The sequence below is a fragment of the Paenibacillus sp. GCM10028914 genome (genome assembly GCF_042666275.1).
Taxonomy (GTDB): domain Bacteria; phylum Bacillota; class Bacilli; order Paenibacillales; family Paenibacillaceae; genus Paenibacillus_AQ.
The window spans coordinates 57,672-486,406 of the sequence record NZ_JBHTFO010000008.1; the positions used below are offsets into that span (position 1 = coordinate 57,672).

The window sequence follows — 428,735 nt, forward strand, 5'->3', positions numbered from 1 at the left end:
AATCATCACAATCAGAAAAGCGATGCAAAGTCTTGTGACAAATCCAAAGCTGAACCGTTTACGTTCTTGACTTATAGCCAAGTCCGCCAACTGCCTCACTTTAACGGAGAGAAAGCGAACATTAATCAAGCCCCCTGCCAGACCCATGATAAGCCCTACAAAAACAGGGCGATGATCGGCATATAAAGCCCATCCTAAAAAGAAGGCGGACAATAAGAGCAGTGTCACTCTCGTTACAGCGTTCACAATGGATGTCGTCAAATCATTCACTTTGCGCCCCCAGAAATTTTTTAATGAGAAGAGCAATATTCAAAATCCCTACAAAGAGCCCTGTAACGGTTCCAATCGCGATCCAGTATCTGGGCCCGTCCATTAAATCGGCAAGCCACTTTCCACCGAAAAAACCGATCAGAATGTAAGCCGCCAGTAATCCTCCGGCACCACTAATATAAAGTGCAATCAACCAAGGGTGATCTTGACTATTTGGATTTTTCATATTAAACCTCTAATCCCAACTCATTTTACTGAATATAACAATGCTTTGTCAATGAATCGATAGCATGGTTTGAGTGTATACAACAAAGCATTTCGCGCAGTTTGAGCTGCGCAAAATGCCGCTAGAACCGTACAGTACAACTGTATGCTGTGATGTTCGTCACCATAAACGATATTTTTATGCTTTTGTGAACATTGTGTGAAATTCTTCAGGACGTTCATTTTTGATACCGAAATGGTGCAAAATCGCATTGACAATGCGTTCGGAAGCGTGCCCGTCACCGTAAGGATTCGCTGCCTGACTCATGGAATCATACAGCTCTTTATCGGTTAGCAGAGCTTTAGTACGTGTGTAAACATCCTCTTCATGGGTACCTACCAATTCGAGTGTTCCTGCATCGATTCCTTCCGGACGCTCCGTTGTATCCCGAAGTACCAATACCGGTACACCGAATGATGGAGCTTCTTCCTGCATACCGCCGGAATCCGTTAAGATCAAATGCGTATGAGCATAGATGTTATGTGTTTCTACGACATCCAACGGATCAATCAGCTTGATACGCGGATGGTTGCCCAGAATCTCATGTGCCGGCTCTTTAACCGCAGGGCTTAGATGAACCGGATACACTATGGCGATATCCTCGAACTCGTCAGCAATCCGTTTAATGGCACGGAATATATTCCGGTGCGGTTCACCCTGAGATTCACGGCGATGCGCCGTCATCAGGATCAATCGCTTTCCAGCCGCCCAGTCTAGAACAGGGTGTGTGTAATCAGGCTGTACTGTGTATTTAAACACATCTGTAACCGTGTTGCCTGTGACGTAAATGGTTGACTCATTCTTATTCTCTTTACGAAGGTTGTCCGCAGACCAATTCGTTGGAGAGAAGTGAACATCTGCGAGTACCCCAGTCAGTTGGCGATTCATCTCCTCAGGATAAGGGGAGAGTTTATTCCATGTGCGAAGACCCGCTTCCACATGACCAACCTGAATTTTCTGCAAGAAAGCCGCATAGCTCGCAAGGAATGTTGTGAGCGTGTCACCATGAACAAGTACGATATCCGGTTTCGCTTCCCGCAAGACGGGTTCCAGACCTTCCAGAACTCGCACCGTAATCTCATTCAGGGTCTGCTGGTCTTTCATGACATCAAGGTCATAATCTGGAACAATCTTAAACACATCCAGTACCTGATCAAGCATTTGGCGGTGCTGTGCGGTAACGCAGACTACAGACTCGATATGCTCAGGATGACGCTGTAATTCCAAGATGAGCGGCGCCATTTTGATAGCTTCTGGTCGAACGCCAAAAATGGTCATCACTTTAACTTTAGACAAACTCGGTACCCCCTATTCACTAGCACTCTATATATTTGTTACAAGTTATTACTTCGTTCCGTAGAGACGGTCTCCTGCATCACCAAGTCCAGGAATGATATAACCGTGGTCATCCAGTCCTTCATCCAGAGCAGCTACATAAATATCAACATCCGGATGCGCTTCTTGAACAGCCTTAACTCCTTCAGGTGCTGCAACCAAGTTCATCATCTTAATCTGGGTGCAACCGCGTTTCTTCAACACGTCAATCGCTGCGATAGCAGATCCACCTGTTGCAAGCATAGGGTCGATAACGATCAACTCACGCTCGGTTACATCTGTAGGCAGTTTGGTGTAATATTCTACCGGTTGCAGTGTCTCTGGATCACGGAATAGTCCCACATGACCTACCTTTGCCGCAGGAAGCAGCTTAACTACACCATCCAGCATCCCAAGACCGGCACGCAAAATCGGGATAAGACCCAGCATACGTCCCGAGATCACTTTACCTTCTGTCTCAGCGACTGGAGTCTGTACTGCAATGGATTCCAGCGGTATATCACGAGTAATTTCATAAGCCATCAGTGTTGCAACTTCGTCAACAAGTTCGCGAAAGTCTTTCGTGTTAGTCCGCATGTCGCGGATAAATGTCAGTTTGTGTTGAATCAATGGGTGATCACAAATCACCAATTTTCCCATGTCAGGTCCCTCCGGTAAGTACGAATATGTTCTTCAATATGGATATGAATTCTAGTGATCTCCATAAATCCTAACTATTATATCACTCTCCGCTTTGATTTTACACCTGCAAGCGTCATGATTCCTTTTGTCTAATAATGGGCACGAAATCATGAATACACCCTAGCATACTATGTTTTCCATTTTGTCAAAAAAAGATGCCCATTCTTTCAATTTCGCAAAAAAAAGTCCCCGCCTTCAACGAAGACGAGGACTCGGACAAGGCTAAAGCCTTAAGTCTGCCAAATTATCTATTTAATTAATATTTCATTTCTGGGTACAAAGGATACTTCTCTGTCAGTTCAGCCACCATGCGGCTTGCTTTAGCAAGTGTTTCCTCGTCATTTGGCTGACGCAGGGTAAGAGCAATGATCTTACCGATCTGAACCATCGCTTCTTCATCCATACCGCGGGAAGTTACAGCCGGCGTACCAATGCGGATACCGCTTGTTACGAAAGGACTTGTAGGATCGAACGGAATCGCATTCTTGTTCACTGTGATTCCGATGGAATCAAGAACCTTCTCCGCATCTTTACCGGTAATGTCGAGGTTACGCGTATCAACCAGCATCAGGTGATTGTCGGTTCCGCCGGACACGATGTTAAGTCCTTCGGAAATTAACGTTTCCGCCAATACTTTAGCGTTCTTCACAACTTGCTGCGCATGCTCCTTGAAGGATGGTTCGAGCGCTTCACCCAGAGCAACTGCTTTGGATGCGATCACGTGCATAAGTGGTCCACCTTGGGAACCTGGGAATACAGCTTTATCGATCGCTGCTGCCCATGGCTGCTTACAAAGAATCATACCGCCACGTGGTCCGCGCAGTGTTTTGTGTGTTGTTGTCGTTACAAAATGTGCATGCGGTACTGGGTTAGGATGCAGACCTGCAGCAACAAGACCCGCAATATGAGCCATATCAACCATGAACAACGCACCTACGTCGTTCGCGATAGAAGCCAGTGCTTCGAAATCGATTGTACGCGGATATGCACTTGCGCCTGCAACGATCAGACGTGGACGGTGCTTGAAAGCCGCTTTGCGTACTTCGTTGTAGTCGATAAGGAACGTATCTTCCTGAACACCATAAGCAACAAAGTTATACAAAAGACCAGATGCATTAACAGGACTTCCGTGGGTCAAGTGCCCGCCGTGTGCCAAATTCATACCAAGTACAGTGTCACCAGGCTTCAATGCAGCCAAATATACAGCCATGTTCGCCTGTGCTCCAGAGTGAGGCTGAACGTTGACATGTTCTGCACCGAACAATTCTTTTGCACGGTCACGAGCCAGATCTTCCACAATATCAACACGTTCACAACCGCCGTAGTAACGTTTGCCTGGGTATCCTTCAGCATATTTATTAGTCAGTACGGAACCCATCGCTTCCATAACTGCTTCACTCACGATATTCTCGGAAGCGATAAGCTCAATATTGCTGCGTTGACGTTTCAGTTCCAAATTCATAGCTTCCAGGACAGCCGGGTCTTGCTTACGCAAATTCTCCATCATTAAAGGTTCCTCCCCAAAATTAAATAATTATATGGTACATCATCAATCACAGCCCAAACTTAATCACATGCTGATGAATCGTTCTCCTGCTCCAACCGATACTTGGCCCTCTCCCCGCCGATTAGCTTCGGTCTCGTGAAAGCCGCAGTCACACGCGCCTCTCCGATATACCGGATACTTGGGCGAAAAGGTACCGCAACACGGCGCAGATGCATTCCAATCATCGTCTCACCGATATCTACGCCAGCATGAGCTAAGATACTCTCTGCAAGACACGGGTCTTTAAAACGGCGATAAGCCGCAGAAGCCATGGAACCGCCCGCATGCGGAACCGGTACAGCAGCAACTTCTGTTAGTCCCAAGTGTTCAAGCAATTCGCGCTCCACCACAAGTGCACGGTTCAAATGCTCGCAACACTGAAAAGCGGTGTAAAAACCATACGCTGTTTGTACTTCCATAATGGCATCCAGCACTTGATTAGCTGTTTCGAGCGCTCCACCGGTACCAATCCGGCGACCCACAATTTCACTAGTGCTCGTTCCAACAACCAGCACCTTGCCTGGTCCAAGACTTGCAGCCTCGGCTAACTCTTTCACAACTGTCACGGTTTGCTCTTTCAACGCATGATCAATCGGGTAATCTGTCATGTCACAGCCCTCCATGGAGTTCGTCTGAATGCAACTGCTTTATGCAAAGTTACCGTCATTCCTGGAATGAACTTACTTCTTCAAGTAACGTTCCTCGATCGCTTTAATCTTGTTCACTCTGCCCACATGCCGCTCACCTTGACTAAACTCCGTTTCAAGCCAAGCGGTTACGATTTCTGCTGCGAGTCCAGGTCCTACCACTCGTTCACCGAGAGCAAGCACGTTGCTGTCATTATGCTCACGGGTAGCTTTTGCCGAAAACACATCATGCGTCAGCGCACAGCGGATGCCCGGCACCTTGTTCGCTGCAATACTCATACCGATTCCCGTTCCGCAGATTAGAATTCCACGATCAGCCTCTCCGGAAACAACCTTCTCGCATACCGGAAGCGCGTAATCAGGATAATCTACCGAATCAGAACAACCACAGCCCAAATCTTCAACCTCATGTCCAAGGCTACGAATGACCTGTGAAATTTCTTCTCTCAAACGAATACCGGCATGATCTGTGCCCAATGCGATTTTCATATGAAAAACCCCCTAATAAGTTTCATCTTTTGTCTTTCGCATTTTTGCAGAATATCGCAAAACGCGCGTACAACAACTTGTATCATTATAACCCAAATTGTCATCAAAAGACGAAAAAAAGAGCAGTCCGCGCACGTGAAATGTGCACCAAATGCTCTTTGCCCAGGCGACCGGCCGTATGTTTCCGGTGCTCCATCGTGGTTTCATCCACTTCGTCGCCAGTTACACCGGAATCCGTGTTTTTCCCCTTCATCTTAAATCAAACGCTGAGGAAAAGCAACGGATAATTTGCGTATATGTGATCCAATTCCTATTTATTCTCAAGATCCAGTTTGTCCAGTAAGCGAAACAACGCTGAACGGATTTCCGCTGCCGTTGCCTCATAATCCTCGAGAGAGCCGCCGAATGGATCGGAAATATCAAAGCTCGGAATCCGCTGTCTGAGTTCAATAAGTCTTACTTTATCCTGCTCCAGCAACTCGCCGCCAAGAGATCTCGTCATCTCCATCGACGCGAGAAGACTGTCCTGTTCTTGCAAATCACGAAGCACCCGCTCATCATTCTCAACGTATTCCTTTAACGTGTGAACTTTGTCCGCAGCATAGGGGAACTGACGAATCGCGTACTGCTTATGGGATAATGTCAATGTCAGAATAAGATCTGCCCATTCCACCAAATCTATGCTTAAAGGTTTAGATGTCAATCCATCCTCGATTTGCTGATCCCGAAGCACCGACTCCGCATGTGATGAAATCGGCATTCCTTCAATAGCTGCAACACCAGCAGAACGTACCTCAAGGGCGATTCCTCTCCCCTTGGCAAGTTTACGCAGCATACCTTCAGCCATCGGACTGCGACAGGTGTTGCCGGTACAAACGAACAATATGTTTTTCACGGTCTCCACCTCCCCTAAATTGTATACTTTACTGCCGTTATTGTATCAAAATATAAACATCAAACCAAATGCAAGCAGAATGACGCCGCCTAACATTTCTCCGTATTCACCAAGTTTGCTAGCTGCCTGCCGACCAATTGTCAGCCCTAAGATGGACATAAGCCCGCCAATAACACCAAATGAAATGACAATCGGCAGCATATCTTTCACAAACATCCCCAGCGAGACACCTACTGAGAAGGAGTCGATACTGACGCTGAGTGAAAACAGTAGCATGCCGAGCAGCGTTGTGGGATTTACAAACCCTCCCTCTTCTTTTCGAAAAGAGTTCCAGATCATATGTCCACCAAGAAGCACAAGGAGACCTCCTGCGGCAAACCCCGTAACTTGTCCGAGCAAAGCTCCAACATATCGGCCGGCAACCAGCCCGATCAACGGCATGATCATATGAAAAAAGGCGATCAGTAAACTGATCATCAGGATATGTCTCAGCCGGATACCTCTCATGCCAACGCCAATTCCTAATGAAAATGCATCAAGCCCGAGCGCCACAGCCATAATTAAGATGGTCGCGAGCTGCCCTGATTGGATTGAAGTTTCCAACATCTGAATTTCCCCCAAGTCCCTATGGTCTTGTACACCATATGCGGACAAGGGGCGATTCATACCTGATTTTGCATCGAGGGGGTCAGAGAGAAACCCGTCCTAATCATGCGGCCTCACCTAATTTATCGTGGCAGCAACCTCATTAATCCATTTCATCTGCTAGTAAAATATGATGGCCTGCCGCCTTAAGCAGCCGGTTCATCACTGCGGCGCCAAGGCCTTTCTCCGGGCAGGATTCAGCCAGGAGAAAGGTCGCGCCCTCTTCATCGAATTGGCGCAGCCCGGCGTAAAGCCGCTTAGCCGCTTCCTCAGGTGCGGCCAAGCTGCCGAGCGAGACGACGACGTCTGCGCGGTAGTGACCGATGTGCTCGTCGAACGACAGCACACCGGTCTTTTCTCCGCGCGCCTTCGCGGCGTCAAGCTCGGCCTGGATCTTGGCGGACACAGCGTCTGCCGTCCGCCCTTGTACGATGCACAGCGCACCTTTGGGTGCGTAGTGCGTGTACTTCATGCCCGGCGAGCGAGGCGCCGGGCTGTCAGTGCCACCGGCGCGCGTAAGCGCCGGGTCGCGCTGCACGCTTGCCGCAATGGCGGCAAGCTGCTCTTCCGTGACGCCGCCGGGGCGAAGCACCGTCACGGCACCGTCCTGGCCTACCTGCACGACCGTCGACTCGACACCGACCCCGGCGGGGCCGCCGTCGAGAATGCCGTCGATGCTGCCGGCCAGGTCCTCAAACACATGGCTGGCCAGCGTTGGGCTCGGCCGGCCAGAACGGTTCGCGCTCGGTGCCGCGAGCGGACAGCCTGCGGCGCTGATCAGTGCCAGCGCCACCTTATGATCCGGCATGCGGATCGCAACCGTATCCAGCCCAGCTGTCACGCGCGGGGATACCGCGCTTGGCTTCACAGGTAAGACCAGTGTCAGCGGTCCCGGCCAGTAAGCTTCCATCAAACGCCGCTCTGTATCATTCACACCAAGAACAAGATCCTCGAGCTGTGACAGATCGGAAATATGCACGATAAGAGGGTTGTCCGACGGACGCCCTTTGGCCGCAAATATTTGTTCCACCGCAGCAGTATTTCCAGCATCCGCGCCAAGGCCATACACCGTTTCGGTCGGAAAAGCTACCGTTCCGCCTGCAGCAAGCACTTCGCCCGCTTCCTTCAATACACGAGCATCCTCATCTGCGTTGCCCACCTTGAAAGAGTCCATATTGCTGGTTGGCATACTGTCGTTATCATTCAGGCATATCCGCCACATGGTTGTGACTGTCTTCCGTTCCTGAAGTTCTTGTCCGTGAATTCCGTTCTCTTCCCGTTCTCGTTCTCGTTCCATCGTCATCCCAAACTTTCTATATAGTAGATCATCCTGCAAGCAATCTGTTCAGCGTGCCAACAGAATGGATTGTGAATGTCTTCTGTCAGTTATCCCAAAAGAAAAAGCGCTTGTATCCTCCAGCCACGGGTAACCTGCAACAGGTCCTGCGCTAAAGAGAAAGCACTCTTCTACTTAAAATTGTATCATATTCCACCACGAATGACGACAATCATCTCTTCTTGGTCTATCACCCGCACTTAGCCATGGCTCTTGTTAGGTGAAGGATGCACTCATACATGTCTATTCTACTTAAGCAAACAGCCCTGTCATCCAATCCCAAATACCTGCGAACAGATCCCACAGGAAGAACCGCACTTCTGGTTCACTGGAAGCCGCGCTTTCTCTTTCTTCTGTCGCTTTATTGCCATCAGCTTTCGCCGAAACGGTACGCACTTCGCTTTCTGCCGGTTGAGCTGCTGCATCACCACTCCCTGCATCAATGAAGCATAGCGGAGGGAACAGCACACACCACCAGTTCTGCCCTTTCCCTTCACCTAGTGTAATCCGTACAGCTTCATATTCACCCGCCGGATATACGGTGCCACCATAAAGCTTGGTTGGAAACGGAACCATGCCCAGATCGACATCATAGTCATATGTAATCCCGCGCTTGGACAGCTCTTGCCCGACCAGCTGGCGAATTTCCGGCAGATGATTACGAGTTAATGCCCTGGCTTCTTCCAAGCTTTGCGGATCATTCAATTCCAACACCCACTCTTGCATTTGAGCAACAACAGCATCCCTTATTTCACGCTTTACAAGCTGATCGGATGGATTGTCCGAGTTAGCCAATATACGAAGGCGGATCGATTGCTCCGGAATCGGCCCTCCTGTTACTGCTGCGTCAATTCGTTGTCCTTCCCAAACCATTACGATCATAAATAATATGGATAAGAGCATGATCATTTGTTTCACAATAATACGGAGTGTCTCGCTATGCTTTCTCATTAGGCCAGCCGCCTCTCCTGATAATCTATGATGTCTATCAGTATGTCCGGCTGATGAGAGAGTTAAACGTGTGATTCTAGTATTTTGTAAAAAAGATAGACTAGTAAAAAAAAGCCCCGAAGGGCTTCTCTCACCTAACTTATATACTTATGGATCACCCAGGAATCTCCCCAGAATGACTCGGCTTCGCGACCGTTCTATATGTGTTTAGCTCGGGTAGATCTTCGTCGATCTCTTGTCCATACAGCTTCACACTCATCACCACGCCCATACAAGCCATATTGATAATGAGCGAGGTTCCACCAAAGCTAATGAACGGTAATGTAATGCCCGTCAGTGGCATCAGCCCGATGAACATACCAATGTTCTCAAAGATCTGGTACAAGAACATCGATACGATGCCAACGATCAGAAATGGACCCGCACGCTCCCGGCACTCCAAAGCGATCAGTACCATCCGGTGGATGAGAATAAAATAGAGCAGCAGTAGCACGGAAGAACCAATAAAACCGAACTCCTCAGCAATTTGTACAAAAATAGAGTCAGAATAGGTGTAAGGTACACGGCCAGTTTGCACGGAGGTCCCCTGCATATAGCCTTCTCCACTCATACCGCCTGAGGCAATCGCCAGCTTGGCATTTGCCGTGTGATAGCTGTCGTCTTTTGACGCCTTTTCCGGTACAAGCCACGGATCAATCCGAGCCATCCAGTGTGTGCGGATGTCCTTCTCCTCCATAAACGCCTTAATGTCATCATGATAATGTATATAGGCCTGAATACCACCAAAGACGGATCCTGCCACAAGCACTACACCAATCAGCATATGTGTTATTTTAACGTGACCAATCCAAAGTAAGCCGAGTAAAATGATGACATAACTGAGCGCATTTCCGAGGTCATTGATTGCCATGACGAGCACGAACGGGATAAATGCTAAGAGTCCAATGGGTATAACATCCCGAATAAAGGACAACTGCGGTTTATTTTTACGAAATAAAATGAAGGTTAGAAAAATGATCAGAACAAGCTTAAATACCTCGGCCGGCTGCAAACTGAATGAACTTAGTCGAATCCATCCCTTTGAACCATTTAGGGTCGCACCGAAGAACATGACATACGCAAGCAGCGCTAAACCGCCCAAATAAATATATACGGCATATTTTATTAACAAGCGGTAATCCAGCAGACTCATGCCAAAAAAAGCGATAAAACCGAGGATGTAGAACTTCAGCATTTTCGTATGAGAACCTTGAAGTTCAGGATCCCCGATAGTGACGCTGTATATCGATGAAATGCTTATAATCATCATGACAGCTAGTACAGCAACCACAACGTAATCCATTTTTTTAATGTTTTGAAGCATAGTTACTCCTCCTGCACCGAAAGAAGCTTCGATGCCATTCGCTATATAAAGGAAAAATTTAACACCTGTTTCCTATTGTACGGAAATATAGAACGAATAACAACGTATCCTATGCTGCTTCATCAGATTATGCATCACTACGAATGCGGATCATTCTTCCGATCACTGTTGCCCCCGAATTTCTTCTGATTGTATAATTTATGTAGAATTTCGGAGGCAAAGGCGACCGCTTCGCTTCTCCAGAATGATTCCGCCTTCTCCGTTGTAGATTTAGTCCTCTTGAACCTACAAGCTGATTCCTGTATTCAACAGGAGTCAGCTTGTCATTTTTCTCCAGGTTCTCCTATTACCTCTAACTTAAGAATCCCTGGATAATGCTTAAACTCCTTCTAGCCTTTTTTCTTTAACATAAAAAAGCACCCCCTAGAATCACACTGGATTCACCCAAGGGTTCTCCAATGTCTATTCTAAGGGGTGCAATTCATTTAGCTTACAATGCTTTTAGCTTTTCTGTGTTGCTGTCCGGTACGTATTTGGTTCCGGCAGATCTTCATCGATCTCCCGTCCATGCAGCCTTACGCTCATGGCTACACCCAAACTTGCCATACTGATAACGAGCGACGTTCCGCCGAAACTGATAAACGGCAGCGTAATTCCCGTCAGCGGCATCAGACCAATGAACATCCCAATGTTCTCAAAAATCTGGTACAAGAACATCGATACGATACCAACGATTAAGAATGGACCCGCACGTTCTCTGCACTCCAGTGCAATCAGAATCATCCGGTGAATCAGAATAAAATACAACAACAGCAGTACCGAAGAACCAATAAACCCGTATTCCTCGGCGATCTGTACGAAAATGGAATCTGAATAGGTGTACGGTACCCGGCCTGATTGTACCGAAGTCCCCTGCATATACCCTTCTCCACTCATGCCGCCGGATGCTATTGCGAGCTTGGCATTATTCGTATGCCAACTTGCTTTTGCTGTAGCTTTATCCGGTACGAGCCAAGGATCAAGACGTTCCATCCAGTGTGCGCGTGAACCACTGCCGAGGGTTTCTTTCAACTCATCATGGTAATGAATATAGGCCATAGCACCACCAACGGCTAGGCTCCCCACAAGCACCAGGCCAATCAAAGCGTGTGAAAATTTCACATTTCCGATCCAGAGAAGTCCAAGCAAAATAATGACATAACTGAGTGCATTCCCAAGGTCGTTTATCCCCATGACAAGCACAAACGGTATGAACGCAAGCAGACCGACCGGGATCACATCCCGGGTAAAAGACAACTGTCGCTTGTTTTTCTTCACCAATACGTACGTCAGAAAAATAATCAAAATAAGCTTGAACATTTCAGCTGGCTGCAAACTGGCAAAGCCGAGACTGATCCAGCCCTGCGATCCGTTTATCGTGGCCCCGAAAAACATAACAAACACCAGCAATGCTAAACCAACCAAATAGATGTACAATGCATTTTTTATGAGAAGACGATAATCGAGCAGGCTTATTCCAAAAAAGGCAATAAAACCTACTATATAATATGCAATCATTCTTAAATGGGAGCCATCAAACTTCGGATCTCCCTTAGTAGCACTGTATATCGACGTAATGCTAATAATCATCAACATGACCAGCACGGTCACAATAATGAAATCAATCTTTTTAAACTTTTGAAGCATATTCGGTCCCCCTGTGCCTGAGATGAGCTTCTATGCTCCTTATGTCTAGATGGCAGTATAACATCTGTACTTACTATTGTAAGAAAAAATGGGCCGAATGACAATTACAGCGAAATTCCCAATACATGTCTATCAATACCGGCAAGGTCCGGTATGGTAATGATCTGTTCCCAATGACCTGCTGATCGCAGCAGCTCTGCCACATCTCCGGCCTGCCCCATGCCAAGTTCAAACGCAATGACACGCGGAGGCTTTGCGAGCAGCGGCAACTGCTCCATCATGATCCGGTAGGGATTCAACCCGTCCGCCCCGCCATCAAGTGCAGTGCGCGGCTCATGATCCCGAACCTCTGGCTGCAGGTCTTCAATATCCTCCGCCGGAATGTAAGGCGGGTTAGATACGATAATGTCAGGTGCCAGGCCCGCAAACGGCTCCAATAGATTGCCCAAACGGAATTCCACATTTGCGCCTAAGCGTTTCGCGTTACGCTGGGCCACTTTGAGCGCTTCTGGAGAAATATCGCTGGCTAACACGTGCCAGCTCGGAGACTTCAGCGCCAAAGTCACGCCGATAGCACCGCTCCCCGTGCCAATGTCCAAAGTCGTGAGTCCAGCTAACGAGCCCGCTTGTTTCAGCACTTCCTCTACCAATAGTTCTGTTTCAGGACGAGGAATGAGCACATCCGGGGTCACTTCAAAGGAAAGACCATAAAACTCTTGTTCACCAATAATATATTGAGCCGGCACACCGCTTCCCTTAAGGTTTACCGCCTCTTCCCATGCCGTACGGCGATCCGCCGGGAAAGGATCTGGCAACGCCATATAGTAAGCTGTGCCGCTTAAATCAAGTACATACTCAAGCAGCAGCTTTGCATTGTGCTGTGCTTCCATCACTCCGCAGTTCTCTAAAAAAGAAGAAGCCTCTATGTAGGCTTCTCTTATACTGCGCTCCGGCGTCGATACAAATGATTTCCGCTCCAAAGCGTTATTCTCCTTTATCCATCATTTCGGCTTGCTCTGCAAGAGTCAATGCTGAAACGATTTCCTCAATTTCTCCGTTCATGACCTGATCCAACTTGTGTAGTGTCAGACCAATACGGTGATCCGTTACCCGGCTTTGTGGGAAATTGTAAGTCCGAATACGCTCACTGCGGTCACCGGTACCTACTTTGCTCTTACGTTCGCCGGAATACTTCGCTTCTTCTTCCTGACGCATCATGTCATAGATACGGGTACGAAGCACTTGCAGCGCCTTCTCCTTGTTGGAGTTCTGCGATTTCCCGTCCTGACATGTTGCCACGATACCTGTTGGTACGTGGGTAACCCGTACGGCTGACTTCGTCGTGTTAACGGACTGTCCGCCCGCGCCGCTGGAGCAGAATGTGTCGACACGAATATCCTTATCATGGATCTCGATATCCACTTCTTCCGCTTCCGGCATCACAGCTACCGTTGAGGTAGATGTGTGAATCCGGCCACCTGATTCTGTAGCTGGAATACGCTGCACACGGTGTGCTCCACTTTCGAATTTCATTTTGCTGTACGCACCGCGGCCGTTGATCAGGAAGATAACCTCTTTGAATCCACCAAGATCATTCGAATTGACGTCCATAAGCTCGACCTTCCAGCCTTGGCTGTCTGCATAACGAGTGTACATCCGGTATAGATCTGCTGCAAATAGTGCCGCTTCATCTCCACCAGCTGCACCGCGAATTTCCACGATAACGTTCTTGTCATCATTCGGATCCTTAGGCAATAACAGAACTCGGATTGTCTCCTCCAGCGACTGCTGGCGTGAGCTCAATTCATCGATTTCCATCTTCACCATCTCGCGCATTTCATCATCCAGCTTCTCATTCTGCATGGTCTTGGCAGCTTCGAGCTCTTCAATCACGTTCTTATATTCAACAAAGGCCTCGTAAGCAGGCTGCAAATCGGATTGTTCTTTGGAATAATCCCTCAACTTCTTCGAGTCGCTTGCAACGTCGGGATCGCAGAGTAACTCGCTTAATTTTTCATAACGGTCCGCAAGGGATTGCAATCGGTCCAACAAGGGTATTCACCTCTCTACATATATATTTCCTGAGTATGTTAAAACAAAAGATTATCATTTATTCACTTTAAACGACTTTTTATTTTACCATGAATCCGCTGATTTGACTAGGAGAGCAATCCCCAGTTTAGCATATTGATGGAAATAAACTTTTTCCCTAATAACAGGTTACAACAAACTGTCGACACCAAAAACGGCAGGACTCCATAAAAAGAGCTCCTGCCGCTAACAAAGACATAACTATATCAGCTTACACATTGAAACGGAAATGCATAACATCGCCGTCTTTAACCGTGTAATCCTTACCTTCCAGACGCAATTGACCACGCTCTTTCGCACCGTTCATCGAACCAGCTGCCAAAAGATCATCATAGGAAACAACTTCCGCACGGATAAAGCCGCGCTCGAAGTCACTGTGAATCACACCTGCCGCTTGTGGAGCTTTCATTCCTTTACGGATTGTCCATGCACGAACTTCCTGAACACCAGCTGTAAAGTAAGTGTACAATCCAAGCAAGCTGTATGCAGCCTTAATCAGACGGTTCAGTCCGGATTCCTCTAGACCAAGTTCCTCCAGGAACATCGCTTTATCTTCACCTTCAAGCTCAGCGATTTCAGCTTCTACTTTAGCGCTGATCGGTACAACAATCGCATTCTCAGCTGCAGCAAATTCTCTAACCTGCTGAACGTATGGGTTGCTGTCTGCACCAGCTACGCCATCCTCGCTCAGATTCGCCGCATACAATACCGGCTTCAGGGTCAACAAATGCAGATCACGGATGAGCAGCTTCTCATCATCACTGAGTTCCACACTACGAGCAGGTTGATCGTTATAAAGAGCTTCCTTCACGCGCTCCAGCAACTCAACTTCCTGAGCGTAGGTTTTGTTGCCACCCTTCATGTTCTTCTTAGTACGTTCAATCCGTTTCTCAACGCTATCGAGGTCAGCCAAAATCAGCTCCAGGTTAATCGTCTGGATGTCGCTGACCGGATTCACCTTACCATCGACATGCGTGATGTTCTCATCTTCAAAGCATCTTACCACATGCACGATCGCATCCACTTCACGGATATGGGCAAGGAACTTATTCCCAAGACCCTCTCCTTTACTTGCGCCGCGAACCAAACCTGCAATATCAACGAATTCAAATGCGGTCGGTACCGTTTTGTTCGGCTGAACCAGTTCAGTCAACTTGTCCAATCGCTCGTCCGGCACTTCCACAACTCCGACGTTAGGGTCAATCGTACAAAACGGATAGTTAGCTGATTCAGCCCCCGCTTGTGTAATTGCATTAAACAATGTGGATTTGCCGACGTTCGGCAGACCGACGATCCCTGCTTTTAAAGCCATTTATGTGACAACTCCTTATGGGTTTCTCTAAACAATCCTACTAATTATATCAGAACATCCTTATTGTTCAAACCAAGAATATCGCTTATGCAAACGGGTACCAAAAATCGTCCAGTCCGCTGCTTCTCAGCCAAATTCCAATACCCAGAGCGACCAGTGCCAATCCAATAACCACCCAATCTGCAGCTGTCATATCTCCTCCGCTGTACCAGGTTCTTTTCTTCCCTGCTCCGAATCCCCGAAGTTCCATCGCATTCGTAACGGAATCGATCCGGTGAAGCGCCGACTGCAGGACAGGTACAACAACAGCTGAAAGGTTAGAAAGACGTTTCATGATGCTCCCGTCTTCTTTAGTAATCCCCATCCCCCTGGCTTCCATCGAATGAAGCGTGCTTCTAAACTCTGCAATCAGATCAGGAATATAACGCAGTGCTATACTAACGGCATAAGCGATTTTGTATGGAACACCAACCCGGTTTAGACTAGCCGCAAAGGCACTCGGCATCGTTGTAAACAAGCACAGCAGTGTCATCGGAAGCAGCGTTAAATATTTGGCCGATAAAGTCAGTACATAGAATAATGTCTCCTTATTAATCACGGCATACCCAATTGAAATTACCGGCGTATCCGTTCCAGTCAGTCTCGTCCCAAAGGTTGGAGTAATGAGAAGAATAAACAATCCATTCATTATAGAAAAAAGGAGGATCAATCCGAAAAGAAAGGCCATTTTACGAAAAGGCACACCCGAATAAATCAGCATCGCAGCGCCAACGGCTAACATTACAACAAATACACGAAGGTCCATAAACATGAATGCGAGCACGGTCCAGACAACAAAAAGGACTAATTTAACGGCTCCATCCATTCGGTGGAAAAGAGAATGCCCGGGCACATACAAACTTCCTGCTCTACTCACGAGACATCCCTCTTTTCTCACGCGACACAAAGGCCTCTACGAAATGTTCGGGGTGTAATAACCCATTGTTCCGAGCAAATACGGACAATGAGGTTTCCCTCAGGTGAGCGGCTTCTGTTACCTTATCATCACTCAATATGGCAGCTGGTGTGGCACAAGCCATCATCCGTCCACCGCATAACACGGCTGCTCGATCCGCATATTCCAGCGCAAGGTACATGTCGTGCGTTATAAACAGAAATGCGGTGCCCTGCTCGGCAAGCTGTGCGATAAAATCCATGAATTCTTTATAATGACGGTAATCCTGGCCTGCCGTCGGCTCATCCAATATTATAAGTTTTGGACGTAATACCAGAATGGATGCGATCGTCAGACGTTTCTTCTGTCCGTAGCTGAGAGCTGAAACCGGCCAGTTGCGATACGGATAAAGACCGCACACCTGAAGCACCCGTTCCACTCGCTCCTCTATTTCAGCAGGAGCTACCTTTCGGGCTTTCAGCCCTAGTCCTACCTCTTCCATAATAAGATGCTGGCTAATCATTCGATTCGGATTCTGCATAACATACCCAATCTCTTCACCACGGCGACGAATCGACCATTTGGCGATATTATCGCCCCGAAGCCATATTTCTCCCGAACGCGGTTTCAGCAGACCTGTAATAATATTAGATAAGGTTGACTTGCCAGCGCCATTCGCTCCCAGCAGAGCGACCGTCTCCCCAGCACCAATCTCAAGACTTACATCCTCCAGAACAGGCCTTCCGGCTTCATATCCGAATCCTACGTGACGAACGCTAAGCAAAACCTCCCGATTCGTTTTCTCATAACGAGCCTCGGCGCCCTTAGCGAAGTTCTCCAGCTTCTCTTGAGTATCCGCGCGCTCTAACTTACGCGGAACTGCCAGCTCTGTCATACCTTCAAGAGAGATTCCTGCGTACTCCATCGCGTCCACATACAGTGGCGGGCGGAGTCCATACTGCCGGAACGTGCCAGCCTTAAGCAGTTCATCCGGCGTACCTGTGGCGACAATGCCACCTTCGTGCAATATGACAATGCGGTCCACAGGCTCAAGCAGTACATCCTCCACACGGTGCTCAATAATAATCACCGTCTTACCGCTATCCTTACGAATGTCTTCGATCAGCTTCATTGCGCGTTTCCCTGCAGCCGGATCGAGATTCGCCAGCGGCTCATCAAAGAGCAGCACATCAGCATCTGTAGACAGTACTCCGGCGAGTGATACGCTCTGCTTCTGTCCTCCAGACAGATCATGCGGGCTGTCTTCAATACGGTCCAGCATGTCCACCATTTGCAGCGATGAGATGACCGCGCTTTTCATCTGTGGACGAGACATTTCCCGATTTTCCATCACAAATGCGGTATCCTCACCAACAGTAAGCCCCACGAACTGTGCATCGGAATCCTGCAAAATCGTTCCTACCGTACGGCTGCGTCCAAAAACGCCGCCTTCCTTATAATCGGTTCCGCCCACCGAAAGACTTCCGGTCACCTCGCCGTCGTACATAAAAGGAATTAGCCCATTTAGACAATGGGCTAAAGTTGATTTTCCCGAACCGCTGGGCCCGGCGATCCATATTTTTTCTCCCGGGTAAATGTCGAGAGTAATATTTCGAAGAGTCGGCTCACTTTGATTTTTATAGCGAAAGCTGAATTCTTGAAATGAGATGATGGGTTGCATGATGTTCTGCACTCCTCAGTTTATTCGTTAATCGTTAAATTTCCGGATTTTGCACTCCGTTTGGAATAGCCTAGCACAGCCGGAAGGCCAAGAACTACAAATACAGCAATGTTCGCAATGGAAGCCACACTAACTTGAAGAATCAATTTGTCGGTCGGCTCTCCCATAAAGACAGCATCGAACCATCCCGAGAATAGCAGCGACAGTACAATACCCAGAACACCATAAACTGTAAGCATTCCAATCTGTTTTCCTGTTACTGATCCGCTGTGAGGATCGAATTTCTTATGTAGGTAGATCAAGCCCATGAATGCACCCGTAATACCCGAACCAAGTGCCCAGCCCCACCATACCATACCACTGCTCATCAAATCGGTCAGAACATGTCCGATAAATCCTGCAGCGAAAGCAACCATCGGACCAAATAATGCTCCAAAAATAGCTAACAACGCAATAGCCGGCTTCAAAAACGTATCCGGTCCTGCAGGAATACCGATCATAAAGGTTGCTCCGTATAGAGCCGAACAAATTCCGATCGTCACTACGGTTTTTGTACTCAACTGAAATGCAGGTCTTTTCAAATTACTTCACCCTCTCCAATATCCTTCACTTCATCACAAAAAACGAACAATCATTGTTATATGTACTCTTAATATAAGGTTATTAGTATGAATTGGCAAAAGTTTTTTGAAGAATTAAACAAATTATGATTAAAACCAGATTCAGATGAGACAATTCTGGGTATACACCCACCAAAAAAAGCAATTTCTTTGCACAATAAATAGAAAAGCCCTTAATCCTTTCTCGGAATAAGGGCTCTTTATGTGATTTAAAACCGCTTCACCAAACGATCCGTCTGCTTCAGCGCAGCTATACTTTCAGCACCTATGCCGAACATCGCCGTTCGAAGTTCCAGCTCAACTTGAGCCAGCTTGTGGTCGAGTGCTTCCTCAGAAGTTACGGCTGAGCCAAGTAGACCACGTCCGAATCCAGCCAAATCTGCACCGAGTGCAATCGCCTTGGCTGCATCCACACCATTCGTTAACCCACCGCTACCGATCAACGCAGCTGAAGGAACTGCCTCTCGAACCTCAACAATACAATCTGCCGTAGGGTTTCCCCAATCTGCGAAGGCATCTGCCGCCGACCGGCGAACCGGATCCATATTTCGAAATTTCTCGACTTGGCTCCAGGAAGTCCCCCCTGCACCTGCCACATCAATAAATGCAGCTCCAACATTCAGCAAGCTTCGGGCGGTGGATCCGTCAATTCCCCAGCCTACTTCCTTAATTCCAACTGGAACACCGAGCACCTTGCACAGCTCTTCGATCTTGGAGAGCAGTCCTCCAAAGCGGGTATTGCCTTCTGGTTGAAACACTTCCTGGAGTCCATTCAGGTGTAGCACAAGCATGTCCGCACCAGCAATATCCACTGCACGGCGGCAATCATCTATGCCAAAACCATAGTTCAGTTGCACGGCTCCTAGATTCGCAATAACCGGAATACTCGGCGCTTTTTCACGTACCCGGAATGTTGGGGCAAGCTCTTCGCGCTCCACTGCTGCACGAACTGAGCCCACACCCAGCGCCCAGCCTCGCTCCTCAGCCGCAGCTGCAAGACGCATGTTAATCTCGCCCGTTGACTTGCTGCCGCCGGTCATCGAGCTGATCAAAAGCGGGGTTCGAAGTGTGAATCCGAGAAAAGAAGTCAGCAGACTCACATCATCAAAATCCACCTCTGGCAGCGCCGCATGGCGGAACCGATAATTCTCAAAGCCTGTCGTTACACCCTGACCGTTCACTTCCTCGTCAAGGCATAAACGAACATGCTCCATTTTCCGCTCGCCTGTCGGCTTCTCCGGCATAAGCATCCCGCTATTCTCCGATTTGTCTCCGTTCGTTGAAGAACTATACTGTCCGCTGGCAAACCTGTCTTCCCATCTCCGATTATCCATACTTCCTCCCGCTAAACATTTTTTATATGTTCTTGTTCGATAAAACGCTCCAACCATTCTTGCCATTTCTCCGGTTGTTCCCATAAAACAAAATCAGGATAAGCGGTTTTGTTCTCTCCACCATATCCCTGGCCTCCAAGCAAAAATTTCACTTTCGGATAATGAGAAGAGATTAAACGAACGACCTCGTCCGCTTTCGGGACAGACCTCTGATCCGTAATAGACAGACATACGATACCGATTCCCTGTTCATTTATGATTTCTAATATTCCATCGACCGGTGTATTTGCACCCAGAAAAATCACGTTAATACCATTCCGGCGAAGTAGCAGAGAGAAGAGCATCAGACCTACTTGATGATACTCTCCCTCCGGGCAAAACGAAATTGCTTTCGGTAAATAAGAATGGACCGGAAAGATGTGAAAAAATTGCAGGAAACGCCGAGTTATAAGCTCAGTCATAAAATGTTCCTGTGCAACGGAGGCCTGTCCACTTTCCCATGCGTCCCCTACCCGTACTAAAACCGGAACCAATATGTTGTAGAACATCGCATCATAGCCATAAATAGAAAACCCGAAATCTATTAATTTATTCGCTTCTTCTGTCTGGAACTTAAACAATGCCTCAAATATTTTTCCGCTCATTTGTTCAAAAGCATCTTCGGAGCCTTGGGATGCCAAATGAGGAAAAGAATCGATCTTGGCAAAAACACTTTTGTCCATCTTTAGCTCCCGGACAGCTTGTGAAATGCTCGTACCCTTTAGCTCGACTTGCTCCTTCAGCCAGCGTAAATCCTCCACGTCCTCTGGTGTGTACATACGGTAGCCCGATTCCGTACGCAGCGGACTCACGGCACCGTAACGATTCTCCCAAGCTCGAATCGTTACTGCTGGCATACCTAACATAGCGGACACCTGCTTGATGGAATACACGTATTCCCCTGCCTTTCGGTATGTCTAAGGGGTACTTCCCCTTGTGTTATCGAAACAATCTATTCGGTTCTATCAAATTAAATTGATTATACATTTCCCCCAAACTTATGTCGACCAAGCTAAGCTCCCCACCATCACTGACGGCAAGGTGTGTGAAGGTGCTTCAAAAGCTCCCACTTGTTGTTAAATAGGTCATATCTCCTCTAGAAAGAAGGTTACTTATGCCATTCAGTGACTTATTCCGTAATCAGCAAAGTGCTACAGATCCTGAACATAATAAAAAAGTTCTGCCTAACGCCAGAAGCACCTCACTTATAGCAGTTTCGCGAAAAAAATCCAGGTTACATAAAGCTGTTATCGCAGCACTATTACTTACACTTTGGCTCATTGCCGTGATGTTATACCATATGCTGAAACCTCTGCCTCCCGGAATTTCTTATGAAAGTCCCCTCTATCATACCGATGAGGTGAAGTTCTGGACCGATCTAACATATACAGGGGAGGATGGACAGCCCGTTCACGAGCAGCAGATCTATAAGCGAATTGGACAGATCATCGATGAATCCAGACAATTTCTCGTCATCGATATGTTTCTGTTCAACGATTACACACATAAGGATCAGAAATTCCCAACGGTTAGTCGTGATATAACCAAGCAGCTGATTCAGCATAAAAAATCCAATCCGCATATGGAGATCGTGTTCATTACCGATGAGGTAAATACCAATTATGGTTCAGCTCCGAATCCGCTTCTCGAAAGCATGAAAGCCGCAGGCATTACAGTGGTCATGACGGATGTAGATAAGCTGCGGGATTCGACCCCGCTTTATTCAGCTGTATGGCGCACCTTCTTCCAGTGGTTCGGTCAATCTGGAACAGGTACCCTACCAAATCTGATGGCTAACAATGGCCCATCTATTACCGTGCGATCTTATTTGAAGCTGCTTAATGTAAAAGCAAACCACCGAAAAGTTGTGGTCAGTGAAAAGACAGCCCTCATAACCTCCGCCAATATACATGACGCCAGCGCCTATCATTCCAACATTGCAATCGAAGCAGGTGGAGATATCATCAAGGATGTCCTTGCTGCCGAGCAGGCAGCTGTGGACTTATCCGAAGGTTTTAAACTCCCTGAATACAGGCCTCAGACGACAGCATATGCAGGCGCGTCACAGAAATCGATTGGTATCCGGTATCTCACAGAAGGCAAGGTCTATAAGTATGTGCTGGAGAGTATTCAGCAAGCCGAACCGGGTGATGTGCTCTGGATGGGTATGTTCTATCTGGCAGAGGGAAAAGTAATGGACGAATTGACCCTCGCCGCTGCTCGGGGCGTCGATGTCCGCCTTATCCTTGATCCGAATCAAAATGCATTCGGACGCGATAAAATCGGCATTCCAAACCGCCCTGCTGCCGCAGATCTGCTCCAATCGTCGAACCATTCCATTGCGATCCGCTGGTATAATACGGGTGAAGAACAGTATCATACGAAGCTATTATATATCGCGAAACCGAACGGTAAGTCGATCATCATTGGAGGTTCAACCAATTTTACTCCTCGAAATCTGAAAGATTATAACCTGGAGAACAACATGTGGGTGGAAGTGCCGCAGGATCATCTGCTAAAGAGACAGCTCGATGATTATTTCGACAGACTGTGGACTAATCGTGATGCAGAATTCACACTTGATTTCAGCGCATATGACGAGAAATCAACATGGATCAAGGACATCGTCTTTAGGTTGCAGAAGATTCTTGGCTTCACAACCTTTTAATCAGAGATCCGGGACTTTGCGGCCCGTTTCTAATGAATAACATAAAGAACCACCGGGGCAGCAAAGGCACTATTCGCATCCTTAGCTGCCACATACCGGTGGTTCTTGTTTATATTACAGAAGCGGCGACATGAGCCGCGCTCCAGATTCCAGAACACGGACGATGATCCGTTTATTCATAAATGTATCCTGGTCAATCAATCGTGTATATTGCAAATCACGTTCAAAATCGTTCACCATCTGCTGCACACTCTCCGTCTGAACAAGCAGTGCGTTCACTTCAAAGTTCAGATGGAAGCTTCGCATGTCCATATTCGCTGTTCCGATTGTCGCAATTACACCATCCACAATCAACAACTTGGAGTGCAGAAACCCTTTTTCATACTCGTAAATACGAACTCCTGCATCAAGCAGTGTTGAAAAATAGGAATGGGACGCCAAGAACGGGAGCCACTTGTCCGGTTTAGCCGGAAATAAAATACGCACATCCAGCCCAGACAGGGCAGCCACGCGTAGAGCCGTTAAAATATCATCATCCGGAATGAAATAAGGCGTAGCAAGCCATACCGATTTACGGGCCGATACAATCATGGAGAAAAATATATTTTTAAGTGCTCTGCGTTCATTATCGGGACCACTGGCAATGATCTGTACCGCCCCGTTCCGGTTCTCCAGCAAATCTGGGGAATAATACTCCTGCTCAGCCAGTTCTTCACCCATGACATACTTCCAGTCCTGCATAAAAATAACCTGCAGTGTTCGCACCGCTTCACCGCGCACAAGCATATGCGTATCGCGCCAGAAGCCATAGGTTTTGTTACGGCTTAAATATTCATCTCCGATATTCAATCCACCCATAAAGCCCACGTTGCCATCAACAACGACGATCTTTCGGTGATTGCGATAGTTCACCCGGCTGGTGAAGAATATCGTCCTAGGGCTTCCGAACACAGCGACCTGCACACCAGCTTCCTTCATCTCATTTAAAAATGAAGAAGACAGCTGCAGGCTGCCGACAGCGTCGACCATAAATCGTACGGATACGCCCTCTCTAGCCTTTTTCATCAAAATCTGCTGTATTTGCGTCCCGATCTCATCTGCCCGGTATATGTAATATTCCATATGAATATGATGCCTGGCCTTCTGTAATTCCGGTAGGAGTGCGGAGAAGGTTTCCTCGCCGTTCGTGAGCACTCTGGTTTCTGTAGAAAAAGAAATTGGTGTTCGCGCGAGTCGCTGCGACAGCTGCAGCAGCTGCTGATGCTCCAGACGGAAAGAGGTCAAGTCCGGCGTACTACGCTGAAGCACTTCACTTTCGTAAGCTAAAATATCCCGCTGTGCTTTTTTATCATATTTTCTTCGTTTGAAATAGTTCTGTCCAAACAATAAATAGAATAGAAGCCCTACAATCGGAATCAACGCCAATAATAAAATCCAAGCCATCGTTGCCGAAGGCTGACGGTTCTCCATAAATATCATCACACTGATGGAAATAACGGTCAACGTAGAGAACACACTGACAACTGTACCAGCCGTTTTACCAAAATAACCGAAACCGAAATAATAAAACGCGATTAAAATCGCCGTTATTAAGACAGCCTGTATTCCCTTTCTCATTTCTAGTAACCCCGCTCTCTTTATATCAGAAATTCAGATCATAGCTGCCCTGAACCTCTGTCCAACATATTCTACATGAACTCTTACGTACTTCCTACGTTCTAGAATCAAAATCATCGATTAAGACAAAGTTGTAACTTTTGTTTGACCTGTAAACGCTCTCTATTTGGAAGCACCATCTTTCCGAATTTCACTTGACAATCAGCTTCAAATTTGAAAAAATACAACATGAACTAACGAACGTTAGGTAGGTGAAAGTAATATGAGTTCTTCGACGATCATGCAGGCAGCTCTTGTCCATTTTGCCAGAGACGGGTATGAAGGAGCCTCGTTGAAAAATATCGCTGATGATTGCGGTATTAAAAAGCCCTCTATATATGCTCACTTTGCTAGCAAAGAGGATTTATTCTTGCAGTTGCTAAAGACGGTCTTTCAAAGACAAGAGGAGAAGATTCAGCAGTATTTCACAGACAATAAAGCACGCCCCCTTGAAGAGCTGCTGAAAGGATTCTTAATGCATAGACAGAGGGAATATCACGAAGATCAAGAGACGAAGTTCTTCTTGCGAATGTCATTCTTCCCGCCAAACTCGCTATATGACGAGGTAATGGGTATGGTGTATCCTTTCCTCGATCAACAGGAAGAAAATCTAGCTGTTCTACTAGCTAAAGGCTGTCCCGTACAAGGAGACATTATTCAGAATCCACAGCAAGCAGCACTCGCCTTCATCACGCTGATGGACGGTATTGATGTTGAAATCCTTTATGGTGGTGAAGAGCGTTCAACTCGGCGGTTGGAGCAGGTATGGCCTGTGTATTGGTCAGGTGTGACCAAGGAAAGATAACATCACGAATCTATATATAGGGAGCAGGTAGTATCTATTATGAATCGAAATTGGCTTTACGTTTTACTCGCTGGATTGGTTGAAATCATCTGGGTTATAGGTTTGAGCCATTCCAATACTATATGGGAGTGGCTCGGTACCGCAATTGCTATTATTTTAAGTTTCTATCTCATTATAGAATCAGCTAAGCGACTTCCAGTCGGAACCGTTTACGCTGTCTTCACAGGTATCGGTACTGCAGGGACAGTGACTACAGAAATGCTTCTGTTTGGAGAACCATTTAAACTTACTAAAATCATTCTGATCGCCATTCTATTGTCAGGCGTTATAGGACTTAAGCTCGTAACGGATGACTCTGATGGTCAAGATCAGGAGGTGACAAACTAATGGCTTGGATCGCATTGATATTAGCCGGAAGTTTCGAGATTACAGGTGTCATAGGGATTAAAGGCGTTTCTCAGCACAAAGGTTTGGCCTACTTTATCCTAATGCTTGTGTCCTTTGCTGGCAGCTTTTCTCTCTTGTCCTACGCAATGACAGCAATCCCGATGGGTACCGCTTATGCAATCTGGACAGGTATCGGGACAGTCGGCAGTGCCTTAACCGGCATGTTTCTATTCGGGGAACCGAAAGAATGGCGTAGAGTACTGTTTATTTCCATGATTTTATGTGCTGCTGTAGGTTTGAAAATTATAGCTTAGCAGTTCCAATAAAACAACTGTTACGGAAATTTGTAACAGTCGTTTTTTTTATATATAATTAATTCTGACCAACTGGTCAGTAGGAGAACTACATAGTTCTGAAGCGAGGTGAAGAACAGATTGTCGGATAAGACAGCAGAGAAGCGCACGCAGATCATGGTGACCGCCATGCAGCTTTTTTCAAAAAAAGGATCCGCAGCAACCTCCATGCAAGAAATTGCAGAAGTGTGCGGAATATCGAAGGGTAGCCTCTACCTTCATTTTAAATCAAAAGAGGATCTGGAAAAAAGTATCTACGAATATATCGTGCTTCGAATCCGGGATGAAGTGGTTCAGGTCGATCAAGAGTCTAATCTTACCCCTAAAGAGCAGCTTTGCAAACAGGTTGAAGTCCTGCTTGTGCATTTCCTGGAAGTTCGGGAGTTTCTGTTGAGGCAAATCCATGAGAACCCGGGGGCAGGGAAACCTCCTTTCGATCATGAATGTGCAAATGAGGAAATGAACAAAGCGCTGCTATGGTTTAAGAATAAGCTTCGCTCGGTATACGGGGCAGATATTGAACCCTATACGATGGAAATTGCCATGTTGGTTGGTGGTATGCTGGGCTCCTATATTCGCTTCTTATTCCTCCCGGGCTTGCCGCTGAATGTAGGTATTCTAACGAACCACCTGACCACGATGCTGGATGACATCACAGATAGTCTGCTTCGCAGAAGACCCGCCCCTCTCATCCCTATCGAAACTTGGGAGCGGCTTTCAGGTATTCGTCCGGAGGAGACACGCTTTTCACGTCACCCCTTGATTGTGATCAAGTCACTGAAGCTGCAGCTAAAGGAGCTTTCTCTTGATCCAGAGGTGCTGCGTGATGCATTGGATTCACTGAGTCTGATGGAGAAGGAACTGCTTGGAATGCATCCAAGACGCGTAATCTTAAGTGGCATGCTTCGAAATCTTGAAGGGATCGCGGGTATCGATGAGCTGTATGGGGAATTAAGAACAACGATCCACAGCATTATGGACCTCTTCTATCTTTCTTCGGATGGAAGGACCCAGGAAAAGCTGTAGATTTATAGACAAAAAGGTAATTGGGAGAGGAGAAACAACCGTCTTATGAAATGGATTATCGACTTCTCGCTTCGCAACAAGTTTGCGATATGGCTGTTGACCATCATTGTTGTTTTTGGTGGATTATACAGCGGTGTGACCATGAAACAAGAAACCATTCCGGACATTAACGTCCCGTTTCTAAGTGTCACAACGATCTATCCGGGGGCTGCACCTGAGGGTGTCGTACAGGATGTCACGAAACCACTGGAAACTAGACTACGGAACGTGGATGGCGTCAAAACCGTAACTTCCACGTCCATGGAGAACGCATCGAATCTGTTCATTGAATTCAATTATGGTGCAGATCTCGATAACGCCACTGCTGCAGTACGGGAGGCTCTTAATGAGGTAAAGCTTCCTGAAGATGTACAGAAGCCTCAAATTTCCAAGTTCAGCCTTAACTCGATGCCTGTCGTATCACTTAGTATTGCGAACAAGGAAGGCACCGAGCTTGATGAGCTGACACGCATAACCGAGAACGATATCGTGCCAGCGCTCGAGGATCTGGAAGGTGTCGCTTCCCTACAGGTTTCCGGCCAATTCGTTAATGAAGTGAGCATAAAGTTCAACCAGAAGAAAATGGAGGAACTCGGCCTCACTGAGGATACCGTTAAGGGAATCGTTCAGGGCTCAGCCTTGTATGCTCCACTCGGATTGTTCGAGATGGAAGAATCACAAAAAGCCGTTGCCGTCGATGGCGGCATTATCGGTATCGATGATCTGAAGAATATCGCGATTCCAGTTATCCCAAGCGGAAGCGGTTCAGGTGCTAACGCAGGTGCTGGTGGAGCAGCTGGTGGAGCAGCTGGTGCTGATGCAAGTGCAGGCGCTGCCGGTGCCGCTGGACAAAATGGTGCAGCTGCGAGCGCTCCTAACGGAGCAGCTTCCTTCGGTATTCCAACTGTGAAGCTGAGTGACATTGCTGATATCCAAGTCATTGGTAAAGCAGAATCCATCTCCCGTACCAACGGTAAAGAATCCATAGGTGTACAGGTTGTCAAAGCGAATGATGCCAATACCGTGGATGTCGTAAACCTGGTGAAAGACAAGACGGAAGAACTGAAAGAACTGTATCCAGGTATGGACTTAACGATCATGCTTGATCAGGGTAAACCAATCGAAGACTCTGTTCATACCATGTTGTTCAAAGCCTTGTACGGAGCATTATTCGCCGTCATTATTATTATGCTCTTCCTGCGTAACATCCGTTCTACAATTATTTCAATCATTTCCATCCCATTGTCGCTGCTCATTGCTGTGCTGTGTCTGCAGCAGATGGACATTACACTGAACATGATGTCACTGGGTGCGATGACGGTTGCCATTGGGCGGGTAGTCGATGACTCCATCGTCGTTATTGAGAATATATATCGAAGAATGACTTTATCCAGCGAGAAATTGCGTGGTCGTGAGCTGATTAGTGCAGCTACACGTGAAATGTTCACACCAATCATGTCCTCAACGATTGTAACGATCGCGGTATTCCTGCCGCTCGTCCTCGTAAGCGGTATGGTCGGTGAGCTGTTCATTCCATTTGCAATGACAATGGTATTCGCTCTTCTCGCATCACTTGTCGTAGCCATTACATTGGTTCCTGCACTTGCGCATACTCTATTCCGTAAAGGGCTTAAGAATAAGCAGAACCATGACGAAAGACCAGGCACACTCGCTCGCGGCTATCAATCCGCGCTAAGATGGACGCTGAATCACAAGCTAATCACTTTCGGTGTTGCCATATTGCTTCTTGTCGGCAGCCTGTTTCTCACGAAATTCGTGGGCGTCAGCTTTATGCCAGATCAAGAAGACAAGTACGCTATGGTTACCTACTCCCCTCAACCGGGCGACCGTCTGGAAGATGTTGAGGAGCGTGCATTGAAAGCGGAGAAATACATTCTTGCACAAGATGGAGTCCAAAGCATGCAGTTCTCCATCGGTGGCAGCAACCCACTTGGTATGGGTTCAGCCAATTCAGGACTGTTCTATGTCATGTATGATCCGGATACAAAGAACTTCGAAGATGTGAAGAAAGAGTTGGTCGAAGGACTTGAGAAAGAAGTTCCGGAAGGCGTATGGTCTAGCATGGACATGGGCGGTATGGGCGGCAACCAGCTAACCGTTAATGTCTTTGGTGATTCACTAGATCAGATTAAACCGGTAGCTGATGAGATTTTGGAACTGGCGAAGAAGGATACCGCCAGCTTCGAAAATGCAGAAACCAGCTTGTCCGAAGCGTATGAGCAATACACACTCGTAGCAGATCAAGAGAAGCTTAGCTCTCTGGGCTTAACAGCAGGTCAACTTGCTATGGAGCTTAGCCCAATGCGTGAACGCCCAGTATTAACTGAGATTGCAATCGAGAATAAATCCTATAAGGTGTATATCGAAGCTGACAGTCAGACGTATAAGAGTATTGAGGATATCCAAAATAAGACAGTAACTTCACCACTTGGTATGGAAGTGCCAATCAAGGATGTCGCTAAAGTAGAGAAAGGCACCTCGCCTGACTCGATCACACGCATCGATGGCAAAATGGTCGTTACTGTCAATGCAGACATCATTACAACAGACGTAGGTAGTGCTTCCTCGAATCTGCAAGCTGAAATCGATAAGATGGAGCTTCCTGAAGGGATTTCCGTATCCTTTGGCGGTGTTACCGAGCAGATTAACGAAACCTTTGGCCAGCTTGGTCTTGCCATGTTGGCTGCAATTGCTATCGTTTATTTTGTTCTTGTTGTTACCTTCGGTGGTGCACTTGCACCGTTTGCAATCCTGTTCTCACTTCCGTTCATCGTTATCGGAGCGATTGTGGCACTCCTGATCACGGGTGAAACACTAAACGTATCCGCTCTGATGGGTGTACTGATGCTGATCGGTATCGTTGTGACTAACGCGATTGTATTGATTGACCGCGTTATTCATAAGGAACGTGAGGGAATGTCAACACGAGATGCGCTTCTTGAGGCCGGTGCGACACGTCTTCGTCCTATCCTGATGACAGCTCTGGCAACGATCGGTGCATTGCTTCCACTGGTCTTCGGATGGGAGAACAGTGCAGGGATCATCTCACGCGGACTCGGTATCACAGTTATCGGCGGCTTGATCAGTTCAACCTTACTGACCCTCGTCGTTGTTCCTGTAGTGTATGAATTCCTAATGAAATTCCGCAAAAAACAAATCGAAGATTAATTCATAAAAAAGGCACACCTCCCGATCTGGGAAGTGTGCCTCTTTATCATTTGTTCTTATGTGAAGGAGCTTATACCAGTACTACCTCACGAACCGGCTCAACAATAGACTGACATGATTTTCTCCAAGTGCGCAACATTGCTAAATCATACTCTAGGAATTCTGCCAACAGACATGAAACTGCTGAGTAAAGCGGACTTATTGTTGAAGCATTCAATTCTCTACATAATGCCGGAATCCAGGTGAGCAGATGCTCATCGAGGAACCTCTCTTGTATTTCCATCAACTCCAGCATACTATCCTCGGAGTAAACACTATTCAGCATGCGATCATGCAGGATGGTCATGAATTCAAGTTCTATCGCAAGATGATCGTCAGGCTCCCCGTTAACTTTCTTAAAAGCGACTCCAACCGAAGCATAAAAATCAGATAAATCCTGTGAACTGGGCGAATAAGGAGAGTAGCGTGACTCTGCAAGCGGTCGTTGCTTCGAAAAAAGCAATAACCTGCGATATTCCGCACTTTCCTGTTCGCAAATTCTCACGAGTTCCTCTGGTGAACGACCGCTCAAGTATTGCATCAATTCACGGCCTCCGCGGGTTAATTCCGCGGCTTTTGCGATTTCGCTACTACGACTCCAATGTGCAACTAAAGACAGTGTAGGCCAGTTGCCAAGAAATTCAGTGAGCAGCTGATATATCGCTCCGCGATTCTCCAGCCACCTGTGACAGACGTCAGGTACCTCCAATGTTTGAACAGACGATATCGCCATATCGAACCTCCTAATGGTGACCTCTTGTTGGATGTGATATCCTTCACAGTATATCTCATATGCTTCGATCATGGGGAGAATAATGAAAAATGGTTAACGGTAGTTAAGGGGCATTTTGGGAATTACTGTGAAAAATAGTTGCCATCCTTGCAGGGATGGAGCATTCTTTTCCTAAGCGCATATTTCCTAAAGGGGGAATTATATTCCTCTAACCACAGTATAGTGAAATTTGAAAACGTTTCCTGTGATACAATTCACACCATTTCATTTTATCCACGAATTTTACTGTTTAAATTTTATTTATTTATGATCGTATTCAATATCCTCTAATTGTTCTGCCCACCGACAAGCAATCTCATAGTCCTCAGGTCGATTCATGTTAAATAAATCCCTATCAGCCGATCTTCCCGTCAGACGAGATAGTTCCTCTACCGAAATATAGAGGATATTTAAGTCACCTAACCATTCCTTCATACGCAGTTCATTTCGTTTCAAGCGGTTCTCCAGACTTGCTAGAACATCTCGGTGATAAAGAGCGAGCAAAGGTTGTATTTGTCCATCCATTACAGGGATCACTGCGTTCAGAGGAGTTTCATCAGATTTAGCTTCACCTGTTGAACCTGATTTGGAAACCTTACCCCCAGATGAGGATACTTCGCGCAACAGTCCATGAATAATTGCTGTACTAACAAAAGGCATATCACAGGCTGCTACCACATTCCACTCGGTTCTAGACGCCCTAAGGCAAGCGTGCAGCCCGGCCATCGGTCCTTTCCCCGTATACATATCCTCAACGGTCCTTAATCCAGTAAAGTCATATGGATTCGAAGTATTTACAGATATAAGTACCTCATCACATACTTCCTCAAGACATCGTTGCGCCCGCTTTATTGATGACACGCCGCCCACTGGCAGCATCGCTTTGTCACATCCCATCCGTCGTGAAGATCCTCCAGCTAGAATAATACCCGTTAGTATCGGAAATTCCATAAACCGTGACTGGACTCTCTGTGAATCTCCCATTCTTCGTCTCCTTTCATTAACATTCTCATTGTCACTACCTGTCATAAATATATCGTCAGAACCATTATCCTCCGCTTTTATTACACTTGTATTACTTTTCAAAAAAATGGATAAACACATAGAAGATGGTTTGTATCCCTTTTCAATGCGTGATACATTGAAAGTAGATATTCGGCTACTCAGGCCATTTTCTGTATTGCACTCGGTTTGAAAGGAATGACCTATTTGCAGGATATGAACGCTCAATCATCTTTAAAGTCTCTGAAACTTTATAACTTTTTCATTTATGGAACCATGGTTATATTCACCGGGTTCTTTCAACTATATCTTCAGGATATCGGCATGAACAAGGTGGAGATCGGCAGCCTCATGGCCATTGCCCCATTCGTCTCTGTGTTTGCCAATCCATTCTGGGGATATTGGAGTGACCGAGCAGAGAACATCAAACGCGTTATTCTTATTATGATGACGGGGACGCTGCTGCTTGTCCAATTTGTTTTTCAGGCGAACACATACGCAATGATTTATGCAACAATGATTGTATTCTATTTCTTTCAGACACCTATGTTCTCACAGACGAATACACTTATTCTTGGATACATTGAAGGCACACAGCATAAATTCGGTTCTTTCCGGCTGTGGGGCTCGCTTGGATGGGCACTGACAGCTATTGCAGCTGGACCTGTAATTGAAATGCTAGGATCTGGTCGCATCTCTATCGTCTTTTCTATTATGCTGGTTATTGCCGCTATGTTTATGCTGTCTCTTCCGAATATCCAGAAGACGACAGGCTCTGCCACAGTCAGCATACGGGGCTTCAGCAAGTTATTTCTCAATCCATACTTTATATGGTTCATCTTCCTAGGAATTATTGTATCCATACCAAATACGATGAATAATACGTTTATGTCTCTGTATATTCTGGATCTTGGAGGCACCAAACAAATGGTTGGACTGGCTATCTTCTTCTCTTCCATCTTTGAAGTGGCCATCTTCCTGCTCTGTGATCGTTATCTCAAACGAAAAATCAATGTCATGATTGGTTGTTTAACCGTTGTAAGTCTACTCTTCTCACTGCGCTGGCTGCTCATGGCCGAAGCTTCCACACCACTGGAAGTTGCCTTTATTCAGATCCTGCACTGCGTCACCTTTGGTGGGTATTTCTATGTTGGAACTCAGCTAACGATGCTATTTGTTCCAAGCCAATACCGCGCGTCAGGTCAAGCCATTTACACATTATCCTGGAGCGGTATATCCGGTGTCATCGGCGGTATCGCCGGCGGCTGGATGTTCCAGAATTTCGGCGCACAAACGATGTATCAAATCGGTATGATGCTTGCCTTAGTGGGTGCCATTGGCTTTGGATCGATGTGGTATATGCTGCGTAAGCAGGAATACAATCTGACGCCTATCGATGAAACCGACGAAGACTATGAAGAAGAACCCTACTCCAGCAATTAGATAACATGCATATATGACAAGGCCCGGAAGCATCCCCCTCTAAGGGATCTTCCGGGCCTTGTTTCATCAATTCTATATACCGATTACCGATTTTAAGAGTTCTTCGGTAACTGGAACGAGCTTTTCAGGGATACGACACGGTTAAATACCGGACGACCTGGCTCTGAATATTTAGAGTCTACGTTAAAGTATCCATGACGGAAGAACTGGAACTTGTCCTGTGGCTTAGCATCCATCATATTCCGTTCTACAAATCCATGCACAATCTGCAGGGAGTTCGGATTCACAAAATCCAGGAACGTCTTTTCTGCGGTTTCGACCTCTTCTTCGGATGAAGCAACATCTCCCGCTACTTCTTGTTTGATCTCTTCTTCTGACTCCTCATCCTTGATGAGCGGCTCGAACAAACGGAATTCAGCAGGAACTGCCTGTGTTGCCTCTACCCAGTGAATCGTCCCCTTCACCTTACGGCCTGTAAATCCAGTTCCACTCTTCGTCTCAGGATCATACGTACAGTGAATCTCAATTACCTTGCCATTCTCATCCTTAATAAAGTCATTGCACTTAATGAAATAAGCATGCTTCAGGCGAACCTCATTACCTGGGAACAAGCGGAAATACTTGTTCGGAGGATTCTCCATAAAGTCTTCCTGTTCAATATAAATTTCACGTGAGAATGGAATTTGACGAATGCCCATCTCCGGATTCTCTGTATTGTTCTCTGCATCAAGCCATTCCACTTGTCCTTCTGGATAGTTGGTAATGACCACTTTGAGTGGATCAAGCACAGCCATTGTCCGCGGTGCTTTAAGCTTGAGATCTTCGCGAATAAAGTGCTCTAGCACTTGACGGTCCACTTGGCCATATGCTTTTGAAATACCTGTCTCGAAGACAAAGTTACGAATGGCATCCGGTGTATATCCCAGACGACGAAGACCGGAGATGGTTGGCATACGTGGGTCATCCCATCCATCCACATATTTCTCATCCACAAGCTGCTTAAGCTTACGCTTGCTCGTAACCGTCTGAGCTACATTCAAGCGACCAAATTCATACTGATGCGGTGTAGACGGCATTTCACATTCAGCGATAACCCAGTCATAGAACGGACGCTGATCCTCGAACTCAAGCGAACAGAGTGAGTGTGTAACACCTTCAATAGCATCCTCAATCGGATGAGCAAAAGCATACATCGGATAGATGCACCATTTGTCCCCTGTATTATGGTGATGCGCATGGGAAATTCGATAGATGACTGGATCACGCAGGTTGATGTTCGGAGAGGACATGTCGATCTTCGCACGAAGAACACGTTCCCCGTTAGCGAATTCGCCTGCACGCATTCTTTCAAATAGATCCAGGTTCTCTTCCACACTGCGATCACGATATGGGCTGTTCTGTCCAGGCTCAGTCAGTGTCCCGCGGTTCGCACGAATTTCATCTGCTGATTGATCATCAACATACGCTTTACCTTTCTTGATCAGAAGCACCGCACGGTTATACATTTCTTCAAAATAATCAGAAGCAAAGCGAAGTTGATCCCAGTCGTAACCGAGCCACTTTACGTCTTCCTTGATCGAATTAACATATTCCACATCTTCTTTAACCGGGTTCGTATCATCAAAACGTAAATTCGTTTTGCCGCCGAACTCAGCTGCTAATGTGAAGTTAATCCAGATTGCCTTCGCATGACCGATATGAAGATATCCATTCGGTTCCGGAGGAAATCGAGTTACGATTTCTTTGACTTTACCGGACTTCAGGTCTTCGGTAATGATGTTTTTTATGAAATTGGAGGGTGTTTCAGGATGGTTCTCCACGTTAATCAACCTTTCGTCCTGTTTTTTCTCTCTTTTCCTGTATAAACGAGTTTCCTTTAAATATACCTGTAACGCCCGGATTGTTCAAGGAATCTGCGAGGATTGAAGCGCTATGAAGCATGCAATACGTTATCCATTTCTGGAAACTAGTCAAAAAGGAAAAATCATGTACTTCCATTCGACAAAACAGCTTTGACGAAGGCTTTTTTATAGGTTAGCATGGAAGAAAATAACGAAAAAGGAGGTCCGTTCAACCGATGAAACCAATGAAATTTCCGAAAGAGCAACGTGAGCTTCTGATCGAGCAGATTCAGGAATATTTTGAAGTAGAGCGCGGAGAAACGCTTGGACATTTGGCAGCGGACAGCATACTCGAGTTCTTCATAGAGAAAATTCGTCCGCATGTGTACAATCAAGCTCTGGATGACTGCCGACAATTGGTCACCCAACGGATGGTATCCTTAGAGGAGGACATCTACGCTCTCGAGCAAAAAGTGAAACCCACACGTTAATCATATCAAACATAATAAGGAGTTGAATCATGTTTACATATGTATTAGATGATCATGTGGAACTGCGTCCGCTTGCACCCGAGCACGCACGCGCTCTTTTTGAACTTACCGACCGGTCTCGTGACCGTCTCCGACAGTGGCTTCCTTGGGTGGATTCCGTTACGGAGGTAGAACATAGTGCTAACTATATCAAAGGAGCCATGAAACAAGCGTCCGAAAATGGAGGATTCTCAGCGGGAATCTGGGTACGTGAAGAGCTGGCCGGAACCATTTCGTTTCATGAAATCGACTGGAATAACCGGTCAGTAGGCATTGGATATTGGCTTGACAAGCAGTTTCAGGGGCAGGGCCTGATGACAAGTGCTTGCCGGGCTTTCACGGACCATGCGCTCATGCGGATGGGCCTGAATCGTGTGGAAATTCGCTGCGCTACCACCAATCGCCGGAGCCGTGCCATCCCGGAACGTCTTGGATTCGTATTGGAGGGTATTATCCGCGAAGCCGAGAAACTCCCGCAGGGGTTCGTCAATCATGCTGTTTATGGCATGATTCAAAGCGAATGGAAACGGATGAGATAACCATAGCCGAACAGATGAACCGTTCACAGTCCCTAAAAAGATAACGTTAGAGCACTCATCAGGAGTGTATTTAGGACACTCTAATCAATATTCATAACCACCCTTCTTCCGTGTATGGTAGAAGGGTGGTTATTATTACTTCATACCTTATCCTCTAATCGATAGAATATGTATGCTATCCGAGTAAATCTCAGCGCTACTGCAGCTTTTCGATCCAACTTTGAAACTTATGACGCACGGATTCTGCCAGCGCCTCAATCTCTACCATCCTCCGCAGTCCTGCCTCATCCTGTCTTCCATTCGTAAGCAGATTAAGAACATCAAGGACTGTTACCTTTGCTGGATGAGACTCAAGCTGTACGAGTTGCGAATCCGGAGATACATGGCCCTGCTCCAACACTCGCAAATAAAATCCGCTGTACCCTGTTGCTAAAACCCGCGCTGGCATATCCTTTACACCATGCTTTTGGGATAACTTAAAGCAGGGATAACGAGGCTGACTCACCTGAACGACTGCTTCACCCACTTGATATACATCACCGATGTACACAGCATGCTCAAGCAATCCTCTTACGGTCATATTTTCACCGAACGCTGCATATTCCAGCTTCTTCTCCAACACCTGCTCCCAGTAAGCATAGTGTTCAAAAGGATACACACAAACCGCCTTATCCGGGCCTCCATGATTCACCAAGTCGGCCTGTCCATCTCCTACAAACTGTTCAGAGCCCAAATAAAGAGGACCCTCAACCGGTTGCTTATAAATTCCTGTCGACAAGGATTTGCCGAGGTAATCAACCGTGATGGGCTTACCCACATTCAGGGATACAATGCTTGCAGCCATATATACCATACCTCCGTCTTTATGCTTGCTTAAAGCATAGTTCAGACACAGAGACATTGTCCAGAGATACGGAGCGGAATGGACATCGTCACGAAAAGGCCCGGCATCTGCCGGGCCCCCTCATTCAAGTAAAAGTCTTATAAGAAATAACTCATTTGTATATCATCCACATAACGTCCATCCACAAAAAACTCCCGCACGAGCCGACCTTCCTCATGAAATCCACATGCCTTATAAAATGCGATTGCACCTGGATTACTGGAAAGCACCCTCAACCTGAGCTTAGTCTTATCCTCAAGACTCGCCATTTCCTTTACCGCCTGTAAAAGACGGTAGCCAAGCCCATTCCGCTGATGAGAAGGGTGAATCGCGATACTTAACTCGTACACATGGCTGTTACTTTCAAGCCCTGTCGGTTCACGAAATCCGACATATCCGCATACTTCCTCTCCGCTGACAGCTACAAGCTGGGAGCCTGGAGGACAATGCAGCAGGTAGTTATCCCTTGAAGTCCAATGCAGCGGCTCGGGTGCCGTGTACTTGTCCCACACCAGTTCATCCAGTTCCATGAGCTGAGCGGCGTCCTTCATTTCGGAAAATCGGATCGTCAAGATTTGTTGACTTGTACTCATCGCTGCATCCCTCTTTTTCGATAACATTCATATTTATAAGTATACCATCAGCTTATTCTTAACGTTCAGATTTTGTAAAAAAGCAGGAGGCCGAATATTCAGCCTCCTGCTTATCGATATGCCTGTCCCTTTAAGCACTGATATTCTCGTGCAGTGGAATGCTCTTGCTAAGCCTTGCATGGATAATGAATGATATGAACGACATGACAGCCGTGCCAACAGCAAGCCAAGCTACTGGCGTCAAACCGCCACCATCATATAACGTTCCCATGGCGTATGGACCGATAACCCGGCCAGCTGCGCCCATACCTCCTGCCACTCCAATGTAGAACGGAGCGGAATTCCCAGCACGGTCCGCAATAAATGCGGGGATGGCTGGTGAAATTAACATTTCACCAAGTGTCGCAAGCACCATAGCCAAGACAAAGCCTGGATAGTTGTTCATTAGAACAATGACCATGTAAGCAGCCATATAGAAAATCGCACTGGTCGTCAACTGAGCGGTATCCGTACGAGCAAACCACCGTTTGATCAGCGTAGTCAACGGCTGAGCTACAAAAATCAGAATTCCGTTAATCGTCCACAAATAACTGAAGGCTGTCTTGGACATTCCCTCTGAAATAATAAAAGGTGATACCCCCGTATTCCACACCGAAACACCGAACCACATAAAGAGTGATCCAAAGCCCATGAATAAATAGATCCGGATATTACCGAGAAGTGCCCATGCGCCAGGTCCAGCAGGTGAAGGACCCTTCACTTTCGGATGATGATCTTCCTGTTCTTGGCTTTCTGATTCGTTGATTCGTGTCAGATAGATCAGAAAGAAAAACGCAAATCCTAATGATGTTATACCGTTCGCCACAAAGCTGAGGTGATATGAGATTTCGGCCAAGAAGCCACTCATCGCTGTCCCGAGCGCAATTCCGATATTGTTAGCAACATAAATGACATTAAACAATTCTCCGCGCCGATCTGCAAAGCGGAAGCCAATAAAAGCCTGAATTGCCGGTAAAGATACCGCATTACAAAATCCGATAAATAACATCATTGGGAGCAAAATGGGCCAAAAGCCATTGATAAACGGTAGTGAGAACAGTCCCAGTGCATTCAGCACCAGTGAACCGACAATCAATCTTTTCACTCCGATACGGTGATACATCGCTCCACCGAGCAGCTGTCCGGCTATGCCCCCCATTGACTGGAGCAGTATAACCAGTCCTGCATCCTGCATATTCCGGCCAAGCTCTTCGAACACATACATCGTTGTCAGCGGCCACATAAGTGCTCCGCCGGCGGAATTCACAAGGCTCGCTACGAGAAAACCCCTTACTTCCTTAGGATACTGTTGTAAAAATTTCATCTGTCTCTCCCGTATTCTCGTAAAAATTAAGAAAAAACGGTCTCCACCCCTAACCGGGATGTTAATCCGTTTCTACTAAAAACCTTATATCCATCATTTTAGAAAAATACGCACAAGAAAGTAGAAACGGCATCTTCATCCACCTCAACATGGCGAAAGAGCGTTTCTACTTGTTCGCATATGAAAAATGTGGCCATAGTCTCGACATACAGTATTACTCAATTCAGCTTCTCAAGCAAGCACATTCAGTGACGCTTCACCTTAATAATGGAAAAATCACAAGCAATCCTACACTCTGACTCTTATACTCTACTATTTCGTGTGGTTAACTTTCTCTCTCTTGCAGGTATACGAATTTGAACAGAGGTACCAATCCCGACTCGACTAAAAATAGATACACCGTACTCGTTTCCGTAATGCAGCTTGACCCGTTGATCAATATTTCGAATACCGCAGCCCATATGCGTATTGTCTTGAGGATCGAATATCTCTTGAATTCGTTCCTGCTTCATACCCAAACCATCATCAATGATCCGATATATAATATCGTCGCCTATCTTTTTAACTACAACTCGAATATGAATGCGATCCCCACTCCAAGCATGTTTAAGCACATTCTCAATAAAAGGCTGCAAAATAAGCTTTACTGTTTCATAAGGCCAGATATCCACGTCAATGTCATAGGTTACTTCCATCCGCTGGCCATACTTCACCTTTTGGATTTCCAAATACGCATCCGCTTGCTCGATCTCTGCCGCAATTGGAATCATCGTTCTGCCTGAATTCAAGGTAAGACGATAAAACTGTGCCAGCTGTACAACCATATCCTGCAGCTTCTCGGTCTCACCAAATTTAGCGAGCTGGTTAATCGATGATAATGTATTGTATAAAAAATGAGGATTGATCTGAGACTGCAGCATTTCAAGCTCTGCTTCCTTTTTTTGAAGCTGGGTCAAGTATACCTCTTTAATTAAAGCTTCGATATCCTCCCCCATCGCATTTAATGCATTGGCGATTTGAGGGAATTCCCCTTTTCCACGATAAGCAATTCGTTTATGCAAATCTCCTTCTCGAAAAGCATTAAGCACTCCAACAATCTTCAAGATTCGCTTGGATAAAGATTGAGAGATCAGATATCCCGCATAAGCAAACATGATTACGCAAATTATACAGATAATAATAAAAGCAGTTCGAACTCGCTGTGCTTCTTGGTCAATAATATTCATTGGAACTTGTGCGACAATCTTCCAATTCTTCTGCGGTAAATCTTCCTCGATGGTTAAATAATTCAGTTTGTCGTATTCTGATGAGCCATATTTATTCACCTTGGCTTGTTTCTCAATATTGTCTTCAGTCATTTGCCCCGAAGTAAACACGACATTCCCAAAGGGATCCAGAACCGATAACACACTTCCATTGCCAAGCTTCGTGTAATCAACACTATCAAATAATTCAGATAAACGAACACTGAACCGCATAATTCCTAGTTCTTTGATTTCAACCGGGTTTTCCATGTCGACAATTCGTCGAATCATTGAGATCCGCCCATCCCGCTCGTCCTCTTCTACCTGCCTCCAAACCATGGTCTCATTATACTTTTCTTCCGGTAACGTAAAATACCAAAACTTATTAGAAATATGTTTCATATAATAAATGTCAGAGGTTTGTTCATTGAACTCCTGGCTGTTTTCTCCGCGCCAATTCTTATATCTCTCATGCAATGTTTGATTATGAAAATAGACAGATAACCTCAAATTAAGTCCTACAGCTTTTACCGCACTGTCCAATTTCGGAAAAATAACTTTATTCATACGATCTTGATTATCGAAGGCTGACAAATTCCTGCGGACACTCTGAACTAATGTAGCATCATCATACAATGTCGCAGACGTCTGAACGATATCATCCACTTTATAAGCTACATTATCTCTGATCTGTTTCAAGGTTCCCTGGATATTTACCTGAGTCTGTTTCCGCATCGTGTCATCGTACATGGAGTGCGATATATAGAAGTTAACAGAAACCAAGAGTATTATAAATACCATAAAGGTTAGCATCAGCTTGTACCCGATTGGTATATACCCCAGTTTCTTGTGATTTCCTCTCATCGATGGAATCCAGCGTGTGTTCATTCTAACTCTCTCTTTCGAAATTCCATAGGTGTCATACCGAATTTCTCTTTGAATTGCCTACTGAAATATGGAAGATAACGATATCCTACCTGATCGGCTACTTCATAAATTTTTATACCTGGCTGCTTTAATAGCTCACAGGCTTTTTCCATGCGAAGTTGTACAAGCAGCTCGTTAAATGTACTCCCCGACTTCTCTTTGATCAAAAAACCTATATGGCTAGGTGAGAAGGAAAAATGTTGAGCAATATCTTTTATCGTTATATTCTCACTCATTCTCTCTTTCATCGTTTGGATGACATTTCGAATAAACTTTCCATCCTTTGAATTGGACTTCTCATATAATCTTTCAGAAATTTCGAATATTCGGTAAATAAACCAAGAGCGAATATCACTTACCGTTTCAAATTGCATCAAAATATCCAGATGATGAATTTCCATCCCTAGCAATTCAAACAAATCTTCGTTTCTACTGTTTAAATATTGATCCAGCTTCCAAATGATATAGTTGGACATATTATGAACGGTAAACCGAGAACGCAAACTTCGAATCGAACCGAATAAGTTCTCCAATTCATCACAGATTTGGACGAGTTGGTATTCCTCTATCGCTTTTATAAGTATATTCATCCGTTCATCCAGCATTCTCGCATCAAGCATCCCGGGCTCAGTACTCACATCCTCGAACCGGATAATACTTCCCTTGCCAAGAAACATCTTACCCTCAACAGCTTCTACTGCCTGTCTATAAGATAATTGAAGCTCACCTAACGAATGTACAGGCTCACCAATTCCTGTCGTAAACGAGGATGATGTCATTCGTTTCTGGACTGCGCTCGTTAATAGATTCACAGTCTGGTTGGTAACGCTGTCCTCTAGAAGCATCGCAATACGATGCGGAGACAGCTTGCAATAAGGAACCGGCCCGTGTGAGGAGATTGCTTCATGGATATACTGCAAAAACATTCCTGTCATTTCCCGTTGCGAAGAAAGTCCCCCCGCTTGTCTCCATGACAAATTATCGAGCTCCATAACAACGACGCGAATCGGCCAATTCATCTGCTCGAATTCATAAGAAATACTCATTATGGACAGGGTTTCTTCTGTCTCCTCTTGTTCAAGCAAGCGTATAAGAAAATCACTTTTGACGATGGGAATCATCTCATGATAGGCGGTCTCCACCTCACGCTGCTTTCTTTCTTCATCTAAATCACGTTTCACCTTAAGTAAGGACGATATCAGTTCTTTATCATTCATCGGTTTCAGTACGTAGCTGTACGCCTTCAAGGACAACGCTTCCTGCACGTAACTAAACTCTTGGTATCCACTGACGAATATGATCCGGATGTTAGGTTTACGTTCTAATGCAATACGCGCTAGCTCAAGTCCTGACATATAGGGCATGTTAACATCACTGACTAAAATATCAATAGATTCAGCCTCTAGAACCTCACAAGCTGTCACTGCATTGTTAACACTCCCTTTAACTTCCATGCCGAGCTCAGACCACGGAATGAACCGTTTCATTCCTTCCAGATCAAGCTCTTCATCATCAACCAGTAGCACCTTGTACATGGAATTCCCCCTAGGCGTTTGTAAAAATTACCCTTATCAAGACATTATTATCATACTATACAAATGGCTCTATCAGATACAATGTCAGAAAGATTTATGATGAAACAGAACCATCCCAAAGATCCAGAGGACTCTTTGGGATGGTTCATTCCTATTATTCGATTGGATAAATTATTTCATTTTCGCGAGATTTGCCTGCCATTTCTCAGTACGATAGTCAAGAAGATCTTGATACCCGAGGCTCATCAAATCCTTGTTACCTTGATCAAGAATTTTGTCAACCTCTTCATCACTCTTCGCCATTACGGACTTCGCATAGATTTCAAGGAAAAGTTCGTTTACAGATGTTTTAACAACTCCCAGATCTGATTCTGGATCTGGATCGATGTTATTGAACTCTGTAACATTCAATTGGCTCGGCCAAGTGATCGTCTGCTGATAACGTACTGTCCAGTCTTGCTCTTCAAACGGAAGTTGTGCCATGTATTTGTATTTCGAAGGGTCAATGTAGCTGGTATTACCTACAATCTGAACTGCGGTATTATCAGCTGCAATTTTCGCTACTTCTTCAGGATTATAATTCTCTGTGAAGTTCGGCTGACCGTTCTCATCAAATCCTTGCCAGTTACCACCCTCAGGACCGAAGAATTGTACGTTCATACCTTCTGGACCTGTCATCCAGTCAAGGAATGCGAAGACTGCTTCAGGGTCTTCGGCAGCTGTTGTGATATATGCAGCATTCCATCCAAAGCTTGTGTAAGTACCTGGATAAACCTTACTTTGATCCAGACCAGGCTTATGAATAGGCTTAATTACGAAGTAACCAGAGTTCGGATCTTCTTTGATCATTTCGCGATGTGCTGGATCTGCCATTTCCAATGGACTAGATGATGCATGGACAGCCACTCTACCAGCCATTACTTTTTCAAGAACCATGTCCTTCGTTTGGCTGAATGTATCTTGAGAGATAAGCTTCTCTCTGTAAAGTTTAGCAATATATTTCTGAGCTTCACGGAATACTGGATCCATAAGCAGTGATGTCAACTTTCCATCCTTTGGAACTGAAAGCAAGTTGGCATTAAGGTTCGTGTAGCTTGCTCCCTCTCCAAATGCAGTGTATAACACACCAAGACCTTGTCTTTCTTCTCCACGAGCTGGCTCAAATGGAATGATTGAATCGCCATACTTTTCTTTAACTTTTACAAGATATGCGTACAAATCATCTGTTGTTTCAAGCTTAGGAGAACCTAGCTCTTCATAGATTTTCTTATTCACAACATAACCTGCATTACCGAAAGGATTGGATGAATACCAGTTAGGGAACATGTAGATCTTTCCGTCATCATGGCGAAGGAGGTCCAAATCTGTCATCCATGTCTTCAGGTTAGGATACTTATCTAAGTAAGGATCGAAAGCTACCAATTTTCCTTCTTTATAAAGTCTTTCAACATCCGGGTCATTACGCCCACCCCAAATTACGTCTGGCAGACTGTCTGAAGCCATCATGGAACTAAGTTTCTGTTGAGCCGCTCCATTAGCCGCAATCACTTCAAGCGTTACTTGCTTCTCAGCCAAATATTTACCGAGTGGAGTGCTTTCCCACTTAGGGAAGTCGATATCGTTGTAGTGAGAATAAATGGAGAAGTTGAGTGGCTTTTCACCAAGTACCCATTTACCGTCGTTCTCCTCTGCTGGAGGAGGATCTGTCTTCTCAGCACCCTCACTCGCTGGTGGTGTTGGTGTTGGAGCTGGAGTCTCAGCACTTTTGCTGCCTCCACATCCTGCTAGAACTGTAGCCAGTATCATAATTAAAGATACGAGTAACAGCAAAGACTTTCTTGTCTTTCTCATTCCCTTAACCCCTCTCATTCTAAAAATATATATGTTCAAAGCTATTCGCCCTAAACCGTTGTTAAACTACTCTTTCAGCGAGCCTACTAGCACGCCTTTCACGAAATACTTCTGCACGAAAGGATATACGAGAACGATCGGTAATGTTACCACGATCATCATCGCCATGGTAAGCGACTTGGATGTAATCTGTTTTTTACTCTCCATGAGTGAAACAGAAGCACTATCAAGTACTGCAGCTTGACTTGTTACAATATTCGCATTCAAGGTTTGTCTCAGGATCGTCTGGATTGGCATCAAACTACTATCATTAATATAGATACTTGCTAAAAACCACTCGTTCCAGTGACCAACGGCTGTAAACAAAGATAGTGTTGCAATAACCGGACCGGACAAAGGAAGTATGATCCGGAAGAATATGCCCCAGTTGCTACAGCCATCAATGCTTGCTGATTCCTCTAAGCCAGCTGGCAATCCTTTAAAAAATGTTCGGAAGATAATCATATTCCATACACTGATCAAAGCTGGAATAATAAATACTAGAAAGCTATCCATCAGTCCGAGTGAACGGTTCAAGAGATACGTCGGAATCAATCCTCCGCTAAAGTACATGGTGAAGACGAAAAATACCATATAAAAATTGCGTCCGATCAAGTAAGTTCTAGTCATTCCGAATGCCAAAATCGCAGTCATGAAGATCGAAGTTATCGTTCCGACTACCACACGGCTAATCGAGATGAAGAATCCTGTAAGCAACCGATCGTCCTGCAAAATGATACTGTAGTTTTCAAGCGTAAATTCTCTCGGCCAGAAGGTGATACCCCCTTTAGCAGTATCAACTCCTACGTTGAGAGATACTGCCACCGCATTCCAGAACGGATAGAGCGCAGAAAAGGAAAGTAAAGCAAGGAATACATATATACAAATAAGCATGACTTTGTCAGTAGCACTAATTCTCTTTAACATGCTGAACCTCCTGAATACTACAGATTCTTACCATAAGCTATTACCAGATCTTCTTGCCAGATAGTTCGCAATGGTCAGAAGCATTACACTAATAACCGCTTTAAACAATCCGATTGCAACCCCATAAGAGTATCGATGTGAGCCTAAACCTACTCGGTAGACGTAAACATCAACAACATCGGATACCGGCCTTAAAACAGGATTTGATGCTAACAGCAAGATGTCCTCGAATCCAGCATTAAGCAAGTTACCGATCGCAAGAATCATGAAGATAATAACAACAGGCATAATCGAAGGCAGCGTAATTAAATAGATTTGTTTCGTCTTACTGGCTCCATCAATATCTGCGGCCTCATAAAGAGCCGGGTCTATGCTGGCAATTGCAGCCAAGTATACGATAGAGTTAAACCCAATTTCCTTCCATACGTTAGCCGAAATCAAGATTGTCCAGAAGTATTCCTTCATAGAAAGGAAGTTGATCGGTTCATCAATGGCTCCAACACTCTGCAGCAGCATATTAATACTACCGTTTTCAGTAGAGAGCATCGCGGTTGTGAACCCAGCAACGATTACCCAAGACAAGAAGTGAGGCAAATAGGTAAGCGTCTGAACAGCTCTCTTAAAGAACATATGGCGAACTTCATTTAATAAAAGTGCCAGAATGATTGGCGCTGGAAATCCGATGCAAAATTTCAACAAACTAATTACAATGGTATTGCGTAAAATCCTTTCGAACTCTGGAGCGTTAAAAAAGGCTTCGAAGTGTTTAAAACCAACCCAAGGATTGTCAAAGATTCTTGAACCTGTAAAAAGGTTGTAATCCATAAATCCGGTTATTACACCGTACATCGGCAAATACGCAAAGATGAAAATTAAGATAACTCCTGGAATTACCATGAGTTGAACATCCCATTGCTTCATTAAACGCCTAAAGAAACTTTCGCTATGTACCTTTGGCTGCCGGGAAATCGGTGGTTGTTGCTGTTCCGCTGTAGCTCGTGGCATCTTCTTCCTCCCGTGAAAAATGATATTATACGCATCGGTTCTCTGAATACGCTTCCTCACACGTTTCGTAACCGCTTGCAATTGACTTATTATCATTCTACCTTTGGGAAATTATTGAAACTATATAATAAAACGCCGATTTTTTATACTTCGGCGGGAAAAAGTTATAATTATTGAATTTTTTAAATATCAAAAGGCTGCCCTTAGGTCTTTTCGACCTTTTTAGGACAGCCTTTTGATCTATTACAACAATACTCAACAAGTTTCTACTTCAACCACCGTCGAAAAGAAGGTTGCGCCCTCTCCGAGATCAGACAATCGGTCGGAGGTTAGCGCATTTGCACGTTGCTTTCGCCCCTCACCTTCCCACCATAAACCTTGGCTTACCACGGTACCTGGCAGCATTTTATCGGTTACCTTAGCACGCACCTCGTATGTACCGCGATCATTATATACAGTTACCCACATTCCGTCTTCAATACTTCGCTCTGCTGCATCCTCCGGATGAATTTGTAGTAAAGGCTCTTTCTCCAGCTTCTGATGCTTCGCCACGTTAGCGAAGGTAGAGTTAAGGAAGTTATGATTCGGCGGTGAAATAAACATCAGCGGGTATTTATTTCCTCGACCGCGCCGGATGCCGTCATATCCTTCGATTAATGGCACATACGTAGGCAGAGGGGGAAGCCCTGCTCTTTCTAACGCAGCTGAATACAATTCAATTCGTCCCGATGGCGTTGGCAAGTTATCTAAAAAAGTAAGATACGGCGACATATCCAGCTTCACATGGCGCTGCTCCTTCAAAGCGCTTAGTGTCACTCCATTTAAATATGGATTATCAGGATAGTCCAGCGCCCGGGCGATCATATCCTCTTCACTTTCTCCGAATGCCGCCTCATTAAAACCCATAGCTTGTCCGAGAAGAGAGAACAACTCCACATTGCTCTTACTCTCGCCAATGGCGGGAATAACCGGCTCTTGCAATTGAATATATTGATGCCAATACGATGCGAATACATCGGTATTCTCAAAAGAAGATGTTGCAGGCAGCACGATATCTGCATATTTAGCCGTATCTGTCATAAACAAATCATGAACGACGGTAAAGAGGTCTTCCCGTTCAAATCCGGCACGCACACGCTCCGTATCCGGCGCCACCACGAGCGGGTTACTGCAGTACACAAACAACCCTTTAATTGGTTTATCTACCATAGCCAGTGCTTCGCCAATCCGGTTCATATTAATTGTGCGGGCATCAGGATTTGGACGCAAATCAGGACGCTCTAACGCTTCGCCATTCATGCTGTTATATCCGCCATTCGATTTGGATGCGCCGCCGCCTGATTTTAGCCAATGACCCGTAAGTGCCGGAAGACAGGCAATGCTTCGCACAGACATGCCCCCATTATCATGATGCTGTAGTCCGTTTCCGATATGAATATACGCAGCTTCCGCATGCCCATACATATGGGCTAGTGTTTCAATCTCCTCTACCGGAATACCCGTAACAGTCGATACATATTCAGGAGTATACTCTTTTACATGCTCCCTTAATTCTTCATACCCCACCGTATATTGCTTCATAAAAGACTCGTTCACTAAACCATCACGGAACAAAATATGCATCAAACCAACTGCAAGCGCTGCATCCGTTCCTGGATGAAGCGGTATGAACCAATCCGCCCATTGTCCGGTCTGGTTACGGTGTACATCAATAACAACTACCTTAGCGCCATTTTTCCGGGCTTTCTCCGCCAGGACCACTTGGTGCATATTCGTACTGACGATGTTGGCACCCCATACGATGATCAAATCGGCTTGGATCGTCTCTTCCGGGATAGTCCCTCCATTAAAGCCCATCACCGATGTCCAGCCTTTCGTGCCCGCTGAGTTGCAGATGCTCTGCTTCAGCTTGCTTGAGCCGAGTGCGTTGAAGAAACGCCGATCCATTCCGTCTACACTAAGCACACCCATGTTTCCATAGAAGCTATATGGCAAAATACTTTCAGACCCGTATTCATGGGTCAAAGCCTTAAACCGTTCTGTAATCTCACGAATCGCTTCGTCCCAGCTAATCCGTTCAAAAGCAACTTCACCCTTCGGACCAATCCGTCGCAGAGGATACAACAGACGTTCTGGATGGTATACCCTCTCAGCCATATTCCGTACCTTGTTACAAATTGCTCCTTTCGTAACAGGATGCTCTGGATTTCCGGCCACCTTTACAATTTTCCCGTTCTCTTTATGCAGCAGAAGGCCGCAAGTATCTGGGCAATCCAGCGGACATACCGCCGGGAATACGCCATTCTCCTCATGTATCATTCCGTTTTCCCTCCTTGAACTTGGCTGCAACGATTTCTTAATCTTAAAGCGGGAACGGTTTTCAGTAAAGTTAATTTATAGATGATTATTTTCACCTAAACAAATTCATCGCTAATATGTTTCAACCTACAGGAAGCCGGGTAAGTTCGTAATAAGAGCAACGAGGAGGAACCCAGACCCTTTCTCTTCTTGCCGTATCATGGACCACTCCCATAAAATTAGCCATGCCGCGTTTCTTCCCCCGAAACCTGGCATGGCTAATTTGTTGATTTAATATTCTATTGTAAATATCGTGGGTTAAGCGTGCTTCTTCGTCATTTCGGAGGCATAAGTTCCCCCTGTATTAGGCGTATAAGCAGGTGCTTCAGCCAGCTGAGTTTTCGCCTCAGATTTCCCATCCTTCAAATAAACAGCCCAGTAAGCCAGCGCTACGAATACCGCTCCACCGGTCATATTACCAAGCCAGACGGGAATAAAGTTCATGAAATATTCTCCCCAACTGAAATATCCTTCAAAAATAGCTGCAGGAATTAAGAACATGTTCGCCACAACGTGCTGAAATCCAATCGCAACAAAAGCCATTGTTGGGAACCAAATTCCAAGGATTTTGCCGCTCATGGAGTCAGATCCATATGAAAGCCACACAGCTAATGCAACAAGCCAGTTGCACCCAATCCCCGAGACAAACGCTTGCAGAAAGCTGTCATCAATCTTATGTGCTGCCATATCCACCACTTTGTCGAGATACACACCACTACTCGTCAAACCTACCACATGACCAAAAAAATAGGCAACAAATATCGCACCGACAAAGTTGCTCAAGGTAATAAGTGTCAGATTCTTAAAGGCTTCTCCCCATGTAATACGTTTAGCCACTTTAGCGAGTGATACGGCCATCATATTGCCTGTTAACAGCTCACCACCGGCCAGCAGCACTAGAATAAGTCCAACCGGAAACACAGCAGCTCCAATAAAACCGGCAATCCCCCCCCACTCTTGGGGTGCACCCGCTATAACACGTATATCAAGCAAAAACCCGAGCGCAATAAATGCTCCTGCTAAAAATCCAAGGATCAGTACAGTCATCAGTGGATTGTGTGCCTTTTTGACGCCATTCTCCACCGTAATTTCTGCAATCTGCTGAGGCTTATAAAATGCCATGCCCTTCTCCCCTTTAATCCATTCATTGTAGTTACTAGCGCAAAAATATGTTTAACATTCGCTTCTTATCAATTGTAACGCAGACACTAACTTTGGAACGTAAACTATGTCACTTTTATGTTGTTTAGTGCATCCCCTCTTTACCATATCAAAACATAAAAGGACCATTCCACATGCACAAATTCGTGCTGGAATGGTCCATTGATAAACAATTTATATCTATCTTATATAGAGCATCTTTATTCAATCGTCCAAACTGCTTCTCCTTCCATCAGCGGAATCGAGAAGGTCAGTTTCAGATCTTTAGCATTCTTACTCACTTCATAAGGGATTTCTCCCTGAAGCACCTGGTTCGGTGCAACCATACCATCAAGGCTCTGCTTAATATCTGAAGTCACTACAGGCATATGTGCCTCACCACTGTCATCAGACAGACTAAACGAGAGAGCTGATGATACGACCAGCTCCTTATCACCCGTGTTCACCACCGTAATATCAAGCACCTTCAGGACATTCCCTTCCTGCGGTTTTAAATAATCATCACCCTCTGAATCCCGGACAGAATTGACCTTAACAATCATCCCGTGATAGTTCAGCCATTCACCAATCGCTGCCGGTTGATCCGAAGGGGCTTGTACTGTTGTTGAGGTAACTTCACTTATGATAGCATCTGTCTCGTCGGACTTATTCTCATCATTCTGATCATCCTGTCCTAGTGTCGTAGACTCTACCACAACCTCAGGCTGTTCCACAGTCGCAGGCGCAGCCTCCTTAGCAGGTTCTTGTTCTTTATCGTTCGAACATGCCGCTGTTAATACTAATCCGCATATTGCGGCAGTTATAATGATCATTTTACGTATAGTCATCGCCACACATCCCTCCATCTCAGTTTTTATCTATAGTCTAGATAAATTCGCCATATCCTTCCATATTCCTGCCAAAAAACAAAAAAAGCCCCCCTTCAGGGAGGCTTGAATGGAACATGATGACATCTTATGATGAATAACAACTTTATATGTCAATACTTAAGTGTGACTGGGTTGTTGTATCGCGATTTCAGGCAATGCTGCAAGTCCAGCCGAGTTGAGGAAGTTCCAAGGCTTGTTGTAATGCGGCTGGAAGAAGAAATCAACAAATGCCAGCTGATCGATGGTCATGCGATTTTGAATACAAACCGAAATGGTATTCATCGATTGAGTTAAGTCTGCTTCTGAGATGATTTGAGCCCCCACCATGCGGCGGCTAGCTTTTTCAAATACAACCTTCAAGGTTACGGATTCAGAAGTCGGCATGAATTCAGGACGGTAATGATCGGTAATCGTGACCGTATCCACGTCTAAATTCTCATCCACACATGCCCCTTCCGTTAGTCCTGTTGAAGCAATGTTCAAATTGTATATTTTCAGACCTGAGGTCCCTTGGGTTCCCAAATACTCTGTAGTCGGCCGCACAAGGTTCCGAGCCACGAGAGTTCCCATGCGAACTGCATTGGTGGCAAGCGGAATATACGTATTCTTCCCTGTTGGGTTATAGTGCACTGAACAGCTGTCTCCAGCGGCGTACACATCTTTCTTGCTAGTCTGCATATATTTGTCTACGATAATAGCTCCGTTCGGAAGCATATCGACCTGATCTTTCAGCAGCTCTGTATTCGGGCGGAAACCGATACACAGAATCACCAGATCGGTTTCGATCTCTCCTTTATCTGTGATCACACGGCTGACTTTTCCATCTTGACCTTGGAATGATTTCACCGTCTGACCCAGTGCAAGCTCAATACCTTTTTCCCGGAATGCTTCTTCAATCTTATCGCTGAACTCTCCATCCAGATACTTATTAAGAATTCGATCCTCACTATCGATCAGGGTCACCTGCTTGCCGTTCTCCTGAAAAGCTTCCACTAATTCAACACCGATATAACCAGCACCTACGACGGTAATATGCTTAGCGTGCTGTGCTTTTTCAATGATTGTATTGGAATGGTTGTAGTTCTTGGAGAGCAAGATATTGTCTAGATCAATTCCATCCAGCTTAGGTACAATCGGCCAAGAACCGGTCGTCACAATTAATTTATCAAATGTATCCTCGAAAATTTCACCCGTCTCGATATTCCGGACCTGTAACGTCTTCTGTTCCGTATCTACCGATACAACTTCATGAAGCATCTTGGTGTTTACTCCAAGCTCAGCTAGCTTCTCCGGCGACGAATAGAACAATCCGTCTGAATCCTTCACAACGCCACCTACATAAAGAGCAATACCGCAGGATAAAAAGGAAATATTATCATTACGTTCATACACGGTTATCTCTGCGTCAGGATAAAGATTCGCTGTGTTTACAATGGCTGCCGTTCCTGCATGGGTACATCCGATGACTGCTACTTTCATGATGGTTCCTCCTCGGGGTGGGACTGTATTTGTTTAATATGATCGTTTTGCTACAGAATCATGCTTGTTGAACGCATGAATGTGAAAACATTCACTTATTTGTTTCATGTTCTTATTATATTGTGATAAATATCACATTGCAAGGGGAAGTAGCCAATGTTGATACTTTGTTCACATTTTCACAATTATATTGTGATTAATGTTCTTGAGATGGTGGAGAAAAGCTTTTTGAACATACATGTACAGGGTAATGAAATTGAGGAGGTGTTTCATATGAAGACCGTATTTGTTGCTGGAGCTAATGGACGGACAGGGCATAAGATCGTTAAGCTTCTAGTCCAGAATGGCTATGAAGTGATAGGTCTCGTCCGGCAAGACGAGCATAAGAAAATATTAGAGGATGTAGGAGCCAGTGGCGTGCTTGGAGATTTGACGGAATCTTTCTCTGAGGGACTCCGCAGAGTTGATGCGGTCATCTGTGCAGCAGGCGCCGGTATAGACCATGATCCTGAAGAAGTGGACCATGTGGGAACTGTCCGCCTCATCGAGCAATGTGTGCTGGAAGGTATTGATCGCTTCATCATGATTAGTTCCATGGGGACGAATAACCCTGACAGCATGCCGCATATCAAGCCTTATCTAATAGCTAAACGTCAAGCGGAAATGGTCTTAGAGGAAAGCACGCTGACTCATACGATCATTAGACCTGGAGGACTAACAGATGATGAACCGACCGGCTTCGTTGAAGCTGCACCTCGACTGGAGCAATCCGGTCATATCTCCCGCGGTGATGTGGCGCAAGCGGCTGTACTTGCGCTATCAATCCCTCACACGGAGAACCAATCCTTCGATCTTGTACGGGGGAACACCCCGATTGAACAGGCATTGGCTAGCTTAATTGTGAAGCATAATGATGCCCCGTAGAGACAATGCTAAACATCTGCATGTACAAAAATAACCACCGAAAAAGGCATGAAGCCTACATTCGGTGGTTATTCTATGGGAGATGAGTTGTCCAATGAAAATGCGTTTACCCAAGTAACGATTCAATCGACTGCTTCATTGTCTCCGGCGCTTCTTTTGGTTCAAATCGCTTAACTACCTTACCATCACGATCAACAAGAAACTTCGTAAAATTCCATACAATGTCTCCATCTGGTGTATCACCTGGTTGCTCTTTCTTCAGGTATTTAAACAGCGAGTGAGCATTGTCACCATTAACATCTATTTTAGCGAATACCGGAAAGGTCACTCCGTAATTAATCTGGCAAAATGAAGCGGCCTCCTCACTTGTCCCTGGCTCTTGTGCACCAAACTGATTACAAGGAAATCCAAGGATTTCAAGTCCCTGATCTTTATATTGGTCATAAAGCTTCTGTAGTTCTCCGTATTGAGGAGTTAAACCGCATTTGCTCGCCGTGTTAGCAATAAGTAAAACCTTACCTTTGTACTTCTCTAAAGAAACATTATTGTCTGCCGAATCTGCTGCTTTCATTTCATAAATGGTCATAATGATATCCTCCTTTTAATGTAGTAGTTATGTAAGATACAAGGAAGTAATTCCTAAAAAAACCTCCTCCGAAACCGAGTCGGAGAAGGCTTGGTAAACGCATCTCTTACTGTGCAGTTCCACTTTGAGCCAACTTGACAAGCATATGAGCAAGCTTATGCTGCTCCTCCTGTGTGCCGACTTTCCACAGCTCCTGCAATAACTTCTCTTCACTGTTGCGAGGTTCTTCATTCGCTGCCAGATAACCTGCCACCTTCTCGGCAGTTTGTGCCAGCTGTTCCTCATTCAATCCAATGCTTTGAGCAAGTTGAATACGTTGATGTAAATATGATTTGAAAGAATCGAAATTACTTAAGATTCGATCCCTTTCCCCTTCGTCAATTCGGCTTATTGCGTCATCCACTTTGCTCATATCCAAATCGCCATTTTTCTTCACTACATGATTATGTTCAGACATGATAACGCCTCCTAATTATTGACTATGGTAACGTATTGTACTTAACCTGCCCCAATAAGCTTGAATCAATGAAATTTTCTGTATCCCGCTATGGATTAACGGTTCCGCCCACGTCTTCCGCCGCTTTGCCGTTTATCAGAACCACCCTGTCTTGGCCCACTCGTTCCACGTCCGCCAGAAGCTCTACCTTTGCCTGACCCATCTTGTGCCTTACGACCTGATCCTGTTCCGCCTTGGCTCCAGCTGTTCTGGCCGCCTTGACCGCGAGTTCCGCCAGTACCTTGATTCATGCCACCAGATCTAGCATTCTGGCGGGTGTCCTGTCTACGGCTATCTTTGCTCTTTCGTGCGCTTCCAGTACCAGCCGATCCTTCACTCCGGCCGCTCCATCCTTCTTGTGAACGGCCCGCATTTCCACCGCGCCCTCCAGATTCCGGACGTCTCCGTCCTTCTCTCCGGTCCTGATCGCGCTGTGCGGAAATATCTCGATTACGCCCATTACGGCTGCCGCTCCGTTCTGATGTTGAACGGTCTCGATCACGTGACGATCCAGATGCTGTTCTACGCGATCTTCCCTCACCTAAATTGCTAGGGCCCGATGATTCGCGCAATTCACCAGCTGGACCATCCCATTTCGTACGTTTCAGACGCAAGGATATGCCATGTTCGATCCGCTCCAGTTCACCGCGATCTCTTGGTGAAGCAAACGTCACAGCAACCCCGTTGCCTCCAGCACGGCCCGTCCGTCCGATTCGGTGAATATAACTTTCCACATCATGTGGGATATCATAGTTAAATACATGAGTGACTCCTTCAACATCCAATCCCCGTGCAGCGACGTCGGTTGCAACGAGAAGCTGAAGCTTCGCTTCGCGGAATCGTTTCATGACTGCTTCCCGTTTCGCCTGAGACAAATCGCCGTGGAGCTCGTCCGATTGATAACCGTGGGCCAGCAATGCTTCATTTAAAGTTGAGGCTCGGCGTTTCGTACGGCAGAATATAATCGCCAAATATGGACGATGCTGTTCAATCATACTACGCAGTGCATCCTGCTTCGATCGATCGGTGCACTCAACAACAATTTGTTTAATCTGTTCCAGTGGTATCGGGGAAGAGCCTTTAATAACGATGTCTTCCGGCTGATTCATATAGTTACCTGCGAGCTGTTTAACACCCGTAGGCATCGTCGCTGAGAAGAGCATCGTCTGGCGGCGATATGGAAGTGCTGCAATTACAGCCTCCACTTCATCCAGAAATCCCATATGAAGCATTTGGTCAGCCTCATCCAGGACCAATTGTTTTACGCCACCCAGCTCAAGTGTACCACGGCGCAGGTGATCCAGAAGTCTTCCTGGCGTACCAATGATCAGATGGCGTCCACCCTCCAGCTTCCGGAGTTGTTTCTCTACATCCTGACCACCATATACAGCCAATATTTTCACTTCTGTATTGGAAGTAAGCTTTCTTGCTTCCTCCGTTATTTGTATAGCAAGTTCACGCGTCGGAGCCACAATCAATGCTTGTGGATATGCGCGTTTCGGGTCAATGCGCTGCAAAATCGGCAGCAAAAAAGCAAGTGTTTTGCCTGTCCCGGTGCGTGCACGGGCAATGACGTCCTTTCCATCCAGCAACAGCGGTATGCTCTCCTGCTGTACCGGTGTCGGCACGGTAATTCCTTGTTCTTTTAACGTCCGTACCCATTGTTCGTCAATGCCCAGTTCTTGAAAGTTCGGCAAACGTTCCACCTCATTTAAATTATTTCCCGGAATAATCCGGATTCCTTAGTACGACATTCCAAAAGTAACTGACAAATAATGCTCCCTCTGGTAATGTCAGAGTATAATTCTTAGTAGCATTAAGTTTAGGAGGTACTTGTATGAATGCAATTCAGCTTATACTAGCCTTCTTCGTGTTGATATTTTTGTTCGGGATCTTAAACCTGATCCTCAATTATATATCCCATCGAGACGGTGAGAAACCCGTGCCCATGCGAATGAAACTTTGGCTCATCCCAGCCCTGTCCACACTTATTATTGTGCCCATTGCTCTATTCTCTGTTCTGTATGCCCTCTTCTTAGACCAGAACCTGCTTAGCTTCTCTCTCGCTGTGCTGATTGGCTTTCTCTTGTTCGAGAGCCTGGTGCATCCCTTAAGCATTGCTCTACTGCGGTTATGGCTGCGGCGGGACGCGTCTGTGTACACCAAGCAATTCATCACTGTAATAGCCGATACATGCATCCTATACTTTATCTCTTTGGTCATTCCTGGCATGCCTATTCATGGACTACTTGTAGCCCTGTCTATCGCTGTATTATATCATCTCATTGAATGGTTTCTCATGGGGGTCCAAACCTGGATTCAGCACCGCAAGCGGACACGTTCTTCCATGTGAACTCCTGCTGCGCTAGAACCTTCCCGATTTAAAAATAGAATATAATAGCCACACGACCATCAGCAAGGCAACAATAAAACCGATCTCAATCGCCGGAAAATCCCATAACATGGTCGGCTGGCGGCTTAAGGATGAGCCAATAATCAAGCCAACCATGATGATGCTAAACGCCAAGAGTACAATGCTGAATGACAGACGATTGCTGATCTGGTCCATCTTTCGCATCAGTGACTGCAGTTCAGGAACGCTCATCTCCACCTTCACCTTGCCTTTGCTAACGATTGCCGACAACTGTCTGGCCTGGCTTGGCAGATCAAGCAAACCTTCTACAAGACTCGTCACACTATCAAACACCTTTCGTCCAATACGACGGGAATTGTATCTTTCCTTAAGCAATTTCCGTCCGAAAGGTTCCGCTACATCCACGATGCTGATCTTTGGATCCAGTTGCTCCATAACACCTTCAAGTGTCAACAGTGCCTTCCCAAGAAGAGTTAGATCAGAAGGCAGAGCAATCTGGTGACGCTGAGCTACCCCAAACAGATCACTAAGCGCTTTACCTACCTTCACTTGTTCAAAAGGCATATCCAAATATTCATTCCGGAGACGCTCGATATCGGATCTCAGAAGTTCGAGATCACACTCTTCCGGTACAAGCCCCATACGCATTATGTAGCGAATCATGCCCTCCGTACTTCTCCGCATAAGTGAGATAATAAGTCCAGACAGATGATCCCTCATATCCTCACTCAGTTGACCGACAAGACCAAAATCCAAGAAAACCAGCTTTCCATCTTTCTTCACCAGCAAATTGCCGGGATGAGGGTCCGCATGAAAAAAGCCTTCTATAAATATTTGATGCAGCATGCCCTCAATTAAATGTTCGGCAACTGCTTTCAAGTCATAATTCTTGTCTTTCAGTTCCTTACCTCGGCTAAGCGTGATACCCTCCACGTATTCCATCATTAATACACGAGAGCTTGTATAGTCCCAGTATATAGAAGGGATCTCAATATCATTGCTGTCGATAAATTGAGCTGCGATCTTCTCTGCATTCCGAGCCTCATGACTGTAATCCATCTCGGTTAAAACCGCACGGGCAAATTCATCCACGATCCGATCTACCCTGTATTGCTTCACCCAATCCCAATGCCGCTCAGCTAAAGAAACCATATCTTTCAGAATTTCAAGGTCCCTGCCAATCATTCTCTCAACGCCAGGACGCTGAACCTTAATCGCAACGGTCTCTCCACTCTTTAAAACCCCGGCATGCACCTGACCGATTGAAGCTGCAGCCAGTGGCTGATCCTCAAATGAACGAAGCACCTGCTCAATGGGTACACCCCATTCCTGTTCAATTAACGCTCGCGCGCTCTCGGAAGAGAACGGCGGTACACGCTCCTGTAACTTCACCAATTCCTGGATAATGTGATCAGGAAGCAAATCCGAACGGGTACTGGCCAATTGACCGAATTTAACGAAGGCTGGGCCCAAATCTTCGAGCACTCTTCTTATTCTCTCCCCGAGCGAAATGCTCTCTGGCTCCTCTTCAGATATCCATCGAACCGGGAGCGAGAGAATATGAAACAGACCCATCTCCTCCACCATATAGCCAAAGCCATGACGCATAAGCGCCATGGCGATTTCCCGGTACCTTCCGGCATGCCTGATGCGAACAGCCATTTATTCGGACCGCTGCCCTTCCAGCTCTTGAACCCGCAACTCCAGAGCTGCAATGCGTTGTTCCAGGGCAGCGACATCGTTCTCTGAAGGGACATTCAGTTCCGATAGAACACGTTTTACTTGATCATAAATAAGCGTTTTGATCTGAGTCTGCTCTTCTTCGCCGCGCTCAATAAGACGACCCACAAGCGCCTTGGATTCACTCGGAGCGAGTTCTCCCCGCTTCACCAAATCATCCACGACTTTTTCTACTTTTTCCTTGCTGACTACGGTAAGGCCCAATCCTAACGAGATTGCTTTTTTAAAAAGATCACTCATGGCTTTTCCCTCCCGATTCTTGTCTATGTACATTATAACCTGAATACATGCAAGAAAAAAACGACATAGCTTACATTAACCAGAAAAGTCCATTTGTGTGGTCTTACCCTGGAAAACGAGACGCCCATTTTGCAGCCTGTACGATCATCGATCTCACTTGAGGCTGCAGGAATGTAGGCTCATGGTGGCCCGGCATCAAGAAGACAACTCTTCCGATTCCATACTTATGGCACCAAGCTGCCGGCCAGAATTGACCTTCATGTTCATATTGAAGAAGTACGGTTTTATCCGTAAACGGATCAAATACGAAGCGATAGGCTTCTTCTTCAATTTCAAATGGTTCAATGCCTTGCATAATAGCATGTGCTGGTGCGGCAGGTGTAAAAGACAGCTTTTGTATAGGTGGGTGACCGTCAAATCGGCCTCCGATTAACTGAGCCAGCTCATACCGATTCGCAAGTGTGATACCGTTATGCAGAACTAACAATCCGCCTCCTCCGCTTACGTAAGAGAGTAGACCTGCTGTTTGCTGTGGTGATACCTTCTCATCCCACAAATCACTGTAGGCAATACAAAGATCGTACGGATACAGATTGCTTTCTTTCAGCATTTTATGATTTTCGGTACATTGCACCGTAAACATCTCGTTCAGTAAATGAGAGACTTGTGTATCAATCCCTTGCAATGGGTGAAATTTAGGGTGCGTGTAGCTCCCCAGTAAAAGTGCTTTTTTTCTATCCATATATTGAATCCTCCTTGCTTTATTAAGCCACTGTACCACGATATTTATGGCACAATTTGATTATACATGCTTAAAGTCATAATGATTTTGGCAGTATTATCAATTTCCCCGTTATTCACCTAACATAATCATAACGATCAGGAAGAAATCGCTGTGTGTGCAAAATATCTTCCCAGTTCAACCATCATTGCGCCCATCCGTTCTTCTTCCGGCACGACTTTGGCTTCGACTCCCTCTTCACGAAGACCTTGAGCTGTCACTTTACCAACAGCTGCAGCAATCACATTGCCCTTGAAAGCTTGGATCAGTTCATCGAGCTTGCCTTGGCTACGAGCAAATTCAGATAGAAACCGGAACTGTGGCGCACTGGTGAATGCTACCGCATCAACTTCCCCCTGAATAATCTCTTGCAACAGTAACTCCAAATCCTGCTCTGCTGGCGCAATATGCTTATACGGAAGGATGGTGATGACCTCCGCTCCTCTTTCATGGAGCCAATTTACAAGCTTCGGCGCTGATTCGCCATGAAGCTGAAGCATGACACGTTTGCCTCTTAAATCATGGGGTTCAAAGGAACGAATTAAACCATCCGTACTACCATCGTCGTCTCTCACAACAGGTATAAGCCCGCGCTTTTTCAAAGAGTTTGCTGTCTTATAACCTCTTGCCGCGATCGATGTATGCTCCAAAATTTCAAGCAGCTTGTCCAGCATTCCCATCTGTTCAGCTGTCTCGAGTATCGCTTCCAAGCCAATCCCCGTGGTAAACACATTCCAGGCTGGGGGCTCGTTCACCCATGCTCTGATGGACTCTTTAAGCGTCTCATCATCCAAAAACACGGTGCCTTGCGCTGGCCGCAGCAACGGTGTTCCGCCCATTTTTTCGACCAGTTTAGCCATGTCCGTTGCCTTGCGGGGGCCAGCTAATGCAATAACCTTCCCCTTCATATGTTGAGCCATTCTATCGCCTCCGTTCGTATCTTCCCAGATACTGCTCTGTTTTGTTATTTAATACAGTATACTTGCCCTGCCGTTATATATAAAGCCACTTTGGTCTTATTTACAGTTGAATCTATTCGACTTTATTCTCCTTGCATCTCAATTCGCTTTCTCTGAGACGCTACGGATACGAATCATTCCTCCAATCGCTGTTGCCCCCAAATTTCCTGAACAGGTTTAGTCAATAGTAGAAATCGGAATTTATATGCTTCCGAAGTGAGCTTTCCTTGGAAAGCTTTTAGGCGACCGCTGCCGCTTTTCCAGAAACGCTTCGTCTCCTCCGCTACTTTGTGCATCCCCATCTCAAAAAACAAAAAAGGTGCAAGACAAGACCACGTAGGCCTGCCCTCCACCTTTTTTTTATGAAAATAAATGAAGAAGCCGTCCCTTAGTAGAAAATCCACTGGGACAGCTCCGCTTCTATATATTATGAACTAGTTACCTGCCAGCATTGGTTCAGCCCAACTCTACTGGCTAAGCAACCAGGAGCTTTACGAGTTACATCTGTGCTCCACCTGGCATAAACGCACTTACATCCACACCAAGACCAGCCGCAAGACGACCGCCAAGCTCAGTATCTGCTCGGAAGAAGTTACACAATGCACGCATCTGGATATCCTGTTTCACCTGACTCAGGTCAGATACTAAATTACTTAACAAACGATCTTTCTGCTCTGCTGTAAAGGAACGATACAGCTCACCCGCTTGCGAGAAGTCATCTGTCTTCTCAATTTTCTGGCGTGTTACATAGCCAGTCAAAGGAGCTTCACTTTCACGGAACGAAGGATCTTCAACCGGCCCGTTTGTATAACTGTTCGGCTCATAGTTCACCGGAGATGGGTCCTGATTCACGTTCATAAGCCCGTCACGCTGATGATTCCGGACTGGTGCATAAGGACAGTTAATCGGAATTTGTAAGTAGTTCGCCCCGAGACGATGACGCTGAGTATCTGGGTAAGAGAACAATCTTCCTTGCAGCAATTTATCCTCTGATGGCTCAATACCTGGAACTAGAGCACTTGGTGAAAAAGCAGCCTGCTCAACTTCGGCAAAGAAGTTCTGTGGGTTGCGGTTCAGTGTCATTGTGCCAACAGTTACGAATGGAAAACGATCTTCCGGCCAAGTCTTTGTTGGATCCAGTGGATCAAAGGACAAGTCATCCATCTCGTCTGGAGACATCATCTGAACGACCAAGCGCCATTTCGGGAAGTTTCCTTCCGCAATATTGTCACGCAAATCACGTGTAGCATGGTTAAAGTCGTTACCCTGAACTTCTCGAACCTCATCTGTAGTCAGCGTTTTTACACCCTGCAGAGATTCCCACTTATATTTAATGTAAGTGACTTTCCCCTCTGCATTTACCCACTTAAAGGAGTGTACGCTGAAGCCGTCCATTTGACGGTAGTTCGCTGGCGTACCATGGTCCGAGAACAACCATGTCATCATATGTGTGGATTCAGGAGATAAGGTCATGAAATCCCAGTAACGTCCTGGCTCCTGAATATTTGTCTCCGGCGATGGCTTCAAGGAGTGAACCATATCAGGGAATTTGATTGCATCGCGGATAAAGAATACAGGAAGGTGGTTACCTACGATATCGTAGTTGCCTTCTTCTGTGTAAAACTTAACCGCAAATCCTCTAGGATCACGAGCCGTTTCTGGTGAACCCGTCCCGTGAATTACAGTCGAAAAACGAACAAACACTGGTGTTTCTTGACCAGCTTCTTGTAAGAATGCTGCCCGTGTATAAGCCTTCATGCTGTTCTCAACAACGAAAACGCCATGTGCACCCGCACCGCGAGCGTGAACGACGCGCTCCGGAATACGTTCCCGGTCAAAGTGTGCGATCTTCTCAATTAAATGGTAATCCTCCAGAAGTGCCGGGCCGCGGCGCCCTGCTGTCTTGGAATTCTGATTGTCGGCTACTGGAGCCCCTTGGTTTGTAGTCATGCGCTGATTCATATGTGTACCTCCAAAAAAGTATTTTATAATAATGTATTAATCTATAATTGATTTTAGACTGAATCTAAATTTATAAATTTATTGTATCATCGATTTAGCAGTTAATCATGATTAGAAGATGATCCTTAAATGAAGATCAGATGAACAGCGTTTCATCAAAACAGAAAAAAAGAGGAGTCAATCCGCCAAGCGGTATCCGACTCCTCTAACTGTTGCAATATAACGCGGTGAGCTCGCATTGTCCTTGAGCTTTTTCCGCAAACTTTTAATATGAACATCGACCACATTGCTGCCTCCAAGAAAATCTGTATCCCAGATTTCACTCATCAGCTCTTCACGTGTACGAACGGCTCCCTCACTATCCAGAAGAAGAATGAGCAAGCTGTACTCCGTCTTCGTTAGATGAATTGGAATAGAACCCCGTTGCACGGTCATCTTGTCCCGATCAATACACAAATCTTTATATACATACTTTGCACCCTTCGGCATGTCTTCAGAAGGCAACGCCTTTAAAGAATGTAGGCGAATAACACGATGAATCTGATACATCATGGTTTCCTTAGATCGAGGCGGCCACACCATGAGTTCCTCCTGCAGAAGCTTTTCGCTTTCGCTTACCCGGCTCATTAACTCTTCATTTACCAAATACATAACGGGAACGCTCATACGATCTGAGGATGGCATCAAAAGATTCCGTTCCGTATCAAACTGTTCGACATCTGTGCAAGCTGTCATATCCGCTAAGACCAATCCAGTATCCAACGCGGTATGCAGCCGAGATTCCCACTGCCGCATTACCATCACATCAAAGCAATTCTCGGACAAAGTCAGAACCAGCTCGTGAACCCTGCCCGGATTTCTACTGATCATCGCTGCCCTGAAGACAGACACAGGACATTTATCTTCTGCCGGCTCTTCAGGCACAGGACGTCCATACGAACTGCCCACATGCCGCCCCTTCATTGGATATACACTGTTTAATCTTTCAATTATTTGTTCCGTTTGATTTGGCATTCTGGGCACACACCCCCAAACACAACATGTGCATGATTAATAGCATATCCCGTCTCAGATGCGACGGTATCTGTCCAGTCACTAGGAACCTCCGTCATAACCTCGTCCACCTTACCGCAAACTTCACACATAATATGTTGATGCTCGTCGGTACGGGCATCATAGCGGCTCGCACTTTCACCAAGCTTCAGTTCACGGATTAGTTGCTTGTCTGTTAGATAGCGAAGCGAGTTGTAAACCGTACCGTACGCCAGATTATATCCTTTCTCCACCAGTCGGTTCATAATGTCTGACGCCGTGGGATGGTCCTCTGAGTGCCGGACTACATCGTAAACCGCCTGTCTTTGAGTTGTTAAATTTAATGATTTCAAGGTATTCACCCTTTTAATTTATTTTTAGATCAAGTATAAATCTTATTCTACTCAAGGTCAATCGATCTGCTCAATATAATCCTGACTAATCTTTAACATTTCTTAAGAATCGATTAATAATTACTTTAATTCGAATGGCTAGACTGATGATATTACAATATCGGAGGAGATCATTCGTGCTGGAAACCATATCAAAACAAGTAACGCTAGCTCATCCTATTAAGACGAAGAAATCACCTGAGCCTCGGAAGAAGTTCCTGACAAGAGGTCGGAGGAAAAAGCCCCCGCTCTCCATCGTGATGCTCACGCTCGGTGTTATTATCATTTCAATATACATAATGAAAATGTTCATTCCGCCGCAAATGAAGGTGCAAGCCGCTGTACTTATTAATGCAGACACGGGTAATGTGCTCTATTCCTATAATGCTGATCAAGCGCTTCCTCCTGCAAGCATGTCCAAGATGATGACTGAGCTCCTTGTTCTGGAGGCTGTCGCTTCGAAACAGCACACGTGGGATGAGAACGTAACGATCAGTCGTTATGCTGCAGAGGTCCCGGGATCACAGATTGGTATGAATGAAGGCGAACACTACAGTCTGAAACAATTGTTCGATTCTCTTATCATCCACTCTGCAAATGATGCTGCAGTTGCGATTGCCGAACATATAAGCGGATCTGAGACCGAATTTGTTCAGCTAATGAATGCGAAAGCCAAGAATATTGGATTGTCTGCTAAAACGGTATACGCCAATGCATCGGGTCTTACATCAGGAGATCTGCTTGAATTTCCCGAAGCCGCTTCTTTCTCGGACACAATGATGACCGCCCGAGATGCTGCAAAACTTACAAGATGGCTTCTGCAAAATTATCCTGATGTACTCAAAGTGTCCAGTCAAAAGAATATTTCCATCCCCCAAAGGCAAATTTCCTATCATACAACCAACCTTATGCTCCCCGGAGAAACTCACGCCTACAGAGGTAACGATGGGTTCAAAACCGGTTATACCTATGAGGCGGGTTATTGTTTTACCGGAACAGCTGAACGAGGTGGAAGCCGCCTGATCTCTGTTGTCATGGGGGCGAGTGATTCTGACGAAAGATTTACTGAAACACGAAAATTGATGGATTATGGGTTCCGTAGACATAGTGAGTTGTGGGATACCTTAACATCCTTTTTAGGGTAAAATGAACGTATTGAAATCATATTGGATTTGTTCTAGATATTGGGGGATATTTCATGCGAAGTATATTAGTTGTAGATGATGATAAAGAAATAGCTGGACTGATCTCGATCTACTTAGAGAACGAGGGGTATCAAGTTATTCAAGCACATGATGGTGAAGAAGCACTTCTACAGTTGAAGTTAAGAGAAGGAGCTATCAATCTAGTCATCTTGGACGTAATGATGCCTAAATTAAACGGAATGGATGCTTGCCGAAAAATCAGGGAAACCTCGTCCATTCCGATATTAATGCTGAGTGCCAAGAGCGAGGACATGGACAAGATACTCGGACTTATGACTGGTGCCGATGATTATATGATCAAACCGTTCAATCCACTGGAGTTAACGACTCGTGTAAAATCGCTTTTAAGACGATCACTACAGTATAATACCGAGCCCCAACAATCCGCTCCCGTTAGCCTGCATTTGGACGGGCTCGAAATTAACCGCTCAACCCATGAAGTGATGGCAAACGGACATGAAGTGGCTCTCACGGCCAGAGAATTCGATATTCTATATCTGCTTGCCCGGCAGCCAGGCCGGATCTTCAGCGCGGAGGATATTTTTCAACAGGTGTGGAAAGAGAAATATTATGTCTCCAACAATACGGTAATGGTTCATATCAGCAATTTAAGGGACAAACTTGAAAAGGAACTCGGTTATAAGCTTATTCAGACCGTGTGGGGCGTCGGGTATAAGATCAATGCGTAAATTCCAATGGAAAATCATCTCGCTGTTCTTTCTTAGCGGAGCACTGACCTTTCTTATATTGTTCGTCACGCTGCTCTTGGTGAGATATCTAGGACGAGTTTATTGGTCGGAGCCATGGGTTGATATGTTATTTTATATCAATCGCGTGCTGGCTGATACGTTTGGATTCCCCATTCTCGCCACACTCGTTGGCATCTTGCTGTTCGTGGTCATTGTGCTGTTGCTCAGCCGGAGAACGATCGTCACGATGAATCAGCTGATGGAAGGAACGAACCGTCTTGCCCAAGGGGAGCTGGATCAAGAAATTAAAGTGAAATCTGATGATGAGTTCGGATTGATGGCGGATCACATTAACCGAATGGCGAAACAGCTCAAGCTGTCTATGGAAGAGGAACGGATGGCTGTCCAAGCTAAGAATGAGCTGATTAGCAACGTATCTCACGATCTGCGCACACCTCTGACTTCCATCATCGGTTATTTACGACTCGTTAACGAAGACCGTTATAAAGACGAGGTTGAGCTTCGGTACTACACCGATATCGCTTTTGAGAAGTCGCTGCGCCTTGGCAGATTGGTGAACGACCTCTTTGACTACACTCGTATGGGTTACTCGCCGCTGAACCGTGTAAATATTAATCTCGTGGAGCTGCTTGGCCAGCTTGCGGCTGACTTTTCCCTAGCAGGACATACCAGGCAAGAAGATGTGCGAGTTGTATTTGCACCTGCACAAGAGAAGATCATGATACAAGCAGACGGGGACAAACTGATGCGAACTTTCGAGAACCTTCTCTCTAATGCCATCCGACACGGAAAAGAAGCAGGAAGAGTCGATCTGACGATTAGTCATGATGCAAAGCATGCCATTGTTCAAATCATAAACTATGGGCCACCCATCCCGTCTCAGGCTGTAGACCATATTTTTGAGCGGTTTTACCGCGCAGACGCTTCCCGTACAGACGAAACCGGCGGCGCAGGCCTCGGGCTTGCGATCGTCAAGAGTATTGTCGACGCGCATGGTGGAACGATCAGCGTAAGCAGCACACCCGAGCGAACCATATTTGAGGTTCGTCTGCCGTTTGCGATACCTTCTAATTAATTTTTCGTTAAGATGCTGTAAAACTTCGACATACAATTCCATTTTCCGATAAAATAGGAAGTAACGTATTCTTTTTACGTACCTATCGAATCGATACCGAAGGGTATCGGTGTGTGAGAGGAATGGAATGTTCCCTATATGTTAAATATCCTGTTTGCTAACTTCTGTATGTTCGTAACTTTCTTATATATCTCGGGATTGCTGTCTCAAAGATATGTTCATGGCGTCCAGTCCCCTTCCATGATCTTAAAAGTAAATGCTGGACTGCTCTTTGGAATTTACGGCATCATTCTTATGTATTACTCCTTCCCTGTGGACACATTGGTGTTTGCTGATTTAAGGCATTTGGCGATTGTTGTTATCGCAAGTTATATGGGCTGGCTGCCTTCACTTATTGCAGGTGTTCTGATCGGAGCTGGACGTATGCTGCTGTTTGGTCTGACTTCTTCTTCTGTCAGTGCGGCCGCAGGAACTTGCCTCATTGGAATGCTGTGCGGACTCATTTCCTTATATCAAAGCCGGCGACTAACCAAGATGTTGATCATGAACTTTACAGCTATGATTGTCATTCTGCTAACCATGCTCATTAACTTGAAGCAAAGAGGCGATCTGCTTGAACTATTCACGATCCAGTTGGTCATTTCCGTACTCGGCACACTGATCATTTACACCCTGACGGAGCATATCAACACAAGTAACAAGCTGTTTCTACAAATGAAAAAGAACTCGGAGACCGATCATCTAACAAGTCTGAACAACTTACGTCAGTTCGAACAACTGCTAGCAGAACGCTTCGTGGAAGCTTATCATTTCGATGAAAGACTCGGTGTGCTTGCCGTCGATATCGATCATTTCAAAAAAATAAACGACACCTTCGGCCATGAAGCAGGAGACGTAGTGTTGCAGCAGCTCGGCAGGGTGCTGAAAGGCCATTCCCGTTCCCTGGATGAAGTATCACGTAACGGCGGAGAAGAATTCTCGGTTATCGTTCCAGATGCCTCCCCGGCTGAAGTATTAGCACTGGCCGAAAAAATTCGAACCGCAGTTGAACGTCATTCTTTTGAACTGAGAGACGGAACCACAATAAAAATCACCGTATCTGTAGGTGCTGCAATCCATCCGGATACAATCCAAGCTGCCGATGCTCGTGACTTACTTCAACAAGCTGACCAGGAATTGTATAGAGCAAAGCATAGTGGACGAAACCAAGTCTGCTTGGCTCCGCCTCTAAAACGATTCTCTGAAGGTTATATCAAATAAAAAGACGGATCCGCCATAGTGTGCGGATCCGTCTGTGTATTATTGTAGTATTTCTTCAATCGCTGTAAGTATTTCAGGAGACAACTTGATCCCAGAGGCTTTAACATTCTCTTCTACCTGCTCCGGTCTGCTCGCACCGACAAGAGCACTGGATACATTGTTCTGACGTAATATCCAAGCAAGTGCCAACTGGCCAACACTGATGCCGAGATCATCAGCGATACCGCCAAGCGCTTGTACTTGTTTCAGTCGCTCATCACTGATCTTCAGCCGATCTGAGCCTAGCTTGGAAGCGCGGCTATTCTTAGGCACATTCTCCTTGGAGGCATATTTACCCGTTAGAACTCCCTGTGCAAGCGGAGAGTAGACAACTTGACCAATCCCCTTCTTCTCACCCAGCGGGATAATCTCATCTTCAATGCTGCGTTCAAACATGTTATATAGTGGTTGGTTGACTACGATCCGATCCAGCAAGTAACGATCAGCTACCGCCAAAGCTTCTTCCATCTGAGCCGCCGTCCACATACTGACACCAACATACAGCACTTTACCTTGACGAACGAGGTCATCAAGAGCACGAAGTGTTTCTTCAATCGGGGTCTCTGCATGGAAACGGTGGCAGTAATAAACATCTACATAATCGGTACCAAGACGCTTCAAGCTGGCATGACATTGTTCCATGATATGTTTGCGGGAAAGTCCCTGATCGTTAGGGCCATCGCCCATTTTCCCGAATACTTTTGTCGCAAGTACATATGATTCCCGAGGAAATGCCTTCAGTGTTTCTCCTACAACAACTTCCGCTGCCCCTTGTTCATATACATTCGCTGTATCAAAGAAATTAACGCCCAGGCCGTAAGCCGTCTGAATGGATTTCACTGCATTCTCCCGCTCTACGTAACCCCCATAAGTTAACCAGCTGCCAAGACTGATCTCACTTACCTTTAATCCACTCTTGCCTAATCTTCTAAATTCCATATGCTAACCTCCTTGTGCAAGATAGACGCTTATTCAATATTTTAACATCTTCCTGAACAATTAATAGTTCCATTCCCCTTACAGTCCAGCTGTACTTGCCTCATTATCACCAATCGGTTTCTTTTTTCTGGCAGGTGGTAATACTAAGAGACAGCTATAGGAACTTAAAGGACGAAATTCCTTATTTGTGAGGAGGTAATGTAATAAATGACTCAACCTAAACAAACACAGCAAAATCTTCCGCAATACCCAGAGTCACTTTGGAGAGCAACAACAAACCTGCCTTCCTTTCCACGCCTCGCTGAGGATATAGAAACAGATGTCGCTGTAGTAGGTGCTGGCATTACTGGCATTACTACGGCCTACTTGCTGGCCAAGAAAGGTAAGAAGGTTGTCCTACTGGATGCTGGAAAGATCTTGGATGGAACGACCGGATTTACGACGGCCAAGGTAACCGCTCAGCATGGCATGATCTATTACGAGCTGATGCAGCATTTTGGCGAGGAGAAGGCGCGGAGCTATTATTATGCCAATGATAAAGCGAAGAACTTTATTAAGCAGCAAATCAAGGAATGGGACATAGATTGCGGGTTAGAGCAGGAAGATGCGTACATATACACGCAGGATGACGAGATGCGGTCGAAGCTGGAGGATGAATTCAAAGCCTATGAGAAGCTCGGCATTCCGGGTGAATGGCTGGAGTCGATTCCCCTACCGATACCGGTCCGAGGTGCGATTAAAATGCCGGGACAATACCGATTCCATCCTCTCGCTTACTTGAAACGGATGGTTGAAGAGTTCCTTCAATTAGGTGGCCTCATCTACGAGAATACAACAATCGCGGAAGAAGCGGAAACCGAAGGACCCATCACGATTAAAACACAACGGGGTAGTCATAGTATTTCTTGTCAGTTCGCGGTGTCTGCCTCACATTTCCCGTTCTATGACGGGAAAGGGTTTTATTTTACGAGACTGCATGTGGAGCGCTCCTATGCTATTGCGGTGAAACCAGAAACAGGATACCCGGGCGGTATGTACATCAATGTTGATGACCCTTCCCGATCGCTGCGCTCCGTCTCTTATAACGGCGAAGAGTTGGTCATTGTTGGCGGTGAAAACCATCCTACCGGTAAAAGTGAATGCACACATCGCCATTACGAGAACCTCGAAAAATACGCCGGTGAGCTGCTCGGTGCTCGCACCATTCCATTCCGCTGGTCTGCTCAGGATCTGATTACATTGGATAAGCTGCCCTACATCGGCCCCCTTGCGTCTAAACAGGACCGAATTCTGGTGGCAACTGGCTACCGGAAATGGGGCATGACCAATGGAACCGCGGCAGCACATATTATTACGGATCAAATTATGGGCAAGGACAATCCATACTCTGATCTGTTTGAACCATCCCGTCGGTTTCAGGCTGACCCTGCACTGAAGACCTTTGTCGTACAAAATGCCGGAGTCGCTAAGGAGTTTATTTCCGGTAAATTCGATATGGCACATGGAAATATCGAAGAACTAAAGGCAGGTGAAGGCATCGTCGTCCGCCATAACGGCCAGCGCGCCGGGGCGTACAAAGATGATAAAGGCAATCTTTATCTCGTAGACACGACTTGTACCCACCTCGGCTGTGAGACCGAATGGAATGAAGGCGAGCGGTCATGGGACTGCCCTTGCCATGGATCGAGATTCAATTATGACGGTGAGGTGCTTGAGGGGCCTGCCATCGAACCGCTGAAAAAACTGGATTTTAACACCTAACAACGATCAATAAACAGGCTCAAGTTCGGACTATCCATCTGCTATTGGGCCTGCTTTTTTAACGAAATTCACCCAACAAAAAAAGAGAGCTTTCGCTCTCTTCAAGTAATTGAACGTCTTACCCCTTAAGCAGTTACCGGCGCTAGTTCTTCACGGTACGCTTCCAGAGACTGGTCTACAATAATGCTGATCATTGCAGGATCAATATCCATGATCCACGACATGGCGTTATTCCAAGCGTTTTCCTCGATTTGCAGCGCGATCTCTTTCCGTTTCGCGTCATCTGCACAGGAATCTAGTTCATCACACAGCTTTGGCAGATTTGTATCCGCCGCATGCCCAAGCTCGTGAGCGAACACCACCGCAAAATACTCATTCACAAGATCAAGAGACCCAAATAACTGCAAACATTGTTGCTTAATGACTTCGGTATACATGGTCACGCTGTGTGTATTCATCACATATTTCCCGCCGATTAAACGGCCCCCTGGAAAATAGGACTGGAACTTCACCGTGACTTCACTACCCGACCGACGAAGCAATTCTGAAACCGTTCGGTTCAGTACGGATTTGTTCAATTCATCATGGCTCCCTTAGTGAAGATTCTTCATCATTATAAGAGGTTGTTGTGAAAATATGCAACGAAAATGAATGATTTGTTACAGAAAATGTGATCATTTCGCGTAGCTTGCCGACTTTCTAAGCGACCATCATGTCTTCCAATCACAGAATAAGTAAAATAAGTGTAACTAGGATAAATTTACTCTGCCACGATCTTGAACAGCACTTGCATCATCCACTTCAGCTGGAGCTTTACCCGGCCAAAAAGCAGCTTTACCAAGCAGCGTCGTAATCGCTGGCACGAGGAATGGTCGTACAACAAAGGTATCCAGCAAGACACCGATGGCCGTAATGACACCAAACTGTACAAGAACTTGAATAGGCAGCGTAGCCAGCACCGCAAAAGTACCTGCCAGAATTAGTCCTGCGGACGTAATGACTGGCCCCGTCTCATGCACACCTTCACGGATAGCCTGTTTAAGCGGCATGATCCGGCTCTTCTTCCAAATGCTTGAGATCATAAAGATGTTGTAATCCTCACCGAGCGCAACCAGGAATACGAACGAATACAGCGGAATGGCTCCTTGGATCGCTTCAGCCCCCATGCCATAATGGAGAACGATCCAGCCAAGACCAAGTGCTGAGAAGTAAGACAAGATAACCGTAAGCACCAAGTAGATGGTAGCAACAACTGAGCGTAAATACAGCAGTAGCAGCAAGGTGATCATCCCGATTACAATCGGAATTATGATAATGGTGTCACGTTCTCCAATCTGCTCTGTGTCATATTGAGTGGCCGTTTGACCGGAAATCCACACCTTAGACTCTGGTGATGAAATGCCTGCATTCACAAGCGCCTTCTCCGTGGTGGCACGCAGATCAGGGATATGATCCATCGCCTCCAGTTCGTAAGGATTCATCGTGAACTCTAGTTCATAGGCCGTAATATTCGGATTTTCTGAACCCTGTACCGGATCTCCAATTTTATTGATATAAGGTAGAGCACTTAAGTCATCCTTCAACTGCTCTACATTCTTACCTTCCGTATCCACTATCACTTTCACAGGTGCCAATTGGCCCGGTGAGAACTGCTTGCCGATGATGTCAAAGCCTTGACGGGAAGCCATATCTTTCGGGAAGGACGACATAATGTCATACGTAAATTTAACCTGCGTTGCAAAGGCAGCTAGCCCTCCCAGCACAACGAGTCCGATCAGAACGACCATCCACGGCTTGCCTGTAACCATCCGTCCAATCCAGCCGTCCTTTTTCTCTTTGTGGATCTTCGCTTTCTTTCCTTTGATTCGGGCGCGTTCCTCTTCCATCTCAGGTGTACGTGGCACAAATGGATAGAAGGAAACCCGGCCAAAAATAGCAAGCAATGCTGGTACGAGCGTAAGGCTTGCAATGAACATAATTAGAATCGAAAAACTGAAAGGTACCGCAAAACGGTGGTATGCACCATACTGTGCGAACAGTAATGCAAGCATCGCAATGACCACGGTAATTCCGCTCATGGCGATAGCACCAGATGACTGCGTAATAGCTTTAAATAAAGCTTTCGTCTTACTCTTCTCTTCACGAAGATCGTGACGGAAACGGGAGATGATAAACAGGCAATAGTCTGTTCCCGCTCCGAACAACAGCACTGTCATGATGGAGATGGCCTGACCATCCACCGTAATCCATTCTTTGTCGGCCATAAAGCCGAGCACAGGACTGATTACTCCATAAGCGAAACCAACCGCAACCAGCGGGATGAGTGCAAGAACTGGAGAACGGTAAATAAGTAATAAAATAACGAGCACAAGAAGAACCGTAGCGATTAACAGAGAAACGTCTGCATTTTTGAACAATCCCGTTGCATCGACGGATATACCAGCCGGACCGGTTACACGCGCAACAAGCTCGGTGTTATTCAAGTCAGCCGAGAACGGATCAACACCAAAGATCTCTTTGACCTGAGCTTGCATTGCCGTAATTCCTTCTTCCAGTTGTTCCGCTCCGGCTGTTTTATCAAAAAACACAGGAGTAACAATAGAGCTTCCATCCTCGGATAATTGGGCTTTCAGCGCAGGAAGAGGCATCTTATCAAACGGGACGAGCCCCACTTGATGAGCTACCGGCTGCTCATCAAGCTTCGCGAATAGTTCCTGAATATGGCCTAAATCCTCATCAGTCATCCCCTCGGTTCTCTGCCAGACTACTAGAGCTGGAATTCCTTCGCCGCTTGGAAATTCACGAGCAACTACAGCATCGGCCTGTACGGACATACTGCTGTCCGGCAAGTTTGGTGCATTATTCTTTTCTTTTTCGTTCACCATAGGCCAGATGAGATTGAGAACGATGACGAGCGCAATCCATACAATCACCGTTACCCATTTGGTCTTCGGGCCGGCCACCCATCGGCCGTATCCAGTTTGTTCCTTCATCGTAATAATCCTCCTTCTCTTTGCTTAACTTGGACTTGAAAAAATGATGGTTGGCTGTCAGAATCAAAAGCATAAGCCTTTTAAAAAACTTAAACACTATGTGTCTGTAACATTGATCACATACCATATAGTAATTATATATACCGTTCGGTTAATTAATCAATTGTTATTTTTATAATTTAAGAAAAGAGGGTCTCTCAATGAAACCAACTACACCTCGAACACCGGGCCGGCCCAAGCGGAAAGAGCAGGAGATACCTGTTTATGAAACTGTGTTGTTCACCGCCTCCAGACTATTCATGGAGTTGGGCTATGAAGCCGTGTCCCTGCAACAGATCGCTAAAGCCTGTGGCATAACCAAAGCCTCGATCTATTATTACTTTGATGGAAAGCCACAATTGTTTACCGCCTCCGTCTCAGCAGTTCTAGAACGCGCAAGAGCCGCCACTGAACAATTATTAGATCAGCAGTTACCGCTTCGGGAACGTCTAATACAAGTGTCCGAAGTTAAGCTCGCTCGGTCTCACGGTGACTTTGAGACGATTATGCGGGAAGCTCGCTCTTCCCTCAGTCAAGAACAGCTAGACGAAATAACAAGCAAAGAAGAAAGCATTCATTATTGTCTCGCTGAACATTTAACGAACTCGATGGAATCGGGAGAAATACGCAAGATCGATCCACTGCTGACCGCACATGCTTTTTCAGCTGTACTGATGCTCGGAATCCGCGAAATCGCCAAAGGAACCCCAGCTGACAAGCTCGCCAGAGATATTGTCGATTTGTTCTGGGATGGACTGTCCATCTAGAGTAGCCCTTCCCTGCTACATGCATATGCGACATGAATATTGTATGGAGCTGAAAAAAAAGAAGACCACCTAAAGGTGGTCTTCTTTGTATATTGTTTAACCCGCTTCCTGCGTTCCGCTAAACTGGCTGTTGTACAGATCTGCGTAGAAACCATTCTGTTCAAGCAGTTCATCGTGCGTACCCTGCTCAATGATACTGCCTTGATTCATAACAAGAATCAAATCCGCATCCCGGATCGTGGACAAGCGGTGAGCGATAACAAAGCTCGTTCTGCCCTCCATCAATCGATTCATCGCCTTCTGGATATATAGCTCTGTACGTGTATCTACACTGCTTGTTGCCTCATCCAGAATAAGAATCGCTGGGTCAGCAAGAATAGCCCGGGCAATCGTCAGAAGCTGCTTCTGACCCTGTGAAATATTCGATGCTTCTTCATTCAATATCGTGTCATAGCCTTCCGGCAAAGTACGGATGAAGTGATCCGCATGCGCCGCCTCGGCAGCCTGCACAATCTCCTTCTCTGTAGCTCCTGCTCTACCATAACCGATGTTATCGCGAATGGTGCCGTTAAATAACCATGTATCCTGAAGCACCATACCAAACATGCTGCGCAGGTCGCTTCTCTTCATCTGCTTAATGTCAACATTATCAATCGTAATTCGGCCGCCGCTAAGCTCGTAGAAACGCATCAGCAGGTTCACAAGCGTTGTTTTACCAGCGCCTGTAGGACCAACAATGGCTACGGTCTGACCTTGCTTCACATCAATGTTCATATCTTCGATCAAGTTCTTCTCCGGTGTATAACCGAAGCTTACATGTTCAAAGCTTACTTCCCCGCGTGCATTCGAAAGTTGTTTCGGTGCGGAAGCTTCCGGCACTTCTTCTTCCTCATCCAGCACCTCAAACACCCGCTCTGCGGAAGCGATTGTTGATTGGATGACGTTTGCGATATTCGCAAGCTGCGTAATCGGCTGAGTGAACTGACGGGAATACTGGATAAACGCTTGAATATCCCCGATCTCGATTGATTTCTTGGTTACCAAGATACCGCCCAAGACAGCAACGATAACATAACCAATATTACCGATAAAACTCATAAGCGGCATAATCGAACCAGAAATAAATTGGGCGCGCCAGCCCGCATTATAAAGCTTATCATTCACCTTATCGAACTCTTGAATCGATTGATTCTCACGTCCAAATGCCTTTACGACTTTATGACCTGTATACATTTCTTCCACATGACCGTTCAAATGTCCAAGATGCTCTTGTTGAGCGGCAAAATGCTTCTGCGAACGTTTGGCTACCATCATGGTGACAATCACGCTAAGAGGTAATGTTAGAATGACAACCAATGTTAACCACGGACTGATCGACAGCATCATGATAATAACCCCAACCAAAGTGACCAATGACGTAATCATCTGCGCCAAGCTTTGCTGAAGTGTGCTGCTGATGTTGTCCATATCGTTCGTTACTCGGCTAAGTGTTTCTCCGTGCGTTCTAGCGTCAAAATATTTAAGAGGAAGCCGATTCAGCTTCTCATTCACTTCTTTGCGCAGATCATATACGGTTCGCTGTGCGACACCCGCCATGACATATTGCTGAAGATAAGCGAACAGGGAACTGAGCAGATACAATCCTACAAGCCATAGCATAATATTCCGAATGGCAATAAAATCAATTCCACTGCCAGACATGATGCCTTTAAACAAGAGGGTTGTCGCTTCACCTAATATTTTCGGGCTGACAATACTAAAAATCGTACTTAAAATAGCCGCGATAAGCACCGTAATCAGCTTACCGGAGTGAGGTTTAAGATATCTTGTTAACCGGCGAAATGTGCCTTTAAAATCTTTCGCTTTCTGAACAGGCATCCCCGGTCCATGAGGACCGCCGAAAGGGCCACCGCCGCGTGGATGTCCGCCGCTTTTTTTCTGTCGACTCATGCGATCTCCTCCTCTGACAGCTGGGATGATACAATCTCACGGTACACTTCACTATTCTCCATCAGTTCTTCATGTGTGCCCATGCCTGCAATACGGCCTTGGTCGAGTACGATGATCCGATCTGCGTCCATCACCGTGGTAACCCGCTGGGCTACGATCAAGACTGTTGACTCTGTTGTCTCTTCTTTCAGAGCTGCACGCAGCTTCGCATCGGTCTTGAAATCGAGAGCAGAGAAGCTATCGTCAAATACATATATTTCAGGACGCCGAACGAGTGCGCGAGCAATCGAAAGACGCTGCTTCTGTCCACCCGACACATTGCCGCCTCCCTGGGATATTTCAGCGTTATATCCGCCTTCCATCGCCGAGATGAAATCCGCCGCTTGAGCAACCTCTGCCGCATGTTTAACTTCTTCATCGGTCGCATCCTCTTTACCATAGCGGATATTGTCTGCAATCGATCCGGTGAAAAGCAGTGCTTTTTGCGGAACAAATCCAATTTTGGCACGAAGGTCTTCCTGTTTCATATCCCGAATATCGGTACCATTGACCAAAATTCGGCCCGAGGTAACTTCATAAAATCTAGGGATCAGACTAATCAAGGTCGATTTACCTGATCCGGTACCGCCAATCACGGCTGTAATCTCACCAGGACTTGCCTGGAAGGAAATATTCGAAATCGCAGGCTCCTCAGCCCCTGGATAGTAGAATGTAACATCCTCAAATTCAATGTAACCTTTTCTAGAAGAAGCAGGTTTGGCTTCTTTAGGGTCATGAATTTCTGGCTTCATATCCAGCACTTCGTTAATACGTACCGCAGAAGCTTGCGCACGCGGAATCATAACAAACATGACAGATACCATGATAAGAGAGAACATGATCATCATCGCATATTGCAGGAAAGCCATCAGGTCACCTACCATCATGTGCCCTTCGTCAATGCGATGTCCCCCAAACCATACGATAGCCAAAGTGGCGAAGTTCATGACCAGCATCATAACGGGCATCATTGCGCCCATAATTTTATTCACTTTAATTGCCGTTTGGGTTAAATCTTCATTGGCATCATTAAATCTTACTTTCTCATGCTCCGTACGGTTGAAGGAACGGATAACCCGGATCCCAGTCAATCCTTCGCGCATAACACGGCTGAGGTTGTCGATTTTCAGCTGAATGGCTTTAAAGAGTGGAATCCCTTTTTTGGCAATGATAAAAATAGACAGCGCAAGCACCGGAAGTGCTGCAATCAGTACCGTTGTGAGACCCGGATCCCGGGAAACCGCCATAATGATACCCCCGATACACATCATCGGTGCAAGTGCCATCATACGAAGGATCATAATTGTCACTTGCTGCACTTGGGTAATATCATTCGTCGTACGCGTAATAAGTGATGCTGTACCGACCTTATCAAATTCCTGGAGCGTGAAATTCTCAACATGGGAGAATATACGACCACGAAGCAGCCTACCAAAGCCGGACGCTGATTTAGATGCTAAGTAGCTTGCTGCAATCGAACAGATCATACCTCCCGCCGCGATCGCTAGCATAAAGCCGCCCATACGCCATATATAAGTTGTATCCCCTTTAACGATACCGACGTTAACGATATCTGCCATTAATGTTGGCAAATAAAGCTCGGATAACGCTTGAAAAAAGGTGAATAACAGTACAAGCAAGACCGCCGACCGATACGGTCTCATATACCGGAATAACTTCAGCATGGTTTCATCTCCCTACTTTGTCTCTGATGAGTTTAGATTAATCTCAGTCTTATTCGTATACTCATAAACCTTGGTTAACAATCTAGCTAATTGGTCGCTATCTTCTTCACCCAAATAAGCTACCAGCCCTCTGAAATTCGCCTTAAAGGCCTCATGCGCTTGGTGAACGACTCCCTCTCCTTCGGCCGTCAGACGAACACGAACAGCGCGCCGATCATTCTGATCCATAATTCGTTCGACAAGCCCCTTACTCTCCAAACCGTTAATGAATTGGGAAATCGTTGGTGAAGTCACTCGCATCTTAGAACTAATCTCTGATACTTTCAGCCCCTGATCATCTTTCGAGCGAGCCTCAAAACCTTGCGCCCCCTCAGATCTTTCTTTATATTTCAGCGTCATCAAGATTTTAATCTCGCCCGCTGTGTAACCCGAAATAGTAATCTGATCCCAATCTTTCTTACGGAACAGACTAAAGCTGCGTAAGAGCCGTCCTGCCGCATCGCCGCCGAATGCTTCCTCTTTACGAAGCTCTTCGGAAGAATCCCTATCGCCAGCGTAGCTACAGCCTGGCCAGTTGTCTCGATTTGACATGTTACTCCCCTCCTTCAGCAAAATAGATAGGTATCCAATTAATTAGGTAACCTAACTATATACCCTGAGAAAATATAATGTCAAATCTCTGGAAAGTAACTTTTTCTTCCAAAAACTCATTCCATTAGTCAAGTAAATTAATCATAGTCGTATCCATTTTTTGAAGAGGAATTAGCTGTATTTCTGTCTCGCCGGGACTTGTAAGAATGAGCCCGAGCGTTCTCCTTTTGTCGTCTGGCAGTGGACCTTTCCTTCCGGGCAATATATGCAAGCTCTCTCTCCGTTTTCTTATAATTAGCAAAACGCCCTTGATCGAGCGCCCCCTCCCGAAGCGCTTGCTGCACAGCACAACCTGTTTCGGATTCATGACGGCAATCATGGAACCGGCAATCGCATGCAAGCTCTTCAACATCGGAGAATGTCTCCTCCCATCCCCCTGCTGAATCCCATAGCTGCAGCTCTCGCATCCCGGGTGTATCTATCATGATCGCGCCTTCCGGCAATAGAAACATCTCTCGGTGTGTCGTCGTATGACGCCCTCTCGCATCCTCTTCCCGGATTCCCTGCACTCGCTGTACCTCATTTCCCGCGAGCCAGTTCAGAAGCGTCGATTTGCCTGCACCGGAGGAACCGGTAACCGCTACTGCTCGGCCTGGAACAAGGTAAGGGGTAATCGCCTCTTTCCCCTGATCCTGGACGGAACTCACCACATGCACCGGCACTCCCGGTGCGGAAGAACTGACCTTGGAGACATAGTCTTCCGGCTCATCACACAAATCCGCCTTGGTAAGCAGGACAACAGGCTGTGCACCGCTTTCCCATATGGATATCAAGTATCGCTCGATTTTTCTCACGTTAAAATCTTGATTCAATGCACTAACAATAAAGATCGTGTCTGTGTTTGCAGCAATGACCTGCTCATCCGGTATACTTCCTGCTTCCCTTCGTGTCATGGCTGAAAGCCGGGGAAGCAGACGGTGAATGACGGCCCTTGGTTCACCCTGCAGCAACTCCACCAGCACCCAGTCTCCGACAGCAGGAAAGTCTGCTCGGCTTGTCGCTTCGAATTCATACTTCCCCGTGACCGCAGCCGTTCGCTCTCCCGTTTCCGTTATGATCCGGTATTGCTTCGAGAACTGCGCCGTCACACGGGCAGGCACAAGCGGTTTATGCTGATCCTGTATTTTGTCCATATGACCCTGCCAATGCTCATTCCAACCATATTTCGTTAAACTCATTTGTTTAGGTTTCATTCCAGTTACCCCTTTATTATGTTGTATTGTGAACACAAAAAAACCGCAGAACATCTTCTGCGGTTTACTAATCACCTAACAAGCATCCCTCCTTCATCAGTTCCGATGAGAAAGGGATGCCTACAAAATGAAAAAACCGCAGGAAACCAAAAGTACGGTCTCCTGCGGTTTATCAGTCCAATCCAAGCGCTCATTAAAAAGAGCCCTGAATTAGAACGATCTTACCTCATCCGTAGAGACCAACGCCAACGTGAACTTGCTCATCATAAAGTTTGTCATTTGACATCAGCCTCCTTTTTGTAAAAGTATATCCGTATTATAGTGCCGGTCTTTCCATGTGTCAACATTTACCAGCTGCATGGACGTTATCTAGCATTATATCCGCCTATAATGCCGCCATTCCTCTGGCAGCAGTGCATTATACTGACGGGTCTGAAACCGGTCATCCACGAGTACGAGTGTCCCCCGGTCCTCTTCAGACCGGATCAGACGGCCCCCGGCTTGAAGTACCTTGTTCATACCAGGGTACACATAGGCGTAATCATACCCATTTTTCTCATTGCGATCGAAATATTCTTTAATGATATCGTTCTCGAACGAAAGCTGAGGAAGCCCAACCCCAACAACGACCACGCTTTCGAGCCGCTCCCCTTTCAGGTCAATTCCTTCAGAGAAAATACCGCCCATCACGGCAAAGCCAATCAACGGCTCTTTGCGATCCACCTGATAAGAGCTTAGAAACTGCTCCCGCTCCTCCTCACGCATCGCATGACCCTGAACTTGGGTTTCGAGATCCGGGTTAAGCAACTTAAAAGCATTGTACACATCCTGCATATATGGATAGGAAGGTAAGAATATCAGAGTGTTAACCGGCTTTTCCTTAACTAGCTTGTCCAGCATATTTACAATCGCATCCTTGCTGCGATCCCTATCCTTGTAGCGAGTAGAGACCGGCATCAGCCGGACATCCAGCTGTTCATGGGAGAATGGAGAAGGAATCGAGAGACTGTAATCCTCCTCCTCAGCCCCCAGCATGTCTCGGTAATACATCAGCGGAGTTAACGTTGCGGAGAACAATATGGTGCTCCGGTAATTCTTCCCGGCCTGCTGCAGCAAATAGGACGGATCGAGACAAAACAACTTCAGGAACACCTCGCTGCCGTCTATTTCCGCATAAGTAACGAATCGATCATCGTACAGCTTGGATATCCTCAGGTAAGCTTGTGCCGCAAAATAGCACTCCAGCAGCTGATCAAGCTCTTCCGCGGATTTTCCGGTTACCAGCTCCGCCTCAGCATGCATGACGAACTCTTCCAGCAGCTCATCAAGCAGCTCCGGCTGGTGGCTTCCCACCATCCGCTCTTCCTCTCCACTAACTTTACGGAATACGATGAAACGGGTATTCACCTTCTTCACTGCCTGATACAGCCCAGGATTGATCTCTTTATAGGCTCGTTGAATCTCTAAAAACATCGATTTTCTAAGTTCTGCCGAGAACATAGAGCGTGCCCGATCAACTAGATTGTGAGCCTCATCCACCAGAATAACGCTTCGTTTCTTCACTTCTTCAGGCATTCGTTTAAACGAAACACGTGGGTCAAACACATAATTATAGTCACAGATCACGGCATCTGCAGCATAAGCAGCATCCAGCGAGAATTCAAAGGGACAAACCTTATGCTTGCGGGCATAAGCTTCAATAACAGGGCGAGAGATCGTCGTCTCATTCTGTAAGAGATCGAGAATCGCTCCATTGATCCGGTCATAATAACCCTCGGAAAAAACACATGAGTCCTTCCCGCAGCCTTCTTCCTCACCAAAACAGATTTTGTCCTTCGCCGTTAGTGTCACGGTATGCATATGGAGACCACCAGCCTCCATAAGTGCCACTGCTTCCTCCGCTGCTGTTCGCGTGATCGTTTTGGCGGTCAGATAAAAGATTCGCTGTACCGTCCCTTCGCCCATCGCTTTAATGGATGGGAACAGCGTAGAGATGGTCTTACCTATGCCCGTAGGTGCTTTGGCAAACAATCGGCGGCCTTCTCCAATCGTCTTATATACGGCGCCCATCAGTTTACGCTGACCCGCTCTATACCCTGGAAATGGAAAAGAAAGTCCTCGGATACTTTCATCCCTACGTATCGCATGATCACGAAGCAAGTAAGCATATGGCGCATAAGCTGCTACCACTTCAAGCACAAATTGCTCTAGCTCTTCCGTACGGAATGTTCGCCGGAATCTTTTCATATCTCCTGCTGGTATTTGAAAATACGTCAACTGAACAGCCATTTCATCTGTACTGTGCAATTTTGCGTACATATATGCATACATCTTAGCCTGCGCCCAGTGGACAGGATAAGTGTCTTCAGTAATATCGTCCAGATTACCGGAGGTGGACTTGATCTCATCAATCATAACCGGACCATTCCCGTCTCCGATGATCAAGCCATCACATCGTCCCTCGACAGCAAATACAAGATCCTCATAAGGAATTTCAGCTTCCAGATGAACCTCTTTCTGATCCTGTTCACCGTATTCACGCTGAACCTGCTGGTGCGCTCTTGTCCCTTCGGTCAGCGTTGTCGCCGTCCGAAAGCCGGAGGTAATGCTCCCGCTGCGAAAGACATACTCCACTAGCGGCCTTACGGATATTTGAATGGTATGAGGCATAAGCGGTCTCCTTTTTTAACACAATCATCTGGTCCGTATTATACCAAACATCCATAGGGAGGGTTTAAATAGTAGATGGCTTTCACTTGTCCTTAATCTACATAAATCAAAAAGGCCGAAGTCAAGAACTCTGTTAGAGTCTGCCATCGACCTATTTACTATGAGAAAAGATGAAGGAGCTGTCCTTTAGTAGAAAAATCTGCTCGAGACAGCTCCGTTCTTAATTTTCACTCACACACTATGGCGCCTTAGTCCCCATCTCGTCCAAACTCTTGAACTCATAGCCCTGCTTCCGAGCTTCATCAATAATTCGGCCAAGCGCTTCCGCATTATCACTCGAGATCGAGTGAAGCAGCATGACGGCCCCAGGGTGAAGCTGAGCTGTCACTTTCTCGAAAGCATACTGCGACCCGCGCTGAGCGTTCACATCCCAATCTTTATAAGCCAGCGACCAGAACACATTCGTATACCCAAGCTCCTTGCTGACAGCCAAAGAACGCTCGTTGAATATACCGCGTGGTGTCCGGAGATACTTCATCTCCTTCTGGCCAGTTACGTTAGCAACCTCAGTCTTCACCCGTTCCAGTTCTTCCTTTAACTTTTCCCCAGAAATAGAGGATACATCCGGGTGGCTCCAAGAATGGTTGCCAATGATATGTCCTTCTGCTGTCATTCGTTTAAGCAGCTCTGCCTGTGTCTTCACATAATGACCGGTCACAAAAAAAGTCGCAGGTACCTGCTTCGCTTTCAGCGTATCCAGAATCCCTGCGGTAAATCCATTCTCATATCCGTTATCAAACGTCATATACAGCTCTTTCTTCGTGGAATCACCCATGAAGACGGCACCATGCTTCTTAAGCAGCTCCTTAAAACCTTCCTCATCAATAGATGGGAGATTACCGTTCACACTTCTCTTAAAGCCAAAATGGAAGGGACCGCTGCCCGAAGCCCATGCTGAGATGGAACATGACAGTACCACTGCCAGACATAACGAAATCATAGACGTCACTCGAAGGACGCTGCGTTTATTCATGCTTGTATTCTCCTTCTCCGTGGATTATTCGCTCGCCAAGCAAGCTTATAACAGGGCTGTTATACCTTACTTCGCTTACTATCCCACGAAGAGAAGAAACTTATGTGTAGTTGTGTATTAATCGGTCACCGTGATTGTACTGCCTGTTCGATGGCTCTCCATTGCATACTCGATCATACGAATGGTATCACGCGCATCCTCTGGTTTCACCGGAACCGATGCTCCTTCCAGTATCGCTTCAGCTAGTCCTTGGTAGAAGGCCTGATATCTACCTGGCAAAGTTTCGATCTCTCCCTGAACAGCCAATCCGCTAAGTTCCGTAGCCAGTTCGCCATATTGCTCCGGCTGGTCCTCTCCCCAACCGATATCACCAGGACGTAACCCTTGCTTCAGCTGAGCTTCCTGCGGGTCGAGGCCATACTTCAGAAAGCTGCCTTTATCCCCGTGAAGCTCAAACCGAGGTCCCGCCTGGCGCACAAGAGAACCGGCATGCAGAATGACTCGGTGCTTCTCATATCCGAATATCAGATGAAAGTAGTCGATAACCTCTGAACCCTCTCGCTCCGCACGCAGATCGGCCCATACCGTCTTCGGTTTTCCAAACAGGAACAAAGCCTGATCAATCAGGTGTGAACCCAAATTGTATAATTCGCCTGCCCCCGGACCCTGCTGCTCTTTCCAACGCTTTTGAACGATAGGACGATAACGATTAAAATGCACTTGATACACCGAGAGTTTACCGAGAGCACCTGTTTCCAATAAATTGCGCACAGTCAAAAAATCATTATCCCAGCGGCGATTGTGATAAACGGTCAACAAGACCCCTTTGTCCTGTGCAAGCTGGATCAGTATATCCGCTTCCTCAGAGGTTACCGTAAAAGGCTTCTCTACAACGACGTGTTTACCGGCCTCAATGGCCTTTTTGGCATATTCAAAATGAGTTGCATTCGGACTTGTCACTACCACTACCGCAATCTCGTCATCCTGCAGCATCTCGTCCACATCACTCACAACCTGTGCGCGTGGAAAATCCTTCTTCACTTTGTCCGGATTGGAGGATACAACCGTGTGTACCTGATAGTCCGGAATACTTGAAAGAAGAGGTGCATGGAAAATAGAGCCCGATAACCCGTAACCGATCATGCCCACCTGAATCGTCATCTTAGATCACCACTTTCTTATATATAACATGAACAAAATCCAATAAGGCTCTAATAAAAGTTACCATCCGTAGGTTCCTTACAATATATTAGCATTTTGAATCCACTCTCAGCAAAAAATATGCTGACCGTTTTATTCTAGTATATGTAAAATTTCAGAAAATAACTGTAAACATTCACACTTTCTATTGCCTACCCTTGCCATCCACTGTTAATATAGCCAAAGCGCTAAATTACTAGGTTAGCCATGCAATTCATCCAGATAGACTATAAGGAGAGAAATCATGCCCGCAATAAATAATCCTAAAGGACCGCTGCTCTTATTGATGGTCAATATGTTCATCGCTATGCTAGGTATTGGCCTTATTATTCCGATTTTACCAGACTTTTTAAAAGAGTTCGGTGCCGGTGGTCAAACAGCAGGTTACTTAATCGCAGCAACCGGTCTTACCCAATTTATCTTCTCGCCAATCGTCGGAGAGCTCTCTGACAAATATGGCCGGAAAATTCTGATCGTTACAGGTCTCGCACTATTTACTCTATCACAGCTTCTATTCGCTATCGCAGGTGATGTATGGCTGCTCTATGTATCCCGTCTTCTCGGCGGCATAGGTGCTGCAGCGATGATCCCGCCTATGATGGCATTTGTCGCTGATATCACAACAGAAGACAATCGTGGTAAAGGTATGGGGATGATTGGTGCCGCCATGTCATTAGGTTTTGTTGTTGGACCAGGTGTCGGAGGCTTTCTTGCTGAAGTCAGTCTGCGGATGCCGATGTACGTTTCGGCGGGCGTTGCAGGCGCAGCACTGATTCTGTCCCTGATTGTCCTTCCAGAAACATTGTCCAAAGAGAAGCAACTGGCTGCTCGCAGCCAAGTTGTCAAAAGAGATAGCATTATCAAGCAGCTCATTCACTCAACCAAAGCTCCTTATTTTGTACCCTTGATCCTCGTATTCGCTTTAACACTTGGATTAATCAGTTTCGAGACGGTCTTCCCACTCTACGCTAAATATAGTTATCAATTTACAACGAAAGAAATTTCCGTCGTTATTACAGTAGGCGCACTGGCGGGTACAATCATTCAGGCTCTTCTCATTGACAAGGTACTTCGCAAATTCGGTGAAACGAAACTAATTTCCTTAAGCTTTTTTGCCGCCGCCCTCTGTATGGTGTTCATGTTGATCTCCGGAAACTTCTGGTATGTGCTCGGTGTATCGCTCTTGTTCTTCGTCTTTACAGCGATTATGCGACCAGCAATCAACACGTTATTGTCCAAGATGGCCGGTGAAGAGCAAGGCTTTGTAGCCGGGATGAATAACGCTTATATGAGCGTCGGCAATATTGTCGGTCCTGCTATTGCAGGCAATCTGTTTGACATCCATGTAAACATTCCTTATTTGTTTGGCGCTATGATTCTGGTTGTGGGTGTATTCATCTGTTCGACATGGGCATCTCGTCGTCATTTAACTGACCAAAAAGTCGCTATTCAAGATTAGTACTCGACCGATGGCCCCATATACAAAAGCCTTCCAGCCGATTCTAGGCGGAAGGCTTTTTGTGTTATAGCGCCCCTATCTATGCTCCCCAAGCAAGGAACGTGTAAATGCTATCCATTCTCTAGCAGCAAAGGATAAATAGCGATCCTTACGCCAAATCATCCCGAGCTGCCACGGAATGGACGGATTATCAAGCGGAAGGATCGTTACTCGCGAGGCATCGATCTCTCTGCATATGGTCTCCGGTAGAAGAGCGATACCCAGATTGGCCGCAACCATTCCGCTGATCAAATCCCACTGCGAGCTCTCGTATACGACATGAGGTTCAAACCCGGCGCTAATGCATTCCCGAATAATACGATCGTGCAGCGTAAAGTCTTCACGAAACAACACAAAGGATTCCTCAGACAATTCCATGAGTGAAACCGATTCTCGTCCGGCAAGCCGATGGGAGGGATGAAGCAGCAGTCTTAAATTCTCTTCCACGAATGAATAATAATGAAATACTTCGTCGTTTACAGGCAATACAGCCACACCAATGTCAGTCTGTCCGCTCTCTACATCTGCCTCTACTTTCTTCGCTCCATCCTCGAACAACTGGATCGTAATCTGTGGATATTTACGATGGAACTGTCCGATTACTTCCGGAAAAAAACTCGATCCGATCATGGGAGGAAGTCCGATTCTTAGATGCCCCCGCTTCAAGTTCATCAAATCCTCCAACTCATCCGACACCCGCTGAAAAGACTCAACCATTTGCTGGGCCTGTTGATACATAATTCTGCCCGCATCTGTCAGTTCTGTTCGCTTACCCTGGCGATGGAAGAGCGATACGCCCCACTCATCCTCCATATTCTTGATTGTCTTGCTAATTGTCGGCTGGGTAATGTACAACGAATCGGCAGCCTTCGTAAAGCTTCGAAGTCTTGCTACCTCCAAAAAATACTGCAAATGCCGAATGTCCACGTATCGTGGCCTCCTTGAAAATCCAACTATAGCTTTTTGGAATGATGTTGATTCTATATATGCATTTTACCTATGAAAGTAATTGTTGTAAAATTTTCATTGTTAATGAAAGGAGAGACCGGTCATGAAACAATTGATAAAGGGAAGTCTCCAGGTGGCCGGTTTCATGCTGATATCTAAACTGATGGATCTTTTAGCCGAACTGCTTCACTTGAGCATACCCGGAAGCATCTTAGGCATTGTACTCGTATTTATCTTGCTTGAAACCAAAATACTGCGTCTGGAATGGGTAGAGCTCGGAGCGAATTGGCTTCTAGCTGAACTTTTGCTATTCTTCATTCCCGCTGCTGTCGGCGTTATGAAATACTTTCCGATATTCGAAAGCGACGGAATTCAAATACTTGTTGTTGTATTATTTAGTACCATCACCGTGATGGTCAGCTCAGGACTGATGGCCACGCTTATATCCAAACGAAAGGAGCGGAAGACCTCATGACATTATCCTGGCTTGCATTGTTTGGCCTCCCTCTCACAGCTTTGATCTATTGGGCTGCCAAAAAACTGTATCAACGAAAATCTAAAGTCTATCTGTCACCGCTCCTGATTACTCCCGCCGTCATTATTATCATTCTGACACAGACCGGAGTATCGTATGAGGCCTATAACGAGGGAGCCAGCTGGTTAAGTGATCTGTTGCAACCCGCAACCGTCGCTTTTGCTATACCTCTGTACAAAAATTTTCAAACACTAAAAAAACACGCTGCTGAAATCATGGTCAGCGTCGTATCCGGATCGATTATGGCAATTATCTCGTCCGCCTTTCTTGCGAAATGGCTTCACTTAAGCAGTTCACTTACAACGAGTCTTGTTCCAAGATCGATCACGACCCCGATCGCTATGAACGTATCTCAAGTCATTGGCGGCGTGCCCAACATAACGGCGGTATTCGTCATTATGACAGGAATACTCGGCTCGATGATCGGTCCTCTCGTCATGAAAGTGTTTAGGATCAAGGGTGATATCGCCCGCGGTATTCTGTTTGGAACGAGCGCCCATGGTACCGGAACCTCTAAAGCGTTCGAATTCAGTTCTCTTTCAGGTACCATTTCAAGTATCTCGATGATCGTCGCAGCACTTTTCACACTATGTGCAGCGCCGATTCTAATGTCCTTTATTTTCTAATAACAGGGTTTCCTCCACCGGCTATTCATTTAGTCGGTTCTTTTTTTGTTATAATCTCCTTGTTAGATGAATTATTCGGTCGATATCCCGTCTCTTTGACAACTATAGCCCGTTGGATGCATAATTACTTTGTTCATCCTTTTTGTAAAAAATAAATTAAATACAGAACGCAGGGCTGTGCTCCATTATCCACCCTAGCGACTTGAAAGGAAGGCGGTACCGGTGTTTGCAGCAAACCGGTTTCGATTAACCATTACGAAACCCTTTATTTTTTTCTCCGTCATTTTGTTGCTCAAAAGCTACCTTGCTTGGATGGTTATCTTCGATGATGTGATGCCTTGGCGTCCGCTTATTACCGAAATACCCTTCATTTGGCTCGTATTCAGCTTGATTGAATGGTTCGCCTCCAAACGAAAAATGGCGCTTTATATGACCGTTAACTTACTGCTTACCGCAATTTTTTTCGCAGCTATTATGTACTATAAATATTACGGTGTTATGGTTAACTATCATGCACTGGAACAAGTTAATCAGGTCACCGCCGTCAGCAACAGCGTCTTTTCACTTATGGACCCTTACTATCTGTTAATCTTTATGGATATTATTATCCTATTCGTGCTGCTATGGAGAAGCGACCGGATCAAGACCTGGAAGCAGAAACATTCCAAAAAAGAAAAACGTGCTCTCGTATCCAGTATTTTCGTCATTTCATTCATGCTCTGTCTAATTCAGATTCTGCCTAACCGGACGATTATGAACGAAATTGTGAGGGCGCAGGAAATGGGCATTCTTAATTACGAAGCCTATACCATCTTCCAAAAGGAAGATACGGAGCTTACAGATGCAAAATCCATTAATCAGGAAGAAATCAATAAATTAAAAGGTATTACCCCTGTAGCTTCTCCTGCATATCAGGGTGTTGCCAAAGGAAAGAATGTCATCCTCATTCAGATGGAATCATTCCAGCAATTCTTGATCGATTTGAAGCTGGATGGACAAGAAGTTACACCGGTGTTAAATAAACTGGTCCATGAAAGCCTGTATTTCCCGAACTTCTTTCAAAATGTCGGACAGGGAAATACATCAGATGCTGAATTTGTTGTAAATACCTCCTTCTACGTCCCGCCACGCGGAGCAGCTACACAGCACTATGCAGATAAACAGCTGCCAAGCTTGTCTAAGCTCTTGAAGAAGGATGGTTATGAATCCGCCACGTTCCACACCAATGTCGTAGAGTTTTGGAACCGCGGAGAACTCTATAAAGGGCTTGGTTTCGATCACTATTACGATAAGTCCTTTTTCGGGGAAACAGATAAAGTGTTTTTTGGCGCTTCCGATGAGGTGCTGTACAAGAAAACAGCTGAACAACTGAAGAAGATGAACGAATCGGGCAACCCGTTTTATGCCCATGTGCTCTCCATGACTGCTCATCATCCATATACAATTCCGGAGTCCAAGTACAAGATGACATTACCGGAACGGTATGAAGGAACCTTTGTAGGCGACTATATAAGATCCCAGAACTATGCCGACTATGCACTTGGCCAATTCATCGATCAGTTGAAGAAAGATGGAATCTGGGAGAACAGTCTCGTTCTCATATATGGAGACCATCAAGGTCTGCCGATTTACTCGCTAGACAATGATGATAAAGAGCTCATGCAAGAAATATACGGACGTGAATATACGTCTGCTGACATGATCAATGTCCCTCTTATCATTCATGGTGAAAATTACATCGAGCCGGATGTTATGGAGCAAATCGGAGGACAGGTGGATATTTTACCTACCATCGCTAACCTGACTGGCGTATCCATGAGCGATCAGCTGCATTTTGGACAGGATTTGTTGAATCAAAAAGACAAGAACTTGCTTCCTGAACGATACTATCTTCCTTCGGGTTCATTCATCAACAATACAACCTTGTTCGTCCCGGGGAACGATTTTGAGGACGGTACAAGTCAACCATTGCCGGGCAAAACAGAGGCACAAACAGAAGCCTCCAGAGATGAATTCGACCGGGCACTGGAACTGCTTCATTTATCCGACAGCTACTTACAACAGTTACCTAAACATTCGGAATAAAATTAAAAGGAACTGTCCCAAAAGATCATTAGATCTTGCAGGGCAGTTCTTCTTTACGTAGTAAGACGCTACGGGTACGAATCATTCCTCCCATCGCTGTTGTGCTCTAATTTCCTGACTTAGTATTAGTTAATTGTAGAAATTAGATCACAAAGGTTACTCTTCCGATGTGAGCTTTTCTTTGAAAAGCTTTTAGGCGATCGCTGCCGCTTGTCCGGAAACGCTTCGTCCCCTTCGCTGCTTTGTGCTTATCCATCAAAATAACAGACACCAGAAAGAAACCGCCCTTCAAAAAGGGCGAGAACAGGAACTCATGTAAATTCTTCCTTTAGACTTTATGATAAAAATATATGTAAGAGCTGCCCCTCGGTAGAAAAAATCTACTTATAGGGACAGCTCCTTTTCTTATCTAGCTCGTGTGAAATCCACACTGCTATTATTCCTTTACGACACCAATCGATTTCCGCTTGTGAAACACTCCTGAAACATGATGAAAATGATCAGCATAGGTATGGCCGCAACGCATACAAAAAGGCACCTCAAGGGACTAATCATCCTTTATAATTGCGGATAAATCTCGGCCCAGACTGCATCCATAATATCCTGCATTCGACCTTCGTTACTATTCACCGCAATCACCGCATCCCGTTCTGGGATTACGATGCAGAGCTGCCCCATTGCACCATCCGCACGGTAAGCATTATGGGTGCACATCCAGAACTGACATCCATAACCCTGTTCCCAATCCGCGCTGCCGCTTGAATCAATTTGTTTGCTAGTCACAAATTCAATCCATGATGAAGGGACAAGCTGCTGTCCATCCCACTGTCCTTTCTGCAGCAGAAATTGACCAAAACGACTTAGTTCCTCATTGCTGATGGATAAGCCAGCGCAGCCAAGCGTCACTCCCAGAGGAGACGTTTCCCAGGTAACGTCCTTTATGCCGAGTGGATCAAACAGTCGCGGTGTCAGATAATCCTTTACGGTTTGTCCCGTAGCGGCCTGAAGCATCGCCGAGATCATAAATGTATCCCCGCTGCTGTATGTAAATACCTCGCCCGGCTTACGGTCAAGCGGAAGTGACATATAGTACTTCGCCCAATCTTTTTCCTCTAGAGAGGCTCTTTCATCTGCCCATAATGGCGGGGAATCATGTCCGGTTGACATGCGAAGCAAATTATATAACGTAATATTTCTGGGATGAAACTCCCCCTCTTGGCTCCTCTGACTTGATGCTTCACCAGGGAAGAATTGTCCGAGCCTGCTATCGAGCGTCAACTTCCCTTCCTCGATTGCCAATCCAACAGCCATGCATGTAAAAGATTTACTAACGGAATGCTGCAGACGCCGCTGATCTCCAGCTGCATCCCACGCCCCCCATAACCTCCCGTTCTGACGCACACGAACCGAGACAACACCTAATCCGAAATGAGTAATTCGTTTAACAAAACCATCTAATGACGGAGTCATGGATTGTTCCTTCTTTCCGTTAATAATTAAAAATAGAATAACATGTTTCAAACCTAATAGAAACGTTTCAATACATTATATAAGAAATTCGTACCAAACCACTCCTAATGTCGACACCCCTCATATTAAACTGAAAACGGTTACTGCTGGAAACATTAACATTAAAGTGGAAAAATAAAGGATTAAATGCTGTAAAAACGACATATTCGGACATTCCCCTCCATTATTTTGAAAAAGATTATTGACATCTGATGTGAGGTGGATTTATGATGTTATCGAAACGATTCGATAAATCGCTTTCATGAATTTAACGCTACTGATTTGACAAGCTTCATCATAGCAAACTGCTTCAAAGTATTCTCAAACCATCACGCATTGAAAGGGGTTACACGTTGGCACATATCACGATAGAAACGGGATCGCCTACCCTATGCATGACAACCAATATCCATGTCGTCTCTCCGGTTGACACCGGACGGCAACCGGGAAGCACACTCTACTTGCTTCACGGGGCTGGTGATAATGCGAGCACCTGGCAACGGCTGACCACCATTGAACAGTATGCACAACAATATAATTGCACGGTCATTATGCCAGAGGCGAATCGAAGCTACTACACAGACATGACTTATGGATTGAACTACTTCTACTACATTACCCAGGAATTGCCCGAACTTTGCAGTCGGCTGTTCAAATTAAATACGGATCCTAACCAGACATACGTCGCAGGGCTATCTATGGGTGGTTATGGTGCACTGAAATGTGCGCTAACCTATCCGGATCGCTACGCCAAGGTTGTTTCTTTATCCGGAGTAACAGATATCAGACAACGGCTTCATGCTATGGACATGCCTCAGGGGATGGTGAAAGAAATGCAAGCTGTATTCGGCCCCGAACTGCAAGTTCAACCGGATCAGGACATTTATGCTTTAGCAGCACAGCGGCTGGAACATTCCAGTAAGCTGCCGCCTGTACTCTGCTGTTGCGGTACCGAAGACCCCTTCATCAAGATGAACCGGGAATTTGCGGCATATATGCAAGAAACCAAATTCGACTTCCGCTATGTAGAGGGACCAGGAACACATGACTGGCGCTTCTGGGAGGAGCATTTGAGCACAACATTTGATTTTCTTTTTAATGACAAGAACCAAGAAGAGTGAGGAGATGCCACTTGAAATCTGTTGCCTTAGGGCCTGACAAAAAAGTAATGAAGCGCTCAAAGTTCAAAACGCTGCTATCTGAAATCAAGAAACACCGAATGATTTACACCCTGTTAATCCCTGGAGTCGTATGGCTGTTCTTGTTCGCTTACATGCCGATGGGAGGACTCTCCCTTGCATTTAAGCATTACAAGGCCAACCTGGGAATTTGGGGAAGCCCATGGGTCGGCTTCGAGAACTTTAAATATGTGTTCCGTGATCCAACTTTCATCGAATCTGTATGGCGAACGCTGTACATCAATATCATCAAACTTGCCATCACTTTCCCAGCTCCAATCCTACTGGCGCTCATGCTGAATGAACTACGGATGAGCAAGATGAAAAAAGCATTTCAGACCGTGCTTACATTCCCGCATTTCCTATCCTGGATTATTGTAGCCGGTATTGTTATTAATGTTCTGTCTTACGACGGTCTGGTGAACAGCACCCTTGCCCTGCTTGGACTGCCAACGATTAACTTCCTGGGCTCGGAGAAATCCTTCATCCCGATGCTCCTCATGACAGATATATGGAAATCCACGGGATGGGGCGCTATTGTCTACCTGGCTGCAATATCCGGTATCGATCAGGATCAGTACGAATCGTCCCAGATTGATGGCGCCACAAGATTACAACAAATGTTCCGTATTACACTGCCAAACATTCTTCCGACCGTAACCATCATGTTCATTCTGTCGGTTGGCGGACTGATGTCCTCCGGTTTTGACCAGATATTCAACTTGGCCAATGCTGCAACCAAGAATGTGTCGGAAGTGCTAGACGTTTATATCTACCGAATTACTTTCCAATCGTCAACTGACTTCTCATTCTCCACCGCAGTCAGCTTGTTCCGATCACTTGTCAATATGGCGCTGCTGCTATCCGCTGACAGAATCGCCAAGAAAATTGGCGGAGACGGATTATTCCGCTAAGAAAGGAGGGAAAAAAGATGAGTTCAATCGCTTCAACATCCAAGAAACGCAAAACACATAAACTCAAGAAAAGTATGACTCTGCTCGACTATTTCCTGTTTGCTGTGTTGCTCGTACTGGCCTTACTCATATTAATACCGTTCTGGAACGTCATTATGATCTCATTCGCAACACCTAAAGAGTATGCAGACAATCCGCTCTTGATGTTCCCTAAAAATCCTACGCTGGATAACTATAGAGCACTGTTTTCAGACGGAAGCATCCTAACAGGTTACTGGAATACTTTCAAGCTTCTCATTATTGGATTGCCGCTCAGCTTGTTTCTGACGATTACGATGGCTTATGCGCTGAGCAGAAACAAATTCCCTGGCAAGAAATTAATCTTCATGCTGGTACTGTTCACGATGATCTTTAACGGTGGTATCGTTCCGCTGTATCTCGTCATGAAATCCCTGCATCTGACCGGATCGCTCTGGTCCGTCATTCTGGCGGGAAGCTTCAGTGCTTTCAATATGATTCTGATGATGAACTACTTCCAGGGGCTGCCTGAGTCTCTAATGGAGTCAGCGCGTCTGGATGGTGCCGGAGAGTGGAAGATTCTGTTCTCTGTCGTGCTTCCGCTGGCTGCCCCAATTATTGCTACGATCACCCTGTTCTACGGGGTTGGCATCTGGAACAGCTGGTATGATGCGATGATTTTCCTGAGGAAGGCGGATCAGCTGCCGCTGCAGAACGTACTTCGAACCATTATTGTCGAGTCGCAGACCAACGCGTCTAACGCATCCAGTGTAGATTCCATAGGCAAGGCCAATTTCTCGACAGGCATGAAGATGGCGGCCGTATTCGTCACCATGGTGCCAATCATGTGTTTCTTCCCGATGCTGCAGAAGCATTTCGCCAAAGGGGTATTGACAGGTGCAATCAAGACCTGATTAATGCATAGATTTTATTTAAAAAATCTTATTATTCATGGGGGTAAAACATGAAAACGAACAAAAGGTTTTCCGCAAAGTCAATCCTGATGATGCTGCTGTGCCTGAGCATGGTTATGGTCACAGCCTGCTCAAGCAAAGAGTCTTCCGGCGGCAACGAGAAAGACGAGAGTGGCAATTACAAAGAAAAGCTGAAAATTTCAGTGGCCAGTACGGTTACCGTTAATGACGGCGACATGGATAATGAATTCCATAAGTTCTGGATGGACAAGTACAACATCGAATGGGACTACAACTTCGTTGAATGGGGTTCCTGGGGCGAGAAGCTTCGCCTGTGGATCAACTCCGGCGATTTGCCTGATGTAGCTGTATGGGACTATGTTCATGGCGACGCGATGAACTATATTGACCAAGGTCTCCTGTACAAGTTCCCAGATGATTGGAAGGAACGTTGGCCGAATGTGGCTGCAGCTTACAAGCTGACTGGACTTGGAGAGCAGCTGGAAGAACTGACAGGCGGCACTTACGTTTTACCAAGACCCGTCTATTACGAGAACAAGCCTGCTGATCCGCTCACCAACCAAATTGGTGTTATCGCAATCCGCAAAGACTGGGCTGAAGCTGTAAATTTTGAAATTAAAGATGTTTATACAACAAGCGAACTTATGGAATACGCTCGTCTGGTTAAAGAGAAAGATCCAGGCAAAGTTGGTTCCAAGCTCGTACCAATCTCTTATGACGCCGGCTCTGTTCTGACTAATATCATGATGCCAAACAGCGAACACTCCCGTGTGGAATCCGCCTTCTACAAAGGTGAAGATGGTCAGTACCACTGGGGACCTGCTGATCAAGAGACACTGACTGGACTTAAATTGATGCAGCAAGCATACAAAGAAGGTCTTCTGAACCCTGAGTTTTACACTTGGAAGAACAGCGAAGGCAGCAACAACTTCCGTATCAACGGAACTGCAGCTGTAATGAGCCTTGGCGGTCTGGCTTCCTACCGTCAGGACGTCGATAAGGACATGAAGAATAACCTGAACCTCGACAGTAAAGAAGTCGTTCACACAGCAATCGTTCTTGGTGACGACGGTAAATACCGCAACCTGGAGCAAGTGAACTTCTGGTCTTCTCTCATCTTCTCCCCTAACATCAGCGATGAGAAGTTTGAGCGCATCATGGATATGCTCGATTACACGACAACTAAAGAAGGACAAATGCTGCTGAACATGGGCTTTGAAGGAACAGACTGGAAATACGGTGACAATGGCGAATTGATCAATCTGCTTCCTGAAGGAACTACAGTTGGCACGAAATATCCAGGACGTTTCGAAGGCCTTTACCTGCTTGGCGATGACTTCAGCATGATTAACCCGGCTATCGATCAAGAATTCCGCGACACTGCAGTTAAGCATTATCAAAACAAAGCTAAACTGGGCAAAGAAGGCGGAAAATTAGCAACTTATGACTGGGATGAAAAGTTGTACGACTCCAAAGCCAAGAGCCAAGCTACTTTCGCCTACGAAAGTGAATATGTCAACCTGATTCTTCAAGACGGAGATCTTGAAGCGAACTGGAAGAAATGGGTTGAAAGCAAGCAATCTCTTGTACAACCTGTATTGGACGAGCTTAACAGCTTAAAGAAATAAGATGATTTACAGCTCCAAATGATCCTTGAATAAATCATCAAACAGCTTCCTAATAGAGTTGGCCTGAGGCATTCGCCAGCGGTACAAGTCATTGAACCCGGTGTGCAGGATTCTAGATGCATCCGGGTTCTTCACTTCTATTCGCACTCATTCTTCTGAATGAGGAGTTTGTACAAACGTCGCTTTTCCATCTTTGTACAAGCTCCTGAGAAAGGAGAAGGATATATACGCTTGTTCCATCTTCAACCAACTATTCTCTGGTACAGAAAAAAGTGGAGGTAATTATACATGGACCAGAAACAAATGACTGACCTTATACAACAGATGACACTGGAGGAAAAAATAGCGCAGTTGCTTCAGCTTACTGCAAATCTTCATGAAGGCACTGACGATCAGAGTCAAATCACAGGACCGATGGAGGAAATGGGGATTACAGAAGAGATGGTCCGTGCCAGCGGATCCGTTCTAGGTCTATCCGGGGCCTCCTCCGTTATAGCATTGCAGCAAGAATATATGAAAAAAAGCCGTCTTGGCATCCCCCTTCTATTCATGGCGGATGTCGTTCACGGATTTAAAACGATCTTTCCGATTCCGCTCGCAATTGGCTGCTCCTGGGATCTTAGACTGGCTGAGAAAAGCGCAGAAATCGCTGCTCGTGAATCCTCCGTATCGGGTATACACGTCACCTTCGCACCCATGGTGGATCTAGTACGTGACCCTCGCTGGGGGCGCGTTATGGAAACGACAGGTGAAGACCCTTACCTAAATAGCTTGTTTGCTCGGGCATTTGTCCGCGGTTACCAAGGAAGCAATCTTCAAGAGGATAAAGAACGCCTTGCTGCTTGTGTAAAGCACTTTGCTGCTTATGGTGCTGCAGAAGGCGGACGCGATTACAATACCGTCGATATGTCAGAGCGACAACTTCGCGAATATTACCTGCCAGCCTATAAAGCCGCATTGGATGAAGGCTGCGAAATGATTATGGCCTCCTTCAATACCGTTGATGGAATTCCGGCTTCCGGTAATGAAAAGCTTATGCGCGGCATTTTACGTGATGAATGGGGTTTTGACGGTGTGCTTATTTCTGACTGGGCCTCCATTCGGGAGATGATCGCTCACGGTGCGGCTGAAGATGACTGCGACGCTGCTTACCGTGCCATTCGGGCAGGCGTTGATATCGAGATGATGACACCTTGCTATGTTCAGCACCTGCCGCAGCTAATTAAGAGCGGGCGTGTCAGCGAAGCATGGATTGACGAAGCTGTCCTTCGTATTCTGCAGTTAAAAAACAAGTTGGGCTTGTTCGAGAATCCACTTCGGGGTGCAGACCCAGAAGCGGAGAGCGAGGTGCTTTTCAGCGCCGAACACCGTCAGGCTGCATACGACCTGGCTGTAAAATCCAGCATACTGCTTAAGAACAATGATGTGCTTCCGCTGAAGCCCGAATCAAACGTAGCATTAATCGGTCCATTCGCAGGCCAAGAAGACATTCTTGGATGGTGGTCTTGTGTCGGCGTCAAGGAAGATGCTGTACAGCTTGGAGCCGCACTTCAGGAGCGATTAAACCATAAGCTTACAATCGCTGAAGGCTGCGGAATCGACACCATGACACCGCAGCAACTTGCTCAAGCCATGGACACGGCTCGCAGTGCGGATGTCATTGTTCTCGCCCTCGGTGAATCAGCTGCCATGAGCGGAGAAGGCGGTTCCCGAACCGACATCAAGCTGCCTAAAGCTCAGCTTGAACTTGTGAAAGAACTGAAGAAACTTGGCAAGCCGATGGCTGCCGTACTCTTTAACGGTCGCCCTCTAGATTTACATGGTGTACTGGGTGAAGCGGATGCCGTTCTGGAAGCTTGGTTCCCGGGCAGTGAAGGCGGTGCAGCCATTGCAGATCTTCTCGTAGGCAAAGCCAATCCTTCCGGTAGACTTACGATGTCATTCCCGCAAACTGTGGGTCAAGTTCCGGTCTACTACAACGGCTTTAATACAGGAAGACCGATGGACCCTTCCAAGACAGGAGAACGTTATGTATCTAAATATATAGACAGTCCTAACGAACCCCTGCTGCCCTTCGGCTTCGGCCTCTCCTATTCAACATTCGAATACGGGCAGTTGTCCATCTCAAGTCATGAAATGTCAGCGGAGAAACCACTTGAGGTTAGCATTAGTGTCACCAATACGAGCGCTAGAGCAGGAATCGAAACCGTTCAGCTGTATATCCGCGATGTATGCGGTGAGGTCGTTCGCCCGCTTCGCGAGCTTAAAGGCTTCGAGCAGATTGAGCTTGAGCCAGGTGAGAGCAAGACAGTCAAGTTTACGATCACAGAGGAGCTGCTGCGTTATCACCACAGCGACCTCAGCTTCACAAGTGATCCCGGAAGCTTCCACATATTCGTGGGTCCGAACAGCCGGGATACACTTCAAGCCTCATTTACATTGATATAACCTGATTTAGCATAATCCGAATTGTAGAAAAAGATAAATTCATCAAAGCTTCCTTGGCAATAGCTGATTTATATAAAACGGTTATTGCCGGGATAGGAGGAGTGAGAAACCCCATGACAAAGAACACAAATGAAAAAATAAATATTCAGGCGGGCGACCTCCGCTTTACTTTTTGGCAAAGCGGCGATTTGTTTCAAGCTGTGAGCGGCAACACAATGATTAATCAGTTAATTTCGAACCCGCTAGATGGTTCTTTGAACAATCTTTATCTACGGATTCACCATGATTCAGGCATCCGTTATTATCCGATGATTGGCATTCAGTCTGACAGCAAGGTAAGTGCCTTAGACGGTATCATCATGTGGGAAGGATCTGCCGAGAGCATCAGTTACACGGTTACATTCACCGCGAATCCCGACGGCATCTGGTTCTGGGATGTAAAGACCCGAGGTGAAGGAGCCTTAATTGATATTATTTACGGCCAAGATATCGGCATTGCAGATATTGGTGCTGTCCGCAGTAATGAGTCCTATCTTTCTCAATATATTGATCACAGGGTGTTCCGAGATGAGAAGCTCGGTTATGTGGTATGCTCTCGTCAGAACCAGCCACAAGGAGGAAACTTCCCTTACCTACAACAAGGTGCGATCACAGGTACTACGGGTTTTGCTACCGATGGATTCCAGTTCTTTGGATTGTCATATAAAGCTACAAATACACCGGAATGCTTAAGCGAAGAACACCTTCCTTCTGAAGTATACCAATATGAGTTTGCTTACACAGGCCTCCAATCCGAACGGGTAGAATTAAACGGCGAAGCACGATTTGTATTCTATGGTCTGTTTAAAAACGATCATCCTGTAGCTATTACTGAGCTTGAATATATAGAAGAGGTACAGAAGGCATGGCAGGCTTATGAGGACCATGCCCCGTCAAACCACCTGGAGGCCCTCCCTTCGATTCGTCTGAAATCGATCATTGGAAAACCACTTCAAACCCTAGATCTGTCTGAAGAAGAAATTAACGCTCGCTTCCCTGCAAACCGCAGACATCAGGAAGAGCATAAAGACGGCAGCTTACTCGCTTTCTTTACCGATACTTATGAACACATCGTCATGAAAGAAAAAGAGATGCTCGTTGAACGACCTCATGGACATATCCTGATGAACGGAAATAATGTAAAATTTGGAGCTAAAGTAATTGCAACAACTTCCTTCATGTATGGTATCTTTAATTCCCACCTGGTCGTCGGCAACACGAACATGAACAAGATGATGAGCAACGCCCGCAGCGCGCTCAATATTCCGAAGACAGCTGGACAACGTATATATGTAGAGAAAGATGGGACATATCATCTGCTCACGATGCCCTCGATGTTCGAAATCGGCTTCAACTATGTCCGGTGGTACTACAAAACCGAAGATGACATGCTGATCATCACGAACTTTACCCTACTAGATACACCTGAAGTGCGTCTCCACGTGCATTCAGAAAGCGGTAAAGCTTATAACTATATGGTAACCACTCAAGTGACCATGAACGTAAATGAATATGAGACGCCTGTACACATGACAGAGGAATCCGGTGTGTTAACATTCCATGCAGACACCAATCCAATGGCGGCTAATGCATATCCCGAGCTAAAATACCGTATGTGGGTAGAGGGTGCGAACGTTTCCGTAAGTGATGAAACGATGCTCGCGGACTGCGTAACCCCAGGCTCTGCCTCCCTTGTCACGTTGCAGCTAGAGAAGACAAGCGATTGGACACTCACACTACAGGGACTGCTCGAAGGCGAAGAAATCCCGAACAAGCCTGTACGCGCCGAAGATGAAATCGAGCGTTACCGCGAGTTTTACAGGGGGGTTATGAATGGATTTAACCTCTCGCACCCTGCCGGTGCAAACGAAGATCTGTTCAAGGTAAATGCACTGGCTTGGTGGTATACCCATAATATGTTCGTCCACTATTCCTCCCCACACGGTCTGGAGCAATATGGCGGCGCAGCTTGGGGAACACGGGATGTCTGCCAAGGACCTGTCGAATACTTCATGGCGACGCAAAAGTATGAACAGGTCAGAGATATTCTCACCATGGTATACACTCACCAGTACGAGGATGATGGAAACTGGCCGCAGTGGTTCATGTTTGACCAATATTTTGCTGTACAGCAAGAGGAAAGTCACGGCGACATTATTGTCTGGCCGCTGAAAGTGCTTAGTGACTACCTGATGGTGACGCAGGACTACAGCATTCTGGATGAAGAAGTTCCTTATACCTTAAAGCATACCTTCCAGTTAACGGAGACTAAAGCATCCATTCTGGAACATGCTAAAAAAGAAATCCAATATATAAATGAGCATTTCCTGCACGATACGTATCTATCCTCCTATGGTGATGGAGACTGGGATGACACGCTTCAACCGGCCAATGCACAGCTGAAGCAATTCATGGCGAGCAGCTGGACGGTGGCTCTTACCTATCAAACTATTCGCCAACTTTCTTCTGCGCTGCACTCCTATGACAAGGGGCTTGCGGAAGAACTACGTGAACTCGCTGGAAATATCGAGCAGGATTTCAAGCATTACATGCTGAACAATGATATAATCCCTGGATTCCTTTATTTGGAGGATCCAAATCAAGCGAAGCTCATGCTCCATCCTGAGGATCAGGAAACAGGCATCCAGTATCGATTGCTTCCGATGACACGCAGCATGATTGCGGAATTGCTCAGCCCTGAAGAGGCTAAGACTCATTATGACCTGATTCAGAACCTACTCCTCTTCCCGGACGGTGTGCGCCTAATGAACCGCCCAGCCTCGTATGAGGGCGGTGTCAGCAAGCATTTCAAACGTGCGGAGCAAGCCTCGAACTTCGGACGTGAGGTGGGACTGCAATATGTTCATGCTCACATTCGCTATATCGAAGCTATGGCGAAGCTTGGACATGCCGAAGATGTGTGGAAAGGGCTTGAAACGATTAATCCCGTCGGCATTCAAAAGGTTGTTCCCAATGCAGCCCTCCGTCAGAGCAATACCTATTTCAGCAGCTCCGACGGCAACTTTAAGACCCGTTATGATGCACAGGAGCATTTTGAAGACTTACGTACTGGAGACGTTCAGGTTAAGGGTGGTTGGAGGATTTATTCCAGCGGCCCGGGAATCTATATGAATCAGCTCATTTCCAGTTCACTGGGTATACGACAGGCACAGGGTGATCTCGTACTCGATCCTGTTATCCCTGTAAGCATGGATGGTCTTCAATTCGAATATGAATTTGCCAAAACCAAGGTGACTTTTGTCTACCACATTACGGGTTCACCTATCCACCGTGTCGTCATGAACGGTGCAGAGCTTGCGGCAGAGCGTATGACGAACCCTTACCGCGAAGGCGGACTACGAATTTCCAAACATAATTTCGAGCAGATGGCACAGGAACGAAATGTGATTGAGATTTTCATGTAATTAGCATGGCAATCTCTTCTCAATGGACATATACCACTACTAATCATTTCAACATAAGAATGCATCATAGAGATTTAGAATTGGTTTATGAGTGGAGGAGCGAACAATATTGGTAAGTATTAAGGATATCGCTAAAAAAGCAGGCGTGTCGATATCGACGGTTTCCTATGCACTGAATGGTAGCAGCAAAGTGACGGACGAAACAAGCTCTCGAATCTTGGCTATAGCTCAAGAGATGAATTACATCCCCAATGCGGCAGCGAGAACTTTAAAAAAGAGAGAGTCTAAAATCTTAGGTGTATTTCTAACCGATTTTAAAGGCGATGTTTACGGAGATCTTCTCGATGGCATGAAGGAAGTATCCAACGCTCAAGGATACGATCTGATCGTATGCAGCGGTAAACAGTCTCACCGAATGCTTCCGGAACGGATGATCGACGGCGCCGTCGTACTGGATCAGGCTTTTGCAAGCGAGGAATTGCTTGAATATGCAGACCGTAATCATAAAATCGTCGTATTGGACCGTGAACTTACGCATAAGAATATCAATCAGGTGCTACTGGATAACAAGGCCGGCGCAACGCTTGCAACAGAGTATTTAATTGATCGGGGACATAAGAAGATCTATATTGTTACCGGCCCTTCCGGCTCCTTTGACTCTATTCAACGGATGAAAGCTGTGAAACAAATTCAGGACCGGGTACCCGATATTGAGTGGATTGAGATTGAAGGGGATTTCAAAAAAAGCGGCGGTGAAAAAGCAGCCGATCAGATTCTAAAGGAATATACGGAGCCTGTAGCTGTCTTTTGCCTCAATGATGAAATGGCGATCGGACTGTTCAACCAATTGGCTGATACACACCTTGTGATCGGCGAACATGTTCATCTCATTGGCTTCGATAACATCGAGCTTGCACGTTATATGCAGCCTCGATTAGCAACAATCGACTACTCCAAGCGAAAATGGGGAGCGCTCGCCGCCGAGCAGCTAATCAAGCTGATTGCAGGTGAGACGGTTGAGAATGAACGCATCTACGTTACCCTGATAGAAGGAGATTCGGTCAGGTAAGATTTGGTCAGGTAAGATTACAGCAATGGCCCTTTAAAAGATGAACTCTTTTAAAGGGCCGTTTATTTAGAGAGTGAAGAGGTTGTCTCGCACAAATCACTTGAATTACGACCTGAATTCATACCAATCCGTAGAATTAACCCGGCTCTCAAGCTCTGCGTTTGACATTAGCACTTACTTTTTCTTATTATAGATAACATATACCTAAATTTGAATTGTGATTTTTCCTTAAATAAATATTTTCAAATCATTTAGTCAAACGGCAATCATTAGGTTTAATACTTGGTATTACCCATTATGTTTTATAGGAGTGAGAATCTCGAATTGGACCCCATACGAAGGATAAGCAGATTCATGTACTTAGCACTTGGATTGAGTGTTCTGGCCTCCGCCACATCCATTACAGGGGATGATCGGACCGATTCCGCTGTTCCATCACAGGAATTAGCACTCGCTAAGAGTTATCGCGCTGCACCCGTTCCCATCCCAACAGGTCCCGTACCAGAAAGGATGATGATTGCGGCACCGCGTAAAATGTATCTGATATCCAAACGCATGAACGAATTCAGTCTACAAACTGCTCACATTTTTCTGATTTTAAAGCACATGCTTCTTGAACCTTTAAAATTCAGGTCGAATTATGTAGATGGCCATGCATATTTGCGTCTTGCTTTGCAGTAAGCTATTGAAAAACAATTCGGACCAGAAAAGAAAAGGATGTGTTTTGATTGGATGGTAGTATAGGTCTAAATCTATTTTTAGTCGTATTACTGATTGCTTTTACCGCTTTTTTCGTTATGACAGAGTTTGCTATTGTAAAAATCCGTACAAGTCGAATTGATCAGCTCGTATTAGAAGGACGTAAAAATTCCCTAGCAGCCAAAAAAGTAGTCTCAAATCTGGACGGATACTTGTCCGCATGTCAGCTTGGTATTACGATTACGGCGCTTGGTCTAGGTTACTTAGGTGAAAGCACGTTCGAGGCTATATTCCATCCTATCTTCGATAAAATGGGATTACCTGTTGAATTGTCTGGAGCCATGTCATTTATTTTTGCGTTCCTTTTCATGACATATATCCACGTTGTAATCGGTGAACTTGCACCAAAAACGCTTGCTATTCAAAAAGCGGAAATGATTACGTTGATGACAGCTAAGCCGATTATCTGGTTCTACCGCGTGATGTACCCATTTATTTGGGTCCTGAACGGTTCAGCTAACGGCCTTGTCCGCATTTTCGGTCTTCATCCGGCAAGTGAGCACGAAGAAGCCCACTCCGAGGAAGAACTGCGCATGATTCTCAGCGACAGCTACGAGAGCGGAAAGATCAACCAGAGTGAATACGGTTATGTTAGCCGTATATTCGCCTTTGACGATTTGCTTGCAAAAGAGATTATGGTACCTCGTACCGATATGGTATGCCTTTATGTAGATAAGCCTCTTGCAACTAACTTGCAAATTATTAAAAGAGAACAATATACTCGTTTCCCTGTTGTCCGCGGCGATAAAGATCAGGTTGTCGGCATGGTGAACACGAAACAGTTCTTCCTTGAGTTCGATGATAACTCTAACATTGATCTTTCTAAGCTGATTCATCCAGCTATGACTGTATCTGAAGCGATTCCGATTAAGAAATTGCTCAAGAAAATGCAGCAGGAAGGAACACATATGGCGGTACTCATTGATGAGTACGGCGGTACTTCCGGTATGATTACGATCGAAGATATTTTGGAGGAAATCGTCGGTGAAATCCGCGACGAATTCGATGATGACGAAGAGCGCGATCTTCTTCAACCAGAACCTAACCGTCTTATTGTAAACGGAAAGGTTTCGATCAATCGTGTAAACGATCTGCTGCACTGCGATCTGAACACAGATGACCTCGATACAATCGGAGGATGGCTTTACGGTCATAATTCCGAGCTCGTTAAAGGGGACACTTGGATCTACAGAGATCTCCAGTTTACCGTTCTTGAGAAGAAGACACACCGCTACACCAAACTGGAAATTGTCAAAGACGCAACAGACGAGCAAGAAGCTGAAGCTAATGTTGCAGCGGCTGAAGAAAGAGAATAACCTTTCAATAAGAACCATTAGATGTCCTGCAGAGACCGATCTCTGCAGGACATCTTTTTATATCTTCCTAATCTAAATGAGAATTTGTGTTTTAGTACTTTAACAGAGTGAAACAGTGATGTACTATAGGATAAAGTGGTCATTTGGAATGGGGGACAAGCAAGAATGAATCGACAAATCGCAATTATAGGAAGTAGTGGCGGTAACCTGTATAATTTGGGTGGCAAAGAACCACAGAAGTTGCTTGATGAAATATTACTGCAGATGGAAAGTGCCGGGCTAACTTGTGTAGCACTCCAATTTATCGCCGCCCAGTCTTCAATGGATTCTGCTAAGGAAACGACTCTCGCAGCGCTATATAGTTGGAGTATATCTCAAGGAGCACCGGTTATCATTAGCGAAGGCTCGCTTAAAGAAGTTAATGAAGCAGCGCGGCTCTTAGACCGGGAAATCGCCGAACAGATCGAGCTTGGAGAGATTGAAGGTATCATCTCGATGAGTGCCGATCCGGTAAATACGAACCGTCATGCCTTTGAAGCCGCTGCAAAACATAAGCTGCCTCTAACAGGTACCGGAGGAACCTCTATGGCTATGCTTCAATCCAAGGGTGTCCACGTTATTGCTGCATCTGGCACAACGGGTACTACAAACCGAACACGTGCCGTGGCTTTTGTTACCTCTCTCAGTAAGCATTGGGGATTATCTTATCGACCGGTTATCGGCGGCGGCGCGGCTGCTGCTATCCATGCTGCATCGAGCACTTCACCCTGGAAACGGATCAATATTCGCGGAATCATGATGGCGTCGCTCCCCGGTTTTATCGGCATGGCATTAATCCTTGCTGCTAGCAAAATCCCAGGCCTATCGGCGCTTACTTCCGTATTTGACCTAATGATAAAAGCATTACCTGTAATCATTGCTGTCATTGCCGCGAAACAAATTTCAGAACTTGATGAGGTATCCATTGTTGCTGGTATTGTGGCAGGTGTGCTTTCCGTTGAAGGCGGCATTATCGGTGGTATGATTGGCGGTATCGGTGCAGGTTTGATCGTCCACTATGTATTCCGTAAATGTGTGGAATGGCGATTTCCTGCTACGACGGTCAATATCGTTGCCGGGGGAATATCCGGTCTCATCGCCGGCCTCATAGTATACTTCTTAATCGCTCCGATTGCACTTTCCGCAGGGGAGTTAATCCGGTTTCTCATCGAAACACTTGTATCGTGGAGTCCTGCTCTCGCAGGTCTTATTGCCGGGCTTCTGATCTGGCCAGCAATTATCGGCGGCGTTTACCATGCTGCTATTCTGCCAATCGTACTGCTGGAGATGGAACTAACGAGCAACAGCTTCCTTGGGGCAGTCGATATGGTCGGACTAGTCATGGTATCAGCTGGCATTACACTAGCGAACATTATTGCTCCCCGTGATAAGGGAGAAGCGGCTGTAGCCGCACCTGGCTTTGCGATCAATATGGGTTTCGGCACTTTTGTTGAAGCAGCCTACCCGTTTATGTTCTCGAATAAGCTTGTATTTGCCGGTGCAGTAGCCTCTGCAGGTCTCGGCGGCTTGCTTGTGGGCATCTTCGAGGTAAGAGGCACTGCCTATGTCCCCTCCTTCCTCGGCCCTGTAACTTCGAATAATACGATAGGGTTTCTGATCTCCATGGCAGCCAGCCTGCTCTGTTCGTTCTTGATTACGTTCTTCGTTAATAAAATGTCGGTGTATCGAAACTCTAAACCGGCAGTAAGCATGTAGTCCTTACTGATAAAGAACAGCTACAAATCATAAGAAATCGCTCTTCAAGAAAGAGCGATTTCTTTGTGTATTAATACCTCTTATAATTATCGTGTTGAAATACTCACCGTTCTTGTCCCAGCATCCCACGTGAGGTCAGCATCAAAAGAAGCGATAATCATTATTCCGAAACCCGCTCCCGAAATTCAATCTCATTGACCGATGTAATCTTCGAAATATCCTCGATTCTTAAAGTGTAAGTCTGCTTTTCCCAGTTCCTATCGTCGTCAAAGGAGGAAAAGTCTTTGTTGATTTTTTTTACATTTCTAGGTGTGTTCAGATCTGAAGGGTAATAAGCAATCTCAATACTCGTCTCACCTTCGGCTATCCTTTCTGGCAACCGTTGAATCAGTTCCATTACACACTCCTGTTCAGCGTATAGATTATCTGAGGTAAGATCCTTAAATACGATCAGGCTAACATGCTGACTACTGACCTTTGTTCCATTCTCAGCACTAAGGTTATTATAATCTTTTTCAACGATATCACTATCTTTGGCGTTCACGTATGTATAAATGAATGCATTCTTTGAATAGAGATCATCTACCAAGGGTGCCACATTCTCTTTAAGTTGAACGGACCATAGCTCATTCAAGTACGTATCATTTGATATTTTTGGAGGATTGTTATTATTACTTTCCAACCTGAATTCCAAGTCAGGGTTCCGCTCTGGGTGAGCCTCTATAGAATAAGAACTGATCGCCCAGATGTATCTTACATTCGAAATCTGAAAAGGTTCATTATATTTGTTTTCCAAATAGGTCTCTGCCGCTTCCCGAACGATCTTTTTCTCCGCACCTGATTTGGAGAAAGGTGACATCCCATCTGTGTATCCCTTATAGATCGCCACTATGAAGATGGCCAGGCCGATTAGAGTCCGCAATGCAATTTTCCATGATGATGAAAGCTGCCGCTCTCGCTTCTGAGCTTTATGTGGATTCTTGGGCTTTTTATGACTTAAATATATGAGTGGTATAATGATTCCTACACAATGAACGACAAGGGCAACCGGTAGGACCAGCCCTCCTAAAAAACCCATCGTCATGAAGAAAACGTACACACTTATGCCCTGCAGCGCCATAAGAAGCAACGCGCCCAGAATCATTCCCGGCGTGCCGATATAAAACATACCGAGTCCGGTAAATACCAGAGAGAGCAGAGAAGCTATCCACTGATGTTTCTTCAATGTATCATCCGTCCTTTATATAAGATAATTAGTGAAGCGCTCCTAACTTGAATCCATATTATACCGGAAGTTCGCGTGACAAATAAAGAACCCATTACACTATAGTGAAATGGGTTCCTGATGAGAATGTTGATGATCATTGTTCACATATAGCGAAATTCTTCTATTCCTTCGGCTGTATCATCTCTTCAGGCCGGACGATTCGATCAAAATCCTCCGCCGTCAACAGACCACTCTGCAGTGCTGCCTCTCGTAATGTCAGCCCTTCCTTATGCGCCTTCTTAGCGATGGCTGCTGCATTCTCATAGCCTATATGAGGGTTCAGTGCGGTCACAAGCATCAGCGAACGCTCCATGTTACCACGAATAACGTCCAGATTTGCCTCAATGCCGATCGCACAGTTTCGGTCGAACGAATCCATCGCATCCCCCAGCAAACATGCTGACTGAAGGAAATTATAAATGATCACAGGTTTAAAGACATTCAGCTCAAAATTACCCTGACTGGCTGCAAAGCCAATCGTGGCATCATTCCCCATCACCTGGCAGACAACCATCGTCAGCGCTTCACTCTGGGTTGGGTTCACCTTACCTGGCATAATAGAGCTGCCTGGCTCGTTCGCCGGTATGGTGAGTTCACCAATGCCTGAACGGGGGCCACTGGCAAGCCAGCGTACATCGTTCGCAATCTTCATCAAGTCCGCCGCGAGAGCCTTCAGCGCTCCATGGGCAAACACTAACTCGTCGTGGCTGGTCAGCGCGTGAAACTTGTTACTGGCACTCGTAAAGCTTTTTCCCGTTTCAATGCTAATCTGGGATGCCGTCATTTCTCCAAATTTCGGATGGGCGTTAATTCCGGTTCCGACCGCTGTACCACCTATGGCCAATTCCCGCAGCGGTTCCATCGCGGAAGCAATCATAAGCTCACATTTCTCCAGCATCCGGTGCCAGCCGCTAATTTCTTGTCCGAGCGTCAGCGGTGTAGCATCCTGCAGGTGGGTGCGGCCAATCTTGATTAATTCTTTATATTCATCACGCTTATTCCCCAATGTATATTTCAATCTCTGCAATGCAGGCAGTACCTGCTCCTCAACAGCTACCAATGCTGCCATATGCATCGCAGTTGGAAAGGTATCATTAGAGCTTTGTGATTTATTAACATCGTCATTCGGGTGAATCGATTGCTGGATGCCTTTCTCCTGTAATATCTGGTTGCCCCGACTTGCAATCACTTCATTTGCATTCATATTGGACTGGGTACCACTGCCCGTCTGCCATACAACCAATGGGAAGTGGTCATCCCATTTCCCCGCCAGAATTTCATCCGCTGCCGCCGCAATGGCATCAGCTTTCTCTTGTTCCAGCTTACCAAGCTTGGCGTTGACTATGGCTGCACTCTTTTTAAGAATAGCAAAAGCTCGGACAATCTCGAGTGGCATCCGCTCCGTGCCAATCCGGAAATTCTCAAGACTGCGCTGGGTTTGAGCAGCCCATAGCTTATCTGCAGGCACCTTGACCTCGCCCAGAGTATCTTTTTCAATACGGTAGTCCATTTCATCGTCCTCCTCCAGCCTTCTTGGCATGATTACAGCACTGTGTGATCGTGTACAGCATTGTCATACTTTATATTCCATTTACCCTATTATGGCATAGTCTTAATCTAGAGAGAAATTATGGACTTTATTCTGTGTATATGTAGATAAAAATAAATTATTGCATCACTGCGATTTGAGGATGACTTCTTTATCTGTTGTTAGACGCTACGGGTACGAATCATTCCTCCCATCGCTGTTGCCCCCAAATTTCCTGAAATATATCTTAACGATAGATATTCGGGGACAAAGGCGACCGCTGCCGCTTGTACGGAATCGCTTCGTCCCCTCCGCTGCTACGTGCATATCCATCAAAATAACAGAAAACCGCCCTTTTGAGAATGGAAGTGTTTAAGCCACCATCAAAAAGGAGCGGTTCTATTTGTACAATCAATCTTATGTTGCTCTGAGCGTATGCAACGCTGCATAGTACTCCACTACACAAGCGGACGATCCAGCTCGTACAGATGACGATAGCGTGGATAATGCTGAAGTAATTCAGCATGTGTGCCGCGCATCACGATGCGGCCATCTTCCATAAAGACGATCTCATCCATCTGTTCCACACCAACCAGATGATGTGTTACCCAGATGAGCGTTTTGCCTTCGAGACTTGCAAACATCGTGGATAACAGCTCTCGCTCAGTCTTTGGATCCAGTCCCACCGTTGGTTCATCAAGTATGACGACCGGTGTATCCTGAAGCAAGATACGGGCGAGCGCTACCCTCTGCCGTTCACCACCAGAGAAGCGTTGTCCGGTTTCCTGCATTCGAGTCTCAAGTCCATCTGGCAACGATGCTACAAGGTCATGAAGCCGGGCTCTCTTAACGGCGTCCTGAAGTTCCTCGTCAGACGCATTCGGTCTGCCCAACCGAAGATTGTTCGCAAGCGTCGTATCAAACAGATGCGGGCTTTGATTCAGTACAGATATTACCGAAGCGATACGATCTCCAAACCGGTAAGCATCTGTGCCATTTAACGTTATGCTTCCCTCCGATGGAGAGAGCACCCCTTGGATCAGATTCAGAAGCGTCGACTTGCCAGCACCCGAGCGGCCAATCACAGCTACCTTCGAACCTTGCGGAATATCGAGCGATATCTTGTTCACCGTTGGCTGATCGTCCCCCATATGTTGTCCCTCATATTGAAAAGAGACATTGACTACCTTTACATGTACGCCATTACTAGCTATAGCTGCGGCTTCATCTCTAGTCATGCCACTCTGCATGCTTGTAACAGGAGCATTACCCGGTACTTCTTCCTGGATTGCATTTAACCGGCTGATCGATTGTTCATATTGCGGAATTCGTTCAATCGCTTCAGAGATTGGCAGGAACGCATCCATAAGTGGAAACACAACGAGTACAAACGCTGCAATGAGTGTAACGTCGATACGGCCGTCAGCATACTGCTGGCTGGACCAAATGATCATAGACAACACGACTGCTGCCACTACACATTGGCTGATAAATCCACGAATTCGCCCCCAGCGCTTTAAAGATCGATCCGTACGATCAACGCTGGCCTCATCTTGCTCATAACCCGTTAGAAAATCCTTTTGCCGACCGCTGATGAACCATTCCCCCATGCCGAGTACCGCATCCGTCAGCTTCTGATACAATGCAGCGCGCTCCTGCTTAATTTCACGATTCTTCCGCTTCGTAAGAAGCAAGGAAACAATCGGCAATACAAATATAAGCAGGAACACATAAGCCGCCATCAGCAGCGCAAACCATGGATCGAATATTCCGATGGCAATCACAACACCACCGTAAAGTACTAAGGCCACAATGGCAGGGAATACAGTTCGGATGTATACATCCTGCAGGTATTCAATATCATCAGCTAACACGCCGAGAAGATCGCCAGTCTTAAATCGAGAGGAAAAACGGAGCGCCTGAGGCTCCAACAGCTGATACAGCCGAACCCGCATTTTAGACAAGATCCTCAGGATTGTATTATGCCCCACCAGCCGCTCCACGTAGTGGAAGACAGCTCTGCTAATCCCAAAGGTTCGTACACCGACAACGGGTACATACACCATCAAAATATTCTCCGGCCGAAGTGCAGACTTCGAAATAAGATATCCCGAAGTAAACATGAGCATGGACGCAGATAGAATGGTCAGCACTCCTAGGATTACAATCAGCAGAAACCGCCAGAAATTAGCCGTTACATACGGACGAAACCACTGCTCCTGCTTCAATGTACTCCCTCCATTTGCGATGTAATAAGGCCGTAATACACACCTTTACGCGCCATTAACTGTTCATGTGTGCCGGATTCAGCAAGTCGTCCCTGATCCATCACCAGAATATAATCCATTTCCGTCATCCAGTGCAGGCGATGGGTCGCAAGGAACACCCATTTATTCTTAAAGAGCGAGACAAGCGTCTCCTTCAATTCATATTCGGTTTCGATATCCAAGTGCGCGGTAGGCTCATCAAGTAGCAGAACAGGACGCTGACTCAAAAATGCTCTAGCAATCGCAACCCGCTGCGCCTGTCCGCCACTCAAACTCCGCCCTCCTCCGCCGATCATTTCATCTAAACCGTTTGGCAACGAATCGACCAAGCGAGACAACCCGGCAGCTTCCACTGCGCTCTTCACCTCGTCATTTGTTGCTTCCGGAGCGTAGAATCGAATATTATCCGCAAGAGAGCAGCCGAACAAGTATGGATGCTGCGGAATATAAGTTACATTGCTGCGCCATGTTCTTGATGCCGTGCTATGCAGTTTTACTCCATCCAGCACAACCTCACCGCTGCTCGGTGCAAGGAATCCACCCAGAATATCAATGAGCGTCGATTTACCCGCACCGCTTTCACCCACGATGCCGATCCGGCCTCTGCCTTTCAAATGAAAGCTTACATCAGCTAAAGAAGCTGGTCCGTTCTCATCATGACGCATCGAGATACCAGATAAATTCAACACGCTATTGTCCTTCCAAGTTAACACGGGCACAGGCTCATTACTTTCTCCAGCTGCCTGACCTTCTTTCGGCTCATCCTTGATCATCTCTTGGATAGCTTCACCGGCCTGTTTTCCGTCCAGGGTAGCATGGAAATCAGCCCCTACCATACGAACAGGCAAGAAGTACTCAGGAGCGAGAATAAGAATTGTCAGTGCAGGCAGCAGCTCCAGACTGCCGTTAATTAGTCGCAGACCTAAATTGACCGCCACCACAGCAACAGACAACATTGTGAAAAAGTCCAGTGCAAAGGAAGACAGAAACGCAACCCGAAGTGTTCGCATCGTCGCTTTCCGGTAGCTTTCGCTGACTTGCGCGATGCTCTCGCCGTGTCTAGCACTTTGCCCTAGAAACTTCAGTGTTATAAGTCCCCGGAGTGAGTCAACGAAATGGTTCGACAGCATACGGTATGTATGCAGCTGGCTTTCTGTCTGCTTTCGTGCCGCCAAACCGACCAAAATCAGAAATATAATCAAGATCGGCATCGTTATAAGCAAAATCACCGCAGAAATACGATCAATATAAAATACATAGAGCCACACCAACGCAGGAGTGAAAGCCATGCCCATCATGCGCGGTATAGTCAGCCCCACATACTTGCGGAACTTGGTGATACCCTCCAGCACAAGCGTGACCACATTGCCTGTTCCTTCGGACCGGACAAATCTTGGGCCCATATGGAACAGCTTATCCATCAGCTGCTTTCTCAGGTCCGTGCCCGTTTCCTCGGCAAATCGCTCAGCCACACCTTGCTGCAGCAGCCCTATGCCGTGACGTGCCAGAAAAGCAAGCAGGAACAATACCATTGTGCTGTATTGTTCCTGTAAAGAGGATCCGGCAAATAGGGCGGAGATAACCTCCGCCAGCCATTTTGCCTGTAATATGATGGTCATACTTTGTGCCAGGGTACAGATGGCAACGACGAGAAAAACCGTCTTAATTCCTTTGTATCCTAGCAGATCTTTACCCATCAGTACTCTAAATGCTCCTTCTCATGTACCCGTTTATGGAAAACGAAGTAGCTCCAAATTTGGTAACCCAATACGAAAGGCAGTAATGTTAATGCCACTATTGTCATCACTTTCAGAGAGTACTGTCCAGAAGCAGCGTTCTGGATCGTTAGATCAAATGCGCTGTTGATCGAGCTGATCATCACGCGTGGGAATAGTCCAATAAACACGGACATAACCGACAGAGCAATAACGGCTCCAGTCATACCAAATGCCCAGCTGTCTTTTTTAACTTTGATAAAGTAACCGGCTGCCAAAAAGGCAATCACACCAATAACCAGTACAATGGATAATAACCCACCACGAACTTCAAATACATCGGTCATGAAATACGTCATGGCTCCGAATATAAGCAGCAGCGCAGCAACCGGAATCAACAAGCGGCGTGCCATAACGCGAGCACGTTCCTGAAGATCACCTATCGTTCTAAGTGTCGTGAACATGAGTCCATGCAGTAAGCATAGCATAACTACTGTCACTCCGCCTACAACAGTGTAAAGATTTACAACATCGAAAAATCCGGCGTGAAGCTGCATTTGTTCATCAATCGGCAGCCCTTGAATCAAGCAGGCAAATACAACACCAAGTAAGAATGGAGGCAGAATGCTACCGATGAAGATCGCTGCATCCCACACCTTTTTCCAGCGTGCATTCCCGACCTTACCGCGGAATTCAAATGCAACTCCACGGCCGATCAAGGCAAGCAACAGGAACACAAGCGGAATGTAAAATCCGCTAAACAGCGTCGCATACCAGTTCGGGAAGGCGGCGAACATCGCGCCACCTGCCGTCAGCAGCCATACTTCGTTCGCATCCCAGAACGGACCGATAGAGTTGATGAGCACCCGGCGCTGACTATCATTTTTGGCTAAGAATTGGGTAGACATACCTACCCCGAAATCAAAGCCTTCCAAGAAGAAAAATCCGATAAACAGAACGGCAACCAGTACAAACCATAACTCATTTAGAGACATTGCCGTATCCCTCCTTATTGAATGGGTCAGCTGCGTTGTGATCGTCTTCTTCCACCGCATATGGCCCTTTCTTGATTACTTTAACGAACAGATAAGCCATTACCGCAGCGAGTACAGCGTAAATCGTACTAAATGCAATGAGTGAGAACAGGATTGAACCTGCACTTACATTTGGAGAAACACTATCTGCGGTTGTAATCAATCCGAATACCGTCCAAGGCTGACGACCGATTTCTGTCATGATCCATCCGGCTGTATTTGCAATGAACGGAAGTGAAATACTAAACAACAAAGCGTACCAGAACCATTTTCCTGCTTTCTCCACTTTCTTGCGCCATGTAAGCCATGCACCGTAAAGAGCAAGTAGAATCATAGCAGAACCCGCAGCAACCATGATGCGGAAGCTCCAGAATGTTGTGCGAACCGGAGGAATATAGTCTCCAGGCCCGTATTCTGCCTCATACTGTGCCTGCAGTTCTTTCATCCCGATAACCTCACCGGAAAATTTGCTGTAGGACAGGAAGCTAAGCAGATAAGGAACCTTAAATTCTGATGTATTCTTCTGATTTTCAGGATCAATGCTAGCTATAACCGTCCAAGGTGCAGGGTCATCACTTGTTTCCCACAAGGCTTCCGCTGCAGCCATTTTCATAGGCTGTGTATCAACCAAGTATTGTGCTTGTTGGTGACCATAGACAGCAACGAGCACGGAAGAGAGAAGCGCGACAATGATCGCAATGTTGAATGACTTTTTGAAAAATTCAATATCTTTCTTCTTAAGCAGCTTGTATGCGCTGACCCCTGTAACAAGGAATGCGCCTGTAGCGAGTGCCCCGAAGATCGTATGCGGGAACTCAACCAAGAGCTGACCATTTGTAATAATAGCTAGGAAATCATTCATCTCCGCACGTCCATTATTGATCTCAAATCCTACCGGACGTTGCATGAATGAGTTAGCCGCCAAGATCCAGAATGCAGACATGAGCGTACCGAAAGATACGAGCCATATGCTAAGTAAGTGAACTTTCTTGGATACACGGTCCCATCCGAAAATCCAAAGCCCAATAAAAGTAGATTCCAAGAAAAATGCGAGAAGTGCTTCAATCGCAAGTGGTGCTCCAAACACATCACCGACAAAACGAGAATAATCCGACCAGTTCATACCAAACTGGAATTCTTGCAATATGCCTGTAACGACCCCAACAGCAAAGTTAATGAGGAACAGTTTCCCCCAGAATTTTGCCATCTTCTTGTATATTTCTTTGCCCTTGACGACATACATCGTCTCCATAATGGCGATCAGAAATGCCAAGCCGATGGACAGCGGAACAAAGATGAAATGAAAAATGGTTGTCGATGCGAACTGTATTCGCGCGAGCATAACCGGATCCATAATATACCCCTTCCTTTTGGTCACGTAATAATGCTTTAAAATTTATCTTTCATTATTTTCGCAGACCGCAGTTAGAAGAATTGTGATTTTTGTCACATTGAAATGGTGTGAAAGGGGTTAAATAGTTGTGAATTTGTGACGAAAATCACGTTCTTGGCAAAAAAGGAAAGAGCCCACTCACAACTTGGGCTCTTTTGGCAATGATAAATGTCAGATTTCTGTTTCAATTAACTTAAATTCGGTCACATCAGCCAAACCACGGTTCGTGATCCGAATGTCCGGGATTACCGGCAGTGCGATGAGCGAGAAAGTCATGAATGGAGCATTCATCTCGCAGCCAAGCTCTTTCCACGCTTCCTCCATCGCGGCTACCTCAGCAGCAACCGTCTCAAGCGGTCGATCTGCCATAAGTCCCGCTACAGGCATTTCTACCTTCGCCAGCACCTTACCATCCTGTACCACGATCATCCCCCCACCACAAGCTGCAAGCTCATTGGCGGCAAACGCCATATCTTCAGGATTTGTCCCCATGACAAGCAAGTTATGGCTATCGTGAGCAACGGTGGATGCTACCGCACCTGATTTCAATTGGAATCCACTTGCAAAACCAAGCGAGATTTGACCCGTTCCTTTATGACGCTCAATGCAAGCAAGCCTTATAATATCCTCCGCTGGATCCGGCTGGATGATTCCGTCTACGACCGGCAGAGATGCTGTCATTTTGGCTGTACGGGCACTATTCTCAATAACACGGATCACGTTCACTTGTGTATTCTGTGTTTGTCCTTTGCTGCGGAGCAAGAAATCGTCCGCCGTTAGCGCACGCTTCAGCTGCACAGAGCTGCGAGCTTCCGCTGGATATTCATAAACCGGGAATGCCTTAACGAGTTTACCGGAATCAGCAACTACCTCACCATCGGCAATTACAAGAGATGGCTCCATCTGTTTCAGGTCATCAATCAGTAATATATCTGCTGCTTTACCTGGTGCGATACTGCCGATCTCCTGCTCCATGCCGAAATACCGTGCGACATTGATGGTTCCCATCTGAATCGCAGTAACCGGATCAACGCCTTCTTCAATAGCCCGGCGTACCACATGATTCAAATGACCCAGCTTCAATAGTGTCATAGGATAAACATCATCTGTTACAAGGGAAATGTTATCCGTACATACTTTATCTTCCGTTACCACTTTGATAACTTCTTTTACATCATGCCATGCCGAACCTTCACGAATCATCAAATGCATTCCAAGACGAACCTTCTGAAGCGCCTGCTCCCGTGTAACTGTCTCATGGTCAGAACTCACACCTGTTGCCAGATAGGCTTGCAGCATGCGCTCATCTTCTGATGGAAAATGTCCCGTAACTGTCTTGCCCGCTTTCAAAGTTGCTTCGATTTCACCGCACATGGTCGGATCACCGTATACAACACCAGGGAAATTCATCACTTCTCCAAGACCTTCAACACCTGGCCACTGTAATCCCGCTTCAATATCAGCTACACCAAGTGCAGCGCCCGCATCTTCAAGATCTGTTGTAGCAGGTACACATGATGGAAAGGTCGTAAATACTTTAAGCGGCAGCTGCTGGCCTTCTTCATGCATCCAGCGCACACCTTTGGAGCCAAAGACATTCGCAATTTCATGGGGATCCATGAAGACAGCCGTTGTCCCCTTAGCCATCGCTGCCTTGGCGAATTCCGTTACCGTCATCATTGTGCTTTCCACATGCATATGTCCGTCGATTAGACCAGGGGTGATATAACGTCCATTCGCCTGAATTACCTTCGTATTCTCGCCGATCGTATGATCAGCTTGACCAATATAAGCAATTCTTCCAAAGGCCATGGCGATATCGACATGCTCCTGAAGTTCTCCTGTGAACACATTGACGAGTGTACCGTCCTTGATCACCGTTTCCGCAGCTGCCTGCCCCATTGCAATTTGTCCTAGCTGTTTGCTGACCTCATAACGCTTATGTCTCTTTTGCGAACTCATGTTGTGTACACTCTCCCTTTTGTAATTAGAATCATCTAGCTTTATCCTGCCCATGAAGATACTCCAAATAACCCGGACAGTGACTTCTGCCCAGGTTATCGACGTTACATAAAATAGAGAGACTATCCTTACATGATATAGAAAAGACACAGCACTTGATCCTTCGATCCTGCTATCTATTTTCAAATAATGTTCGTTCTCTCATCTTTTATGTAGTCAGGTCATTTACGGTAACCTGGTAGAGACGCCTGAGCCTTATTCTCAAGCATATACATAAAACATGTTTTTCATTGTTTGTAAGCATTATAATCAATTGAACTCGGAAGTCAATAGAATGAAATAATGTACCAATAGCGGATATGATTGAAAACAAAATTACAGATACATGATACATATAAAAAGACTGCGATGACTATGCACAGGACGAATACCGCAGAGACCAAGGATGAACGTTTCATCGCCTGATATTTATTTCGATGTTGAACTCAAGCTCCCAGCAATAAATATGTTCCTGTACTCATTAATAATACATAGGTAAACACTCTAAAAACTCGCTGGTTAAGCCGTTTGAACACCATCTGGCCGACCAATAAGCCAATAAACACGATTGGAATGGCGTATAGACTAGATTTCCACACCGTTGGATTCGTTCCGCTAATAGCGATTTGACTCAGCAAGCTAACAAGATAAATAAAGAGGTAAAAGGCTAAGGTAGTTCCCCGCAGCTTCTCTTTTTCCGTAGCCGTGCCTGTAAAATTACAGCAGAAGCGGTGGACCTGGCATGCCGATACTTGTTGTTAAAGCCCCGGACAAGCCTCCAACGATGAAATCCCGAAATGGTGTTGGCTTCAGCTTAAAATTACACATAAGTAATAAGGTTAGGATAACCAATAATATGCCAAGGCCGAGCTTTAAAGCATCGATATTCATCGTCATAAAAATAAACACACCAAAAGGTATGCCAACAACACTGCCGACAACCACTCTTTTGAGGAGGTTAAACTCAATATCTCGTCGTATCTTCCATATGAGTGATGTCGATATGATTAACGATAGAATAATGTTGATTTGGATGGCTTCATTCGGCAGGAATATCATAAGCAAGAAAGGTGTCGCCATAATAGAGAAGCCAAAGCCTGTACTTACTTGAAGGATAGAGGCCAGTAATACAATCGCTGCAAAAGCGAACGTCGTTCCCATAAACATCCCTTCTGATCCCTCCTGACTGATCTGACTACATCCTTTTATTCTATCATTTATTTAAAATGTACACGCTATATCACTTCATTCCTCACAAGATGAAATCACCAGCACCACTAAGGTATAATGGACTAGCAATACTATCCCATCTTCAACTGATATACCGGCCAAAGCAAGGCCGGACTCAGAGCCTAAGGAGGAACAAACATGCTGGTCGTAACGAATTCAATCAAAGTCAAACCAGGTCATGGCAAGGAACTGTCTGAGCGATTCGCCCAGGCGAAGGGCGTACAGGAAATGCCGGGGTTCGTCCGAATGGAAGTATGGCATGAAGCCAAGGAAGGCGCTGAAACGGAGGAGCTCAAGATCTGTACCGTATGGGAGAACGAAGAAGCATTTAAAGGCTGGACTTCCAGCGAATCCTTCCGTCAATCTCACCGCGGAGGCGGCAGTGAATACATTTTGGGCGCATCCCTGAATAAATATGAGTTATTGGTCAGTAACCCACCACTAAATTAACCCTTAACAAACCCGTGAGAAGCCCAGGCTTTTCGCGGGTTTGTTGTTCATAGAGGCGTTGCCGATTTAGCAATTTATCCAATACTTAATTAGTACTTTCTGACTTAATTTTCACAAATAGAGCGCTATCATCACTCTTTTTTCATCACTCGATAGGAAAGTTTTATGACTGGTGTAAACTTCATGTGAAGATTACATATTAATTCAAAACATCAATACAAATTTACGTCTTGGGAAATAGTAAATATGAACGTCTAAGATCCTAAACATACCCAATTTTAAGGAGGTTTTTAATGTGGACAGCACCCACGAGTTCGTCAAAAAAATGAAAGATAATGCTGAAAAAGCCCGTCACAACAAGGAAAATAACGGCAAGGGATCCCCGAACTCCAAATTGCCGACTAAACAGCACGGTACAAATAAGTAATAAAATGAATGGACAAGACAGCGATCCCTTGGATCGCTTTTTTTGCATTAAATGTATACTTTCTGAAAGCATTTTTTAGGTAAAAATGTATAAATAATTATCCAAGATGTATAAAGTTTAACTTGCAAGGACTCTGAATATTTGATAAATACAACATAATACATATTTATGAGAGAGGTGGACCTGTACATGAATCTTACTGCACAACAATCGCAAGAAGCGGTATCCTACGTCCAATCCATATTCGAAACTGTACAAAAGCGTAACCCGAATGAGTCTGAATTCCACCAGGCCGTAAAAGAAATTCTGGATTCCCTTGTTCCAATCCTCACGAAGTATCCGAAATACCAGAATGCCGGCATTTTGGAAAGACTCGTTGAACCAGAACGTGTCATCACCTTCCGTGTTCCTTGGGTTGACGATCAAGGTAAAGTTCAGGTAAACCGCGGTTACCGTGTTCAGTTCAACAGTGCTATCGGTCCGTACAAAGGCGGTCTCCGTTTCCACCCTTCCGTTAATGTCAGCATCATTAAATTCCTCGGTTTTGAACAGACTTTTAAAAACTCCCTAACAGGTCTTCCTATCGGTGGCGGTAAAGGCGGCTCCGACTTCGACCCTAAAGGCAAATCCGATAATGAAATCATGCGCTTTACTCAAAGTTTTATGACAGAGCTTTATAAATACATTGGACCAGACACTGACGTTCCTGCTGGTGATATTGGTGTAGGTGCACGTGAAATCGGCTTTATGTTTGGTCAATACAAACGTATCCGTGGCGGTAATGAAGCAGGAGTATTAACAGGTAAATCCATTCAATACGGCGGAAGCTTGGGACGTCCTGAAGCTACAGGTTATGGCTGTGTGTATTTTGTAGAAGAAATGCTGAAATCCAAAGACATGAGCTTTGAAGGTCAGACCGTTGTTGTATCCGGATCTGGTAACGTATCTATCCACGCCATTGAAAAAGCACATCAGCTCGGTGCTAAAGTGGTAGCATGTAGTGATTCCAACGGTTATGTATATGATCCTGAAGGTATTTGCCTTGAAACCGTGCGTCGTCTGAAAGAGGTAGAAAGAAAACGGATCAGTGAGTATGCAAATGAACATCCACGTGCAACTTACACTGAAGGCTGGCAAGGTATTTGGACCATTCCTTGTGACATCGCTCTTCCATGTGCTACGCAAAACGAAATTGACGAAGCATCCGCTGCCATCCTCGTGTCCAATGGTGTGAAAGCGATCGGTGAAGGTGCTAACATGCCTTCCACATTAGAAGCCATTGATCTCTTCCTGAAGAACGATGTATTGTTCGGACCTGCGAAAGCAGCAAATGCTGGCGGTGTTGCTGTATCTGCACTGGAAATGTCCCAAAACTCGATGAGATTGTCTTGGACTTTTGAAGAAGTAGACAACAGACTTCACCTCATCATGAAAAATATTTACGAGAGCAGCGTGCAAGCAGCTGAAGAATTCGAAAGCCCTGGTAACCTCGTTGTAGGTGCTAACATTGCTGGTTTCCGTAAAGTAGCCGATGCTATGCTCGCTCAAGGTATTGTTTAAACCACTCTTTGATTTCTGATTGAATGTACATCTTCATGCTTAAGAGACAAACATTTCGGTTCATCTCCTGTACTCTTTGGTTTCAGATTGTAGGCAAAGTCTAACGGAAGCTGATAAACACATCAGGTAAAGCCTTTTCCATCATCTTCTGTTTGACTTTGTCATCAGCCTGAGACCTGGCAGTGCAAGGAATGGCTGACGTGTTGATCCAAGAAGGATGATACAACAAAAGCCTTCGTTTCATTTATGAGACGAGGGCTTTTGTATATCTTGCGTTATTTTTTTGAATAACTAGATGCCCATCAAGAGCACTGCAATGCCAAGAGCGGCAATCCTTGCTGTGTTCATCAACACGAAGTTCTGGACAGCAGCTATAAACGTTGTTTTTTTCGATGGATTGGCAATGAATTTCTTTATGTTTTTATGAACTGGAATAATGGTTAGGAGAATGAGCAGTATAACGATTGGATTGATTTTAAGAATCAGCAGAACAATAACATCCACGTAGGCCAGAAAATACATGATACGGAACAGCACGAGCGCGTTTGGACGGCCGATATAAACGGGGAGTGTATAACGCTTATTCTCGATGTCTTCCTCCACATCACAAATGTTGTTCGCCAGCATAATGTTAGCAATACCTAAAATCGCCGGAATCGAAATACTGAACAACAGAATGACCTCCAGCAGATTGACTTGAAGATTGACCATTCCGCCTGTTAATGTCAGGCTTGCGAGCTGGTTTCCATCCAGATGAATCCACGTTGAGATAAAGATGATTACAAATCCCATAAACAGACCCGAAAACAACTCGCCCAGCGGCATCCGCGAAATCGGTATCGGCCCAAAAGAATACAGAATACCTACTGCGAAAGACAGCCCGCCTAGCAGTAAGATGAGAAGCCCCGTATCCAGAAACAAGACAATCCCAGTACTGAAAGCAATCAACAGCAGGGTAACAATCACGGTAACTACCGTCGATTCCTTTAATTTAAAGTGCACGATTGCATTATGGTATTCATAACCGAACCCTTGGGTTTTGATCGCTTTTTTATAGTCATAGTAGTTATTAATCGCTGTAGTCGCCATATCAAATGACAGCAAAGAGGCAAGCATGAGCAAGAAGTGATAACCGTTAAACTGCTGAAAACGGAATAGCGCATACATCGATCCGATCAAAAAAGGAATCATGCTCGCTACCTTCGTCTGAATTTCCACCAATCTAAAAAACGGTTTGATCCCCATCTCCAACCACCTCTCTGCTTAAAATTATCTAAAATTAGAATATATTATATTTGATCTTTCGGCTGTGGGAATTGTTACTGACAAGACAGTAAACACCCTTCAGACAGGCCGCATCCGCGTGTTCTCCTATCCAAAGGGTGTTCTAATGTTCTTTATTTATTCTTTATATTTTCGCAGTTAACTCTTCCGATTTACGGTTTCGCCTGCTCCAAGGTGTGCCCAATAACGGCAATGCCCAGCGATCCAGACCATACCAGCCTGCTACTTTCCATGCTAACACAAGCCATGTCGCCAGAATGAACAGCAGCGGATTGGTACTCACTGTACCGGCAAATAGGAAGCTCGCATTCATAAGACCACCAAAGAAGGCCGCAATACCTGTCAGGAGACCAAGAATAAGTCCCAGTCCGACTAATACTTCCCCGAATGCCACCATAAATGAGAAGAGTTTCGCATTAGGCAGTACAAAATTCTCCAGAAAAGAGGCGTACCAGCCGGCAACATCTTTACCTTCTTCCGCCTTGGCAAGCGATCCTTTAACAAAACCTTGAATTGCGGCTCCAGCCTGCTCTCCTGTCCAAGCGTCAGATTGCACTTTTTTTATACCTGCTGTCAGCCATTCATATCCTAAATAAAGACGCACAATTAGCCAGATCCATGCTGAACGTGTACTGCTGAACAGAAACATCGATACTGGATTCTCAGGTACTACCACATACTGACCATCTTTTAAATCTCGTCTCGCCAAATTCATCATCTCCAATCTTATCAATGGTAATATAAGGTCATCATTTTAGATTTAACCATTTAATCAGATGGGATACAATCCTAAAATTCAAATAACATCGATTTGAAGTGATTATTTGTCGAAGACAAGTAATATAAACACGTTTTAAAAAATATCCATGCTCAAATATCTTTCACCCGTATCCGGTGCAATGCACACTACTCGCTTTCCCGCACCCAGCTTCTCGGCTACACGAATAGCAGCAAATACGGAAGCACCAGACGAGGGACCGACTAGAATGCCTTCTTTTCGCGCTAGATCACGTACCGTCTGCAGCGCTTCATCATCCGCAATCTTTATAATCTCATCGTATATTTCCGTATTCAAAATATTCGGTACAAAGCCGGGACTCGTACCTACCAGCTTATGCGGACCAGGCACTCCGCCTGACAGCACTGGTGACCCCAGCGGCTCTACTACAGCGATGTGAAGCTCAGGCAGATGTTTACGCAGCTCCTCCCCGGTGCCGGTAATTGTCCCCCCTGTTCCCGCTGTAGCAACAAAAGCATCAAGGCGGCCCTCCATCTGCTGTAGTATCTCTGGTGCTGTCGTTATACGGTGAATGTCCGGATTCGCATGATTCTCAAACTGCTGCGGAATGAAGGCTCCAGGAATTTGCTCTTTAAGCTCTAAAGCTTTAGCAATAGAGCCGGGCATCCGCTCACTGCTTGGCGTCAGGACAACTTCCGCTCCGTAAGCTTTAAGAATATTTATGCGTTCCTTCGACATATTATCAGGCATCACCAAAATCGCTCGGTATCCCTTGGCTGCCGCAATCATCGCTAGACCGATCCCCGTATTGCCACTTGTCGGCTCGATAATCGTACCTCCCGGCTTAAGGTGACCTCGCTTCTCGGCGGTATCAATCAAATTAAAAGCAGCCCGGTCCTTCACACTACCGGAAGGATTGAACATTTCCAACTTCACATACACTTCGGCCGCTCCTTCAGGCACGATGCGCTGTAGCCGAACTACAGGTGTTCCACCGATCAAATCTACAATATTATCGTATATCTCCATGGTGTTCTCCTTTTGTTAAAGCAGAATAATTCCTGTTAAAACAAATCCGATAAACTTACTAGGATTATAAAAAGATTACCAGCTGTTGTCAATGCACTTCTCTGGAGTTTTATAGGAGAAAAATCTCATTTTCACTCTCTTTATGGTATTCTGTACATATTCAAGGTTTAGCAGGGTAGCAGCCGTCACTTCATTCGATTTCTGCACGGCTACAGCTACCTGCCGGATTTTATTAAAGGAGGCTTCCTTTGTAATGACTACAGCTCCTCATCTACTCGAAGGGACAGGCCCAATACTGCTATTGGATAACAGTCAAAATTTAAATGAGCCCGATGTACTTTACGCCTTCGCTTTGGACGAGCTGCTATGCCGGCTAACAGGACGCGGCGGTCTAGCAATCTGCCACATATGGCGCCATCCTCGTGCGTTTGTGATGGGAGTACGTGACAGCAGATTGCCCAATGCTTTAGAGTCTGAGCAGCAGCTGCGCGATCTTGGCTATGATACAGCCACTCGGCACTCCGGCGGTGCAGCCGTTCCGCTTGATCCAGGTGTTGTGAATCTGTCACTCATCCTACCGCTCGGAGACCAGCCGAACCATCAAAACTTCCACCAAGATTTCGAGATCATGGTTCTGTTGATCCGAGAAGCACTCAAAGATACAGGATATACGGTGGACACTGGTGAAATTGCTGGTGCATTCTGCCCCGGCGCATTTGACTTGAGCATTGATGGACGAAAATTTTGCGGAATTGCTCAGCGGAGACAGAATAAATCTTTCATCATTCAGGCATTTATTATCGCGGAAGGCTCCGGCGCCGAACGTGCCCGTCTTGTTCGCAGATTCTATGACAAGGCTGCTGCACAGGCAGACCCAGCTGATTATCCAACAGTTCATCCGGAATCCACAGCAAGCCTTGAGGAATTAGCTGATCTTGGCCCTGACGCGGTCTCTGTGTTCACAAACGCCATCAAAAAAGTCATCCGGGAGTGGCAGACAGCCATGGATCCTGCAGAAATTACTTCCGCTGCTTCCAAGCTGCAGCTGCCTTCCCCAGAAGAAATACGCGATATGGCGCATTCCCTTCGCCAGCGCTATAAACGTGAATCACATTGATTTCGGAAAACGTTTACCTTACAATTTTGATAGGCTAACATCGCGATAGCGAGCACCATAGGGGGGTCATCTATGAAATGGAGTCATTTCAAGTCTAAGCTACTGCTAAAGTACACACTATCCTACATTGCCATTTTCCTCATTCCGCTCGTTATCATGACCGTATTTATTTATTTAAACGCTGCCAAGACGCTGCGCTCTGAAATTGAACAGACGAACATCAATCAGCTTACACAAGCCAAAGTCGTCATTGATGAACGGATGAGAGGGCTGCAGGAGATGGCAACTCGCATCGCTTACGATGAACAGCTTACGCGATATTTGGTTCATCATCCGTACTATAGCCGTGAAGCGATCGGAGCACTGGCTAAATACAAAGCGACCAGCTCCATCGTAGACCAAATCTTCCTGTTCTTTCGCGGGGATGACGTTATTTACTCCGCCCAAGGTATGGAGGGGCTTGATGTATTCACCAAAAGGTATAAGTTCGATACTTGGGATAAGACAGATTTGATTCGGGATTTAAATGCAGTTCTTACCCCAACTATGCGCCCCGCGGAGCAAGTCGACCAAGGAACTCAGACGCAAACATCCATGCTGGCCTATCTTGTACCGATTACGCCGAATAGCCCTAATGCACATGGAACAGTTATGTACCTAATTCATGAGTCCAATTTGAACGGATTAATCAATTCGATTCTGGGCAATTATCAAGGGATGACTTATATTTTTGACAATAACGGACAGGTGCTTGCTAGCAATTATAGTGGTGAATCGATTACAGATACGGACATTGCTTCCTTGTACAAGCTCACACCAGGAACGCATAGTCTCTATCTGAACCAAGAATCGTATTCCGTTGTATCCGTCAAGTCAGACACAGGCTGGACTTATATAACCGCTATGCCGAGCCACCAGTTTTTTAGTCGCCTTGTCCATATACAAACTCTTATCTTTCTAGTTTTTTCTTTGATTGTCGCAATGGGGACAATTCTAGCAATCATGCTGGCCCGGAAGCAGTATCATCCGATTTCCGACTTGATGGAATTTGTCCAATTAAAAACCAATAACGGATCTTCTTCAGATAATAATGAACTCGAATGGATCAAAAAAACACTTTCTGACTACAGCCAGCGTATAGATCTCCAGGAACCCTATGCTCGTAATCATATTTTGCTAATTATGTTGAAGCACGGCCATACGGAAGAACTCTCACCCGAGTTCAAAGAGACGCTTGGCATACGGTTTAACCGGACACACTATTTTGTTGTTTATATGGGATGGGAAGCTGAAGCTGTCCAAAACGGTGATATTTCGGAACGAGCGCCTATCATGCACCTAATGAATGATGTTGAGCTGCCGAAGTTTTCTGCCCATGTCTATGGGGTCGAGCTTCCTCAGCCCGATCGGTTAGCGCTCATTGTAGGATTTGATGCTGTTACCGGAGATGACACCCAGCTGCATGCATTTATGGAAAGCATCGTTGAAGCGCTCCGCACGATGGTTATAGAACAAGGGGGTATATCTCCCGCCATCGGTGCAGGTACTCGTTACAGCCACTCAACACAACTGAATCAATCTTATATTGAGGCCACGACCGCATTCGAAGTATCAATGCTTCATGGTCAGGGCAGTACTACATTCTTCAACAAACTATCCAAAACACAGGATCAAGATGCTACGTTTTGGGTACCGCAAGACGTTCTGCTAAAACTTGTTCAAAGTCTGAAGCAAGGTAGCTATGATGTAGCCGCTCAGACGATATCCACTGCACTGAACAGCTTGAAGACGGAAAAACCCAATGTACCCCTTCTTCGCTGTATTTGTTTCGATATTCTGAATACGATGCTAAAAACAGCTTCCGAGCTTGGTATTCACCATATCGTGAATCAAATTCCGCAGGTCACTACCTTTGACTCTTTAGAAGATTTAGAGAAAAGGCTCATCACTCTTGCCGCAGACATCTGTGCTCAAGTTAAAGCTAAGAGTGAAAATGAAGAAAGTTCATTAATGGATCAGATTGTGGCCTTTATTGACGATCATTTCACCGATTATGACTTAAGCTTAGCAACGATCTCGTCCAAGTACTCCATATCCACTTCTTATTTCAGCCGCTCTTTTAAAGAAAAGATGGGGATTAACTTCTCACAATATATATGGCAAAAACGGATGGATGAGGTCATTAGGCAGCTTCTGCATACAAATGACCCTCTAAAAGATATCATTACACGCGTCGGTTATCTGGACACACCCAACTTCATTCGTAAATTCAAAAAAGAACAAGGTTGTACACCCGGTCAATATCGTAAAATGCATAGTCAGGACGGAGATTCCTCTCCCTTCGATGATGAAGAGGAATAAGGGCATTTATATATCTTCTTAAGAAATACAAAGAACCAACTCCCCACGATATATTGAAATGGGGAGTTGGTTCTTTTCTATTAAAGCACTAAGGATATGTATATGGGTTAGCCGTGAAGCCCTTGATGCATAGCTTCGAGCAAACGATATGTTCTGTCACAGCCGTACTCCCAGAACATAGCCCCTGCAAGACCCTCAGCTTTCACATAATCGCATTTACACTGAATGGACTCTTCATCATCGTAGGAAATGAGGCTAGATCCATTGAATAGGTATGGAGCTTTAGCTTCATCATCCCAATAACGAACATAACCATTCTTATTAATATAGTTCGCGTATAACTCCGTAAAGTCTGGGCCATAACCGCCAGTCGTACCCGCCATTTGATGAAGACCATGATTGCGGTCGGGAACCTGATTCCATACACGGGAGTAGAATGCCACTCCAATCACAATTTTCTCCTTCGGTACACCTGCACGGATGAACAGGTTCACCGAAGCCTCAACACTGATACGGAACAGATCACCCGTCGATGTATGCAAGTTGGTATGGTGCCCTGTGAGAACCTGGAACCCTCCGCGCATATCATAGGTCATCAACTGGACGAAATCCAAATACTTCTGAACCTGATCCATCTCTGTACCGTCTACGTAGTATTGATCCGCGCCTGCCGCAATCGTAAGCAGATAATGACGTCCATCTTGAGCGCCTTTTGCGTCCAAAGCTTCACGGATCGTTTTGAGGAGCAGTGTGAAATTTTGTTTGTCATTTGGGCTGGACGCTATTTCAGCCTCGCCATAGCATGGATACTCCCAATCCAGATCGATCCCGTCAAAAGGCACATCGTTTAGAATCTGCACAGCCGAAGCCGCCATGCTATTTCTTCCTTCCTCTGTGGATGCCGCTTCAGAGAATCCTCCAGCACTCCATCCTCCTACAGATAACAGTATCGTAAGCTCTGGATGTTCTGACTTTATCTTTGCAATCGAATCTTTATTCTTCAGATGCTCTATTGTAATTGCATCGCTGTGCACATGTCCGAAGGCAACATTAATATGTGTGAATTTTGATAACTGATCTTGTGTCATCTCCGGAAGGTGTCGATCAGATACATAACCAGCGGCAATATATTTTTTTGTCATTCCATCTCACTCCGATTCTTGGGGTCGCTTAAACACACCAGATAAAATTTGTAATGCTTCCTTTACGGTACCAATCTTGTACCCGGATGAGGTATACCTTATTTGATCCAAGCCGTCCAGCACAAAGAGATGTGGGAATCCCGCTTCATGTGCTGGTGATTTCGATATGAAATCAGGTACGGATGCATAGGATGAATCTCGTACAAAGATCGTTCGTGCCGGCAGCTTCGGATAATTGGCGGGATTGAATGAAGCTGTCCATTCCGAGTCTCCGATGATCAGAACAATGGGTACTCCCAGCTTATCCAGAGGCTCAGCCAGTTCGCTAAGTTCACGGAATATATGCTTGGTTGGTTCCCTCTCCGGCTCGATCCATGCGGTTATGGCTCCCTCTTCTAGAATAAGATCTCCCAGTGTTACCTTGCTTCCATCCAATTGCTGATGCAAGCTACTGCGATCTAACTTACCCAGAACTGGGATTTCTGTCATCGTTTCGCGATAAGTCAGCGTAACCTCCGTTTGTTCGCCAGCACGTACGGTGAAATACGTAAAGCGTACTCTTACTGTCCCATCCTTCAACCGTATGCCCGAAGTTAAACGATAGGCCCCCGGCTCCACCTCAAACGTCTCATCATAGACATCTTTTTTACCATGTGGGTAAACCAGTGTCTTATAAGTTCCATCTTCAAGACGGGCAAAGGAGAAATTCTCATAATAGGATGCTGCCGGCGTATCCTCTGTAGCTTTCGGATCAAGAAGCAATCTTAGCGTTCCACTCGTCACGTTCTCTTCTGGTATAGAAGTAGTCAACGTAAATATCGCATCTACCCAGCTTCCATTTTTCAAATACTGTGGCTTCTGCTCGCTCGGGTGCAGACGTGCCGGAATACCCAAGCTGCGGCATACCGCCACAAATAGAATATCGAGGGACACCTTATCTCCCATCTTCAGACGGTATGTACCCAGCGGATTACCTTTCCCCTTCAGGTTAGGGAGGTCCTCCCATATTCTATACCCCTGCTCTAGTTTGGCAGCAAGCTCTGCAGGATTTGACTTAAATGCCTCGTTCTCTGAGGCACTAAAAGCATGTTGGAAAAAATGTCTGTATGGAACAATCATTTCATACAGCACGCGTGGACATAGAATGTAATTAGCGAATACATCCTCTGGACAATCTCCGCGCTGTGCCAGAGCACCGATCAGATGATCATCAAGCGCAGGCTGGAACGTATCGGTTAAATCTTTCTCATTCAGGGTCTCCAGCAATTTTAAAGGCCACTCCCCAAATTCACCGGAACGTTCCTGAAGGAAACGTGCGATTTCCTTGCTATTTCCACGAGCCTTGCGAAGCACATCCCATACGCGATCGGACGGCAGTCCTGCTGCCTGAGCGATCTGGGACGCTTCTTCCTCGCTCATAAATGTACTTTCATAGCCAGTCCGTATTTTTGTCCCTTCTTCAAGACGCCCGTTATGCTGCTGAACCTTATCCTGTGAGAGCGCCTCTACCGATTCTCCTTCACGCTCTGGAGGAGGAACCAAATCGAAATCGACCACTCCTACCGGCTGCTCTGAAGTGTCCAGTACAATCTCAAATGACTCGCGATCAGCTACCGTGACTTTCATCTCGCCCCATTGACCGTCTTTCACAGCGCGAACCAACAAATCTCCATAACCGGTCTTGAACGAAGCTACTCCATACTCATTCGTCGGCAGAATAGCGATTGGGTAAAGCTCAGCCATATTGTACAATTCGAACCGAACCTCAGCCCCGCTCACTGGCTCTCCTAGACCATCCTTCACCGTAACATGAATAGTACGTGTCGGAGCATAATTCTCCATCAAATTGATTTCTGTAAACCATTCTTCCGAAAGGGTAATGTCCTCAGGTCCCGGATAATCCGCAAAAATGCGTGTGTTAATCAGCATTCCTCGTCTCGCAGGTGGACTGAACCACCCTTGATTAAGTCTCGCTTCCGGTTCACAAGCGCCAAAGTAATACCACTTGCCGTCAGCCCATGCTTCTACCCAAGCATGATTATCGTCACAATGGGCCCAGCGCGGCGTATAAACCTGGCGAGCAGGGATACCTATACTACGCAGAGCGGCAACGGCCAACGTGGATTCCTCACCGCACCGTCCTCTCGCATTGCGCATCATCCCAAGCGGTGACATCGTCCGCAGATCGCTTCCGATGTATGTCGCCTTCTCATGACACCAATAGTTCGTCTCTAGAATAGCCTCAGCCATCGACAAATGTGACGTCCGCTTAGACAGTTCCTCATTCATAATCCCGCGGTGGTCTTCGATATTCTCCGTATTCACCCGGTAAGGAAGCACGAAATGCAGGAATAAATGGTCTGGCACACGCTCTCCCCAAGGCATCTGCTTGCGAATCGCAAGCGTCTGACGGACATGGCTTAAGAACAACGCCCCATCATAGTCAGCCATATCATTAATCGGCATATATGCAAATAAGTATTTTAAGGCCCAGGTCTCTTCCTCAGTTAATTCCTCTTGAAAAATATCAAACAGCTCGTGCTTACGTGCTTCAGCGACAGCCTTCTTCTTAAGAAACTTCTGATCGATCAGTTCAAGCATATGTGAGTCCAAAGAAAATACAGAGGTCTGTATCGTCACTTTGCCTTCACTCCTTCCATAGCTTTCCGTCTTCCCGAATACAGATTACACCTGTACCGTCCGAGGCCTTGGCTGTGATCTGAAACAGGCTTCTAGTCGTTTCAATCATTGGATCAATGATCCACTCGTCTTCACCCATGAGCTTCGTCTTATCGGTCGTAAACGATCCATTTGCTTCGAAGTAATTACGCTGACGATAATAGAGCTTACGCAGTTCCCACTTGATCTGCTCATCCTTAGGCAGTTCAAATGTGGCTGGAGTATCGTCTTCTGCAAATACGACATAACCCCACAGCTCTGGATAATGCATGTTGATAATACCCATCGGTGACCACACCCAATTGTCTTCCGGATATGGTCTTCCTGTTTCCGGATTCAATACTTTACGATACTGGCCATCATGAACTTCTGTCTGCCATTCTACACGGGAGAAGTTAACGCGCCAGAACTCACCTGTTACAGGTGGCCGGCCCTCAGCTGCACATTCTCGCAGACTGGACCAAGGAATCGCTACCTCAACGCTCCACTTCCGGTTATCTGCATCCGGGCGGTTCAGTTCGCCGTCGATATGTACAGCTGTTTTCAAACCGTTAATATCCCAGCCATTCACCGCGGGACCGCCGTCACGATACGGCTTAACCAGAAGCAGATCCCACACCGTGTTCAGTGCATTAATCTCAAACTCGTAATATTGGTGTGTATCCCCGTCGGGATCAATAAATATCTCAAAGTCTTTGTCATTGAAAATAACAGAGTCCCGCTCAGTGAGCGTCGCCCAAATCTGATCCTCAATCATCTCTGCCGCAAAATAAAAATACTCCTCATCCCACAGCATTTTAACCCGGGTCTGCTTCGTTGGTTTTGGACGAAGATCGCCTTCGATATCCACGAAGTCGTCTGTCCAATCCGCCGCTTCCCAGAATGTCTTGTCCACTCGGCCATCTAATACAAGCGGCCCCCCAGCACGTCTGCAAATATAATGTTTAGGAGCATATTCAATATTCGGCTCCGGTACTCCACTTCTGTTCATTGTTTTACCCCGCTTCGTTAATGATCGTTAGTCTTTGTTAGTTATGGGTTACAACAGCTCCCGAACCCCCATACATCTCCAGTTCTTCGTCGAACTCCAGCTTTAAGACGGTTACCTGTTCGTGTGTATCCTCAGGGGTCATGTGAATCCATGTCGTTCCTGGAATATTGAACCAAGGTACGCCGCCATGAATTTCATGAGTAAGCTCTTTGCCTGAATGAAGAACCGTAATCTTCTTAATCGGATTACATAATCCTTTAAGGCATACATTCTCTTTCGGAGCATCATATACAAATAAGTATAATGTCTTCTTGTCCTCGGAAAGTGTGCTGCCTCCCAAGTAATAACGGGTCATGATACCTTCACCTGTACCAAAGACAGCTTCTTCATGCGTCCGAATCCAATCACCCAGTCCAAGCAGAATATCCTCCTGCCGCTTATCAATCGTTCCATCCTCACGAGGTCCGATATCCAGCAGCATATTGCCGCCCATGGAGATACAATCACAGAACATCCGAATAATCTGGTTTAATGATTTATACTTATTATCGGTTGGCACATAGCCCCACGATGAGTTAATGGTCGTACAGAATTCCCAAGGCCCCTCGGGTCTCGTGATTGGAATCCCTTGCTCCGGCGTCTTATAATCACCATGACCCTGAAGGCGTGAGTTGATCATAATATCTGGGTTGAAAGATTGTAGATAATGCTTGAACTCCGGCAAGTTCCATTGCTCGGCGCTCCTCTCCCAGTCGCCATCGAACCATAACAGATCCACTTTGCCATAGTTGGTTAAAATCTCACGCAGCTGATTGTTGTTAAACTCAAGGAACTTCTTCCATCTCTCTTCATCCTGCACACCATCTACAGGACTCGAATGCGGGTTCACTTTGCTCAAATCATCAGGGACCTTCCCACCTTCAAACACGCTTGGATAGTCCGGATGCGACCAGTCAATGAGCGAGAAGTACATTCCAAGATGAATTCCCCGTTTTGTAATCGCTTCTGCATATTCCTTGATAATATCCCTTTTAGCTGGTGTCTTCTTAACTACATTTAAATCGCTGTACTGCGTGTCCCACAAGGCTACACCATCATGGTGCTTTGTTGTAAGTACTGCATATTTAGCGCCTGACTTCTCTATTAAATCAGCCCACTGATCGGCATCAAATTTCGATGCGGTAAAGCCGTCCAGCTGCTTCATATATTCATCGTAAGGAATTCTTCCGTTATAGAAGGACCATGATTCCGCCACTCCATCAACTGCATATATACCATAGTGAATAAAGATCCCTAGCTTTGCGTTTTCAAACCACTTTTGTGACATATGATCTAGCACACTCCTCTAGTATCAGCTCTAGTTATTGTCAATCATGAATACGCTTTCTACTCCTTTTTACTGAATACGAAATACATGGGCTATCGGAGCTGATAATTGTCGTTCTTGCTCCGGAAGACGGACAGCAATCCCATTTTCTGTACGCGAGAAATCTAGCATATCCTGACCGCCTACGAGATCGATGCGGCTAAAATCAATCTGAATTGGTAGATGCAGTTCCTCTGGGACCGTCTCATTCTCATCCTTGTAGAGGTAAAAAGCATACACCTTGTCGTCTTTTTTAGTGAATTGAATATTTCCTACAGAGTACGGCTCACAGACACGAGTTCCATAAATGGCCTCGCCATGTACGTTCAGCCATGCGCCCATGCCCTTAATCCGGGAAATAGCTGTCTTGGATATTCTTCCGTCGGGCTGTGGACCTACGTTCAGTGCTAAGTTCCCGCCTTTAGCTACAATTTCCACCAGGAGGTGAATCAACTGACGCACCGACTTATAGTTGTCCTCATAACGGAATGAGAACGCTGATCCCATCGTGATACAACTTTCCCATGGCACATGAAGCGCGTGCTCAGGTAAGGTCTGCTCCGGTGTGATTAGATTCTCGTAAGGACCCCCGACCGTACGATCTGCTGAGAGAAGCCAAGGCTGAATTTTGCGGGCCTGATCCACTACTTCACCAAGTCTGATATTCTGATCGCGATAATCGTTTACCCATCCAGCATCAAGCCACAGTACATCAATTCGGCCATAATTCGTCATGAGCTCCATGATCTGTTCGTGGGTGAACTTTACAAACTGTTCCCATAGCCAAGGATATTCCTTCGGATCATATGTCGGACCACGAGATGTAAAGGTGCCAGGCTGCATCCCCGGTGCCCAATAATACGGCGTATGCCAATCCGCTTTGGAGAAGTACGCAGAAATGCCAAGCCCTCTCGCACGGAATGCATCAAACAGCTGTTTCGTAATATCTGCATACTTATGGGTGTGGAACGGGCAGTCCGGTCCTGTAACACGGTAATCGGTCGTGTGCGTATCCCACATGCAGAACCCGTCATGGTGCTTGGTCGTGAAGTTCAAATATTTGAACCCATTCTCAGCAGCCAGGTCCGCCCACAAATCAGGCTGAAAGCGAAGCGGATTGAATGTCTTATTCAGCGCAAAATACTGCCGTTTCAGCTCCTCCGCATCGATATCCCAATCGATCTCGTTCCGGGACCATTCCTCATCCTTGTCACTGAGCGCCCATGATTCAACAAGACCGAGCTGAGAATAAGGTCCCCAGTGCATCATCAAGCCCAGCTTTTGATCTTGAAACCACTCCAGACGCTCAAGCAGCAGCGGGTCCTCCGGTTTAACCCATTCTTTCTCGCTACTGTAATTATGAACTCCTTGCTCAATGAATGTCTCCTGCTCTTCACTCACCAGCTTGCTGTCACTCATTTGTGCACCTCCACTTTTTATTATTCGACGGAATTCTCCATTTGCCTTGTAAAAATATGAATTCATTCTTGTATGTATTCATATAAATTGAGGATAATGACAATAGCCAACCTCCGGTCACGAAGGTCCGGGATGTGTTGGCTATTGTTTTTAGGCAGATATTTATTTATTTCTCAGTGTTCCAACGATCGTATGCACCTTGATAAAGTTCAACGAGGCGGTCAGCACCCATCTTCTTCAGTTGAGATGCATACTTGTCCCAGTTCGAAAGCGGCTCTTGGCCTGTAATGAACTTCGCTTCCATCTGCTGAACATACGTATTCAAATCGGACATGAGGGCACTTGCTTCACTCTGTTCTTCATTTGTAAGATACACATTAGGGAACGGAGCCTTCGCGATCGGTACAAGCTTCTCTTCATTTTCTTTATTAATCCATTCATCGAAATCGGACTGGAGACCTTTTGTCACTTCTGGATCATTGATACCTGGTGTCAGGATACCGTAGTTCGGCGTCATTTTACCCCGATATTCTTCACGATCAACACCGCCTGGTACTGGAAGCCATTCCTTCACATGGTTCTCTTTATCTTTATACTTCCAAAGTGTGTTCTCTGGTCCTTGATTGAACAGGGTAGATCCTTCATAACTGTAAAGATAGTCGATCCAACGCATTGTAGCTTCAGGCGCAGGGTTCTTGCTCGTAATGGCAAATGTACCGTTCGATGATATCCCTGGATGCTTACCATAAACCGGAGAACCTTCAATTTCACTCTTCACCGGTGTCATCATCGGATTATCAGAGCTTGGCTCGCCCCCGAGCGTAAAGTATGGATAGTAGTCGCTGAACAGCGCAACCTGGTTCTTTTGCCCTTTAGACTTTTTCTGATCCGATGTCTGAGAGAAGGTTTCGTGATCTAGTAGATCTTCCTTCCATAGACGATTCATGAATGTGAGATAACCTTTATATCCCTCTTCTTGAGGAGAATAGTGTACTTTACCATCATTGTCGGAATAGATTTTCTCGTCATACATTCCCCAGAAGCCGAAGAAGTACATACGGAGATCGTCCAGTTTTACGGAAGTCAGTGGAATTTCATCCTTCTGTCCGTTTCCATTCGGGTCTTCCTCTTTTACACGCTTCAAGAACGTATACAATTCCTCGGTTGTCTTTGGTTCTTCCACATTAAGCGCCTTCAAAAACTCACCGTTATACCACATCGGACCACGGTACCAAACCGCTGCAGCATCAATAAAAGGTAGCGCATACATATGACCGTCAGGAGTCGTAAATGACTTCCGAATATCAGGGTTCTCATCTAAGATTTTCTTCAGGTTCGGTGCATAACCCTCGTCAATGTATTTTTCCAATGGGATAAGTACGCCTTGAGTACCATAAGTTACTTGCTCAGCAGGTTTCAGATCCGCTGCATAGAACATATCTGGCACATCGCCACTTGCAAATACGAGATTCTTCTTCGTTTCAAAACTATCAATTGGTGAGAGTTGATATTCTAGCTTGATGCCTGTTAATTTCTCCATCTCTTGTAATACGGGCATCTTATTCCAATCGGCTATACCAGCATCCTGTGACATAACCTTTAGCGTAATTGGCTGCTCAACGATTGGAAAGCCTTCTTTCTTAACCTCTACCGCGCCGGTAGCGCCGGAAGAGCCGCCTTCGCCTTTTGAACCACAGGCCGCCAGTATGCTAGCTGATAGTGTGAGGCAGAGTAATATGGATGATGCCTTGCGAAGCTTATTCATGACAACAACTCCCCTTGTTTAATGTTTGGTGTTTGATTTTTTTGATTTATGACACGATCAGCCCTTTACAGAACCAATCATAACACCCTGTACAAAATAGCGCTGAAGGAATGGATAAATGGCGATGATTGGAACTGTTGCCACGATAATAACCGCATATTTGACGAGTGCGGCAATTTCCGCCTTGCTGTTCATCGCTGCAGCCGTCGAAGCGTCGATTGCTCCGCCACCCTGTGCAGACATCTCTTGAAGAACGAGAATTTGGCGCAACACCAGCTGTAATGGATATTTCGCAGAATCATTCAAATAAATGAGAGCAGAGAAGTAGCTATTCCAGTTACCTACACCATAGAACAACGCCATAACTGCGATGATCGGCATGGAGAGCGGCAGAATGATTTTGACGAACAGTCTCATATTCGTACAGCCATCAATCTGAGCTGCCTCCTGTAACTCTTTCGGAATCGAGCTTTGGAAGAAGGTACGAGATACGATAATGTTCCAAATCGATGCAGCCGATGGAATGACAATAGCCCACATGGTATCGATCATGCCAAGCTGCTTAACAAGAAGGTAGGAAGGCACAAGCCCACCGCCAAAGAACATCGTTACCATGAACATACCCATAAAGAAGTTACGTCCTATGAAATCCTTACGGCTAAGAGCATATGCCGCCGGAAGCGTTACCAAGAGATTAATCGTTGTTCCGACTACCGTGTAAAGAATGGTATTGCCGTATCCGATCCAAATGCTAGTGTTCTCGAAGACTCTCTTGTATCCATCGAAAGTAATCCCTTTTGGAAAGAGCCACATCTCACCGGAGCCGACAAGCTTCGGATCGCTGATCGATGCGCTAACCATATACACCAAAGGATAGAACACAATGAGAAACGCAAGAAATACGTAAATGTAATTGCATATCAGAAATATTTTGTCTCGTCTGGTTTCCTTAACACCTGTTAGCATTCATATCTTCCTCCTCTCTACCACAAACTGTTTTCGCTCGTACGACGGACGATCTGATTCACAACAACCAGCATAATCGCATTGATTACAGAGTTAAATAATCCAATCGCTGTCGAGAAGCTGTACTGGGCATCCACTAGACCTGAGCGATATACAAACGTTGAAATGACGTCTGATGCGCCCATGTTGAGCGGATTCTGAAGCAGTAAGATCTTCTCAAAACCGACACCGAGCAGACTACCTACATTCAGAATCAATAGAATGGTCATCGTCGGAATAAGTGTTGGGATGTTAATATGACGCAAACGCTGGAAGCGCGAGGCTCCGTCAATCACCGCTGCCTCATGAAGTCCTGGATCTACGCCGGAAAGCGCTGCCAAATAAATGATAGTTCCCCAACCTGCGCTTTGCCACACACCTGAGAATACGTACATCGTCTTGAACCATCTTGGATCTGTCAAAAAGTCAGGAGCAGTAAAGCCGAGTCCTTCAATAATATTAACGATCATGCCTGTCGATGGAGAAAGGAAGGTAATGATCATCCCCGCCATAACAACGACAGATATAAAGTGAGGTGCATAAGTGACTGTCTGGGCCAACTTCTTAAAGAATCCGTTTCTTATTTCGTTGAACGCCAGTGCCAAAATAATGGGAATCGGGAATCCGACAGCCAGCTCATATAAGCTGATACTCAGTGTGTTCCATAACAGATCCCAAAAATAGTAGGATTCAAAGAATCGCGTAAAGTGATCGAAGCCGACCCAAGGGCTACCTGTAATCCCCAGTGTTGGAATGAAGTTTTTAAACGCAATTTGAATACCGTACATCGGTCCATACGCGAAAATTAGGAAATAAAAAAATGCAGGTGCTATGAAAATGTACAACTCCCAGTTCTGAAGCATTCTCTTCCATACACTTTTATTTCTCTTGCCGAGCCTCATTCCCGGTCCGCTGCTTGCAACCGCAGTTTTTGCTTCTCGCATAGGATCACCCCTTCCTGATGATTTGGTTATAATAGTTGTTTAATCTTTTGGTTGTTATCACTGCAAGTTGTGGGTGATAACGCTTACAAACTTACGATAGCCGACTTGTACGAACATCGTAAATATGTCATTTTGTGTGTCGGGAAAAAGCCCGTGGTAGCAAGGTTTTCAGCCATTTGACACTCCCCATGACAACTAGACAATGTGTTAAATTTGACCCGTTAATATCTTGATAATCAAATTTAGACAACAAAAAAGACATCTCCACATTAGGAGATGTCTTAGTAGTCAAATTCATAAAAATCTAATATTGGATAAAACCGTGGTTATATTTTGCCGCTGATTTCTATTGTCTACTCATACGCTCGTGCTGTGACGCTTTGCCCTCTTCAATCTCTTCCCAATCCACCTTAACAACTCTTGAAATACCCAAAAAATCAGAGCCCCCATCATAAATGGATACTTGTAGGTATTCCAGCCTCCAACTCCAGTAAATAAAGAAAATAACCATCCAACCGCAACACTTGCCAGCATATAAGAAATGGGCTTCATGATTAGGGCTACGCCCTTAGGAGCCTCATAAAAAAGTCGATTAATAACCAGATCATTCAGCAATGATATGGGTATTCCAATAAGCATGTAGATAGGAAAAATAATAATCCAACCTACAAAAAACAGTCTAAACAACGAAATATAGCTAATTCCACTCTCCCTCGCACCGATCGGTGTATAATCCAAATACGCTGCGATCAGACATATGAACACCGAGGAGAGAAGTGCGGCCAACCATTTCGACATCATCAAAAACACACCTCCACCTTTAATAACACGGTAAGAGGGTAAGATGTTTCATACATAACTCGTTGGAAATGCTTTATTTAACCTTAGTATTTCCACAAAAATCTCGGCAGCCCTCGTATGATAAGGTGTGGCTTGTGTCATTAGCGAAAAATGTCTGCGTACCTGTTCACTCCCTGGTTTCAGCATAAGCAGTGTACCCAGTGAAATTTCCTTCCTCACAGCCCAGTGAGATAAAAGCGTCACTCCAAGTCCCGCTTCTACAGATTCTTTAATCAACTGCGTACTCCCAAACTCCACTTTATGCTTCGGCTGAAAATTGTTTCTCGTAAAAAGCTGCTCTGTCACATTCCTTGTACCTGATCCGCTTTCCCGTACGATCCACGTTTCTTCACTAAGCTCAGACAGGCTGATTTCATTCTTTCCAGCATAACGATCTTCATTTGGAACAATAATAAACAGGTCATCTTCTGCAAAAGCTTCGATGTAAAGCTTATCATGTTGGTATTCTCCTTCAACAATCCCAATATCAGCCTGATGGTTCACAATCATCTCGGCGACCTCCGTTGTATTCCCAATACTGATTCTAGGCTTGATTAATGGATACTCATCTCTTAAATGAGCCAGTAAATGGGGAAGAACATACTCTCCAAAGGTGTAACTCGCGCTGATCGAGAGATCGCCGCTTGCCCGGTGCAGGAGATCATCTACCAAGGTATGCATTCGGGTATACTTGCCCAGGATATCTTTGGCATGGTGAAATACAATTTCTCCTGCTTGATTAAGACGAACGTATTTGTTGGTTCTTTCCAGCAATTTCGCTCCCATTGTTCGTTCTAATGCCTGTATGTACTGACTAACGGCTGGCTGGGTCATCTTAAGCTCTTCTGCTGCCCGAGTAAAATTTCCTTTTTCCACAACAGTTACAAATACTTCTAACGTCAGATCCATCATCAAACTCCTTTTTTTCGGCATCCTAATACCATCAGGTTATCATAACTGTTTACTTATGATAACCATTATAATGATTTATTTCTTTTATTTTCAAAATTGAGCTAAGATGGCTTTAGGCCAACCGAACATATCGGAGGTTAACATCAATGAAGAAGACAGATAATCAAACTTTTGTACATCAAACACAAACAAAGGCCCATTCGGAAAAGAAAGCCACGATTCTTTCTTGGGTAGGCGGAATTGCCTTTACGTTCTTGATCGCTCTGATGGGCTACGGACTATCTTTAGTCCCTAAGCTGAGTGTGCTGGGACAGCTGGCATGGGCCATTCTGATTGCTGCATTGTTCCGTCAGATATGGGGATATCCTGAAGTACTGCGTGCCGGCATTCAGTTCACAGCTAAAAAGCTGCTCCGACTGGCTATTATTTTATACGGATTAAAGCTCAATATCGCCATTGTATTCAGCCAGGGCCTGGGCTTGATGGTTCGCGATGTTGTAGTCATCATATTCGCTATTCTGGTAACGATGTTGCTGGCAAAATGGCTCAAAGCGGACAGTTCCCTGTCGCTTCTACTCGGAATCGGGACAGGTGTGTGCGGTGCGGCAGCGATTGCAGCTGTATCACCAATTCTGAAAGCAAAAGACGAGGATACCGCACTCGGAGCAGGAATCATTGCTTTTATCGGCACCGTGTTTGCCGTCAGCTATACGCTCCTTCAGCCGATTCTTCCACTTTCAAACGAACAGTACGGTATTTGGTCCGGCATCAGCTTACATGAGCTTGCCCATGTTGCCTTGGCAGCAGCGCCTGCTGGGGAGGACGCACTAGCAGTCAGCCTACTAGCAAAACTTGGACGGGTATTTCTACTCATCCCGTTAAGTTTGATCCTAATGTACTGGATGCGCCGTACCGGAAGAATCGAAAAAGGGGCTAAGGTGGAATTCCCATGGTTTCTGCTCGGTTTTATCGCGCTCAGTATCATAGGCAGCGTTGAACTAGGCGGTCAGCCTATTATCCCAACCGGCTTAAAGGACGGTATTGCAAGTTCTGCATCCTTCATCCTCGCCATGGCAATGGTCGGTCTCGGACTCAATATCCATATTAAATCGCTTCGTAAAGCATGGCGCCCACTGCTTGCAATGACCATTACCTCGGTGCTTCTTGCAGTGCTTTCATTCTGGATGGCCTAATTCTTATTTATTACAGATAAAGAAGAGCAGAGTTCCCCACTCCGGGTCTCTGCTCTTCTGCTATGATTTTGTCGTTTTAGGATTTCCTGTAACGATCACAATGATACTCTTGTCTAATTCGTAGTTCCAGTCCACAAAAACATCTAAAACTGGTCTATTCAAAATCAGTTCAAATCCTTCACAGTTGCACAATAAATTCTTATCCAGATTCCGCTTCACTTCCTTCAGAAGCTCTCCGTGCCCCAGTCTTATAAATTCCTTTTCAATCGGCACCAAAATTCCTTCCCGCACAAACAACAGTATACGGTTATTCATCTCGCATGAATATAACTGCTCTGGCGGTTTTTGTGCCTGCTGACTAATTAAAAGAACCGCGCGCTCCAGCTCCTCTTTACCATAGTAATCTTCACGAAGCTCCAACTCTTGGTCAAGATAATCAGGGCAAATAATTGTAATCATGCCAGATTGGTTATGAAGGGCCCAATCATAGTATATTTCCGAGGGCTTCACCCCCGTTAATTGATGAATGTATCCGATTATCTCTGGGTTGACCATCTGCATCAGCTTATCGCGCATTTGATTAATAATCATGACATGCTCCTGCTGCAATAAGATCCGTTCAGAGGAGGCTAGAAAATTTCTTAGATAGATCGTAATATAACGCCCGCCAATGGAAACAAGTACTGACTCCGGTCCTTTGCCAAAATGCTCTCTCAAGAGCTTTCCTGTATAACTCGCAATGAGTTGTTGAAATTGATGTACGGTATGATTCATGGAATATGACTCGTTCATTGCTTACTCCTTATCTTCTTAAGGTATTACCATTCATGGGATAATGAACGAATACTCCGCCCCCTCCTAACTAAAGCAATATTCTAATGTATGTAGCAGTCACTAAGAATTTATATTTAATGTAATATATTGTAAATAAAAAATGACCTAACCCTCCCCTTGCGAGAAAAGTTAGGCCATGAAAGTGACTTTTATTCTGATCCGAATAGATTCACCCATTTACCTGATTATATATTCATAATTACATTAAAGTTCGTATCCTGAGACACTAGACTGCAGATCATAAATTCTATGAAAAACCTAAAATCCAATAATTTCAATATTTCAAATCCGGAATCTATTATAGCACAGACATTAAGGCAAAAAAAGGACATAATATCTGAATTTCACCCCCGCCAAATGGACTGTCATTTTTATAAGTAAATTGGGCAAAATGATATATGTATGAGCCCCTATAAACCATAGGCGAGTTTAAGTATCTCTACTTCGTGGGTAACTAGAACTAGAGAAGAAAGCCTGAGCGATAGGCTGTTCGTTTCGGACTCTTTTTTTAGAGTCATAGATTCATAATATAGAGGAGATGGGTTCATGCAAAGAAATCATACCATCATGCAGTTTTTTGAGTGGCATATTAAGGCCGATCAATCACATTGGAACCGTCTTCGAGACGCTGCTCCTCAGTTGAAGCAGGCAGGGATTAACTCCGTCTGGATTCCTCCGGTAACGAAAGGACAATCTGCTGAAGATACCGGTTATGGAGTTTATGATCTATACGATCTCGGTGAATTTGATCAGAAAGGGACAATCCCTACGAAATATGGTACCAAACAAGAATTAGTAGATGCTATAGCGGCATGCAAAAAGAATGGAATCGCGGTGTATATCGACCTTGTCATGAATCATAAGGCTGGTGCGGACGAAACGGAACGCTTTCAAGTCGTTCAAGTGGACGAAATGGATCGAAACAAGGAGATATCCAAACCCTTTGAAATTGAAGGATGGACTAAATTCACATTCCCAGGGCGAGGCGATACATACTCAGCGTTCAAATGGAACTACAATCATTTTAACGGGACAGACTATGATGCAAGCCAGAACCGCACAGGTATATTCCGTATCATTGGTGAGAACAAATCGTGGAGTGAGAACGTAGATGATGAATTTGGCAACTACGACTACCTCATGTTCGCCAATATTGACTATAGCCATCCTGATGTCCGCCGGGAAATGACAGATTGGGGGAAATGGCTGATTGATACCCTGCAATGCAGCGGGTTTCGTCTTGATGCCATTAAACATATTAACCACGAATTCATTAAGGAATTTGCCACTGCCATGAAAAAAGAGCACGGCGAGTCCTTTTATATCATCGGTGAGTTCTGGAATCCTGAACTGGATGCATGCCGAAACTTCCTCGATACCGTTGATTACAAAATCGATCTATTTGATGTGTCCTTACATTACAAGCTTCACGCTGCCTCCAAGGCAGGAAATAGCTTTGACCTCCGGAAGATTTTTGACGATACACTCGTTCAATCTCATCCGTTGAACGCAGTCACATTCGTTGATAATCACGACTCACAGCCTCATGAATCCCTTGAATCCTGGATAGAAGATTGGTTTAAACAGAGTGCTTACGCCTTAATCCTCCTACGTAAAGATGGTTATCCGGTCGTTTTCTATGGCGATTATTATGGGATTGGTGGGGAAACACCTGTGCCAGGTAAACAAGCGGCTATCGATCCTCTGCTCTATGCTCGTTACCATAAGGCCTACGGTAAGCAGGATGACTATTTCGATCATCCCAACACCATTGGCTGGGTACGCTTAGGAGTTCCAGAAGTTGAACGTTCTGGCTGCGCCGTTGTCATATCCAATGGTAATGAAGGCAGCAAACGGATGAATGTTGGCAAAGAGCGTGCGGGTCAAGTATGGGTTGACCTTACCAATACACGAGAAGACCACGTCACCATTGGTGAGGATGGCTTTGCGATCTTCCCAGTGAACGGTGGAAGCGTGTCGGTATGGGCACTGCCCGAAGTTGATTTTATCAATGATGGTGAATGAGTCCGATATTCTCTACATCCTAGCACGGAGACGAAACTTGCGACGAAAACCTTCGCCAAGCAGATTAAAGGTTAGCATAGTAAACATCAATGCAAATGCCGGATAGAACACAAAGGCGAATTTCGCCCTGCGAATCTCAACTCGGTGATCGGCAATCAGTGTAGACCAGTTAAACTGGGTGTTCACAAACTGCCATGTGTAATAATCGGTTTCCACCCATTTTTGATCCAGAAAAATACTAAGTACCGCAAGCTGGCCGAGCAGGAGCGTCACCTTTCCGAGGTCTGTGCAGAAGCTGACGAGAAGCTCGGGCAGCATGCCCGGTACATAATATTTACGTAACATTCGTTTGGAGCTTAAACCCAGAGCAGTTCCAGCCTCCACATACAACTCCTTCGAAATTTGGCATGCCTTTGCCTGAACAGTGACGGCAACGCGTCCCGCTTCAACAACTGCCAAGATAACCAGAACCCAATACAGGCGATGGGTTGCGAATAGCAGGACAGGAAAGGCCATCAGCAGGATCGCGGAGAAGATCGGCGGTAGATACGAAAACACTTGATTCATCAGCGTAACAATAAAATGAGATATCCCCTTTTTCTTACGGGAAAGCAATCCCAGCGGAACACCAATCAAATACCGGATTACCCCAACGGTGATAATGATATAGATCGTCTCTTTTGCGCTTACGACAAGCTTACTCAAATTGTCTACGCCTTTTTTGTCACTGCCAAGAAGATTGTCCGGTGAAGGGCTGTATGCGGGAAGCACTAATTTTTCACCCACCCACCGGCTCGTTTCCTTCTCTAAATTCGGATCAATAAACGGCAGATACGGTCCGGCAAACATTATAAATACGAGAATAGCTAATAGCGACGTACCTATCCATAAAGGAATGTTCTTCTCTTTTTTCATCGCACACACCTCTTAAACCGGATCATAATATTTCCTCGCAGCATAACTAATCCACTGCACCAGCAGAACGAGCAGCATAAAGCAGAACGTAATCCCGATAATAATTCCTGGTTCATAGTTCCTACCTGTACCCTGGTATGTATTGTAATCCATAGCTAAATAGAGTCGCCATGCTGCCCCCGGATAATTCCGATAAAATTCGACCATGAGCAGATTGGATAATATGTATACAAGCAGAGTAGGCAGCTGGATCAGCAGCGTCCCCATACTTTTCCTAAGCATATGTTTGAATAAAATCATCCGATTCGTAAGTCCCTTTGCCTTGGCAAACAGAAGGTGCAGCTTTCCTTCCTGATCTTCAAGTGAGGCCGAAGTCAAATTGGCTATGAACACGATCGGATAAAGCGATACAAGAACAGCCGATAGGATCATGGACTGCCAACCGTCCACAGCAAAAAAACGAATAAAAGGTAAATGCTTAATAATAAAGAACTGAACAATCAAGAGAACAAAAAAGTCAGGCATGGAATGAAAGAGCCAGGTTGTCCATTTCCCCAAAATGTTGAATCGTGTCTTCGACAGCTTGTAATCGACAATGCCTTTCGATGTGCCGAAGATAAAACCTATTACAAGTGCTATTCCAATAACAGCAAGGCTATTGCCCATGGCTCTCGTCACAGCTTCCCCTGCAGTTTCGCTTGCGTACCGTGAGTAGCCGAGGCTATGATTAAGAAAAACATCCGCCAAAAATTGTTTGATATTCGCGACAAACCCTGCCATGCTCGTATCATAGCTGACAACAACTTTGTATCCCTCCAGAGTTAAATCGAGATGGCGTGGAAACAGCACGATCAGCATAACGACTACAAACGCCAGTAAGCTGATCCCCAGTGAACGAAGCATCTGTGTTCTCAGACGCATTTTTCGACCTCCTTGAATAACCCTATATTCCCTAATTATGGTTACACGATAAATAAATTAGAACACATTCCGGATAGTTCGTCCACACCAAGATACCCCCGATGTTTTGGGTTTTAGTGAAAAGGGTAATATTCTTATAACCTAAACGCGAAGGAGATGTTACAAAATGAGCAATCATAACGGACTCGGAGATAAAGTCAAAGGTGGCGTTTCCAAGGCTAAAGGTGAAGTGAAAGACCAAGTTGGTAATGCCACGAATAATCAATCACTTCAAGCTGAAGGTAAGGTCGATAAAGCCAAAGGTGAAGTTCAACAAAAGGTCGGCGAAGCTAAAGATAAGCACTAGCTGATAAACATACAAAATAAAAATAAACTACACCCCAACTGTTAGACGCGTCTTACTAATTGGGGTGTAGTTTTTATGTGAATATCATTTTCAAAAAATACTGAAGAGCGAATTTTTTGACGTCTGAATATGCACGAAATAGCGGAGGGGACGAAGCGTTTCCGGACAAGCGGCAGCGGTCGCCTTTGTGATCTAATTTCTACAATTAACTAAAACCAGTTCAGGAAATTAGAGCACAACAGCGATGGGAGGAATGATTCGTACCCGCAGCGTGCAAGATCTAAAGCAAATGCTTATATATGAAACCGGAAATGAGCAGATTTCGTATACACAACTATCACATTTATATAGAAGGAGCATTTGCCTATGTCTATTTATGATTTCGAGGTGGCGACGATTAGCGGTGATCGCCAAACGCTGGAGAATTACAAAGGTCAGGTTCTACTCATCGTCAATACGGCTACCAAATGCGGGTTTGCTCCACAGTTCGATGGTCTTGAAAAGCTGCATGAAACATACCGCGATAAAGGTCTAGCCGTACTCGGTTTCCCCAGCAGTCAGTTTATGAACCAAGAGCTCGCGGATAATGCAGATATAGCGGAGGCCTGTAAGCTGAATCATGGTGTCACCTTCCCCCTATTCTCCAAGATAGATGTCAATGGAGAAAGTGCACATCCATTATTCAAATACCTATCCTCTGAAGCCCCTGGTGCTCTAGGTACCAAACGAATCAAATGGAACTTCACTAAATTCCTCGTGGATCGTGACGGTAAAGTTGTCAAACGATTTGCACCGGCCGATACACCGGAAAAGATCGAAGCTCATATCAAAGCATTGCTAGAGAATTAACTTCGTCATTCATCGGATAATCTACCGGCTCTCACCAAGCTACAGCTGGGCTTTCAAGATTTGACCCAGCTCCTCGTAGCTTGCTGCCGTGAAATGCGGAGTGTGATCCGATTCTGGCTGAGTACCACGGTGGTTAAACCAGATGACATTCCAGCCCGCTCCCAAGGCGCCAATCACATCATTACGCCAAGAATCTCCGATATAAAAACTGTGCTCCGGGCTCGTTCCTGTGGCCTTATTTACATGAGCGAAAATACGTGTATCCGGCTTGTCCCAGCCCACGGCGCCAGATACGAATAGCCGGTCTTCTGGAATCATGTCGCCGAGTTTCATGGCGGCAATTTTGTTCATTTGATGCTCAAGCGGTCCATTGGTAATTAAACCAACGATATGACCATCCTCAGCTAGTTGTTGTATCAACTCACGTGCACCTTCAAACATATCAATGTCATATTGACAGCCAATATACACTGCTTGCATATGCTTCGCTTGTTCTGGACTTAGATCTATGCCGAATTCCAGTAATGTAAGCTGGAAACGTCGTCTTCTCATATCTTCCACAGCACTTTCGTATTCATCTGATCCTGCGCCGCCAAGCTCCAGAGACAGCATATCGCTGTAATACCGCATCCGGTGATAAGCTGCTTCATAAGGAAAGTGCTCGGGCGGATGGGCGATTTCCTTCACTGCACGGCGGAACGGTGTCAGATGATCGTACAATGTATCGTCCACATCAAAAAAAACAGCTTTTTTATGTCTATTCAAATGCATAAGTTTCCCTCTCTCTAATCGATATCTTCTCCTATCTTTCTATTGTACCTTTTCCTCGATATCAATGCTTCTATACGTTATGCTTAAGCACAAAAAAGACCGCCGTGACAATAACGGCAGCCTTCAATGTTGTAATATTTCTGTATATCCTTTAATAGAGCGTATTATTTTAACAATGACTTATGCCTTCAACGCCGATCCCGTAGCTTGCTCTGTATATTGGTCGATCTTATTTGCAAGCAGAGAGATACGATGCAAATCTCCCGTTTCTACGGGGAGCAAAGGTTTCCTTGCTTCGCCACAATCAACACCCTGCAGCCTCAAGATGGATTTGCAGGCACCGTAAAGGGAAGGGTAAGAAAGAAGTTCATTAATAATTTCATTAACCCTATACTGCCAAGCTCGCGCTTCTTCCATCTGTCCCTTTTGAAAACAATCCTCTATTTTAAGGAACAGCTCTGGCATTACTCCATAGGTACCACCAATACCTCCGTCGGCACCGATGCTACGTCCCGCAAGATACTGTTCATCCGGTCCATTAAGAACAAGGAAATGCTCGCCCCCAGCTTCTTTAAACTGCTGCAGTTCATAGGTACTCTCCGATGATATTTTAACACCGATGACTTTATCCTGTTTCGCCATTTTGGATAACAGCGACTTTGAGAGTTGAAACCCGGTCGTCTGCGGAATATGGTAAATAATAAACGGCAGCGATGTACTGTCAATCATAGCCTGCCAATGATTCTCTACACTATCTGGAGACAGTCTGTAGTATATTGACGGAACCGCAGAAATGGCATGCGCGCCGACCGATTCGGCATGCTTGGCCAGTTCAACACTCTCACGCGTCGAAGGGGCACCGACATGGGCTATGATCGTCAATTCCTCGCCGGCTGCTTCCATGACAGACTCAAGTACAAGCTTTCGTTCCTCTGTTGTTTGAAGCATCCCTTCCCCGCTGCTCCCACCTACATATAGACCTTTCACGCCTTTACGTATATAGTGGCGGACAAGTTGTTTAACGCCCTCCGGATGAATTTCTCCCTGCTCATCGTAACAAGCATACATCGCGACGATAATCCCTTTAAATGCTTCTAGATTGAATGTTGTCATGGTAGATCCCGTCCTTCTAATCTGAATTTTGTATTACCCTTTTACAGCTCCCATCGTAATCCCCTGTGTGAACGCCTTTTGAAACAGCAGGAAGATTGCGATCATCGGGAGTGATGCAAGTGCTGCACCTGCCATGATCACGCCATAGTTCGTGGTGAACTCTCCTTGTAGAGTGGCTATACCTAGAGGCAGCGTCATCATCGGTGTCGAACGTGTCATGATCAACTGACTGAAATAATCGTTCCATGATCCGATAAAGGTGAAGATCGCCAGTGCACCCAGGGCAGGAGTCAACAGCGGAAGAACAATCGTAGAGAACATCCGCACTTCGGAGCAACCGTCGATTTTGGAAGCCTCGAGCACTTCACTTGGAATCGTCTGGGAGAACTGCTTCATCAGAAAGACGCCAAACGGCCATCCAATTGCGGGAATGATCAATCCGCGGTATGTATTTACCCAGCCGAAGTCAGCCAGCATCGTAAAGAGAGGTACTAGAATAACCTGTTTAGGAAGTGCCATCGCAGCTACAAACATTGTAAATATAATTTTGCGACCTGGGAACACCTTCTTAGCAAGCACATAACCCGCAAGGGAAGCAACAAGACAAATCGCAATCATCTCGACAAAGGAAATGAAAAAGCTATTGAAAGTCCAGCGCCATACCGGATTCTTAAATAATTCCTCCCAGTTCTGAAGTGTAGGCTGTAAAGGGAACCACTCCGGTGGTATTTGTGTAGCTACGGTTTGACGTTTGAAGGCACCTGTAATGATCCAGTAAAAAGGAAAGATAAAAAATATAGTCAGAAAGATTAATAGCGTATTCGATAGGACTGAGCCTACTGTCCATTTTCTCAATCGCTTGGGTCTAGGGCCTCCCGTACTCAGCCCAACTTGTAATGGTGAACTCATCGTTTTACCCTCCTAGTACTCCACATCGCTGCCAAGGTATTTAAACTGAATGATAGAAATAATGCCTATGACTACGGCGAGTATGATCCCCATGGCTGAAGCCATGCCGAAGTTACCAAGCTTGAATGCTTGTTCATACACTCCATACATGACCGTTGAGGTGCTGTAGTATGGTCCTCCTGATGTAAGCAGCTGAATAAGAGCGAAACACTGGAACGTATTAATCGTAGTAATGACGATAATATAGAGATTGGTCGGCATTAACATCGGCCAAATAATTTTCCTGAATATTTGCCAGGACGATGCCCTGTCAATTTGAGCGGCTTCAATATATGAGCTAGGAATATTGCCTAGTGAAGCGACATAAAGAATGATTGGCTGTCCTACCGAGGTTGTAATCAGCACAGCAATGATTGATAACAGAGCTGTCTTTGGATTACCTAGCCAGGAGATAGGGTCTGCGCCAAACATGCCAGTCAAGTAGTTCAACACACCATAGTTCGGATGGTAGATCCACCCCCACACCACCGTGATACTCACAACTGAAGACACGGCCGGTAAATAAAACACGCCTCTAAAGAACGAACGCGAAACTTCTTTTTTTCGATAAATGGTCATGGCCACAAAAATAGAAAACACGATTACAATGGGAACCGCAATCAGAACAAGCAACGATGTATTCCATAACGACTTTAAAAAATTCTCATTCTGAAACAAATGAACATAGTTATCGATCCCCGTAAATTCAAACTTTCGCAGTGAATAATTAAAGAAACTGATATAGATCCCCTTCAGCATCGGGTACGCTACAAAAATAATGAAAAATCCGAATGCCGGAAGCAAAAACAAATAACTCATCATCCAGTCGCGTAACATACCTGGACTTACTTTACGGACCTTAGTCTCCATGATCGTTCCCCTCACTCCATCTCTTGCCCGAAAGGAGCAGCACACTAAGTTTGCATGCTGCTCCGAGAAGGTGGTTGTTATATTTCTGGATTTTGCAAAAACGTGTGATTACTTTCCAGCGTCTGCTTTCGCTTTCGCAATAGCTTCGTTCGCATTTTTAGCAAATGCATCAAGCGCCTCTTTTCCAGGTACTACGTTAAGGAGGGCACGCTGCAACTCAGGGAACCAGAACGTACGAACTTCAGCCCATCCATCCACAATCGTAGGAGGATCCGTATAAAATTCACGAGCCTGTTCCGAATAAGTGTATTCAGGATCATCATACAAGCCGGTAATCGAGTTACGTGCAGACAATCCGCCAGTTTGGATCAGGTTCTTGTTCCCCCACTCCGGATCATTCGCAATGAAATCAACAAGTTTCTTGGAAGCTGCAATTTTATCTTCATCGCCGTTGTTGAATACGGCCATCCCGCCCAGGTACGGCTCCAATTGTGGTTTAGCACCATCAATGGTTGGGAAAGGCAGCAGAACATCTTCAAACGGAGCTTTTTTCAGTGGATCATTCTGTGCTCTAAGCACGGGTGAATAGTTAATAGAAAATGCCAATTTGCCTTGCAAGAACAAATCGTTCACATCAGCCGCCGTTAAGGATTCGGATCCGGATATGATCAGTTTGTCTTTCACACCTTTTACAATCCAGTCCAAAGCCGCGCCGGCCTTGTCAGTGTTAATGGCAACTTGGGAGTAATCCTCGGTGAAGAAACGGGAGTTACCCAGATTGGCAAGATACGCTCTTGTGCCCTGGTCGCCAGCTTGGCTCTTCGCGAAGAAGCCGGAAGGAATAATATCAGGTGCTTTCTCCTTAACCGCTTGCAGCGCTTTCTCATATTCTTCAACAGTCCATGTACGATCAGGACGATCCAGAGGAAGCAGATCAATCGCACCGATTTCCTCAAAAATGGTTTTGTTAACACCCATCATGAACGGAGCTGTATTGATTGGGTACATGTAAGTCGTATCTCCTACCATGGACTGCTTCCAAAGTGCAGGAGAGATATCATTTCTAATTTCATCCGTAATCATGTCATCTAGTGGGGCAAGCAAGTCCTTTTTTCCCCAATCCAGAATTCGGCCTGGTGCGTCATAGATAACGTCTGGGGCCGTGTTCGACGCAATGGCAACGTTCAATTTTTCTGGACCCGCTTCATAAGTAAGCATCTCCAGATTAACCTTAATCTCAGGGTGTTGTTTGTTGAAAGCTTCGATGATTTGCTTCTCATACTTTCCCGTTTCTCCATCTAGCGGTTGGAAGCTTGGGAAGTTCCACCATGTAATTTCTACGTTCTTCGGTGCATCTTTTTGTTCTGCCGGAGGAGTGTTCGTACTTGGTTCATCATTTTTTGGCGTTTCCGCTGCTTTGGTTCCACATGCCACAAGTGATGAGCCGATCAGCATGATGCTAAGTACAGTCGTAAGTCCTTTTTTAAACGCTTTCATCTGTTGCCCCCCTAATATTTGGTTATCTGTTGTGTGATGCGCTTTCATTTATTATTGTAAAGTTCGATCAATCTTTGTAAAATACCCTTAATTTTACTTTCATCCCTCATATTTGACCTTGTCTGCATTCTATACTTCGATTCGTAAATTTTGATGTACCGTTTCCAACTCTTTCGATACAATACAACTAAACTTAAATTCACGGAGGCTTGATCATGTACAAACTGCTGATTTGCGAAGACGAGCCTTTAATCCGTAAAGGATTAACGAAATATTTTGACTGGCCGGCACTTGGGTTTCATCATATCTATGAAGCGGAAAATGGTGCCGAAGGCATAGAAATGGCCTTACAGGAGCGCCCTGACCTTATCATCACAGACATTCGAATGCCCCTTATGGATGGACTTGAAATGATAGAGCAGCTACGTGGCAAGCTTCCAGATACCCTATTTGTCATCTGGTCTGGATACAATGAATTTGAATACGCACAGAAAGCTCTTCGTTTAGGCAATGTGTTTGCCTACTTATTAAAGCCTCTACAATATAACGAAAGTATTAAGACCATTCAGGAATGCATTCAGCTTCTAGAGACGAAACGTAAAGAACAGGAGAAGCTAATAAATCTCGCTACTGATGCCCAGCATCATGTTCATCTAAAGCGGAGCCAATTGGTGAAATCTTTGCTGGAAGATCACAATATATCAGAGTCAACCGAACGGGATCTACATAAAGATTTCGCTGCGTATACCGGTAAGCTTGAGAAGTACAAGCTTCAGCCCATGGTTCTTTTCTACGTGCCTGTCTCACCTCCGTCTATGAAGACCAGAGCATGGTGGAGACAAAATGCCGAACGGATGCTAACGGAAGTACTAGCAGATCGTTTTGCATTCACAGACGCTTCGTCCCGCTTATTCACCTATGTCTATCACTCAAAGTTGTATACGTTTACAGTTATAGATGAAGACAAGCAAGATATGTTCAAGATATCGTCTGATCTACAACAACAAGTTACCGCTATTCTTCGACAGCAGGGCGCTCTCCAACATGTTCATCTCTATTTATCCATAGGTGCCCTCGCTGAAGATTTTCACACACTCTCTTCTCTGCTTATACAGACGGATAAAGCATTGTTCCAGCGTTTTCTTCCTTCAGGCGGACAGGCTTTCGTCACTAAAGCTTCTACTCCTAGTTCCATGAAAACCTCTCTGTTCTCATATAGTGACACTGATAAGATCAAGCTTCTAACTTACCTGGAGCAGAATGACGCTCTGCTTGTTAAGGAGTTTATGAATCGAACGGCTGCAGATGTTCAGTCTAGAATCGGACAATTCACACAAGACCAGTGGCTGTCTTATATGCAGGACATCATCTCGGTTGCGATTCGTTTTGCGAGCAAGCATGGGTTGAATATTGAGGAGCGATATCACGAGAAGCTGCTTCATCTCACATTTTTGGATGATTTTGATTCACTCGAGGACATGTTTGCATGGTTAGCCTCCTGGATGGTTCAACTTCAAAGCGAAGCGCAGAGATCTGCAGCGGAGGAAGATTCACAGGACGGAGCTGTATTTGAGCGGATCGAGGAATTTATTATTCAGCATATCGATCAGGATGTCTCATTGCAGATGGTGGCAGACCAATTTTTCTATAACCCTTCTTATCTAAGCCGGCTGTTCAAAACCAAATTGAATAAGAACTATATGACCTTCGTTACCGAGATCCGAATTGAATATGCCAAGCGATGTCTGCTCGAATCCAAGTACTTAATGACTGATGTATGTCATATGTGCGGATATACGAGCTATAAACACTTTGTAAAAATGTTTCGGAAGGTTACGAACATGACACCTACGGATTACCGTAAAAAAATGGGGATGATCGATTGAACAGTCCATTCGGAATTCGCAAGCTATTTTATAGGAATCATTTAAATACGCAGATTTTCGCCCTTATGATTCTTACGATAACCATCCCGCTGATGATTATCTCGGCCATCATCTATTATGTATCTCTCCAGACCGTTAAAGCCGAATACAAGAACAGCTCTGATCTCATTCTAAACAACTTGTCCTTTAATATTGATCAGTATTTACAAAGCATTGAAAAGGGAACACTGTATGCCCATCTGGATGGCCAGCTTCAAAACGCACTCACAAACTGGAACAAAAACCCCCAAATTGATCAGACGATTACGTATCAATCGGTCATACAACACTTTATTGGCACACTCGAAATGACCATCAAAAATGTAAATAGCGTACAAATCTATGCTGGAAACCAGCTATTCTATTCCGCCAACTTTAACCGTGCAGACGTTCATTATGAAAACTTCGAACAGGATGAATGGTATCAGAAGACCTTAGAGAAAAAAGGCGGTATTGTCATATTTGGCACGCATACTCCTTTCTACAATAAAAATTCCAAGGAGAAAGTGCTCTCCATTGCCCGGGTCATTAATAAGACGGGCGGAAAACAGCCGATCGGGGTTCTTCTTGTGGATATCAGGCTGGATTCCTTGAGCGAAATCCTGAATCTGTCGGAAAATACGGAACGTAATTTTGTCATTACAGATCCATCCGGTTCGATCATTTACGCCTCTAAAGATATGGACATCTCAAAACCACTACAATTGGATGAACAGATGCTTAATAAAGTTCTAAGTGAACCTTCAGGAAGCTTCACGACGCTTTTCGAAGACCATAATTCATTCTTTAACTTTGTGACATCACCCTACTCCGGGTGGAAGGTCATTCAGTATATGAGTGAGAAAGAAGTAACCCACAGCTCAGCATTACTCGGAAAAATGATGTTGGGACTTGCAATCGGATCGGTTGGTATGGCCGTATTGTTCATGATACTGATGTGGATGCGTGTGACCAAGCCGATTATTTTTCTGAAGAAACAGGTTGAAAAAGTAGGATCGGGCAATTTCGATGTGGACCTTGGAAGTTCCCGGAAGGATGAGTTCGGAGTACTGTATCAAGGACTGCGGAGAATGGTCGAGGAGCTGCAAAACTATATTGAGCGTTCATCCAAAGCACAGGTGCAGCAGCGGGTAGCACGGCTCGGCGCACTAAAAAGCCAGATTAATCCGCACTTTCTCGCAAACGCACTAGAATCAGTCCAAATGAAAGCCATCATTAACGGTGAACGGGAGATCGGAGAAATGGTCGGGACTTTGGGTCAACTGTTCCGTATCCATACGCAGATGAACAGAACCATCATCCCGCTTCATCAAGAGATGGAGCATATCCGTTTATACGTCAAGGTGCAACAAATGCGCTTTGGGGATAAAATTGAATATGAAGAACATGTACAGCCAGGGACGGAATCACTCCAGGTCCTTCACTTCTCACTTCAACCGCTTGTCGAAAACGCGATTATTCATGGATTGGAACGTCAGGTAGGGCCTGGACTGCTCGAAATCTCCACAGAAGTGTCAGACCATTTCATGCGAATCACGATACGCGATCATGGTGTTGGAATGAGTGCGGAGCAGCTAGAGTCCCTACGTCACAGACTGTCGAGCCCTAACGAGGAAGATGACAGTCATATCGGAGTCGTGAATGTCAGTGAGCGCATTCGCCTTCACTTCGGTGAGCAATACGGGATATGTCTTGACAGCCAATTAGGTGAAGGGACAACCATTACGATTACGATGCCAGCTCTTCCGTTTCATCCATGACATTACGGGAGCAGACTCGAATTACTCAATTTAGGGAGATGATGAAATGATGGGCAACAATTCGAAATTTCAACACACAGGCTCGAACATACGGAATATTCCCGAAGGCAATCGGCAGAGTAATGTGGAACGTTTCTCCGGGTACGAAAATACTTACGACCAGTACCGCCCCGAGGCGCCTCGGCAAGTGATTCAAATATTGACAGGGTATTTGCAGCAAAAGCCACAACTTGTCGTGGATATCGGTTGTGGTACAGGTCTATCATCTTTTGTATGGAAGGACCATGCGGATCGAATTATCGGAATCGAACCGAACGACGATATGAGAGGAAAAGCTGAAGAGAAACTTCAGGAACAAGATCACACAGAACACATCACCTTTACAAGCGGCTACTCTAACCAGATTCCACTGGATACAGGCTCTGTGGATATCATTACTTGCTCGCAATCCTTTCATTGGATGGAGCCGGCTAGTACGCTAAAGGAAGCAGCACGCTTATTACGCCAAGAAGGGATTTTCGCCGTTTATGATTGTGACTGGCCGCCAAGTCTGCATTGGCCAATCGAGAAAACCTACCATGAGCTGATTGAGTTATCTGATGCAATTATAAATAAACATATAGAAGACAATCGGAAAGCTTATAAATGGAACAAGAACGAACATTTGAAGCATATTCGAGAGAGCGGACTGTTTCAATTTGCTAAGGAAGTCGTCTTTCACCATATGGAACCTTGTACCGCTGAAAGATATGTGGGACTCGCAATCAGCCAGGGAGGCATCCAAACTTTATTCCGGCATGGAATCGATGAACTCACTCCTGCCATAGATGCTTTCAGACAGCAGGTCGAGGATTATTTCCAAGGAGAAACCCGTGAAGTGATGTTCAGCTACCGGATGCGGCTTGGTATCAAATAACAGCATACGAACTGCCTAGTCTAGAGTATCTTTCGTCATAAAGACATTCCGTGACATCATCAGCCGGATCACGCTCTCGGATGTTCAAATAGACCGAAGATGCGGGTCCCCGGCCTGTTTTCTGCTTTTCGATTATTCAGGTTGATGGCCCTTCTCGACTGCCTCTTCTTTCACATCAAGAGTATGCTTGAGTTCCCGGTTACATCGGCCTGCAAGAATTACAAGCGCACTAAGTAAAGTGTACACAATAACCTTTCTGGTCAGCATTTCTTTGTCGTTCACGGCCCATCACCTGCATCCCTTCCGAGTGAGCATTATTATGTATAACACCTACTGCAAGATGGAAGTTTTCTTATGCCGATCGAATTATTGTCCAATTTGTGAAAAAAAGTATCCCTTCGATTCCAGAATGAAAGCCACCTTTTCTATGAGCGCCTAGTCGGGGCGCTCTTTTTGATTACCTGATTCGTAACCTCCGCAAGGATAAGACCTAACGCTATGGCTCCAGAAATCATGAAAGCACGAGCCCCAAGCTGAACGGCAAGATCATACTCATTCTGTACAACATGCCTTAGCGCATCATAAGCAAGTCCTCCCGGGACAAGGGGTATAATGCCGGATACGCTGAATATGATGATGGGTATTTTATATTTTTTCGCAAAAAAGTAACTGATCATCGTTACACAGAAAGCAGCGACCACCGTCGCGGTCACTGGAATCACCTCTAGCTCAATCAACCAGATATACAATATCCATCCAACCATACCAGCGAAGCCGCACTGCAACAGCGCTTTTCGCGGCGCATTAAAGATCATACCGAAGGCAGCGGAGGCGATAAAGCTGGTCACTAACTGTTCAAGATACATCATAAACGGATCGCCTCCCTTAGTAGAATGACAACATAAATGCGATGCCTGCACCAATCGCGAACGATGTAATAAATGCTTCCGCCCCTTTAGATAAGCCAGAAATCAGATGCCCTGCCATTAAATCACGGATCGCATTCGTAATAAGAAGACCGGGGACTAATGGCATCACGGAGCTAATAATAATAATATCGATCTGCTGTCCAAATCCGCTCTTTACCATCCATACCGCCGCTAGGCCAATCATGATCGCACCGGAAAATTCGGCAAAGAATCGGACCGGAATAACCCGATGCATATAGACTGAACACGAGAATCCCAATCCGCCTGCCAGCGCAGCTGGAATAAAGTCGTACCAGCTCCCTTTGAACATAATCAAGAAACAACCGCTTGCAATAGCAGACATGAGAATAAGCAGCGGCATAGGGTAGTTCGGTTTTGCCCGCTCTACATCCTGCAAGGAACGATAGGCTTCCGAAATCGTCATTTCCCCAAGGCTGATACTCCTCGAAATGGTATTAACCCGGTCGATTTTATATAAGTTAGTGGTTCGGTCTGAAATCCGTATCAGCCTCGTAATGTGCTGCGGCTCCTCTACCGAAAAAATAATGCCGGTTGGCGTCATATAGCTATGGCTATGTTCCACACCAAAAGATGCGGCAATCCGCATCATCGTATCCTCTACGCGATAGGTTTCCGCACCGCTTTGGAGCATGATTTTACCGGCGAGAAGACATACCTTCATGATCTCATGCTCCCGTTGTAACAACTCGTCCAATGTTGTACCTCCCTGCTTTAAGGTCGCCCGTCAACAACTTGTCTATATTATAGTATGTTTACCTAGTATAAGCACCGTGAAACGGTAGGGCGATAAAGTGTCTGAGAAGACAGAAATAAATTAACTGTTCATCCCTTGAATATAAGAACAGAACTGCGGTATACTGTTACAAATATTGAAATCAGGCCAATGAAGAGCTTCCAACTCTGAGGCGTTCTCGTTAAGGGGATTTCCCCTAAGTTAACCGGACCCGCCCGTTATCGCGGAATCAAAGTGGATTGAATCCTGATACTTCAGTGATTCAATCAATTTGGGTGGCACCGCGAGCGCATAAAGCGTCCCTCGTCCCATATGGACAAGGACGCTTTTTTTATTTTATATAATGCGAAGGAGCGCGGTAATCATGATCGACATGAAATGGTTAAGAGAATGTAAGGAGAATCAGTTGCAAGTCCAGCTGACAGCGGACCAAAAAGGTATTCAAGTATCGATTCCTGAACTTATGGCACTGGATGAAAAGCGGCGGATGCTGCTGCAGGAAGTAGAAAGACTTCGGCAGGAACGCAACCAGTTCACACAGGAGATTGGCACCCTGATGCGTGAAGGAAATCGGGATCAGGCACAACATATGAAGCAGTATGTCAAAGAAATTAACGGGCAATTAAGTGTGCAGGAGAATACAATGCGAGAAGTCGACAACGCATTTACAGAGCTTATGGCGCTTGTGCCCAACATTGTCTCGCCCGACACACCTGTTGGAGATTCGGACCAAGACAACGTGGAGATTAAAAAAGTCGGTGAACCGCCCGCATTTGCGTTTCCGCTTCGTGACCATGTGGAGCTAGGTGAAATGCACCGAATGTTCGATATCCCCCGGGGTGTCAAAACCGCCGGCAGCCGAAATTATTACCTGACGGGTGTCGGTGTCCAACTTCATCGGGCCGTACAGCAGCTGGCACTCGACCTGCTTATGGAGAAAGGCTTCACATTGTTCGATGTGCCGCTTATGGTACGGACTGAGGCTCTGATGAATACAGCATTCTTCCCGCTTGGTAAAGATCAGACCTTCCATATTCCCGAGGAAGACAAGTGGCTTGTCGGGACTTCGGAGGTTCCACTTGTCTCGTATTATAGCGGCGAGATCATCGATGTTACGGAACCGCTCAAGCTTGCCGCCGCCTCGCTGTGCTTTCGTAGCGAAATCGGGTCAGCAGGCAAGGATGTCCGGGGATTGTACCGGGTTCATCAGTTCGCCAAGGTTGAGCAGGTCATTCTGTGCGAGGCAAGTCTGGATACGTCGGAGAAACTGCTTCAAGAGATTACTACCAATGCGGAGGAGCTGCTCCAGCTGCTAGAGCTTCCTTATCGGGTTATGGCAGTGTGCACCGGAGACATGTCGCAAAAGACTTACAAGCAGTATGATATTGAGACATGGATGCCAAGCCGAGAGGCTTACGGCGAGACGCATTCGTCGTCGAACTTGCTTGATTTCCAAGCCCGCCGTTCGAATATCCGTTACCGAGATCATGACGGAAATATGCGATACTGCCACACTCTGAACAATACAGCTGTAGCCTCGCCGCGTATCCTGATTCCCTTACTAGAGAATCATCAGCAGGCGGACGGATCGATTATGATCCCGAGAGCTCTCCGCCCGTATTTAAACGGGCTCGAACGACTGATCTTATAATATGAACCGACACATAAAGGGGCTTCTCTCATGAGAAGCCCCCTTGTATTTATCGATGAGTATAAGAACCTTTACAAGACGCCGAGGGTTTATCCTTATTCTCCTCTCAGGCTCGATATTTTTGTTATCGCATCAGAAGGTATATAATATAACTGTGCTATAATTTAAACAGTATCCTAAGGAGGCTATTCCAGATGACTGAGCAATATAAATTTACATCCGAAACATCCAAACAGCTTCAACATATACCTGTATCCATTCTGGATCTGGCCCCAATTACCGAAGGGAGTACAGCGGCTGAATCGCTGCGAAATTCTCTTGAACTGGCTCAGCATGCTGAGAAGTGGGGATACCATCGTTACTGGCTTGCAGAGCACCACAACATGACAGGCATCGCGAGCTCAGCAACATCTGTCGTGATCGGTCATATTGCAGCCGGCACAACAACAATGCGGGTCGGCGCCGGCGGTATCATGCTGCCAAACCATTCCCCTCTCGTGATAGCCGAGCAATTCGGTACACTGGAATCTCTGTTTCCAGGGCGCATTGATCTCGGTCTTGGACGCGCACCCGGTTCGGATCAACTGACATCTCGCGCTCTGCGCCGCGGACCTGGCAGTGATGGTCAAGACTTCCCTGAACGGCTTGGAGAGCTTCGCAATTACTTCCATCCGACCTCAGGCTCCTCCATGCGGGTTAAAGCTGTTCCTGGTGAGGGGCTCGATGTTCCGATCTGGCTGCTTGGTTCCAGTGGTTTTAGCGCACAGCTGTCAGCACAGCTTGGGCTCCCGTTCGCATTTGCCAGTCACTTTGCACCTGATTATCTGCTTCCGGCACTCGATCTGTACCGCGGTAACTTTAAGCCTTCCGAGTCACTGCAGCAGCCATATGCGATGATTGGTGTCAATGTCATCTGTGCCGACACGGATGAAGAAGCTCAGCGACTTGCCACTTCGGCTCAACAGCAGTTCCTGAACATCATCCGAGGCCAGACCGGCCAACTTAAGCCCCCAGTGGATAGCATGGAGGGTATCTGGAACCTGCAGGAGAAAGCAATCGTAAACCGCACTTTAAGCTTCTCCGCAATCGGCAGTCCAGCTACCGTACGCCAGCAGCTGAATCGCTTCATAGAGATGACGAGTGCGGATGAGATTATTGTGGCATCTGCCATTTATGATCACAAAGCCCGTCTTCGCTCCTATGAGTTGCTTGCTGAAATAGGTATAAACAACGGCTAAAACCAATAAAAACACCGCCTGTACAGGCGGTGTTTTGTCGTTATATTGTGATGAACGAGTTATCCACTAACTCATGTAGTTTTTCAGGCGTCATTCTTTTTACAAATCTGGAGTAGGTTTCTTTCTTCTTTCCGTTCTCCTGATAGATCGTGATTAGTCTGCCGACAATCGGCAGGAGCTGTTCTTCGGTGATTCCTTTCTTGAACAACTGAGCAAGATTAGCCTTGATTCCCTTGGAATCTCCCCCGATGTAAATATCGAACTCATCCTTCATCTTCACAACGGCTATATCCTTCAGCAATGGTTCACTTGTACCTAGCGCGCATCCAGCATACCCAACCTTCAGCGGACTTGGCACCTCATGATCAGCAACGATTGTATCAAGTTTTTGGGCGATATCGAGACCGGCATCCTCTGCTCCACGGCAGAAATTACATGTAATCAGACTTTTGGATACAAATCCGGCAGGGTGAACTTCTAACCCGACTTCCTTCAGCTGCTCTTGTACCTCAGAAATCCGTTCTTCATCCATCGCAACATACAGCTGTTTGAAAGTTGTCATTTCAATTTCTGCATCCGGCCCTACAATAGAGCCGAGAACAGCTAGCTGCTGTGGACGGAAAAGTGTCCCTCCGACCTCAAAGCCCGGTGTTACCGCGAATTTTTTAATCGCCATCTCCCCAAATCTCCCCTTCTGTACTCCCTTATACCTTCATACGCTGCAGTCTGAGCGCATTCAGAACGACAGATACCGAGCTCAGCGCCATTGCAGCACCTGCAACCCAAGGAGCCAGTAAGCCCATCGCGGCAATCGGTATACCCAATGAGTTGTAACCTAATGCCCAGAACAGATTTTGGCGGATGTTTGACATGGTTTTACGGCTCATATAGATGGCATCAGGAATGCTGTTAAGATCGCCTTTCATGAGCGTAACATCTGCAGCTTCCATAGCTACATCCGTACCTGTACCAATCGCCATACCGATGTCTGCCATAGCCAGTGCGGGAGCATCATTGATACCGTCTCCGACCATCGCCACTTTTTTACCCAGCTGCTGCAATTTCTTCACTTCTTCAGCCTTACCTTCTGGAAGCACCTCGGCACGTACATGGTCAATACCTGCTTCCTTAGCAATCGCCTGAGCCGTACGTTCGTTGTCCCCGGTGATCATGATAACGTCGATGCCCATTCCTTTCAGTCTAGCAACTGCTTCCTTAGATGTTTCTTTAATCGTATCAGCCACAGCCACAAGACCTGCATATCGTCCATCCACTGCTGCAAGCATTGCCGTCTTACCTGCTGTCTCAAGCTGAGACATCCGGGTATCAGCATGCCCGATTTCAATATGGTTCTGCTTCATCAGCTTCCGGGTACCAACCAATACAGTACGGCCTTCTACAACCGCACGGATTCCGTAACCTGGAACAGCTTCAAACTCTTCTACGGCTGGAAGTGTGATTCCCTCGCTTGTAACGCCTGCAACAATAGCTTCTGCCAATGGATGCTCCGAGTTTCTTTCTGCTGCACCGACCAGACGTTTGAATTCCATTTCATCGAACCCATCATTGACCTCAACGTCTGTCAGCTCCGGTTTCCCTTTGGTTACTGTGCCGGTTTTGTCGAGAATGATAGTATCAATTTTGTGCGTAGACTCCAAATGCTCCCCGCCTTTAAACAGTACACCTAGCTCTGCTGCACGTCCTGATCCCGCCATAATCGAGGTCGGTGTTGCCAGACCGAGTGCACAAGGGCAGGCAATGACCAGAATGGCTATTGCAATTTCGAGCGCATGAGCAAAGTTACCTGGCGTCACAAGGAAGTACCATACCAAGAATGCCACTACTGCTATACCCACAACAATTGGAACAAAAATACCCGATATTATGTCTGCTATCCGCTGGATTGGCGCTTTAGAACCCTGTGCCTCTTCCACAACTTTGATGATCTGTGCGAGAGCGGTCTCCTTACCGACTTTCGTCGCTTTAATCATAAGTCTGCCGTTCTTATTCATGGTGGCTCCAATGACAACGTCGCCTAACTTCTTCTCTACCGGAATGCTCTCACCAGTCAGCATCGACTCATCTACAGCCGACGTACCTTCCAGAACTTCTCCATCAACCGGAATCTTCTCACCGGGCTTGATAATAACTACATCACCGCTTAATACCTGCTCTACCGGAATAGACATTTCCTGACCGTCACGAACAACGACAGCCGTTTTGGCCTGCAGCCCCATGAGTGTCTTGATCGCTTCAGAGGTCCGTCCTTTAGCGAGCGACTCGAACAATTTGCCAAGCAGTACAAGTGTGATCAGAATAGCACTTGTCTCGTAATACATTGCTGGTCCGTGATGAGCGTTAGCTCCAGCAAGGGTCCAGTCTATCGTTAGATACAAGCTATAAAAATACGCCGCCGACGTACCTAGGGACACTAGTACGTCCATATTCGCGCTCTTATTACGAAGCGCCGTATAGGCACCAACATAAAACTGCTTACCGATATAGAACTGTACGGGTGTAGCCAGTATCAGTTGAAACCATGGATTCATAAACACATCCGGTATCCATATCCAAGAAGTGAACGAGAAGTGACTCACCATAGACCAAAGGAGTGGCAAAGACAAAATAGCCGAGATCAGCAATTTACGTTTCTGCTTCTTGATCTCCTTCTCCCGGTGTTCTGTCTTATCTTGCTGATCTTCCTTAGGTACCGCCTGGTACCCCAGCTTATTTATGCGCTGCTGGATGTCCGGAATGCTTACTTCAGCTGGATTGTACTCCACGCGTAGGCTTTCCATAGCAAAGTTTACAGCTGAACTGGACACACCCGGCATTTTGCCTACGACTTTCTCAATCTTCACTGCGCAAGCAGCACAGTACATACCGACTAACTGTAAATCTGCCGTTTCTTTGGTCGTACCATATCCAAGCTTCTCAATCTTCTCTTCCATCTGCTGAACGGTAACTACCTTCGGATCGAAGCTTACAGCTGCTCTTTCCAGAGCAAAGTTCACATTTGCTTCCTGGACACCTTCCATTTTGCTGAGACCCTTCTCAATTCGGTTCGCGCAGGCTGCACAGGTCATCCCTGTCAGCTGCAGCGTCGTCTTCTTCAGCTCATTATGGAGTGATTCATTATTTGCTGCCCCCATGGCTTAATCCACCTCTCTAATCGATGTACTTCCAATCAAAACAATCGTATTTCCTTATCCTTCACTATTTCGAGAGTTAGTTATCATCTGTATAACCATCGCTCCCTAAAAAATATAATAATTTTGTTGTCTCTTATGATTAACGATTCATTGCTTTCATTGTTTTTAGTTTACCCCCCTACCCTATATTTGTCAAGCGGTTTAGCTCTGGATTTCTAAAAAAATAAAGCCACTCCGCTTAACGGGTGGCAGTCTATCTAAGTAAAGATGATCAACAAGAAGCTTCTCTCATGTATTAAACTTTATTTCATCAATTTATTCATCGTAATGAGAAGCTCAGAAATAACCTCATCATCACCCTCTTGGATTCTCTCGATCACGCAACTCTTCATATGATGTTCCAGCAGCAGTTTACTTACACCATTAAGTGCTGATTGGATCGATGAAATCTGATTCAACACATCATCACAGTACGTATCTTTCTCAATAAGTCCCTTCACACCGCGGATTTGTCCTTCAATCCGATTCAAACGACTGATTAAGTTACTCTTCGTTTTTTCGGAATGGTGGCTCTTACGTTCCCCTGAAACTGCACACGAATCATGTGATTGATTATCCGTTACCACTTGTGATCCCCTCCTAATATATATATTTTATTGTAGCAGTTATTCCAGTGTACAGCCCTATAGACAGATAGCTAGCCTAATAATAGCTTTTCAATCTCCTGGCGATTAAATACGAAACCGAAGAACTCTTGGTTATTAATATATATTGTAGGAACTAGCGTCTTTCCTGAACGCTTCCGGAGTTTATCAGCATACTTAGGTTCATCCGCTATGCTATATTCCTTATAACTTATATCATGCTCACTCAGGAACTTCTTAAAATTGCGGCAGTCTTCACAAGTTGGCGTCGTATATACTTCCACTTTGAGCTTATTCATGGATAGGCCCTCCTTGAGAAATAATGAAACAGCTATTCTTACATACCATCATAACATATAGCCCCCCACCCTATCTAGTGCAATTAACAATCTACCTACTAAAGCTGAAGAAAAACGGCAGTGAACAAAAGCCTCGGCAAGCGCTCATACTGTGCAGAATATACAGCATAATGACTCATATACTTCCCTCCTCTTATGAATTGTAAATAATTGTTACCATACTGCCATACTTGTATGGTAGTATGGTAACAGGAGGTGGTGAAGTGGAAATCCCTTTGCCAGCGGGGTCTGGTTCTGCAGGTAACATCGTATATAACAAACTGAAGCAGCAGATTGTAAGCTTGGAGCTCCCGCCAGGAAGGTCGCTATCCGAGAAGGAAATGTCACTTGCATTCGAGGTAAGCCGGACACCGGTTCGCGAAAGCTTCGTAAGGCTCGCTCAGGAAGGACTGCTACTTGTGTTGCCACAGCGGGGAACACGGGTTGCCTTAATCGATTCAGATCTCGTTGAGGAAGCGCGGTTCATGCGGGAACAACTGGAGAAAGCGGTAATCCGGCTCGCATGTGCGTCATTCCCTAAAGATAAACTGATCGAGCTGGAAGCGAACCTAACGGCGCAGCAGGAAAGTATTGAGCGGCATGATGGCAAGGAAATGTTCGAGCTTGACGAGGCATTTCATCGAATCTTGTTCGAGGGATGCCGTAAACAAGGCACCTGGAATGTTATTCAGCAGATGAATGCACACCTCAACCGAAGCCGCATGCTGTGGTTGTCGGCTGATCCGAATTGGAGCCATCTGTATGAGCAGCACAAAGAGATGGTTGATGCGATCCGTAGACAAGATGGGGATTATGCTGAACACATCATGCAGGAGCATCTAAGCCTTATCATATCGAACTTGACGGTACTCAAGGAGAAACACCCGGATTATTTCAAATGAACCATAGTTTGTATCGTATCCCTATTGAGGAAGAGGCGGTGGAAATATGCGTATGGTATTCCGCTGGTTCGGCGAGGGTAATGACACAGTTTCGCTGGATCAGATCAAACAAATTCCCGGTGTCGAGGGCATCGTATGGGCTTTACATGATGTTCCGGTCGGAGAGGAATGGCCGATGGAACGGATTCTAGAAATCCGTGAACAGGCAACGGCCTACGGATTGCATCTGGATGTCGTGGAAAGCGTCAATGTCCATGAAGACATTAAACTTGGCCTCCCTTCTCGCGACCACTACATAGCGAACTACATTCGTACGATCGAGAAGCTGGCCCAAGTTGGCGTTAAAGTGATCTGTTATAACTTCATGCCTGTGTTCGATTGGGTACGTACAGATCTGCACAGAGCCTCTGGTGACGGATCTACAGCACTCTTTTTTGAAAAGGCACGAATTCACGGCATTGATCCGATGGAACTTGTTCGCACCATTCAAGAGAATAGTGCACTTACGATGCCTGGCTGGGAGCCAGAGCGTCTTGCTCATCTGAGCTCCTTATTCGATGCTTACCGTAATGTAACAGAGGAAGATTTGTGGAGTAATCTGGAGTATTTCCTGAACGCTGTCATCCCGGTTGCAGAGCAGTGTGGCATTCGAATGGCCATCCACCCAGATGATCCACCTTGGCCAATATTCGGATTGCCACGTATTATAACAAGCCAAGATAACATCCGCAGATTTCTTAACTTATATGATAGCCCGACGAACAGCATAACATTATGCAGCGGCTCGCTCGGTGCAAATCCTGATAACGACATTATTGCAATGATCCATGAATTCCATGACCGGATACCATTCACGCATATCCGTAATGTACGCGTATTTGATAATGGTGATTTCATCGAAACCTCCCATCGGACGCAGGATGGCAGTGTAGATATTGCGGGTATTGTCAAAGCCTATAATGACAACGGTTTCAATGGATACTGCAGACCCGACCACGGGCGGCATATCTGGGGTGAAGAATGCCGTCCGGGATACGGACTATATGACCGTGCACTCGGTATCATGTACTTGTGGGGTGTGTGGGATGCGGCTCAAAGAGCTAAAATCTCCAAGCAAAAGGAGGCTTCAGCGGTATGAGTCAGTCATCACATGCTTGGGGGCTGCCCAAGCATCCAGCCCTTGAGGGTAGGGTAGCCGCTATAACCGGTGGCTCCGGCGTCTTATGCCGAGCGATGGCGCTGGAACTCGGCCGGCAAGGCGTTAAGGTGGCCGTATTGAACCGAACCTTGGAGAAAGGCCAAATCGTGGCTGATGAGATTATAGCTGCCGGTGGTGAAGCGATCGCTGTCGCTTGTGACGTCACCGATATCGATAGTGTTCGCCGTGCTGAGCAGGCGGTACGTGAACAGCTTGGTTCCTGCGACATCCTCATTAATGGTGCGGGCGGCAACCACAAGGATGCCAATACGACGAATGAAATTTTTCGTCCAGAAGATCTGGAACAGCCCGAAGTATCTACCTTCTTCGATCTCAGCGTTCCTGGGTTCCGAAATGTAATGGATTTGAATTTTATTGGAACACTCATTCCTTCTCAAATCTTCGGTCAAGGCATGCTTGGACGCCAAGGTGCTGTCGTCCTTAACATCTCGTCCATGAGCGCACCATCGCCAATGACAAAGGTTCCAGCCTACAGTGCAGCGAAAGCTGCCATCAATAACTTTACCCAATGGCTTGCAGTGCATCTCGCGGAGTCCGGAATCCGGGTCAATGCTATTGCCCCAGGCTTCTTCCTGACCGAGCAGAACCGTAATCTGCTAACGCATGAAGATGGTTCTCTGACCGAGCGTTCTCACAAAATTATTACACATACTCCAATGAGACGCTTTGGCGTGCCGGAAGATCTGCTTGGAACGGTTCTCTGGCTGTTGGATGAGCAGACATCCGGGTTCATTACCGGAACGGTAATCCCTATAGACGGCGGCTTTATGGCCTATTCCGGTGTGTAAATTGATTCTAACAATGGCCACCTTGACGATCTTCCTGAAATATGGCATCTTTATAGGAACGAATACACGAAAGCAATGAAGGGAAAATAGTAGCTTATCCATCGTTGTTCAAGCGAGCCGGCGACAGGTGTGAGGTCCGGTACAATGAGGTCTGTGAATGGGTCCCTTCGCTTCAAACCGAACCCTTGCGATAGCAGGTCAGTAGGCTTTGACGGCGCTCCCCCGTTACCATGGGAGAAGTGATCGGAGCAGGCATGCGAATAACGCCTACTTCCCGTCATGTTAAAGTGCGGCATTATGATGCCGAAAAGTGGTGGTACCGCGGAGTCAAACACTTCGTCCCTGAGCAAGGGGCGAGGTGTTTTTTTATTTTTTTATAAACCAAAGGAGGTCAACAATTATGAACAAAAGAATGCTGTCAGGTATTAAGCCAAGTGGAGATTTGAACATCGGAGGCTACAGTGGTTCACTCAGCCAGTTTGTAGCGAACCAGCACGATTATGATTGCTATTTCTTCATTCCGGACCTGCATGCTATCACGGTATATCAGGACCCTAAAGAGCTGTATCAGCGCTCCCGTGACATCGCTGCCCTATACATTGCTGCTGGAGTGGATCCGAAGAAAGCTACCATCTTCCTGCAATCCCAGGTATCTGCCCACGCCGAGCTAGGATGGCTCTTAGAGACACAGGCGCACTTCGGTGAATTGAGCCGAATGACACAGTTCAAAGACAAATCCGAAGGCAAGGATGTTGTCAGCTCCGCCCTCTTCACCTATCCCGTACTAATGGCAGCAGACATCTTGCTGTACCAAGCCACTCACGTACCTGTCGGTGATGACCAGAAGCAACATATCGAGCTGACACGGGATCTCGCTACAAGATTTAACAACAAGTACGGCAATACCTTTGTGCTGCCTGAGCCGGTCATCCAAGAAACAGGTGCAAGAATCATGGGACTTGATGATCCATCCAGCAAAATGAGCAAGAGCAATCCGAATCAGAACAGCTACGTGTCACTTCTCGATGATCCAGCTGTTATCCGCAAAAAATTCTCCAGAGCCGTAACAGACTCCGATATGAGCGTTCGTTATGACTGGGATACGAAACCTGAGGTCAGCAACCTGATTGAGATTTACTCCATATTCTCAGGCGAATCTATTGCGTCGATTGAGAAGCAGTATGAAGGCCAAGGATACGGTGCGTTCAAGAAAGGTCTGGCTGAGGCTGTCATCGCGAAGCTGGAACCAATCCAGAAAACATACCATGAAATTGTAAACTCCGAAGAGCTGGACCGTATTCTTAAAGACGGTGCCGAACGTGCGAATGAAACAGCACAAGTAACACTGACTGCTGCGAAACGCGCTATGGGTTTGGTAACATTCTAAATATCGAATGACAACATAAAAGCCTCCCGTGTGGAAGAAAGTTGCCGCCGTAAACGGTCCGCAGCCCTCTCTTCTATGGGAGGCTCTTGTTATTTATGAGGAGCTAGTTATAGTTTCATCATGAATGAGTTACTTGAAGAATGCTGGCAAGTACGCTTTGTGTGCTTCCAGCAACTCATCAAGAACCTTTTTCGCAACATCCACAGAAGGAATAAGCGGATGATGAACCAGCGCTTGCAGCGCAATTCCCCGATCGCCAGTTACCGCTGCCTCAATCGTTAATTGTTCATACACTTTCACCGCATGCATCAGGCCTTTCACATGCTCCGGAACGTACTGAGGTGCAAGTACAATCGGTCCTTGTCCCGTCACTACACAGTTAACCTCAATGCTGGCGTCTGCCGGCAGAAAATCAAATGTATTTCCGTTCGCCACATTCAGCGTCTGAATATCACGCTTATCGTTGTAGATGGAATTCATCAGATTCACCGCAGCTTCTGAATAGAAAGCTCCGCCTCTCTGCTCCAGCTGCTTCGGCTTCACATCAAGATTTACGTCTTGATATAGCTTGAACAATTCCTCCTCTACACGGCTGACAACGTCAGCACGAGTACCGTCCTTCTCAAGCGAAGCCTTCATATCGCTGAACATCGTATCGGTCATGTAGAAATATTTTAAATAATAAGTTGGAATGGCCCCTAAAGACTTAATAAAGTCAGGGTCCCAGCCAAACGTTGGCACATTTTTAGCTGTGTAGCTTTTTCCGCCATCCAGCAGTTCTGGAAGCTTCTCTTCCCCTCGAACAATAGCTGAGGTTACCCAGTGCAGATGGTTAATCCCTACAAACTCTGCCAGCACGTCTTTCTCTGGCACTTGATACTCCGCAGCCAAAAACTTCTGAAAGTTGATTGGAGAATTACACAAGCCGATCGAGCGAACCTTACTATATTTCTGCACCGCTTCTGTCACAATCCCTGCCGGATTGGTGAAATTCAGCATCCAAGCATTTGGAGCCAGCTCCTCGATATCACGGCAAATATCCAGTATAACCGGTACGGTACGAAGCGCCTTCATCATGCCCCCCGGTCCTGTTGTCTCTTGCCCGATGACGCCATGTTGAATTGGAATATGCTCATCCAGTTTACGCGCTGCCAGTAGTCCGACACGCATCTGAGTTGTCACGAAGTCAGCGCCTTCAATCGCACGTCTGCGGTCGAGTGTAAGATGAACTTCGATGGGAAGCCCTGATTTTTCAATCATGCGTTTAGCCAAATTGCCTACGATGTCCAGCTTGTGCTGACCTTCTTCAATATCAACGAACCATAGCTCACGGATGGGCATTTGATCATAGCCCCGAATAAATCCTTCCACGATTTCCGGTGTATAAGAGGAACCTCCACCGATGACAGTGATTTTGAGCCCCGTTGGTTGTGTCACTTCAATCGCCTCCATAAGATGTTGTTAGATGAACTGGTGAATGAGATCGCTTAAAAAGATAATGACTTCAGTCTGCTTTCGGTCTCTGCATCGATAACTCGACCATCCGAATCCATTGCACTCAGCAGTGCGCCAGCTACGGGATCTGAGGTTAAGTGAACGCATCTGGCCTGAGGTGCTCGCTTTGCTACCTCGCGTTCGATGGCATTCGTAAGAATAGAGCTTTTCCCCCTATTCAAAACGCTTCCAATATACACGATATCAAACGTTTCATCTCTCATACCCAGTCGCTCAATTAAGGTGCATACCGCATTGGCTAGTTCTGCCCCTTCAGTCTCAAGAATGGAAATCGCTACGGCATCCCCAGCTTCCGCTGCTTCGAGCAGTGTCTTAACAAGACTGGAGGGAATAGAAGTCTTCCCATATAACACGTCCTCAAACAACGCTTCAACGGAAGTATAGTCCATCTGATCAAGCACCTTAGAGGTTAATAACGTCTCAGGTCCTCGCCCATCCCATGCTCTGATGACCGATCGAAATGTTAGCAATGCTAGACCGGACCCACCAGCGTGACCATCACCATACTTAAAACCAAAACCACCATATTGCAGTTCCTCTCCGACTGAATTACGGGCCGCACTGTTAAATCCGGTACCACAAATAATCGCTGCGCCATAGGAACGATCCGTACCGGCACGCATGCCAATCATCGTATCACAGGCAATCTCGTGTCTCGGATACCCCATGCCGCCAATCATGGGACGCAAAATCTCATAATCGGCTTCACGATCGGCTCCGGCTAACCCAAAATAAGCGAAGCTAACTTCTTCCTTCGTGATTCCAGCTTCCTGAAGTGCAGCATCACAGGCAGCAGTAATGTTCTGCTCTGCTAGATCGCGCTCAATTTGGTGGTTACCATTGCCGGCTATCCCTTTACCCAATACATTGCCGCACTCATCCACAATGACTGCATGTGTTTTGCTTCCTCCGGCATCCACGCCCAGATATTTTCTCATGAACGTCCTCCTTCCGCTTGAATCGCGGGGTCATACTCTTCTTATATGTTCAGAGTAATCGTTTGGAGTGGCACCAACTACTGTTATTCAAGTAATATCTGATACTATCTTACTGTCGTATTATAAATCTCCCTGACTATGCACGTTCCCTTAGTTCGCTAGGTGATAAACCGACATGCTGTTTAAATAAACGGTTAAAGTTGGATAAGTTACGAAATCCACATTCCTCAGCAATACCGATAATCTTTAGATCTGTCGTTTCCAGCAAATGCACCGCATGAGTCAGTCTCAGCTGAATCAAATAATTCAGCGGTGAAGTTCCGACTGCCTGATGGAACAATGCACTGAACCGCGAAGGACTTAAATGGGCTAGATCAGCCAGTTCATTTAGCGTCCAACCGTAACCGAGGTTGAGCTCCATGGTATGGAGAACATCTCTTAAGACATGTATGCCGCGATGCCTAACAGATAGCTGGGCCGCTTGCTGTGGCATTTCATGAAGATATCGATTTGCAAGCCCGAGAAAGCGGATTAAATCTGCCCGAATCAGACTTATAAATCCATCTTCCATCATCCGGCTCTCTTCCATCATCCGATGGAACAGCTGGGTTAGCTGAGGGGCAATGGGCTCATCATGTGTGATTACATGACTGAGATGCACACCCGCTTCGCGAAAGGGACGCATCAAATCCGGGTCATATTTCAGATCAATAGCTAGAAGTGAAGGGTCGAACATAATAATATCCATGACCAGACCTTCCGTTTCAAAAGCCCGGTGTAAATCGTTACTGTCAATAAAGAGAAGATCTCCCTCTTCAAAAGGTATCTTCATCCCGTTAATGAGATAATAGCCGCTTCCACTGCGGATATAGTTCATCTCTAAAGCTTGATGCCAATGCAAACGTTGGAATCCGGGGTTTACCCCTTCTGTCGTCGAAGCCGTAAATGGAAATGACGTGTCTGAAAAAAGAATATGATCACGCATGACCGACTGGGGCCTGTCCATTCTCGAAAATACACCTCCAGGGAATTCAATCAATCAAATATTACCACGATAAAATGAGATCCGGCTATCACTGTATATGACTTTAAATCATCTTATATGGAATAAGATTTTTGTTCTCAGAAAAAGGTTGCAACGCTTATATCGGGTTACTATAATAGTGGTAACTCAATTTAGAGACTTTAAAAAAATAAGGATGTGTCTGTTTGAACTTTCGAGTATATATGCTCGCCATCGCCGCTTTTGTTGTCGGTATGGTTGAACTTATTGTAGGTGGTATTCTGAACCTTATTGCGGAGGATCTTCATATATCCATCAGTTCCGCGGGTCAGTTTATCACCATTTTTTCTATTTCTTTTGCCATCTCAGGCCCTATCTTAATCAACATGACTGCCAAAATGGAGCGCAAAAAACTATATCTATACGCCATGGCTGTCTTCATGATCAGTAATCTGATCGTAGCGTTCACTTCAAGCTATGCTGCGATCATCGCTGCCCGCTCCTTGTCCGCCATGACCGGATCCGTGATCGTGGTGCTGTCTGTATCGCTGGCCGCTTCACTCGTACCGGAGTCCCACAAAGGGCGCGCAATCGGCATTATCTATATGGGTATTAGCGGATCGCTTGTGCTTGGAGTTCCGCTCGGTATGGTAGTCGGCAATGCATACGGATGGCGTGCCCCGTTTCTCGCTATTGCGGTGCTTAGCCTGTTATGCTTAATCGGTATCAGCTTATTTATCAAACAAACAGCCCCAAATCCGGTTGTACCGCTGCGTGAGCAGCTCGCCCTGTTAAAGAACAGCAAAATTGTCAGCGCACAATTAATTGCATTCCTCATGCTTACCGGTCATCTGACCTTATACGGATACCTGCAGCCTTATGTGGAATCCACATTCCATGTGAGTTCCGGCATGATGAGCGTGGTCTATTTTCTGTTCGGCATAGCTGCCGTAACTGGCGGGGGAACTGGCGGCTGGATCGCCGATCGTTTCGGAACGAAGCGTTCGATTCTTGCCATCGTTGCCTGTTTCTCGGTATCCATGTTCGTTGTGATGCTGACGACTCAAATCTCATTCGGGGTGTTTCTTGTCGCCATGATGATATGGAGTGCGCTCAGTTGGGCGATTTCTCCGGCGCAGCAGACTTATTTGCTTGAACTCGCTCCAAACAATGCAGAGACACAGCTCAGCCTGAATTCCTCTATGCTTCACTTGGGAATTGCATTAGGTTCAATGATTGGCAGCACGGTTATTGCGAATAGCTCCGTTGCAAACAATCCTTGGGTGGGCGGTCTGATCGCTGCTGCAGGCTTTGTTGTCGCAGTCTTTTCGTTTACTCGCCGCTCCTCTTCGAATCAAGCGGCAGATCCACTGTAAATTGAAATATTAAATTCGATTGCTGTAAGACGCTGCGCGGACGAAGCATTCCTCCAATCGCTCTTATAAACTAATAAGCAGGCCGCCCAAGGTTTAAATCCTCGGGCGGCCTGCTTAATTCTTCTATCGTCCAATCTAATACCGTAAACGAAGTAACAGAGACTTGATCTCCTCGTCCTTGAACATTTCCTCAGGGTATTTACGGCTAAACGCCGTCAATGCCATATCATGATAGAAAAACTCGGCAAATACCTTCACAAATGGCTGCGCTTGTGTTCGAATAGCTTGCCAGCTTCCCTGCTCCACTCCTGCGAACAACAGCTGATTCGTATCCGTCACGAGCAGCATAAATCGCTCCAGCTTATCATGACCTGCCGTAGGATTTAGTACATAGAGCTTAGACAACGTAACATCCGGGTGATCGCTTCCCGTTACCAAAGCTTCAACACGCACACCCTCTCGCTCTTTACGGTTCAGCAGCTCCTTAACTTCATTGAATTCATCACTCCACATCGAGACAAGAACAGATTCCTTCGCTTCCTCAATCATCTGTTTACAGACAGCTTGAATTGAAGTGTGTGACTTCAGGCTCCACACCTGGTCATCCACAACTTTCTTGCGAACACCAGCCGATCGCAGCTCCTTAATGTCACTCTCAAACTCTTGAGTTAGCTTATCAATGACCGCTTCCACAGGTAAGGCGGTATATGTGCGTTTTTTGCCTGATACGGTGTCCATAACGATTCCCTTATCTACCAGACGATCAAGCACCTCATAAATTTTAGCTTTAGGAACACTGGATAACTTCACGATACTTGATGCATCCATCGCCTCACCGCTCGTTACCAGTGTTTCATACACTCTACTCTCATATTGCGAGTAACCGAATTGTAGAAGCATAGCTCCTCCTTGTATATCTTGTTACTCTCTATGTTAACGGAGCGCGAACCGCTTGACCAGTCCTCTGCTTAGTGCTCGGCTGATCATCAATCAGAGAGCGAATGGTTTCGCCACTAATTCTATAAGTTACGTCTGATCTTTCTTAATATAAGTCTTAACGGAAGGCGGTATGTATGTATTGAATTTCTCAATTAATTCAGCCGGACTCGTCCCGACAAGAGCCATAGAACGGTATTTCTCTTGTAAGAACTGCTGATCTTGCATATGATCGAAGAATGAAATGAGCAGGTCATAATAACCGTTAACATTCAGGATTCCACAAGGCTTTTGATGAAGCCCCAATTGGGCCCATGTGAAAATCTCAAAGAATTCCTCCAATGTGCCAGGCCCTCCCGGCAAAGCAATGAATCCGTCAGAGAGCTCCGCCATTTTCATCTTTCTCTCATGCATCGAACCCACCACAATAAGTTCTGTTAAGCCGCGATGCGATATCTCCCGATCCTCAAGCATTTGAGGAATAACGCCAATCACTTGTCCCCCCGCTTCCAGAACGGCATCGGCTACAGTTCCCATAATCCCAACACTGGCCCCTCCGTAGACGAGTGCAATTCCCTGTCTGGCAAGTTCCTTTCCCAACTGGACTGCACCTTCCTTATATGCTGGTGAAGCTCCATCACTCGATCCGCAGAAAACAGCAATCCTCTTCATGGTAATCCCTCCGCATCTCATTTGTTTTTGAATTATACTTTTCTCATAGGCATTTTGTAAAATGCTTACAAATCCATGATTATATGCTTAAACGACATCATACTATCGAAAGCTTCGCTATATTCGGAATACGTAAACTTCACGAAGATTCATCAACTTGAAATAATATGAACCTTTTTCCAGGGTCCTTTGTTTATATTACATAACCACAAAGAAAGGAGCGCCTTTCATTGACGACGGAACGTGAACTATTCGATGCTTACAACAAAGACGTGTACCGCACATGTTACTACATGCTGCGCAACGCACAAGATGCGGAAGACCTTTGCCATGACGTATTCATTACCGTATTTCGTCAGGAATGGAGGAGTATTGAGCATATACGCGCCTGGATCATGCGTATCACTATGAATCTTTGCTTAAACTTCATCCGAAAGAATCAGACCAAGCAGGAAAAACAAAAACAAGTTCAGTGGCTGTATGACCAAGCCACGACATCAGAAAAATCCGTTGACACCATTGTATTGGAGAAAGCAGAAGCCGCCGAATGGGGAAAACTGCTGCAGCAGCTTCCGGACAAGCTGATGGCTGTAGTCACACTCCGGTTCATCGGTGATTTGTCGATGACTGAAATCGCCGAAACACTGGACATCCCAGTAGGCACTGTTAAATCAAGACTTCACAAAGCATTAAAGATCATGCGAAAAAAGCTCGAACTACCAAATTATAGCTTTTTGCTGAAGGGAGAGAAGCAATATGGAACGCATTGAAAAGGAACTGAAAAACCAGATGAATGCTTCAAATGACGTATCTTATCCTGACTTCGAGAAGATGTGGAGCAGCATCCAGCAGAAGGAACTGAAGGTCACAAGATCTGAATCAGCAACTCAGCGTCCTCGGAGACGAAATAGAGTAGCAATTATTGCTGGATTATCCGTTGCCTTGATGGCAACCCCTGTATATGCGGCTATACAATACGATTGGTCAGACGTTCTCTCTTACAAATCTGGTATTCAATCTGCTCTGGAGCAGGACTTAGGCCAGACGATCAACCAATCCATCACGAACAACGACGTGACTCTGACGCTGCATACAGCTTTCACGGATGAGAACCGGACCTTCCTGCTTTACAGCCTGGATCCCGGAGCGCAATGGGAAGGGAAACAAGTCGGATTTGATCAGATTGGTCTTAAAGATCAGAAGGGCAACCTGATTGAAGGGAATTATACGCACCATTGGAATGAAGAACTTGGTGTATTCCAGGGCTACTTCGAAACAGACTGGGTCCTGGATGGCCGGACAGCTAATGTTGAGTTTACAATGGAGAAGCTCATTTTCACGGGTGATAGCACGCAAACAATCGACTTCAATCCTAATGACTCTAAAACACAGGTATTCAAGGTTCAAAAGGATGGAATCGATAGCGTAACCGTGCAGTCTTTCGATCAATCCGGCGGCAAGGTACTGCTGCAGTCGGCCATTTCATTTACAGATCCTGAGTTTCAAAAGAGAAGCTGGGTGAGGTTACAGGCTGTAGATGATCTCCAAAAACCGATTCAAGAAGCAGAGACTCCTGTTTTCGGAACGCCGGGAGCTTCTAATGAATACTTAAGTCAGCAAATTTTCAAATCGGAACAATTACGTTCCAAGAACACTAAGTTTCAACTTGCCTATGATCGTATTACGGGAACAGCCGAGGGATCTTGGAACCTAAATCTAACACTATCAAAGAAACAATTGGAGAATGGATCGTTTAAGGAAAAACTGAATATTCCGGTAGAACAGGTCACTGACGGTACAAAAATCCGTGAGATGATTGTGACACCAACACAGGTTCGCTTGATATTGACTCATAAAGAGAAATACACCCGTGTTCCATATATGAACTATCAGTTAGATGTAGGCGGCACATTGCTAGATGGAGGTATCGCGTATGGGTCTGGCAAGCCGAACACAACGGAATTGCGATTTGAAATGAAGGGTCTTGAAGCAACCTCTCTCGCCAGCAAACCTGTATCCTTGGTTGCCAATCACCGTGTGGATGACCATGCAGGGGACGAACATCCGATTCGTTTAACCAACATTTCGGAGAAGCACCAGTCACTAAGCACCAGCATTGCGGAATACCCTATCACTTGGACGTACTACATGAAGGACAACAATCTATATGTGGAATCCTTAAGTACTAATCCTGTCTTTGGCGGGGTGAGTCAAACCTATTATTTAACCGGCAAGGATCGAAATTACGGAACGCCGGCAATGATAAGCATGCTAGGTAGTGGAAACAATAAGCGTATGGACGTATACGAGAATTTCAATCAGTCAGAGTTGGAGATTTACATTTACAGATACACGACAGAGCATCCGGACGACGAGATGCGCGTCGAGCTTAAGTCGGGAAATTAATAATCAAAAGACGGCCGCCGAGGGAGAAACCTCAGGCGGCCGTCTTTTGATCTCTATCAACTATTAAAACGAATATCTGATCGAACAGCATATCCCCATCTCATTTTCTCTTCACGGTTCTATCATTAAATTTCAACAAGTGTATATCATCCATTTTTTACCGTCAAGTCTATTATTTATGTTTAAAATATTCCATAATTAGTATATTCATATATAGCTACCCAATGTCGATAATTCATTTATGAAACAATCTATTCTCCGAAGAAAGTAGGAAGAGATCAAGTGCTGTTTAATTCATATGTTTTTATTTTTTTATTTTGGCCAGTTACCTTAATTGTTTATTTCACACTGAACCGCTTCAAATATACAGATCTATCTAAGTACTGGCTTGCCCTTTCCTCCCTCTTCTTCTATGGCTGGTGGAATGTTAAATACGTGCCGCTGCTGCTCGGATCGATCGTATTCAACTATATGATTGGACGTCTTCTTACCTCCGAAGCTAATAAGGATCACAAACGCAGACGTAAGTTTATACTCACCTTCGGGATTGTGATGAACCTACTCCTGCTTGGTTACTACAAGTACGCCGATTTCTTCCTAGATAATCTCAACCATCTCACGGGCGCAAACATCCCTATGTTAAGCATCATTTTGCCACTTGGTATCAGCTTCTTTACGTTCACACAGATTGCTTATCTGGTTGACGGATACAGAGGAAAAGCACAGGAATATAACTTTTTCAGCTATGTTTTATTCGTAACCTTTTATCCTCATCTCATTGCGGGTCCTATTCTTCACCATAGCGAAATGATGCCCCAGTTCGATCGAATCCGTAACAAGATTTTGAATTGGCCTAACCTCTCTAGAGGTATGTATTTATTTTGTATCGGATTGATCAAAAAGGTTGTCATTGCAGATACATTTGCGGTGTTCGCTAATGATGGATTCAGCTCTGCAACGGGATTCGTGGACTCTTGGACCGCCGCACTATCATATACGTTCCAGCTGTACTTTGACTTTAGCGGGTATACCGATATGGCAATTGGTGTGGCCCTTTGCTTCAACATAAAGCTGCCTGAGAATTTCAACTCACCTTATAAAGCCGTTAACCTTCAGGACTTCTGGAGAAGATGGCATATGACGCTCAGTCGATTCCTGCGGGACTATATTTATATTCCACTCGGCGGAAACCGCCGTGGAGATGCTATCGCGATGCGCAATGTCATTATTACCTTCCTGATCGGAGGCTTGTGGCACGGGGCTGGATGGACCTTTATTATCTGGGGTGCGCTTCATGGTGTCGGCCAGGCGATTCATCGCTTATGGACAAAAGTCGGACGACCTTTACCCATATGGGCAGCTTGGCTAATCACTTTTATTTTTATTAACATCACCTGGGTATTCTTCCGCTCTACCAGCTGGCAGCAGGCCCTTCGTATCCTTAAAGGAATGAGTGGTCTGAATGGTACAGGGCTTCATTCGTTAGTAACACTCTTGTTCCCTGTCGCGATGATAGCCATCTTTCTGCCTATTGTACTTTTCACACGAAATTCGTCCGAACGCCGTGAACGGATGAATCCAAGCTGGAAAACCGCACTTACCATGGCCGTTATGTTCGTCTTATCGCTGCTGTATCTCAACCGAATTTCAGAATTTTTGTATTTTAATTTTTAAAAAGGTGTGAACCCCTTGAAACCCAATACGAATACGGTCATAACTAAACCGAAGCACACATCTACCCGAAAAGCCAAAAGCAACAGCTCTCGAGCAAAGTCCATGCTTCTTCGCTTCGGCGTGTTTGCGACCTGCTTAACCGCAGTCATATTTACGTTAACCGCTGTACTCGACCCGTTGCAGTTTTACCATAAAACGACATGGTATAAGCCCTTTCTTTCAAGCGATGCCCGGTACCAGAATCCAGGACTCGCTAAAAACTATGATTACGACACGATTATTATCGGAACCTCAATGACACAGAATTTCTTACCTTCGGAAGTCGGACAAGCATTAGGCGGGACCGCCATGAAGCTGTCCATCGAAGGGTCCACCGCGGACGAGCATTACTACACAGCTAAGCTGGCCCTCGAGACAGGTAAAGTAAAAAAAGTGCTATGGGGCCTCGACTACTTCTCCCTCAAGGCGAATACGAAACAGGCCTCTGAACAATTCCCTTCCTATATGTATGACGACATTTGGTGGAATGATTATAAGTACTTGTTTAATTACTCGGTATACGATCAGCTCTTTAAAAGCTTGTATGGTAAGATGCTCGGAAATAAAGGCAGGGAACTCGAATATTTGAACAACTGGAATCAGAAAGCAACTTTTGGAGCCGAAGAGGTGATGAAGTCCTATAATAAAGCGAGCCAGCGGGATGTTTACTTCGGAATTAACGAAGAAAGCCTGGATGTGGTACAGAAGAGCTTTACAGATAATATCTTGTCGCTCGTGGAAGCTTATCCCGATGTGGAGTTCTATTTCTACTATCCTCCATACAGCATCCTGCGTCAGACCATGTGGCAAGAGAGTAATCCTGCCCGGTTCAACAACCAGATCACGATGCGAAAATGGATGTTCGAACAATTTGCAGCCCATGACAATGTGAAGCTGTATGATTTTCAGACGGAGTCAGAATGGACGTATAATCTGGAGCTGTACAAAGATTTGTCTCATCATAAACAAGACGTAAACAGCTGGATTGCAGCCGCGATCGGCCGAGACGACGTCAAATACAGAGTCACACGTGAGAATATCGATGAATTAAATAACAAACTGAATACAGATACCCTGCATGCAATGGTGACTCCGGAGCCGGGAGTGTGGAATATGTTTACCACGATACAAGGACAAGAAGCCAACTTTACAAGCCGGGCATGGGCTGGAAAACAAGATCTTATGGTCCCTGTCAAAGAATTTGTCAAAGCGCTGGACGCGCAGTGGACATGGGATAAGAATACCCGCACAATGCAGCTGTCCAGCCAAGGACACAAGCTCCAAATGACCGTAGGAAACACGGAGGCCATCGCACCATCCGGCAACTTATCCATGGAAACACCCCCACAATTAATAGACGGAGTGACCATGATCCCAATGGTTTGGGTAGCGAAGCAGCTTGGATGGGACACAGAAATAGACGAAGGCATGTACGAGACACGGATAAATCTAGATCCGGTATAGGAAAGAGGGCAGCCGTCGGCTGTTCTTTTTACACTTTTATAACAGCCCATAATCTAGTTTCCATTAACAGAACGATAATCGAAGTTACGACTCCATAAGACAGACTAATCGGTAATACGACACGATCAAGAACCTTGAAACGACGCCTTTCTCCACGTTCTCCATAAAAGTCATATCGAGAGAAACAAAGCAGGTGGATGGTTCATCCTTCTTGACCGCCAAGCTTGAATGGAATGAAACACCGCATAAGCCCCATAAGATTGATTCAAATGATTTCCAAGTTTTCGTGAAACAAAAGCGGTGTGAACAACGTATGGAGTGTAAAGGCAAGGAAGAAACGATGATTTCAAACGAAGGGAAGCTGATCACCATGAATGCTTTCATAGGCTTTATTATGATTGTTATCGGGATGATTACCGCCATTTCTCCATATACAGGCTGGTATATGTCTCTCGGGTGGAGGTTTAAAGATGCAGAGCCTAGTGATCTTGCCTTATCCACGCAGCGCGCTGGTGGGGTTGTTCTCGTCATTGTTGGTATGATATTTCTACTCTCAAGCTGCTCGTTTGGCACCTCCAAAGACTCCTGGCCAGAGCGATTTCATGAGAGACTGACAACCGTAGAGGTGGAGGAGATCACCGTAGGATTCGTAGACAAGGTTACCATAAAAGAGGAAGAAGTGCAGGAAATCGTTGATAGACTGAAGCAATCCCAATTCGAATCCTTTGAGTTGGGAACCACGTATGGATTTAACAATTCAGCTCAAATTACGTTTGAAGATGGATACAGTATTGAAGTGATCATTGGAGGTCCTTCCGGAGGCGTAGAGGTTCATCCGGATGAAAAAGAGGTAGCATATAAAATCCTGAACAGTGGATTAGAGAGCTGGTTCACCAGCCACTATCCGAATCATTAATCTTGTACAATAAAAAGCAGCAGAAACCTCTCCTAAAACGGAAAGGAGACCGCTGCTTTTTTGTTCAACACTAATTATCCAATATAATACCGTAATCCTTCTTTAAATAAGCGTGGATTCTGCGGAAATCATCCTGTGTGAGATCCTTCAGCTTCTTATTCTTCTCATTTCCTAATATAATTCCGATCGTCTGAGCGGCAAGTGCCGTATTCGGCATAATCCGTGCACTACCGTAGGCTTTAACATCGGCCCCTACATTTTTACCTACGACCAATACATTATCATAGGATTTCAATTCGAACGATCGCAGCGGCATCCCATATCGGTCTGTCTTCCCAAAACCAATACCTTTCGGAATGTTCCTTGTAGCCTGAAGATCAACTGCATATCCACCAATACTTACGTTATCCCAGAACATGCGGCTATCCTTTACATCGTCATATTTCAGCACATACTCTGTTTGGAATCGATTATAGTCACGAATGTACAGATATTCAGGATAGCCGTTCAACTCTGCTTTGGCGAACCCCGGGATATTCTTACGCATAAATTCCAGCACATATGGTGCCTCTGCTTTTGCTTTACTTACTGCACTCTGAACCGACTTTTCATCCGCAGGATCAACATCATAAATCAATAAAGCATTCATAATCGCTTCACCCTGCCCCTGATTTAGTGTGTTCATCCCTCTCAGAACCATCTGGGAATCATGCGGCTTATACTTCATCATGATGTTGCTGAGACCTGTCGCAATGTTCCAATCGACGTATGTATTCGGACCATATTTCTCCTGAACGTTGCTCAGTGGGTAATCCTCCAATATCGCTTGGTGCAGCTTACGCCAATCAACCTTCTTAAACCGAATCATAAGCGTAGCCGCCATGTAATCAGGATCGTGTCCACTTCCTTTATACAAGCTCTCCATCCCCGGAATCCGCTTGGTATCAAGTTTCCCAGTGAGAGCATTAAAGTCCGTATTCTCCACCCAATAATCAGCCTGCACTTGATGACGCTTGCCATTTACAAGGTAAGTAAGCGATTGAAGTGATTCCGTCTCTTTCACATTCACCGTCTCAACCGATTGAATCTCAATTCCACTCTTAATTGGAATGTCCTTTATCTTTCTCGCGTAAAATGTATTGAACTCCGAAGCTTTACGGATTGTCCCCTTCTTAAAACCATCAAATAATTCTTTAATATCTCCTTGCACTAAACTTTTCTGATTCTTGTCATTCGGTTCGTCGAGAAATTGCATCTGGCCCTGAATCAACTCTCCACCTGGTTTACTACGCGGATCAAGAACGATCACATCAAGACCATGCTTCATAGCCTCTCTTGCAAGCAGAACCCCTTGAATTTCACTGCCGATCACGACTACATCATAGCGGATACAGCCGGGTCCACAGGAAGCTGGGGCTTGTACTGTTTTGGCCTGTGGGTAAGGGATAATCCAATGCACGACCATCGCTGTAATTAGAAGTGCGATTAAAAAACGTAAACAACCTTTAAACATTCTCATGTGCTACGGTACTTCCCTCCAAATATAATCGCCATGTTCTCCATGAGTCAGAGCCTATAGCAAATGAAACCATTCGGTTTAACATATAATGGTTTCCATGCAATGGTAACACGCTTGCTTTTTCCTTTCAATTACTTTATTACCAGTAAAAAAAGAGGGCGCTCCCGTAGGAATGCCCTCTTTTATGCTGTTTATTCCGGTAAGTTCTCTCTGCAAAATGCGGTCAGCTGCTCTTCCTCTTCCGGCTCCATGTCGAAATCGAGATATAAATCGGTCGTTCTCTCATAGAAATCATATTTGACAATGCGCGACTGATCTTCGCCCACTAAATAGATAACTCGCAAATAAACGCCACTCTCACGAAACAGCTCGTCCTCTTCAGGAACGTCTAGGTCAAGCACAAATTCATATCTTTTACCCGGTAAAATCCCGAATGGATCTTTAACAAATTCAGCAGTGTATTCCTTAATCGTTAACATGTAATCATCCTCTCAAGACACTATACCTATCATTATACACATTATGGCGATGGTTAAGAATGAAATCGCTACTAAGAATAATGAAGACAAGTTAATCTCCCCAGTCGTGTAAGTTTGTAGTACAATATATAGTGCTCGTTTTTTCAACAAACAAGGAAGAGTATCGTCTCTTACCAACTGAGGAGATATAGAAACAGTGAAGAACTTGTATACCAAATTGTTCGGGAATTATTGGAGTCCTTATCTAGTCATGAGTATTGCCGGCATTCTGAGTGCCATTTATTTCGGAATAACGGGGAGCGTCTGGGCCGTTACCGGTGAGTTTACCCGCCTCGGTGGTCATATATTGCAGTTCTTCGGGGTCGACATCTCGGATTGGGCATACTTTGATCTCGTAGGTATGAAAGGAACCACATGGACGCGGACTGATGGTTGGATTGTATGGGGTATGCTTATCGGTGCTATGATTACAATCCTGCTCAGTAACAGCTTCAAAATTCGGATTCCGAAGCAGAAACGCCGCTATGTGCAAGGCTTTGTCGGTGGGATTATCGCAGGTTTCGGTGCACGTCTTGCACTGGGCTGCAACCTCGCAGCTTTCTTTACTGGCGTTCCGCAGTTCTCCTTTCACTCCTGGATCTTTATCGTAGCTACTGCGATCGGTACATTCCTGGGTGCGAAAGTCGTGAATACAAGATGGTGGAAAGGTAAGCCTGTCCTGGCCAAAGGCGGCACAGCTCCTTCAGCAAAGCCAAAGCGTAACATTCAGCCACTTGTAGGGGCAATCATCGGACTTGCTTATACCGGACTCATCGTTTACTTTTTTGTTACTGGCCGCAACATGCTGGGCACAGCCGCCCTCTTTGGCGCAGCCTTTGGTATTTTGATCGAACGGGGTCAGATCTGCTTCACATCGGCATTCCGTGATTTGTGGATCAGCGGTCGCGCGACCATGACCAAGGCGATTACCCTAGGTATGGCAATCAGCTCTGTCGCTACCCTGATCATCATTCTCGTATACGGTCTTGATCCGATTACGAAAATCGCGGCTCCAAGCACCTTTGTTGGTGGTCTGCTATTCGGTATCGGTATCGTGATGGCTGCTGGATGCGAAACCGGGATGATGTACCGCTTGATGGAAGGTCAGGTTGTCTTTCTCCCCGTCTTCCTCGGCAACATTCTTGGAGCCACCGGCCTTGCGTATGCTTGGGATCACTTAGGAGTTTATGACCTACTCGCTAAGAGTGGATCAAAGGTGAACCTGATCACCACCTTGGGGCCAGCTACAGCACTTATAGCCACACTAGTTGTCTTGGGTATTGGTTATGCAATTGCCGTCTACTGGCAAAAAAATTACCGCTTCGGCGTTGGATTTAAGAAAGGGGATTATACAAATGTCCGTTGATTTCACACTTGATCTTCGTGGAGAATCTTGTCCGTATCCTGTTATTTACACACTGGAAACGTTGCGCGATATGAAGAAAGGCCAAGTTCTTCAGGTCATCTCTGACTGCCCATCTGCTTTCCGTAACGTGCCAGAGGAAGCTGTCAAACACGGCTATACCATGGCTCAAGAACCCGAGAAGACTGGCCAGGAATTCAGCCTGTTTATTCAGGTTTAATTGACAAGTATACTAAGGTATAAAAGAAAAAGACGAGCTGATTGATATCAGCTCGTCTTTTTTATTTTACTTTGATCTCAAGCAGCTCATATTTGATAATTCCCATCGGGGCATCAACATTAATTACGCTTCCAACCTCTTTGCCCATCAATTCTTTGCCTAGCGGGCTTTCGTAAGATATCTTATTATTCGCAACATCAGCCTCAGCCGGGCCAACGATCTGATACTCAATTTTCTCAGCGAATTCAATATCGTTCAAGACAACAACTGTACCCACGCTTACTCTGTCTAAGTTTACATTGTTCGCGTCGATCACCTTCGCCTTGGTCAACATTTTCTCAAGCTGTATAATGCGAGTCTCCATAAAAGACTGATCATCCTTAGCGGAGTGATACTCACTGTTCTCCTTCAGATCCCCGAAACTGATAGCAAGTTTAAGACGCTCCGACAGTTCCTTACGCTTGGGACCCTTCAAATATTTCAGCTCTTCCTCTAGCTTGGCGTATCCTTCAGCGGTAACAATTACTTCTTCTTCATTAGACATTTCTCCAACTCCTATTATCTTGGTTTATTCCATTGTACCCTAAATCAAGGGGATCGTTCATTATGCCTGCTGTTTGAGCGGCTCGTTATCCAGAAAAATATCAGGATCTGCACGTAACATCGAGGAAATAATGTCGTTAAATTTTACCGTATCACACACCCGTACGACAGCATCGCCCCACGCCCCCTTATACATAGCTCCTTGTTCTTCCAGAAGTTCATCTACCTTCCAGAAGTGTTCCGATGAGGCTGGGCCTTTATGTCTGCGCGAAGGAACTGAAATTTCTGTACCGTCACCCAAGACAGTAACAAGTGCCTCATGCTCCTCAGTAAGACGACCAGGCACATCCACCCATTCTTCTATCCCATGAATGTACGTATTTCGGCGCAAATCCACGCCTACCAGCAGAATCGTCGCCTTACGATCCAGAAGCTTACCCCATACCGATTGCCGGTGACATGGCGTGTTAAGCCGCTCAGCACCTTCAGTAAATACCGTAGCATCCTTTCCAAGCGCAGCTACCGAATGCGTTGGATGATACGACCGGATTACACCTTTACGTTTACGAAATAGCTCGGGGAGAATTCCAACGCATGAAGGAGAATTGTCCACTTCGAATTTAGGGTTATCTGCATTAATATACGACCAGGTATGAGTAGGCAGCACAAGCAGTCCTTCCTCCATATATTCCGATAAAGCATCCAGCACTGTGTCTGCCCCGCCCTCAACCTCACCGATGCTTTTCATAGAGGAATGAACGAGAAGTGTTCCTCTCCGATCAATCCCAAGTGCTTCAAGCTCCTTCATTAAACTGGACTTAGTATGCATATAAAGACCCCCTTATTATAAGTTTAGAGAATGACAATTTGTTTACCGCCCTAGAAAAAAAGCGCATCACTAATCGGATACGCTTCACTCATGTTATGGACTGCAGTTACATCAATGCGATTCTTTAATCTGTTTGCTTCTGAGCTGCCCGCAAGCCGCATCAATATCAGACCCATGTTCAAGACGAACACTGACGCTGACACCTTGTTTTTTCAAAATATCATAGAAGGCTGTGATCGATTCTTGTGTACTGCGCTGGTACTGACTGTGTTCATCAACCGGATTATACGGAATGAGATTTACATTGGCTAGTTTTTTACGATGACCTACAAGCTCAGCAAGCTCTAGTGCATGCTCTTTCTGATCGTTAACATCCTTCAGCAATATATATTCCAGTGTGATTCGACGGTTGGATTTCTCCAGATAATAATCGACGGCCGGCATTAGCTTCTCTAGCGGATAAGCACGATTAATCTTCATGATCCGGGTGCGAAGTTCATTATTCGGTGCATGAAGGGATAGGGCCAGGTTCACTTGCAGATCACTATCCGCAAATTCTATGATCTTAGGAGCTAGTCCGCTCGTAGATACCGTAATATGTCTCGGTCCAATCGCCAAGCCTTTGTGGTCCTTTACAACACGGATAAAGTTCGCCATGTTCTCGAAATTATCAAAAGGCTCCCCGATTCCCATCACAACAATATGACTCACACGCTCGCCTTTGTTTGCTTCATCCAGATGGAGCTGAACCTTCATAATTTGCTCAACAATTTCGCCGCTGGATAAGTCACGGCTCTTGCTGATCAGTCCGCTCGCACAGAAGCTGCAGCCAATATTACAGCCGACTTGAGTCGTAACACACACGGACAGACCAAATTTATGTCTCATCAGAACCGTTTCAATCAAGTTTCCATCTTCCAATTGGAACAAAAACTTAACTGTACCATCTGCGGATTCCTGCTTCGTATGCACTTTTAGCGTCAAAATAGCAAAATTCTCTTCCAACAGCTCAAGGCATTCCTGATTGACATCCTGCATGCTAGAGAAACTTGTTACCCGCTTGCGGTACAGCCAATCCCATACCTGTGCGGCACGCGACTTCTTATGTCCTCGTTCTTCAAGCCAAATAGCCAACTGATCTAACGTTAACCCATATATAGATGGTTTGTTCATGTATATGTCCTCTCTCTTTAAGAAACCTTAAAATTTAATCTTACTCTATGAATGACTGCAACATCAACACTCTGTTTATTATTCTCCCAAAATTCCAGGATGAACACAAGGGGAGTTAACAGGCAATTCATGATGACATTGTTGTAGATGAATGATAAGAATAGGCCGCACCTTTTTCACTCCACATTAATACCATGAAGTAAAAACCCATGACAGCAGCCTAGAAAGGTGTGATCGTTATGACTGGAATCGTTAGAAATTTCTTCACAAGCGGTAATACAGCCCGTGGATTTGCAAGTCTTCTCCCCTCTTCCCTCCAGCAAATTACTTCCCTCTTTATTGTTGATGGATCGCCCGGAAGCGGCCACTCAAGTCTTATTCGGGGAATCGGGAACGAAATATCTGGGCTTGGTTATGAAGTGTGGATCCTCCACTGCCCCTCAGATAACGAATCCATCGATGGATGGATCGTCCCCGAGTTGAGTATAGGCATGATTACCGGGTCTGCCTTCCGTGGAATGCCTGCACATGAAATAGATGCCACGATACAGTTTATAAACCTGGACGATACGTGTATAGACCTCGATGGACTGAAACCATTTCAAACAGATATTGAAAACCTGAACATGAAAGTAAAGAATTCTCATGAACAAGCCTACGCTGGATTTGCGGAAGCTCTTCGCATCCATGATGATTGGGAAGCCCTGTACATCAAACATATGAATTTCCAAGCAGCCAATGAGATGGCTGGCGAATACATTAATCTTCTATATGGCGAACAGAAGCTAGATAAGCAGGGACGCGTCGACCACCGCTTCTTAGGAGCAGCGACCCCGAAGGGTGCGGTTGACTATGTTCCCGATCTGACAAACGGATTAAAGAGATACCTTGTTAAGGGGCGTGCCGGCTCAGGTAAATCCACTATGCTCAAAAAAATTGCAGCCGTAGGTGAAGAACGTGGTTTCGACGTGGAAGTGTACCACTGCGGATTCGACCCAAACAGCCTGGATATGGTCATTGTCCGTGAAATCGGTTTTGCCATCTTTGACAGTACGGCTCCGCATGAATATTTCCCCGACCGCGCAGATGATGAGATTGTAGATACGTACGCGCGCTGCATTCAACCAGGAACAGATGAACAGCATGCCGAAGCGCTTAGTGATTTCAAACAGCGTTATGCTGCCCAAATGAAGAAATCCATCCAACATCTGAGTGATGCACAGTCTTACTTAGATGAACATAAGGATATCGTTACACCGTTCGTCGATATCGACAAAGTTGAGGGTGTCAGAGAATCGCTTTGCCGTGAGATTCTCGGCATTACACAGAGAACCTGAGAGCATATGAACTCCTAACATTATCTTTATAAAAAGCAGCTGCCTGATGAAGTGGAATTTCCAACTCTCTTCATACTGTGGCTGCTTTTTTACTTATGGTGGGCTTCAATTAAAGGATTTCCGAGATGTTTGGTGAAAAGATATGACGACAATACATTTTCGGAGGATAGGTCTATTATGAAAAAATACGTCTTACCACTGCTCATCCTCCTGATGAGCATTCTGTACATCTTCTTCATTCCATCAGAACCATTTGCGGTCAAACTTCTATTCAAGCTCATTCCTATGTGGCTTATGATCGGCTATGCATTCTTGCAAGTTCCATATTCAAAAACCCGCACACATTACCTGATACTAGCCGGTATGTTCTTCTGTATGCTAGGTGATGGCCTGCTTGTCTGGTTTGTTGTCGGACTGGCTGCATTCCTGATCGGGCACCTGTTTTATATGACAGGCTTCTTCAGTCAGTGGCGGTTCTCTATCATTCGGTTTCTCAGTATAGTACCGATTGGGGTTTATGCCTGGTTGATGGGGAAAGAACTTGTATCTTCGCTGCAGTTATCGAGCAATAATAATCTAATCATTCCTGTAATAGCTTATATTACGGTTATTTCCTTCATGCTGTGGTCAGCGATAATGACAGGCAATCCATGGGCGATTGTCGGAAGTATTCTATTTGTGATCTCCGACTCCATACTCGCCTGGAATATGTTCGTTTCTGATATTTCTTATTCCGGCATTCTTATTATGTCTACCTATTACTGCGCCCAGTTCTTGATTGCGCGAAGTCTTTCGGCATTTCGAGGATCAAACCGGTATACACCAGTCCGGCATTTTCCATGAAAATAAGCAATGAGATAAGCATGAAGCAGCCTGGGAGGTCATTGTGACCTCCTAGGCTCTTTTTTTGATGTGGAATTTCTACAAGATCTGAAGTTTGATACAACACACCTTTATAACCAATTATCAATAATGTGATTATTATCATTGCAATCATTTGTGAAATTTGACACAGGTGCCGGTAATGCGTATAATTTCTCATTACTACTCAAATTTGAGTAATCAAAAATAAATATTATATATAGAGGTGTGTGCATTTAGATGAAGAATTTTCTTACCTTATTAAAGAATGGATCTGTCATCGGCGGCATTGTCATGATCGTTTTTTATCAGATCGCATTTATTGCTATTTTCATGTCCGGTTACTCTGCCATTCCGAGGAATATGGACGCCTTGTCTATCGCCATCGTGAATGAGGATGTTGAAGCAGGAAAGCAAATTGCTGAGCAGCTTCAGAAAGAGCTGCCGTTTAAGATCGTAACTGACCTTTCACTAGATCAAGCTAAGGAAGATTTGAATAACCGCGATATTCATATGGTCTTACATATTCCAAATGACTTTAGCCAAAAGCTATCGGAACAGGGTGAACATCCTAATCTGGACTTTCTGATTAATCAATCCAATCCGGCGATGGTAACCAGCACGATGGACCAAATCTCCTCACAAATTACGAACAGCCTGAATCAGCAGTTTGCTGTTCAGGGTGCTGAAGGGATTATGCTGAAGCTGAATATGCCGGAAGATCAAGCGAAAGAGCTTGCAGCTGATATTCCATCCAAGGTTACACCAAATGTCGTTTACTCTAACCCGGTACCTGCGGGGATGCATAATCAGATGGCGCCATTCTTCTTGACGATGGTGTCCTATGTAGGTGCAATGATCTTCTCCATGATGGTCGTCGGCGCCATGAACATGGTAAAAGGAAAAATGGGTGTATGGCCGGCTTTCTGGTCTGCACAAGGCGTGAATGCACTAGTCTCCCTGCTCGCACCGCTGATCGGACTCACAATTTATTTCTTAATCCAAGGCGGATATGGTGCTGAAACCTTCGTAAAAGTATGGCTGCTCCATTCACTGGAACTATTCGCTGCGATTGAATTCATGTCGATCTTTAGCATCCTGTTGAAAGACAAAGCAATCTTTGCGAACCTGTCACTGATGCTCATTCAGACCATTTCAAGCGGTGCCGTGCTCACTTACGGTATGATGGACGGATTTTATAAGTTTTTCAGCCATATTTCCATCATGTACTACACCATTCAGACCGAATTCAGTATTCTCTTTGGGGGCGGCAAGATCGGGGAGAATCTCACTGGACTCATCATCATTGCTGTAGTCTCCACGGTAATAGCTTCACTATCCTTTAAATTTATCTCTCCGGACATAAAGAATAACGATAAGACAATTTCCACTGCATCTTAAAGCATTTTGAGTTAAAATAAGCGTAGATACTAAAGAGCCTGCTGCTTCCTTATGAGAAGTGGCTGGCTCTTCGTATGTTGTGAAAAGGGAGGACTGTGCCGATGTCGCTTCGCGTATTTATACTAGGCAATCTGTGTGAGGGAAACCACCATCCTTACGATATAAAAAAAATGCTGAAAAGCGATAGTATGGAAGATGTTCAAAAAATCAATGACGGACGCTTATACTACAACTTTGAAGTACTCTTAAAACAAGGGTATATCGAAAAGATCGAGGTCACTCGTGAAGAGAATCGGCCCGAGAAAACAACTTATGGCATTACCGATGCAGGACGACAAGTACTGGAAGAGGAAATTTACGCAGCCTTCAAGAACTTCAAGGATGTTAAATCACTCTACTCATCGACCGTATTTCTGAAGCATGCCGACCCTGTGAAGCTGGCCTTTCTGATCGAGGAAGCTATCGAAAAGCTCAAAAATGCGATCAAACGAAACGTGGAGGACTGGAACCTGGTGGAGCACAAAACACCGCTTAACGTTCATTTGATTCAAGAGCACTCGCTCAGCTATATGGAGCTTGAAATCTCTTGGCTGCAAAAGCTGCTTGCCTTCGTACGCGGTGAATTGACGGCGCTTTAATTGAAGAGCTGCTCCTTCAAGGAGCATAACGTAAAAATCTCCAAACACCCTGCGAATAAACAGTGCTTGGAGATTTTTTGTATAATTGCTTGCTGCTCCGCAAGTGCTTCTTTTATTTGCTCTTTATCCATTCTTCGTTGGCCTGTTTCTCGATTTCTTGACCTCCTTGCTGGTAATACTTCTGTACAAACTCGTCGTATTTATCAATGCTCCATGTTCCAGTTACAATCTTGACGAAATACTCCAGCCACAGCTTGTTTTCAAGATCTGGATAATCGAGCTGCGCAGGCACGGTCTTCCATAACTCGTTCTTGATCAGATCTTTGGAGGCCGTATCCAGCGCGGCACGAACATTCTCGTTCGTCCAGCGGCGGTCAACGACTTGCACGAAACGAACTGGATTTGAAAATCCTTTCTGGTAAAGCTCTGAATACGTTGACTTTTGAGCGATTAGATTGTTCTCTTTGTCATAAGTGTAATCCACGTTTTCTTCTCCGTAGGTGAGCAGATTTACACCCCCATCCTCATCGTCGCTAACCGACCAATCCAGCAACTGAATCAGCTTTTCAGGCTGTTCGGTTTTCGCGCTAATTGATTTTAGGGCGCCGCCCGCATAAGGATTCACCTCCGGATATCCCAGTTTGCCTTCAGGACCTTTTGGAGGTGTGATCATCGTAAGCTTTGCCGTAGGTGTCGCCTTCACAAGCGCTTCCGGCAATGTAGCTCCCTTCGGGTCAACGGAAAATGCGTCAGACTCGAATGCGCCTACCTTTGAATTGGTGACACGGGTTTCAAACTGTTTCGTTTCCATCACTGGAAACTCTGGATCAATCAAACCTTCTTTGTACCACTGCTGAAGTACAGCAAGCGCATCCTTTGTTTCCGGCAGAGTAAAACCTTTTACGATTTTCCCGTCCCTCTCCATCCAGAAGTTCGGATTTACGCCGAACGCTCCAAAGACGACGTTAAATTGCGAGGTCTTACTTCCACCTAATCCGTATGTATCCTTTTTCCCATTTTGATCCGGATCGTTATTCACGAAGGCACTAAGAACATCATGAAGTTCATCCAGTGTTGACGGCTGTTCCTTGCTGACTTGGTCCAGCCAATCCTGTCTTACCAGAAGACCATTTGTGTTCGGCGAATTGAAAGATTCTTCTCTGACGCCGCTCGGTATAGCATAGATTTTTCCATCGAACGTAACACCCTCCCACCGTTCTTTAGGGATCACTTTCATAAGATGTGGTGCGTCCTTTAATAGATCGTCAAGCGGCATAAGAAGCCCCTGATCAATAAACTGGGTAAGCGTGGTCGTATCCACCCCGAAGAAATCAGGTAATTCGCCTGAGGAAGCCAGCAGATTCAGCTTTGTTGTATACTCCGACCCCATCAGCGTGACCTTATAGTCAATATTCTGAAGGCCAGCCTTCTCAAGTCCCTGTATAATTTTCTCTTTAGCTTCTCCGCCATCTTCAGGGTATTCAGGTATCCCCAAACTGAAGAACATATCATATGTGATCTTCTTATCTGTTTTAGACCCACTGTCTTTAGCAGAAACTTCTCCTTCCTGACTACTGCCGCAACCCGCGATCAGGATCATGCTAGCCAGGCATAACGCCGACCAACGTTTATTCCATATTTTCATTAAGCTTCTCCCCCTTAAATAGTCCAATCAAGTAACACACGATTTTAAGATTTAACAGCGCCAAGCGTTGTGCCTTTAATGAAGTACTTTTGCAAGAAAGGATATGTACACATAATTGGGATAATGGAGACGACGATCGCGGCAGCGATAACTGATTCCGTCGCGGAGTCTGTCATCTGTCCCGTTTCTGCAACGAGCTGTTGTCCAGCAATGATTTCTCTCAGAAGAAGCGGAAGGGTATATTGTGACTTGTCATTCAAGTAAATCAGCGCCTGCATGAAGTTATTCCATAGACCAACGCATTCCCACAGCGCGATGGTGGCGAGAACCGGTTTGCAGAGCGGAAGAATAATCTGAAAAAAAATACGCAGCGGCCCAGCCCCGTCAATGGTCGCCGATTCTTCCACTTCTGCCGGAATGCCCCGCATAAAGCTCTGCATGACGATGACGTTAAAGGCCGAGATCATGCCAGGTATAATCAGAGCCCACAACGAGTTGATCATGCCTAGATTTTTAACGAGTAGATACGTCGGGATCATGCCTCCGCCAAATAGCATCGTGAAAATGATGAGAAATGTAATAATTTTCACGCCTGGCAAGCTGCTTCGGTTTAACGGATAGGCCGTCATTGCCGTCAACAGAACATGCAGGAAGGTTCCTGCCACAGCTACAATGATGCTGTTCCGGTAAGCCAGCCATATGAAATTGGATTTAAATACACTTTCATAAGCTCCGAACGTAAATTCCCTCGGTCCGAGAAATAGTCCGCCCTTTAATACTCCAGCCGAGGAGCTGAATGAGATGGATATTTCATGCCATAAGGGATAGAACGTGATTAAACAAAATAGGATCAGAAAAGTCGCATTGCCCCAGTCAAATAAACGATTACCCATTGTTTTATTTCTCATAATCTGCCACCCCTACCACAACCCGCGTTCGCCCATCCGTCTGACAAGCCAATTCGTAAACAGCAGCAGTAGCAAGCCAACAAACGATTGGAATAAGCCAGCTGCAGCCGCGAAAGAATAACGGCCCATCGTTAAACCCAGACGGTAAACGTATGTATCTAGCACATCTGCTACTTCAAAAACAAGCGGGTTGTATAATATGAAAATTTGATCAAAGCCAACGCTCAAAATCTGTCCAGTCCGTAAGATGAGCAGAACAATGATCGTAGAGGAGATGCACGGCAGCGTAATGAATCTGACCAGTTGAAAACGATTGGCCCCGTCGATGCGCGCAGCTTCATACAATTCCGGGTTCACGCCTGCGATTGCAGCCAGATAAATGACCGTGCCCCATCCGACTTCCTTCCACATTTCCGTTAAGATCAGAAATCCGCGGAACGAACCCGGGTCCATGATCGGTGATGTGCTAACGCCGAATAGTTGAAGGAGTCCCGTGTCTGTAGAGAAAATGGAGAACAGTATGCCGCCGAGTACCACCCAGGAAACAAAGTGCGGAAAATAGATGATGGTCTGAATGGTCCGTTTGAAAAACTTGTTTACCACTTCATTCAGCAGCAGTGCCAATATAATCGGCGCCGGGAAATTGAAAATAAGTTTATAAAAGCTGATGATGATGGTGTTCTTGAGTGCAACCCAGAAATCTGGAGCCTCAAACAAAATCCGGAACCATTTTAAACCTGTCCAGGGCCCGGAAAACATGCCGCCGGCGATTTTGAAATCTTGAAAAGCAATCGCTATACCCGCCATGGGAATATATCTGAAAATAACGAAGTAAAGGATTCCCGGTAACAGCAGCAGATAATAGTACTTATGCTTGTGAAAAGATCTCATAAATCTCGACCTTCTCAGCTTTCCTCCCTGAAACGGTTGTTTCGCTTCAGCGATTTGATTAGGCAATAACTCCCCTCCTTACGTTGTCTTCGGAATGATCATCAATACACTGTTTTCTTCTTTCGAAGGAAGGGGCGATTACTTCAAACATAGGGAACAAAAAAAGATCCAATGCCGCAGCCGAAAGGCTGTACATTGAATCTCTGGTGTTCCAGTCGATTCGACTCTACTTCAATGCCTCGATGATAAAAGTATCATTAACCGCATCTTTGAATATGATCTTCTTTCGGATAAAGCCATTGCCAGCCAAAATATCACTGGCTGCCTGCTGCTCCGCAAGTGCTTCTTCTGTGTATGGAGACACTAACGGTTCACCTTTATTCAGAATGGTCTTAATCGTATCCACAGGGACTTTGATCTTCTCATTGAAGATTTGAGCAGCTTCCTCCTCATGCTCGAGCTGCCACAGCGCTGCTTTCTTAAATACTTTTAAGTAGGCTACGACAAGCTCCGGATGCTCTTTCGCAAAATCATTCCGGACAATTGCAGAGGATGGTGCCATCACATCAACGGCAGGAAGTGCTCTAGCCTTATTAGAGGCTATATTATTAGACACATAAGGGTCCCATGCCGCCCAGGCGTCTAGCTTTCCGCTATCAAAAGCGGCTTGCCCATCGTCTGGTTGCAGATTAATAATATTGAGATCTTCGAGTGTAATGCTTGTGTTCTGCAACACTTTAGCCACATAGACGTGAGCCGTCGTTCCCTTGGGGAGTCCGATCGTCTTGCCCTTGAGATCCTCCAACTTCTGAATGGGACTATCTTTAGGAACCAAAATCGATACCGAATTCTTCCCTTCAGAGAGAAGGGCAACCACTTCAAAAGGCAATCCACCTGCGATTCCAGCAATCGTGGCTCCGTCACCTAGAAAAGATAGATCTACACGTCCTGCGGAAAGAGCCTCTAGCAGCGGGGGACCGCTAGGGAACTCACTCCATTGCACCTCCGCATTCAGCTTCTTGAATTCTTCCTCCACCCAGCCTTTATCTCTAGCAATGTTGAGTGGAGTAATCTTCCCGTTAATGGCAATGTTCACGATCAGTGATTTGGAGTCTTTCTCTGAGCCTGTTACGGTGCCAGACACGGCATTACTGCTCGCTTTTGCGCATCCGGCGAGTAACAGCAGAGCAATACTGACGGCCAGAATGAGGAGGGGCTTGATTGTTCGTGTTCTCATCACCATTACTCCTTCGAGATTTGATATTTGGTCTATATTTAAAAGGGTCTATCGCCCTCAATCGAAATTCGCTCCGCTACACGGCGGTTCGGGTAATAATCCGAAACGGCATAATGCTGTGTCGCTCTGTTATCCCAGAAGGCAACAGAATTTTGCTGCCAGCGGAAGCGAACCTGATATTCCGGTACTTGCGCCTGCTTGAACAGGTAACTTAGCAGTTCCTCGCTTTCCTCAGGCTCCAAGCCTACGATCCGAATCGTGAAAGCCGCATTAACAAATAACGTCTTCCTTCCTGTCTCCGGGTGAGTGCGGACAACCGGATGCTCTGCAGCCGGGTACTCCTCCTGCTTCTCGGCCAACTGCTCTGGTGTAAGCCTTCGTCCAAAGCTAGGTGTAAAATCATGAATCGCGGTCAGACCGTCGATTCTCTGCTTCACATCCTCAGGCAGATTATCATATGCAGCCGCCATGTCAGCCCATAATGTATCGCCGCCACCGAGAGGCGGAACTTCCGATAGACGAAGCAGCGATCCAAGTGCCGGATTCACCCGCCAGGTCACATCTGTGTGCCACAGATTTTCCATGCCTGTATTTTTATCATCTTTTTCAAACCTCGTAACTTCCTCGGCACTTCCTTGAGGCAGAAACGGATGTTTCTCAATGTCTCCCCACAGACGGGCGAAGGCCAGCTGCTGATCACTATTAATGGTTTGGTTGCGGAAGAAGAGTACCTTCCATTCCAGAAATGCACGATGAAGTTCTGCCTTCAGCTCCGGAGATACCGGCTGACTCAAATCCACTCCTTCGATTTCCGCTCCGATAATCGGTCCAAGCGGCTTCAGCGTAAAACTCGTATAAGGACGTTCCTGTTCACCCTCAGGTAAACGGTTAAGTACATGTACTCCCGCTTTACGATCTCTTGAAGGTACATAATCACGGGATAAGTAGGCTGTTGCTTGTGTCATGGTCATTCCACTCCTTTAAATGATTTAATATTCCATAACATATTTAACCCATGTAAATAATCGGATTTAAGACAGCGATACCCCCTTTGATTGCGAGAATAGGGAACAAAAAAAGATCCAATGCCACAGCCAAAGGGCTGTACATTGAATCTCTGGTGTTCCAGTCGATTCGATTACTGCAGGTTCACGTTTAAAGTGATCTGCAAAATATCTTGGGCACATCATAACAACAGCAGCGGAAGAGTGTCAACCATTATTTTCTAAATTAATTCGTCGTGTCTTTAAATATCCAGTTCCAAAGACGGGCATCGCTGACCTGAATCCCCTTTACCCAAGACTCTTGCTTGAGCCTCAACAGCTCTTTCGTTGGCCCGGTAACAACGGCCCCATAAATCTTTACACCGTTTGCCTCTACATACTCTGTAATCTGATCAAAGTCTACGAATGGAGCGACCTTTCGGGCGATGGAGGGATAGTCCTGAATTAGTCGAAGCGTTTTGATGAAGTTCTCATTTCTTAGCTCCCCGCTTCCATATGCCTCTACGGCCGGGTAGGTTCCTCCCTGCATGACGGTTTTGCCAAACCAACCTGACTTTTCTTCTTTGTAGTTAGTAATCGTTAGATCATCGTGATGCCACATGAGGTCATAAGGAAATCCAATCGGATCATAACTTTCCTGCTGACCAGCGTCTACGGCGAACCACACTGGCTCTAAGTTTTTACCCTCGAACTGTTTCAATATCTCATCGGTCGTAAAATATTGATCAAAGGACAGATAAGCCTCTGCCACCGTCCCCTCCGGTAGCTTCTCCAGCTTGTTCCAGTCATGCTGCATATCCATATCAACAGGATTATCAGGGGGATTGAAAAATCCTGTTTTGGGATGATCATCTGACCAGGTCATCTTCTGTATTCCCGGCAATCCAAGTCTGAAAGGAAGCATAAATTGACCAATCGTATACCTTTCACTACCTATTTGCTTCTTAAGCTCACCAGTGAATTCGTAACTGAGGTACCCTCCCATACTTCCGCTTACGTGTGCGCTCACGTTCGGATGGGTTACCATGATCGCGAACGAGGCCACGTCACCATACGTATCTGCCCGGCTGGGATCACCCTCACCAAAATATGTCGAATTGAAAATATTGCCCGCCCATGTGACCAAAACGAATATGAGCAGCACACTAAATACCGTATTTATACGTGCTTTCCATTTCCCACGACGGATGATTTTTGCCTCTTTTCGTGATTCCATCGGTTTATCGATTTCGCCACGTTCCTTCCCTAGCAATTCATCTACATGAGCCTGATAGACTTCCATTTTCTCAAGCTCTCTCTCGACTTCCTTCTGTTCCTCTTCGGACAGCTTCCCTTCTTCGTAATCCTGCAGTTTCCGTCGAAATTCCTCACTCACCCTAATCACCCTTTCCTTTCTGCTGCCGAAGTGTTTGCCTAGCTCGAAATAATAATATTTTGAAATGGGACAGCCCCACCTTCATAAACTCGGAAGCCTCCTGATACGAAAATTGGTGAAAATCATATAGTATAATGGCCTGTCTCTGCAGTTCCGGCAATTCGTCTATCGCTAGCTTCAATTCGTTCCATCGCTCTTGCTCCACAACCTGTTTCTCCAACGTCTCCGTATGAAACAAGGAGTCAAAATAACTGATTTCCTGAAGATCCATACGCTTATTCTTCCGCTTCACATCAATGAACGCATGATAAGCGACCCGGAACAGCCACGGCTTTACCTTGTCATCCTTACAGTTCTCCAGATGCAGATACGCACGGTAGAACGTTTCTTGCAATATATCCTCGGTCATATGATGATCCCGGCAGAGAGAGTACAAGTAACGATAGACGTCCTTCATGTACTTTTGATAGATCTGATCCAAGTCGTCCCGTCTCATTGCCTCCCCCCTCACCCTATACACGTTCATAACCTCCAAAAAGTTACAAAAAAACTTCATCAGCCCCGAAGAGCCAATGAAGTTTCTTAAATTTACTACGATGTGTATGTGCGAATCAACCTTGTTGCTTCATTTCGAACATGTAATTTTCAACATCCGCGATGCTTGGGTTAGCCATGTAGTGGCCGCCTTCCACCTGGATTGTCTGGCCAGTGATAAACTTAGATTCGTCCGATGCGAGGAACACAACCGTATGTCCAATATCATCCGCTTCACCGTGGTAAGGAAGAGCATTAAATTTACCGAAAATATCTAGAATCGGTTGCGGCATGTTTCTCTCTGCAGCCGGTGTTAGAATCAAGCCAGGGGCTACACCGTTAGCACGGATTTTATCTTTACCGTATTGAACAGCGATATAACGGGTCAAGTTCACGACCGCCGCTTTAGAAGCACCATAGGCTGTGCGCAAGGAATCGCCCGCAAATCCAGCCATAGACGCTGTATTAATAATCGAACCACCACCTGCTTTAATCATATGAGGAATAGCAAAGCGGCTGCCGAGGAGCACACTCTTCGTGTTTACGTTCATTAATTTGTCCCATTCTTCCAGGTCCATATTAACGACATCTAAATCTTTACGAAGGTTCGTTAGACCAACGTTATTATAGAGTACGTTAATCGTTCCGTACTGTTCAACTGTAAAGTCAACCGCTGCCTTGATAGATTCCTCATTACCTGCATCCAGGAAAACACCAACAGCTTCGCCGCCTTGCTTCTTAATATTCTCAGCTGCTTCTTTAGCTCCATCTACGTTAAAATCGGCAACGACTACCTTTGCGCCTTCTTTCGCCAATAATGTGGCTGCTGAAAGTCCAATACCCGAAGCTCCACCTGTAATCAATGCTACTTTACCTTCTACTCTTCCCATTCTTAAGCACCTTCTCTTCTGATGTAATTAAAATAATTGTGAATTTATATTTTCCTAACATTTTGAAACTAACTATATATAAGTTACTATAAACAGTATAGTAGTTAAGATTCTTAAAGTCAAGATATTTATGATGTAGTATTTCTATCCATGATCATCCCGCCAACAGATATCTATATACAAAAAAGGTGATTCCTGTACTTGTACAGGAATCACCTTTGTATTAATAATTAACCTTGTTGCTTCATTGAGAACATGTAGTTCTCAACGTCTGTAATACTTGGGTTCGCCATGTAATGGCCGCCTTCTACCTGAATCGTCTGGCCTGTGATGAATTTGGATTCATCGGAAGCCAGGAATACAACGGTGTGACCGATATCATCGGCTTCACCGTGGTAAGGAAGCGCGTTGAACTTCGCGAAAATATCCAACATAGCTTGAGGCATGTTTTTCTTAGCAGCTGGTGTCAAGATCAGACCAGGTGCCACGCCGTTACAACGGATTTTATCCTTACCATATTGAACAGCGATGTAACGAGTCAAGTTAACAACTGCTGCTTTAGAAGAACCATAAGCTGTACGCAGGGAATCTCCTGCAAATCCAGCCATCGAAGCTGTGTTAATGATCGAGCCGCCACCTGCTTTAATCATATGAGGAATAGCGAAACGGCTGCCAAGCAGTACACTCTTCAGGTTGACATCCATCAATCTGTCCCATTCATCCAGGTCCATGTTGACAATATCCAAGTCCTTACGAAGATTCGTAAGACCTACATTGTTGAAGAGCACAGTAATTGTTCCATAGTGTTCTACGGTGAAGTCAACCGCTGCCTTGATGGACTCTTCATTACCTGCATCCAAGAAAATACCGACAGCTTCTCCGCCTTGTTTCTTAATATTCTCGGCCGCTTCTTTAGCGCCGTCTACGTTAAAATCCGCAATAACTACTTTTGCGCCTTCTTTAGCCAGCAATGTGGCTGATGAAAGTCCGATACCGGAAGCTCCACCTGTAACTAATGCTACTTTTCCTTCTACGCGTCCCATTTTTGCACCTTCTTCTTTGTTGTAATAAAGCGCTTGCTTTATTTCTGGCTGCTTCAAATCCCGTCAAGGATAAGTATCACAGTCTATGTAATAAATTATATACCTATTAAGTAGTTTCGGCAAATAAGTAACCTATATATTCTACCCATGCGTTGTCTTGTAGCTTAAGTAGAAGGAAGGTATAATCGTCATGATTTAAAAAGGGGGAATTTTCCATGATTCGGCGTTTGTTCAAGCGAAAGAAACGACTACTCTGGCTCATCTTATTGTTGGTACTCATTGCGGTGTGGTTGTTTCCTTCATGGACACCCAAAATTAGAGACGATTCGGGAGTCGTCCTTCCTGACAGTATAGCTACCCTAGAAGAGATCAAACTCGGAGGCATTAAGCAAAGTGTGTTAATCCGTGGCTATGACAAGCATAAGCCGGTTATTCTTTTTCTGCACGGAGGTCCTGGGTATCCACAAATTCCATACGCACGAAAATACCAGAAAGAGCTGGAGAAAGACTTCGTTGTGGTCAATTGGGATCAGCGTGGTGCAGGAAAGTCATATCACTTTGGCATGACGAAAGAGGATCTGCAAGTGGATCGATTAATCGAAGATACCCACGAACTGACAACATATTTACGCAAGAAATTTAGTCAGTCCAAAATATTCATCGCTGGGCACTCTTGGGGGAGTCTCCTGGGAACATGGACCGTTCAGAAATATCCGGATGATTACTATGCATATATCGGCATTGGGCAGGTAGCCAATTCACCTGAAGGAGAGCGGGTATCCTACGAATTTGTTCTACATGAAGCCAAGGAGAAGCAGAACAAAAAGGCCTTACAAGAGCTGGAATCTATCGGCTCACCGCCCTATCAGAATCCTCGTAAGGATACCACCCTGGAGCGTAAATGGGTGACTGAGTTTGGTGGTTCTGAGAGAAATATCAGCACTTATAAAGACCTGTTAAAAGGGATCTTATTTGCACCTGAATATACCTGGCTGGATGGCATTCGTCTAGCAATCGGTGACTCTGTATCAAGGCATGCCATTATGCCCCAGACAGAGGACGTTAACCTGTTCGATAGTGTCCCGGAACTAAAGATTCCTGTTTATATCATGATGGGGAAATACGACTATATGACTCCCTCGGAAGTCGCTTACCGTTATTATGAGGAGTTAAAAGCTCCATCCAAACAGTTCATTTGGTTCGAACAATCCGCACATTTCCCTCATTTTGAGGAGCCGAATAAATTTGCTGAACAGATGTTGTTGATCCAGAGAGAAGTTTCTGAGAAGTAAGGTTTCGCCGAGTAATCGCCTACGACTGAATCAACTGCTTCACCAGCTCCCGATTACGTTGTTTGAACACATCGTTATGTGAAGATACCATCGCTGACTTCCCAGCATTAGGTTCAATGTACTGTTTCGCCCGGTTGACAGCATTCGCCGCATCTTGGAAAGCTCCTGCGATTAAATGGAGCTTTCCTTCGTGCATTAAAATGTCCCCAGCCGCATAAAGCCCCTCAACCGAAGAGACGCCGTTCGCTTGACCTGCAATATAATAATCATCCACGATCTCAATATTAAGTGGACTATTCTCTAGAAGGCTCTTATCCCGTTCATAACCATGATTGATAATCACTTCATCAATGGATAAGGTCGTTACTTCCCCCGTTCCTTGACTCGTTAGCTCCACCCGCTCAATCCGTTCATGGTTATCACAAGCGATCAGCTTGGTGATCGATGTATTAAGGTAACATTCCGCTGAACTGTTCATGAGTTGCACTACTTGCGCTTCATGACCCGACAATGCGCTTTTTCGGTACGTAAGGTATACCTTCTTAGCAATCGGCTCTAGTTCATTCGCCCAATCGATTGCCGAGTTGCCTCCGCCGGAGATGATGACCGTTTTGTTTTTGAAGCGCTTTAATGATTTCACTGTGTAATTTAAGTTAGACACCTCAAATCGTTCCGCGCCTTCAATTTCAAGCTTTTGCGGATTCAGGATTCCACCCCCGACAGCAACGATAACGGTTTTGGAATAATGCTTCTTATCCGAAGTGGTATGTAATATGAAGATTCCCTCTTCATTTCGTGTGATTGTTTCCACTTTCTCGTTCAATATTACCTCAGGATCAAATGTTAACCCCTGCTCAACCAATTGTTCAATCAACTTGGCACCAGGTATCGGGCTAATGCCACCTACATCCCAGATCATTTTTTCAGGGTACACATGGATTTTCCCACCCAGTCTCGGTTGATACTCGATAATCTTCGTCTTCATTTCACGAAGACCACTATAAAAAGCAGAGTAAAGCCCTGCAGGCCCGCCCCCAATGATCGTCACATCATATAACTCCTGCTGATCCATAACAGCTTACCTCCTGAAAATATAGCGTTAATGATTATCATTCTCAATACAATATAATCCTAATCCATTCGTTTTACAACAAAATTTAAGGTTGACAATACAAATACATTAGATTTAAATTAATTACCGTAGTGAAATTGATAATCATTATCAATTGTATTAACTGATAATGATTCTAAATGGGAGGTTCCTTTCATGACCCGCTTATACACGGAGGAATTAAGCATTGGATATGGCGAACGCCTCATTGTAAAACGGTTGAACGTCCAGATCCCGGATAAAAAGATCACCACCATCATTGGCGCCAATGGCTGTGGGAAATCAACCTTCTTGAAGGCGATTACCCGCATTATTTCTCATCAAGATGGAAGTATCCTACTTGACGGAAAGCATATCGCTAAGGAAGATACCAAAGTTCTTGCCCGAAAGATGGCAATTCTCCCCCAGTCACCCGAAAGTGCTAGTGGACTCACCGTCTCCGAGCTTGTCTCATACGGTCGCTTCCCCTATCAGAAGGGGTTTGGCCGCTTAACGAAAAAAGACTTTGATGTCATTGACTGGGCCCTTGAGGTCACAGGTACCCAGGAGTTCAAGTATCGTCCTGTGGATGCCTTATCCGGTGGACAGAGGCAACGGGTCTGGATTGCCATGGCGCTCGCACAGGAAACAGACATTATTTTTCTGGATGAGCCTACCACCTATTTGGATATGGCACATCAGCTTGAAGTGCTGGAGCTACTCCAAAAGCTCAATCTCGAGCAGGAGCGAACCATTGTTATGGTGCTGCACGATCTGAATCAGGCTGCCCGCTTCGCAGACTATATCATTGCCATGAAGGATGGCGAAGTTGTAAAGTCCGGAAGTTGTAAGGAAGTTATCCATCATGATGTACTCCGTGAAGTGTTCCAGATTGATGCGGAAATTGGGCAAGACCCACGAACCGGTAAACCGATGTGTGTCACATATAACCTACTTAAAGGAGAATCAATAAATCATGAAAAAGCTACTCACCCCCTTCCTGTTGCTGTCTCTTCTGCTACTTAGCGCTTGCGGCAGCTCATCAGCGAAACAAGAAGGTAATACGACTCCTTCAGATAACAACAAATCAGAATCAACAACGATTACATATCAGTCCGAAAACGGACCCATCGAGGTGCCTGCGAACCCTCAGCGTGTTATTGTGATTTCATCCTTTGCAGGAAATGTCATGTCTCTAGGCGTTAACCTCGTAGGCGTCGATTCTTGGGCCAAACAAAACCCACGTTTTGAGGAACTTAAAGATGTCGCAGAGGTAAGCGATGAGAGCCTTGAGAAGATTATCGAGCTTGATCCCGACCTCATTATTGGTCTGTCCACGATTAATAACATCGATAAGTTGAAGGAAATTGCTCCAACTGTAACATACACCTACGATAGAGTAGACTATCTGACACAGCATCTAGAAATCGGCAAGCTGCTCAATAAAGAGAAAGAAGCTGCTGCATGGGTAGAAGATTTCAAGAAACGTGCTGCAGCACTCGGAGAGGATATCAAAGCAAAAATTGGAGCGGACGCCACCGTATCTGTAATCGAGAATTACAATAAACAGCTGTATGTATATGGAAACAACTGGGGACGGGGCACTGAAATTCTATACCAAGAAATGAAACTGAACATGCCGGAGAAGGTTAAAGAATCAGCACTGGAGCCAGGTTACTACGCCCTGTCCACCGAGGTTCTCCCGGAATATGCAGGGGATTACATTGTTCTAAGCAAAAGCTCGGAAACAGATAACTCCTTCCAGGATACCGAAACATACAAGAACGTTCCCGCTGTGAAGAACAATCACGTGTTTGAAGCCAACATGAATGAATTCTACTTCAACGATCCACTCACGCTCGATTTCCAATTGGAATTCTTCAAGAAATCCTTTCTTGGCAATTGATGAATGATCATGCGTACTGAAACGAAACGCACTCTACCCTTTGTTTATAAACTAATTGCCGCATTCATTGTGTCTGTCACCATGTTTATCATTGCGATGATATTTGGCGCTGCAAATATCACCTTGAGTGATCTGTGGCTTGCTTTAACCTCAAATGTCCAAGGAGATAAAATCTCGATCCTTCGAGAAATCCGTTTGCCTCGTGAAATAGCAGCGATCTTCGTAGGAGCTGCACTTGCTGTATCGGGTGCAATCATGCAGGGCATGACTCGCAACCCGCTTGCCGATCCAGGCCTAATCGGGCTTACGGCTGGAGCTAATGCGGCTCTTGCCGTCACGATTGCCTGGATTCCTTCTGTCTCTTATTTTGGCAGCATGATCGCTTGCTTTATTGGAGCTGCCGTCGGTGCCGTCATGGTGTTCAGCATGGGGGCGATCAAGAAAGGCGGCTTCTCTCCCCTTCGTCTTGTGCTTGCGGGTGCTGCGGTAACGGCGCTTCTACACGCAGTTTCAGAAGGTATCGGTATCTATTTTAAAATATATAAAGATGTATCTATGTGGACGGCAGGCGGCTTGATCGGCACAACCTGGAGCCAGCTTCAGATCATCGTCCCTGCTATCTTGATCGGCATGATCATCGCACTTCTCTTATCCAGACAGCTTACAATTCTAAGTCTAAGTGAAGAAGTAGCCGTAGGGCTCGGTCAGAAGACGATGCAGATCAAAGCGATCCTGTTTATCGTTGTTATTGTGCTCGCGGGCGCCTCGGTAGCTCTTGTTGGGAATATGGCATTTATCGGACTTATGGTCCCTCATATCGTCAGAGCCATTGTCGGAACGGATTACCGACTCATTATACCGATGTCGGCGATTTGCGGCGCAGCCTTTATGCTGATCGCTGATACATTGGGGCGTACCATCAATATTCCATACGAAACTCCTGTAGCCGCTATTGTAGCGATAATGGGCTTACCTTTCTTCCTGATTATCGTACGTAAAGGAGGAAAAGCATTCTCATGATCCATCCGGCTCTTGTGAAGAAACAACGATTGGTTCTAGTTGCACTGCTCGTGCTGATTACCCTAACAGCCGTTATTAGTATGGGTATGGGATACTCTTCCCTGTCATTTAACCGATTGATCCCGACCTTGTTCGGGCAAGGCACGTTTAAAGAGGAGTTTGTTCTCTTCTCCATTCGTCTGCCGCGAATGCTCATTACACTGCTCGCAGGAATGGCATTGGCATTATCAGGTTCTATTCTGCAAGGCATTACACGGAATGATCTCGCAGATCCCGGGATCATTGGGATTAACTCTGGCGCAGGGGTAGCAATCGCTGTCTTCTTTCTATTCTTTCCAATCCAGGCAGGCTCCTTCGTCTATATGCTGCCGGTAGTGGCATTCTTAGGCGCCCTAATTACGGCATGCTTAATCTACGTCTTTTCGTATAGTCGAAGCTCAGGTCTACAGCCTGTAAGATTAGTACTTGTTGGTGTTGGCTTCTCCATGGCGTTATCCGGTATGATGATCGTCATTATTTCATCCGCTGAGCGCTCCAAAGTTGATTTCATCGCCAAATGGATTTCCGGGAACATCTGGGGAGCGGACTGGCCCTTTATCTGGGCGATCCTTCCTTGGCTCGCGATCCTCATTCCATTTACGCTATACAAAGCCAATCGCATGAATCTTCTCGGGCTTAGTGAGCCGGTTGCTGTTGGCGTAGGTGTAGCAGTTGAAAAAGAACGGATCGTGCTGCTGCTCACAGCCGTCGCGCTTGCCGCATCGGCCGTTTCCGTAACAGGCGGCATCGCATTTATCGGACTGATAGCTCCTCATATTGCAAAGTCACTAGTCGGCCCACGCAACCAGATGTTTATCCCGGTTGCTATCCTTACCGGCGGATGGTTACTGCTGTTTGCGGATACCATTGGCCGCAACCTTGTAGACCCGGACGGCATACCAGCCGGGATCATGGTTGCTCTGATCGGCGGACCTTACTTTATGTATCTGCTGCTTAAGAGATAAAGAGATGGTAAAGAAGCCCTCTTCCTTTTTCTAAAGGAATGGGGTTCTTTGTGTTGAGGCAAACGGACTCTTTTTGGGATTTGAAAATTGTATGCTTTACTGTACCAAAGAGCATTGAATATAATTAACTATATTTATATGGAGATAAATGAATTTCGGGAGGTCTGTACCGCAATGAAAGGGCTTTCAAAAAAGAAACTCTTTAATCGTTCATTATTTCGCAAGTTGCTGCTCTCCTATCTTGTGTCTGTGCTTATTCCGACACTACTAATCGTCTCCGTTTATGCCTACACGAACAAAGAAGATATTCTAGCTCAAATCGAGCAATCCTCGGAGTCAAAAATCCAGCGGATTTCGAAGAACATCGAAACTGTTATCGATCAGATCAACTCTTTTTCGCTACAGCTTTCCTTTCTACCTTATATCAATGGATACCTAGAGCAATCCGGTGAATATGACATGTATGATGTATATCAATTGAAGGAACAGATACGTAAACACATCGTACCTAACAAATTGTTTCATTCGGTATACCTCTATTCCTTTGCAGGAAATAAAGTGATTACGACGAATGACGGAATTTTTGCAGCTGATGAATTTTACGATCGTCAGACGATCCAGCAAATTAGAGAATTCAGCGAAACCAAGCCGTGGTGGTATCAGGTTCGATTCCCTCCCAAAGAAGCTTTTTGGAATGCTGATTCATCCGAACACGATGATGAATTTGTTACATTTTATCGCTCAATCCCCGTGACCGCTGTCAAACCGACCGGTATGCTTGTCTTTAATATTCCTAAAACGATGTTTTTGAACACCCTCTATCATATGTATATTGGTTCTGAGAACGATACTTTAATTATCGACGACGAAGGATCTGTCATCTCCCAATCCGGCGTAACCCAAGTTCCTGAGCTTCAATCATTGATCCTTCAAGTATCTAAGATGCAAGACACTGAGATGAGTAAAGTCACTTGGAACAAAAAATCTTACTTTATGCGTGTTGCGTCGGTCCCCTACAACAGCTGGAAAGTCGTTCATCTAACGCCATACCAACTGTATCAGGAACGTCTCATGGACAAATTGATGGGACTGTCATTTGTCGTGCTCCTAGTGGGATTGATCGGACTAGTGATTTCATACCTATACGCGGTGAAAATGTATCACCCTTGGAAAACTCTTATCGAAACCTTGAGCGGTACCGTAGGAAAGAAGCATGAGTGGTTTACCAGAGAGGAGACGGACGAGTTTTCCCTTGTCAATGGAGCCATAACCAGTATGATACATACACTCAAACAAAATGAACCGGTTGTAAAGGATCACTTGATCGGTGATATTTTGCAAAATAATCTGCTGGATAAGGACTCGATACCAAGCCGCTTGGAACAGCTAGGAATAACCTTTTCGGCTCCAGGTTACCTCGTTATGGTGGTCGTAGTCGATCCGCTTGTGAGCGAGGAATCGCAAGATCCGCAGCATAAGCTTGTCATGTTCAGCTTTGTGTCGGAAACGCTCAAAACTCATTTTATAGGGGAAGGCACCATTCTGGATGACAACAAGTTCGGCTTTATCGTGAATGTCAACACGCCTAATCTGCATGACGGTCTAAAAGATCGCATACGCGAATGCTATGCCGAGATGATGGCATTTACCGAGGGGCGGCTAAGCGTTTCCTTACAGCTATGCGTCAGCGAAGTTTGTCCAATCGAGGAAATCCATCAATCGTATGAGCTTATCAGACGAGCATTGAATTACAAAGCTGTCATGGGTAGTGATGAAGTTATTTTCGTACAGAATGTTCCAAAGAATCGTAAGCTTGAGTATCCCTTATCTATGCAAAAGCAGCTGCTCCACACGATCGTTACCTTGAACCGGGATAAGGCGGAGGCGTGTATTGAAGAGCTGTTTGAACAATATATTTACAATTCGAGCTATTCACATGAAAAACTACAGGGAATGCTTGTCTTGTTAATGGGCAGCATCGATAACGAGTTGCTAAAAGAAGGATACGATGTATGGGATTTAAATGAAGGAATCGGGATCCTGAAGCTGAACGAATGCCGCAACAACGATCAGCTACGTCAATTTATGAGCAGACATATACAGCGGCATATTTCGCACCTCCAAGAGCTTGAGAATCGAAAACATATGAACAGATACACAACCAAAGCGATTGAATATATGGAAGAGCACTTCGCTATGAATATTTCCATAACGGATATTGCCGATCATATCGGTATTAGCAGCGGACATCTTAGTCGAACTTTCAAAACGGAAACAGGAAAATCTATGCTCGAATATTTGACCGAATTCCGAGTGGCGAAAAGTAAAGAAATGCTGGCTCAGCGTTCAGACTCGTTAAACGAAATCAGCCAAGCACTCGGGTATAACGATGTACAGAGCTTTATCCGTTTTTTCAAAAAATTCGAGGGTGTTACACCAGGAGAATACCGTAAGAACATAGGAAAAAACTGATATTAACCATAAAATCATGATGTAAATAAGGAAATCATCATAAAATCCTCATGTTTATCGCAAACTGATGATTTTGTTTCCTCCTCGTTCTCTTTACGATGAAAGCGCACACATTATTGCGGTGTGTAACATTTCAATTGTAAAGGAGAGGAGTTATTGCCTAATCAAATCGCTGAAGCGAAACAACCGTTTCAGGGAGGAAAACCTAGAAGGTCGAGATTTATGAGATCTTTTCACAAGCATAAGTACTATTATCTGCTGCTGTTACCGGGAATCCTTTACTTCGTTATTTTCAGATATATTCCCATGGCGGGTATAGCGATTGCTTTTCAAGATTTCAAAATCGCCGGCGGCATGTTTTCCGGGCCCTGGACAGGTTTAAAATGGTTCCGGATTTTGTTTGAGGCTCCAGATTTCTGGGTTGCACTCAAGAACACCATCATCATCAGCTTTTATAAACTTATTTTCAATTTCCCGGCGCCGATTATATTGGCACTGCTGCTGAATGAAGTGGTAAACAAGTTCTTCAAACGGACCATTCAGACCATCATCTATTTTCCGCACTTTGTTTCCTGGGTGGTACTCGGCGGCATACTGTTCTCCATTTTCTCTACAGACACCGGACTCCTTCAACTATTCGGCGTTAGCACATCACCGATCATGGACCCGGGTTCGTTCCGCGGATTTCTGATCTTAACGGAAATGTGGAAGGAAGTCGGATGGGGCACGGTCATTTATCTGGCTGCAATCGCAGGCGTGAACCCGGAATTGTATGAAGCTGCGCGCATCGACGGGGCCAATCGTTTTCAACTGGTCAGATTCATTACGCTGCCGTGCATCTCCTCTACGATCATTGTTCTGCTCATCTTGCGGACCGGACAGATTTTGAGCGTTGGCTTTGATCAAATTTTCATATTATACAACCCGCTTGTTTTTGAAGTAGCCGACGTGCTAGATACGTACGTTTACCGTCTCGGTTTAACAATGGGCCGTTATTCTTTCGCGGCTGCAGCTGGCTTATTCCAATCGTTTGTTGGTTTGCTGCTGCTATTGTTTACGAACTGGATTGTCAGACGGATGGGCGAACGCGGGCTATGGTGAGGATGGAGGACTATGAGAAATAAAACAATGGGCAGCCGTTTATTTGACTGGGGCAACGCGCTTTTTCTGATCCTATTTTGCTTAATCACGTTCTATCCCTTATGGCACGAAATATCCATCTCATTCAGCTCCTCAGCTGGAGTATTAAAGGGCGGACTATTTCTCGGACCGAGGGAATTTACGTTCGGAGCTTATGAAAGTGTATTTAAATCCAATTTCATATGGCTGGCTTACCGGAACAGCATCATTGTAGCTGTGGCAGGAACCTTCCTGCATGTTCTGTTGACGGCAATGACGGCATATCCGTTAAACCGAAGCAGCTTGCCAGGCGTCAAAATTATTACATTTCTCATCATTTTCACGATGCTATTTGGCGGAGGCATGATCCCGACGTATCTACTCGTTAAAAATCTAGGCATGATCAACTCGTTGTGGGCTCTGATTATACCTGGCATGATCTCGGCCTTTAACGTCATCGTCATGCAGAGCTTTATGCGGGGCATTCCGGCTGAAGTGGAAGAATCGGCGACGATTGACGGGGCTGGGCCGCTGCGTATATTTTTTCAAATCATTCTTCCGCTTTGTAAGCCGGTTCTCGCCACCATCGCGCTGTGGGAATGTGTTGGTCTATGGAATAACTTCATGCAGGCGCTGATTTACTTGAATGACAAATCACAATATACCCTTCCGCTTCTTCTGAGAGAAATCATTGCTGGACAACAGCTCGTTGCAGAAACAGGGCAAATGACAGACTCTGCGACGGAATCGGTTATCGCTGCCGCGATCGTCGTCTCCATTATCCCAATTATGTGCACCTATCCTTTCTTGCAAAAATACTTCATTAAAGGTACAACGCTTGGTGCTGTTAAATCTTAAAATCTAAAATCGTATGTTACTTGATTGGACCATTTAAGGGGGAGAAGCTTAATGAAAATATGGAATAAACGCTGGTCGACGTTATGCCTGGCTAGCATGATCCTGATCGCAGGCTGCGGCAGTAGTCAGGGAGTAGAGGCTCCAACGAAGGATAACGGATCTAAAACAGATAAAAAGATCACATATGATATGTTCTTCAGTTTGGGGATTCCTGAGTACCCTGAAAACGGCGGCGAAGCTAAAGAGAAAATTATACAGGGACTGGAGAAGGCTGGCCTTCAGAATATTGACTATAAGGTCACGCTGATGGGGTCGGAGTATACGACCAAGCTGAATTTGCTGGCTTCTTCAGGCGAATTGCCTGATTTCTTCGGGGTGGATACAACTACGCTCACCCAGTTTATCGATCAGGGGCTTCTTATGCCGCTTGACGATCTATTAAAGGACGCACCGCATCTCATGAAAGTGATCCCGAAAGAACGCTGGGAAGGCGTAACATTTGATGGGAAAATCTATGCTATCCCGAGCGGCGTCAGAGAAGAGTCTTTCAATTCACCGAACACAAACGGCCTCTTGATGAGACAAGATTGGCTGGAGCATGCAGGCTTGAATCAACCAACGACGCTAGATGAATTGCATGACGTCCTTAGTGCCTTCGTGAATAACGATCCGGATCAAAATGGGAAAAAGGATACTTACGGATTAGGCGGCAGCAAGACCTCGCAATTTAACGTCGTCTTTGGAGCGTTCGGCGTAAGTCCAACCTTCTGGATGGAGAGGGACGGGAAAATCGTAAAAGGTTTTACTCTGCCGGAAACAAAGGATGCGCTTGCTGTACTTCAGCAGTGGTACAAAGAAGGTTTGATTGATCCAGAGTTTCCAGTGATGGAAACGAAACAGTTTGAAACCCGTGTCACCAATTCAAAGGTAGGTGCATTCGAATATGACGCATTTTCCGTCGATCCGAAGGGAGCTACACTACCTGAAGCGCTTGTGAAGGCCACGCCTACGGCAAAGCTTACGATGATCACACCTCCAAAAGGTCCTGGCGGTAAACTGGGATACCCAGAGGTGAACCCTTATGCGGGCGGCGCCCTAAAATCAATTAGTGCGAAAGCCGAACAACCTGAAAAGCTAATTCAGTTGCTGGATTGGTCGGTTAGCGACGATGAGAATGGTGGCGTGAATCTACTCACCTACGGAGAAGAAAACGTGGATTACACTTATGACAAAGAGAAAAATCTAATCGTTCAAACGTCAACGTATTCAGAGCTTTACCAGAAAGGATTCTCAAATCCAGTTCGTTTCGTGCAAGTCGTTGACCGCCGCTGGACCAACGAGAATGTTCGTGCCGCGCTGGATACAGCCTCCAAGGATCTGATCAAGAACGAGTTATGGAAGACCGTGCCTGCGCAGCTCGATTATCCAGATCTTGAAAACAAGCTGTGGCTGGAGTATTTCGTCAAGATTGTAACTGGAACATGGAGCATTGATAAATACGACGAGTTTGTACAGAAGTATTATCAGCAGGGAGGTCAGGAAATCGAGAAACAGGCCAACGAAGAATGGAGCAAGAGCAAATAAGCATCGTTCTTCCCTTTAAAATTGGCAGCTTTCTTATTTGGCAATCATGCAATATCGTATTGAAACTAATACATTGCCGCCGATACTTTCCCGACAGACCAAGATGGCCCCTATAGGGGCCATCTTTTTACATGATGTTATAAATCCTTCGCATTAAATGTATCTCCACCATTCAGCGTCCCATTCTCAAAACCTTGGTAGAACCAACGCTTCCGCTGCTCTGACGTGCCATGTGTAAAGCTCTCTGGAACGACATAACCTCTTGCCTTCTTCTGTATCGTATCATCCCCTACAGCACTTGCAGCTGTTAAGGCTTCCTCCAGGTCACCTTCCTCAAGCAAATTCATCCCCTGCGCATGATGTGCCCACACACCTGCCAGATAATCAGCCTGGAGCTCGAATCGCACCTGATATTTATTATATTCCTGTTCACTTAAGCTCTTCCGATACTTCGCCAGCTTGTCCGATGTCCCTAGTAGCGTCTGCACATGATGCCCCACTTCGTGAGCGATCACATAAGCCATGGCGAAATCACCTGGCGCCTGAAACTCTTGACGCAACTCGTCATAGAAACTCAGGTCAATATACAGCTTCTGGTCACCTGGACAGTAAAATGGACCCACCGATGAACCCGCTGTTCCGCAGGCAGACTGAACGCTTCCCGTATAGAGAACGAGCTTGGGCTTCTCATAGGTTTTTCCTTGCTCCTTGAAAACCTCAGTCCATACATCTTCGGTATCTGCCAGAACAACAGACACAAACTGAGAAAGCTCTTTCTCTTCAGCTGTCTCTGTGTAGGGCGCTCCCGTATCTGATCCGGAGCCTGTGAGACTGCTCAGCAGATCCGCAGGATTGCCGCCAAGCAGCGTTACAATCAGCAGAATGACGATACCGCCAATGCCTCCACCGACCAGTCCTGGCCCCTTACGACCTCTCCGATCCTCGACATTAGAGCTTGCTCTTCTCCCTTTCCACTGCATAGCGTCTCCTCCTCATTTCGAATATTTCGAATGTCTTTGACTTAGACAATATACACATTAGTCCTAAGATGATTTACCCTAAACCTAGAGATATATCTCAGGAACTTATCCTGATTGAGGTAATGCAATACATACAATAGGCGACCTTTGCAGGTCGCCTATACTCTCCCCTAACGATTTACAATAGGAATATCGCAACCACTGTCGTCACTGCCAGGCCAATCGCTACTGGCTTCAGGTTGCGCCGAGCCAATTCAAATGGGCTCACACCACAGATTGCCGCAGCTGGAATGAGTGCCCAAGGAATGAGTGTTCCACCACCAACCCAGATTCCCGCTACTTGACCGAGAGCGGTAAGCGTTGCGGCTCCAGAGTCCGTTGCAACCGCAAAGAGCTGTGCGATCGATCCTACAAGTGAAATACCGGAGAATCCCGATCCATCGAGCCCCGTTATCGCACCTGTAATCGTCAAGGTGACGGCACCAACTGTTCCATTCAGTGGTACACTGCTAGCCAGCGCAACGCCCAGATCGTTAACAATGCCGTGTGAAGCTTCCGGCAGCACTTTACCGAACAGATCCGTAAATGCCGAATCGCCAAGATAGAAGAAGGCGGCAATCGGAATAACGGGACCGAATACCTTGAATCCAAACGTAAACCCATCTATCAAATAAGAGGTGACTTTCTCCAGACCTTGATTCCGATGCGCCAGCAAAGTGACCGCAATCAGAATGATTACAGCAGTTCCGCCGACAAGCGCGGTAGCATCACCGCCCTGCAGCTTGAGAAAGAACATCGCAGCTACATTAGCGAGGAATAACAGCGGGATAATAACAGCAAGCCACTGTCTCACCCGAGGGTCTATCACTGCCTCGCTCTCCTCCCCATCCCCTCCTGTCAAAGCACTCGCTGCGCTTTTTCCTGATATGAGTCCGTCTTTCCACTTGCCGTTCTTCATATCTCTGCGCATGAACCAAAATGCGGTTACCGTTGTCACCAAGCCCATCACAATCACGAGGGGTACACTCGCCTCCATGACACTGGATACCGGAATGCCGGCTGCATCAGCCGTTAATTTCGGCGCGCCTTGGATAATGTAATCGCCGGATAATGCTATCCCGTGCCCGAACAAATTCATTGCTATAGCGGCACCAAGTGCAGGCAACCCCACACGAATCGCTACAGGTAATAACACAGCGCCGATAAGCGCGACGGCTGGCGATGGCCAGAAGAAGAAAGAGGTCACCATCATAATAAGCCCTATTCCCCAAAATGCCATGGCAGGCGTATGCATAAAGCGCGTCAACGGTGCCACCATCGTCTCATTAATCCCCGTACGAATCAGAACCCGGCTCATGGCAACAATAATCGAAATAATCATAATCGTTCCCATCAGCTCTTTGGTTGCATAAATAAAGGAGTTAAATACTCCTGATACCGATCCAGCCAGCGTCTCCGTCGCCAACAGTCCAAGCGCGAATATACCGGCTACGCATATCATTGTCGTATCACGCCGCCGGATAAGCAGCGCCATAATAAACACGATGAACGCTAGATACACATAATGAATCGCTGTCAAATGAATACCCACCGCGACCACACCCTTCCCAAACCTCCGTAAAGTTGTGCTATATGCTATGCAAAGGCCTGGGCAATTGTTCAGGGTGTCCCATACAATAAAAGAGACCCCATCAAAAAAACACCAGCCTTTATCCCTCTTCAGGGAAAAAGCTGGTGTTTTTAATGAATTACGATGGTATTTAATGTAGATTAACCTTTGATAGCACCAACCATGATACCTTTTTCAAAGTATTTTGACACGATTGGATAGAAGATCAGTACCGGAAGACTGGATACAATAACCACGGCATACTTAATGGACTGCTTAATCATGTTGACCTCACTTTGACCACTGCCCATGATCGCTTGGTTCGCCGCATCCCCCATCTGGTTCTGTACCAAGATTTCTCTCAAAATCAACTGCAGCGGGAATAATTCACGATCCGACAGATAAATCATCGCATCGAAGTAGCCATTCCATCTACCAACACCGTAAAACATCATCATAACCGCGATAATCGGTGTGGAAAGTGGTAATACCACCTTGACTAGAAGCTGCATATCGGTAGCGCCATCAATAAACGCACTTTCCTCCAGCTCTTTAGGAATGTTCTGCTGAAAATAAGTACGCATGATAATCATGTTGTACACACTGATAGCACCCGGCAAGACCATAACCCACATGGTATTGACAATGCCTAAGGCCTGGTTAACCAAATAAGTAGGAATCAGACCACCGGAGAAGAACATCGTGAACGTAAACAAGATTGTGATTACATTACGTCCCCGAAAATCACTCCGGGATAACGGATAGGCCGCGAGCGTAGTCATGACCACGTTAATCGCTGTCCCTAAGACGGTATAGATTACAGCATTTTTAAAACCCATCCAAATATCAGGGTTCTCAAACACCCGTTTATACCCTTCCAAGGTAAAGCCTTGTGGCCAGAGTAATACAGGATTATCGAATATTTTTGTAGGATCACTAAGTGATGCAAATACAACGAACAATAACGGATACAGAATAACGAGTGTAAAAATGCCGATCAATACGATGTTAATCCAATTGAAAATTTTGTCTTCTCTAGTTTGATATAACTGCATATCTGCTCCTCCTTACCACAGGCTTGTTTCACTAAATTTCTGAGAAAATTTATTGACCACATACAACACGATAAAGTTAATAATGTTGTTAAAAAAGCCTACTGCAGCGGAGAAGCTGTATTCAGCATTCAAAATACCAGCTTTATACGTATATGTTGACAAAACCTCGGATGTAGCAAGGTTTGCATCATTCTGCATTAATAGTACCTTTTCGAATCCGACAGACATCACAGATCCAGTTGCCAAGATCGTAAGAATAACAATAGTCGGCATAATCGCCGGAATGGTGATATGACGAATACACTGCAAACGGCTTGCGCCTTCAAGATATGCTGCTTCATATTGGTCTTGCGGAATACCGGACATGGCAGCGGTATAGATCAGCGTACTCCAGCCGACCGACTGCCAAATGCCTGACCAAACGAAGACGTGTGGGAACAGATCTGGATCACCGATAAAGTCAATTGGCTCTCCTCCAAAATACTGGATGATCGAGTTGATCACGCCATCAACTGGAGACGTAAAGAACATGAGCATTCCGACAATGATAACAATCGATATAAAGTTTGGAATGTAGGAAATCGTCTGTGCAAGAGATTTATACTTCTTATTGCGCAGCTCATTAAACATAAGCGCTAATATAATCGGCAGTGGAACCCCGACAACAAGACTGTAAATACTGATACGCAAAGTGTTAATAATAACGTCCCAGAAATAGAACGCATTAAAAAACCTTTTAAAATGGTCAAATCCCACCCACGGACTGTCCATCATTCCGAGCGCAGGAGAGTAGTCTTTAAATGAAATAATAATCCCGTACATCGGGATATAGTTCCATATAATCAAGGAGGCTAGTGGTAGAAGCATCATGATGTACAACCATTTATTCTTCCGAATATTGGGCTTGCGTTTCGGCTTTAGAACGCTTTTCTTATGTAGTGAAGATTCCATAGTATTCCCCTCTCCTTAACATTTCGGGGAGATCCTATAAGAATCTCCCCTAACAGCAAATGGCTTAGCTCTCTTTATAACGCTTGTATTGCGCCTGTTTGATTTCCAGGTATTTATCAGCGCCCATTTTCTTCAGCTGTGCAATGTAGTTATCCCACTCTTTATCGATATCTTTAGTGCCTGTAACGAACTCTACACGCATTTGTCCAACATAGTTACCTACGTCAGCAATAATGGAGGAGGATTGGTTTGCTTCCTCGGTCGTTGCTGGCAAGTCAGGCAGCAGTACACTTGGCAAAGTTTCTTCTGTCAAATCAGCGTGAACTGGTACTTCTTGTTTACCAGCAGCTGCTCTAACTTCTGGAGAAAGTTCAACATATGGGAAGTATCCGCCATAAACGTTATCTACATATTGGAATGCTCCAAGTCCGATACCATCTTTGTAGTTCAAGATTTCGTCGATATAGACCATTTTGCCATCTTCCATGTTGTAGGTTACGCCTTCTTTACCGAGGTAACCGAAAATACTTCCTTCTTCACTATAGAAGTAATCAACCCACTTCAGAATAGCTCCTGGATCTTTCGCATCCTTTGTAATAACAAGGCTGGATGCACCTGCTACCTGGGAATCCGTCAGGGAAGCCATGTCGCCTTCAGGACCAGCTAGAACGTTAATCGCAACAAAGTCATTCTTTACGCTCTCACCGATGTAATCTGGAGCAGCCCAGTTCCAAGCACCAACGGTATCTTTTGCAGCGTCAGCAACCCACTTGTCATAATCGACACCACTGAATGCTTGTTTGTTGATTGCACCATTCTTATACAAACGGTTCTGATACTTCAAAATCTCTTTATATCCATCGGACGTAATCGTCAGCTGAATTTCATCGTTTTTATCGACATAGATGAAGTTACCTACAGCCTTACGACCACCGTTACCGATACCGTAAGAACCCATCAACATCTGTTCGAAGGTCCATCCAATGTTTCCGCTCGGCATATACCATCCTTGCTCATCGTTCACGCCATTACCGTTAGGATCCTTAGTAACAAACGCCATCAATGCTTCTTCGAGCTCAGCGGTAGTCTTAGGAACTTCCATACCGAGATTATCTAGCCATTTCTTGTTGATATACAGACGAAGGGTCCGGTTACCTTCTGGATATGGGTCTAGATATGGAAGTGCATAGATGTGACCGTCTGCACTCGTCAATCCTTTTCTCACTTCTTCATTCTCATCCAAATACTTTTGCAGGTTAGGTGCGTGCTCTTTAATCAAATCCTCAAGCGGTACGAACATTCCTTGTTGACCGTACTTGAGCAACTCGCCATTGCTCCAGTCCACTTGATAAAATGCATCTGGCAAATCTTTTCTCGTTAAAATAACGTTCTTCTTCTCTCCAATATCCGAAAGTTCTTCCCAATTTACTTTAACTCCGGACATTTTCTCGTATTCTTGCCACATCCATAGATCTTTTGATGCAGGACGCAAGTTGTTCCAACTTGGTCTTAAAAGTGAAATTTCAGTGGTTTTCTCATCAGTAGAGCCACCAGACCCTTGGGAATCCTCAGTTTTACCACCACAGGCTGTAACAAGCAGAGCTGATGAAAGCAATAATGACATAACAACTTTGCCTTTTTTTGATTTAAACACTCTACAAACCCCCAGTATTTGATATATCATGTTGCAAGAACAATTTGATTATATGATATATCTACCAGTTTGTCTAGCGCTTACATTTCTATTCCAAAAAATATATAAGTGAATATTTCTTGAAATCTTTGATACATGAATATAGTATGAAACTAAGAGATACTTCAGAGTAAAGCACCCTACAGAAACGCACGTTATTCATAAATTCCGGTATATCAACACATACTAGAAACCCTTGAATATCAACGTTTTTCAGGCTTTTATCATGTTGGGGATGCTTTAATTACACACATCAAAAATATTGCTTTATCGCTTGATACATCATAATACTTTGACATAACTCATTTAAAATGATATATCAATTTTAGCAAGAAGGAGGATATATGGATAACATTCCGTTATATCAACATATCGTTATTGATTTAAAGGCGAAGATTGAATCCGGGGAACTAAAAATCGGGGACAAGCTGCCTACCGAAGCCGAAATTTCTAAGAAATACAATGTAAGTCGAATTACATCCAAGCGAGCACTGACTGAACTCGAGAACGCCAACTTAATTTACCGGGTGCAAGGAAAGGGGAGCTTTGTAAATTCAACGATTACAAACAATCGGACTTCGGATAATACGATCAAAGTGATTTTGCTGATCCTCCCATTTCACCATGATTCCGGTCTTAGAGACTTCGAGAAAGGAATCAATGAATATCTTGCGGGAACGGATTATACCCTCAATATCCAGTCCAACACGACGGTTGGCCAACGTAAACTGTTACAAAATGCACTACAAAGCTCTAATTCGGGAGTTATTTTTTATCCGGTGACCAGCATCTCGGATCTCGACGTTTTGTATCAGTACCATCTATCTCATTTCCCTGTAGTGACGATGGATAAACACATTGAGGGCATTCCATTTCCATCCGTTGTCTCGGATAACTTTGACGGTGCCTACCAGGCAACCAAACATTTGATCGAGAACAACCATAAGAAAATCGCCTTTCTCTCTTCGCTTAAGGTCGAATTTTCCTCTTCAATACGTGAACGATATTTCGGATATTTAAAGGCACTCTTCGATCATAATCTGATCGATAACAGTGTAAATGACTTGACCGAACGTTATTTAACTCATGCAGAGGACGACGGAAGAGATTTCTATATCCACTTCATTCAGTCTGTCATGGAACAGGGGATCACAGGAATCATCGCCGAGAATGACCTCATTGCAGTTGAAATTATTCAAATCGCTAAAGAACTTGGACTCTCCATACCGGATGACTTCTCGATCGTAGGGTTTGATAATATCCAACTCGCGAGCTTTATTGACCCTAAGCTGACTACAATTTCGCAAGATTTCACAAAAATGGGCCAGCTGGCTGCCGAAAGTTTAATCCGGATCATCCAGAACCCTCGTGATCACTCCACAGACAATGTAGTTGTTCCGGTTAAACTCATTGAGCGTCAGACCGTCAAGAGATTGTAAAACCCATCTCATAACTAAAAAGGAGATTTCCATCATGTTGCACTATATCGACACCAGACAAGGTTCTAACAACAAACATTCTTTTTCTAACGGAAACACACTACCCTATACTTCAGTGCCGTTCGGTATGAATCACTTTGTTGTTCAAACAAGCGATGAGGGAAGCTGGTTCTTCAATCCGAATGATCGTGTGTTTCAAGGGATTCGATTGACGCACCAGCCAAGCCCGTGGATGGGTGATTTCGCCCACTTCCTTATGACGCCAATTGCCGATGACAAGATAAGGGGATCGGTCTTCACTTGTCAGAGTTCCTATCGCCCCGAAGAGGCTGTATTTAAGCCGAATTATGTTCGCGTAAAGCAGCAGCGCTACAACATCACGACAGAGCTTGTCCCTTCCACTTACGGGGCAGCGCTTCGTATCAAGTATAATTCAATCCATCAGGCAGGATTCGTTCTGAATGCAAAAGGAAAAAGCTCGCTTAAGTGGGATGCAGCAAGTCGTAAACTTTCTGGTTTCATCAGCAATTTCTCCGGATGCCAAGATGAGAACTTTGGCATTTATGTAGTTATGACATTCAACAAAGAAATCGATTCGTCCACTTCTGGTTACTATGATGCTGAAGGTAAATTCACAGCTGCTAATGCGATTGAAGGAAGCAATCAGCACTTGGTTCTTCGTTTCAAAGATTGCGAGAAAGGGACGCTGGAAGTCAAACTGTCTACTTCATTTATCAGCATCGAACAAGCGGAGCTCAATCATGAACGGGAAATCACAGCTTCTTTTGACAGCATGAAAGAAGAGTCAGCAAGTGCATGGAATCATTACTTGAGCAAAATTAAAGTCACACATCGCAACGAAGAATACTTGAAGACCTTCTACACCTGCTTGTACCGTATGTTCTTATTCCCGCAAAAGTTCTACGAGCTAGATGCGAATATGGAACCTATTCATTACGATACAACAGCTAAAGAAGTGAAGAAGGGTATCTTGTACACCAATAACGGATTCTGGGATACATACAAAACGGTGTACCCGCTCTACTCTATCATCGCGCCTAACGAATATAAGGAAATGCTTGAGGGCTTCCTGAATTCATTCCGGGAAACCGGCTTCTTGCCGAAATGGTTGTCTCCGGATGAGCGCGGTCTGATGCCGGGTACACTCATCGACGCTGTAATTGCAGACGCTGCTGTAAAAGGAATCGCTGATTCCCTTCTGCCTGAGCTGCTTGAAGCGATGCTGACAGCCGCAACAACACAGAGCAAGACGAACATCTATGGTCGTCAAGGTACGATCGATTACCTGAAATACGGCTATGTTCCAAGCGATTATCACGAAAGCGTCAACCATACGCTCGATTATGCATACAGCGACTACTGCATCAGCCGTGTGGCAGAGGTATTAGGCAAAACAGAAATTGCCGAGAAGTACAGACAAAGTGCTCTCAACTACCGTAATATTTTCGATGCAGAAACTGGATTTATGCGAGCTAAGGACAAAGATGGGCAATTCCGTCCAGGCTTTAGCGATACGAGCTGGGGACTTGATTATGCCGAAGGCAGCGCATGGCAGAACAGCTTCGCGGTATATCAAGATTTCGAAGGCCTCATTCAAGCTTACGGATCGAAGGATCGTTTCTTTAATCACCTAACAGAGCTGTGCAATAAAGCTCCTGACTTTGATGTTAAAGGATATGGATTTGAAATTCACGAAATGAGCGAAATGGCAGCTGTTGATTTTGGTCAAGTTGCCATATCCAACCAACCAAGCTTCCATATTCCATACATGTTTAACTATGTTGGACAACCCGCTTCGGGACAGGTTGTAATCAAACAAATTATGACGAACTTGTTCAACAGCGGCTTTGATGGCTTCCCTGGTGATGAGGATAACGGCAGTATGTCAGGATGGTATGTATTCAGCTCCATGGGCTTCTATCCAGTATGTCCAGGCAGCGGCGAATATGTGCTGGGTATTCCGTTATTCGATACAGTAACCATCGAGCTGCCGAATGGTAAAGAAATGAACATCCATACAGACAACAACAACCCGCAGTCCAATTTCGTAGCGCATGTTGCTTTGGACGGCGAAGACTACACCAAGTTGTACGTGAAGCATGAAGATATTATGGAAGGAAAGACGCTTGATTTCCGGCTCGGTCTGGCTCCAAGCTACCGCCAATACACGTCTGATGAAATTCCTTTCTCGATTACCAAAGAATAAGAATTATTCGATCAAACAAGCGACTTAGCACCACCAAAAAGGACACCCAGAGCAGCCATCATCCATGGCCTCAAGGTGTCCTTTTAGTTATGAAATTATCGGTCTAACAGACGAATATATTAATCCTCGGAATGCAGTATGTATCCTCTACCACGGATACTTTCAATCGATAAAATATGCCGCGTCTTCTTCCGTACGCGGTAGATTAGAGCATTCAGTTCTTCAGCGCTTACGTCGGGCACATCACCCTCGCTGTAGCTTCGTTCAGGCCAGATCCAGCACTTCATCTGTTCCTTGGATACGAACTGATTCTTGTGGTTTATCAGAATCTCAATACACTTATATTCTTTTTCGGAGAAGGCGTATACTTCCTCCTCAAACACAAACTCCTGCTTGAAAGGGTCCAGTTCAACTCGATCGGAGGGCTTGTAGGCCGCCATTTGCTTCATTTGCGGGGTAATATCCATCGTTTCATCCATACTGACGCTAGAGAACGATAAGACGATTAAATCGCCGGCTAGAGCGATCAGATCTGAATGCTCTAGAACCTTTTCTTCACTCGGGGCAAGCCGTTCCTGGTTCACGAAAGTTCCATGCTTACTGTTCAAATCCTTAATGTAGAAGAGACCATTTTTATATATTAGAGCAGCGTGCTTTCGAGAGACGAACACATTATCAAATGGAATGTCTGGATTCCACTGCTTTCCCTTTCTGCCCAAGGTCATCAAAGGATTATTTAGCGGAATCACATCTCCCCGTTCATAAGGGTTCCCGCGCTCTACCACCAAAAAGGAGGATCTGTCCATCGTTATCCCTCCTATATCTTTATCATATTATCAGATCACTATCATGTAATTGTTATGATCCAGCTATTGAGCAAGCTCTCTAAATGAATATGATCAAATAAGAGAGATAGTAACACTGTTCATTTTAAACAGATTTCGGGGGATCGGGTAGTGAAAAATAAAAAAAGAAGAACGAAAATCATTCTGTTTTTTTCTGTATTGTTCATATTTATGTTTATTAATAATACATCGCTATTCACAAAAGAACGCACGGGAGAACCTTTAATACTCGCACACCGCGGCCTGGGACAGACATTTCCAATGGACGGCATTCAGGCGGATACCTGTACAGCCTCCATCATTTACGAACCAGAGCACCCCTATTTGGAGAATACAATCCCCTCCATGAAAGCCGCTTTTGATTCAGGTGCCGATATGGTTGAGCTGGATATTAAATTAACGAAAGATGGTCAATTCGCTGTTTTTCATGACTGGACGTTAGAATGCAGAACTGATGTTCAGGGGATGGTCAAGGATTATACCATGGACGAGTTAAAAAACATAGACATTGGATATGGCTATACCGCAGACCAAGGAGCAACGTATCCGTTCCGAGGAAAAGGTATCGGTCTTATGCCGTCTTTAGAAGAAGTTCTAGCGACTTTCCCGGATCATGCTTTCCTTATCCATGTTAAGAGCAGTGATTCTAATGAAGGCAATCAACTGGCAGAATATCTATCACAACTGCCTGCCGAACAATTAACCAGCCTTACAGTATACGGTGATGATGCACCCATCAGCACGTTAAAACAGCATCTCCCCTCGATCAGGGTCATGTCCAAGGCCACACTGAAAAGCTGCCTGGTCTCCTACACAGGAGCTGGGTGGACAGGATATGTCCCTTCGGTTTGCCAGAACACGCAGCTACATATTCCCGAGAAATACGCTTCCTTCTTATGGGGCTGGCCTGATAAATTTCTAAATCGGATGGATAAAGTTAATACGCGGGTAATTATGGTAGCAGGCGATGGCGGATGGTCGGAAGGGTTCGATTCAGAGGAAGATCTGCAACGACTGCCGGATGACTACAGCGGCGGCCTCTGGACGAATCGCATTGATGAAGTCGCTCCAAAGCTAAAATTACGGAAGATTGAGCCTTAAGCTGAGAATGGATCGCCCCTGTAGGTAAACTTTCATACATATAAGCTGTACTTTGTGTCTCCAGCAGACATTAAAGTGCAGCTTTTTTGCGTACAGACAACATCATAGTTAGATGCAAGTTTCAATCTGACTAGCGCATCCTAGTACAGGGTGGAAAGGCACCACAAAATCCATTACAATCAAAATGAATCGAGGTGCAAATATGAAAAAGTTGGTTCACAATAACGCAAAAACAGTAATTACTATTATAGTAACCTTTTTAGGAATCTGTATTATAGGGTCTGTTCTACATTACGGTAAGGAACAGCCATCCAATACGGCAGATTTCATTAATCAACATATGAGAAATGCGAATGGCACACTAGCCACCTATCTTCAGGACGCTCAGACTACAGATCCGAATATTGTGGCGGGTAGAGAAGCACTTTCGGAGTCACAAGGACTCTGGATGCACTACGCTGTTATGCAGCATGATCAACAAACCTTTGACGAAAGCCTCCAGCTATTAACAACATATTTCCTAACCCCTCAAAAATATATTCAATGGAAGCTTCGTCCCACCGGCCATTCTGAGGTAAGCACCAATGCGCTAGGAGACGATCTCCGGATCATCGACTCTTTACTCAAAGCCTATGCTGTATGGAACGATGAGAAATATTTAAACCTTGCTAAAGAGATTTCATCCACCTTGCAAACGGAAGGAAAGCAGAACGGATATTTTGTAGATTTCCACGATTTTAAACGAAATGAATCTTCCCAAACACTGAGTCTGGTCTATGTGGATCTATCCGCTCTGAAAAAGATGAAAGCTAACCATCTCATTACCAGCAACGAATATGACCAGTACGAGAATCTGCTTCTTCGTATGCCGAATGATGGTGTCTTTTACCCCAAATCGTTTGATGTGTATTCCAAGCAATACACCTACGATGAGTCTGTGAACTTGATTGATCAGCTAATCGTAGGCATCCATATGGCCGAAGCCGGGCAACAACCTACACCATTGATACAATTCTTGAAAAGTGAATTTGAGAAGCGGCATCAATTAATGGGTCGTTACAATCGGCAGACCAGAGAACCGGATGTCTCCTATGAATCTCCTGGGGTATATGGATTAGCCATCTTACTGGCTCTAAAAGGTGATGATGTTCAGTGGGCCAAGCAATTGGAAGATCAGATGCTAAAGCTCCGTGACCAAGATTCTGCTTACAAGGGCGGATATGTTTTCGATAACAATACGCATATCTTTGATAATCTGTTTCCACTATTGGCAGAAACGACACTAAACAACGATTGATAACATACTCAAAATCGACCTTGAAATTGAATGATTTCCACGAAAATCATGTCGATTTATGTTGTTTTATGTAATAATATATGCGTAGATTATTTCGTAATTTCGCAAAAATATGAATGAATGATGATAAATTACACGCGCAAGCGGACCCCAGAAAGGAAGGATGCGAATGAATAAAAACACCCCTATGCGCCGCATTGAACTAGGCTATTTCCTGATGATTGTTCTTGTCATGGTGCAAGAGCTACTCATTTATTGGGGTATATATCAGAGACATATTCTAACGAGCTCGGAGATTCTGTTTAGTATCGGCACACTCGGAGCCCTACTCATCGGTTTTTTTCTCCCGGTAGGCGTGTCCACTGTGGGGACATTTATATTCCTGGTCAGCTATTTTGCATGGTTATCTACGTATGCACCTATCAACGTCCTCACGATATCTTGGATGTTGCTTATTCCCGCCAATATTGTTATCGCAGCCTTTATCCGTTCCGCACTCATCAGAAACAGGCGGTTCATCGAACGATTGGAGGAACTTAAGACGACTAAACCCGATATCGACCTCTATACGTCACTTGGCAGCAAAGAAGCCTTTGCAGATACACTCGTGAAGCAGTCCAACCTGGCTAACCGTTATCCTGATCAATACAACTTTTGCTTAGCTATGTTTAAAATCGAGTTTCTCCCTCTCGTACAGGAGTCACTCGGTTCCCAACGATACGCTCAGCTTCTACTCCAATTGTCGTCTACGATTCAAGGGCAAATTCGTTTTGAAGATTATAAGTTTTCTATTGATAAGGGACGGTTTGTTATTCTGTGTCCACTGACAAAACAAGAGAATCTTAAAAATCTGACCGAGCGGATCAAGCTTGCGATGATGAATATTCCCTTTACCGATAAACACGGAAAACCGTTAAAACTGGTTATTCGCGCCGGTGCACTCGTCTTTCAGAAGGATCAATTTAGTAAATACGGAGACGCCGATACCGTTATCGGTGCACTTGAACGGAACACAGAGACTGATCTTATTGGTGAATATATTTAACTAATCATAAGAGCAATCACAAAAAAAGGAGGTCTAACATCCATGATGCACAGTAGCTGGTTTATTCCTTTATGTGTTGCAGTCAGCGTTATTTTTGCCATTTCTATTCTGATCCTCACGATCTATACGTTAAGCTTCCGGTCTAAAGTAAACAAGCGATATGATCGGGGGAAATTAGATGGCTGATTTTATATTGATTCTTTCCATCATCAGCATATGGATTGCCGTCTTCGAATCCATTCTCATTATGGGAGGGGCTATCGTATTCATCCGTAAACAAAATCGTGAGAAAGCTACGGTACCTGTTAATCTTGAAGAGTTCCCCACTGTCACTGTCATGGTGCCGGCCCATAATGAAGAACTTGTTATTACGGCTACGGTAGAGCATATTTTACAGATGAATTACCCAGAGCATAAGATGCAGGTTATTGTCGTTGCCGATAATTGTACAGATAATACAGCAGCCAAACTGAAAGCTTTACAGGCATCTGAAAGTTATAAAGATAGGGACCTATTTATTCTTGAACGGACAGGAACTGGGGGTAAATCAGGAGCACTGAATGATGCGATGAAGCATGCGACAGGAGATTGGATTTGTATTTATGATGCCGATGCCGCTCCTGAGAAGAACGCACTATTGTTCCTGACACAAAAGGCTATGGAGGACCCAGAAAAGTACGGCGCTGTATTCGGTCGTAATAAAGCCCGAAATCGAGGACAGAACTTCCTATCCAAATGTATCAATCTTGAGTTGGTCACGATTCAGCGTGTACATCACACAGGTCTATGGCAGCTTTTTAAGTTAGGGACAATTCCTGGAACGAACTTTATAATCAAAAGAGCACTCATGGAGGAAATTGGTGGCTGGGATGAGGATGCAATCACCGAAGACACTGCCATTTCATTCGAAATTATGAGAAGAGGCCAGCTTATTGCACTAGCCCCTCGAGCTGAAGCCTACCAACAGGAGCCTGAGCAGCTTAGCGTATATATGAAACAGCGGGAACGCTGGGCCAAGGGGAACTTCCAGGTTGTCCTGGATAATATCCATCATTTATTCAATCTGTCTAGTTGGCGGATCAAGCTTCAAGTTCTTTATTATGCAACGAGCTATTTCTGGTTTTTGATTGCCATTATTATCTCCGACATCCTTTTTGTAGTTAACATTGGTTATCAGGCCGTTTCTCTGTTCAATCCAGCTGTCGTATCGCCCTTTCAGTTCCAAGGGGATATCTATGTATTCTTGGTTATTGCCTGGGCTCTTATGTACTTCATTTACGTTTTGCAGATTAATCTCGCCTTGGCAACAGATATCGGACAGAGTAATACGCAAAACTTTATTCTATCCTGTATATCTTATTTCACCTACGCTCAGCTTTTCTTGGTTATTTCTGCAAAATCGTTTGTGTCGATGATTCTAGATAAACTTATTGGCCGCGAGAAGAAATGGTATAAGACCCAGCGGTTTGGTTGATCCTACGTAGCGCAATAGGAAAGTAAAAGGCGTCCAACTCAATCTCTAATGGAGTTGGGACGCCTTTTTTTGTTGTAAGAATAATGCTGCGGTACTAACCACTCTCTTAAATTGTGATTATCTCATTTCCATGAACAGGAATATTTGTCCGCCAAACCGAATTACATATTAAAATAAGACAATCCATTCGGAAAGCGGTGTTCATGAAATGTTTGGCATTTTAGGTGTTTCTGGTTTATCCTTCTTGCTCGTCGCGTTATTAACACCTTTGCTCATCAAAGGGTTACATATATTAAAACTCACGCAGCCCATTCGCACAGAGCTGCCACCGGATCATCAGGCGAAGCGAGGAACACCGCTTATGGCAGGTCTTATTCTGCTAACAGGCGTAGGAACATCACTTCAGTCTCACCCTGCACCTCTAATGATGTTTTTATGCGTTACGTTTATTTTATTCAGCACGATCGGATTCATGGATGATTTCAAGAAAGCTGCCTTTCAGGATCCATCCGGTATTTCCGGCCGCATGAAACTCATTCTTCAATTTGCATTTACCGGTGTGCTATTCTTCGTGTTATTCCGTTCATTCGGCCTGACAACAGATATTACACTGTTTCAAGGATTCCAACTGCATCTCCCTATTTATATATACCTGCCGGTCATACTGCTGTTCGTAGTCGGTTCTGCTAATGCGATTAATTTTACAGATGGACTGGACGGGCTATTAATCAACGTGGCGATTCCGACGTATTTCTTCTTCTTCCTGATTTCAGACAAACCCGAAGTCCAGACATTCTCACTCGTCATGATTGGTTGCCTGCTTGGTTTGTTCTTGTATAATATTTATCCCGCGCGAGCGTTTATGGGCGATACCGGGTCCCTTGCCATCGGAGGTTCCCTCTCTATGTTAGCGATCATAGAAAAGGTTGAGATCTTAATCCCGATTCTGTTCTTCGTCTATCTGGCTGAGCAGTTCTCCGTTATTCTGCAAGTTTGGTATTACAAACGCACGAAGCTGCGGTTGTTCCGAATGGCTCCGATCCATTATCATTTTAGTCTTAAGTATGGCTGGAGCGAGAATAAGATTGTGATGGTATTTGGCTTTATATCCTGGCTTTCTGTCCTTATTTGTTGGCTTCTGTGGAAATATATGCTCGGTGGAAACTCATAAATTCTTTTTTTCAAACCTTTCAGTATTTTCTGAAATATTATTTTTACCTTGAAAATACTTTCATGAAACTCAATAATATGAAGCAGGGCTTATCTGCCGAGTCCATCATCATCATCAAATGATGCTTCATATCAGACAGAAGAAAGGTTGACATCTGCTCCATGAATCTTGCTCACCCAATGAACAGTAAACAGGTACGTAAAGAACCATTCCCTGTCTCCATTCTATCGCTTACGGCAGGCGCTTTTGCTATAGGCATGACCGAGTTTGTTATTATGGGTATCCTGCCCAATGTAGCTACTGATTTGAATGTCAGCTTATCCACCGCTGGCCAACTCATTACCATGTACGCCCTTGGAGTGGCGGTTGGCGCCCCTATATTGACCATCCTTACCCAGCGAATCCCGCAAAAGAAATTGCTTTATCTGCTCATGATTCTATTTATTCTAGGCAACGGTATTTCTGTATTTGCTCCTAACTACGCCATTCTCATGATAGCCCGCATGATCACAGCGTTAACGCACGGGACATTCTTCGGAGTTGGCGCCGTAATTGCTTCCAATCTTGTACCCCCGAATAAACGTGCCGGAGCCGTGTCCATAATGATGGCAGGCTTAACGATTGCGAATATCATCGGTGTCCCTTTGGGTACATTTATTGGGCAAAATATGGGCTGGCGAGCTTCGTTTGCTGCGATAGCCATCATGGGTATTGTGGCACTGATCGGCATTATTATTTTCATTCCCCATTTGAAACAAGAAAAGCCCGTTAGTCTCGCTAAGCAAATTACTGCACTTACTCAGCCTAAGCTGCTCATATACTTACTGATCGGCGCTCTCGGCAATGCCGGCTTGTTCACTGTATTTACATATATCAATCCCCTGCTTGTAAAAATTACAGGTGTGGCTGAACATAGCGTCACTTGGATTCTGGTTCTGTTCGGCTGTGGCGTTACACTTGGTAATATTGTGGGTGGTAAACTTGCAGACTGGAAGCTGATGCCTTCTATACTGGGGCTGTATTTTTCAATATGTGTGATCCTTACCGTCTTCACCTTTACCGTGTATAACCCAATCACTTCTATATTGACTATATTCCTATGGGGTACGGCAGCCTTCGCCGTCATGCCAGGGTTCCAAGTACGGATAATGAGCCTAGCCAAGGAGGCTCCGGCACTTGCCTCTACTGCTAACCACTCTGCGGGTAATCTAGGTAATGCAATTGGTGCTTTTATCGGTGGATGGGTCATTGACTATTTATCACTGAACGCCCTGCCTTGGGTTGGTGCCCTGCTTGTTGGGATCGGCTTAGTACTCGCTACCGCTTGTTATATCTATGAACGTAAACAACAAAGTGCGGCTTGATCGGTTTTGTAAACATAACAAAAGCAATAGACGCAGTCCTAACAGACTGTATCTATTGCTTTTTTTTGCGAATTGCTTATTTATAAAACACTTTATCCACGTTGTATTTAGCCTTGTGTTCATTAATAATGTATGTTTCATAAATTTCTCTGTGAACGGGATCTTCAACGACACATACTTCAATCTTCGTAACTTCGTTTCGATGGTCTTTCATTACGGAGACTGTGTCCTCGAAATGTTTCTTTATTCTTGGTCTCAGCTTTCTAGCTTTACCAACGAACAACAGCTCATCATTCTTGTTGTAAAACATAAAAATTCCACCCTTTTCTCTGGTGATCAGGTGAAAGTCCGTAAATCCGTAAATATTGCTCAGCTCTGGAGCATCTTGTTTGATAATGGTCACATCCGGTGTCGGAATGGTTATGTTAATCACTAAAACTCACTTCCTCATCTATATATAGACGTAAATACTATCATAATTCGAGGTTAGACACCACTGATATTCCTGAAACGTCATATTAAATGACATATACACCTGAAATAGATCTTTAATCCAACTGATTAAATAAATGAATCATGATTTATGTAATAATACATTACATAGATATTGATTGTTATATGAACCATATTATATGATTGCAAGTAAATAAATGGATAAACGCTTATGTGGCGCTACTCTAATCCAATAATCTCTGCTTTAGTTGACAACCCAGATATGCGTCAGAAATTGTTACATGAGGATCATGATTAATAACAGGTCTTGTTAACCTTATTAAGGAGAGGTGATTGGTTTATGAATGTTGCTTTTGTAGCGCATGACCGAAAGAAAGAGGAAATGATTAATTTTGTCATTGCTTATCAGGCGATGTTCGAGGAACACACGCTCTTCTCCACTGGCACAACAGGTCGACTTATTACAGAAAATACGAATTTAAACATCATGAAATTTCGATCCGGCCCGCTTGGCGGCGATCAACAAATCGGTGCAATGGTGGCACAAAATGAATTGGACTTATTAATCTTCTTCCGGGATCCACTTGTTTCTCAACCGCACGAAACCGACATTACAGCCCTGCTCCGCTTATGCGATGTATACGGTATTCCGGTAGCAACCAATTTGGCCAGCGCCGAGCTGCTCGTCCATTCGTTGAGACGTGGAGAGTTCCACTGGCGGGATGTTATCCATCAAAGCCGCCCCGTAAATATCATGCTGCATAAGTTCAAACCCTCTATATCCCCCTCCTCAAAGTTAGCGCCGCACAAAGGAGATGGTCACCTCCCCGCAACAGAATCGCTCTAAAATAAATGATAAAGTGCACCCCGCAATTCTAAGGGGTGCACTTTTGGCGTTTTAAATATGGATCATTCCTTATAATTGTCTTGCAATCGTCACGAGATCGTCCAGATCAATCTTCCCATCACCTGTAACATCAGCTGCTTTAATGCTTTCCCAATCCGGGCTGTCTGTTGTTTTTCCGTAATTCGCGGCGATAATCGCCAAATCTCCTATAGATATCTTTCCATCTTTATTAAGGTCTCCTGGAATTCCTGGTTCTACTGGTTTTCCTGGTTTAACTTGAACTGCTATAGAGGCGAGGGCTGCTTCAAACTCTGTTCCTTCATGATCCCCCATGACGGCTTTTTTCATCTCTATGGTGCTCGATACCTCTCGCTCCACTTTTTTTACTATAAATTTCATCTCAAGCACTTCAGAATCACCACGGATAGCGTGATCCGCCCCTTTGCTTGCAATAAGGAAGCGAATACGTCCTGGCGTTGTATCTATTACGTCTACAATCGCAATATCATCTTCATGAATAGAATCTGCAGATATGAATTCAAACACCGAGTCATCATATTCTACAATAACATCCTGTGCATATACCGAATTATCCACATTGTCCAATCCATAGGTAACACTTAGTGTTTGATCTGAGTCGACGGATGGAACACTGCTTAAGGTAGATGTGAATTCGGTTGTACTGGCATTCTCATGTCGATAGACATTAATCTCCGATGCAGTCGCCCATCCCCCTGATCCTTCAAGCGCTTCCAGCTTCACATGTGTTGCCGTAATTGGATCGAAAGAAATCACCTTGTCGGTCTTATCTCTTGCCCAGCTTCCTTCGGACACCTTGGTGAATTGATTGCCGTCACTGCTGACATACAGATTATACTTCGTAATGATTCCGTTGAATCGTCCATCCCCGCTCATATCCTGTCTCGGCGTGTAGACGAACTTATTAATCTTATAAGCATCATTCAGATTGATCGTAATGGATTGCGGCAAACGATCAGATAAGTCCCACTTGGTACTCCATAATGTTGCTTTTCTGCCATCCAGCACTCGGTCTGCTCCCTCACCAGGCTGAGAGCTTGTAGCTGTCGCACTCATCAGCGATTGAGGGATAGCCAGCGGATCTGTCTCAGGTACCATAGGTACCGGATTGAACGTTCCAACCGGATGCTCATACGCTCCGATATCTGGACTGTTATAGTGTAATGCATTACCCCAGAAGTCCTTCACGCCCCCGTCAATCAACAACTTTCCGGCATTGATTAAAGGTGAATTCGCCTGAAGTTTATATCCATCAAGTGAATTGAATCCAACCTGGCCGCTGCCTGGGTTTATAAACAACGGATCTGAAGTGATTTTGTTCGGATCAGCAGGCTCGTTCGCTGCATGAACGCCTCCTGCCTCGTAGATTACATTATGGCTGAAATCTACCTTGGACCAATCCGACACACCCCAGTTGGTTGGAGCATTCTTATTCGTATTGTAGAACACATTGTTGTACACACCCATACCATTCTTCCATACCACATTCGTAATCTCAGATTGGCTGCTGTCATAATAGAATATATTATTCATGATGTATGAGGGTGATAGTTCATCGTACAGGAAGTATTTGAACAGCCTTCCGTCATTCTGGCTAATATTATATCTAACCACGTCGTGCTCATTCCCCGCCATAACGAGCATGAACCCTTCTGGATTGTCATGGCTATAGTTAAATTGGAATGTTGTGTTGGCAGATAGGCTGTCAAGATTGAATGCGGTTCCATCTTGGTTTCTGGCTCCACCGGATACTTCATTGAATTGGAACGTTGTATCCACCGCATTCCATGGCCACATGCCTGCGTTAGGCTTGTTCGAACGCATCGCGAAGTCTTTTAATACATTATGCTCGATGAGAGCCCCCTTCGTATCGCGAATTAATATACCGTCTCCGCCAATATCGGTAAGTTTGTTGTGGCCAATATATACATTCGTGCTCCATAAGTTATTGTCCCGAAGTAATGGACGCATCTCATTGTCATACTGCCCTCCAGTCTGTACCGGTACATAGAGCAGCTTGTAACGAACCGGCTTGATCCCTGTTCGGTCTACATGATCAATCGTGTTGTATGTAATACGTACATCATTAAACCGGGCTTTCGTCACACTCCCTTTGGTGCCGACAATCACTTCACCAACGATCCCCCCGCTGCTCTTGTGTGGATCACTGCTGACTCCATGCTCATTGCCGTCAACATCATGGATATAACAGTCCTTAATATAAATATGTTGATATACGCGATCACTGATACGGCCATCAATCGAATACAGTACGCCGATTCTCCGATCCGGGCCTGTGTAATTGACTGTCAGATCGTCGTCATTCATGATCTCAAGATTGGTAATCTCCCAGTACTCCTGGTTCTGGAGCGTAACCGTACCTTCCGTCTGACCGGCACCGTTAATGATCGGCTTATTGCCTGATCCATACTTACCTATTACAATGGGGCTTCCTTCTGCTCCTGATCCTTTAGGCCAGAGTTGACCGCTCCAGCGCTCACCAGATTTGAATAGAATCTGATCTCCGGGCTGAAATGTTGTACTGTTAACTTTCCCTAGTGTCTTCCAGGCAGCCGAAGTACCCTCTCCGGAATTCGCATCATTACCATTCGAGGAATCTACGTAATACGTTGTTCCTTGTGTAGCCGCTAATACATGTGTAGGCATGGTTACCATCGGTATTGTACCGACCGTTATCATGCTGACTGCTAATGCCCACGATAATAATCGTGCTCTCATCGTTTTCCCCATTCATTACCCTCCCTTATTTGCTGATTTTCTAAAAAACTGCATGTTTTACTTCATAAAAGATCATGTAACAAGATTATAAAGTACGATACGATTCTAATATTTAGTAAACATGCTTTGTTTTTATCGTAATCGTGCTCAGGTTGGCAGGCCGGTTTTTCCCCCTTGTTCCCTATTAATCAAATGAGGTGATTTAATATGAAAGCGTCATCATTTGAATTCCCGTATAGTACGCTTTCCCATTCTCCTAGCGATATCGCCATCCGATTTATGTTTTTCGTTCAAGATGTTGGCTGGTATGTATGCAAACCCGATTATCGTATCAACCGCTCCTTATCCCACTATCAAATCAAATATGTGGTTAAAGGCTCCGGGTACGTGACCACACAGGATAGAACCTATAAAGTGAACGCTGGTGAACTATTCTTCTTGGATTTAAGTCAGACACATCAATATTATGCCGACCCGAACGATCCTTGGGAGTTGCTATGGATTCGATTTGGCGGAATTCAGAGCGCATATTATTTCGAGTTGTTACATGCTGCAGAATGCCCTATCTTTCAAGTTAGCAACGCTGAACAAACAGAGCTCCTTTTTAAGCAGCTCTATGATCTGTTCCAATATCGCCCCATCGGACTCGAATTCATAGCATCCTCCCTTATTACTCAGGTGTTGACCCAATTAATTATTTCATTCATGGACAATAACAGCGCTGATGCCATTTCCCTAGATATGGCCTATCCCATGGAAATACAACTCGCACTAGAGTTTATTGAAGCGCATTACCCTACGGATATTAAAGTGGAAGATGTGGCCCATTTCGTACACCTAAGTCCCTATTATTTCTCTCGTTTATTTAAACGCTATACCTGCCACACAGTCACCGAATACATCATCAAGTACCGATTGATCATTTCCAAGCAGCTTCTAAACACAACGGCAATGTCGATCGGCAAGATTGCACAGCATGTTGGCATCTGCAGTCAAAGTTATTTCTCGATGTTGTTTAAGAGGTATGAAGGAATTACGCCTAAAGAATACAGGCAATATATTCGGTGAACATGAGTTTCACTCGTTCTATCCGGACAGCACAAAAGCGCCCAGTACAGGGCGCTTTCTTATTGTCTTTCGCGCGTATTCCAGAAGGATCTTCCAGATAGTACAAACTGTAGAGCGGCACCCTCATCTGGACATTCGCATAGGCTAGATCATTAGAACCGTTCAGCAAGGAGACATGTTTATGGAATTTTTATATCCGAATACTTATTGCGACTATCAATTGTATCGGCCCACAACACCCCCCATCTTGTTAGATATGAAGCGTGGTGACGTTAACGGAGATGGTATCCTCGATACCGTGTATTTATTTGGCAACAAAGAGGATCCAACAAGCCTCTTTGCTGATCATATTACGCTCGGCATTCAGGATGGAGCCACACACAAATTAACGATTGTTCACCCTCCGCAAAATGCAGGATACAATGCAGGGCTGTTTCTTGGGGATTTTAACAAGGATCGGGTCCTCGATATATTGATCAGTATGGAGTCTGGAGGCAGCGGTGGATATGGCACCTTCTATATCTATTCATTCCTGCATAATGATCTGCGCATGCTATTTGATGTCCAGCGATACAATATTCAGCATCAATTTCAAGTCAATTACGAAGACGGATATAAAGTCAGCATCAGCAGTCCTCAATTGAACATCCTGTTTATCATCGATATTAGTACCAAGGGCTACGAATACTTATCCCAGTACTATAACGACCAAGGGAAGCTTAAGCAGCCCGTAAAGGGTGAGGTTCTTGCCTTGGCAGCTCTTTACCCGATCGTGACCGATATCAAAAGCATGAGTTATGACTTGCTTGCCTTCCAGCGGATCATTGGTACAACGAATGCAGATACACTCGGTTACGTTGAGAACCATCTATCTTGGAATGGAAATAACTTCGCATCTACAAGGCTGACCGTATCCGTCCCCGGAACAACCTTAATTACGCCTTACCTGAGTTAAACTTTCTAGGCACCCCCACCCTTTCATTCGCATATATTGCAAGCATGGATACCCACCCAGAGATGGAGGATTAATTAATGAGCATTCAGTATCAAGGCCATGGCCACAAGGAACATATTTTACATCAAATGGCACCTAGCCATACTCAATCCCTAAAGTCTACCCGCGACCACATCCACCATTTATGCAGCAAGCATATGAATCAACATATTCGCGTAGAAACGATCGACGGAGATGTTTTTGAAGGAATCATAGTCCAGTGCGATCGGGGCATATTGTATTTAAAACAGCCAATCGAAGGCGGTCATCGCGCATTCGGACCTAATTACTACAACAATGTTATCCTACCCCTTGTTCTGTATGAACTCCTCGTCATCACCCTGTTATATATCTGATTTTATTAGGTATTCCTCAGTCACTTAAAGTGCAACACGAATTTCTGAGCCTGTTTAAATTGTCGTGTATATCCTACTTCAAGGAGTGATCATTCATGGCATTTATGCCACCTTTCGGACCACAGGGACAACAGCAAGGTCCAACATCTCCACCCCCACAAACCCCTCCACCACAACCTATGGCTTCAACCTTTGCTGTTGACCCGGGCGCGATTTCAGGTTGTCTGTTCCGCATGACCTATATATGGCCAAAATTCGGAGCACCCTTTTGGTTCTTCCCTACTTTTGTCGGGCGCACTTCCGTATCTGGTTTCAGATGGACTGGGAGACGATGGGTTTACTCTGGATTCGATTTAAATAATATCAATTCTTTCTCATGTTATTAGGAATAGATAAAAAGACGCTCCTCTATAAGGGGCGTCTTTCCTATTCACCAAGAAGCTAAAGATCGCAATCGCGATTAGTTCAAGTCCACCATATGCGTAACTCGGTTTCTTCCATTTTCTTTAGAAGCATATAGCGCTTGGTCTGCCTTTTTCAAAAGAGTTGCATCGGAATCGTCTGAGGATATCGTAGAAATTCCAATACTCACTGTGATCTGTGTGATTGTCCAATCGGAACGAGTGACGGCAAGCCGGAGCTCTTCCGCTTTCGTCTTGGACTCTTCTACATCAGTGCCGGGCAAGATCAGCACAAACTCCTCCCCACCAAGTCTGGCGACCACGTCGTCTGGATGAGATTGAAGTTGTAAAATTTCCGCTAGCTCCTTTAGAACATCATCACCGGCCTGATGCCCCCAGGTGTCATTCACTTTTTTAAAATGGTCAATATCTATAATCAGTACTGAAACAGGCTGGCCTGTCTCAGCATATCGTAAAATCTGCTCTTCTAACTTTTCCTGAAAATATCTTCTATTCTTAAGACCTGTAAGCTTATCGGTTACAGACAACTCAACTAAGATCGCATTGTACTCCATCAACTGAGCCTGTTTCTGCTCAATTTCCATATGAATCTGCTTTAGCTTCGCCAGGGCTTCGTCCTTCTCCCAATATGCCGTTTCTATTTGCTTCTTCGCTGACCGTAGCTCCTGTTCATAATCAATACGTTTACTCATCTGTACCAAGATACAATCAATCATCTCTACGCCTTCAATCTCGAACCGTCTCCCATTTAGGATAAATGGAATCGACTGTCCCTGTTGATCTTTCAAACTTATAAATAATTCATCCACATGTCCATCCAGATTAATATATGGGTAAAAGTACGAATGAAAAATAAGTTTGTTTGCCGTAGACATCATTGATTCAAAATGCTTTTGCACCAAATCCTCCTGTGTATATCCCATCATATCCAGAAATGTTTGATTTACATCCGTTACGATTCCTTTCTGTGTAATGGAAACATATCCACAAGGTGCAAATTTCAGACGCTCGTCCATTTTGTTAGGGTATCCTTTCGATGCATACATAATCTAATCCGTATTCATAATTACTGAAGATATTCGCTAATGATAGCAACGGTTTCTTCCGGATGACTAATATGGGGGTAATGACCTTTGGCCTCCATCAATCGTAACATACTATTTTGTAAATTCCGATGTAAGTACTCTCCCACTTGAAGCGGTACAATGCTGTCATCAGAGCACTGCATGATCAGTGTAGGCACGGTAGAGTTAGATAGTTCACTCCGGTTATCCGATAAAAATGTAACTTCCGCAAATTCTCTTGCGATAACGGGATCTGTAGAAATGAAACTGTGCTCCAGCTCTTTGGTTAGCATCGGAAGCTCAGGATTATTCATAGCAATTGGCGCCAAGAAGCTGGCCCATCCTGCAAAATTCATCTCCATCATGTCCAGCAGCTCGGTAATATCGCTTTGCTCGAAACCTCCAAAATAATGATCGCCCTCATTTAAATAACGCGGAGAAGGACCGATCATGATCAGTTTCTCAAAATACTCCGGTCGCTCGATGGATGCAAGCATACCGATCATTGAACTTACAGAGTGGCCGATGAAAATAATATTATTCAGCTCAAGAGCCTCTATTACATCCAGTACATCCTGCACATAACCTTGCAAAGTACTATATCTCTCTGTCGTATATGAAGCTTTATCTGAATGGCCTGAACCTACATAATCAAAGAGAATGATCCGATAATGCTCTTGAAATGAAGGCACGATATATTGCCACATATTCTGGTCACACCCAAATCCATGCCCAAAAACAATCGTTTGTTCACCTTTACCGATCACTTTTACATTATTCCGTAAGATTACATCGCTCATTTCATATAACCCCTTTTATTAGCAACTTTCTTTTCATTCTGAGGGGAAGATATATAAATATCAAGTCTATCTTTCAATTCGATTCAAAGATAAATAAAATAGACTGCCCCTATGGACAGTCCAATTATTATCATTAGGATAAAGCTATATAATTAGTGCGTCATAGTTTATGTAAGTATCCTCTAGTATCCATTCCGTAACGTAACTACTGCGACAAATCATAAACAATTGTAGGTCTGATATCGCCGTGAAACCTTGCATATCTATCATCTTTTGCGCTGGAAGAGGGATGTTGTCTTCGCATATTGTCCAGATCCATCTCGATCCATGACTTGGGATTGTCGATTGGAGCTCACTGCCAGTGATGTTCGCATCTACTAAATAGTCATTCAAAGACCCCAGTCTTTCACCGTTAAAATATCTTCCTTCATCACTCGTTGGATCTTCGACGTAACCCCAGACCCATATTGAACCATCCCGCTTCATAGCTTGACTCTGCATATTACCAGCCACAATTTCCGTAAATACATGCTGACTATTACTCACTCTCTTTGCACAATCCCATATCATTTCATGGGGATAGTATTCAGCCATATAATCCATCCATGTATATAAATGACTCGTATACACCACGCTCTCAGAATTAAAGATGATTTCTTGCCCCCACGAAAGCATGATTTCTTCCTCTAATCTAGAAAAATTCATATTCTTATCGAATCCAAGTGCTCCGTTCCAATTCGCTCCCCAACCCCAGATCTGCCCATCTTTGTCGAGAGCAAGACTATGATATTGACCTGCCGAAATCGACTGGATATGATTCAAACATCCATCTTCTGTTGTTACCTGAATTGGCTGGGATTGCAGCTGCCCAATCCTATCAAATCCAATACCCAATTGACCTTCCTCATTATCCCCCCAAGCCCACACATAGCCCGCCTCATCAAGCGCCAAGCTAAATGTTGCTCCTGCGGATATCGCCACGATGTTCACCTCTTGCGGAAACACAACACGTGTTGCTGTATGAACACACTCTACTCCGCTCGTTAAACCAATTCCTAATTGTCCTTCTCGATTGCGTCCCCAAGTCCAAACCTGACCTGCTTGATCCAGTGCGATATTATGAAACCCTCCCGCTGAAATTGTTTTAATATTTGAAAGGATCTCCCCCTCTTCATTAGTTACGACTTTACAAGCAGCCTTTCCCATAGTCCGAGTTGCATTTCCAAGTTGCCCATGTTGATTGCTGCCCATAGCCATCACCGTGCCATCACTCAGCAGAACAAGGTTGTGGTCTGTCGCAGTACTAACCTCTATTACATTCAGATCAGAAGCTGGGCCTGATTTAGAGACGCCTCCTGCTGGAAGCAAACTGATCACAGATGTCTTGTCGAGAATGATTTTCCACTTTTTCTGGATTAAGGGCACTCATGTTTCACTCCTTTAATAATAAGCTGATATTACTATAGTTGAATGTTGTAGAGCCACATAGTGAGTATTGTCATAAGTGTTGTCATGTGACAACATATGGGCAAAAGAACTTGTATATTCTCTTTCTACACAAAAAAATATCGGTCATTGGACCGATATTTCTTCGCACTCAATATTTATTTTCCTCCACCTGGAGTTCTACCATGTCCGCAATCGCCCTGTACACATTCGGCGGATATTCGGAAAGACGGTGAAAGAAATAAAGATGCCATTTCTCACCGTACGTTAAGTACACCCTTGTAGGGTATCCCTTCGTTTTCATATTCTTCAAGAGCTCAGGGCGAATTCCGTACAACATTTCGAGCTCTGCGTTAGGTCGATCCCAAACACCTCGCTGCTCTAACTGCTCTACAATTACTGCATCATGCGTAGCTATGGAGATAGGCCGTCCTGTAGCAACCAGTCTTTCCGCAAGCACGATATATTTCGTATCCAACTGCTCTGAGCGTGGAAGTGCCAGCTCTCCAGGCTCCTGATAGGCCCCTTTGACAAGGCGAATCCGACCACGGCAACTTAGAATTCCCTCTAAATCTTGTTCTGTACGATGTAAGTACGCCTGCAACGTTATCCCTACATTTGAATACACTTCATTGATTCGTTTATATAGGCGGATAATCCGGTCTATCTTCGTTGACTCCTCCGCACCGATCATAATCGTCTTCCCCAGACGATTCGCTTCGCATGCCAGCTCGCTCAGATTCTCATACGCAAGATCTTCGTCAATCATTAATCCGAGATGTGATACGTCCAAGGATACCGTGGATGAAGCGCCGATATCACCCGATTCAAGAATAACCTGCATAATCTCATGCTTCACTTCATGCGACTGCTGCTCATCACTGATGTTCTCCCCGATATATTCCATGGATACTCCATAGCCTTTCTGAACGAGCTCTTGTCCTTTTGATACAGCATCATTTCTCACTTCACCTACGATAAATCGTTGCGCTGCCCGGAACAATAATGGATAAAATATATCCGATTCTTTAATGAAATGTCTTATTTGCTCATTGCGGGCAACCTTCTTTAACGCATTGGCAGCTAAAACACCTAGTTCATTCTCAGTCATATGACCCCTTCCCCCTATCGATTCGTTCTATTCCCCCGCTTCCAACACCCAATTTACCGTGTTAAAGTGGTTAATAACAGGATCACTATCGGCATATTTTTACAGGACCACTTTTAAGAAGGGGGATTTTATGACTTGGATTCCTATTGATCGAACTGCAGGCACTCCCATATCCCGTCAAATTTACAACCGCTTCCGGAGTCAGATCCTCCAAGGCGAATTACGAAGCGGAGAAAAGCTGCCAAGCACCCGTGAACTGGCTTCCAGCCTTCATGTTTCCCGAAATGTGATTGTGGAGGCTTATGAACAATTGCTAGCAGAAGGGTATATCGAGGGGCGTCACGGATCGGGGACCTATGTTGCTGATGGAACGTATATGGAGCTCACCCCCAAGGAACCTTTCATACCTCACCATTTCCCATCGGAACCTAAGCTAAAGACGAATGATCTGATCGATTTCCGTCATGGTATTCCTGCATTAAACTTGTTTCCCCGAAAACTATGGGGCGATCTTGCTAAGCGTATCTGTATGGAGAGCCCTGATGGAGCATTCGGATATGGTAATCCGGAAGGACGCTCAGAGCTTCGAATGGTCCTGACCCGTTATTTATATAAGACAAGAGGCGTCCTTTGTGACCCAGACCAGATAATCGTTACAACAGGAGCCACTCAGGCTTTATCCATGATCTCCAAGCTGCTTGCTAAGATCGGTTCTGACATTATCATTGAGGACCCCATTACCCATGAGATTCATAGTATATTTACACAGCCAGGAACTACAATCTGTCCGGTTCCCGTTGATGAATCAGGGATAAGACCAGATCTGATTAGAGAGGGCTTAAACCCAAGCTTTATTTATATAACCCCCTCCCATCAGTTCCCCCTTGGAGGTGTGCTTCCGATTCAGCGGCGCGCCCAGTTAATTCAGTATGCGGCCAAGACTGGCTGCTATATCATTGAGGACGATTATGATAGCGAGTTTCGCTATGAAGGTGCTCCAGTAAGCTCACTACAAGGACTAAGCCCGGAGCAGGTCATCTACATCGGGACGTTCAGCAAAATCTTGTCCCCTGCGTTACGAATGGGCTACATCATTCTTCCCAGGAACTTGATAGAGGCGGGCAGAGACCTGAAATGGCTCACAGATCTGCATACCCCTTCTCTTGATCAGCTTATCCTCGCCCGTTTCATAGATGAAGGGCATTTGGACCGTCATATTCTAAAAATGAAAAAAGTATATAAAAAGCGGCGTGACTGCCTGATCCACTCTCTTAATGACCATTTCGCTGATCAAGTTAAGATCATCGGCAACTCTACCGGACTTCATCTTGTCGCTGAATTTAGCGGGGTCAATTTCACACCAGCCTTAATCGATCAGATTGAGACGAGCGAAGTGAAGGTTTATCCTGTTCATGTGCATGCCATGGATAAGCATAAATACCGCCAACAAGTGATATTAGGGTACGGAAATTTATCGGAAGAAAGGATAGCGGAGGGTGTAAGGCGTCTATCGAATACTTTAGCTCGAAATATACATCAGAATATCGAAGCGTAGTGAAGCAGCTGCAAGCATATAAAGGCCATCCATAGAAAGGATGGCCTTTAATCATGCTGGAACTTATATCAGACTTGCTTTCGTATTCTTATCCATGTTGATGCGTTTAGGACTTCGGCTCGCCTGCCGCTTCCCATGCGGATATTTCTTTACGCACTAGCGGTGCTACTTCGGTACCGAGCAGCTTAATGGCATTCATGACATCGTCATGAGGCATGGTTCCAAGTGGTACATGCAGCATAAAGCGCTTGATACCGACATTTTTGCGAAGATGTATAATTTTACGGGCAACGGTCTCCGGATCACCTACATATAACGCACCTTCAAAGCTGCGCGCGAAATCGTAGCTGGAACGATCATAATGCCCCCATCCACGTTCACGTCCAATGACATTCATGCTGGCCTGAGTAGACGGGAAGAACTTGTCGGCTGCAAGTTCAGTGGTTTCTGCAATAAAGCCATGCGAATGTGAAGCTACTGTCAGCTTGGAAGCATCATGACCTGCATGGGCTGCCGCTCTTTTATACAGCTCTACAAGCGGTGCAAACTGCACCGGTTTTCCACCAATGATCGCCAGTACAAGCGGCAAACCCAATAGTCCCGCACGAATGACAGATTCCTGATTCCCTCCGCTCCCAATCCATACGGGTAGAGGCTCCTGCACCGGACGCGGATATACTCCCAAGTTATTGATAGCTGGTCTGTGCCCACCTTCCCAAGTTACCTTCTCGGACGCCCGAATTTTGAGAAGCAAGTCCAGTTTCTCATCGAACAGTTCGTCATAATCATTCAGATCATAACCAAATAGTGGAAATGATTCGATAAAAGAACCTCGGCCTGCCATAATTTCTGCACGTCCGTTCGATATTCCGTCCAGAGTAGCGAAATCCTGAAATACCCGTACTGGATCAGCTGAGGATAGCACCGTCACCGCACTTGTGAGCCGGATATTCTTCGTCTGTGAAGCCGCAGCTGCTAGCACCATAGCAGGAGAGGAAGCCGCATAATCTTTTCGGTGATGCTCACCTACACCAAACACATCCAGTCCTACCTGGTCAGCAAGAACAATCTCCTCTACCACTTCACGCAGCCGCTGTGCGTGACTCATTACTTCACCAGTGTGAACATCTGGCGTTGTTTCTACAAATGTACTAATTCCGATTTCCATGAATGATACCTCCTATATAATGATTTCTCGTAGTTAGCCTAAAATCCGAAATGTTTTAATAGTGGATATCTCCATATTGAACTATTTTATAGTTAATTTCAAATCGATAGCATTAATAACGCCAGTAAATAACCTATTAGATCCATAGATTATCTACTGGCGCTCATTCTACACCTGCTTATTTATTCTGTACCAAGTATATTAAGTGTACGTTATTGCCTTCAACGAGGTATGATAGCGAGAGTGTGTAATATCCTTTTTCCTCGTTTGAAAGATCAATTGCGAACTGATTAGGGTTAGCAGCCCATGTATTCACATCGAACATAATCTCTTTCAATGACTTGTTATGTCTAACTCCGGCAGTATACGGTACAACTTTATTTCCGTCTCGTCCTGTAACCAGGTTCTCAATTTCTACAATCGGCCCTTCCAATAAGCCTACTTCAACAAACTGAGGATCTGCGATGAGGTTTAATTGAGTTAAACCTTGCAGCGGAGAGAAATCCGTAACTCCATTGCCTGTAATATTTAGTGTTACTAAATTCTTAGCATACTCCATACCCGTCAGAGAACGTATTCTTCCTGTTGCATCCGTTAATGTGGTCAGGTTATACATATCACCTAACGTGATCTCTCCGGTGATCCCTAACGTCTTCTTGATGCTATCACTTAAGTATCTGTCCGGTATCGCAATCACCTGGGTCAAATCCACTTCAACTAAACCTTCTATTGCTGACATTAATGCTGCCACCGCAGCATCAATTTCGCCTTGGGTAACGGCAGGGTTAGCCAGAGCCGCCTCCGCATTCGCAATCTGATTACTTAATGCCGCAAAGCTCTCGGCCGTGTAACGCTCCGAATTTATAACCTTGGCTTCTGTAATCGCTTGTTGTAGATCCAGCGTGTAAATGTGATCTGCATTAGCAAAATGTAATTTGGCATTACCCCATGTTGCATGGTCGGATCCGATCCCATTACCACCATCGGTAACGACTAATTTAAGTTCTTTCGCACCGTTTATATCCACTTCGATGAATTTCTGCGGATCTTTGGAGTTCATGAGTCCACTATCAAATCTTTTCTCTCCGTCCACATAGACTTCGAAGCTTACAGAGCCAACTGATCCGTACATTTGACGGTCTACGCCTACATACGAGGTAAAGTAATCCATATTCTTATCACTTAAATCATATACGATCGTAGAATTCGCGTGCGCACCAATCCCTCTTTCGTAAGCCACTTCGCGATTATTATCATCCGTTAATCTTAATGCTCTACCACTGGTCGATAGATCCTTCTTTGGCGCTGTGTAACTGTTCTGAGTAGACTTCCATTCATAATCGGTTAGATACTGATAATCGTCCATGTTTACAACAGCAATTGTTCGAGTCTTTGTTACCGTGTTTCCATCACGGTCTGTTACCGTATACGTAATCTCATATTCCCCAGCTCGGTTAAAGTTAATGTGATCTTCTCCTGTTACAACCACTTGTGCCGTTAAATCCCCATCTTCGGAATCTTTAGCAGAATAACTTTCTCCCAGTGGGATTGCCTGACCTACCTTCGTCGATTTAGACGCCGGGATCGTAAGCTCAGGTGCACTACTTTGGATTATGAATTTTGCATCTGCCCATACCGTGTGGTCTGCTTCATTACCATTATCTTGTGCATTTGTAGTAACCAGCTTAATTTCTTTAGCACCCGTGACAGGAACCTGTACGAATTTATGCTCCGTTCCAGATCCGAATTTATCACTCTCAAATTTCTTTACTCCATCCACGTATACTTCAAATGTTGCAGAGGAGCGTTTTCCTTTCATTGCCTGATCGATGCCGATATAACTTTCAAAGAAATCATAGCTTTTGTTCTCCATATTGTAGATGACTTCAGAGTTTGCATGTACACCCAAGCCTTTCGCATAAGTTACGTCCAAACCTTGTCTAATAAGCGTAATTATGCTGCCAGCAGGCGCTTTATCTTTCTTGAACTCACTCCAGCCGACACTTGCTGATACTGCATTCAAGTCCGAGGCGTACACATAATCACCCGTTACAGTAACATCTGTCGTTTTGGTTTCTACGACTCCTGAACTCTTCACTTCATAGACAATTTGATAATTTCCCTTTTGCGTTAGATCTACATTACTCGATTTCACAACGACGTCATTCGTTATATCATTGCCCTGATACGTTGTTGCCTTCACATCGTTCAAAGGATCAAAAGCTTGATTTAGCTTCAGCGTAATATGGTCCTCAACAGATAGCACGGGTTTAAAAGCTTTAAATTCGACGGGAGTCAGCGTGTTTAGTGTTTTATCGTAGGCTACGACCTTATAGGTATAATTCACACTATGATCTACATTCTGATCCACGAATTTATCTGTACTCGTAAACCCTACTAATTGATCGTCTCTATAAACCTCATATCCTAGGAGATCTTCCTTATATGCCTTATCCATATTAAAAGTTAGTGTATTGGTTGCAGCGGATGCATTCATACTTATATCCGTCTTGATCGTAGCCGCTTGGTCTACAAATCCCGTTCCTTTGTAATTCACGACCGTGTTGTTTAAATACCATAGTTTCTTAGGAGCCGGATAGACCGCTACTTTCGCTTTGGTTTCAGAATTCACTGTAAAACCATGTCTAGCAAAAAAGCTGCTTAAATCTTGCCCTAGCACCTCTGAAGAAAGTTCAACGAGATACTGCTGCTTCGAGTTATCCCCGTTAGGAAGGGACAGTTTCCGTTCCCGATACAAGCTGTTCAGTTCATTCCAGTATCCAGGGTGAGCAAGCTCCAATTGCCAAAATGCACCTAGTCTTTCGGATAAACCCTGCTGACTCATAACGACTTTATTCTCTTCAATAACATATTTATAAATGTTCTCGAACGGAATTCGCTTATCTATGGAGTCATAATCGATAGACATCATCATCGATAACATATTGTTCGTCACTTCACCATATTCCCGTTCGCCAACTGCCATGCGATGCCCAATCTCATGCGTTAGTCCCCAACCCGGATAAGTTACCTTGAAATCAGCTAACATCAACGCTACTGTGCCGATTTGTATCCCTGTATGGTCACCCGCTGCATACATCGCTCCATAGGGCTGCATCAATCGAATATTTTCTCTGATAAGTTTGGGATCATGATTTTCACTACGGCCATCCAAACCATAGAAATCAAAGTTCTTCTGCATCCAATAATCATAGCCTGTTAAGGTCTCCATAGGGCTGCGGCCTTGTGTAACGAATTGCTTATAAGCTTCACTTGCCGTGCTGGTAAAAATGATGCGATCACTGACCATTTCAACAACATCAATGAGTTTCCGATCTTGAACATTCGGATGAGCAGCTTTGTCTGCATCAAGTTGTTGTTTGTATTCAGTTAAGAAGGACTTGAACTGCTCGGGATCTGTACTCTTGGTCATGAGAGGTATCTCTTGCAGCCCCTCAAATCGGATCCTTGGTGCCTCCCCTTGTTCTTCAGGTGTATAAGGATTGACGATATAGACGGGTCCACCTTTCGTTACAGGGTGAGCATAATTGTTATCTGTCGCGATTTCAGGCACCGTAATGGTGTTCTTGCCTGGGCGGAGCTGTACTCCCCTTGCCCAACTGGACCAAGATCCCTCTTGTTGGCTGAATACAAGAGATGGTAACTTATCGCTAGAATTCTTATCCACATCTACATAGACATTGATCTGATCACCAGGCATAGCAGCAAATCCTGTAGGCTGGTTATTCGTACCCAAACCGAATCTTAAGTTGTCTACCGCATGCTTTTTCATATTTCCATGTTGTTCTGCTGTAATGATCGTTCCTTCTAACTGAACCTCGCCGTTCACTATCTTTTTAGCTAAATCGAGAGATTCTTTCAGCATCGGATAGAGCGGATGTGCTTTAGCTGCGTTATCCAATTCGTTGATTTTAGCGACACTATTATATTCTGGTGCGACCGCACTCATCGTGTTGTCCGTAAATAGATTTTTAACCGCATCACGGACTTGATCTTCTTTATAAAAAACAAACTCTCCTGCGCTAGCCCAGTCTTGCTTTGCTTTTTTGAATACAAATTTGATTCGTTTAAACTCGGTAGAAGGAAACTGAATTTCAATAACATCTACGGTCGATCCTTTATATTCCCCCGATGTAACGAGCGTGAACTGACTGCCTGTATCGGAGGTTGATCCGTAAATATCAAACTCTTGTGCAAAGCCCTTACCTGGAGCCCCCGTTACCCTTGGCGCATATACAACTCGATTCAAAACAGCGGACTCATTAAACTGTACAATGACCTCATTCGTAAAGGTTGCGCTGTTCGGTCTGCCTGTCTCCCAGTGTGTCGCCATATCTCCATCGATCGCTTTATCGATCGAAGAGTTTGGATAGTTTCCACCGTTATTCGTGATCGATTTAATTTGGGTGCGCGCAAGTTTAAAAACATCATTATACGCACTAAGGAGCTCCTTACCGTATAAATCAAACGGAGTTACAGCCGCATTACTACTTGTCTTGACCTGGCTCTCTAATACGGTTTTCACTGCACTTAAGTTCTGAATTTCACTTGCCATAACAGGACCTACTCCACCTGAAAAGCTAGCTAGCATGGCTGCTGATGTTGCAATTGCGATCATCTTTTTCATACGATTTCCCCCTGGTAAGTTAAAATAAATATGTCATATGAACTAAAGAACGCATTAAAAAAACTACCCCGAAGAGTAGCCTGATTTCGCATAAAAGTTTCCATAAAAATTAAGACTTAATTTTTATTAAACCTTAAATAACAAAAAGCATAATATACTCTTTGGCAACTGGCTGACATCGTCTGATTAGACCTTAGTCCCTATAGCTTTGCGTCCCTATGTTTCCATAGGTTTGCCTATGAAGTTTTCCAATGTATTACAAACAGTAACATAGTAATATATTTTTACGCATGAATCGTTAGAACCATATCAAAACTCAGGTCATTTAGATTAGTCTCTGTAGTCTCCTACCCTCATTTTCATTACCTATATCCTATATACAACAAGAAAATCAGATTTCAGCATAATAATCGAATTCAGACTGATTTTCTCACAGTAAAAAAACCCTGTTCCTATAGTCCCATGAAAGGGATTTAAGAAACAGGGTGTTCTTGTAATTTATGGTATTTAAATCTTCTTAACAAATTCAGATTTTAACTTCATCGCTCCAAAGCCGTCAATTTTACAATCGATATTATGATCTCCATCAACCAGACGAATATTCTTCACTTTTGTTCCGATCTTCAGAACAGAAGAGCTCCCTTTTACTTTGAGGTCTTTGATCACGGTTACCGAATCGCCATCTTGCAGAACATTGCCGTTCGCATCACGGATAACTTTGCTATCCTCATCCGCTTCCTTCTCCGCTTCTGGGTTCCATTCATAAGCGCATTCCGGGCATACCAGCAGGATTCCATCTTCATATGTGTATTCTGAATTACATTTTGGACAATTAGGTAAATTAGACATTGATTCATCTTCTCCATTCCATATTCTATACTCATACAGTACATTCTAACATAGTATAATTTTCGTCCATTCCAAGGATAAGTACAATAATAAAGGACACACTACAGCTGTTAAACTAAGCTTTCCATACCGAGTTCGGGTTTATTCATAGCGCGGAAGCGTGTTATTATCGTGAATGGCACCCTTGGGTGTCATTTTATAATGGAGGTTAAATTTATGCATACACAAGATATACCAGAAATCCGAAAAACCGTTGTTGTTCAAGCTCCCGCTCAGAAAGTATGGTCCGCTGTTTCCACATCGGAGGGAATAGCAGATTGGTGGATGGCTAATACGTTTGAACCTATGGTCGGTTATGAATTTTTACTGCATGCAGGTCAATTTGGAGATTCACCTTGTACGGTAACCGAAGTCTCCCCTCTGAAACGAGTTAGCTTCAATTGGGGTAAGGATTGGAATCTTACTTTTGAAATAAAACAACTGGAAGGTGAACAAACCGAGTTCACGCTCATTCATTCCGGCTGGGATGCTGCAAAAGTGACCGAATTCGGACAACCACACGCTGCCATTCGTGAAGTGATGAACGATGGTTGGGAAAACATCATCAATAAAAAATTTGTCCCTTATGTAGAAGGTTAAATTCATATATAAACTTCATACTTTTAAGGGGATAATCATACATGCAAAATACAGATTGGAAAAACGGTGCGCACGGTCGAAAATTCATCGCTTCTTTTAGTGGAGGAAAAGATAGTGTCTTAGCTCTCTATAAAGCGATGCAATCGGGTGAAGCCGTGGGGCTCATCGTAATGCTTGAGGAAGAAGGAACCCGTTCCAGATCTCACGGCATGCCTCCCGAACTCATTTATGCCCAGGCAGAATCAATCGGTTTACCGGTATACACGGCAGCGGCAAGTTGGACAGATTATGAGCAAGCATTTATGGGGCTCTTGGCACAAGGTAAGAATCAAGGTGCTGAGGTGTTGGTAACAGGTGACCTCGATATGCCTGCTCATGGTTGCTGGCACGACAAGGTTACGAAGAATGCGGGATTAAAACTCGGAATGCCGCTATGGGAGATGGACCATAAAGAAGCTGTTGAGGAATTTATTAATCTCGGATTTACCACGATCGTAGTTACGGTAAACCTATCTTTAGGTATGCGAGAAGAGGATTTAGGGAGAATCTTAACCCATGAATATATAAAAGAGCTCGAGGAGCGAGGTATTGATCCATGCGGCGAAGGCGGCGAGTTTCATACAACCGTCATCGATGGTCCTATCTTTAAACACCCTATTTCAGTGCGCAAATGTGAGACGGTACAGCAGGGAGAATACGTCTTTTTGCCACTTAAGCTAAACTCCGAGGTCTATCCAAAGTAACATGAAAAGGCCCGCAGATCCTGAGCCATCGCCCAGGATCATGCGGGCCTTCTTTCTTAGATTTCGTATAAATTAAGTAACACTATGTAGCGCGCGAAGTGCATCTTCCTTATTGCTCCGTCACATTCGATTGGTTAATCATGATTTTAGAGCAATCCTGGTTATATTGAATCGAAGCCATCAAATCCATTGCGTCCTGAACATCATGTATGATGATGTCAGGACTCTCAATAACTGCAACCTTAGAATTTCCTTGTTGATCAACATTTATATTCATCTTCAAGCTCACCATCCGTAATCTTTTCATTGTGATTTACTAGGTTCCACAATAGGTACGATACGCACAGGACTGTTCAAACTCCGGTACGGCAGCATATTCTGCCTGTTCAGGCGAATACGCATAAGGCTGCGAAAGCGCACCAAGCAATCGTTCCATCACGCTGTAATCCCCCTGTTCCTCCGCCGCTTTCAGCGCCTCTTCCACCCGGTGATTCCGAGGAATAATCGCGGGATTACTACTACGCATCAACTCCTGCGCCGATGCCTTAGATTCCTGCTGCCGCTCAAGTCTAGCTTGCCACTGCTCATACCATGAAGTAAATTCCTCAGTACCAAACAGTACCGTATCCTCAGGCTGATCCAGCGTTAATGCCCCGAATGTATTCGTATAGTCTGTCCGATGCTTCTTCATCATGCCAAGAAGTTCTTTAATAAGAGCTTCATCCTGCTCTTCTGCATGAAAGATACCCAGCTTTGATCTCATTCCCGCAAGCCAGTGATTGTAATACAATCCGCTGTACTCTTCAAGCGCAGTCTCAGCTAGCTTAATGGCTTGCTCTTCCTCTTCATGCAGTAATGGCAGCAGCGCCTCCGCTAATCTTGAAAGATTCCACGCACCAATTGAAGGCTGATTGCCATAAGCATAACGCCCTTGAGCATCAATGGAGCTAAATACCGTCGCCGGGTCAAAGCTATCCATGAAGGCACACGGGCCATAATCGATCGTTTCGCCGCTGATCGTCATATTATCCGTATTCATTACCCCGTGAATAAAACCAACAAGCTGCCACTTCGCAATCAGAGACGCTTGGCGCTTAATTACTTCCTGAAGGAAGACGAGATAGCGGTTCTGACCTGTACTGAAATCCGCATCAGGATAATGTCTCTCCAAAGCATAATTGGCAAGCGTCCGAAGATCATCGGTTGTACCCGCTCCCCTAGCGTATTGGAACGTACCTACGCGCAGATGACTAGCTGCAACACGGGTTAAAATAGCGCCTGGTAATTCCCGTTCACGAGTAACGGGCTGACCTGTAGCGACCACAGCTAGGCTGCGGGTCGTAGGAATCCCCAGGGCATGCATGGACTCGCTGATTATATATTCGCGCAGCATCGGCCCAAGAGCTGCACGCCCGTCTCCTCCTCGGGAGTATGGGGTTCGGCCTGATCCTTTTAGCTCCACATCCATCCGCTCACCCTGTGGTGTGATCTGTTCACCGAGCAGGATGGCTCGCCCATCGCCAAGCATCGTCAAATAGCCAAATTGATGTCCAGCATAAGCCTTAGCTAGCGGTGCCGCTCCATCCGGAATCTGGTTGCCTGCTAACACGGCAGCTCCCTCATCGCTTTGCAGTGCCTCTGCATTTAGCCCCATAGAGGAAGCCAGTTGCTCATTAAACACCACCATTTTGGGTGCACGAACAGGAACAGGATTCTGCTTAGTAAAAAATAAATCCGGCAGCTCAGCGTAACTATTATCGAAGTTCCATCCTATATCTAACACTGATTTATCATTTGTCACTTGGTTCTCCTTCTTCAAGCATAGTTAATCATTTCATTATCTACTCTTTATATAAACATAAGTTGGACTCTTATAGGGTTTACTAGCGGAAATTTATTATTCTATTGAGCATTTACGACGCATGTCCTCACAAACACAAAAATCGCTGCCTAAGACATTCCTGGGCAGCGATTAATGGTGCAACTATACAATTTAATCCCGACTCGCCAGCTTCGAAAGCAAACGAATGATTTCAATATACAGCCATACAAGGGTAACCAATAAACCAAAGGAGCCGTACCACTCCATGTATTTCGGTGCCCCGCCACGTGCGCCTTCTTCAATAAAATTGAAGTCGAGTATGAAATTCAAAGCAGCGATTATGATGATAACGACCGAAATTCCGATCCCAATTGGCGTGCTGTCATGCAAATAAGGTACAGTCACACCAAACATTCCAAGTACAAAGCTAAGCAAGTAAACAAGCATAATACCTATTGTAGCTGCTATAATACCCTTCTTGAATCCAGCAGTTGCTTTGATCAGCCCGAATTTGTAAGCAAGTAGCATGCCTAGGAATATACACATGGTTAGCAAAGCGGCCTGCAAGGTAATTCCGTAATACAAAGATTCATAATTAGCAGATAGAGCTCCTAGCAATAATCCCTCCACTACTGCATAAATCGGCGCCAGAAATGGTGCTGTCCTTGGGGCAAAGCTGATAATCAGTGCGAGGATCAGACCCGCAATTGCTCCGCCAATAATGAATGGAAATACATCGTATCCATTAAAAAACATGACCCATGAGATGACTGCCGCTCCTATGAGCAGCGCTAATAGCATGAACGATTTATTCACCGTTCCACCAATTGTCATGACCTCTTGATCACTATAATGCCTACTCTTCTCAAATGTGTCTTCATTCAGTGTTGGATTTCCGCTACGTCCTAACAAATAAAATGCCTCCCCTACTAATATTATTTCTAGTTTAGCATATATTGGAATATTTTAGGATACCCCAAACACTATCCTATGATCAGCTATGTAAGATTATACCCTAGCACTCTAGAAACACCATCACCTGCCTAAATATTAAACAAAGCTATGCACAATGTAATGAACCAGATTAAAAAAGTTGCTCCACAAATGATTATTCCAGCGAAGTGAATTCGTAGTACCTTATAATCACTCTGTTTCGATCGGCGAATCCCAAAGAAGTCACATTGATGATTGATATAGATAAACCCACAGGCAAAAGCTAATCCAGATGTGATTGTTGTACCAGATGGTAAACTCATTACATATCTAGGGTTACCTCCAACCTCCAAGTACAGCATGAATCCGAGAGACTTAGAAAGCAAAAAAGTCATGATAATCATCATAAATAGAATCAACGGCAAGCTGAAGGGATGTTCTCTGTAATCAATCATTCGCAGGAATTTACGCATTGTATGGCCTTCGGGCTGCAGGTCTTCCTCAGCCATCTCTTTACCCTCATCATGCATAACGAATAGGAACCAATATCCGACCATCCCCAAGAATATCAATGGATTTATCAGTCTTAAAACCATACTAAAATCAAAAATTGAAATGATTACGAGTAAGACTAGAAGAATTACGAATAGTTTACTTCCAATGTCTGATCCTTGTCTCCAAATCTTATCGATAATAACCCGATTATCTTTGTCATTCTTTATCTGAATATCTCGCTTATCATTACGCTGAATGATCCAGTAAGCAATCGTCATTAGGCATATTCCGAGAAGCAAGTAAATCCATGCTTCTTTCGGATAGGCATCATACGTTTCATATGTATCCATGATCCAGAAACCATCCATAACAATCATAATCATTCCAACAAAAAAAATGTACGGAGCGGATTTATAGATAATGACTCCCCACCTCCCTCGTTTACTTCATGTTATCAGAACTTTAATCATTACCCTATATGAAGCATGTATATAGATACCTTTAAATTAATTCTTTGATTTTCTTTGTTTCCGTTTTCGGGTAAATAGTAAGTACCTTCTAGACTACTTCGAATACATATAGAGAGGAATATATGCATGAAACAGGCCATGATCATTATTAATCCCTCATCAGGTAAAGAAGAATCTCTGAATTATGTAGGAAACATACAAGAAACTTTGAATGAACAAGGATATGAGGTTACGGTCAATGAAACGCAAAAAGAACGGGATGCAACCCGCTTTTGTACTACTGCTTGCGAGCAATGTTACGATCTTGTCGTTTCTCTCGGCGGAGACGGTACGCTTCATGAAACCATTAATGGCCTGATCAATCAGGCCCACCGTCCGAAGCTAGGTATCGTCCCGCTCGGAACCGTCAATGATTTCGCCCGTGCATTACAGATTCCTCTCGATCCGGGCAGAGCAATTCAGGCTCTGACTTCTTCCAGAGTGAAAAAAGTAGATATGGGCTGCGTAAATGACCACTTATTCGTTAACGTCATTGCCGCAGGTTCTATTGCTGAATCGTTATCCGCCGTATCGTCAGATGAAAAATCAAAGCTCGGCGCTTTTGCCTATCTAAAGGAAGGCATCAAAGAACTGATGAACAACCCTGTGCATCCTCTGTCCATTCGCTATGATGAAAAGACATGGGAAGGGGAATCTCGGCTCTTTCTCGCCGCTCTGACAAACTCCGTTGGAGGGTTTGAGAAACTGGCGCCTGATGCGGCTGTGGATGATGGGCTGCTTCACTGCTTTATCATTAAAGATCTAGGTATATTCAGCACCCTTTCAGTAAGCCTCTCTTTGTTATTGGGCAGTCTGAAGGACCATAATGACGTTATATATTTTACTGCTAAGAATGTGACTATAAGCTCTTCAGAAACCATCCGTACCAATGTAGACGGTGAAGAAGGACCTGTCCTCCCCCTTAATCTCAGCGTTATGCCCCGGCATATTGATGTGATATTACCCGAACTAGAGGATTAGAGATATAACAAAAAGAGATGTCATAAGCAACATCTCTTTATTTCTTCGTATCCAGTTTCAAGAGCGCCGAATTATCAATAAATGTCGCCGTATTGAAGAGCAGAAGCACATCTTTAATCCCGTTCTTGGACATATAATCGCTAATGCTACCGTTATAATAACGCATATCAATCACATGAATTTCCGGTACATGCAAGGTTAGGAATGGGATGAAGCTATGTGCATAGGAATCTTTAATCACTAACAGCTTCTCTTGCTGAACAACTTGCGGATCAAGCTTGCTTGTAAACTTCATTAGGGCATGAACACCGCCTAAGAAGTAGGAGTATTGATCCTTCTTCTCTAAAAAGCTGGCATCGTACATACTCGTTAACGTCTCATCTGTATCTGCAATATACATCTCCGTCGATACAGGCTTAACCGGTTTATAGACTTCAATCGAATCTGGCGTTACCCCATTAAACTGACTCCGGGTATGATAACTTCCCAGGAATGAACGACTCACGATTTCAATGTTGAAGTCCTTCTCAGACAGAGGCTGCCAGCCCATCTTCTCCGCATAAGCTACATAAGCGAGATAAGCTCCCTTCGTCGTCCAATGATGATCCGTTCGATAATAAATCGATTCGGATGCATGGGGCCTTAGAATATCAAATCCATCCATAAACGGCACACTGCCCTGCATGTAATTTCCGATATACTGGTTCACCTTCGATTGATCGTAATTGGGAGCAAATGCGGGCAACCGATCTGGATACATACCAACCGATGTTGGTGCGAGCATAAAGGTAGTGTTCACTTCGGGATGACTAAGGGCGAACTTCTTGATCGCTTCAGCATACTTCTCAATCTTTGAATAATCAGGCTCTACAAATTTCTCGAATAAATACCCCGCGTTCCCTTTATAAATTCCGTTATTCTCCTGCTGTAGCCGTAGCTGTTCAACAGACGATTTAACAGCGAGCCATGTGGAACGTAGCGGAAAGTGGTCTGTTACGAAACTTTCAGTGTCTTCGGCATATTTTTTGGACAACAGATTGTCCCATGTCAGATTCGGAGCGCTCTGAAGCACACGATTTTCTAATTCAGAGAACCGTTCCTTCGGAAGGATGAGGAAGGCTAACAACATGAGAAATAACGTTAGAACAAATCCCCACACGAGTAACCGGTCTGCCCTTTGCTTCATGAACTGTAGCCTCCCTGCTTAGAATCGGAAATATAAGAATGGATTGAATGTTGCGTCTACAAGGTAAGCGACCGATAGGAAGAATAACACGCCATATCCTATGAGAGACAATAGATGCCTGGACTCATGTTTCATGAGCTGTTTCCTTGGGATCGAAGCCATGATCAGTACAAGGATCAGAATCGCATTGGTATACATAAGGTATACGGTCGTATTGTCTAGCAGAGGTTGGTGATTAAAACCAAACAGCGCTTGTAAGTAACTCCACACCACCGGTAGCTGGTCAAAGGCAAACAACACCCACCCGATAAGGATCAGGAAAATGGCATACATATGTCTAACGAAGCGTGGCAAGCGGCTCAGCAGCCGTAACCCAAACCATTTTTCGAAGATAAGAATGACACCGAAGTACAATCCCCACAATAAAAAATTCCAGCTTGCGCCATGCCAAATGCCCGTGAGCATCCATACCACTAGAATATTACGAACTTGAATGCCGAGTCCCCGCCGATTACCTCCGAGCGGAATATAGACGTAATCTCGGAACCAGCTGCTAAGCGAAATATGCCATCTACGCCAAAAATCCGTTATGCTTTGCGCGATATAAGGCTTGTTGAAGTTTTCGTTAAACTGGAAACCAAACATGAGACCCAGACCGATAGCCATATCGGAATAACCGCTAAAGTCGAAATAGATTTGGAAAGCAAATGCAACGATACCCAGCCATGCTGTTAACATTGGCAAAGAGCCTGGATCAGACTTCGATATCGTATCCCAGAGAAGACCGATATTATTAGCTAGCAACACCTTTTTCGCGAGTCCAATCGTAAATCGTCTAACCCCTTCTGCAAACTTCTCCATGTTCATCGAACGCTTGCGAAGCTGTTCTGCAATGGAATTGTATTGAATAATCGGACCTGCGACCAATTGCGGGAATAAGGCAACGAATGTACCGAAGTCAATCCAATTCCGCTGTGCTTTCGCCGTTCCCCGGTATACATCAATGATGTAGGACATCGATTGAAACGTATAAAAAGATATGCCGATGGGAAGTGGCAATTCAGTTAGCGGAATATTGGTTCCGAGCAACTCATTCACATTCCCAATGAGAAAATCTGCGTATTTGAAATACGAGAGTAAGCCCAAGTTTACGATGATGGAACTTACGACAATCCATTTTCGCTGAACAGCACTTAGCCCCGGCCTACTAAGGAGTAGACCGAAGCTGTAATCTGTGATGGTGGAGATCAGCATGATAACAATGTATACAGGCTCTCCCCACGCATAGAATATAAGGCTGCTTATAAATAAGATCAGATTTTTAATTCGCCATGGCGAAATGTAATAAAGCGCGAGGACCAAGGGCAAGAACACGAATAGAAATAACAGGCTGCTGAATAGCATGGGAAATTACTGTTGTGTAAAGAAACTTTCGAATGAATTCACGAACGCATCCGCTTCTTCGGAAATAACGAAGAGGATATAGTTGCCTTTGGTAACAAGCTTATAGTTCTTAGCGTTCTCGTATTGGTCTGGAAGATATTGCTCGAATGACTTTTGTATATCAGCTGCACGTTGTTTAACTGCTTCCTCAACCGCCGGAATATCTTTCTCTTCCTTCACTTTTAGGATGGAAAGTTCGTTCGATTTCACGTTCATCATTGGAATTCTAACCGAATATTCCTCAATCAGACCAAGATCTAAATGATATTGCTGCTTCACCATCTCTTCATCGAGCTCCATCAAATTAGGCTGCTCTATATCTGTAAGCATCTTATCAACCATTTCTTTTACTGGTACTGTAGATTCAATCGGCTTTGCTGTATCGCTGTTTTCCACTGGCTCTGATTGATCGCTGTTACTGGAACATGCGCTAAGCGCCAAGGTAAATGCCATAGCTAGCATAAGAATGAGTGATAGTTTTTTCTTCATGTGTTGTAATCTCCTTAGATTGTGTAATGTTTTTTTCTATGTTTTAGACGTAAGAACGAAATAAAAGGTTTCGTCTTTTATAGGTTTCCCAGTATTTACATGAATATGTTGGCCGTTTCATGTTACATGGAGAGGCGCAGTGCCTGAATAGTTTCAAAATCTAAACAGAGCGTAACCCTACTTCTAAGCTGAAGGATTACTCTTTTGTTATTGGTTTAGCTCTCTGCTTTCTAATATCTCCACGAATTTCATGGATGCTGGTGACAGAGACACACTTTTTAAAAAGCATACACCGATGCTTCTCTTAGGTATTTCCTGCGTTAACTGTACCTCATGTACTACTCCCTTATCTAAAAATTCTCGTGAGAATTCTTTCGTTACACAAGCCACTCCTAGATTTATCTTGGCGAACTCGAGCAATAAATGGTGTGATCCCAGCTCAAAATCCGGCGAAATCTTTATTCCTTGAGACAGCATATAATCCTCCACATACCGTCTGGAATTAGATTTTGTCTCAAGAAAGATTAATGGATGCTGGGCTACCTCTTCAAGACTAACTGGAGCAGATAATAGTTCTGTGAATTTTTCTCCACATACAAAAATATCTTGAATATCCATACAAGGTCTGGTTTCTAATGCAGGATCTGCAAGTGGAAAATTACAAACGCCGATATCCACTTCGCCTGATTTTATAATGCCGCATATCTCTAGCGTTGTTCCATTCACAATCTTAAACTTTATATTGGGATATCGATTATGAAAGGCTTCTAAATAGGGCAGTAAAAAATATCGGGAAATTGTATCACCAACACCGATCTTCAACTCGCCTGTCGTTAAGTTCTTGAACTCTAAAATTTTCTCTTCCCCGACATGAATTAGATTCATCGCCGAATTGGCATACTCATATAATAGACTGCCCTCATTAGTCAGTGAAACGCCTTTCGGCGTTCTTGTGAACAGACGCGTATCCAGCTCTCTTTCCAATTGCATAATCGCCTGACTCACAGCCGGTTGAGTCATATAAAGATCTTTAGCTGCTTGGGAAAAGCTGCTGCTCTTGGCAACCTTACAAAACACTTTATATAAATCCAATTTACTCAAAACATAAGCACCTCTTATACCTATTATTTGATATATTAATTTCACTTATATCATTAGATTGAGGTATATTACAAATATAAGTGCGTAATTTTCCATTAATTTTTAACTAAGGAGCGCGATTAGATTTGGAAAGAATGGTTGGAACAGTCGTTAGAGGTATCCGTGGTCCCATCGTAAATCAAGGAGATCGTATTGAGGAAATCGTTGTAGATAGCGTATTAAAAGCATCTGAAGCTGAAGGATTCAGCATTAGCGATAGAGATATCGTTACAGTAACCGAATCCATCGTTGCTCGTGCTCAAGGTAACTACGCTACAATTGATCATATTGCAAAAGATGTGAGCTCTAAATTCGGAGATGAAACGATTGGCGTTATTTTTCCAATCCTAAGTCGAAATCGCTTCGCTATCTGTCTTCGTGGTATTGCTAAAGGAGCGGCTAAGAAGGTCGTTCTCATGCTTAGCTATCCATCGGACGAAGTAGGTAACCACTTGGTGGATTTAGATATGCTTGATGAAAAAGGAATCAATCCTTGGACTGATATTCTGTCCGAACAACAATTCCGCGAACATTTCGGATATAAGAAACATACCTTTACGGGTATTGATTATATCGATTACTATAAATCACTAATTGAAGAGTATGGTGTGGAATGTGAAGTTATTTTCTCGAATAACCCTAAAACCATCCTATCCTACACCAAGAACGTTCTTACTTGTGATATTCATACAAGAAATAGAACGAAGAGAATTCTGAAGGCGAACGGCGGAGATAAAATCTATAGCCTCGATAATATCTTGTCTGCTTCGATTGATGGCAGCGGATGTAACGAAGAATATGGTCTGCTTGGCTCCAACAAATCAACGGAAGACAGTGTTAAGCTGTTTCCACGTGATTGCCAGCCGATCGTAGATAATATCCAGCAAATGCTGAAAGAGAAAACGGGTAAAACCGTTGAAGTTATGATCTATGGCGACGGTGCATTCAAAGATCCTGTGGGTAAGATTTGGGAGCTTGCTGATCCCGTTGTATCCCCAGCTTACACAGCAGGACTTGATGGAACACCTAACGAAGTGAAGCTGAAGTATCTTGCGGATAACAACTTTGCTGATCTGCGCGGGGAAGAGCTTAAACAAGCGATCTCCGATTACATTAGCAACAAAGAGACCGATCTTGTAGGTTCCATGGAAGCACAAGGTACAACACCTAGAAGATTGACAGACCTTATTGGTTCCCTGTCTGACCTGACTTCCGGAAGTGGAGATAAAGGTACACCGATCATCTTCATCCAAGGATATTTCGATAACTACACGAACTAAACCGATTTGAAAAAGCCCTCTTCGCCATTACGGCGAAGGGGGCTTTTTGGGTTGAGGGCACAACTACATTCGAACCTATCTTCCCATTTGAGAACTAGGTTGTTAGTGCCAGCTCCTTCAGTATGAACTCTTCTACGACCTGGGCTACACCATGGTTCATATTCGTATCCGTAACGTAGTCAGCCAATTGTTTAATTTCCTCCGGTGCATTGCCCATAGCGACGCCAAGACCTGCGAATTCGATCATCGCAACATCATTGTATCCATCGCCCATCGCAATGACCTCGGACCGTTCAATGCCAAGCTGATGAATCAGATGATTCAGGCTGGTGCCTTTGTTGACACCGTCCTCCGTAAACTCCAAGAAGAAAGGCTTTGAGCGCATTATGTTCAGCTGCCCTGCCATTTTCACCTTTAACTTCTCCTCAACTTGGACCAATTTCTCTGGATCTGCAACCATTAGAACTTTAACGACAGGCACTTGAACGGCTTCAACAAAGCTAGGCACCTCCACAACCTTCATGCCCGTAATATCTGCTTCAATCGCCGTGTACTCGTTGGCCGAACCCGTAATAATCTCATCGCCTACATAAGTGAGCGCAGATACACCCTCTTCTACACTCATCTGGTATAGATCATGGGCCATCTGAGGTGTTAATGTGCTGCTGAAAGGCTCTTCTTGTGTCTTCCAGTTAATGATCTTCGCCCCGTTAAACGACAAAATATAGCTTCCAAAGCGCTCTAGCTCTAGCTCTTCTGCCAGGGATCTCATCGCATACGTTGGCCGTCCTGACGCTAGAACCACTTTAACACCCGCTTCTTGTGCAGCCATAAGAGCTTGCTTGTTACGGAGAGAGATAGTCCCATCATCTTGAAGCAGTGTATCATCTAAGTCCAGTACAATCATTTTATATTTCATTCTCTAATATTCCTTTACATCATCTAATAAAATTTTTGTTTCCATTAGGTATCTAAATCTATTAAATCTATTCCTGTACCAATCCGCGGATAAACGCCTCAAAGTTTGGTGCCAGCTTGGTAATCTTGTAATTGTTCGCTTTATCAACGTACACCACCTCTGGTTCGCTGTCATTCCCGGATTCACGATAATCCAGCATGACAACTGCAGATTCTGATGGACAATCACAGATCACAACCCCGATTTCAGGGTATCCGTCTTCTTCAATCATGAACCGGCTGCCTGAAGCTCCGCACAGCGAATGGCTCTTCGCACGGCTAATTCCTAAGATACCTGAAATCTCAATATGGCTTCCTGATTCAGACCCGGTTTTCCCCGCTTGGAAATATCTGTTGTGAGGCACCCCGCCGTTATGTACCTTCGCCATATTAATATAGAAGGCAGGCAGCTTGAACACCAATTGTTCTTCTACGGATTCAATCAATCCATCTGTCGGCGGTTCGGAAACATATTTTTCTAACGCATACTCGCTGTCATCCCAAAAGTTTGTGAAATCAAAGTCGGTGTCAAAATAAACAGGGGCCTTACTTGCCTCAGCAGACGCACCGGATTCTACAGCTTCTTCAGAGGCTTCTTCTGCCTCTTCGTCTTTTTTACTCTGAATCCATTCCAGGAATTCGAGCGTGTCTTCATCCCCAGGCTCTAATTGATCGGCAACTTCAAATGCTTGCTGTGCTTCATCATATAGATCCAAGTAGTAGTAGGCCAGCCCTATACGATAATGCCACAACGGGTCATCTTTGCCCTCTTCTTTAATAAGTAAGAACTGCTCAATCGCCTCTTCATAACGTTCGAGATTATTCAGCGCTCTTCCCAAATGACTGATCAGTACATAATCTCGTTCATTCTCAGGTACTTCCTGAATGGCATCTACGATCTCTTCATATTCATCTTCCTCATGCCACTGGTCTAACTGTTCCAAGAGCTCTTCTCTCATCGTTATGCCTCCCACTTAAACCCTTTTTGAGATTATACCATTTCCAGTATAGAACTCTCCATATAACCCGGTACATATCGATGTTTCTCCAGGTCAATCAGGCCTTTCTCACCGGCTATAACCCCTTTTGCAAAATTTTATCAAAAGACAGATCAAAAACTTTGTGAATTAATGCATAAATAAACGACTGTCTTTATAATAAACTATAACTATCGAGTAGCTGATTTTCTACTCTTTACAACTATGGGAGAGGTGGTATAAACTTGCCTGAATCCATGGAAAAAAAATATACAATCGGAGCGTTTGCTGCCATTTCGGGAGTCTCTCCGGATACTTTGCGACTTTATGAGAAGCTGAATATCGTTTGTCCTCACAAAAATTGTAACAACAACTACCGCTATTACAATGATTTAGATATTCGTAATGTACTGATGAGCCGGTGGTATAGGAGTTTGAACATTTCACTACATGACGTGTCTAATCTAATGAACGGGGGCAATTCTCGTCAGATCATCGACCGTATTGCGGAATCGAAGCAAAATTTGGAGGAGCATATACGCAATTGTACGTTGTTGCTGGCGAAGTTGAATGACATTCATAAAGAGAGTGAGGATATAGAGGACCGTATTAATCAGTGTCAGATCAAGCACATCCCAGGCAGATATCGTATTAAGCAGACGTGCCAAAATAGTCTTTTAAGGGAATTTGATTGGGAGAGCACGATCCGGGAATGGATGGATCTACTTCCACATACTTTCTTTTCCTTCCGGATTGAAAATACCCATGAGATAACTTGTAATCCCCTTCAATACAATTGGGGAATCTGTCTGACCGAAGACGATGCCGCCAAGTTACAAGTTACAGTACCTGATGAGGTAGAGTATCTCCCCCCTACTCGGTGTCTGTCCTCAGTCGTCCACACTTCACCCCAAGCTCCATTCTCTATGAAATCATTCGCCTTCATGTTAGAAGAAATAGCGAACCAAGGACTTGAGATTAAAGGAGATATTACAGGGAAAATAATATTAACTGAGCACATCGAACAAACCTTATCTTCCTATTTGGAAGTTAATATTCCAGTTTAACTCATTGCTACTTAATCTCTAAAGCCGCAAGGACAGTCTCAGGATGCCCCCCAGTGACTTCTTGAGGTTTTTTTGTTATTTCTCCCTTGACCTTGGTGCAGCACCAAGGTTTAAGATCATCTCGAAAAGATTGTGAAAAAAGTAACAATCTAAAGTATGACGATGAATACAGGGGGTAAATCAATGAAGCACAGATCACATTTTTCTAAGGTTATGGTGATATTGTTATGCTTAGTCATGACCATATCCGTGCTTGGTGGATGTTCCAGTGATCCAACTCCGAAGGAAGATACGGCACAAGCCCAGAACTCCGAGAAGCCACAGGACGACCAAACTACTGTAACCTTCACACCAGGAACGTACACAGCTGAGTCCAAAGGTAAAGAAGGAGCGATTAAGGTAGAAGTTACATTCAGTGAAACAGAGCTTTCTGACATCAAAGTTATCAGCGCGTCCGAAACGGCGGGTATTGGTGACAAAGCGATTGAAACACTGAAGGAACAGATCATAACAGGACAGACGCTCAATGTAGATGCCGTTAGCGGTGCGTCCCAGACCAGTGAAGCTTTGCTTGCTGCCGTAGAAGATACAGTAAAACAAGCAGGCGGAGATGTAGAAGCCTTCAAAACTAATACTGTAGCAAAGGCAGGAGAAGGCAAAACTGAGCAGCTTTCAGCTGATGTTGTTGTCGTTGGTGCTGGTGCATCCGGTGTTTCTGCGGCTGTGTCGGCAGCAGATCAAGGGGCAAAAGTTATTCTCGTTGAGAAAACGGCCACGATTGGTGGAGCAAGTAACCTGTCATGGGCAGGGAAGTTCTACAACTCCTCCGCTGCAGTCAATGAAGGGGTAAAAGTCCATGTAGAAACTGAAATTGCCAACTGGATTGTGAACAATCACTGGCGTGTTGATGCAGCAGCTATCCGTCAGTATGTAACGAAATCGGGTGAGACTTACGACTGGCTGAAAGAAAAGGGTTATGAGACTACCTTCCTTAACTTTGCTGGAGAACAGCTTCATGTCCTTCCAGCTTATGAGAGCCGTCAAGATCTGCTAAAAAAAATGCTGGCTGATTCCGTAGAGAAGAATGGTGGCCAGGTTATTACAGAAACAACTGCGAAGAAACTGATTACAAGTTCAGATGGTGACGTAACTGGCGTCATCGCGGAAAAAGCCGATGGAACAACCCTTGAAATCTCTGCAAAAAGTGTTGTCATGGCTACAGGTGGTTACGCAGCTAATAAGGAAATGGTTAAGGAAGCCTTTGGATTCGAAGGTATTAACGGTGGTCTTGGCCAAAATGTTGGTGAAGGCTTGAAGATGGCTTGGGAAGCAGGCGCTAAGGTTCCAGATAACTTTGGCGGTCAGATGCTGCACCAGACACTCGCTAGATCTACCAGCAAGCTCAAGGAACAATATTCTTCCTTTGAGGCTAGCTATCCATTAATGCTGACTTATCTGCCAAACTTTATGAATGTCGGCCCTTCCGGGGCTAGATTTAGAGATGAAGCAACCACACTTGAAGCCGTTGCAGCAGCTAATACGAGTGCGTTTAATGGTGCTTACCATATGGTCATCGTATCAAAGTCCCAGCTTGATGCCTTGAGCGCAGAAGGCATGAAGGGCGTGAATGCTCCAAAATTGCCGGGTATGCCACCTGAATTCTATGCGGACTTCCAGGATCAATTTAAGCTCGAAACGCCTTGGACCAATGCACAGCAGGTATTTGATGATATGGTTAAGAATGGGGATGGCTATAAAGGAGATACCATTGAAGAGCTGGCTGAAAATGCAGGCATGGATGTTGCCGTATTTACAGATGCATTCAAAAGCTATCAAAAAGCCACCCAGACAGGGGTAGACACCGAATTCGGAAAGGCAAAAGAATACTTGGAGCCAATGGGCGAAAATGGGCCTTACTATGCCATTGTTGCTGAAATTAACAACCTAGGCTCCGTTGGTGGCCTACTTGTGAATACAAAGTTCCAAGTACTCAATGAAAGCCGGGTGCCTATTACAGGACTGTATGCTGTTGGCCTAGAGTCTGAAGGTGTTCTGTTTAACGACACTTACGTCGGTAACGGAGTCGGCATTGGTTACTCATTCACCTCTGGACGATTAGGTGGAGAAAATGCAGCATCCAGTGCATTAGCTAAGTAAGATAAGAAGCGAATTATCATAGCTCCGTCAAGTAGGCATAAAAATAAAGCTTTTACTTAAGCAGCGGTCTTTTCTCGGTACTCCACCGGGAAAGATCGCTGCTCTTTTTGGGAAAACAGGTTACTTTACGAGGGAATATGACCCCAACTGAGTATCGTAACGCCTATCATAAAACATTTATGAACAATGTTTAATCCATCTGAGTCGAGTTTTTGTAATGATGAACTTGCATGGGATGGTCTATAAGGTGCAAAGAGTGGGTAGATAGATGCTCTTACTGGCGGGGAATCACAAAGGTGGGATGGGGATCTTGATGACTTGTTATAGATAGAATTTACTGAATCATTTGTCCTCACTATTCAGTTTTCTATAAATATTTATGAGCTGGGCATGCTCTTCTTCCGTTAACTTCTCAAATAAACCTCTACGAAGTCTTTCTCCCTCGAGTGTTGCCTTCTTAAGGAGATCAGCCCCTTTTTCTGTAATGCACAAATAAACAACTCGGCGATCGGACTCGTCCAACATTCTGACAGCCAACTTCTTTTTGACAAGTTTCTCCGATAAATAACTCAGCGTAGGAGGAGTAAGGCCCAATGTTTTTGCAATATCTGAAGGCCTGCTTTTTCCGTGCTGCAGCAAATGACGGATCACCAGTATGTGTGAGATTCCAATATCGCCATTGAATGCTTTATTCCATTGAATAATCAATCGATCAGTAACTTTGTCCATGTTATGTATGAGTTCAAAAATGGTCTGGTCCTCCATAAAATCCTCCTTGTTAAAAATAATAACAGCTCCTAATTAAATTAAGAGCTGTCTCACTAATTAAATTCAATATTATTGAGCTGAGAATCCACCGTCAATAACGATTTCAGCACCGGAGATGTAAGAAGAATCATCGGAAGCCAAGAACAATGCAGCTTTTGCGATATCGTCAGGTTGACCCAGACGTTGCAAAGGAGTTGCTTTGATCAAATTATCCAGCAAGTCTTTCGAAGTGCTCAACGCTTTAGTCATTGGTGTTTCAATGATCCCTGGGAAGAGAGCATTTACACGAACGCCTTGACGGCCGAAAGTTGTAGTTGCTGCTTTAGATAGCGCACGTACAGCACCTTTAGATGCGGAATAATGGTTGAAACCTTGTCCGATCATAGCAGTGTACGAGGAAATGTTAACGACGGAACCTTTCTTTTGAGCTGCCATATAAGGAGCCACATGTTTGATCCCAGCGAATGGACCAAAACCATTAATGGCCATCATTTTCTGCCAATCTTCAGAATTAATTTCCGCGTAAGGTTTCTCAGAAGAGATACCTGCATTGTTTACTAGAATATCAATTTTACCAAAACGCTCGTTTACTTCTTTAGCAAGCGCTGCCCAATCTTCATCCGAAGCAACATTCAATTTCATTCCGTGTACATTTTCTTTTTGGCTTGCTTTCTCAAGAGCTGCCTCATTAATATCAGCTGCAATAACGATCGCGCCTTCACTAGCGAAAAGATCAACCATGTTCTCGCCGATACCGGATGCCCCACCTGTAATGATCGCTACTTTATTATCTAATTTACCCATTGCTGAAACCCTCCAATGATAAGTATTATCTTGATGTTGAAAATTTAGATATCTAAATATTTCTTGATCTAATCTTATCAAAGAATCTTCCATTATGCAACACTCAACTATCAAATTAAAATGATATAGATCACATTCATCTATTTATTTATGAAAAATATTAAACAGAAATTAGTGAGGCTTTCCTGTGCTGAGACCTCTAAGTTACTTACGCTTTATTATTTTTTTATATTCTGCTATAATTCAACCGAACATTAAAAAAGAATAGTTTTCTCTCATATAATCGCAGGGATATGGCCTGCAAGTTTCTACCGAACCCCATAAAGGCTTCGACTATGAGTAGCGATATATCGGTGTTTCAGACTCCTATGTACCATGACTAGGAGTCTGATTTATTTGCGGCCCAGGAAATATTGTTCACTCAAGGAAGTGAATATAATTCCTGGGTTTTTTTGCCGGTATCTTGCTGACGAAATCAGATGAGAGTGTCATTTTTTAATGCTTCACACACACCCTAGAATTTACAGAAGGAGCTCACCAAATGTATTTCATCATCAATATCATTGGAATTTTGATTCTGCTCGGCGGAAGCTATTTGCTATCTTTTAACAAGAAACAAATTGCATTCAAGCCAATCCTGATTTTGTTAGTCCTGCAACTAGCTACTACTTGGTTTATGTTATCGACCAACATTGGCGCAAATGTAATCACCTGGATTTCGGATTTCTTCTTATGGTTAATTAACAGCGCGATGTCCGGCGTTAATTTCGTGTTTGGTGATTTCGCACCTCTGGATGGTTCAGTATATACATTCTTTATGAATGTATTAATGCCTATTATATTTGTTGTTGTATTTTTTGATATATTAACGTACTTTGGCATATTGCCAATCATTATAAACGCAATCGGATGGGTCTTCTCTAAAATTACGAGAACGCCTCGCTTTGAGAGCTTTTATTCCATTCAAGTGATGTTTCTAGGTAATAACGAGGCACTCGCGGTAACTCGGAATCAACTGAATAAGATGAGTGACAAGCGTCTGTTGACGATTGCCATGATTAGTATGTCTTGTGTTAGTGCGGGGATGCTAGGTGGATACTTGCAGCTGCTTGACCCGAAATATGTACTCACGGCTATTCCTTTGAATGCCATCGGTGCACTAATTATTACCTCAATTATTAATCCGTATCGTGTTACCAAAGAAGAGGATATTATTTATTCTCCATCCAAATCTGAAAAAGGTAATTTTTTCGATATGATTTCGAAAAGCATGATGACAGGTGGTAACCTAGCATTAATTATTGCTGTTATGCTGATTGGTTTCGTCTCTCTGATTACTGCTACGAATACCTTCTTGGGATTGTTTAATGATCAGCTTACACTTCAAAATATTTTCGGGGTTGTTTTTTCACCAATCAGCCTCTTAATGGGTGTTGATTTCTCTCAAGTGTTCGCCGTCGGTCAATTAATGGGTGAAAAAATCGTTCTCAATGAGTTTGTTGCCATGACCAGCTTAAGTGAAATGCTCTCGAGCTTAACTCCGCATACGGAAGCTGTTATTTCAACATTCCTTGTTTCTTTCTGTAACTTCACGACGATTGGGATTATACTTGGAAGTGTGCAATCACTATTCGGAGATCAAAAATCCAAATTCATTGCGAAGTACACATGGTTATTGTTAGTGAGCGGTCTGCTTGTTTCTAGCTTAACTGCAATGGTTGTAGGTTTATTTGTTTGGTAATTGTACATTATATGAATTCAGATCTAATCGGAGGCATACATCGATGAACAAACATGACGCTCAGTACTATGTATCTAAACTTGGACTGCTTCCTCATCCAGAAGGTGGATATTATAAAAGAACCTTTGAATCTGAGGAACAAACTTCGGATCAAGAATTGACCGTAGAATTTGAAGGAAAAAGAAAGCTTTATACAAGCATCTACTTTCTATTAGGATCGAATGATATCTCTCATTTCCATCGTTTGAAATCGGATGAGCTATGGTATTATCACGCTGGAAGTCCTTTAACCGTTCATGTTATTGACGAAGATGGGGAATATAAAGAGTATAAATTAGGGATAGATTTGGAGAATGGAGAAGTCCCTCAAGTACTGGTTCCGAAAAACTCAATCTTTGGTTCATCTGTTAGGGATCAAGACACATTCTCTCTTGTAGGATGCATGGTTTCACCTGGCTTTGAGTTTCAGGATTTTGAATTGTTTACACAGGATGAACTGTTGTCTAAATATCCTCAGCATAAGGATGTAATCATAAAATTGGCCTATGAGGCGATTCCAGTTTAATTTTAAATAAGTTTAAAAGCCAGTTGTCGATATGCTATCGGCAACTGGCTTTTTTAGTTACGTATGAATCCCAATTATAGTTAATATCATATCTATAATCCAAGAAGCTCTCTTTTCTTGCAGTCTTTCGTGCATCTAATACAGTTAGATCTCATACAACGAATATTGTCTTCATTAATATAGAATCGATCTTTACCAAGTCCCTTGGCTATATATAACCCGACATCAGCGCATTTATATAAGTCATCATAGCTATTTCTACGCTTATCTACATATGCAACTCCTATACTTGCTGAAAGTCCGTAATGTTTGTTATAGTCCCCCAGTTTCTCCCGGATCTCATTTAACAATAATCGAAGTTTATCGGAGATTACTTGTACAGGTACATTAGAATGAATAAAGACAACAAATTCATCTCCACCAATCCTTGCGACAATATCATTTGTTCCAAAACAGGATTTCAGGTAATGAGCAAATTTCTTTAATACTTTATCTCCTTCAGGATGTCCCAACTCATCATTTACCGATTTAAAGTTATCCAGATCAAAGATAATCAAAGTCCCTTCTCCAGGTCTATTTTTCAATGAACTTTTAACGTCTTTCTCCAGACCGGCTCTGTTCGTTAAATGAGTTAACGGATCGATCTCAGCTCCTTCCTGAGCAGCATGAAGTTCTTGTTGAATTCTCTTATTTAATATTACATCTTTCGTCTTATCCATGATCATTCCATAGAACTCATTTTCCTTATTAAAGGAGACTATGCTAATAAATCTATCGTTTTTAAGCGTAATAATTTCATCTTCAGAATGAGAGATTAACGATTTTAGATAATTTTCAAAACCTTTAGGAGATTTGATTATTTCATCCCATGCTTCATCATCAACACCTAGAATAGATTGTGTATTATCAGTGTAGAAATTCTGATTGATCAAATATAGACATTCAAACACGGCCACATGACTGCCGATGGAAGAAATCATTCTCGTCATTCTTTCAGATTTATATTTATTACTATCCTTCCAATCATTAAGTATTGCAGTGATATGTCGAAACTCTGTATCGAATTCCGTTTCAAAGGTTACGTCATTGTTTCCGGCCATCAGTTCTTTAATACTGGATTCAATAGAAGCAATATCTTTCAGGACATAGCGTTTAAGATGATACCTAAAAATCATAATGACACAGATAAGTATAGTAGAGATGCCTATTAATAAGCTGAAAATTTGTACAAGCATCGTTCTATATACCGATTTTGCATCCATATAAGCGCCGATGATCTTATCATCAACGTTTCGAGTTTTTAGATATTTCATTGAACCGTTAATATTAATGAGTATTCCTTTATTACTGCTCTTTAATATAGATAAATACTCTTCTGGCGTATCAGCCTGATCAAAGATTAATTCCTGATCATTATTTTGAGTAATTCCGACAATCTTGCCGCTTGTCCCATCAACAACAAATATCGCCTCTTCATATACGGTTGGTATATTTCTCGTAATGGATTCTATTGAATTTTTTTCAATTAAATCATCTAAAACATTCGCATCCAGTCCAATCTGAACTACAGAGTATTTCTCAGAGCTTGATTTTACCCCTATATATATTTTGAATTCTTTCTTAGCTATGCTGACAGCATCCAGCTGTACGACATTTGCTGTTCTATCATTACTGTCAATCAGCTTCGCAAAAGGATCGGATTCCGGATAGTTTTTCAAATTCAACCCGATCGAATCCTTCTCGCTACTGACCACGATTTTCCCTGTGTCATCTATAACATGAATAGATTCAACTTCCATCAGTTTTTTTATTTTTTTAAGAGTTTCAAGACTATAATTTCCGTCTGAGTTACTATTCAGCATATAATCCACAGCATAGGCTCTGTTCAAATAATCTTCCTTAAACATTTCCTCAGTTACTTCTGTATCGAGCTTGCTTTTATTATAGAAGCTCTCAACTTGCTTAATCATCTCGTCAAGATCATGAATAGCTATCTTACTTTCTGTGACAAAGATTAGCCCCGAGAACACTGCAAATATAACAATAGATAGAATGACAAAAACCAATCCAATTTTCTTAAGTAATATTCTCTCCATATTTACCATCCCATAATTCTGTTGTACAAATCCAGTATGAAGTCTGATTATAAGATCATCTACAGAAGCTGCTTGAAGTCTTCCATTGGCTTCGGTTTAGAAAATACATAACCTTGTATATAGTCACAGCCTAATCTTTTGAGCATTTCAACCTGTTCTCGTTCTTCGACACCCTCTGCAACAGTTTCCATAGAAAGTACCTTTGCCATCGATATAACGCTGCTTATAACAGATTCAGCCCGCTCACGGTCTTGCACCGAGTTATGAAAAAATACTTTGTCTAGCTTTAATGTGTCTACAGGAATCGCTTTAATAAGATTTAGTGAAGAATAGCCACTTCCAAAATCATCGACGGAGCAACTAAATCCGGCTTTACGAATTTCCTCAATTATTTGGATAAAATGCTTATTATCTAAAAATAGGCTTTCTGTCAGTTCAATTTCAATCAAATTTTCAGGAACGTTATAGGATTTAGCGATTTTAATATACTCTTTAAAAAAATCAGGCTTCTTAAAATGAGTACGTGAGCAGTTAATCGATATTTTAATCAGTTCTTTTTCTTCATCAAGCCAAGCACGAATCATTCGGCATACTTCTTCAAAGACCCATAAGTCGAGTTGAATAATAAAGCCGTTTTTCTCGAATAACGGAATAAATTCATCCGGAGAAATCATTCCTTCTAACTCACTGATCCAACGAGTCAACGCTTCTGCCCCAGTCATACGTTCATCTGGCAAGCGGTATTTGGGTTGTAAATAAACCTGAAATTCACCTTTCTTCAGGGCATCTTCCGCCATGTCTTCAAGCTGCTTTTCACGTAATAACTGAAGGCGCATTTGATCATTATATAAAGCATATCGAAACCTGGTATTGTGGACAGCTACAGCTTCACGAAGGGCGATCTTTGCCCTGGTAATCATTTGTGGGAGAGGAACTGTATGATTTTCAACAATATAAACGCCAAATTCCATTTCTCGTATCATCCAATGGGAAGGCTTATAGTCTTCGACACTTTGTTTAGTATGTATATACCAATTATCAAATCGAGCAAGTAAATCCCGATTGTTATGATATTCAAGTAACACACAAAAGTTATCAGCTGTTACTCTTCCTATGATTTCCTTGTTTGTGAGATTAGCATGAATACTCTCATAAAGAGCATGAAGTATGCGATCACAATTAAGATGACCGAGCTGCTCATTAATCACCTTGAAATTTCGGATGTTTATATACACTAATGCATATTGTTTTTGAATGGGTGACATAAGAACTTCTTTCGCGAGCTTAGAGAAGCCTTCAAGGGTGTTGCCTCCTGTAATAGGATCAACATATGCTATGTTCTCCAGTTCAAACCTGTGAAGTCGCTGAGATCGCAGCAACATTAACAATAGTGTAAAGAAAATAAGAATAATACCACAGAAAATGAACACGATTTCGTTATTGTCTAGTATTACACCCTCTATCGGGGAGGCTAAAATAACGGTTTTTTGATTGTCGATGGTGTGCAGTGTAGACAGTGACTGTTCTTTATTCAGAATCGTGTCTTGAAGATAAGTGTCTCCCTGAAATGAAATCGTTTGGCCATTTGTTATATGGCCTAAGCCATTCGCTTCGACTAATATGATATTCTGGAAATCCCAATGATTTCTATAGCTATCTATAGTGGTATACAGATCATGAATTGACTCTACACTTTTATTTTTTATAGAGGTTGCCATTATATCCAAGAGGTTATACTGATCCTCTAAGACTCGATGTATGTTCATACTGTTTCGACTTGAAATTTCTTGCAGATGGCCGCTACCTTCCACTTGTATAGTTTCTTGCAAGTATTGGTAGTACTGATAACTGAAAATCGCTAAAATCAGACATACTAAAAAGGCCCCGGATATGGATCTCCAGAAGCTTCTTTCTTTATATATGAGATTCATAGCTGTTCCCTTTCTATTTAAATAATTTTATATTGTAATACAAATTTCATAAATTGTGTTTGTCTGATTTATTAAAACTTTAAATGTAAATAGAAGATGTTTTTTATAGCGATATGAATATTCCAATAACGACAAATAGAAACACCTTCTACTTGAAGAACAGGTACGGTATACCTGTAATCATTCAATGAGAAGGTGTTTTTATTATGGAAAAATGAGTTGAGTACTCTTACATGCTTATTCTGTACTCCTGAATCACATGCTGCTTGCGGTAGGCGCCTGGTGTCATATGGGTCACTTTCTTGAATGAACGGTTAAACGATGTAATATTCTGGTATCCGACGAGCTGACTGATCTCATTCACGTTCATCCCTGTTGTAATGAGCAACTCACATGCTTTGGACATACGGATACCTTGCAGATGATCGCTGAAATTCATACCGGTCTTCTCTTTGATATAAGCAGAGAGATAAGCGCTGGATAAATTCAGCTTGTCGGAAAGGTAGTCGAGCGACAGGTCCTCCATATACTTATGCTGAATAATTTCGAAAAACATAGTAATGATAGGCTCTTGCACTGAAGATTGTCGTTTTCTTACAAGCGTGCATGCGGCCGAGACAAACGGATAGAAGCCTTGGCGATACTCCGCAAGTGTATGGCAATCCTGTATCCCATCCATCCACAGCCGCAGTGCCGGATAACCATCTTCACCCGGCAACAGTTCCTTAGCGGTCTCCATAAATCTGATAGCAATCAAATCTACAAACTCTCTAAACTGCTGTATTCCCGCACCTTGCTCATAAAATTGCACCATTAGCTCTTCGACCAGATCCATGCAGCGTTCCTCATTACCTGACTGCAGAGCATGATTCAGAGGGGCAGAAGGGATTGCGGGGATATCAGGCAGTTCTCGCTCCTCAAACAGAATCTGGGTTTCTTCAGCCAGATAGCCCTGCGATGAGAGTGTGCGCAGACGATGATAAGCTTCATTAAATCCGAAGGCATCAGCGACGAGCGGACTTACGCATACATTTACAAGATAATGTTCATGGTCTGTATCAAAGGTTTTCTTAATCCGGTCAAGAAGCAGTCCTAGATCCTGGGATGAGGCACCCTTCAATACCGAAATGATTTCATCTCTTTCCATCTGGAATGTATGCGTATCTTTTACCGATTCAGAGGAAATCAGATGGATATGTTCCAGCAAATGACGAATAACGCGATTTTTGTCCTCTTGCACATGTGTTCCTGCATTGCGAAAACGAATGTCATAATAAACAATATGATATCGCCCTGTACTGTTCAGAAAATCAGACCATTCATTAATGTCGGTATTGATGTTTTTAAGCTGGTTCATATAAGTATAGCTTTGGAGAGCAGCATTCTGATCCTTCAATCTTTCGACGATGCTCTCTTTTTCTTTTTGCAGCTGATTTATTTGTTTTTGTATAAGCTCATACTCCCATATCTGGCCGCGGGCGTCATGTTTATCTGATCTCATAGTTTCATTAATTCCAACAGATGTACGATCAAGCAGGCTTGAGAGCATTTGCTTCACAGGAGAATGAAGTCTTCTGCTCAAGATAATGGCAGCGATTATAGCTGCAGCTAATGAAAGCACAAACACAAAGAGCAAAGCCTTGGAGAGCTGCTGTAGCTGAACCGTAATTTGAGTGTCCGGTGCAGAAGTTATGTAGGTCAATCCGTTACTTCCGATCGTCTTGAAAAAATAAGCACCATCCTGCTTCACCATCGACTGGTTATTGCTGAAAAGGGGAATTTGATCAGATGTGAAGTCTTCATCCATACTGTAAAGAATGTTCCCTCTCTTATCCATCAAAACCAAATTCCCTTGCTCAGCCGTTCCGAAAAATGCGTTTGCCGCCTGCTCGATATCAATCATGGCCACAAGCTGATATGAGGTATCCGGATATTTAAAGATGTAAGGCATAAGCTGCTTGGATTCAAGATCTCTGGCGGCAAGCTGGAATGACCTGACTTGCAAAATGCTGAAGGCATCCTCATCATCAAGCTGTTCCTTCCAGAAGGGAAGCGAATAGTTCATATTGTGATAAAAATGTTCAAACATATACTCGTGACTGCTGCTGCCGCTTTTGCCAAAAGCCAAGTCAGTTTCTTCAAAATGGACAATCACGTCCTGGACCATAAATAAAGGATTATAAGCTTCTTTGCGGATATTCTCGATAACTTCCTTTGCCTTCAGATAATTCGCCCCGTCAGGACCATATCTGTTCAGCTCACTATTGAAGCTGATCAGATCCGGATCGTGATACAAATCAAACAACAGTATCTGAATCCTTTCAAAATATTGGGCAAACCGCTCCGCTGTATTCTCCGTCTGAGTTTGACTGCTTCGAACCATTTCCTGTTCAAGACCACTTCGATACATTTTATAGATAAGTACATAGAAACACCCAAACAACAAGATGAGGGAAAGAAAGCTCACGAAGATTTTAAAGTACAGAGTACGCTTTTGTGATTGGATCCACTTCATAAGGCCTTCATCTCCTAACTTTACTGTTCTCTCGTAAAACGAACCGAATCTTTAATCTGCTTATTGTAGCAAGACCGTATTAACGGGCAGGAGTTCTCTTGTAAACCTGATGTAAAACGTAAGTATGTATTTTTTAAGATTATACTGTTTTTTTAAGAAAAAATGTTCATTTTTGTAAAGATCGGAAGAGATGTCTATTATCCAAAGAACGGTAAATACCCAATCAATGAAGGCTCTTATACCATGTGAGATGTAAGCGAGGAAAGATAAAGTTGTCATCACAGAAAACAAGAGGGGGTGTAGGTATCGGGAAGGATATTTTAACCGAGCCTTTGGTGTCAGATCGAAAGGAACAGGCAAAATGGAAGCGAAGACTCACAATACGATCCTGGACGAAAAACTGGGAGCTCTATCTGTTGTTTCTGCCTGTAATTGCTTACTTCGTTATCTTTCACTATATTCCGATGTATGGTGTACAAATTGCCTTCAAGAATTTTATGGCTAACAAAGGGATACTTGAGAGTCCTTGGGTAGGGTTTCAGCACTTCGAACGTTTTTTTGATAGCTTCTATTTTTGGCGGATCATTGAAAATACACTTGGCATAGGCATATACGAATTGATTGTCGGTTTTCCTATTCCTATTATCCTGGCGCTGATGATTAATGAGCTGCGGACAGGGAAGTTCCGAAAGTTCGTACAAACCGTAACGTACATGCCGCATTTTCTATCCATTATTGTCATGGTAGGGATGATCATGATGTTCTTGTCTCCGGTATCAGGACTCGTCAATGGTGTGATCTCATTTTTCGGCGGCGAGACGATTAGCTTTATGACAGAGCCCGGATGGTTCAAGAGCATCTATGTATGGTCAGGTGTATGGCAAACGATGGGTTGGAGCTCCATTATTTATATCGCGGCTTTAGCAGGGATTGATCCACAGCTTCACGAAGCCGCCAGGGTGGACGGAGCCTCGCGCCTTCAAAGAATATGGCATATTAATATTCCGGGTATTGCCCCAACCATTATCGTGCTACTTATTCTAAACATGGGCTCGATTCTTGGTGTCGGCTTTGAGAAAGTGTTTCTCATGCAAAACAATTTGAACATGGAAAGCTCTGATGTGATCTCCACCAATGTATACCGCAGCGGCATACTCGGTGCACAGTACAGCTTCTCTGCCGCAGTAGGCCTGTTTAATTCAATCATTAATTTCATCATGTTGATTACCGTTAACCGGATTGCGAGAAAAGTCAGCTCAAGCAGTCTATGGTAGAAAGGAGGCATGCAAGACATGGCGGAAAGCCGGGGAGACCGATTGGTCATGGCATCTATCTATATATTTCTCGGAATCATCTCTCTCATTGTCTTATATCCGATTTACTTCGTAACGATTGCCTCGCTTAGCAATCCGGAGGATGTCATGCTCGGAAAAGTATGGCTATGGCCGACGAATCTTTCCTTTGTCGGTTATGAGCGGATATTCGAGAATAATGAGCTGATGCAGGGATATTTGAATACGATTCTTTACACTTTCTTTGGTACGGCACTGAATGTCCTTATGACCATAGCTGCAGCCTACCCGCTGTCGCGTAAGGATTTTAGAGGCCGGAGCGTATTTACGATCATGATTGTGTTTACGATGTTTTTCAGCGGAGGAATGATTCCATCCTACCTGCTTATTAAAGATCTAGGGATGCTGGATACCTTTTGGAGCATGATCCTGCCGGCAGCAGTGTCCGTATGGAACATTCTCATTATGAGAACCTTCTTTCAAAGCTCGATTCCAAAAGAACTGCAGGAAGCAGCCTTTCTAGACGGGTGTTCAAATATGAAGCTGCTTGTCCGAATTGTACTTCCTCTATCCGGCCCGGTACTTGCCGTAATGGTTTTATTTTATGCTGTCGGACACTGGAACAGTTATTTCAATGCTTTGATTTATCTGGCCGACAGGGACAAATATCCTCTCCAGCTGTTCTTACGTGAAATTCTAATTCAAGATCAAATGCAGAATATGGTGGAGCTCGGTAGTGATACGTATTCCAAAAGCTTGATGGAAGTTGAGGCGATTAAATATGCAGCTGTCATCGTGACTAATCTGCCCATGCTCCTTCTATACCCGTTTCTGCAAAAGTATTTCATTAAAGGCGTGATGATCGGTGCAATCAAAGGCTAATGATCGTTCAATAAAAATGAGGAGTGAACTAACGTATGTGGAAAAAATGGGGTAGTCTTTCTTTGTCGATCGTTATTGCAGCAAGCTTGATGGCAGGCTGCAACTCTGAAGGCGGTAAAGCTGCTAGTGAGAACAGCAGTCCGGAGGCGGCTTCTAATTTAAATGAGACGGGAATGCCGATTGTGAATGAGAAGATAACACTAGATTTTTTCACGGGCAAATGGGCAGGTAACAGCAGTAATTATGATGAAGTGCTAGTGTGGAAGAAATATCAGGAGCTGTCGAACATCGATGTGAACTTTAATCTGGTACCTTTTGAAACGTTGACGGAAAAACGTAATCTGGCTTTAGCGGGAGGCGACTATCCCGATGTCTTTTACTCCGCTCGAGTAGGGTCTGCAGAGCTGACTCGCTATGGTCCGCAAGGGGTATTTATTCCGCTGAATGATCTGATTGACAAGTATGCACCTAACTTCAAGAAGCTGATGGAGGAGCATCCTGGTATCCGAAAGGGACTCACGATGCCGGATGGCAACATCTATTCCCTGCCTTCCTTCTATGATCCCAATTTCTTATCAATGCTGATTGGTACACCTTTATGGATTAATGAAGACTGGCTGAAGCAGCTGAATATGAAAGAACCTAAAACCATTGATGAATTCTACAACTATTTAAAAGCAGTCAAGGAAACCGATCTGAACGGGAACGGCAAGCAGGATGAGATTCCTTTTGGAGGTACAGGAATTACAGCCATCATCGACCAGATTAAAGGTGCCTGGGGCCTCGGTACGAAAGGGCTTGGCCATAAATTTGTCGACGTTGATCCGGATAAGAATGAGCTTCGCTTTACCAAGACGCTTCCTGAATACAAGGAAATGCTTCAGTTTATGAACAAGCTGTACAGCGAGGGGCTGCTGGATAAAGAAATATTTACGATTGAGAGCAGTGCGCTGAACGCCAAAGGACAGGCGGACCTGCTTGGATCGACGATCGTTCCGAATCCCGACACCGTTATGGGCAAGGATAATTATATGGGGCTCGGCGCGTTAGAAGGACCAAATGGTGATAAACTCTATTCCCATGTTAAAGTTCCGATGGTACACGTAGGAGCATTTGCAATTACAGATAAGAATGAGAACCCCGAGGCGACCATCCGCTTTATGGATCATTTTTACGGTCAGGAAGGTGCCACATTCTTTTTCATGGGTGAAGAAGGAACAACGTACAATAAAAATGCTGAGGGCGAGCTTGAATATATCGAAGAAATCACCAAAAATCCAGATGGACTCACAATGGACCAGGCTCTAACTAAATATTTTACTTGGACCGGCGGAAGCTATCCGGGTTATGTTAAAGCAGATTATTTCAAAGGTTCCGAAACATTGCCGAATTCAATGGAAGCTGCAGTAAAGGCTGAACCGGATGCGGTTGAAGATATTTGGTATAACTTTAATTTCACGAATGAAGAGACGGATTTCATGTCGTCTGTCGGTAAAGACATTCATGATTACATTGGTGAAATGGAGGCCAAATTCGTGAACGGAAGCGCTTCTTTTGATCAATGGGATGCGTACATAGACACGATCAATAAAATGGGGCTCGAAGAGTATATGAAAATCTATCAAGCTGCCTACGCGCGCTATAATGCAAGCTGAGAAAAGCCGATGGATTTTCTGAAATTCGTCATAAATGAATGAATAATATTCACATTAAAAATTGAACGAAGGATGATATAAAAAAATTTTTTATATCATCTTTTTTTATTATTTAGTAGCTTGTATGGAAATTTTTTCGTCTCAGTGTGACAAAAGTTAATTACACCCCCACTTCTGATGTCCTACTATATTAAAGTCATCATGTGAAAATTTGCACAATGGGGGTAGAGAGATGAGAAAAAAAGGATTGTTTGGAATTCTAATCTTGGGACTGATCATGCTACTCGTTGTTGGCTGCGGTCAAGAAAAAACTGCGGACAAAGCCGAAGAAGCAGGTAAGTTTACACCGGGAACCTACGAAGGCACTTCCTCCGGTCATGGCGGAGAAATTACTGCGAAAGTAACTGTATCCAAAGATACAATTGAGAAGATCGATATTTCAGCAGATAATGAAACTGGCAGTATTGGAGACGGGGCTATCTCCCAATTGACAGAAGAGATCATTAACACTCAGAGCTTAGCTGTCGATGCGGTTTCCGGGGCAAGTGAATCTAGTGCAGGTATACTAGAGGCAGTTACACTGGCGCTCGAAAAAGCTGGTGCAGACATTACGGCTTTAAAAGATGCAGCCAATAAATTAGCCGTTGAAGAGAAAAAACAAGAGGACATCACCGTAGATGTTGTCGTTGTAGGTTCAGGCGGAGCTGGTCTCTCGGCAGCCGTTGAAGCTAAAGAAGCAGGTAAATCTGTTGTTGTTCTCGAAAAAATGCCTATCATCGGCGGTAACACCAACCGAGCTACAGGCGGTATTAACGCAGCTGAAACGACCATTCAAGAAGAGAATGGAATTAAAGATTCAAAACAAACCTTCTATGATGACACGTTAAAAGGCGGACATGATAAAAATGATCCAGAATTACTCCAAACGTTAGTCGATAACGCACCTGAAGCTATTTATTGGTTGAATGATATGGGAGCTGGCATTTCCAGAGTTACTCTATCCGGTGGTGCGACAAATCCAAGAATACATACTCCTGCAGATGGCTCGCCAATCGGTCCTGTCGTTGTAAATGTGCTATCCAAGAAATTAGAAGAATTAGATGTTGATATCCTGTTAAACACAACTGCTAAAAAACTGATTGAAAAAGATGGTGTTGTTGTAGGCGTTGAAGCTGTTGATAAGAACGACAATCCATTTACCGTTAACGCAAAAGCAGTCATTCTGGCTACTGGTGGATTCGGTGCAAACAGTGAAATGGTAGAACAGTACCGTCCTGAATTAAAAGGCTTCTCCACAACGAACCATGCTGGTGCAACAGGTTCAGGTATTATTATGGCTCAAGAGGTTGGAGCAGATTTAATGCAGATTGAAGAAATTCAAATCCATCCTACTACAGATCCTGAGACTGGATATCTGTTTACTGAAGGGCTTCGTGGGGACGGTGCAATCCTAGTCAATAAAGAGGGTAAACGATTTACAGATGAATTGTTAACGCGTGACGTTGTATCCCAAAATATTTTGAAACAAACAGATAAAATGGCATATCTCATTGTGAATCAAGAAATGGCCGAGGAAAATGCATCTCTAGCAGGTTATATTAAAGATGGATATGCAACAAAGGGTGACGATTTAGCTAGCCTGGCTAAAGAAATCGGAATCGATGCGGCTACACTTGAAAGTACTTTGAAGACTTACACTCAAGCTGTTAAAAATGGTAAAGACGAAGAGTTTGGCAGAGACCATCTGACTCAAACCCTTGAAAATGGACCTTATTATGCAATCCCTGTAACTCCTGGTATTCACCATACGATGGGTGGATTGAAAATTGATACCCAAACACATGTCTTGAACAAAGAAGGAAAAGCTATCTCCGGCCTTTATGCAGCTGGTGAATTAACCGGTGGTGTTCACGGTGGTAACCGTATTGGCGGAAATGCGGTTGCGGACATCATTGTCTTTGGACGTATCGCAGGACAAACAGCAGCAAAAGAACTGAAATAATTATTCGTATACAAAAACTGCCCCACTAAGATCTTGGATCTTGTGGGGTAGTTTTCTTTTCATTCCATCGTTTTCGAGATGATAATCTGGGCAAGCGTACCACAGCTGGAACTCGACTTAATCGTCACACCGTATTCATTGCCATAATATAGTTTAATGCGCTCATCCACATTTTTAATTCCCACCCCGCCAAGCTTCGTCGTTTTACTAGCGATGCTCTGTTGCAGGGCATCTACATCAAATCCATCACCGTTATCTTGAATTGAAAATATAACCTTCTGTTCACTTGCCTCAGCACGGATTTCGATCAAGCCTTGACGATCTAATCCGCGAATACCGTGATAGAGCGCATTCTCCACGATCGGCTGCAAAATGATTTTCGGCATCTGTACCTGTAATAAAGAAGGATCGTAATCGATTGTATAGGTGAGCCTATCGCCATAACGTTCCTTTTGAATAAACAGATACTGCCGTACATGATCGAGTTCATTTTCCACCGTCGTAAGCTCACTCCCTCCGCTTAACGACAGACGGAAGAACTGTGCGAGTGCTTTCGTGATCTCGATCACCTTTTCACTGTCATTAAACTCTGCCATCCATACAATCGTATCGAGCGTATTATAAAGGAAGTGTGGATTGATCTGGCTATGAAGAGTACTGATCTCCGAGCGTCGTAAATCCTTTTCCTTGTCCGTAATTTCTTGCATCAGCTTCTTAATTTTCATTATCATGCTGTTAAAATGCCGTGAAAGACTTTGGGCTTCATAGCAACCCCTATCATCAATCGGTACTTCCACAAGCCCTTGTTCGATCTCTTGCATAGCCATCTCTAATTTGCGGAAAGGCGTTGTAATCCGTCCGGTAAAGATAACGACACTTACGGTCGCAATGACTAGAAATCCAAATCCGACGAGAATGAAAATAAAAAAGAGCTTGTCTTTGATCGCTGCAAGCTCATCCTGCGACGATACTCCTACATAGAGCCAATCGGCATTTTGTAAGGAATACGTATGCGTTAAGGTGTGCTTTTCAGCATCATAAGCAGCAGGATTATGGGCGATTTTCTGTAACGTTTGTTGCTTGTTCTCATTTTGGAAATAGGAAGGATCTGCATGATACACAACTTCGCCTTTTGCATTTAATATAAAGGAAAAGCCTGTATGTCCCAGATCTAAGTTCGCCAAATAATCCTCAATCACTTTGTACTGAACATCAATCAGGAGAACCCCGATATTCCTCCCCTGCTCATTTTTAATTTCACGACTGAGTGAAATTACCCAATTGTCTTTATCCATGCTAAAGCCTTGCATGCGCGCAGAGGTCAGAACTGGCATATTGCCACTATGAATGGCAGATACATACCAAGCTTCCTTCATCATATTGCCGGACATGCTCATCGAAAGGCCCGTTTCATTCGATATAATTTGTCCATCTTTACTCACAATGACAATCGACTCCATAAAAGAATCGGTAGCCATGGTCGTGTCAATCGTTGAGAGAATCTTTTCCTTCACTGCCGGATCGCGGTCCTTAACGGAAAGATAACCGACCAGTTGCGGATTTTCGGCGAGCATTCGTGACACGGCTTTAAGCCGGTCAATATATAGGTCAATATACATCCCGCTTTGCTCTACAGCATTTTCGGTATTCGTTGTCGCTTCTTTTTGAACAATGGATGAGATGCTCTGGTATAAGACCATCCCTATAACAAGGAGCGTCAGTACACTCGCGACTACATAGTGAAGGGCAATTTGAACACGCAGTTTTTTCAATACGTGGAATCGTGGCATGATCATCCCTGTTCTCTCGCTTTTTCGCGGAATTGGTTAGGAGAGAGCATGAACTTTCGTTTGAAGGAAGCGCTCAAATAATTCGGATCATCAAAACCGACTGCCGCAGCGATTTCATAAATTTTCATATGCGTACTTAGCAGCAAAATTTTTGCGCGCTCTAAGCGAATGGTCAGCATATATTCTTGAAATGTTTGACCATAAAGTCGTTTAAACAGACTACTAAGGTAAGATGTGCTTAGAGCAAGTTGCTTGGCTAAATACGATAACGAAAATTCAACATTGGCAATATTGTCTTCAATCTCTTGCTTAATTTTCGCTTTGTATCCCGTGTCATCTATGGCATCCGCATTCTTTTTCAAATCTTGGACAAGCCGTGAAACCTCTATGTCATTGTCTGCTTGTTGTCTTTTAGCAATAAGTTTTTGTAGCGTTTGCTGAATGTCTTTTTTAGAAACAGGCTTCAAGACATAATCGTCGACTCCCGCTTTTAAAGCAGTGACCGCGTAATCAAAATAATCGTAACCTGTAATAAGAGCGATCTTTACATTCGGTTTTAGTTCTTTTACGGCACTTGCAAAATCAAGACCGTTCATCTTTGGCATATTAATATCGGCTAAAATCAATTCGGGCTCATGTGCTTTGAATATTTCTAAAGCAGATTTCCCATTCGAGGCTTCAAACACTTCGGAGATCGACAACGCATCAAAATCAACAAATGAACGAATCCCTCGAATGATGATCGCTTCATCATCGACTAATAATAGTTTATACATGGCCCGCTCCCCTCCCCATCAGGTTCCCCGTTCAATCACAAAGAAAGATGGTTTGCACCACCTTTCTAATGCCTTACTTATATATATTGTACACAATTGTAGTTACTTTGTAAGATGCACCAAATATCCATAACCAGCTGCTCTCATGTCGGCTTGAGGGATAAAAGTAATCGCCGCGCTATTAATACAGTAACGCAATCCCCCTCGGTCGACTGGGCCATCATTAAATACATGACCTAAATGACTGTCTCCAACACGGCTTCTTACTTCTGTACGAATCATGTTATAGCTTGTATCTTCATATTCAAGTACCACGGCTGGGTCAATCGGTTGGGTGAAGCTTGGCCAGCCACACATCGAGTCATACTTATCGGCAGAGGAGAATAACGGCTCGCCTGTGACGACATCCACATAAATGCCTGGATCGTAATTATCCCAATATTCATTGGAATACGCTCTTTCGGTTCCTTTACCTTGTGTAACTTCATACTGTTCTTTCGTTAATTTCGCTTTAATTTCTTCATCGCTTGGTTTAGGGTAGAGCTTAGGGTCTATAAGGGTTGGAATTTCTTGATTCTCCAACGAGTCGAATTCCACGTGACAGTATCCATTTGGATTCTTCTCCAAGTAGTCTTGGTGGTATTCTTCAGCGAGCGAATAATTCTCTAAGGGCTCCACTTCGGTAACAATAGGATCATCATAGCGCTCTTGTTCTTTTGCAATGACTCGGTCAATTATCGCTCTATCTGCTTCATTCATATAATAAATACCTGTCCGGTACTGTTCGCCACGGTCATTTCCTTGTTGGTTAATCAGGGTTGGATCAATGATTTTAAAATAATACGTCAACAATTTCTCTAGATCAACACGAGCTGGATCATACTTAACATGCACGGTTTCGGCATGCCCTGTATTTTCACGAATTACTTGTTCATAGGTTGGGTTCTCCGTGTTTCCATTCGCGTAACCTGAAGTCACATCATAGACACCATACACGCGTTCCATATACGCCTCTACCCCCCAGAAGCAGCCGCCTGCCAGCCATATTTCCTCCAAATTATTCTCATCAAAAGCTAAGCCTTCATTGGGGTTATCAGGATATTTGGATTCTGCTTTTGCAGGCGCGGTCGAACCATTAGTGGCTTTTACCGTTCCACATCCTGCTAATACGATTACTAGACCAAGGAATAAAAACCATCCTATCTTCTTCATCCTCCGTCACATCCTTTCTTTATTCAATAGTTGCGAATTTTTCGATGATTTGTTCATTACCAACATGGCCCGGAAGGGTTTGAATCAGTTGACCACTTGCGTCTATATACGCGGAAGTTGGATAACCACGCACTTGAAATTGATCAGCAATTTTCCCCCCTTCATCTAGCAATACAGTCAGATCGGGCGCTTCTTCAACACCGTTAAACCATTTTTTAAAGGCTTCAGTATCTTTTTCATTCTTATAACCTGGAGCTACAATCGTTAAGACCACAAAATCCTTATCCTCTTTGGCAAGTGTATTCACTTCTTCTAGCCCAGCTAAACAAATGGAACACCATGACGCCCAGAACTTCACATATACTTTTTGCCCGGCATAATCCTTCAAGCTATGTGTTTTACCATCAAGGTCTGTTAACGTGAAGTCCGGCGCGCTTTTTGCCCCTGCTGTACTTCCTCCGTCTGATACTCTATTGCCTGATGAACAAGCTGAAAGAGCTATGACTATTAAAGTTGTAAGCCCGATGAGCATGATCTTCTTCACCATTTCTCTCTCCTTTACTGTGGAATAAGTGTTGTAAACCAATTTAAGTTATTCGTCATCAGGAATAGACCCATAATGATAATGATGATCCCACCAGCCACCTTCAATTTGCCCATGTACTGATTGATCTTTCTCACTTTGCGTAGCAATATATCTGAAAATATCGCCATGCCCAAGAAAGGAATAAGTAAGCCGAGGGCATAAATCAACATAAGAAAAGCTCCGTACGATGCTTGACCCTCACTTGCTGACAAACCTAATACAGCTCCTAAAATAGGACCGATACACGGCGTCCAGCCGATGCTAAAGGTAAAACCGAGTAAGTACGTACCGATCAAATCACGCTTACCGCTGCGATTCATTTGCACTTTTTTCTCACGGTTCAAGAAGGATACTTTAAATAAGCCAACTTGATGTAATCCGAGTAAAACTACGACGACACCACAGACGACGATAAACCATTTTGTATTAATGACAGCACCCAGAAACCCAGCGCCAAAACCTAATAGAATAAAGCTTGTTGATAACCCCGTTACAAAAATAATTGTTTTCATCACTAAATATGGGTTTACAAGAAACTTACCAAGTGTCCTGCCGTGACCCGCTTGGCCTTGTTCATTGGTTGACAGAATCGAAATATAAACCGGCAATAACGGTAATATACACGGGGAGAAAAAAGAAAGTAAACCGGCAACAAATACGGAGCTAAGTATAAGCTGTTCGATAGCCAATTAGGACACCTCCTCTTGCTTGTTACATTTATCATACGGGTTCTATCCATTTAACAACATAGAATGAGATTGCGTAATTCTTTGAAATGATCAGGTCTTTTGCTCTTATTGTGTAAGAAACACCCATTACATAATAAGAGGCTGTCCACCTATCGATACAATAGGAGCAGCCTCTATATTCAATTTTTTTCCTGAATCAAGTTACGGCCTTCAGTTTAATCCTTTGATGATCCTATAAATTAAATGATCCAGGGAATAATAACAGTAATCTGTTGTTTTATAAGGAAGGATGTATACGATGTGCACTGCATTAACTCTAACTAGTAAAGACGGTTTTCATTTTTTTGGTAGAAATATGGATATCGAATACAGCTTTAATCAATCCGTCATGTTCGTTCCAAGAAACTTTGAATGGGAAAATAACGTGAGCGGCGAGTCTAATAAAACAAAATACGCCCTCTTAGGCATGGGTACTTTAGTGGACAACCATCCACTCCTTGCAGACGGAATGAATGAAAAGGGTTTGGCATGTGCAGGGCTGAATTTCCTGGGGTTCGCTCATTATGAGGACCATAGTATAGATGGAAAAGTGAACTTGGCTCCTTACAATTTGATACTTTGGATATTATCCAACTTTGAATCTGTTTCAGAAGTTAAATCAGCTATAGAAGAAGTCAACCTGGTCAATAAAGCTTTTTCTTCCAGCTTACCTGTTCCTACTCTTCACTGGATGATTTATGACAAAAACGATGAAGCGATTGTAGTAGAAGTCACTGCTGAACGATTTGCTGTACTTGATAATAAGATTGGTGTGTTAACGAACCAGCCTACATTTGATTGGCATATCATCAATTTAAATCAATATATGGCGTTATCCCCTACTCAACCGGAAGTGACCACTTGGCATAAACAACAATTAGAACCGATTGGCAGTGGGCTGGGGTTAAAGGGATTACCGGGTGATTTCTACCCCTCTTCCAGATTTGTTAGATCCGCCTTTCTTAAGAGTCATGCAGCATTTTTGGATACAAAAGAATCTACGATTTCAGAATTTTTTCACATTCTCAATAATGTGGCTCCCATAGGCGGTTCGGTTATAACAAAGGACGGTAAAAACTTCGTCTCCTTATATTCGTCTTGCATGTGTCTTGAAGATGGAGTGTATTACTACACTACTTATAATAATAATCAGATTAATGCGATTGACATGTTTCATGAAAATTTGGATGGTCATGAGATCAAAGTATTCGAATATAAAGATACACAATCGATAAACTTCCAAAATTAATACGGATTTCACTCTTTCCTAGAACAAAAGGCCTGTCCTCATCTCGAGAACAGGCTTTCGTTCAAGTTACTTTCTTATTACCGCAGCAGACGAAAAGTCAATTCTCAAATCGTCCCCAACATGCGCCGGTTCTGCTAATGTAATCGTCATGGGTATAATTTCGTCAGCATGTACAGTGAATGGACCGATTGGGGATACAGATAATTCAGCCCCAGATACAACATGTTCTGTTTCACCAACAACCACTTTGTATTTACGGTTAGGATCCGCTTCCACTTCCAGTTGAACGAACACATAACCCGCTTCCTTTACAGCAAGGTAACTCGTTAAACGAACTTGCGTCTTTTTCATCGTAAAATAATGGCCTTCATCCGCATAGCCGCTGCCCGTATAAAGATTATCGGGTTGAACCTTCCAAACTCCGTCTGTCTCACTTACCGTATTTTTCGGAATCACATGAAGTTCTCCTTCGAAACTCACTCGAAACACGGGTAATACTTCATCTGCAGCTAGTTCAGGAAGATCGATAATCAGCTCTGTTCCTTTCGCATTATATGTAAGCGGCGCGGAGCTGCCGTCTTCCACAACTTCAGTTACGTTATTTGCTAAGCCAGACAATATTAACTTTCCATCTTCCGGCCAGTTCGTTACACATAAATATAAGCTTCCTTGGTCCGCAAGCACTTCTCCCCAGTCATGCTGGTCAAAGTAGGTTGCAGCAAGTTCTTCGGCAAATGCCGGATGACGCTGGATCCAGCTTCCGATTCCGCGCAATACTTCTGCTTCAAATTCAACGATCGAGCCATCTCCCCGTGGTCCGATATTTAAAAGATAGTTCCCGCCTCTTGCAAGAATACTCACTAAACTTTGGACAAGCTCCTTCGTTTTCCCCTCCAAATCCTCTCGTTTCTGCCAGCTTCGGTATCCCCAAGTAGAATGATAGATGGAAGCCGGTGTTTGCCATGCGCCATCAAGCGGAACAGAAGGGATTTCGTTATCACCTAATGTACGGAAGTCGCCGCCGTTATTCCAAATGCGGCTATTAATCATCGCTTCCGGTTGAAGTTCATGAACCAGACTTGCAAACTTTTGACTTTGCTCAAGCGTTGGTGCAGACATATCGAACCAAACTTCCGCAATCGGACCATAATTCGTTAATAACTCACGAAGCTGTCCTTCAATGATCGGTTCCATCGATTCTGGTATGGAGTTGCAGTTGTTACCATCAAATTCATGGCCCTGATGCCAGTCTACAAGGGAGAAATAGATACCAAATTTCAATCCATGATTTCGGCATTCTTCAGCTAGTAATTGGAGAGGATCTTTGCCGTATGGCGTTTTTTCTACAATATTATAATCAGTCGTTGCTGTGTTAAACATTGAAAATCCGTCATGATGCTTTGTCGTGATGACAATGTATTTCATCCCGGCATCTCTTGCAAGCTTGCAAATTTCGGCTGCATCAAATTGTTCAGCAGTAAATTTGTTCGCAACCTCTAAATAATCCTCTTCAGAGATATTAGCCCACATTTGAATTTGTTCGTTATAGCCTTTCGTTACCGGTTCACCGTTCCAGACTCCGCCTATTTCAGAATAAAGACCCCAGTGAATAAACATCCCATAGCGGAGACGCTGCCATTCAGCTATACGCTCACTTTCATGCAACGAAACAACACCTGGAATCGCTTTCAAGTTTTCAGTCCTATTAGCCATCGATGAATCCTCCTGAAGATGTAGTTTTTCTACTTGCTACTCCTATTGTAATATTACGACCTTCTGGCCCTGCTATATCATATTCGTGAACGAGTACATAGACCCCTTTATTATTCTCACCATACTCCGTTTGGGTTTTTTTACAAGATTGACAAGTCGCATTGTACGTGTTAAATTTATCTTAACTTCAAGATGTTTTATATAAAGATAGACGAGGGAGGGAAAGCGAATGACATTAGCTAACCATAAGTTAAAAGCAGTTACCGTTATACTTCGCGCCTCCCGAGCAATCCAAGAAGTTAATAAAAAAGATATTGCTACATATGGATTGAATCAAACTGAATTCGCTGTTATGGAATTGTTGTACCATAAAGGAGATCAACCCATACAAATTATCGGCAAAAAGATTCTTATTACAAGTGGCAGTATTACTTATGTAGTAGATAAGCTTGAGCAGAAGGAATTTGTTATTCGTAAATTTTGCGCAAGTATCTCTATTTAAAGATTTTTACAAACAAATCTATAAAAGAAGTTGAGGTATAACAATGAGTATTATTAAGAAATTATTCGAAAAAAACACTAATGAAGAGATAACAGGAGGAAATGAAATGATGAAGATCGGAATTATTCTAGGAAGCACACGTGACGGACGCGTTAGTCCACAAGTAGGTAAATGGGTAAAAGAAATCGCAGATCAGCGTGGAGATGCTGAATACGAAATCATTGATATCGCAGACTTCAAACTACCGCTATTGGGTGAAGCAAATGGCGATGCATCAGGCGCAGCAGCTTGGTCAGCTAAAATTAGTAGTATGGACGGATTCGTATTCGTGGTTCAAGAATACAATCACTCCATCACAGGTGCACTGAAGAATGCTCTGGATTACCTGCGCGAAGAGTGGAACAACAAAGCAGCTGGTATTGTTTCTTACGGTTCCGTGGGAGGCGCTCGTGCAGCAGAACATTTGCGCGGTATCTTGAGTGAACTACTTATTGCACATGTTCGCGTACACCCAGCATTGTCGCTGTTCACTGACTTCGAAAACGGTACAGTATTCAAGCCAGCTGAGGTTCAAGCAGCTTCTGTTAACCAAATGCTAGATCAAGTTATTCCTTGGACAGCTGCAATGAAAACTGTACGCAAGTAATTAAAAATGTAGTTTAATATGCTCCCCTAACGCTAGACAGGTGAAATCATAAAACCTGCTGGTGTAAGGGGAGCTTTTTATACCTTAATTAATGAGCATTGTTCTCTAGCACTCTTCGTATGGCATCACTATAGATTTCATCTAAATGCTCTGTAGTATATTTGAAATTATCCATACTCGAAATTTTTGAAATACCCATATCTACAAATTGACGGTCAAGCTTTTCAATCGTGAAATACTCATGTTCATCAATAAACCCTCCAGCTTCAGTTAATTTGATTTTCTTACCGTTTTCTAATTCAACAATATAGAAATAATCGCCCTTTGAATCTAAGCTCGGAAAAGATTGTTTCTTTCCATACACACCTGCATTGATCTGCACGATATCTTTGTAACTATACTCGCGCCCTTGCGGATAAAGAAATGAATAATCAATGATCTTATTATTAGTTATGACAGTCACAGAAGAGATGATAACGTACAGGAAGACCATATTGCTGGCAATAAATAAAGCAAGGATAGACTTTCTATGTCTTCTTAAAAACTTCACCTTTGAACGCCCTTCACTCCTCGTATCTTCCCTACCCTTAAGAAAAAGATAAAAACCGCCCCATGTAATGTATGGCAGTAATAAACTGATAAACCACTCCTGATTGTTAGAAGTCCATATCAAATAGTCTTTAGGGACAAACAACATTTCTTGAATGATCTGAAACAATAGATACGCCCCCAGAAGGAGGGCACCTAAAACAATAAACAAGAGAATAAATAAAAGAATACGGAGAATTCCTGAGATTAACTTTTTCAAAAATAAGTAGCTCCTTTTACATTGCCTAGCAATCAATTTCTCTAGATCGGATTCAGAATATGTAATTTTTGAAATATAGGCCATAAAGTATGACGCGATCAACCTTAGAAAGGTTGCTGATGAGTGGGTGCTTTTATAAAGAAGAAAGCAAGCAATATAAAAAGAGACCTGTTTTGAACAGATCCCTTCTCATTGTCTTATTTATGATAGATTTCCTCTAACAATTATTAATAATGCTAGTATTGCCCTAGCAGACCTTTCCTCATGGCTATTTTCTCGCAGCGATGGAATACAAAGAGCCCTGCAATTAAATATACCAGCGAATTTATGATTAAGACCGCATAGTCTGCCAGAGGCAGTTGTGTCAACGTCAGATCCTCGATCATTACCGTTCTTACCATATTCACTCCTTTGACGAACGGAGCAAATGCCAGAAACGGAGCTACGGTTAACGGAACAAATACAAGCCCCATCAGAACAAATTGAAAAATCTGTAGAAACGCTTGAATTTGCTTCACGATAATCGCTAGACCAGCGATCATAAAGCTGACACCCACCATACTTATCATCGTAATAATAATGATCGGAATCGTTGTCATCGGATTAAGACTCAGCCACTGACCGGAGGTTAGCATCGCAGCAAACAGTAAGATGATCATAATAACAGACTGTAAACCAAATTGTGCGATGATACGTGTAAGCATGATTTTCCACACACCCATAGGAGACATATATATCTGCTCTAATGTTCCGCGCGTCGCCTCGGTGATTACCGAAAACCCAATGAAATTCATCGTCATCATCGTCAAGCTCCAAAAGGCAACACTTACAATAGAATATTGAATATTCATGTCTAAGCTGGCCGGGTCACCAATAGACGTAATCCCAAAAAATGCAGCCAAAAATACAATATAAAACGTGAATACTAACGCAAATGTATTGGGTAGATAACGTTTCAACTCTATATATTCCTTACGGAAATTAGCATTCAACAAGTGTAGCAACTTCACGGGTCTTCCCTCCCTTTACAATCTGAATAAACACTTGCTCAAAATCGATGGTTGTTCGATCAATACTTTCAACTACGGTTCCTTCCTCTTTCAGGAGATCGAACAACTCATAAATATCCTGACTATGCTCTAGATTAACTTCCACTATGCTTTCATGTGAATCTGCTTTATATGTACTTAAAGGAAATAGGCTACGCAATTTATGCTCCTGCTCTAAGCTTAATTTCTCGCCTAATTTTATAGAATAAGCCCTTGTTTCAAACAACTTAAGTAAATTCTCCACTCGGTCGTCAATGACAACCTCACCTTTATTAATGATAATGGTACGATCACACAACTCCTGAACGACAGGCATATCATGCGAACTAATGATAATCGTGCGTTGTTCTTCTTTCACGATCTTCTTTAAAATTTCACGCAGTTCATAACTAATCTCGACATCCAAACCGAGAGTTGGTTCATCCAGTAAGATGACATCCGTATTCGCTAGCAGGGCTACAGCAATTGCCAGCTTTTGCTGCATCCCTCGGGACAATCCGTTAACCAGCTCATTTTCTTTTTCCTTAAGGTTAAACTGCTCTAACAATTTATCTGCTTGCTCGGCAACCTGCTTCCGAGAGTAACCCCGGTTACCCGCAAAATATTCTAGGTTTTCTCGAACCGTAAGACGCCAATATAAGTTCCGGTTCCCCTCTAAAACAGCACTAATATGCTCCAAAGCTTTCAGTCTCTTCTTAGTAATATCTAAGCCATTGATGTGTATAGAACCAGCATCCGCTTCTAACAAACCACAGAGCATTTTTATTGTTGATGTTTTCCCGGCACCATTGGGGCCTAATAAACCGACAACCTCTCCACGATTTACACTAAAAGAAACATCACGAACGGCATGGATCTTCTCCTTCGTTTTTCTTTTCCCATACACCTTACTAATACCCTGTACTTCAATAATTTTCTCCACCATATACCATCCTTTCCCGTGCGATATAAAAGTGATTCCATTATCACTTGGTGTATTTATTGTAGCATTTACCTCGATTTATATAACCAGCCTCAGATGGAGTCTTCCTCCGTCTGAGGACGGATAGGTGTCATTCATGAACAGCATATGATGTTTAACAAAATAGCCCTCTATGAAGACTTTGTTCTTCATAGAGGGCTATTGTTTGTTTTTCTCTTCTATATGATCGATATCGATTAACTAGTTAGTTGGAGTCTTTTTCTGTTCCTCGATTTCCTCCACCGCCGCCTGGACCTTGATTCATTCTACCCGCTGTTACTCCTGATTCATTCACCCAGGTCACATTGCTTGAGAGTGTAAAGGAAACTACTTCCGTTCCACCTGAATATTCTCCATCCGTATATAGTCCGTTCATTTCACTGCCAGTCGATGATCCTCCTGAGTAAAGGGTATAAGAACCTCCCTCCTTCAGATCTGGCGAACTAATCAATACAGATTGATAATCCTTAGATGGTGCAAAGGTCAGAACCTCATTGCCATCACTGTCTTCCAAATGTACCAAGGTTCCCGCCTGCTGGGTCTGGGAAAATGTCATATTAACCGAATATTGACTGGAATTATCCGACGGAGCCTGAGCCATGCCTGAACTTCCCGCAGTAATTAAGACTCCACCGTTTTGTTCAAAGCTGCCATCGAAATCGAGGGAACCATTACCGTTATTCGTTGGGCCATTCACAATGACTGTACCTCCGGACATCGAGATCGATCCGTTGGCATCCAATCCATCGCCCGAGGCATCAACTGTTAAAGTACCGCCACTAATCGTAAGCAAATGATCTCCAGTGCTATTAAATTTGTCTTGTCTATGCGTATCCTCAGTGGATGTGTCATCATTGCCTCCTGCAACATTCACCCCGTCATCAGAAGCGACTACGTTAGACACACCGCCAGATATAGAAATATTCGCACCTTCAATTCCTTCATAGCTCTTGGTAATATCAATCGCACCTCCGGATATAGCAACTAAGCTATCCGCATGAATACCATCATCGCCACTCGCAATTTGGAACTGCCCGTCCATTATGGAGACACTGCTATTGCTATGCACCGCATCATCTGCAGAATCGATAGTAAAATTACCGGCATGAACCGTAATATCTCCTCCAGCTTTCAATGCTTTTGCACTTGTTGATTCCGTTTCTGTTGTTACTTCTGTTGTTACTTCTGTTGCTCCTGTAGCTTCAGTTGGTTCAGTTGCTTCAGTTTCTGTTGCTGCTCCAGTTGTTCCGTTTGTTTCTGACTTTTTAGCTTTACCACCAGGCTCAGAAGGACGATTACCTCCCATTCCACGACGATCGCCTGGGTCGCCGCCCATCTTCACTTCACCGTTCTCACTACCTTCGCCTGTAACCATGTTATAAGAGCCATTATCGATTAGCAGAGAAGTCTCTGCTTGGATACCATCATTGCCGGCTGTAATATCATATGTTCCATCCGCAATCGCAATGAAGCCCTTGGAAGTATCTTCGTCATTGGAAGATTTCATACCATCGCCCGCAGCATTAATCACGAAATCCCCTGTTGCCACAGCTATCATATCTTTCCCTACAATACCGTCATCTGCTGCCTGAACCTCATACGTGCCTGACATCACTTTCAGATCATCTTTACTTACAATTCCGTCATTGTAGTTCGCTTCTACTTCTAGCTTACCTGTTCCGTTAATTGTCAGATCAGCCTTGCTAAATATTGCAGCACTTGGCTCATCTGTGGTGTCATCCGCGAACACATAGGTTGCTCCGTCCGACACTTTATTCTCTGTACCTTCTTCTAGCGTCATGACAACCTTACCCGCTTCCTGAATGTAGATCCCAGCACTGTCATTATCATGAATATCTACACCATTCAGCACCAATCTAACGAGTCCATCATCCTGATTATTCACGACAACTTGTCCATCGCTCAGCTCCCCGCTCAGCACATAGGTTCCCGCTGCCGTAATTGTCACGGACCCGTCCTTAGCTTCAGCTCCACTACCATCTACAGTCGCACTTGTTCCATTCAGTGTAATAGCTGTCGATTCGTCCGCAGTCCAAGCTGTAGCAGAATCATCTTCATCAAATGTAACGAGATCCGATAGCTTGACGCTCGCTTGTTGTACATTTGAGGTATCCGTGCTCTTCACCGTCGTTTCTACTGTAGATGTATTATCTTCAGTGGGTGTCGTCGTATCCGTGTTTGAGCTGCATGCCGTCACAAGAGCGGCGCACAGGAGTACAACCCCTAATTTACTAATCAATATATCATTTTTCATATTTCGTCATCCTTTCTATCATTTTAATAATCAGAAGTTGGACTCATCGTTAGCGAGAGATCCAGATTCCCATTTCGAGTGCGAATTGCATCAAGGAATTCCTTCTGATTCAGATCTTCATCCAGCGTAACCGTATATACCAGTTCGTATAAACTTCCAAGCTCTGTTGTTTTAATCTTTTTCAACTCATATCCGACGTTGTATCTCTTGAAAATTTCTGCGAAGGCCTGCTCATACCCCAGACTCTCTGGAATCGTCACTTTTAGTGTTTTCTGCATAGTTGATCTAACACCAAAGTTAGTACGACTAAGGATAATCATAAGCACACACAGAATAATGGTGAACAGAACCGCATACCCGAAAGCTCCAACGCCGCAGGCAAGTCCCGACGCCATGGTGAACAAGACAAAAGTAATGTCTTTAGGATCGCCAGGTGCACTTCTGAAACGAATGATGGAGAATGCTCCAGCAAGACTGAAGGCTCTTGCAATATTGCTGCCAATCAGCAGAATAATGATCGCTATGATCGTCGGCAGTAATACCATGGTGAGTGTAAAGCTTTGCGAATAACTACTAGGATTGGTCTTCATATAGGTCAAACTAATAATTCCACCAAGTACAATAGATAATAGAATGGTTATAATCGCATTGGTAAACGTTAGTTCTGTGCTCGTAGCAGCGGAAAATAATGAATCAAGCATATAGGACAGCTCCCTGTTGAATTTTATTTTTTAGCATTCTTTTGTACTCATTACCGTATTTAGAGAAACTTGTACGGTACATTTGATGTTCCGAGAGCATTTTAGCCAGCCACACCGGAATCGTCTTCTCTGCCTTCACTTCCATAAGCCACTGCCCGGGTTCTAACAGTAGCTCACCATAAGGACCGTGTTCCAGCTTAAGATCATATCGCCGACTTCGTATGTTCGTATCGAATGTAATCCGCAAATCACGATTGTTTTTACAGAACATCGCTTTGCGATCATAAGACAGATACACCTTAGGCTGTAGATCATATCGTGTTAAAAAGTATTTGATCTCCTCAATGACCTGCTTATTCATATACTCCTTGAATTCTGGTTCCACGCCCGTAGCGACGAAATCGTAAGCCTCATTTAATTTGAGAGAGGTTCTTCTTTTATTAACCAGACCAAATACCTTTTTCTTAATTTCCAGATACACTTTCGTATCTTGATTCGGAATTCCGTAAGCTCTTAAACGGAGTTTTTCCTTGTATTTGGGCTTCGCCAGACTATTCCGGATCAAGGAATCGTACTCCGTGTCATAATACAAGTTCGTAATGGAATAAAACTCATTTTTCTTGTTGTGAGCATCCGGCTCCATATATTCAAGTAAATCATTGTAAAGTTTATGGTAGGATGCATCATCGAACAAATATTTGTTCTCATATCGGTTGAAAACTTCTATAGCCATATGATTCAGATCCTTTCTTGTTTTAGTACCTCATGTTGGCTCACTTGCCTATGAACGTATCTTAGACCCCAAACCTTTAATGAATCTTAAATGGTTTTACACGATCTTTACTCTGACGGATTAAGGTTATTTAAAGGTTGGATTGGTATCATGCTATAGTAGTAAGCACACATCTTACGCAGAGGATGAGCAAAAATATGAGGATATTAATCGTAGAAGACGAGCTTCATCTTGCTGAAGCTCTGACCCAAATATTAAAGAAGCATAACTACGCCGTAGATGCTGTCCATGATGGAAAATCTGGTCTGGATTATGCACTAAGCGGAATATATGATTTACTCCTGCTGGACATAATGATGCCTGAAATGGATGGAGTTACTGTACTCAAGACACTCCGCCAGAAGGGTAATGCCACCCCGGTGATCCTTCTTACCGCAAAAGGCGAGATTACAGATATGGTGACAGGGCTGGATCAAGGTGCGGATGACTATATCTCCAAGCCCTTTTCGTCGGAAATATTGCTAGCAAGAATAAGAGCAGTACTGCGGCGCAAAGGCGAGGTTGTACCGGACGACGTACTAAAAGCAGGGGATATAGAACTCAATACAGCCAATCTGAAGCTCACTGTTAAAGGGAAAGAGATCAAGCTGAATTTAAAGGAATCTCAATTACTAGAGCTTCTTATATTGAGGAAACAGGCTGTAACTTCCAAAGAACAGATCATAGAGAAGTTATGGGGCTTCGATTCAGAGGCTGAGCACAACAATGTGGAGGTGTACATTTCTTTTTTACGGAAAAAGCTAACCTTCTTGAATTCTGAGATACGGATTAACACAATTAGAGGTGTTGGATATGTATTAGAGGGGATGACCTAATGTTCAAGAAACTCAGAAACCGATTCCTTATCGTCAACTTAGTAACGATCTCTATTATTATGCTTGCTGCCTTCACGACCATTTACGTGATCACCTACCGTGATGTCCAACAAGAGATCCGTATGGATCTGCACAGAAGCATGGAAAAATATCAGAATTCATTCGGTGGCGAAACTGGTCATCCAAACTCCACGAAGAAGAACTCCGAGTTACCGCGTACGGATAAAAAACCTATGGATTCCGGAGAATTTCCTCAGGTACGATCAATCTCATTCATGCTTTGGATCGATCAAGAGGCTAATCTGATAGGGAAAGACTCTATGTTCACAATGGAAGATGAATTTTATAATTCTGCCTTGAACAAAGCCCTTAGCTTCAATAAGGACACCGGAAAATTCACATTAGATGGAAGCAAGTGGATCTTTAATGTTCAGCATACAAAAGACGGGGCTATGCTCGTATTCCTGGACATCACATCTCAGCAAAATATTCTGACCAACCTAATCTATACCTTCACGATTGTTGGATCAGTCATGCTCATTATTCTTTATTTTGTTAGCCAATACTTCGCGGGCCGTTCAATCATACCGGTCAAGGAAGCCTTTGATAAACAGAAGCAGTTCATTGCTGATGCATCACATGAGTTGAAGACTCCGCTGACCATTATTAACACCAATGCGGATGTGCTCTTATCCAGTGGCGACATCGATCACAGTCAGTCGAAGTGGCTCCACTATATCAAATCGGAAGCAGAGAGAATGACAAGGCTAACCAATGACCTGTTATACCTGACCGAAATGGATGATTCCAGAACCAGTATGATCTTTTCAGAGTTCAATTTAAGCGAGGCGGTTGAAACCATTATTTTAACGATGGAAGCCGTTATCTTTGAGAAGAACGTGACACTTCATTATGATATCGAACCTCATTTGACGGTTAAGGGCAACAGTGAACAGATCAAACAAGTCGTGATGATCTTATTGGATAATGCCGTAAAATATACGAATCCCAAAGGTTCTGTCACGCTTTCCCTGAAGAAGCAGCGCAGCGATGTTGTGCTGTCTGTCACGAATACCGGAGAAGGCATTGCTGCTGAACACCTACCAAGAATCTTTGACCGATTCTACCGCACTGATGCTTCTCGGGCGCGCAAGCAAGGTGGTTATGGCCTCGGCCTGGCGATTGCCAAATCAATCATCAAGCAGCATAAAGGAAATATTTACGCCAAAAGTGTGGTCGGTGAATCTACTACGTTCTACGTTCACCTTTCTTAAGTGCGATATCCAGCGTGCTAAGTGGAATTATGAAGTAACACCGCTACCTGTTTATATATAAATGCACCCCCTAGAACCTACCGGATAAACTCGACGTTTATTCCAATATGCATTCTAAGGGGTGCATTTCATTCTACTTTATTTGATTTGTTTCCATACGTCTGCTTTATTAGGAAGCTCATTGTAGGTCCACCATTTAGCTTCATAGGTAACACCATCAAATTGCACTTTATCTCCGCCTACATACGCTTTTTTGGCATCCCACTCCGGATAAAGACTTCCTTCATTGTCACCTGCTCCACCTTCAGTTGCAGTCTTCACCGTAAAAGGGGCTGAAGCTTGTGATTTATCACCAGCACCATCGACAGCTACTACTGTAAACGCATATGAGGTACCGGCTGAGAGCCCAGTTGCTTCATAAGCTGTTAATGTCGACTTTCCAAGCAGAATATTATTTAAATAGATTTCATAATGTGCGGCAGCTTCGGAAGCTGTCCACATGAGAGAAACGCTTGTCGATGTCGTTTTCATCGAGTGGATACCTGTAGGAGCAGCAGGGCCTGTAGCTCCCTGACCTGCATCACTAATTAATTTCCATACTTGCGATTTACCAGGCGTTTCATTCTGTGTCCACCATTTAGCTTCATAGCTAGCACCGTTATAGTGTACTTTGGCTCCACCAAGGTACACTTGGGTGGAAACCCACTCCGGGTACGTATTATTGTTATTGTCACCACTATTGCTGTCAGCGGATGTGGTAACTGTTACAGCTGGAGAAGCTTGTGATTTATCACCTGCGGCGTCAACTGCTCTTACGGTATACATATAAGAAGTACTAGCCGTAAGGCCTTGATCTACATAAGAATTTGTTGTTGAAGTTCCAACGAGAACACCGTTACGGTATATTTCATAACTTGCGATTTCTGTTGGCGCTGTAGAAGCTGTCCATTTAAGCGTGACACTTGTAGCCGTTTTGCTCGCCAAGCTAACATTTGCTGGCACAGTCGGGCCTTGCACAGCACCACCGCTCACAATGTTCGCATCGATAACTTGATAGAAGGCATTTGGTGTATCTGCGATATCCCATACGCCAAGGATGAGCTGATATCCTGTTCGATCAGCAGGGATATTACATTGGTGCGAAGTTGAAGGGTTCGGTTTTGCACCTTTGTCATCAAATGAACAGAACAGCTCAATATCTTCTCGACCAATTGGTTTACTCGGATCCCAATTCGCTTTTGTGATGTAATATTTCCAGTTATCTGTTGCATGAGCAGCCGTTAGTTTCCAAGTAAATGTATTAAGCCCCGTTTGTAGGGTTACTTTTTTCCAACGATCCGCTTTTTGTTCATAAAGCTCTTTAAAAATTCCGCCGCCAGTGATTTCTCCATCTGCAGGACCAGTAGTCGGAAAATTACCGATCGCTTCAATACTTTGCGGTTCATACTGAACAGCACCACAGTTCGTATTCTCGCCTTGTTTACACATATAAGCACGGCTTGCTGGTGACTCAATATATCCATGAGCGGAAGCACTATCTGCAAATATGGTTAAGAATAAAAATCCTAGTAAAAAAGTTGAAATACCGACCAGGAGTGCTCTTACCCTGGAAGGCAAGCGTAGATTAAAAGGTTGTGTTGTCATTATTTCTCTCCTCATTCCATAGTTTTGTTGGTGAAGTATTAGATGACGAATAATTCTCTGCTCCCACCTCTTACAGTAAAATTTTCATAACAACATTCCCATATTACCCATATCTGAGAGAGTTGAGTATAGGCTATAAGTAGCTTTTGCGAATAACGTAGAATAATGTCGATAGTAATCGTGACTAAATAACGATATTAAATCGTTCTACAGTTGGTTTTATACGGTTTTGTAAGCTATAAAGCCTAGGATAGATTTGTGTCAAAAGTAATTAAACATAAAAACCTCCCCTAAATGTAAGGGGTAAATAGAACTGAAAAATCGCTTTAAAACAGAGATGTTTGTATTAATTAATCATTTTAGACTATATCAATTTAGTAGGGTGAAGGGTCTATCGGAGGGGGGTTCATTGGGTATAATTACCTTGTGCAATGATCAACTGAACTTAGTTAAGCAAAAAAATAAGCAGAGAGAAGAGCTCTTCTCTCTGCTTATTTTGATAGTAATTCGTTTGCTAACTTGCAGTCTTCTTTATCTTTTGACGTTGTTGCGATGTTCTTAATAGCGGTCAATATAGTAGGTTGTTGCCACGTGGAAGGCGTCCATTCACTCAGTACACTAAGTGCCTGGTATTGTATTACCCCTGTATCCGATTCAAGAGCAGCTTGAATCAATGGCAACCCCACACCTTCATGCTCATGTAAGTCTTGAACAATGTACCGCAGGCAATCTTCTTCCTCATCCGATAGGCTTGATAACGATAAATGATTTTCTGCGAATGCACAGAGATCGATAATATGCTGGCGATGATTTGTTTCCATTATGGCATAATATATTTCGCTGTTGGTCGGATATCTCTCTAGCAGCTTAAATAAATTCGGGACGATGTCTAATTCATAGAAGCGGGCGATTTCAAGCGCCTTATAATCGACATCTTGCTCTAGGGCATCCATGGCAAGCTGCGGCCACTTGGGATCATTCATAAATGGTTGAATCACTTGCTGAATAGATCTGCGCTCATCCTGCTTCCATTGATCTTCAGATTGTTCTCCCCAAAATTCTTCATCAGATAGAAATCGATTTATTTTCATAAGAGGATAGAAGTCCTTAAGGGATTCACAGTGGATACGCGCATGAGAAGCGAATCGGTAAAGAATCGCGTTTTCAAATAAATAGTCCTCGATGCCTTGCTCGGCTCCTTCATGAAGTAACGCTTCAAGGATCAGACCCGCTCCATCATATAGTTCTTTGGAAATCGTCTCTTGGTATAGTGCTATAGCAAGTTCTCCCTTGATCGCGCACATATAAGCTAAATAATCACTCATGACGATATCTTCAGAACCCTTTGTCAGCAGCCAATGTTTTATTTCTGGCGTTGTTGCTTCGAGCTGTTCCACTGCTGTAATTCTGCCGAAGCCATGGACAGACCGAGCAAGCTGCCAAATTTCGTTGTTTGCTTGTCTTGTTCCATTTTTCAGTGCAAATATGACATATGATGTGAATTGCTCATGCATCCCTATAGGAAGTAGCTGCTCTTTATACTGTTCACAATTGGTACAGCCAAGTACAGTAACTGCGAATTTTATAACCTCTCGATGTGCTGCATGTTCAAGAAGCCATAGAGCCTCTCGTTGTACGAGAGATTCATCCAACTCGGCTTCCTCGAAACGTTCGATAAATTGTTCACCGTAGCTTGCGATATTGTCAGAGATGATTGCTTCGTATGTAGCCTTTCGTGTTTTGTTCGTAGGATGCTTGAGTTGTTTTTCAAATAGTCTCAGCAGCTTTTTGGCAAATAACGGAGTAGGCACATCATCAGCATGATGATCAGGTAAACCTGCAGCTACGCTTGGATGATTGTCATCATACATGTATTCGTCATCTGGTAAAGAGTCATCTACGATTTTGTTATGTGTCCGAACTTGTTGCTCAATATAAGGCACGATCTTTTCCTTGTGATTCCACGGAAGAAAATCAAGCTTTAACGAATCACTCAGTACCGTTTCATTGTCGATCTTTACAGTACATTGAAGGCTTATAAAGCCATCCAATTTAACGGAAACCCTATGCTTTACACCGTCGCCTAGATCAAGAGTTCCTGATAATTTCGAAAAAGGTATCAGATGTGATATTAGATATTTTCGCTTATTCGTATCAACTGTAATACCATCAATAATAAGAAGCTCTTCTTTTAATTGGTGTATAACTTCTATACAGTGCCCCTTATAATCAATCTTCCACGTTTTATGTACTTCTTTGTGTACATCTTTCATCGCATTGCGCATTTCACGTTTAAATTCATCTTTAAATCCCATAATGGCCTTCTTTCGTGTGTTAAATTTATCGTATACCTGCATATCATCATACCATGAAAATAATGCTATAAAGGATATGTAGCTTGTAACTGTATTCATATACCTCAAGAACAACATATCGATATAATTTCATAAGAAGTTATGAAGGAGATACAGCTATGTATGAGATGACGCATAATCAGGCTCAAACCATTGTCGATCGAATGATGAAAGATATCCCCTATAATATTAATATTATGGATCGAACAGGCAAGATCATCGGGAGTGGAAATAAAGGAAGAATTGGTACGCTGCATCATGGTGCGTTGAAAGCCATCAAACAGAGAAAAATTGTTGAAATACACAAAGATGAGGAGTTCGTGAAGAAGGGTATTAACTTACCGATCGAATTGAATGGCAATATTGTTGGAGTGGTAGGAATCAGCGGCGAAGTAAAGGAAACGAGGCCTTTTGGAAACATTTTAAAATCAGCTGTTATTTTGTTAATCAACCAAAGCATCGCATTGGAAAAGGAAAACTTGAAGAATAACTTAAAACAAGAGTTTTTCAGCTTAATTATAAATCCGGACACCACTTATACAAAAGAAGTAATGAATCAGGCATTGACCTATGGCATTCAGTTAACTAAACCCTCTCAAATCTTATATGTGCTGTCACCTAATGAGATTGCTGAGGATATCACTGAAAGCTTGTCCTCCTTTAAAATGACCAAATACTCGCTTTGCTTAGTTATTCAGGAAGAAGATAAGATTGAAGCCCTGCAACAAATAATTAGAAATCAGCATCCCGGTGCTCTCATTTCAATCAGTAAAATGAACGACACGATCTCTGAAGGACTATTGCAGGCTAAATCAGCTATGCGTGTATTAATGGGCATTTATTCGGGCGAAAAAACCATCTTTTATTCCAAATGCGAGTTCATCTCCGATATGTCAAAACTGCAACAGAATGATAAAAAGGCAGAGCGACTGGCACATTTACTCGAAAAGAATGATGAATTAATAACAACACTTCAGGTTTATCTCAACTGCAACCTAAACGCCAACGAAACCGCGAGTAGGCTCATGATCCACAGGAATACATTGAACTATAGATTAAACAAGATATTTACGATTACAGGCAAAGACCCCAAAAATATTTTGGAGCTGGTGGAACTCATTTTTATGCTGATTAATCGGATTAAATAAAGAGGATGCCCCCTATGGGACACCCTCTTTGCTTCTTATTTCAGCAATCTAGCAATGCTTTCCGATGTACGGGCTACATTTTCCTTACCTCTCGACAGTAAGGTTTCAATATCTGCTGCTCCAGGAACAATCCCAAAGATGGCATCAAATCCTTCATCGTACAAAGTCTCCACATCCTTGCCCACATAGCCTGCCAAGGCGATCACTTTCATATCGCAGTTAACACTTTTTGCTGCCTGAGCAACTCCGTAAGGCGCTTTACCGAATTTCGTCTGAAAATCGATGCCGCCTTCCCCTGTGAAACAGTAATCCACATTCTTCAGCTTTTCTTTTAGTCCCGTATATTCAATAACAATCTCAATCCCTTTTTTCATGGTGGAGTTGGTGAAAGCGATCAATCCACCACCGAGGCCGCCCGCTCCGCCTGCACCAGGTACATCCAATATTTCAACGCCAAGCTGCTGTTTTACAATTTCACTATAATGTCTTAAATTATCATCTAGCAATTTGACCATTTCAGGAGTGGCACCCTTCTGCGGACCAAACACAGCGGATGCGCCCTGCTCCCCGCATAATGGATTCGTTACATCCGAGGCAACGAGGATTTTAACGTCTTTTAATTTCGGATGCACATCGGTAACATCGATCTTATTAAGCGCACCCAGATATCCGCCGCCAAGCTGCAGCTCATTCCCGTCTTGATCCAGGAATTTATATCCCAGTGCCTTTGCCATTCCAGTGCCTCCATCGTTCGTAGCGCTACCGCCTATGCCCAGAATGATTTCCGTAATTCCCTTCTCAATACATTCCTTAATTAATTCACCTGTTCCTAAGGTAGTCGTAATTAAAGGATTTTTGGTCTCCTTCGTAACATGATGAATTCCACTGGCTGATGCCATTTCAATCACACCTGTTTTGCCGTCTCCCAATATTCCATAATGGGCAAGAACCGGTGTCCCAAGAGGCCCTGTCACTTCTTTTTGTACCAAGGTACCACCTGTTGCATCTACCAGTGACTGGACAGTTCCCTCTCCTCCATCAGCCATAGGTACGTGAATACACTGCGCATCTGGAATCGCTCTCTTGATGCCTATTTCCATCGCATTGCATACTTCTTTTGCCGTCATACTTTCTTTAAACGAATCAGGTGCCAACATAAATATTTTTCCCATGAGTTTTTATCCCCCACTCTTATCTATAAGATAAATCCGAACAAAACTACGGCTACGATCGTCATTGTTAGACCGACCATACTTTCATACAGAACAACCTTCATTCTATCCTTCATGCTCATGCCCATAGCATTACGCGTAACGTGGAAGTAGGTTCCATGTGGCAAATGGTCAATAACAGTAGCACCGGCATGGGTCATAACTGCAGCCGATAGAGGTGCAACACCTGTATTTAGAATCGCACCTGAGAATGAACCCGTAGCCAAAATGACACCTGTTGAAGTGGATGCTGTTGCTGCTCCCATTAACACACCTGCTATTGGTGCAAGGAATACTCCTGAAATACCTGAAGCTTCTACTAGAGCAACAACTTCTGCAGGCAGGGTAGACGCTGTGATCAATCCGCCAATGGCACCCGCACCTATAATGATCAAAATCGTTGGTGTCATTCGATTTAATCCGGCCGTACAATAATTGATTATTTCTTTTGATTTACCTAACGCCAAGGAGCCAACGACACCGGCAAACGGCAGAATAAACAGGGAATCAATTTTTAGTGATGCAAGGAAATCAATACCTAACATCGAACCTAGCGGGCTAATCATCAAAAGAATAATAGCGATCACCGGAGCTACTAGAGCTTTAGATAAAGGTGGTAGATCCGTGGTGCTAGTCTTTTCAAGCTCAGCCGCTTCAAGATCCGTTACTTTAGTTCCTTTATACTTAATGAATGATGCGATCAGAACCGCAACTACCACCCCGAAGAGCGCAGGGACCAATCCGCCAATCATCACCTGGTTAACATCGAGTTCGAATCCGCCTGCTGCAGCAATGGTATTCGGGTTAGGAGAAATAATATTTCCCGCTTTCCCGCCGCCAGATAGCGCCACTAGCAAGGCAACCTTGGAATATCCCATTTTGTGGCCAACAGAGAGCGCGATGGGTGCGACAATCAATACGGCTACAGGAATGAATACCCCTACCGCTGTGATGACCATGGTAGCTAGTGCAAGCGACAGCATCGCTTTCGTTCCACCAAGTTTATCAACAATAACTTTTGCAATCGTTCCTGCTGCTCCAGATTCCATCATCACACCAGCAAAAACACCAGCTGCGATTATCCGAATAACTGTGCCTTGAACACTTTGTGTTCCGGAAATCAAGATACTGATGACCTCTGAAAAATTAGCCCCACCAATAAAACCACCAACAATGGCTCCCAGAATCAATGCATACGTTGGTGCCAGTCTAAACAAAATCAATATGATTGCAAGTGCTAAGCCGGCTAAAGCGCCCATCCAGCTAATTTCCAATGCTGCTTCCATTTTAAATCCTCCTCAGGGTGATCATGATTTTTGAAATTACAAACCCCATTGAGCCAAATAGTGAGTATTATTAGTATTTTGCAAAGGATCTATTCCCCCTTTAAGGTTGAGCTCCATCATCTTGAATACGCTTTCATTATATGGGCATCACGGACTTTAAACAATTGATATTCCAATGAATATTATTGTGCATATGCACAAAACAGTGATGGTTTAATAGGGGCACCATATAAGAAACCTAGTTGCAGCAAATGAGATAGGTATACGAAAACCTCGGATGAACGATTTGATTGGAAGAGAGGAAATGTATATGTTTTGTAACAAACAGCCAAAAAAGACCACCTTTTGAGACAGCACCATACAATTACACTGGACTGTCTTTGAGCGCAAAAAAACACACGTCCGGAATCGAACGTGTGTTATAGCAATATAATATTTTAATCTTACTACTCTATTTAAGTGTATTGGCAACTGCTTCTGCAGATAGCTTTCCAGCAGTTAATGCCCATGCGTTATTAGCTCCGGATGGTGAATCATCGCCCATGACTCCGCCAACAACTTCACCTGCTGCATAAAGCCCGGAGATTACTTTATCACTCGTGTTCATAACCTCAAAACTCGTATTTACAACTAAGCCTCCCATAGTTGTCGCAAAACGAGGTTTCTGTTCCACAAGATAATAAGGACCAGCGCCTATTTCTTCTTTTAAATAATCCGCAGAACGTCCGAAATCAGTATCTTTACCTGTCTGTACGAAACCATTGTAACGATTAATAGTTGCCTGTAGCGTTGCTGGATCTATTCCAGCTGCAGTTGTCAGCTCTTCAACAGTATCTGCTTGGAAGAAGTAAGGGGTTGTAGATCCATTGTTCTTGAGCCATCCTTCAATATCAGTTTCAGAAATGCCCGCTTCCCCCACACTTGGCTTGAAGACATCGAATGTTTCCTGATCCATCAAAAGATATAGCATTTGGTTTTCCTGAGCTAATTCAACTTCCAGAATATTTCGGTTACTAGATTTTTCGTTAACAACTCGTTCTCCACCGGCATTTACAAGTATTGCACTCTTACTAAACGCTGCGATATTACCAGCTATAGTAGATTTTGCAATTCCTTCAGAAACTTCGACGCCATTTGGATATCGCTTTCCATATTCCATAAGGCGAGTTGCTGCATCTATGCCTTCTGCGGTAGCCATAACGACTCCATCTCCTGTAGAAGACGTTGGTCCATAATAAAGGGCAGTCTGCATTTCTTCAGAGAGAAGTTCCTTATTATTTCCGTATCCGCCTGTTGCTAGGATTACTGCTTTAGAAGTAATATTATAAGTTTTTCCCTTGTTGTCCTTCGCAATGACTCCCACAACAGCTCCGCTTTCGTCTGTAATGAGCTTCTCTGCTCTTGTCTCAAGATAAAGTTCAACGCCCGACTCTTCCACTTTCTTACGAGCCTGTTTTGCAAATCCAGAGCCATTACCTTCATAAGCAAGCTCACGGTCATGAGTGTACTCCGCTAATTTATGAAGCCCGCCATCCATATCATATTGAATTCCTACATACTGATTAAGCCAATCTGTTGTTTGTCCAATATTCTCTGCAAACAAAGTCAGAAGTTCAGTAACGTTCTTGTTATTCCCATTTGCAAGAAAATCTTTAACCATGCTATCAACACTATCGTCTGTTACTCCAGCCTCTTTCTGAAGATTTGATAGCGTTACAACCTGATTTCCACCACTGACAGATATAGCTCCGCCGATATATGACATTTTCTCAAGCAGGATCGTTTTCATCCCAAGCTCATCCGCACGAAGAGATGCAGATATTCCCGACGCTCCACCGCCTATAACAACTACATCGGTTGTTAATTCTGCAACCTCTGTTGAAACTTCTTTTATAACTTCTGCATTCAGAGTCTCCGGATCAGCACCTGCCTGTTTTACGCAGTCTGCAACTGCTGCCAATATAGCATCACTTGTGACTGTTGCACCGGAAATAGCATCAATTTTCAAAGATTGATTCTTAACGATTTCTGCCGGGATATTCTCGACAGAAGCATCACTAACACCCTCTGTCTCATTAAAATTAACCACTTTGACAGATTCAATCTTATGATCTGAGAATGTCACGTCTACTTCAATGGGTCCATTCTTTCCATCTGAAGATGCAGTATAGGTTCCAGCTTTAAAGGTGATATCCCCTGTACTTTCATCTTTTTGCCCATTGTTAGTTCCTGCACATCCTACCAAAGATAACACCAGAGTGAACAAAAGAAAGACTAATAGCAGTTTCCCAAAGTTGTTATTTTTCATCTTCTTCTCCTTTGAATATGTACATCAATGTGAAATTGTTAAAATTTTCACAAAGATTTGTTATGAGAATTATTTCACAATGGTTTTTTTGCGTCAACAATAAAGTTCATTGTGAAATAGCTTCACTCCAAAAAGACGCCGGCTACACTCCTTTTTAAGAAAGAGACAGATGCAAGCTAATCGCCGCACCTGCCTCTCCTCATTCTGCATGATAGATCCCCTGACCGGACTGGGAATGTCCCGCGAAGCGGCGGACATAATAGAGAAAAGACGAGACGCCAAGCGGATAATTCTTAAAATATATGAGATTAGAGTCTGGTGTCGGAAAGGCATCTGTACTTATTATCTGTTTCAAAACGATAGCCCAGTACTCAACTGCGAAATGGAAAAGGGAATGCGAAAGGTTCCTCCTTGGCGCAACCAGAGAAACACGATTAAAACAAACGAAAGCAGGCCCAGAACCATAACGGCAAGGCTTCCAGCAAAGAGCTGCCCTTACCAAACCAGTCCACATGAATGCAACATTAGCACAGCAGAGGTCAAGCATCTGTTGATTGTAAATTTTTCACCGAACCCTTGTTATTGTCTTCCTTCCTTCTTCTGCTCGCATACAAAGTAAATAATAGAACAAACCAAAGAGGTGTTAACAATAAAGCCGGGCGCGTTTCATCGGCAAACAGCATAATAATGAGGATGATCGCAAACAACGTCAGGACAGCATAATTAACAAATGGCGTAAACGGTGCCTTGAATTTTGATGCAGCATGTAATTGCGGCTGTGTTTTCTTATATCGTAAATGACAAATTAGGATGACGCCCCATACCCAGATGAAGCAAATGGCACTAATGGTTGTTACGATCCCAAAGGCTTGATCCGGGATCAGCTTACTCAAAAGAGCTCCCACGGATACGACAATTGTTGAGATATATAACGCATTACTAGGTACATGGTTTTTATTAAGCTTAGATAAACGGGATGGAGCCTGGTTATTCTTGCTCAGATTGTATAGGATCCGGCTTGTTGAGAACATCCCGCTATTGCATGCCGAAGCAGCTGAAGTCAAGACGACAAAGTTAATCACTCCTGCAGCAATCGGAATACCGACTAAACTAAACGTTTTAACAAAAGGACTTTCTGTTGGATTGAGTCCTGTCCACGGATTAATGCATAATAGAGCGATCAATGCACCCACGTAGAATAATAGAATCCTTAAAGGAATTTTATTAATCGCTGACGGGATATTTTGTTCCGGATTCGATGTTTCCGCAGCAGATACACCCACTAACTCCACACCGACATATGCAAAAACAACCATTTGGAATGAAAGTAAGAACCCCGATAATCCATTCGGAAATAGTCCTCCGTGTCCCCAAATATTTTTGATAGATACCGTTCCTGTATCTGTTTTGAATCCGATCACCAGCAAAATAACCCCAATGGCAATTAACGCTAGAATCGTCACGACTTTAATTAAAGCAAACCAAAACTCCATTTCTCCAAAGTTTTTAACAGATAATAGATTGAGGAATAATAAAATAACTAAACAGATCACTGCAGGGATCCACTGCGGAATATCAAACCAGTATCTCACATATACCCCCACGGCAATCACATCAGCCATAGCCGTCATAATCCAGCAAAACCAATAGGTCCATCCGGTCACAAACGCAGCTCTAGGTCCAAGATAGTCCTCGGCAATGTCAGTAAAAGATTGATAGCCTGCTTTAGACAACAAAAGTTCTCCTAACGCTCTCATCACGAAAAAAATGGCGATACCTACGATAAAATAAGCAAAGATAATGGATGGCCCTGCTAATTGTATCGCTTTTCCTGATCCTAAAAATAATCCCGTACCAATCGTTCCACCAATGGCAATAAGTTGAACATGTCGATTTTTTAGATCTCTCTTCAATTCCTGTTGTGCCATACTAAACTCCCCCTAACCCGAATTGAAATTTTAACCATGTGAAAAAACGAACAATCTTTAACGACAACAAAAAAAGAGATTGGAGGCGCTCCAATCTCTTGATCAAAAGAATAATAAATAAGTTTTGCTATAGCAAATTTAATATAACAAATAGATATTTATACTCTTCTGTCCTTTTGCCTGAGATTGTGAACCCTTCGGCGCCGTGGAACTCCACGGTCTCTCCAGAAGCTGCTCCTGCTATAGTACGATCCATAGCAATCATAGCCAGCTAATTATTTAATTTTTTTCGAATTAATATTTTACAATACTACTCGCAGTAAAATATTTTGTCAATGAGATAAGCTCTATCCCCCCAACGGTTATCCTATGATTTGAGGCGTAATCTCAGGATCATGATTCGCTATGGTCATTAGACAATCCTCTCGCTCCATGAACTCCTTCGCCCAGTTCAATGAAAGCTGTGCTGCTTTTTTATCTGTCTTCGCTCCAGGCAAAATCCCTTGAGTAAACGATGCTGCCGCGTATCCTACGTCACTCGCCAACAACACCCACCCCTGTTTCGTTTGAACCAGTACGGAAAACTGGCCATTAGTATGCCCCGGTGTATGAACCAGATAAACTGAACCATCCTGAAAAAGATCCAGTCCTAACTTATAGGGTCCGTAAGGGATATCTGTCAGTTCAAATGGAGTCACATTCACCCCTTCCCACATTGATTTCATATAACCAAATCCACTATTAGCAGCCTTCCACTCCGGTTGGCTGACGAGTATTTTCTTTGCTTGGGAAACATGTTTAAGTCCGCTAACATGATCAGAGTGCAAATGGGTCAGCAGAACATAGTCGATTTCAGCTGCTTTTATGCCAAAACCGGACAATTGTTCATGCACAGCTTTTCCTTCTGGTAATCGCCCCTTAAAAAAGAATGAAGACAAACCCAATTGTTTTCGTTGGTTTTCCCTCATCTCTGCGTGCCACCCCGTATCCACCAAAATCAATCCTTTTGGATGCTCGATTAAGTAAACAGAAACGGGAACCCACTTCTTTTTGGACTTTGGTCTTAACAATCCTGTGTAGGGCATCGGATGCAAGGTTTTCTCCTCAAAAGCCAAAGCTTGGTCAATATAAACTTCACCTGTATGCCATATATGAATCCTCGAATGAGTCATTGAGACATTCCTCTTTTCTGTATACATTCCTTTGCGGGGTTGCCCTTTCTCATGTAGTATATCCGTCCAGATACCGCTGCATTGTAGCTAAGACATCTGCTCTAAAGTCGCGTGTGAATCCATCCAATCCTTTTGCCTCTATGAGTTCTACAAGTTCTAAAGGATAGCTGGCTGATAACTTACACCCAATAATGATCGATGCTTGAGCGTGGAAAATATCCATAACTTCGTCCTTAGTTAATGCACTATTTTCACAGATTAGAGTTGTCATCTCCATCATCTTGAAGTATAGATCTGTTTTCAGCTTCAGCATCCATTCAGCATCAATATTTTTTTCTAATACGGCTGAGCGCATTGCTTCTAAGCGAATATATAGAGGATTATGGTCCACCAGTTCAATCAGTTCAGTCATAATAAGACGTTTAAAATCACCAAAGCTTTTTATTGGTGTCTCCCTTATCAGTTCCATTAGACGTACAAGTCTTTTTTCGTACTCCCTGCACAGCAGGCTAAAAAATAAGGCTTCCTTTGTTTTAAAGTAAAAGAACAGAATACCTTTTGACACATTCATCTCTTTTGCTAAATCAGACATTTTGATTTGATTGTACTCTGTTGAAATGAACATTTCCGCAGCTTGATCAAGAATCGCCTGAACTTTTAAAGCTTTAGCTTCATCTGTCATTGCACGTTTTGCCATTACTTTTTCCTCCAACTCGAATCGATAACTCATACTCTTGCCGCAAGTGCGGATATCTGCTCGGACTCTAGAACCTCCAAGCTCGGTCCCTCTCTACGCGCAGCCAAGACCATTACTTGAGATACAATTCGACTCTCGATCGCTCTGTACCTGGCAAGTGGTCCAATCATCAATGCACCGATCAAACGGAAAATAACGATAGCTGCTCGCTCACCAGGACGATTCTCAGCTCGATCACCGAACATGAGAGAAGGCTTCAGCACGACGAGACGTGAGAGCCCAAGGAGGGCTAAATCCCGTTCTGTTTCTCCCTTCACACGGTTATAGAATAATTTCGAACGGTCGGACGAGCCCATTGCCGTTACGATTATAAAGCTTGCTGCACCATTTTGGCGAGCAACCCGTCCTAGTGCCAAAGGATAGTCATGGTCGACGCGGCGAAACGCTTCCTGACTGCCCGCCTGCTTAATCGTCGTTCCGAGCGAACAGAAAACGTCCGCGTCCTTGAACATCTCACCTTCCACTTCCTGCTCCAATCGGTCAAACGAAATGTGGCGCTCTTCCAGCTTAGGATGGGACAATCCGATCTCCCGGCGCACAAGTACAACTACGCGATTGTACGCGGGATGATTCAGCAGCATTTTTACAAGTTCTCGTCCGACGAGCCCCGTCGCGCCTGCAACGATCGCCGTTACACCTTGGCTTTTTATCATATAATTAGTCCTCCGTACTTCTTATGCTTTTTCAACTGAATCTTTTGATGATCTTATCGAACATACGATCACTAAAAATAGTTTTAAGGAATACCATAGGCTTCGCACCGAAACCAATTAAATAGCGTGTCTTCGGTCTTTTGACGGTTACAGCTTTACCAATACAGCGAGCTATGGCTTCTGGCTTTGTGAGAAGATTGCCAGTGTAAGTCTTAACCATATTATCAGCTGACCTATTTGCTGCTTGCTCATATGCACCGTTAACAGATACTTTCCGAAGATTCTCAGCAGCAATGATTCCCCAATCCGTTGCGATTCCACCTGGCTCCACTACGATGACATCTATGCCAAATGGCTCGACTTCCATTCGAAGACAATCAGAGAATCCTTCAACAGCAAACTTGGTTGCGTGATACCACCCACCGAATGAAGTCCATACCTTCCCACCCATGGATGAAACATTAACTATTTTACCAAATCGGTTTTTTCTCATGCTTGGCAATACAAGCTGCGTCATTCGAGCAAGTCCAAAAAGGTTAACGTCTATTTGGCGCCGCGCCTCTTCCATGGGAACATCCTCTACCGCTCCGTACGAACCATAGCCGGCATTATTGACGAGGACATCAATACGTCCTTCCTTCTCCAGAATTACATTCACACAATTCACCATAGACTCATCATTGGTTACATCCAAAGATATAGTGTGTATTCCTTGATCGGCAAGATCCTTCATTTTTTCCGTCCGCCGAGCAGCGCCGTAAACGATAAAGCCTCTATTTTTCAACTCGATTGCTGTCTCTCTTCCAATACCTGAAGATGCTCCTGTAATAAGTGCAACTTTTTGTCTCATCTTGTTCCTCCAGTTTACTAAATTGACCTCGAGTCAATTATAAATGACTCAGGGTCAATTGAAAAGAGTGCTCTCACAAGATAAACTTTCCTCAGGAGAGATTTCTATGCGAACTATACGTATGAACGAAGTGATATGGAAGGATTCTTTCACATAAACTGGAAATTATTAATAGTTAACTAACTTACGGACTTAAGGCAAAGTAAAAAAAATGAGCCCGGTACATTGTGTAATGTACTAGGCTCATTTTTATTGCATAATTACGGCTTCGACACCGATACGAGTAGCTCGTTATCCCCGGAGACGACCGTCACTTCGGCTGGCAAGACTAGGTCTTTCACGAAACGCGTTTCTCCGATACCCATCGCGCTGATGTCCAGCTCGACTGAAGTTGGCAAGTTATTCGGCAACGCTTCCACTTCCACATACGGATCCTGAATTTGTACGACCCCTCCCGACTTCGTTCCGATCGGAGTGCCTATGAACTTCACCGCGAGCTTCGTACGAATAATCTTATTTGTCTGAACAAGTTGAAAGTCGGCGTGCAACAGCGCGCCGGTTACCGGGTTCCGATGAAGGTCCTCCAGAAGAACCGTAAGCGGCTGGCCTGTTTCCATCTTCAACTCGATAAAGCCGGAGGCCCCTTGCTTTAACCATTTTTCAAATTGTTTAGTAGAAATGTGAATGATTTCGTTGTCCGCGTGTTTGCCGAATACGACTGCCGGCAAGCGTCCCTCCTGGCGTAAATTCCGCAAACCGGAAGAATTCAATCGCTGACGTCTTTCTGTATGAATACATGCAGTCATGCTTTACCTCTCCTTTACATAAGTGATCTTAAGCGCTGTAACAGCAACCGTCGAACCTCCCCTAATCGGGGATAAATAGAGAAACATAGCATCCCGACCTCCATATCCTTTCAGATCGATAGCAATACATTAAATGTAAAAAACCCGCAAATATAGACGAAGGCACCCCACTGCGAAGAGTGGAATGCCTATAGGTTTCTTTCACCATATCATAGGTTGGTGGCTATGTCGATATGGTACCGCACTGTTGTTAGCAGGCAACTAGGATTCTCTTCACTACAAAACTTATAGTAGTATTCTTCTCATTAGGGTATCCTAACAGATACCACTTTTGTTTCAATGGACTCTCTTTCGTTTCTAAACTATAATAGGTGTTATCGAATTTTATCGAATAATGTAGAAATAAAGAAGTAAATAACAAAAAATGAATTTTGATACTGGAGAGACATTATATGCAACGCATTCCTTTTAGTAAAACTTTGACAATCGGACTCATGCTATTTGCTCTATTCTTCGGGGCGGGAAATCTCGTATTCCCCGCGATGATGGGCCAAAATGCAGGAGATCAATTTTGGCAAGCAAACTTGGGTTTCCTGATCACGGGCGTCGGCCTGCCTTTGCTTGGAACGTTGGCGCTCGGATTTTCCGGCTCGAAAAACTTGCTCGCATTAATTAATCGCGTGCACCCTTGGTTTGCCTTCGGATTCACAACTTTACTCTACTTAACAATTGGACCGTTGTTTGCCATGCCGAGAACCGGCAGCGTTTCATACGAAATCGCTGTTAAGCCATATATCGATGCGGAGCATGGTACGCTAGCCATGGCGGTCTTCACCGTATTATTTTTCGCGGTGACCTTACTTCTTTCCATTAACCCGGCCAAAATGGTTGATATCGTAGGAAAGATACTGACACCTATTTTGATCGTATGCATCGCAGTGTTGGCGATCGTAGCCATTGCGGCACCCCTAGGCACACCTCAAGAACCGGGAGCCGGTTATGCCTCCCACGCCTTCTTTAAAGGTTTCCAAGAGGGCTATTTGACGATGGATGCGCTCGCCGCATTGGTATTCGGCATTATCGTTATCAACGCTATTCAGGAGAAAGGTATCACCGAGCGCAAAAGCATTCTAGCCGTCTGCTTCCAAGCTGCCTTAATTGCAGCATCAATGCTCGCTGTTATATACACATCCTTGACTTATATCGGAGCTAGCAGCGTATCCACTTTCGGCATTCTAGCCAATGGTGGTGAGGTATTAACCTCAGTGACGAACCATTATTTCGGCACATTCGGAGGATTTGTACTGGGCATCATTGTTCTGCTTGCCTGTCTGACGACAAGCATCGGCCTGACCACCGCATGTAGCAGCTATGTACAAAAGATCATTCCAGGTATGTCTTACAAAAGTATTTGCATCATCTTGAGTGTTATCAGCGCCCTGTTGGCCAATATCGGTCTAGATCAATTAATCCAATTTTCCGTGCCGGTTTTAGCGATAATCTACCCGGTGGCTATCGTACTCATCTTGCTGACATTCTTGCATGATTTCTTTAAAGGTAAGCGCACCGTGTACGGGGTGAGCCTGCTGCTGACTTTCCTCGTCAGCCTGGTTGACGGCCTTAAAGCTACCCCGCTAAATATAGAGCCGATCCATGACTTGTTTACCCAGTACTTACCTCTGTATGGTATCGGATTGGGCTGGCTTATTCCAGCTATCGTGGGAGCGCTGATCGGCCTTCTACTGCCTGGGGGACATAAGGGACAACAATCTTCTAGTCTCTTAGAGGACTAATATGTAGGCTACGCCGCTCAACAACATTATGTAATTTTATAAAGAGGAATAAGCCGCTTCTCCTAATGGAGAGGCGGCTTTAATTTGTATACCATATCAATTTTCGACTACGGTTTATTCTCCCCTAGACTTCCTGTCGTTCCACTAAATAAAACAAATAATCGGTCGGAATCCCAGCATACCCTTGTTGCCTTAGCATCGCGGTCACATTACCCCGATGGTAGGTCCCATGGTTAACCACATGACTCAAGATGTCAGAGAAACGCGTATCAAGACTGCCGTATCGCGGATGCTCAATTGTCATTGCTTTATCCAGATCAGGTGTACGACGCAGCAAATCTCGGAATTGGTCAGTGACGCCAGCGAAGAGCTGCCTCATCTCGTCCACCGTTTTTCCTTGTGCTTCCTCTCTCCAGCCCGGGATTTTCGGGAAAATGTCACCCGTAGGAACTTCAGCTAGCACGAGCATATAGAGCTGTTCGAATAAGTACATATGTTCAAGCGTTTGCGACACGGACGGAAACACGCTCACCACTTCAGCATGAAACACATCGGTTGGAAGCTTCTCCAGATGAGAGAACAACTGCTCGTTCGCCCAAACATGATACTCATATAATGAATGCGGATGTTGAAGCATAAGCGATTCCACCTCTCCTTAACTCCTCGTTTTCTGGATCGAGTCCATTAACTCGATGAAGTATTTTTCTTCATGAGTCTGGTAAAGATCGAACCATGCACGTAATGTATCTGGTGCAAATACATCCAGTGCATTCAAAGCATGCATCGCAAATTCAAGCGGAGCTATTCCTGATGCCGTAATCAGGTTTCCATCCGTTACTGCCGGTTCCATTTCATACAATTGTTCTCCATTATAATTCGGACAAATCATTTTCATATATTCTAGATTGTTGCTTGTATGCCTTCTTGAGTCTAGTAATCCTATCCTTGCAAGTCCCATGGTTGCACCGCAGATTGCCGCCACAACAGTACCTTCTTTTAATGATGCAGCAACTTTTCTCAATACAGGTTCGTGAATAGCCTCCATCCACGTATCCCCACCCGGAAGAATGACAATATCCTTCCCCTCCAGAATACACTCATCGATAGAAATGCTAGGAAGAATTTTCAATCCCCCCATTGTCGTAATAGGGTTTTGATCAATACCTACTGCAACGACCTCTATGGGCGCTAATCCTTTTTTGAAATACCTTCCCGTGTTCAGCTCTGCAATCAGATAACCCACTTCCCAGTCTGACATCGTATCAAATACATAAAGATAAGCTTTTGGGGTATACACAGACACACACTCCTCGCAATTTGATTAATCTATATACCCATTATAAAAAAACCTTACTGACAGCTTCCGTCAGTAAGGTTTTTTAAAAACAAGAAAAACTAGATTATTCTATCTTCGCTCCGCAGGAGGTGCAAAATGCAGAGTCGCTCTCTATCTGCAAGCCGCAACTGGTACAAAATGCATTCACTGGCTGCTCTACTACAACCGGAGCTGGTACAAGGACGCGGTCCTCTTCCTTCACTTCGCTACCACAGGAGTTACAGAATCTAGACTCCGCAGGGATGATGGCACCGCAACTGCATCGTTTTTCCCCTTTAACCCGAAGCAACTGTACTTCCAACGATTCAATCTCAAGTTCCACTTGTGTAATCGCATTGGAGCTGTGTTGAATTTGCTCTAACACTTCCTGGAAGTTTCCTCTTTGATTCGCTAAATGAACAATCTCTCCGAGCTTTTTCAGATGCACATTTCTCTCTTCGCGCTTGCTTGAGATTTGGGAGCTTATTCGTGTAGTTTCTACAGTTTGTGCTGCTTTGTCTTTTACTTGATTCATACCGGATTTCATTTTATCTAAGAAACTCATAATCTCACTCTCCAACTTTCTCCAATTTCAGAGCATAGGACGATGTCGTATATTTAAATAGCGCATAGCCCAGGAACACATATACAGCAGGCATAATCATACCCGATAAGGATAAGCCCGTAAATGGAAATAGCATAATAAATGCATATGCCCACAACGCATAGGGCGTGTATTTCACATTATTCGAAGCAAGTGTCGTCCAAACCGTAAGAAAGAATACGACATGCACCAGCGATGCGATTGGAATCGTGTAAAAAATCGTGTTCAATGTACGATAAGAGCTTACCGGCAGAAAATTATACAACAACTCTCGTAACAACTTTATGCCTAGTGCTCCGAATAATAACTTTAGCTCAATTGCCCTTACGAACGGGTACCACTTCATCGTCTGGAACCAGTTGCTGAGTTCACTTAGTACTTTCGAAAATTGTTGCATGGCTATTCCCCCTAGCATTTTTTACAAGCAATTAAAAATTATAAAAACTGTCATCGATGTACCATTTACTCCCTACCTGAATTAAATCTATAGACTCTTCTGTCCTCTCTACTTCATCCCCGTATTGGACCTCAACCATATACTCAACCGTTGCTTCTTTGCCGTCGATTTCCACATCAAGAATTTTGTAATCCTTAACCTTAACCGGTGAGTCCTTCATCATTTCTTTATATTGCTCTTTGAAGAATGTCAATTCCGACTTGGTCATCTCGTTATCCGGTTTGAAGAAGTTGTACATTTTTTCGATATCCTGCTTTTTGACGGCTTTAATAAAACCGGTAACTGTTTTATACGGGCTAGACATATTCGCCTCACCGCCGAACATTTTAGGTATAAAGAAGATAATGAGAACCGCAATAACGGCAATAATGCCCCATTTTTTATAGTTAATCGTAGCTGTCTTAGCCTTGATCGGCTGACTGATCGGTTTGCCGCAATTTCCGCATTGACTTTCATGTTCTTGAATCTTGGTCCCGCATTGTCCGCAGTACATTGTATTAGCCACCTTGTCCGATTTGTTATTTTTCTACTGTTTTAATTAAAGTGTGAATCTTCCATTCTCCGTTTTGTTCTACTAGCTTATATGTACTCGTATAGCTTCTTTCCTTCCGATTTCCATCCTTATCGATAATGTTGTAAGTGTCATTGGTTGTCACCTCAACACTTATATCGTCCAACACACGAAAAGAAATGGCTTGTACATCCAGAAGCTCTTCGGTAATTCCCTTCTTCTCTAAATAGGGGATATATTTCTCCGATTCTTCGTATGCCGGTCCGGCTGGATCCAATAGACCAGATACTAGACTGAAATCTCTACTATTAATGGCCTCAACAGATAATGACAAGTAATTGTGCATAATCGTTTGCACGGAAGCTAGATCCACTTGATTCGCCGCGCTTTGTACCGTCGATTCATGCGCAACTACATCTTGTTCCCTAACCTCCTTCAGGTTATCACTGAAATCTTCGCCGTCGTAAAAGACCAACACTGCATCCATTAACCATCGCTGCTCTTTCTCGTCATAAATCAGCGTATAATATCTGCCCTGTGATTCTTCGATCCCTGCGTCCCAAGCTTTCCCCTCTTTGTACTGATACCTGTAGTTGCCTGTGGCCAGCACGGTCAGCCTCCATTGCCCCTCGTTCTGGGAGACTATAAAGTTATCCAAATCGAAGGTCGAGCCCAGATATGTCGTTCGCTGTGCCTCCTGGCTCTGCTTGATTCGATCCGCAATTGTCTGCTCATAGCTAATTATGTTATCCGTTACCAAGTCCAGCGACGTCAGATCACCCGTTGTATAAGCTTTTACTTCATCACGGTTAAATTGCACAATTTGCTCGATCAGCTTATCCTCAAACGCAGCATCTTGAATATCCCCTATATTGAGATAAACGACGCTGTCCTCGACTGGCATTTCTTCAGTTCGCATCTTACCCCACGGCGTCTCCATCTCAATCAAGAACTTCGCTGTGCCGTCCATAGGAACTGGACCAAACCATGGTGTCTCGAATGGATTGATACCCGTTGCCTTACCGTTTACAAGGAGCTCTCCTTTTAGACCCGTTACATCGTAAAAGCCAGTATTGATTTCAACTTCTGCGCCGTCCAGCTCCATATATGCTGTGTAATCTTGCCCTCCACTCATGGCTGTCTCGGTTTCTTTTCGCTCAAGATCGATCCAGTCGGTATGCAGCACCGCCTCAAGCTCGAAGACGCCTGGGAAATATGGACCAAAGGTCTGGTCGAAATCTGCTTCCTTCGCGACCGCCACTTCTTCTCCATTAATTTTAATAATCGTGTCTTTATAATTGGTTGCAACATTAATATGTACGGGGTTTATATGAAGTTTATATTCTTTGAAAATAAACGCTATTTTCCCCTTTTGCTGAAGCACTACCTCGTGGCTCGTATCACTCTCAACCACACTGCCGCTTTCCAGCATAAAAGACTGCTTACGCAAATCTTTCACTATATCGCTTACAAACTCATTATTTTCCTTTAAATAATCCACATAGCTTTTGACGGTCTGCTCGTTAATGACCAGCTTCTCCTCATCAGAAGCAAACATGGAAGCCATCACTTTGTAATCTTGTGATTCGATTGCTTCCTCAAATCGGCTAAATAATCGTTCATCCGATGTCCAATAACTTCCGAATTGATAGCCCCCTACCAGCAGCGCTGCAACTAGAAGTAGCGAAGCTGCTAGAATGATTCGGATACGCTTCTTTCCTGTTCGGGTCGCAGGACTCTGCTTTGGTGCGTGCGATGCAGCGATAACAGCCTCAGCCTGTACAGGCTCGCTTGGCAGCTCCTTCATCTGGTTGGCTTCTTCTGGCTTCAACGGAGCAGGCGCCTCTTCAGCTGCGTTGTTTACTGCTTGCTTCGGTGCTGAATTTGTTTCTTCTGCATTTGTTTTTGCTCCGCAGTTTTTACAAAACCTTGAACCTGTCGTGACTTTAGAACCACATTGACTGCAAACCTGCAATTGTACCATTCCTCTTCCCTTATGTATGATGATAAATAATGTAATATACGCCTAGGTCAAAAGATACACTTTTCCCATTATATAACTGGTTTTTTTATACTGTAAAGAGATAAATGATTTTACATTGATAATATTTCCTGAATTCCAAATATAAGAGCAGAAAAAAGACTTGCTACACGTTTTATCGACAGCAAGTCCTCGCATTAAAAACCACAAGACTAGAAGTTTACTTTTGAGAATCAAGAATAAACATAGATGCATCTTGACCCATAAATATTTTACTTCCCGAATAAAAAGTTTTGGATTGAATATCCCTATACCCTATTTTAGTCATGATGTCAGTTAGCTCTTCTTGATTAAATCCGTTATGAACGAGATCTGAAACTACTTTTTCATTCTTATCAAAGTCTACAATTATTAAATGTCCTCCTTCATTCAGAACATCAAATAGCCTGGATAGAATCATTTCAACATCATGAATATGAAGTAGAACCTGAACCATAAAAATATAGTCAGCATGTAAACCAGAGTGGCTGCCCTTTTCAAAATCAAAACATAATGTATCTGCATTCTCTAAATTTTGATCAGCAATTTTTTGCTTTATTTGATGAATCATCTTTGGTGACGTATCCAGAAAAAGAATAGAATTAAAATCATTTAACAACCTCATTCCGACAAGACCCGTTCCACACCCAAAATCAATAGCATTCTTACTTTTAGCATCAACTACATATTCACGAATGGCATCTGCTGATACCTGTGCAATCTCAATTCTTTCTGGAGTGTCATACATATTCGCTATCATTTCAAACTTATCCGTATTTCCCATTGTTTTATCTCCTATCTCATTACCGTCCTCCCGTTACTATAACAAAAATCGCCGTCCGATTCCCAATAAGGAGCGTGAACGGCGACAATTTTTAAGTGATCACATGAGTAGCAGGCAGAATTACTTCAATTCAGGCCAATAACCTTTATTAGCTTCAATCATATCGTCCAAGATTTGTTTAGCTACGCGAGCACTTGGAACGGTTTTATTGAGTGTGAAAGCTTGCAGAATTTTTTGATAACTGCCTTCAATAGCACCTTCCACAATAAGCTTCTCACTGTTTAGCTGCTGCATCATTAACCCTTGCTGGAACAAAGAAATATTGTCTTGAGCAATTACTTCTGGACCCTTCTTCCCAATGTATGCAGGTACTTCTACCATGGCATCATACGGCATGTTAGGGAGTGCTCCACGATTCTCAACAATGACCAAGAAGCGTTGGCGCGTATCATTTTTGAGGGCAATGGCTAGATCACTAATCCAGTTACCATGTGCACCGGCATAGAATGCTTCTCCATTAATCTCACCTGTTTTCAAGAATTGTTCTATACCATCAAACAGATTCTTTTCACGTGTTTCCATAACTTCATTCGCACGTGTGTGATTTGGATTCGCTGCTTCTACAGCTTCTTTCGTTAAGAGATAATAGTTCAAATACGTATTTGGCAGATAGTCCGGGAAGTATTCAGTCATTTCATACATCGTTTCCCACACATGAACCCAAGAGCTAACGGCATGACGATTATCCGCATTTAGGTTTTTCTTGATGTTCTCAATATATGATTCTGGTAACAAGATTTGATGTTTCTTCATATATGCTTTGACTTCTGGGAGTATATCACGTCCTTGATGTGTCATACTTGTAAACCATCCAAAATGGTTCAAACCAAAATAATCGTATTCAATTTCTGTGTAGTCTTTAATTCCTAATGACTGAGCAATGATATCAACAATTGCAATTGGCATATCGCAAATATTAATAATACGCGCATTTGGACGAAGTTTACGGCATGCTTCAGATACAATGGCAGCAGGATTGGAATAGTTTAAAATCCAATGATCTTTTTTAGCGTATTTCTCTGCGTCATCAATGACCTTCATCATTGGGAATATGGTACGCAGTCCATAAGCAAGTCCACCAGGGCCACATGTTTCTTGACCCACACATCCATATTTCAATGGGATTTTCTCATCTTGCTCACGCATTGCATATTTTCCAGTACGGATTTGAGCAAAGATAAAGCTAGCGTCGGTGTATGCTTCTTTCTCATCTGTAGTAACTGTCAGCTTAATATCTGTTTTCAATTCTTCCTTTAAGATCCAATTAACTACAATCGCTACCTTATCTTGACGTTCTTTATCAATATCAAACAGACGGATTTCAGTAACCTCTAACTCTTCACGACGCAGTGCAATGGACTTTACGATTCCTGGAGTAAATGTACTTCCCCCACCAGCTATAGTTATAATCATTTATAAACACCTTCTCTTTCCTATTTTTGTTTTTCTAAATATGCGTCAACTGCTTTACGAACTTCGGGAACTTGTAGACCATAGATAATCTGAATGTCATTGTTTTTCTTTACAATCCCGCTATTTGGATATTGCTTAAGGAGATTATCATTGATCTGTTCTGCATCCTTCACATTCACTCGTAATCTCGTAAAGCAATTTTCAACCTCGTTAATATTATCCTTACCACCAAGCCCATTTACGATATTCTCCACATCGACTTCTTCTAGTGCACCTTGTGCTTGTGGCATTGCTTGCTCGGATGAAGGCTTTGCAATTTGAACTGCATTCACATCATCTTCGCGGCCAGGTGTTTTCAACTTCAACTTCTTAATCAAGAAGCTAAAGATCACAAAGTAAGCAACGATTTGAAGTGCACCTAATAAGAAGTACATCGGATAACTTGTTTTTTCTACACCCAATACAACGTTCATAATGACGGAGTTCAATAAGCCTCCACTCATTGCTGTCACACTAAAGAGCTTTAATAAGACGATAAATATTCCAGCGAGTACAGCGTGTATAAAGTAAAGTAATGGAGAAACAAAAACAAATAAAAAGTCTAATGGTTCTGTAATAGAAGCGATCGATGCTGTAATCATCAATGGGATAATTAATGCAATGGTCTTTGCTCTATTCTTCTTATGTGCTGTATAGATAAATGCCAGACCAATACCGATATAAGCGAACATTTTCGTGAATCCCATCGCCATCATGTAGTAAATGGAATCAGAGAACGGTATGGAAGGATTATTTAATTCAGCCATAACAACCGCATATGCCCCGGAGAAGGTTTGTCCACCTATCGTTTGAACACCACCAACCTCTGTAAATAAGAAAGGTGTATACACCAAGTGATGCAATCCAGTCGGCACTAAAAGTCTTTCCAGGAAACTAAATAGGAACAAACCAAACTCATTTGTTTTGGATATAACTCCTGTCAAAGCATTGATTAAATCTTGTACATACGGCCATACCCACACGGATATCGAACCTAAAAACATAGATACAAAAATCATCACAAAAAACGAGAACCTGACCCCGGATATCATCTGAAACACCGGGTTTTTAATTTGCACATGATTTGTCCTGTTAAATACATAACCTACAACACAACCAAGGATAATCCCGCTAAACACGCCCATGTCTAACACTTGAATTCCCAATACCTGTGCTTGACCGGTTCCATAGAAACCCATCTCACTTGGCGTGATTAACATATTAAACGTTTTTAATCCGATGTTATTGGATGTTAAAAATACTAAATATGATAGTAAACCAACGATTGCTGCACTGTGCTTTTCTTTTTTAGCAAATGCTGTAGATAATCCAACAACAAATAACAAACCTAAATTATTGATAATTGCCATGACCGCTTGATAAATAAGATTACCGATAAACTGAATGGGTCCCCACTGTAAGAATGGCAATACATCTAGTAATGTTTTGTTGGTCAATAGTACACCGAAAATCATGATCATACCGATGACGCCAACGTACATGATTGGCTGTACCATCGATTTAGAGAATTGTTCTAATAGGGACATGACCTTTTTTTTCATGAACAACTTCCTTTCTTATTTTAAAAGAAAAGACCCGAAACATGTCGTAAACCACCCACGGAAAAAGAAAGTCTTTATCCCTTGAATGATTTCAACATGATCCAGGTCTTGCCGGTCCATTGACCGTAACAATCCTATTTAATATTTCTTAGAAGATGAATCATTAAATATACTTGTTCTTCTGTCGAAAGCTGATATGAAAAGGTGTTTTCAACAAAAGAAGTTATTTCATGAAGACATCGTTTAAGATCCGGATCCTTCCGAATTAATAAATCGTATATGTCTTCACTTTCTTGAAAGCTTACTGTCTCTTTCATAAAGATGCGCTGTGCAAGAAACTTTAAATGCGTGAGCAGCCGATGAGTATCTAATGTATCATCCTTTAAATCAATATGATAAATGTCAAAGATAATATCCAGAACACCTTTGCTCAGCTTCAAAATATTTGTTGTATTATCCTTGCCCACATTCAATCTTGCGTTCACGATATGAATAGCGATGTACCCTGCTTCATCCATTTCCAACTGAATCCCGATGGTTTCGCGTATTTTGTCTAATCCCCATACACCTATTGAAAATTCTTTAGGATAGAGCACCTTGATTTCGTTTAACATCAAGTTGGGTAAATTAACATTCTGCTTGTATCGTTCAACTGCAAAACTGATGTGATCTGTGAGTGATATCAATACCATATTGCTAAGCTCGATATCTAGCTTTTCTTTCGCTTCATCCGCAATCTCTTGAGAGATTTGGAGGTATTCAATAGATGTGTTCTCCATAAGCTTGTAAAATCTTGCTTTTTCCTCATCCTGAATGACAAAGAGCTTCTCGACTTTATTAGAATCGATCAAATCTCCTACTTTTTTGCGAAATCCAATACCTGAACCCTGAACAACTGCCTCTTTATTATCATCGGTAATTGTGGCCACAACATTATTATTAAAAATCTTGTAGACTCTCATGATTAAACCTCCAATAAAAAAAGACCTAAATATCACGATACGTGCTGCGCGCATATACACACGTATCGTGAAACTTTAGGTCTTGCCTGCCATAGCAGTAACAATCCAGATATTTATGGATAAATCATACTCAATATTAATTATCCTGTCAACGCTTTCAGGTATAAATTTTCCAGAGTCTTTCGCACTTATGAAAAAGCCCCTCCCACTACGTCGGTCGACCTATTTTGATGTTGAAGCTCAATCTCCTCATGCACATGGAGAACGATAAGGACTAGAAGGAGTATCGTCAACACCCGATGTAATAACATCCAGCGCTTCTTTAACTTTCTACGAAACATATAGGTAAGCGCCAGAAGCAAGGCGACAAAGAGACAGACCGTACCCAAATTAAGCGTAAAGAGTTTAGTCATAAATTGCATATCAAAAATCATATCTACTTTAAATCGGTAAATCGTTTTTCTATTTTTCCGAGCCACTTTTCTCTTTTTTCTCGAGAACTAGCTTTGACCATATTCAAGCTCAACCATTTCACATTTTTAATACCTGATTTCTTTAGCGTTCCTCGTATGAGCGACTTTTTAATAGCATCACCATACATGAACTTATACATCATTGCGGGTGTGTTCATCGTGGTAATCACTGTAGCAGATTTAAGATTATCCATCAGTGTCACCATTCCATAACCTGATCTTGTATATTCATAGGTCTCTCCAGGAAAGATGACTTTATCAATGAATCCTTTCATTAAAGCAGGCATTAACTCCCACCAAATAGGAAAGATAAAAACCAGATGATCTGCTGCTTTTATACGCTGTATATAATCCATAGCTTGTGGATCAATGGATTTTTTATTTCTAAAGGCTAATAAGTCTTTCGCTGTCATAACAGGATTAAATTGATCTTGATCCAAATGTATGACGTCAGTTTTATGACCTGCTTTATCAAGACCCCTTTTAACGGATTCTAAGATAGCATGACAATAGCTTCCTTCATAAGGATGATTAAAAACAATGGCAACTCTCATAATAAATATCCTCCACTTCATGATTTACTATGAGATTTTAACGCTCTATGTCAGATTGACGCATTAACCATTGTTAATATCGGATGAAATTCTACTGCGAATTCTACTTAAAGAAACAGGCGTTATACCTAAATACGACGCAATATAATGATGAGGAACGCGTTCTAAAAGTTGCGGGTTATTGGAGCATAACTCCATATACCTTTTTTGAGGAGAATCTTTTATTCGCGAAAGAAATAGTTTCGTGTACTTCACAAATCTATCAGCCAATTTTTCTGAGAAATATTCCTTTAGTTGTGGAAACATGGTGAGCATTTTTTGATAATCGTCTTTTTCAATCAGTATAAGATGTGAGAACTCAACCGTTTCTATGTTAAATAAACTCGTTTCATTGTTATAAAAGCTTTCAAAGGAAGATACCTCTTGTTGTTCGAAAAAAAATTGAAAAGTAATATCTCTTCCATCATCATTAAACCACAGTCTCAAGCAACCTTGATTTATAAAGTATATACGACTCGCTATTTCTCCTTCTCTTAAAAGAGTTGTCTTTGGAGGAACTCGAATCTCAGTAAACATACTTTGTAATTCTTCCCAATTGTCTCTTATATAAGGTATATGATTAAAATATGACTTCATCTGCTGTTCATCTCCCTATAATGACTATTTTATATTAGATTGCGAACAGTACCCGTAGTCCTCAGGACATTTGTCAAAAGACGACCTCCCCATCCTGATTTTCATAGGATTGCCTACTGCAAGCAGCACACTCGTTTGCTCTTTCGTACAGCCGTGCATCTTCATTAGATTCCTTTCACTTAACAAGTATAACCAATGATAATAAAGACCACTCTATAGCTATCTGTTATGCAAGGGGTTCAGCTCATGACATATGGGGAGATTCTATTTCGTACGGCAACGTCCTTTGTTGCTCTACTTGTTTTGACGCGCCTGCTCGGTAAAAAACAACTCGGACACCTAACGTTTTTCAATTATGTAACAGGGATTACTTTCGGCTCCACCACGGCCGAGATTATCGTCAACAGACAAATCACACTGCTGCAAGGAATAGCTAGCTTGCTCTTATGGTCGCTCTTGGCGTTCATTATCGCATGGATTGGATTGCACTCCGTCAAAGCTCGTGAGATTCTCGATGGCCAGCCTACGATTCTCATCAAAAAAGCGAGATTTTGGAAAAGGCACTGGCTAAACAGCATCTCAACGTCGACGATTTAACCATGCTGCTTCAGAATAAGGACGTCTTCTCACCCGAAGAAGTCGAATTTGCAATTCTGGAACCTGACGGTAAACTCAGTGTGTTGAAGAAAGAAGAACTACTGCCTGCAACAAAAAAAGATATAAAAGCAACCGTTACACCTATTCAAAGAATCCCGACGGAGCTTATCATTGATGGCAAAATCGTAGAAAAAAACCTTAAAAAAATGGATGTCTCCGTTGCCTGGCTCAACCAACAATTAAAGAAAGCCAGCATTCATTCTTTGGATCAAGTATTTTACGCAGAGATCCAAATGGACGGGACACTGTATATCGACAAATACCATGATTCGATCCCATAAAAAGTACTTGGCACAGAAAATAGCAAACCGCTCATCCAATAATCGGATGAGCGGTTTTTTACTCTCTACTTCTCCTGCTCCTTTATCACCTGTTCAATCCCGAGCAGTATCACCTTCAAACCGAACTCAAACGCCACGTCAGTCCCCATCAACTCGAACAACCCGTTCGTGAACATCCTCCGGAACAGTCCAGCATCCGCATCGCTCATGGAGTCCAGCAGGCGAATCAGATCATCCTTTGGAAGCTCTCCCTGCTCCTTCATGATCGCAGAGACATTGCGCTCATGTTGATAATCGTCAAGAACGAAGTAGAAGACATAGTTCACAAGCGTAGTAACCACTTGCATCTTCTGCTCTTGCTCAAGCGGCGTCGATTCCACGCAGAGGAGCATGCGGTTAGTGAACCGGATGATGTCCGGTTCGTGAGGCAGCGTCATCATCATGAGCTGCGTAGAACAGGGGTATCGGGTAAGTACGCTTCGCATCGTTATCGCAAGCCCTGTCAGCTGTTCCTTCCAGTCCCCCTCGGAGTGAAACTCCTCCAGAATGATTTTCGATACCTGGTTAGCCAGACGTTGATAGAGTTGCTGCTTGCTTTTGAAGTACCAATACAATGAAGGAGCCTGAATCCCAAGCCTGTCGGCCAGTCGTCTCATACTGAGTTTCTCGATGCCATCCTCACCCAGAAGCTCCCATGAGGTTTCCAAAATCTTATCCTCCGATATCTGAGGCTGCTGTTTTTTCATCGGTATCCGTCCTTTTATCTAACAGTGTAAGTTTGTGCTTTACAGATTTATAAGATCATGATACCATCTAACACTGTAAGGTTCAATCTAACAGTGTTAGACAATCATGAAAAGAAAGAAGTGATCCACATGGATGCAGAAAACCTCTATTACTTTGAAAAAGCACCGGTCGCAAAAGCCGTAGCTCATTTCGCTGTACCCATGATGCTAGGTACATCAATGAGTGTCATCTATTCCATCTTGAATGCCTACTTCCTTGGGACGCTCCACAATACCGCCATGCTAACTGCGCTCGCATTAACCTTGCCGTTATTCGCGGTCATTATGGCGTTAGGCAACTTGATTGGCATGGGCAGCGGTACATTCATCTCCCGTTTGCTGGGAGAGAAAAAATATGATGATGTAAAGCATGTGTCTTCATTCGCTTTTTATAGCAGTTTAGTTCTTGGTCTAATCGTCATTGCCGTCGGTCTCCCGTTGATTGATATGATCGTTAATGGACTGGGAGCAACAGCTGACTCCTTCGGATTCACGAAAGAATATGTCACGATTATGCTAATCGGTTCCCCATTCGTTATATTATTCTTCACGCTTGAGAATATCGTGCGCTCAGAAGGTGCGGCAATCACGTCGATGATTGGCATGATTCTCAGCGTTGTCGTGAATATTATTCTCGATGCGCTAGTCATTTTTGTCTTCCATTTGGGCGTCACCGGCGTTGCATCCGCTACGGTCATTTCCAACTTGGCTGCGAGTGTATTCTACGCCTTCCATATGGGATATAAGAGCCAGTTCTTAACCGTCTCCGCAAAATGGTTCAAGGCTACCAAAGATATTCTGAGCAACGTATTCAAAATTGGAGTTCCTGTCTTTATAATGAGTATCTTTTTGGGTGCAATGTCGCTCATCTTAAACCATTTTCTTGTCGAATATGGGGATCAGGCTGTAGCAGCCTACGGAATTTCATCACGTTTACTGCAATTTCCTGAGTTTATTCTGTTGGGCTTATGCGAAGGAGTCGTGCCGCTCATTGCCTTTTCTTTTACAGCGAATAAATTACGCATGAAGCACACGATCCAATTTACGATCAAAGCGATTGCTGCGTTAGCTGTCGTGTTCGGCATTATCGTCTATCTGATTTCAGACAACTTAATTGGTTTATTTACGAATGACCCACAATTAATTGAAATGGGCAGTTACATTCTGCATGTAACGTTCTTATCCTTGTTCATTACAGGGATGACCACTTTGTTTACTGGAATCTTTCAAGCAACAGCACAAGGAACCGCCGCATTTATTATGTCAATTATTCAAGGGATTACTCTGATTCCTGTGTTGTTTATCGCCAACCACACGAATGGCTTCCACGGGGTGGTCTGGTCGCTCGTCATTGCCGATGCTGTCGCGTTCCTTGTTGGAGCTTTCATGCTGTATGTTTTACGGAATAAATTGCAGCCGGATTTGGAGAGTTTAGTTCACTAAGAAACAAACAGATTAGTACGCAAAAAGGCAGGTTCAGGTTATCCCCTGATCCTGCCTTTTCTATATATGGATCAATTGAATCAGAGCCGGCATCCAACCAACTTATGATACGGTTCACCACTCTGTCATCCTTAAACTTCTAATATCTTTTCACTGGTCGCAACACTGCATAACCATAACCCTCTGGGAAATGGCGTTGGTAGTCCTGTTTGATCCCTTCATCCCATTCGTATCCCATACTTTGGGGATCGAAGTTCCATGCTACCTCTTCAGTTGTTCTCATAACAGCACCATTATCTTTTAGGTAGTCAAAAGGCGGATGGAAAAAGACCAAATATTCCGATTCCGGAATTTCTCTGCATTCCATACATTCCGGAATCGGTCCATCATACTCCAGTGAAACAGGGATTCCATACAAGTACCCCTTTTGACCGTTCTGGTAGAACCATCCTGCCGTCTGACCAAGTTGTCCAGGGAGAGCATGATTGGACATACTCTCCAACGTACCGCTGATCTCATCACAAGAGTGACCGTTTCTCCAGAAGTCCCCATAGTTTGTTACGGAAATGTCCCAGATGCCGATAAATTTATGCGTCGGAATGAACTCGACTTTGATCTCCGCTGATTGCAAATGTACCTTACTCATCTTATCCCGCTCCTTGATCAAATAATGATAAGGCGAGAATACCTCCTGACGAATAGCCAATGGAATAGGTCGAGGTGCTCTTTGGTATGCTGCAGGGGTGAGCCGAAAAGCCTTATTGAATGCTCGGGTAAATGCCTCTTGTGATGAAAAACCATACTTCACGGCAACATCCAGAACCCGTTGATCCGTGTCCCGAAGCTCCAGGGCGGCACGGCTGATCCTTCGAGTCCAGATGTAATCCCGCAATGTCATCCCGGTTAACTGATTGAACTGCCTCGAACAATAATAAGGGGAATAACCTAACTGTTCTGACATCTGCAATAGAGAGGTGCTCTCCGTAATATTGCTCTCCACCCAGTCTACCATTTGCTGGACCATTTCATTCCACTCGTACATGGAAGTCCTCCCTCCTTTCCTTTGGATCATATCACCGGCGATTTTTACATACTTGATTCGAGTTGTACAATTAAAACTTGCCGTCCTCCACGCTATCTATAACAGCACGTTTAAAATTGTTAAATTTTTCTTGTAAATAAATGATGCGTCATTTAATATGGATAATAATGTATAGATGACACGTCATTTATTAAGGGGATGCGCATATGACAACGATTCATATTTGGCACACTGGAAAGGTCTACATTGATCGTGCACTTGCTTTTCAAGAAAAATCACTTCACCCCGCTCCATTTACTGGTTTATTCCGATCACAATCAAAGAAGAGCTGGGTCCCCGTTTCGTCTTATTTAATCGAGCACCCAAAGGGGAATATTCTAGTCGATACAGGGTGGAGTGAAGAGATTCGCATAAACCCCAAGAAACATTTGGGCAGGATCTCATATATGATGTTTAAGGGGGATTTACCGCCAGGACAGTCCGTTCGGGAGCATTTATCTTTAATGGGGCTGCAAGATATAGATTTGGATTATGTACTTCTTACACACCTTCATTCCGATCATGTAAGCGGCCTAAAGGATATACGCGGTTCAAAAAAAATATTAACTAGTTCGCAGGAATGGAAAGCAGCCAACCGCGATTTCGGTTATATCCCATCAATGTGGCAAGGCGTTCCTATACAAACCTTCGAACTAGAAGAAATTCCTTTCGGTCCGTATTATAAAGGTCTCGATTTATTCCAAGACGGAACTTTATACTTAGTACATACACCTGGTCATAGTAAAGGTCAATTTTCAATAATGGTTAAAACCGAAACAGGTTGGGTGCTATTAGTTAGTGATGTAGGGTATGCCGAACGCTCATGGAGAGACTTTGTCCTGCCTGGCGTAACGACGAACATTGAAGAAGCAACCAATTCCTTGCGTTGGGTACAAGAATTCTCGTTAAGAAGTGACTGTCGGTTTGTTTTTGCTAACCATGATCCGAATATAAAGCCACAAATCATTACATAAAATCCTTTGGAGGTTAACTTTTTATGACTTTATCTCAGTTTGAAGCCGAACGATTTCGATACTATGTTTTAGCCGCCCAAAGATTGGGTAGCCGACAACTGAACGAGTACATGAAAATGATTGATTTAACTCCTTCTCAATCCGAGGTCATCCAAGTATTGAAGCAATGGCAACCCATCTCCTTAAAGGATTTGGGCTCACTGCTTGTCTGTGAAATGGGGAGTCCATCTCGATTAGTCGAGCGATTGGTAAAGGAAGGACTTATTGATAAGGTCGTGGATCCAAATGATGCTAGGTATGTCCTTTTACAATTAACTTCATTAGGATTGGAAAGAAGCGAGCAGATTCGTTATTTCGAAGAAAAGATACACAACGATCTAGAAAAGTTATTCACCGATGAGGAGTTATCCTTGGTAAGTACCACGCTTGAAAAATTACTATCCCATTTCCCTGTTGCTGAAGCTTTACAGAAGCGCAATTTGATGACTAACGATATAAAATAGTCAGCCAAGACTGTATCCTTTTCCGTAAACATTTCGGATTGAGTGAGTCAGATCCTCATTGCAATATTAATTTCGCCTGTTGCAGTATTTCGGACATGATATTCTCTACTTTTTGACGATCTGTAAGCATTCTCGTACCTTGTCCTGCCCACAATGACATATATTCCGCATTACCTTGTTCAGATGCAGCATTCCGAATGTCTCGTGTTATTGTATTTTGAGTTGGGAATGGAAGTGGCTGGGCGCTATTTCCGTCCCAGTGTTTAATAAATTTATTGACTATTCCTCTTGCAGGACGGCCCGAAAATACCTTCGTGATCACTGTGCTTTCTTCCGTGCTTCTCATTAATGCATCCTTGTAATCCTCATGAGCTCCGGACTCAAAAGACGTTAAGAATCGTGTTCCCATCTGTATCCCTTGAGCACCAAGAGCAAGAGCAGCAACAAGTCCCCGACCATCCATAATGCCACCAGCCGCTATAACAGGAATCTTAACTTGATCCACAATTTGGGGAACCAAAGCCATAACACCTATATTTGCACCCATTGGATGCTTTGAGATGTCAAAAGTTCCTCGATGTCCCCCTGCTTCGCTACCTTGTGCAACAATCGCATCACAACCAGCCTGTTCAGCTAAGATAGCTTCATTCACAGTCGTTACCATAGACACGATTCGGATTCCTGCCGATTTTGCTTGCTGTAAAAGGTTATCTGGGAGTAACCCGAAAGCCGCACTAATTACCGGAACTTTTTCTTCAAGCAAGACTGCAAACTGCTCCTCAAAGTGGTTCGGCGTACTCACATCTTCACCTGAGGCCTGTATAATCCCTAACTCTTCGCGTATCTTGTTAAGTTCATTTTGGACCTCTCTTATCCTCGAGTTATTATCGACGAATGAAGTCGAAAAAAGATTAACAGCAAATGGAGATTCCGTTGATTTTCTGATCTCTTGGATCGCTTCTCGTATGGCTTTGGGACTCATGTATGCCGCCCCCAATGACCCAAGACCTCCAGCATTAGATACAGCTGCCGCCAATTGAACCCCTGGCACACCAGCCATTCCCGCAAGAAAAATTGGATATCTTATATTAAAGATGTGGCATAATTCTGTGCTCAAATGAATGCTCATCTTCTAAGCAACCCCTTTGTTATATAATAACTGCTCCTTTGACATCATAGGTCAATTTCATCCTTTGGGGGTGGTTATCTCATATGAATATATTTTTCATCAGTAAGTTATCCTGAACCTAACTCCGCAGCAACTCGTCCCGCGCTTCGGTCAGCGCGAACCCCAGCAGGTTTTTGCCCCGCCACTTCAAGGGGTTCTCCGCATCCGGATTGGACTGGCCCATACCGATTCCCCAAATGCGGTCCCGTGGGCTTGCTTCGACGAGAATGCGATTTTTCGTCGTCTTAAGATATTCGCCAAGCTCCGGATTCTGCGAAAACTTGGCCACGCTAGCTCTTTTCACGATGCCGTAGCATTCCTTATCCCAAATATCCTTGTCAAAGTTTCGGACTGCACGCCCATAAGCTTTCATCTCCTTAGGGTGCTTAGCTTTAAGGATCGACCCGAGCATCTCGTCATCTCCGAACAGCCTTGCCTTCTCAGCCATCATAAACTGTTCGGCACAGGAATACTCGATTCCCTCTACCGTGAACGGACACATCCACCATTGGCTGAAGCAGCTTTTGTCAACACTCCCATCCTTAGGCGGCGTATGACCCCAAAAGAATACGAACTTGTACGTTCTTCCCTCGTTATATGCTTCTCTTAACTCACCCAGATTGTAAATCATCGTTTATCCTCCAAATTCCTCCGATACAAACGAGATGGCCTATGTCCCGCATTTTCGGTATAATGATCGGTCTCCGCCACAAGATCAGCCACTTTGCGCCGGAAGGCCGCCTTCAACAGCTCTTTATCCATAATGACCTCATAAACCTGCTGCAGTTCGGTCAAGGTAAAAAGCTTTGGCATCAAGTGCAGCGCAATATCGGTATAATTGACTTTTCCCCGCAGCCGCTCGATCGCGCATGCTATGATCTTCGCATGGTCGAAAGCCAATCCGTCATTCGATACGATCGTATAATCCGTGCCAGTCGATGTAGTCCTCGATGTCACCGTCCTCGCCACGACCGCCGAAAGCTCTGCTTCTTCACTGCTAAGCTTAAGTTCGTATTCCAGCGTCTTGACGTATCCGTCCTCAATCAGCTCTTTATGCTCCCGCAGCAACCGATAAGATACCTTGAACCAGGCGGCGTCGGCCGCATCGTCTCCCGCCTTAAGCTCCAACTCATCACTGTTGATCAGAGCCATATAGCTGCAGCTCATTACCCAGGTACGGGGATCACGCCCGATATCACTGAATGTATACAACTGCTCCAAATAAACGTCGTCCACGCCAGTTTCCTCGCGCAGTTCCCTTACCGCGGCCTGCTCAGTCGTCTCGTTCGGTAAGACAAAGCCACCAGGCAGCGCCCATTTACCCAGGAAGGGGTGACCTCCCCGGCGAATAAGCAGAATACGCAACTCCTTTTCCGGTAGTTTGCGATAACTGTCTGTCTCCGCCTCCGTCACGGTGAAGATAACCATATCCGCCGCCACCGAAGGCCGTTCGTAATCTCCTGCCTGATAACGCTCCAAAAATTCACGTTCCGTAAGTCCATCGCGATCCAACAAATCCAAGTGGTTTCGCCTCCTTGATTTTTGATTCTAACCGTTCAACTCCCCAAAATAGTTCCCATAGGGATTGAACTTCGCCAACACCTCATCTACCTTGCGCATCCGATCCTCCAGGCTCCCCCGAAGTGTAATGTATGGAATCCGCCTTGCCTTCAGATCCGCGATGATCTGTTTATGAAAAACATGCCGCTTCTGATCCCCGCTGCGGTCCCATGTATCGTCGTAAGGGATATCGTCGTCGCAAAGGAAGAATAGATCGTAGCGTTGCGCGTTCTCTAACGCGATCCGGGTTAATAGCTCAGGGGCCCGGCCGTGGTAATCCAGAGCAAACATATACGTCGTAATCGCATTGGTATCGACGAACAGATACTGGTTCGCCGCAAGCAAAGCCTGCTCTTCACGCTCGATATGACCCACCGCAATTTCATCGAACGCTTCTAGGCCAATTCTGCGGTCAATCTGATGCTCGGTCCAATAATCCCGACCGTATTCGCTCGCGTAGGTTGTGAAATACTGCCGTGCCAGCGCTTCGGTGATCGTCGACTTCCCCGTCGACATCGCTCCAACGAATACCACCTTCGTGATCAAGTCCCGGTACACGATATCACTTACGAACTCCCTGTACTTATATGGATCGGAACGTACCATCGTCGCTGAGATTGGAACCCGCTCGCGTGCTTCATCCACCCGCCGGTCTACCGCGCCTAAAGCGAGACTCATATGCTCACCGTAAAACTCGCTCGAGTAAAAATGTGTTACTTGCTCACCATTCAGCAAACCGAGTATATACTGCTCTTCCCGAATCTCATGCTCCCTGTCATCCGAATACCCGTCGGGTCCGTCCCAAGCTTCGATGACCCGGGCTGCCGGATAGAGCTTCCGAATCCAGTTCGCCCGGATATGAAGTGGGATCGGAGTGACCGTTGTCTCGTAAATGACCACGATCAATTCATCGACCTCTTGCAGCGCCGTCTCGATCATGAGTTGATGCCCTTTATGCAGCGGGGCAAACTTCCCCAGCGTTAGTCCTAGCGTTTTCATGCTGCCACCTCCTTAGCTCCTTTATTCCAAACGTAGTAGCCGTAAACCGCGTTGACCAGATACGCGCTCCACATCACGATCATCAGCAAACCTTCTCCACTGCCCTCCAGCATCCGAATCACCCACAGCAGCACCGTAAACAGATTCAACACGATATAGACCAGCCATTGTTCCTTAAATCTTCGCACCATTAAAAAGGTCGCCACAATGGACAGCACCGTCGTAGTAGCATCGATGTAAGGCGAGTTCTGTCCTGGAATGAACGAAAGCCCGAATCCCAGCAGCAAACAGCCGATTACACAGACCGCCCCAACGAGGAGTAGGCCTCTAAGCTCCATCTGACGCATGGTCAGCTTGCCGTCTTCTTGGCGGTTATTTTTCCACATATAGAAGCCAATAACATTCATAGGAACGAAGAATAGCAGATTCAGCATAACCTCTCCAAATAAACCATTAATATAAGATAAATAAGCGTAACCAAATGTATTGTACATGCCGAAAACGTAACTCATCAGGTTACCCTTCGCCGCAAGCACCACGCATAGCACCCCGGTAATAAAAACCGTAAATCCGAATAAAGAGTCCTTTGTTATCACCGTAAACCCAACAGCGATTGAAGTAAATAGCACCAACCACGCTAATTCAAACAGATTCCAGCCACCCGCAACCTTCTTCACAGTGCATCCCCTCCACTTTCTCCACTCATTTATCGAGCGAAAACACAAACGATTCTTAGTAACATATTGTTAATAACAATTTGTTACTATCAAAAATAACAGAAAAGCCTGCGAAGGGCAAGTGAAATCTTCCCATTATCGCCTAACTCGAAATGACAAGAGTATTGTTCCACCATATAAAAACCAGGGTAATAACGTAAAAGCTATTTATACGTAAAGGAGATTGCCATGTTTTTTAATACTTGGAGCGATTTGTTTCGAATTATTATTATTGGAATTATCAGCTACATCTCACTCATTCTTATGGTCCGATTGTCCGGCAAACGAACACTTTCTCAAATGAACGCCTATGATTTTACCGTTTCGGTTGCCCTCGGTTCTATTCTCTCTACGGTTATCCTAAATAAACAGATTTCCTTGAGTGAAGGTTTAACCGCGTTAGCTCTGCTAATTGGAATGCAGTTTTTATTGGCAAAGCTGTCCTTACACAGACCTTGGTTTCGGGGAATGCTGACAGCTGACCCTCAATTGCTGTATTACAAAGGCGTTTATATCAACAGTGCCATGAAGAAAACAAGAATCAACAAAGAAGATATTTACCAAACTGCCAGAAACCAAGGCTTTGAAACTATGGATGAGGTAAGCTCCGTGGTCCTTGAAAGCAATGGGAAGTTATCCATTATTTCTTCATCGAACGAATCCAGAGCAGATTTGATAGATCACCTAAAAGAGGAACTTTAAGCCGAGCTAAATCAAACTGTTCTAACCAATAGAAGACACGCTTATGCAATCATAAGCATCATAACCGCTCTAAAAGCAAAAAGGCTGCCCAGATTCAAATGAATCGGGTAGCCTTTTAGTGGTATTAATTATTCGTTTCTTGTTCGAGCAATTAACCTGATAAAGCTTATAAAGCAATCTGTTCCGGCTTTTCCTCACTTGCTTCGGTTTTTTCGCTTGATGCAAACCAACCAACTACTGCAATAAGTATCAGCACGACATAGAAGGTAATCTTCCAGCCAGTCGATTCAGCAAATGAATGAGGTAAGATGCTAAGCGCAGGATGAGCAAGCGTGTGTACTGCAAGCTTGACGCCTACCCAACCAACGATCACGAAAGCCGCAATTTCGAGACTTGGTCTCTTTTCAAGCAGTTTCACAAAAGCCGATGCAGCAAATCTCATAATAACAAGTCCTACAAATCCCCCAAGGAATATCACGATAAATTGTCCAGCATCCATACTTCCTATAGTACCAAGGCCAGAAGACGGTAGCGAGACAGCCAAAGCAACTGCAGCTAGAATGGAATCTATTGCGAAGGCGATATCTGCTAACTCTACTTTCAGTACTGTCATCCAGAACCCAGAGCCTTTCTTCTCCTTGTTTACACCGGCATGCTCTTCGCTCTTTTTAATAAAGACCTTTCTAACAATGTGATTGATTGCAATAAACAAGAGATAAAGGGCGCCGATGGCTTGTACCTGCCAAATATCAACCAAATACGAAATGATAAATAACGAGGCAAATCTAAATACAAAAGCACCCGCCAAACCATAAAACAGTGCACGTTTTCGAACATCCTCTGGCAAATGCTTGACCATAATAGCAAGCACTAATGCATTATCTGCGGCAAGCAGCCCTTCCAGCAGGACAAGTACAAAGAACACTCCTCCATACTCCATCAATAAACCTAAATCCATAACCAATCCCCCTAAATTTATATCTGTAAAATATTGAGAAAACAAAAAAAGAGACCTCTGCCTATACGAATAGGCAAAGGTCTCGCTAACAATATAATATTGCAATATAGCCGGAGAAAATATTCTCGGAATGACGACTATATTTTTAAATAGCTACTCCCCTTTGGAGTGTGTATGAACTTGTTGAATATAAATCTACCTAAAAAAAGATACTTGTGTTTAATGAATATGTCAATTACTTTTGGCTTAATTCATTAAACTTCCAGAGCAAATGAGAAAGGGTTAATTTAGTATTGCTGTATGACTGATTCCATCTTATAAATCTTCTACTCCGTTGGGTAGGTTTTTACTCTTTACTTTTGGCTTCGTGTACATTTTATTAAGTATGATCGTTTGCACGATACTGAATATACCACCAACCGCCCAATATAATGGCAACGCGGCGGGCACCACAAATGAAAACAAACCCATCATGATCGGTGACAACAATCCGATAAAAGCCATTTGGTTATTTTGATTTTGCTGATACTGCGCTGAAACGGATTGAGATACGCGGAACTGAACGTAATACACCGCAGCGGCAATAAGCGGCAGAATCATATCTGTTTTCCCCAAGCTAAACCACAGAAAATCGTGAGCTGCAATCTCTGGGGTACGACGAATGGCGTAATAAAATGCGAGAGTGATCGGCCATTGGAGAAGCATCGGTAAACACCCCATGTTTAAGGGATTAAATTGATGCTTCTGGTAGAGCTGCATCATCTCGACTTGCTGTTGTTTTTTGGCATCCGCACTGACGTCGTTCTTATACTTCTCCTTAAGTGCAGTTAACTCTGGCTGGAGGACGGACATCTTTTCTTTCATGTCCATTTGTTTCTTGGTTTGATTCATCATGAGCGGCATGATCGCAAGTCTGATGATGAAAGTTACCAGCACGATCGATAATCCGTAGTCTCCGTGAAATGCATTCGCGAAGAATTTGATCAAGATCGAAAATGGATATATAAAATAGTGGTTAAATATCCCTGGTGAATCGGCATGAATCGAGTTTAATTGGGATGCTGTCGAACACCCGCTGAGCACAATGATCGGAATAACCCCAATCAACATGACAAGAATGGGCTTCGCCCATTTTTGGAGCAACAGAATTTTTTCCATCGTTGTCCTCCCTAATTGAAATTATGGAATTCAATGTGGGGAAGGACCATTATCGTCTTCATCAGGCGCTTCTCTTCGTCTGGCGGTACGTACTATCCACCGCTGAATACTGTCCGGTTGCGACAGCCTTACAGCCACAAACCAAGTTGAACCGGCTGTAGCAATTTCATGATCCCGGTGTATCTCTTGTGAGGAAAAATAGGTGAATGGAAGTAACACTATGGAAGAGATGAGAGCGATCGAGAATATCAATTGAACCAAGTCATAAAAATGCTCCAGTCAAGTTCACCTCCGCATGAGCCGTATTGGTGAAATTTGAATAATGATAATACGTTAGAACAACGGTGTGGTTTCACTAACCTGCCTGCCCCCCGATCTTTCGATAGGTCAGGGAGGTGCTTCCCATGCGGACATAATTCCGAAAAGAACTGCTGCGGCGCATAGTCTCCTGCATTTTCCGCATGGCCCAAGAGCTATAATCATCCCTTTATAAACATGCAAAAAAGGCCACCAAAAGTAATCAGTGGCCTGATTGTCGTTGATTCAATTATCGTACCCGTTACTTCAAAAGATTTTGGTTATTGGGGAGGAAGTCATCCTTATCGGGTCCTTTAAGATGTTCAAAACTTTTAAGCTCAACTCCAGCTGCAGAGATCCGATATGTAAGTGTATCTTTGCCGACAGGTATATGAGGTCCGACTATGGGTTGAGCATCTACTGTGATTAAAAAATCAAAACCACGAAAAGCAGCTACCCTTTCAACACTCTTCACATTTACATAATCAGGATGAATAATGGGTGATACTGTAACTATATCTGCGTATACCTCAGCAAGCTTCTCTTGCATATGAGGAAGTAGACTTACGACAAGCATATCTTGTAGTTGCAGTTCCCTTGAGTCCTTAAGTGGCTGATTGCCAGCTGCATTTGAAGTTTGCTCTGGAAGAGTCTCTTCAGCAACATAGTGGACATCTATTTTATGTTTGTTATCCGTCTCAGGAGAGGCTTGTGTGTATTTTACAAGAGCACCGCTGCTCTCAGCGAATACACGAAGAGGTATATATGCCTTATTATTGTAGTTAAGCACCTCTTCACCTTCCTGTAGTTGCATTTCTTTAGAGAGTCCGTCAGCCTGAGAAAAAGTAACTTTACTTGGAAAGACTATGGCTTTAATTTCACTCGAAGCAAATACAGAAGTTGTCGCCATTAAAAGAGCACCACACAGTGCACCTGCAATAAAATGTTTCTTCAATTCGTCCGCTCCTCTTCAAATGTAAATTCTTTCACCGCCAAATCTTTTAATAACATCCATTTATTACCTTTATCATAACATATGTTAAAAATAGTGGACAACTCTAGCGAACACAAACTAAAAACCCCTGAAACCCAAGGTCTCAGAGGCAGAAGGCGGCTTCAACTATTAAAGCGATATCCACTACCCCAAACTCCTTTATTGGATGGCCGCATGCATCGCTTCTGCGATAGTTAAGAAATCTTCACGGTTTATCTCGAAGTGGCCGGTACGGAACGGGTAGCCCCAATTCCGCTTGCCGCGGGTGAAGGACAGCCGATCAAGCAAGCCTTCGATCCTCGCCTCTCGGCAGGGAACATAGTTGATTTTCCGGCGGTAAGGTACGAACGTCGCGGACATCGCATATTCGTATACACGGTCGTCTAAAACTTGGCCAATGGCGGTGAATGCTTGCAACGGCTCGCCGTCTCCCATCTCCATGCGAGGAGAATAGTACACAAGCCAATCCCCCTGTTGCATCCTGCGTAACGGCGCAGATTTACCGTGACACATCTGGGCAAAGCCGCCACTAACCCCCTGCTGTACGTGTGACGCCGAGACGACGCCTATCCAATAGGAAGGCTTTCCACTTTTCGGCCCGGGCTCACCCATGCGCTTCCCTCCAAGTGTCGTCCAGATGCATCTTCTGGAGTAAATGATGGCGATAGTGCATCTCGATCAGTCGGAACCATTCAAGCGCGTTCAATCCGCCCAATCGCGGATGGAGAACCGTATTTCGAACGATCTCCTTACCCGGTTCTAATCGCACTTGGGTAACCGGTTCAAACTCCGACGCAATCGTCGGTTCGATCTCGACCATCCGACGTACCGTATCCCGCAACCCGTCGACAAGTTGTTCCTTGCTATCCGGTTGCGGCGGCGTGTATTGTGGGGACGCAGGAACCCGAATTCGATCCGGCGGGAAGCTCCCCGTCTTGAACACATCCTCCCCAAGCTTCGTCTTGCCCGCCCGTGAGACTTCCGGGCTGTCGCCCGGTTCAAGGCATAATGCGGCGTTCCTCAACTGCATAAACTGCGCGGAACGGATTAAATGCATGTACATCTGACCAAGCGACCATTCATCTTCCGCAGGCTTCCAAAGCAGCTGTTCAAGACTTGAGCCATCCAATTCTTGAATATAACCGCTGACGGTCTCCTCGAATTTACGCAACGTTTCTTTCGTATTCATTGCCGAACCCAGCTCCTTTTGTCTTAAGCTGAATCTAGCATACAAAAACGCTACTGACAGCGGTTTGTCAGTAGCGTATAAGCATTTTTTTGATTTCCTCGCGCACCCGTTCGCGCAGCGATTCCGGCTCCAGCACACGCACCGCTGCGCCCCATCCGAGCGTCCATTGCAGGAGATCCTCCACCCGCCGGACGCGGAACGTCGCCAGACAGCCTTCTTCCCCCGGCTCGAACGACTCCATATAGAAATTGTCCGATTCCTGAACCCGGTCCGCAATGGCTTGGTCTACCAACATGCGGACGGTCACATTCCGATCGTCTATAGGCCGGTGATCCTGAAAGTGGAAACCCGGAACGATCCTGAACGAATCATCCAGTACAGCGAGCTCGTTCATGCGAGACAGCCGAAAATGCCGGATGTCGTGCCTCAGCCCACAGAACGCAACAAGCATCCACACCCCTTGAGAAAAAACGAGCCCGTAAGGATCAACCGTTCGCTCGCTATGACGATATCCGTCCGAATCCGGCAAGTTTTTGGAGTAGCGGAAACGAACCCTGCGCTTCCGAAGAATCGCTTGGCGCAACTGTTCAAATGTCTCTTTTTCCTGCCCACGCGTTTTCGCCCCTCTTTCATTCAGCAGCCGAATCGTCGATTGGATCCGTTCGCTCTCCTGGCGTATGTTCTCCGGTAAAATCGCCTCGATCTTCTCCTGCGAACTGCGAGCCTTCGCGCCGTACTCAGCGTCTAACCTCATTTCGACGAAGTCAGCCCCGATGAGCAGCGCTACCGCTTCCTCCGCCGTGAAGCTGACAGGAGGGAGAAAGTATCCCTCCATTAAGGAGTAACCTACCCCCGGCTCACCCAACACCGGAACGCCCGCTTCACTTAGCGCTTGAACGTCACGGTAAATCGTGCGGATACTCGTCTCGAACTTGGTAGCCAAATCCTCGGCGCGCAGCACGCCTTTACGCTGCAACTCAATGACGATGGCCAACATCCGATCGGTTTTGTTCACATTATCCTCTTCCTTTTCTGAAGCTTCAAAATAACTTCTAATACACATGCCCGTATTTGTGATACGGCTCATCGTAACATCTACAGGGCGAAATCAAGAGAATTGCCAAAAACCTGCTACAGGATGTTGTATCTCGGTTGCCCCTATGATAGTGAAGATAAAGAGTGATCCAAAACCAAGAAACTTAAAGAGGTACCTTTCATGCTAAGCGAGCGTTTACATAGATGTAAACGTTTATTTAATGTATATAGGTTACATCGATCTTATTTTTCTCTTCTATTGATTCAGATTCTTCAGCGACTACCTCTGTTGAGCTAGATTACCTTTTCTCTTCTTGTAAGATGACTTCCCCACCTACTAAACAGGGAGTCTCAATATCATCAATGTCTATCATCTTATCTTTCTCTGCATCATAGTACTCCCCAAATAAGAATAGTGACTCATTTTTCCTATTCAATAAATAAGGGATAATTTTTTCATAAAATTCTGTAACACTTTTAAACATACTCTCTGGTGCTATCCCCGATTCATCTATAACCAACAATTCCTTATGAACAGTAAGAGCAGGGTTGCGATTTAAATGGTACAGTTGAAAAGAGGTACCTTTGCGATACTCTTTATAGATTGGTATTTCTATCTTTTCCATGAAATCTCCATCCGTATAATTCAAGATAAACTTTGCGGTCATCTCTATTCTCCTTCTTCTAATTCTCGAAATTCAAATACTGAACAGTAACTTATCTCAGCCAGTATGGAAGTCGTTGGTTGAACCGTACTTAAGGGGCGAAAAGAAAATCACCGCTTTTGATAACATATCGCCAGATATGTATTAGAGTTTTGTTACTTTCTAAGTAGAAATTCCGACTGATGTGTTTTGGTATTGTGCATTATGTAATGCTTTTAGAATAAAATGTGCAACGTCAGCACGTGGTATGGATCTTGAGTTTTTTGGTACACTCGTTGTAGATTCTCTGTACTTTCCTGAAAGGGGACGATTGGTTAACCCCAAGGGTCTAACAATTGTATAGTTCAGTCCATGTGCTTCAATGTAATCAGTAGCAGCTCGATGATCTGCTAGAGTATTCTTAAGCATTCTCATGATCAGTTTCCCGCTTATGCCTGGTAGTTCTTTATGAATCCCAGCAGACGCTGTGTAGACAATTCGTTTGACATCATGCTCCTGCATGCCAGTAACAATCGTTTTCGCCATTTCTTGGAGATCCGTTGATTTTTTCATCCCTTGATTAGAGCCTAAGCATGACACGACAGCATCATGACCAGCAATTGCTGCTGCGACTTCTGCTTGGTTAAAGGCATTTCCTTTTACAATATTTAAATTATCGTGTGTAACTTCTAGCTTTGTTGGTGTCCGTACAAACGCCGTTACCTCAAAACCATTCTCCACTGCCTGTTTCACGACAGATTGACCTACACCGCCAGTTGCACCAAAAACAATAATTTTCATAGCACTTCACCTTACTTTCCATCATTCTGTACGCTTCTTGATAATATCCTATTTATAACAGAAACAGTACTATTACTCGACAAGCCGAGACTCAAAATCCTTACTACAGCTAATAAACTCGATATCGTAAGAAAGCAGCGACGTTTAACTTTTGGTTGTTACAATCCCCAAAATTCGGCTCTACATATGATACGGCTCATTGTAACATCGATAGAGCGAAATCAAGAGAATTGCCAAAAGCCTACTTCAGGATGTTGTATCTCGGTCGCTCCTATTCCTGGACGTGGTTTCTCTGGAGCAGCAAGCTAAATAATGAACACCTTTTGCTCATCGAGCAAACTTTTGATGAGAACGTTGAGGAGTACTTGCAAGCCATTGACCCTTCTACTATGAAGTTCACGATTGCAATCTAGAAGTGGTATCTATAGCATGAAGTATGACGAAATGACACATTATGCCGAGAAAGCGCAGAATTATCGAGAGACAATCAAATATTTTACGAGGTGTCTAAAATGACTGAAAAAGAAAAATCACATGCCGGATTGTTATACCAACCTAATGACCCAGAGCTTGTTGCGGACCGTGATGTCACTGTAAAGAAATTGTACGACTATAACAATTTGCACCCACTGGAGCGTGATTTGCGACGTGCCGCTATACGCGAATTGCTGGGTAAGGTTGGCGAAAATTGCGTTGTAGAGCAGCAGCTTTTTTGTACTTATGGGTATAATACCACCCTGGGGAATAATTGCTTCATTAACCTCAACTGCAAACTTATGGACAGCGGATTCATTACGATTGGAGACAACGTATTTATCGCTCCCAATGTTTGTATCATAACGGAAAACCACGCGATGGATGTGGAGCAACGATTGGCGGGACTAGAATACACAGCTCCTGTCACGATTGGCGACAATGTCTGGATTGGTGCTGGAGCTATCATATTGCCAGGCGTAACGATCGGCGCGAATAGTGTAATCGGTGCAGGTAGTGTTGTTACTAAGGATATTGCGCCGAACACTTTGGCTGTCGGCAACCCTTGTACGGCAATCCGCTCACTTTAATTGTCACACAGACTTTATTATGCTACATAGTTTTTATTGAGCCTTTTTAGCATAAGGTGAAGTAGATACTTGATAAGAATCAGTGCTAGCAAGGAGGGAGGGTACATACTCCCTCCTATTTTCGCCGTCACTTGTGATACGGCTCACCTTAATGGATGAAAAGGGTACATCCATATTGAAGGATGACGCCCATGCTGAGCGTACTACAAAAAGACACCACTCATTAAGTGGTGTCTAAGATTTAATCCATTATCAATTTGTATAGATGCCAGTTAAAACATAGTATTTATCATTCAAGGATGAAAACTGAAATTGGACTGTTGATTGATATTTATCGCCAGCTACCTTAGTATCATACATAAAATTGATAGTAAGTGTGTCGTTTTCTTCCCAAGCATAAATCTCTTGTCCTAATTTGGTGTTTTTAGTGATTTTTTGGAGTTCCTTACCAAATTTCGCTAAATCCTTACTTTCTGCATCCCAAATTGCTCCATGTTGACGCATCACATACCCATTTTTAGTACTTTTAATATCCATACTATAGGTCTTCGGAATAGCTTTATCAACGAATGCATTGAATGACTTTATGTTTTTCTCTTTTGCCTTATCATTAGTAGTAAAATATCCACCAAAGATATTAAAAACTTGTACTGCCATTGGTTTCATTTCTTTTAGGACTACTTCTTTCTTATATCCCTTTTTAATTTTTAACGCAGAACCATTACCTGGGTATACCACATATGTTGTTTTAACTTGTTGTGTGGCTGGTTTTGTGGTTTTAACTGATGCAGCAGAAGCCGCCCCTGTCAAACCAAGAGCCAAAGATACTACCATAACAATGGATAGAATTTTCTTCATTTGTTCCTCCTAGATTTAATCAAGATTTTGTCTTGATGTATTAAATACTAAGATGTTGCATGTAGTGTACCATTTATGATAGCTGGACACAATTCTTAAAACTGTAGCTTTTTTACAAACAAATTTATTAACTTTTGTTTATAACGTGTCACAATTATTTACCCATAATCGTCCTGAGTTATGAAATAACATAAGGAGGTTATCTTATGACTCATAAGTGGGATATTGTCATTGTTGGTGGCGGATTAGCAGGTTACATTGCAGCCAATTATTTAGCGAAAACCAATTTGTCTATTTTAATATTAGAAAAGGGGAAAAATATTGGCGACAGGGCTAGAACAAACAAGGTCAATCAACAGTATTTGAATCTAGGCCCGCATGCTCTTTATAAAAAAGGAAAAGCCAAGTCTATTCTCAATGAATTAGGTATTAGTCTTAGTGGAAAATCACCCAAATTAGGCGGTATATTAATTGAAAACGATATCGAATATACTGCCCCGCTTTCTCCTTTGGAACTATTTACAACAGGCCTTTTGAATGGGAAAGAACGTATGGAATGGATCGCGGTTTTGTTGAAAGTCATGAGTATAGATCCTGAGGAAAATTTTTAGCAGGGCTAAGCAAAAGATCTTAGCTGTGGAAGGTGAAAGTTTAAACTTTGAGAAGAATAAGTCAATGATTAATCGCTTTATAGAAGCTTTCCAAAAGAACAATACAAATGACTTACTAGAACTTATCTCTAACCATGTCACCCTATATTCTGATGGTGGAGGCAAAGTCACGGCAGCAATACGTCCAATTGTATCCATAACCAACGTTTTGGCCTTATTATACGGAGTCATAAAAAAGGCCCCCGAAGACTTTTATTTCGAGGTTAAAAATATCAACTATCAACCAGCAATCGTAATATCCATGAATGGTAAGATTCAAAGTATCCTTAGTTTTTATATTAGTAATGAGAAAATAGTCGAAATGTATATAACAATGAACCCTGAAAAATTACCTGTTCAAATCATTTAAATTGAAACTGTCCCTAGAGAACAATTAATGATGCTCTTTCGGGACAATCTCTTTGCAATTTGAAAAACCTCTTTTACTTATGATAAGGTTCAGCGTATCATCTATAGAGCGAAATTTAAAGGCACCCTTTTGGGTGCCAATATAGCAAATAGATTAAGGCATATATCATGCTATTCTTTATTAAACCAGTATTTGAAAAGGATAAAAGTTAATAGATATGTTCCTAAGGCTAATAGTGAAATCACCCACGGCTCCTTGATCGGATCTAGCCATGATAAATTCATGCCATATATGCCTGTGACGATGCTGAGCGGCAAAAACACTGCGGATATGCCCGTTATTTTTTTGTTGAACCGCTCTGCTTCCCTTCTTTTGCGTTCATCTTCCTCTTGCCGCTGCTTCTTCTCAGCCACCACAGTTAATGAAACAAGTGCCTCCAAAGCCTCATGAATTTCACTGAACATATCATCAATTTTGAGTCGACTGCGAATCCATTCATAAAACAATGCGTGATGTGTGCTGCGAGATACCTGCTTGTACGAGGAACGAAGCAGAAATGTAACGATCCGTTCCTTCATCTGAATGAGGATCTGACTTTGTTCCGCAGGATTGTTCTGATGCATATGTAAGTGATGCGATAGTTCAGAGGCTTGTACTGTTAAATAATGAAGTGCATACTTTTGATGCAAGGCCAAAATATATAAGTACAAATATGTATTTTCAACATGATGAAAATAGGTGCTTCCAAAGAACTCATTGGTGACCTCATCATCCGTAGCTGTTGCGATATTACCTAATCCTTCGAGTGAAATTCCCCAGCAGCTGTTTTCGAATAACGTCAACATATCCTGATTTCCGTTCAAATCATGTTCCGCCGCAGACGCTTTGTAGGATGCCTTAAAGCTTCTGCGCATATGGAACAAATAACTGCCTATGGAGTTCTCCACTTCTTTCTTAGAACTGCCTAACAAGACTGAAGAATAGACCAGTGCCTCGGTAGGATGGTTCATCTCCCCTTCAAAGAAGGTGGCGATATCGAGCTCCTGCAAAATAGAGCGGCTCATCTCACTTAACTGAACCGTATTGGATATACTCGTTTCCTTAGAGACCCGCTGTTCGAAGGCGATTTCATGGCTGTAATTCATCAATTTTTTGAGATAATATATCGCCTCAACTTGCTCATCAATCGTAAGAACACCATGAAACTCGATATGATACGCCAGAAAACCCGTCTGCGTTTCGAACAAATAGAGTTGTATTTCGTTGATCGAAATGATCCGTTGCTGCTGCTTGGCCCGGATAGACATAGGGTGATGGTAATTGTGGGGCAGCCCGAATGTTTTCCTGGCCGCTTGCCGCATCATCCAACGTTTTCCTATCGCTTCATGACGACTGTGATCCGCCGAAACGAGGTGCCCAGCATAATCAAATAAACGGTCTGCTTTGATGTCCTTCAATTCAAAATGATCAGAGTTAACGCGATTGATGCACTCACTAAAAGGCACACGATATGCAAAAGGAACGATTAAACAGATAAACGATTTTTTTATAGGTGACTGATCCATCGCGACTTTCTCCTCTACTGTCGGGCAATTGCCAGATACACCGTTTCTTGATAGTAGAAGGTATCGTTAACAAACTCCACTTCCAATTCTTCAAGCGCATCCTTCATCCAATTGTACTCATCTTGAAAAGATTTATTGTCCGGCTCTTGATCCAATCTCTTCTTAAAATTGTTGAGTCGGTATGAAAAGCTCCCTTGATAAAGTGATAATCTCTCCTCTATCGTCTTGTTTACGGTGTCCTTCACATCATAGAGAAGCTGAATCCGTCCAAAACCGGCTTTTTTTAGTTGAATGTACAATTTTCGACCGTTCTCTCGATCCGATGCGCCTTCCACTTCCTGCGTCATGGACAATATATTTTGTACGAGACACTGCTCGTCCGGATAGGCCAACTTAGAACCGTCATCAGCACCTCGTAGAATAATGCATCCATTAGGCTTTAAGAGCTTTCTCAATTTAAATAAAGCCTTAACTGGATTAGAGAGATGATGGAGAGTTAATGCGGAAAATATGACATCGAAGCGTTGCTGTCCATGGCGTTCCAATTGCCTAGCCATAATCTCCTCGAATTCGGCGCTTTCCACATTCGCACTTATAAATGTATATTTGTCGCCATAACCTGCCATGGACGCCTCTCGGATTTTATCTTCATTCAAATCAACTCCGACCACATGGCGGAATTCGGAGAACATATTGAACCGCTCCACCGTCAACTCTCCCCCTGCACAACCGAGATCAAGGCCTAGCAGGTCAGTTCGATTATCCAGATCTGCTAAAGCCTGAAGAAACCCTCTTTTATCAATCTCCCGATAATTGGCGCCTTGAATCGACAGCCGTACGCTTTCATTGCTGTCAAGCGGCGAATACTGAGATTGAATCGGAGCTGACTTACTAATTTTCGGCAACCTATGCAGCATTCCTGAACCGGGGTCGGGATCAGCAGCGCTGGTATTCTCTTTTTTAAATGACTCGTTGATGGACTTGTCCAACTCTGCAAAACCGAGCATAGCTAATAAATTCCTTAGATATTCGTATACGAGATTGGCCTCGCCACGGCTGGCGGTAGCTCCCTGATGCGTAATCCGGTTTCTTAGATTGACGATTTCTGCATAATTCAACGTCTGAATCAGGCCCATATCTCTGGAAGTATGTTTAGACCATTTCTCCATCAGCTTGCTCTCGCGGAACAATCCGACCAGTTCGCCGAATCCTAAGTCCTCGACACCTTTCGTTCCCTTTCCAACTTTTCTTTCTACTTCCTGAAGTAATTCGCGTTCTTTATAAGGAAGAGTGATAACGGCTTGTTGAAAAATTTTGCGAAACACAATCTCAAATACTGTGCAACACTCTTTCACAGCTACGTCATAATCTCCGGACTGCAATACCCTCTGGATCAGCCCTAATTTGTCCTCTACCTTCAATCCCGGTGAATGAACAATTTCCATGTTCTCATGTGCCTCCCAGTAATAATCATTAATCTTTATTATGTACTATATGATTCGTGTTTGGCGAGAGGAAACTTACCTGCTTGGCGTTACAATAATGCGGCACACCCCCCCGACTTTTTGCGTCATTTATGATACGGTTCACCGCGGTGGATGTAAGTGAGATATTTTGTCAGATATTATATTTTTCTGTAACATTTTATGGTACTATTCACTTATATATAATAAGCGGGTGATATTGAAATAATGAAGATATTTAAACCTTTTAATATAATTCCTAAAATCAAAGGATTACTTATAATTTGGACTATATTTATTATTATATTTGGTCAATTAGGTATTTGGGCTATTCTAATTTCAGATTCATCAAGATTTTTTACTGCTAATATAGTAACAGGAAACTTTTATACATTTTCTATAGCTCTTTTGGCATCTAGTGTATTAACTTTTGCTATTGAACTAATGAACTTTGAAGAAATCAAATTTAAAATGTTAAAAATCATCTCTCTATCCATTTCTTTCTTGCTAGTTTCGATCATGATGCTATTATTTATTTCACTACCTGAAAACCCCTCTTTCGCTCAAATATTTTTCCAAATTTTTCTCTATTTAATATCTTTAATTTCAAGTATTTATTTTCTCTGTTTGCAACATTTACATATAGATTATGATAATTATACTGAATTAGATGATAAATCTATAAACACTTTATTATATAGAGCAAGTCAAAATGTTGAAACCGATGGGAGAGGAGCAAAACTATGAAGATACAAATAAATAAAAAATTTAAATATCAAATTCCTTTACTTTCTGTTACTCAACCAATAGGAACCTTTTATATGGGAGTTATGGAAGCTAGTGTTTTAAAAAATATATCAATTGTTAATAGACGAAAAAATGAATCCGGTTATCAAAGAGAGCTATCGTTAAAAAGAATAAAAGAAATTGAAACATATACTAATGATGTTGATTCCGTTTTTCCTACACCAATTGTAATTTCCGTAAATAATGATATAGACTGCCTTCTTTCCCAAAATGTTTTTTATTTTAATGATAGAAATAAAATTGCTGAAATTATAGATGGCCAACATAGAACTGAAGGGATATTCAAATCATCAAAAATTAATGATTTTCAATTACCTATCATCTTACTTTTTAATTTAACAGAAGAAGAGAAGGCTTACATCTTTTCAATAATAAATAGTAAACAAACTAAAGTCTCTATGTCACTTATCTATGATTTATTTAATATTTCAAAAAATAGAAGCCCGCAAAAAACATCACATGAATTAGCCAGATCCTTAAACAATGATACTAAATCTCCCTTTTATAAACGATTAAAAATGTTAGGAAAAAAAGAAGATGAGAATTCATCATTATCCCAAGGGAGTTTTATTAAATATTTATTACCCCTAATTTCAAAAAATCCGGATTCAGACCTATCAAGTTTAAAGAATCAACCTGACATCAAACTCAAAGATGACCCTGGTATTCCTTTGCGATACTACTTTATAAATGAAAAAGATGAAATAATTTATAAAATTTTATTCAATTACTTTAGTGCTGTTAAAGATACTTTCCAAAAAGAATGGGAAGATCCACAAAGGTATATATTATCTAAAACAACTGGATATGGGGCGCTGATGAGAGCATTTCCAAAGTTATATTTTGATGGTATAAAGCAACAGGATTTAACTTATAGTTATTTCTCAAGATGTCTTCGAAAATTTAAAATCCAGTTAAATAACACCAATAAACAGTTGACTTCAGAATTTTTCCCTTCAAATGAACAAGAACAAAAAAAACTAGCCGAAATAATTTTATATTCAAATAATTTATAATTCTAATAAAAAAATTACATAACTTCATGAGAACGATTATTTATCAATAATTCCTCATGAATTAGTAAGTTGTACGCAATGGTCTGATAGTGTATATACAAAAGTCCATCTAAATCTAAACCAGCCTTCATGCAACAATTGTTCATCTAACTCAAATAGTACCAATCCACTATCAGATCGGTGCTATTCCCGTTTTTGAGAACGAATCTCCTTTATTTATGATACGGTTCCCCCCGATTTATCTTCACCGCCCTGTACACCTGCTCCACCAGCACGAGTCGCATTAACTGATGCGGCAAGGTCATACGACCAAAGCTCAGCTTCGTCTGGGCCCGCTTCAGTACTTCCTCGGACAAGCCGTTCGAGCCGCCAATGACAAAAGCAACTGTACTTGTCCCATACGTGCCAAGTTTGTCGATGTGCGCTGCCAGCTCCTCACTGGACCAGAGCTGGCCGCCAATGGCTAGGGCTATCACATGAGCATCCTGCTTTATATGTGATAGGATGCCTGCGCCCTCCCTCTCCTGCACCTGGCGCATCTCAGCCTCACTCATATTCTCTGGCGCTTTTTCATCCGGCACCTCGTGCACAGACAACCGTACATAGGGCGCTAAGCGCTTACTATATTCTGCGATCCCTTGAACTAAGTACTTCTCCTTCAGCTTACCAACACATACGATCTGTATATTCATAGCGTAACCGCTCCTTATTCTGTTTCTATTCTTTCGTTCGTCGTTCATTTTAACATGGTCGCCCAAGTGGATAAAGAAAATGCACACGCCAAGCACCACTTACTTGGGGACTCGCTCTCGGAGACTTCCTCTCCCGACACACAAACAAAAAAAGCGTGATTCCTCACGCTTTTTCACTACATCATCTATTCAAATAAAGCCCAAAACTAAACAACCAAAAATTCTGCATGCTTCTCGCACTCCGCGCACTTCACCGGTGGGTCCCAGTCTGAGAACTCCGTCTCTTTCAAATCGACAACATCCGGGGCATCCTCATACTCATCCACGAAATTCTCGATCGCTAGCTCCACATGTTCCTTGCATACGACGTACATTTATAAGCATCCTTTCTGTCTTTCGCATCCTGTTGTTGCAATAATATAAAGTAAGACCACTCTTCTGTTCTACCATACAATTTAAGAAAAAGAAATGCTTTTGTCGAAACAGCCGGTGAACCTTTGGTCTTTGACCATGGTTATTAGCATTTCCCTAAATATCAGAAAAAGGGCGCTACACGCCCTTCCTCATTATTCCTCCGGCTTCTCCTCGAGCAACACCTTCAAGGTTTGTTCCTTGCCACCACGATAAAAAGTCACGTTCAGCTTATCGCCAATCTTCGTTTCATGGTAAAGATACTTACGCAATTGGAGTGTCGTTTGGATTGGCTTCCCATTAAACTTCGTAATCACGTCATTCAATTTCAGACCCGCTTTTTCTGCTGGTCCTAAAGCATCCAGTACAATAACGCCTTCCGTAACCGTCTTCGGCAACTTTAGATCCTTGAGTTCCTGTTTGCTCATCGGCGCGTAAGGGTTACTGAGATCAATCGTGTACACACCCAGATATGGACGCGAAATCTTCCCTTTCAATATCAGTTCCTTCACGATCTCGGTCACATCATTCGTTGGGATCGCAAATCCAAGTCCTTCTACACCCGTATCAGCAATCTTCATCGTATTAATCCCGATCACTTTACCATTCAGATCCACAAGCGCGCCGCCGCTATTGCCTTCGTTGATCGCCGCATCCGTTTGGATAACCTGAGTCTCCCAATCGAATACACCATCTTGGTTAAGGGATACTGGGATAGTCCGGTTTGTATAGCTGATAATTCCCGAGGTCAATGTATCGCCTAGTCCGAGCGGATTACCTATCGCGAACACAGTCTCGCCAAGACGCAGCTTTGAAGAATCTCCGAATTCAGCGACCACGTTAATGCCTTTGCTGTCGATCGCCAGCACCGCAATATCACTCACACGATCCGTGCCGACCAGCGTTGCTTTTTTGGTTTCTCCATCTACCATAACGACTTCAAGCGTATCCGCACCATCAATGACGTGATTATTTGTGATGACGTAAGCTTTACCTTCGATTTTTTTGAAAATAACCCCGGAACCTAAAGCCGACTCATCAGCGCCAAAATTGTCGTCAAAGTCAAATTCTTCACCGAAGTCGAATTCCTCTCCCAGATCGAAGTCTTCCGGTAACTCTTCCATGTCACCTAAGTCAGGTAGAGCCTCTTCTTCCAAATCCGTTCCATCCTGTTCTTCCGGAGTGGCCGGCTTAGGGTCCTTATGCGTAACAACACTGACGACGGCGGGGCGCACCTTCGCTGCAGCATTCACAAGACGGTCATACGGATCTCCATCCGTCTGTGCAACCGAATGACCATTCAAAATTGCAATATTCGACGAGGTGGACGGATGACCAGTTATCAGACTGAACAATAGAACCGCGATGAGCGCACTGCACAATGAACTGATCGCAGATATTTGAAATGTAGACAAGCTTCTGCGCTTACGACTTGAGCGCCACTGGAAACGCGTAGGGCGATCCGAGCTCGTTTTTTTGCTGCGTCTGGATACTTTCGTCGAATAAAAATCATCATCAAACAATCCCATCGCGATCCCTCTCCCCTTTGTCGTTATACACCAAGACAACACTCCAGTTTCCTGCTTCATTCCACTGTCCACTGAATGATCTTGTCTATATAACAACCCTCGTCTTCGGAACCCATTCATCGCGCCATAGATGCTGGCACCAGTCTAAGGGTAATAACCGATTCTCCACTGTAAACATTCTATATAGTACTAAACACGAATGTGACTAAAAAAGTTGCACCTGCTAACCACCATGCGTACCTCTTGATAAATCACTATTAATAACGGTTTGTCGATATTGAAAGAACGATATCAGACTGGTATGTATTAGGAATTCACACTAAAAAAGTCCCTAGTTCTTTATACCACCATAACAGGCAAGATAAGCGCCTTTTTGATGAATACCCATGAAAAAAAACAATCTTTTTGCGAAAAATGAGAATGTTTTTCCAAAGTGAGGACTACAATAGAAACAAGCCTCTATGAAAGGCACTTGAGAGACTGCCAGATTCATAGAATTCATGCCTGTCATCCTTCGTTCATTGTACCATAACGCCAGGGGAATCAGGTCATCTTTTCTACTCTAGAATAAGGTCAATTCCAAGACTGAAACACGTACTCACCAAAGGAATGTAATTCTTTAAAAATATGAGTTATATAAGGAGGATTTAAACATGGAACGTTATAGCGCAGGAACAGCTATGGATTTCGTACATATTGCAGCAAAATTGGGGGATTTAAAGGACGAGCATTACCGTAACACCCTCGCTTTAAGCACCATCATCGAGCTCTTGATCGATAAAGGGCTGCTAACTCGCGAAGAGATAGCACATAAAGCTGAGGAGCTGGACCAGTTTATGTCTCATCCCTCGTATCCCAGTATATAACCGTACTTAGTCCTTTATTCTATCCCACGGCGTAGAACGGTTGTAGTAGGTGTCACATAATTTAAATTCACTATCCTTAAAGAAGCACCCGTTGTCCTCCATCGTGTCTCGAACAGTCATTTTGGCAAGATCCATCATATTGTGGTCCAGGCTAAGGTGAGCAAGATATGCCCGCTTCGTATCCCCAGTTAATAGCTCACTAAGTGCATCTCCTGCAGATACATTAGATAAGTGACCCATGTCGCCAAGAATACGCCGCTTGGTGTTCCACGGATACCGCCCCATGCGCAGCATCTCAATATCATGGTTAGCCTCAAGAACGAGCACATCCGAGCCCTCAATCGCTTTTTTCACTTTATCACTTACATACCCGAGGTCAGTCGCTACTCCCAGTTTCTCATCTCCATCATAGAAACAGTAACCCACTGGCGCAGCAGCATCATGTGAAATTTCAAATGGCTCCACACGAAGCGTTCCGAAATCTTTCACCTCATGGCTATCCAGTACAATTCGGTTCTCTTCTGCAATCTTGCCAACAGATCGATTGATCGCTTCCCAAGTCTTCTCGTTCGCATAAATCGGAAGATTATATTTACGGGCAATCGCGCCTAGCCCTTTAATATGATCTGAGTGCTCATGTGTAACCAAAATTCCATCAATCTCTTCTCCGGACATGTCGCGTTCCTTCAGAAGCTCATCAATTCGCCGAGCACTCAGCCCGGCATCGATCAAAAGTGTCGTATCCTCATTACGAACAACCGTTGCGTTGCCCGTTGAGCCGCTCGACAGCACGGAAAATGATATCCCCATAAGTCTGTTACTCCTTTACTTTCTCCGTCTTGGGTGTGAACACATCTCCACTAATCCCTTGAACGTAAATCATTTCTCCATTATCCAGCGTAAACCGCCATGCTGGGGCCGCTAGTTCCACATCGGTATTGAACATCTGCCCGTAATAACCGAGCTGTATATCCTTAACTGCCGACTTCGGCGGAATGATGTTCCGCTCGATGATCGTCCCAAGCGCCTTCGATGCCGACAACACCTTCTGTTCCTCCACATCACTGGTTTCCTGAATTTCCAGCACAGGGTTGCGGAAATACTCAATCTTTTGGTTCTCGTAGATTAGCTCTAGCTCGACATTGAATAACGGCCATTCTCCGTCTACCAGAGGCCGAAATATAAAAGCATTTTCTTTATCCGATTGCGGGTCGTGACGATACTGATTCAGGTTAGGTATTTGTCCAGCGAGCTCCTCCATCAGCTTCTTCTGATCCGAGTAGACCAGCTTGGTTTCCACCGTTTCATTCAACTTAACAGGGTTTCCATTCTGCGGAATACTGTACGTATAAGCGATCTTTGGCAGCTGAGGAGTTTCCGAAGGGATAGGACTGAGCACCTGAATCCGATTCTCCTCCATGACCCGCTGGGTATTCTCAGACAAGGAAGTAAAGTCGAGATTGGAGCCGACCTGCTCACGGTAATCCATCCATAGCTGATAGCCCAGCAACAGATTCAGTAGCAGAAACGCGTAGATCAACACATTTTTAGCTCGTCCCCAATCCATTAACTTCCCTCCTCCATCTTCATTTCTGCAATCACTCTAATGCCTTCATGCTTCCATTCTGAAGCTGTACAGCCCATACCGGTTTAAGCCACAATCCCGTTTCTGTTATATATGGCAGGTAAGCCGGTTCCAAATCTACAATTTTCATGGATTTAGATAATATATCAAGCTGCTCTCGCAGTTCATCTCCCACAGGTAGATTCACGATTTTCTTCTTCTGTTCCTCTGTTTCAATATATAACAAAGATCGCTCATAGGAAGTAACCGTCCCATTCTGCAGCTCTAACTTCATAATGCCATAATTGAAGTCGAGTGTATTGAGAATCGGATATCCGCGATGATATTGCTGAAACTCCACCAGTGTCCGATCTTTATTGTCTTTAGATTGGCTCAGTCGATAACCACCGTTCCAACCTCCATGCTGGTTCACAAATTCAATCGCTGACAGCACATCTTTTCCGGGGCTGCTTTCACCCGATGGAGGCGCAGCAGGATCGGTAAAATTCATCCAATTCTGTCCTTCATCCACCTGAAGACTTCGTTTGCTATCTGTATAAATTTCAGAACCATCCCGCTCCCTTATATTCCGGGTAATACTAGGATCAAAGAATAAGCTTCGCTGCATCTGCTCCACGGTATACATACCGATTGGCAGCACCATACTCACCATCCCTACTGGCTCCTCTGGTATATAAAGAGAATTTTCCTCCTGCATTGTATATGGGACCCAATCTTTCCCGAAATCAACCAGCTGATGGATATCCTGTATTGTCAGGTCAACCTGAGCAGCTTCGTAGACGACATCCCCTTCTGTACTGAAAAACAATGCATGTACCTTGGGTTCACCATCTATACTGTACAGCCACATTTTGTGAATGCTTTCTCCATCGAACAGGGAATCCGGCTTAATCTGCATCACTTTCTGAAGCAGCGTCACCGGCATACCGGAACCAAAACTAAGCTCAATTCCTTTGCTGCTAGACCGAAGCTTGGACCAGTCCATATTGTTCACCTTACGGCGCTGGAAGCTGTCAAACTCCCGACCTTTCAGACGATTGTAGACAAGTTCATAAAACATCTGATCCGGATAAAAAACCGTATGTTTGTTATCGCCCAGATGAATCAGTATTTTTTTCGGATAGATCAAATTCTCTGCTTTTTCTTCGGGACCCATCGTTTCCGTCTTGATATATGAGTTCTCAGCACGCACCACTGAATCACTGCCAGGGAGACGATAAATGAGGAAATAACTCTGTACCAGACTGCCAAGCACTAACATGACCAGTGTCGCCGTCTTTAATCGTTCCTTCATGGTGTCTCCCTCCCTTCATCATCCAAAGGCAGGGTAAAAGTTACTTTTGTGCCTTTTTCAAGCTCAGATTGAAGCGATATGGATCCACCATGTACTCTCACAATTTCCCGGGCAATGGAAAGACCAAGTCCAGTTCCCCCCATATTACGAGTCCGGGCTTTATCCACTCTATAAAAACGTTCAAATATTCGGTCCAAATCCTTCTTGGGTATGCCAATACCCGTATCTGCTACAGACAAGGACAGCATACCGTCTTCCGTCACTGCGGCCTCCATTGTAATCGTGCCACCGTCAGGCGTATATTTAAGCGCGTTCGAGATCAAGTTGTCGAGAACCTGATCGATTCCGTCCCGGTCAAGCATCGCAGTCGATACTCCCGGCTTCGCGTCAATAATCGTACGTACATTTTTCTGCTGCATTTGAAAAGAAAATCGATCCCCTACATCCTCTAGCATCTCCACAATATCCACCCGCTGTTTGCGCAGCGCGCCTTCTTTGGAATCAAGCCTAGACAGATGCAGTAAATCAGTGACCAACCGGATCATCCGGCCTGTCTCATTCTGAATAACACCTACAAAGCGCGGACCCAGCTGTTTGTCATCCAGCGCTCCATCCTCCAGCGCTTCGGTGTAACTCTTAATTGTTGTCAGCGGTGTTCTGAGCTCATGCGAGACGTTCGCGACAAACTCACGGCGTGAAGCTTCAAGCTTCTCTTGTTCCGTAACGTCCTGTAAAACGGCTATCGTACCAGTGATTCCAGTATCCCGCCGGTGAATCGGCGTAAATGTTACTCGCATCATAAAAGGCTCGCCGCCTTCATTAGGTTTGATCTCCAGCAGCTTTGAGTCATTACCTCCACGGGCTAAGGATTCGGCTTCCGGACCTTCAAGTCCTAGCAGAGAACCGATTTCACGACCCGCCAGTTCTTCCCCTTCCACACCGAGCATCTCTCCGGCTCGGCGGTTCATAAGAATAACACGTCCAACTTCGTCAGTCGCAATTACGCCATCGCTCATATTCGTGAGGATGGAGGCCAGTTTTTCTTTTTCTTCCTCGTTTTGCGATAAAGCTTCTCGCAGTCTGCTGGTCATGTAATTGAACGCCTGACTGAGCTGGCCGATTTCGTCACTGCCGAATACCGGTGTTTTCTCTGTAAAACGTCCTTCGGCCACCGCCCGCGCATGACGAGTCAATTCCTTAATCGGATGGGTAATCGTATGAGACAGAATGACTCCAAGCACCGCTGTCAGACCAAGGGCCAGCAATATACCGGATATAAATATACTATTAATCCGCTCCATCGTCGCGTACAGTTCACTCATGCTGGCTACGATATAAATCGCGCCTACGATTTTCCCATTATGAATGACAGGCTTGGCAACGACCTTCTTACGGGTGCCATCCTCATCGATAATATACTCTTCATTATCTACAATGCCCTGTAGCGCACGACTAACAACGGTCTGAGTATTCTTTGTGTTTACATAGTCGGCATGCGACAGGAGTGATGTTGTAAGCACCCGGCCCGTCGCATCGAGCACCTGAATTTCCGCGCCGTCCATGTTAAACAAGTTGCTGACCATCACCTGCAGGCTTTCTACCGAATCTTCATCCGACTCGCTGCCCCCAGCTAGCGTCTTAGCCGCAAGTACAGACATAAGCTCTGCCCGCTCTAATAAATCCGTCGTAAAATTGCTCGTTAACGAATTTTTCATCGCACTGACAAAATAAACGCCGATGAGCTGCATCGCGATCAAGATGAGCAACACATATATGATGATGACCTTCGCCTGAATGGTGCGGAAGAAGGACAGCCACTTCATTACAGCCCTCCGTTTTTGGGACTGCGCATCAAATAACCAAGTCCCCGCCGGGTCAAAATGTATTCCGGCTTACTCGGATTCTCCTCAATCTTCTCACGCAGCCGGCGAATCGTCACATCCACTGTGCGTACATCCCCGAAATATTCAAAGCCCCATACCGCCTGCAGCAAATGCTCTCTTGTCATCACTTTGCCGGCGTTTTTAGCCAAATAATAAACTAATTCATATTCTCGGTGCGTCAAATCGAGTGCTTCCCCGTTCTTATACACCATGTACATATCTGTATCCATAAACAACTCGAATAATCGAAGCCCCTGCTTACCTGCATCGGACGATCCGTTGTTATCTGTCTTATTGTCCTCTTTATGCTGCCGCCGCATTTGTGCTTTGACACGTGCTAGCAATTCACGTGTACTAAACGGCTTGGTCACATAATCATCAGCCCCGAGCTCAAGGCCCAATACTTTATCGATTTCTCCGTCCTTTGCGGTCAGCATGATGATGGGAATATGCAAGTTGGCAGCACGCACCTCACGGCACACATCCATTCCATCTTTCCCAGGCAGCATCAAATCGAGCAGCATCAGATCCGGACGCTTCGATAGCGCAAGCTCAACTGCACTGATTCCATCGAATGCGCAAATTACCTCATAGCCCTCTTTTTCTAAATTAAACTTCAATATATCGGCGATGGGCTGTTCATCATCCACCACCAGAATGGTTCCCTGCATATAGCTCTCACCTCATACCTTCACTTGAACGGACTTCGTTCTATTTTAGCATACCTGACGGCCCCATACATCAGCCTACCGTAGCAAAAGCACCTATTCTTAAACCAATAACAATAGCCGCCCCCTTAAAAGGAGCGGCTATTGTATCTAGATTATGATATATGAACCAATAAAGGCTTATGTCATCGTTAGTAGTCCCAGTATAACATAGGATTATAAATATTTCATTGGATTTAATTGTGCTCCATTTTTACGAATTTCAAAATGAAGATGTATCCCTGTCGAGCGACCTGTGCTACCCATAATCCCAAGCTTACTTCCTTGTGATACGGATTGTCCGCTGCTAACGGAAATACTGCTCATATGTCCATACAGCGTCTGGTAACCATCGCCGTGATCTATAATAACGGCGTTACCATAACTGCCTTGTTGTCCAGCGAACACCACTTTACCCGCGGCTGATGCCATGATTGTTCGACCACCGACCATATCGATACCTTCATGAGTACGACCCCAACGCTGTCCGTATGAGCTTGTAATTCGCGCCCCAGTGACAGGCCATGCGAACATGCTGCTTGATTGAGTCGTTACCGTTGAAGAAGTTGTCGTAGTCTGTTTCTTCACTTCGACCTTCGTTCCTTTATAAACGACTTCAGGAATCGCAGGTTCAATCACCTCTTGGCCTGTCCACTGCTTGGAGACAACCTTACCGTTCTCCTTGGTGACCACATAGCTAACCTGCTTCACACCATCTCGTCCTGCACGCACGACTTTCCTTTTGCCCTTCGGCAGTTCATCACTTGTGCGGACGATCGTTTCAGCTTTGCTCGGCACTTTCTCCGTTACAGTTTCGACTGTACGAACCGTTAACGGAGCTACCGGCCGGCTCAGTTCCAGTTCCTGACCGATCTGAAGATATTTCTCCTGAAGACCTGGGTTAAGTGCTACAACTTCAGCAGGCTTCATATCATGCGCCAAGGCGATGGAAGAAATCGTATCTCCCTCTTTCACTTTATAAACAAGAGGTTCTTCTTTCGTGTCTGTCAGCGCTTCAACTGCTTCCTCAACATCCAGCACTTTATTCGGATCTGCCTTGGTAAGAGCAAGCGTAAGCTTCTCCTTCACTTCAACTGACTTTACAGTGTCCTGCTCATTCGAGCTGCTCTTTGCTGTCGAAGCGGAGACCTGCTTCACTTTTGATTGTGTTGTCTTCGTCTTATCCGCCGCAGGAGTGTACTTGGCTTTCGCTGCTTCGATCGCAGCCTTGGCAGTCTCTTGATCCTTAACGATTGCTACAGTTTCTCCGTCAACTTTCAGTTCTACACCACGGGCATACGCTTTGAGCATGCCATCCAGTTTCGCGAGTGTTTCTTCACTCTTTACTTCTGGTTTAAACTCTCGGTCCGCTTTCGTTGTAATACCGTCGGTGTGCAGAACCATCGTCGCATCAGGATACTTCTCCTGATAGTATTTCTGTTTCTGTTCAAACAGCTCGTCCAGCTGTTCATCATTCTGAATTGCACCTATATTTTCTCCGTTCACATATACGTGATAGAACGGCACTGTATTAGCATTCACATATTCACGTCCGGCGAAAAAAACCGACCCTGCAATGAGCAGTGTGCCTGCCGGGATCAAGATCCACTTGCGAGACATCCATCCTTTTTGTTTCGTATCAGTCTGAACAACGGATTCATGTATGGAGTTTTCGTTTTCTTTGGAGGAACGCTCAGCTCTTAGACTGCGTTTCATGCTGTCGTACCACCTCGTATTTTTAAAACCTTTCATGCTCTTCTCCTTTTTCAGCCCTATATCCCTATGTACGAATGAAGTAATGATGCGGGTCCTCGTCGAGCGAAATAAGTTTCTATGAATTAAATATCATGATTCGTCAAAAGGTTTCAAAATCTTAACCTTTTCAACACTAATTAACTTTAACATAGCTTTTACAGTCTGAGCAAGTTTACAGACAACTGAAAAAACCCACGCGGGACGTGGGTTTGACTCAATTTCCTACATTTGTAATTTTCGTGAGGTAACAAAATAATTACAACCCTAAGCTAACAAGTGACTCAGGCTTATTGCTGAAGCATTGTCATTAAGTTCTCAAATTCCTCTTTGCTTAAATATTTTGAAATGCCATTCTGAATTTCATCCAGCTCAGCAACGGTTAATCCATCCTCCATGGCTTCAGATATTTTTTGCATTTCCTCCTGAGGCAATTTGTTCATGAGCAGTGTAAAAATATCTTCCTTCTGTTGTGTGGTAAGACTGCTTTTCTTATCTACCATTTCATCAGGCGTCATTACGATCTGCTCATCTGTTATTTCTCCCATCACCGGCAAAGAATTGTCAGGTGGAATATCGTCCTCTGCCGTCGGGTTCCCATCTTCCTTCTCTGTTACAGGATCCGTAGCACCATTGTTTCCTTCTGAATTCGCATCCTTCGAACTGTTATCCATTCCCTCTTTCGATGGAGAATCATTACTTATTACGCCAGATGAATCCGGTGTTATACTGTCCTGACTAGAACCGTTCATTCCGAAGAAATTTTTCATGACGCCCCCTACCCCCATGGCCTGTGTATCCAGCTGTATATTAAAGCTGGCCAGCACCGATTGGAGATAGGCGCTCACTACGAGTCCTGTTGTTAATATCGTTAGTGTGCTTACAAGCACTGCCGTAAGACTGATTTTAAGCAGCCATTTCATCAGCTTCATGTGCTCTGCCTCCTTCTTATGCATGGTCCGAAATGACATGGTCATTATTACCTTCTTTATCCAGTATGGACGACACGCCGGAGGTTCAACCTCTTAAATTGCCCTTTCTATAACATTTTTATAACATTCCCCTTGAGAACCTTATGCTTTATATTATTTTGGGCAAAACTAGGCTCGTGCTATGATGACTATATTCCTTACTTCCAATTACCATCCTAGGGGGTTTACCAGTTATGGTTCATATCTTGATTGCAGATGACGATTCTCATATCCGGGAATTGTTAAGATACCACCTTCAGCTTGAAGGTTATGTTGTGTTTGAGGCATCCGATGGAGAGGAAGCTTCGACTTGTCTAGCAAAAGAGCAAATTCATCTGGCCATCGTTGACGTGATGATGCCGAATAAGGATGGATATCAGCTAACAGAGGAAATCAGGAACGACTATGACTTCCCGGTTATTTTACTTACAGCCAAAGACCAGCTCCTTGATAAAGAAAGAGGCTTTGCCGTTGGAACGGATGACTATGTAACGAAACCCTTTGAACCCAAGGAACTGATATTCCGAATCAAGGCCCTTCTTCGCCGCTATCAGATGGTGAGCGCTGATAAAATCCATCTGAACCAGACAACAATCGATCGAAAAAGTTATGAGGTTCATGGACACGATAAAGTGTTGATGCTACCCATGAAGGAATTCGAGCTGCTCTCGCAGCTAGCAAGCTATCCAGACCGGACGTTTACACGTGATGAACTGATCCAGCTCATTTGGGGTTCAGATTTTGACGGTGACGATCGTACTGTAGATGTGCATATTAAACGACTTAGGGAACGTTTTGCTGACCGAAGCGAGGATTTCACCATCAGGACAGTCCGAGGAGTCGGGTATAAGCTGGAGGTTGGAACCACGTGAAAACACTCTATTCCCGAATCGTGGTCACAACGGTTGTGATCATGATGGTAAGCAGTGTCATCGCATTTGTTTTGTCTAATATTTATTACCAGTACAATTTAAAGCCTTTTAACGACCAGAAACTCACAGCAATGGCCTACGATATCGAAGACTTTTATAACAAGAATCCAAATGTGGATGTAGAAGATTATATGATTCACATGGGGAAATTGGGGTATCAGCTATATCTCGTGAATGCTGATGGGGAAGGCAAATTCTATGGCGGAGAATTCAGGAATACGTCCCTCGATCCTGAGATCATTCAACAAGTCATCGGCGGAACAACCTATCATGGTATTTTAAACTTCCCTTCCAGTCTGTTTATTACTGGATTTTTTAATAACGACCTCACGAACTCGATTGGGGTACCTATTAACATTAACGGAATGAACCACGCTCTCTTTCTTAGACCAGACGTGATTGTTCAATTCGGTGAAATGCGTATCTTCTTCTCTATAATTATGATCATTTCGTTCTTGCTAAGCATCCTTCTGGTCGGTATTACTACACGTTACATCGTAAAACCGATCATAAATCTGACAGATGCAACCAAGCGAATCTCACAAGGAAAATATAATCTGAAGCTGAATGTTAAACGGCGGGATGAAATCGGGAAGTTGGCTGATCACTTCGCTCATATGGCAAAGGGATTGGAACAGCTAGAGCAGATGCGGCAGGAATTTGTCTCCAATGTATCGCATGAAATCCAATCGCCACTCGCCTCCATACAAGGTTTTTCCCAGACACTCCAGTCTTCCAACGGCTTGTCTGAAGAACAGCGTCAGCACTATTTATCCATTATTGAGGACGAAAGTCGGAGGATGTCCCAGTTAAGTAAACAGCTGCTCATGCTGGCCTCGCTTGATAAGGAAGAACAAATTTTAGAGAAGAAGACCTTTGATATATCCGCTCAGATTAAGCAGGTATTATCCATTACAGAATGGAGCTGGCGCAGTAAAGATCTGGCGATCGATATGGAGCTTCCCTCTCTGTTTATACATGGAGACCAGCAATTACTGCATCAGGTGTGGACGAATCTGATCACGAACAGCGTGAAATTCACCGATCCAGGAGGCACGATTTCTTTACGTGTCTTCCGCCTAGACAATAGATGCTGTGTAGAGATTTCAGATACGGGTATCGGGATATCAGAATCCGATCTGCCCCATGTATTTACCCGATTTTATAAAGTAGATACGGCCCGAGACCGGAAAGAAACGAGCACCGGGCTTGGCCTGTCCATTGCTAAAAAAATTATCGACCTGCATCACGGCACCATTGAAGTAGAAAGTGAGCTTGGCAAAGGAACGAAGTTCCGCGTTATTCTTCCTACGGTTTAGGTTGAACACGTACTCAGACCCTGTTCATGCTCCGTTCATATTACATTTCTATACTGTAGTCACAGCCGATACTACTTGGCAGAATCTACAGAAATGGAGATGAAATAATATGTTTCTTGCCTTGCGTGAGCTTAAACATTCAAAGCTGCGTTATTTATTAATCGGATTCATTATGGTCCTGATCGCTTGGCTCGTACTGTTTGTAACGGGACTAGCTCAAGGACTGGCGTCAGATAATGCATCCTCCATCCAAAATATGAAATCTGACTATCTTGTTATACAAAAGGAGGCTGACAATCGGCTGAATCGCTCTGTACTACTGGAGAAAGACGTTGATAATGTACAGAAGTATGCCGGCGAGCAGGCTGCCACTCCTTTGGGTGTGCAGATGACTACCGTAACCCGTAATAACTCCACCGCGAAAGTGGACGTCGCTTTTTTTGCGATTGATACGAAGCAGATGCTTGCTCCTAAAGTCGTGGAGGGCTCGATGATTAACGAAGCGAATGGTGATGAAATTTTAGCCGACAAGTCGCTAAAAGAAGAAGACTTCAAACTGGGTGACCAAGTCGTAGATCAAGCTTCCGGCAAAACCTTCACCATCGTCGGTTTCACAGAAGGTCAATCCTTTAGCCATGCCCCAGTTCTTCATATGAACTTCAAAGGTTGGGAATCCCTTCATGGAGCAAACTCGGACCGCGGACTATACTTCAACGCAATTGCACTTAACGCGGACGCGGATCAAGCTGATCAACTAGCGCAGCAAGTTCCTGACATGGCTGTCATTAATAAAAGTGATGCCCTGCAAGGCATACCAGGGTTTAAAGAAGAGCAAGGCTCGCTCACGATGATGATTGCATTTCTATATATCATTGCCGCTTTTGTTCTAGCCGTATTCTTCTATGTTATTACCATTCAAAAAATAAACCAATTCGGTGTCCTTAAAGCTATCGGTGCACAATCCGCATACTTAGCCAAGAACCTTATCATGCAGGTCTTGTTTCTATCGGTTGTCAGTCTTGTCATCAGTATTGCTCTTACCTATGGTGTAGCAGCTTTGATCGGTAACGGGCTTCCATTTGTTCTAACACCATCTATGGTGCTGCTCACATCTGGATTGTTCCTGTTCGTTTCTCTGATTGGATCGCTAATATCGCTCTATCGGGTCATCAAAATTGATGCTATCGAAGCTATCGGGAGGGCTGCTTAATGAGTAATAAACTAGTACTCGACCATGTAACCAAGGAATTTGGAGACGGAGATACTTCTGTAAAAGTTCTTGATAATGTGTCCCTAGAGGTAAAAGCAGGCGAGTTTGTAGCCGTTGTCGGACCTTCAGGTTCAGGTAAGAGCACATTCTTATCCATTGCAGGAGCGCTACTGTCACCAACGAAAGGCCGAATTATTATCGGAGATAAAGAAGTCGGCAAACAGTCATCCAAGCAGATGAACAAGATCCGGCTTGATCATATCGGATTTATTTTTCAATCATCCAATTTGATTCCTTATCTGACCGTTCGAGATCAGCTGTTGCTCATTTCGAAGCTGGCCGGACAACCTAAGCGTAAGAGTGAGGAACGCGCAGACGAGCTATTAAAAAGACTAGGGTTATCTCACCGGATGGATTCATACCCGGAAAGCTTGTCTGGCGGAGAGCGACAACGTGTAGCTATAGCACGGGCATGGATGAACGATCCTGAGCTTATTCTGGCGGACGAACCTACAGCTAGCCTGGACTCGGAACGTGGACGAACTGTAGTACAAATGCTGGCTGATGAAGTAAAGCTGCGTCAGAAGGCTGCTGTCATGGTCACTCATGATAAGCGCATGCTCGATTTATGTGACCGTGTTGTATACATCGAGGACGGTAAACTTTCCGAACAACCTATTAAACAATAAGCATAACAAAGAGGGCGGACTTCCTATCATCATGAAGTCCGCCCTCTTTATGGTTACACGCTATAAAGTCTTCTACAAATAGCGGCAAGCGGCTTCCGCAGGATCCCCAAATCCATCTACACATATACCGCTACCGCTTGCAGCATCTGACTTTCTTTGTAACTTACGTTAGATTATATGCTTTATTCAGAACAACCACAGGGATAATTATTACCGATTAACGGATAAATTCTTCTCTTCGATGATTATCCTATCTAATAAAAAGAAGCCTACCGATATCCGGGTAGACTTCCTATAACATCAATATTAATAAATCGGACGTATTTGATTTGTCTGCTCGCGGTTACGTCCTACCGAGAAGATCGAAATCGGAATTCCCGTCAGCTCGGATACTCGCTCCACGTAACGACGCGTATTCGCCGGCAGATCTTCCAGCTTCTTTGCACCCGTTATGTCCTCGCTCCAACCTGGAAGCTCCTCATATATCGCCTCACATTCAGCCAACATTTTCAGGCTAGCTGGATAATGAGTAATCTCCTCACCACGGTATTTATATGCCGTACAGATCTTCACTGTTTCCAGACCGCTCATGACATCTAGCGAGTTCAGGGATAGCCCTGTAATACCGCTAACGCGGCGAGCATGACGCACTACTACACTATCGAACCAGCCTACACGGCGAGCGCGGCCGGTTACTGTACCGTACTCATGGCCTTTTTCACGGATATAATCACCGATTTCGTTGTTAAGCTCAGTCGGAAATGGGCCGTCTCCAACACGCGTCGTGTAGGATTTAGCCACACCGATAACTTGTTGAATTTTTGATGGACCAACGCCGGAACCGATACATACGCCTCCAGCGGATGGGTTCGAAGATGTAACGAACGGATACGTACCTTGGTCGATGTCCAGCATAACGCCCTGTGCACCTTCAAACAATACCTTCTGATCCGCATCAATAGCGTCGTTAAGCACAACAGAAGTATCACGCACATAACGACGGATCTCTTCAGCATACGCGAGATACTGTGCCAGTGTCTCTTCTACATCCAACTCTTCCCCGCCGTACATATACTTGATTACCTCATTCTTCTCTTTCATCAGAGGGCGCAGCTTCATCTCGAATTCTTCCGCATCCATCAAGTCAGCGATTCGAATACCATTACGAGCGGCTTTATCCATATAAGCAGGGCCAATCCCTTTACGGGTTGTACCAATCTTGTTAGGGCCTTTACGATCTTCCTCAAGCGCATCCAATGCGATGTGGTAAGGCAGTATAACATGTGCGCGGTCACTTATAACCAGATTATCTGTATCAAAACCATGATCATGAATATATTTAATTTCTTCAATCAATGCAGCGGGATTAATGACCATTCCGTTGCCGATCACACAAGTTTTCTCTTTATAAAAAATACCGGATGGAATTAAGCTAAGCTTGAACTTTTTACCGTCAATCAGAATAGTATGACCGGCATTGTTACCGCCCTGGTAACGGGCCACCACGTCAGCGCTCTCCGCTAGATAGTCCGTGATCTTCCCTTTTCCTTCGTCTCCCCATTGTGTCCCCACAACGACTACCGTTGACATATTCATTCCTCCGCTCGGTGAAATATCACCTATTAGTTTCACTTCCACTTCAGACAAGAAACAATTTCTAATCTTTAATCGCCCTGTTTTAGGAGCAGTAATAGTTTAACAGCCTGTTTTTTTCATGTCAAATAAAAAAACGAACAATCGCAATTGGTATATTGCGATTGTTCGTGTTTGGCGTACATTTGCCCAGGATGATCTCCTGATAAATCTATTTAATGTTGAAATTGATCAATAATAGCCTGTTAACCAGCAGCAAAGGCATCCGCATGAGTTCGCTCGTAGTTAACGAATTTATTAAAATTCTTCAAGAATACAAGCTCCACCGTGCCTACTGGACCATTACGCTGCTTGGCGATAATGATCTCGATAATGTTTTTCTTTTCCGTTTCCTGATTATAATAATCATCCCGGTATAGAAACGCTACGATATCAGCATCTTGCTCGATCGAACCCGATTCCCGCAAGTCACTCATCATCGGACGTTTGTCTTGACGCTGCTCAACACCCCGGCTGAGCTGTGACAGTGCAATAACCGGAACGTCCAGCTCACGTGCAATCTGCTTAAGTGTACGAGAAATTTCAGATACTTCCTGTTGCCGGTTCTCGCCAGCTTTACCACGTCCCTGAATCAGTTGAAGGTAATCGATAAGAATCATTCCAAGACCTTTCTCCTTCTTCAGACGGCGGCATTTAGCACGAATATCCGCAACAGTTACACCAGGCGTATCGTCGATATAAATCTCAGCCTCAGATAAGGCAGCGATCCCCATCGTCAGCTTTGACCAATCCTCGTCCCCTTTGAAATCACCGTTACGCATCACGTTTGCATCCAGATTCGCCTCGGCACAGATCATACGCTGAACAAGCTGAGGTGCAGACATCTCCAGACTAAATATCGCCACGGTCTCTTTGGCGCGTATGGCCACGTTCTGGGCGATATTCAGTGCGAACGCTGTTTTACCTACAGATGGACGAGCGGCAACAATAATGAGATCATTTCGTTGAAATCCGCTTGTCATCTTATCAAGATCAAGAAATCCCGATGGGATCCCTGTCGTATTACCTCGGTTTTGGTAAAGCCCCTCAACCTTTTCGAACACTTCCATCAGCACATCACGGATAGCAATAAACCCGCTTCCTGTCCGGCGGTTGGATATTTCTAGAATCCGTCGTTCCGCCTCGCTTAACATGCTAGATACGTCTTCACCGCCGGTATACCCTTCGCTGACAATCTGAGTTGCCGTACGAATCAGACGACGGAGCATCGATTTCTCTTCGATAATTTGTGCGTAATAATCTACGTTAGCAGCTGTTGGAACGGCATGCGCTAGTTTAGCCAAATAACTTACGCCGCCAATTTCCTCTAGCTCCCCTTTATCTTGTAGCCGGGAGGTGAGTGTCACCAGATCGATCGGCTGGTTCTCTTCTCCAAGCTGCACCATTACTTCATAGATCATTTGGTGCGACTTATCGTAGAAATCCTCGGTCTGCACCCGCTCCATCGCCGTGATTAGCGCCTCGCTTTGTAACAAGATAGCACCAAGTACCGCCTGCTCCGCTTCGAGATTCTGGGGAGGTATCCGATCGAAATAGAGTTCTCCGCCCATTCTATTCCTCCGTTATTTGAACCTTGAGTGTCGCTTTTACCTCTGGGTGAAGCTTTACAGGTACTTGTGCCACACCAAGATGGCGAATAGGCTCACTCAATTCGATTTTACGTTTGTCGATCTTAATCTTTTGTGCAGCTAAAGTTTCAGCGATCTGTTTGCTTGTAATAGCACCAAACAGTCGTCCACCTTCGCCAGATTTAGCTTTCACCGTCACAGTCATCTCTTCAAGCTGCTTGCCAAGAGCAATAGCCTCTTCCTTCTCTTGTTGCTTGCGCTTTTGCTCAGAAGCATTCTGCTGCTCGAGTGTTTTCATATTGCCTTCTGTAGCAGGTCGAGCTACACCGCGTGGGAACAAGAAATTCTGTGCATATCCTTCAGATACCTCTTTAACTTGGCCCTTCTTACCTTGGCCCTTCATATCTTTAATAAAAATGACTTTCATTCAAATAACCCCTCTTTCGCTTCAATGTCTGCTAGTACTTCTAGCAGCGCGGCTTCCGCTTCTTCCATCGTCATGTCTAGCTGCACAGCCGCATTCGTTAAATGACCGCCGCCACCTAGACGTTCCATGACAACCTGGACGTTCATGCGGCCCATGGAGCGCGCACTAATACCTATCTGCCCATCCGTCCGTTCACCAATGACAAAGGAAGCCTGAACATCTGTCATATTAAGCAGCATATCCGCTGCTTGTGCAATGAGCAGCTGGGGAACTTTCTCCCCCTTATGAGTTACTGCGAGTGCGATATGACCATATACCATTCTAGCATGTTTTATGATCTCAGCCTTAGCTATAAATTCTGTCAAATCTTCTTTTAACAACCGTTGTATCATCATTGTGTCAGCGCCATGACGTCTGAGGAAACCTGCTGCCTCAAACGTCCGCGATCCCGTATGAAGCGCATAATGCTTCGTATCTACGGTAATGCCCGCTAGCAGCGCTGTAGCTTCCAGTGGTGACAGCGACACCCGGTCGTGAATGTACTGGAGAACTTCTGTCACAAGCTCGCAGGCTGACGAGGCATACGGCTCCAGATAGACAAGCACCGCATCATTAATAAATTCTTCACCCCGGCGGTGATGATCAATAACAACGACCCGGCTCGCCTGCTTCACTAGCCGCGGCTCCATTGTCATCGATCCCTTATGGGTATCCACCACCACAAGCAACGTGTGCGGAGTGAGCATTTGCAGCGCCTGTTCTGGCGATATAAATCGGCTCATTAAGTTTTCATCCTTACGGACCTCGTCCATAATCCGTTTCACCGACGGATTAATTCCTTCGAGCACAATATGAGCTTCGACCTTATAGAGCTGAGCTGCCTTCAATACCCCAATCGAAGCCCCGATAACGTCCATATCCGGCATTTTGTGACCCATAATGATCACGCGGTCACTCTCTTGCATCAGGTCACGTAGCGCATGTGAAATAACACGAGCTCTAACACGGGTCCTCTTCTCCACAGCATTTGATTTTCCGCCATAGAAAGATAATCTTTGCCCTGCCTTTACCGCTGCCTGATCGCCTCCGCGTCCAAGAGCCATATCAAGACTGGATTGAGCCAATTGACCAAGCTCTGTGACATCTTCCGAGCCAAAAGCAAGACCTACACTAAGCGTCAACGGGACCTTCAGTTCAGCAGTCATTTCCCTAACTTCATCAAGAATAACGAAACGACTATTTTCCAAAGCATCCAAAGACTTCTTGTTCAGCATCATTAGGAAACGCTCGGAGGATAGTCTCCGCAAATAGATATTGAACTCACGGGCCCAATCCGTAACCTCGCTACTTACTTTAGCAAGTAACGCAGTACGCTGCTGGTCATCCATTCCTTGCGCCGCTTCATCAACGTTATCCAGCATCAGAATGCCGATTGCTAGCCTTTCTTCCTCATAACGCTGACGAAGCACAACAAGCTCCGTAATCTCATCCAAATAAATGAGCCGTTCTTCAGGTATGACGGTAGCGCCATAATATTTCTGATCATGGCATAGCTCGAGTCTCATTTCCTTCGGATAGCCTTCTTTGGATTCCTTCTTTTCACGCATAGCATCGGTTAGCTTGGGAAACAGCTCATTCAGTGGCACACCGACCAACGTTTGATGGGGGAACATATTCACAACAAACTGATTATGCCACTCTACTGTCTTATCTTCACTGTAGAGCACGATGCCGAAAGGCAGAACACTGACCGCTTCTCCTTCAACCCGGCGGATACGAAAAGATAAATCTCCGATATATTCCACCAGATCACTACGGAATTTCATCTCTGCTTTTAGCATCGCGTATCCACTTAGAATGGCAAACAGCAGTCCAATGATACCGAGCCACGTATTATAAATAGACAAACAAATAACAAGTACAAGCACGAGTGCAAACGCCCAGACGGTATGATAGCCGTGCCAGCGTTTCTGAAGAAATTTAGGCATGACTGATCACCCTATCTTTTTTTATTACTTATCGACTGCCGCAATGGGAATGCCAAATCCAAAATACCGAGAATGATCATCGGTGGGAACAATACAATTGGAATAGCCGCAATAAACGGAACAATCGGATGCCATTTCTTCAGGTGTGTGAGATAGAAGAAAAATCCGAGTGCCTGAATCATAAAACAAATCTGCAGCAATGGCATCGCATTGATCACGATCATCTCGATGAAATTGTTGTTTGAATCATGGCTTGCGATACTCATAATCCAGATGAGCAAGTAATACCAGATCAAGGAACGAGGGAATCTCCATTCACGAGCTCGCTTAAGTGCGGGCACGGCAAATCCCATACTGTTCAGAATCGGGCGCGCCAAAGCGTGCGTCACGACTGTCATTAAGAAAGAACTGATAATAAGCGCAAAAGGTATCATTTGCATCGTTCTTTGGCTTAAAAGATCTAGATTTTCTGGGGTCCAGACAATTTGCCCAGCGAGTCCGCTGTTTACACCCATTTCTTCAAGTGGTGCTGTTGTGATCTTTACAATCTCATCAATGTATTCTGACAGGTTAAGCTGAAAAAATGCCGTTCCGATCATAAGAAGCAGCAACATCTCCAAGAGTATAGCTGATATCCCAAATTTCAGGACACGCATGGCTGGAGAACGCTTCCGATAACAATAACCCATGGCGAGTGCCGGGATCAAAAAATATGCAGCTAACATGACATAAACGGGACTCATAATACCTACGATGAGCCAGACAGGCAGCATGTGAAGAATAAACGATCTTACATCAAGTGCTGTAAAGAGAATTACAACCGGCAGAATCACAAGAAATGCCGATATAATTGAAAATGGTGTAAGCATTGAGAGTAGCAGAAGCAAATAGATAACGCTCCATATGATCGTTGTAAAGCGCTGTTTCAAATGTGTTCACCTCTTACGCAAATGTTCTTCTAACGTGGAAATATCCTGATACCAATCTTCCAACTGATGACCTTCCTGCTTATGCTTTTTCAATTTTTCAATCAAGAGATCATCTAAATCCCGATACGACATGCCAAGTCTACGGCCCAGTATGTAGGAACTCATCATCAAGCTGGCCAGACTATCGCCCACCTTTGCTGTGCTTCCTTCCCACAGCGCTTTGAACAATCGGGATACGTTATCGACCACTTCGGTCTTCAGCCACTCAATTACTTTGGCCCGTTTAGCCACATCCAAATCCTTCGGCATATTTGACAAGTCCCATCTCTCCCTGAAAAAGCTTTATTCTCCATTATAGCATAAATGCCTAATACCCACACAAAAGGGACCTGGGGGAGTTCGTCCCACTCCTTCTGCAGAAGAAGCCTGCTTCGCAAGGTATAAGCGATGGCAGGCCTGTTCTTGAGGTGCAGGCAACACTCAGGACATTAGGATGCCCCTCGTGAGCCCATTGTTTCCTCTCTGGACACGAATTTTTCACAATATTCAATAACTTGACTCCGTCTAACGATCCCGATAAACCGGTTCATATCATCCACGACGGGTACGAAGTTCTGTACCTTAGCCAAACTAATTAAATCCTCCATGTTCGCCTCAATCGACACCGGCTTGTTGTTCATACGAAGCGGAACATCTTTAAGCAAAAATTTCGAAGCATTCTCAAATGTAATCTTTCCATCCGAATTCTTCATGTACCACAGTAGATCGCCCTCGGTTACCGTGCCAGCGTACTGACCGTTCTTATCTAAGACCGGTACGGCTGTATAGCGATGATATTCCATCCGCTCCAGCGTCTGCCTTAGTGTTGAATCCATCGTTAAACAGATGACTTCCTGTTTCGGCAGCAAAAAAAACGCGATATTCATAATTATGAATCCTCCTTATGAGCGTAAGCGTGAGGCCCATCTGTTGAAATAATGAAGTGATATTAGATAGCTATGCTGCAAAACATGTACATCATGAGCATTTTTGCAAGCGCTTTACTAATATAAACCTATATAATCATCAACCGTTCCGTACAAGACACAAAATCAGCAGCCAGACAACCCGGACTGCTGATTGAATTATGATTTGATCCATTTGTCCGATCCGGATTTCCGGATTCCACGATCTATTCCATATTTATGTTGTGATGGAGTTACTGGTTTGTACTGTCAGACGTCTCTGGCTTCATGAGCTGGTCTTCCGGTGTTGTAGGATCCATCCAGTTATCAATCATTTGCTGTGCTAACTCAACATCTTCTTCATCGGCTTGATTGTAGTAAATACCATTCAATCTCATACCCTCACCCATAATGGTAAAGGTAGTCATTTCCGGTTTCCCACCGGTTAACAATTGCTTCGCTAAATCAATAATGAACTTAGGCTGCATATTCGTCTGGAAGTTATCACCCATAATTTCGATCAACTCAGGAACTTTGCCAATCTGATCAATCTGCATTAACCGTTTGGCAGCTGCATCCAGAAACACTTGTTGGCGCTTCGTCCGGTTAAAATCACTATCTTCCCGATAACGTACGTAATTGAGCGCCTCTTCGCCCGAGTAAATCGGTTTGTTCGCTTCAATCGTGAACTTCTCGTGGTCTTTCCCTTTGTTTACAATATCCTTACCGATCGGCAGCTCTACACCGCCCATAGCGTCAACGACATCTTTCAAACCTTGAAAATTGATGGAAGCATAGTAATCGATCTCCTCATCAAGGAATGCCTCCATTGTATCTTTAGCCATCTGATGGCCACCATACGCAAAGGCATGTGTAATCTTATCCTTTTTGTCCTTACCAATGATGTCCACGTAAGTATCACGCGGTACGGAAACGAGCAACACTTTGGATTCTTTAGGACGAACCACTGCCAGCATCATCGTATCTGAACGAGCAGGCTCATCCTCACGCTGGTCACTCCCTAGCAGCAACACATTGAACGGCTCACTTTGAAGAACCACAGGCTCTGGATTCTGATCACTCTCCAGCGGCTTATATGACTTCTCCAGCGAGCTTTCAACTTTGTCAGACATAAACAAATCAAATGCCACTACAGCAAGCTGTGTACGGAATAGATAGCCTAAGCTACCTAGCAGCACTACTGCAGCGAGTGCGATATATAATGTTTTCCTCTTCATAGGTTATATTCCTTCTTTTTTTATAAAATAAAAACGTATTTAATGCTCATTTATATGAAATAAATAAAGGATAGCGGAAGTAGTAGCTGCCTTCCTTCACACTCGCCTCCTTTCTTTATTAAACGGCTACAGTCATTGTTGACGCAGCACCGGGACCCTGTTTTTACACAGGGAGAATCAGCAGCACATTGTCTATTGTAAACCAGACGAATGCTCTCTGTGAAGTGCTAGGTAACCATACGTTAAATCTACCAAAATTGAGAGGGTCTCATCAAATAAGCCGATATTTCCTCTAACCAAAAGAAAAAAGCAGCTAGTGTCCCTATACATGGAACCAATCATCCAGCCGCTCTCTCCAGGTTAAAATTTTAGAAAATCCATAATCAAACAGTTTACGCGTCTCTTCAAATCGGGCTTCCTCGCTCTTCGTTCCCATCACAACAGCAACAAGTCGACTTCCACCTTTTGCAGCAGTTCCTGTAAAGCAATAACCCGCATTCTCCGTAAATCCAGTCTTTAGACCATCTGTTCCCTCGTAAGAATAAGGACCTGCTAGTGAGGGAAGCATCCAGTTCGTATTACTTAAATATAAGTCCCTGCCTTGCAGCCTCATCTGGGTCTTACTCGATGTATCTAAAATGTCCGGATGATGGTTAATCAGATAAGCTGCTAGTTTTGCCGTATCTAATGCAGTCATACGTGTCTCTCTTTCATGTACCTGAGAGCCACTTAACTCCTTAGGGTCCGTTTGAATATCAGAAACATTAGCGAAATAGGAACCGCTGGAAAGCTGAAGTTTCTTCGCCTTCTGATTCATATGTCTTACAAAGTTCTCTTCTGAGCCTGCAAAATGTTCAGCAAGTGCTACTGCCGCGTCATTAGCCGAGTATACCGCCATGCTCTGAAATAGTTCACGTACTGTAAGCACGTCCCCCTTATTCAAAGACAACTGAACCCCGCTCACGCTGCTTGCGTATTCACTAATCATCACTTTTTCATCCCAGCTATGAGTTCCCGCTTTAATTTCGTCGAGTACAATTAGCTCAGCCATTAATTTGGACATGCTTGCAGGAGGCAAAGGCACATCTCCATTCTGACTGAACAGCACACGACCTGTATTTAAATCCATTAGTACAACCGCTTTAGCTTCCACAACCGGTTTCATACCAATTCGTTCTTTATTCAATGTAATAACAGAAACTACAGGGATCATAATAAGAACAATCACTACAAACCATAACCACCGTTTTTTCATATGTATGCCCTCCATTATATTAGACGGTTGAAAAGGCCATTTGGTCTGCAATTTTTTCAAAAAAAATTTTTTTTTTCATAAGACGCCAATTCTCATGCAGATGGAGTATATTCCTCAGACGGTATTCTTATGAGATATAGCCGAAGTTAAACATAAAAAAAACAGCGACAGGATATCCTGACGCTGTTTGTAATCAATACTCTTATTTATGGAGAAACTAAGCAAAATGACAAGCCACAAAATGATTATCACCCATATTGCGGTACTCAGGCACCTGTTGTTTGCACAAATCGGATGCCATCGGACAACGCGTATGGAATTTACATCCTGATGGAGGGTTCGCTGGGCTTGGAATATCACCCTTCAGTACGATACGATCACGCTTTGCCAGAGGATCAGGAACCGGAACAGCAGAGAGCAAAGCCTTCGTGTAAGGATGAAGCGGATTTCGGAACAGCTCCTCCTTACTAGCCATCTCTACCATAGAGCCCAAATACATAACACCGATGCGGTCACAGAGATGTTCTACAACACTCAGATCATGCGAAATGAACAGGTAAGTGAGCTGCTTCTCTTTTTGCAGATCGCTCAGCAGATTGATAATCTGTGCTTGAATGGATACGTCAAGCGCTGAGACTGGTTCATCCGCTACAATGAACTCTGGGTTTAAAATCAAAGCACGAGCAATACCGATACGTTGACGTTGTCCGCCGGAGAATTCATGCGGGAACCGATCATAATGATAATCGGACAAACCACAGATCTTCAATGTTTCAATTACACGCTCTTTAAGATCTTTACGATTCACAAGGCCGTGGTCAAGAAGTGCTTCACCGATCGCCTCACCCACTTTAATTCTTGGGTTGAGCGAGCTGAACGGGTCCTGAAATACAATCTGCATCTTGGGGCGCATTCCACGCATCTTGTCTCTGGACAATTTATGAATATCTTGGCCTTTAAATACAACTTTACCGTCGGTTTTCTCAAGCAGGCGGAGGAGGGTCCGACCTACTGTACTTTTACCACAGCCGGATTCTCCAACGAGCCCGAAGGATTCACCCCGATTAATCGAAAAGCTAACGCCGTCAACGGCCTTGACGTTTCCGACAGTTCGCTGAAATACTCCTCCGGTAATGGGGAAATATTTCTTTAGATCGGTAACTTCAATTAGTGCTTCGCTCATTGCTGTTTCCCCTCCTCTTCATACAGCCAGCATGCAACCTTATGACCGTCTGGGTCTAGGCCAAGCGGAGGTTCTTTCTCAACGCATATATTCATGCAAAATTCGCATCTGTCGTGGAAATGGCAGTTACTACCGAGTTCAATCGGATTAGGTACTTGCCCCGGTATCGAGTACAAACGATCCTGCTTCTGGTTAATAATTGGCTTCGCCTTTAAAAGTCCCTTGGTGTACGGATGCTTCGGGTTTTGGAATAGCTCAATAACAGGAGCCTCTTCAATTACTTTACCGGCATACATAACAACTACATAATCGGCCATTTCCGCCACGACACCAAGGTCATGTGTGATTAGCATTATAGATGTATTGAACTTCTCCTTAATATCACGCATCAAGTCCAGTATTTGAGCCTGAATCGTAACATCAAGTGCGGTTGTAGGCTCATCAGCTACAATCAATTTTGGATTACAACTAAGTGCAATCGCGATCATAATCCGTTGACGCATTCCACCGCTCAGCTCATGCGGATAAGAAGCGTATATTTTCTCGGCACGCGGAATTCCAACCATCGTGATGAGTTCAATCGCACGGCTCTTTGCTTCCTTACGGGTTACCAACTGATGAAGCATGATCGGCTCAACGATCTGCTCTCCGATCGTTAATACCGGGTTAAGAGATGACATGGGCTCCTGAAAGATCATAGCAATCTCGTTACCTCTTATCATACTCATATCCCGTTTATTCATTTTCAAAATATCTTTGCCTTCGAAAATAATTTCTCCTCCCACAGGAGGTACCTCAAGCAAACGCATAAGTGACATCGCTGTCACGCTTTTTCCGCATCCCGATTCACCGACTACACACAGCGTCTCGCCTTCGCGAATTTTGAAGCTGACATCGTCAACGGCTTTCACGGTACCTGCGGAGGTATGAAAATGCGTTTTTAAATTGCGGAATTCTACTAGATCTTTTGCCATTGTCGCATCTCCTACTTCTTCATTTTAGGGTCAAGTGCGTCGCGAAGTCCGTCTCCGATCAGATTGATCGCTACAACGGTAATCAAAATACACATACCTGGCGGAATCCACTGCCACGGTCTCTTACGGAAGTCAATTAAACTGTTTGCAGCCGCGATCATATTCCCCCAAGACGGTGTTGGTGGTACAACTCCGATTCCCAGGTAGCTAAGCGCTGATTCATAGATAATAGCAGAAGCTACACCGAGTGTTGCAGTTACGATAATGATTGGAACCGTATTCGGTAACAAATGACGGAAAATTTTCCGGCGATCCCGAAGACCTAGAGCTTCTGTAGCCTGCATAAACTCCTGCTCACGCAGTGTCAGGATTTGACCACGTACGAGACGAGCAATAGTCGTCCAACCGAGAATACCGAGAATGAGCATCAGGAAGTATATTCGATCAGAAGGTTCTACCTTCAAATCGGAAAGTATAGCTCCTAGAATAATCATAATAGGCAAGGCTGGCATCGCCATAAAAATATCAGCAACTCGCATAATAATGGTATCCGTGAATTTACGGTAAAACCCCGCCAATGCACCTAGCGTAGCACCGATAATAACGGATATTCCGGTAGCTACCAAACCAACAGTAAGCGAAATCCGTCCAGCAAGCATAAGGCGAAGTAAAATATCTCTTCCCAGCTTATCTGTTCCTAGCCAGTGTTGTGCATTAGGTGCCATGTTCTTGTTCTTAACATTGTATTGATCAAGATCATAGGGCGAAATCCAGGGTCCTACAATGCTAAATAAAGCCATAATAATTAATATAAAAAGTCCAAAAACAGCCAGTCGATTTCTAGTGAATCGCCGAATCGCTATTCGCCACGGAGAATCCGGCTGCTTCGCAGGGACTTGTATTTTCGTATCGAGAGGTGCAGCCTCTAGGGACAATATGATCTCCTCCTACTTTAAACGGATTCTTGGGTCTGCTGCTCCGTACAGAACATCGGAAATCAAGTTCCCGAGCAATGTAAGAATAGCTAGGAAAATAGTAAAGCCGAGCATGAATGGATAGTCACGTACGGTGATAGATTCTAGATAAACTTGACCTATACCCGGCCATACAAATACTTTTTCTAATATGATGGCGCCCCCAAATAGAGCCGGTAATTCAAATCCCATTAACGTAATAGCGGGCAACATGGCATTTCGCAATGCATGTTTAAAAATAACCTTCCGCTCTTTCAATCCCTTAGCTCGTGCAGTTCTAATGTAATCTTGTCGGATAACCTCCAGCATGCTGGTACGGAAATAACGGGTCAAGCTTCCTGTACTGAGCATCGTAAGTACGAGGATTGGCATAAAGGCGTGTTCAGCCACGTCCTTAATGTAAGCAAAACCAGTTGCCTTAGATCCAGCTGTAGTCATACCGCCGACAGGTAACCATCCAAGCTCCAGCGCAAATAGCTTGATAAGTAAGAGCCCGATAAAGAATGAAGGTAGAGACATACATAAAAAGACGATCAAGGTTACAATCTTATCAAATAGTGAATATTGAAATTTAGCTGAGAATACCCCAGCAAATATAGCGATAATCCAACTTAGAATCAAACTGCAAAAAGCAATAACAAATGAATTCCATACATAGTTACCAATAACCTTGGTAACTGGCTGTTTATGCTGGAGAGAGTCTCCCATATTTCCTGTAAACATATTCCCAGCCCATGTGAAGTAACGCTCTACAGGCGGCTTGTCTAAACCGTAAATAGCCCGAAGCTCGGCTTTTTTCTCAGCCGTCATACTCGGACTGTTCTTTGCAGTGATATAATCCCCCGGCACCATAGCGGATATGGCAAAGACAAGTATTGATATCCCGACCAGGGTCGGGATCATCTGTAGCAGCCTCCGGATAATGTACTGCTTCATAATATTCCTCCCGGCATATAAGTGGATATGCCCAGCTCGGATGAGCTGAGCATATCTTTACCTGATGTTATTGTTGAAGTTCTACTTGATCCAAGCTATAAGTGAAGTTTTTATACGCTGTGATATCGAATCCTTTGACACGGCTGTTGATTACCCAGCCATCACGTCTTTGGTACATGAACATGTTAGGAATATCCTTGTTCATTTCTTGATACATTTGCTTGTAAATTTCTTTACGAGCTTCTCTATCAAGCGTCATTTTACCTTTTTTCATCAAATCATCAACCGTTTTGTTGGAATAGCCTGTGTCGTTCTGTGCGCCACCAGTAATATAAACCGTGTTATCCGGATCTGGAGTCAAACCCCAAGCTGCGAAGTACATCTCATACTCGCCTCTGTCTTTTTTCTCCATGATTGCGTTGAAATCAAGCGTTTCAGCTTTAATCTCGATACCGAGATCTTTATAGTTTGAGGTCATAACTGGCAGGAGTGCATCTACAACCGAGTTGTCTGCTGTTGCAGAGAAATCAATCGTGAATTTCTTTCCATCTTTCTCACGTATACCATCAGAACCTACTGTCCAACCTGCTTCGTCCAATAATGCTTTCGCTTGTTCTGGATCAAAGTCGTAAGGCTCAATATTCTCATCTGTGTAAGCCCACGATACGCTGGACTCTGGAATGCTGATTGGGTTTGCATATGGACCAAAACTTGCTTCAACAATTTCAGCACGGTTCAAACCGAACATTAATGCTTGGCGAACTTTTTGATCCTTGAATTTATCTAGGTTGTGGTTAAATGCGATATAACCATAACCATTCGTTGGGAAGATATTGAGATCAAGGAAACCCATCCCCTTAATTTCTTCAACGTTATCTTCACTTACTGTAATCATGTCCATATCAATTTCACCGGTCTGAAGCATAGGAAGCATTGTTTCTTCTGTTGTCGTTTTGTAAACAATATTTTTAACTTTTGGCGCGCCTTTGAAATAGTTTTCATTAGATTCAAACACAACTTCTTGGCCTGGTTTGAAATCTGTCAAGATGTAAGGACCGCTACCAATTGGCTTATCATGCAAAGCCTTCAGTGAATCCATGTTACCTCTCTTGAAGTCTTTACCGTAGTAAGACTCTGGAACGAATGCAACATCACCCAAAGCATCTTTTGTATATGCTGTAGCTTCAGTTACTGTAATTTCAATCGTTTGATCATCAATTACTTTAAGACCGGAGATTTCATCTGCCTTACCATCATGATATTCCTGTCCACCAGCAATATGCAAAGAGAGCAGATCAGACTCACCGTCATATGTTGGATCGTGAAGGATCTTCATAGCGAATACATAATCGTTAACGGTTACTGGAGAACCATCAGAGTAAGTAACGCCTGGTTTCAGCTTAAATGTATATTTCAAACCATCATCAGATACATCAACACTCTCAGCCAAGCTTTCTGTGTATGTTCCGTCGCCTGTAACTTCTAAGAACGTATCAAAGATTGCTTCAACAACATATTTGTCATATGCAGTCTGCCAGAAGAATGGGCTGAACACACCTTTTGGTGAAGTCATACCGATAATCAGTGTATCTTTACGATCCAAAGCTGTTTGTGGATTTAGAGATGGGTCTTCTGCTTCAAAATATCCCTGACTCTCATCTTCACCTTCTGCTGGAGGGGTTTCTTCTTTGTTTTCGCCCTCATTTGTGCTAGGTGTTTCTTGACCTGCTTCTTCCCCTTGTTTTGGCTCTTCAGCTTTTCCGCCGGAACATGCTGCCAGAATAGAAATGGCAAATAACATGATTACCAGCAATAGAGACATTCTCTTCTTCATGCTAATCCTCCTTCTAAAAATGATGTTGCTTATAAATTATTAGGACAATTTGGAAATTATCCTTAAATAATTACGATTAGGTAAATCTAGGATGTCGGTAGCATGATGCAGAGTTTTATCAATCTCCCAAAAAATATACCAATGGTCAATTAGTACCAATTTTATTAACAATATCTTCTTGTCTGTAAAATTAATGTTATGATACGTGTAAAAATAGGTAACGTCAATTACTTTTTCATATTTTTTAAAAAAAATTGATTTCCCACACTCGTTTTTCTTCATAACTAAGCCATTTAAATCAATAATAACGTCCGTTAAATTTCAGAAAATATGGAAATTTCATAATTTAAATTGTAGTTTTTTCATAAATTTTCATTATTAATGATGAAAATTATATTTATATGTAAAGTAACCTTACATGAAAACGGTTATTTCGACGCATGATTGCTTTCCTGTGTAAGAATTTCAAACCTAGGTCATATTGAGGGTAAGATGATTAACCTCAATATCCTACTTTAGGTTCTACTGTTGGATTTCCATGTCATGTAATTTGATATAGAAATAGTTTCTCTACACAAAAAAACAATCCGTATTTTTACCGGACTGTCTAATATTAGTAGAATTTTTCTCAAGTGGCTGTTATTACTTCTACAGGTTTTTAACCCACGCTAGTTTCAAATCCATCTCTTCAATGCATTGTTGATGATCATGATTGTCATTGCCCACCATAGGAGTCACTGGGTAGATTCTCATCGTTCCTTCATAAGTTTTCAGCAACGGTTGCAGATGGTTAAATCCCTTTACTTCTGGATTTAACCACTTCAACATATCCTCCGGGGACATTATGGCTGGCATCCGTTCTTCGAACTCTCTAATAAATACATTGGCGTCTGTCATAAGCATCGTGCAGGTTCTTATCTTCTCGCCTTTCGCATCCGACCAAGTTTCATATAATCCAGCAACGCCAAACAACTCTTGATTAGGCATAACAACTCTTACGGCATAACTCTTCTTCCCAACGGTTCTCCAGTAATAAAATCCATTGCTTGGAATGATGCAACGCCGAGTATCTATTGCCTTTCGATAGGTTGGATTCTGATTAACCGTTTCTAAATTGGCATTAACCGCATCTTTGCCCCAGTAAGGGACCAAGCCCCATCGATATTCATCCAATATCATTTCCCCCTGATCATGAAGAATCACCGGAACCCCTTGCATTGGACTAATATTGTATCGATTTTTATAATAGTACATCACTTTATTTATCCCAAAATGCTCTCCTACCTCATCTATCCCAGCTGACACCGAGAACCGTCTACACATTAGAAAATTCCTCCTTTTTCTTATCGTTTGATTAAGAGAGGAAAATTATTCATTTATATAATGTGTTTTCTGAGAAGAGACAAATTTCTGAGATTCTATTAGTTAATTGATTTCACTATGTTATATCTGCGCTGCTTCTTCAACTTTAAATCTATTCGTTTATGTCTTATCAGAAAGGACAAGTTAACATTTAGAATTAACAAATTCAAAGCTCACTTAATCAGGAGTAGAAATATTCATAATAGTTGGTATATATATAGAAGAAACTTTTTACTACTTCCTATTTCTCTCCTGTATCTATTCTATAAAATTCTTAGTATGTACTTTATGAAAGAGATTATGTCTATTCCCAGGGGACATTCACAAACGTTAATTTCTTAATTCATCATCCGAGAACAACGTCATATAAGTGTAAAAATGTACGTGTTCAGTGGACGATACTCCTTGCTCATTACGTCTGTTTATTTATTCAACACATAAAAAAAGCAGCCCAGCCAATTAGGCTGAGCTGCTTTCTCTCCACGGACTACTCCGTAGTGTATGGAAGCAATGCGATTTGACGGGAGCGTTTGATCGCAATCGTCAAGGCACGCTGATATTTTGCACTAGTTCCAGTCACACGACGTGGCAAAATTTTGCCGCGCTCGCTGATGAACTTCTTGAGCAAATCAGTATCTTTATAGTCAATGTGAGTAATTTTATTCACAGTGAAGAAACAAACTTTACGACGTTTGTTACGGCCACCACGGCGTGCTGGACGTTTGTCGTTGTCTCCGCCTTCTCTTTGCTTAAAAGCCATGCTTTGTCAGTCCTTCCTTATTAAAATGGCAAATCATCATCCGAAATATCGATCGGTTTTCCTTCATCGGAAAAAGGATCCTGATTGTTGCGCGAGAAATTGTTATTTCCACGGTTTCCGCCGCTATTGCTGCTTCCTCCGCTAAACGATGACTCCTCACGATTTCCGCCGCCTCCGCTGCTATCTCGGTTCGATTCCAAGAAACGGACATTATCAGCAATCACTTCAGTTACGTATACACGTTTACCTTCGTTATTCTCATAATTCCGCACTTGAATGCGCCCTTCCACAGCCGTCAGACGGCCTTTACGCAGATAGTTGGCACACGTTTCAGCAAGCTGTCTCCAGGTAACGACCGGAATAAAATCCGCTTCGCGTTCCCCGCCTTGTCCGCTAAACGGACGATCTACGGCAAGCGTAAATTGTGTGACCGCTACTCCTGCTGGAGTATAACGCAACTCTGGATCCCGGGTTAGCCGGCCGATCAAAATGACACGGTTCAACAATCCAATCCCCTCCTTAGAACGAATTCATTACAAAACTCTCGGTCTTAGGCTACGTCGTTCGTAATGAGATAACGAATAACTTCGTCAGAAATCTTCATGAGACGCTCAAGTTCAGCGATAACTTCAGGTGTACCATTGAAGTTTACCAGAACGAACACGCCATCACGGAATTTCTTGATCTCATACGCAAGACGGCGTTTACCCATTACATCGTGCTTTGTAATTTCTCCGCCGTTGGAGATGATGCCTTGGAATTTATCGACTGTAGCTTGAACAGCTTCTTGTTCAATGTCAGGACGAATAATGTACATCACTTCATATTTGCGCATATCTTTCACCTCCTTGTGGACTTCGGCCCCTAATCTAGGTTAGGAGCAAGGAACGAGCGTAAACTCGCACCATAATAATATATCAGAACGAATGATCTGATGCAAGTTTCTTTTCCTTCCATAACAATACCTAAACATAATTCACTCCAGGTCCAATCATTAGATGTTCGTCTTCTCTTCCGGTCTTTCCCTGCCATGATTACAGGGTCAGTGGTGCAACCTAATGAGGCAGTCTTATTCTAACTGGAGGAGGATTCTGATCATGGGTGAACGTAGTGAGTTCCATAGCGGAGAAAAAGCTCCCAACAATGGTGTTTATATCGAAGTTGGTGTTCGGGACCACATCATGGGTATTGAAAACCCTCAGCAAGTAAAATTGAAGCAAGGCGATACATTTCCAGATAACACGAATGATGACCGGGTCTGGGTTAACAAGAGACGGGTTCAACCGAAATAACCAATACCTCATTTCGCTTCATTATTAAATTTTTCATTCCGTGTATAACAAACTTAATATCGAGCATAATATGATTAGGCGGTGCAATGAGAGAGGTGTGGTTCCGTTGGACAACGCAGCTGAATTACCCAAAGGGTCTTACTCTGCACAGGAAGCAAGCGGAGGGAATTAGCAAAGCGCTTGGCCGTTTTAGGGCAAGTAAAGGCTGTTAACCAAGGTACTTGCGAAAGTGTTAGTTTTAGATTCCATATCACAAGCACCGCCTAACCAGTGGAAGGACCCGAAAGGGTCCTTCCTTTTTATTTCTATATATAATGAAGTAAAAATCTCACAATGCTCGGCATCGGACGATAAAAAAAGCCCTCGTATACACGAGGGCTTGTAAATGCATATTCAATAGTTGATGAAGATGGCGGAAAGGGTGGGATTCGAACCCACGCACGCCTTGCGACGCCTAGCTGATTTCGAGTCAGCCCCCTTGGGCCTCTTGGGTACCTTTCCGCAGCACGATTGATTATAACATGTCCAGCCTAACAGGTCAATACTTCAGCTATCACCTGTCTGCTGTCAGCCGTTGAGCTTATACAGTCCCATCATCGCCAGCTGCGGATCTTAAAACCTTCTTCATATTCTTCTCAAATTTGGCACGTGGAATCAACACACTATGCTGACAACGCGTACACTTAATCCGGATATCCATTCCCATACGAATGATCTCCATCTCATTATTCCCGCAGGGATGGGGCTTTTTCATTTGAACAACATCCCCCAATTGAAACACCTTTCGTTCCATACCTGCTCCCCCTTTTCCTTCTCTCCGACTGGTAGTTGATATCTATTCTATTCATTTCACTTCAAACTAACAAGTAACATGTATCATCCGTTTGATGATTGGCGTAATTCCTCGGCCTCGAGAGCCTGCTTGATATCCTTCAATATTTCACGCTCAGCAACTTCACGTGCATTCGGATGACATTCAGCTGCGATACGTACTACATATTCGGAAGTTGTCAGGGACTGAATTCCAAGCACTTCAGGATCCTGCGTTAGTTCAGGTCGACGCTGAGCAATTCCTTCGAGTGCCCTCCCAATGAGTGCCATCGTCTCATTTACCCGCTTCTCATTCTTCACCGGCAGGTCAACAAGCGCAAGCGAATTAGATACAGAGTAGTTCGTCACACTCGTGATTAATCCGTTTGGAATAATGTACGTCTCTCCATTCAGCCCTCTGATTCGTGTCGTGCGAAGTCCAATGATCTCAACCGTCCCTCTGAATTCCCCACTCTTAATTACATCTCCAACTGCAAACTGATCCTCGAGTATGATGAAGAATCCAGTGATTACGTCCTTAACCAAGCTCTGCGCACCAAAACCTACCGCTAATCCAAGTACCCCAGCACTGGCCAGTAGAGGGCCAAGTTTGAAGTTAAACTCAGATAAAATAATCATGATCATAATAAAGTTACATACAAATGCGGTTACATTCTTCAATAACTCTCCAACGGTTGTAAATCTTCGTGGATTTACACTAATTCTACTCTTCTCCTGTCTTTGGAGAAACTGATCTATCATTTTATACACAACTCGTATAATGAGACGTGTCAATAGGAATATAGCTAGTATTCGAATTGCAGCCGTAGCTACACCCATCCACATGTCAACATCTGTCATCCAATTCCAGAATTTCTCACTCAATTGGAATGCCCCTTTCACTACCTCTTCAGGTTTCCCTGAAATACTATCATCATTCATTTGTTATTCCTCCCAACCTTACTCTAGATGCTTACATATATCTCGTTGTCATCCTGCGCAAATATGCCCCGGATCTCAACTTTCTCCTGAGCAATAATCTCTTGAACCTCTTTTAACGCAGTGGGGGGAAATTGAATCGATAATGCACAGCCTGCCGTAATCTCTTTTGGCGTCGGAAATAGATCTATTTCAATCTCCGCATATTCAAGCAGCATCTCCGCTCGAAGTGCCTGTTGCGTGGAATCAAAAGCGATCAGCATCATACCTGATGACATACCGTGTACCTCCATCATCACACTATTACCTGCTCCTCATCAATCTATGAACAGATTATCTTCTTTTACCAATCTAGAAGTATAAAAACATTCTTTCATCCATATACTAATACTACCATTTGCACATGAAAGGAAGATTCTATGAACCGTTCACCTAAACACTCACCCGATCAGGAGTTTTCAAGCTTAAAAATACCACATACCGATCCTGAAATCCATTCTGCAATTATACATCGACTACTCTATCACCTTTCCTCTGGCGTGCAGCGTCGTCCATTAATCGTAGTGTGCATTGGTACAGATCGTTCCACTGGCGATTGTCTTGGACCGCTTGTCGGTACATCTCTTTCACGATACAATAGCCCGCTCTTCCATCTATATGGCACACTCGATGAGCCTGTCCACGCAATGAATTTGAAAGAAACACTCACGATGATATATGAAAAGCACGACAACCCTTTCATTATCGGTATCGATGCTTGTCTTGGTCAATCCGCTAGTGTAGGATCGATCCAAGTCTCAGATGGACCTCTTCGTCCTGGCGCAGGTGTACATAAAGAATTACCGCCGGTTGGCGATATCCATGTAACTGGCATCGTCAATGTCGGCGGCTTTATGGAATACTTCGTATTACAGAACACTCGTCTAAGTCTCGTCATGCGTCTTTCTGATATCATTGCAAATTGCTTGTTCTCCGCTTTGAAGGAATGGAATCGTTCTACCCTTCTTGCAGCGCGAGATTTATAGCCTCTTTTTCCTCTGGGGACAGAGAGTGTTTCGATTCTCCATGTTGTAACGGCTTAGCATATACAAATGAACTTTCCCGGTTATATAGACCGGTAAGAACCAGTCCATCACCTTTTTCACTCACGATCGCAATGGAAAAGCTCATATCATTGCCACGCTCACCAAAAGCATTGTAACGAACTATACCCGTTTTGGTCTTCACACTCTTCAAAGCTTGTATTATACGATCAAGTTGGGTACGCTGGTTGCCCTGTTCCTCTTCAATCTCATCCATTTGAATTTTCAGATTAAGGAGGAGTGTCTCCAGATTTTCCACACCGGTGCCGGACATCATCGCATTATATTGACGCCGCATTTTACGCAACTTGGCGCCCTGTATCATTACGATCAACCATAGAATCAATATCACGGCTACCATACCGACAACAAACCAATGAAGTTGCTCCATGATCAATTCATTCAATTCAGACATACTTTTTTCATTCCTTCTCCTCAATCTTGATCTGTCGATCAGGCCTGGATTTTAGCCATGGCTTCCACCATAATGTCAACATCTTCTCTGCTCGTCCACAACCCCACACTGGCTCTTACAGCGCCAGTGTTTTCCGTGCCTGCAGCCATATGTGCAAGTGGAGTACAATGAAAACCTGCCCGTACAGCAATGCCATATTCACGATCCAATTTAAACGCCATTTCAGAGGCATCCCTCTGTTCTACTACAAACGATACAATTCCTGTTCTTGCTTCTCCTAAGCCTGGACCCAGGATTTTAATTCCTTTTACAGATGATAGTCCTTCCATCATTCGTTGCGTGAGCTCCCACTCATGTTGATAGATATGATCCGGCGTCCATTCCAGCACTTTCTTCACACCGGCTTGAAGCCCTGCAAAACCGATCGTATTAGGGGTACCTGCCTCATATCTATCAGGTCTTACTGTCGGCTGTTCTACAGCCTCAGATTGGCTACCAGTCCCTCCATGCATTAAAGGCTCTAACTCCACATTAGGAGAGATATAAAGACCGCCTGTTCCTTGCGGTCCTAAAAGCCCTTTATGCCCTGGAAAGGCGAGCATTCCAACATTCATGTTTTCAACATCAATAGGTAACATGCCGGCACTCTGAGCTGCGTCTACAAGGAGCACCGCCCCATGACGAGCTGCCAATTCCCCAATCTCTTCAATTGGCAAAATCGATCCGAGTAAATTCGAGCTATGACTGCATACCACGAGCTTCGTCTTCGGATTAAATGCTTTCTCTACCTCTTTTAAATCCAGCTGTCCCTCTGCACGCACAGGAATATAATCGACATGAATCCCTCTTGTCCGTTTCAAGTATTCTAACGGTCTTCTCACTGAATTATGCTCAATCATTGTAGCAATAACATGATCACCTTCAGTAAGGTATCCTTTGATAGCTAAATTCAATGCCTCTGTCGTGTTGCCGGTTAAGACAATATCATTTGGATTTTTCACATGAAATAAGGTCGATAATGTTCTACGTGTGTTATAGAGCACTCTTGATGCATTCACAGCCATGCGATGGCTCCCTCGCCCCGGGTTCGCCGCTGCTTCGTCCATCGCTTTCTTCATAGCCTCCAACACTTCCGGAGGTTTAGGCCACGAAGTCGCTGCGTGGTCTAGGTAAATGACTGAATCCATGCTGTACCCCCTTCAATGAGGATGATTACGAATCTATCATCCTATCAGAACATACATATTTGAGCATTTCAAAACTACTGAGTTACTAAGGGATTCACCCTTTATGTACCCTTCCATTCCCTAGATCAAGAAAATCAAGAAAGAAAGACATGTCCTGTTCCCCAAAGGAACACCGACATGTCTTTCTCCATCAAGATGTGATATTCCAAACTATATCATTGTAAAACGTTATGGATATCCCGTATCGAACATTTCATATTTTAAAACAAACTATTGCAGCAATTCAAGTAACCGTTCAAGGTCTTGCTTGCTATAATAATTCAGCTCAATTTTCCCTTTATCTTTATTGTGCTTGATCTTCACAGTCGTCTTAAATCGTTCGCGCAGGTTCTCCTCCAGGTGATCAATATATGGATCCCTTCTCTTCACCTTCACTTTATCCTTATCATCGGATTTTCGATCTAGGTTCTTCACAGCTTCCTCTAGTTCGCGAACACTCCACTCTTGTTCCACGCACTGTTTCGCCAACTGTTTAACTAGAACAGGATCTTTCAACCCCACTATCGCTCTTGCATGCCCCATTGATAATGTTCCACGTGAAACATTTTCTTTCACTTCTTCCGGTAAAGATAACAACCGTAAGAAGTTAGCAATATGCGAGCGTGATTTACCAACTTTTAAAGATAACTCTTCTTGCGTTAAGGAAAATTGTTCCATTAAACCTTGGTAGGCAACTGCCACTTCCATGGCGTTTAAATTCTCGCGCTGCAGGTTTTCGATCAAGGCAATTTCCATCACCTGCTGATCACTGAAAGAACGAACTACAGCAGGAACAGTTGCTTTACCACAATATTGAGATGCCCGGAAACGGCGTTCCCCAGCAATAATTTCATAACCCTTAAGAACACTTCGTACAATAATAGGCTGAATTACACCGTGCTGCCGAATAGATTCAGCAAGCTCCTGGATCGCTTCTTCATTGAACGTTTTCCGAGGCTGATACGGGTTAGCCCGCAACTGACTCAATGGGATATCAACGACCTTATCATCCTCATTAATAGACAAGGAAGGTATAAGTGCATCCAACCCTTTTCCTAAACGTTTACTCATAAGAGATCACTTCCTTTGCCAGCTCCAAGTAAACTTCCGCACCTTTTGAACGAGGATCATAAGTAATGATCGATTGACCATGTGATGGAGCTTCGCTCAAACGAATGTTCCTTGGAATAATGGTCTTATACACTTTTTCTTGAAAATACTTTTTCACTTCTTCAATCACCTGAATTCCCAGGTTCGTTCTTGCATCAAGCATCGTAAGAAGTACACCCTCAATCTTGAGCGATGTATTAAGATGTTTTTGGACCAAACGTACAGTATTTAGTAATTGACTTAAGCCTTCCAACGCATAATATTCGCATTGAATCGGAATAATGACCGAATCAGCAGCAGTTAGGGAGTTAATCGTAAGAATACCGAGTGATGGAGGGCAATCGATCAAGATATAGTCGTAATTAGGTTTTACCAACTGAAGGGATTTCTTCAAACGTACTTCACGCGAAATCGTTGGAACAAGTTCGATCTCTGCACCTGCCAGTTGAATCGTAGCAGGAATGATATCTAATCCATCAATGTTTGTTGGATTAATCGCGTCCTTAGGGTGTACCTCATTAATGATGATATCATATATGCAGTTTTCAACATCTGCTTTATTAATGCCGACACCACTGGTCGTGTTCCCTTGGGGATCTATATCCACTAAAAGAACCCGTTTGCCAAGCGAAGCCAGTCCAGCGCCCAGATTGACAGAAGTCGTCGTTTTACCGACCCCGCCCTTTTGATTTGCTATGGCAATTGTTTTAGACACTCATTTCACCTCAATGTAGGAAGACTCTTCTAAGTAGGCTGCAATAGATGATATACAGCATAGAAGCTGTATATTGCACATTTGGATAAACGCTGTCCTTTGAGAGACAGCACCTGAACGGTTATGCGCAATCCGCTGGGTTCGGACACGAAACCATTTTTTGAAGATACAAGCACGTTAAGCTCCAAAAAATGCATTCTGTCTTCCTAGGAGGTTCTACTAAGCTGCTTCTTAGGTCAACAGAAAAAGTGGCATATTATCACCACTTTCAGGCTTTCATGTCATACTAACTTTATCGTTTGGGAATTTTAATGACGATCTCATAATGGTCATCATGATCATTCTCAGTCGTCTTAATAGCCATACCCGATCCTGAAACCATGTCAATGGATTGACGAATCGTATTCAGGGCCAGGCGTACATCTTTACTATAAGAAATCCGTTTCGATTTCTTCATCGTAGTTACTTCTTTATAAAATGCAACCCGAGCTTCCGTCTGCTTAACATTCAACTCTTTTGCAATGACCTCAGCCAGCACTTTCAACTGCGTCTCCTCATTATCTAGAGATAACAGCGCACGAGCATGGCGTTCTGTAATCTTACGTTCCATAAGCGCCAACTTCACTTCTTCAGGCAGTTGCAATAGTCGGATTTTGTTAGCAATGGTGGATTGGCTCTTACCCAGTCGTTGTGCAAGACTCTCTTGAGTAAGCTGGTGAAGATCAATCAATTTCTGATAAGCCACTGCCTCTTCAATTGAAGTCAGACCTTCCCGTTGCAAATTCTCAATTAAGGCAATTGAAGCCGCCTGAGAATCATTAAAATCCCGAACGATTGCAGGAATCGTATCCAGACCTAACTTTTTGACTGCACGCCAACGACGCTCACCGGCAATAATCTCATACACGCCATTACGAATACGAACAACAATAGGTTGAATGACACCATGTGTTTTAATGGTCTGAAGCAATTCATCGATTTTATCGTCATCAAAAATCGTGCGCGGTTGATATGGACTGCTAACAACCTCATTCACTGGAATTTGCTTCACTTCATCCCCATTATTTCGTTCTGCCGCTAAGCCAAACAACTTCGAAAATTGTTCTTTCATTCCGTATATTACCACCTAATTTCATGATAGCATGGACGATGCCTCTACTTGCTACTATATCGTGAAACAGATTCAGTAGCTAACATGAATGGCTAGATAACAAGCCTTCGTTCCAAAAGCCACCTTCTGACTTTTTAGATCCGAATACTTCATGCGAAGTCAGGCATTTCCCTGCATAAAACATTACATTTACTCATGATATCAGCAAAAAAACGGACCGGTCTATGTCCGGCCTCTATCAATTGGTACTACGATTCTATTCTACCACTATTTGTCCTATAATCCTATTCTACAAACTCACCTTTTTTTCCTGCAAATTTAGTGTATTTTTACAAAATCATATGAAATCTGATTTCTCTGAGGACAACTTTTATATCTAATAAAGTTAGGTACATAACAATAAAATAAGCTGATCTCACACACACTTCAAACGATCGCTAGATATAAATTAACGTAGTATCCACTTGGTCAAAAAAAGGAATGTTTCACGTGAAACATTCCTAGGATACATTTTGAAATATATTAAGTTAAACAAGCGGTGTCTTCGCAGCTGTTCCAGCTTTGCGAGGATATTTAGTCGGGGTAGGTCCCTTTTTATCAATAACAACAATATGACGATCTGATTCTTCAACCGGAAGCGAGAAGGAATGCACTTGGCTCAGTGAACCTCTCAATTCTTTCAAACTGCGTGCTGCCTCATCAATCTCTTCCGTTGGATTACTACCCTTCATTGCTGCAAATTGCCCTCCTACTTTAACAAAAGGCAGGCAAAACTCGTTAAGAACAGCCATTCTCGCTACTGCACGTGCGGTAACCAGATCAAATCCATCGCGGTATCCATGTTTACGAGCTACTTCCTCTGCCCTGCCATGCAGTAGTTCAACTTGTTCCAATCCAAGTGTTTCTGCAACATGCTTGAGAAAATTGATGCGTTTATTTAGAGAGTCGACGATCGTTAACTTCAAATGTGGAAAACAGATCTTCAGCGGAATTCCAGGAAAGCCAGCTCCTGAACCGATATCGGCTAAGGAACCCACTTTTTCCATATCCACATAGAAGGCAAGACTCACCGAATCGTAAAAATGCTTCATATATACCTGATCGCGTTCCGTAATTCCTGTCAGGTTCATCTTCTCATTCCACTCAACCAATACTTTGTAGTAATTTTCGAACTGATCGAGTTGTCTCTCATTTATTGTAATACCCCGCTCTTCGAGCCGGCTTACAAAATCCTTTTGAATAGTATCCATTAGTGTGGCTTATCCTTTCGCTGCCGTAACTCGGTTGTAATGCTCCAGATAAACCAAGAGTATAGAAATATCCGCTGGAGTTACCCCGCCAATACGAGAAGCCTGACCAATCGAAATCGGACGGATTTTGTTAAGCTTTTGTCTTGCTTCCATCGCTAAACCATGAATATCATCATAGACAATATCCTCAGGAATCCGCTTCTTCTCCATCTTCTGCAGACGCTCAACATGACCGAGTTGCTTCTCTATATAACCGGCATATTTAATTTGAATTTCAACTTGCTCCTTCATTTCCTCATCCAGTTCGAATGGTGATGGAGACAAGGATTCAATCATATCAAACGAAATTTCAGGTCTACGCAAAATAGTCAGCATATTGCTTCCATCTTGAATTAAGGCAGACCCAGCAGCTTCAAGCATCGCATTTACTTCTACAGGCTTCACTTTCGTCTGGCTAAGACGTTCAATCTCCTGCTCAACGAGTGCTTTTTTACGAAGGAACTGAGCATAACGCTCTTCGGAGATCAATCCGATCTCATGACCAATCTCAGTCAGACGCATATCCGCATTATCATGACGGAGAAGCAAGCGATATTCTGCGCGTGAAGTAAGCAGGCGATACGGCTCATTCGTTCCTTTGGTTACTAGATCATCAATCAGAACACCAATATACCCTTGGGAGCGATCAAGAACGATGGCTTCTTTCCCTTGCACTTTACGTGCAGCGTTAATGCCTGCCATTAGCCCTTGACCAGCTGCTTCTTCATAACCAGATGTACCATTGATCTGGCCTGCTGTGAACAATCCTGGTAGATGCTTCGTTTCAAGCGATGGCCACAACTGAGTTGGAACGATGGCGTCATACTCGATTGCGTAACCATTACGCATAATTTCTGCTTTTTCCAAACCTGGCACAGACCGTAGAATCGCAAGCTGAACATCTTCTGGCATACTCGTGGATAAACCTTGAACATAGTATTCCTTCGTGTTCTTACCCTCAGGCTCAAGGAAAATCTGATGTTTCGCTTTGTCAGCAAAGCGAACGACTTTATCTTCAATCGATGGACAATAACGAGGTCCTGTTCCTTCAATTACACCTGAGAACATCGGAGCACGATGCAGATTATCATTAATAATCTGATGAGTTTCAACAGATGTGTAAGTCAACCAGCATGGAAGCTGCTCATTATCCGAAGATTTTGTCTCATAAGAAAAGAACTTCGGCTCATCATCACCTGGTTGAATTTCGGTTTTCGAGAAATCAATCGTATCCTTATGAACCCGCATAGGTGTTCCCGTCTTAAATCGAACGAGATCAAATCCAAGCTCACGCAAATTCTCTGCTAATTTTACGGATGGCTGTTGGTTATTCGGTCCGCTCTCATACATCAGCTCACCCATAATGATTTTACCGCGCAGATACGTCCCTGTTGTTAAGACTACAGCTTTAGCACGGTATTCAGCACCAGTCTGTGTTACAATCCCAACGCATTCCCCATTCTCAACCACAAGACGATCAACCATTCCCTGACGAAGTGTCAGGTTTTCTTGCATCTCCATCGTTTCTTTCATGGTATGTTGATAGGAAAACTTATCAGCTTGTGCACGAAGCGCATGAACCGCTGGTCCCTTACCCGTATTTAGCATTCGCATTTGAATAAAGGTCTTATCAATATTACGGCCCATTTCACCGCCCAAAGCATCAATTTCACGAACAACATGTCCTTTAGCTGGTCCGCCAATCGACGGATTACAAGGCATAAATGCAACCATATCCAAGTTAATCGTAACCATCAACGTTTCAGCACCCATGCGTGCGGAAGCTAATGCAGCCTCACAGCCAGCATGACCAGCCCCAACAACAATCACGTCATAGGTGCGTCCTACATAACTCATGGCAAACCCTCCTGTTTTTTGTATATTTTCAAACCCTATATAATAGAATCAATTTCATAATACCTTTAGCCGCTTTAACCAAGACTATATATAGATCAAAATATGATTGTTTGTCTACATATAGTTTTAGAAGGAGTTTTAATCAGATATGAAATGGATTCATTAGAAGCCTATTTCCCAAGGCAAAATTGCGAGAAAATTTGATCAATCAGCGAATCGCCTACTTCTTCACCTAAGATCTCTCCAAGTTGCTCCCATGCAAGCCGTACATCGATCTGAATCATATCAATGGGAATGTACTGCTCAGCTGCTTCATATGCATCCTGCAGAGATTGTTTTGCCTTCTTAAGCAAAGCAATATGACGGACATTGCTAACGTAAGTCAGATCTCCGCCCTCTATCTTACCACTAAAGAACAATCTTGAAATAGCATCCTCTAACCGATCGATTCCTTCCTGCGCCTTTACAGACATCGGAACGATCAGTTCATCTGGATAATATCTACGAACAATATCAAGATCGATCTGTGACGGTAAGTCCATTTTATTCATAATAACAATACATTGTCTACCGCGTATTTGTTCCATCAGTTCCAATTCATCTTCATGCAGTGGCTCACTTGCATTCAATACCAGAAGAATCAAGTCTGCCTCACTTACCGCATGTTTCGAACGTTCTACCCCAATTTTCTCAACAACATCCATGGTCTCCCGAATCCCCGCTGTATCGAGCAACTTGAGCGGAATGTTGTTAATCGTCACGAACTCCTCGATGACATCACGTGTTGTTCCCGGAATATCCGTAACAATTGCTTTGTTATCATGAGCTAGTGTATTAAGCAAGGAAGACTTACCGACATTCGGACGACCTACGATCGCAGTAGTAATACCCTCACGCAATATTTTCCCTTCTTCGGCCGTCTTCAGCAGCTTGTCGATCTCACCCATAACAAAGCGGCTTTTATCCTTAATGAACTCCGAAGTAAGTGATTCTACATCATGTTCAGGATAATCGATATTCACCTCAATATGAGCTAAAGTCTCCACGAGCGTATACCGCAGATCATTAATTTTACGTGATAAATTTCCTTCCACCTGCTTCAAGGCAACCGAGAAAGCACGGTCTGACTTCGAACGGATTAGATCGATAACCGCTTCGGCTTGTGACAAGTCAATTCTTCCATTTAAAAAAGCACGTTTTGTAAATTCGCCAGGTTCAGCAAGACGGATGTTCTGTTGCAGAAGCAGATCCATCACCCGCTTAACCGCAATGACACCACCATGTGTACTGATCTCAACCACATCTTCTGTGGTGAATGAGCGCGGTGCTCTCATTACAGTAACTAATACCTCTTCAAGGTTATCCCGAGTCATCGGGTCCATGATATGCCCATAATGAACCGTATGCGAATCTGCTTCGGATAATTTTGTCTTACTCTTAAATATTTTTTCTACTTCAATGATAGCTTCAGGACCGCTGACGCGAATAATCGCGATACCTCCCTCACCAACCGCTGTGGAAATCGCAGCAATCGTATCACTCAACATGAAAATTCACCTTCTTTTCATTCTGGATAAGCTTATTAACACTTGAATAAAAAACAATGACTCCCTATTACCGCCCAGGAGTCATTGAGTCATATAATCTTTACTGCTGCTTCAAAGTAATGACGATACGGCGGTTCGGTTCCTCGCCTTTACTAAATGTCTTTACTTTAGCATGATTTTGAAGTCTAAAATGGATAACCTTACGCTCAGAAGCAGGCATTGGTTCAAGTACGATTTCTTTTCGTGTCTTAACAGCACGTCCAGCCAATCGATCAGCCAAATCCTCGAGCGTCTTTTTGCGTCGTTCGCGGAAATTCTCTGCGTCCAGCACAATCCGAATGTAGTTATCAGAATAACGATTAGCCACAATATTAACCAGATACTGCAGAGCATCCAGTGTCTGGCCTCTACGACCAATGATAAGTCCTAATCCCTCACCGGAAATTTGAAGAGTAGTAAATTCCTTACCGTGCAGGGCATCAACTGTAATGTCGAGCCCCATGGCTTTCCCAGTCTCAGTCAAAAAGTTTATTGCCTCACGAAAAGGGTCCTCTCCCTCACGTTTAACAGTATCGACAGACATAGCTTCAGACAAGCTGTTAACAGTAGCTTGTTCTGGAGCTGCCTTTGCTTTCTGTACTTCCAATACTGGTGCTGCCTGTTTTATAGAAGAAAAGTCCTTATTAAGCTCTTCGCCGCCGGTGCTGCCGGAGAGAAGTGTGAGTTCAACCTTTGCTTCCTTCACTCCGAACAGCCCTAGGAATCCTTTTGACGGCTGACTCAAAATTTGAACCGATACGTGGTCCCGACTTACACCCCACTGGGCTAGCCCTTGTTCGACAGCATCTTCAACGGTTTTTCCTGTAGCGACGATTTTACTCATCTCGACTTTTTAGCTCCTTTTTTACCTTTTTTCCCGTTCTTCGAACCTTTGCTTGGACCTTTACTTTGACTTGTGCTTGCCGTTTTTACGTTTGCAACAGCTACATTTTTGTCATTGTTGCGGTACAAGAAGTAGTTCTGCACGATGGTATACAAGTTACTGTAGAACCAGTACAGTGGAAGAGCGGATGGGAACTGGAACGACATTACGAAAATCAGAATCGGATAAACGAACATCATGAACTGCATCATGCCTTGTTGAGGCGATGGGTTCATCTTAATCATCATTCTAGTCTGGAAATAAGTCGTAAACGCCGCCAGAACTGGTAATATAAACAGCTTGTCCGGTTCTCCGAGCTGAAGCCATAGGAATTCATGCTCACGGAGAAGTCCGTTATAATAAATCGAATGATAAAGTGCGATAAAGATCGGCATCTGAACCAGCAGAGGCAAACAACCTGCCATCGGATTAACCTTATGCTCCTGGAACAACTTCATGGTCTCCATCTGCACTTTTTCAGGAGTATCTTTATATTTCTCACGAATCTTAGCAATTTCAGGCTGAATTGCTTGCATTGCTTTCGAGCTACGTACCTGCTTTAGTGTCAACGGCAGGATCAAAGTACGGACGATAAGCACCATAATTAGAACCGCTAATCCATACTCACCGTTAAACCAAGTAGCGAATGTATCAAGAGCCCACGTAAAATAATAAACAACGTTACTCTGCCAAAAGCCACCGTTTTTCAGGTCATCGATGGTACGCATCTGGTCAGCTTGTGGCGTACAACCAGATAATACAGCCATTGCCAATACTAGCAAAGCTGTGAGAAGGAACCATTTCCCTCGTCTTGTCTTCGTTAGCGACACTTCAAAACCCCTCTCTTAGCTTTCCATTCCACGGTAAATCATAACATATTTATATGGACAAATAAACACAAGCTCATCGCTTCTTCGCCTTTAAAAGTGATGATTTGCGTAACACATGCAGCACGCTTTTCTCCAGTTCCTGATAGGACTTGTCGAGCGCGCCTTTTCTGACAATAAAAATCAGATCAATATGCTCAATAATCTCATGTTGATGGTGGCGGACAATTTCTTTTACAAGCCGTCTCATCCGGTTGCGGACTACAGCATTGCCTACCTTTTTACTAACTGAAACACCGGCCCGAAATTGCTCTACGTCTCTTTTGCGTGACCAATACACCACGAACTGATGATTGGCAAAAGATTTTCCGTGACGATAAACACGGCTAAAGTCAGCCCGGTTTCGTAAACGCAGTTTTTTTTGCACCAGTCTCTCCCTGCCTGCCTTCCTTCGGCATCTCACGGTATTTCTTCGTATATATATAGTATGGTCATACCGCGCAAGCGGTAAACGAGTCCTAAAATCTCTTAAAATAACACGACTAGTGTCATTACGAAAAAAAAGACCACCTCGGTGGTCTTCGTGGCATCGTGGCTCAAAATTAAGCGCTCAATACTTTTCTTCCTTTTTGACGGCGGCTAGCCAGAACCTTACGTCCGTTTTTGGAACTCATTCTTTTACGGAAACCGTGATTTTTTTTGCGTTTGCTCACGTTCGGTTTGAAAGTTTGTTTCATGATCTGTTGCACCCCCTTAAAGGAATCTTAATTTACCATATAACAAGTAGAAACGGTATGCCATCATTTCATTAAGAAAGCTCCGTTCCTGCGAGAAATATAAGAAAAATTGACACCTTAGAATTTCTTATATTTTTAAAGAAAAGTTTCTTTTTACACTCACAGAAAATGCCTTTATATATTTAATCATAATCGAGTCTAGAAGTCAATCCAAAACTTCCTTTATCAGCCCACATAAGTTTTCCACAACCTCACTTGTTTTGTATCATGATTTTAAAAATTATCCACATGGGGATAATTTTTTTCGCTTCACAACTCGATTCTTTCCTTATAACAATAGTTATTACTGAGTACGCTTTCAAATTTATTTTACAGATGCCTTAGAAAGGAGTATTATGATGGTAAATTCAAAGTTGTATACAAGTATACAGCAGGAAGGAGTCAACTAGAATGAGAATCGGTTTAATCGGTCTTGGAAAAATGGGTTACAACCTCATGCAAAATCTGATTCGTCATGATCACCAGGTTGTAGCATACGATGTCAATGCAGAGCTGGTTAAACAATCGGCAGAGCAAGGAGCCATTGGTGTTACATCCCTAGAAGAGATGGTGGCTAACCTTACAGCCCCCCGTATTGTATGGATGATGGTCCCCGCAGGACAAATCGTGGACTCGGTAATTCAATCAATCACTCCCCTGCTGCAACCCGGAGACATATTGATTGACGGCGGAAACTCACATTATAAGGAATCCATTTCTCGTGCAGAAACACTGGCGGCACAAGGCATTCACTATTTTGATGCTGGAACATCCGGTGGTATGGAAGGTGCACAAAACGGAGGATGCTTTATGATTGGGGGCAATCGTGAAATCTTTACTGTCATCGAGCCTCTATTTAAAGATATGGCTGTCGAGAACGGTTATTTGTATGCCGGTGAAAGTGGCAGCGGTCACTTTTTAAAAATGGTACACAACGGGATCGAATACGGCATGATGCAATCGATTGCTGAAGGTTTTGAGGTGCTTGAAAAAAGTTCCTTCAATTATAACTTTGAAGATGTTGCCCGTGTCTGGTCCAACGGTTCGGTGATCCGAAGCTGGTTGATGGAACTGACTCAGAACGCATTTTCTAAAGATCCGAAACTTGAAGGCATTAAAGGTGTCATGAAATCATCGGGCGAAGGCAAATGGACCGTTGAAACAGCCCTTGATCTACAGGCCAGTGCGCCGGTAATCGCGATGTCCCTGTTTATGCGTTACCGTTCTTTAGATAACGATACATTCCATGGCAAAGTCGTCGCAGCGCTCCGGAATGAATTCGGCGGACATGCCGTTGAAAAATCAGAATAGACTTTTGCTTAACCAATCCCTTGGTTGCCCAGGTGAAGAACCATTCTAAGTATCATGGAATGGTCCTTTCCGGGTATGGTACAATCATTGCTATTAGATATTCGAAATGGGGATTATAGTTATGAAATATCCAACATCCTGGCTTCTGGGCGTATCCCTTGGGGAAAGCATTTCAAGTGAATTACGACTTCAAATCATAAGCGGAACGATCAAACCTGGCGAAGTACTGTCGGAAAACCGAATTGCAAACGATTTCGGAACAAGCCGATCTCCTGTACGGGAAGCTTTGAAAACGCTGTCGAATGAAGGATTGATCAGGTTAGAGCGCATGGGCGCCGTTGTAATCGGTTTATCGTTAAAAGATGTAGAGGAACTTTACGATGTCCGGTATCTCATTGAGAGTTTTGTACAAGCCCATGTATTTAAAGATCCTCATCCGGATCTAACGCGACATCTGGAACAGATTATTGACCGCATGGAACTCGCAGCAAAGCACCGTGATGCCATTGAATTTGCATTTCAGGATTTGGCTTTTCACGAAAAAATAATTACCGAAGCGAAACATACACGCATTTTTCATCTTTGGAAGAGTATTCGCCCAATTGTTATGACAACCATGCTCATCACAACAGAACAAGTATTCAGCGGTGGTGATGACAAAATCCGTTACGTGATCGATAAACACATCAAATTGGTACAAGAGATGAACTCTTTAGATACACAGCGGATTCAAGCGGCGGTTCAGCATTATTTTGACGATTCTCGCACGACGCTTCACCATAGTTTTCCGAAAGGATAGCAGCACCTCTTTTCAAGGTGCATTTCTTTCTAATTCAAGTTGTCGACAAGTATACACCATTGAAATTAGAGTCTTGTCTTTGAGCATTACCAATACATCTATCTAGTAAAGCCCAAAGAGTGGGTAACATAATTAGGAGGATATCAACATGAGTTCACTTTTTGGCCTCAGCCATAATGCTACATTAATGATCTGGACACTCATAACTATTGTTTTTCTAATCGTTCTGATCTCAAAATACAAATGGAATCCATTTGTAACTCTTCTCCTCTCGGCTTTGATGCTCGGCCTTCTTACCGGAATGAAACCGGCTGACGTGGTCAACTCGATTACGAGCGGTCTGGGCGGAACACTCGGTACGATCGCGATTGTTATTGCTCTTGGAACCATGCTTGGAAAAATGATGGCAGAATCGGGCGGCGCAGAACAAATCGCCACGACTCTGGTGGATCGATTCGGTGAAAAACGAGTTCACTGGGCGATGATGGTTGTCGGTTTTATTGTAGGTATTCCTGTATTCTTTGAAGTTGGTGTCATTTTGCTTATACCCATTGTGTTTACGGTAGCCCGCAAAACAAAAATGCCGCTGCTTCAAATTGGTATTCCGATTCTAGCCGGTCTTTCAACCGTCCACGGTCTGGTACCTCCGCATCCCGCTCCAATGATAGCTATCGATGCGTATCAAGCAGATCTGGGTAAGACCATTTTGTATTCTTTATTAATTGGTATCCCGACGGCCATTATAGCGGGTCCCCTCTTTGGTAAATTTATTGGTAAACGCATTCATACAAATCCGCCGGAAGAGCTTGCCGAACAATTCTCTAATAAAGCAGAACGCACCCTTCCCGGCTTCGGAATTACCATGTTTACGATTTTGCTGCCAGTCATTCTGATGCTTATCGGATCTATCGCAACTATTATTGACCCGGATGCGAGTAGCAGCATTACTTTATTTTGTGAATTTATCGGTCATGAGATTATTGCCTTGCTGATTGCTGCGGTGTTCTCCTTCTTCTCTCTTGGGTTCGCACGCGGCTTTAATAAACATGAAATTTCTCGCTTTACCAGCGAATGCCTTGCCCCTATCGCCACAATTGTTCTGATCATCGGAGCAGGTGGAGCATTCAAGCAAGTACTTATCAACAGCGGTGTCGGTAATGCTATTGCAGAATTCGCAACCGGAGCCAATATTAATGTTATTCTGTTCGCCTGGCTCGTCGCCGCCCTAATCCGCGTCGCAACAGGTTCCGCTACGGTCGCCATGACCACCGCAGCGGGGATTGTAGCCCCCGTTCTCGCTTTGACGCCTGGAGCTAATGTAGAGCTCGTTGTACTAGCAACCGGAGCAGGATCTATCGTATTATCACACGTAAATGATGCTGGCTTTTGGATGGTTAAGGAGTTTTTCAACATGTCCGTGACACAGACCCTTAAATCATGGACGGTCATGGAAACCCTGCTATCTGTAATTGGGCTTGCGCTCGCTTTGACACTGAACATATTTGTATAATGAAAAAATAGCAATTAGACTGAACTGGAAACACCTTATTGCGGAAAGAAGGTATGCCTTTTGGATACGCTAAACTATATGATCGGTGTTGATATCGGAACCACCAGCACTAAAGCGGTGCTGTTTACGGAGAATGGAAAGATTATTGCCAAGTCTGACGGTGAATATCCACTCCTCACGCCATCTCCTGGCATTGCGGAGCAGGATCCTGATGAAATTTTCAAGACCGTAGTCTCCTCGGTTAAAGGAGTTATGGAGAGTAGCGGCATTAATCCGGAGAAAGTTCTATTTGTCTCCTTCAGCTCTGCCATGCATAGTATCATCGCTGTAGATACAAATGGAAAGCCGCTGACCCAATGCATCACATGGGCCGATAATCGGAGTGCAAAGTGGTCGGAACGGCTGAAAAAAGATTTTGGCGGTCATGAGCTGTATTTAAGAACGGGTACACCCATTCATCCTATGTCACCGATCACGAAATTAATGTGGCTGCGCTATGAGGAAGAATCCTTATTTAATAAAGCTGCAAAATTCATTTCGATTAAAGAGTATGTCTACTATCAATTGTTTCATCAATACGTAGTCGACCATTCGATCGCTTCATCCACAGGCCTTTTGAACTTGAACACCCTGACTTGGGATGAAGAGGCTTTGAAGATCGCCGGCATTGATGAGGGTCGCCTGTCGACCCTGGTTCCTACCACACACATCATGACAGGTCTTGATGAGGGCTATGCGGCTGCTATGGGCCTCTCTCCCTCTACTCCTTTTGTCTTGGGAGCAACGGATGGGGTTCTATCCAACCTAGGGGTTAACGCCATTCAGCCAGGTGTTGTTGCTGCCACCATCGGTACAAGCGGCGCCATTCGAACCGTGGTGGATAAACCAATGACCGATCCTAAAGGACGTATTTTTTGCTATGCTCTGACAGAAGATAAGTGGGTCATTGGCGGAGCAGTTAATAATGGCGGCATGATCTTCCGCTGGGTTCGGGATCAACTTGCCGCATCAGAGGTCGAAACAGCTAAGCGGCTTGGCATCAATCCATATGACGTGTTGACCAAAATTGCAGAGCGCGTTGCTCCAGGCTCTGGTGGTCTTCTGTTTCATCCTTATTTAACTGGAGAGCGAGCTCCTTTGTGGGATCCGAACGCTCGTGGCTCCTTTTTCGGCCTGTCCCTAAATCACCAGAAAGAGCATATGATCAGGGCAGTGCTTGAAGGTGTAATATTTAATATGTATACCGTCCTTCTGGCCATGGAGGAACAGATGGGGACGCCAACCAAAATCCATGCTACAGGTGGCTTTGCCCGTTCTCCTATTTGGCGTCAGATGATGGCAGATATTTTTAATCAACAAGTTATCGTTCCGGAAAGTTACGAAAGCTCCTGCCTCGGTGCCGTTGTACTAGGTCTTTATGCCACAGGTAAAGCCGATTCGCTGGATATTGTGGCAGATATGGTTGGAGGCACACATGAACACCAGCCGATCGATGAGAATGCTACTGTTTACAAGAGCCTTCTACCGATCTTTATTCGAATTTCACGTAAACTTGAGGAAGATTACAAAGCGATTTCCGAGTTTCAGCAAAAATTTATGTAAACTAGCTGCTCTTTGCCCTCATATTTAGCGAAAAGGCCGCTCCATAAGGAGCGGCCTTTTTCTATATTTTATTCCCCTTATCCGATCCCCCTAATGTATAGAAGAAAAAGTTACCCACAGGCAAATTTAAAAAACGTATTTTTCACGACCCGACAAAAAGATGAATCATTCCTCTTTCGAAAGGACAACCTGTGTATAATTTTTCCCGCATTGTTACTTCTGATGTCGAAACCTGAACAGATTATAAACAATATATAGTGGTGTGAATAAAAATTATGCACAAGCGCTTGAATTTGTGGATAAAATCCGCTCACGCATTGAAAATACGGCTTTCTTTTGCTATGATGATATTACTTTTGGATGTGAATATGTGAATGAACTCTCCAAATTATCAACAGGCTGTGGATAAAGTTGTGAACAATTTCAATTTATCCATAGTTTTTTGTTTTCACAGGAGTCTAGCATTGGGGATAAATCTACATTATTCATTTTCTTTCGACATTTCCACTCATGGCTCTCGCCACATTTGGAAGATTTAAAGGAGTGACAGTTTTGGATAGCCATACTTCCGAATTATGGCAGCAAATATTATCGATTATACAAACCAAGCTGAGCAAACCCAGTTTTGACACTTGGTTTAAAGCCACGAAAGCATTGACACTGAACGATCACTCCGTAGTCATTTCCGCTCCAACAACATTCGCCGTGGAATGGCTGGAAAGCAGATATACGAAATTGGTTAGCTCGACGGTGTATGAAGTTATGGGAAAGCAGGTAGAGGTACGTTTTGTCATTGAAGAGGCGAAGCCATCTGAACCCGCACCTCAGCAGCCGTCGCCGCCCCTTCAAGTATCTAGTGATGAAATTCAGTCACATATGCTTAATCCGAAATATACGTTCGACACCTTCGTCATCGGGTCTGGCAACCGGTTTGCTCATGCTGCCTCGCTTGCCGTGGCCGAAGCCCCAGCGAAGGCATACAACCCGCTGTTTCTTTACGGTGGTGTAGGACTTGGGAAGACGCATCTTATGCATGCAATCGGGCATTATATTCTGGAGCATAATCCGAGCAGCAAAGTCGTTTACATCTCCTCAGAGAAGTTCACGAATGAATTTATCAACTCAATCCGGGACAACAGAGCGGAAAGCTTCCGCAATAAATACCGGAGCGTTGATATCCTGCTTATCGACGATATTCAGTTCTTGGCCGGCAAAGAGTCTACCCAGGAGGAATTCTTCCACACTTTCAATGCACTGCATGAAGAACGGAAGCAGATCATCATTTCAAGTGACCGCCCTCCTAAAGAAATACCGACGCTTGAAGAACGGCTTCGCTCCCGTTTTGAATGGGGACTGATCACCGATATTCAACCGCCTGATCTAGAAACACGGATCGCGATTCTTCGTAAAAAGGCGAAAGCCGAGAATCTCGATATTCCGAATGAAGCGATGATGTATATCGCCAACCAGATCGACACAAACATCCGCGAGTTAGAAGGTGCACTTATACGCGTTGTTGCCTACTCCTCGCTCACGAATCAGGATGTAACGACACATCTTGCTGCAGAAGCGCTGAAAGATATCATTCCTTCAAGCCGTCCGCGAATGATTACCATTCAGGACATCCAGCAAAAGGTTGGAGAGTACTACAATCTGCGCATGGAAGATTTTAAAGCTCGGAAAAGAACCAAAGCCGTTGCATTTCCAAGGCAGATTGCAATGTACCTATCCCGTGAATTGACTGACTATTCCCTGCCTAAAATCGGAGAGGCATTTGGTGGCCGAGATCATACGACCGTCATTCATGCCCACGAGAAAATATCCCAAGCGCTAAAAGCCGACCAGGATCTCTTCAAAGTTGTTAACAATCTTACGGAGAAAATCAAAAATCCAACCTGAACAAGTTCAAAGCCTATGCACAATCTATACACATGTGGATAGGCTTAATTTTATGCCTTTTCTTAGGCTTATCCACATATTCAGTGCCCCTACTACTGATACTATTAATAATTAATAAATATATATCCATAAAGAAGGCGAAGAATAACCGGCGTTTGCCGGCATTTAAAAACCTTCGCATTGATTAGCGAGGAGTGAATTTTGATGAAGATCAGCATATTAAAAAATTTCTTGAATGAATCTATTCAACACGTTTCAAAAGCTATTTCCAGCAGAACCACCATTCCCATTTTGAGTGGAATTAAATTGGACGTTACTCATCAAGGTGTGACATTAACCGCGAGTGATACCGATATTTCCATCCAATCCTTTATTCCTGCGGAAGATGACAAGCAAACAATCGTGCAGGTGGACAAACCCGGAAGTGTCGTGCTGCCTGCTAAGTTTTTTGTGGAAATTATTAAAAAGCTTCCATCCCAAGAGGTTCAAATGGAGGTTAAAGAGAACTTCCAAACCTTTATTTCTGCAGGTGCTACTGAAATTCAAATGGTTGGTCTAGATCCGGAAGAATTTCCGGTACTTCCAAGCATTGAAGGGAACCAAACCGTATCTATTCCAGGCGATTTGCTGAAGAATATGATTAAACAAACTGTATTTTCGATTTCTACACATGAAACAACTCCAATTTTGACAGGTGTTTTGTGGAATCTTGCGGATAATGAACTGAAGTTTACAGCAACAGACCGTCACCGTTTGGCAACACGTTCTGCAAGTCTGGCTGGTGCGGAAGATATTAAGTTCAGCAATGTTGTTATCGCTGGTAAAACATTGAATGAGCTGAGCAAAATTGTTCCGGATCAAAATACACTCGTTGATATCGTAGTAGCAGACAACCAGGTGCTGTTCAAAATTGACCGTGTTTTATTCTACTCACGTATTTTGGACGGAATTTATCCGGATACTTCTAGGATTATTCCGACTACCCACAAAACAGAACTCGTCTTGGATACAAAAAAACTTAGCGAGTCCATTGACCGTGCTTATTTGCTATCCAAAGAGGAAAAAACGAATATCGTTCGTATGCAGACGATGGAAAACGGCGGGATCGAGATTTCGTCAAGTTCCTCAGAGCTCGGTAAAGTACGCGAAGAGCTCGACCTCATTGATTTTAAAGGGGAATCCCTGCGTATCTCGTTTAACTCAAAATATATGCTCGATGTGCTGAAGGTTATCGAAAGCGAGCAGCTTATGATTGCTTTTACAGGTGTCATGAGCCCGATTATTTTGAAGCCGATTGACGACAGTCAGAGCATGTACATCATTTTGCCTTACCGGACGACCAATTAAAGTTATCCCCAGGCAAGGGGGATGAAAGGATCAAAACATGAAACAAATTGTTATCCACAGTGAATATATTAAGCTTGATTCGTTTTTGAAGCTGGCGGATTGTGTATCCACAGGCGGCATGGCGAAAGCTTTGCTTCAAGAGGGAGCAGTACAAGTAAATGACGAGCCTGAGGAGCGGCGTGGGCGCAAATTGTATCCCGGGGACATCATCAAGGTGGAGGACTGCGGCATCTTTCAGGTTGCTGCTGGGTAAATCAGCCTCCCGCAGCCGCTTTGGCGTTAGAGCGGAAAACGAGGGAGAGGATAAGTTTGTTTGTTAATAACATCAGCCTGCATCATTACCGAAACTATGAAACACTACAGCTGGGCTCCTTCGGAGACGTAAATCTCATCATCGGACAAAATGCACAGGGCAAAACCAATTTGGTTGAGGCCCTGTTCGTTCTTGCACTGACCAAAAGTCATCGCACGTCCAAAGACAAAGAACTGATCTCTTTCGAAGCAACCAGCTCTCATATATCGGCTGAAGTGGAGAAGAAGTACGGCACCTTAAAGCTGGAACTTTCACTTTCTCCTCAAGGTAAGAAGGCCAAAATCAATGGACTAGAACAGCGAAAGCTAAGTGATTTCATTGGATCACTGAATGTGGTGATGTTCGCTCCAGAGGATTTGGAGATCGTCAAGGGAACGCCGGGGGTGCGCCGCCGGTTTCTTGACATGGAGATTGGACAGGTAACACCTAGCTATCTGTTTCACTTGCAGCAATATCAGAAAGTGCTCGTGCAGCGTAACAATCTGTTAAAGACACTTTGGGGTAAAGATGCGTCACAGCAGGCCATGCTGGACATCTGGAATATCCAACTGGTGGAGCATGGTGTTAAAATCGTCAAGAAGAGGAAACAATTTATAAAAAAGCTACAAAAGTGGGCAGAAACGATCCATCAGGGCATTACAAACGGGATTGAGGAACTGCGGTTGCAGTATCTTCCGTCGTTTGCTGACGGTGAGGAAGAAGATGAAGCTGTCTTATTTGAGTCATTTATGATAAAATTATCACAAATGAAAGAGCAGGAAATACGGCGCGGTATGACTCTGGCCGGTCCTCATCGAGACGATCTGGCTTTTTATATAAACGGCAAGGAAGTACAAACGTACGGATCACAGGGCCAGCAGCGGACGACCGCGCTGTCTCTTAAACTGGCAGAAATAGAGCTTATACAAGAGGAAATCGGGGAATATCCTGTGCTGCTCTTGGACGACGTGCTCTCCGAATTGGATCCCTATCGTCAAACTCAGCTGATTGAAACATTCCAGACGAAGGTGCAGACATTCATCACGGCGACGGGAATTGAAAGTTTGAATACCGACAAGCTAAAGGGTGCCAGCATTTTTCATGTCCATAGCGGGCAAGTGGACTCTTAAGGAGTGGATTCGTATTTATATTCATTTGGGTGGAGATAAGATCATAAGATCATCGGAGCTTGTTGGGATTTTTGATGTTTCCATTGAGAAATCTTCGAAAATTTCCAAACAGTTTGTCATGCATGCACAGCAGCATAAGGTAGTCGAACATATCGGCGAAGAGGATCCAAAATCCATCGTCGTAACGAAGAGTATCGTTTACTACTCCCCGATCTCTTCTGCAACCCTGAAGAAACGAGCGAACATATTTGTTGCTTATGCATAACAGAATCTGTAGAAGTAGGTGAAGGCATGTCTATGAATCAACCAGCTTATGATGAGAATCAGATTCAGGTACTAGAAGGATTAGAGGCTGTCCGGAAACGTCCGGGTATGTATATTGGATCCACTAGTGCCAAGGGTTTGCATCATTTGGTGTGGGAAGTGGTGGACAACAGTATCGACGAAGCGATGGCCGGAATTTGCGACCATATCGAGATCTTTGTTCATCAAGATAATAGTATTACGGTTGTCGATAACGGGCGGGGGATTCCAGTTGGTGAGAACACTAAACTGAAAAAATCCACCCTGGAAGTTGTTATGACTGTACTCCATGCCGGTGGTAAGTTTGGCGGTGGAGGATATAAGGTTTCTGGTGGTTTGCACGGTGTTGGTGTCTCCGTCGTGAATGCTTTGTCCAGTAAGGTAGTCGTTCAAGTTAAACGTGATGGACATATTTATCAACAAGAGTACCATCGGGGTGTTCCTCAGTATGACATTAAAGTTATCGGTGAAACTGATGAGCATGGAACGACTGTGACCTTCCTGCCGGATCCTGAAATTTTCACGGAAACGACAGAGTATGATTACAACACGCTTCTGACCCGTGTACGTGAGCTTGCCTTCTTGAACAAAGGCATTGCGCTTACTTTGACGGATGAGCGTACAGGGGCTTCTAACTACTTCAAATACGAAGGCGGAATCATTGAATACGTCAAGTACTTGAACGAGAAGAAGGAAGCACTTCATGAGGAGCCGATCTATGTTGAGGGGTCCCGTGATAACATCCAGGTCGAAGTTTCGCTGCAGTATAACGACAGCTATACGGAGAACATTTATTCGTTTGCGAATAATATTAATACACACGAGGGCGGTACGCATGAATCAGGCTTTAAGAGTGCACTGACTCGTATCATAAATGACTATGCTCGTAAAACAGGATTCATCAAAGACAACAGTTCCAATCTGACTGGTGATGATGTTCGTGAAGGATTGACTGCGATTATCTCGGTCAAGATTCCTGAGCCTCAGTTTGAAGGTCAGACGAAGACGAAGCTTGGAAACAGTGAAGTTCGGGGTATTGTCGAGTCCTTGTTCGCAGAGAAGCTGCAAGAGTTCCTTCAGGAAAACCCTGCGGTTTCCCGCCGCATTATGGAGAAGGCGCTGTCTGCGTCCCGTGCGCGTGAAGCTGCACGTAAAGCGCGTGAGATGACACGCCGTAAGAGTGCCCTTGAAGTTAGTGCTCTTCCTGGTAAACTGGCGGACTGTTCATCGAAAGATGCTTCTATCAGTGAGCTTTATATCGTCGAAGGGGATTCAGCCGGTGGTTCCGCGAAGCAAGGTCGTGATCGTCATTTCCAAGCAATCCTTCCGCTGCGGGGTAAAATTCTGAACGTTGAGAAGGCACGACTTGACCGTATCCTGTCGAATGCAGAAATCCGGGCTATCATTACAGCACTGGGTACCGGTATCGGTGATGACTTTGATATAAGCAAGGCTCGCTATCACAAGGTTATTATCATGACGGATGCCGACGTTGATGGTGCGCACATTCGTACATTGCTGCTGACCTTCTTCTACCGGTATATGAGAAAGATTGTTGAAGCTGGCTATATTTATATCGCTCAGCCACCACTCTTCAAGGTAGAGCGTAATAAGGTCATCCGCTATGCAGGCTCAGAGAAAGAGCGTGATGAGATCATTGCTGAGTTTGGCGAGAATGCGAAATATAACGTTCAACGTTATAAAGGTCTCGGTGAGATGAACGCAGGTCAACTGTGGGAAACAACCATGGATCCGGAGAGCCGTTCCATGCTGCAAGTAACGATTGAGGATGCGATCCTTGCAGACAGTATCTTTGATACATTGATGGGCGATAATGTAGAACCGCGCCGTGATTTCATTCAGGAACATGCGAAGCTTGTTCGAAATCTGGATGTATAAAATACATTGTCCAATTTAAGAATAAATAAACTCGGTGAGCGTGTATTTACGCGTTTCACCACCTTACTAAGCGTGCAGATTCTCTGCACGCTTTTTTATTTTATTTCGCAATTGTTTAGTTTGCTTTTTTCTTGCTAGTGGTATTTCTTCCGTACGCATCAGCGTATTTTTTTACTTTATGATAGACGCTCTTATCCTTGAAAAATTTCTTGAAAGGGAACAATGCAGGTTTCGTATTCACTTCAAGAATCCAAATATTCCATCTTTCATCAATTGCCACATCAAGTCCGATTTCTTTTAGATTTGGATAAGCTTTTTGAAGCTGTGAAGCGATGTTAACACCGAGAACATTCAATTCATCACGAATATTCTCAGCTTCCGTAGGTGTCATATGTTCACTCATCAGTACCTTAAAGTGTTTGATGCTACCCCCGCTATGATGGTTAGTAATAATTTTCTCTTTGGCAGCCACCCGTCCGATTATGCCTGTACTTTCCCATCTCCCTGACGGGGTCTTCTGTGCGAGCACTCGCAGATCAAAGGATCGACCTTTGTGACGAAGCAATCGAATTCCTTGCTGAATTAAATACTCCTTCCCCTGACAGAGGTGGCGTACCGTTTTATCAAGTTGTTCCACCGTTGAAAAATGCTTTGTTATGGTTTCAAAGCGGAGTGTATACGTTTTTATGCTCTCAGAGCTGTCTGGATCCCCGCTAACGTTTATCTCCACACACATAACTCCATTGCCGTAGGTTCCTCGGTCGGGCTTAATGTAGACAAGTGTATATGTCTCGAGCATTTGTTCAAGAGCTTCGAGTGAATAGAGACTTGTAGCTGGCACATATGAGGCAAGGCCTTTGTTTTTGAGTATTATTTTTGTTTTTGTCCATTTGCTTGAAACGCGTTGTACAGTCAACCATTTTCATCCTTTCCGGTTTCGTTTTAAATTCTGATCGATATACAATTCCACTTGGATTTGAAATCATGGAGTTATACGTCAACGTCCCCCGAAAACATAGGACAAGGGAAGCAAACAATGGTATAATATAAAGATGCGAAGATTCGTAATTGTTTATCATGATTTCCGAGAATCCTTTGCCCTGCATTGTATGTGAAAATTAGCGCGGAGGACAGGGCGCTTCCCTAGTTCCGGGCAAAATAACACTTTTATGACGCGCGAGCAAGCGACGTTTAATTGTGCTCCTTTTGTGAAAGTAATATAATTAAGGTTAATGGATTTATATCGTTGTTCACTATTCTGCTTTTTTCACATAGATCTAGGCATGATTGATAGGAAAATGAAGGAGGTCCAGCATGGCGGAAGAAAATTTCTCCCAAATTAAAGATCGGGACATTGGTACGGAGATGCGTGAATCCTTTATGGATTATGCGATGAGTATCATTGTCAGCCGGGCTCTGCCGGATGTGCGGGACGGACTGAAGCCGGTTCACCGTCGTATTTTGTATGCGATGTCTGAACTCGGAATGGCCCCGGATAAGCCACACAAGAAATCTGCAAGAATTGTCGGTGAAGTTATTGGTAAGTACCATCCCCATGGTGATTCGGCCGTTTATGAATCCATGGTACGGATGGCACAAGACTTCTCCATGCGTTATATGCTGGTCGACGGACATGGTAACTTCGGTTCCATCGACGGCGATATGGCAGCAGCCATGCGTTACACGGAAGCACGTTTATCTAAAGTAGCTATGGAAATGCTGCGTGATATCAATAAAGAGACCATTGATTTTACTCCTAACTATGACGGTGAAGAGCAAGAACCTGTTGTTTTGCCGGCACGTTACCCGAACTTGCTTGTAAACGGGGTATCAGGTATTGCGGTCGGTATGGCTACAAATATTCCGCCACACAATTTAGGAGAAGTAATAGATGGTGTTCAAGCACTTATTCGGAACCCGGATATTACATCATTAGAGCTGATGGATTACATCCAGGGCCCGGATTTCCCAACTGCCGGTTATATTCTCGGTCGTGCGGGTATCCGTCAAGCGTATCAGACAGGCCGTGGTTCTGTAACCATGCGTGCGAAAGCGACGATTGAGGAGAACAATAATAAGGCTAGAATCGTAGTTCACGAGATTCCATATCAAGTGAACAAAGCGCGTCTGGTTGAGAAAATTGCCGAGCTCGTTCGTGATAAGAGAATCGATGGTATTACAGACTTGCGTGATGAGTCTGACCGTAATGGTATGCGTATCGTTATTGAGCTGCGCCGTGATGTTAATCCGAACGTTGTGCTAAATAACTTGTACAAGCATACTTCGATGCAGTCCAATTTCGGTATTAATATGCTTGCGATCGTAAACAACGAGCCAAAAATATTGAATTTGCGCGATGTACTGTATCACTACTTGGATCATCAGGTTACTGTTATTCGTCGCCGTACAGAATTTGAACTCAAAAAAGCAGAGGCACGCGCTCACATCCTCGAAGGCTTGCGAGTTGCTTTGGATCATCTGGATGAGGTTATTGCTCTCATTCGTGCATCCCAGACGACAGAGGCTGCCCGTGAAGGGTTGATGGAACGCTTTAACCTTAGCAATGAACAAGCTCAAGCTATTCTGGATATGCGCCTCCAGCGCCTGACAGGTCTGGAACGCGACAAGATCGAGAATGAATACCAAGAGCTTCTGAAGAAAATTGCGGAGTTGCGTGAGATTCTTGCTAATGAGCAGCTTATTCTACAAATCATTAGTGATGAGCTTCAGGAGATCAAGGAACGCTTTAGCGATGAGCGTCGTACAGAAATCACTGTGGGTGAAGATAGTATCCTGGATGAGGATCTTATTCCTCGTGAGGAAGTTATTATTACGATCACCCATACTGGATATATTAAACGTTTGCCGGCTAACACGTACCGCAGTCAGAAGCGGGGAGGCCGCGGCGTTGTGGGGATGGATACGAAGAGTGAAGATTTTGTAGAACATCTTTTCGTAACGAATTCCCACCATTACCTGATGTTCTTTACAGACAAGGGTAAAGCTTATCGCTTGAAAGCTTACGAAATTCCGGAGCTCAGCCGGACAGCACGTGGTACGCCGATTATTAACCTGATTCAGATTGAACAGGGTGAGACGGTTAACGCGGTTATTCCGGTAGAGAGCTTTGAGAGCGATAATTACCTGTTCTTTGCAACCAGACAAGGTGTTGTTAAGAAAACACCTCTGGAAGATTACGTGAATATCCGCAAGGGTGGATTGATCGCGATTAATCTGCGTGAAGACGACTCCCTGATTGATGTTAAACTGACTGATGGTGAGCAAGAGATCATCATGGGGACAGCTCAAGGCATGTCCATCAGGTTCCAGGAAAGTGATGTGCGATCCATGGGACGTAGCGCGACGGGGGTTAAAGGTATTACGCTTGATAATGAAGATACGGTTATCGGAATGGACGTTGTAGATAAGGATTTGGATATCCTCATTGTAACGTCTAAAGGTTACGGTAAGCGGACACCAGCCGGGGACTACCGTTCACAGACCCGTGGTGGTAAAGGAATCAAGACGATTAATATCACTGAGAAGAATGGTCCTGTCGTTGGCCTGAAAGTCGTTAAATCTGAAGAAGATTTGATGATTATTACTGCCAGCGGTACGATTATCCGGACGAGCATGGAGGGCATCTCTACGATGGGCCGCTATGCACAGGGTGTTAAATTGATCAATATCCGTGAAGATGACGCAGTAGCGACCGTCTGCCGCGCTGATAAGAGCGAAGAACCGGACGATAGCAATGACGATGATGCCATCGAAACTGATGGTGGTGGAGGCGAAGAGTCCTCTGACCCATCAGATAATGAATAAGATGTAGTAAAAGAGCATGGGTGCAGCTTAGCATTCATGCTCTTTTTTACAATCAATTTGATTTTGAACTTGATAAGAAAGAACTATTCACGATGAAGAAAAGAAAAATGATGAATTTAATACAATTACAGGTAATTAGTCTTGGACAGGCTGAGAAAGTAGTACTATAATGTTGATTAAAATAAGTATAAATTGGCTGCTGTTAGGTTAATACACAGTTTACAGAGTAGATGGAGAGGTTGATCATGACGATCAGATCCGTTAGTGAGTTACAAGCCGGTGTGAAATTGACCAAAGATGTACATACGCCTCTGGGAGGCCTTTTGCTACAAAAGGGAAAGGTACTCTTACCAAGAGATTTAGAAGTACTTAAAGCTTTTTTAGTACAGCAGGTGGATATCGAAGTAAATGATGTAGATACAACGAAAATTCCAACAATAAAGACAGCCGGGAAGAAACCGGCGCTTATTTTCTCGGAGATATCTTCAAATCCGGGAAATGAAGAAGTTGTAACTAGAAAAGACCAGCCTTTACATGAAGAGTATGATAAGACACTTGCCTTGGTGAAAAACTGCTATCAATTGGCGTTAACGGGTGAGCTGCGGATGTATGAGGTCCGTAATCAGATGGAATCCATGCTTAAGCACCAAAAAGATTATCATATTCTAAAATTCACACCACGCATGACGAGCCGGCATGATTATAGATATCATAATGCGGTTTTATGCTCCTTGTCTTCATATAAGCTAGCTCAGTGGGTTGGCCTTCCGCAAAAAGATTGGCTTCAAGTCGCTTTTGCTGGATTGCTTCATGATATCGGAAATGCAAAAATCGATCCTCTTATATTGAACAAACCATCCAAGCTCACATCTGAAGAGAGTGAAGAGATGAGACGTCATACTACTTACGGCTATCAAATTCTAAAAAATGTGGCAGCTGTAAATGAGGGTGTAAGGTTGGCAGCACTTCAGCATCATGAAAAAGTGGACGGATCAGGATATCCTTTACGCCTAAATGGATCGAAAATTCATGTGTATGCCAGAATCGTTGCAGTAGCTGATATATTTCATGCGATGACGCTTGATAAGTTTTATAGGGGAGCTCAGTCTCCTTATGTTGTATTGGAGCAGATTCAATTGGAGTCTTTCGGTAAGTTGGATCCCATGATTGTTCAGGCATTTATCAATAAAGTGACGTCTTTCCATAACGGAACAAAAGTAAGGCTCAGCAATAATAAAGTCGGTGAAATTGTGTTCACGGATAAACTGCACCCTACTCGTCCGATGGTTTCTACCGAAGGACAGATTATTAATCTGATGCAGCATCGACAACTTTTTATAGAAGAAGTCATTTCTTGACGAAAAAAGGGTTGACCAAGTTAGCAAAGCTGTGATATATTATTTCTTGCCGCTTCGAGCGGAACAATATATCACAGCTTTTCAATCGAAAAACTTTTTGAAAAAAAAGCTTGCTAAATTAGAAAGAACATGATATATTATAAGAGTTGCTGCTGCGAACGAGATTCGCCGGTAACACTGAAGTTGATCTTTGAAAACTGAACAACGAGTGAGTTAAACCGATCTTACTCCGGTAAGATCAAAAATGAGAATTTTAATTCTCGTCAGTTTTTCTAAATGAGCAAATCGCTCTTTTC

The 428,735-nt window shown here is 44.2% G+C and carries 375 protein-coding genes, 1 tRNA gene, 4 pseudogenes, 5 riboswitches and 1 other annotated feature (1 of these 386 only partly in view); of the genes and pseudogenes, 133 read left to right on the top strand and 247 right to left on the bottom strand.

Going from position 1 to position 428,735, the window contains the following annotated elements; all coding sequences use genetic code 11:
* The 21 genes from ACFQV5_RS06775 to ACFQV5_RS06875 all read right to left on the bottom strand — a co-directional run.
* Window positions 1–270: the 5' portion of an ATP synthase subunit I gene (locus tag ACFQV5_RS06775; RefSeq protein WP_379244944.1), read on the bottom strand. It extends 111 nt beyond the left edge of the window; only the first 270 of its 381 coding nucleotides appear in the window; its start codon is at window positions 268–270; its stop codon lies beyond the left edge, outside the window.
* Window positions 263–496 (bottom strand): ATPase F0F1, encoded by a 234-nt coding sequence (locus ACFQV5_RS06780; RefSeq protein ID WP_379244946.1) that lies wholly within the window; start codon window positions 494–496, stop codon window positions 263–265. The genes ACFQV5_RS06775 and ACFQV5_RS06780 overlap by 8 nt, the downstream gene beginning before the upstream one ends.
* Window positions 497–673: 177 nt before the next feature.
* Window positions 674–1,831, bottom strand: coding sequence for a non-hydrolyzing UDP-N-acetylglucosamine 2-epimerase (gene wecB / locus ACFQV5_RS06785; RefSeq protein WP_379244948.1), 1,158 nt, complete (start codon window positions 1,829–1,831; stop codon window positions 674–676).
* Window positions 1,832–1,879: 48 nt separating this feature from the next.
* Window positions 1,880–2,509: a uracil phosphoribosyltransferase gene (gene upp / locus ACFQV5_RS06790; RefSeq protein ID WP_379244950.1), complete on the bottom strand. Its 630-nt coding sequence runs from the start codon at window positions 2,507–2,509 to the stop codon at window positions 1,880–1,882.
* A gap of 298 nt (window positions 2,510–2,807) precedes the next feature.
* On the bottom strand, window positions 2,808–4,058 hold the full coding sequence (gene glyA, locus ACFQV5_RS06795) for a serine hydroxymethyltransferase (RefSeq protein WP_379244952.1): 1,251 nt from the start codon (window positions 4,056–4,058) through the stop codon (window positions 2,808–2,810).
* A gap of 59 nt (window positions 4,059–4,117) precedes the next feature.
* A complete protein-coding gene (locus ACFQV5_RS06800; RefSeq protein ID WP_379244954.1) occupies window positions 4,118–4,705 on the bottom strand; it encodes a TIGR01440 family protein in 588 nt (195 codons plus the stop codon).
* Window positions 4,706–4,777: 72 nt separating this feature from the next.
* Complete coding sequence (rpiB, locus tag ACFQV5_RS06805; RefSeq protein WP_379244956.1) at window positions 4,778–5,233, bottom strand: ribose 5-phosphate isomerase B; 456 nt, start codon at window positions 5,231–5,233, stop codon at window positions 4,778–4,780.
* A 153-nt stretch (window positions 5,234–5,386) separates the two neighbouring features.
* Window positions 5,387–5,469, bottom strand: a riboswitch (ZMP/ZTP riboswitch).
* A 74-nt stretch (window positions 5,470–5,543) separates the two neighbouring features.
* Window positions 5,544–6,128 (bottom strand): low molecular weight protein arginine phosphatase, encoded by a 585-nt coding sequence (locus ACFQV5_RS06810; RefSeq protein WP_379244958.1) that lies wholly within the window; start codon window positions 6,126–6,128, stop codon window positions 5,544–5,546.
* 45 nt (window positions 6,129–6,173) lie between these two features.
* Window positions 6,174–6,734 carry a manganese efflux pump MntP gene (locus ACFQV5_RS06815; RefSeq protein ID WP_379244960.1) on the bottom strand — a complete coding sequence of 187 codons (561 nt, stop codon included), beginning with the start codon at window positions 6,732–6,734 and terminating at the stop codon, window positions 6,174–6,176.
* A gap of 142 nt (window positions 6,735–6,876) precedes the next feature.
* A complete protein-coding gene (locus tag ACFQV5_RS06820; RefSeq protein WP_379244962.1) occupies window positions 6,877–8,076 on the bottom strand; it encodes an L-threonylcarbamoyladenylate synthase in 1,200 nt (399 codons plus the stop codon).
* A 285-nt stretch (window positions 8,077–8,361) separates the two neighbouring features.
* Window positions 8,362–9,060, bottom strand: coding sequence for a stage II sporulation protein R (spoIIR, locus tag ACFQV5_RS06825; RefSeq protein WP_379244964.1), 699 nt, complete (start codon window positions 9,058–9,060; stop codon window positions 8,362–8,364).
* Window positions 9,061–9,214: 154 nt separating this feature from the next.
* Window positions 9,215–10,423 carry an FtsW/RodA/SpoVE family cell cycle protein gene (locus tag ACFQV5_RS06830; protein ID WP_379244966.1) on the bottom strand — a complete coding sequence of 403 codons (1,209 nt, stop codon included), beginning with the start codon at window positions 10,421–10,423 and terminating at the stop codon, window positions 9,215–9,217.
* 501 nt (window positions 10,424–10,924) lie between these two features.
* Entirely contained in the window at window positions 10,925–12,109 is a 1,185-nt protein-coding gene (locus ACFQV5_RS06835) for an FtsW/RodA/SpoVE family cell cycle protein (protein ID WP_379244968.1), read from the bottom strand.
* A 104-nt stretch (window positions 12,110–12,213) separates the two neighbouring features.
* Window positions 12,214–13,089 carry a peptide chain release factor N(5)-glutamine methyltransferase gene (prmC, locus tag ACFQV5_RS06840; protein WP_379244970.1) on the bottom strand — a complete coding sequence of 292 codons (876 nt, stop codon included), beginning with the start codon at window positions 13,087–13,089 and terminating at the stop codon, window positions 12,214–12,216.
* Between the two features lie 4 nt (window positions 13,090–13,093).
* Window positions 13,094–14,161: a peptide chain release factor 1 gene (gene prfA / locus ACFQV5_RS06845; protein ID WP_379244972.1), complete on the bottom strand. Its 1,068-nt coding sequence runs from the start codon at window positions 14,159–14,161 to the stop codon at window positions 13,094–13,096.
* A gap of 250 nt (window positions 14,162–14,411) precedes the next feature.
* A complete protein-coding gene (gene ychF / locus ACFQV5_RS06850) occupies window positions 14,412–15,512 on the bottom strand; it encodes a redox-regulated ATPase YchF (protein WP_379244974.1) in 1,101 nt (366 codons plus the stop codon).
* Window positions 15,513–15,597: 85 nt separating this feature from the next.
* A complete protein-coding gene (locus tag ACFQV5_RS06855; RefSeq protein WP_379244976.1) occupies window positions 15,598–16,428 on the bottom strand; it encodes an energy-coupling factor transporter transmembrane component T family protein in 831 nt (276 codons plus the stop codon).
* Complete coding sequence (locus ACFQV5_RS06860; protein ID WP_379244978.1) at window positions 16,421–18,127, bottom strand: ABC transporter ATP-binding protein; 1,707 nt, start codon at window positions 18,125–18,127, stop codon at window positions 16,421–16,423. The genes ACFQV5_RS06855 and ACFQV5_RS06860 overlap by 8 nt, the downstream gene beginning before the upstream one ends.
* A gap of 20 nt (window positions 18,128–18,147) precedes the next feature.
* A complete protein-coding gene (locus tag ACFQV5_RS06865; protein ID WP_379244980.1) occupies window positions 18,148–18,687 on the bottom strand; it encodes an ECF-type riboflavin transporter substrate-binding protein in 540 nt (179 codons plus the stop codon).
* 269 nt (window positions 18,688–18,956) lie between these two features.
* Window positions 18,957–19,997, bottom strand: coding sequence for a type 2 isopentenyl-diphosphate Delta-isomerase (fni, locus tag ACFQV5_RS06870; RefSeq protein WP_379245674.1), 1,041 nt, complete (start codon window positions 19,995–19,997; stop codon window positions 18,957–18,959).
* A 95-nt stretch (window positions 19,998–20,092) separates the two neighbouring features.
* Complete coding sequence (locus ACFQV5_RS06875) at window positions 20,093–21,013, bottom strand: MerR family transcriptional regulator (RefSeq protein ID WP_379244982.1); 921 nt, start codon at window positions 21,011–21,013, stop codon at window positions 20,093–20,095.
* A 221-nt stretch (window positions 21,014–21,234) separates the two neighbouring features.
* Here ACFQV5_RS06875 and ACFQV5_RS06880 point away from each other — a divergent pair, with 221 nt between their 5' ends.
* Window positions 21,235–22,788, top strand: a complete 1,554-nt coding sequence (locus tag ACFQV5_RS06880; RefSeq protein WP_379244984.1) for a phospholipase D family protein — start codon at window positions 21,235–21,237, stop codon at window positions 22,786–22,788.
* Window positions 22,789–22,902: 114 nt separating this feature from the next.
* On the opposite strand, the gene cls is transcribed toward ACFQV5_RS06880, so the two are convergent.
* The gene (cls, locus tag ACFQV5_RS06885) at window positions 22,903–24,405 is read right to left on the bottom strand and encodes a cardiolipin synthase (RefSeq protein WP_379244986.1); all 1,503 of its coding nucleotides are present in this window, start codon (window positions 24,403–24,405) and stop codon (window positions 22,903–22,905) included.
* A 262-nt stretch (window positions 24,406–24,667) separates the two neighbouring features.
* On the opposite strand from cls, the gene ACFQV5_RS06890 reads away from it, so the two are divergent.
* The 5 genes from ACFQV5_RS06890 (at window position 24,668) to ACFQV5_RS06910 (ending at window position 30,243) form a co-directional block, all read left to right on the top strand.
* Window positions 24,668–25,249 carry a TetR/AcrR family transcriptional regulator gene (locus ACFQV5_RS06890; protein WP_379244988.1) on the top strand — a complete coding sequence of 194 codons (582 nt, stop codon included), beginning with the start codon at window positions 24,668–24,670 and terminating at the stop codon, window positions 25,247–25,249.
* 39 nt (window positions 25,250–25,288) lie between these two features.
* Window positions 25,289–25,636, top strand: coding sequence for a DMT family transporter (locus ACFQV5_RS06895; protein WP_379244990.1), 348 nt, complete (start codon window positions 25,289–25,291; stop codon window positions 25,634–25,636).
* On the top strand, window positions 25,636–25,950 hold the full coding sequence (locus ACFQV5_RS06900) for a DMT family transporter (protein WP_379244992.1): 315 nt from the start codon (window positions 25,636–25,638) through the stop codon (window positions 25,948–25,950). Before ACFQV5_RS06895 ends, ACFQV5_RS06900 begins: the two co-directional genes overlap by 1 nt.
* A 108-nt stretch (window positions 25,951–26,058) precedes the next feature.
* Window positions 26,059–27,015: a TetR/AcrR family transcriptional regulator gene (locus ACFQV5_RS06905; protein WP_379244994.1), complete on the top strand. Its 957-nt coding sequence runs from the start codon at window positions 26,059–26,061 to the stop codon at window positions 27,013–27,015.
* A 45-nt stretch (window positions 27,016–27,060) separates the two neighbouring features.
* Window positions 27,061–30,243, top strand: coding sequence for an efflux RND transporter permease subunit (locus ACFQV5_RS06910; RefSeq protein ID WP_379244996.1), 3,183 nt, complete (start codon window positions 27,061–27,063; stop codon window positions 30,241–30,243).
* Window positions 30,244–30,313: 70 nt separating this feature from the next.
* Here the strand turns inward: ACFQV5_RS06910 and ACFQV5_RS06915 are convergent, their stop codons facing one another.
* A complete protein-coding gene (locus ACFQV5_RS06915) occupies window positions 30,314–31,015 on the bottom strand; it encodes a TorD/DmsD family molecular chaperone (protein WP_379244998.1) in 702 nt (233 codons plus the stop codon).
* Window positions 31,016–31,315: 300 nt separating this feature from the next.
* Window positions 31,316–32,038, bottom strand: coding sequence for a molybdenum cofactor guanylyltransferase (gene mobA / locus ACFQV5_RS06920; protein WP_379245000.1), 723 nt, complete (start codon window positions 32,036–32,038; stop codon window positions 31,316–31,318).
* A gap of 216 nt (window positions 32,039–32,254) precedes the next feature.
* Between mobA and ACFQV5_RS06925 the strand changes: the two genes are divergently transcribed.
* On the top strand, window positions 32,255–33,499 hold the full coding sequence (locus ACFQV5_RS06925; protein WP_379245002.1) for an MFS transporter: 1,245 nt from the start codon (window positions 32,255–32,257) through the stop codon (window positions 33,497–33,499).
* 92 nt (window positions 33,500–33,591) lie between these two features.
* On the opposite strand, the gene ACFQV5_RS06930 is transcribed toward ACFQV5_RS06925, so the two are convergent.
* The gene (locus ACFQV5_RS06930; protein WP_379245005.1) at window positions 33,592–35,328 is read right to left on the bottom strand and encodes a glutamine--tRNA ligase/YqeY domain fusion protein; all 1,737 of its coding nucleotides are present in this window, start codon (window positions 35,326–35,328) and stop codon (window positions 33,592–33,594) included.
* 248 nt (window positions 35,329–35,576) lie between these two features.
* On the opposite strand from ACFQV5_RS06930, the gene ACFQV5_RS06935 reads away from it, so the two are divergent.
* Together ACFQV5_RS06935 and ACFQV5_RS06940 are read left to right on the top strand one after the other, a co-directional pair.
* Entirely contained in the window at window positions 35,577–35,831 is a 255-nt protein-coding gene (locus tag ACFQV5_RS06935) for a DUF2164 domain-containing protein (protein ID WP_379245007.1), read from the top strand.
* A gap of 29 nt (window positions 35,832–35,860) precedes the next feature.
* Window positions 35,861–36,409: a GNAT family N-acetyltransferase gene (locus ACFQV5_RS06940; protein WP_379245009.1), complete on the top strand. Its 549-nt coding sequence runs from the start codon at window positions 35,861–35,863 to the stop codon at window positions 36,407–36,409.
* A 196-nt stretch (window positions 36,410–36,605) separates the two neighbouring features.
* Here the strand turns inward: ACFQV5_RS06940 and ACFQV5_RS06945 are convergent, their stop codons facing one another.
* From ACFQV5_RS06945 to ACFQV5_RS07000, 12 genes are all read right to left on the bottom strand, one after another.
* A complete protein-coding gene (locus ACFQV5_RS06945) occupies window positions 36,606–37,253 on the bottom strand; it encodes an MOSC domain-containing protein (RefSeq protein WP_379245011.1) in 648 nt (215 codons plus the stop codon).
* Between the two features lie 137 nt (window positions 37,254–37,390).
* On the bottom strand, window positions 37,391–37,885 hold the full coding sequence (locus ACFQV5_RS06950) for a GNAT family N-acetyltransferase (protein WP_379245013.1): 495 nt from the start codon (window positions 37,883–37,885) through the stop codon (window positions 37,391–37,393).
* 130 nt (window positions 37,886–38,015) lie between these two features.
* A complete protein-coding gene (locus ACFQV5_RS06955) occupies window positions 38,016–39,248 on the bottom strand; it encodes an MFS transporter (protein WP_379245015.1) in 1,233 nt (410 codons plus the stop codon).
* Window positions 39,249–39,550: 302 nt separating this feature from the next.
* The gene (locus ACFQV5_RS06960) at window positions 39,551–41,380 is read right to left on the bottom strand and encodes a cache domain-containing sensor histidine kinase (RefSeq protein ID WP_379245017.1); all 1,830 of its coding nucleotides are present in this window, start codon (window positions 41,378–41,380) and stop codon (window positions 39,551–39,553) included.
* On the bottom strand, window positions 41,377–42,954 hold the full coding sequence (locus ACFQV5_RS06965; protein ID WP_379245019.1) for a response regulator: 1,578 nt from the start codon (window positions 42,952–42,954) through the stop codon (window positions 41,377–41,379). Before ACFQV5_RS06965 ends, ACFQV5_RS06960 begins: the two co-directional genes overlap by 4 nt.
* Window positions 42,955–43,125: 171 nt before the next feature.
* Complete coding sequence (locus ACFQV5_RS06970) at window positions 43,126–44,805, bottom strand: extracellular solute-binding protein (protein ID WP_379245021.1); 1,680 nt, start codon at window positions 44,803–44,805, stop codon at window positions 43,126–43,128.
* Between the two features lie 66 nt (window positions 44,806–44,871).
* Entirely contained in the window at window positions 44,872–45,771 is a 900-nt protein-coding gene (locus tag ACFQV5_RS06975; protein ID WP_379245023.1) for a carbohydrate ABC transporter permease, read from the bottom strand.
* Window positions 45,772–45,798: 27 nt separating this feature from the next.
* Window positions 45,799–46,692 (bottom strand): ABC transporter permease, encoded by an 894-nt coding sequence (locus ACFQV5_RS06980; protein ID WP_379245676.1) that lies wholly within the window; start codon window positions 46,690–46,692, stop codon window positions 45,799–45,801.
* A 339-nt stretch (window positions 46,693–47,031) separates the two neighbouring features.
* Window positions 47,032–49,095 (bottom strand): molybdopterin-containing oxidoreductase family protein, encoded by a 2,064-nt coding sequence (locus tag ACFQV5_RS06985; protein WP_379245025.1) that lies wholly within the window; start codon window positions 49,093–49,095, stop codon window positions 47,032–47,034.
* A gap of 297 nt (window positions 49,096–49,392) precedes the next feature.
* Window positions 49,393–50,256 (bottom strand): formate/nitrite transporter family protein, encoded by an 864-nt coding sequence (locus ACFQV5_RS06990; protein WP_379245027.1) that lies wholly within the window; start codon window positions 50,254–50,256, stop codon window positions 49,393–49,395.
* Window positions 50,257–50,495: 239 nt separating this feature from the next.
* Window positions 50,496–51,122 carry a DUF4352 domain-containing protein gene (locus ACFQV5_RS06995; protein ID WP_379245029.1) on the bottom strand — a complete coding sequence of 209 codons (627 nt, stop codon included), beginning with the start codon at window positions 51,120–51,122 and terminating at the stop codon, window positions 50,496–50,498.
* Between the two features lie 159 nt (window positions 51,123–51,281).
* Complete coding sequence (locus tag ACFQV5_RS07000) at window positions 51,282–52,643, bottom strand: FAD-dependent oxidoreductase (protein WP_379245031.1); 1,362 nt, start codon at window positions 52,641–52,643, stop codon at window positions 51,282–51,284.
* 273 nt (window positions 52,644–52,916) lie between these two features.
* Here ACFQV5_RS07000 and ACFQV5_RS07005 point away from each other — a divergent pair, with 273 nt between their 5' ends.
* Window positions 52,917–53,567: an SDR family oxidoreductase gene (locus tag ACFQV5_RS07005; RefSeq protein ID WP_379245033.1), complete on the top strand. Its 651-nt coding sequence runs from the start codon at window positions 52,917–52,919 to the stop codon at window positions 53,565–53,567.
* Between the two features lie 106 nt (window positions 53,568–53,673).
* Here ACFQV5_RS07005 and ACFQV5_RS07010 read toward each other — a convergent pair whose 3' ends face one another.
* The 3 genes from ACFQV5_RS07010 to ACFQV5_RS07020 all read right to left on the bottom strand — a co-directional run bounded on the left by ACFQV5_RS07010 (window position 53,674) and on the right by ACFQV5_RS07020 (window position 56,346).
* A complete protein-coding gene (locus ACFQV5_RS07010; protein ID WP_379245035.1) occupies window positions 53,674–54,153 on the bottom strand; it encodes a glutathione peroxidase in 480 nt (159 codons plus the stop codon).
* A gap of 106 nt (window positions 54,154–54,259) precedes the next feature.
* Window positions 54,260–54,610 (bottom strand): DUF3243 domain-containing protein, encoded by a 351-nt coding sequence (locus ACFQV5_RS07015; RefSeq protein WP_379245037.1) that lies wholly within the window; start codon window positions 54,608–54,610, stop codon window positions 54,260–54,262.
* A gap of 95 nt (window positions 54,611–54,705) precedes the next feature.
* Window positions 54,706–56,346: a DEAD/DEAH box helicase gene (locus ACFQV5_RS07020; protein ID WP_379245039.1), complete on the bottom strand. Its 1,641-nt coding sequence runs from the start codon at window positions 56,344–56,346 to the stop codon at window positions 54,706–54,708.
* A 140-nt stretch (window positions 56,347–56,486) separates the two neighbouring features.
* On the opposite strand from ACFQV5_RS07020, the gene ACFQV5_RS07025 reads away from it, so the two are divergent.
* The gene (locus ACFQV5_RS07025) at window positions 56,487–57,002 is read left to right on the top strand and encodes a hypothetical protein (RefSeq protein WP_379245041.1); all 516 of its coding nucleotides are present in this window, start codon (window positions 56,487–56,489) and stop codon (window positions 57,000–57,002) included.
* Window positions 57,003–57,014: 12 nt separating this feature from the next.
* On the opposite strand, the gene ACFQV5_RS07030 is transcribed toward ACFQV5_RS07025, so the two are convergent.
* The 8 genes from ACFQV5_RS07030 to ACFQV5_RS07065 all read right to left on the bottom strand — a co-directional run bounded on the left by ACFQV5_RS07030 (window position 57,015) and on the right by ACFQV5_RS07065 (window position 64,090).
* Window positions 57,015–58,685, bottom strand: coding sequence for an ABC1 kinase family protein (locus ACFQV5_RS07030; protein WP_379245043.1), 1,671 nt, complete (start codon window positions 58,683–58,685; stop codon window positions 57,015–57,017).
* Window positions 58,686–59,003, bottom strand: a complete 318-nt coding sequence (locus ACFQV5_RS07035) for a phasin family protein (protein WP_379245045.1) — start codon at window positions 59,001–59,003, stop codon at window positions 58,686–58,688.
* A gap of 103 nt (window positions 59,004–59,106) precedes the next feature.
* Window positions 59,107–59,745 (bottom strand): ThuA domain-containing protein, encoded by a 639-nt coding sequence (locus ACFQV5_RS07040; RefSeq protein ID WP_379245047.1) that lies wholly within the window; start codon window positions 59,743–59,745, stop codon window positions 59,107–59,109.
* 137 nt (window positions 59,746–59,882) lie between these two features.
* On the bottom strand, window positions 59,883–60,704 hold the full coding sequence (locus ACFQV5_RS07045; protein WP_379245049.1) for a uroporphyrinogen-III synthase: 822 nt from the start codon (window positions 60,702–60,704) through the stop codon (window positions 59,883–59,885).
* Window positions 60,705–60,877: 173 nt separating this feature from the next.
* Window positions 60,878–61,057 (bottom strand): hypothetical protein, encoded by a 180-nt coding sequence (locus ACFQV5_RS07050; RefSeq protein WP_379245051.1) that lies wholly within the window; start codon window positions 61,055–61,057, stop codon window positions 60,878–60,880.
* A gap of 184 nt (window positions 61,058–61,241) precedes the next feature.
* A complete protein-coding gene (locus tag ACFQV5_RS07055; RefSeq protein WP_379245053.1) occupies window positions 61,242–62,705 on the bottom strand; it encodes a catalase in 1,464 nt (487 codons plus the stop codon).
* 177 nt (window positions 62,706–62,882) lie between these two features.
* The gene (locus ACFQV5_RS07060) at window positions 62,883–63,719 is read right to left on the bottom strand and encodes a winged helix family transcriptional regulator (RefSeq protein ID WP_379245055.1); all 837 of its coding nucleotides are present in this window, start codon (window positions 63,717–63,719) and stop codon (window positions 62,883–62,885) included.
* Window positions 63,695–64,090, bottom strand: coding sequence for a Fur family transcriptional regulator (locus tag ACFQV5_RS07065; RefSeq protein ID WP_379245057.1), 396 nt, complete (start codon window positions 64,088–64,090; stop codon window positions 63,695–63,697). Before ACFQV5_RS07065 ends, ACFQV5_RS07060 begins: the two co-directional genes overlap by 25 nt.
* Before the next feature lie 176 nt (window positions 64,091–64,266).
* On the opposite strand from ACFQV5_RS07065, the gene ACFQV5_RS07070 reads away from it, so the two are divergent.
* From ACFQV5_RS07070 to ACFQV5_RS07085, 4 genes are all read left to right on the top strand, one after another.
* Window positions 64,267–65,274 (top strand): D-alanyl-D-alanine carboxypeptidase family protein, encoded by a 1,008-nt coding sequence (locus tag ACFQV5_RS07070; protein ID WP_379245059.1) that lies wholly within the window; start codon window positions 64,267–64,269, stop codon window positions 65,272–65,274.
* A 53-nt stretch (window positions 65,275–65,327) separates the two neighbouring features.
* Window positions 65,328–66,023, top strand: coding sequence for a response regulator transcription factor (locus ACFQV5_RS07075; protein WP_379245061.1), 696 nt, complete (start codon window positions 65,328–65,330; stop codon window positions 66,021–66,023).
* Window positions 66,016–67,119 carry a sensor histidine kinase gene (locus ACFQV5_RS07080; protein ID WP_379245063.1) on the top strand — a complete coding sequence of 368 codons (1,104 nt, stop codon included), beginning with the start codon at window positions 66,016–66,018 and terminating at the stop codon, window positions 67,117–67,119. The genes ACFQV5_RS07075 and ACFQV5_RS07080 overlap by 8 nt, the downstream gene beginning before the upstream one ends.
* A gap of 240 nt (window positions 67,120–67,359) precedes the next feature.
* Window positions 67,360–68,379 carry a GGDEF domain-containing protein gene (locus tag ACFQV5_RS07085; RefSeq protein ID WP_379245065.1) on the top strand — a complete coding sequence of 340 codons (1,020 nt, stop codon included), beginning with the start codon at window positions 67,360–67,362 and terminating at the stop codon, window positions 68,377–68,379.
* Window positions 68,380–68,418: 39 nt separating this feature from the next.
* Here ACFQV5_RS07085 and ACFQV5_RS07090 read toward each other — a convergent pair whose 3' ends face one another.
* A complete protein-coding gene (locus tag ACFQV5_RS07090; RefSeq protein WP_379245067.1) occupies window positions 68,419–69,357 on the bottom strand; it encodes an aldo/keto reductase family protein in 939 nt (312 codons plus the stop codon).
* A gap of 207 nt (window positions 69,358–69,564) precedes the next feature.
* Between ACFQV5_RS07090 and ACFQV5_RS07095 the strand changes: the two genes are divergently transcribed.
* Window positions 69,565–71,118 (top strand): FAD-dependent oxidoreductase, encoded by a 1,554-nt coding sequence (locus tag ACFQV5_RS07095; RefSeq protein ID WP_379245069.1) that lies wholly within the window; start codon window positions 69,565–69,567, stop codon window positions 71,116–71,118.
* Window positions 71,119–71,243: 125 nt separating this feature from the next.
* On the opposite strand, the gene ACFQV5_RS07100 is transcribed toward ACFQV5_RS07095, so the two are convergent.
* Both ACFQV5_RS07100 and ACFQV5_RS07105 read right to left on the bottom strand, forming a co-directional pair.
* Window positions 71,244–71,696 (bottom strand): hypothetical protein, encoded by a 453-nt coding sequence (locus ACFQV5_RS07100; RefSeq protein ID WP_379245071.1) that lies wholly within the window; start codon window positions 71,694–71,696, stop codon window positions 71,244–71,246.
* 171 nt (window positions 71,697–71,867) lie between these two features.
* The gene (locus ACFQV5_RS07105; RefSeq protein ID WP_379245073.1) at window positions 71,868–74,111 is read right to left on the bottom strand and encodes an MMPL family transporter; all 2,244 of its coding nucleotides are present in this window, start codon (window positions 74,109–74,111) and stop codon (window positions 71,868–71,870) included.
* Between the two features lie 200 nt (window positions 74,112–74,311).
* Between ACFQV5_RS07105 and ACFQV5_RS07110 the strand changes: the two genes are divergently transcribed.
* Window positions 74,312–74,917 (top strand): TetR/AcrR family transcriptional regulator, encoded by a 606-nt coding sequence (locus tag ACFQV5_RS07110; protein WP_379245075.1) that lies wholly within the window; start codon window positions 74,312–74,314, stop codon window positions 74,915–74,917.
* Between the two features lie 96 nt (window positions 74,918–75,013).
* Here the strand turns inward: ACFQV5_RS07110 and ACFQV5_RS07115 are convergent, their stop codons facing one another.
* From ACFQV5_RS07115 to ACFQV5_RS07145, 7 genes are all read right to left on the bottom strand, one after another.
* Window positions 75,014–76,867 (bottom strand): ABC transporter ATP-binding protein, encoded by a 1,854-nt coding sequence (locus tag ACFQV5_RS07115; RefSeq protein WP_379245077.1) that lies wholly within the window; start codon window positions 76,865–76,867, stop codon window positions 75,014–75,016.
* Entirely contained in the window at window positions 76,864–78,591 is a 1,728-nt protein-coding gene (locus ACFQV5_RS07120; protein WP_379245079.1) for an ABC transporter ATP-binding protein, read from the bottom strand. Before ACFQV5_RS07120 ends, ACFQV5_RS07115 begins: the two co-directional genes overlap by 4 nt.
* Before the next feature lie 12 nt (window positions 78,592–78,603).
* Complete coding sequence (locus ACFQV5_RS07125) at window positions 78,604–79,182, bottom strand: MarR family winged helix-turn-helix transcriptional regulator (protein WP_379245081.1); 579 nt, start codon at window positions 79,180–79,182, stop codon at window positions 78,604–78,606.
* Between the two features lie 137 nt (window positions 79,183–79,319).
* Window positions 79,320–80,435: a ribosome small subunit-dependent GTPase A gene (gene rsgA / locus ACFQV5_RS07130; RefSeq protein WP_379245083.1), complete on the bottom strand. Its 1,116-nt coding sequence runs from the start codon at window positions 80,433–80,435 to the stop codon at window positions 79,320–79,322.
* Between the two features lie 375 nt (window positions 80,436–80,810).
* Entirely contained in the window at window positions 80,811–83,105 is a 2,295-nt protein-coding gene (locus ACFQV5_RS07135) for an ATP-dependent DNA helicase (RefSeq protein ID WP_379245085.1), read from the bottom strand.
* Window positions 83,106–83,343: 238 nt separating this feature from the next.
* On the bottom strand, window positions 83,344–84,138 hold the full coding sequence (gene pdaA, locus ACFQV5_RS07140; protein WP_379245087.1) for a delta-lactam-biosynthetic de-N-acetylase: 795 nt from the start codon (window positions 84,136–84,138) through the stop codon (window positions 83,344–83,346).
* A 117-nt stretch (window positions 84,139–84,255) separates the two neighbouring features.
* Window positions 84,256–85,299 (bottom strand): oxidoreductase, encoded by a 1,044-nt coding sequence (locus tag ACFQV5_RS07145; RefSeq protein WP_379245089.1) that lies wholly within the window; start codon window positions 85,297–85,299, stop codon window positions 84,256–84,258.
* A 283-nt stretch (window positions 85,300–85,582) separates the two neighbouring features.
* Here ACFQV5_RS07145 and ACFQV5_RS07150 point away from each other — a divergent pair, with 283 nt between their 5' ends.
* On the top strand, window positions 85,583–86,797 hold the full coding sequence (locus ACFQV5_RS07150; protein ID WP_379245091.1) for an MFS transporter: 1,215 nt from the start codon (window positions 85,583–85,585) through the stop codon (window positions 86,795–86,797).
* 75 nt (window positions 86,798–86,872) lie between these two features.
* Here ACFQV5_RS07150 and cidR read toward each other — a convergent pair whose 3' ends face one another.
* Entirely contained in the window at window positions 86,873–87,763 is an 891-nt protein-coding gene (gene cidR / locus ACFQV5_RS07155) for a cidABC operon transcriptional activator CidR (RefSeq protein ID WP_379245093.1), read from the bottom strand.
* 124 nt (window positions 87,764–87,887) lie between these two features.
* Between cidR and ACFQV5_RS07160 the strand changes: the two genes are divergently transcribed.
* From ACFQV5_RS07160 to ACFQV5_RS07170, 3 genes are all read left to right on the top strand, one after another.
* Window positions 87,888–88,259, top strand: a complete 372-nt coding sequence (locus ACFQV5_RS07160) for a CidA/LrgA family holin-like protein (protein WP_379245095.1) — start codon at window positions 87,888–87,890, stop codon at window positions 88,257–88,259.
* Window positions 88,256–88,945 (top strand): CidB/LrgB family autolysis modulator, encoded by a 690-nt coding sequence (locus ACFQV5_RS07165; protein ID WP_379245097.1) that lies wholly within the window; start codon window positions 88,256–88,258, stop codon window positions 88,943–88,945. Before ACFQV5_RS07160 ends, ACFQV5_RS07165 begins: the two co-directional genes overlap by 4 nt.
* A gap of 222 nt (window positions 88,946–89,167) precedes the next feature.
* A complete protein-coding gene (locus tag ACFQV5_RS07170) occupies window positions 89,168–91,030 on the top strand; it encodes an LTA synthase family protein (RefSeq protein ID WP_379245099.1) in 1,863 nt (620 codons plus the stop codon).
* Between the two features lie 558 nt (window positions 91,031–91,588).
* Here ACFQV5_RS07170 and ACFQV5_RS07175 read toward each other — a convergent pair.
* On the bottom strand, window positions 91,589–92,500 hold the full coding sequence (locus ACFQV5_RS07175; RefSeq protein WP_379245101.1) for a serine hydrolase domain-containing protein: 912 nt from the start codon (window positions 92,498–92,500) through the stop codon (window positions 91,589–91,591).
* A 434-nt stretch (window positions 92,501–92,934) separates the two neighbouring features.
* On the opposite strand from ACFQV5_RS07175, the gene ACFQV5_RS07180 reads away from it, so the two are divergent.
* The 4 genes from ACFQV5_RS07180 to ACFQV5_RS07195 are packed head-to-tail and all read left to right on the top strand — an operon-like array spanning window position 92,935 to window position 97,212.
* Window positions 92,935–93,660: an alpha/beta hydrolase gene (locus ACFQV5_RS07180; RefSeq protein WP_379245103.1), complete on the top strand. Its 726-nt coding sequence runs from the start codon at window positions 92,935–92,937 to the stop codon at window positions 93,658–93,660.
* A gap of 11 nt (window positions 93,661–93,671) precedes the next feature.
* Window positions 93,672–94,631, top strand: a complete 960-nt coding sequence (locus tag ACFQV5_RS07185) for an ABC transporter permease (RefSeq protein ID WP_379245105.1) — start codon at window positions 93,672–93,674, stop codon at window positions 94,629–94,631.
* 17 nt (window positions 94,632–94,648) lie between these two features.
* Entirely contained in the window at window positions 94,649–95,563 is a 915-nt protein-coding gene (locus tag ACFQV5_RS07190) for a carbohydrate ABC transporter permease (protein WP_379245107.1), read from the top strand.
* Between the two features lie 50 nt (window positions 95,564–95,613).
* Window positions 95,614–97,212 carry an extracellular solute-binding protein gene (locus tag ACFQV5_RS07195; protein ID WP_379245109.1) on the top strand — a complete coding sequence of 533 codons (1,599 nt, stop codon included), beginning with the start codon at window positions 95,614–95,616 and terminating at the stop codon, window positions 97,210–97,212.
* A 6-nt stretch (window positions 97,213–97,218) separates the two neighbouring features.
* On the opposite strand, the gene ACFQV5_RS07200 is transcribed toward ACFQV5_RS07195, so the two are convergent.
* Window positions 97,219–97,359: a hypothetical protein gene (locus tag ACFQV5_RS07200; RefSeq protein ID WP_379245111.1), complete on the bottom strand. Its 141-nt coding sequence runs from the start codon at window positions 97,357–97,359 to the stop codon at window positions 97,219–97,221.
* A 141-nt stretch (window positions 97,360–97,500) separates the two neighbouring features.
* On the opposite strand from ACFQV5_RS07200, the gene ACFQV5_RS07205 reads away from it, so the two are divergent.
* From ACFQV5_RS07205 to ACFQV5_RS07230, 6 genes are all read left to right on the top strand, one after another.
* Window positions 97,501–99,660, top strand: a complete 2,160-nt coding sequence (locus tag ACFQV5_RS07205; RefSeq protein ID WP_379245113.1) for a glycoside hydrolase family 3 N-terminal domain-containing protein — start codon at window positions 97,501–97,503, stop codon at window positions 99,658–99,660.
* A gap of 113 nt (window positions 99,661–99,773) precedes the next feature.
* Window positions 99,774–103,124, top strand: coding sequence for a GH36-type glycosyl hydrolase domain-containing protein (locus ACFQV5_RS07210; RefSeq protein ID WP_379245115.1), 3,351 nt, complete (start codon window positions 99,774–99,776; stop codon window positions 103,122–103,124).
* A gap of 109 nt (window positions 103,125–103,233) precedes the next feature.
* On the top strand, window positions 103,234–104,193 hold the full coding sequence (locus ACFQV5_RS07215) for a LacI family DNA-binding transcriptional regulator (protein ID WP_379245117.1): 960 nt from the start codon (window positions 103,234–103,236) through the stop codon (window positions 104,191–104,193).
* Between the two features lie 354 nt (window positions 104,194–104,547).
* Window positions 104,548–104,874 (top strand): hypothetical protein, encoded by a 327-nt coding sequence (locus ACFQV5_RS07220; RefSeq protein WP_379245119.1) that lies wholly within the window; start codon window positions 104,548–104,550, stop codon window positions 104,872–104,874.
* A gap of 47 nt (window positions 104,875–104,921) precedes the next feature.
* Entirely contained in the window at window positions 104,922–106,268 is a 1,347-nt protein-coding gene (locus ACFQV5_RS07225; RefSeq protein ID WP_379245121.1) for a hemolysin family protein, read from the top strand.
* 165 nt (window positions 106,269–106,433) lie between these two features.
* Window positions 106,434–108,023: a PTS sugar transporter gene (locus tag ACFQV5_RS07230; RefSeq protein ID WP_379245123.1), complete on the top strand. Its 1,590-nt coding sequence runs from the start codon at window positions 106,434–106,436 to the stop codon at window positions 108,021–108,023.
* A gap of 160 nt (window positions 108,024–108,183) precedes the next feature.
* Here the strand turns inward: ACFQV5_RS07230 and ACFQV5_RS07235 are convergent, their stop codons facing one another.
* The 8 genes and pseudogenes from ACFQV5_RS07235 to ACFQV5_RS07270 all read right to left on the bottom strand — a co-directional run bounded on the left by ACFQV5_RS07235 (window position 108,184) and on the right by ACFQV5_RS07270 (window position 120,389).
* Window positions 108,184–109,248 (bottom strand): hypothetical protein, encoded by a 1,065-nt coding sequence (locus tag ACFQV5_RS07235; protein WP_379245125.1) that lies wholly within the window; start codon window positions 109,246–109,248, stop codon window positions 108,184–108,186.
* 163 nt (window positions 109,249–109,411) lie between these two features.
* Window positions 109,412–110,800: a class II fumarate hydratase gene (fumC, locus tag ACFQV5_RS07240; protein WP_379245127.1), complete on the bottom strand. Its 1,389-nt coding sequence runs from the start codon at window positions 110,798–110,800 to the stop codon at window positions 109,412–109,414.
* A 476-nt stretch (window positions 110,801–111,276) separates the two neighbouring features.
* The gene (gene cydC, locus ACFQV5_RS07245; RefSeq protein ID WP_379245129.1) at window positions 111,277–113,046 is read right to left on the bottom strand and encodes a thiol reductant ABC exporter subunit CydC; all 1,770 of its coding nucleotides are present in this window, start codon (window positions 113,044–113,046) and stop codon (window positions 111,277–111,279) included.
* The gene (gene cydD / locus ACFQV5_RS07250) at window positions 113,043–114,782 is read right to left on the bottom strand and encodes a thiol reductant ABC exporter subunit CydD (RefSeq protein ID WP_379245131.1); all 1,740 of its coding nucleotides are present in this window, start codon (window positions 114,780–114,782) and stop codon (window positions 113,043–113,045) included. The genes cydC and cydD overlap by 4 nt, the downstream gene beginning before the upstream one ends.
* Window positions 114,782–115,795 carry a cytochrome d ubiquinol oxidase subunit II gene (gene cydB / locus ACFQV5_RS07255; RefSeq protein WP_379245133.1) on the bottom strand — a complete coding sequence of 338 codons (1,014 nt, stop codon included), beginning with the start codon at window positions 115,793–115,795 and terminating at the stop codon, window positions 114,782–114,784. Before cydB ends, cydD begins: the two co-directional genes overlap by 1 nt.
* The gene (locus ACFQV5_RS07260; protein WP_379245135.1) at window positions 115,782–117,188 is read right to left on the bottom strand and encodes a cytochrome ubiquinol oxidase subunit I; all 1,407 of its coding nucleotides are present in this window, start codon (window positions 117,186–117,188) and stop codon (window positions 115,782–115,784) included. Before ACFQV5_RS07260 ends, cydB begins: the two co-directional genes overlap by 14 nt.
* Before the next feature lie 210 nt (window positions 117,189–117,398).
* On the bottom strand, window positions 117,399–119,189 hold the full coding sequence (gene ade, locus ACFQV5_RS07265) for an adenine deaminase (protein WP_379245137.1): 1,791 nt from the start codon (window positions 119,187–119,189) through the stop codon (window positions 117,399–117,401).
* 193 nt (window positions 119,190–119,382) lie between these two features.
* A riboswitch (purine riboswitch) is annotated at window positions 119,383–119,484 on the bottom strand.
* 190 nt (window positions 119,485–119,674) lie between these two features.
* Window positions 119,675–120,389: pseudogene (locus tag ACFQV5_RS07270) on the bottom strand (sulfite exporter TauE/SafE family protein).
* 207 nt (window positions 120,390–120,596) lie between these two features.
* Here ACFQV5_RS07270 and ACFQV5_RS07275 point away from each other — a divergent pair.
* The 3 genes from ACFQV5_RS07275 to gdhA all read left to right on the top strand — a co-directional run bounded on the left by ACFQV5_RS07275 (window position 120,597) and on the right by gdhA (window position 122,895).
* Window positions 120,597–120,908: an antibiotic biosynthesis monooxygenase gene (locus ACFQV5_RS07275; protein WP_379245139.1), complete on the top strand. Its 312-nt coding sequence runs from the start codon at window positions 120,597–120,599 to the stop codon at window positions 120,906–120,908.
* 295 nt (window positions 120,909–121,203) lie between these two features.
* Window positions 121,204–121,335 (top strand): DUF4023 family protein, encoded by a 132-nt coding sequence (locus ACFQV5_RS07280; RefSeq protein WP_379245141.1) that lies wholly within the window; start codon window positions 121,204–121,206, stop codon window positions 121,333–121,335.
* 189 nt (window positions 121,336–121,524) lie between these two features.
* Complete coding sequence (gene gdhA, locus ACFQV5_RS07285; RefSeq protein ID WP_379245142.1) at window positions 121,525–122,895, top strand: NADP-specific glutamate dehydrogenase; 1,371 nt, start codon at window positions 121,525–121,527, stop codon at window positions 122,893–122,895.
* A gap of 291 nt (window positions 122,896–123,186) precedes the next feature.
* On the opposite strand, the gene ACFQV5_RS07290 is transcribed toward gdhA, so the two are convergent.
* The 4 genes from ACFQV5_RS07290 to ACFQV5_RS07305 all read right to left on the bottom strand — a co-directional run bounded on the left by ACFQV5_RS07290 (window position 123,187) and on the right by ACFQV5_RS07305 (window position 126,154).
* Window positions 123,187–124,140 carry a 1,4-dihydroxy-2-naphthoate polyprenyltransferase gene (locus ACFQV5_RS07290; protein ID WP_379245144.1) on the bottom strand — a complete coding sequence of 318 codons (954 nt, stop codon included), beginning with the start codon at window positions 124,138–124,140 and terminating at the stop codon, window positions 123,187–123,189.
* Window positions 124,141–124,303: 163 nt separating this feature from the next.
* Window positions 124,304–124,828 (bottom strand): DoxX family membrane protein, encoded by a 525-nt coding sequence (locus tag ACFQV5_RS07295; RefSeq protein ID WP_379245678.1) that lies wholly within the window; start codon window positions 124,826–124,828, stop codon window positions 124,304–124,306.
* 204 nt (window positions 124,829–125,032) lie between these two features.
* On the bottom strand, window positions 125,033–125,947 hold the full coding sequence (gene cysK, locus ACFQV5_RS07300; protein WP_379245146.1) for a cysteine synthase A: 915 nt from the start codon (window positions 125,945–125,947) through the stop codon (window positions 125,033–125,035).
* A gap of 75 nt (window positions 125,948–126,022) precedes the next feature.
* The gene (locus ACFQV5_RS07305) at window positions 126,023–126,154 is read right to left on the bottom strand and encodes a hypothetical protein (protein ID WP_379245148.1); all 132 of its coding nucleotides are present in this window, start codon (window positions 126,152–126,154) and stop codon (window positions 126,023–126,025) included.
* A 46-nt stretch (window positions 126,155–126,200) separates the two neighbouring features.
* Here ACFQV5_RS07305 and ACFQV5_RS07310 point away from each other — a divergent pair, with 46 nt between their 5' ends.
* Both ACFQV5_RS07310 and ACFQV5_RS07315 read left to right on the top strand, forming a co-directional pair.
* Window positions 126,201–127,064 carry a lipoate--protein ligase family protein gene (locus tag ACFQV5_RS07310; protein WP_379245150.1) on the top strand — a complete coding sequence of 288 codons (864 nt, stop codon included), beginning with the start codon at window positions 126,201–126,203 and terminating at the stop codon, window positions 127,062–127,064.
* A 72-nt stretch (window positions 127,065–127,136) separates the two neighbouring features.
* Window positions 127,137–129,425, top strand: a complete 2,289-nt coding sequence (locus ACFQV5_RS07315; protein WP_379245152.1) for a helix-turn-helix domain-containing protein — start codon at window positions 127,137–127,139, stop codon at window positions 129,423–129,425.
* Window positions 129,426–129,532: 107 nt separating this feature from the next.
* On the opposite strand, the gene ACFQV5_RS07320 is transcribed toward ACFQV5_RS07315, so the two are convergent.
* From ACFQV5_RS07320 to ACFQV5_RS07365, 10 genes are all read right to left on the bottom strand, one after another.
* Window positions 129,533–130,567 carry a glycoside hydrolase family 18 protein gene (locus ACFQV5_RS07320; protein ID WP_379245157.1) on the bottom strand — a complete coding sequence of 345 codons (1,035 nt, stop codon included), beginning with the start codon at window positions 130,565–130,567 and terminating at the stop codon, window positions 129,533–129,535.
* A gap of 6 nt (window positions 130,568–130,573) precedes the next feature.
* Window positions 130,574–133,207, bottom strand: coding sequence for a transglutaminase domain-containing protein (locus ACFQV5_RS07325; RefSeq protein ID WP_379245159.1), 2,634 nt, complete (start codon window positions 133,205–133,207; stop codon window positions 130,574–130,576).
* A gap of 7 nt (window positions 133,208–133,214) precedes the next feature.
* The gene (locus ACFQV5_RS07330; protein WP_379245161.1) at window positions 133,215–134,237 is read right to left on the bottom strand and encodes a carbohydrate-binding family 9-like protein; all 1,023 of its coding nucleotides are present in this window, start codon (window positions 134,235–134,237) and stop codon (window positions 133,215–133,217) included.
* A gap of 37 nt (window positions 134,238–134,274) precedes the next feature.
* Window positions 134,275–135,564, bottom strand: coding sequence for an alpha-L-fucosidase (locus ACFQV5_RS07335; RefSeq protein WP_379245163.1), 1,290 nt, complete (start codon window positions 135,562–135,564; stop codon window positions 134,275–134,277).
* 69 nt (window positions 135,565–135,633) lie between these two features.
* Complete coding sequence (locus tag ACFQV5_RS07340; RefSeq protein WP_379245165.1) at window positions 135,634–137,022, bottom strand: alpha-L-fucosidase; 1,389 nt, start codon at window positions 137,020–137,022, stop codon at window positions 135,634–135,636.
* Between the two features lie 166 nt (window positions 137,023–137,188).
* Window positions 137,189–138,787 (bottom strand): extracellular solute-binding protein, encoded by a 1,599-nt coding sequence (locus tag ACFQV5_RS07345; RefSeq protein WP_379245167.1) that lies wholly within the window; start codon window positions 138,785–138,787, stop codon window positions 137,189–137,191.
* Between the two features lie 57 nt (window positions 138,788–138,844).
* Complete coding sequence (locus ACFQV5_RS07350; protein ID WP_379245169.1) at window positions 138,845–139,753, bottom strand: carbohydrate ABC transporter permease; 909 nt, start codon at window positions 139,751–139,753, stop codon at window positions 138,845–138,847.
* Between the two features lie 17 nt (window positions 139,754–139,770).
* The gene (locus ACFQV5_RS07355; RefSeq protein ID WP_379245680.1) at window positions 139,771–140,694 is read right to left on the bottom strand and encodes an ABC transporter permease; all 924 of its coding nucleotides are present in this window, start codon (window positions 140,692–140,694) and stop codon (window positions 139,771–139,773) included.
* 399 nt (window positions 140,695–141,093) lie between these two features.
* Window positions 141,094–141,537: a hypothetical protein gene (locus ACFQV5_RS07360; RefSeq protein WP_379245171.1), complete on the bottom strand. Its 444-nt coding sequence runs from the start codon at window positions 141,535–141,537 to the stop codon at window positions 141,094–141,096.
* Between the two features lie 48 nt (window positions 141,538–141,585).
* Window positions 141,586–142,485: a LysR family transcriptional regulator gene (locus ACFQV5_RS07365; protein WP_379245682.1), complete on the bottom strand. Its 900-nt coding sequence runs from the start codon at window positions 142,483–142,485 to the stop codon at window positions 141,586–141,588.
* 149 nt (window positions 142,486–142,634) lie between these two features.
* Here ACFQV5_RS07365 and ACFQV5_RS07370 point away from each other — a divergent pair, with 149 nt between their 5' ends.
* Window positions 142,635–143,681, top strand: coding sequence for a YeiH family protein (locus ACFQV5_RS07370; protein ID WP_379245173.1), 1,047 nt, complete (start codon window positions 142,635–142,637; stop codon window positions 143,679–143,681).
* Between the two features lie 60 nt (window positions 143,682–143,741).
* Here ACFQV5_RS07370 and ACFQV5_RS07375 read toward each other — a convergent pair whose 3' ends face one another.
* Window positions 143,742–144,473 (bottom strand): Na-translocating system protein MpsC family protein, encoded by a 732-nt coding sequence (locus ACFQV5_RS07375; protein WP_379245175.1) that lies wholly within the window; start codon window positions 144,471–144,473, stop codon window positions 143,742–143,744.
* A gap of 588 nt (window positions 144,474–145,061) precedes the next feature.
* On the opposite strand from ACFQV5_RS07375, the gene ACFQV5_RS07380 reads away from it, so the two are divergent.
* Window positions 145,062–146,540, top strand: coding sequence for an alpha-amylase (locus tag ACFQV5_RS07380; protein ID WP_379245177.1), 1,479 nt, complete (start codon window positions 145,062–145,064; stop codon window positions 146,538–146,540).
* Window positions 146,541–146,552: 12 nt separating this feature from the next.
* On the opposite strand, the gene ACFQV5_RS07385 is transcribed toward ACFQV5_RS07380, so the two are convergent.
* Entirely contained in the window at window positions 146,553–147,455 is a 903-nt protein-coding gene (locus ACFQV5_RS07385; RefSeq protein WP_379245179.1) for an ABC transporter permease subunit, read from the bottom strand.
* A 12-nt stretch (window positions 147,456–147,467) separates the two neighbouring features.
* Window positions 147,468–148,376: an ABC transporter permease subunit gene (locus ACFQV5_RS07390; protein ID WP_379245181.1), complete on the bottom strand. Its 909-nt coding sequence runs from the start codon at window positions 148,374–148,376 to the stop codon at window positions 147,468–147,470.
* Between the two features lie 166 nt (window positions 148,377–148,542).
* On the opposite strand from ACFQV5_RS07390, the gene ACFQV5_RS07395 reads away from it, so the two are divergent.
* Both ACFQV5_RS07395 and ACFQV5_RS07400 read left to right on the top strand, forming a co-directional pair.
* Window positions 148,543–148,722 carry a CsbD family protein gene (locus ACFQV5_RS07395; protein WP_379245183.1) on the top strand — a complete coding sequence of 60 codons (180 nt, stop codon included), beginning with the start codon at window positions 148,543–148,545 and terminating at the stop codon, window positions 148,720–148,722.
* 366 nt (window positions 148,723–149,088) lie between these two features.
* Complete coding sequence (locus ACFQV5_RS07400; protein WP_379245185.1) at window positions 149,089–149,571, top strand: glutathione peroxidase; 483 nt, start codon at window positions 149,089–149,091, stop codon at window positions 149,569–149,571.
* 39 nt (window positions 149,572–149,610) lie between these two features.
* Here ACFQV5_RS07400 and ACFQV5_RS07405 read toward each other — a convergent pair whose 3' ends face one another.
* The 5 genes from ACFQV5_RS07405 to ACFQV5_RS07425 all read right to left on the bottom strand — a co-directional run bounded on the left by ACFQV5_RS07405 (window position 149,611) and on the right by ACFQV5_RS07425 (window position 154,770).
* The gene (locus ACFQV5_RS07405) at window positions 149,611–150,342 is read right to left on the bottom strand and encodes an HAD family hydrolase (RefSeq protein ID WP_379245187.1); all 732 of its coding nucleotides are present in this window, start codon (window positions 150,340–150,342) and stop codon (window positions 149,611–149,613) included.
* 180 nt (window positions 150,343–150,522) lie between these two features.
* On the bottom strand, window positions 150,523–151,455 hold the full coding sequence (locus ACFQV5_RS07410; protein WP_379245189.1) for a dihydrodipicolinate synthase family protein: 933 nt from the start codon (window positions 151,453–151,455) through the stop codon (window positions 150,523–150,525).
* Between the two features lie 33 nt (window positions 151,456–151,488).
* Complete coding sequence (locus tag ACFQV5_RS07415) at window positions 151,489–152,364, bottom strand: carbohydrate ABC transporter permease (protein ID WP_379245191.1); 876 nt, start codon at window positions 152,362–152,364, stop codon at window positions 151,489–151,491.
* 12 nt (window positions 152,365–152,376) lie between these two features.
* Entirely contained in the window at window positions 152,377–153,273 is an 897-nt protein-coding gene (locus ACFQV5_RS07420) for a carbohydrate ABC transporter permease (protein ID WP_379245193.1), read from the bottom strand.
* Window positions 153,274–153,381: 108 nt separating this feature from the next.
* Window positions 153,382–154,770 carry an ABC transporter substrate-binding protein gene (locus ACFQV5_RS07425; protein ID WP_379245195.1) on the bottom strand — a complete coding sequence of 463 codons (1,389 nt, stop codon included), beginning with the start codon at window positions 154,768–154,770 and terminating at the stop codon, window positions 153,382–153,384.
* A 215-nt stretch (window positions 154,771–154,985) separates the two neighbouring features.
* Between ACFQV5_RS07425 and ACFQV5_RS07430 the strand changes: the two genes are divergently transcribed.
* From ACFQV5_RS07430 to ACFQV5_RS07440, 3 genes are read left to right on the top strand one after another with little or no spacing between them, the layout of a single operon-like run.
* A complete protein-coding gene (locus ACFQV5_RS07430; protein WP_379245197.1) occupies window positions 154,986–156,656 on the top strand; it encodes a response regulator transcription factor in 1,671 nt (556 codons plus the stop codon).
* On the top strand, window positions 156,653–158,455 hold the full coding sequence (locus ACFQV5_RS07435) for a cache domain-containing sensor histidine kinase (protein ID WP_379245199.1): 1,803 nt from the start codon (window positions 156,653–156,655) through the stop codon (window positions 158,453–158,455). Before ACFQV5_RS07430 ends, ACFQV5_RS07435 begins: the two co-directional genes overlap by 4 nt.
* 46 nt (window positions 158,456–158,501) lie before the next feature.
* Window positions 158,502–159,371 (top strand): class I SAM-dependent methyltransferase, encoded by an 870-nt coding sequence (locus ACFQV5_RS07440; RefSeq protein ID WP_379245201.1) that lies wholly within the window; start codon window positions 158,502–158,504, stop codon window positions 159,369–159,371.
* A gap of 132 nt (window positions 159,372–159,503) precedes the next feature.
* Here ACFQV5_RS07440 and ACFQV5_RS07445 read toward each other — a convergent pair whose 3' ends face one another.
* The 3 genes from ACFQV5_RS07445 to ACFQV5_RS07455 all read right to left on the bottom strand — a co-directional run bounded on the left by ACFQV5_RS07445 (window position 159,504) and on the right by ACFQV5_RS07455 (window position 161,015).
* Window positions 159,504–159,653 carry a hypothetical protein gene (locus ACFQV5_RS07445; protein ID WP_379245203.1) on the bottom strand — a complete coding sequence of 50 codons (150 nt, stop codon included), beginning with the start codon at window positions 159,651–159,653 and terminating at the stop codon, window positions 159,504–159,506.
* Window positions 159,654–159,796: 143 nt separating this feature from the next.
* Window positions 159,797–160,240 carry a threonine/serine exporter family protein gene (locus ACFQV5_RS07450; protein ID WP_379245205.1) on the bottom strand — a complete coding sequence of 148 codons (444 nt, stop codon included), beginning with the start codon at window positions 160,238–160,240 and terminating at the stop codon, window positions 159,797–159,799.
* Between the two features lie 16 nt (window positions 160,241–160,256).
* Window positions 160,257–161,015, bottom strand: coding sequence for a threonine/serine exporter family protein (locus ACFQV5_RS07455; protein ID WP_379245207.1), 759 nt, complete (start codon window positions 161,013–161,015; stop codon window positions 160,257–160,259).
* A gap of 403 nt (window positions 161,016–161,418) precedes the next feature.
* Here ACFQV5_RS07455 and serS point away from each other — a divergent pair, with 403 nt between their 5' ends.
* Window positions 161,419–162,705, top strand: a complete 1,287-nt coding sequence (gene serS / locus ACFQV5_RS07460; RefSeq protein WP_379245209.1) for a serine--tRNA ligase — start codon at window positions 161,419–161,421, stop codon at window positions 162,703–162,705.
* 194 nt (window positions 162,706–162,899) lie between these two features.
* Window positions 162,900–163,943: an LLM class flavin-dependent oxidoreductase gene (locus ACFQV5_RS07465; protein ID WP_379245211.1), complete on the top strand. Its 1,044-nt coding sequence runs from the start codon at window positions 162,900–162,902 to the stop codon at window positions 163,941–163,943.
* Window positions 163,944–163,983: 40 nt separating this feature from the next.
* Here ACFQV5_RS07465 and ACFQV5_RS07470 read toward each other — a convergent pair whose 3' ends face one another.
* The 4 genes from ACFQV5_RS07470 to ACFQV5_RS07485 form a co-directional block, all read right to left on the bottom strand.
* Window positions 163,984–164,619, bottom strand: coding sequence for a nitrite reductase (locus ACFQV5_RS07470; RefSeq protein ID WP_379245213.1), 636 nt, complete (start codon window positions 164,617–164,619; stop codon window positions 163,984–163,986).
* Window positions 164,620–164,647: 28 nt separating this feature from the next.
* Window positions 164,648–167,095 (bottom strand): heavy metal translocating P-type ATPase, encoded by a 2,448-nt coding sequence (locus ACFQV5_RS07475; protein ID WP_379245215.1) that lies wholly within the window; start codon window positions 167,093–167,095, stop codon window positions 164,648–164,650.
* 302 nt (window positions 167,096–167,397) lie between these two features.
* Window positions 167,398–167,721 carry a metal-sensitive transcriptional regulator gene (locus ACFQV5_RS07480; protein ID WP_379245217.1) on the bottom strand — a complete coding sequence of 108 codons (324 nt, stop codon included), beginning with the start codon at window positions 167,719–167,721 and terminating at the stop codon, window positions 167,398–167,400.
* 71 nt (window positions 167,722–167,792) lie between these two features.
* Window positions 167,793–168,038 (bottom strand): glutaredoxin family protein, encoded by a 246-nt coding sequence (locus ACFQV5_RS07485; RefSeq protein WP_379245219.1) that lies wholly within the window; start codon window positions 168,036–168,038, stop codon window positions 167,793–167,795.
* Window positions 168,039–168,280: 242 nt separating this feature from the next.
* Here ACFQV5_RS07485 and ACFQV5_RS07490 point away from each other — a divergent pair, with 242 nt between their 5' ends.
* The 4 genes from ACFQV5_RS07490 to trpS all read left to right on the top strand — a co-directional run bounded on the left by ACFQV5_RS07490 (window position 168,281) and on the right by trpS (window position 172,373).
* Window positions 168,281–168,979, top strand: a complete 699-nt coding sequence (locus ACFQV5_RS07490) for a GntR family transcriptional regulator (RefSeq protein ID WP_379245221.1) — start codon at window positions 168,281–168,283, stop codon at window positions 168,977–168,979.
* A gap of 46 nt (window positions 168,980–169,025) precedes the next feature.
* Window positions 169,026–170,117 (top strand): mannonate dehydratase, encoded by a 1,092-nt coding sequence (uxuA, locus tag ACFQV5_RS07495; protein ID WP_379245223.1) that lies wholly within the window; start codon window positions 169,026–169,028, stop codon window positions 170,115–170,117.
* Window positions 170,114–170,986 (top strand): SDR family oxidoreductase, encoded by an 873-nt coding sequence (locus tag ACFQV5_RS07500; protein ID WP_379245225.1) that lies wholly within the window; start codon window positions 170,114–170,116, stop codon window positions 170,984–170,986. The genes uxuA and ACFQV5_RS07500 overlap by 4 nt, the downstream gene beginning before the upstream one ends.
* A 66-nt stretch (window positions 170,987–171,052) precedes the next feature.
* Window positions 171,053–171,333, top strand: a binding site (T-box leader).
* A 53-nt stretch (window positions 171,334–171,386) separates the two neighbouring features.
* Window positions 171,387–172,373, top strand: a complete 987-nt coding sequence (gene trpS / locus ACFQV5_RS07505) for a tryptophan--tRNA ligase (protein WP_379245227.1) — start codon at window positions 171,387–171,389, stop codon at window positions 172,371–172,373.
* 129 nt (window positions 172,374–172,502) lie between these two features.
* Here trpS and ACFQV5_RS07510 read toward each other — a convergent pair whose 3' ends face one another.
* From ACFQV5_RS07510 to ACFQV5_RS07520, 3 genes are all read right to left on the bottom strand, one after another.
* Window positions 172,503–173,810 (bottom strand): 6-phospho-beta-glucosidase, encoded by a 1,308-nt coding sequence (locus ACFQV5_RS07510; RefSeq protein WP_379245229.1) that lies wholly within the window; start codon window positions 173,808–173,810, stop codon window positions 172,503–172,505.
* Between the two features lie 50 nt (window positions 173,811–173,860).
* Window positions 173,861–174,826 carry an N-acetylglucosamine kinase gene (locus ACFQV5_RS07515; RefSeq protein WP_379245231.1) on the bottom strand — a complete coding sequence of 322 codons (966 nt, stop codon included), beginning with the start codon at window positions 174,824–174,826 and terminating at the stop codon, window positions 173,861–173,863.
* A gap of 136 nt (window positions 174,827–174,962) precedes the next feature.
* Window positions 174,963–175,832: a helix-turn-helix domain-containing protein gene (locus ACFQV5_RS07520; RefSeq protein ID WP_379245233.1), complete on the bottom strand. Its 870-nt coding sequence runs from the start codon at window positions 175,830–175,832 to the stop codon at window positions 174,963–174,965.
* Between the two features lie 221 nt (window positions 175,833–176,053).
* Here ACFQV5_RS07520 and ACFQV5_RS07525 point away from each other — a divergent pair, with 221 nt between their 5' ends.
* The gene (locus ACFQV5_RS07525; RefSeq protein WP_379245684.1) at window positions 176,054–177,205 is read left to right on the top strand and encodes an MFS transporter; all 1,152 of its coding nucleotides are present in this window, start codon (window positions 176,054–176,056) and stop codon (window positions 177,203–177,205) included.
* A gap of 135 nt (window positions 177,206–177,340) precedes the next feature.
* Here ACFQV5_RS07525 and ACFQV5_RS07530 read toward each other — a convergent pair whose 3' ends face one another.
* On the bottom strand, window positions 177,341–178,105 hold the full coding sequence (locus ACFQV5_RS07530) for a TrmB family transcriptional regulator (protein WP_379245235.1): 765 nt from the start codon (window positions 178,103–178,105) through the stop codon (window positions 177,341–177,343).
* 126 nt (window positions 178,106–178,231) lie between these two features.
* Window positions 178,232–178,813: an LOG family protein gene (locus tag ACFQV5_RS07535; protein WP_379245237.1), complete on the bottom strand. Its 582-nt coding sequence runs from the start codon at window positions 178,811–178,813 to the stop codon at window positions 178,232–178,234.
* Between the two features lie 230 nt (window positions 178,814–179,043).
* On the opposite strand from ACFQV5_RS07535, the gene ACFQV5_RS07540 reads away from it, so the two are divergent.
* From ACFQV5_RS07540 to ACFQV5_RS07560, 5 genes are all read left to right on the top strand, one after another.
* Complete coding sequence (locus ACFQV5_RS07540) at window positions 179,044–179,583, top strand: RNA polymerase sigma factor (RefSeq protein ID WP_379245239.1); 540 nt, start codon at window positions 179,044–179,046, stop codon at window positions 179,581–179,583.
* On the top strand, window positions 179,570–181,219 hold the full coding sequence (locus ACFQV5_RS07545; protein ID WP_379245241.1) for a DUF4179 domain-containing protein: 1,650 nt from the start codon (window positions 179,570–179,572) through the stop codon (window positions 181,217–181,219). The genes ACFQV5_RS07540 and ACFQV5_RS07545 overlap by 14 nt, the downstream gene beginning before the upstream one ends.
* A 282-nt stretch (window positions 181,220–181,501) precedes the next feature.
* Complete coding sequence (locus ACFQV5_RS07550) at window positions 181,502–182,893, top strand: MBOAT family O-acyltransferase (RefSeq protein WP_379245243.1); 1,392 nt, start codon at window positions 181,502–181,504, stop codon at window positions 182,891–182,893.
* A 15-nt stretch (window positions 182,894–182,908) separates the two neighbouring features.
* Window positions 182,909–184,396, top strand: coding sequence for a copper amine oxidase N-terminal domain-containing protein (locus ACFQV5_RS07555; protein ID WP_379245245.1), 1,488 nt, complete (start codon window positions 182,909–182,911; stop codon window positions 184,394–184,396).
* A 193-nt stretch (window positions 184,397–184,589) separates the two neighbouring features.
* Complete coding sequence (locus ACFQV5_RS07560) at window positions 184,590–185,312, top strand: DUF6199 family natural product biosynthesis protein (protein WP_379245247.1); 723 nt, start codon at window positions 184,590–184,592, stop codon at window positions 185,310–185,312.
* 70 nt (window positions 185,313–185,382) lie between these two features.
* Here the strand turns inward: ACFQV5_RS07560 and ACFQV5_RS07565 are convergent, their stop codons facing one another.
* Both ACFQV5_RS07565 and ACFQV5_RS07570 read right to left on the bottom strand, forming a co-directional pair.
* Window positions 185,383–186,831 (bottom strand): FAD-dependent oxidoreductase, encoded by a 1,449-nt coding sequence (locus tag ACFQV5_RS07565; protein WP_379245249.1) that lies wholly within the window; start codon window positions 186,829–186,831, stop codon window positions 185,383–185,385.
* Window positions 186,832–187,022: 191 nt separating this feature from the next.
* Window positions 187,023–187,310 (bottom strand): DUF6509 family protein, encoded by a 288-nt coding sequence (locus ACFQV5_RS07570; RefSeq protein WP_379245251.1) that lies wholly within the window; start codon window positions 187,308–187,310, stop codon window positions 187,023–187,025.
* Between the two features lie 250 nt (window positions 187,311–187,560).
* On the opposite strand from ACFQV5_RS07570, the gene yedE reads away from it, so the two are divergent.
* Both yedE and yedF read left to right on the top strand, forming a co-directional pair.
* A complete protein-coding gene (yedE, locus tag ACFQV5_RS07575; protein ID WP_379245686.1) occupies window positions 187,561–188,715 on the top strand; it encodes a selenium metabolism membrane protein YedE/FdhT in 1,155 nt (384 codons plus the stop codon).
* Window positions 188,705–188,932, top strand: coding sequence for a sulfurtransferase-like selenium metabolism protein YedF (gene yedF, locus ACFQV5_RS07580; RefSeq protein ID WP_379245253.1), 228 nt, complete (start codon window positions 188,705–188,707; stop codon window positions 188,930–188,932). The genes yedE and yedF overlap by 11 nt, the downstream gene beginning before the upstream one ends.
* Before the next feature lie 61 nt (window positions 188,933–188,993).
* Here the strand turns inward: yedF and greA are convergent, their stop codons facing one another.
* The 3 genes from greA to rlmN all read right to left on the bottom strand — a co-directional run bounded on the left by greA (window position 188,994) and on the right by rlmN (window position 191,477).
* On the bottom strand, window positions 188,994–189,476 hold the full coding sequence (greA, locus tag ACFQV5_RS07585; protein WP_379245255.1) for a transcription elongation factor GreA: 483 nt from the start codon (window positions 189,474–189,476) through the stop codon (window positions 188,994–188,996).
* Between the two features lie 60 nt (window positions 189,477–189,536).
* On the bottom strand, window positions 189,537–190,304 hold the full coding sequence (locus ACFQV5_RS07590; RefSeq protein WP_379245257.1) for an AAC(3) family N-acetyltransferase: 768 nt from the start codon (window positions 190,302–190,304) through the stop codon (window positions 189,537–189,539).
* Window positions 190,305–190,415: 111 nt separating this feature from the next.
* The gene (rlmN, locus tag ACFQV5_RS07595; protein ID WP_379245259.1) at window positions 190,416–191,477 is read right to left on the bottom strand and encodes a dual-specificity RNA methyltransferase RlmN; all 1,062 of its coding nucleotides are present in this window, start codon (window positions 191,475–191,477) and stop codon (window positions 190,416–190,418) included.
* A 239-nt stretch (window positions 191,478–191,716) separates the two neighbouring features.
* Here rlmN and ACFQV5_RS07600 point away from each other — a divergent pair, with 239 nt between their 5' ends.
* From ACFQV5_RS07600 to ACFQV5_RS07615, 4 genes are all read left to right on the top strand, one after another.
* Window positions 191,717–192,814 (top strand): PRK06851 family protein, encoded by a 1,098-nt coding sequence (locus tag ACFQV5_RS07600; RefSeq protein ID WP_379245261.1) that lies wholly within the window; start codon window positions 191,717–191,719, stop codon window positions 192,812–192,814.
* Window positions 192,815–192,991: 177 nt separating this feature from the next.
* Window positions 192,992–193,657 (top strand): lysoplasmalogenase, encoded by a 666-nt coding sequence (locus tag ACFQV5_RS07605; protein ID WP_379245263.1) that lies wholly within the window; start codon window positions 192,992–192,994, stop codon window positions 193,655–193,657.
* A gap of 258 nt (window positions 193,658–193,915) precedes the next feature.
* Window positions 193,916–195,076: a YhgE/Pip domain-containing protein gene (locus ACFQV5_RS07610; protein WP_379245265.1), complete on the top strand. Its 1,161-nt coding sequence runs from the start codon at window positions 193,916–193,918 to the stop codon at window positions 195,074–195,076.
* A gap of 101 nt (window positions 195,077–195,177) precedes the next feature.
* Complete coding sequence (locus tag ACFQV5_RS07615; protein WP_379245267.1) at window positions 195,178–195,714, top strand: PadR family transcriptional regulator; 537 nt, start codon at window positions 195,178–195,180, stop codon at window positions 195,712–195,714.
* A gap of 112 nt (window positions 195,715–195,826) precedes the next feature.
* Here ACFQV5_RS07615 and ACFQV5_RS07620 read toward each other — a convergent pair whose 3' ends face one another.
* The 9 genes from ACFQV5_RS07620 to ACFQV5_RS07660 form a co-directional block, all read right to left on the bottom strand.
* Window positions 195,827–197,359 carry an extracellular solute-binding protein gene (locus tag ACFQV5_RS07620; RefSeq protein ID WP_379245269.1) on the bottom strand — a complete coding sequence of 511 codons (1,533 nt, stop codon included), beginning with the start codon at window positions 197,357–197,359 and terminating at the stop codon, window positions 195,827–195,829.
* A 44-nt stretch (window positions 197,360–197,403) separates the two neighbouring features.
* Complete coding sequence (locus ACFQV5_RS07625; protein WP_379245271.1) at window positions 197,404–198,267, bottom strand: carbohydrate ABC transporter permease; 864 nt, start codon at window positions 198,265–198,267, stop codon at window positions 197,404–197,406.
* A 12-nt stretch (window positions 198,268–198,279) separates the two neighbouring features.
* Window positions 198,280–199,224: an ABC transporter permease gene (locus tag ACFQV5_RS07630; protein WP_379245273.1), complete on the bottom strand. Its 945-nt coding sequence runs from the start codon at window positions 199,222–199,224 to the stop codon at window positions 198,280–198,282.
* A gap of 160 nt (window positions 199,225–199,384) precedes the next feature.
* Complete coding sequence (locus ACFQV5_RS07635; protein ID WP_379245275.1) at window positions 199,385–200,395, bottom strand: aliphatic sulfonate ABC transporter substrate-binding protein; 1,011 nt, start codon at window positions 200,393–200,395, stop codon at window positions 199,385–199,387.
* A gap of 38 nt (window positions 200,396–200,433) precedes the next feature.
* Window positions 200,434–201,360, bottom strand: coding sequence for a TauD/TfdA dioxygenase family protein (locus ACFQV5_RS07640; RefSeq protein WP_379245277.1), 927 nt, complete (start codon window positions 201,358–201,360; stop codon window positions 200,434–200,436).
* A gap of 265 nt (window positions 201,361–201,625) precedes the next feature.
* The gene (locus tag ACFQV5_RS07645; RefSeq protein WP_379245279.1) at window positions 201,626–202,774 is read right to left on the bottom strand and encodes an anti-sigma factor; all 1,149 of its coding nucleotides are present in this window, start codon (window positions 202,772–202,774) and stop codon (window positions 201,626–201,628) included.
* Window position 202,775: 1 nt separating this feature from the next.
* Window positions 202,776–203,270, bottom strand: coding sequence for a sigma-70 family RNA polymerase sigma factor (locus tag ACFQV5_RS07650; RefSeq protein ID WP_379245281.1), 495 nt, complete (start codon window positions 203,268–203,270; stop codon window positions 202,776–202,778).
* A gap of 115 nt (window positions 203,271–203,385) precedes the next feature.
* Entirely contained in the window at window positions 203,386–204,198 is an 813-nt protein-coding gene (locus ACFQV5_RS07655) for an SDR family NAD(P)-dependent oxidoreductase (protein ID WP_379245283.1), read from the bottom strand.
* 230 nt (window positions 204,199–204,428) lie between these two features.
* Complete coding sequence (locus ACFQV5_RS07660; protein WP_379245688.1) at window positions 204,429–205,241, bottom strand: SDR family NAD(P)-dependent oxidoreductase; 813 nt, start codon at window positions 205,239–205,241, stop codon at window positions 204,429–204,431.
* A gap of 215 nt (window positions 205,242–205,456) precedes the next feature.
* Here ACFQV5_RS07660 and ACFQV5_RS07665 point away from each other — a divergent pair, with 215 nt between their 5' ends.
* Window positions 205,457–206,533 carry an alpha/beta fold hydrolase gene (locus ACFQV5_RS07665; RefSeq protein WP_379245285.1) on the top strand — a complete coding sequence of 359 codons (1,077 nt, stop codon included), beginning with the start codon at window positions 205,457–205,459 and terminating at the stop codon, window positions 206,531–206,533.
* A 19-nt stretch (window positions 206,534–206,552) separates the two neighbouring features.
* Here ACFQV5_RS07665 and ACFQV5_RS07670 read toward each other — a convergent pair whose 3' ends face one another.
* Complete coding sequence (locus ACFQV5_RS07670; RefSeq protein WP_379245287.1) at window positions 206,553–207,605, bottom strand: NAD(P)/FAD-dependent oxidoreductase; 1,053 nt, start codon at window positions 207,603–207,605, stop codon at window positions 206,553–206,555.
* A gap of 195 nt (window positions 207,606–207,800) precedes the next feature.
* Between ACFQV5_RS07670 and ACFQV5_RS07675 the strand changes: the two genes are divergently transcribed.
* From ACFQV5_RS07675 to ACFQV5_RS07710, 8 genes are all read left to right on the top strand, one after another.
* Complete coding sequence (locus ACFQV5_RS07675) at window positions 207,801–208,649, top strand: ABC transporter ATP-binding protein (protein WP_379245289.1); 849 nt, start codon at window positions 207,801–207,803, stop codon at window positions 208,647–208,649.
* Window positions 208,600–209,529, top strand: a complete 930-nt coding sequence (locus ACFQV5_RS07680) for an iron-hydroxamate ABC transporter substrate-binding protein (protein ID WP_379245291.1) — start codon at window positions 208,600–208,602, stop codon at window positions 209,527–209,529. Before ACFQV5_RS07675 ends, ACFQV5_RS07680 begins: the two co-directional genes overlap by 50 nt.
* A gap of 9 nt (window positions 209,530–209,538) precedes the next feature.
* Entirely contained in the window at window positions 209,539–210,549 is a 1,011-nt protein-coding gene (locus tag ACFQV5_RS07685) for a FecCD family ABC transporter permease (RefSeq protein ID WP_379245293.1), read from the top strand.
* Window positions 210,546–211,553 carry a FecCD family ABC transporter permease gene (locus ACFQV5_RS07690; RefSeq protein WP_379245295.1) on the top strand — a complete coding sequence of 336 codons (1,008 nt, stop codon included), beginning with the start codon at window positions 210,546–210,548 and terminating at the stop codon, window positions 211,551–211,553. Before ACFQV5_RS07685 ends, ACFQV5_RS07690 begins: the two co-directional genes overlap by 4 nt.
* 174 nt (window positions 211,554–211,727) lie before the next feature.
* The gene (locus tag ACFQV5_RS07695; protein WP_379245297.1) at window positions 211,728–214,025 is read left to right on the top strand and encodes an AraC family transcriptional regulator; all 2,298 of its coding nucleotides are present in this window, start codon (window positions 211,728–211,730) and stop codon (window positions 214,023–214,025) included.
* A 156-nt stretch (window positions 214,026–214,181) separates the two neighbouring features.
* Window positions 214,182–215,126: an ABC transporter permease gene (locus ACFQV5_RS07700; RefSeq protein WP_379245299.1), complete on the top strand. Its 945-nt coding sequence runs from the start codon at window positions 214,182–214,184 to the stop codon at window positions 215,124–215,126.
* A 12-nt stretch (window positions 215,127–215,138) separates the two neighbouring features.
* Window positions 215,139–216,002 carry a carbohydrate ABC transporter permease gene (locus tag ACFQV5_RS07705; RefSeq protein ID WP_379245301.1) on the top strand — a complete coding sequence of 288 codons (864 nt, stop codon included), beginning with the start codon at window positions 215,139–215,141 and terminating at the stop codon, window positions 216,000–216,002.
* Between the two features lie 51 nt (window positions 216,003–216,053).
* Window positions 216,054–217,586 (top strand): extracellular solute-binding protein, encoded by a 1,533-nt coding sequence (locus tag ACFQV5_RS07710; RefSeq protein WP_379245303.1) that lies wholly within the window; start codon window positions 216,054–216,056, stop codon window positions 217,584–217,586.
* A 137-nt stretch (window positions 217,587–217,723) separates the two neighbouring features.
* On the opposite strand, the gene ypfJ is transcribed toward ACFQV5_RS07710, so the two are convergent.
* The 5 genes from ypfJ to ACFQV5_RS07735 form a co-directional block, all read right to left on the bottom strand.
* Window positions 217,724–218,566 carry a KPN_02809 family neutral zinc metallopeptidase gene (gene ypfJ, locus ACFQV5_RS07715; protein WP_379245305.1) on the bottom strand — a complete coding sequence of 281 codons (843 nt, stop codon included), beginning with the start codon at window positions 218,564–218,566 and terminating at the stop codon, window positions 217,724–217,726.
* 178 nt (window positions 218,567–218,744) lie between these two features.
* Window positions 218,745–220,157, bottom strand: coding sequence for a hypothetical protein (locus ACFQV5_RS07720; protein WP_379245307.1), 1,413 nt, complete (start codon window positions 220,155–220,157; stop codon window positions 218,745–218,747).
* Window positions 220,158–220,336: 179 nt separating this feature from the next.
* Window positions 220,337–221,230: a carbohydrate ABC transporter permease gene (locus ACFQV5_RS07725; protein WP_379245309.1), complete on the bottom strand. Its 894-nt coding sequence runs from the start codon at window positions 221,228–221,230 to the stop codon at window positions 220,337–220,339.
* Window positions 221,231–221,242: 12 nt separating this feature from the next.
* Window positions 221,243–222,181, bottom strand: coding sequence for an ABC transporter permease (locus tag ACFQV5_RS07730; protein WP_379245311.1), 939 nt, complete (start codon window positions 222,179–222,181; stop codon window positions 221,243–221,245).
* A gap of 64 nt (window positions 222,182–222,245) precedes the next feature.
* The gene (locus tag ACFQV5_RS07735) at window positions 222,246–223,835 is read right to left on the bottom strand and encodes an extracellular solute-binding protein (protein ID WP_379245313.1); all 1,590 of its coding nucleotides are present in this window, start codon (window positions 223,833–223,835) and stop codon (window positions 222,246–222,248) included.
* A 383-nt stretch (window positions 223,836–224,218) separates the two neighbouring features.
* On the opposite strand from ACFQV5_RS07735, the gene ACFQV5_RS07740 reads away from it, so the two are divergent.
* Together ACFQV5_RS07740 and ACFQV5_RS07745 are read left to right on the top strand one after the other, a co-directional pair.
* Entirely contained in the window at window positions 224,219–225,313 is a 1,095-nt protein-coding gene (locus ACFQV5_RS07740; protein WP_379245315.1) for a GntR family transcriptional regulator, read from the top strand.
* A gap of 34 nt (window positions 225,314–225,347) precedes the next feature.
* Window positions 225,348–227,540, top strand: coding sequence for a GH92 family glycosyl hydrolase (locus ACFQV5_RS07745; RefSeq protein ID WP_379245317.1), 2,193 nt, complete (start codon window positions 225,348–225,350; stop codon window positions 227,538–227,540).
* A gap of 119 nt (window positions 227,541–227,659) precedes the next feature.
* Here the strand turns inward: ACFQV5_RS07745 and ACFQV5_RS07750 are convergent, their stop codons facing one another.
* On the bottom strand, window positions 227,660–228,346 hold the full coding sequence (locus ACFQV5_RS07750) for an FHA domain-containing protein (protein WP_379245319.1): 687 nt from the start codon (window positions 228,344–228,346) through the stop codon (window positions 227,660–227,662).
* Between the two features lie 150 nt (window positions 228,347–228,496).
* On the opposite strand from ACFQV5_RS07750, the gene ACFQV5_RS07755 reads away from it, so the two are divergent.
* The 7 genes from ACFQV5_RS07755 to ACFQV5_RS07785 all read left to right on the top strand — a co-directional run bounded on the left by ACFQV5_RS07755 (window position 228,497) and on the right by ACFQV5_RS07785 (window position 235,837).
* Entirely contained in the window at window positions 228,497–229,486 is a 990-nt protein-coding gene (locus tag ACFQV5_RS07755) for a glycerophosphodiester phosphodiesterase family protein (RefSeq protein ID WP_379245321.1), read from the top strand.
* 202 nt (window positions 229,487–229,688) lie between these two features.
* The gene (locus ACFQV5_RS07760) at window positions 229,689–230,783 is read left to right on the top strand and encodes a glycosyl hydrolase family 8 (RefSeq protein ID WP_379245323.1); all 1,095 of its coding nucleotides are present in this window, start codon (window positions 229,689–229,691) and stop codon (window positions 230,781–230,783) included.
* Window positions 230,784–230,952: 169 nt separating this feature from the next.
* Window positions 230,953–231,828, top strand: coding sequence for a GGDEF domain-containing protein (locus ACFQV5_RS07765; protein ID WP_379245325.1), 876 nt, complete (start codon window positions 230,953–230,955; stop codon window positions 231,826–231,828).
* Window positions 231,829–231,870: 42 nt separating this feature from the next.
* Window positions 231,871–232,014 carry a hypothetical protein gene (locus ACFQV5_RS07770; protein ID WP_379245327.1) on the top strand — a complete coding sequence of 48 codons (144 nt, stop codon included), beginning with the start codon at window positions 231,871–231,873 and terminating at the stop codon, window positions 232,012–232,014.
* Entirely contained in the window at window positions 232,007–233,302 is a 1,296-nt protein-coding gene (locus tag ACFQV5_RS07775) for a glycosyltransferase family 2 protein (RefSeq protein ID WP_379245329.1), read from the top strand. Before ACFQV5_RS07770 ends, ACFQV5_RS07775 begins: the two co-directional genes overlap by 8 nt.
* Before the next feature lie 208 nt (window positions 233,303–233,510).
* Entirely contained in the window at window positions 233,511–234,473 is a 963-nt protein-coding gene (mraY, locus tag ACFQV5_RS07780) for a phospho-N-acetylmuramoyl-pentapeptide-transferase (protein WP_379245331.1), read from the top strand.
* A gap of 161 nt (window positions 234,474–234,634) precedes the next feature.
* Window positions 234,635–235,837 carry an MFS transporter gene (locus tag ACFQV5_RS07785; RefSeq protein WP_379245333.1) on the top strand — a complete coding sequence of 401 codons (1,203 nt, stop codon included), beginning with the start codon at window positions 234,635–234,637 and terminating at the stop codon, window positions 235,835–235,837.
* A 76-nt stretch (window positions 235,838–235,913) separates the two neighbouring features.
* On the opposite strand, the gene ACFQV5_RS07790 is transcribed toward ACFQV5_RS07785, so the two are convergent.
* Window positions 235,914–236,270, bottom strand: coding sequence for a nucleotide excision repair endonuclease (locus ACFQV5_RS07790; protein WP_379245335.1), 357 nt, complete (start codon window positions 236,268–236,270; stop codon window positions 235,914–235,916).
* A 360-nt stretch (window positions 236,271–236,630) separates the two neighbouring features.
* On the opposite strand from ACFQV5_RS07790, the pseudogene ACFQV5_RS07795 reads away from it, so the two are divergent.
* Window positions 236,631–237,035 (top strand): annotated as a pseudogene (locus tag ACFQV5_RS07795) (methylglyoxal synthase); the annotation flags it as partial.
* Between the two features lie 171 nt (window positions 237,036–237,206).
* On the opposite strand, the gene ACFQV5_RS07800 reads toward ACFQV5_RS07795, so the two are convergent.
* Window positions 237,207–239,927, bottom strand: coding sequence for a discoidin domain-containing protein (locus tag ACFQV5_RS07800; protein WP_379245337.1), 2,721 nt, complete (start codon window positions 239,925–239,927; stop codon window positions 237,207–237,209).
* A 195-nt stretch (window positions 239,928–240,122) separates the two neighbouring features.
* On the opposite strand from ACFQV5_RS07800, the gene ACFQV5_RS07805 reads away from it, so the two are divergent.
* From ACFQV5_RS07805 to ACFQV5_RS07815, 3 genes are all read left to right on the top strand, one after another.
* Window positions 240,123–240,983 (top strand): AraC family transcriptional regulator, encoded by an 861-nt coding sequence (locus tag ACFQV5_RS07805; protein ID WP_379245339.1) that lies wholly within the window; start codon window positions 240,123–240,125, stop codon window positions 240,981–240,983.
* A 181-nt stretch (window positions 240,984–241,164) separates the two neighbouring features.
* On the top strand, window positions 241,165–241,938 hold the full coding sequence (locus ACFQV5_RS07810) for an FG-GAP-like repeat-containing protein (protein ID WP_379245341.1): 774 nt from the start codon (window positions 241,165–241,167) through the stop codon (window positions 241,936–241,938).
* A 77-nt stretch (window positions 241,939–242,015) separates the two neighbouring features.
* Window positions 242,016–242,333, top strand: coding sequence for a hypothetical protein (locus tag ACFQV5_RS07815; RefSeq protein WP_379245343.1), 318 nt, complete (start codon window positions 242,016–242,018; stop codon window positions 242,331–242,333).
* A gap of 460 nt (window positions 242,334–242,793) precedes the next feature.
* Here ACFQV5_RS07815 and ACFQV5_RS07820 read toward each other — a convergent pair whose 3' ends face one another.
* From ACFQV5_RS07820 to ACFQV5_RS07835, 4 genes are all read right to left on the bottom strand, one after another.
* Window positions 242,794–243,771, bottom strand: coding sequence for a sensor domain-containing diguanylate cyclase (locus ACFQV5_RS07820; RefSeq protein WP_379245345.1), 978 nt, complete (start codon window positions 243,769–243,771; stop codon window positions 242,794–242,796).
* Window positions 243,772–243,821: 50 nt separating this feature from the next.
* Complete coding sequence (locus tag ACFQV5_RS07825; protein ID WP_379245347.1) at window positions 243,822–244,619, bottom strand: alpha/beta fold hydrolase; 798 nt, start codon at window positions 244,617–244,619, stop codon at window positions 243,822–243,824.
* A 144-nt stretch (window positions 244,620–244,763) separates the two neighbouring features.
* Entirely contained in the window at window positions 244,764–246,044 is a 1,281-nt protein-coding gene (locus tag ACFQV5_RS07830) for an RCC1 domain-containing protein (protein ID WP_379245349.1), read from the bottom strand.
* Window positions 246,045–246,216: 172 nt separating this feature from the next.
* The gene (locus ACFQV5_RS07835; protein WP_379245351.1) at window positions 246,217–247,176 is read right to left on the bottom strand and encodes a proline dehydrogenase family protein; all 960 of its coding nucleotides are present in this window, start codon (window positions 247,174–247,176) and stop codon (window positions 246,217–246,219) included.
* Between the two features lie 130 nt (window positions 247,177–247,306).
* Here ACFQV5_RS07835 and pdxR point away from each other — a divergent pair, with 130 nt between their 5' ends.
* Window positions 247,307–248,731, top strand: a complete 1,425-nt coding sequence (gene pdxR / locus ACFQV5_RS07840) for a MocR-like pyridoxine biosynthesis transcription factor PdxR (RefSeq protein ID WP_379245353.1) — start codon at window positions 247,307–247,309, stop codon at window positions 248,729–248,731.
* Between the two features lie 106 nt (window positions 248,732–248,837).
* Here the strand turns inward: pdxR and ACFQV5_RS07845 are convergent, their stop codons facing one another.
* The 3 genes from ACFQV5_RS07845 to ACFQV5_RS07855 form a co-directional block, all read right to left on the bottom strand.
* The gene (locus ACFQV5_RS07845) at window positions 248,838–249,899 is read right to left on the bottom strand and encodes an LLM class flavin-dependent oxidoreductase (protein ID WP_379245356.1); all 1,062 of its coding nucleotides are present in this window, start codon (window positions 249,897–249,899) and stop codon (window positions 248,838–248,840) included.
* A 178-nt stretch (window positions 249,900–250,077) separates the two neighbouring features.
* Complete coding sequence (locus tag ACFQV5_RS07850) at window positions 250,078–254,547, bottom strand: NPCBM/NEW2 domain-containing protein (protein WP_379245358.1); 4,470 nt, start codon at window positions 254,545–254,547, stop codon at window positions 250,078–250,080.
* A 160-nt stretch (window positions 254,548–254,707) separates the two neighbouring features.
* Window positions 254,708–254,794: riboswitch (cyclic di-GMP riboswitch) on the bottom strand.
* Between the two features lie 260 nt (window positions 254,795–255,054).
* Window positions 255,055–255,396, bottom strand: coding sequence for a zinc ribbon domain-containing protein YjdM (locus ACFQV5_RS07855; protein ID WP_379245360.1), 342 nt, complete (start codon window positions 255,394–255,396; stop codon window positions 255,055–255,057).
* Between the two features lie 216 nt (window positions 255,397–255,612).
* On the opposite strand from ACFQV5_RS07855, the gene ACFQV5_RS07860 reads away from it, so the two are divergent.
* Complete coding sequence (locus tag ACFQV5_RS07860) at window positions 255,613–256,035, top strand: SRPBCC family protein (RefSeq protein WP_379245362.1); 423 nt, start codon at window positions 255,613–255,615, stop codon at window positions 256,033–256,035.
* 41 nt (window positions 256,036–256,076) lie between these two features.
* The gene (locus ACFQV5_RS07865) at window positions 256,077–256,778 is read left to right on the top strand and encodes a Dph6-related ATP pyrophosphatase (RefSeq protein WP_379245364.1); all 702 of its coding nucleotides are present in this window, start codon (window positions 256,077–256,079) and stop codon (window positions 256,776–256,778) included.
* Window positions 256,779–256,887: 109 nt separating this feature from the next.
* On the opposite strand, the gene ACFQV5_RS07870 is transcribed toward ACFQV5_RS07865, so the two are convergent.
* From ACFQV5_RS07870 to ACFQV5_RS07885, 4 genes are all read right to left on the bottom strand, one after another.
* A complete protein-coding gene (locus ACFQV5_RS07870; protein WP_379245366.1) occupies window positions 256,888–257,055 on the bottom strand; it encodes a DUF4180 domain-containing protein in 168 nt (55 codons plus the stop codon).
* Window positions 257,056–257,094: 39 nt separating this feature from the next.
* The gene (locus ACFQV5_RS07875; RefSeq protein ID WP_379245368.1) at window positions 257,095–258,579 is read right to left on the bottom strand and encodes a protein adenylyltransferase SelO; all 1,485 of its coding nucleotides are present in this window, start codon (window positions 258,577–258,579) and stop codon (window positions 257,095–257,097) included.
* A gap of 192 nt (window positions 258,580–258,771) precedes the next feature.
* Entirely contained in the window at window positions 258,772–259,512 is a 741-nt protein-coding gene (locus ACFQV5_RS07880; protein WP_379245370.1) for a Bax inhibitor-1/YccA family protein, read from the bottom strand.
* 131 nt (window positions 259,513–259,643) lie between these two features.
* Window positions 259,644–260,378 (bottom strand): hypothetical protein, encoded by a 735-nt coding sequence (locus ACFQV5_RS07885; RefSeq protein WP_379245372.1) that lies wholly within the window; start codon window positions 260,376–260,378, stop codon window positions 259,644–259,646.
* A 246-nt stretch (window positions 260,379–260,624) separates the two neighbouring features.
* Here ACFQV5_RS07885 and ACFQV5_RS07890 point away from each other — a divergent pair, with 246 nt between their 5' ends.
* A complete protein-coding gene (locus ACFQV5_RS07890) occupies window positions 260,625–261,518 on the top strand; it encodes a diacylglycerol/lipid kinase family protein (protein WP_379245374.1) in 894 nt (297 codons plus the stop codon).
* A gap of 37 nt (window positions 261,519–261,555) precedes the next feature.
* Here ACFQV5_RS07890 and ACFQV5_RS07895 read toward each other — a convergent pair whose 3' ends face one another.
* The 4 genes from ACFQV5_RS07895 to ACFQV5_RS07910 form a co-directional block, all read right to left on the bottom strand.
* A complete protein-coding gene (locus ACFQV5_RS07895; RefSeq protein WP_379245376.1) occupies window positions 261,556–262,704 on the bottom strand; it encodes a DHHW family protein in 1,149 nt (382 codons plus the stop codon).
* Window positions 262,705–262,722: 18 nt separating this feature from the next.
* On the bottom strand, window positions 262,723–264,108 hold the full coding sequence (locus tag ACFQV5_RS07900) for an MBOAT family O-acyltransferase (RefSeq protein WP_379245378.1): 1,386 nt from the start codon (window positions 264,106–264,108) through the stop codon (window positions 262,723–262,725).
* Between the two features lie 6 nt (window positions 264,109–264,114).
* Window positions 264,115–264,636: a DUF4358 domain-containing protein gene (locus ACFQV5_RS07905; protein WP_379245380.1), complete on the bottom strand. Its 522-nt coding sequence runs from the start codon at window positions 264,634–264,636 to the stop codon at window positions 264,115–264,117.
* A 207-nt stretch (window positions 264,637–264,843) separates the two neighbouring features.
* On the bottom strand, window positions 264,844–265,737 hold the full coding sequence (locus tag ACFQV5_RS07910) for a LysR family transcriptional regulator (protein WP_379245382.1): 894 nt from the start codon (window positions 265,735–265,737) through the stop codon (window positions 264,844–264,846).
* A 125-nt stretch (window positions 265,738–265,862) separates the two neighbouring features.
* Between ACFQV5_RS07910 and ACFQV5_RS07915 the strand changes: the two genes are divergently transcribed.
* On the top strand, window positions 265,863–267,056 hold the full coding sequence (locus tag ACFQV5_RS07915) for a coenzyme F420-0:L-glutamate ligase (protein ID WP_379245384.1): 1,194 nt from the start codon (window positions 265,863–265,865) through the stop codon (window positions 267,054–267,056).
* A gap of 94 nt (window positions 267,057–267,150) precedes the next feature.
* Here the strand turns inward: ACFQV5_RS07915 and ACFQV5_RS07920 are convergent, their stop codons facing one another.
* Window positions 267,151–267,975 carry a Cof-type HAD-IIB family hydrolase gene (locus ACFQV5_RS07920; RefSeq protein WP_379245386.1) on the bottom strand — a complete coding sequence of 275 codons (825 nt, stop codon included), beginning with the start codon at window positions 267,973–267,975 and terminating at the stop codon, window positions 267,151–267,153.
* Between the two features lie 67 nt (window positions 267,976–268,042).
* Window positions 268,043–268,972 (bottom strand): SMI1/KNR4 family protein, encoded by a 930-nt coding sequence (locus ACFQV5_RS07925; RefSeq protein WP_379245388.1) that lies wholly within the window; start codon window positions 268,970–268,972, stop codon window positions 268,043–268,045.
* A gap of 263 nt (window positions 268,973–269,235) precedes the next feature.
* Here ACFQV5_RS07925 and ACFQV5_RS07930 point away from each other — a divergent pair, with 263 nt between their 5' ends.
* On the top strand, window positions 269,236–270,057 hold the full coding sequence (locus ACFQV5_RS07930; protein WP_379245390.1) for a MerR family transcriptional regulator: 822 nt from the start codon (window positions 269,236–269,238) through the stop codon (window positions 270,055–270,057).
* A gap of 183 nt (window positions 270,058–270,240) precedes the next feature.
* Window positions 270,241–272,214 carry an FAD-binding protein gene (locus tag ACFQV5_RS07935; RefSeq protein ID WP_379245392.1) on the top strand — a complete coding sequence of 658 codons (1,974 nt, stop codon included), beginning with the start codon at window positions 270,241–270,243 and terminating at the stop codon, window positions 272,212–272,214.
* A gap of 342 nt (window positions 272,215–272,556) precedes the next feature.
* Here ACFQV5_RS07935 and ACFQV5_RS07940 read toward each other — a convergent pair whose 3' ends face one another.
* Entirely contained in the window at window positions 272,557–272,943 is a 387-nt protein-coding gene (locus ACFQV5_RS07940) for a MarR family winged helix-turn-helix transcriptional regulator (RefSeq protein ID WP_379245394.1), read from the bottom strand.
* 108 nt (window positions 272,944–273,051) lie between these two features.
* Window positions 273,052–273,786 carry an SDR family NAD(P)-dependent oxidoreductase gene (locus tag ACFQV5_RS07945; protein WP_379245396.1) on the bottom strand — a complete coding sequence of 245 codons (735 nt, stop codon included), beginning with the start codon at window positions 273,784–273,786 and terminating at the stop codon, window positions 273,052–273,054.
* Between the two features lie 255 nt (window positions 273,787–274,041).
* Window positions 274,042–274,142, top strand: a riboswitch (purine riboswitch).
* Between the two features lie 185 nt (window positions 274,143–274,327).
* Here ACFQV5_RS07945 and ACFQV5_RS07950 point away from each other — a divergent pair.
* Together ACFQV5_RS07950 and ACFQV5_RS07955 are read left to right on the top strand one after the other, a co-directional pair.
* Window positions 274,328–275,527: a NupC/NupG family nucleoside CNT transporter gene (locus tag ACFQV5_RS07950; RefSeq protein ID WP_379245398.1), complete on the top strand. Its 1,200-nt coding sequence runs from the start codon at window positions 274,328–274,330 to the stop codon at window positions 275,525–275,527.
* Window positions 275,528–275,570: 43 nt separating this feature from the next.
* Window positions 275,571–276,092 carry a cupin domain-containing protein gene (locus ACFQV5_RS07955; protein ID WP_379245400.1) on the top strand — a complete coding sequence of 174 codons (522 nt, stop codon included), beginning with the start codon at window positions 275,571–275,573 and terminating at the stop codon, window positions 276,090–276,092.
* 92 nt (window positions 276,093–276,184) lie between these two features.
* Here the strand turns inward: ACFQV5_RS07955 and ACFQV5_RS07960 are convergent, their stop codons facing one another.
* The 3 genes from ACFQV5_RS07960 to ACFQV5_RS07970 form a co-directional block, all read right to left on the bottom strand.
* On the bottom strand, window positions 276,185–278,188 hold the full coding sequence (locus ACFQV5_RS07960) for a sensor domain-containing diguanylate cyclase (RefSeq protein ID WP_379245402.1): 2,004 nt from the start codon (window positions 278,186–278,188) through the stop codon (window positions 276,185–276,187).
* Window positions 278,189–278,247: 59 nt separating this feature from the next.
* Window positions 278,248–279,954, bottom strand: coding sequence for a putative bifunctional diguanylate cyclase/phosphodiesterase (locus ACFQV5_RS07965; protein WP_379245404.1), 1,707 nt, complete (start codon window positions 279,952–279,954; stop codon window positions 278,248–278,250).
* Between the two features lie 394 nt (window positions 279,955–280,348).
* On the bottom strand, window positions 280,349–282,634 hold the full coding sequence (locus ACFQV5_RS07970) for a helix-turn-helix domain-containing protein (protein WP_379245406.1): 2,286 nt from the start codon (window positions 282,632–282,634) through the stop codon (window positions 280,349–280,351).
* A gap of 335 nt (window positions 282,635–282,969) precedes the next feature.
* Between ACFQV5_RS07970 and ACFQV5_RS07975 the strand changes: the two genes are divergently transcribed.
* The 4 genes from ACFQV5_RS07975 (at window position 282,970) to ACFQV5_RS07990 (ending at window position 288,465) form a co-directional block, all read left to right on the top strand.
* Window positions 282,970–283,908, top strand: coding sequence for an ABC transporter permease (locus ACFQV5_RS07975; protein ID WP_379245690.1), 939 nt, complete (start codon window positions 282,970–282,972; stop codon window positions 283,906–283,908).
* Between the two features lie 18 nt (window positions 283,909–283,926).
* Window positions 283,927–284,808, top strand: a complete 882-nt coding sequence (locus tag ACFQV5_RS07980; RefSeq protein ID WP_379245408.1) for a carbohydrate ABC transporter permease — start codon at window positions 283,927–283,929, stop codon at window positions 284,806–284,808.
* A gap of 35 nt (window positions 284,809–284,843) precedes the next feature.
* The gene (locus tag ACFQV5_RS07985; protein ID WP_379245410.1) at window positions 284,844–286,463 is read left to right on the top strand and encodes an extracellular solute-binding protein; all 1,620 of its coding nucleotides are present in this window, start codon (window positions 284,844–284,846) and stop codon (window positions 286,461–286,463) included.
* Window positions 286,464–286,695: 232 nt separating this feature from the next.
* Window positions 286,696–288,465: a flavocytochrome c gene (locus tag ACFQV5_RS07990; protein WP_379245412.1), complete on the top strand. Its 1,770-nt coding sequence runs from the start codon at window positions 286,696–286,698 to the stop codon at window positions 288,463–288,465.
* 59 nt (window positions 288,466–288,524) lie between these two features.
* On the opposite strand, the gene ACFQV5_RS07995 is transcribed toward ACFQV5_RS07990, so the two are convergent.
* From ACFQV5_RS07995 to ACFQV5_RS08015, 5 genes are all read right to left on the bottom strand, one after another.
* Window positions 288,525–290,237 (bottom strand): cache domain-containing sensor histidine kinase, encoded by a 1,713-nt coding sequence (locus ACFQV5_RS07995; protein WP_379245414.1) that lies wholly within the window; start codon window positions 290,235–290,237, stop codon window positions 288,525–288,527.
* A gap of 20 nt (window positions 290,238–290,257) precedes the next feature.
* Complete coding sequence (locus ACFQV5_RS08000) at window positions 290,258–291,031, bottom strand: response regulator transcription factor (protein WP_379245416.1); 774 nt, start codon at window positions 291,029–291,031, stop codon at window positions 290,258–290,260.
* A gap of 102 nt (window positions 291,032–291,133) precedes the next feature.
* Complete coding sequence (gene msrB, locus ACFQV5_RS08005; RefSeq protein ID WP_379245418.1) at window positions 291,134–292,243, bottom strand: peptide-methionine (R)-S-oxide reductase MsrB; 1,110 nt, start codon at window positions 292,241–292,243, stop codon at window positions 291,134–291,136.
* Window positions 292,244–292,262: 19 nt separating this feature from the next.
* Window positions 292,263–292,790 (bottom strand): TlpA family protein disulfide reductase, encoded by a 528-nt coding sequence (locus ACFQV5_RS08010; protein WP_379245421.1) that lies wholly within the window; start codon window positions 292,788–292,790, stop codon window positions 292,263–292,265.
* A gap of 11 nt (window positions 292,791–292,801) precedes the next feature.
* On the bottom strand, window positions 292,802–293,518 hold the full coding sequence (locus ACFQV5_RS08015; RefSeq protein WP_379245423.1) for a cytochrome c biogenesis CcdA family protein: 717 nt from the start codon (window positions 293,516–293,518) through the stop codon (window positions 292,802–292,804).
* A 298-nt stretch (window positions 293,519–293,816) separates the two neighbouring features.
* On the opposite strand from ACFQV5_RS08015, the gene bsh reads away from it, so the two are divergent.
* Window positions 293,817–294,806, top strand: coding sequence for a choloylglycine hydrolase (gene bsh, locus ACFQV5_RS08020; protein WP_379245425.1), 990 nt, complete (start codon window positions 293,817–293,819; stop codon window positions 294,804–294,806).
* Between the two features lie 66 nt (window positions 294,807–294,872).
* Here the strand turns inward: bsh and ACFQV5_RS08025 are convergent, their stop codons facing one another.
* Window positions 294,873–296,519 carry an alpha-L-fucosidase gene (locus ACFQV5_RS08025; protein WP_379245427.1) on the bottom strand — a complete coding sequence of 549 codons (1,647 nt, stop codon included), beginning with the start codon at window positions 296,517–296,519 and terminating at the stop codon, window positions 294,873–294,875.
* Window positions 296,520–296,748: 229 nt separating this feature from the next.
* Between ACFQV5_RS08025 and ACFQV5_RS08030 the strand changes: the two are divergent.
* Window positions 296,749–297,003, top strand: a pseudogene (locus ACFQV5_RS08030) (MarR family winged helix-turn-helix transcriptional regulator); the annotation flags it as partial.
* 61 nt (window positions 297,004–297,064) lie between these two features.
* Entirely contained in the window at window positions 297,065–297,667 is a 603-nt protein-coding gene (locus tag ACFQV5_RS08035; RefSeq protein ID WP_379245429.1) for an NADPH-dependent FMN reductase, read from the top strand.
* An 88-nt stretch (window positions 297,668–297,755) separates the two neighbouring features.
* Here ACFQV5_RS08035 and ACFQV5_RS08040 read toward each other — a convergent pair whose 3' ends face one another.
* The 6 genes from ACFQV5_RS08040 to ACFQV5_RS08065 all read right to left on the bottom strand — a co-directional run bounded on the left by ACFQV5_RS08040 (window position 297,756) and on the right by ACFQV5_RS08065 (window position 304,194).
* Window positions 297,756–298,385 carry a hypothetical protein gene (locus ACFQV5_RS08040; RefSeq protein WP_379245431.1) on the bottom strand — a complete coding sequence of 210 codons (630 nt, stop codon included), beginning with the start codon at window positions 298,383–298,385 and terminating at the stop codon, window positions 297,756–297,758.
* Between the two features lie 326 nt (window positions 298,386–298,711).
* Entirely contained in the window at window positions 298,712–299,485 is a 774-nt protein-coding gene (locus tag ACFQV5_RS08045; RefSeq protein ID WP_379245433.1) for an ABC transporter permease, read from the bottom strand.
* Window positions 299,457–300,446 (bottom strand): ABC transporter ATP-binding protein, encoded by a 990-nt coding sequence (locus ACFQV5_RS08050; RefSeq protein WP_379245692.1) that lies wholly within the window; start codon window positions 300,444–300,446, stop codon window positions 299,457–299,459. The genes ACFQV5_RS08045 and ACFQV5_RS08050 overlap by 29 nt, the downstream gene beginning before the upstream one ends.
* Window positions 300,447–300,690: 244 nt before the next feature.
* Window positions 300,691–302,760, bottom strand: a complete 2,070-nt coding sequence (locus ACFQV5_RS08055; protein ID WP_379245435.1) for a carbohydrate-binding domain-containing protein — start codon at window positions 302,758–302,760, stop codon at window positions 300,691–300,693.
* A 23-nt stretch (window positions 302,761–302,783) separates the two neighbouring features.
* A complete protein-coding gene (locus tag ACFQV5_RS08060; RefSeq protein WP_379245437.1) occupies window positions 302,784–303,461 on the bottom strand; it encodes a DUF4956 domain-containing protein in 678 nt (225 codons plus the stop codon).
* Window positions 303,454–304,194 (bottom strand): polyphosphate polymerase domain-containing protein, encoded by a 741-nt coding sequence (locus tag ACFQV5_RS08065; protein ID WP_379245439.1) that lies wholly within the window; start codon window positions 304,192–304,194, stop codon window positions 303,454–303,456. The genes ACFQV5_RS08060 and ACFQV5_RS08065 overlap by 8 nt, the downstream gene beginning before the upstream one ends.
* 197 nt (window positions 304,195–304,391) lie before the next feature.
* Here ACFQV5_RS08065 and ACFQV5_RS08070 point away from each other — a divergent pair, with 197 nt between their 5' ends.
* Together ACFQV5_RS08070 and ACFQV5_RS08075 are read left to right on the top strand one after the other, a co-directional pair.
* Window positions 304,392–305,069, top strand: a complete 678-nt coding sequence (locus tag ACFQV5_RS08070; protein ID WP_379245441.1) for a response regulator transcription factor — start codon at window positions 304,392–304,394, stop codon at window positions 305,067–305,069.
* Window positions 305,069–306,343 (top strand): sensor histidine kinase, encoded by a 1,275-nt coding sequence (locus ACFQV5_RS08075; RefSeq protein WP_379245443.1) that lies wholly within the window; start codon window positions 305,069–305,071, stop codon window positions 306,341–306,343. The genes ACFQV5_RS08070 and ACFQV5_RS08075 overlap by 1 nt, the downstream gene beginning before the upstream one ends.
* A gap of 138 nt (window positions 306,344–306,481) precedes the next feature.
* On the opposite strand, the gene ACFQV5_RS08080 is transcribed toward ACFQV5_RS08075, so the two are convergent.
* Together ACFQV5_RS08080 and ACFQV5_RS08085 are read right to left on the bottom strand one after the other, a co-directional pair.
* Window positions 306,482–307,987, bottom strand: coding sequence for a lytic polysaccharide monooxygenase (locus ACFQV5_RS08080; protein WP_379245445.1), 1,506 nt, complete (start codon window positions 307,985–307,987; stop codon window positions 306,482–306,484).
* Window positions 307,988–308,478: 491 nt separating this feature from the next.
* On the bottom strand, window positions 308,479–310,401 hold the full coding sequence (locus ACFQV5_RS08085) for a hypothetical protein (protein WP_379245447.1): 1,923 nt from the start codon (window positions 310,399–310,401) through the stop codon (window positions 308,479–308,481).
* A gap of 68 nt (window positions 310,402–310,469) precedes the next feature.
* Here ACFQV5_RS08085 and ACFQV5_RS08090 point away from each other — a divergent pair, with 68 nt between their 5' ends.
* On the top strand, window positions 310,470–311,489 hold the full coding sequence (locus ACFQV5_RS08090) for a CdaR family transcriptional regulator (RefSeq protein WP_379245694.1): 1,020 nt from the start codon (window positions 310,470–310,472) through the stop codon (window positions 311,487–311,489).
* 35 nt (window positions 311,490–311,524) lie between these two features.
* Here ACFQV5_RS08090 and ACFQV5_RS08095 read toward each other — a convergent pair whose 3' ends face one another.
* The 9 genes from ACFQV5_RS08095 to ACFQV5_RS08135 all read right to left on the bottom strand — a co-directional run bounded on the left by ACFQV5_RS08095 (window position 311,525) and on the right by ACFQV5_RS08135 (window position 322,460).
* Entirely contained in the window at window positions 311,525–312,661 is a 1,137-nt protein-coding gene (locus tag ACFQV5_RS08095) for a glycerate kinase family protein (RefSeq protein WP_379245449.1), read from the bottom strand.
* 23 nt (window positions 312,662–312,684) lie between these two features.
* Complete coding sequence (locus tag ACFQV5_RS08100; RefSeq protein WP_379245451.1) at window positions 312,685–313,986, bottom strand: GntP family permease; 1,302 nt, start codon at window positions 313,984–313,986, stop codon at window positions 312,685–312,687.
* A 451-nt stretch (window positions 313,987–314,437) separates the two neighbouring features.
* Window positions 314,438–316,294 carry an FAD-dependent oxidoreductase gene (locus ACFQV5_RS08105; RefSeq protein WP_379245453.1) on the bottom strand — a complete coding sequence of 619 codons (1,857 nt, stop codon included), beginning with the start codon at window positions 316,292–316,294 and terminating at the stop codon, window positions 314,438–314,440.
* Between the two features lie 539 nt (window positions 316,295–316,833).
* On the bottom strand, window positions 316,834–318,222 hold the full coding sequence (locus ACFQV5_RS08110; RefSeq protein ID WP_379245455.1) for an amino acid permease: 1,389 nt from the start codon (window positions 318,220–318,222) through the stop codon (window positions 316,834–316,836).
* A gap of 158 nt (window positions 318,223–318,380) precedes the next feature.
* Window positions 318,381–318,460: riboswitch (glycine riboswitch) on the bottom strand.
* Between the two features lie 124 nt (window positions 318,461–318,584).
* Window positions 318,585–319,394, bottom strand: coding sequence for an N-acyl homoserine lactonase family protein (locus ACFQV5_RS08115; protein ID WP_379245457.1), 810 nt, complete (start codon window positions 319,392–319,394; stop codon window positions 318,585–318,587).
* 49 nt (window positions 319,395–319,443) lie between these two features.
* Window positions 319,444–320,091 carry a TetR/AcrR family transcriptional regulator gene (locus ACFQV5_RS08120; protein WP_379245459.1) on the bottom strand — a complete coding sequence of 216 codons (648 nt, stop codon included), beginning with the start codon at window positions 320,089–320,091 and terminating at the stop codon, window positions 319,444–319,446.
* 29 nt (window positions 320,092–320,120) lie between these two features.
* Window positions 320,121–320,804, bottom strand: a complete 684-nt coding sequence (locus ACFQV5_RS08125; protein ID WP_379245461.1) for an NAD(P)H-binding protein — start codon at window positions 320,802–320,804, stop codon at window positions 320,121–320,123.
* Window positions 320,805–320,835: 31 nt separating this feature from the next.
* On the bottom strand, window positions 320,836–321,654 hold the full coding sequence (locus tag ACFQV5_RS08130; protein ID WP_379245463.1) for an oxidoreductase: 819 nt from the start codon (window positions 321,652–321,654) through the stop codon (window positions 320,836–320,838).
* A gap of 260 nt (window positions 321,655–321,914) precedes the next feature.
* Window positions 321,915–322,460, bottom strand: coding sequence for a 50S ribosomal protein L25 (locus tag ACFQV5_RS08135; RefSeq protein WP_379245465.1), 546 nt, complete (start codon window positions 322,458–322,460; stop codon window positions 321,915–321,917).
* 452 nt (window positions 322,461–322,912) lie between these two features.
* On the opposite strand from ACFQV5_RS08135, the gene brnQ reads away from it, so the two are divergent.
* Window positions 322,913–324,253: a branched-chain amino acid transport system II carrier protein gene (gene brnQ, locus ACFQV5_RS08140; RefSeq protein WP_379245467.1), complete on the top strand. Its 1,341-nt coding sequence runs from the start codon at window positions 322,913–322,915 to the stop codon at window positions 324,251–324,253.
* Between the two features lie 124 nt (window positions 324,254–324,377).
* Here brnQ and ACFQV5_RS08145 read toward each other — a convergent pair whose 3' ends face one another.
* From ACFQV5_RS08145 to ACFQV5_RS08200, 12 genes are all read right to left on the bottom strand, one after another.
* On the bottom strand, window positions 324,378–324,890 hold the full coding sequence (locus tag ACFQV5_RS08145; protein WP_379245469.1) for a DinB family protein: 513 nt from the start codon (window positions 324,888–324,890) through the stop codon (window positions 324,378–324,380).
* Window positions 324,891–324,908: 18 nt separating this feature from the next.
* Window positions 324,909–325,550 (bottom strand): type 1 glutamine amidotransferase family protein, encoded by a 642-nt coding sequence (locus ACFQV5_RS08150; RefSeq protein ID WP_379245471.1) that lies wholly within the window; start codon window positions 325,548–325,550, stop codon window positions 324,909–324,911.
* 103 nt (window positions 325,551–325,653) lie between these two features.
* Window positions 325,654–326,103, bottom strand: a complete 450-nt coding sequence (locus ACFQV5_RS08155) for a zinc ribbon domain-containing protein (RefSeq protein ID WP_379245473.1) — start codon at window positions 326,101–326,103, stop codon at window positions 325,654–325,656.
* Window positions 326,104–326,137: 34 nt separating this feature from the next.
* Window positions 326,138–326,569: a hypothetical protein gene (locus ACFQV5_RS08160; RefSeq protein WP_379245475.1), complete on the bottom strand. Its 432-nt coding sequence runs from the start codon at window positions 326,567–326,569 to the stop codon at window positions 326,138–326,140.
* Window positions 326,570–326,600: 31 nt separating this feature from the next.
* Entirely contained in the window at window positions 326,601–327,122 is a 522-nt protein-coding gene (locus ACFQV5_RS08165) for a zinc ribbon domain-containing protein (RefSeq protein ID WP_379245476.1), read from the bottom strand.
* 25 nt (window positions 327,123–327,147) lie between these two features.
* Window positions 327,148–329,124 carry a TcaA NTF2-like domain-containing protein gene (locus ACFQV5_RS08170; RefSeq protein WP_379245478.1) on the bottom strand — a complete coding sequence of 659 codons (1,977 nt, stop codon included), beginning with the start codon at window positions 329,122–329,124 and terminating at the stop codon, window positions 327,148–327,150.
* Between the two features lie 217 nt (window positions 329,125–329,341).
* Window positions 329,342–329,944: a class I SAM-dependent methyltransferase gene (locus ACFQV5_RS08175; protein ID WP_379245480.1), complete on the bottom strand. Its 603-nt coding sequence runs from the start codon at window positions 329,942–329,944 to the stop codon at window positions 329,342–329,344.
* 120 nt (window positions 329,945–330,064) lie between these two features.
* Window positions 330,065–331,417: a 6-phospho-alpha-glucosidase gene (locus ACFQV5_RS08180; protein WP_379245482.1), complete on the bottom strand. Its 1,353-nt coding sequence runs from the start codon at window positions 331,415–331,417 to the stop codon at window positions 330,065–330,067.
* A 20-nt stretch (window positions 331,418–331,437) separates the two neighbouring features.
* A complete protein-coding gene (locus tag ACFQV5_RS08185) occupies window positions 331,438–333,018 on the bottom strand; it encodes a PTS transporter subunit EIIC (RefSeq protein WP_379245484.1) in 1,581 nt (526 codons plus the stop codon).
* Between the two features lie 134 nt (window positions 333,019–333,152).
* Window positions 333,153–333,980 (bottom strand): PRD domain-containing protein, encoded by an 828-nt coding sequence (locus tag ACFQV5_RS08190; protein WP_379245486.1) that lies wholly within the window; start codon window positions 333,978–333,980, stop codon window positions 333,153–333,155.
* A 436-nt stretch (window positions 333,981–334,416) separates the two neighbouring features.
* Entirely contained in the window at window positions 334,417–335,007 is a 591-nt protein-coding gene (locus tag ACFQV5_RS08195; RefSeq protein WP_379245488.1) for an NAD(P)H-dependent oxidoreductase, read from the bottom strand.
* Between the two features lie 63 nt (window positions 335,008–335,070).
* Complete coding sequence (locus ACFQV5_RS08200) at window positions 335,071–335,643, bottom strand: Crp/Fnr family transcriptional regulator (protein ID WP_379245490.1); 573 nt, start codon at window positions 335,641–335,643, stop codon at window positions 335,071–335,073.
* 246 nt (window positions 335,644–335,889) lie between these two features.
* Here ACFQV5_RS08200 and ACFQV5_RS25565 point away from each other — a divergent pair.
* Window positions 335,890–336,581, top strand: a pseudogene (locus tag ACFQV5_RS25565) (YetF domain-containing protein).
* A 65-nt stretch (window positions 336,582–336,646) separates the two neighbouring features.
* Here ACFQV5_RS25565 and ACFQV5_RS08215 read toward each other — a convergent pair.
* Window positions 336,647–337,327, bottom strand: a complete 681-nt coding sequence (locus ACFQV5_RS08215) for a TetR/AcrR family transcriptional regulator (protein WP_379245496.1) — start codon at window positions 337,325–337,327, stop codon at window positions 336,647–336,649.
* Window positions 337,328–337,456: 129 nt separating this feature from the next.
* Between ACFQV5_RS08215 and ACFQV5_RS08220 the strand changes: the two genes are divergently transcribed.
* The gene (locus ACFQV5_RS08220) at window positions 337,457–338,809 is read left to right on the top strand and encodes an MATE family efflux transporter (RefSeq protein WP_379245498.1); all 1,353 of its coding nucleotides are present in this window, start codon (window positions 337,457–337,459) and stop codon (window positions 338,807–338,809) included.
* Window positions 338,810–338,948: 139 nt separating this feature from the next.
* On the opposite strand, the gene ACFQV5_RS08225 is transcribed toward ACFQV5_RS08220, so the two are convergent.
* The gene (locus tag ACFQV5_RS08225; protein ID WP_379245500.1) at window positions 338,949–339,851 is read right to left on the bottom strand and encodes a helix-turn-helix domain-containing protein; all 903 of its coding nucleotides are present in this window, start codon (window positions 339,849–339,851) and stop codon (window positions 338,949–338,951) included.
* 206 nt (window positions 339,852–340,057) lie between these two features.
* On the opposite strand from ACFQV5_RS08225, the gene ACFQV5_RS08230 reads away from it, so the two are divergent.
* Complete coding sequence (locus tag ACFQV5_RS08230) at window positions 340,058–340,864, top strand: N-acyl homoserine lactonase family protein (protein WP_379245502.1); 807 nt, start codon at window positions 340,058–340,060, stop codon at window positions 340,862–340,864.
* Window positions 340,865–340,887: 23 nt separating this feature from the next.
* Window positions 340,888–341,367, top strand: a complete 480-nt coding sequence (locus ACFQV5_RS08235) for a MarR family winged helix-turn-helix transcriptional regulator (RefSeq protein WP_379245504.1) — start codon at window positions 340,888–340,890, stop codon at window positions 341,365–341,367.
* 55 nt (window positions 341,368–341,422) lie between these two features.
* On the opposite strand, the gene ACFQV5_RS08240 is transcribed toward ACFQV5_RS08235, so the two are convergent.
* The 5 genes from ACFQV5_RS08240 to pnuC all read right to left on the bottom strand — a co-directional run bounded on the left by ACFQV5_RS08240 (window position 341,423) and on the right by pnuC (window position 345,690).
* On the bottom strand, window positions 341,423–342,496 hold the full coding sequence (locus ACFQV5_RS08240) for an NAD(P)H-dependent flavin oxidoreductase (protein ID WP_379245506.1): 1,074 nt from the start codon (window positions 342,494–342,496) through the stop codon (window positions 341,423–341,425).
* A 118-nt stretch (window positions 342,497–342,614) separates the two neighbouring features.
* Window positions 342,615–343,166, bottom strand: a complete 552-nt coding sequence (locus tag ACFQV5_RS08245) for a riboflavin biosynthesis intermediates N-glycosidase (protein ID WP_379245508.1) — start codon at window positions 343,164–343,166, stop codon at window positions 342,615–342,617.
* The gene (locus ACFQV5_RS08250; RefSeq protein WP_379245510.1) at window positions 343,163–344,056 is read right to left on the bottom strand and encodes an NUDIX hydrolase; all 894 of its coding nucleotides are present in this window, start codon (window positions 344,054–344,056) and stop codon (window positions 343,163–343,165) included. Before ACFQV5_RS08250 ends, ACFQV5_RS08245 begins: the two co-directional genes overlap by 4 nt.
* Before the next feature lie 27 nt (window positions 344,057–344,083).
* Window positions 344,084–345,094, bottom strand: coding sequence for an AAA family ATPase (locus ACFQV5_RS08255; protein ID WP_379245512.1), 1,011 nt, complete (start codon window positions 345,092–345,094; stop codon window positions 344,084–344,086).
* Complete coding sequence (gene pnuC, locus ACFQV5_RS08260) at window positions 345,091–345,690, bottom strand: nicotinamide riboside transporter PnuC (RefSeq protein WP_379245514.1); 600 nt, start codon at window positions 345,688–345,690, stop codon at window positions 345,091–345,093. The genes ACFQV5_RS08255 and pnuC overlap by 4 nt, the downstream gene beginning before the upstream one ends.
* Before the next feature lie 309 nt (window positions 345,691–345,999).
* On the opposite strand from pnuC, the gene ACFQV5_RS08265 reads away from it, so the two are divergent.
* Window positions 346,000–346,512 (top strand): DUF421 domain-containing protein, encoded by a 513-nt coding sequence (locus ACFQV5_RS08265; protein WP_379245516.1) that lies wholly within the window; start codon window positions 346,000–346,002, stop codon window positions 346,510–346,512.
* Window positions 346,513–346,678: 166 nt separating this feature from the next.
* On the opposite strand, the gene ACFQV5_RS08270 is transcribed toward ACFQV5_RS08265, so the two are convergent.
* From ACFQV5_RS08270 to ACFQV5_RS08310, 9 genes are all read right to left on the bottom strand, one after another.
* Window positions 346,679–347,470, bottom strand: a complete 792-nt coding sequence (locus tag ACFQV5_RS08270) for a TerC family protein (protein ID WP_379245518.1) — start codon at window positions 347,468–347,470, stop codon at window positions 346,679–346,681.
* Between the two features lie 315 nt (window positions 347,471–347,785).
* Window positions 347,786–348,628, bottom strand: coding sequence for a membrane protein insertase YidC (yidC, locus tag ACFQV5_RS08275; protein ID WP_379245520.1), 843 nt, complete (start codon window positions 348,626–348,628; stop codon window positions 347,786–347,788).
* A gap of 30 nt (window positions 348,629–348,658) precedes the next feature.
* Window positions 348,659–348,889 carry a hypothetical protein gene (locus ACFQV5_RS08280; protein WP_379245523.1) on the bottom strand — a complete coding sequence of 77 codons (231 nt, stop codon included), beginning with the start codon at window positions 348,887–348,889 and terminating at the stop codon, window positions 348,659–348,661.
* A gap of 298 nt (window positions 348,890–349,187) precedes the next feature.
* Window positions 349,188–349,880, bottom strand: coding sequence for a DUF3888 domain-containing protein (locus ACFQV5_RS08285; RefSeq protein WP_379245525.1), 693 nt, complete (start codon window positions 349,878–349,880; stop codon window positions 349,188–349,190).
* A gap of 198 nt (window positions 349,881–350,078) precedes the next feature.
* Window positions 350,079–350,531 carry an EVE domain-containing protein gene (locus tag ACFQV5_RS08290; protein WP_379245527.1) on the bottom strand — a complete coding sequence of 151 codons (453 nt, stop codon included), beginning with the start codon at window positions 350,529–350,531 and terminating at the stop codon, window positions 350,079–350,081.
* Window positions 350,524–351,108: a DinB family protein gene (locus ACFQV5_RS08295; RefSeq protein WP_379245696.1), complete on the bottom strand. Its 585-nt coding sequence runs from the start codon at window positions 351,106–351,108 to the stop codon at window positions 350,524–350,526. The genes ACFQV5_RS08290 and ACFQV5_RS08295 overlap by 8 nt, the downstream gene beginning before the upstream one ends.
* Before the next feature lie 67 nt (window positions 351,109–351,175).
* Window positions 351,176–352,123 (bottom strand): helix-turn-helix transcriptional regulator, encoded by a 948-nt coding sequence (locus ACFQV5_RS08300; RefSeq protein WP_379245529.1) that lies wholly within the window; start codon window positions 352,121–352,123, stop codon window positions 351,176–351,178.
* A gap of 319 nt (window positions 352,124–352,442) precedes the next feature.
* Window positions 352,443–352,811: a hypothetical protein gene (locus ACFQV5_RS08305; RefSeq protein ID WP_379245531.1), complete on the bottom strand. Its 369-nt coding sequence runs from the start codon at window positions 352,809–352,811 to the stop codon at window positions 352,443–352,445.
* A 159-nt stretch (window positions 352,812–352,970) separates the two neighbouring features.
* Window positions 352,971–353,588, bottom strand: a complete 618-nt coding sequence (locus ACFQV5_RS08310; protein WP_379245533.1) for an NAD(P)-dependent oxidoreductase — start codon at window positions 353,586–353,588, stop codon at window positions 352,971–352,973.
* Window positions 353,589–353,839: 251 nt separating this feature from the next.
* Between ACFQV5_RS08310 and ACFQV5_RS08315 the strand changes: the two genes are divergently transcribed.
* Together ACFQV5_RS08315 and ACFQV5_RS08320 are read left to right on the top strand one after the other, a co-directional pair.
* Window positions 353,840–354,001: a hypothetical protein gene (locus ACFQV5_RS08315; RefSeq protein WP_379245535.1), complete on the top strand. Its 162-nt coding sequence runs from the start codon at window positions 353,840–353,842 to the stop codon at window positions 353,999–354,001.
* Between the two features lie 99 nt (window positions 354,002–354,100).
* Window positions 354,101–354,652 (top strand): sugar O-acetyltransferase, encoded by a 552-nt coding sequence (locus ACFQV5_RS08320; protein WP_379245698.1) that lies wholly within the window; start codon window positions 354,101–354,103, stop codon window positions 354,650–354,652.
* 252 nt (window positions 354,653–354,904) lie between these two features.
* On the opposite strand, the gene ACFQV5_RS08325 is transcribed toward ACFQV5_RS08320, so the two are convergent.
* On the bottom strand, window positions 354,905–355,510 hold the full coding sequence (locus ACFQV5_RS08325; RefSeq protein ID WP_379245537.1) for a hypothetical protein: 606 nt from the start codon (window positions 355,508–355,510) through the stop codon (window positions 354,905–354,907).
* Between the two features lie 206 nt (window positions 355,511–355,716).
* Between ACFQV5_RS08325 and ACFQV5_RS08330 the strand changes: the two genes are divergently transcribed.
* Together ACFQV5_RS08330 and ACFQV5_RS08335 are read left to right on the top strand one after the other, a co-directional pair.
* A complete protein-coding gene (locus ACFQV5_RS08330) occupies window positions 355,717–356,121 on the top strand; it encodes an NAD(P)/FAD-dependent oxidoreductase (protein ID WP_379245539.1) in 405 nt (134 codons plus the stop codon).
* Between the two features lie 25 nt (window positions 356,122–356,146).
* Entirely contained in the window at window positions 356,147–356,530 is a 384-nt protein-coding gene (locus tag ACFQV5_RS08335; RefSeq protein WP_379245541.1) for a sigma-70 family RNA polymerase sigma factor family protein, read from the top strand.
* A gap of 170 nt (window positions 356,531–356,700) precedes the next feature.
* Here ACFQV5_RS08335 and ACFQV5_RS08340 read toward each other — a convergent pair whose 3' ends face one another.
* Complete coding sequence (locus ACFQV5_RS08340; RefSeq protein WP_379245543.1) at window positions 356,701–358,095, bottom strand: CorA family divalent cation transporter; 1,395 nt, start codon at window positions 358,093–358,095, stop codon at window positions 356,701–356,703.
* A 14-nt stretch (window positions 358,096–358,109) separates the two neighbouring features.
* On the bottom strand, window positions 358,110–359,540 hold the full coding sequence (locus ACFQV5_RS08345; protein ID WP_379245545.1) for a class I SAM-dependent methyltransferase: 1,431 nt from the start codon (window positions 359,538–359,540) through the stop codon (window positions 358,110–358,112).
* Window positions 359,541–359,786: 246 nt separating this feature from the next.
* Here ACFQV5_RS08345 and ACFQV5_RS08350 point away from each other — a divergent pair, with 246 nt between their 5' ends.
* Together ACFQV5_RS08350 and ACFQV5_RS08355 are read left to right on the top strand one after the other, a co-directional pair.
* On the top strand, window positions 359,787–360,305 hold the full coding sequence (locus tag ACFQV5_RS08350; protein WP_379245547.1) for a hypothetical protein: 519 nt from the start codon (window positions 359,787–359,789) through the stop codon (window positions 360,303–360,305).
* The gene (locus tag ACFQV5_RS08355; RefSeq protein WP_379245549.1) at window positions 360,302–361,381 is read left to right on the top strand and encodes a DGQHR domain-containing protein; all 1,080 of its coding nucleotides are present in this window, start codon (window positions 360,302–360,304) and stop codon (window positions 361,379–361,381) included. Before ACFQV5_RS08350 ends, ACFQV5_RS08355 begins: the two co-directional genes overlap by 4 nt.
* Window positions 361,382–361,593: 212 nt before the next feature.
* Here ACFQV5_RS08355 and rlmH read toward each other — a convergent pair whose 3' ends face one another.
* From rlmH to ACFQV5_RS08370, 3 genes are all read right to left on the bottom strand, one after another.
* Window positions 361,594–362,073 carry a 23S rRNA (pseudouridine(1915)-N(3))-methyltransferase RlmH gene (gene rlmH, locus ACFQV5_RS08360; protein ID WP_379245551.1) on the bottom strand — a complete coding sequence of 160 codons (480 nt, stop codon included), beginning with the start codon at window positions 362,071–362,073 and terminating at the stop codon, window positions 361,594–361,596.
* A gap of 206 nt (window positions 362,074–362,279) precedes the next feature.
* Complete coding sequence (locus ACFQV5_RS08365; protein ID WP_379245553.1) at window positions 362,280–362,447, bottom strand: CxxH/CxxC protein; 168 nt, start codon at window positions 362,445–362,447, stop codon at window positions 362,280–362,282.
* Window positions 362,448–362,639: 192 nt separating this feature from the next.
* On the bottom strand, window positions 362,640–364,013 hold the full coding sequence (locus ACFQV5_RS08370) for a S1C family serine protease (RefSeq protein WP_379245700.1): 1,374 nt from the start codon (window positions 364,011–364,013) through the stop codon (window positions 362,640–362,642).
* 653 nt (window positions 364,014–364,666) lie between these two features.
* Between ACFQV5_RS08370 and ACFQV5_RS08375 the strand changes: the two genes are divergently transcribed.
* Window positions 364,667–364,879 carry a hypothetical protein gene (locus ACFQV5_RS08375; RefSeq protein WP_379245555.1) on the top strand — a complete coding sequence of 71 codons (213 nt, stop codon included), beginning with the start codon at window positions 364,667–364,669 and terminating at the stop codon, window positions 364,877–364,879.
* A gap of 6 nt (window positions 364,880–364,885) precedes the next feature.
* On the opposite strand, the gene ACFQV5_RS08380 is transcribed toward ACFQV5_RS08375, so the two are convergent.
* The 7 genes from ACFQV5_RS08380 to ACFQV5_RS08410 form a co-directional block, all read right to left on the bottom strand.
* Window positions 364,886–365,689: an MBL fold metallo-hydrolase gene (locus ACFQV5_RS08380; protein ID WP_379245557.1), complete on the bottom strand. Its 804-nt coding sequence runs from the start codon at window positions 365,687–365,689 to the stop codon at window positions 364,886–364,888.
* 7 nt (window positions 365,690–365,696) lie between these two features.
* Window positions 365,697–366,446 (bottom strand): two-component system regulatory protein YycI, encoded by a 750-nt coding sequence (gene yycI, locus ACFQV5_RS08385; RefSeq protein ID WP_379245559.1) that lies wholly within the window; start codon window positions 366,444–366,446, stop codon window positions 365,697–365,699.
* Window positions 366,447–366,477: 31 nt separating this feature from the next.
* Window positions 366,478–367,758, bottom strand: coding sequence for a YycH family regulatory protein (locus ACFQV5_RS08390; protein WP_379245561.1), 1,281 nt, complete (start codon window positions 367,756–367,758; stop codon window positions 366,478–366,480).
* Window positions 367,755–369,581 (bottom strand): cell wall metabolism sensor histidine kinase WalK, encoded by a 1,827-nt coding sequence (gene walK / locus ACFQV5_RS08395; RefSeq protein WP_379245563.1) that lies wholly within the window; start codon window positions 369,579–369,581, stop codon window positions 367,755–367,757. The genes ACFQV5_RS08390 and walK overlap by 4 nt, the downstream gene beginning before the upstream one ends.
* On the bottom strand, window positions 369,581–370,312 hold the full coding sequence (gene yycF / locus ACFQV5_RS08400; protein WP_379245565.1) for a response regulator YycF: 732 nt from the start codon (window positions 370,310–370,312) through the stop codon (window positions 369,581–369,583). Before yycF ends, walK begins: the two co-directional genes overlap by 1 nt.
* A gap of 213 nt (window positions 370,313–370,525) precedes the next feature.
* On the bottom strand, window positions 370,526–372,100 hold the full coding sequence (locus tag ACFQV5_RS08405) for a peptidoglycan DD-metalloendopeptidase family protein (protein ID WP_483874793.1): 1,575 nt from the start codon (window positions 372,098–372,100) through the stop codon (window positions 370,526–370,528).
* A gap of 290 nt (window positions 372,101–372,390) precedes the next feature.
* The gene (locus tag ACFQV5_RS08410) at window positions 372,391–373,032 is read right to left on the bottom strand and encodes a hypothetical protein (protein ID WP_379245569.1); all 642 of its coding nucleotides are present in this window, start codon (window positions 373,030–373,032) and stop codon (window positions 372,391–372,393) included.
* Between the two features lie 233 nt (window positions 373,033–373,265).
* On the opposite strand from ACFQV5_RS08410, the gene ACFQV5_RS08415 reads away from it, so the two are divergent.
* The 4 genes from ACFQV5_RS08415 (at window position 373,266) to ACFQV5_RS08430 (ending at window position 377,221) form a co-directional block, all read left to right on the top strand.
* The gene (locus ACFQV5_RS08415; RefSeq protein WP_379245571.1) at window positions 373,266–373,943 is read left to right on the top strand and encodes a response regulator transcription factor; all 678 of its coding nucleotides are present in this window, start codon (window positions 373,266–373,268) and stop codon (window positions 373,941–373,943) included.
* Window positions 373,940–375,322, top strand: a complete 1,383-nt coding sequence (locus tag ACFQV5_RS08420) for a HAMP domain-containing sensor histidine kinase (protein ID WP_379245573.1) — start codon at window positions 373,940–373,942, stop codon at window positions 375,320–375,322. Before ACFQV5_RS08415 ends, ACFQV5_RS08420 begins: the two co-directional genes overlap by 4 nt.
* Window positions 375,323–375,431: 109 nt before the next feature.
* The gene (locus ACFQV5_RS08425; protein WP_379245575.1) at window positions 375,432–376,532 is read left to right on the top strand and encodes an ABC transporter permease; all 1,101 of its coding nucleotides are present in this window, start codon (window positions 375,432–375,434) and stop codon (window positions 376,530–376,532) included.
* Window positions 376,532–377,221 carry an ABC transporter ATP-binding protein gene (locus ACFQV5_RS08430; protein WP_379245577.1) on the top strand — a complete coding sequence of 230 codons (690 nt, stop codon included), beginning with the start codon at window positions 376,532–376,534 and terminating at the stop codon, window positions 377,219–377,221. The genes ACFQV5_RS08425 and ACFQV5_RS08430 overlap by 1 nt, the downstream gene beginning before the upstream one ends.
* A gap of 306 nt (window positions 377,222–377,527) precedes the next feature.
* Here ACFQV5_RS08430 and ACFQV5_RS08435 read toward each other — a convergent pair whose 3' ends face one another.
* The 18 genes from ACFQV5_RS08435 to rpsF all read right to left on the bottom strand — a co-directional run bounded on the left by ACFQV5_RS08435 (window position 377,528) and on the right by rpsF (window position 396,081).
* On the bottom strand, window positions 377,528–378,811 hold the full coding sequence (locus ACFQV5_RS08435; RefSeq protein ID WP_379245579.1) for an adenylosuccinate synthase: 1,284 nt from the start codon (window positions 378,809–378,811) through the stop codon (window positions 377,528–377,530).
* A 248-nt stretch (window positions 378,812–379,059) separates the two neighbouring features.
* Window positions 379,060–380,424 carry a replicative DNA helicase gene (gene dnaB, locus ACFQV5_RS08440; protein ID WP_379245581.1) on the bottom strand — a complete coding sequence of 455 codons (1,365 nt, stop codon included), beginning with the start codon at window positions 380,422–380,424 and terminating at the stop codon, window positions 379,060–379,062.
* Window position 380,425: 1 nt separating this feature from the next.
* The gene (rplI, locus tag ACFQV5_RS08445) at window positions 380,426–380,869 is read right to left on the bottom strand and encodes a 50S ribosomal protein L9 (protein ID WP_379245583.1); all 444 of its coding nucleotides are present in this window, start codon (window positions 380,867–380,869) and stop codon (window positions 380,426–380,428) included.
* Window positions 380,866–382,857, bottom strand: coding sequence for a DHH family phosphoesterase (locus tag ACFQV5_RS08450; RefSeq protein WP_379245585.1), 1,992 nt, complete (start codon window positions 382,855–382,857; stop codon window positions 380,866–380,868). The genes rplI and ACFQV5_RS08450 overlap by 4 nt, the downstream gene beginning before the upstream one ends.
* An 11-nt stretch (window positions 382,858–382,868) precedes the next feature.
* Entirely contained in the window at window positions 382,869–383,786 is a 918-nt protein-coding gene (locus tag ACFQV5_RS08455) for a DUF2232 domain-containing protein (RefSeq protein ID WP_379245587.1), read from the bottom strand.
* A gap of 6 nt (window positions 383,787–383,792) precedes the next feature.
* The gene (locus tag ACFQV5_RS08460) at window positions 383,793–384,095 is read right to left on the bottom strand and encodes a MazG-like family protein (protein ID WP_208920954.1); all 303 of its coding nucleotides are present in this window, start codon (window positions 384,093–384,095) and stop codon (window positions 383,793–383,795) included.
* A gap of 179 nt (window positions 384,096–384,274) precedes the next feature.
* Window positions 384,275–384,712, bottom strand: a complete 438-nt coding sequence (locus tag ACFQV5_RS08465) for a CBS domain-containing protein (protein ID WP_379245589.1) — start codon at window positions 384,710–384,712, stop codon at window positions 384,275–384,277.
* Window positions 384,713–384,984: 272 nt separating this feature from the next.
* Window positions 384,985–385,968, bottom strand: a complete 984-nt coding sequence (locus ACFQV5_RS08470; protein WP_379245591.1) for an LCP family protein — start codon at window positions 385,966–385,968, stop codon at window positions 384,985–384,987.
* Between the two features lie 322 nt (window positions 385,969–386,290).
* On the bottom strand, window positions 386,291–387,223 hold the full coding sequence (locus ACFQV5_RS08475) for a D-alanyl-D-alanine carboxypeptidase family protein (RefSeq protein WP_379245593.1): 933 nt from the start codon (window positions 387,221–387,223) through the stop codon (window positions 386,291–386,293).
* A gap of 217 nt (window positions 387,224–387,440) precedes the next feature.
* Window positions 387,441–388,406, bottom strand: a complete 966-nt coding sequence (locus ACFQV5_RS08480; protein WP_379245595.1) for an ABC transporter ATP-binding protein — start codon at window positions 388,404–388,406, stop codon at window positions 387,441–387,443.
* Window positions 388,403–389,380 (bottom strand): ABC transporter ATP-binding protein, encoded by a 978-nt coding sequence (locus ACFQV5_RS08485; protein ID WP_379245597.1) that lies wholly within the window; start codon window positions 389,378–389,380, stop codon window positions 388,403–388,405. Before ACFQV5_RS08485 ends, ACFQV5_RS08480 begins: the two co-directional genes overlap by 4 nt.
* 11 nt (window positions 389,381–389,391) lie before the next feature.
* Window positions 389,392–390,315, bottom strand: a complete 924-nt coding sequence (gene opp4C / locus ACFQV5_RS08490) for an oligopeptide ABC transporter permease (protein WP_379245599.1) — start codon at window positions 390,313–390,315, stop codon at window positions 389,392–389,394.
* 12 nt (window positions 390,316–390,327) lie between these two features.
* Complete coding sequence (locus ACFQV5_RS08495; protein WP_379245601.1) at window positions 390,328–391,290, bottom strand: ABC transporter permease; 963 nt, start codon at window positions 391,288–391,290, stop codon at window positions 390,328–390,330.
* 67 nt (window positions 391,291–391,357) lie between these two features.
* The gene (locus ACFQV5_RS08500) at window positions 391,358–393,124 is read right to left on the bottom strand and encodes an ABC transporter substrate-binding protein (protein ID WP_379245603.1); all 1,767 of its coding nucleotides are present in this window, start codon (window positions 393,122–393,124) and stop codon (window positions 391,358–391,360) included.
* Between the two features lie 648 nt (window positions 393,125–393,772).
* Window positions 393,773–394,447 carry an SOS response-associated peptidase gene (locus ACFQV5_RS08505; RefSeq protein WP_379245605.1) on the bottom strand — a complete coding sequence of 225 codons (675 nt, stop codon included), beginning with the start codon at window positions 394,445–394,447 and terminating at the stop codon, window positions 393,773–393,775.
* Window positions 394,448–394,973: 526 nt separating this feature from the next.
* Window positions 394,974–395,246 (bottom strand): 30S ribosomal protein S18, encoded by a 273-nt coding sequence (gene rpsR / locus ACFQV5_RS08510; RefSeq protein ID WP_006207333.1) that lies wholly within the window; start codon window positions 395,244–395,246, stop codon window positions 394,974–394,976.
* A 20-nt stretch (window positions 395,247–395,266) separates the two neighbouring features.
* Window positions 395,267–395,752 (bottom strand): single-stranded DNA-binding protein, encoded by a 486-nt coding sequence (ssb, locus tag ACFQV5_RS08515; RefSeq protein WP_379245609.1) that lies wholly within the window; start codon window positions 395,750–395,752, stop codon window positions 395,267–395,269.
* A 44-nt stretch (window positions 395,753–395,796) separates the two neighbouring features.
* On the bottom strand, window positions 395,797–396,081 hold the full coding sequence (gene rpsF / locus ACFQV5_RS08520) for a 30S ribosomal protein S6 (protein ID WP_379245611.1): 285 nt from the start codon (window positions 396,079–396,081) through the stop codon (window positions 395,797–395,799).
* A 262-nt stretch (window positions 396,082–396,343) separates the two neighbouring features.
* On the opposite strand from rpsF, the gene ACFQV5_RS08525 reads away from it, so the two are divergent.
* Entirely contained in the window at window positions 396,344–396,538 is a 195-nt protein-coding gene (locus ACFQV5_RS08525; protein WP_379245613.1) for a YjzC family protein, read from the top strand.
* A gap of 410 nt (window positions 396,539–396,948) precedes the next feature.
* Here the strand turns inward: ACFQV5_RS08525 and ACFQV5_RS08530 are convergent.
* From ACFQV5_RS08530 to ACFQV5_RS08545, 4 genes are all read right to left on the bottom strand, one after another.
* Window positions 396,949–397,039, bottom strand: a tRNA-Ser gene (locus ACFQV5_RS08530).
* A gap of 79 nt (window positions 397,040–397,118) precedes the next feature.
* Window positions 397,119–397,331, bottom strand: a complete 213-nt coding sequence (locus ACFQV5_RS08535; protein WP_379245615.1) for a DUF951 domain-containing protein — start codon at window positions 397,329–397,331, stop codon at window positions 397,119–397,121.
* Between the two features lie 83 nt (window positions 397,332–397,414).
* A complete protein-coding gene (locus ACFQV5_RS08540) occupies window positions 397,415–398,290 on the bottom strand; it encodes a mechanosensitive ion channel family protein (protein ID WP_379245617.1) in 876 nt (291 codons plus the stop codon).
* Window positions 398,291–398,313: 23 nt separating this feature from the next.
* A complete protein-coding gene (locus tag ACFQV5_RS08545; protein ID WP_379245619.1) occupies window positions 398,314–398,565 on the bottom strand; it encodes a putative Se/S carrier protein in 252 nt (83 codons plus the stop codon).
* Between the two features lie 141 nt (window positions 398,566–398,706).
* On the opposite strand from ACFQV5_RS08545, the gene yyaC reads away from it, so the two are divergent.
* Window positions 398,707–399,312, top strand: a complete 606-nt coding sequence (yyaC, locus tag ACFQV5_RS08550) for a spore protease YyaC (protein ID WP_379245621.1) — start codon at window positions 398,707–398,709, stop codon at window positions 399,310–399,312.
* Here the strand turns inward: yyaC and ACFQV5_RS08555 are convergent.
* From ACFQV5_RS08555 to rpmH, 12 genes are all read right to left on the bottom strand, one after another.
* On the bottom strand, window positions 399,284–399,784 hold the full coding sequence (locus tag ACFQV5_RS08555) for a DUF4446 family protein (RefSeq protein WP_379245623.1): 501 nt from the start codon (window positions 399,782–399,784) through the stop codon (window positions 399,284–399,286). The two genes, yyaC and ACFQV5_RS08555, sit on opposite strands and share 29 nt — an antisense overlap.
* Before the next feature lie 38 nt (window positions 399,785–399,822).
* Window positions 399,823–400,971, bottom strand: a complete 1,149-nt coding sequence (locus tag ACFQV5_RS08560) for an aminotransferase class V-fold PLP-dependent enzyme (protein ID WP_379245625.1) — start codon at window positions 400,969–400,971, stop codon at window positions 399,823–399,825.
* Window positions 400,972–401,241: 270 nt separating this feature from the next.
* Window positions 401,242–402,081, bottom strand: coding sequence for a ParB/RepB/Spo0J family partition protein (locus ACFQV5_RS08565; RefSeq protein WP_379245627.1), 840 nt, complete (start codon window positions 402,079–402,081; stop codon window positions 401,242–401,244).
* Window positions 402,074–402,835, bottom strand: a complete 762-nt coding sequence (locus ACFQV5_RS08570) for a ParA family protein (RefSeq protein ID WP_379245629.1) — start codon at window positions 402,833–402,835, stop codon at window positions 402,074–402,076. The genes ACFQV5_RS08565 and ACFQV5_RS08570 overlap by 8 nt, the downstream gene beginning before the upstream one ends.
* Window positions 402,836–403,127: 292 nt before the next feature.
* On the bottom strand, window positions 403,128–403,946 hold the full coding sequence (gene noc / locus ACFQV5_RS08575; RefSeq protein ID WP_379245631.1) for a nucleoid occlusion protein: 819 nt from the start codon (window positions 403,944–403,946) through the stop codon (window positions 403,128–403,130).
* Window positions 403,947–404,473: 527 nt separating this feature from the next.
* Window positions 404,474–405,196, bottom strand: a complete 723-nt coding sequence (gene rsmG, locus ACFQV5_RS08580) for a 16S rRNA (guanine(527)-N(7))-methyltransferase RsmG (RefSeq protein ID WP_379245633.1) — start codon at window positions 405,194–405,196, stop codon at window positions 404,474–404,476.
* Window positions 405,197–405,205: 9 nt separating this feature from the next.
* Entirely contained in the window at window positions 405,206–407,092 is a 1,887-nt protein-coding gene (mnmG, locus tag ACFQV5_RS08585) for a tRNA uridine-5-carboxymethylaminomethyl(34) synthesis enzyme MnmG (protein ID WP_379245635.1), read from the bottom strand.
* Window positions 407,093–407,262: 170 nt separating this feature from the next.
* Window positions 407,263–408,639 (bottom strand): tRNA uridine-5-carboxymethylaminomethyl(34) synthesis GTPase MnmE, encoded by a 1,377-nt coding sequence (gene mnmE, locus ACFQV5_RS08590; RefSeq protein WP_379245637.1) that lies wholly within the window; start codon window positions 408,637–408,639, stop codon window positions 407,263–407,265.
* A 100-nt stretch (window positions 408,640–408,739) separates the two neighbouring features.
* Window positions 408,740–409,522, bottom strand: coding sequence for an RNA-binding cell elongation regulator Jag/EloR (jag, locus tag ACFQV5_RS08595; protein WP_379245639.1), 783 nt, complete (start codon window positions 409,520–409,522; stop codon window positions 408,740–408,742).
* On the bottom strand, window positions 409,519–410,391 hold the full coding sequence (locus ACFQV5_RS08600) for a YidC/Oxa1 family membrane protein insertase (RefSeq protein ID WP_379245641.1): 873 nt from the start codon (window positions 410,389–410,391) through the stop codon (window positions 409,519–409,521). Before ACFQV5_RS08600 ends, jag begins: the two co-directional genes overlap by 4 nt.
* Before the next feature lie 73 nt (window positions 410,392–410,464).
* The gene (gene rnpA, locus ACFQV5_RS08605) at window positions 410,465–410,815 is read right to left on the bottom strand and encodes a ribonuclease P protein component (RefSeq protein WP_379245643.1); all 351 of its coding nucleotides are present in this window, start codon (window positions 410,813–410,815) and stop codon (window positions 410,465–410,467) included.
* Window positions 410,816–410,990: 175 nt separating this feature from the next.
* Window positions 410,991–411,125 carry a 50S ribosomal protein L34 gene (gene rpmH, locus ACFQV5_RS08610; RefSeq protein WP_054958289.1) on the bottom strand — a complete coding sequence of 45 codons (135 nt, stop codon included), beginning with the start codon at window positions 411,123–411,125 and terminating at the stop codon, window positions 410,991–410,993.
* Window positions 411,126–411,575: 450 nt separating this feature from the next.
* On the opposite strand from rpmH, the gene gnd reads away from it, so the two are divergent.
* The 10 genes from gnd (at window position 411,576) to gyrB (ending at window position 423,256) form a co-directional block, all read left to right on the top strand.
* Window positions 411,576–412,475: a phosphogluconate dehydrogenase (NAD(+)-dependent, decarboxylating) gene (gene gnd / locus ACFQV5_RS08615; RefSeq protein ID WP_379245646.1), complete on the top strand. Its 900-nt coding sequence runs from the start codon at window positions 411,576–411,578 to the stop codon at window positions 412,473–412,475.
* A gap of 121 nt (window positions 412,476–412,596) precedes the next feature.
* Entirely contained in the window at window positions 412,597–413,274 is a 678-nt protein-coding gene (locus ACFQV5_RS08620; protein WP_379245648.1) for a GntR family transcriptional regulator, read from the top strand.
* Window positions 413,275–413,422: 148 nt separating this feature from the next.
* Complete coding sequence (locus tag ACFQV5_RS08625; protein WP_379245650.1) at window positions 413,423–414,784, top strand: GntP family permease; 1,362 nt, start codon at window positions 413,423–413,425, stop codon at window positions 414,782–414,784.
* A 60-nt stretch (window positions 414,785–414,844) separates the two neighbouring features.
* Window positions 414,845–416,386 carry a gluconokinase gene (gntK, locus tag ACFQV5_RS08630; RefSeq protein ID WP_379245652.1) on the top strand — a complete coding sequence of 514 codons (1,542 nt, stop codon included), beginning with the start codon at window positions 414,845–414,847 and terminating at the stop codon, window positions 416,384–416,386.
* Between the two features lie 552 nt (window positions 416,387–416,938).
* On the top strand, window positions 416,939–418,285 hold the full coding sequence (dnaA, locus tag ACFQV5_RS08635) for a chromosomal replication initiator protein DnaA (protein ID WP_379245654.1): 1,347 nt from the start codon (window positions 416,939–416,941) through the stop codon (window positions 418,283–418,285).
* 204 nt (window positions 418,286–418,489) lie between these two features.
* Window positions 418,490–419,632: a DNA polymerase III subunit beta gene (gene dnaN, locus ACFQV5_RS08640; protein ID WP_379245656.1), complete on the top strand. Its 1,143-nt coding sequence runs from the start codon at window positions 418,490–418,492 to the stop codon at window positions 419,630–419,632.
* A gap of 37 nt (window positions 419,633–419,669) precedes the next feature.
* Window positions 419,670–419,885 (top strand): S4 domain-containing protein YaaA, encoded by a 216-nt coding sequence (gene yaaA / locus ACFQV5_RS08645; protein ID WP_379245658.1) that lies wholly within the window; start codon window positions 419,670–419,672, stop codon window positions 419,883–419,885.
* Between the two features lie 56 nt (window positions 419,886–419,941).
* The gene (recF, locus tag ACFQV5_RS08650; protein ID WP_379245660.1) at window positions 419,942–421,054 is read left to right on the top strand and encodes a DNA replication/repair protein RecF; all 1,113 of its coding nucleotides are present in this window, start codon (window positions 419,942–419,944) and stop codon (window positions 421,052–421,054) included.
* 13 nt (window positions 421,055–421,067) lie between these two features.
* Complete coding sequence (gene remB / locus ACFQV5_RS08655; RefSeq protein ID WP_379245703.1) at window positions 421,068–421,319, top strand: extracellular matrix regulator RemB; 252 nt, start codon at window positions 421,068–421,070, stop codon at window positions 421,317–421,319.
* 26 nt (window positions 421,320–421,345) lie between these two features.
* Entirely contained in the window at window positions 421,346–423,256 is a 1,911-nt protein-coding gene (gene gyrB / locus ACFQV5_RS08660) for a DNA topoisomerase (ATP-hydrolyzing) subunit B (protein WP_379245662.1), read from the top strand.
* A gap of 115 nt (window positions 423,257–423,371) precedes the next feature.
* Here gyrB and ACFQV5_RS08665 read toward each other — a convergent pair whose 3' ends face one another.
* Window positions 423,372–424,172 carry a YheC/YheD family protein gene (locus ACFQV5_RS08665; protein WP_379245664.1) on the bottom strand — a complete coding sequence of 267 codons (801 nt, stop codon included), beginning with the start codon at window positions 424,170–424,172 and terminating at the stop codon, window positions 423,372–423,374.
* Between the two features lie 398 nt (window positions 424,173–424,570).
* Between ACFQV5_RS08665 and gyrA the strand changes: the two genes are divergently transcribed.
* On the top strand, window positions 424,571–427,081 hold the full coding sequence (gene gyrA / locus ACFQV5_RS08670; protein ID WP_379245666.1) for a DNA gyrase subunit A: 2,511 nt from the start codon (window positions 424,571–424,573) through the stop codon (window positions 427,079–427,081).
* Between the two features lie 245 nt (window positions 427,082–427,326).
* A complete protein-coding gene (locus ACFQV5_RS08675) occupies window positions 427,327–428,439 on the top strand; it encodes an HD-GYP domain-containing protein (RefSeq protein WP_379245668.1) in 1,113 nt (370 codons plus the stop codon).
* Window positions 428,440–428,735: the final 296 nt, after the last annotated feature.

What these genes read in the sequence shown, in the direction of transcription:
- ACFQV5_RS06780 (WP_379244946.1), bottom strand. Translation starts at nt 496, where the DNA reads ATGAAAAATCCAAATAGTCAAGATCACCCTTGGTTGATTGCACTTTAT.
- upp (WP_379244950.1), bottom strand. Translation starts at nt 2,509, where the DNA reads ATGGGAAAATTGGTGATTTGTGATCACCCATTGATTCAACACAAACTG.
- glyA (WP_379244952.1), bottom strand. Translation starts at nt 4,058, where the DNA reads ATGATGGAGAATTTGCGTAAGCAAGACCCGGCTGTCCTGGAAGCTATG.
- ACFQV5_RS06800 (WP_379244954.1), bottom strand. Translation starts at nt 4,705, where the DNA reads ATGACAGATTACCCGATTGATCATGCGTTGAAAGAGCAAACCGTGACA.
- rpiB (WP_379244956.1), bottom strand. Translation starts at nt 5,233, where the DNA reads ATGAAAATCGCATTGGGCACAGATCATGCCGGTATTCGTTTGAGAGAA.
- ACFQV5_RS06815 (WP_379244960.1), bottom strand. Translation starts at nt 6,734, where the DNA reads ATGTTGGAAACTTCAATCCAATCAGGGCAGCTCGCGACCATCTTAATT.
- ACFQV5_RS06820 (WP_379244962.1), bottom strand. Translation starts at nt 8,076, where the DNA reads ATGACGATGGAACGAGAACGAGAACGGGAAGAGAACGGAATTCACGGA.
- spoIIR (WP_379244964.1), bottom strand. Translation starts at nt 9,060, where the DNA reads ATGAGAAAGCATAGCGAGACACTCCGTATTATTGTGAAACAAATGATC.
- ACFQV5_RS06830 (WP_379244966.1), bottom strand. Translation starts at nt 10,423, where the DNA reads ATGCTTCAAAACATTAAAAAAATGGATTACGTTGTGGTTGCTGTACTA.
- ACFQV5_RS06835 (WP_379244968.1), bottom strand. Translation starts at nt 12,109, where the DNA reads ATGCTTCAAAAGTTTAAAAAGATTGATTTCATTATTGTGACCGTGCTG.
- ychF (WP_379244974.1), bottom strand. Translation starts at nt 15,512, where the DNA reads ATGGCTTTAAAAGCAGGGATCGTCGGTCTGCCGAACGTCGGCAAATCC.
- ACFQV5_RS06860 (WP_379244978.1), bottom strand. Translation starts at nt 18,127, where the DNA reads ATGCAACCCATCATCTCATTTCAAGAATTCAGCTTTCGCTATAAAAAT.
- fni (WP_379245674.1), bottom strand. Translation starts at nt 19,997, where the DNA reads ATGCTTATGCCGGAGAAGCCGACAGGCGAGCGGAAAATGGAGCATGTT.
- ACFQV5_RS06880 (WP_379244984.1), top strand. Translation starts at nt 21,235, where the DNA reads ATGCCATTCAGTGACTTATTCCGTAATCAGCAAAGTGCTACAGATCCT.
- cls (WP_379244986.1), bottom strand. Translation starts at nt 24,405, where the DNA reads ATGAGAAAGGGAATACAGGCTGTCTTAATAACGGCGATTTTAATCGCG.
- ACFQV5_RS06890 (WP_379244988.1), top strand. Translation starts at nt 24,668, where the DNA reads ATGAGTTCTTCGACGATCATGCAGGCAGCTCTTGTCCATTTTGCCAGA.
- ACFQV5_RS06895 (WP_379244990.1), top strand. Translation starts at nt 25,289, where the DNA reads ATGAATCGAAATTGGCTTTACGTTTTACTCGCTGGATTGGTTGAAATC.
- ACFQV5_RS06900 (WP_379244992.1), top strand. Translation starts at nt 25,636, where the DNA reads ATGGCTTGGATCGCATTGATATTAGCCGGAAGTTTCGAGATTACAGGT.
- ACFQV5_RS06910 (WP_379244996.1), top strand. Translation starts at nt 27,061, where the DNA reads ATGAAATGGATTATCGACTTCTCGCTTCGCAACAAGTTTGCGATATGG.
- ACFQV5_RS06915 (WP_379244998.1), bottom strand. Translation starts at nt 31,015, where the DNA reads ATGGCGATATCGTCTGTTCAAACATTGGAGGTACCTGACGTCTGTCAC.
- mobA (WP_379245000.1), bottom strand. Translation starts at nt 32,038, where the DNA reads ATGGGAGATTCACAGAGAGTCCAGTCACGGTTTATGGAATTTCCGATA.
- ACFQV5_RS06925 (WP_379245002.1), top strand. Translation starts at nt 32,255, where the DNA reads ATGACCTATTTGCAGGATATGAACGCTCAATCATCTTTAAAGTCTCTG.
- ACFQV5_RS06935 (WP_379245007.1), top strand. Translation starts at nt 35,577, where the DNA reads ATGAAACCAATGAAATTTCCGAAAGAGCAACGTGAGCTTCTGATCGAG.
- ACFQV5_RS06940 (WP_379245009.1), top strand. Translation starts at nt 35,861, where the DNA reads ATGTTTACATATGTATTAGATGATCATGTGGAACTGCGTCCGCTTGCA.
- ACFQV5_RS06945 (WP_379245011.1), bottom strand. Translation starts at nt 37,253, where the DNA reads ATGGCTGCAAGCATTGTATCCCTGAATGTGGGTAAGCCCATCACGGTT.
- ACFQV5_RS06950 (WP_379245013.1), bottom strand. Translation starts at nt 37,885, where the DNA reads ATGAGTACAAGTCAACAAATCTTGACGATCCGATTTTCCGAAATGAAG.
- ACFQV5_RS06955 (WP_379245015.1), bottom strand. Translation starts at nt 39,248, where the DNA reads ATGAAATTTTTACAACAGTATCCTAAGGAAGTAAGGGGTTTTCTCGTA.
- ACFQV5_RS06960 (WP_379245017.1), bottom strand. Translation starts at nt 41,380, where the DNA reads ATGAACACACGCTGGATTCCATCGATGAGAGGAAATCACAAGAAACTG.
- ACFQV5_RS06965 (WP_379245019.1), bottom strand. Translation starts at nt 42,954, where the DNA reads ATGTACAAGGTGCTACTGGTTGATGATGAAGAGCTTGATCTGGAAGGA.
- ACFQV5_RS06970 (WP_379245021.1), bottom strand. Translation starts at nt 44,805, where the DNA reads ATGAGAAAGACAAGAAAGTCTTTGCTGTTACTCGTATCTTTAATTATG.
- ACFQV5_RS06975 (WP_379245023.1), bottom strand. Translation starts at nt 45,771, where the DNA reads ATGTTAAAGAGAATTAGTGCTACTGACAAAGTCATGCTTATTTGTATA.
- ACFQV5_RS06980 (WP_379245676.1), bottom strand. Translation starts at nt 46,692, where the DNA reads ATGAAGCAATGGGATGTTCAACTCATGGTAATTCCAGGAGTTATCTTA.
- ACFQV5_RS06985 (WP_379245025.1), bottom strand. Translation starts at nt 49,095, where the DNA reads ATGATACATGAGGAGAATGGCGTATTCCCGGCGGTATGTCCGCTGGAT.
- ACFQV5_RS06990 (WP_379245027.1), bottom strand. Translation starts at nt 50,256, where the DNA reads ATGGCATTTTATAAGCCTCAGCAGATTGCAGAAATTACGGTGGAGAAT.
- ACFQV5_RS06995 (WP_379245029.1), bottom strand. Translation starts at nt 51,122, where the DNA reads ATGACTATACGTAAAATGATCATTATAACTGCCGCAATATGCGGATTA.
- ACFQV5_RS07000 (WP_379245031.1), bottom strand. Translation starts at nt 52,643, where the DNA reads ATGAAAGTAGCAGTCATCGGATGTACCCATGCAGGAACGGCAGCCATT.
- ACFQV5_RS07005 (WP_379245033.1), top strand. Translation starts at nt 52,917, where the DNA reads ATGAAGACCGTATTTGTTGCTGGAGCTAATGGACGGACAGGGCATAAG.
- ACFQV5_RS07010 (WP_379245035.1), bottom strand. Translation starts at nt 54,153, where the DNA reads ATGACCATTTATGAAATGAAAGCAGCAGATTCGGCAGACAATAATGTT.
- ACFQV5_RS07015 (WP_379245037.1), bottom strand. Translation starts at nt 54,610, where the DNA reads ATGTCTGAACATAATCATGTAGTGAAGAAAAATGGCGATTTGGATATG.
- ACFQV5_RS07025 (WP_379245041.1), top strand. Translation starts at nt 56,487, where the DNA reads ATGAATGCAATTCAGCTTATACTAGCCTTCTTCGTGTTGATATTTTTG.
- ACFQV5_RS07030 (WP_379245043.1), bottom strand. Translation starts at nt 58,685, where the DNA reads ATGGCTGTTCGCATCAGGCATGCCGGAAGGTACCGGGAAATCGCCATG.
- ACFQV5_RS07035 (WP_379245045.1), bottom strand. Translation starts at nt 59,003, where the DNA reads ATGAGTGATCTTTTTAAAAAAGCAATCTCGTTAGGATTGGGCCTTACC.
- ACFQV5_RS07040 (WP_379245047.1), bottom strand. Translation starts at nt 59,745, where the DNA reads ATGGATAGAAAAAAAGCACTTTTACTGGGGAGCTACACGCACCCTAAA.
- ACFQV5_RS07045 (WP_379245049.1), bottom strand. Translation starts at nt 60,704, where the DNA reads ATGGCTCAACATATGAAGGGGAAGGTTATTGCATTAGCTGGCCCCCGC.
- ACFQV5_RS07055 (WP_379245053.1), bottom strand. Translation starts at nt 62,705, where the DNA reads ATGAATCAGCGCATGACTACAAACCAAGGGGCTCCAGTAGCCGACAAT.
- ACFQV5_RS07060 (WP_379245055.1), bottom strand. Translation starts at nt 63,719, where the DNA reads ATGCCAAATCAAACGGAACAAATAATTGAAAGATTAAACAGTGTATAT.
- ACFQV5_RS07075 (WP_379245061.1), top strand. Translation starts at nt 65,328, where the DNA reads ATGCGAAGTATATTAGTTGTAGATGATGATAAAGAAATAGCTGGACTG.
- ACFQV5_RS07080 (WP_379245063.1), top strand. Translation starts at nt 66,016, where the DNA reads ATGCGTAAATTCCAATGGAAAATCATCTCGCTGTTCTTTCTTAGCGGA.
- ACFQV5_RS07085 (WP_379245065.1), top strand. Translation starts at nt 67,360, where the DNA reads ATGATCTTAAAAGTAAATGCTGGACTGCTCTTTGGAATTTACGGCATC.
- ACFQV5_RS07090 (WP_379245067.1), bottom strand. Translation starts at nt 69,357, where the DNA reads ATGGAATTTAGAAGATTAGGCAAGAGTGGATTAAAGGTAAGTGAGATC.
- ACFQV5_RS07095 (WP_379245069.1), top strand. Translation starts at nt 69,565, where the DNA reads ATGACTCAACCTAAACAAACACAGCAAAATCTTCCGCAATACCCAGAG.
- ACFQV5_RS07105 (WP_379245073.1), bottom strand. Translation starts at nt 74,111, where the DNA reads ATGAAGGAACAAACTGGATACGGCCGATGGGTGGCCGGCCCGAAGACC.
- ACFQV5_RS07110 (WP_379245075.1), top strand. Translation starts at nt 74,312, where the DNA reads ATGAAACCAACTACACCTCGAACACCGGGCCGGCCCAAGCGGAAAGAG.
- ACFQV5_RS07115 (WP_379245077.1), bottom strand. Translation starts at nt 76,867, where the DNA reads ATGAGTCGACAGAAAAAAAGCGGCGGACATCCACGCGGCGGTGGCCCT.
- ACFQV5_RS07120 (WP_379245079.1), bottom strand. Translation starts at nt 78,591, where the DNA reads ATGCTGAAGTTATTCCGGTATATGAGACCGTATCGGTCGGCGGTCTTG.
- ACFQV5_RS07125 (WP_379245081.1), bottom strand. Translation starts at nt 79,182, where the DNA reads ATGTCAAATCGAGACAACTGGCCAGGCTGTAGCTACGCTGGCGATAGG.
- rsgA (WP_379245083.1), bottom strand. Translation starts at nt 80,435, where the DNA reads ATGAAACCTAAACAAATGAGTTTAACGAAATATGGTTGGAATGAGCAT.
- ACFQV5_RS07135 (WP_379245085.1), bottom strand. Translation starts at nt 83,105, where the DNA reads ATGCCTCATACCATTCAAATATCCGTAAGGCCGCTAGTGGAGTATGTC.
- pdaA (WP_379245087.1), bottom strand. Translation starts at nt 84,138, where the DNA reads ATGAATAAACGCAGCGTCCTTCGAGTGACGTCTATGATTTCGTTATGT.
- ACFQV5_RS07145 (WP_379245089.1), bottom strand. Translation starts at nt 85,299, where the DNA reads ATGACGATTCAGGTGGGCATGATCGGTTACGGGTTATCGGGCTCTATT.
- ACFQV5_RS07150 (WP_379245091.1), top strand. Translation starts at nt 85,583, where the DNA reads ATGCCCGCAATAAATAATCCTAAAGGACCGCTGCTCTTATTGATGGTC.
- ACFQV5_RS07160 (WP_379245095.1), top strand. Translation starts at nt 87,888, where the DNA reads ATGAAACAATTGATAAAGGGAAGTCTCCAGGTGGCCGGTTTCATGCTG.
- ACFQV5_RS07165 (WP_379245097.1), top strand. Translation starts at nt 88,256, where the DNA reads ATGACATTATCCTGGCTTGCATTGTTTGGCCTCCCTCTCACAGCTTTG.
- ACFQV5_RS07175 (WP_379245101.1), bottom strand. Translation starts at nt 92,500, where the DNA reads ATGACTCCGTCATTAGATGGTTTTGTTAAACGAATTACTCATTTCGGA.
- ACFQV5_RS07180 (WP_379245103.1), top strand. Translation starts at nt 92,935, where the DNA reads ATGACAACCAATATCCATGTCGTCTCTCCGGTTGACACCGGACGGCAA.
- ACFQV5_RS07190 (WP_379245107.1), top strand. Translation starts at nt 94,649, where the DNA reads ATGAGTTCAATCGCTTCAACATCCAAGAAACGCAAAACACATAAACTC.
- ACFQV5_RS07195 (WP_379245109.1), top strand. Translation starts at nt 95,614, where the DNA reads ATGAAAACGAACAAAAGGTTTTCCGCAAAGTCAATCCTGATGATGCTG.
- ACFQV5_RS07205 (WP_379245113.1), top strand. Translation starts at nt 97,501, where the DNA reads ATGGACCAGAAACAAATGACTGACCTTATACAACAGATGACACTGGAG.
- ACFQV5_RS07210 (WP_379245115.1), top strand. Translation starts at nt 99,774, where the DNA reads ATGACAAAGAACACAAATGAAAAAATAAATATTCAGGCGGGCGACCTC.
- ACFQV5_RS07220 (WP_379245119.1), top strand. Translation starts at nt 104,548, where the DNA reads ATGTACTTAGCACTTGGATTGAGTGTTCTGGCCTCCGCCACATCCATT.
- ACFQV5_RS07230 (WP_379245123.1), top strand. Translation starts at nt 106,434, where the DNA reads ATGAATCGACAAATCGCAATTATAGGAAGTAGTGGCGGTAACCTGTAT.
- fumC (WP_379245127.1), bottom strand. Translation starts at nt 110,800, where the DNA reads ATGGACTACCGTATTGAAAAAGATACTCTGGGCGAGGTCAAGGTGCCT.
- cydD (WP_379245131.1), bottom strand. Translation starts at nt 114,782, where the DNA reads ATGGGTAAAGATCTGCTAGGATACAAAGGAATTAAGACGGTTTTTCTC.
- cydB (WP_379245133.1), bottom strand. Translation starts at nt 115,795, where the DNA reads ATGTCTCTAAATGAGTTATGGTTTGTACTGGTTGCCGTTCTGTTTATC.
- ACFQV5_RS07260 (WP_379245135.1), bottom strand. Translation starts at nt 117,188, where the DNA reads ATGGATCCGGTTATGCTCGCGCGAATACAGTTCGCATCGACAACCATT.
- ade (WP_379245137.1), bottom strand. Translation starts at nt 119,189, where the DNA reads ATGAGTTCGCAAAAGAGACATAAGCGTTATGAGGTCAGCAAACAGCTA.
- ACFQV5_RS07275 (WP_379245139.1), top strand. Translation starts at nt 120,597, where the DNA reads ATGCTGGTCGTAACGAATTCAATCAAAGTCAAACCAGGTCATGGCAAG.
- gdhA (WP_379245142.1), top strand. Translation starts at nt 121,525, where the DNA reads ATGAATCTTACTGCACAACAATCGCAAGAAGCGGTATCCTACGTCCAA.
- ACFQV5_RS07290 (WP_379245144.1), bottom strand. Translation starts at nt 124,140, where the DNA reads ATGGGGATCAAACCGTTTTTTAGATTGGTGGAAATTCAGACGAAGGTA.
- ACFQV5_RS07295 (WP_379245678.1), bottom strand. Translation starts at nt 124,828, where the DNA reads ATGTTTCTGTTCAGCAGTACACGTTCAGCATGGATCTGGCTAATTGTG.
- cysK (WP_379245146.1), bottom strand. Translation starts at nt 125,947, where the DNA reads ATGGAGATATACGATAATATTGTAGATTTGATCGGTGGAACACCTGTA.
- ACFQV5_RS07310 (WP_379245150.1), top strand. Translation starts at nt 126,201, where the DNA reads ATGACTACAGCTCCTCATCTACTCGAAGGGACAGGCCCAATACTGCTA.
- ACFQV5_RS07315 (WP_379245152.1), top strand. Translation starts at nt 127,137, where the DNA reads ATGAAATGGAGTCATTTCAAGTCTAAGCTACTGCTAAAGTACACACTA.
- ACFQV5_RS07320 (WP_379245157.1), bottom strand. Translation starts at nt 130,567, where the DNA reads ATGACAAAAAAATATATTGCCGCTGGTTATGTATCTGATCGACACCTT.
- ACFQV5_RS07330 (WP_379245161.1), bottom strand. Translation starts at nt 134,237, where the DNA reads ATGAACAGAAGTGGAGTACCGGAGCCGAATATTGAATATGCTCCTAAA.
- ACFQV5_RS07335 (WP_379245163.1), bottom strand. Translation starts at nt 135,564, where the DNA reads ATGTCACAAAAGTGGTTTGAAAACGCAAAGCTAGGGATCTTTATTCAC.
- ACFQV5_RS07340 (WP_379245165.1), bottom strand. Translation starts at nt 137,022, where the DNA reads ATGAGTGACAGCAAGCTGGTGAGTGAAGAGCAGGAGACATTCATTGAG.
- ACFQV5_RS07345 (WP_379245167.1), bottom strand. Translation starts at nt 138,787, where the DNA reads ATGAATAAGCTTCGCAAGGCATCATCCATATTACTCTGCCTCACACTA.
- ACFQV5_RS07350 (WP_379245169.1), bottom strand. Translation starts at nt 139,753, where the DNA reads ATGCTAACAGGTGTTAAGGAAACCAGACGAGACAAAATATTTCTGATA.
- ACFQV5_RS07355 (WP_379245680.1), bottom strand. Translation starts at nt 140,694, where the DNA reads ATGAGGCTCGGCAAGAGAAATAAAAGTGTATGGAAGAGAATGCTTCAG.
- ACFQV5_RS07360 (WP_379245171.1), bottom strand. Translation starts at nt 141,537, where the DNA reads ATGATGTCGAAATGGTTGGCCGCACTTCTCTCCTCGGTGTTCATATGT.
- ACFQV5_RS07365 (WP_379245682.1), bottom strand. Translation starts at nt 142,485, where the DNA reads ATGGATCTGACGTTAGAAGTATTTGTAACTGTTGTGGAAAAAGGAAAT.
- ACFQV5_RS07370 (WP_379245173.1), top strand. Translation starts at nt 142,635, where the DNA reads ATGAAGAAGACAGATAATCAAACTTTTGTACATCAAACACAAACAAAG.
- ACFQV5_RS07375 (WP_379245175.1), bottom strand. Translation starts at nt 144,473, where the DNA reads ATGAACGAGTCATATTCCATGAATCATACCGTACATCAATTTCAACAA.
- ACFQV5_RS07380 (WP_379245177.1), top strand. Translation starts at nt 145,062, where the DNA reads ATGCAAAGAAATCATACCATCATGCAGTTTTTTGAGTGGCATATTAAG.
- ACFQV5_RS07385 (WP_379245179.1), bottom strand. Translation starts at nt 147,455, where the DNA reads ATGAAAAAAGAGAAGAACATTCCTTTATGGATAGGTACGTCGCTATTA.
- ACFQV5_RS07390 (WP_379245181.1), bottom strand. Translation starts at nt 148,376, where the DNA reads ATGCGTCTGAGAACACAGATGCTTCGTTCACTGGGGATCAGCTTACTG.
- ACFQV5_RS07395 (WP_379245183.1), top strand. Translation starts at nt 148,543, where the DNA reads ATGAGCAATCATAACGGACTCGGAGATAAAGTCAAAGGTGGCGTTTCC.
- ACFQV5_RS07400 (WP_379245185.1), top strand. Translation starts at nt 149,089, where the DNA reads ATGTCTATTTATGATTTCGAGGTGGCGACGATTAGCGGTGATCGCCAA.
- ACFQV5_RS07405 (WP_379245187.1), bottom strand. Translation starts at nt 150,342, where the DNA reads ATGCATTTGAATAGACATAAAAAAGCTGTTTTTTTTGATGTGGACGAT.
- ACFQV5_RS07410 (WP_379245189.1), bottom strand. Translation starts at nt 151,455, where the DNA reads ATGACAACATTCAATCTAGAAGCATTTAAAGGGATTATCGTCGCGATG.
- ACFQV5_RS07415 (WP_379245191.1), bottom strand. Translation starts at nt 152,364, where the DNA reads ATGAGTTCACCATTACAAGTTGGGCTGAGTACGGGAGGCCCTAGACCC.
- ACFQV5_RS07420 (WP_379245193.1), bottom strand. Translation starts at nt 153,273, where the DNA reads ATGGAGACTAAGGTCCGTAAAGTAAGTCCAGGTATGTTACGCGACTGG.
- ACFQV5_RS07425 (WP_379245195.1), bottom strand. Translation starts at nt 154,770, where the DNA reads ATGAAAGCGTTTAAAAAAGGACTTACGACTGTACTTAGCATCATGCTG.
- ACFQV5_RS07430 (WP_379245197.1), top strand. Translation starts at nt 154,986, where the DNA reads ATGTACAAACTGCTGATTTGCGAAGACGAGCCTTTAATCCGTAAAGGA.
- ACFQV5_RS07440 (WP_379245201.1), top strand. Translation starts at nt 158,502, where the DNA reads ATGATGGGCAACAATTCGAAATTTCAACACACAGGCTCGAACATACGG.
- ACFQV5_RS07450 (WP_379245205.1), bottom strand. Translation starts at nt 160,240, where the DNA reads ATGATGTATCTTGAACAGTTAGTGACCAGCTTTATCGCCTCCGCTGCC.
- serS (WP_379245209.1), top strand. Translation starts at nt 161,419, where the DNA reads ATGATCGACATGAAATGGTTAAGAGAATGTAAGGAGAATCAGTTGCAA.
- ACFQV5_RS07465 (WP_379245211.1), top strand. Translation starts at nt 162,900, where the DNA reads ATGACTGAGCAATATAAATTTACATCCGAAACATCCAAACAGCTTCAA.
- ACFQV5_RS07470 (WP_379245213.1), bottom strand. Translation starts at nt 164,619, where the DNA reads ATGGCGATTAAAAAATTCGCGGTAACACCGGGCTTTGAGGTCGGAGGG.
- ACFQV5_RS07475 (WP_379245215.1), bottom strand. Translation starts at nt 167,095, where the DNA reads ATGGGGGCAGCAAATAATGAATCACTCCATAATGAGCTGAAGAAGACG.
- ACFQV5_RS07485 (WP_379245219.1), bottom strand. Translation starts at nt 168,038, where the DNA reads ATGAATAAGCTCAAAGTGGAAGTATATACGACGCCAACTTGTGAAGAC.
- ACFQV5_RS07490 (WP_379245221.1), top strand. Translation starts at nt 168,281, where the DNA reads ATGGTAACAGGAGGTGGTGAAGTGGAAATCCCTTTGCCAGCGGGGTCT.
- uxuA (WP_379245223.1), top strand. Translation starts at nt 169,026, where the DNA reads ATGCGTATGGTATTCCGCTGGTTCGGCGAGGGTAATGACACAGTTTCG.
- ACFQV5_RS07500 (WP_379245225.1), top strand. Translation starts at nt 170,114, where the DNA reads ATGAGTCAGTCATCACATGCTTGGGGGCTGCCCAAGCATCCAGCCCTT.
- trpS (WP_379245227.1), top strand. Translation starts at nt 171,387, where the DNA reads ATGAACAAAAGAATGCTGTCAGGTATTAAGCCAAGTGGAGATTTGAAC.
- ACFQV5_RS07515 (WP_379245231.1), bottom strand. Translation starts at nt 174,826, where the DNA reads ATGAGAAAATATCTGGGCGTGGATGCCGGAGGAAGCAAAACACATGCA.
- ACFQV5_RS07520 (WP_379245233.1), bottom strand. Translation starts at nt 175,832, where the DNA reads ATGGACAGGCCCCAGTCGGTCATGCGTGATCATATTCTTTTTTCAGAC.
- ACFQV5_RS07525 (WP_379245684.1), top strand. Translation starts at nt 176,054, where the DNA reads ATGCTCGCCATCGCCGCTTTTGTTGTCGGTATGGTTGAACTTATTGTA.
- ACFQV5_RS07530 (WP_379245235.1), bottom strand. Translation starts at nt 178,105, where the DNA reads ATGCTTCTACAATTCGGTTACTCGCAATATGAGAGTAGAGTGTATGAA.
- ACFQV5_RS07535 (WP_379245237.1), bottom strand. Translation starts at nt 178,813, where the DNA reads ATGAAGAGGATTGCTGTTTTCTGCGGATCGAGTGATGGAGCTTCACCA.
- ACFQV5_RS07545 (WP_379245241.1), top strand. Translation starts at nt 179,570, where the DNA reads ATGGAACGCATTGAAAAGGAACTGAAAAACCAGATGAATGCTTCAAAT.
- ACFQV5_RS07565 (WP_379245249.1), bottom strand. Translation starts at nt 186,831, where the DNA reads ATGAGAATGTTTAAAGGTTGTTTACGTTTTTTAATCGCACTTCTAATT.
- ACFQV5_RS07570 (WP_379245251.1), bottom strand. Translation starts at nt 187,310, where the DNA reads ATGTTAACGATTAAGGAATACACTGCTGAATTTGTTAAAGATCCATTC.
- yedE (WP_379245686.1), top strand. Translation starts at nt 187,561, where the DNA reads ATGAGTATTGCCGGCATTCTGAGTGCCATTTATTTCGGAATAACGGGG.
- yedF (WP_379245253.1), top strand. Translation starts at nt 188,705, where the DNA reads ATGTCCGTTGATTTCACACTTGATCTTCGTGGAGAATCTTGTCCGTAT.
- greA (WP_379245255.1), bottom strand. Translation starts at nt 189,476, where the DNA reads ATGTCTAATGAAGAAGAAGTAATTGTTACCGCTGAAGGATACGCCAAG.
- ACFQV5_RS07590 (WP_379245257.1), bottom strand. Translation starts at nt 190,304, where the DNA reads ATGCATACTAAGTCCAGTTTAATGAAGGAGCTTGAAGCACTTGGGATT.
- rlmN (WP_379245259.1), bottom strand. Translation starts at nt 191,477, where the DNA reads ATGAACAAACCATCTATATATGGGTTAACGTTAGATCAGTTGGCTATT.
- ACFQV5_RS07600 (WP_379245261.1), top strand. Translation starts at nt 191,717, where the DNA reads ATGACTGGAATCGTTAGAAATTTCTTCACAAGCGGTAATACAGCCCGT.
- ACFQV5_RS07605 (WP_379245263.1), top strand. Translation starts at nt 192,992, where the DNA reads ATGAAAAAATACGTCTTACCACTGCTCATCCTCCTGATGAGCATTCTG.
- ACFQV5_RS07610 (WP_379245265.1), top strand. Translation starts at nt 193,916, where the DNA reads ATGAAGAATTTTCTTACCTTATTAAAGAATGGATCTGTCATCGGCGGC.
- ACFQV5_RS07615 (WP_379245267.1), top strand. Translation starts at nt 195,178, where the DNA reads ATGTCGCTTCGCGTATTTATACTAGGCAATCTGTGTGAGGGAAACCAC.
- ACFQV5_RS07620 (WP_379245269.1), bottom strand. Translation starts at nt 197,359, where the DNA reads ATGAAAATATGGAATAAACGTTGGTCGGCGTTATGCCTGGCTAGCATG.
- ACFQV5_RS07625 (WP_379245271.1), bottom strand. Translation starts at nt 198,267, where the DNA reads ATGAGAAATAAAACAATGGGTAATCGTTTATTTGACTGGGGCAATGCG.
- ACFQV5_RS07635 (WP_379245275.1), bottom strand. Translation starts at nt 200,395, where the DNA reads ATGAGAACACGAACAATCAAGCCCCTCCTCATTCTGGCCGTCAGTATT.
- ACFQV5_RS07640 (WP_379245277.1), bottom strand. Translation starts at nt 201,360, where the DNA reads ATGACACAAGCAACAGCCTACTTATCCCGTGATTATGTACCTTCAAGA.
- ACFQV5_RS07650 (WP_379245281.1), bottom strand. Translation starts at nt 203,270, where the DNA reads ATGAGACGGGACGACTTGGATCAGATCTATCAAAAGTACATGAAGGAC.
- ACFQV5_RS07655 (WP_379245283.1), bottom strand. Translation starts at nt 204,198, where the DNA reads ATGGGAAGAGTAGAAGGTAAAGTAGCATTGATTACAGGTGGAGCTTCG.
- ACFQV5_RS07660 (WP_379245688.1), bottom strand. Translation starts at nt 205,241, where the DNA reads ATGGGACGCGTAGAAGGAAAAGTAGCATTAGTTACAGGTGGAGCTTCC.
- ACFQV5_RS07665 (WP_379245285.1), top strand. Translation starts at nt 205,457, where the DNA reads ATGATTCGGCGTTTGTTCAAGCGAAAGAAACGACTACTCTGGCTCATC.
- ACFQV5_RS07670 (WP_379245287.1), bottom strand. Translation starts at nt 207,605, where the DNA reads ATGGATCAGCAGGAGTTATATGATGTGACGATCATTGGGGGCGGGCCT.
- ACFQV5_RS07675 (WP_379245289.1), top strand. Translation starts at nt 207,801, where the DNA reads ATGACCCGCTTATACACGGAGGAATTAAGCATTGGATATGGCGAACGC.
- ACFQV5_RS07680 (WP_379245291.1), top strand. Translation starts at nt 208,600, where the DNA reads ATGAAAAAGCTACTCACCCCCTTCCTGTTGCTGTCTCTTCTGCTACTT.
- ACFQV5_RS07685 (WP_379245293.1), top strand. Translation starts at nt 209,539, where the DNA reads ATGCGTACTGAAACGAAACGCACTCTACCCTTTGTTTATAAACTAATT.
- ACFQV5_RS07690 (WP_379245295.1), top strand. Translation starts at nt 210,546, where the DNA reads ATGATCCATCCGGCTCTTGTGAAGAAACAACGATTGGTTCTAGTTGCA.
- ACFQV5_RS07695 (WP_379245297.1), top strand. Translation starts at nt 211,728, where the DNA reads ATGAAAGGGCTTTCAAAAAAGAAACTCTTTAATCGTTCATTATTTCGC.
- ACFQV5_RS07705 (WP_379245301.1), top strand. Translation starts at nt 215,139, where the DNA reads ATGAGAAATAAAACAATGGGCAGCCGTTTATTTGACTGGGGCAACGCG.
- ACFQV5_RS07710 (WP_379245303.1), top strand. Translation starts at nt 216,054, where the DNA reads ATGAAAATATGGAATAAACGCTGGTCGACGTTATGCCTGGCTAGCATG.
- ypfJ (WP_379245305.1), bottom strand. Translation starts at nt 218,566, where the DNA reads ATGCAGTGGAAAGGGAGAAGAGCAAGCTCTAATGTCGAGGATCGGAGA.
- ACFQV5_RS07725 (WP_379245309.1), bottom strand. Translation starts at nt 221,230, where the DNA reads ATGCAGTTATATCAAACTAGAGAAGACAAAATTTTCAATTGGATTAAC.
- ACFQV5_RS07730 (WP_379245311.1), bottom strand. Translation starts at nt 222,181, where the DNA reads ATGGAATCTTCACTACATAAGAAAAGCGTTCTAAAGCCGAAACGCAAG.
- ACFQV5_RS07740 (WP_379245315.1), top strand. Translation starts at nt 224,219, where the DNA reads ATGGATAACATTCCGTTATATCAACATATCGTTATTGATTTAAAGGCG.
- ACFQV5_RS07745 (WP_379245317.1), top strand. Translation starts at nt 225,348, where the DNA reads ATGTTGCACTATATCGACACCAGACAAGGTTCTAACAACAAACATTCT.
- ACFQV5_RS07750 (WP_379245319.1), bottom strand. Translation starts at nt 228,346, where the DNA reads ATGGACAGATCCTCCTTTTTGGTGGTAGAGCGCGGGAACCCTTATGAA.
- ACFQV5_RS07760 (WP_379245323.1), top strand. Translation starts at nt 229,689, where the DNA reads ATGAAAAAGTTGGTTCACAATAACGCAAAAACAGTAATTACTATTATA.
- ACFQV5_RS07765 (WP_379245325.1), top strand. Translation starts at nt 230,953, where the DNA reads ATGAATAAAAACACCCCTATGCGCCGCATTGAACTAGGCTATTTCCTG.
- ACFQV5_RS07770 (WP_379245327.1), top strand. Translation starts at nt 231,871, where the DNA reads ATGATGCACAGTAGCTGGTTTATTCCTTTATGTGTTGCAGTCAGCGTT.
- ACFQV5_RS07775 (WP_379245329.1), top strand. Translation starts at nt 232,007, where the DNA reads ATGGCTGATTTTATATTGATTCTTTCCATCATCAGCATATGGATTGCC.
- mraY (WP_379245331.1), top strand. Translation starts at nt 233,511, where the DNA reads ATGTTTGGCATTTTAGGTGTTTCTGGTTTATCCTTCTTGCTCGTCGCG.
- ACFQV5_RS07785 (WP_379245333.1), top strand. Translation starts at nt 234,635, where the DNA reads ATGAATCTTGCTCACCCAATGAACAGTAAACAGGTACGTAAAGAACCA.
- ACFQV5_RS07800 (WP_379245337.1), bottom strand. Translation starts at nt 239,927, where the DNA reads ATGGGGAAAACGATGAGAGCACGATTATTATCGTGGGCATTAGCAGTC.
- ACFQV5_RS07805 (WP_379245339.1), top strand. Translation starts at nt 240,123, where the DNA reads ATGAAAGCGTCATCATTTGAATTCCCGTATAGTACGCTTTCCCATTCT.
- ACFQV5_RS07810 (WP_379245341.1), top strand. Translation starts at nt 241,165, where the DNA reads ATGGAATTTTTATATCCGAATACTTATTGCGACTATCAATTGTATCGG.
- ACFQV5_RS07815 (WP_379245343.1), top strand. Translation starts at nt 242,016, where the DNA reads ATGAGCATTCAGTATCAAGGCCATGGCCACAAGGAACATATTTTACAT.
- ACFQV5_RS07820 (WP_379245345.1), bottom strand. Translation starts at nt 243,771, where the DNA reads ATGGACGAGCGTCTGAAATTTGCACCTTGTGGATATGTTTCCATTACA.
- ACFQV5_RS07825 (WP_379245347.1), bottom strand. Translation starts at nt 244,619, where the DNA reads ATGAGCGATGTAATCTTACGGAATAATGTAAAAGTGATCGGTAAAGGT.
- ACFQV5_RS07835 (WP_379245351.1), bottom strand. Translation starts at nt 247,176, where the DNA reads ATGACTGAGAATGAACTAGGTGTTTTAGCTGCCAATGCGTTAAAGAAG.
- pdxR (WP_379245353.1), top strand. Translation starts at nt 247,307, where the DNA reads ATGACTTGGATTCCTATTGATCGAACTGCAGGCACTCCCATATCCCGT.
- ACFQV5_RS07845 (WP_379245356.1), bottom strand. Translation starts at nt 249,899, where the DNA reads ATGGAAATCGGAATTAGTACATTTGTAGAAACAACGCCAGATGTTCAC.
- ACFQV5_RS07850 (WP_379245358.1), bottom strand. Translation starts at nt 254,547, where the DNA reads ATGAAAAAGATGATCGCAATTGCAACATCAGCAGCCATGCTAGCTAGC.
- ACFQV5_RS07855 (WP_379245360.1), bottom strand. Translation starts at nt 255,396, where the DNA reads ATGTCTAATTTACCTAATTGTCCAAAATGTAATTCAGAATACACATAT.
- ACFQV5_RS07860 (WP_379245362.1), top strand. Translation starts at nt 255,613, where the DNA reads ATGCATACACAAGATATACCAGAAATCCGAAAAACCGTTGTTGTTCAA.
- ACFQV5_RS07865 (WP_379245364.1), top strand. Translation starts at nt 256,077, where the DNA reads ATGCAAAATACAGATTGGAAAAACGGTGCGCACGGTCGAAAATTCATC.
- ACFQV5_RS07870 (WP_379245366.1), bottom strand. Translation starts at nt 257,055, where the DNA reads ATGAATATAAATGTTGATCAACAAGGAAATTCTAAGGTTGCAGTTATT.
- ACFQV5_RS07885 (WP_379245372.1), bottom strand. Translation starts at nt 260,378, where the DNA reads ATGGATACATATGAAACGTATGATGCCTATCCGAAAGAAGCATGGATT.
- ACFQV5_RS07890 (WP_379245374.1), top strand. Translation starts at nt 260,625, where the DNA reads ATGAAACAGGCCATGATCATTATTAATCCCTCATCAGGTAAAGAAGAA.
- ACFQV5_RS07895 (WP_379245376.1), bottom strand. Translation starts at nt 262,704, where the DNA reads ATGAAGCAAAGGGCAGACCGGTTACTCGTGTGGGGATTTGTTCTAACG.
- ACFQV5_RS07900 (WP_379245378.1), bottom strand. Translation starts at nt 264,108, where the DNA reads ATGCTATTCAGCAGCCTGTTATTTCTATTCGTGTTCTTGCCCTTGGTC.
- ACFQV5_RS07905 (WP_379245380.1), bottom strand. Translation starts at nt 264,636, where the DNA reads ATGAAGAAAAAACTATCACTCATTCTTATGCTAGCTATGGCATTTACC.
- ACFQV5_RS07920 (WP_379245386.1), bottom strand. Translation starts at nt 267,975, where the DNA reads ATGAAATATAAAATGATTGTACTGGACTTAGATGATACACTGCTTCAA.
- ACFQV5_RS07925 (WP_379245388.1), bottom strand. Translation starts at nt 268,972, where the DNA reads ATGAGAGAAGAGCTCTTGGAACAGTTAGACCAGTGGCATGAGGAAGAT.
- ACFQV5_RS07935 (WP_379245392.1), top strand. Translation starts at nt 270,241, where the DNA reads ATGAAGCACAGATCACATTTTTCTAAGGTTATGGTGATATTGTTATGC.
- ACFQV5_RS07940 (WP_379245394.1), bottom strand. Translation starts at nt 272,943, where the DNA reads ATGGACAAAGTTACTGATCGATTGATTATTCAATGGAATAAAGCATTC.
- ACFQV5_RS07945 (WP_379245396.1), bottom strand. Translation starts at nt 273,786, where the DNA reads ATGGGTAAATTAGATAATAAAGTAGCGATCATTACAGGTGGGGCATCC.
- ACFQV5_RS07950 (WP_379245398.1), top strand. Translation starts at nt 274,328, where the DNA reads ATGTATTTCATCATCAATATCATTGGAATTTTGATTCTGCTCGGCGGA.
- ACFQV5_RS07955 (WP_379245400.1), top strand. Translation starts at nt 275,571, where the DNA reads ATGAACAAACATGACGCTCAGTACTATGTATCTAAACTTGGACTGCTT.
- ACFQV5_RS07960 (WP_379245402.1), bottom strand. Translation starts at nt 278,188, where the DNA reads ATGGAGAGAATATTACTTAAGAAAATTGGATTGGTTTTTGTCATTCTA.
- ACFQV5_RS07965 (WP_379245404.1), bottom strand. Translation starts at nt 279,954, where the DNA reads ATGAACATACATCGAGTCTTAGAGGATCAGTATAACCTCTTGGATATA.
- ACFQV5_RS07970 (WP_379245406.1), bottom strand. Translation starts at nt 282,634, where the DNA reads ATGAAGTGGATCCAATCACAAAAGCGTACTCTGTACTTTAAAATCTTC.
- ACFQV5_RS07980 (WP_379245408.1), top strand. Translation starts at nt 283,927, where the DNA reads ATGGCGGAAAGCCGGGGAGACCGATTGGTCATGGCATCTATCTATATA.
- ACFQV5_RS07985 (WP_379245410.1), top strand. Translation starts at nt 284,844, where the DNA reads ATGTGGAAAAAATGGGGTAGTCTTTCTTTGTCGATCGTTATTGCAGCA.
- ACFQV5_RS07990 (WP_379245412.1), top strand. Translation starts at nt 286,696, where the DNA reads ATGAGAAAAAAAGGATTGTTTGGAATTCTAATCTTGGGACTGATCATG.
- ACFQV5_RS08000 (WP_379245416.1), bottom strand. Translation starts at nt 291,031, where the DNA reads ATGTATAAACTATTATTAGTCGATGATGAAGCGATCATCATTCGAGGG.
- msrB (WP_379245418.1), bottom strand. Translation starts at nt 292,243, where the DNA reads ATGAAGAAGATAGGATGGTTTTTATTCCTTGGTCTAGTAATCGTATTA.
- ACFQV5_RS08010 (WP_379245421.1), bottom strand. Translation starts at nt 292,790, where the DNA reads ATGGTGAAGAAGATCATGCTCATCGGGCTTACAACTTTAATAGTCATA.
- bsh (WP_379245425.1), top strand. Translation starts at nt 293,817, where the DNA reads ATGTGCACTGCATTAACTCTAACTAGTAAAGACGGTTTTCATTTTTTT.
- ACFQV5_RS08025 (WP_379245427.1), bottom strand. Translation starts at nt 296,519, where the DNA reads ATGGCTAATAGGACTGAAAACTTGAAAGCGATTCCAGGTGTTGTTTCG.
- ACFQV5_RS08035 (WP_379245429.1), top strand. Translation starts at nt 297,065, where the DNA reads ATGAGTATTATTAAGAAATTATTCGAAAAAAACACTAATGAAGAGATA.
- ACFQV5_RS08055 (WP_379245435.1), bottom strand. Translation starts at nt 302,760, where the DNA reads ATGAAAAATGATATATTGATTAGTAAATTAGGGGTTGTACTCCTGTGC.
- ACFQV5_RS08060 (WP_379245437.1), bottom strand. Translation starts at nt 303,461, where the DNA reads ATGCTTGATTCATTATTTTCCGCTGCTACGAGCACAGAACTAACGTTT.
- ACFQV5_RS08065 (WP_379245439.1), bottom strand. Translation starts at nt 304,194, where the DNA reads ATGGCTATAGAAGTTTTCAACCGATATGAGAACAAATATTTGTTCGAT.
- ACFQV5_RS08070 (WP_379245441.1), top strand. Translation starts at nt 304,392, where the DNA reads ATGAGGATATTAATCGTAGAAGACGAGCTTCATCTTGCTGAAGCTCTG.
- ACFQV5_RS08075 (WP_379245443.1), top strand. Translation starts at nt 305,069, where the DNA reads ATGTTCAAGAAACTCAGAAACCGATTCCTTATCGTCAACTTAGTAACG.
- ACFQV5_RS08080 (WP_379245445.1), bottom strand. Translation starts at nt 307,987, where the DNA reads ATGACAACACAACCTTTTAATCTACGCTTGCCTTCCAGGGTAAGAGCA.
- ACFQV5_RS08085 (WP_379245447.1), bottom strand. Translation starts at nt 310,401, where the DNA reads ATGAATACAGTTACAAGCTACATATCCTTTATAGCATTATTTTCATGG.
- ACFQV5_RS08090 (WP_379245694.1), top strand. Translation starts at nt 310,470, where the DNA reads ATGACGCATAATCAGGCTCAAACCATTGTCGATCGAATGATGAAAGAT.
- ACFQV5_RS08095 (WP_379245449.1), bottom strand. Translation starts at nt 312,661, where the DNA reads ATGGGAAAAATATTTATGTTGGCACCTGATTCGTTTAAAGAAAGTATG.
- ACFQV5_RS08100 (WP_379245451.1), bottom strand. Translation starts at nt 313,986, where the DNA reads ATGGAAGCAGCATTGGAAATTAGCTGGATGGGCGCTTTAGCCGGCTTA.
- ACFQV5_RS08105 (WP_379245453.1), bottom strand. Translation starts at nt 316,294, where the DNA reads ATGAAAAATAACAACTTTGGGAAACTGCTATTAGTCTTTCTTTTGTTC.
- ACFQV5_RS08110 (WP_379245455.1), bottom strand. Translation starts at nt 318,222, where the DNA reads ATGGCACAACAGGAATTGAAGAGAGATCTAAAAAATCGACATGTTCAA.
- ACFQV5_RS08115 (WP_379245457.1), bottom strand. Translation starts at nt 319,394, where the DNA reads ATGACTCATTCGAGGATTCATATATGGCATACAGGTGAAGTTTATATT.
- ACFQV5_RS08120 (WP_379245459.1), bottom strand. Translation starts at nt 320,091, where the DNA reads ATGGCAAAACGTGCAATGACAGATGAAGCTAAAGCTTTAAAAGTTCAG.
- ACFQV5_RS08125 (WP_379245461.1), bottom strand. Translation starts at nt 320,804, where the DNA reads ATGATAAAAAGCCAAGGTGTAACGGCGATCGTTGCAGGCGCGACGGGG.
- ACFQV5_RS08130 (WP_379245463.1), bottom strand. Translation starts at nt 321,654, where the DNA reads ATGAGACAAAAAGTTGCACTTATTACAGGAGCATCTTCAGGTATTGGA.
- ACFQV5_RS08135 (WP_379245465.1), bottom strand. Translation starts at nt 322,460, where the DNA reads ATGACTGCATGTATTCATACAGAAAGACGTCAGCGATTGAATTCTTCC.
- brnQ (WP_379245467.1), top strand. Translation starts at nt 322,913, where the DNA reads ATGCAACGCATTCCTTTTAGTAAAACTTTGACAATCGGACTCATGCTA.
- ACFQV5_RS08145 (WP_379245469.1), bottom strand. Translation starts at nt 324,890, where the DNA reads ATGCTTCAACATCCGCATTCATTATATGAGTATCATGTTTGGGCGAAC.
- ACFQV5_RS08155 (WP_379245473.1), bottom strand. Translation starts at nt 326,103, where the DNA reads ATGAATCAAGTAAAAGACAAAGCAGCACAAACTGTAGAAACTACACGA.
- ACFQV5_RS08160 (WP_379245475.1), bottom strand. Translation starts at nt 326,569, where the DNA reads ATGCAACAATTTTCGAAAGTACTAAGTGAACTCAGCAACTGGTTCCAG.
- ACFQV5_RS08165 (WP_379245476.1), bottom strand. Translation starts at nt 327,122, where the DNA reads ATGTACTGCGGACAATGCGGGACCAAGATTCAAGAACATGAAAGTCAA.
- ACFQV5_RS08170 (WP_379245478.1), bottom strand. Translation starts at nt 329,124, where the DNA reads ATGGTACAATTGCAGGTTTGCAGTCAATGTGGTTCTAAAGTCACGACA.
- ACFQV5_RS08175 (WP_379245480.1), bottom strand. Translation starts at nt 329,944, where the DNA reads ATGGGAAATACGGATAAGTTTGAAATGATAGCGAATATGTATGACACT.
- ACFQV5_RS08180 (WP_379245482.1), bottom strand. Translation starts at nt 331,417, where the DNA reads ATGATTATAACTATAGCTGGTGGGGGAAGTACATTTACTCCAGGAATC.
- ACFQV5_RS08185 (WP_379245484.1), bottom strand. Translation starts at nt 333,018, where the DNA reads ATGAAAAAAAAGGTCATGTCCCTATTAGAACAATTCTCTAAATCGATG.
- ACFQV5_RS08190 (WP_379245486.1), bottom strand. Translation starts at nt 333,980, where the DNA reads ATGAGAGTCTACAAGATTTTTAATAATAATGTTGTGGCCACAATTACC.
- ACFQV5_RS08195 (WP_379245488.1), bottom strand. Translation starts at nt 335,007, where the DNA reads ATGAGAGTTGCCATTGTTTTTAATCATCCTTATGAAGGAAGCTATTGT.
- ACFQV5_RS08200 (WP_379245490.1), bottom strand. Translation starts at nt 335,643, where the DNA reads ATGAAGTCATATTTTAATCATATACCTTATATAAGAGACAATTGGGAA.
- ACFQV5_RS08215 (WP_379245496.1), bottom strand. Translation starts at nt 337,327, where the DNA reads ATGAAAAAACAGCAGCCTCAGATATCGGAGGATAAGATTTTGGAAACC.
- ACFQV5_RS08220 (WP_379245498.1), top strand. Translation starts at nt 337,457, where the DNA reads ATGGATGCAGAAAACCTCTATTACTTTGAAAAAGCACCGGTCGCAAAA.
- ACFQV5_RS08225 (WP_379245500.1), bottom strand. Translation starts at nt 339,851, where the DNA reads ATGTACGAGTGGAATGAAATGGTCCAGCAAATGGTAGACTGGGTGGAG.
- ACFQV5_RS08230 (WP_379245502.1), top strand. Translation starts at nt 340,058, where the DNA reads ATGACAACGATTCATATTTGGCACACTGGAAAGGTCTACATTGATCGT.
- ACFQV5_RS08235 (WP_379245504.1), top strand. Translation starts at nt 340,888, where the DNA reads ATGACTTTATCTCAGTTTGAAGCCGAACGATTTCGATACTATGTTTTA.
- ACFQV5_RS08240 (WP_379245506.1), bottom strand. Translation starts at nt 342,496, where the DNA reads ATGAGCATTCATTTGAGCACAGAATTATGCCACATCTTTAATATAAGA.
- ACFQV5_RS08245 (WP_379245508.1), bottom strand. Translation starts at nt 343,166, where the DNA reads ATGATTTACAATCTGGGTGAGTTAAGAGAAGCATATAACGAGGGAAGA.
- ACFQV5_RS08255 (WP_379245512.1), bottom strand. Translation starts at nt 345,094, where the DNA reads ATGAAAACGCTAGGACTAACGCTGGGGAAGTTTGCCCCGCTGCATAAA.
- ACFQV5_RS08265 (WP_379245516.1), top strand. Translation starts at nt 346,000, where the DNA reads ATGTTTTTTAATACTTGGAGCGATTTGTTTCGAATTATTATTATTGGA.
- ACFQV5_RS08270 (WP_379245518.1), bottom strand. Translation starts at nt 347,470, where the DNA reads ATGGATTTAGGTTTATTGATGGAGTATGGAGGAGTGTTCTTTGTACTT.
- yidC (WP_379245520.1), bottom strand. Translation starts at nt 348,628, where the DNA reads ATGGAAAAAATTCTGTTGCTCCAAAAATGGGCGAAGCCCATTCTTGTC.
- ACFQV5_RS08290 (WP_379245527.1), bottom strand. Translation starts at nt 350,531, where the DNA reads ATGGGTGAGCCCGGGCCGAAAAGTGGAAAGCCTTCCTATTGGATAGGC.
- ACFQV5_RS08295 (WP_379245696.1), bottom strand. Translation starts at nt 351,108, where the DNA reads ATGAATACGAAAGAAACGTTGCGTAAATTCGAGGAGACCGTCAGCGGT.
- ACFQV5_RS08305 (WP_379245531.1), bottom strand. Translation starts at nt 352,811, where the DNA reads ATGACCGCAAAGTTTATCTTGAATTATACGGATGGAGATTTCATGGAA.
- ACFQV5_RS08310 (WP_379245533.1), bottom strand. Translation starts at nt 353,588, where the DNA reads ATGAAAATTATTGTTTTTGGTGCAACTGGCGGTGTAGGTCAATCTGTC.
- ACFQV5_RS08315 (WP_379245535.1), top strand. Translation starts at nt 353,840, where the DNA reads ATGTTGTATCTCGGTCGCTCCTATTCCTGGACGTGGTTTCTCTGGAGC.
- ACFQV5_RS08320 (WP_379245698.1), top strand. Translation starts at nt 354,101, where the DNA reads ATGACTGAAAAAGAAAAATCACATGCCGGATTGTTATACCAACCTAAT.
- ACFQV5_RS08325 (WP_379245537.1), bottom strand. Translation starts at nt 355,510, where the DNA reads ATGAAGAAAATTCTATCCATTGTTATGGTAGTATCTTTGGCTCTTGGT.
- ACFQV5_RS08330 (WP_379245539.1), top strand. Translation starts at nt 355,717, where the DNA reads ATGACTCATAAGTGGGATATTGTCATTGTTGGTGGCGGATTAGCAGGT.
- ACFQV5_RS08340 (WP_379245543.1), bottom strand. Translation starts at nt 358,095, where the DNA reads ATGGATCAGTCACCTATAAAAAAATCGTTTATCTGTTTAATCGTTCCT.
- ACFQV5_RS08345 (WP_379245545.1), bottom strand. Translation starts at nt 359,540, where the DNA reads ATGGAAATTGTTCATTCACCGGGATTGAAGGTAGAGGACAAATTAGGG.
- ACFQV5_RS08350 (WP_379245547.1), top strand. Translation starts at nt 359,787, where the DNA reads ATGAAGATATTTAAACCTTTTAATATAATTCCTAAAATCAAAGGATTA.
- ACFQV5_RS08355 (WP_379245549.1), top strand. Translation starts at nt 360,302, where the DNA reads ATGAAGATACAAATAAATAAAAAATTTAAATATCAAATTCCTTTACTT.
- rlmH (WP_379245551.1), bottom strand. Translation starts at nt 362,073, where the DNA reads ATGAATATACAGATCGTATGTGTTGGTAAGCTGAAGGAGAAGTACTTA.
- ACFQV5_RS08365 (WP_379245553.1), bottom strand. Translation starts at nt 362,447, where the DNA reads ATGTACGTCGTATGCAAGGAACATGTGGAGCTAGCGATCGAGAATTTC.
- ACFQV5_RS08370 (WP_379245700.1), bottom strand. Translation starts at nt 364,013, where the DNA reads ATGGGATTGTTTGATGATGATTTTTATTCGACGAAAGTATCCAGACGC.
- ACFQV5_RS08375 (WP_379245555.1), top strand. Translation starts at nt 364,667, where the DNA reads ATGGAACGTTATAGCGCAGGAACAGCTATGGATTTCGTACATATTGCA.
- ACFQV5_RS08380 (WP_379245557.1), bottom strand. Translation starts at nt 365,689, where the DNA reads ATGGGGATATCATTTTCCGTGCTGTCGAGCGGCTCAACGGGCAACGCA.
- yycI (WP_379245559.1), bottom strand. Translation starts at nt 366,446, where the DNA reads ATGGATTGGGGACGAGCTAAAAATGTGTTGATCTACGCGTTTCTGCTA.
- ACFQV5_RS08390 (WP_379245561.1), bottom strand. Translation starts at nt 367,758, where the DNA reads ATGAAGGAACGATTAAAGACGGCGACACTGGTCATGTTAGTGCTTGGC.
- walK (WP_379245563.1), bottom strand. Translation starts at nt 369,581, where the DNA reads ATGAAGTGGCTGTCCTTCTTCCGCACCATTCAGGCGAAGGTCATCATC.
- yycF (WP_379245565.1), bottom strand. Translation starts at nt 370,312, where the DNA reads ATGCAGGGAACCATTCTGGTGGTGGATGATGAACAGCCCATCGCCGAT.
- ACFQV5_RS08405 (WP_483874793.1), bottom strand. Translation starts at nt 372,100, where the DNA reads ATGAAAGGTTTTAAAAATACGAGGTGGTACGACAGCATGAAACGCAGT.
- ACFQV5_RS08410 (WP_379245569.1), bottom strand. Translation starts at nt 373,032, where the DNA reads ATGAAGCTGATGAAATGGCTGCTTAAAATCAGTCTTACGGCAGTGCTT.
- ACFQV5_RS08415 (WP_379245571.1), top strand. Translation starts at nt 373,266, where the DNA reads ATGGTTCATATCTTGATTGCAGATGACGATTCTCATATCCGGGAATTG.
- ACFQV5_RS08425 (WP_379245575.1), top strand. Translation starts at nt 375,432, where the DNA reads ATGTTTCTTGCCTTGCGTGAGCTTAAACATTCAAAGCTGCGTTATTTA.
- ACFQV5_RS08430 (WP_379245577.1), top strand. Translation starts at nt 376,532, where the DNA reads ATGAGTAATAAACTAGTACTCGACCATGTAACCAAGGAATTTGGAGAC.
- ACFQV5_RS08435 (WP_379245579.1), bottom strand. Translation starts at nt 378,811, where the DNA reads ATGTCAACGGTAGTCGTTGTGGGGACACAATGGGGAGACGAAGGAAAA.
- dnaB (WP_379245581.1), bottom strand. Translation starts at nt 380,424, where the DNA reads ATGGGCGGAGAACTCTATTTCGATCGGATACCTCCCCAGAATCTCGAA.
- rplI (WP_379245583.1), bottom strand. Translation starts at nt 380,869, where the DNA reads ATGAAAGTCATTTTTATTAAAGATATGAAGGGCCAAGGTAAGAAGGGC.
- ACFQV5_RS08450 (WP_379245585.1), bottom strand. Translation starts at nt 382,857, where the DNA reads ATGCCTAAATTTCTTCAGAAACGCTGGCACGGCTATCATACCGTCTGG.
- ACFQV5_RS08460 (WP_208920954.1), bottom strand. Translation starts at nt 384,095, where the DNA reads ATGCCGAAGGATTTGGATGTGGCTAAACGGGCCAAAGTAATTGAGTGG.
- ACFQV5_RS08465 (WP_379245589.1), bottom strand. Translation starts at nt 384,712, where the DNA reads ATGAATATCGCGTTTTTTTTGCTGCCGAAACAGGAAGTCATCTGTTTA.
- ACFQV5_RS08470 (WP_379245591.1), bottom strand. Translation starts at nt 385,968, where the DNA reads ATGAAGAGGAAAACATTATATATCGCACTCGCTGCAGTAGTGCTGCTA.
- ACFQV5_RS08475 (WP_379245593.1), bottom strand. Translation starts at nt 387,223, where the DNA reads ATGAAAAAACGGTGGTTATGGTTTGTAGTGATTGTTCTTATTATGATC.
- ACFQV5_RS08480 (WP_379245595.1), bottom strand. Translation starts at nt 388,406, where the DNA reads ATGAGCGAAGCACTAATTGAAGTTACCGATCTAAAGAAATATTTCCCC.
- ACFQV5_RS08485 (WP_379245597.1), bottom strand. Translation starts at nt 389,380, where the DNA reads ATGGCAAAAGATCTAGTAGAATTCCGCAATTTAAAAACGCATTTTCAT.
- ACFQV5_RS08495 (WP_379245601.1), bottom strand. Translation starts at nt 391,290, where the DNA reads ATGAAGCAGTACATTATCCGGAGGCTGCTACAGATGATCCCGACCCTG.
- ACFQV5_RS08500 (WP_379245603.1), bottom strand. Translation starts at nt 393,124, where the DNA reads ATGAAGAAGAGAATGTCTCTATTGCTGGTAATCATGTTATTTGCCATT.
- ACFQV5_RS08505 (WP_379245605.1), bottom strand. Translation starts at nt 394,447, where the DNA reads ATGTGTAGACGGTTCTCGGTGTCAGCTGGGATAGATGAGGTAGGAGAG.
- rpsR (WP_006207333.1), bottom strand. Translation starts at nt 395,246, where the DNA reads ATGGCTTTTAAGCAAAGAGAAGGCGGAGACAACGACAAACGTCCAGCA.
- rpsF (WP_379245611.1), bottom strand. Translation starts at nt 396,081, where the DNA reads ATGCGCAAATATGAAGTGATGTACATTATTCGTCCTGACATTGAACAA.
- ACFQV5_RS08525 (WP_379245613.1), top strand. Translation starts at nt 396,344, where the DNA reads ATGGGTGAACGTAGTGAGTTCCATAGCGGAGAAAAAGCTCCCAACAAT.
- ACFQV5_RS08535 (WP_379245615.1), bottom strand. Translation starts at nt 397,331, where the DNA reads ATGGAACGAAAGGTGTTTCAATTGGGGGATGTTGTTCAAATGAAAAAG.
- ACFQV5_RS08540 (WP_379245617.1), bottom strand. Translation starts at nt 398,290, where the DNA reads ATGAATGATGATAGTATTTCAGGGAAACCTGAAGAGGTAGTGAAAGGG.
- ACFQV5_RS08545 (WP_379245619.1), bottom strand. Translation starts at nt 398,565, where the DNA reads ATGTCATCAGGTATGATGCTGATCGCTTTTGATTCCACGCAACAGGCA.
- yyaC (WP_379245621.1), top strand. Translation starts at nt 398,707, where the DNA reads ATGAACCGTTCACCTAAACACTCACCCGATCAGGAGTTTTCAAGCTTA.
- ACFQV5_RS08555 (WP_379245623.1), bottom strand. Translation starts at nt 399,784, where the DNA reads ATGTCTGAATTGAATGAATTGATCATGGAGCAACTTCATTGGTTTGTT.
- ACFQV5_RS08560 (WP_379245625.1), bottom strand. Translation starts at nt 400,971, where the DNA reads ATGGATTCAGTCATTTACCTAGACCACGCAGCGACTTCGTGGCCTAAA.
- ACFQV5_RS08565 (WP_379245627.1), bottom strand. Translation starts at nt 402,081, where the DNA reads ATGAGTAAACGTTTAGGAAAAGGGTTGGATGCACTTATACCTTCCTTG.
- noc (WP_379245631.1), bottom strand. Translation starts at nt 403,946, where the DNA reads ATGAAAGAACAATTTTCGAAGTTGTTTGGCTTAGCGGCAGAACGAAAT.
- rsmG (WP_379245633.1), bottom strand. Translation starts at nt 405,196, where the DNA reads ATGGATACTATTCAAAAGGATTTTGTAAGCCGGCTCGAAGAGCGGGGT.
- mnmG (WP_379245635.1), bottom strand. Translation starts at nt 407,092, where the DNA reads ATGAGTTATGTAGGACGCACCTATGACGTGATTGTTGTTGGGGCTGGT.
- mnmE (WP_379245637.1), bottom strand. Translation starts at nt 408,639, where the DNA reads ATGTTGAGTGATACGATTGCTGCGATTTCCACAGCGGTTGGTGAGGGA.
- jag (WP_379245639.1), bottom strand. Translation starts at nt 409,522, where the DNA reads ATGAGTAAAATCGTCGCTACAGGAAAAACCGTTGAAGATGCTGTCGAA.
- rpmH (WP_054958289.1), bottom strand. Translation starts at nt 411,125, where the DNA reads ATGAAACAAACTTTCAAACCGAACGTGAGCAAACGCAAAAAAAATCAC.
- gnd (WP_379245646.1), top strand. Translation starts at nt 411,576, where the DNA reads ATGAGAATCGGTTTAATCGGTCTTGGAAAAATGGGTTACAACCTCATG.
- ACFQV5_RS08620 (WP_379245648.1), top strand. Translation starts at nt 412,597, where the DNA reads ATGAAATATCCAACATCCTGGCTTCTGGGCGTATCCCTTGGGGAAAGC.
- ACFQV5_RS08625 (WP_379245650.1), top strand. Translation starts at nt 413,423, where the DNA reads ATGAGTTCACTTTTTGGCCTCAGCCATAATGCTACATTAATGATCTGG.
- dnaN (WP_379245656.1), top strand. Translation starts at nt 418,490, where the DNA reads ATGAAGATCAGCATATTAAAAAATTTCTTGAATGAATCTATTCAACAC.
- yaaA (WP_379245658.1), top strand. Translation starts at nt 419,670, where the DNA reads ATGAAACAAATTGTTATCCACAGTGAATATATTAAGCTTGATTCGTTT.
- gyrB (WP_379245662.1), top strand. Translation starts at nt 421,346, where the DNA reads ATGTCTATGAATCAACCAGCTTATGATGAGAATCAGATTCAGGTACTA.
- gyrA (WP_379245666.1), top strand. Translation starts at nt 424,571, where the DNA reads ATGGCGGAAGAAAATTTCTCCCAAATTAAAGATCGGGACATTGGTACG.
- ACFQV5_RS08675 (WP_379245668.1), top strand. Translation starts at nt 427,327, where the DNA reads ATGACGATCAGATCCGTTAGTGAGTTACAAGCCGGTGTGAAATTGACC.